The organism is Neobacillus mesonae (assembly GCF_001636315.1).
Lineage (GTDB): Bacteria > Bacillota > Bacilli > Bacillales > Cytobacillaceae > Neobacillus > Neobacillus mesonae.
Window position 1 is genome coordinate 5,210,172 of the sequence record NZ_KV440949.1, and the last position, 461,373, is coordinate 5,671,544.

The window sequence follows — 461,373 nt, forward strand, 5'->3', positions numbered from 1 at the left end:
GCAACAAGAAAAGATGAGAATTTAGTAGGATCTAAGCTTCTGATTACACAGCCTATCGCTATTGATGGCAGTTACCTATCTCACCCCATTGTGACAGTAGATACAGTTGGGGCGGGAGTCGGAGAAAAAGTAATATTTGTAAAAGGAAGTATGGCATCCAGATCAACTCATAATAAAGAAGCTCCCATTGATGCAGCGATTGTTGGGATTATAGATAGTATAGATACCTAGAAATGTTGGGAGGTTAGCAACGTGGAAGCAAAAGAAATTAAAGAAGCAATCCAGAGAAGAAAATTAATTGATGTATTACTTGATAAGAATCAGTTTGCCGATTTAGTTTTAAAAGATGGCTTCTTTATAAATGTCATAACAAGAGAAATCTATCAAGCCGATGTTGCCGTAAAGGGCGACCATGTCCTAATGGTTGGAGACGCCAAGGATTTAATTGGCCCCGCAACAAAAGTAGAGGATGTTAGAGGAAAGTTCATTTGCCCAGGTTTCATTGATTCACATATGCATTTTGAAAGTGCCATGCTGACGGTTACTGAATTCTCAAGATTATCAATTCCAACAGGGACAACGACCTTAATTGGAGACCCGCATGAAATCGGTAACGTGCTTGGTGTTCACGGTATGCTCGAGATGGTTAAAGAAGCTAAAACCCTGCCGAATAAAGTAAAATTTACCGTTCCATGTGCTGTACCTGATGCACCTGGTCTTGAAACATCCGGATATGATGTAAATTCGAATCATATGAAAGAGCTATTAAACGATCCTTATGTACAAGGAATTGGAGAAATTCAAAGCTTTAGTAATGTAAAACCAGTTTACCAAAACGCACCACATTTAATTGATGATCTTGTTGCAGCCGTAACATATGCTGAGAGTATTGGCAAGACGGTTGAGGGGAATGCCCCGGGTTTATTTGGAAAAGAACTGGCAGCACATATTATCAGCGGCGGTACGCATGTCTCCTGCCACGAAACAACAACGAAAGAAGAAATGGTTGAAAAACTTCGCTACGGTGTAAGTGTGTTTATGAGGGAGGGCTCTTCTCAGCGTAATATGGCTGAATGTATCCGAGCTATAACTGAAGATGGGCTTGATTCCAGAAGAGCAATTCTAGTTAGTGATGATATGGTGCCGGAGGATTTAATCAAGTATGGCCATATGAATGATATTGTCAGAAGAACAATAGCTCAAGGGATTGACCCAGTAGAGGCAATTCAAATGGCTACCATTAATCCTGCAGCTCATTTTGGCTTTAAGGACGTAGGGGTATTAGCACCTGGGAAGAAAGCAGATATTGCCGTGATTAGTGACCTTGAAAATATGGTGATTGACCAAGTTTATTTAAATGGGAAGAAATCTGCCGAAAAAGGCAAATTAACAATAGATTTGGGACGGTACACTTATCCTGATTCCGTGAAAAATTCAGTGAAATGTAAACCGGTAACGAAGAATGACCTTGTAATAAAGGCGAATGGAAGAAAAGCAAGAGTTCGGGCAATTGAAGCGATTCCAGATCAAAATTTAACCGGAGCCCGTGAGTTTGAACTGAATGTTGCTGATGGTATTGTTCAACCATGCTTACAGCAAGATGTTCTGCCAATGCTTGTCATTGAAAGACATGGCCGCAGCGGCAAAATTGGCAAAACGTTTATTCACGGCTTCAAACTGGGAAGCGGAGCAATTGCTGAAAGTGTAGCCCATGATACCCATAATATAATTGTTTCAGGAACTAACTACGAAGACATGGTGACCGCTGTCAATCGAGTGATTGCAATGGGCGGCGGAATTGCGATGATTAAGGACGGGAAAGTTGTTGGAGATATGGAATTAAATGTTGGAGGACTGATTACCGATCAATTGTCAGGGCAAGAGGTTGCTGAGAAAATTGCTGAACTGACAAGACTGGCTGAGGTCGAGCTTGAATGCGGAATCCATGTGCCATTTATGCATTTGTCATTCTGGTCATTGGTTACAAGTCCGAAATGGAAAATAACTGATATGGGATTAATCGATGTAGATAAATTTGAAATTATCCCAACTGTCATTTAATTCTGGGGGGATAGTGAATGGGTTATAGACTCGTTGATTTGTCACAGGAAATATATCAAGGGATGCCGGTGTTTCCATTACACCAAAAAACAATGATCTTTCCCAATATAACTCATGAGGAAAGTAAGGCAAAGATCGGGTTTGAATTTGCTACTAATAATCTATTAATTAATGAACACGGTCCCACACATACCGATGCCACATACGAATTTGATCCGAATGGGAAGTATATCGATGAGATGCCGCTCGAGTATTTTTACGGCCCGGCTGTTTGTCTTGATGTCTCGCATGTTTCACCCGATGGTTATATTACACAACCTATTTTAGAAGAAGCACTTTATAAATCGGCTCAAGTTATCCAAACCGGTGATATTGTTTTATTATATACCGGACATTATAACAGGGCATATGGAACAGAGGAATGGCTGACACGCTACTCGGGGTTAGATTACGAAGGGGCAAAATGGTTAGCTGAGCAAGGTGTTGTGAATATAGGCATAGATGCCCCAGCCATCGATAATCCGCTTGATAGAAAATTCTCAGGTCATCTCGTTTGCCGTGAATATCAAATCTCTAATACGGAGAACTTGTGCAATCTAGACCAGGTAGCAGGTAAAAGATTTCTGTATTTCGGTTTGCCATTAAAAATCCGCAAAGGAACTGGTTCACCTATTCGCGCAGTTGCGTTATTCATTGATTAGAAATGTAAAACATTAAGGGAGGGACTAGGCTTGAATCCAGCAGCCAAAGAAAGAATTAAGGATGAAATAATCATTCCTCCATATGAAGGCAGAAGTGCATTGTTAAAAAAAGGCGAGGAGCTTATCATCATTGATGTTGAAGGAAAGCAAGTAGGCGATTTCGTTTGCTTTAATCTTAATGATGTTTCGGAGTACGTCTCACCAGTTCATATGCGTGCATCGTTAAGCAGCATCCGTTTAAAACCAGGGGACTATTTATATAGCAATATACGTCGCCCATTAATGGAACTGGTCCACGACACGGTTGGTAAGCATGATTTCTTTTTCCCGGCATGTGATTACTATCGCTATAAAGTGGATTTTAATTTAGAGGATCATCCGAATTGTCACGATAATATTGAGAAGGCACTTAGCAGGTTTGGAATCGAACCTCCAATTATACCAGACCCGATCAATTGGTTTATGAATAATAAACTGAATGATTTAGGAGATTATGAGATTTGCGAACCGTTGTCAAAACCCGGTGATTACGTGCGGTTAAGAGCTTTAGAAGATGTGGTTATTGCCTGTACAACCTGTTCTCAAGATTTAGCACCTGTAAACGGGTGGAAAGTCACCCCGCTCAAATTACAAATTGTTGAGGTGCTCTAATGGAAGCCGTTCATTTTCTTCAAAGCTTGTTGCAGGTGAACAGTTCTAATCCGCCAGGAAATGAGCATCGAGTTGCGGAGATTTTTGAAAAACGGTGCAGGAAACTTGGAATTTCCCATCGAATTGATAGATTGGAAGAAACAAGAAGCAATTTTATTGTGGAGTACAAGGGAGGCAGTCCGAGAAAGCTGCTTTTATGCGGCCATATGGATACCGTCATTCCCGGAGAAGTCGAATGGGAATATTCACCTTACTCAGGTGAAATTGTCGGCTCAAGAATTTATGGAAGAGGCGCATCTGATATGAAAAGCGGGTTAGCTGCAATGTATCTTGCCCTAGAAGAGCTGATCCTGGAAAAAGCTGAACTTCCACTCAGTGTAGAATTCTTGGCAACAGCCGGCGAAGAAGTTGATAGCTGCGGAGCAATCGACTATGTCAATCATGATCATTCCACTGATATAGAAGCGATAATTATTGGGGAGCCGACGAATGAAAAAATCGTCATTGGTCATAAAGGAGCCCTATGGCTCGAAATTGTGACTTTTGGAAAGACTGCTCATGGTTCGATGCCAGGGCAAGGTATTAATGCTATTCATCAGATGATGAAAGTGATTGAATTGCTGGATGACTTAAAATTACAATGGAAAATTAGCAATCAACCATTGGGCGATAGCAGCATGGCGGTTACAAAAATCAACGGTGGTATACAAACGAACGTGATTCCTGACCGCTGCAGTCTCCAAGTCGATATTCGAACTGTTCCACCACAATCACATCAAAACCTTATTAAGGAGTTAAAAGAAAGGTTAGATAGTATCAAGACACAAGACTCGCACTTTGAATTTGAAATAATACAATTACTAGATCGTTCTTCCATAATAACCAAGCCTGAAGCGACATTAATTAAATGCGCATTAGAGCTAAAAGAGAAAAATATAAAGGATTGTTACGGTGTTTCCTATTATACAGACGGTGCCGTATTAAATCCTCACAGTCTGATCCCAACACTGATTTATGGACCAGGTGATGAAAAGCTTGCACATCAGCCGAATGAATGGGTAGACATAGATGCTTACACACGAGCTATTCGTTTTTATAAGAATTTAATCGTAAAATTCTGCAGTTATTATTAACTCTCGAAAAATGATTGTCCGATGGAAAAGGCATCTTGATAGGTTTTTACAGCTCAAATACGATGTAAATAAAATAGACATCTAAATATTAAAATCGTTTCATATAATTTCGAAAATAAGGTTCGAAAGTCTCTACCTGGGACCTCAAATCCCTGACTATGAAACTATGTTTATGCGATAGCATTGGTTTATACCGGCGGAATGGTATTAGAAATCAACTTCATATTCATAGTAGATATTATAGGGGGACTATTAAATGAGCTCGATCCTTATTAAAAATGCAGAAATTGTTACGATGAACAATCAGGAAGAAATTATTTTCGGTGATCTTTATATTGTGGATGACCGAATTGTTGACGTTGGGAAAGACCTTCCGTATGCGGCTCAAAGAGTAATAGATGCGAGAGGGAGGACCGTTATTCCTGGATTCATCCAAACGCATATCCATCTCTGTCAAACTCTATTTCGGGGTCAAGCAGATGATTTGGAGCTTATGGATTGGCTTAAGAAAAAAATTTGGCCGCTAGAAGCCTCTCATGATGCCGAATCAAGCTATTATTCTGCAATGCTGGGTATTGGTGAGCTTATCCAAAGCGGTACTACAACAATCGTAGATATGGAAACAGTTCATTATACTGACGAAGCCTTTCAAGCCATTGATCAAAGTGGAATTCGTGCCTTTGCTGGTAAAGTAATGATGGACCTTGGGGAAGAGGTTCCTGAAGGATTAAGAGAGAATACTAATGACTCCATTCAAAAGAGTGTCGATCTTCTGGAAAAATGGCATTTGCATGACAATGGAAGAATTGAATACACTTTCTGTCCAAGATTTGTCGTTTCTTGTACAGAGGAACTTTTAATAGAAGTACAAAAGCTTTCGCAAAAATATCACGTGAAGGTACATACTCATGCCTCTGAAAACCGTGGCGAAATTGAGATTGTTGAAAGAGAACGGGGAATGCGTAATGTCGTTTACCTGGATTACCTGGGCCTTGCAAATGAAAGTCTCATTTTAGCACACTGTGTATGGTTAGATGAGGAAGAAAAGAGAATTATAAAGGAACGGGGCGTAAAAATGACCCATTGTCCTGGGTCAAATTTGAAATTGGCCTCTGGAATTGCCGATATCCCGGGCATGATTGATCGTGATGCATTTATTAGCCTTGGAGCAGATGGGGCACCATGTAATAATAATTTAGATATGCTTAATGAAATGAGATTAGCGGCAATTATTCATAAACCAACTTATGGTCCAACAAGCATGGATGCCAAAACGGTGTTCCGGATGGCGACAATAGGGGGGGCCAGAGCGGTTGGCCTTGAGGACCAAATCGGAAGTATCGAAATAGGAAAAAAAGCTGATCTTGCAATTCTAAACCTAAATGATTTCCATATGTACCCATCATTCGGAGTCGATACAATCTCGAGAATTGTTTATTCCGCAACCCGAGCAGATGTTGAAACGACGATTATTAATGGAAAAATCGTAATGGAAAATAGATTTCTGAAGACTATGGATAAGGAAATTATTTTAAAAGAATCGAATAAGGCAATTAAACGGCTGCTTGGAAAAATTCCTAATTTACAAGCTTAAAAATGTTAGAACAGGAAATATTATTCAGAAAAATTTTTTCTGTCTCATTAACTTGAGTATACTTAATTATTGAGACAAAAGCTAAATTTTAAATATAATAATATTATGTAAACTGATAAAATCATAAAATAGAAGAGGGGTAACAGCTGCCATCTAGGATTGGCAGCTGTTATTGTTCCTTTGGCATATCCATTTTATCAACAGCAATCTTTAAATCATCATTACGGATATGCGTATAAATCATCGTTGTCTGGATTGATGAATGACCTAATTGCCGGCGTAATTTCGGAACATCGTTGATTTCCGCATGATATCTGGTTGCAAACGAATGCCGTAATTTATGTACGGATAACGCCGGTTTTCCAAATGCTGCAGCGTATTTTTCAACCAATTTTTCAACTGATCGGGCTGTTAAACGTCTGGATTTTCCTTTTGGGCCCATTGGTGCAGCTACAAATAATGCTTTATTATTTTTATCAACCTGGTACTTAGCCGTTCTGACAGCTAAATATTCCTGCAGGTCATCCATAGCAATCTGACTGAAAAAAACAAATTGTTCTTTATTACCTTTACGAATAACTCTGGCGCAATATTTGCTGAAATCAATGTCATCGAGATCCAAGCCGATCAGCTCTGATAAACGAAGCCCTGAACCCAGAATTAATGAAATAATCGCAGTATCACGTTCTTTATTTAATTGGTAAAAGTTCGAGATTTTTTTGTTATCTTTGTTTAATTCGCCGTAATCACGAGCTATAAACAGACGAAACTGCTCATATTCGTCACCTAGCAATATTTTTCCTTCCATTTTATTTGCCCGTGTTTCCATTGTTTCTTTAACCTCATTAAATTCAATTTTGGCCATAACATTACGGTTAATATATGGTTGCAAATCAGGTGTTTCAGCAATGTTTTGCAGGTAATTGAACAGCGATTTTAACGCAGATAACTTGCGATTAACCGTTAATTCCTTATTGTTTAACTCATAGTGAAGAAAGTTTAAAAATCCTTCAACTTCAAGCACTGTCAGCTGCTCCAGACGTTCTAACGGAATATCCTTAATGCTGCAGGTGCAAAGTTGCTCGGTGATCATCCAGTTGAAGAAAATTTTGTAGTCATGACAGTAATTAAACAATGATGCAGTCGAAAGCTTTCTAAGTTTGTGATTGATGTATTCCTCAACATACCAAGGAAGCTCATTTAGTAAAGCTTGCAGTTTTTTAAAATTTTGCTGCTTTTCGGGATTTACCATAATAACACCTCACTACTATATTTTACCTTAGGTACATTATTACGTCAAATTTATATTTTACGTAATAATGTTTGATAAAGATGTTCAAGGAAAAACTTCCCGTCACCTTTTATAAATAATGTAAAGAAAAAACTGATCTCTTATATTAAAAGATCAGTTTTTTCTTAAAAATAAATATCTATTAATTATTATTATTTATAATAATAACCATTTCGTTATATACAGCAACAACCTCTTGATAAGCGGCTTCGATTGCATTAATGTCAACATCAGCTTCAAAATTGGTTCGGATTTCATCGAACTCATTATCAAATAGATCGAGTTTTTGTTGAAACAACTGAATGGTTTTTGCCTGATCCAGCTTTGAATCCATATAAGTATAGATGGTAAATGAGTGTCGATTTGCAGAGAATTTCTCGTATAAGTCTAAACGTTCTCTGCCTTTCTCTTTCGCATTACGTTTTAGTTCGTTCATACTTTTTAATACATTTTCGCCTTGCTGCTTTATTAATTCTAGCTGTTGCATATTTAGATCCATCTTTATTGCGACCTTTCATATCTGAATTACAAAAAACATTATATCACAAAAAAATAATGGGAACGGTTACAACGTTTTAATTAAGAAACTAGCAATATCAAAGAACTTACTTCTTCTTTGATTGAATATATTTTTGTGTTAGCATTCCTGCATTATATACCGAAAAAATCATAACAATGTAAAATAATAGCCGAGGAAAATAGAATTCTCTTTCACCAGTAAAATTAGTATAATTAAAAGAATTAATAATAAAACAAATCGAGACTAAAATGGATAAGATGAATTGACCTTTTACGGATATAATCATCGGTCCCTCCTATTTTTTTTCGCCTTAAAACTTTAGCTAATCAAAATTATTTATATAAGCTTCCGGTGTGATTTCCGTATATTTGTAAATTTTTTCTCCTTCATCTGTAGTCATGGTTAAAGTATCTTTTCTATCATTAAATTCAAATGAAAAGTTTTCCCCAAGATTTTCTTCGTTTATGAAAGTAGCATAGATTTTATTTCCTTCTTGGGCAGTATTCATAAAATATTTAGTACTTTTACTTACGTTTTTATTTAACTGCGTTAATTGGAATTTATCATTGCCGTTAGATATGACAATATAGGAATCGACTGAAACCCAAAACCCGTATAAATCGGCGCGTGTTGGCCCATTTGCAATTTTCCCGACAAACTTCTCTTCTACAGTTTCATTTTGCAATTCGTGGATTTTCTTTTTGATTTCCTCTTGTATAATATTTTCTTCATCACACGCTGATAGTCCTAAAATAATAGATATTCCTGCCGCTGCTTTTAATGCTTTCAACTTCACTAGTTCCCCTCTGTTATTGGGAAAAATCCCCTTTTAAAATAGTTTAAATGAAATTCCAGAAATATTCCACTGCTACCTTAGGTTAATCGCTCATTTCTATTTATTTCATAAGCAACCAATCAGTGAATGGAAATGCAAAAAATAAAAAAGAATCACTACGCAATAGCGTGGGGATTCTTTTTCTATTGGGGTTTATTTAAAAAATGTAAAGTTTACTAAAATATGTCTTAGCGCTATTTTTCTATAATTTGTTTTTTAGCTTTAATTTTAAGCAGCCGTAAGAAATTTGAATCCCTTTCGGTTAGTACATCATCAATAGATGTGTCTTTGTATGGGTAGATTCCCTCCCCTGTTTTTGATCCAAGTTTGTTTTGGGCAACAAGTTTATTAATAAATTCCGGTGAGCTTTGACGATTATCTAGATCTGGGAACAGAATATCGAAAATTCGTTTCCAAGTGTCTAAGCCGCCATAGTCCACGGTTTCAATGGGCCCGATGAATGCCCATCTAAAGCCGGGTCCATCTTTTATTATTTTATCCATATCCTCCATACTTACAATGTCTTCATCAATTAATGCCAACGCTTCTCTTAATAAGGCAGCCTGTATCCTATTTACGACAAATCCTTGGATTTCTTTCTTTAATAGAATAGGAGTTTTTCCGATACTTTTTAGCAACGACATAGTTGTATCAATTACACGTTTGGAAGTACACTCATGTTTGATCACTTCAACTAAAGGAACTAATGGTGCAGGATTTAAAAAATGGGCAATAATAAATCGTTCAGGATAGGTGCTGTGTTGAATTAATGTTGTAAGAGGAATCGTGGATGTATTTGATGCGATAATAACATCCTGAGTACAAATAGTTTCTAATGATCTATACAGATCCCATTTTAACTGCAAAACCTCGGGAATAGCTTCAATGACGAATTTTGAATCGACAAGACTTTCTTCCAAATTGGTTGTCATTTGAATTTGCTTTAATGCTTGTTCTTTTTCCCTTGGAGAAATGAGTTCGTTTTTAACATATAAATCTAAATTTTTGTTAATTGAATCAAACGCATTTCTTAATTTCTCCTTTGTTAAATCATATAAATGTACAGGTATCCCGACAAGCGCAAACACTTGAGCAATGCCATGCCCCATTACCCCCGACCCAATAACAGTTGCTTTTTGAATCATAATTTGTCATCCTTTTAATATTATTTTTCACTAGAAAGGTAATCGATATAGAAGATTACATTTTATACTTTTCAACCAATCCTTCCTCACCCACAAAGGAACTTGCCATATCACCATCAACAGGTGTGGATCCTGCATTTAATGCATCAAATGATTTGCGCATGATTGTTACAGTTGCCCAATATAAGAAACCAACAATAGCTGCTGTCCATATTATATTTATCCATCCAACCGGAATACTTCTATTAATGAAAAATCCTACGAATGTCCAAAACATAGCAACCCAGTTAAAGCCACTCCAATACCAATAACGGCTTCCTCGAATAAATAATGATGGGATATCAATCTGGCTCCGGGCTAACAGTACATAATGAGCAACAAACACACCACCCATTGGAGCAAAAATGTTTCCTAGAATTGACATGTAACCAATATATCCATTAACAAGTTGCGGCAGCAATGAAAAAACAATCCCAATAGCACTAACAATGATCGTTCCCCAGAAACGCCCCAATCGAGTAAATATATTACTCAACGATAAACCGCCAGTATATAGGTTTTGAACATTTATTGTCCAATTATCCAGCACGATATAAACAGAAATGAGAAGCAAAAACCATATTGCACCATTTGATGCCCCAACAATCACATCAAATGGATTACTGTTTTTGCCTAAGGCTGCGGCAACGGCATATCCTCCAACAAATGAGCAAATAAGCTGACCAAGTACTGCAGCAACAAATGTACCGACCCACATATCTACCCTTGTTTTGGAATAACGGCAAAAATCAGCAGCATCTGTAAAGTTTGAGAACCAGGCAGCCGCCATACTCGTTGCCCAAAGTAAAATTAATGCCCACTTCATCCCGTCGCCGCCGGCAAAACTGAAAACTGCATTCGGGTGAAAGGATGAAGACGGATAATTCATTAAAACATAGATAATTGTAGTGGAAAATAGTAATTTCAAGACAAGGGAGTAACGGGATAATATCTTTAACGAGTTGTAGCCAAAGGTAGCGATCAAGACCTGTAATATGGCAAATATTAAACTAACAAGTGTTAAGCTAACCGATTTGTTCAAAATAACTTCAAGAACAGCAGTTAATCCGAGGGCACCAGAAATTGTTTGAAAGGCAAACCAATAGACGCTGGATATCGTACGCAATCCGGAAGCAAGCCATGATCCTCGTATACCAAATACAGAACGCATACTGACAAGTCCAGGGATTCCATAATCGACCCCAACGGTAGCGGCAATAAGGTACACAGAAAAACCCATGGCTATGCTTAGAAACCCAGCTAATACCGCTTGCCAAAATGACAGACCTGCGGCGATTAAGGAACCACTAATTAAAATAGTACCTGGGTTAACGACAAAATTTAAAACCATGGCAGAAATATCCCACCATCGAACTGTTCGCAACTCTTCCGGAACTGCCTCAATACCAAACTGTTCAACACCTTTTGGTTGCCGATACTTCTTAGCCAAAGACTCTTCAATTTTAGAATGTTGATCCATTACATTCACCCCCAAAGATATGAAAGAAGATTATAAATTTTCAGTTATTTTGAATCGAAATTAGTTCTTCCCTTTCATTACATTTCCTACGTAATAGATTGAAGTTCTGTAAAGTTATTACTTCAAAATTCCATCCATGTTAAGTCGAGGTGTAGAAAATTTATTTTCTGAGATAATTTTTCCATGACTAAATACATAACGGCACATTGGCTGATGACGTATTAAATCAAACGAGTCCATGGCAGGTAATGCGACAAAACTTGCCGGCTTGCCTTCTTCGATGCCATATTGTGACTCAATTTGTAATGTTTTTGCACCTCGAATTGTTACCATGTTTATAATTTCTTCTACTTCCTGTTTTCCTGTCATTTGTGCTAAATGTATGGCCATATGTGCCGCCTGTAGCATGCTGCCAGTTCCAAAGGGATAAAATGGGGTTAATATGTCGTCATGTCCTATACTGACGTTGATCCCGGCTTTCCATAATTCCTTAATTCGTGTGATTCCTCGCCCTTTCGGCCATGCGTCATAACGCTCTTGCATGACTGAGCTTACAAGTGGGCAAGAAACGATATTTATTTCGGCTTCCTTTAGCAATCCGATCAATCGTGCAACATAAGGGGCAGGATAATGAGCCATTGCATTTGCATGACTTGCCGTTACCTTTTGCTTTAGCCCCATTTGCAAAGCTAGCATTGCCACTACTTCCAAAAACCTCGATTGCCCATCGTCTGTTTCATCACAAAAAACATTAACCATGCGATTATACTTTTCAGCAAGCAAGAAGCAAATTTTTAATGACTCAACACCATTCTCCCTTGTATATTCATTGTGAGGAATGGCACCAACCGCATCCGCTCCTAAACGCAAAGCTTCCTCGAGCCTTTGTTGATTTCCTCGATTTGATAGGATGCCATCTTGAGGAAAAGCAACAATTTGCAGATTTATATAAGGTGAAATCTCCTCCTTTATTTCTAGCAAGGCTAATAAAGCTGTAAGATTAGGGTCAGAAATATCAACATGCGATCGAACATGTAATATTCCATATGAAAGCTGGTTCCGTAATACCTCTAAAGCTCTTGATTTAACATCATTAATGGTTAATTTTTTTTTTCGTTCCCCCCAAATTTGAATCCCTTCAAATAATGTACCGCTTTCATTCCATTGTGGAGTTCCAGCTGTTAGAACAGTATCTAAATGAATATGGGATTCAACAAATGGAGCCAATACCAGATCGCCATATGCATCCACTTCTTTTTTTCCACTTGCTGAAATTTTTCCAATTTCCTTAATCTGTCCATCTTCAATCCCAATATCTTTTAGGGAAGGATCCGAAGGGAATTTTAGATTTCTTACAATTAGATCATACATATCTCCGCACCTTTCTTCCTATATGAATATAATAACTAAATAAACGTAGGTTTAAGTTTACTTTCCCAAGCAATAGACTCGGAAACTTGGCAAATAGGCTGCCCTCTTCTCCAAGTTTCACGTGATGTTGGAAGTTCCGATAAGATCATTTTTATATCTGTAGTGTCTAAAATAACAAAGTCTGCCCAATTCCCAACTCCTATACCATACCCCTGTAGATTCATAAGCTCGGCCGGAACGTAAGTAATCATTTCCATCAGCTTTTCCATTTCTTCTTCTGTTGTTAAGTGTGCACCGTAACTTGTTAAAAGAGCTATTTGCAACAGATCTGCTTTTCCATATGGATGGAAGGGATCTTGAATATTATCAGATGCTGCCGCCACCGGGATATTTAATTCCAACAATTGCTTAACTCGTGTTAATCCTCGCCGAATAAGGCCACTGTCTTGTCTTCCCATCAAAAACAGATTAGACGAGGGTAGAGTCACAATTCCAATCTGTGCTTTTCGAACAAGGGACATTAATTCGTGTGCCTCCGATTCGCCCATGGCTGATAACGAAGTACAATGACCTGCAACGACCCTTCCCTGATAATCTGTTTGTATGGTCCAATTACAAACATCCTCTAATGATTTAACAGTTGGGTCATCCGACTCATCAATATGGAGATCGATATTAGCATCCAAGGAAACAGCTAATTCAAATATCTTTGCTAGGTTGGTCTTCGGGTTTTCAGACAAATGTGGCGCTCCTCCCAACAGATTAATCCCATTGTTGATCGCCCATCGAATATCCTTCTCTACTTCCTTTGTGATATCAAAGGGACACATTAATACAGCTTCCAAAGTAATGTAATTTGATAAGTTAGATTGGACCTTTTGAAATGCTTCAATGACATTGTGCAGATATGAGGATGTACTATAATTTAGATGGGTACGGATGGCTGTTGTCCCATGTTTTATAGCTTTTAATATGGTTGCTGTCATTCGGTCTGTTATTGAGTTGACGTCCATTTGATTCTGGGCATCTTCAAACCGCCAAATCGCTTCATACAGGGTGCCGGAGTAGTTTTGTATTGCAGGCCAAGTTAATGCTTTGTCCAAATGCATGTGCACATCCACAAAGCCTGGCAGAACTACTTTTCCATTAACATCTACAATATGGAGTTGAGGGCTTTTAGTAATATATTCTTCCGCTTTTGTCACGGAAGTAAATCTCCCATTTTCAATAGTTAAATCTTTAAGATTAGGAGACCCTACAATTCGTGCATTGTGTATAACTGTTCTAGCTTTCATTTGATCCTCCAAAAAAAATAAATTAAGGTGATTTTGTACAAATGTTCTAGAAACTAGCCTTTTACCAAATCGGTAACAACACCAATTTTTCCAGGGTTCAGTAATCCGTACGGGTCATTTTCATTTTTCTTCTGAACAACTGAATCGATGTATGCCTCCCAACCACCTTTATCTAGTAAGTTTGTGTGTGGGTCAAAAATTTTAACACCGATTGACTCACAGAATGAAATCATTTCATATAAATGTTCTTTCGTCTTGTAGCGAACGAGAGGAATTTGTTGCGGGATAATCTCCCCATTACTTCTCATCCAATCAAAATGGTTATAAAATTCATCTTTATATTTCTCTTTAATTAATTTGATTTGTTCAAGATAAGAATCTAAAGAAAAACTACCTTGTAAATATGTCATCTTTTCATTTGCCCTTAAAGCCCACAAAGTTGTATGATTCCATGTGAAATCGGATAACCTGATCCCTTTTTGATAGTTTGAAGGTGGGATTTCATAAGTAACTGTACCCTCATGCTCGGAAACCAGTGACTTTACCAATTCAAACGAATGATCCTCAACCTCTAATATTACGATATGCTTATCAGGTTCTATTACTTTTTCAAGCGGTTGAAAATAGGATGGGATCGGCCATTCACATGTTGAAATAGAGCGTTTTTTAATAGTAGATTCCTTCGCAATCTTTTCCGAAAAAATTAAAGAGTTTTCTAGATTAGAAAAAGAAGCAATACACTGCTTCCATTCAACACGTTTCGTCGTTCTAAATACAACCTGGGTCAGGATTCCAGTCGTTCCGTAGCTATGAATGTAGTTCATCATGTCTTCGCCTTTAACCGTTAAGACACGAGGGTTTTCCTCCATCGTAAGGACCCTTAATTCTAAAACATTACCATCCCATAAATTTCCCCATGAAATGGAACCAATTCCTCCAGATCCGCCGCTTACAAAGCCACCTGCCGTAGCCTTTATGAAAGTTGACGGATAAATACAAAGTTCCTGATTTCCTTCTCTTAATTTTTTTTCTATCAATCCTAATTTGACTCCTGGTTCAACCCGTATAGAGCCATCCTCAATTTGAATAATCCTATTCATTCTAGTAGTATCAATAAGAATACCGCCATCCATTGGAATAATCTGACCGTAATTTCCCGTTCCAGCTCCTCGAACGGTGACAGGGATTTTATTTTGTACAGCTATAGATAAAATTCCTTTGATCTCCTCTTCGTTACTTGGTTTTACGATATAGTCAGCTATTTTATCATCCAACATATCTGTTAGAACAGGGGAATACCAATAGAAATCCTTTGATAATTGTTTACGTGAAGATAAATCTACAATCACATTTTCTCGCCCAATAATAGAACTTAATTTCTCATTGAAATCATTCACTTCATTCATCCTTTCGGTTTCATGGGAATTAGAGGGTTGCCTATATAATATTTTTTAATGAGCTAGTAAAATGGTCTTACTTCTTTATCTCAATAGATTCTTTAGCTATTAAGCTAACAATTTCAAAGTTCATCATTTCTAATAGGATTTCTGCTACTTCCTTCCCGTGTTGTTCATAAATCCTTCTTCCTTTTTCTGCTGAAGCAGTCCTGGCATTTCCTAAAATACCCGATGAAGATACATCGTCAATTGTCCACGCAAAGTTGGATTTTTGGAAACGCAGGAATTTGGATTTTTGTAATAATTCTGGATACTCAACTGGCAGCTCATCTTCTCTTACCCAATCTGGATATGAAGCCATAATTAAGGAGGTTTCGTAATCCCCCCCATGAATGCCTAGTAATCTTTCCGTCTCGTTCAGAATGTTTTCTTCTAAAGTTAATCCTCCAACATTGAGTCTAAACACCATTAAATCGGTTTCTAACCTTACCTCTCTTGCAATTAAATTTAATAGGTCGCTGTTTCCCCCATGAGCATTGAACAATAAAAAACGCCTAAAGCCATTTTGTTTTAAACTTCTACCTATATCCAAAATCACAGACTGCAGAGTAGTCGAAGATAGTGAGAAGGTTCCAGCGCGACTTAAATGCTCATTGCTTTTTCCGTATGGCAGTGGCGGCAAAACCCAAATGTTAGAATCAGAAGGAACATACTTCAACGCTTCTTCTAATACTGTTTCTGCAAGTAAGGTGTCAGTGAATACTGGAAGATGAGGACCATGTTGTTCTAACGCTCCTATTGGAAGGATGATCAAGGAATCTTTTTTAGGCAATTTTTGCATTTGTGTGGATGAAAGTCTTGGTAAAAATCGATCTTCCCAGACCTTTCCAGAATATCTTTTAGCCAACTTTAAAGCCCCCTAACTGATTTATTCTCTATATAAATTCTACATACAATTAGAATTCCTTTTTTTTATTTTTTAGGAAGAATACAAAGGTCAGTATCGACAATAATTCTTTCTACATCAACTTGTTTAAGGGATTCATCAATTTGAGAGTAAGCCCATAAAATGATTAACTCTTCGGATTCACTAGCATTGACAAAACGGTGAGGGATATTAGCAGGAATAAAGGAAGTATCATATGGTTCCAATGCGGTCCGAACACCCTCTACATCGCAAAACGCATTTCCTTTTAAAATGGTAACTGATTCTTCTACATTATGGATATGACACGGTAATCCTTTGCCTGGTTCAAACGTTGCCAATCCAACAATAATGGTTTTTGGACCCATTTCCTTCATCATCATGTCATGGAATTGAACCCCTTCGTCCATTTCAAATGGTTCTATTTCTTTATATTTGGATACTACTGGCGTATATAATGTCTTGTTCAACGTACTCACTCCTTATCAAATTAAAAAAACAGGTAGAGGAAAGTAGATATAAAAGCTAACTTTCCTCATTAAACTATAATAGATTACTATTTTCTATTTTGATTGTATTGAAGGTAAACAACATGTGTTTGGAGGTACTCTTCTAAACCATGTTTGCCATCTGCTCCGCCAATCCCGGATTTTCTCCAACCAGCATGGAATCCTTGAATCGCTTCAAAATTTTCTCTGTTGATATAAGTTTCGCCAAACTTTAATTCATTACAAGCGCGCATGGCAACATCTATATTTTGTGTGTAAATAGAAGATGTCAAACCATATTCACATTCATTTGCTAAATCGATCGCCTCATCTAAATCTTTAAAGGTTGCAATCGGTAAAACTGGACCAAAAATCTCTTCCTTCATAATTCTCATCGCATTATTTGTATTAATTAGGACTGTTGGCTCAAAATAATAACCACCCCCCCCTGTCCTTTTGCCACCCGTTAATAACTTTGCCCCTGAGGCAATAGCTTCTTCTACATGTTGCTCCACGGCCTCTAGAGAACCCTTATTGATAAGCGGACCCATACCAATATCCGAATGGACTAGAGGATTTCCAGATTTCGTTTGTTTCATTGCCTCTACAATTTTTTCATAGAATACTTCGGCTATATCCTCATGGACATAAACTCGCTCGGCACAGTTACATACCTGTCCAGTGTTAATAACACGGGATGCGACAATGGATTTTACTGCAAGGTCTATATCTGCATCAGCCATAACGATTGCTGGTGCTTTTCCACCTAACTCTAGTGATACCTTGGTAATATTCTCGGCAGCAGCACGCATTACTTCAGCGCCTACGTGATAACTGCCTGTTAAGCTCACTAAACCAACATTCGGATTGGATGCAAGTTCTTTCCCAATTACACTTCCACTTCCAGTTACAAAGTTAATTACACCTCTAGGTAACCCCGCTTTTTGGACTATTTTAGCAAATTCAAGTGCATTGTTCGGGGATTCAGCACTTGGTTTAAGCACAATTGTATTTCCAGTGATCAAAGCAGGAGCTGCTTTCCGTGCAATTAGGAAGAACGGAAAGTTCCAGGGAAGGATTCCCGCAACAACACCAACTGGCTGTTTAAATAACAAAATATTTTCATTTGGACGATCACTCTGAATAATTTCGCCTTCATAACGTCTAGCCCATTCGGCAGTATAGTCAATATAATCTACTGTAAAGTTAACCTCGACCTCAGCTAAAGCTAGCGTTTTTCCCATTTCTTCAGAGATGACTCGTGCTAAATGGTCCACATTTTCTCGGATTTCTTTTGAAATCGCTTTTAAAAATTTTGCTCTCTCAATTGCGGGGAGTTTAGCCCACTCCTTCTGGGCGCGTGCAGCTGCATCAACTGCGCGCCTTGCATCTGCTACTGTCCCTTTTGGAACCTCTGAAATGAATTCTTCCGTTGCTGGATTAATGACTTTTGAAGTCTCATTTGAACTCGATTGAACAAATTCCCCATCAATATACATTTCATACACTTTCACACTTTTTGTCGTTGACATGTACTTCCTCCTTAGCATTATCATCCTAACATCAGACCATATAACCTTAAGGAAAGTATAAATAATCAAGGTTATGGTGTCAACACTTTTTAAAAATATTCTGAATATAATTAAAAAGAGGATAACTCAAAGAGTTATCCAAATAAACTTATTGTTTTTTGTTATGATATTTTAATAATAAATCACTTACTATTGTTAGATGCTCTAACATGGCATTACCGGCTTCGTTTATATTTTTTTCCTTAATTGCTTTAGCAATTTTCATATGATGGTTAAAAGCTCTTTCCTGAATGGATGAAGATTCTATTACTTTAAACATCCACTCCTTTGTTATATCACGTAATATATTCATAACTTGCAGCATAAATGAATTTCTAGCTATTTCTGCAATGGCCGTGTGAAATTCCAAGTCTGCTTTTAAAAATTGCTCATTATCGGCAGCTTCCCTCATTGAAAGCAGAATGTTATCTAATCTTTGATGATCACTAGGAGTAGACTTTTCTGCAGCCATTTCAGCCAAGTCTGTCTCATATTTTATTCTTGCCTCGATAAGTTCATGAATATTATCAAAACTGATCTTCGACATAAGGGCTAGATGTTTTGTAAAAAAACCTCCAAATGACTCTGTCACAAATGTCCCTTCAGGAACTCTTACCTCAATAAGTTCCAGTGCAGCAAGTGCACGTGTAGCCTCCCTAAGAGTACTTCTTCCCACACCAAATAACTCCATCAACTCTTTCTCCGACGGTAACTTCTCACCTGGAGAAATTGTCCCATTTGTTATTAAGTCCATCAATTGTTGAACAATATCTTGGGATAATGTAGTCTTCTTCAATTGATTAATTTTTCCTTCAAGCATTAAAACCCCTCCACTCATCTGAACGTCAGACAATCAAACCTTATTTATATTATAGTCTAAACTCGAAAGGATTGGTTAAAATTTTTTAAAATTGTAACTAACCTAAAATAGAAGATTACTTTATTTGCCAAAATCATTCATATACACTTTATTATCTTTGCTAAAGAATAGATAATAAAAAAGATCCCTACACATGTTTTGGGATCTCAATAGATAATCATTATTACGCCTTGTTTAAAATCATATCCGCAATTATTTGATAGGATTTAATTTTGTCCATAGGATCATGCGTAATGGTCACAATCATAATTTCATCTGCGTGGTACTTGGTTTGTACTACTTTTAGTTTTTGGCTTACTATTTGTGGATTTCCAATAATCATCTTCTGTTTCATTTTTTGTAATGCAGTTTGTTCCTTTTCCGTCAATGCATATTGCTTGGCTTCTTCAATAGATGGAACGCCATTGAGTCCCTCGCCTTTTCCTCTTTGAATCGACCAAATAATAGGACTTAACGCAAGCTCCTCCGCCCGTTCATTCGTTTCAGCACATATAGCGGAAACAGTTAAAATCACTTTCGGTTTTTGCCCTTGGTTCCTTGGTTTAAACGCTTCTTTATACTGCTTAATGATGGCGGCCCCATCGGAATCACTCATAAACAAGCCAAAGGCAAAGGGAATCCCATACTCAGCCGCAAGCATAGCACTTTTCTTTCCAGTACCAAGGAGCCAAGTTACTGGTGCTATGGGTGGAATGGGTGCAGCCGATAATTTCGCATACGGGTGTTCAGCGGGGAAATTATCATCTAAAAAGTACAGCAGATCCCTGACTTTTTCCGGCATGTCCCATACATTTTTTAAGAAATTATCGGATAACGCATTTGTGGCCTCAGTTGTGCCGCCTGGTGCACGGCCAATCCCAAGATCTATTCGTCCAGGGAACAAGGTGGCGAGAAGGTTGAATACTTCGGCTACTTTATACGGTTTATAATGTGGTAATAACACAGCCCCCGAGCCGATACGGATACTCGTTGTATGTGCGCCAATGTAGCTTAACATTATTTCCGGTGCAGGACAGGCAAGCCCTGTGAGGTCATGGTGCTCAGCGATCCAGTAGCGGGCATACCCTAGATTTTCACCTGCTTGTGCAAGTTGTAATGCCGCCATTAAAGCCTGCTGTGGTGTTTGATTCGTTGAAATCGGTGCCTGATCTAAAATACTTAATCGCATAAAGCACCTTCCCCTTTTTCTTCTAGTATAGTTTTAATTAGATTTGTTTTTATATAGTTTATCATAAATAGCTTTCCTAATCTTAGTCAGTGCTGGTAATATATGTTGATTCAAGAAAGAAATTTTAGTTATGAGGAGCGTTGAGTGCTTTTAATCAATGCAATAGACGGTATTTCTAACTTTAAACATGAAAATATCCCATTGACAATCCAAGTCATTTGTTTTAAAGTATAAATCGTTAAATGCAATAATAAAATCTTTCTAGTGTGGACTTTTCTAGAGACTCTCTACTTTTCGCCACACAGCCTTCAGTATGGGGCTGTGTGGCTTTTTTATTTGCGAAAGGAGTAATATACATGAAGACATGGCATTACGTATTGCTTGTATTTTTAGGAGGCTGCTGTTATGGCGTTTTGTCAACTTTCGTCAAACTGGCTTATTCCGCAGGATTTACAGTGTCAGCGGTTACAGGAAGCCAGTACTTACTGGGAACATTGTTAATCTGGATTGTTGCCCTGTTTACGAAAAAGAAAAAATTGTCATCGAAACAAATTGTGACACTTTTATGTTCAGGGATTCCCTTTGGTTTAACAGGTGTATTTTATTATCACTCACTGGAAACACTTGATGCCTCTCTTGCGATTATATTCTTATTTCAGTTCGTTTGGATTGGCAGTTTAATAGAATGGATCTTTTTAAAAAAGGCACCGTCAACACCCAAGCTTATTTCAATTGCTATTCTGGTTGTCGGCTCGATTTTAGCTGCAGGTGTAATGACAAATGGCGGTGCAATACTTACATGGCAAGGGGCCATATGGGGTGCTCTTTCCGCTGTTACGTACACCTTATTCATATTTTTTAGCAGTTCTGTCGGTAAAGACATTCCACCAGTACAAAAGAGTGCATTTCTTACAACCGGCGGTGTATTAATGATTTTCTTAGTGCTCCCTCCAACGGATTTATTCCATTTGCCAGTTTTAATGGGAGTGGCTCCATATGGCTTATATCTTGGCTTTTTTGGGGTTGTCTTGCCGCCGTTATTATTTTCGATTGGAATGCCGCATATCGGTCCAGGACTCGGAACCATTTTAACCACATCGGAACTTCCGGTGGTCGTGATCCTCTCCTCCCTTGTCCTTGGGGAACAAGTAAGTATGTGGCAATGGATCGGCGTTGTGTTGATTTTAGGCGGAATTATGGTTGGAAATTTAAAAATGCCGAATAGAAAAATGAAATCAAATGTTCATCTGGAAAGCCGTTCTGCATGATAATTGTTTACAACAACTATTTAATCTAATACACTTCTATTGGGTTGAAAAGGTATAGTTTGCTATTCCTTTTAACAAATTAAGCTTAAGCTTAGAATTCTAGGAGGAAATTGTTCATGCATCAATTACAAGATATTTTAGAGGCGAAAAATTATATTTTAAGTAAAACAAGTGCACGTCCTACAATCGGAATGATTCTTGGTTCCGGATTAGGAACGCTTGCTGATGATATTGAAAACTCTGTAAGCATCCCATATAGCGAAATCCCTCACTTTGCGAAATCAGAAGCAGTTGGCCATGCAAATGAGATGGTAATTGGCGAATTAAATGGTAAGATTGTTGTGGCAATGAAAGGACGATTCCATTATTACGAAGGTTTTACCTTAGATGAGGTAACTTTCCCCGTTCGCGTTTTGAAGGCGCTGGGTGTCGAGAACTTGATCCTGACAAATGCTTGCGGTGCGGTGAATACAGACTTTAAACCTGGAGATTTAATGTTAATTACCGATCATATTAATTTAGTCGGAACAAATCCGTTAATTGGTCCGAATAATTCTGAATTAGGAACGCGTTTCCCTGATACTTCTCAAGTCTATAATCTTGATTTGCGAAATACAGCCTTAAAAGTAGCGGAACAAAATAACTTGATGCTGCAGCAAGGCGTATATGCATGGTGGAGCGGTCCGGCCTATGAAACACCGGCAGAAATTCGCATGATTCGCACACTTGGTGCGGACGCTGTTGGTATGTCCACTGTTCCCGAAGCACTTGTTGCGATTCATGGGAATATGAAGGTACTGGGCATTTCTTGTTTAACGAATATGGCATGCGGTATTCTTGATCAGCCATTAAGTCATGATGAAGTAATTGAAGTGGCTGGCAAAGTTCGGACTAAATTTGTGGAATTAGTAAAAGGGATTTTAGAAGAAATTTAAAAACAAGCAGCTGTTGAAAAGCATCCTAATAAAAAAGACACTTTCTTTTTCTAGAAAGTGTCTTCTTTATTTATGTCTTATTTAAAAATTGCCGCAATAACCTGGTCTCTCGTCATGGCACTATCAACGGTGTAGGTACCAGGACGGAGTTTGTTTTCAACCTTTTTCTTCTCTACTGCTCGTGAAAATTCAAAAGCGCTGCCTTTAATGATTTTTGCTTTCACCAGCATTTTGCCGACATCAATACTGGTCATTCCTTGTGATACACCGATGACTGCGCGATAAACAACCTTGTTACCATTCGCATCATTGGCAGCAGTTTTTTGGCCTTCAGCTTTTGCTGTTGCAATATTCTTGTCATAATCTTCTTTGGACTGCACGACAAAGCCGGCTGCTGTAAGCTTATCCTTCATCTCTGCGTCGGAAAGGTCTTCTTTTACGGTGGTTTGTTTTTCCACCGTTTTTCCCACGGCCTTTGATGAGGAATCGTTATCACCTAAAAGGTACACAGCACCACTAATACTTGTAGCAATCAGAATTCCAGCAGCAAAACTGGTCAATTTATTTGTCTTCATATGAACACTATCTCCTTTCATCCCTTGTTGCCAGATGTGGAGTAAGCAGCTGTTCAATTTCACTTACGGATACTTGTTTTTTCTCGGCAATGCTCTCAATTGAGTATTTGCGTTTATATAAATCTAGTATTTCACGCATGAAAAGTTTTTCATCAGCGGATAGTTGAACTCCTGCCTCTTTTGCTACTACTTCAATGTCCAGCTCCATATTGCGAATGGTTCCTTGTAGGTCGTTAATCTCCTTCATTACCGACATATGTACCATGTCTATTTCATCATGTTCTTTTTTAGCTGTCTGTTGGTTTTTAACCATTGAAATAATGAGCAGTAACACTGAAACACCAAATAATATCGCTAATGTCCACTCCATAACATTAATTCACTCCTTCATAAGAAAAGATCGCCACAAGTTATTATTATACATGGCAAACGAAAATTTTTCGATTAATATTTACTAAATACGTCAAAAGTCGCAGAAATTTAACAAATAGAGCTTCAATGCTACAGGAAGTTACATAATTGTCAGCAATAATGTTCAATCTAATCCTGACACTAAGCAAAAAGAAAGGAGCACTTTTATGCAAAATCAACAAATGAATCAATCAATGATGCAAAGCCCGCCACCTGCGATTACTTCAAAAGACCTGCAATACCTGAAGGATGCTTTATCATGGGAGCTTCTTGCGTTTAAAAAATTTCATTTTCTAGCGCAGCAGGCGACGAATCCCAATATTAAACAGGTACTCGAAAAGGCAGGTCAAATGCATCAGAACCATTATCAAAAATTGTTGTCTCACCTGCAGGTTAATAACAATACAGTATTAGCTAGTATGCAAACAATGCAGCAAAATCAGCAGCAGAATTTACAGTAAGGAATGGAGGATAACGAAATGCAAAACCAGCAAGGTCAAAACCCTAATCAAATTGCCAATCAGCAGACAGGTCAATTGCCAAAGGTAAAAGGACCTGAAATGAATGACCGCGATTTTCTAAATGATGGTCTAAGCACGTGCAAATATATTACCGACAGTTTAAATATCGCTGTTCGTGAAGCCAGCCATGATCAGCTGCATGCCGATTTATTACAAATGTTAACAGAAACACAGCAAAGCTGCCGCGATTTGTTCTTGGTCATGTTCCAAAATGGCTGGTACAAGATGGAAGCAGAAGAACAACAAAAAATTAATCAAGCTTATCAGCAGTTTAGTAATTACTCGTCGCAATTTCCTTACACACATTAATGCTTTGTTAAGTGCCAGCCGAATTTGGCTGGTGTTTTTTTGCTTAATTTTGGGATGAATTAGGTCTCCAGTGAGTTTTTAACACATTCCAGGTTTGTTATACACCTGTATGGTGCGCACACGCTCTCCGTTTTTTGAAAACCGCGCACTATGGACATTTCATAAAGCGCACAAGCATGGATTTTTTCGAAACTTGCATATTATAGCCCCTTCATAGAGCACGTAGTCATGGATTTTTATCGAACTCGCGTACTATGGACCATTCATAGTGCGCGTAGGCATGAATTTTTTCGAAACTTGCGCACTATAGACCTTTTATAGAGCGCGTTAGCATGGATATTTTTTGAACACGCGTACTATGGATCATTCATAGAGCGCGATAGCATGAATTTTTTTGACATCCGCGCACTTTGGGCCTTTCATAGTGCGCTATAGCATGGTCTTCTTCAAACTCGCTTATCCTACAATGAAATAAAACCCTACACACTATATAATAGAAAAATAAGGAGGGAATCGTGTGGAGAACTACAGTACCTTAATTGCTGATCAAAAGTCATTTTTTCGCTCGGACAAAACGAAGGACATCACCTTCCGCATTAACGCTCTTCAAACGTTAAGAAAGGCAATAAAGAATCATGAAGCGGAACTTATGCAAGCATTACAGGCGGATTTAAATAAATCAGAATTTGAAGCCTATTCCACTGAAATCGGCTTTGTCTTGGAAGAATTACGGTATACCGCCAGCCATTTGCAGTCATGGGTCAGACCCGAAAAAGTGAAGACACCTCTTACCCATATTGGCTCTAACAGCTATATTTACTCTGAACCATATGGCGTAGCATTAATCATCTCCCCATGGAATTACCCATTTCAACTAGCGATTGCTCCGCTAATCGGGGCAATCGCAGCCGGGAACTGTGCTGTCATGAAACCATCAGAATTAACACCAAAAACATCAGAGGTTTTAGAAAAACTAATTCGTGAATGTTTCCCAGAAGAGTTTATCGCCGTGGTGCAAGGCGGAGTGGAAACAAGTCAGGCGCTATTGAATGGGAAATTTGATTATATCTTTTTCACTGGCAGTGTACCTGTCGGCAAAATCATTATGGAAGCAGCAGCGAAACAGTTAATTCCTGTAACACTGGAGCTCGGAGGAAAGAGTCCTTGCATTGTCCATGAGGATGCCAATCTGAAAATAGCGGCAAAACGGATTGCTTGGGGTAAGTATACGAATGCCGGCCAAACTTGTATTGCTCCTGATTACCTTTATTTGCATACGAATGTTCAAGAGGAATTTTTGCAGTATTTGAAAGCGGCGATTGTGGAGTTATACAGCAGTGAACCGCTCAATAATCCGAATTTCACCCGGATTGTCAGCAAAAGGCATTTCGAACGTCTTGCAGCTTTTTTAAATAATGGCAAGGTTTATGTTGGAGGAAAAACTAATCCCGAGAAACTATCAATTGAGCCGACTGTTCTAACGAAAATTTCATGGGATGACTCAATCATGGAGGATGAGATATTTGGTCCGATTCTTCCTGTACTGGAGTATAGCGAGCTGTCGGAGGTTATTGAGGGAATACATGAGCATCCAAAACCGCTCTCACTTTATCTTTTTACCGAGAATAACAGTATCCAAGAAAAGCTATTAAACAGTGTTTCGTTTGGCGGCGGCTGCGTGAATGATACGGTATATCACTTTGCCTCCCCTCATCTGCCATTTGGCGGTGTCGGCCCGAGCGGCATCGGAGCTTATCATGGTAAAGGAAGCTTTGACACCTTTTCACATAAAAAAAGTATTTTAAAGCAGACCACCCGCTTTGACATTCCCTTTCGGTACCCGAATGTGAAGAATGGGCTGAAAAAAATAAAGATGTTTATGAAATAAAAAACAAATGCCTTCAGCAGATTCCTGAGGCATTTGTTTTACCTTTTTCTATTTACCTGATACTACATTGAAAGAAACTTCCTCTCCATTTTGAAAGGACCTAATTGTATCATATTTTTTATCTAACTTTCTTTTATATAAAAGTTCATGGTTTAATGAGGGATTGGAATAGTCGGTAGTTTCATCAGAGTTGTATAAAATGTTCAATGTATCCCCTTCTGTTACAACCTTAAAATCTGTAAAATAAGTGGATTTTTCACCCTGTAATACATTTTTTTCGTTCAAATAAATGTATACTGTTTTTGGATTATCCAAATAAAGATACACTCCATTTTGATCCTGGACATCGGTGATAAAGGATTGAAGTGTTTTATTATTTCCTTTAGGGGTTACTTTAGATAAAGTTAATTCTGAATTGCATCCAGACAATAAAATAACAACTACAAGAAATGTTACTAATTTTTTCAATACAACTCTCCCTTTTTGTAACAAAGAATATAATTTTCAAAAACCTCCCATTTATAAATTAATTATATTATAATTGTGGTAAGTTTTATAGGGAAAATTCCAGTTAAAATGAAATAAAAGTAAAAATAGGTAGTTTGTTTTGGAGGTCACTTGATGAACGAAGAATGGAAAGAATCAGTTAAAACTTGGCTAGTAATCATTATGGTAATCAGCCTAATTGGCGCTTTTGTTTTATTTTTCATGGCACATTACAAAATCGCTCTTGGATTAGCCGGTGTCTTTATGGCTTTAGCAGCATTCTTAAGTCAATGGGCTCGTACTAAAAATGTGGACTACATTCATCGCAGAATGCACAAAAATAATCATAGATATTAATTATTCTTTATAGAGTTTTCCAGATATCTCGGAAAAGACAAAAAGCTGTCATTATGACAGCTTTACTTTTTAGGTACTAAATCTGATATTTCTCCTTAAAAGTTGGACTTAATTCACTCCAAACATCAAATTTATTTCCATCCAAATCATAGAAAACAAAGTTTCTGCCGGCATGTCCTCTGTTTTCAATTTCCCCCACACGAATCTCCTTTTTCTTAAAATCTTTATGTAAAGCTTCGAGTGCAGTCAATCCATTTACTTCAAATGTGATGGAAAATCGCTCATGGCCATGGATATCATAGAAATTAGAACTCTGATTTTTTAGGGATTTGACTAGGAATATACTTTGGTTTGCGAAATTAAGAATCGCCTTATCATTATCTTTATAGCTTAGTTCTGCTCCTAATTTATTAATATACCAATCTGATGCCTGTTCTACGTCCGCAACTGGAATATAGGTGGTTCCGATCCTTAATAATTTTTGGTTCATTTTATTAATCTCCTTACCTTGCAATTTGAAAGGAATTACATGCCTACATCTGAAACTTTTCCTTTATGATTTTCGCTGTTTCCAATGCACCTAAGCTGGTATTGTTGATTTTCATATAATTATCTTTCTTGATTTCGCCGTCAAATGAGTTCAATCTGTGTTTTTTCAGCGTACTGATTAAATCATTTTCAGACCACTCAAGATCCCTTTTTGAAGGCTTATGCTCAAGTCTATTTGAACTCTTATTCCGTTCAATTCTTTCTTCGTATTCGGCCTCAAGCTCGACAAGGTATACCGTGCCGCCTCTCGATTCAAACAAATGAGAGAGCTTATCGACATAATCCCAATCTGATTTAAGATCGAACATCCAAACAAAAGTGAAAATTAAACCATATAAATTACTTTTTGAAACTTCTTCGAAAATCTCCTGGCGGAATAGATTTACTAGTCTTTTACCTTCCGGTGTACTGTAATCGAAAAAATGACTCACAAGATCAATCGTCATGTGATTATGGAAAAGTATTAATTCAGTTATTTTTGTTAATTCCTGCCCGACAGTCATTTTTCCAACCGCCTGCGGACCAAAGATCAGAACAAGCTTCATATATCCTCCTTCAAAATAAGTTTTTTCTTACCGTAAAACATAATTGGATTCAACAAGTAAAAACAATTATTGTAAAACACATAAATGTGTTTATGCTATCTCCACTTAGGCCGATTTCATCTACTATGATGGCATCGAAGTAGGATAGTTGGACAGTTACAATTAAGGAAATGAACGATAAGATTGTAACTTTTTCTTTAATTTTTAATAGTTTTATCTTATCAAATTCTATAGGATAAAAAAGGATGTATTTGTAAAATTAACCATAATTATGGTGGAATGAGTATTTCACTTCTTGTGTTTGCATGAATTAAATTATGAATACCTTAAATTATGTTTGTAATAATAAACTCCTGTTTAGTACTACATTACTCGTAAATGTTAAATTTCAACTGCATTCGATGGCAGTTCTTTTACCTGCTTTAAATATTTGGTAACACGCTTGTCATCATCATGTGGATATTCAAAATTAAGGCTCTCCGCTATAGATTTAGCGGTAGTTCCAAATAGGTTGCTCGCGGTTAATAATGCGTTCCAAACACTTTCATATTTTCCATCGGAATAGGTTAACATAAGTTCTTTCCAAGTATCCTCTGGTAAAAATTTTTCTAAATACTTCCCGCATTTTCCGATACTAACTGCAAAATCGTTTTGAATTCCGACCTGCCATTCCAGCATTTTTAGTAGCATGGGTCTTACACAATTGTTCAAATGGTCCTGGGCGTAGAGCATTTCTTTTCTCCACAAACCTTTTGCCACATACGTTGAAACCCACCAAAATTCATTGCAGCAATTTGAAAAATCTTCTGCTGTTGGACGTTTCACCCAATAATCCTTATCTGTTGGTTGGGGAATCATCGGAAGAGCATCGTCTTTATCGAGCAAAATAACGGTAAGCGTATCTTCTTGAAGATATTCGTCTTTATTATTTATTGGTATTAATGTTAAATCAATTCGGTTTCCGTCTGCAAAAAGCATGAGGTACGCATATCGTTTGATACAGGATGATGAACGCTTTTCAGGTGTCTGCATAATGATTCGCTCGCCAAAAATATCTATCCAGTTCTCGTCTTGTATAAAAGAATCTATCTCTGTTACCATGTAAACAATATCAAAGTCTTGGAATAAATCCTTTGGTGCATTCGGATTGGTTCGTGATCCGTTCATCGCAACAGCACGAATTCGGTCGTCTCTCTTAGCCATATTTAAAACTAGGTCGAACATTTCTTGGTCGGATCGCATTTGCTAACCTCCGCAATTGATTTTTTTATATAGTTGTTTTTTCTATGGGACAAAAGGTTACATATGTTGGTCTTATCTGTCCCATAGGACTCTTCTATGAGACAGTTTGTTAATAAATTTGATGAGTTTTGGCGCATAGGACACTTCTATGAGACAGTTTGTTAATAAACTAGATAGATCCTGTCCCTTAGGCTGCTTTTACGGAATATTTTACCATGATTTTCAATCGAATAGTTTCACAAAAATGAAAATTAGCTTAAGTGTAGTAACAAAAAAGCTCGGAGATGATCTCCGAGCCAAAACGTAAAATTCTTAATTTGATTACAAATTCTGTTCCCCATTAACCCCATTAATCGAATAACTTACGGTCATTTCCGCATTTAATGAATGGGAAACGGAGCAGTATTTATCCTTGGATAATTGGATTGCACGTACGACCTTATCTTCTGGTAATTCTCCCTCTAAAGCATAATGAATGTTAATTTTAGTAAATCGTTTCGGTTCCACTTCGGCACGGTCACCCTTCACATCCATATGAAAGGATGTTGGATCTAATCTCATTTTACGCAAAATCATAATAATATCAATTCCGGTACAGCCTGCAACCGCATTTAATAATAATTCTGTTGGTCGCGCACCGGTATTTTCGCCGCCGACTTCCGGAGCCGCATCCATTTTAATTTCATGACCGGATGGGGTTACACTTGAAAATGCCATCTTTCCTGTCCATTTAATAGTTGTTTCCATGTTTCACATCTCCTTTATTTTTAAAATCATCCTGGGAATAAGTCGGATGAAAGGTATCGTTCACCTGTGTCGGGTGCTAAGCATAGGACTCTTGCTGTCGATGGTAAATCTTTTGCAATTTCAATCGCAAAATGAGCGGAAGAAGCCCCTGATGCCCCAATGAAAATTCCTTCTTTAGCTGCAAGCTGGCGTGCCATAATTTGTGCTTCCTCATCTTTAATATGCAGGATTTCATCGTAAATATGTTGATTTAAAATTGTTGGAATAAACCCTGGGCCGGTTCCCGGAATTTTATGTGGTCCTGGCTGACCCCCGGAAAGTACCGGTGATCCTGCTGGCTCGACTACATAAATCTGTATATCAGGTATTTGTTTTTTCAATTCTTCTCCAACACCTGTTACTGTTCCGCCAGTTCCAGCTGTTAAGACTAGTGCGTCTAATTTCCCTTCAAATGCCTCTAGAATCTCAACTGCTGTGGTGTTGCGGTGAGCATCTGAATTTGCTGGATTTTCAAACTGCATTGGGATAAAGCTGTCTGGGATTGTTTCAGCTAATTCCTTTGCCTTATCAATTGAGCCCTGCATACGTAGGTTCGCCGGTGTTAAATGCACTTCGGCGCCATATGCTTTTAAAATTTTCACCCGCTCAAGGGTTGCGTTATCCGGCATAGTAATAATGCAGCGGTAGCCTTTTACCGCACATACCATCGCGATCCCGATACCCGTATTGCCGGAAGTCGGTTCGATTACGGTACTTTTCCCCGGAATCAACTTCCCTTCTGCTTCTGCACGCTCAATCATATTGATGGATGCCCGGTCCTTCACACTTCCACCGGGATTAAATGATTCCAATTTTATATACACTTCCGCACCGTTCGGGTCAGGAAGCTTATTTAATTTTACAATTGGAGTATTACCGATGAGATCAAGAACAGAGTTATATAGTTTCAATTTTGTCACCCTTCCATTTGTTGTGTCTGCCCTTATTATATCATTTAATTCCTATTAGATTAGTTGGCAATGCTTTAATTTTTAAAAATTTTTAACAACCATATTGCCTTTTATTAGCATTCGGTTTTTATAAGATTTTATGAGAACTGAAACGATTGAAACTGCCTCGAATTTGTCTTCATGAACGCCTTATGAGAACAAAACCAGTCAAACTTCACTCACGATTGTCCTCATGAAGCCTCTATGAGAACCAAAAGGAACAAAGCACGCTCAGAAAAGTCCTCATGCCGGCTTCTTTCAATTCAAAAAAACAACCCACCGCCCAATAAAGGACGATAGGTTGTTCATTCCAAACTAACTATACAAAATAACTAATATATACACCTAGGGCGATAAACGACAATGTAATGATTACCGCATAAATCAATGTGAGGTTCTTTGTATTTTTTTTGACAGCGCCGCGGTAATCTTGATCGCCTTTCCCTGTAAGTAATAGTGTGCATATTCCTGCAATAATTAAAATCAGGATGACCAATGCATATAAGATTTTCATTATGACACCCCCAAATAATACTTTTTTACAGCTCATACTCCCACTCATCGCGAAGGTGCAAATATAGGACAAGAAGCGTGTTTTCTAATTCATATTCAGGTTTTCCGACAACATCTACACCTATTTTTGGAAGCAGAATGTCGGCAATTTGTCTTGTCATTTGATATCTTTCTGCTTCAGGCAGCTGCTGTAATCGGCTAGCATATGTTTTAACCAGTTTCCAATCTTTATCTTTGAACGATTTCAACGTCCATTCATCAACAACTAAACTCTCTTTCGATAACCCGCGTTCTTCGATTACTTTTTCAATGCCGGTAAGCTTCTTCTTCTTACGTTTAGGTTTGAGTTCATGTACAACAATGGTGCCAGCGACGAGATCCCCTAGCCGCTTGTGCTTAGAATGAAAGAAGACCATTATGATTCCTAGGAAATACCCTGTCGGCAGCGCATCAATGAGCCGCATAATGTTACGAATAAAGCTTGAAAGCAAAGTAATACTATGACCATTATCTTGAATAACGCGAATTCCTACGATTTTTTTCCCCAGGGTTCTACCGCCGGTAAAAAACTCAAGGAAGAAAAAGTAGCCGTAATTCACGATAAAGATAACAATAATTACAATGGCAATTCCAACGGTGCTTCCCTCAAAAAAAGTAGTGTATGATGACAGCTTATCTGAAACCAACAAAACGGAGATAAAAAACGCAATATTAAACAGCATGATTAAGATTTGGTCTATAATAAACGCAGCGGCCCTGCTTCCTAATCCTGCAAGGCTAAACTGAAGCGAGACATATTCGGGAGTTTTAACCTCCATTTGTTCATGACTCATTAAGATTCCCCCATAACGATGATGTTTTTTACATAAGGTGTTTCTATTTTTCTACAATATTACTATAATAAGGAATAGAATGTAAACTCAAGAAGGTGTAAGCATGAATGTCAAACAATTTGTAAGGCAGCATCGTGATGATTGGAAGCAGTTAGAAGAGATGGTTGCTGCATTAAGTAAAAGCCGAAATGCAATAACCGGCGAAAATATGGCGAAATACCATCGACTCTATCAAAAAGCTGCCCAGAATCTTTCATACAGCCAAACCAATTTTCAACATGACGAAGTCACGCCATACTTAAATGGTCTTGTTTCCAAAGCGCATAACCTGCTCTATAAGGACCAAGTATCAAGCGTTAAGCAAATCCGCTATTTTTTCAGCACGAAATTTATTGGTTTATTATTGGAACAATGGCGGTTTGTTGTTGCTGCGATGATCCTATTTGCAATTGGAGGAATCGGCAGCTTCCTAGCAGTCATGAACGATCCGCTCCATATTTATTCTATCCTGCCAGCAAATATTGCTCAAGGGGTTGACCCTGAAAAGCTTGGCTCTGGCGGAGCGGTTGATTCCTCGCTGATGTCGGCGAGTATTATGACCAATAACATTCAGGTTGCGATGTTAGCTTTTGCCGGCGGGATTACCTTTGGGATTTTGACCGTATATTTGCTCATTTATAATGGGATCATTGTTGGAGCTCTTGCCGCTTTGTTTTGGCATCATGATAAGTCTTATGATTTCTGGGCCTATATCGTTCCCCACGGCATGATTGAATTGACTGCCATTTTTATTGCCGGCGGTGCCGGATTGTTAATGGGTTATAAGCTTTTTGTACCCGGTCCTTTTTCTCGAGGCTATCAATTAAAGCAGCAGGCCAAACGCTCGGTTCAGCTGCTGCTTGGGACGATTCCGTTGTTTGTCATTGCTGGGATCATTGAAGGTTTTATTACCCCGGCTTCGATTTCACTGGAAGCAAAGTATATGGTCGCTTTCTTAACTGTTATCGGCCTAATCCTGTATATCGTCATCGGAAAGCTTAAACTCGTGAAGGCTACAGCAAGCTTTGATTCATAATCTCGATATATTGTGAAACGGCGGTTACAGCCAATTGTTCTTCCGGGGCCTCAATCATTTGCAGGCCCTGTTTTTCCCATTTATTCTTTTCCCGTTTCTTAAATAGCATTTGCTGCTGGGCAATACTCTTCAACATTGCCGCCTGGACATCCGCTGGTTCAGTCTTCGTCCGTTTCACCAGTGTTTGGTCCTCTACCCCAATCATGAAAAATAAATGACGCTGCCTTAGGCGTTTCAGATAAATAAGCGCTGATTCTTCATGTAAAAAAGTTCGCACGTCGCTAAATAACAATATCAAACTGCGTTTCTTCTGCATCATTTCCAAATATTGAAGTACCGCCGCGTAATTGGATTCGGCTGCATCGACTTTCACATTGTAAATTGCCTGCAAAATCGTCTGCAAATGAGCCATTCCTTTTGCTGGCGGCACATACACTTTGATCTCCTTTGAAAAGGCGAGTACTGAAACATAATCGCCTTTTTTTAGTGCAGCGGCTGCTACCGTCAAAGATGCTTCAAGCGCCTTCTCCAAACGGTTGCCTTTTTTCAGCTCCGCCCCCATCATTCTCCCGCAGTCAATTAATATCGTAATGTATTTACCGTGCTCCGGTTCATATTCATTGGTCATTACTTCTCGCAGTTTAGCGGTTTGCCGCCAATTAATTTTGCGCGGATCATCGCCAACCACGTAGCTGCGGATTTTCGCAAACTCTCCTGACCCGCTTAATTGCTTACGAATTTTCAAGCCCTCATATAATAAAAACTTCTGAGCATTCTCTAAATACTGCCTCGTTTCGGTTAAATCCGGGATGACTTTGAGCTCTTCAGGCAGTTCAATCGTCGTTTGCTTTTCCCATAGTCCAAATAGGCTCCGGTAACGAAAATATAGCTTATTAATCTCGTATTTTCCTCGGTCGGCCGGGGTTGTTTCATAGGTAATCCTCACTACGGAATCCTTTAGGATTGTCCCTCTAACCGGGAATGGGCGTACAAAAGACTGCGGCAGGCTGTCGATCAGCCGGTATGAAAAAGAATAGGCGGTAGGATTACTTACCTCTATCACAACCGAATAAGGAAGCCCTCGCTCCATTTCCTCCGCTAATGTCCGTTTAAAGCGAAGCTGTGATTTCTTCGGAGAGAAAAATAAATCTCCGAAACTTACCAAAAAGACAATTAGGTCGATAGCAAACACATACCACCATGATAAATCCCCCACTGCCGCAATTCCAAGAGCGACAGTGAGGATTCCATATACTAGCATCAATTTTTGGGTTGGTAAAATCCCTCTATCTTGGAACAGGAACCGAGCCCACAAGCTCTTCAATGATTTGGTCAACGGTTACTCCCTCCAATTCTACATGTGGGGATAATTGAATCCGATGCCTTAATGCCGGTTTGGCAACCATTTTAATATCGTCCGGCGTCACATAATCCCTGTCTGATAGGTACGCCCAGGCTTGGGCCGCTTTCCCAATGGAAATCCCTGCTCTTGTGCTCGCGCCAAAGCGGATCGTTTCCGTTTCCCGTGTTTTTCTGACAATTTTCATCGTGTAATCAAGGACATTATCTCCGACTGTGACTTCGCTGACTTCCTTTCGAATAGCGATAAAGGTCGGTAAATCAAGTATTTCACCCAGCGGGCTTATATCAAATTGATTTTCGATTACTTGTTTTAACACCTGTTTCTCTTCCTCGAAGGTGGGAAAGTCGATGTAAAGCTTAAATAAGAAACGGTCCTGCTGCGCTTCCGGAAGTGGATATGTTCCTTCAAATTCAATGGGGTTTTGTGTTGCTACCACAAAAAATACATCCGGGAGCTTGTAGGTTTCCCCTTGAATGGTCACCTGCTTCTCTTCCATGGCCTCCAGTAAGGCTGCCTGGGTTTTCGCAGGTGTTCGGTTAATTTCATCCGCTAATAAAATATTCGTAAAGATAGGGCCCTTTAAAGTCTCGAAGCTTCCCTCTTTCATGTTGTAAACCATGCTTCCCGTAATATCACTTGGCAGCAGGTCCGGAGTGAATTGGATCCGGTTGAAGCCGCCTCCAAGAAGACTGGCAAGGGTACGGACCATTTGTGTTTTACCAGTGCCAGGCACTCCTTCAAGCAGAACATGACCGCCGGATAAAACAGCAGATAATAATAACCGTAAATTTAATTTTTGTCCGAGAATTCGTTTTTCATAAGTTTCTAAAAAGGATGTCAGTTCTTGTCTCATCCTTGTTCCACCTCTTTCTGAAGCCGGTTCAGCCGGCCTGACCAATGTAGATATTCTTGTTTACTGATTTTTTCTTTTTCCAAAACCATCGTTAATCCATGGAGGAAAGAGCGGATTTCCGCTGGTTTAATCCCGTGCCATTTTCGTTCTAGGAAGCCGGAAGCATCCTTCCATTCGAGGCTGTATGGAACCTGCCAGCGTTCCTGCAGCAGCAGTTTGACAAAGTCCGCTTGGATTACCAATGAATCATGGTATCGTCTGCCGCGGATATACCAGGCTGCCAAAGCCCGTATACCTTCATCGCTAAACCGAACAGTGGCTTCCCGAGGCAGGAAGATGGGACCAAACCGTTTGCCTTGAAGCCAGAGCCAGAGAATCGTCAGAATCATCCCTTGAAGCAGCACCAGAATAAACCACTTCGGATATACCATCCATGCTGAAGTAGCACTTTCCGCACCGTGCAGGTATTCATCGAATAAAATCGACTTGACGCCAGTTTCGTTTAGCAAATGTAAAACAAGCGGCAGATGGTCATGTTGTAAAATATTTTTATTTGTCAGCCATTCAGGAGCAACTGCAATAATTAATTGCCCTTTGCCAATCGTTTGTTGCAATGCCACCGGGCCCGCAGAGTCATAAAGCAGAACGGCATCATCAGGGTGCGGTTCAAGCCGAAAAAAGGAGTTGACTTTTGCCTTATACGCTTGCTTGTTATGATCATAAACCTTAATCGTTTGGTTTTTGCTTTCATCTGTCTCAGCAGGCTGGATGTTGACATCAAACATCCCTTTTGGATTATTTTGTAAAAGAAGTATGGTATTCCCCGCTTTGATGAAATCAATGTATTGCTGCATTTGCTTTGATTTAGGGACATTAAATGGCTCTGCAATGATTAACAATTGCTTTTCCTGATCCTTTGGCAAGAATTCAGGAGAATGGTTCCAGCGTTTCGCTTTCATTTCCTTGCTTAGGTATGTATAAAATCCCTTTAATCCTGTGGGTGAAGGAGAATCCGAGACGAAGCTAGGATAGAGCTTTGGCTGCGGGGAAAAGGAAAAATAGCTGATGATGCTGAATACAACCAGTAACACAGCAAGCCAGATCCAGCCTTGTCTAGCATTTTTCAACATACATCCCTCCCCCAGTCTCCTCTACCTTGAGCTCTTTCATAATATCAGCATGGAATCTTAAGTATTCCTCTTTTTCTACTTTCCGCTCGCCATATGTGACTTCATCGAAAAACTGGGCAAGATGGAAAAATTGCTCGGCTCGTTTATGATCAATTTTCCTTAACTCTTCATAATAATCCCAGTTTGTTTTCCAAATTCTTGCTTCAAGCCATCCTTTTTCATGATAGAAAAGGAGAAGTCCTAGAAACAAGTGTCGGACGGCCCCAGCAAAGTCACCCGACGCCTCAAGTCTTTCAGCTTCACTAACATGACGGGCATACGACCAGTTTAGCTCCTGCATTGACTGTAATGGCTTTTGCTTACGGAGCCCCCTGTTTCGCCTATGATTGCGAAGGAGAAACAGGGCGAAAACCGCAAGAATAAGCAGAACAATGACAATGACAATCAGTAAGACGGAACCAGCTGCGCTTTCTTCAATGTTAACGGATGGAAATAAGTCCTGTAATTTCTCGTAAAGCCAATTTTTCGCTTTTTCCCACCAGGTCTCAAGCAGCCCCTTTGATTCGTCATAGACTCGGTATTCCTTTTGATTCAATATATCTTTAAGCTCGTCTCGTGCCTTATTGGCATCAAGCATAGTTATCACCTTATTTATTTAAAATGGGCGGGTTGTTATAGTCGTCTATTAATTCTTTCAAATCGTCGGCGTCGTGACGAACTTTTAGATCGAGATACATGACGCCATAACCAACTGAAAAAATCATGGTTGTAATCAACGTTACGATATTGGAAATAATCGACAGCAACACACTATTTCCTAAAGCGAAACCAAGTGTTGCCTCAACAGTAAAACTGACCATGGAAATAATCAAATAAAAGATAAAATATAACCCAATTAACACCCAGGTACGTCCGCGGGTTAGTCTCCAGCTTCGGCCAAATCCAGGTGACTTATGGTCAAGTACAACTGAGCCGAAGAAAAAGCTCCAGCGTGTCACAAAATAGGCTATCACAACTGCAATAATAAGGAATAGTAAAATCCCAAATATAATACCGGCGACTGGATTAGTAACTGCTGCACCAGCTACCCCGCCTATCGTAACAATGACAATTGGGACGACAATCATCAACAGAATAATCAAACCAAATAAAATACTGCTCCCAAGCATGGGCCAGAAGCGGGAAAATGCCTGCTTAATCACTGATTTGACGGTGAAATCTTCATTTTTGCGGATATGATTTATGCCGAACAGAATGGCAGCCTCAGCTACCGGGCCAATAATTACCGTAAGCAGCCCTACTAAAATAAGACCGAAATCGGCGCCTAGGCTGCCGGAATCAATGGTCCCACTTTCGGAGAAACTAGAAGCAATTTGCTCAAACCAATTACCGCCGGTTCCAACTTCCCTAAAGAAGCTTGTTCCGGATATTAATTGAATAATCGCTTCCACCAAATAAATCGGTCCTAATAAAATAAGGAAAATCATGAAGAAATCCTTAAAACGCTTTTTGCTTAAACTAAACGTAAGGTCGAGTATTTCTCCGAATCCTTTTGGTTTTGAAAATCTAGAATCCAATTTTTAAATCCCCCTTATGTAAAAATAATCACAAACATTATTTTAACATTTTTCCAACAGCTATAGTGGAAATTCTGTAAAAAAACGTAAATTTTAACTAACCTATCTCAATCTCGAATAAAAGCTGAAAAAGATGCCGATGAATAAAGTGAATATTCTTTTGGAGAGTTGATGTGAAAAGCTTGATGAACATAGGGAAATGGTTTAAACCGCGTACCAATCGTGATATCGAATACACCATTATTGGTGACCAAGATTTAAAGGAACGGCAGTCAAAGCTTGTGACCGTGATTACACCAGTGTTTAACGCCGAAAAATATTTAAGAAAAACAATTGATTCTGTGATCCATCAGTCACTTGGAACGGATAAGATTGAATACATCCTTGTAGATGATGGTTCCACCGATTCCTCCCGCGATATTTTGTTAGACTATTCTGCGAGATTTGATCATATCATCGTTGTCTTTATGAAGAAGAATTCCGGTACACCGGGCCGGCCGCGGAATATTGGGATTGAGTTAGCATCCTCCAAATATATAACCTTCTTGGATGCTGACGATTGGCTCGAGCCGACCGGGATTGAATCCTTGGCCTCTATATTGGAGGAAACCGGGGACTTCTATGCGGTTGGAAAAACAGTACGGGTAAAAGAAAAAGGGATGTCTATTATCGGTGAACATGAATCGTGTAAAGAAAGAAGGAGTGTTTGTCCGTTCACCATTCCACATATCTTTCATCATTTAGGGCCCGTAGGAAGAATGGTTAAAACAGAGGTGCTCAAATCTAATCAGATTTTCTTTCCAGAAATGAAATTTGCAGAAGACAAACAATTTTTTATGGAGGTTCTGGCTCATTGTCCCTCGATTTCCACGACAACAAAACCAATATATTTTGTTAATCGAAGTGATAACCAAAAATCGCGGCTTTCCAATCAAACCAATATCATGCAAAAAACTAACTGCAATTTAAAGGTTATCAACCATATGATGAGTAAAAATTTAGATAGTAATAAGCAAAAAATGATGTTAAACCGATTGTATGAATTTGATTCTATTTCCCGCTTCTTCACAACTCCTCATTTTCAACGAACAAAGCTGAAGCGGGTGTATTACCATAAGTTAAACCAGGTGTTAAAAACAACGAAAAAATTAGATTATGAGGTTTCAGAGGAATTTCTCCAGCCGATGAATAAAGTTGTATATCAGCTTTTTCGTGATAAAAAATATCGCGATTTAGAAAACCTGTATGACTGGGATCGAAAGGAGAAAATCAAGGAAGTTTCTATTCAGGACGGGCTGCCTTATATAAGCTTTAATCGGGATATCCATATTCGAGTGCCAATGCATGCGGTTTTTAAAGAGGGGCATCTTTCTCACAATACTTATCAGCTTCAATTTCATGTGTTTGGTGATTATTTAGATTGTGTTACAGATGTGCTGATTCGCGATACAAAAAATGGTTTGAATGAGGTAATGTTACCGGTCGTAGTGGACCGCGGGGGAAATGGAACTGTGGAGATTGATTTACTTTTACTAAGCCACCTCCCTCCCTCCACTTATTCGATTTTTCTAAGATATCGTGATTATATGAAATTCAATATCAGGACTTCGATTGATGAAAAAGAACGGCATTTGCATCAAAATCGACAATTTACTTTTTTTAGAACGGTTTTTTCAAATGTTGGTTTAAAAATTGAAAGGCTGCAAGGCTAACGAACACACAAACAAGCCTCCCTCATCATATAGTACTTTAGCAGGATTTTTTAGAGGGAGGTGTTTAATTGGTTATTCATGTGGTCCAGAGCGGTGAAACATTATGGCAAATCGCTTATCAATACCAAGTAAGTGCAGCAAGTATTACCAATTTGAATGATTTGGCAAATCTTGATCGCTTAGAAGTTGGACGGGTATTGCTCATCCCTATTTCAGATGTTATCCATACCGTTAAGCCTGGTGAAACCATTGAAGTGATTGCTGAAAAATATGGAACGACATATGAAGACATCCTCGAGGCAAATCAAATGACGACCAGTACTCCATTGCACATAGGTAAGACTTTAAAAATCCCTCCTATTATCCATACCATCGCTCAAGGAGAAACTCTTTGGATGGTTGCGCGATTTTATGGGACAACCATTAATCGGATTATCGAAGCGAATAAAATTCAAAATCCTAACCTGCTGTATCCTGGCGCGGTATTGGTGATCCCGCGAGAACAAAAATAGAAAACACTAGCTTCAGACAGGTTTATATTACCACCCGATTCTCCTCCGCTTTTCTGTTACAATTTTTAAAGACAGGAAGATTAGGAGGATTATATTCTATGAAAAAATGACATCTTCTCCTTGTTCTCGGAATTGTGCTAATATTCATCGGGGGATTTTCTTCCGGTGTTATTTATACACTGAATAACAAACCAATTAAGTTAAAAATAGCCCCAGCGCCAGCATCGGCCGTTAATCCAATGGAAAAACCAGTACCCGAAATACCTAAGTCAAAATCAAAAGTGCTTGTTGGATATGTACAAGACTTTCGCGATCCAAATTTGATAGATTATGCGAAATTGACACATGTCATTTTCTCTTTCACCCATCCCACAAAGGACGGGGACATCCTTTTCAGCGGCGATTATGCCTTGAAAAATTTACGTACAATCGTCACCAAAGCGAAACAGCATAACACTAAAGTCATCCTGGCAATCGGCGGCTGGTATCATATAGAGGGCGGCGAATCCTATCCGTATTTTAAGGCGGCAATCTCCAATCCCGCAGCCAGAACAAAGCTAGTGAACGAGCTTGCTGGTTTTGTAGAACGGGAGCATCTCGATGGAATTGATATCGATTTCGAGCATTCTCGTTCGGCAGAAGATGCCAAGAATTTGAAGGCTTTTGCGAAGCAGTTGAGCGGAAAGCTCCATGCGAAAAATAAAGAGCTGTCGATAGCGGTTTACTCGAAAATTAATGCGGAAACATTGACGGAAGTCGGTTTTGTCCAGTACCAGCCGGAGGTGTTCAAATATGTGGATCATGTCAATATCATGGCTTATGACGGCCAGTGGGACGGAAAATATAATGCGGCGAACTTATCGCCGTATAGGTTTACTGAAAAAATCGTAAACTATTGGTCTAATCTATTTGAGCAGCACCACCTTTCAAAAGACAAGCTTGTACTCGGCGTTCCGTTTTACGCCCAGCCGGCAGACCCGAAAATCAAACAGCTATCCTATGCGGCGATTCTCAAAAATAACCCCGCTAATGGTTCGGCAGATACTGTAAAAATAAATGGGACTACTTATTTTTACAATGGCACGTCCACCATGGAAAAGAAAACAAAGCTTGCACTGGTTCATGGCTTCGGCGGAATGATGTTATGGGAGGCCGGTTTGGATGCCCAGGGTCCTAAGAGCCTGACAGCGGCTATTTATTATGCATTAAAAAATGGAAACGGAAAGTATTATTCTCAAAAAAACTAGGGACCTCGTTCACAGGGTCCCTAGTTTTTCTTCACTTCAAACTTAGTAATTTGCCACGGCAGCGGGCCGTTTGTTTTATTCAAGGTAAATTGATAAGTAACATCCTCCTCGTATTCCTTCGTTCTGTCCGTATATTCAAATGATTTTGTAACTTCAACTGCCGCTTCATCATCTGATTCCTGTGTAATGTCCATATCTTCTACCTTAGCTTCCTTGAAGGTGTAGGTGGTAAATAGTTTTTTATAATTGTTGTAAAGTGCTTTATATTGAGCAGAGCCTTTATCGAGGTGGAATGTACTCATATACCCTTCCAAATCGCCGGCAAGCTCGGCATACGTTTGAAAATAAATCGTGCGTTTAATCTCTTCAAAATCAATCCCGGCTCCCTTTCCCTTCCCTAGCACCACATCATGAATGATGATCATTTTATCGTCCGGGAATCCCGCTTTCTTTAGTTTTGAAAAATCATCGGCAATGACATTGGAAAGTTTTACTCCGCTTTGGTTAAGGTCTTTATTTTCCCTGTAAAGCACAAAAGCTTCTCCAAAATGATTAGTCACTAATTTTATATGTGCCAGTGTAATTTCAAGGAGCGGGCTTTTAGGATGATATTCTTCGGACAGCTGAAGTGATTTCAGTGCATCATCCGGCATATGGTTAAGCAGCTGACACCATGCCAGATTTCCGTAAGCGGTGCCTAACTCTTTATCATTTGTTAACTGGTTTTTATCCTTTAATTCGGTCAAAATTTTCATGCTGTCTTCCATGTCCTGAAGTGCATGGTAAGGATGCCCCAGCTCAATTTTTACCATCGCCATTGAATCGGCAATACGCACCTCAGCATAGCGGGTCTTTGCAATCAAGTTCATATCATTCTTTTCTGAATTCCCTAAGATGTTTGCCATGTCCCGTGCTTGAATATAGAGCTCGAGCGCAGCTTCCCATTTTCGCTGTTTAAATAAGTCATCTGCCTGGTCCCAGTATTGATTAATAATTGTGATTCCTTGTTGTTGAAGGGTATTCGCATCAACCGGCAGAGCAACTCCGCTTGATATGATGATGTCTACCGCTGTATTTTTGGCAATTTTGGATTCGTAATCAACAGATTGTTTAATAACATGCCCCTTTTTCGATAGCAAGTCTTTTTGTGGTACCACCTTACCGAGCTTTAAACCGGCCTTTTCTAAGGCTATTTTAGCCTCTTCCTCCGTTAGGTCATAAAGCAATGGAACAGTTACCTGGACGGATTGGCCGATTGGTTTATTTTTCTGATCGTTATTCACTACATTAACTGGTTTCGCATTCCCATCTGACGAAGCTAGACTGCCTATGACATATAAAAACCCTAACAATAGGAAAATACTAATCGTTAATCCACTTAGAATAGCTAAAACGACAATCCATGTATCTTTCTTTTTAATTGGTGCAGGCTTCGGCAAAATAGTGGGTTCTGATGTAACTGTCTCCACGTCTTCTTGGTGCCAATCCGGGTTTTCCTTCGACAGCGATACTTTAATTGGAAGGTCCTCTACATTGACCACAGCTCTTCCTTTTTTCCTTATGGTTAAAAAAAGGGCCAAAGCTGCTAGCGAGACCGCTAGAACCCCTAAGCCGATCATGGCAGAATAAAAAAGGATTGGTGGTCCGTCTGTTGATTCTTTTTTTACTTGTCGGCCTTCTGTCTTATATTTTATTCCTAACCGATCAAGCTCTTCTAACAATTCATCTGCCTGAATGGACCAGCCGATATTATCTCCTAATCGAATTCGCTCTGTCTTTCCTTTCCCATCCTCACCAAGAACGACACCGGCAACTAACGAAGCGGCACTGTTAATTCCAATGACTGACCCGTTTTCTGTAAATAAAGGTCCGCCTGAATTTCCTGGATTAATCGGTGCATCCGTTTGGTACAGGTCCACCCCATCCTTCGACTTTACCTTTGCGCTGATAATACCTTGGGAAACCTTTACAGTCGTGATGGTGGATGGATCGATTAAGCGCTGATCAATGGCCGCACCGGGAAAACCCATGACATACACACGGTCTGCTACTTTTACATCCTTTGAACGGGTAAAAGTAACCGCAGGCCTATTCAATCGTTTCTCCGGTTTGAGGACGGCTAAATCTTTAATCGATGAGGACCAAATGACATCCGCGGGAATGATATTGTTGATATCTAACACAATATTGACGGGACCACCTTGCTCTGCACACGCAACAACATGGTGGTTTGTGACTACGTGGTCCGAATGCCCTATGACAAAACCTGTGCCCATCCCATATGAACCTTTTAAGTCGCCACATGTAATAAGGACAGTGCTTTCCTGCATCTCATCGGTTGACTTGGCAAAGGAGGATACTGGCAGCAGTACGGACATAAACAGGAGAAAAATGACAGTAAAAGAAGGAAGACAACGGAGTTTTTTCACGGATTCCCTCCCCTTCTTATCGTTGTTTTTCCTTGTTGTTGAGCAGGGTTACGCTGGAGTATCAATAAAACGATAAAGTAGAACAGTATATTCTTAAAATACGTTATAGATGACTGGAGAAGAACCAATTACGCAATATGTAATGTATATTTCACTTTCCGTAACTGATCGATGGTTGAAAATATTGGAACAGTTCACAAATTTTTCATATACTTTTGCAGGAAATTGTCGAGAAAGAGAGAAAAAAGTAATAGAGTTTATAAAAAGGAGGAAATAGAATGCGGAAGTTGTTTACTTTATTATCTGGTTGTATCATTGCCTTTTCGTTATTTGCTTGGACAGACAGCCCTGTTAAAGCAGCTGATGAACATGATGACGGCTGTGGTTGCCACGACCTTAAACCGCTGCAGGGGGTTGAAAGAAATAAGATTGTTGCGAAATTGATCAGCAGTGAGGCCTTTAAAGTAAAGAAAATGGAGCTAAAAAAAGCGGGGTATTCCTGGAATGGTGCCGGGGAAATTGAAGTCATCATTCCTGCTGAAGGAATTACGATGGTTGGCGTTTCTTTTACGAATAGTAAAGGGGCCGTAGAAATTTTCGTCTTTATAAATGGTATGTTTGTTGGCAGTTCTCCGGGTGAATAAAAACAATACCCAACCTTTGCGAGGTTGGGTATTGTTTATTTGGCATGATAATACCAAGTGTTATTTTCCAAGCTTTTTTCACATTGATTGTTGAAATATAAGTACTCTAAATGTGCAATCGTCTCTCCCAATGCAAATCTCATTTCGTGGGTTGTCAGCGGCTTTTTAAAAAGCTGCTTCGATACCTGATAAATGGTCGCGGGCGATTTAATATATTCATATACTTCATTCAAACGGTCGTGATGATGGGAGATCAACTCTCTAATTCTCTTATTGGCATTCTGAAATGGTTTGCCGTGAGATGGAATCACATACTCGGCATTCAGTAATTCGATTTTTTTCAAAGAATGAAAGAATGCCTCAAGCGGGTTAGGAATTCCGCGGAACCAATAAGAAATATTCGGTGTGATTTTCGGCAAAATATGATCGGTCGAAAATAGGATGCCGTTCTCTTTGTTATACAAGCATATTAATCCATCAGAATGGCCTGGTGTAAAAATAACCTCGTATTCGTTTTTCCCGATTAGGATTTTTTCGCCTTCTTCAAGATGTCTCGACACCTGCGGATATGGCTTCACCCTTGGATTGAAGCTCCCTTCGTCGCTTGTCAGTTCATCTGCCCCTTGTTCAGGAATGCCGCACGTATCATAATGCTGTTTCACCTTCGCAAGTGACTCAGGCTCCCAAAATGTAGTCCCCGCATGATCATCCACATTTGTCATCCATACATCCGCATTCGTTAATCGCTGTAATGTTCCCCCGTACCCATAATGATCGGGATGGAGATGGGTAAGAATAATTGTGGAAATTTCATGTTTGTCAATATATGGTTTCCATATTTCCCTTGAGACTTCGTTGTTCAATCCTGTATCGATAATTGTCCAGCCTTTTGCCCCTTCTGCGATAAAACAATTCACATGATTCAAACGAAAAGGCAAGGGAATCGTGACTTGTGTGACCCCTATATCATGTAACAAGTACAACCAAACTCCTTCCGCAAAGATGCTTTTTATCTAAATTGTCAGTCTATTATTATCATGCCATAATATTTAAGAAAAAGAAACAAAGAAGCCTTGTGATCAAACCAAGGCTTCTACGAACTTTTTTATATGAGACTAGAGAATCGTCCCCATGCAACATTTAGGCTGCTTCCATCTCTTCTTCGCCATGGGTTGAAGAGGTTTTTGTTATTAGACTGACGGCTGTCATGATGACGATGTTTATGATTAAGGCGATTAGGCCGACATTTAAATCTTTTATTACTTGCGGGAATGCCGGGAATAATGTTCCGATTGTCGCTTTTGTAATGGTGGTATAGCCTACTACTGCTATACCGGCAATAATTCCGGCAATGGCTCCTTGTTTTGTAACAAAATTCTTTTTCATCAAGCTTGTTAGAAAAGCTGGGGCCAATTGTGTTACCATGCTATATCCCATCAATAATAAGGCAACAATGGTGTTACCGCCTGTTAAGGTGAAATAAACGGCGATTAGGGCTAAAATCGGAACAAGGATTTTCGCAAGGTTGATGATTTGCTTATCAGTTGCTGCCGGCACAAAATGTTTATAAACATTTTTCGCTAAAAGCGTTGCAGAACTCATTAAAATCATCGAGCCTGGTACAAGTGCCGTTAATAAACCGGCAGCACCGATGACACCAACAAACCAAGGATCAAAGGTTTGCATTGAAAGCTTTAATAGGGCTAAGTCCATCTCAGGTCCCTGCAGCCCGGGAACATGAACAATTGCCGTATAGCCGACAAACAACACACCAACAGACAATGCACCATAAAGCGGCAGAATAAAAGCGTTTTTGCGCAATGTCCTCGCATTTTTGGCAGCATATGCTGAACCAAACGTTTGCGGCCACATAAAAAACCCAAGTGTTGTTAAAATAACTGTTGAAATAAACCAAGAAGCTCCCATACCTTGTTTAGGAAGTGTTAGGAAGTTTGGTTTTACAGCCTCAACCGCTTCAAACATTGGCTGGAGACCGCCAAAATAATGGATTGGAACATAAATGCCCAAAAACAATGCAACACCTGCAATCATAATATCCTTAATGATCGCTGTCCAAACCGATCCGTGAATCCCGGAAATCATAACATAGACGGTGACGGCGATTGCCCCGATCCAAACAGCAGCGGTTGGAGAAATCGCTCCAAATGATGTTGTCGAAACAATAATTCCTAAACCTTTTAACTGTAGTACTAAAAATGGAATAAGTGCCAAGACACCAACAATTGAAACAAGTACTCCTAAAATCGGACTATTATACTTTTTTACATAGAAGTCAGCTTGTGATACTAATTTATGTTTCGTACCGTATTTCCAAACTGCCGGGTAAATCCAATAAGAAAACATATATCCTAAAGCTGCATAGGCTAATCCATATAAAGCCGGACCCCCGATCCCGTAAGCCCATCCACTTGTTCCTAAGAAGGTGGAGGTAGAATAAATTTCTCCCGCTAATAGAATCATTACCAGTATGGAACCAAATCCGCGTCCGCCGACTGTCCATTGTTCAAGGTCCATATCTTTTCCCCGTCTTGCAAGGATCCCTAATAATAAGGCAAAAATCAAAAAGCCAAATATGATGAAAAGTGTAATATTCATTACTCCTCACTCCCTTCTTCTTTATTTGCCGGGTCTAATTTAAAGATAATAAAAACTACGAGTGAAGTGAGAAGAAGCCAAGAGAAATTCCAAAAAAAGAAGAATGGCATTCCTAAAATATAGGGTGTAATACTGTTTGCCCAAAATGGCCCTCCTAATATGGCGATAATTGGAATCAGTCCTAACAAATAAATAGCTTTCATAAATCGTCCTCCTGTTTAAATAATTTTACGGAATATAACAACTTTAGGTAATATTGTGACTTTTATTTATAGAAAAGGGTAAAAGGCTGATGCCTCCCCCTTCTTTCTTACCTAATAGTCAGGATTTAAGCATTTTCTTCTGGTTCAATAAAGGAAACTTGTTCCTGCTTATTCGCTGCAAATTTATATATCACTGTACCTAATGCTGCCCCCACAATAGCAGGGACTAGCCATGAAAATCCATTCGCGCTGAATGGCATCATGGAAATAAAGTTTAAAATTGCAGGGATTTTCAAACCAATTGCTCCACATGTTTCAAAAAGACTGACGATGAATGTTAAAAGGATAGCCCCTCGGTATGTTCCTGGATTTGAAATGATTTTATTGAATACCCCTAAGAAAACGAGAACAATCGCAACTGGATAAAGAGCAAGGAAGATTGGCAATGTGTAGTTAATGATTTTCTCAACACCTAGCATTCCAATTGCTGCACCGACTAAACAAACAAGCAGTGCCCCATTGCGATAGCTGACTTTATCGTTCGTGATGTCTCTCAAGAAGTCACCAATAACAGCGGTTACACCAATTGCCGAGGTAAGACAGGCTAACGCAATTGTAATAGCTAATAATACAGCCCCGGAGCTGCCTAACAGGCGGTCAATCAACCCTGACACAAGAGCCGTGCTTTCAATATTTTCCGGATAAAGGCCGCTGCCAGCTGCACCAAGATACAATAGGCCGCCGTACACTACCAATAAACCAATACCGGCGATGGCTGTTGCAGAAATGGCCACCTTTTTCATCGTGCCGCCTTTATAACCGTGACCGATAATGGCAGCAATAATGATAGGAGCACAAAAAATCCCGGTAACCACGTCTCCTGTTTGATAAGCATTAATAAAGGCATTGGAAAATGGGTTCTTTAACTCTGTGACGATTGGCGTTCCAATGGGATCGATTATTCCTTTAAAGACAATAAATATAAGGATGATCACAAGAAGCGGAGTCAGGAATTTACCAATTTTATCTATTACATTCGATTTATCCATAGCAAAATAAAAAGTTATGGCGAAGAACACAATAATGGTAACGATGGATGGGACTTGTGGTACTAATGCTTTAACCCCTAATTCGTGGGTTGTGGCTGCCATGCGTGGAATCGTAACAAACATCCCAATTCCAACCATTAGCAGCAGATTAAAGATTTTATAAAACCACGGACTAATAGGTTTTGTTAAATTTTCAAATTTTCCGCCAACATTCAAAATAGCAATGACAGCTAGTAACGGAAGAGCAATTCCTGTTATGCAGAAACCAATTAATGCTTGTAGCCAGTTAGTGCCCGAGGCAAGTCCAATAGAAGGAGGGAAAATCAAGTTGCCTGCACCAAAAAATACCGCAAATAAAGCAAAACCAATGATTATAGTATTTTGAACAATTTTATTTCCTTTCATTTCAACACCTCTTTTTTCGAAATCGTTTACATTTTTTTCATTTTTTGAACTATCGATATCCTTCTTGAATGATTTTTTCATCCTTTGACTTTAAATAATGCAATATTTGTGCCAAAATTTCGAACCTTCCCAAAAGATTATGTTTTTTTGTAAAAATAATAATAAAATCATTTATTTTCATATAATCATAGGATTAAAAATTAATTTCATTATTAAAAAATTTAGTAGGAAGTTCGATTTTATTGGTGAAAATGCAAGATAGTTGTCAAAATATTTTCTGTTTGTAAAAATTTTTTTACTCAAAATAATAAAGCCGACAGTAGTTAGATTTCTCGCTCACTGTCGGCTCCTGTAAATATCATTGTCGGTTTTTTCAACCTTTGCTTCCATTTCTAGATTGGTTAAAGATTTAATTTAATTGGTACTTATCCATTTTGTATTTTAATAATTGTTTGGAAAGGCCAAGGCTTTTTGCTGCATCTGTTATTTTGCCATTTGTTAAAGATAATTCTTTCACAATGATTTTTTTTTCAAAGTGTTCGACCGCTTCTTTTAATGAATGGATCTTGTTTTCCTGCTGAGTAATTTCGGAAGTTCTCCGATAATCCCTTATTCGCTTCGGTATATCATCCAAAGTAATCTTGTCGGATAAAGCATTATTATATGCTGTTTCCACTGCGTTCTTGAGCTCTCTGATATTCCCTGGCCAGCTATAAGCTTTGAAACACTCCATTACTTCTGGTTCAACATCTTTGATGAAAATATTCATATGATTATTGTAAAAATCAATAAAGTTGGTAAGCAGGACCTCAATATCCTCTTTTCTATCGCTTAAACGCGGTAAATCAATTTGAACAACCCCTAAACGATAATAAAGGTCCTCCCGAAGTCTCTTTTCCGCCACTAACTTATCAGGATCCTCATTGGTTGCTGAAATCACTCTGATGTCGACACTGATATTTTTGCTGCCGCCTACTCTCCGAATCATTTTTTCCTCAATGGCTTTTAAGAGCTTAACCTGAAGATAATAATCCAAAGAATTGATTTCATCTAAAAACAACGTCCCGCCATCAGCTTGTTCAAATAAGCCGATACTGTCAACAGCTCCCGTAAAACTCCCTTTTACCGTGCCAAACAAAGTACTTTCAATCAAATTAGGCGGTATCGCCCCACAGTTTAGTGAAATAAACGGCCCGCCAAATCGATTGCTTAAATTATGGATTGACTGTGCGACCATTTCTTTACCAGTCCCTGTTTGTCCATAAATTAAGACAGTTGAGTCTGTTTTTGAAATTTTTTTTATTTTTTCTTTTATGGCTTCCATTCTTGGATTAGCTGTAATGATATTATCAATGGTGTAAATAGTATTATTTTTTCGAAAAACTTTGTGACTGGCAATTTTAGCTAAGGATTGAATGTTTTCTTTTGAAAAAAAATGTTTCGAGAATTCAATGGTACCAATAATTTGATTGTTTTCTATGATTGGATAGGTAGAATTTACTGAAACCAAACGATTTCCGCTTTTTGTGATTAATTCTTGTTGCACATTACAAATGGCAGTCCCTGTTTTTAAGACATTCATAATCGTACTATTTTCATGCGTTAGATCTTTGTAGTACGAAGTGACATGTTTTCCCATAAATTCTTCGGGTCTGACTGCCATTTCCTTAAGAACGTTTAAATCCGCTAAATCATAAAAAAGAATAACTCCATTTTCATCAGTTATTAAAATATTGTCATAATCGGAAATATGCTTAAAATCTTCAAAATTTATTTTCAACATTTTCCCCTCCTATCCTATATAAAGGAAGGACATTGTCCTACTATTACTTGCAATGGATGTTAGCAATTCAAGTATATAGTATTACAAAATCAAATGAAATAAGCATCGATATAGAAAAAAACTCTTTCCGAGACCGGAAAGAGTCCGTATTGTATTCAAAAGGTCTTATGCTAATACTTCTTTAATTTTCTCAACTGCCCAGTCAATTTCTTCTTTTGTAATAATAAGAGGTGGAGCAAAACGGATCACAGTATCATGTGTTTCTTTACATAATAGTCCTTTGTCCTTTAACTGTTCACAATAAGGTCTTGCTTCTTCTGTTAGTTCAACTCCAATAAACAAGCCTTTTCCTCTAATTTCTTTAATCGCTGGATTGTTTATTGCTCTTAATTGCTCAAGGAAGTAATTTCCTAATTCTAATGAGCGCTCAGCCAGTTTTTCCTCTTCAATGACTTCAAGGGCTGCAATGGAAACGGCACATGCAAGCGGGTTACCGCCAAAAGTAGAACCGTGTGAACCTGGGTTAAATACGCCAAGAATATCGGAATTTGCTACGACACAGGAAATTGGGAACACGCCGCCGCCAAGTGCTTTTCCTAAGATCAGCATATCCGGCTCAATTCCTTCCCACTCGTAAGCAAACATTTTGCCCGTACGTCCAAGACCAGCTTGAATTTCGTCGCAAATGAAGAGTACGTTGTTTTCTTTACATAAATCAGAAGCTGCCTTTAAGAATCCTGCTGGTGGAACGATAATTCCTGCTTCGCCTTGGATTGGCTCAAGTAAAAATGCTGCTGTGTTTGGAGTGATTGCCGCTTTTAATGCTTCAAGATCGCCGTAAGGAATTAATTTAATTCCTGGCAGCATTGGACCGAAGCCGCGCTTATATTCAGGATCAGATGATAACGATACAGCCCCCATTGTACGACCGTGGAAGTTGCCGTTGCATGCGATAATTTCAGCTTGATTTTCGGCAATACCTTTAACATCATAACCCCAGCGGCGGGCAGCTTTAAGAGCTGTTTCAACTGCTTCTGCACCAGTGTTCATTGGCAGAGCCATGTTTTTATTGGTTATCTTACAAACTTTCTCATACCATGTTCCAAGCTGGTCATTATGGAATGCACGTGAAGTAAGTGTTACCTTATCTGCCTGATCTTTTAAAGCTTGAATAATTTTTGGATGACGGTGTCCTTGGTTTACAGCGGAATATGCACTTAGCATATCCATGTAACGAGTGCCTTCCGGGCTTTCTACCCAAACACCCTCTGCCTTGGAAATAACGATTGGCAGTGGATAATAGTTATTTGCACCGTATTTTTGTGTTTGTTCAATAATTTCTGTTGTTTTTGAAGTTGTCATAGTCATATTGTTTCTCCCTTCAAGGATTATCTATAGGTGGAGAGTTTCAACTGAAACCCTCCGTCCCCTTTGTTCATTTATTATAGTTGTTCTCCAACTGATTTTGCTTGCATATGAAGCAGCAGATAGTCAGGACCGCCAGCTTTTGAATCTGTACCTGACATATTGAAGCCGCCAAATGGCTGATAACCGACAATTGCAGCCGTACATCCACGATTAATATAAAGGTTACCTACATGGTATTGCTGTTTCGCCTTCTCAATATGCTCGCGGTTATTGGAAATAAAGGCGCCTGTTAAACCATAATCTGTGTTATTGGCAATTTCCATTAGGTGGTCAAAGTCACGTGCTTTAGAGAATGCGAGTACTGGCCCAAAAATTTCTTCTTTCATCAAACGGGCATTTTGATCAAGGTCAGCGAAAATGGTCGGTTGAATGAAGTACCCTTTTGAGTCATCGCCTTCACCGCCAGTCATTAATCGGCCTTCCTGCTTACCAATTTCAATATAACCCATAATTTTCTTAAATGACTTGTCATCGATAACTGGGCCCATATAGTTTGCTTGGTCAAATGGATTACCGACAGTAAATGTTTTTGTTAATGCAACTGCTTTTTCAAGTACTTCATCATAAATATCCTGGTGAACAATGGCACGTGAACCTGCCGAACATTTTTGACCAGAGAAACCAAAGGCAGAATAAACAATGCTTTCAGCAGCCATATCTGTATCAGCATCTTTATCCACTACAACGGCGTCTTTTCCGCCCATTTCAGCAATAACACGTTTTAGCCAAATTTGTCCAGGCTGAACCTTAGCTGCACGTTCGTAAATGCGGCAGCCAACTTCGCGTGAACCAGTGAATGATACGAAACGGGTTTTTGGATGATCAACAAGATAATCACCAATTTCTGCTCCGCTTCCAGGTACAAAGTTAAGTACGCCTTCTGGAAGACCAGCTTCCTTCATAAGTTCAACAAATTTAGCAGCAATAACAGGTGTTGAGTTAGCTGGTTTTAAAAGGACTGTGTTACCAGAAACAATTGCCGCAACTGTCGTTCCTGCCATGATGGCTAATGGGAAGTTGAATGGTGAAATAATAATGCCAACTCCAAGCGGCACATAGATATATTCATTATGCTGTCCATCCCCTTGTGCTACTGGGAAGCCATCTTTAATGCGGAGCATTTGTCTCCCGTAGTACTCAAGAAAATCGATTGCTTCTGCAGTATCAGCATCAGCTTCTTTCCATGGCTTTCCTGCTTCCTTTACCATGTAGCTTGAGAATTCATGCTTACGACGGCGAAGCATCGCTGCTGCACGGAAGAGAATATTGGCACGGTGCTCAGGGCGCCATGTTTTCCAAGTTTCAAAGGTTGATAGAGCGGCTTGCATTGCTTTTTCAGCTAACTCTTGGTCAGCCATTGATACGCGGCCAATTACTTCATCTTTATTTGCTGGATTAATGGACGTAATTTTTTTATCAGTTGTAATTGCTTCCCCGCCAATGATTACAGGGTATTCTTTTCCTAATTGGGTTTCAACAAAGCTTAATGCATCTTGAAATGCCTGTTTATTTTTTTCTTCAGCAAAATTTGTTAGTGGTTCATGTGTATAAGGTTTCATGTAAGTATCCTCCTTGTATTTCCATTCCGTTTAAATATTATGCAAGTATCGTGCCAACATTAGAAACCTTATAGAATAAGTTTTTTGTTTCTGCGTGCAAAATATTTTGGCGCAAAATTTTTGTAGTGTTTCGAATGAACGCCAAATTATTTTGCGTTTATTAAAAGAAGACTCCCATATATATAAATGGAAGTCTTCTTTGTACTTTAGCTGATTTGTTCTTCATTTTCGGTGTTTAATAATGCTTTTTTATTCGGTACTATTGTAAGATTTGATCGTTTCAATAAATAATTAAAATGGTCGATTGGCATGGCTCCGTGTCCTTTGCCGTCTCCTAGTGTGAATTGCACCGTTGTCCCGTTATTGGTAACAACGGTCATTGAATCAGCGTGGTTATAGTAGCCTTGTATACCTTGAGAAATTTGAAACTTTGTACCTTCTACAATCGACATTACGTCTCTCCTTTGGTTCATTTTTCCTCAACAAGTATTTCCTTTTTAGATTAAAAAATACCTATTTTTTAAACCCAGCCAAACAACCGCACTGTTTGTGTAATAATGAGCGGAATAATAATAGCGATAGCCGTCGGGATGATGAATGCCATGAAGGTCCATTTTTTACTTTTAGTTTCCTTATATATATTGACCAATGTCGTCCCGCATGGATAATGGAGCAGCGAGAACAGCATCATATTTAAGGCGGTGAGCCATGTCCAGCCATGGTCGACAAATATTTTCTTTAAGTCCACCATACTGTTGACTTCTGTTAAGGAACCGGTTGACAAATATCCCATTAATAAAATTGGAAGGACAATTTCATTCGCCGGTAATCCTAAGATAAAAGCCATCATAATATACCCGTCTAATCCAAGCAGTTTGCCAAATGGATCTAAGAAATGGACGGCATGGAGTAATATACTTGTTTCCCCAATGTAAATATTAGCAAAGACCCAGGTTAAAATTGCTGCCGGTGCTGCAACCTTTACGGCACGAACAAGCACAGACCATGATTTTGTAGCTGATGCCCTTATCACCGTATCAAATATTTTTGGTTTCCGATATGGCGGCAGTTCCAATGTATAATGGGTTGGAATCCCACGGAGAGCCGTTTTCGAAAGTGCCCATGAAACAAAGAAGGTCACAATAATTCCAAAAAGAACAATGCCGACCAAAATTCCCGTTGTCACCAGAGACTTCATTCCGCCGCTAAAACCAGCCGCCATAAATAATGAAGCAAATACAATCAGTGTCCCCCAGCGCCCATTACACGGAACAAAGTTATTGGTCAAGATCGCCAGCATCCGCTCACGTGGTGATTCAATGATTCTAGTTGAAATCACCGCAGCAGCATTACAGCCGAAACCCATTGCCATTGTCAGCGACTGTTTCCCGTGTGCCCCCACCTTTTTGAATAGGCGGTCCATGTTAAAGGCAACCCTTGGTAGATAGCCGTAATTCTCCAAAAGTGAAAAGGTTGGAAAAAAGATGGCCATCGGCGGCAGCATTACAGCAATCACCCAAGTGGTCCCGCGGTATAAACCGAGTACAAGAATTCCATGCAGCCAATCAGGGGCATGTAGAAAAGTAAATATGGCAGTAAGATAGGTTTCCAGCCAGCCAAAGAAATCAGCTATTAGTGAGGATGGAACATCAGCCCCGGCAATCGTTATATAAAACACAATCCCAAGCATAACCATCATGATTGGAAAGCCGAAAATCGGTGAAGTGAAAATCGCATCCAGCTTTTCTGTCTTCGTATCCTTTTTGCCCTTCTTATAGGAAATACTTTCCCTGCATAATTGGTGACTGCGCTCGTATAAATGCTGCACAATGTCATCCCTTAACTGCTTGGTAGACAGCTTTTGAGCTTCAGTGTAAAGCTGGTCAAGACTCACTTAGGAAACCCCCTTTAACACTAGCTGTCTATTAATCTCATCTAATAAGGATTGATCTCCATCCAAAAGACGAAGCGCTACCCATCTTGCCGAAACTTGATTCCCGACAATTTTCCGGACTTCGGGTTCAATTTGCTGGATTTTTTGCTCGATTTCCTCTGGATATTGCAATTGTGCCGGGTGGCATTCGATTGCACCAGTCACAATCCGGTCAATCGTATCAAGAAGCAGCGGGAAACCGATTTTATTTCTTGCTGAAATTTTTATGACCGGTACTCCGAGCCGATTTGTCAGCAGCCGTTCATTTATCTCAATCCCTTGGTTCTCCGCAATATCAATTAGGTTGATGCAGATAATCACATTTTTTGTCATTTCCAGCACTTGAAGGGCAAGATTAAGGTTTCTCTCCAAGGAAGTGGCATCAAGGACAACAAGTGTTACATCCGGTTTTTCAAACACAATATAATTCCTGGCCACTTCCTCATCCTTTGAGTTGGAAAAAAGGGAATAGGTTCCTGGCAGGTCAATCAATTGAAATGTTTTGTTTTTGAATTCCACGCTTCCCTGTGCAAGTGAAACGGTTTTGCCGGCCCAATTTCCGGTGTGCTGTCTTAGTCCGGTTAACGCGTTAAATAAGGTGCTTTTTCCCGTATTCGGATTTCCTGCTAACGCAATCCGATATTCATTCCCCATTTAAAACCAGCTCCCCTTCTATTTTTGAGCTTTCCTCTTTTCGTAAAGCGATGGTTGTTTGGCTGACACGAAAAGCGATCGGGTCACCCAGCGGACTTTTTCGAACAACTTCCACTATAGCCCCTTTCACAAAACCTAAATCTAGCAGCCTTCTTCTCATTACACCGTCTAAATGTAATGCGGTTATTTTTATCCTATTTCCTTTTTCGCCATCCACCAGTTTAATAATGTTAGGTTGGGCCATTTGTCTTTCCTCCCCCTTAAAATGTTTCCCACGTGCAACTTTTGGTTAATTATATGACATTCGTTAAATTTTTGCCACCATTTAGCAAAAAAATTTATAAAAAAAAGCACGAGCGACTCGTGCTTTTTAGATTATTGTATAGTCCTGCCATTCTAGAGGAAGCAGGTTTTGATATTTTGCGGTTAGAAATCGGTCGTCTACCAACACTATTGTGCCATGGTCAGATTCAGACCGAATCAGTCTGCCCCCGGCTTGAAGCACCTTGTTGATTCCCGGATAGATATAGGAATAGTCGTAGCCGTTTTTACCATCATTAGTGAAATGATCTTTTATTAAGTTCCGTTCAAAGCATAACTGCGGCAAACCCACACCAATGACGATGACTCCATTTAGGCGTTCACCGATTAAATCCACTCCTTCGGAAAAAATGCCGCCAAGAACCGCAAAGCCAATTAATGGTTCATCCTGATTTGGTTGAAAAGCATGAAGAAACGCTTCTCGGTCATCTTCTGCCATGTTTGTTGTTTGAACTAGTGTTTTTATATTTTTCAGGTCGGAAGTTTGAAATTCTTCATAAACCATTTGCAAATATGAATATGACGGGAAAAAGAGTAAGAAATTCCCCTTCCGATTTTGGATGACAGTGTGAACCATACTTACGATCTCATTCTTTGTCCGTTCCCGGTCACGGTAACGAGTAGATAATGGCTTGATAAATATATCCGTCTGCTCCTTTGAAAATGGTGTTGGAATCGATAGCAGGTAATCGTCTGGGTCTCCGCCTAGAATATCTTGATAATAATTTAGCGGTGAAAGGGTTGCTGAGAAAAACACCTTTGCACGATACCCTTTCACCATTTTTGCTAATAATTTTGATGGATCCAGACAAAAAAGTTTTAGTGTGACATCATTTCTCGTCTTTTCAGCATAAATCACATAATGATCATCCAAAAGTTCAGCGATTTTTAAAAAATTCTGTGCCACAAAGTATGCTTCTAATAGACCGGGGGTGCTTCCTGTCTTTAAGACCTGTTCAGCTGTTTCGGTAAATTGACCAAGCAGTTCTATAAGGACATCGTCAAGGGTGTCAATGACAAATTCATTTTCATCGGCTTGTTTTTTCAATGTAATAAACCATGAATTAAGCCTGCTGGCGGCTTCGTATATCTGCTTGCTGTCCGTTTTGTATTCTTTTTTTAGCTGAAGGAAAGTCGCTTTTTCCAAACTGGCAGAAAACATCTCCCTTCCGCGGTCGACAAGATTATGGGCTTCGTCCACCAATAATACCGTGGCTTTTTTTTGCTCTTCCAATAAACGCTTTAGGGAAACCCGCGGGTCAAAAATATAGTTATAATCACAAATCACGGCATCTGCAGCGTAGGCAAGATCAATGGAAAACTCAAAAGGGCAAACCTTGTGTTTCATGGCATACGTATCGATTACCTCACGTGTCATAGCTGCTTCATTGCTTAAAATATCTAATATGGCTCCGTTAATCCGGTCATAGTAACCGTCGGCGAATTGGCAATGTTCTTTTTGACAAATTGTTTCATCTTTAAAACATACCTTTTCCTTGGCGGTGATTGTAACGGCTTTAAAGTTGAGGCCTGAGGAAAGCATCCGATCAAATGCTTCTTCCGCTGTTGTCCGGGTGATTGTCTTGGCTGTGAGGTAGAATACCTTTGTTAGCAAGCCTTCGCCCATTGCCTTTACCGCTGGAAAAAGAGTTGAGATGGTTTTCCCGATTCCGGTGGGTGCTTTTGCGTAAAGATTTTTTTCGTCGGCAATCGTTTTGTACACGGCTCCGGCCAATTTCCGTTGTCCTTCCCGGTATTTCGGAAATGGAAATTGGAGCTCTTGGCAGCTTACGGTTCGTTGCGCTTGATGTTTGATTTGGATCTTGGCATATGGGACATAGGCTTTGAGGATATCGAATATTTGAGTCTCTAATTCTGTAAAAGTGAAAGTCTTTTTATTTCGACGGATTTCATTTGTTTCTTTATGGACATATGTAAGCTGCACTTCGATTTCTTGTAATTGCTGTTCTTTGGCGTATATGTATGCATACATTTGCGCTTGGGCCCAGTGGACCGGATAGCCTTCTTTGTCGATTTGTTTAAGAGGCTCTGAGAACGACTTAATTTCGTCAATGACGGTTTTGCCGTCTTGATTTAGCAGTCCGTCGCAGCGTCCGTCGATGATATAAGTAAGGTCTTCGTATGGTATTTCGATACGGAGATATACTTCTTTTTGATCGCCGTCCTGGTATGTTTGCTGGATTTTCTGATGGACCCTTGTCCCCTCCGCAAGAGATTTTTGCGAACGGAAGCGGGAGTCAATACTGCCGGACTTAAAGACATATTCAACTAGTGTTCTTACCGATATGTGAATTTGATTGGTCATGAAAATCACCTGTAGGGAATGTGTGTTTGGTATTGATTATATCAAAAAGTAATGAAAAAAGATATTTTCATTCTGTGGGCATAGGGAGATGATTCATGAGAACTGAGACTGCGGGAAAGATCTTTCTTTAATTCTCATAAAAGGTTCATGAGAACAGAAACGTCGGGAAACTCCCTTCTTCTGTTCTCATAAAGGGTTCATGAGAACTGAAAGCTGAACTGCCCCCTTTTACCAGTTCTCATAGCAGGTTACCCGCGAATCTGCCCGTTCCCTTGAACAATCGCCTTCGTTGTCGTGATTGCCTTCAGTCCCATTGGTCCGCGGGCGTGCAGTTTTTGTGTGCTGATGCCGATTTCCGCGCCATAACCAAACTGCTCGCCATCGGTAAACCGAGTGGAGGCATTATGATACAACACAGCAGCATCTACCCCACGGAAAAATAAAAGAACATTTTCAGCATTTTCACTAATAATTGCCTCGGAATGTTTCGTCCCGTACCGGTCAATATGTTCAATTGCTTCACGAACATCTTCGACAAGTTTTATAGCTAAAATCGGCGCCAAATATTCACAAGACCAATCATCTTCGGAAGCTTCCTTCACAAACGGAAAGGTGGCGGCTAATTCTTGATCCCCGCGCAGTTCAACCCCTTTACTATGAAGGCTGTCCAAAAGTTCCGCCACAAATGGCCAATCTTTATGAACAAGCACCGTTTCAATCGCATTACAAACAGATGGACGCTGCAGCTTGGCATTAACTGCAATATCGATAGCCATTTTTTCTCCAGCACTTTGATCTATAAAAATATGACAGTTGCCAACCCCGGTTTCCAACACCGGAACCGACGCATTTTGTACTACGGATTGAATTAAACCAGCTCCGCCGCGAGGAATCAAGACATCTAAATATTGATTCAGCCGAAACATTTGGGAAGCTGTTTCTCTGCTTGTATCCTCTAAGAGCTGGACCGCATCCCCTGGAATCGCCGTATCCGCTAACGCAGCACGCATTACCTTAACGAGTGCTTTATTGGAATGCAGCGCAGAGGTACTTCCCCGCAGCAGCACCGCGTTACCAGCTTTTAAACAAAGACTCGCAGCATCCACCGTCACATTCGGCCGGGCCTCATATACCATTCCAATTACTCCTAGAGGAACACGCACTGTTTGGATGTTTAAACCGTTTGGACGCTCCCATGCCTCGAGTACCTCGCCAATTGGATCCTCCAGTGCAACAACCTGTCGCACACCTTCTACAATTTGGTCGATGCGCTCACTTGTCAACAGCAGACGGTCCAAAAGGGCTTCAGACATGCCTTTTTCTTTTCCGTCTAGTAAATCTCTCTCATTTTCTTGTAGAATCCATTCTTTTTCCTTGGCAATCTGGTCGGCCATATACACCAACGCCGCATTTTTTTCTTCCTTTGTAAGCACAGCTAATTTTTTTGAAGCTTGTTTTAACTTTCCGGCTTTTTCCAATAATTCGCTCATTTCCTTACCCCTCCCGTAAACTCACCCAATTATCACGATGAATGACTTCAGCTTTTTTATTTATCGAAAAATCCTTCGTTTTGGTACTTGGCAGTCCTTTAACCTTTACCAAATCCTTTGAGGAAAAATAAATCTGTCCCTTGCCAATTGTTTTTCCTTTTAGATTGCGGACCTCTACGACATCCAAGGCATTAAACTCACCAATTACATTGGTGACACCAACCGGCAGCAGGCTTTTCCCCTTTTGAATGATTGCCTGTTCAGCGCCTTCATCGATTTCTATAATGCCGCCAACCTGCGAATGATAAGCAATCCACTGCTTCCGCATTTGCATCTGTGTATGGAACGGTCCGCCAATATAGGTTCCATCCCCTTTGCCAGCCAAAATATCAACCAGTTTTTCCTTCCCTGAACCTGTGCCAACAAAGACACTGACACCGAGAGATAAAGCTTTTTTGGCCGCTAACAGCTTCGACTTCATCCCGCCTGTGCCAACCGAAGATCCTTTTTCTCCGGCAACTCCAAGAAGCTGGTCGGAAACCTCGGCAATATAATGGTATTTTTTTGCTTCTTTTGAAGCTTTGGGATTTCCATCGTAAAGACCATTCACATCAGTTAAAATGATCAGCGCATTGGCATGGAGAAATCCGCTTACGAGTGCCGACAGCATGTCATTATCGCCAAAAGTTAATTCCTCAATTGAAACAGAATCATTTTCGTTAATAATCGGAAGCATTCCGCGGTGCAGCAATTCCGTCATCGCCGAATAAAGATTTTGGAATCTTGTCTGGCTATAAAAATCCTCCCGCGTTAACAATATTTGTGCTGGAACAATATCAAATTGTTGAAAAAGCTGATTATAATGCTGCATTAACAATCCTTGACCAACAGCTGCCGCCGCTTGCTTTCCTGCTACCGTTTTCGGCCGGTTTGGATAACCCAGCGCATGGAATCCCGCTGCGACAGCCCCCGATGAAATTAAGATGACCTCATGACCTTGCTGTTTTAAATCAGAAAGAGCCGCGACATGATCCTTTATTTTTTCTTCACAAATCGTTCCGCAGGCATTTGTTAATGAACTGCTGCCAATTTTCACAACCACCAGTTGTTTCCTCATACATCAAACCCTCTTTTTGAAAAATAAAAAAAACGACTTTTCTGTCCTTATAGAAAGGACGGAAAAATCGTTTCCGCGGTACCACCTTTTTTGATGCCTCGCTAGCGCGGCACCCTCTCGAACCCGTAACGTGGGAACATATCGGCTTATGTTTGCATAAGCGGTTTTCATTAGGGCAGGTTCAACCAGCTTTCTGTGAGAAACCTTTCAGCCGCTGGGTTTCACTCTCTGACACGTTCTACTGATTTACTAGTCCCATACCATTCCAATTTTTAATTACCTTTGATTATCCTTAGAAATGGCCATATTGTCAATATAATTTATTGAAAATTACAAAAGGAGCTGTCCTGTTCAGCTCCTTTTGACGGTTATTGATTTGCTTGTTTCACCCATTCTGCTACGGTCACTGTCCGTTTGGCTTGATGCTTAACTGCTGCTTGCACATCCTCAATCATTTTCCCGTTTTGATCAACCGTCACACTTGTCCCATATGGGTTCCCGCCAGCTCCGAAGGTTACTGGATCAGTGTATCCTGGTGCAGCAACAATCGCTCCCCAATGGTACATCGTAGTATATAAAGATAAAATTGTTGCCTCTTGCCCGCCATGAGGGTTTTGTGCCGATGTCATGGCACTGACAACCTTATTGACCAGCTTGCCGCTAGCCCAAAGCCCTCCGCACGTATCGAGGAACTGCTTCATTTGTGATGGCATATTACCGAATCGCGTTGGCACACTAAAGATAATCGCGTCAGCCCACTCCAGGTCAGCACCTGTTACCTCGGGTACATGAGAAGTTTTTTCGACAGTTGCTTTCCAGACCGGATTTCCTTCAATTACGGATTGCGGCGCAAGCTCTGCCACTTTAAAAATTTTCGCTTCGGCACCAGCTTCTTTTGCCCCTTCAGCTGCCCAGGTTGCAAGTTGATAGTTGGTACCACCCATGCTGTAATAAATAACGGCTAAATTCACGTTTGACATCGTTTTTTTCGGCTCCTTTATTAATAATTCAAAAATAATATTTGGTTTAACCGAAGTTATCATACCCGTAATTATATATTTTCATTCGGCGATCGTTGTATTGGCGGAAAAATTTCAAAAAATGGCGGAATTAAACGGACTTTCCGCGGAATAAACCGGAAAACCCGCGGAATTATCGTTAATTTTGGCGGAATCCAAACAAAAATCCGAGGAAAAAGAAAAATCGAGCAACAAAAAAGCTGCCCGATTTCTTATATCTTTATTTTATTTTATCAAGTGCCTCTGATAACGTTTTAACCAAAAAGTTCAAGTCCTTTTGTTCGATAGTTAATGGTGGTGCTAAGGTTAAAATGTTATTATAACCAGCAACCGTAGCGCCGTTTTTTCCGATAATGACGCCTTTTTCCTTACAGCCGGCGATTACTTTGTTTACTAGGTCAACAGCAAGTGGTTCTTTTGTAACCCGATCCTTCACTAATTCAATCCCGACAAGCAGCCCTTTACCGCGGACATTGCCTACATACGGATGGTCATGAAGCAGGTCCGTTAAGTCATTTCTTAGCTGCTCGCCAAGTTCATTCGAACGCTCAAAAAGCTTTTCTTTTTCCATCAGTTCAATATTTTTCAAAGCCAAGGCGCAGGCTGCGGGATTACCGCCAAAAGTATTAACATGACGGAAATAGTCGTATTCCTCTGAACCCTTAAAGGCATCGTAAATTTCTTTGCGGACTGCGGTTGCCGACAGCGGGAGATAAGCACTGGTAATTCCTTTAGCCATAGTAATAATATCAGGCTTCACACCGTAGTTCATAAATCCGAACGGTTTGCCGGTTCGACCAAAGCCGCAAATGACTTCATCGACAATCATTAGTGCGCCGTGCTTTTCACACACTTTCTTCGCCGCCTTCATGTAACCATCTGGAGGGACAATCACACCGCCGCCCGTAATAATCGGCTCCATGATCATCGCGGCAATCGTTTCGCTCAGCTCCCACGTCATCGTTCGATCAAGTTCCTTGATGGAAGATAGCTCTAGCGGATCTGAGACATTCGTGTCATCTCGGTAGGAATCCGGCGGTGATACATGAATGAAGCCTGGAGCAAGCGGTTCATATCGGTATTTTCGCTGCGCCTGGCCCGTTGCTGCCAAAGCCCCCATGGAGTTGCCGTGATATCCACGATAGCGGGCAACAATTTTATAACGGTTATGTTCCCCTCGTTGCTGATGATACTGGCGGGCAATTTTAAAAGCTGTTTCGTTTGCTTCTGAGCCGCTGTTTGAGAAGAAAATGACATATTCTCCGCCAAGCATCTCATTTAATTTTTCGGCAAGCTTGATAGCCGGGACATGGCTGTTGGATAATGGAAAATAAGCCATTTGCTTTAGCTGCTCATAGGCGGCTTCAGCGAGCTCGGTCCTGCCATAGCCGATATTAACACACCAAAGTCCTGCCATAGCATCCAAATAGCGCTTGCCATCTACATCTGTAACCCACGAACCCTCTGCTTTTTCCGCGACAATGGAAGCGTTCGGACTATGAGGTCTCATCGCATGCCATACATATTGATCATCTTTTTCGTGAAGCGTCTCCGTCTTCTGAACCATTTATCAACCCTCCAAATCTATTAGTCTGGTATTATCATCAAGGAAAAGGGAATGGCGTTGAACCAACCCTCTTCTTTCTTCATTAATCTCAGGCACGATTTTGTTTGATTAACAGGCTGGAAAAATATTTACGGGCATTAGCGTTTCCAATCAGCACCGTTTCCGAAACATTCCCATTTGGATGCACAAATTCAACTGTCGCCCCATTTAAATGCTCTTTGACTTGATGGATTCGGTACCCCTTTTGGATATAAAAATCAATTTTATCCCGTTCTGCAAGATATTGTTGATACTCAGACATGCGTCCACCCCATTTTAATAAAGATCTACATTGTCAGGAACTTTTTGGCCGGCAGGCTGGTTGGCTGGTTCTTCCTTGATAATCCAATCACGACCGACAGAAAGTCCTAAATATTTTTCATCGCTGGGATCCTCAATTTCGGCCTGTGGGAATCGTTTGAACCACCAATATTTTGCAAGGACATAGTAGACAGCTCCACCAACTAAGAATCCGACAAGAAAACCGTATTCCGGAACAAAGTAGGAAACGGCGGCTCCAATAATCCAAGCGATAAAACCAGCAGCATTTACACCGCCAACGTATTTAAACTGGCCGTAATCTTCATATAATTCCGGAACATTAACCCGGCGCTTTCGCAGTAAATAATAATCAGCAAACAAGATACCGACAATTGAGGAAAGAATACCACCGACAAACAACAGGATCGGAATGATGACACCGAACAGCTTCCATGGCTGGACAACCGTTCCGACAATCCCGGCGGTAATAACTCCGGCCCAGAACGGGAATCTAGGACCGCCGACATTGATGAAAATAGTCGCAGCGGGAACCACATTTGCTGCCGTATTCGTTGACCATTGGGCTAGAACAATCATCAATAGTAAAATCGCGAGAATAAAGCCGCCCGCAGATTCTTGTAACGCGATTACAGGGTCATAATTTAGCACAGCGATATAGGCAACTGCCCCAATAATAATCATAAATGTCTGGGTAAGCGGCATGGCAATGAGATTTCCAATTAACGATGCCTTGTTCCGTTTAAACCAGTTCTTCTCATTTGCCGGTGCTTTGATAAACCGTGAAATCGACGGAATATCCGCACTTAAAGTGGCCCAAAAGCCCATATTGCTAAAAATTACAACAAGAAACGCTGTAAACGCTGCCCCACCGGTAACAGGATTCTCCGCCCAGCTCCAAACGCTTCTGCCAGCAGCTGCGGCCTTATCCGATAAGGATGAATACATCCATAACGAAATGATAATAATGACAGGCGCCGCCATATCGGCAAACCGTTCAACGGATTTAATTCCTAATGCAGTGTTAACTAATTGCACAATTGCAAACAGAAAATAGCAAATGAACCAATTATCAAAGCCAAATAATATATTCAAAATACCGTTCATGGCTGTTGCCCCAAAATAGGTGTTAATCCCAAACCACATTGAAGCAGCAACACAGCGGGTAACTGACGGGATATGGGTTCCAATCGTGCCAAACGGCGCCCGCATGTAGACAGGGAAAGAAAGACCATGTTCAATCCCAATATCGGCAATGAGTGAAATGAAAAAGCCGATAGCTAGACTGCCAATAACCGTGGCAAGAATAACCCATGGCAGCGATAAGGTCATGACTCCTGAGCCGCCAATCGCAAATGTCGCTAGAAGCACACACATTCCAACCCACATGAACGAAAACCCTAGCTTTGTAATTTTCCGATCCTTATGAGCAATTGGCAGTAAATCCGGTGTTTTTAAATGACTTTTTTTCATATGAACACTCCATTTCGGTTTTGGGTTCGAGAATTTTTTTCCAAAAACTCTGGACAACCGACGAAAAATATCTTTAAAAAGAAGCAATTGCTTTTTGGGCAAAGCAATTGCTGGAGGTGTTCAATAATGAAGAGTGATCAACTTGTGCGATACACTGCTAGATGGATAATGGTTTATTTTCTGATTCTGGTAAATTGGAATTGTATTTTGCTCTCTTCAAATATTGGCCCGAGCCAGGCTTGCCGACAAATTGTTTATCGCGGACGACATATTCGCCGCGGACTAATACGGAAACCGGCTCTCCTGTGATTTCCATTCCCTCAAAGGCATTGTAATCAACCGCCATATGATGTGTTTCCGCCGAAATGACTCGTTCGACGCTCGGATCAAAAATGACTATGTCAGCATCGGCACCGACAGCAATGGAACCTTTTTTCGGGAACAAACCAAATAACTTGGCAATCCGCGTGGAGGTAATATCAACAAATTGATTTAAGCTGATGCGCCCCTTCTTCACCCCCTCTGAGAACAAGATTGACAACCGATCCTCGATAATCGGACCGCCATTCGGGATTTTTGTGAAATCATCCCGGCCAAGGTCCTTCTGTCCATTAAAATCAAAGGAGCATTGATCAGAGCCAAGCGTTTGGAGCTGGCCGCTTTTCAACGCATTCCATAGGACATCCTGATTCCATTTTTCACGGAGCGGCGGCGACCAAACATATTTCGCTCCTTCAAAATTAGGCTTCTCTAAATAGCTTTGGTCCAAGACTAAATATTGTGGACATGTCTCACCCCAAACATCGAACCCCTTGCTGCGCGCTTCGGCAATTTGCTTTACTGCCTCGGCACAGGATACATGCACAACATATAGCTGAGAGCCTGCGAGCCCGGTAAAGTTGGCAGCCCGGCCTGTCGCTTCTCCTTCTAATTCCGGCGGCCTTGTTAATGCATGATAAATAGGCGCAGTGTTTCCTTTTGCTAACGCTTTTTTCGTTAAGTAATCAATTACATCACCGTTTTCCGCATGGACCATAACCAACGCCCCAAGGTCTTTAGCGGTCACAAGCGTGCGGAATAACGTTTCGTCATCGGCCTGGAAGACGTTTTTATAGGCCATGAACACCTTAAACGATGTGATTCCTTCCCAATCAATGACCTGCGGAAGTTCATTAAGTACTTCATCGTTGATTTCTGAGATCATTAAGTGGAATCCATAGTCGATAACCGCTTTTTCCCGTGATTTCTCATGCCATGTTTGAATCGCTTTTTTGAGCGGTTCCCCTTTATTAGTTAAGCAAAAGTCAATAATCGTGGTTGTACCGCCAAAGGCAGCCGCAATCGTTCCAGATTCAAAGTCATCTTTTGTAACCGTGCCGCCAAATGGCATGTCTAGGTGGGTGTGCGGATCAATCCCCCCTGGAAAAACAAGGCAGCCCTTGGCGTCAATCACTTCCGCACCAGCCGCATTTAAGTTTGCTCCAATTTGGGTTATGACTCCGTCTTCTATTAAAATCTCACCTTGAAATGTATCCGCTGCGGTAACGATGGTTCCGTTTTTGATTATTTTTTTCATCTCTCTATTCCTCCTCAAACGATTACTTCCTCGCGTCTGCTTTACATTCCACGGAGGCATTAAGTGCGGCTTGACGTTCGTTCCATGTCATCGGCGGCAGCTCTCTTGGTACTTCAACCATATCAATGGCACCGTCAACCGGGCAGACAATCGAGCATAAATTACAACCGACACAATCCTCTTCCCTTACTTTCAAATAGCTTTTTCCTGAAGCGTCTGTCAGCATATCGATGCATTGATGCGACGTATCCTCACAGGCAATATGGCATTTATTGCAATTAATGCATACATCACTATTGATTCTGGCAACAATGTTATAGTTAAGATCGAGATTGCCCCAATCTGAGTACTTTGGAACTGATTTTCCGATTAGATCGGAAGCTGCGGCAATTCCTTTGCTGTCAAGATAGTTATTCAAGCCATCAATCATATCCTCGACAATTCGGAAGCCGTGATGCATGGCTGCGGTACATACCTGCACACCGGTAGCCCCTATCAGCATGTACTCGACCGCTTCCTGCCAGTTGGAAATGCCGCCAATACCGGATATCGGGATATTAATATTCGGATGTCTGGCACATTCCGCAACCATATTAAGAGCGATCGGTTTAACGGCCGGACCACAATAACCGCCATGTGCCCCTTTCCCGGCTACATGGGGAATCGTGTTCCATGTGTCGAGATCAACACCCATTAAACTATTAATCGTGTTAATCATACTGATGGCATCGGCCCCGCCGTTAGCTGCTGCTTCGGCTGTGGCGGTAATATCGGTTATGTTTGGCGTCAGTTTCACAATGACTGGGGTTTTCGCAGCTTCCTTTACCCAATAGGTTTGTTTTTCTACAAGCTCCGGCACCTGCCCAGAGGCCGAGCCCATACCCCGTTCTGCCATCCCATGCGGACAGCCGAAATTTAATTCAAGTCCATCCACTCCAACATCCTCTACGCGCTTCACAATTTCATGCCATTTTTCCTGGTTTGGCTCCACCATGAGAGATGCAATAATGGCATGATTCGGATACTTCTTCTTCGTTTCATAGATTTCCTTCAGATTGACATCGAGAGGCCGGTCGGTAATCAATTCAATATTGTTAAAACCTGCTACCCGCTGGCCATTAAAGCTGATGGCAGAAAATCGTGAGGTGACATTCAAGATGGGATCGCCCAGTGTTTTCCACACCGCTCCCCCCCAGCCGGCCTCAAACGCCCGCTGTACCTGATATCCGGAGTTCGTCGGCGGTGCGGACGCCAGCCAAAATGGATTAGGAGACTTGATTCCGGCAAGATTAATGCGTAAATCAGCCATTTTGATTCCTCCTTTGACTTTAATTTTTGGGTGAAATCTTTCAACCTTTCCAAATAATGTCTAATAAGCCAAAACTACAAGAAAAATAGCCAAAACCCCCTGAATTTTAGCCAATACTATTAAAAAAATAGCCAAATCTTCTTTAAAAATTGCCAAAACTAATATTCGAATTTAATTTATCGTTTCAACCGGCGTAAATTGTTTATGAATCGAATATGCTGCTTCTTTCCCCTGCTGGGCGGCTGTAACGACCATCGCTTCTCCTTTTCCTTTGCCGAACATCACATCACCGCAGGCGAAGATTTTCGGATTCGAAGTCTGAAACGTGTCTCTATTCACGATTACTACCCCGTCTTTATGAGCGAGACCCAGCTGCTCAATCAGGGCAAAACGCCTTGTCTGCCCGATGGCTTTAACCACCGCATCTACAGGAATGACAAACTCTGACCCGGCAACCTCAACCGGTCTGCGGCGTCCGTCCGCTTCCGGCTCGCTCAGCTGCATTTTAATGCATTCAATCCCCGTCACTTTTCCATGTTCATCCCCGATTATTCGCTTCGGTGCCGTCAGCCAGCGAAATTCCACACCATCTTGCTTGGCGAACTCATATTCAAAATCATAAGCTGACATTTCTTCTTTTGTTCTGCGGTATAGGATTTTGACATTTTCTGCGCCTAGCCGGACGGAACAAGTGGCACCATCAATCGCAGTATTGCCGGCACCAATCACAACAACTCGTTTCCCGACAAAATCCTTTGATACATGGCCGCCTTTCGTTGCTTTTACAAATTCGATCGCATCATAAACGCCGTCCAAATCCTCGCCGTCAATCCCGAGATTGGGAACATGACCCATTCCGGCCGCCAGTATAATCCGGTCGAAACTGTCCGTCAATTCCTGAACGGTTATATCTTTACCAACCATGGTGTTTGTTCGAATTTTGACATTTAATTTTTCAATCTGCTCCACTTCCCAAAAGGAAATGCGCTGTGGCAGCCGGAATGATACAATTCCGTACGTATTTAAACCGCCTGCCTTTTTAGCACCTTCAAAAATGGTCACGTCATAGCCTAATCTTGCTAGTTCTCTGGCTGCCGATAACCCAGCGGGACCGCCTCCGATTACTGCAATTTTTCGGCCGTTGGTTTCTCCTGGTTCAAATAGGGTTTGTTCATTGTGGATGGCCCAATCGGTTGCATATCTTTGCAGGTTGCCGATCATGATGGGCTTTGTGGAATGGTTCAGGACACAAGCTCCCTCACAGAGCTCCTCGGTAGGGCAAACCCGCGCACAGCTTGCTCCAACCGGGTTTGCCGACATAATCGTTTTTGCAGATCCTAGTAAATTTCCTGAGGCAATTTTTTTAATAAAAGTAGGAATATCAATGCCTGTTGGACAGGCCTTGATGCAAGGGGCATCATAACAATAGAGGCAGCGATTTGATTCTTCCAGCGCTTCCCGGCTGGAAAGTCCCGGTTCAACCTCCTGAAAGTTCTTTTCAAGATTCGTCACGGAAATTCGTTGCAGTTTATTTATGGCCAAAGAGAAACCCTCCTTTTAATTTCAGAATGAGAAGTAAACCCTTTTTTGATAAAATGTAACCGCTTTATTTTTGTGAGAGGACCACCAGCCTTTACGTATGTATTTATCAGATGGACAGTGCTCTTCTTGTACCTTTTTTTGAATCTTACAATAATTTACCATACTTTGTCTTAAGATTTTGTAAAACAATGGCGAAAGGAACAAAATGACTAGGCTGCCGGAGATCTTGCTTATATAACAATGCCTGACAACAACTAAATGATTTGGTACAGTAAAAAAATATCATGCTCATTGAAAAAACTTATCGACAATTTTTCCAAAATGTTTTTGTAAATGTCCCACTAACCTTGAAAAGGACTATACACATCGTATAGTCCGAAATTATTTACGTCTTGATATGGTTTAACACCTCTGGATTCAAGGTTTTCACTAACGGTCTTCCTTCAATGCAGTCAAAAATATTTTGGCAGGTTTTCTCTTTCAATTCGGCTAGTGCATCATCGGAGATATATCCCGAATGCGGTGTTACATATACCTCGTCTAGGTTAAGCAGAGGATCATTTGGATCGGGAGGTTCATTTAACAGCACATCTAGGCTGGCTCCAGCGATGTGTCCTTCGACAATCGCTTGGTAAAGGTCCTCTTCATTAAATAATCCGCCTCTGCTTGTATTCACGATAAACGCCCCTTTTGGCATCAGCTTAAGCTGTTTATAGGAAATAATATTCTGATTCTCCGGGCGCAGCGGGATGTGCAGACTCAAAAGTGTGGACTGCCTTAGTAATTGTTCAAATGATACCGCTTCCACAGAATAATGAGCGAATATCTCTTTTGGAGCAGTGGGAGCATGTGTAATGATTCGGACACCAAAGGGCTGCAGTTTCTCGGCGACTCTGCGGGCAATTTTTCCAAAGCCCAAAAGTCCCACAGTATGGTTGCAGAAGCGCTGAATCGGCAATGTATCCATAGGGTTCCACCCGCCTTCGCGAACCTGCTTGTTGTAGGATGGAAATCTCCTGGTAATCATCAGCATATGGGCAATTGTATGATCGGACACCTCTTCCGTGCAAAATTCCGGTACGTGAGTAACCTTAATGCCTTTTCTTGTTGCTGCATCAATATCAATTGTGTTGTATCCAACGGATGAAGCTGTTATGATTTTGCAAGAATCTAGCTTTTCGATTAACTGGGCATCACATGGAAACCCGACCTGTACAATCACTCCGTCAGCATATGGAGCATAAAGCGGAAGGTCCTCCTCCAAGGTTCCGGACCGGGTAACATGCACATCGTAGCCCTTTTTTTGAAAAATATCACTTTCAACTGTATGGTCAATCCATTCGTCATCTAGAATCCAAACTAAATATTTGCCATTTCGCATCGGATTCCTCCTTTTATACCTGTGATGCTTCCTTGTTTCTGATTTCCTTCAACGCTTGAAGAAGCTTGGTGTTCTGTTCGGCGCTTCCAATACTGATTCTGGCGAAGGTTGGATAGCCCCAAATGGCGCAAGGGCGAATGATAAACCCTTGTTTAAATAGTTCAGCGGACAGTTTATTCGTATCTTGTTTCATATCGATAAATAGAAAATTCGTGTGCGTTTCTTCTACCGAATACCCTAGTGAGCGGAATTCCTTAATTAATCTATCCATTTCCTGCTTGTTAGAGGTTAAGACGTTCTGCTTATGCTCCTCGTCTTCAAGTGCTGCGATGGCACCTGCTTCCGCAACCCGGTTACAAGCAAATGGCTCCCGTACTGCCTGAAGCGGCCTGATGAATTCGTCCTTGGCAAACGCATAACCAACTCTCATGCCCGCCAATCCATATAATTTTGAAAAGGTACGAATCGTGATAACAGGTAATCCTTCCTTCATAAACTCCACTCCGGTGGAATAATTCGGGATATTTATGAATTCCCCGTATGCCTCATCAAGAACTCCCACAACATGCTTTGGGAGCCTCCTGAAAAATTCCCGAAGTTCGTGATCCTCAACAATCGTCCCGGTTGGATTATTAGGATTACAAATGAACACCAATTTTGTTTTATCCGTAATCGCGTCCAAAATCGCTTCAAGGTCAAACTTATGATCTTTTGTCGTTGGAATCTCAACAGGAGTTCCCCCGACTAAGAGAGTATTTTTATGATATTCAGAGAATGTTGGTGTGCAATAAACAACTTCATCCCCTGGATTTACAAATGAAGCAATCACGAGTGTAATGATATTATCAGCACCATTGCCAGTTACATAGTTTTCCGGATCAATCCCGTGAAGGTTCCCTAGTTTTCTTCTTAGATTTAAACTTGTTAAATCAGGATAATAATGACTTTCCAGCACTGCCTGCTGCATGGCAGCGACTGCTTTAGGTGACGCTCCAAGCGGGTTTTCATTCGTTGCAAGCCGGAAGACCTCCTTTAATGATCCTTGGTTTTCTACATCCTTTGCTGCCTGACCGGGAATATATGGGTCCAATTGGTTAATGGTGCCGCGCCATAAATTTTCTGACATAGTAATTCCTCCCCCTATTTTAATATGTAAAAAATCAGTTCAGATTAGTAGAATCCAATTCTATCCACATTTTACACAATATTCAGAATAAAACTAAAGCAATTTTCATGCTATTAGCAAAAAAATATACAAAAACACAAAAATTTGAATTAAAGAAAAATATAGTTTTGGGTTTTCACTATATCCGTGTTAAAAATCTATAGCAAATCATAAAAAAGGGTACTTAACGATTCTAGGACAATAGTTTACTATTAAGAAGATTCATAAAATTAAAACAATTGAAAGGGGGAATTATTTTTCTCAATTTATTAGTGTTTTAATGCGGTAGCTTTGTTGGAAATTAAATAGGTAAATAAAGGAGGAACTGCGATTCATGTATGCTATTATCATTTCTGTAGTACTGCTAATTGTTTTAAGTATGCTGCGAGTGAATGTCTTATTAAGTATTTTAATAGCCGCCTTAAGTGCCGGCTTAATTGCCGGGATGTCCGTTTTGGATACGATGAACATGCTGATCGGCGGAATGGGCGGACAGGCAGAAACGGCAATAAGCGTCATATTACTCGGTGTTTTTGCTGTCATGATTAAATATTCCGGGATTACTGGATTACTATTAAAGAAGCTATTAAAATTTATGAAAGGTAAACGTGCCTTCATATTATTGGCCATTGCGGCCGTTTCTAGTTTGTCACAAAACCTGGTTCCCGTGCATATTGCCTTTATCCCAATCCTGATTCCTCCTTTACTTCATTTGTTCGATCGGATGAAAATAGATCGGCGTGCGGTTGCAACCGCTTTAACCTTTGGTTTAAAAGCACCGTACATTATCATTCCCGCCGGTTATGGACTTATGTTCCATCAAATTATTGCCAGCGAGATGAAAAAATATGGAATGACGATTGCAGTTGGTCAGCTCCCGCTTGCCTTGATTATTCCGGGACTTGGAATGATTGTAGGATTATTAATTGCTATTTTTATTACGTATCGTAAAGAAAAAGATATGGGAACTCAAGCAGACCTAGAAAATTCTCCAGCTTCCCTAGAAATTTCAGCCACATCAGAAGAAATTACTTTTAACAAGCAGCATGTTATTACCATCATTGCCATTTTACTATCCCTTGGAATTCAAATTTATACACATTCGCTTGCCTTAGGGGCACTAGTCGGGATCATTGCTATGTTTTTAGGCCGCGTCGCCCCGTTTATGAAGGGTGATGAGATTGTTGACGACGGGATGAAAATGATGGGGGCAATTGCCTTTGTATTATTAATCGCTGCAGGATATGCCGCAATTCTTAGGGAAACCGGATCGATTGATGATTTGGTAGCGCATACATCCAGCATTATCGGTGGAAGTAAATTTTTCACAGCGTTTATTATATTATCAATTGGCCTTTTGATTACGATGGGAATTGGTACTTCGTTTGGTACTATTCCGATTTTAGCCGCGGTTTATGTTCCTTTATGTATTGCTGTAGGCTTTTCGCCGCTGGCAACTGCATCACTAATTGGAACGGCCAGTGCTTTAGGGGATGCCGGTTCACCTGCCTCGGATAGTACGATTGGACCTACAATCGGCTTAAATGCCGACGGGCGGCATAATCACATTTGGGATACATGTGTGCCGACGTTTATCCATTTCAATATTCCGTTGTTTATCTTTGGATTGATTGCCGCGTTTATACTTTAGTTTTAAATTATTTATCGGTATTGGGGAAGCAGAATCATTCTGCTTCCCTTTTTAATTTGGTGCAGTTTGTTATGGCTAATACCCAAGGAAATAGATTTTAGTAGGTTTCGGTCGCGTAGAGCCCTTCTACGTGCCCCAAGTTCAATAAATTAGTGAGTTTCGGTCACGTAGAGCCGTTCTACGTGCCCCAAGTTCAATTAATTAGTGAGTTTCGGTCACGTAGACCTCTTCTACGTGCCCCAAGTCCAATAAATTAGTGGGTTTCGGTCGCGTAGAGCCCATCTACGTGCCCCAAATCCAATAAATTAGTAGGTTTCGGTCGCGTAGAGCCCATCTACGTGCCCCAAGTTCAATAAATTAGTAGGTTTCGGTCGTGTAGAGATCTTCTACGTGCCCCAATTCTAATAAAATAGTGGGTTTCGGTCACATAGACGCCTTCTTTTTTCTTTCCCAAGATGAAATAACAATTTCAAAGAGTGAAAGGGCTCTCCAGTTCCCTGGAAAGCCCCTATCTCAAATTTTAATCTTCTTCAAATTCAACGCATATGGTAGTTCATTCCCTAGGACTCCGTCAATTGCTGCCTTCGTTGTTCTTGTTCTTAGCTCGTGAATGGACTCTTCTGAAAAATAGGAGGCATGCGGTGTGATCAGGACCTCTTCCATCGTTAGAAGTGGATAGTCCTCTGCTGGCGGCTCTGTTTCCAACACATCAAGCCCTGCACCGGCAATATGTCCATCTATAATCAACTGCCGCAAATCCTCCTCATTCAATACCCCGCCGCGGCACGTATTAATTACAAAGGCTCCTTTTGGCAGCTGGGAAAGCCGTTGGAAATTAATCGAATTTCTTGTTTCAGGTGTTAACGGCACATGCAGGCTTAGGATATTTGACTGCTCAAGCAGGCTATCTAAAGAAACTGGAACGACGCCCAGTCCCCTCATTGTTTCTTCTGGCACATACTCATCATGTGCTAAAATCCGTACACCAAACGGCTTTAGTTTTTCTGCTACCATCCTGGCAATTCGGCCGAATCCAAGGAGACCAACCGTTCTTGAACTAAAGCGGTGGATCGGCTGCGTATCTAGCGGATCCCATTTACCATTTCTAACTTTACGGTTGTAAGCGGACAAGCGCCTTGTCACTGCTAGAATAAGGGCAAGCGTATGGTCAGAAACCTCCTCGGCACAATAATCAGGGACGGTTGAAACAGCAATCCCTTTTTTACTCGCTGCCTCAACATCGACATGATTAAAGCCCACTCCTGGGATGGAAATCACTTTACATGAATCTAATTTTTCAATCAACTCAGCAGTACATGGAAATCCTACCTGTGCTACCACGCCGTCAGCAAATGGGGCGTACAGCGGTAAGTCCTCTGCTAAAGCTCCTGAACGCGTTACCTTTACTTCAATTCCATATTCTTGATAAAGTTTTCTTTCTAAATGATGTTCATGCCATTCATCATCCAGTAACCAGACGAATTTATTACCATTTCTCAACATATCTCACTCCTTAGCTAGTTGTTTTAATCGTTTTTCGTAAAGCTGTTAGCAGCCGATCATTCTGTTCGGCCGTACCAATCGTAATCCTTGCGTGGTTCGGCAGTCCCCACGCAATGCAGGGACGGATTAATATCCCTTCCCGCATCAGGGTATTTGATAGGTTCACAACATCTTCCTTCATATCGACAAACAAAAAATTAGCATGCGAATCTGAAAGGGCATAACCTAATTCTTGGAGTTCTTTAGCAAGTCTCACCATCTCACGTTTATTTTCTTGTAGTATTGTAATTTTGTATTCTTCGTCATCCAGTGCCGCTGTAGCACCGGCTGCAGCAATACGATTAACCGCAAAAGGCTCGCGAACGGCCAGGATTGGTTCAAGCAGTTCATGACTGGCACTACAGTAACCTACTCTTGTACCTGCCAGTCCATACAGTTTGGAAAAAGTCCGGACAAAAATAACCGGATAGCCTTTTTTAACAAAATCTACTCCGGTAAGATAACCCTCTAGTTCAATAAATTCCACATAGGCTTCATCCAAAACAACAATGACCTGCGGTGGAACCTGCTGCAAAAACGCTTCAAGCCGGCCTTTTTCAACAATTGTCCCAGTAGGATTATTAGGGTTACAGATAAAAATAAGCTTTGTCCGATCCGTTATGCTGTCAAGAATCCGATCAAGGTCAAAGGTTAGATTTCCTGTAAGAGGAAGTTCAATTGGCATTCCTCCCAAAAGTAAAGTAATCGTTCGGTAAGCCGGGAATGTCGGCGTACAGTAAATGATTTCATCACCGTCATTGATATAAGCCGTTCCAATCAACGAAATCACATTATCGGCACCATTTCCGATAAGAAATTGATCCTGGTCCATCTCGTACAGGCTTGCGAGTTTTTCACGAAGCTCTCTGCAGGTAGATTCAGGATATAATTGACTGTCCAGCAAGGCGCGCAGCATTGCACTGACCGCTTTTGGTGACGGACCCAATGGATTCTCATTTGATGCAAGCCGGGTAATCTCCGCTAAGCCGAAGTCCCTCTTTACATCTTCAATTGCCTTTCCTGGAATATATGGTTTTAACTGAGTAACATTCCTGCGCCATTGTTCTTTTGACAAGATCGGACACTTCCTTAAATGGGAGTTTTATTTTGGATCTAAAAACTATTTAAGTAGTATTGATAAAACGGCGTTGCCGCTCCGTTTAATTTAAGAACTTCTCATTGGTTAAATCGGAAGGAACCAAAATCGAATTACGATAATCGCTGGGACTTTTTCCTACAATCGTTTTAAAAACACGACTAAAATAATGAGAATTGCTATAACCTACCTCTAAGGCAATTTGGTAGACTGTATAATTTAAGTCTTGAAGCAATTCCTTCGCTTTTTCAATCCGTAAATAGGTGATATATTCAACAAAATTGCTGCCGGTTGCATTTTTAAAAATCCTGCTAAAATATGTAGGACTAAGGTGAACATGGCTCGCAACTTTCTCCAGAGTAATCGCTTCTAAGAAATGCCCCTCAATATATTCCATGGCCTTCTGGATTGATTTAAGCGTATGATCATTATGATGATTAGTGATAAAATCCAAAAAACGGTGAATTAAATCGCGCATCCACTGTTCTAACTGTGACAAATTTTCAATAAAAGGGATCAGGGATGTATATTCCCTTAAAATCATGTGAATTTCCTTCTGGTTAGCACCGCCGTTGATCGCAGCCCGAGCCAGCATCGCCGCAATTTCGGATATTTGTAGAATAAAAACTTCAGGATCTACGTTTTGAGAGGACGATATTTTGGCAAATAGATTTTTCAAATTTTCATAAACTGCTTTCTGATCATTCACCATCAGTTTATTAGCAAGTGCCGACACTTCCTGATTTGGAAGGAGCACATGTTCATTGGTAAATCTTTCGATGTTATCAACATGAATAACCAGATCATTCCCCTTAAAAAACTTATATTTCAAGGCATATTGTGCCTCTTGATAGGAGTAATGCAGGTTTCTGACATCTTCATAATAATTCCCGATACCGATCGTCACACTGTAACCAGTTTGTTCACTGATATAATTTTTAGCATCGTCAGCCAATTTTACGGCCAATTCTTTATAACCGGCCTTTTGTTCCTGAAATGGCAGCGAAAGTAAAATGGCAAATTGATTTACCCCTGTGCCCATCGCCAAGCATTCATTCAATTTATGAATGAAAAATTGACGTGTAGCCGTAATAATTTCATTGCGGACTACATCCTGCCACTGTTTGTTTTTCTCTTTATTCTTCCAAAGAAACTCATCAATTTGAATCGACATTGCCATATTTGGAACAGTTGACAAGCCAATTAACTGGCTTTGGTTCCAAATTTCCCTTGAGTTTTTAATATTTCCATAGAGTAGGTTGTAAATAAGGCTTACCCTTAGAGATTTCATAATGTTATTTGGATCTTCACTTCTCTGCTGCATCAACTGCTCTGATTGAAGAATCTCTATTCTTAGTTCTTGCAGCAGCCGATAAACCACTTCTTTATCCAGCGGCTTTGTTAAACAATCAAATACACCATTCTTAAACATCCGTCTCATTTCCTGATTGGCATACCTGCTTTTAATCATGACAATAGGCATGGTGAATTTTTTATTATTAAATTGCTGCAGAACAATATTTTGTGCTAGTGTTGTCATGTTATCAAGATCAACCAGCAGCACTTTCGTTTCATTTGACGGCAGCCAGCCCTCTTTTAACACATTCTGCCTGTTTCCTTCTTCAATAGAAAAATCAAATTGATGGTCTTGAATAATTTGTAGAAACAGATCTCTCACGTTTCGGTCATCTGTAGTTAGGAGAATCTTGTTTTTCATATAACCACATCTTTCATACCGGAGTTTAGATTGAAGAAAAGATTAAAATCCATTTCATACAAAATTCGCTATTTCTATCAAAATTCCTGTTCTTTTAAGATTAAATTTGAGCCAGGACGTTTCAGTTACGCCTGGCTCTGCTTCATTATTTATGCTGTTTCATTTGGAACAGGATAAATAGTATCATAATAATGCATCATTTCTTCCCTTAAGCGACGGGCACCCCAGATGGCGTTATCGCGCTGCTGGTCTGTAACCACATATCGTTCAACAATCATTTCTCCAAGTCTAGCATGAAATTCTTCGTCCTTTTTAATGGTTTCATAGCATCTTGCTAAGTCAGGAAGACCGATTCGCTTGCAGTTCTCAATGACAATGTCATGTGTAGTGGTGGTAGATGTTTCGGAACAGTTCCAAACGGCAACGGCGCAGGCACGGTCCTTTCCAAGTGCCTCCCAGTGCAAATTCTCCCAGCCTAAATGCTCTTTTGGCGGCTCTGTCGGTGCTGTGTAACCATGCTTTTCAAGCACACGGCAAATGATTTCATAGTGGTGGGCTTCCTCCCACATATGTTTGCATAACGCAGTAACCGTAGAGCGTTCAAATTCCTTCCAATAATCATTGATTTGTTTGCCTAGAAAGAATACGTAGGCGATTTCCAGCCAAACTCGCTGTTCAATTGCTGTAAATACCTCATGCTGAGTAAGATCCTCACGTGTCCAAAACTTATAGGCTTTGTCATGAGCATATTTCTTAAGCTCTTCTTTAATTCCTCTAAATTCAGTCCAAAATTCTTCGTGTGTAATCGCTGTCATGATAACCCCTCCAATGTTATACAATATTCTGATTATTCATAATTATATGGTTGGTATATCATTCTTGTAAGTAGCTATTTTTATGATATCTATCACATTTTTATCTTTTTTCTTGGATCTATTACTTTACTTCCATCATAGCCTTTAAGCTTTCTTCACGAATTAATTCAGTCAGCTGTTCTTTATAGGCTAGGAATTTAGGCTCAACTTTTATGCTATATGGTCGAGGGTGCTCGAGTTCAATCGGAATGTCAGCCTTTATTTTTCCCGGCCTTGATGTCATTACGACTACTCTATTGGCTAAATAAATTGATTCTTCTACATCATGGGTGATAAAGAGTATCGTTTTATGAGATTTTTCCCAAATTTCTAGCAGCAGTTCCTGCATCAATGTCCGTGTTTGATTATCAAGAGCTCCAAAGGGTTCATCAAGCAATAGGATTTCAGGATCATTTGCCAAAGCCCTTGCAATGGCTACACGCTGCTGCATCCCTCCTGAAAGCTGTTTTGGATAATGCTTTTCAAAGCCTTCTAATCGGACCAGCTCAATATATTTCTTTACAATGTCTTTTCGTTCTGAAGCACTGTTCTCTTTTGTTTTAAGGCCAAACTGAATATTTTCTTCCACTGTCAGCCATGGAAATAGCGAATAGGCTTGAAACACCATGCCGCGATTGGAAGAAGGTCCGAACAGTTCCTGCCCGTCCAGATAAACATCACCCGTTGTCTGCTCTTCAAGACCAGCAACAATCCGCAGCAAAGTAGATTTCCCGCAGCCAGACGGTCCAAGTATGGTAATAAATTCATTTGGCATGATGGTTAAGTTTGTTTGATCTAGCGCTAGTACATTAGGACCTTTTTTATTTCCGGCAAAAACCTTCGTGACATTTTTAATTTCCAGTTTTGGGTTACTCATCAGCTTCATCACCTTCCATAATGCCATGGGAACGCCTTGCGAATGCAGACTTTTAAAATTAAATCGGATAGTAATCCAAGTACACCGATTGTTACAATCCCAAAAATGATATTTCCTGTCTTCAGCATGCGCTGTGATTCCAGGATGAGGCTGCCAATCCCGGAAGCAGAAGCAACGAGCTCAGCTACAATAATGTAAGACCATGCCCAGCCTAAGATTAACCGGAGGATTTCCATAATTCCAGGTAATGAGGCCGGTAGAATAACGGACCGCAGCACGCCAATTCTAGTTCTGCCAAGAGTATAAGCTGCTTCTAACAGTTCGCGGCGGACATTGCCAACCTCCACCGCCACCATTAATACTAATGAGAAAAATGAACCGACAAAGATAATCGTAATTTTTTCAAGCTCGCCTACACCAATCCATAAAATGAATAATGGTATGAAGGCTGATGCCGGCATGTAGCGAATAGCAGAAATGATAGGTTCAAAAAAGGCTTCCACAACTTTAAAGGTTCCCATTAAAATCCCCAGCGGTAAGCCAATGACAACTGCAATGAGAAATCCTGCCAGCACCCGGTATATGGTAATCCCGATATCATTGATGAAACCATAGTCTGTAAATAAGGTAATTCCTGAATGCACTATATCTACAGGGGTTGGCAAGAAAAGCGGATCTACCATTCCGGTGAAAGTTAGCAGCGACCAGACAGCCAGTAATAAAACAACACTTGCGATACTGATACCGACATATAATCGGTGCGGGATCGACGCTTGCGGCTGCAGCCACTTTTTACTGCTCTTTGTCCGATTTTTCGACTTTTGATGGGAAATTAATACTGATTGATTGACAATTTCCTCGTTCTTAGCCGCTTTCTCCATTAATTCACTCTCCTTTTATTGCACGAATGAGTAATCAATAAGATCATCGATATTTGGCTCATGATCGATTAATTTGTGTTCCTTCCAAAATTCAGCACCCAGGTTTGTTAGATTGTATAATTCACCAGGCTGTTCCTTCGTCCCAAAAAGTTGTTTGTTTCCCTCTTCATCATAGAGACGAATTCCTTTTAATGATTCTTCCAGTTCAGCTGGTGATTGTCCCATAGCTTTCCCCATAATCTCCAAGGCTTCCTGTTTGTTAGTTTTATAGAATTCCATTGCTTCAAACCAAGATTTAACTAACGCCTTTACTGCTTTTGGATTTTCTTTGACAAAATCCCTGCGCATGGCAATCGTACTGGTTATGACTCCTGGAGAGGCATCACTCGTCATAAGAACATTGCCGAAGTCCGTATTCTTGGCCTTTGTTAACCACGGCTCCCATGTGACCGCCGCATCCACTTTGTTCGCAACAAATGCAGCACCAGCATCGCCAGCTGTCATGTTCTGAGTGTCAATCTCTTTAAAGTCAATCCCCTCTTGCTTTAACAAATAAAGGAACCAGAAAAAGCTTGCCCCTCCATCTGTTTGCACCGCTACTTTTTTACCTTTAAGATCTTTTAGGCTTTTTATTTCCTTTTTCGCCACGATGCCATCACCGCCATGTGATTCGTCTAAAGCTACAACTTGAACGACATCGACGTTACTGGCAGCAGAAACGACATGTGTATCGACAGTGGAAGAAAAACCTTGGATCCGATTAGCGGCAAGAGCCGTTCTACGGTCGGTATTACTTTCCATTTTCATTAATGTAACATCAATTCCGTTCTTTTTAAAGAAACCCTTTTCCTCAGCAATCCATAATGGACCATAGCCCACCCACGTGGCAACACCCAAAGTGATGGACGTTTTTTCGCCTTTATCTTCTTTCTTTTGACCATCAGTACTCGTTTGTCCGGCACAACCTGCGATTACTAATAAAATACATAAGATTGCTAAAAAGCTAGCTTTTCTCATCTCATTTCCTCCTAATGTTTGATGTTGAAATTATACAAACATGGATGGTATTGCTTCTAGATGATAATCGCACTGATGATCGTATGAAAAATGAAATTTTAGTATCCACCTCCAATTGTAAAATTTGTTACCTTTGTTGGAATAATTAAAATATTCTATCCTATTTATACAATATCCTGTTCAAAAAAACGGGGATTTTTTTGTATAGGTTAAAAATTTGTACAAGAAAACAAATATTTTCACTACGGTTGACTTGTTAACCTAAAAAAACCCTTCCAATAATTTTAGAAGGGCTTTTAGCATACTTAAATATGGCTATTTACATTGCTTTTAGTTGATATTGTTCTATTTTTCGATATAGGTTTCTTACACTGACGCCAAGAACTTCCGCAGCCTTTGTTTTATTCCAGTTCAGTTCTGCCAGCACTTTTTTGATGTGTTCTTTTTCTAGCTGCTCAAGTGAACACAAAGCCGCGTGTGTTTCTTTTGAATTCGATTTGTCTGCAGCTTGAAGCAGCAAATCAGAAGCCTCGATTATATTTCCTGTACTTAATAACATTCCTCTCTCCAATAAATGATGAAGCTCTCTAACATTACCAGGAAAATCATAGGATTGTAATGCTTTCAACGCTTTTGCATCTAGGGTTTTTCCGGCCTTTAAAAAATGCTTAACCAATAATGGCAGATCATCCATCCTGTCCCTTAAAGGAGGAATAGTTATTTTCACAACGTTAAGACGGTAATACAGGTCTTCGCGAAAGTTCCCCTTGGCAACTTCCTCATCTAAATGGCGGTTTGTCGCAGTTATTGTTCTTACTTTTACTTTGCGTTCCCTTACTTCGCCGATTCTGCGAAACTCACCTGATTCTAAAAAACGTAAAAGTTTGACTTGTAGAGATAATGGCATTTCACCCAGTTCATCCAAAAACAAAGTTCCACCGTTCGCCGCTTCCACCAGTCCTTTTTTGTCTTGATTAGCACCCGTAAATGCTCCTTTAACATGTCCAAATAGCTCGCTTTCAAGCAGCTGCTCTGGTAATGCCCCTGAATTAATAGCCACAAAGGGTTCCTCACGTCGAATACTCCAATAATGGAGTGCCTTTGCAAATAAATCTTTACCAGTCCCGCTTTCCCCTTCGATTAACACCGGCACATCACTGTCAGCTATTCTTTCCGTAAGTTCTAACAGCGAACGAAGTTTAGAGTTTTGCCCTATTATTTGAAAAGAATGCTGCTGTTTTATAATTTTTTTCATGCTGTCATTCTTTTCTTTTAGAGTTTTATTTTCAATAGCCTTCTCTAATGCCATCTCAAGCTCAGAAAGGTTGTAAGGCTTGGTTATGTAATCAAATGCCCCTTGTCTAATCGCTTCGATTGCAGTCTCAATGGTGCCATGCCCTGTCAGCATGATTACTTGAATCTCAGACTGAATCTTTTTTGTCTCCTTTAATAAAGCAATCCCATTCATTTTCGGTAAACGGATATCATAAATGGCTAAATCATAATAATGCTCATGGATTAAGGGGACGGCATCTTCTGCGTTTAGTGCAAAATCTACTTCATAGCCTTTACGCCGTAAACGGAAAACCAGCAAATCCACTAAATCCTTTTCATCATCTACAATTAAGATTCTGTTTTTCCCCATGATGAACCCTCCTTTTTTCCTATATGAATAGGAATCATTATTTCTACCGTTGTACCTTTCCCGACGTTGCTTATCAATTGAATCCTTCCGCCAAATTGTTGAATAATTCCGTAACAAACAGAAAGTCCAAGTCCGGTACCTTTCCCCAGCGTTTTTGTCGTAAAAAATGGATCAAATATATATGGAAGGTTCTCTTTAGAAATACCTTCGCCCGTATCCGAAATTGATAAACAGAACAAATTGTCCTTCAATTCCCCGCTTATCGCAATTTCTCCATCCTTTTCAATAGAATCTATGGAATTATTGATAATATTGACAAGCACCTGCATCAGTTTTAAGCTATCACCAGGGAAGACAGGTATCTCGCTTAAATGGCTGATAAGCTTAATATTTTTCTTATTTAAGGAGTAATCCACCAACGTGATCGTATTTTGGATAATTTCCTTAATATCTATTTCGGATACAGTCCAATTGGTTTTCCGGGAAAAATTTAATAGGTTTCCGGTAATTTTTTTACATCGGCCGGCATTGTCTGTTATTTTTTGCAGATAATTGTCCAGCTCATGGTTGTCTAGGGTTGGGTCACTTCCGTTGATTCGATCCAATAAATCTTCCGCATAAATATTGATTACGGTCAAAGGATTATTTACTTCATGTGCAAAGCTAGATGCCATCAATCCGAGTGCTGCTAATTTATCTGTTTGGATCATCTTCTCCTCGATTTCCTTTTTTGCTTGAATTTCTATACCCATTTCATTAAAAGACTCCACCAATTTTCCGATTTCATCATTTCGTTCAACTGGAAGCCTAGAAAATTCTTCGGAGTATTTCATTTTATTTATTGCTTTCTCCAGCATTAAAATTGGTTTGGTAAAATAAAAGCCAGCGTAAATGCTGATTAAACTGACTATGATGGTAAACAATGCCATAACGATTAAACCATCGTTGAACATTTTGTAGATTGGTTTAAAGGCTGATGTTTTCGGCTCCTCCATTACCAAAGACCAATTTAAACCGGGAATTTGCTGTTTAACTCCAAGGACAGAATCGGTTAAGATCACACTCTTTTTTTGCCATAGTTTGCTTGAGTCCTGGTGAGCAATTACTTTTCCTTTACTGTCAAGCAAGTATAAATAGGACGCTTGATCCTGCCGGAACGATGCAATTTTACCAACAATTTTTTGCAGTTGTATGACAACACCGGCCCCTTTTGTTACCCCATTTTCATAGAGTGGTACCGCCAGTTTGATGACAGGCTGGCCAAACTGATTAATCTGAACGTCGCTATAGGCTTTATTATTTTTCTTGTGCTTCTGCCACATTCCTTTCGAATACCATTTTTCGTGCGATTCAGGTTTATTTAGCTTATATCGGGAAATTCTTTTCTCCACATTTCCATGGTCATCAAGTATGACAATTTCCTCAATAGATTCATTTTGCTGCAGCAGTTGATAAAATTCGCTGTCGGTTCGGCTTGGAGCGCTTAGTAAAGTAAGGTTCTGCAAATGCTGGGAAGTGAGATTAAATTCCAAACTAATTTCTGTAGATAGGTTTTGTAAAATTAATTCCTGTTTTTCTTTTATTCTGTTTTCTAAATCTATTTTTGTATGGTAGAAATAATAGAAACTTATCAGCAGTAAAGGAATGATGGACATGAAGAGTCCGAATACAAGAACTTTATGTCTAATCGGCTGGGAAGTAAGCCATTTAATGTTGAATGCCATCTTTTTCTAGTCCCCTTCGATCCGCACCTCGGAATTCGGCAATTTTTAGCAAATCTTGATTTAAAGGGATTCCGAGCAAATTCTGTTCCTGTTTATTAATCAAAAAGCGAATGTTATCAGGCATTTCCACTGGCATTTCGCGAGGAGAATTGCCTTTTAAAATTAAACTTACATATCTTGCAGCTTGGAAACCTTGATCACTAAGGCTTGTGCCGTAGCTTGCCAGGAAACCCTTTTTCACCTCATACTCGTAAATTCCCATCGTAGGTAAATGATGCCGATTTGCCATTTTGACAAGTGTGTCTGTCATAGATTCAATACGAAAACTGGGCAGTATGAAGAGAGCGTCGTTCTTCGTAAGATTCTTCTCAAGCTGCTTTAACATAGTTTTGTCAGCTGCATTCCAGACTTTAACGGTTAGCGATAGTTTTTCTGCCGCATCTAATGTATTGTTTAAACCAAGTCTGCTAATTTCGGTTTCGTCATCATATAAAATATGGACTCTTTTGATACTTGGAATTAAATTATATAGGGTTTCCAAACGTTTTCCAGAGAGACTTGCATGAAAGTTATTGATCCCTGTAAATTGTCCTCCAGGTGTTTTTTCACTTTGAATAATCCCGATTTCTTGCGGTGAAGCAATTCCGGCGAACACGACGGGGATTTTTATTCTGCTTATGTCCATCGCCTTCTTTAATTCAATGGTTTCGATGCCGCCAAGTGTTACTATTAAGTCCGGCCGGATTTCTAGTAATTCAGCAATCTGCTTTTTTAGCTTTAGCGGATCTGCTTTTGAGTTTTTGATAATAAAATGGAGATCATTTTGGTGATAGCCTAATTCCTTTAGGCCATTTTTTAACCCAAATAGTTTTTCATAACGGCTGTCACCGATTGTCAGTACACCAATGTTAATTATCTTAGCTTCTTTGGCTGGAGGATTCCTTATCATGAAAATAACTGCTGCAGCCAGTAAGGTGAATATAACCATTTTGTAAATCCATTTCCTCTTCACATTCATGATTCAACTCCGAATTTTGACGTTTACACTATAACTATATAAAATAAAATGTCCGATCTCAGAAAAAAATAAGATGATTCTATGAACCTTTTATGAATGTTTTTTGAACAAAAAACAGATAAAAGCCCTTGAACCAGTGATTCAAGAGCTTACATTTATCATTATAGAATTATTTCTTGCTGCTTTTTAATTCGTATGGAACGTCAGCCGGGGCATCCCCTTTAGGCCAGTCATTTGTTTTTTCAGCAAAATCAGGTCGTTGTTGGGAAAGAATAAATCCAGCAAGATCAGCTGCCTGCTGGTCGTTTAAAGTGCCTTGTTTCACACCGCCCATCTCGCCAAGCGGCATATTTCTTTGAATATAGCCTGCTGCCGTTGAGATTCGGCCCATTCCGGCACCAATATTAAAGGACTTACTGCCCCAAAGAGCCGGGCCAGAAGTCGGGCCGGTACCTGAACCATCTGCTCCATGACAGGCGGAACAGGATTGCTGATAAAGCTTTTCGCCATTTGCCACGTTTGGCTTTGGAGCATTTTGCATAGAATTTTTAATAATCCATGGACGTTCTTTCATTCCAATCGGTACGTCGGTAGAAATATAATTTAAATAAGCAACCATCGCTCGCATTTCATCACTATTTGCTTCAAGAGGTTTGCCATTCATGCTTCGTTTAAAACAGCCATTAATACGGTCTTCAATTGTTAATACCTTTCCTGCACGTGGGTTATAGGCCGGATAAACAGCCGTTACTCCAGTTAATGGAGAAGTCGTATCTGTTCCTGCGCCGCCATGACAGCTGGAACATGCCAAATTATTTCCGACATTGTGTGGCAAAGCAGTATTGGTTTCGTTCATAATTTTATAGCCTAATTTAATGGAATCGCCAAGAGGTCCTTCAGGAACTTTCTCCATACTTGGCGGTTCATATGTCTTCATCGCAGTTTGTTCCACTGCCGCCGCTTGTTTTTGCTGTGGTTCATGCTTCGCTGTATACTGATCACCGCAGCCAGACAAGATAAATGCTAATGCCATAAGAGGCAAACCATACCCTAATTTCTTTTTTGTCAGCTTCCTCATTTCCTTCACTCCCATTAGTAATGTTTTTTTCTGTTACACATAATTAATTTGCAATTTCTGTGCCAACTTGAAAAACAAGGTTTGATTGCTTATTTTATCAGGCTTAGCGGGCATAAGTTGGTGTTCACAGGGAGTTGGAAGAACATTAAAAAGCATGCCAAAAAGTCATAGTCTGACATTTTGGCATGCTTTTTAAAAAAGTATTTATAAAAAATTTATCCTTTTTTAATCCAAAATTTATACACGTTATCTTCTTCGGTCTTTAATAACTCATGTCCGCCGGATTTAGCCCAAGCGGTCAGATCATTTTTCGAGCCTTTATCTGTAGTATGAATTTCTAAAATTTGGCCGGATTCAAGTTCATCCATTGCTTTTTTTGTTTTGACAATCGGCATTGGACAGGCTAAACCTTTTGCATCTACTACTTTTTCTGAATTCATTTTTTAACTAAATATTTTTACGATAAGGTAAATGACTCCTGCCAGGAGCCAGACAAATGTCCCAGGTCATATTGGGATTGGTAATTTACCGCTTTTCCCTTTAGAATCGGACGTTTGTGTACGTTTTATCCCTCAGGAACCAGTTGTTGAGCAATCAGTTCGTTTTTGATCATCCATGTTCATGTTTCCTTCTTCCTTTCTATCAATTTAAAATTCCAATTCTCCTTCCCAAGCAAGCATGCCGCCTTCCATATTAGTTACATCAAAACCATAGCTTTCTAAAAATAGTGTTGCTTGTGAGCTTCTGCCACCCGAACGGCAAACGATGATATATGGGAGTTTTTTATCAAGGTCTGGCATTTTGAATTCGACTAAGCCTAGTGGAATGTTTACTGCCGTAGGTATCTTTCCTGTTTTTACTTCAGCCACTTCACGAACGTCAATAATATTTAATTCCTCGCCCTTATCAAGCCGTTGTTCAACTTCTTTTGCTGTAATTTGTTTCATTTATCTAATCCTCCTGGAAAGATGGTTTAATTTTATACCCATATAGGTATTTTAGTTTCTAAAAAAAAGATGTTTTTCTTTACAAAGATTATTTTATACCTATATGGGTATTTTGTAAAGTGATATATTTAATTGAAAAAGCCCTTATTGAAACAACAAGGGCTTATCCATGTATTAAAGTAACCAGCTTTTCCAGTCCATCAAGCAGCCGTGGGGATGGGCGGCAGTAGAGCTCTTCTTCCAAAATAAGTATTCGATCATCGTTAGCAAATCCTAGTTTTTCATAGCCAGGTCGTTTCGTCACATTACTTTTTTGCACTTTTTCCTTACGAACACCGACCCAAGCAAGGCAAATGTATTCCGGGCTACGGCTGATGACATCCTCCCAATCCGTCTGGACACTTGCTAATTCAACATTTTGAAAAATATTAACTGCTCCAGCCGCTTTAGAAATTTCAGTCAGCCAGTTAATTTTTCCTGGCGTAAAAATCGGCTTTGGCCACCATTCCCAATACAAGGAAGGTTGATGCTCAACGTTCAAGGTACGCTGTTTTACTTTTTCAAGCCTTAAACGAAATTGTTCCACTGCCTTTAATCCTTTTTCCCGTTCCCTAAGAATCTCAGCTGTTTTCAATAAATCCTCCTGAATTTCCTTTAACGATTGCGGATTTAGGACAATATGGGGAATCCCTCGTTCCTTTAATGCTTCAACGTTCTTTTCCATCCCTGGCACACTTAACGATGCGAGAACCATATCGGGTTGTAATTCTTCCACTAAATCCATGTTGATGGATAAATCGGGGCCTAATTTTGGCAGTTCCCTAACTGTTGCCGGCCAATCAGAATAATCATCTACCCCGACTAACAAATGAGTCAGCCTCAAATACTCCATGATCTCCGTATTACTGGGACAAATAGAAATAACGCGCAAATCGACACCTCTCCCCTTTTTCTCTATCTTTCAAGATTAGTTCTCTTCCATTGCTTCGGTTAATTGAAATAAAAGACGATATATCATTTGTAATCCTTCGCCAATGGTCATATTTTCATCAAAACCGTCGACAGCATTCAAGGCAAAATTCAAGTCCCAAAGCCCTTCCTGCTGATTAAACATAAAATCGTAATTGGCTTTTTCTCCGTGTAAATGGTGCTCTAGGAACGTCCTTAATTTTAGGCTGTATTTCTTTTGCAGCTTAAGCCCCAGCATGACATCATATGTTCCAAACACATCATCAAGTTCAATAGAAACCGCATCTACGTTAACAAAATCAAACCATTTGGATTCGACATAAACAAATTCGTTTTTGTGTTTATATAAATAAACTAATGGCTGAGTTAGAAAGCTCGCTGATTCATTCCTAATTAGATCTTCCGATGCTTTATCGCAGCGTTCGATATAGGCGTCTGAGAAGCGCTGCTCAGGTTCGATTTCTACAATCGGGAAATCGGTTAGATGGTGTTTAGTTAAATACTCTTTTTCCTCTTTGAATACCTTTAATTCATTCCGGGATTGTTCATTTATGTATTGAATAAGCTTCTCTTTTAGCAAGCCACATTGCCCCCTCAGTTTACAGTTTTCTTCTATATTATATTGTATTTTTTAAAATGAAAAAGCAAATATGCTTAATAAAAAAATAAAGGTGACGTAAAATCGTCACCTTTACTGTTAATTTTCTGCTAATTTTCGTGCGACAGGTTTTTCCGCAGGTTTGAAATCACCTGGATCCTCCGCTTGCTTAGGGCGTTTAATAAAGAAGGCAAGGATAAGCGCAACTGCCGCGATTCCAGTAGCAACAACGAATGAGTAGTTAATCCCATCTAACATGGCCTTCATCATGACCTGCTGCTTCATTTCTGCAATTGCTGCCGGTGTCGGCGGTGTTGCCATGTGCCCCATTGAAGCCTTTGCTGCTTCTCCGAGTTCTTTCGCTCTTGTAGCTGTATGAGTTGACATAATCGTAACTAAGAGGGCCGTACCTATGGCTCCAGCCACTTGATTCAAAGTATTATTCATCGCCGTACCGTGTGGATAGAAGCGCGCTGGAAGCTGGTTTAAACCGTTAGTCGATACCGGCATCATGACCATCGACATACCGAACATCCGGACGGAATACAAAATAATTAAATGCGTGTAGCTGGTATCTAGTTGTAATTTACTGAATTCGTAAGTTGTTATCGTCGTAATGGCTAAACCAATAATCGCTAATACGCGTCCGCCGAATTTATCGAATAATTTACCAGTTATTGGCGACATCAGTGACATTAAAATTGCACCAGGAAGCAGCATTAAACCTGCATCCATCGGTGAAATTCCGCGAATGGTTTGAACGTAAATTGGCAGCAGGAGCATCCCTGAAAACAATGCCATATTTAGAACCATAGTAATCGCTGAAGATAAAGCGAACATCGGATATTTGTAAATTCGGAAGTTTAACAGTGGCTGTGCTTTTTTTAGCTGCGTTAAGATAAATACAGTTAACGAAACGGCGCCAATAGCAATAGTTCCGTACACATATGGGCTATCCCAGCCTTTGCTTCCGGCAGAACTAAAGCCATAAAGGATTCCACCGAAACCAATACTCGATAATAGCAGCGAAACAAAATCCAGACGGATATCCACTTTTTCTTTTTTATCTCTAATTAAGAAAAAGCCTATTAAGATTACGACAATTCCGATTGGTGTAATGAAATGGAATAACATCCGCCAATCATAATGTTCAATGATCCAGCCAGACAATGTTGGACCAATGGCTGGTGCGGACATTAAGATTAAACCAAACACACCCATTGCTGCTCCCCTTTTCTCTACTGGGAAGCTTACAAGCATAACATTCATTAAGGTTGGCATCAAAATTGCAGACCCGGAAGCTTGGAGCATTCTGCCTGTTAATAAAACTGGAAAAACATGAGCAGTCCCTGCAATAATTGTTCCTACTGTAAACAGCATCATGGCCGATAAAAATATTCTGCGGACGGTATATTTTTGAATCAAAAACGCAGTGGTCGGAATCAAAATACCGTTCACCAGCATGAACCCCGTGGTAAGCCACTGAACGGTCGCTGCTTCAATCTTTAAATCCTTCATTATAGAAGGAAGTGCGATGTTCAATAATGTATTATTTAAAAATGCAATAAAGGCGCCGACCATGAGGACAGCGATTATTCCATATGGCGGCTTGCTCGCTTGTTTATGAGCATTTTCCATTAAATATCCCCCTTAAACTAAGTGTTCATTTTTTTATACCCCTGTTTCATACTTTCCTATATTATACTCCTAGTTCAATTTTTGCAATAAAAAAATCTTGTGAAATATTGGTTTGTCATGGTTCTAAAAATAAGGTACTATAAATTTAGACTGGTAGTACAATATAAAACCAAGGTGATTGTATGAATGACCGGAAACAGCATGTTGTCCAAACTGCACATCAATTATTTATTGAAAAAGGGTTTCAAGCGACTTCCATACAGGATATTTTAGAATATAGCGGTATTTCAAAAGGCACATTTTATAATTACTTTTCCTCAAAAAACGAATTATTAATAGCTATTTTTAAAACTTCTTATATTGAGTTGCAAAAGGTGCGTGATGAGGTTTTAATTGGAGAAGATCCCTCTAATATTGAAACTTTTATTAAGCAAATTGAAATACAACTAACAATGAACCGTAAAAAAAGGTTAATTACATTGTTTGAAGAAGTGATGGTGTCGAATGACGCTGATCTCAAGCAGTTTATCGAAAAAGGCCAAATTAGAAATATTCGCTGGATTTATAGCCGTTTTCTCGATATTTTTGGTGAGGATAAAAAGCGTTATCTCCTAGACTGTGCCATCATGTTTATGGGGATATTACGTGAGAATATCAAATTTTATCGTATGGCTAATGATGAAAATCTAAATATAAGACAGGTTGTTCGCTATACTGTAAATAGGATTGCTCATATCGCGGCTGAATTAACGGAATCGGATGAACAATTAATTCAAACGGAGGCTCTCGAACGCTGGCTGCCGGATTGTAAAAAACCTGGTCATTTATTTCGGAAAAAGTTCCTTCATAGTTTATTTACATTAAAGAATATTTTTCATCAAAGCCAGGAACACGTAAAATACACGGAATTGCTGGAATTTATTGAGGAAGAATTAATAGAGTCGAAAAATCCACGTTCTTTTCTTATTGAAAGTGTTCTTCAGAAGCTGAAAACAGTAGAGAATCCTGTCGCACAAAAAGAACTTATCCAATTAGATCAGTTAATTGATGATTATTTTAAACAGGTAGAAATTGAAAACCCCTAATCCATCTTAGGGGTTTCTTTGTCGTGTCATTATGTATTAATATAAAAGGTTTTTTGAATTTCCCAAACGAAATAGTGCTTTGAATACTGTTTCACTTCAACTACTGCATCTTCACCATCTTTGGTAAAGATTAATCCGGAGCCCATTTGTTCCTTGAAATCCCAGCCCTTTGTACCCATCCATTTCTTGACAACTTCATAGCGGTTGGTTGTTGTATTTAAAGATAAAAAGCGAACCCGCTTTTCTGTTTTTGCAAATTGTACATATTCCATATCTGATAGATGAAGCTTTACGGCGGAAACAAGTAATGGCACTGGATTCCCTTCCTGAAAAACCGTGGAACCAAAGCCCGTTACAATTAGTCCATTTCCTACTATTATTACTATGATAAATGCCATTATTATTTTTTTCATCCGTCCCATTTATAAGCCCCCTAAACCATCACTCATATAAATAGACGAATGAACTGGGTATTTTGTTTCAAAAATGGGAAAATTTATTTAATAAGACGTGTCTTTTATTAAAAATAAACGCCGCTATGTTTAAAAACTCTTGCGGCGTTTATTATTAATTTTTATTTATTATGAGCAGGTCCATCTTTTCTTACAGTTGAAAATAATCCTGCGCCAATTATATCGAGTGCCGACTGCATTCTTTCTGTTGATATATTATCAGCGATTGTATCCTGTGGTGTATGATAAACTTTTTCAATATGGTAAACAAGCGGATCCCAGCTGTCGATTCCCATCCAAATAAATAAGGCTGCAGGTATACCTGCTTGATGGAATGGCACATGGTCACTTGAACCAAATGTTCCAGGTAAGATATCAGAATTACCTAATCGAGCACCGGCTGCAAGTGTGGAGTCAGTCACTATATTCGTGCTTCCATCTGGTGTCATCGCGTATAGATTTTTGGCTTTTTCATAATTAGTTGCAACCATATCTGGAACAAATACCGCTTCAATATTATCTTTTTGTTCCTCCGTCAATTGGCTTACATAATATCGTGAGCCAAGTAATCCGCGTTCTTCAGAACCAAAAGCGATAAATTTCAATTCTTTGTCGGTATTATATCCTTTATAAACTCTAGCAAGTTCAAGCATTAGACCAACCCCTGAAGCATTGTCATTTGCCCCAAAGGCACCAACAACGCTGTCATGGTGGGCACCAAGAATAACTTCTTTTGTATTAGCGGTTTTTGTCTTTGGAGCCTTTGTTGCAATTACATTAACCGATTGAAGATTGGAAAAATGTTCGGCAGTAAGGCTGATTTCAACAGGTCCCTTCACTGCCTTTTCCTTTAGCCATTCACCCTGAATAAACGCAGCTCCAAAAACAGGAACATCGTATTTTGTTGTTAAACTTGGGTTAAAGGTTTGTCCGTAGTTTCCACGGCTGCCGACAAGACTTTGTAAAATAACACCTTTTGCTCCGGATTTTACAGCATTGTCTACTTGTGTTCGATAGTCCGCTGTAGTGCTGGCACGAGGCATAACCACTATTTTTCCTGCAGTACTTGCTGGAAAATCAATTAGGTTTGTTCCACCATCTACATAGAGAACTTGTCCTTTTACAGACTCATTACTTAGTCTTCCATTTTGTGCAGCGGCCATTTCCCAAGACGTTCCATCAGCAAAAGCTACATTTGCAATATATTGATCTGGAACAGTGAAATACTGATATTCTACATCATATCCGTAACTCTTTAACGTTTTGGCAATATAATCTGCTGAACGTTTTTCCGCATCAAGCCCTCCAGGTCGTGTTCCAATTTCCTCAGATAAATATCTGATATGTTCGATTGCCCTGTTAGCATCAACTCTTGCTACCACCTTTTGATCATGCGCATAAGAAGATTTCCCGTTTGTAGTATCTGCTGATGCGAACCCTACCGAACCAAATGCAATCGATACAGCCAAGAGTGAAGCAAACACTTTTGAACCTTTTCTTTTAACTACCATAACCAGCCTCCTAAATAGTTTTCGTTTGCCATTTAAGTGAAGATATAGTGCTATGTTATGTATCTAGCAAACTTGCTTGTGCAGTTGGCACAATTACAAACAATTTTAGATTATATCTTGCCTTTAAACAAGACTAAATATTATAAAAATTTCGATAATAATCGACATATATTTTTAAAATCCACATTATTTTTTATTTACATAGAAAAACCCCTTTTAGCTATATTCTAAAAGGGGTTATAGATTAGACTATTCCTTCTTTAAAAACGTGCTTGGCATCACAACAGCTACGACCTCGCCTGTTGCGCAGAGAATATCGTTAGCATAAACTTCTGTTTCGACTTTAAATTTTTTCGGATGAATCTCATGAACAGTTCCAATCGCTTTTAACGGTACGCCATTTGGTGTCGGCTTTAGAAAGTTTACATGTAATGATGCTGTAACAAAACGCGGCGGTTCCGCCCCATCCCCTGGTTCATGGCCATTTTTACGATGAAGTGTCAAGGAAGCGGAGCCCGTTCCATGACAATCGATAAATGATGCAATTAAGCCGCCATATACAAAACCAGGCAGCGCATGATGTTCAGGTTTCGGTGAATAAATGGTAACGGTCTGATCTCCTTGCCAGCCCGTACGAAAATGATGGCCTGCCTCGTTCAAACGGCCGCAACCATAACACCAGGCAAAATCATCAGGATACTCATCTTGAATCGCATGTAATACCTTGTCTTCCATCAACACAATCCCCTTTCTCCTCGAAAACGCTTACACCTTCTATTAAACTATCATAACACCAAAAAATCCCATTGGTCAATAATTGTGGAATAAAGTGGTGCCTGACACCTTTAACCAAAAAATGGTTGACTAAATTGATTATACTATTAAGATTATACTTAGTATTACGAAATTTATAAGGGGGTTTTTGGATGGATAAGATTGCTGAGAAACGAATATCTCGTGCTGAGGTTCCTGAGGGGTTAACATGGAATCTAACGGATTTATTCCCTTCCGAAGAGGCTTGGGAAGCTGAGTGTGGCGTTATCGAAAAGGAAATTGCTCAGTTTGAGCAATTTAAAGGAACATTACATACTGGTTCAAAGGCTTTGCTAATCTGCCTGGGTGCTCAAGAACAGCATTTAATGAGAATTATTAAAGCATGGACATATGCGAACCTGAAGCAATCTGCAGATGGGACGGATCCGATCAACCAAGCAAATTCAGCAAAGTTCTCTGCTTTACGGACAAAAAGCATCGCTGCTCTATCATTTATCAACTCGGAAATTCTTTCACTTAAAGATGGTACAGTTGATATCTATCTGGAGGAAGAGCCTGGTCTGGAGCAGTTTAAAAAGTATCTATTAGAGCTACTTGAAGCGAAAAAACACCGCCTTTCTCCGGAAACGGAAGAAGTTCTCGCAGCCCTTGGCGACCTCCAAGGTTCACCATATCAAATCTATCAAATGGCGAAGCTCGCAGATATGGAGTTTACCCCTATAAAGGATGATCAAGGAAACGAACAGCCGGTCTCATTTGCCCTGTTTGAAAACCGCTACGAATTCTCTGCCGATATGGAGGTACGCAGAAAAGCATATAAATCTTTTGTAACTTCATTAAAAAAGTATACAAACACGATGGCGGCTGCCTATTCTGCCGAAGTAAACAAACAAGTAACGCTTGCCCGTCTGCGCAATTACGATTCTGTCACTCATATGCTGCTTGATCCGCAGCAGGTGACACTGGAAATGTATAACAATCAAATAGACATTATTTATAAAGAACTGGCACCGCATATGCGTCGATTCGCTCAATTAAAGAAAAAGGTATTAGGGCTTGACCAAATGATGTTCTGTGATTTAAAAGCCCCGCTAGACCCCGATTTCGAACCGAAGACGACTTTTGAAGAGGCTCGACAATTAATCCTAGATTCTTTAAAAGTCATGGGGCCTGAATACAGTGCAATAATCGAACAAGGCTTTAATGAACGCTGGGTAGACCTGGCGGATAATATCGGAAAATCTACCGGTGCCTTCTGTTCCAGCCCATATGGGGCGCATCCCTATATTCTGATTACCTGGCAAAACAATATGCGCGGCTGCTTCACACTGGCACATGAATTCGGTCATGCGGGACATTTTTATCTGGCGAACAAAAATCAAAGAATTATGAATGTACGTCCATCGATGTATTTCGTCGAAGCACCTTCCACCATGAACGAAATGTTACTGGGGCAGCATTTACTGACAAATACAAACGATCAACAAATGCGCCGCTGGGTGATTCTTCAGCTATTAGGGACGTATTATCATAACTTCGTAACACACCTGCTTGAAGCGGAATATCAGCGCAGAGTCTATGCCCTTGCAGAACAAGGAAAAGCCTTAACGGCAAAAACTTTAACAGAAGCGACTGGTGCTGTCTTGAAGGAATTCTGGGGAGATACAGTGGAAATCGATGAGGGCGCAAGCTTAACGTGGATGCGTCAGCCTCATTATTACATGGGTTTATATCCTTATACATACTCCGCTGGTCTAACCGTCTCAACCGCAGTTGCGCAAATGATTCATGAGGAAGGTCAGCCCGCTGTGGACCGCTGGCTCGAGGTGCTTCGTGCAGGTGGAACGATGAAACCGCTCGATTTAATTAAACATGCCGGAGTGGATATGTCGACTCCTGAACCAATCCGTAAAGCCGTTGCCTATGTCGGGTCATTAATCGATGAATTAGAACGTTCATATGAATAAATTACTACTAAACAAGCAAGCCCTGGAGATCATCCAGGGCTTCTTTGATAAATTTCACATCTTAATGGTACTGCTGTTTTTTTACTCTGTTCAAAATTAACTCGACAAATTTTTGACATCGTGCATAATCTTCTATTTGCGGCGCTAATTCAATTTTTAAGGTGACGGCTAGATTTGTTTGAACAAACAGCATGTCTCTAAATTTATTCACCGCCCCGCAAAATTGGGGATAACATGTATCCCCTGTCCCTACAACACCAGTTACGAGTTCTTTGACATTGCGAGTTTCAAACACTTGATAAATCGCCTGCATTTCCCTAGGTATTTCCCCGTTTCCCCATGTATAGGTACCGATTACAACTGCATTGTAATCATTCAAATCTTCAATGGGAAATTCTTCGATGCGAAAACATTCTGCCTGAACCTGTTTTTCCAAAAATAATCTCCATAAAAGCTGAATCACTTCTTCTGTATTCCCGGTTTTTGAGGAATATATAATAGCTGCCCTCATAGCTCATCGAATCCATTTGATTGCGATACTTTCGAATATGTCCTTGATTTTTGTTCGAAAAAATCGGACTTAGTGTCGTTCATCATTTCATCGCTAAAAACATGAATCCACGGCATTGGATTTTTTCGATCCTCATATTTGTTCGCTAGCCCTAGCTGTCTAAAACGTTTATTTGCAAGATATTCAGTGTATAGTTCGTACTCCTGCAAGTCGATTCCATCAATATCTTTTAAAATAAAATGGGCCCATTCCTTTTCAAGCTCTACCGCTTGTCCAATTGTGTTATAAATATATTCAATATTCTTAGGATGATTTAATTCCGGATTTTCTGTTAACAAAATGCATATAAACTGTGCCACGAAATAGGCATGCTGCATTTCATCCCGCTGAATATAGCTGATCATCGTGCTTGTTTTCAACATTTTCTGCTGTCTTGCCAGATGATAGAAAAAAGCGAAGCCGGCATAAAAATAAATCCCTTCCAGATTAATCGAGTTTACCGCCAGCTGGAATAAATGCTGCGGTGTCGGATTGTTCCGAAAACATTCATACGCATCTAGTATAAGCTGATTCCGTCGCTGCACAATTGGATCACTTTTTGCCTGATTAAAACGGAAATTTTGCTCCTTCAATGGTACGAGTGAGCTTAATATATATGAATAGGATTCGTTATGAACTGCCTCCTGCTGGGCAATGACCGCAAAGATCGCCTTTAAACTCGAGTCTGTCACATAATCCATCACTTGGTACATCGTCGGAGTTTGCAGGCTGTCTAATGATGCCAGCTGGGTATTAATCCGTAGGAACACATCCTGCTCCTTCGGGCTAAGCTGATCCCATTGTTTAATATCGTCCTGCATGTTAATTTCCTGCGCCTTCCAGAAATTGCTTAAGAGGGTCTGATATAATTCATACATTTGTGGGTAGGCAATATCATTCCAATTCAAGAGACCTGACGATTGACCGTTAATAATCCCTGTTGATTTATTTGGGAATTCTGGATTTAACAATTTGATTTTTTTCAAAGGTGAATGGATGTCCATTGATGATTCCTCCTAGAGTTAACTTTGGCAAGCCTCACATGCTTCGATTTCTGCTTGGGACGTGCTTCTGACATAGTAGGTTGTTTTTAACCCGTGCTTCCACGCTGCCAAATGAAGGCTAAGCAGCTCTTTGGCTTTAATATCATGTTTTACATACAAGTTGAAGCTGATCGACTGGTCGATGTGCCGCTGTCTGGCAGCGTTTTGTTGAATGCTCCACAGCTGGTCCAATTCATGCCTTGCCCGGCGATAATAGTTGTATGTTCGATGATTTAAATCAGGTGCGGTCACCTTAAACTTAAAGTTTTTCTTTTCTTCCGCATATTCCACGGAATAGATGGGGTCGATACCGTCAGTTGATCCGCCGATTTTCGCGGTTGATGAGTTTGGCGCGATAGCCATTAACCAGCCATTACGGATACCGTGAAGGGCAACCTCCTCTCGTAATTTCTGCCATCTATCTGAGCTGTAATTTTTCCTGGAAAAATACGCTCCTGTCTGCCATTCAGAGCCATGGAATGCCTGATAGGCCCCCTTCTCTTTAGCAAGTTCCATAGAAGCTTGGATTGTATTAAAGGCGATGGTTTCATACAATTCATCTGCATAGGCAACCGCGTCAGGTGATTCCCAGTGAATCCCTTGTAAAGCAAGCAAGTGATGCCAGCCAAAAGTGCCAAGTCCGACTGCTCGATATTTTTGGTTGGTATGCTGTGCCTGGCCGACGGAAATCGTATTTAAATCGATAACATTATCAAGCATCCTCACCTGGATTCTAATTAGACGCTCCAACACATTGGCTGGAACTGCTTTTGCGAGATTAATAGAAGATAGATTACAAACAACAAAATCCCCGGGTTTACGGACGATCACGATATTACCTTCTTCGTCATGGTACTCCTTCACAATGGTCGTTGCGGACATGTTTTGGGCGATTTCCGTGCAAAGATTACTGCAATAAATTGACGTCCGACCCTTTCCATTTACATGTTTATTCGGATTCTGACGGTTTACTTCATCTCGGTAAAACATATACGGTGTGCCGGTTTCAAGCTGCGATACCATAATCCGTACCATGACATCCATGGCCCTGTAGGTTTTTCTTGGCAGCAATGGATGATTCACGGCCTCTTCGTATTTTTCAGTAAAATATTTTCGCTCGATTTCATCATAGTAATCTTCCAAACCTAATGGATGACCTTGTTCATCCTTCCAGCCCATGATTTGTTTTACCTGATGAGGACAAAATATATGCCACTCCCCGATACTTCTTCCCTGCTCATCGGTTTCTTCAAGTTTCTTCATGAAAAGATCAGGAATCGCCACACCTGTAAAAATATCATGGGCCTTGCGCCGTTCATCGCCATTATTTGTTTTAAGATCAAGGAAGCCGTTCATGATGTCTTTATGGAAAACATCTAAGTACACGGCTATCGCTCCCTGACGCTGGCCTAATTGATCGACACTCACAGCTGTATCGTTGACCAGCTTAATCCATGGAACAACCCCTGAGGAGTTTCCTTTGAATCTCTTGATATCGGAACCAAGGGCCCTCACTTTACCATAATAAATGCCAATTCCCCCGCCGTCTTTACTTAGGCGGGCGATGTCCCAATTGTTTAAGTAAATGCTATCTAGTGAATCATCAACGGTATCAATGAAACAGGACGAGAGCTGGCCGAAGCTTTTCCCGGCATTCGCTAGTGTCGGTGTGGCAACGGTCATATATAAATGGCTTAATGCCCAATAGGCTTCTTTGATAAGCTGTATCCGTTTGTCGTTCTTTTCGTTCTTCATAATCGTCATGGCGATAATCATGAAGCGTTCTTGAGGGAGTTCAAAAACATTCCGGTCATGGTCTTTAGCCAGATAGCGGTCTGCTAGTAAAAATAAACCTATGTAGTTGAATAAGTGATCTTGTTCGGGATTAATTTCTTTCGCTAATTCATCAATTTCGGTTTTATTGTAGTAGTTTAATAAATCACGAGAATAAATCCCTGCTTCTGTTAAATGTTGAATGAGGCTATAGAAATTACCATATTTTAAAGCTCGGGCATAACCGCGGTTTTTGGCTGCTTCGGCATATAATTCATGAAGGTATAAACGGGCAGCGACAAAAGTCCAATCGGGCTGATCCATGGCAATTTGATTTACCGCATATAATAATGCCTGCTGATTGGCTTCCTCTGCTTGCGTTAGCTGTAGATTTTGGACCCTTTCGATCAGCTCAGCGGCATCAATCTGGTATCTTTCCGCTGCTCCATTAATAGTTTCTAAGAGATTGTTTAATTCTGTTTGAAGCATTGTCATGTTTTTTCCTCCTGAAAAATAAAAAATCCGCTCGGGAAACCTGAGCGGATGAAACGATAACAAAACAAAAGGAAAGGAAAAATCCGAGAGCCTCTTGCCGCCACCGTTTCATCTTCTCAATCCCCGAAGAAGTTGAAACATCTTAAGAAAGACAGGTCTCCTGACTTATGCTTCCTTCTACTTTGGACCCTTCCCGTATAAGCACCTATTGCTAAGCTCTCTTATACAGTGGTTTGTCCATTTCGTCAGCATTTACAGTTGCGGGGGCAGCTCCGGATTTGCACCGGATTCCCTTTTAAGCCAAACGGCATCTTATCTTAAGGCAAACACTACTATATATAGTTTTAATTTTATTTATTTCAACAATATGTAGTATCATTGATTCATATAAATGATAGTATAAATACCAAAATAATGCAAGTGCTTTGATGTCGTTTTTTTGGATTTTCTGTCAGGCACCGGCCATAATGAAACCTTTCCTTTGGTTCAAACGTATGATTTAAAGGGTCATGAAATTTGTATGTTAAGGGGGCTTATGATGGGGAGTATTTTTTTATTTAGTTTAATTGTTGGAATTGTATCTGCACTTATTCTTACCCCAATGAATAGCAGTGTTCCTGATCAAAAAAGTAAAGGGAAGCATGGAAAACAAGCCAAACCGCTTAAACCGGAAAGACCAGGCTTGATTGCGGTGATGGTCATTGGCATTGCAGCAGTGTTCATTTTCTATTACCTTACTAATTTGGACCGTAATTTTTCTTCATTATGGCCATTAGCCATTGTCATTACGGCATTAGGTGCATTCTTTTCCTCAGGCTTAGAACAGAAAATTAAAGGTCTTTTATTTGTTTTCAGTCTAGTGTTAGGGGTGTATTTTTTAACAGCATTTTTGTTTAATGCGAATGAAAAGTTCGAGCTGGCAAAGATGACAGAGAAGGTTGAAATCAAGACATTTGATGAAAAAGAAACACCTGCGAGCGTGCCGCCGCAGTTTGCCCGCAACAAAATGAAAAAGGCGTTTGGCCAGGTTCCAAACACGAGCTATTACGAGCTGGGGCATTTACAGATTCAAAAAGTGAATGGTGAATATGTTTATATAGCACCAGTTGAATTTTCGGGGTTTTTCCGCTGGTGGAAAGGTGATCATACCCCGGGTTATTTCAGTTTGAGCGCAACGGATTCATCGGCAAATCCAAAATTTATTAAAGAAGAAATGTCCTACACTCCATCCTCCTTTTTCCATCAAAATATTGAACGGCATATTCGTATGCAGTATCCGAAAAAGATATTCTACGGGGATGTTCAATTAGAGGTGAATGAGGAAGGCAAACCATACTACATACAATCCTATGGTAAATTTGTTTCTGCTCGTAATGGGTTTGATGTAGACGGAATTGTGATGGTGGATGCCAAAACGGGAGAAACAATGGAATATTCTTTAGCTAAGATTCCGGAATTTATTGACGGGGCTGTGGCACCAGAAGTGGTCAGCCTGCAAAACAGCTATTTTGGAAACTATGTCCATGGTTATTGGAACAGCATATTCGGTAAGTCCGATGTGAAGATGCCTTCTGATGAAGGGACTGAGGCAAACGTCAGCCCTATTTTTGATGAGAATGGCGTAATGTATTATTTCACGGACTTTACAAGTCCTAAAGAAGGCGTCGACTCGATGCTGGGCTATTCCATAACAAACAGCCGGACAGGAAAAGCAACCTATTACACCGGGAATCCTGAAGAATCTTATATGGATTCGCAAGGTGCCCTGCAGATTATCGAGAAGAAATTCATTGAAAAGAAATGGCGCGGGAAAATGCCGATTCTTTATAATTTCTATGGCGAAGCCAGCTGGCTGACCCCTGTTCTTGATTCTAACGGCTTTTTGCAAAATTATTTTATAGTGTCAGCTGCTAATCCTGAAATCTCTGCATATGGAGTGACGCCGAACGAAGCATTGAAACAGTATAAAACAGCATTGCAGCGTGGCCGCGGCACGGTCGACGGCAGCTCGAAAGCTGAGGAAAAGCAAATGGAAGGCACAGTTCTAAGGGTTTATAAAGAGAAATCCGGTGACTTCACAATCGTCTCCTTCTTGCTGGATAACAAGCAAAACTTTATTATCACATCTGAAAAGGCACCACTCATCATCTACCTAAAAGAAGGCGACCAAGTGAACCTGAAATATCTAGACACAGGCGATGACTTCCTGCCGGTGAAAGATATATCGATTAAAGGACTTCAATAAAAGTGTAAAGACTGCGTTCCGTGAGATCGCAGTCTGTTTCATGTGGTGTCATTTTATGTGGTGTCAGGCACCACTCGTGGACATTTCGGTTTATTTGTCCGTCTGGGATGGACAACTTTCCTTTTAATTACAATTTTGAATATCTGCATGTGTATGAAGTTTAGGAATAGATATTAGTAAATCCATTTCGGGAGGCGGTTTTATGGCAGGATATCCATTGTCCTCGGGAAAGCCATCACTTATTGTTCGAAAGCTGCAGCCTGATAATCGGGAAATGCCGCTTTCGTTTGTTGATACGGATACGATTGGCAATGATTTGTTTTACCGGCGGAATCATTTTCCTTATCCATCCCTGCCGCAAACAATATATTGGCTCCCGGTCAATGGCTTAGTCCATATGCCAAAGATATTCACCCTAGACGAAATTCTCCAGCTGCCATCAAAAACGTTAAAGGTAGTTCTTGAATGTTCAGGTAATAAACGTCATTTTTTCGAACCAAAAGTTTTTGGTGACCAGTGGGAAAAAGGAGCAATTGGTCAGGGGTATTGGAAAGGTGTACCGCTAAGGAGCCTTCTTGAATTAGCGGGTGGTGTACAGCCGGGGGCAAAAGAAGTTTTGATTGAAGGCTATGATTACGGGAAACAGCCTAACATTAATCAGCCGGTTACCTTCGCCCGCAGCCTCCCGCTATCAAAAGCCCTGCATCCTGATACATTAATTGCCTATCAATATAACAATCAGCCAATTTCTTTTAAACATGGGTATCCGCTTAGGCTGATTGTTCCCCAGTGGTATGCGGTTGCTTCGGTGAAATGGATTAAGCAAATTACTGTTATTGATTACGAATTCAACGGCCCGTTTCAAGCAGTTGATTATGTGTATTATCCGGACAAAGAAACCGACGCAGGCGCATTTCCAGTGACAGTACTCAATGTTAATTCTTCTATCCAAAAGCCATTAAACAGGGAGATTCTTAATAGAGGAATGCATCTCATTAAAGGGATTGCCTGGACGGGGGCGGGAACAATTACTAAAGTTGAAGTTAGTACTGACAATGGCTCCAATTGGTACCCTGCCCAAATAGAAGCACAAAATTCGAATGAGAAATACGCTTGGACTTCCTGGACATACGAATGGCATGCGGTTAAAAAAGGCGAATACACCTTATTGGTTAAAGCAGCCGATTCTCACAACCGAAAACAGCCCAGCATCCCATTTTGGAACCGCAAAGGCTATGGCTATAACGCCATTGACAAAGTAAGGGTAAAAGTTGAATAAAGAACCGGATTTGTCCACTCCAGAAGGACAAATCCGGAAAATGTATTTCTAGGGTGCCTGACACCAAAATAGCATCCCTAAATTATTGTACCTTTTGGATGCGGTTTTGGATTCCGTACGTAAATGGTTTTGGCTGTTCTTCGATGTATTTGACGAAGGCGTCTAGGTCGGTTGGACCTATTTCCTTGTTTTGTGCTTGGTTAAAAACGGTGAAGCCATCACCGCCGCCGGATAGGAAGATGTTGGCGGTTACCGTATAAGGTTTATCCGGATTGATTTCCGAGCCGTCTGCTAGTTTAATGCTGACCACTTTATCGCCTACAGCCTTATTTGGATCCCAGGTATAGCTGAAGCCGGAGATTTGCAACATCTGTATTTTTGTTCCCCATTGCTGATTTAACACATCACGAATTTGCTTTCCGGTCATCGTCATTTTCACTAATTCGTTACTAAATGGTTGTACGGTGAAAGCCTCTCCCCATGTAATTTCGCCGGCATCAATATCAGCACGGATTCCGCCTGGGTTCGTAATTGCAAAATCAGTCTTCATCGCCTCTCTTTGTGCGTCGGTAATAAAATCACCAAGGATCGATTCACCGCTTTCGTTCTGCCTTGCGGTTAATTCGCCTGATGTTGTCCCAATGATTCGATTAATAATCGGTTCCACCTTAGCTTCATAGCCCTCGATTAATTTCTTTATTTCCGGGTCTGGTTCAATTCCTTCCTGGAATGTTGTAACAATTTCGGCTCTTTTTGTGACAATATCCTTCGTTTTCGGATCAATTTCTACATCCACATCGGCAAATGCAGTTCCATAAGAATAAGCCTGTACAACCAATTTTTTATTGATTGTGGCATTCATATAGGCATGATTATGTCCGCCGAAAATCACATCTACTTCATCATCAACTCGATTGGCGATATCAACCAGCTGACCTTGAGGATTTTCCCCATTCGGTCCTGAAGTACCAGGGTTATGGGCCAAAACAACGATCGATTTAACCCCTTGTTTTTTCAATTCCGCGACGTTTCGGTTAATGGCTTCTACTTCATCCGTAAATCCCACTCCGGCGACCCCGCTTGGGACTACAACTGTCGGTGTTTCGGTTGTAACCACACCGATAAAACCAATCGGCATTCCGTTTACCTTCATTACCTGATAGGGAGGTAAAATGGTTTTCCCAGTCTTTTTATCAATCACATTGGCAACAATCCATGGAAAATTAGATCCAGCGAAGTTTCCGGTCTTTGGATGGGTTCCACCCTTGATCAAACGCATCAGCTCGGTAACCCCTTCATCAAATTCATGATTTCCGACGGTGCCAATATCAAAACCCATACGATTTAAAAAATCAATGGTCGGCTCATCCTGCAGCAGCGCAGAAACTGGCGGGCTTGCCCCAACCATGTCTCCAGCATGAACAAGTACTGTATTCTTATTCTCGGCTGCTCTTTGTTTTAAATACGCGGCCAAATAATCCGCCCGGCCAACGGGCTTTCCGTTTACTTTACGGGTAACGTTCAATTGACCGTGAAAATCATTAATTCCTAGCAGCTGTACCTGTATAAAACGCTGGCTCGCTGCGGGCGGCTTTGTTTTTTTCTGCTTAGCCTCGGGACGATTCGGTACAAAATCATGGTATACCTTTGACAGCCCTTGATTTCCATTAGGATTCTGCCTGCTGCCTGTCACAGTTTGAATGGGATCATTCGAAACCTGTGCGGCGGCTGACCAATCGCCCATAAAGCTCATTAAGGAAAAAATAAGTGCCGGTACCATCCCTCTATACATCCATTTCATATTCCATCCTCCTAAAATTTACTAAACAAACCAAAAGTATTTTCCGCAAAAATGAAATTGAATATTCATCCTTTTTTTAAATTAAAAAAGGCCGAATCTAGTGTGATGACTAAATTCGGCCCTTGCGTTAATATATTATTTTTGTACACTAGCTAAGAAATTTTGAAAATCAGCAATACTTGGGTTCGCCATATAATGGCCCCCTTCTACTTGAATCGTTTGACCGGTGATAAATTTGGATTCATCCGAAGCTAAGAATAATACAGTGTTACCAATATCATCCGCTTCGCCATGATATGGCAATGCGTTATACTTTGCAAAAATATCTAATACTGCAGGCGGCATGTTATTTTTGGCTGCTGGTGTTAAGATGAGCCCAGGCGCAACGCCATTGCAGCGAATATTATGCTTACCGTACTGAGCCGCAATATAACGTGTAAGGTTCACAACGGCTGCTTTTGAAGCACCGTATGCAGATCGCATTGCATCTCCCGCAAATGCTGCCATGGAAGCGGTATTAATAATGGAGCCGCCTCCAGCTTTTATCATATGTGGAATGGCAAACCGGCTTCCTAAAAGCACACTTTTCAAATTAACGTTCATCAGCCTGTCCCATTCATCTAAATCCATATTCACTACATCTAAATCTTTTTTTAAATTTGTTAAGCCAACATTATTATAAAGGACATTTATCGTTCCAAAATGATCTACAGTAAAATCTACCGCTTCCTTAATAGATTCTTCCTTGGATGCATCTAAAAAGATTCCTTCCGCTTCAAAGCCTTGCTTTTTCAGCTGGCTTGCCGCTTCTTTCGCACCTTCGACATTAAAATCACCGATAACAACCTTTGCCCCTTCTTTAGCCAGCAAGGTTGCTGCTGATAAACCAATGCCAGAGGCACCGCCTGTTACTAATGCTGTTTTTCCACTTACTCGTCCCATATTTTTGTCTCCTTATAAAAGTTTTTGTTGTAAATTAATTTAGGCTTTTTATTCTGTTTAATAATTTTTCATGGATGTTGAGAAATTGCTGGACTTCTTCTTCGGTTAACTCTTGAAAAAGCTCCACTCTTAGTTCTTGTCCTTTTTGCTGTGCTTCTTTCAGGACATCCATACCCTTTTCTGTAATCGCCAATAATACATGGCGGCGGTCATTTTCATTATATTTCCGTACTGCCATCTCTTGTTTAATGAGCCGGGTTGCAATATTTGTCATGGCCCCAGGCGTATAGCCAAGCCTTTTTGCTAACACTGTCTGCTGCTGTGGTCCATTTTGCTTTAATTCTGCCAGGACAATAATCGGCGAAATTCCAATATTATATTGGAAGGTCTGATTCCATTTAATAATTGTTTCATTCGTGAATAGTTCAACGGTATGAATTAATTTGAAAATATTACTTTTATCCACTGATCCACCTCACCTACCGTAGCTTAATCGATCCGCCGTCCACCATGATGGTTTGTCCGGTAATGTAGTCAGAATCCGCGCTTGCTAAAAAGACTGCAACCCTGCCGATGTCACTTTCCGGCTCACCAAATCTTTGCAGTGGAATTTTAGAAAGGACAGCCTGGTAATATTCAGGATTTTCACTCGCCCATTTCTCCACACCAGGGGAGTTAGAAATTGGTGAAATCAAATTCACGTTGATTCCATATGGTCCAAATTCATTGGCCGCTACACGGGAAACACCGCGAATGGCTTCCTTGGCAGCAACGTAGGAAGCTTGGTTAGCATGTCCTTCAATACCGGCACCAGACGCAAAGTTAATGATCTTACCTTTTGTTTCTTTTAGATATGGCAGGGCTGCCTGCATAAGATAAAACGTTGGGTAAAATCCTGTGTTAAAGGATAGATCAAAATCCGCTTTCGTTGTTGCTTCAATCGAATTTTGCCTTGAGGCATGGGCATTATTGACCAAAATATCTAATTTTCCAAAATGCTCTGCAACCTTTTTGACAATACCAGCAAGCTGCTCATGCTCCATTAGGTTCGCTTGAATAAAAATGGAATCTGATTGATATTCCTGTAAGTCCTTAATCGCTTGATTTCCAAGCTCTTCATTAAGGTCGACAATCGCTACCTTCGCCCCTTCTTTCACAAAAGCTGTAGCGATTCCTTTCCCGATACCTGATGCCGCTCCAGTAATAAGCGCTGTTTTTCCTTCCAAACGTTTAGTCATCTAACATTTCCCCTTTCCAAAAGTATTTTAACATTAAAATATTTAACAATAAAGTAGTTTGCCTTAAAAAGTGCCAGGCACCCTATCCAATTTATGGATTTTGGTGCCTGACACCATTAGTTTCCTTTCGCATAAAGCTGTTTATATTTGGCTGATGTTCGAATTTCGACGGTTAGTTTGCCTCGTTGGTAGATTGTTTTGATGAGCAGTGGGATTCCGGTAGTGTTTTGAAAGCGAAAGTCCTTGCCGCCGTATGATACGGTGGCATCGCGGCCTGCAGGAACATAGCCGACTGATAAGGAATGGTGATGCTTTTCAATATAGCTTACGCCAACTTTATCGATGGCATTAAATAATGTTGACGATGTCTGGCAAATTCCGCCGCCAATCCCGTCTACCAACTTCTTATTAACAATTTCCTTTGCTTTTTGATAACCATTGGCCGCATCACTCGGACCGACCGTTGTATTAAAGGAAAAAACATCCCCATCGCCGACAATCACATAATCAATCGCATTGGCAGAGAGTTGAATATTTTTGGAACGTCCTACAACGCCGGGATTAAAATAGGACGAGAAAGACGCCAGTACGACATCATCTAAACTATCGATCTCTTCCGGGTTATATCCACTCTCCTTTATATAAATCGGGAGATCAATGTCACCGCCATTTACCGAAGCCGCCAGCACTCTTTCCACCAGTTCTTCTTCTTCTAAGATGACTTGCGGCTTCCCTTTGATAATTTTGCCATTTTTAATTTTATCGAGCTCCATCCTTTGGTCATATCCAGGAGTTGTATCGGTTCCACGAGCCAGCCCTTTTGCCCATTGTTCAAGCTCTTTTTTATATGAATCCTGGTCGGTTTCAAACCCCATATCAATGGGCATAAAGGTTTTAATGACTTCTTTCGTATTCGGGTCAATGACATTGACGACAATCGGCTTCGGCTCTTCTTTTTTTATCTGTTCCTCCGGAGCCTTCTTTTCCACTTGCTTTGCTGGTTTTGTTACTTTTTCAGCCGTTTCCTTTTCAGCACACCCGGAAAGACCTATCAAACTACTTATTAGTAAGATTGAAACGGTCCATTTCCCCTTTACCATTTTCAGCTTCTCTCCTCTTACCCTGTAATCTGTGGTAACATATACAGAATCCTTCCACCAAATCATCGTATTCTTAACCGTATGTCTATATGACTAAATAATTGCCATTTAGATGAAATCCGCAAATCCCTATAGGATATATGTATTGTTTATTGTATCAATCCCCAATTACTACTCTGTTTTGCACCCCAATTATAGTACAGAGGTTATGTCGAAGGTTGTCCCTTTTTTATACTAAAATATAAAACAATAATCGGCCTTTAGACTGATGAAACATAATAAAAAGACCAGGTCCGCCTCTAGAGGTCTACCTGGTCTTTAGCCCGTCTACTTAATATAGGCTTTTGAAACATAGACTGTTTTCGTCCCGTATTTCACTTTATACCATGAACCGCTCGTTGAAAGAATGCCGAAGAGCGATTTATTACTGTGATCAACTGTGATAATTCCAATATAATACTTCCCATTTACAAGTGAGGCGATGTCAATTTCTTTCGTAAAAACATCCCGCATTTATCGGTCTCGTTTAACTCGCACCATGTTTTATTCGCAGTGTCCATTTGTTTTTTCTGTACAGTAAATTGCCACTTGATATTTGCCTGTGCATCAAAGGGATCGTCCTTTATAGGTAAATAGGAAAGGGCTATACCCTCCCCATATATTGGTATTGATGACATATAAATAATAGGGTAATAGTTTACTAGCTGACAATAACTATTTTTTGGTAAAAACAAAACCGCCTGCTGGAATCCAACTGGCGGTTTTAGTTATTGCTCCCTTATTTGCGTTTTTTCTTCTGCGACTTTGTCAGTCTTCCTAATAAAAACGCTCCGGCTGCAACACCAAGTACGGTGTTAGTTTTCTTGTTAAATACCTGTTTTGCTACAAGATTTACATTTTGTGGTCTTTCAGCCAGACGGCGCATGAAGTATCCATACCAGTCATTACCAAATGGAACATAGGTACAGAAATTAAAGCCTTCGCTTGCAAGCTTTAATTGCATTTCTTTACGGAAACCATACAGCATCTGGAATTCAAATTTATCATTCGGGATGTTATGTTTTTTAACAAACGCTTTTACATGATTGATGATTCGATGGTCATGTGTTGCGATGGATGTAAATTTACCGTTTAATAAGTGCCATTCAATTAGTTTAATGTAGTTCGCGTCAATGTCTTTCTTATCCTGGTAGGCAATTTCTTCCGGTTCCTTATAAGCACCCTTTACGAGGCGGACGCGGAAGTCCTGGTATTTTTCTAAGTATTCAAGTGCTTTATGAAAATAAGCTTGAATAACAGTACCGACATTATCATATTCCACGGAAAGATCATCTAATAAGTCAAATGTTGGCTGAAGATGTTTGAAATCCTCCATATCAATATTGACAAACATATTATATTGGTTCGCAAGATCTACGATTTCTCTTACGTTTTCTAAACAGAAGGTATAATCGATATCAAGCCCTAATTGGGTTGGTTTTAATGAGATATGAGCATCTACCTGATTCTCGTGAATTGCTTCAATTACTTTAAGAATTTGTTCTTTGGCAGCGGTTGCTTCTTCTTTTTGGAAAACAAACTCGCCTAGGTTATCAACCGTACAAGAAATCCCATGAGCATTTAGTTCTTTTATACTTTTAATCGCCTCTTCTATATTTGTTCCTGCCACAACGCTTTGTGCTCCCATTTTTAAACCGTATTTCTTAGCAGCACTATTGAGGAATTGGTTTTGCGATAAACCCATAAACAGATCTTTTAACATGCTAATTGCTCCTTATTGATGAATTAAATTGCAATACAATTATTATAGCATACGCTTTCATTAAAATTTATTTTAGGAATTTTCTTAATATAATTTCCTTGGAGCTTTAGCTACTCTGCTTATTATTTGCTTTTAATGGTATTTTTATTTATGGTCCATAATGGTGTCAGGCACCAAATATTTTCGAGCCAGTTTGTCTGTTTGAATAGTAAAATTACTGCCAAGTTCCCGGGTTGTTTCATTGTCGCGGCTGCCTATCCAGGCGATTAATTGCAGCCGTCGCATCATAATAAAGGTTGGAATTTCAAGTTCTTCCTCTTGTGACAACTCCCGTACCTTTCGATAGCCTGTCAACCACGAGGCGATCAGCTTAGGAACATACGGTTTATCTTCGATGAAGCTTAGGGAAGCAGCCAAATCAAATAAATACCAGCCAAAACCGCAGTCATCAAAGTCAATGACTTGTAGTTGGTCATTGTGAACCAGCAAATTGGCGGAACGTAAATCCGAATGAATCAGCCCGTATCTTGAGGGGGTTTTGCCAAATCGCTCTAGTCTATTCCAAATCTTTTCAGCTGCCCGCTCAAATAGCTGAATCCGTTCAGTCGTCATCACTAAGCCATCCTGCCATCTTCCCCATTTTGCGTCTATACCAAGAATCGAATCATAATTCCAATCCATCCGCTGAAGCCGCTGAAACCGAGTATGATTGTCCATACTGTGAATATGTAGTCTGGCTGTCAGTTCTCCAAGAACTTCAAATAGCTGAATTAGTTGATCTTCCTGATCCTCATCTGGGGCCTGGCCTTCTAGGTATGTGAACAAAGTACAGTTATATATGATATTTTCAAATTCGACCACTTGAACAAATTCCCCATTAGACCCGATAAACGGCAAGGCAGTTTTGATCAAAGTATGATCTGATATCGATTGTATCCACGCCAGTTCACTCTCAAGTTCTGCCTTGGTGTGATAATATGGCCTGCTGATACGTAATACATATTTAGCATCGGTCACATTACGCACTAAAAATGTGGCATTTTCAGAGTAATTCAAAAGACTTACTTCAGCCTGTGATAAAAAGGGAAAATTGCGAACTGCTAAATTGGCAATAGTATGAAATTTTTTGTATAGCTTATCTAAGGGATCCACTGATAAAATGCTCATGATAACCCTTCTTCCATCTGCTTTCGTTTAGTTAAATACGGGCAAAAAACGCTTGGATAAATGTCCAAGCGTTTTTCCATATAAAAAGAAATTATTACCTATTTCTCCGACGGTTCCGTAAAAATGATGGAATATCAAGGAATTTTCCATCTTCCTGGCCATGGTTCCTGTTATCATGATTAGTTTCCTCTTGCTGATCCCAGTTATTCTGCTCCCAAGTTTGGCCTGCAGGTTCCCGTCTTTGTTCATACTCATATGCAGGCTGTTCGTAATAACGGTCCTGCCCTTGATCTTGGTTTCTAGAAAAATGATTGTGCTGTACAGGCTCCTCTTCATGTCTTTGTTCCTGTTGATAAAATGGAGTACGTTCTTCCCTCGGTCTTTGCTGTCTGATGGATGTCCCTTGTGAGCCTCTATTCGATAAAGTGTCTCTAGACGAATTAGAAGCTTGACGAGCTGCTTGGCTTTCCTTTGCAGTGAAGCCTGTTGCAATAACTGTAATCATAATTTCATCTTTCAGATTTTCATTAATAATGGATCCAAAAATCATGTTTAAATCTTTATCAGCAGCGGAAGCGACGATATCTGCAGCTTCTTGTACCTCAAATAAGCTTAAGTTCGTGCCGCCAGTAATATTCATTAAGACACCTTGAGCCCCATCAATCGAGGTTTCAAGCAGCGGACTAGAGATTGCTTTTTTGGCTGCTTCAACTGCACGGTCTTCCCCTTTAGCTGCGCCAATCCCCATTAACGCTGTTCCCTGATTGGACATAATGGTTTTTACGTCAGCGAAGTCAAGATTAATCAAGCCAGGCACGGCGATTAAATCGGAAATCCCTTGGACACCCTGGCGGAGGACATTGTCGGCTTCACGGAATGCCTCAATCATCGGAGTCTTTTTATCGACGATCTGTAATAACCGGTCATTTGGAACAATAATTAAAGTATCTACAGCTTGTCTCATTGCTTCAATACCGCTTGTCGCATTTACACGGCGCTTATGACCTTCAAACCCAAACGGGCGTGTGACAACCCCAATAGTTAAAGCTCCAAGTTCACGTGCAATTTGAGCAATTGCCGGTGCCGCTCCAGTACCAGTTCCGCCGCCCATTCCAGCCGTAACAAAAACCATATCCGCACCTTGAAGAGCTTCCTCGAGCTGCGCCTTGCTTTCTTCCACTGCTCTTCTGCCGATTTCCGGGTTAGCGCCAGCACCCAAGCCTCTCGTTAAAGAAGAGCCAATCTGCATTTTTACTTCTGCTTTTGACAATTTTAATGCTTGTGCATCTGTGTTAACTGCGATGAATTCAACACCTTGTACCCCATCTTCAATCATTCGGTTGACAGCATTATTTCCGCCGCCGCCAACTCCAATTACTTTTATTCTTGCTACCTGATCTATATCCATATCAAATTCCCACATTGTCTCTTCTTCCCCACTCTCATCAAATTACATTTTCACTATTCAAAAAACTATAACTAACTATCTATCTATCATTATGTCTTTTGAATAAACAATCTATTAACTAGAATTATACACAAATAATACAAAAATAGGGTTACTTTCTAACATTTAATCAAAAATTAATTACATTAAAACATTTTTGTTACATAAACTCCTAAACCTTGACATCGATAAGAAAAGCTCCCGCCGCTGCAGGAGCTTGATAAGTGATTGAAATAGTTGTCAGGCACCAAATTAAACAACAGGAACAGATGCCAGCACTTCCATTAGGCGGTCCATACCGAGCTTGATTTTTTCCGGTGTTGAGTGGCTAAAATTAAGTCTGAAAGTATTGCGCTTTGGCTCATTAACGTAGAACTGGGCTCCTGGGACAAAGGCTACACCTTTGTTCACGGCTTCTCCCAGTAATGCGCCCGTATCAATATGTTCCGGACCTTCAACCCAGATAAACATTCCGCCTTTAGGCTCTCTCCACTTAAATAAGCCAGGCTCTACCTGATTAAGATAATCTTGCATAATGGTCATTCGCTCATAATAGACACTTCGGATTATGTTGATATGATTATTTAAATCAAAGTCCCGTAATAAATAGTATAGCGCCTGCTGATCGATGGAGCTCGAATGCAGGTCATTCATTTGTTTTGCTTGAATCATCAATTGTAATACTTCTTCAGGCCCTGTAACCCAGCCGGTTCTAAGTGCGGGAACGACTGACTTGGAAAACGTACTTGTATACATTACATGCGTTTGCTCTCGGTCGAATGAGGCAATCGGACGATACACTTCGTCTTGGTGATACTGGATATCTCCATATGGATCATCTTCAAGAATAAGGCAATCATGTTTAAATGCCAGCTCAAACAGCTGCTGACGCCGTTCGTCATTCCATGACTTGCCATCCGGATTTGAGAATGTTGGGATCACATATACAAATTTGGGACAGTACTCAAGCATTTTGGCTTCAAGATCAGCCGGGTCCATTCCGTTTTCATCGCCCTTTACAGCGACAACCTTAGCGCCATATGAACGAAAAACCTGTAATGCTGCTAAATATGTTGGATCCTCTGTCAAGACGACATCTCCTGGTGCAAGCATAACTCGTGAAAATAAGTCAATTGTTTGCTGAGATCCTGTTGTCACGAGAATTTTATCAGCTGTGGTGTAAATTCCTTTTTGCTCCATTTTCGCTTGTATTGCGTCTCTTAGAGGCTTAAAACCCTCAGTTGCCCCGTACTGCAAAGATCCGTTTCCGGAAGCGAACACTTTTTCATAAGCGCTTTTTACGGCCTCAATCGGAAAAATATCTTCAGCAGGCAGTCCTCCCGCAAATGAAATGACGTTTCCCTTTTGGATAACAGCCAAAATGTCTCTAACAGCGGAGGATTCATAATTTTTTGTCAGCGGTGCAAATGAGTACTTCATAGATGTTCCTTCTTTCTTTTGGTTGCTTAGACTAATTTTAATAAGTCAGAAAATTAATATAGAAATATTATAAGTCAATTTTCAAAACAATCAAGTATTTTGTCTTAATTTTTCGAAAAGTAAATAGATAACAGGGCAAAAGGTTATGCATCTTTTCTTTCTAATTCCTCTTCTCCCTCGTATTCAACGACTCTAGCCAGTTCTTCCTTCATATGGTCATCGGAATATTTCTTTCCATATTTATGAACGGAGATTTTATAAAGTATGACTCCTAAGGCAGCCCAGACGAATACAATCACCCATTCATATGGCCAAACAAGCGCGGACGGCATTCCCGGCATATAGAGCGTAGTAATTCCTAATGTCATGAACATGGCTATCCAGCCAACCTTTGTTCCTCCACTAAGCTTGAAAGGCCGTTTCATTGTCGGGGCTTTTTTTCTAAGGATAATAAAGGAAACAGCTACCATAAACCATGAAACGACTAATCCCAGACCTCCGGAATCGACCAGCCATACTAAAGCAGGACGTCCCATTAATGGCGCCAGCGTTGAAAATACACCGATTAGTAAGATTGCTTTATAAGGGGTTTTATATTTGGGATGAAGCTCGCCTAACGCTTTTGGCAGCATCCCTGCATTAGCAAGGGCATAAATGGCCCGGCTCCCGCCAATATAGAAACCAATCCAGCTTGTGATGATTCCGCCAATTCCGCCTAAAATCAAGACATTGGCCATTAGTTTGCTGCCGCCAAATGCTTTCGCCATCGCATCTGCGGTTACAAGATTAGACGCATTCATTTCTTCTGGCGTTAAAATTCGGGATACGCCAAAAATGATCGATATATACCACACAACTGCAAAGATGACAGAGAGAATTAATAATTGGCCGATTCGTTTTTGAGGTAAATTAATTTCTTCAGATGCCTGAGGTATGACATCAAAGCCAACAAACATGAATGGAGTCATAATAAGGACAGTTAACAGCCCGCTGATGCCATGGTCGAACAACGGCTTCATATTTTCGGTACTGCCGCCAATGCTGCTTCCAGTGATTAAAAGAACACCGGCAATGATGATTAAGAGTGTAAAAATAAAATTAATTGCTGTTGTCAGCTTAATGCCGCGATAATTAACCCATGTCACTAAAATGGATCCTAATATTCCAACACCAGCCCAAGTGATCGTTACATCCCAGCCGGCAACCGTGTAAAGGTGACCTTGACTATAGTTTGGAATTAGATATTCAAACACAGTTGGCAGGGCTACCGCTTCAAATGCTACAACTGATACATAGCCAAGAATAATCGCCCAAGTGGTTATAAACGAAGCTCCCCGTCCCATCGCCTTGTAACTATAAACGTGCTCTCCGCCCGCGAGCGGGATAGCGGAAGCTAATTCGGCATATGTCAGCCCGACAAATATAACTAAAATCCCGCCAATCACAAATGCTAAAATGGCACCTAATGAACCAGCCCCGGTAATCCATAACCCGGTGGTCACTACCCAGCCCCAGCCAATCATGGCACCAAAGGCAAGCGCTAGTACATCTCTGTTACCTAGAATTTTTAATAATTTCGGATCGTTCATATATTCTCCTCCATTTTAAAAATTTGCTTATCAATTTGATTAGTGCTGAAAAAATAATGTTGAAAGATGTTTCACCTCCTTATAATTAATTTCTAAACGAAAAAAGCCAGACCAAACCAAGCCGGACATAATGTACATCCAACAAGGCGGTAACTGGCTCTGTGGTCCGAGAAAACAATCCGGTGAGAATTGCCGTCGAACCTAAACAGTCATTGTCCTAGTTTTAACGTCTCTAAAAAGAGGGAGCGTTTACATTTATTGTATAGTAGGTAAAATAATTTGTAAATACTAAATAATCAAATTATTCAGACCGTATAATCTCTTTTATTAGTCTTGTTAAATTAAAATAGTAAAATATACTAGATATATAATTTCATAAATATGATTAATTTTCATGGTGACGAAGAAAGGAGTTCTTTCAAATATGAAACGAAAAATTATCGCCTATAATTTTGTTTTAACAGAAGTTCTTGTACCATTAAAGAACGAATATGATGTGGAATTTTTTGAAAAAATCAATCCTAAAACTGATCCAGCTTTTTTAGATGCTCTAAAGGACGCTGAAGGGATCATTGGTCTCTCGCTTCCAGTGGATGCTGAATTATTGGATTGTGCCCCGAATTTAAAAATTGTTTCGAATAATTCAACCGGCTATAATAACCTATCACTTGACGAAATGACGAAGCGCGGCGTGATGGGGACGAATACTCCTGGTGTTCTCGAGGGTACAACTGCGGACGCGATTTTCGGCATTCTTTTAGCAGCGGCCCGCCGTATACCTGAAATGGATCGGTTTGTAAAAACAGGCAGCTGGAAGCACTATTTAACGACTGAACAGTTCGCCGTAGACGTTCACCATAAAACATTAGGGATTATTGGGATGGGGAAAATTGGTTCGGAGATTGCTAAACGCGGCCATCTTGGCTTTGATATGAATATTTTATATCATAACCGCAGCCGGAACATGGAGGCTGAAGAAAAATATCATGCTGAATATTGTGATTTTGATACATTGCTGAAGAAATCAGATTTTGTCGTACTAATGACCCCTCTTACACCTGAAACTGAAAATTTAATCGGTGAACGTGAATTTAAATTAATGAAAAATTCAGCGATATTCGTCAATGGTTCCCGTGGAAGGACTGTTGATGAAGCCGCGTTGATTGAAGCACTAAAAAATAATGAGATTTACGGTGCGGCGCTTGATGTATATCAAATCGAGCCAATTAAAATGGATAACCCTCTTCTTCAGTTTCCAAACGTTGTAACAACACCGCATCTTGGATCTGCAACGTTTGAAACAGAGGAAAAGATGGCAAAGCTTGCGGTGGAAAATTTACTGGCTGGACTAAACGGCAAACGTCCAAAAAACCTGGTGAATCCAAACGTATTAGGCGTATTGTAATTAATGGTATAACATTCTAACACCCTTTACAAAATTACTATGTTATAATAAAGAGTCTTAAGCACTGAACCAGGAAAAGTTTAAGGGGTGATGAATTTTGAAAAAGGCGATTGAAAAAATTTATATACTTGAAAATCCCGAAAAAAATATCGTTAAATTTGCAACTGATTACCAGCTACGCTATGACGATGTTATTAAAGACGTATTCGGCGTGGCTTGTTTAAAAGATTTAGATATGATGATTCAGTTTAACAAAGCTTTTCAAAAAAGTATCTGTGTAAAACTTGGAATTAGCGAGAAAAAAGTTTCCCTTCAAACAGTTGTACGGATTGCTTCAAAAAATGATTTACTTCTATTAAAAAAAGAAATGCTGCTAGAAGCCATTAAACAAAATAAGGAATCAGAGACTGCAATCCCCTGCCCGTTTGATTCTATTATTCAATTACAAGATGGAATTTTCAAATGGGATGCAGAGAATTCCTCCTATATCCAAGTCACACAAATTGCATAATTTTTCACTACAAATATCTACTTTATACAAAAATAACCCTCATATTAATAAATGAGGGTTTCTTTATTCTTAAAAATGGAAATAATACAAACATAAATCAAATTTTCAATATAAACATATTGTTTAAATAATATTACTCTACTAGTTACAACTTTTTTAGAAATGAGGTGCAGATGATGGGCCGCTTTATTCTATTGCTTTCATGTATTGGCCTTTTATATTTTTCATGGCCAGTGATGGAGAAAAAAATCCAAAATAATGATTCCTTCCATCAAATTCAATCTGAAATCGATGCAATCAAAAATAGCCCTGAGAACTCGAAAAAACTAGATGAATTATATGATCAAGTCCAGCAGGTTCTATTGATGTTCGATAACAAATTAGAAAAACCGCAGCCGACGAATGAAAAAGATGTAAAATTAAAATTGCAGACCCCTGATCAAGCTGTTTTTTCGATTCATAATATCGAACTTGGAGAAGCTAAAACTGAGATTGAACACAAATTGGGACCCGCAAAGAGATCTTCGTTAAATGAATACGGAACAACCTGGAACACCTACCATGATCACTACCGCAACTTTTTTATGGTCATGTATGACCAGCATAATAAAGCAGCCGGTCTTTACACAAACCAGAATTTAATTTCATCTAAACTTGGAATCAAACTAGGGACTCCTAAAGAGACTGTTCGTGCTAAATTCGGAGAACCATTAACCAAAATACAAAAAGGTTTAATCATTTATCAGTTAGATCAAAACAGTGATTACGATGTCTTTTTAAAGGATAGTGTATACATCACCGTTTTTTATGATAAACACGAAGGGAATACCGTAACGGCTATGCAGCTGATTACAAAAGACATGGAACAAAAGAAAACAGACCTTTACACAAAGGCAAGCTCCCAATTAAAAGAAGGCTTTGAATATCAGCTGTTTGATTTAACCAATGCAGCGAGAGTCGAACATAAGCTCTCTACCCTTACGTGGGATGAGCATATAAGACAAACAGCCCGTAAGCACAGCTCGGATATGGCGGTCAATCAGTATTTTGATCACACCAACCTTAAAGGGCAATCCCCTTTTGACCGAATGAAGGAAGATCATATCATCTTTTATTTGGCCGGAGAAAACCTTGCTTATGGTCAGCTGAGCAGTATTTTTGCCCATGAAGGGTTAATGAATTCATTGGGTCACCGGGAAAATATTTTGCGTAAAGGCTATAAATATTTAGGAATTGGAGTAGCGTTTAATGATAAATCACAGCCCTACTATACCGAAAACTTTTACGCCAAATAAAGGTGAAATATTGTAATTTTTGATGATACGAATTAGGATTTTCAAATCGGTTATATTATATACGAGCAATTTAATTGCTCAATACTTCGTTCGGGAGTGATGTATCGTGGCTAGAAACAAACTATTGGTTCCTGGTGCAGGAAATGCTCTAGATCAAATGAAGGAAGAGATCGCGGGCGAGTTTGGAGTGCAGCTTGGTGCTGAAACGACCGCACGAGCGAATGGCTCTGTAGGCGGCGAAATGACGAAGCGTCTTGTCGCCCTCGGAGAACAAGCAATGAAAAGACAGCAATAACACAAAGGCCAGTCCCGTTTATACGGGGCTGGCCTTTTTAATATTAAGCTTCAACGTTTTTCCCTTGATCTTTTTCAATCTTCGGAGTCTGCCCGCCTTTATAAATGAATTGCAGAGCAAGCAGGCCAACAAATAACACCAAACCGATGATGTCACTGATTTTTTCAGGATAAATTAACGATAACCCTGTTCCGATTGCTAGAATCCGTTCAATCCAATGTAATTTCCGATACCAGAATCCCATGACCCCTGCACCGATAATCAGCATCCCAATGAACGCAGTGAAAACAACCCAAATTAAATAATACCATGTAGTATTAATCATTAACAATTCAGGTGAAAGGACAAACATGTACGGGATGATAAACGCCGCTATTGCGAGTTTCGACGAGTTAACCCCCGTTCGGAACGGCTCTCCGCCGGAAATCGCTGAAGCAGCAAAAGCAGCTAGAGCTACTGGCGGTGTAATATCGGCGATAATACCGAAATAGAACACGAACAAGTGAGCCGATAGATCAGGAACTCCTAATAAAATAATCGCTGGAGCCGCAATCGTTGATGTAATAACGTAGTTGGCAGTTGTAGGTGAACCCATCCCTAAAATCAAGGAAGTAACCATCGTTAAGATCAGTGTTGGCAGTAAATATCCATGCGCTAAATCAATTAAGCCGTTCGCCATTTTCAAACCTAATCCTGTCTTCGTCACAACGCCGACAATGATCCCTGCACAAGCTGTTGCTGCTGCAACGCCTAGTGCAGAACGAGCCCCGTCTACCAAGGCTTCAATAATTCCAATTAATCCAATTCGCGTTTCCTTTTTAATCGCACTGACCAATACTGTAATAACAATTGACCATAGAGCTGCCATCATTACACTTGTACCAGTCATCATCAAGACGACGATTGCTAAAATCGGAATAAGCAAATAAATCTTCTTTAGAACTTCTTTCCGATTTGGCATTTCTTCCTTCGTTAAGCCGCGAAGACCAATTCGTTTTGCTTCAAAGTGCGTCATGATCCATATACCTGCAAAATAAAGAACTGCCGGGATTGCCGCTGCCTTGGCGATATCCCAATAAGTGATTCCGCCGCCAATAAACTCAGCCATTAAGAAAGCCGCAGCACCCATAACTGGCGGCATTAGCTGTCCGCCTGTTGAAGCAGCCGCTTCAACTGCACCTGCGAATTCTTTTTTATAGCCAAGCTTTTTCATCATTGGAATTGTAAAAGAACCGGAAGTAACTACGTTTGCAACAGAGCTTCCGCTGATTGTCCCTTGTAGAGCACTGGAGAAAACCGCAACCTTTGCCGGACCGCCGATGCTTCTTCCCGCGACAGCAACAGCAAGGTCATTAAAGTATTGTCCTACTCCTGTTTTGACTAGAAACGAACCAAATAATAAGAATAAAAAGATAAACGTAGACGATACTGCGAGCGGTGTACCTAGGATCCCTTCTGTTGTGAAAAACATGGTTTGAACTAACCGTTCCAAATCAAGTCCACGATGGGCGATAAATCCCGGCATATATGGGCCGAACAAGGCATACCCGATAAAAACAAGCGCAATAATCGTGATTGGCAAACCTACTGCACGTCTTGTTGCTTCTAAGACTAAAATAATTGCCGCTAAGCCGACATAAAAATCAAGACCGGCTAAGGTACCTGGTCTTAATACTAAGGTATCAATCATTACCGGCCAATAGGCACCTATGATGACCGAAATTAACGCTAGAATGATATCATACCAAGCAACTTTATGTACCTTTCCCCGATTTTTCTTACGGGCTGGAAACAATAAAAAGATTAGTGCAAGGGCAAAACCCAAGTGAATTGTACGCTGCAGCTGTGCGGTCAAAACACCGAATACCCCTGTATAAAGCTGGAATAGTGAAAATGCTAATAAAATGGCAAATACAATCCAATGAAACATTCCTCTTAGTTTTCTAGTTCCGGACTCTGGATCAAATTTTTCCAAAAGCTCCTGCTGTTTCTCTTGTGATAAAGTCCCATCAAAATGACTCAAGGATGTTCACTCCTTTCAATTGTTGAACAAAGCTTAGCTTCCGCACTTCGATTTTTACGGAAGCTCCGGGTTTTATGATCTTGGCTAATGGATATTCCCTCTTGTGGTAAATAAGTCGATGATTTGCACGAACCTGTCCAATCCGTATGTAAAAGGATGGGAAGATGCGCTTCATATTCTTGATGTAATATTTTCCGTTTTCTTGGACAAATGTTTCGCCATCTTCCGAATCAGATGGCATCCCAATTGAAAAATCCTCATACATCAGTTCATATTGCTGAATCTTCCGATCGGGTAAAATTTTGTAGCTCTCCACCACATCTGTTAAATGAATCGAATGGGTATATTTAATTTTGAAATAGGCTTCTTCTTTCATTGGAATATAGGCTAGCCGTAAAGATGGATCTCTAGGCTCAATGACAAGTGCCTGCCGGAGAGGAATGAATGCAAATACAACAGACAATACAAATAGGACTGAACATAACGTGATGATGAATGTACTTTTTTTCATTTTTCCTCCTGGCTTTACAGACGGGTTCCGAACATGAGAAGAAATACTCTATTAAAATAATAGTGAGTATTTTCTCACTATTATTGCGAGAAGTGGAAATATCATCCAAGTTGAAGTTTTAAGCAAACGAGACCGGCTAGTTCAGCCGGTCACCGCTTGTCTTCGATGTAAAAGCTGTTTATTGTGCTTTTACACCTTTCTCATCAAAGTATTTTTTTGCTCCTGGGTGTACATCAATTCCAACACCATTTAGAGCGTTTTCAACTTTGATTAATTTTCCTTTAGCATGTGTCACTTTATCAAGGTTTTCAAAAATAGCTTTTGTGATATCATAAACAGTTTGTTCAGACAAATCACTGCGCGCTACTAACATCGCTTGTACGGCTACAGTTGGTACCGCGTTTGCCATTCCGTATGTACCGGAAGGAATTTCTTCTTTAATGTAGTATGGATACTTAGCGATGATGGCATCGATTTTATCTTGATCAAGTGGAACGATGACAACTTTTTCAGTTGCTGAAAGCCCTTCCACTGCACCGGTTGGTGTACCAGCTGTTACGAAAGCAGCATCAATGGTTCCATCTTGGATACCTTGTGTTGATTCATCAAATGAAAGGTCCTGCTTCTTAATGTCGCTGAAAGTTAAACCATAAGCTTCAAGAATCTGTTCAGCGTTAGCTGCTGTACCAGAGCCAGGAGCTCCAACTGATACCTTTTTGCCTTTTAAATCTTGCACGGATTTAATTCCAGACTTTTCAGTTGTTACAATTTGAATGGTTTCAGGATAAAGTGTTGCAATCGCTTTAATATTGTCGACTGCGTTATCCTTAAACATTAATTTACCTTCACTTGCGTAAGAAGCAATGTCGGTTTGAGTGAATGCAAGCTCGCCGTCACCCTTCTTTAAAGTCGTCATATTCTCAGCAGACGCACCGCTTGTTTCAGCGTTTGTATCAATGCCGGTAGCATCTTTAATGATTTTGGCAAAAGAACCTCCAAGTGGGTAATACGTTCCACCAGTTCCACCTGTAAGAATACTCATAAATTTCGGCTTTTCTTCACTCTTTCCTCCATCCTTTTCGCCGCCTGTTTCTTTACTGCTGCAGGCTGATAGAATCATAGAGAAAGCTAAAAGAAACACCAATGATAATAGAAATCTTCTCTTTTTCATAATAATCCCCCTTTTCTAAAATGTCCGTGCAATTATATTGTAGTAATACGATAAAACATTGTCAATAATTACAATAGTTTCTTACTATTAGGCGAATGCCATATTTGCTGGAATGATAGGTATATATTCCTATAAATAAATTTTTCTAGAAGTATATTTGTCTAGTGTAAGGTAAAATTAACCATTTTATTAAAAAATGTTGTATGATGATTACGTACCACTCATAAGGCAGATTCTAACTATAAGAGTCTGAATCTTGCTATTTTTTAAAAAGATATAGGAGGTCTGATTGTGCTAAGTAAATCTTTAATTGAGGATGTATTGACAGCGGCTTTGTCGACGGGCGGTGACTTTGCAGAAGTTTTCGTTGAAGATCGTTTTACGAATAATTTCACCCTTCAAAGCGGCAAAATTGAAACCTGTTTAACTGGCCGTGATTTTGGCATCGGCATTCGCGTGTTTATGGGCTTGCAAAGCTTTTATGCTTATACAACCGACCATACCCAGGAAGGACTGCTTAAGGCAGCAAATAATGCGGCACAAGCGATTAGCGGAAACAAACTGATTCAGTTAGCTCCGTTAAAACATGAAACAATAGAAACGATTCATCCTGTCCAGCTTCTGCCCCATGAAGTTGATAAATCGCGTAAAGCAGCGGTCATGCTGAAGGCGTATGATACGGCAAAAAGCTATCACTCTAGTATTTCTCAAGTAACCGTCCGCTTCATGGATGAAGAACAAAATGTGATGATTGCCAACTCTGAGGGAAAATGGGTTGAAGATAAGCGGCTTCGCTCAAGGCTTGCGATTCAAGCAGTAGCGGTCCGTGATAACAAAATGGAAACAGGCTTTTATGGCCCTGGAGCTCACCAGGGATTCGAGTTCTTTGAAAATTTAAATCTCGAACACTATTCCAATGAAGCCGCGCGAATTGCAGTGACCATGCTCGATGCCAGCCCTTGTCCCAGCGGAAAATTCCCGGTTATCATTGATAATGAATTTGGCGGAGTTATTTTCCACGAGGCCTGTGGACATGGCTTGGAAGCAACTGCAGTAGCAAAAAACAACTCCATATTTGCGGGCCGACTGGGCGAAAGAGTGGCACCGGAAATTGTAACATACATTGATGACGGTACCCTGACAAATGAATGGGGCTCTATCAATATTGATGATGAAGGCGAAAAGGCACGGAAAAATGTGCTCATTGAAAATGGTATTCTAACTGGTTACTTAATCGATAAATTTAATTCCCGCCGGATGGGGATGGAATCAACCGGCTCAGGAAGACGCCAATCCTTCCGTTTTGCCCCTACCTCAAGGATGACTAATACTTATATAGCGCCAGGAAAATCAACGCCTGAAGAAATTATCGCCAATACCGAACATGGCCTCTATGCAAAATATATGGGTGGCGGTCAGGTGAATCCTGCTTCCGGTGATTACAACTTTGCAATCATGGAAGCGTATGAAGTAAAAAATGGAAAGCTCGGCAAGCCATTAAAGGGTGCAACGTTAATTGGAAATGGACCAAAAACTTTGCAGCTTGTGGATATGGTGGGCAATAATTTAGGCCATGGTGCGGGCATGTGCGGAGCCTTAAGCGGAAGCATTCCGGTAAATGTCGGCCAGCCGATGATCCGTGTCAGCGAAATTACTGTCGGCGGGACAAAGGGGGAATAAGCAATGAATCTACAGGAATTTCAATCCAAGCTATTTGAAGCGGCTCAAGCAAGCGGTTTTTCAGATGTGGAAATGTACTATGAAAACAAAGAAGTATTTGGCTGTCAGGTTTATCAAGGTGAAATTGACCAGTATGAAATCGCTGAAGATGGCGGTGTCTCCTTCCGCGGGATGTTTGATGGCAAAATGGGCTACGCCTATTCCGAGAAAATTGATGTCGCCTCCATCTCCTTCTTGTTAAAAAGTGCAAAAGAAAATACACGAATTATGAATGAAGAAGATGTGGAAGAAATCTTTGCCGGAAGCGAACACTATGACGAGCGGAACTTTTTCTCGGAAGTCTTAAATAACGTCACGATTCCGGAAAAAATTCAGTTTATTAAAGATGTAGAACGTGAAATTTTGACTGCCGATCCTCGAATTACAGCGACCGATTATTGCATGATTAAGTCTGAGTCAGTTACGAGAAATTTAGTCAATAACAAAGGATTAACTCTTTCGGACCGAATGAATTATTTATATCTAATGGTCGAAGTTATTGCCAAAGATGGCGAGGATACAAAATCAGCTTTCTCCTTTCAAGTAACAAAAGATTTTCAAGAGCTAGATGCGAAGGAAGTAGGGAAAAAAGCGGCTGATGAGGTGCTTTCGCAAATTGGATCAAGAAATATTGCAAGCAAGGATTATCCGGTACTATTGAGGAATGATGCAGCTGCTAGCCTATTTTCAGTTTTCTCATCTAATTTTTCCGCAGAAAAAACACAGGCCGGCATTTCGTCGTTAAAGGATAAGCTTGGGGTGAAGATTGCTGCCGAAAAGATTTCCATTGTTGATGACCCTTTTCTGGAGGGCGGCCTTGCCAGTAGAACGTTTGACAGCGAGGGTGTTGCTTCAAGGAAACTGACATTGGTCGAATCTGGAGTGCTTTCCTCCCTTCTTCATAACCAAAAAACAGCGAAAAAAGAACAAACCGAAACGACAGGGCATGCTCATAAAGATTCCTATAAAAGCGCTGTCAAGGTTGGACCGTCAAATCTGTATATTCAACCTTCGGAAGTTCCTTTTGAGGAATTGCTGGCTTCAATGGATGAGGGCGTGTTTATTACGAATCTTTCCGGATTGCATTCGGGAACGAATGAGGTTTCCGGGGACTTTTCCGTCGCAGCTAACGGGTTTTATGTAAAAGACGGAAAGGTTCAGTATCCGGTTAATTTAATGACAATTGCAGGCAATTTTTTTCAGCTGCTTCTTGATGTTAAAGAAATTGGCGCTGATTTAATCTTTCCGCTGTCACCGGTTGGGGCTCCGTCAATGTTGGTGAAATCTTTGTCGGTTACGGTGGAGTAAGGTCTTCTTTTAAAAGCAGATTTGCGCAGTTTGCGTAAATCTGCTTTTTTTCTAGGCTCTATTGTAAAAGATTGTTGTTTTTTGATTCGCCGATAAATTGGTGAAATTCGCTGATAAAATGAAAGATTCGCCGATAAATTGTCTAGACTCGCCGATATCCTTTAAAAATTCGCCGATAATTTTCGAAGTCTATTATTAAAGTGGATTTTTACCTGGAGTTTCCGTTTTTTGTGTTCAAACTGAAGCAAAAACAACAAATTTTACGAAAACAGCCTTTTTCTATTAGCGATTTTTCGGGTTATATTAGCGAATTTTACGCTTTTATTAGCGATTTTTTATTATATATTAGCGAATTTACACCTTTTAATAGCGAATTGAAAAAATCTATAAAAAACACCTTTTTTATGACTTCAATTTGTCCCAAAGGACCCTTCTATAAGACAATTTCATGCTACCTAAGAGCAACCAGTATCATATCAGTTAAATTATGGCAAATACTTTATTTTCTCTTCCATCGGTGTGCGCGGTTTCGCTTCCGGAACTTCCTCGGGGTAGCCCACTGCAATTACTCCGAGTAGATCATAATTTTCTGGTACCTGCAGTAGCTCGCGGTTATTTCCAGAGATACCGATCGAAGACCAAAATGTCCCAACTCCCTCCGACCATGCGGCCAAATTAAAGTTCTGAATAAAACAGGCGGTGGCGGCTGCGTTTTCATCGGTTTCAACCTTCGTCGCTCCGTGCCTTGATAACACTGCCATTACAAAAGACGCATTTCCAAAATTCGTTTTATGATTTATTTTTTTCCTTGTTTCTGGTCCAATCACATAGATTTCCCAAGGTTCCGTCATCCGGTGATTTGGTGCCATAGCGGCGGCCTCGAGCCACTGTTGGATCAGGCTGTGATCGATAGCATCCGGTTTAAATTTTTTTATATTACGGCGTGATTTAATCAAATCAATCATATTCAAGTTCTATTCCTCCCTATTCATTTAATGTCCATTGTAATATCATATGGCTCCTAAGCCAAATAAGGTGCATTAAAGACAAAAAATCGGCACCCCTTTCAGAATACCGATTTTTTTAAAATTATTCACTTAATGGGCGCTGCAAAAATGCGAGCAAACAGAAGAATATGAAACTAAGAAGTAAAATCGCTCCCCCGCTGATATATAGGGCTGTTTCTAAAGCTTGTGGTAAAAATCCAGGTCGGAAATTATATAAGGCCATACCTCCTGTTAAACCGATCGAACCAATTACTGTTGAATACACATGAAGCCTCGCCAAAATCCGGTTTGTCGGTTGAAATACCCGATAATAAACAGCCCAAGAAAATAGGGTCAGCCACCCTACCACTAATATATGCGCATGGATTGGCCGTACCGCATAAGAACCGGAGCCGGCCATATGACCTCCCAAAACAGCTCCAATTAATCCAAATATGGCTGATAACTTTAATAAAAGATTACTATAATTCTTCATACTATATCTTTCCTTTCATTGTCAGTCCTAAAAGGCTTATTCCATCTTCTCTTAAAATATTACTGGCCGAATATGAACGGAAGATGAACAACAAGTTACATTTGGAATGAATGGTACCTGTAATAATAGCACAAACTAACTCTAAAAGGCTCCCATTCCCGAAAGGAGAACATATGAAAGTAACAGATGTACTGGTAAAATGCTTGGAGAATGAAGGTGTTGAATATATATTTGGCATCGTCGGATCGGAGACACTTGACCTGGCGGATTCTTTATCCAAATCAACAAAAATTCAGTTGATCAATGTAAGACACGAACAAGGTGCCGCATTTATGGCTGATGTTTACGGAAGGACAGCGAAAAAGACCGGTGTATGCTTATCGACGCTGGGACCGGGTGCGTCTAACCTGTTAACTGGCATTGCCAGTGCGCAGCTGGACCATTCACCGGTTGTTGCTCTGGTCGGTCAAGCAGGAATTGATCGGCACCATAAAGAATCGCATCAATATGTGGACTTGGTAAAATTATTTGAACCGGTAACGAAATGGTGTACCCAAATTCAAGCCTCACCGACCGTTCCATCAGCAGTCCGTAATGCCTTTCGAACGGCGGTCATGGAGAAACCGGGTGCTGCGGCAATTGTATTGCCGGAGAATTTTTCCGCGCAAATGATTGCAAATGAGCCTTTAATGGTCAGCCCGCTACCCGTCACCGTACCGGCTATGGAGTCTGTTTATGCGGCAAAATCGTTAATTGAACAACATATAAAACCATTTTTTGTGATTGGCAACGGGGTCGTAAGGCAGGATGCAGTATTTGAGCTTCAACTTCTAGTTGAACAGCTTGAATCCCCTGCTGTTCATAGTTTTATGGCAAAGGGCGTGCTGCCGAAAGATCACCCGCAAAATTTCTATACCTTTGGATTTAACGAGAATGATTTGGTTCTTTCCGGTCTTCAAGAAGCTGACCTCTTAATTGTCATCGGCTTTGATTTTGTTGAAAAACTGCCGAAGGATTGGAATAAAAAGAAAATCCCAGTTTTACATATTGATTCACTGCCGGCGGAAACGAATGATTATTATCCTGCTAAGGTTGAACTGGTAGGAAATATTAAGCAAACATTGCAGCTGCTTAACCAAACATCACTAACGAAGAAACCATGGGAGCCCACGGGGAATCTTAAGGAAGTAATTAAAACGGCTTATCATTTAAATCCCGAATCCGGAAACATGACTTTCACAATTAAAAATATGCTGCACAGCATCGAAAGGCTTACAAACGACGATACCATCATTATTTCTGATGTCGGAGCACACAAAGTTTCCATAGCAAGAACCTATCAGCCGAAAAAGCCGAACGGTTTGATTATTTCAAATGGTCTTGCCTCCATGGGAATCGCCATTCCAGGTGCAATCGGGGCAAAGTTAGCAGCACCTGATGCTCCAGTCATTTGTATTACCGGTGACGGCGGCGCCATGATGAATTTTTCCGAAATCGAAACCGCTAAAAGACTTGGTGTTTCATTCATCATCATTATCTTAAACGATTCTGTGTTAAAGCTGGAGGTCCAGCAAATGGACAAAAAGTTCGGTGAGAGCTACGGAGCTGCCTTCACAAATCCGGACTTTGCAAAATTAGCGGACAGCTTCAGCATCCAAGGACGAAGAGCAAAAACACTAGCTGATTTTAAAGCTGTTTTAACAGAAGCGCTGGAACGTCCTAATGAAATTTTCTTAATTGATACAGTCCTTGAAGGTTAAGCATTCACCCTTCCCCAGGAATACGGCTGCATAATGGAAATATGTAATTGAAAAGCCTTATTCTAAGGGGAATTTTATGATGCAATTGGAGCATATTTTACGACCCAATGATAAACTTTTTTAACCTGTTAAAGAGAAATAATCCAAGATCTACCCAAATCCATGCATAAATGAAGGAAAATAACAAAATGCCACTGCTGGCGAGAAATGAAAATGAACTTGAAACTGCAGGTCCTAAGACTGGAAATTTTATTCCATATAATAAAGTTAATATCCCAGCTGCAAGGAAAATAGCTCCACTACTAATAATCGCAATTCTCTTTTTAAAAAAATGGAAACCGCCGCCAATCCCAAGTCCTAATAATCCTGTTGCAAATGGAAAGACAATGAGTTCACTAGGCACTAGAATCAATAATAATAAAATTGTAAGGAAATAGGTAATTCCTCCGAGTGGTACGGAAAGCATCGAGCATAAAAGAATCGGAGCTGTTGCGAATGGGCTGATGAAATACCCTATTCCCGGCAAAAATCCTCCAGCGGATTGAAGAATCTCGGCTATACTGGCAAAAAGGGCGGCTAAAACAAGCCGGTTTGTTTTGGACTTTTTTGAAAAATCGGTCTGTGCAGGCTTAATCTGTTCAGAAATGGTCTTGAAAAAATACATAATCTCTTCCACCCTCCTTTTAGGCTCCTAGCCATTTTGCCATTGACACAAACCGGTTTTAAATTTATTGTATTCTCAGGTTTGCTAGAAAAAAATTAGTGGAAACGGAGCCATTACACAGTGATTTTAGTCATTGACAACTATGATTCTTTTACATTTAATCTAGTACAATACATTCGGACCATTGGTGAAGAAGTGGTCGTACGACGAAATGACCAGCTGACTATTAAAGATATTGAAGAACTACAGCCGGATTATATTCTATTATCACCTGGTCCCGGAAACCCTGACACATCCGGACTTTGCATCGACATTGTCAAGCGATTTTATCAAGAAATTCCTATATTAGGTGTATGCCTGGGACAACAAATAATTGCCCAAGTGTTTGGCGGGAAGGTGATAAAGGCGCTTAAACCGATGCATGGAAAAATCTCTATGATCACCAATGATCAAAAAGGAGTTTTTCAAGAAATCCCTTCGCCGCTGAAGGTTACCAGATATCATTCACTAATTGTCGAGGAAGCTTCCCTCCCCTCCTGCCTCGAAGTCAGTGCAAGAAGTGAGGACGGGGAAATCATGGCACTGCGTCATAAGCAATTTAAAGTCGAAGGTGTTCAGTTCCATCCGGAATCCATCATGACCGAATACGGCTTACAAATGCTGAAGAATTTTTTTAAAAAGGATGAGAACATGTAAATGGAAATGAAACAACCCCTTTTATCTTTTGAATTTGCTGATTCGAACGGGAAAATAAGACCGTTTACATTTAAGGAACCTTTTAAGGTTATTGCAACATATAAAATAAACGAGGTCCTCCCTTGTTTTCAACTTGTGCAGGAAGCGGTGGAACAAGGTTATTATGCTGCCGGCTTTTTATCTTACGAAAGCGCCCCCGCCTTTGACCCTGCTTTTCGAGTTAAGGACTGCACCGAGATGCCCCTTCTTTGGTTTGGAATCTTTTCAGAACCTGTAGAAGGGCCGCTAGTTAGTAACGGTGTGTACCAAGTAAGCGAATGGAATCCGTCCGTTGACATGGATGAATATAACCGGGCGATTTCGTCCATTAAACAAGCGATTGAATGTGGTGATACCTATCAAACCAATTATACGATCCGCCTGCATTCTCAGTTCCAAGGTGATGATATTGCTTTTTTTGAAACGTTGAAACGGGCTCAGTCCTCCAACTATTGTGCCTACATTAACACGGGCGACCAGAGTATTTTATCGGCCTCACCAGAACTATTTTTTCGGGTTGAAGGTAACAAAATTACGACTAGGCCAATGAAGGGAACGATTCAAAGAGGTACGTCATTCGCCGAGGATGAAGCAAATGCCGAATGGCTGTATCATTCCGAAAAAAACCGTGCCGAAAATTTGATGATTGTGGACTTGCTGCGGAATGATTTGGGAATGATTGCCGAGCCGGGAACAGTTACTGTTCCAAAACTATTTGAAATTGAACAATACCCTACCGTCCACCAAATGACTTCTACCATAACGGCAAAAATTTCTGCAAAGGTGAATTTGGTGGAAATTTTTAAGGCGCTTTTTCCATGCGGTTCGATTACTGGCGCCCCAAAGATTAGTACGATGAGTATCATTACTGACCTTGAGTCGGCACCCCGAGAGGTATATTGCGGTGCCATTGGCTATATTACACCTGAAAAAGAGGCTGTTTTTAACGTCCCGATTAGAACAGTGATTATCAACCATCAATCTGGGCGGGCGACTTATGGTGTCGGTGGGGGCATTACCTGGGATTCTACGACTGCAGGAGAATATGAAGAAGTTTTGGCAAAAGCCAAATTACTTAGAGAAAATCGTCCTGAATTTCAATTGCTGGAAAGCTTGCTCCTGGACAATGGGGAGTATTTTTTATTAGAAGAGCATCTGGCACGGTTGAATAAATCGGCTCATTATTTTGGCTTTAAGGTGAGTATTGAGAATGTTAAAAAGTCGTTGTTGGAGTTTTCGAGTCATCATTCCACCGGGATGTTTAAAGTTCGTCTTTTAACTGCAAGAGCTGGAAAAATTGTTATCGAGGGTGCGGAGATTTCACCAATGAACGCACCTTTGAAGGTGATTCTAGCTGACAAACCGCTTGATCAAAACAATCCGTTCCTCTATCATAAAACAACCAATCGTGAAGTCTATTCGCAATTTCAGAACAAAAAGCCTGCGGATGTATTCGATGTTCTCCTTTGGAATGAGGATGGCGAACTGACGGAATTCACGAACGGAAATGTTGTGTTGGAGATTGATGGGAAGTTTTGGACACCACCGGTAAGCAATGGCCTGTTAGCGGGAACTTTTCGAGAAATGTTATTAATAAATGGTGACATTCAGGAGAAAACATTAACCGTACAAGACCTGCAAACTTGCACTAAAATTTGGTTTATTAATAGTGTGAGGAAATGGGTCGAGATAGAATTGGTAAACTAAATATCTGTACAAGGTCAGTCTTTTAATGGACTGACCTTGTACAGATATTTATTATCTCGGCGACATCCGAATTCCGCCATCTAAACGAATTACTTCTCCATTTAAATATTCATGTTCCATGATAAACGTTGCCAATTCTGCATATTCGGACGGACGTCCCAATCGCTTTGGAAACTCCACACTTTCCGATAGTTTCTTGATGACCTTTTCAGATAAAGAATCCGCCATAGGCGTCTTAAACAATCCCGGCGCAATCGTGTTAACGCGGATACCAAATTCCGATAAATCCCTGGCAACAGGCAGCGTCATCCCAGCCACTCCGGCTTTACTTGCCCCATAGGCAGCCTGACCCATTTGACCATCAAAAGCGGCGATCGATGCAGTATTAATAATTACTCCTCTTTCACCGGAGTCTGTAAGCGGCTCATTATTTTTCATTTCATTTGCTGCTAATCGTAACACATTAAACGTCCCTATTAGGTTAATTCCGATGACTCTATTGAAATCCTCCAGCGGTAAGACCCCCTTCTTCCCAATCGTTTTCCCCGGGGTGCCAACACCAGCGCAATTTACACAAATATGAATAGCCCCAAATGCCTCGATTGCTTGACTTATTCCTTTTTGAACGGATTCATCATCCGCAACATTGACAATTGCGTAATGTACATTCTCTCCTAATTGTTCAACGGCTTCCTTTGCTTTTGTTTCATTGAGATCAAAAATAACTACCTTAGCACCTTTATCTACTAATCTTGTTACCGTTGCTAGGCCTAAACCGGAGGCTCCTCCGGTTACAATTGCCACTTTATCTTTTAAATCCATTTACATCACTCCTTCTATTTATTTTTCAGTCCAAAAATGCCTTTATTTGATAAAGCTTGAATCGTTTCCATGTTATAACCGGCTTCTTTCAATAATTCCTCTGAATGCTCGCCGGTTTGTACACCTGCGAAACGGTACTGTGCTGGCTGAGATGAAAATTTAATCGGGAATGCAATCTGCTGTTGACTGCCGCCTTCTGCTTTAGGGACCGAAACGACCATTTCCCTTGCTTTTATTTGTGGATGTTCCACTGATTCCGAAAAGCGTAATACAGGTTCAACACAACCATCAAAATCCTCTCCAAGGATTTCAAGCCATTCATTAAATGTTTTCTCTTTAAAAGACTTTGTTAGAATCTTTTTAAAAACCTGCTGATCTTCCTCTCGCTGGCTGCTGCTCAATTTGATTAAGTCAGGATTGCCGATAAGCGTACATAATTTTTCTTGAAATGGCGGTTCCAGGCTCCCCACTGAGAAATAACGATGATCTTTCGTTTCGTAATAATCGTAAAAAATACCGCCATTTAATAATAATGATTCCGGCTCGGGTTCTATTCCCTCAGCCAAGTATCCGGAACCAAACATGGCATTTAAGGAAAACACTGCATCTGTGATACTGATATCAATATATTGACCTTCCCCGGTTTGCCCCCGATGGTAAACAGCAGCTAAAATCGCAATCACCGCAGGCATGGATCCCCCAGCAAGATCTGCAACCTGTATACCTGCCGGAACCGGTGCTTGATTTTTCCTTGAAGAATAACTGGAAGCACCTGCTAAAGACAAGTAATTGATATCATGCCCTGCCCGGTTCCGCAGCGGTCCTGTTTGGCCATAGCCGGTAATCGAACAAAAGATGACCTTAGGATTGATTTGCTTTAATTTTTCATAGCCTATTCCCAGTCGTTCCATAACGCCAGGTCGGAACTGTTCAACCACAATATCGTATTCCTGGACAAGTTGGTATACAATCTCTTTCGCCTCTTCTTTTTTCAAATCCAAAGCCAATGACCGCTTTGAGCGATTAAGATGGGCAAATGCCGCTGACACCTCACCATCGATTGGAGGCAGATGCTTTGTTAAATCCTCACGAGTTGGCGACTCTACTTTGATAACCTCTGCTCCCATATCAGCAAGCATCATCGTTGCAAATGGTCCGGGAAGAAGAGTTGAGAAATCCAAAATCTTTAATCCTGTTAAGATCCCCACTGCGTACCCTCCAATTTTATTAATTTATTATTTTATTACACTAAATTCTTAATCAGAATTTGCTCGTTCTCCTCTGCATCATTAAAATGAAAAGCATGCGAGGACTTTTTTGACCAAAATAATTTCTTGCTAGGTGCCTCTAATTGATCGAAATACCTTTGAAGTAGTTCTGGAAAAACATGCGTTTCTCTTTCACCATGAATGAAATATACAGGAATTTCTACTTTAGGGACATTTGTAAAGAAATTGAACCCGTTTAGGTCTTGAATCATTTGTTCTGTATAGGACAGTTTAAAACCTGAAACTAATGAATGGTAAATATTCACAAAAGAATAATCTGGTGAGGTAAACATGATTTTGGCTGCTTTTGCATAGGTCGCAGATCCTTTATCTCCCGCATCGTACACCATAGATTTATATTTTAATAACCATTTTCTTAAAACACCCCATTGGTTGAAGCCTTTTAAATATGGCGGCGGTCCGACTTCTGTTAATTCTTTTATAGCCTTTTGATTGCTGGTTTCCTTTGCACGTTCTAATACCCATTGGTAACAGAGTTTATCATTTTCAACCCAGTTAGTAATTTGTGAAAAAGCAGTATAGGAGTAAAACTTTTCAGGAAATTGTTTCACAAGCGAAAGCCCAATAACTGTCCCCCAAGAATGGGCTGCTAAATGTAATTTGAGCTGTTTAAAACGTGTGAGCAGGTAATCTGTTAATTCATTAGCATCACTGATAAATTGGTTTAAATGCATCGTTTCGCTAGGAATCTGTTTGGAATAGGATTTGCCTGTTCCCCGTTGGTCCCAGAAAACTAGAGTAAAATGCTTGACCAATTGCTTTGTGCACGTTACTAAAGCATAGTCTTGTCCGCGGTTAGAAAGCCCCGGAACAGGCATGCTGGGACCGCCGTGGAGCATTAATAATATTGGATTTGCGGGATCTTCTGCTTGGATGAGGATGGATTGCTGTGTTCCCCCAATTACGAGGGTTTCGATTGAACTAATCCCTTTTTCTGAAATTATAAAATTGGGCTTTCTTGAAAACAGCTTCATAGGTGATCACTCTTTTCGACAATTTTTATTTAAGAAATAAGTCCTTCAGCGCAGTCCGAAGTGTTGGGTACTGGAATTCAAATCCTTGTTCCAAAAGAATTTCAGGGACAACGTGCTGCCCTTCCAGTACAAGCGTACTTTTTTGCCCAAGTGCCAGTTTCATTGCAACTGTGGGTACTGGCAACCAGTGCGGACGGCTTAATACTGAAGCTATGGTTTTACCGAAGTCCTTCATTCGGACAGGGGCCGGTGCAGTGACATTGACAGGTCCGGCTATTTTGGGGTTTTCAATTGCGAACGCGATGGCCCGGACTACATCTGTTACATGGACCCATGACACCCATTGATTGCCTGAGCCAACCGTACCTCCGGCAAACAATTTATATGGCAGTGCCATTAGAGGAAGCGCTCCACCTTCGTTCCCAAGTACTACTCCAAATCTCATCATGACGGCACGTGTGGAAAGTGTCTCAACCTGTTTCGCTTTGGTTTCCCAGTCGGAAACCGTTTTTCCAAGAAAATCATTTGCGATTTTTGGTGATTTTTCTGTGTATTTTTGATGGTTGGAGGCCGGGTAAATACCGATGGCACTGGCATTAATCAATACCGATGGCTTCTCGGGCAATGCTTTAATAATTCTTAGAAGTTCTTCGGTTGCCTCCATTCTGCTTTCGTAAATTTGCTTTTGATGTTTTTTAGTCCATCTCCCGTCGTTAATCGAAACACCTGCGAGGTTTATAAACGCATTGGCAGTTTTAATTTCATGTTCAGGTGAAGTGCCTTTTTCAAGCCACTTAACATACGTTATCTTGTCTGAAGGCTGCTTAGTTTTTCTTGTTAATATAACTATTTCGTACCCTTTATCTATTAGATATTGGGTTAATTTTTGGCCGATAAATCCTGAACCACCGGCGATGACTATTCTCATTTTCTTCCCCCTTTTTTTACCGTTGGCATCGTATTTTTTAGTTTTCGAGTAAAATTATGCTGTTATTTTTACCGTCCACCTCTTATTTCGCTGGCAGCGGGCAGTAGAACTGGCTTCTTTTTACTGAATGCCACAAATTTCACTAGCCACGGTTAATAGAACCTGCTTCTTTTTACCATCTCCTACTATTTCAACTGTTTGCGGGCAATAGCTCTTTTAATAATAGTATAATTCAAAATTATCCAAATTCATAAGTATTGAATCGAAAAATTTTAGTATTTTAGAAATAGGTAAAAATGAGCATTTTTATTTTTTGATGAAAAAAAGTCTTTCTTGTTGGTAATTTTTATGATAAGTTTATGGTAGTAAGTTACAAATTTAATACTTTAACGCTCTACTAGGGGAGTCCGATGGCTTGGACTGAGAGAAGAATGCTTAATTTCTTTGACCCTTTGAACCTGATCTGGATCATACCAGCGTAGGGAAGTAGTTATCAATGGCGGTTAACACAAATTCTCGCGCCACTACTTTTTGACGAACAATCAGGTTCTGTGTCTTGACACAGGACCTTTTTTATTTGTCGGCCTATGCTGCACACCTCTGGATCAAAACCATTTATTAAAGGAGGAAAACAGAGATGCAGCAAAAAGAAATGAACATTGAGTTGAAGTCACAATTCACCGGGAGCAAGAAAGTATATGTGGTGGGTTCACGGCCAGATATCCAGGTTCCGATGCGAGAGATTCAATTAAACCGGACCGTCACATCCTTTGGTGAAGAAGATAATGCACCAGTCAGGGTTTATGATACAAGTGGTCCATACACAGACTCAGATTACCAGGTCGACATTCGAATCGGTCTCCCTACTTTACGAAAAAAATGGATTCTCGAACGAGATGACGTTGAAACCTATGCGGGGAGAGAAATTAAGCCAAGGGACAACGGCTTTTCTGAAGGTGACCAGCGGGCGAATTCAGAGTGGTTCCCTCATATCAACAAAATGCCGCTTCGTGCGCGAAAAGGCCGCAATGTAACACAAATGCATTATGCCAAAAAAGGTTTCATCACACCCGAAATGGAGTATATCGCTATCCGTGAAAACCTTGATCCAGAATTTGTTCGCAGCGAGGTTGCCCTTGGAAGAGCGATTATCCCGGCTAACATCAATCATCCTGAAAGCGAACCGATGATTATCGGACGAAACTTTCATGTGAAAATAAATGCGAATATCGGAAACTCGGCGGTAACTTCGTCTATTGAGCAGGAAGTTGAAAAAATGACGTGGGCGACACGCTGGGGTGCGGATACCATCATGGACTTATCCACCGGAAAAAATATTCATACAACAAGGGAATGGATTATTCGGAACTCCCCTGTTCCTGTTGGCACCGTACCAATTTATCAGGCGCTGGAAAAAGTCAATGGCATTGCTGAAAACTTAACATGGGAAGTATACCGTGACACGTTGATTGAACAGGCAGAGCAAGGTGTTGATTATTTTACCATCCATGCCGGCGTCCTGCTAAGGTATATTCCGTTAACTATTCATCGGACAACTGGGATTGTTTCCCGCGGCGGCTCAATTATGGCCCAGTGGTGTTTAGCCCATCATCAAGAAAGCTTCCTTTACACGCATTTTGAAGAAATTTGTGAGATTCTAAAACAATATGATATTTCGGTCTCCCTTGGCGATGGCTTACGCCCGGGCAGCATTGCTGATGCCAATGATGAAGCACAGTTTGCCGAGCTAGAAACATTAGGAGAATTAACAGAAATCGCTTGGAAGCATGATGTTCAAGTAATGATTGAGGGTCCTGGACATGTGCCAATGCATCTGATTAAGGAAAATGTCGACAAGCAAATGGAGATTTGTAAGGAAGCTCCTTTTTATACATTAGGGCCGTTAACGACCGACATTGCTCCGGGCTATGATCATATTACTTCGGCAATTGGCGCGGCGATGATTGGCTGGTTTGGCACGGCAATGCTTTGCTATGTTACACCGAAAGAACATCTCGGCCTGCCAAACAAAGACGATGTCCGGGAAGGTGTTATCACATATAAAATTGCCGCCCATGCAGCAGATTTAGCGAAAGGTCATCCTGGTGCACAAATTAGGGACAACGCTTTATCAAAGGCACGCTTTGAATTCCGCTGGGAGGATCAATTTAATTTGTCATTGGATCCGGAGCGAGCTCGGGACTATCATGATGAAACCTTACCGGCAGAAGGCGCAAAAACTGCCCACTTCTGTTCAATGTGCGGACCTAAATTTTGTTCGATGAGAATTTCTCATGATATCCGCGGGATGGCCCGAGAAGATGGATCGAGTGAGGAATGGTCGATTAAAGAAGGCATGAAGAAAAAAGCGGAGGAATTCGTTCATGATGGATCTCGAATTTATCGCTGATGAAAATGGCCAAGATATTAGACTATTAACATCTGAAATAGTTCTGCTCCAAGAAAAGATTCAACAATTGAAAGGACGAATTGAAACGATTCAGCAGAATTGCAGGCACATTTTTTTGGAGACCCCAGTCATGAGAACATGCCAAAAATGCGGTTTCTCCGAAAGTACGTATTATTAATTTGAAAGTAAATCCCCAAGATTTTGGGGATTTATTCTTTTTCTAGTAGTTGCTTTAATCTGTCTATATCCATTTTTGATGTTAAAGATCCGATTTGCGTTGTTGCTGCAGCCCCTATTTGGTTCGCGAATTCGAGGTATTCTTTTAATCGTGATGGTTTAGCAGGTTTTCCAAATTCATGAAAACAATATAGAACAGCAGCCATAAAAGCATCCCCCGCTCCTGTCGTATCGACAGCATTTACCTGGGGAGCTGGAACAAACACTTTATTCCCATTCATGACGGCGCATCCACCCTCACTTCCCAATGTGACAAACAGATAGGGAATGTTTTGTTTAGCTATTGTTTCTAGCCCTGCCTCAAGTGAATCAGTTTCTGTTAAAAATAACAGCTCATCTTCAGCTAGTTTGACAATATCCGCCTTTTTTATGAACGAAAGAACGGTTTGACGACAATGGTTCTCGCTTTTCCATCGCTTTAGACGAATATTGGCATCAAAAGCTATGATATGGTCAGCAGCCCTCGCATAGTTTAATGCTAGCTCGGTCGTCTTGTTTTCTTTTTCATGAAAAAGAGTTCCCGAAGCAAAATAAAAAATCTTGGCCTGCTGGAATATCGTCTGGCTTAATTCCTCTGCCGTTAATACTTCATCAGGTGTGGGATTTACATAAGAATGAAAATAGCGATCCCCTTCTTCATTCAAATGAACATAGACACAGCATATTTTTTTCGTTGCATTTTGAACAGCGTATTCAAGACTAACCTTTTCTAGCATTAATTCCTGTTCCACAAATCTGCTGATGTCATCCTTACCTAACTTACATAAATAATGGACAGGGATTCCAAGTCTTCTCGCCCCCACAGCAAGATTAACGGTAGCTCCGCCTAAGTACTGCTGGTATTTTGTATTTGATCGATCAACTGAAATAAAATCGACAAATGCTTCTCCTAATGATATGATTCCTTGTTGTTCCAAGATGTTCCTCCCGAAAGTAAGCATGTTATTTGCTTCCTTAATTGATAAATCTTCATAAGATAACCACTAAATTGTATAATAAATATTATTTTCATACTAGTAATGGAGGGAAATCCTTGCACAAATATCAAAAAGCCATTATCATCGGCGGCGGAATCGCTGGTAAACTAGCAGCTCGGGTGCTTTCTGATTCTTTTCAGGAAGTGATTATTTTAGAACGTGACTCCAAAACAGAGGAACCAGTTCCTAGAAAAGGTGCGCTGCAGGGGAAACATTTACATGCCCTTCTCCTTGCGGGTCAAAATGGTCTAGAAGAACTTTTCCCTGGCATTACAGAGAAATTTCTTTCCAGTGGAGCAGTTAAAATTAATTCTACACATGAACTTGCCTGGTACCATCATGGGGTATGGAAAATTCGATTCGATGGCGACTATAGAACCATTTTGCAAACCCGCCCTCATTTAGAATGGCACATCGAACAATATATTAATAGAATACCAAATATAACGATTAAATATGAGAAGCTAGTTCAAAACTATCATTTTAATGAGGAACAAAATCGTGTTCTTGGTGTTGTGTTCCAAGATAGCAGAGGCTCTCTGCAAAAATTAAAAGCAGATCTGGTTGTGGATGCCAGTGGTACAAGCAGTTTTTCATACGGATGGTTTAACAAGAGACAGGTACATATTCCAGAAGAAAAAGTGAAAATTGGTTTAAGCTATTTCACTAAAACATATCAAATAAATGAAAACAAGAACAGAGATTGGACAATTAAGATACTCTATCCGAACCCGCCACATGAAAAAATAGGAGGCACAATCTCGCGCGTAGAAGGAAATCGTTATATGGTCACCATTAGCGGCTACCATAACGAGATCAATGAAAAAGAAGTCATAAAAAGTAATCAAGGCTTTCTTGACCTAGCTGAAAAATTACCAAAACTAGATATCTATAAAGAAATTGAAGGTGCCACACCATTAACTGAAACTTCAATTTATCGAGTCCCGCACATTACGTGGAGACGATTGGATAAAGTGAAGCATCTACCGGAAGGACTTTTGTTGATTGGGGACACCATTTGCAGGATTGATCCTGTTTTTGGCCAAGGGATGAGTATTGCAGTGTTAGAAGCGCTTGCACTCCAAAAACTATTTCAGAAACCATATAAGTCTATAACTTTTGAATTTCATAAAAAGGCTGCAAAAATAATTGGCCCTATTTGGAATATGGTCATAACAGAAGACTTCCGTTATTCAGAAACAATTGGTAAAAAGCCTTTAGGGCTGCCCTTTCTACAATGGTATGCAAAACATATTTTTCTCCTATCCGCGGAGAAACAAGAAATCTATAACTCTTTCGTCAAAGTTATGAACCTTGTCAGTCCAATGACCACCCTCATGCATCCCAAAATCATTAAGAACGTATTGAAGAAGAATGTGGATGGTTCTTCTGCTTCATCACGTCAAAAATGATGGTGAAAAACTAAAGCTTATCGAAAGAATATACCGAGTAGATTTCTGACTATCAAGAAAAAAAGCTTGCAGAATTTGCTGCTAAACAAATCCTACAAGCTTTCACTTTAACTAAAGGCTTCTACCTTGTTATCCTTATTCGTCATTGGAAGCGGCTCTTCCGATAAGAAACGCTTTAGGACGTTCTCTGTCAATCGTGAGATGTTGTTATCATAGTTATTATGAGATAAGCTCCCGCAGTAAGCAATAGAGGCTGTTGAGAATACTCCTCCTCCATTTGGAGTTGGATAATATACCATATCTGCCCTCACGCGAGGATTCTCCTGCCCGCCTAAGCCAGGAATATTGAAGTATAATTCCTCTGCAACTGGCACATAAACGTTCGTATGACCCTCAGATGAAGCGACAATCACAGCATGCGGCGGTGTTCCGAGCTCCTCATCATAAATATCCAGCTCAAGTCCAGCTGCACCTCCGCCGACTAGACCGAAATCACCAATTTTTTCATCATTTTCAATTCCTTCAAAAATCCAATCAACGCAAGGATCAAAACTGTCTTCAGTTCTGCGGTAATAAGAAGAAACCTCGAACCCTTCAGCCACATAACCAACACCACAAATTTTTTGAGGGGCACGCCCGCGGTGTTTCCAAATACTTCCTTGCTCGCCGGTTATACTTAAGTGAATTTCGCCTGGTTTAGACTTCCAGCCTTGATTACCGTAGTTTTTACGAACTTCCATCAGGCTAGGATTCTTCGGATCAAAAGTCACAACCCAATAAAAGCCGTTAGAGCCCATGTACATAAAACGGCCGCCGTTCGCTTGGAAATCTTCAACACCGTCTAACATTGGACCAGAGAAATATTCAGGGTGAGATCCAGTGAGAGCCACACGGTACTGACTTAGCAAATCATAGCCTTCAAAGTGTAAATCCTGATCAGTAATTACATCAAATTCAAAGCCTTTTTCTGTTAACCAGTCAATTAAATGCAAGTCTGCATTGAACTGCCATAGGGAAGGTGAAAGGTTATGACGATACAAAGGTCTCATATTCAAAATTGGACGTAAGCTTGATGAGAAGCAAACCCCGGTTCCATCATTGTGATGGTCATATGTTGATAATCCATATTCTGCGTGTTCTCCAAGATACATATCTTCCTGCTGAACAACAGGTGCTCGGCCAAACATCAGCTGGGCAAGTGGGATATCCTGGAAACGATTATTTGCATACGCTAAATAACTGGCAGTTGGAATAATAAGAACTGTTTTAGCAGTTGGCTGGCCCTTCTTTGGGCGTACGAAGAAGACAATATAATCCTGCTCCTCGCCAGCTTGCACATGTGCCGCATAAACGCCGCTCTTTAAGTTAGAAGGTACAGTCCATTCAAAGTCAACATCCCACTTAGCATCTGTCATATCATCGTCATGGAAATGAATCGCTCCATATTGTTCCGGTGCATGCGTAAAGTTTTGCTCTTCAGATGTCCAGTTATAGCCTGTCATCGCTCTGGCTGGATGGTTAACCGTTTCTCCATGAATTTGATTTGGACTGAGATCATAGACCTTTTCAAGCTCAAGAATCCCTTTCTTAGTAATTCCTTTTGAAAAATCCCAAGCCGCCACTATACGATTACCCGTAGGATTTTCAATCCATGATCTCATTTCATCTTTTGCTAATGGTTCATTCGCCACACGCGGACGGTCAATTTTTCCGTTATAACGGTTAATTACTTTGTGTTGACCGTTTGCATTTGAAAAGATACTTGCAATTAAGAAAGGAGCATCAACCTTGGCATTTGGCTGAACAGCTGTCAATTTTTCATTGTTAGCATACATATCATCAGTGCCAAACGGTAATGAGAATCTGCCATTTGTTTTACTAATAATTGGTTCCTGGAAAATGTTCATTTTTCCATTTTTAGCATCGAAGGTTGCTCCAACAAAATACCATGTGCTCGCTGACAGCGGCTTTTCTGTGCTTAACTTTTCAACCCTGCCCTCACTATCCCCAATCCATAAAGCGAGACATCCATTTTCATCGATGAAAAGTCCGTACCCGGAATTTTGATTAGGAGACCATTTTGTCAAAATTCCTTGTACACCAAGCTCTGGAGTAGTTGGGAAAATCATAGCCTGTAGCGAGAAACTGGTAACGCTTTCAAATTTGGACTGATCATCAAATTTCACGTAAGAGCCCATATGTATAGCCTGCTTTCGGCCAACATATTCTCTATTTACATCTGCATCAACCTTATGAATTTTTACCCCTGGTCCCTCTGGATTAGAATCTCCATGGATGAGGTGAACGATATTTGTCTTATAAGATGGGTGGTCACTACTTACCATAAATTTAATTTTTTCACCTGGCTGCACACTTAATTGACTTGTATAACCGGTAATGGCCATATAACTACACTCCTTAAAATAGTTTTTATTAATCTATTAAACCGTGTTTTCGCAAACGTTTAAGGAATAAAGCATGTTCCGCTTCTTCCCTGGTACCAAAGCTCTCTTTTTCAAACACGATATATGGAACGCCCCGTTTCCCTGGGTGTTGTCCTAAACACCACTCCTGATGAGGCTTTGTACAAATTATGAGGTCTTTTCCTTCAATAACTTCATGGTTTCTTCTTAAGAAATTCAACACCAAATCAAGTTCCATGCTATGTTTACCAACAGGATTTAGCCTATGCTCTTCTATAAGATCTTCCGTAATAAGAGGCTTAATGTTGTTCTCAAGGATGTATCGGTCTTTTTCCATATAAACCTTTTTAGCTTGCTCATTCATTTAATAAACCCTCCTTTTAGTTTAAGTCCTTTTATGAAAAGTCGTTTACTTTTTTATTCTCATTCGCTCCCTTCCATTGCCTTTAGTTACCTCATCTTTAACTAATGCAACATTCATGCCAGGATTATAGATAAAGAACAAAGGGTTTTGATATATGTGTGAAGAATATACTACAGAGATGTTGTTTACAGCATTTATGACTATACTTAAAATATTTAATTTAAAAATATCCTGATCCTATATTTAATAACCTGGAGTAAACTTGTTCACTTTTTGTCCAGTATTCTGTAAACGCATTGTTCAATTGTAAAATTGTGTAGTGAACAAATTCAGAACAATTATTTTTCCTTGGGAAGGAGTGTATGTCCATTGAAGAAACAAGAGCTAAAAGTAGGAATCCTCTTTTCTTTGACAGGTACGACTAGTATTACGGAAATAGGGCAATATCAAGCCTGTTTATTAGCGATTCGTCATATAAATGATAGAGGTGGAATCAATGGCAAAATGCTGATTCCAATTGTGGAGGATGCCGGTTCTGACCCTGAAATTACATACCAGAAGGCTGAAAAAATGGTAATTAGAGACCAAGTAACAGCCATTATTGGCTGTTATACTGCGGCATGTAGAAAAAGTGTCATTCCAATTTTAGAGAAACATAATATTCTATTATTCTATCCTACCATTAATGAAGGTGGTGAACAGCATCCTAACATATTCTATAGCAATTCAACACCCAATCAGCAGCTAATAGATTTTATTCCTTGGCTCCTTCACAATGTAGGAACATCATTTTACCTGTTAGGGTCAGATTATATTTACCCACGGGAAATCAATAAAATCATCCGTCGGTTAGTACAGGAGAACGGTGGTTCTATTTATGGGGAACATTATGTACCATTAGGAAGCCAATATTTTCACAAGCAATTAAATGAAATTCGAAGTACGAACCCGGATATTATTTTTTCAACATTAGTTGGTGACAGTACGATTAACTATTATCAGCAGCATGAAGAGCTTGGACTTCCGCAGGCGATTGCAAGTAACGTAACAGGTGAAACAGAAATTGAAGCAATTAACCCTAATGGGAAGATAGACTATTACTCTTGTTTCTCATACTTTAATTCAATTGATACGGCACAAAATAGAAAGTTTCTAATGGAATTCAAAAGACTCTATGGAACCGATACCGTCAGCTCGGTCATGGAAAGTGCCTATAATAGTGTTTTTCTTCTTGCAGAGGCCTTGAAAAAAAGTTCTTCTCCAAAAACAGAATCCATTCGCCAAGCTTTAGCTGGACTATCCTTTGAAGCACCGCAAGGAAAGATTATGGTCGACCATATAAATCAGCATGTTTGGCTAAATTCACGTATTGGAAAAGTCAATGCAGCTGGTCAATTTACTATAATATGGGAATCAGATCAAATAATTTCTCCTATTCCATTCTTAGAAATTGAATCTTCATCTAGAAATAATCAGGAAAACATGGTATTAACAGGAGAAAATTTGGAAAATAAAATCATACTGCATCTTCCCTTTTTCTCTGAATTAAACGAAAATCTAAAAAGGCATCCGATTTTAATATCCTACTTTGACTTGATTACTGACGCATTTGAAGGATTAACTAATGGGCAGCAGGATAGTTTACTGATTATTAAAAATGGGGAAATCTGCTATCTCAATCAAAATGCTTTAATGTTAAAAAAGCGCAAAGCCAAACTTGTTGAATCGGTTTTACAAGAACTTACTTTTGAAATTGGTAACAAAACAGAGTGGATCTTAAGACGAGATGATAAAGAAGAAAGTTTTGAAATCAATATTAAAAGGAAAAATTCGTTATACTTTGTTTATTTCAAATCTCTTCCCCGTCCCTTACACCGTTATTCTTTTAATAAGAGGAGTAATATAACAACCTATGATTTAATTGGATCAAATGAATTATTTTTAAAATCTGTACAGCTTGCCCGAACTGCAGCAAACATTCAAGCCAACACTCTTTTGCTTGGAGAAAGCGGGACTGGGAAAGAACTGTTTGCACGGGCTATTCATAATGAAAGTCCGCGAAAACACAAACCATTTATTGCTGTAAATTGTGCCGCAATTCCTAAAGAATTAATCAATTCTGAGCTCTTTGGATATGTAGATGGTGCCTTTACCGGAGCAAAAAAAGGAGGCAGCCCGGGAAAATTTGAAATCGCTAACGGAGGAACGCTTTTTCTGGATGAAATTGGGGATATGCCAATTGAATTGCAATCTTCGCTTTTAAGGACCTTACAGGAGAAAGAAGTAGTACGCATAGGCGGTCACCAATCAATCCCTTTAGATGTACGTATAATTGCAGCAACCAACAAGAATCTGTCACAGGAAATTGCCTTTAATGGCTCTTTTAGAAGTGATTTATTTTATCGATTAAATGTCTTTACCATTGAACTAGCTCCACTTCGCCTAAGAATAGATGATATTAGCGCATTATGCAGCTATTATTTGTATGAATTTAAGGGATTAACAGGTCAAGAAAAGGTGCTTTCTAAAGAAACCCTCAGCATTTTGAAGCAATACAATTGGCCAGGGAACATTCGGGAATTATGTAATGCGATTGAAAGAGCGTCTTATTTGTCGGGACCATCCGTGACCATCTTACCAGAGCATTTACCTCAAGAAATAATTGAATATTCGAAAAGGCCGGTATTGAACCAGAATGATTCCTTTAATCTTTCGATAAAAAGCATTCATGATATTAAGGAAATTAATTATGAAACAGAACGAGATTTTTATCTTAATGCTTTAATGAACAACCGCGGCAATATTTCAAAAACTGCAAAGGAGCTTGGAATATCACGGACAACCCTTTATAAGAAGCTGAAAGATTACCAAATTCAGACGTAAAAAAATTATTCTAAGCCTAGCACCATTCAATAAACGAATGGTGCCTTTTCATGGTCTAAAACTGCCAATTAATCAATATTTTAAACATATAGGGTGAGTTCTTTAAATGAAACGCCTCACCCTTCGTGTTTACGTATTAGAATTTTGAGGGGAGAATCGAAAATGGTTGTCATTCACTTTCTCGAAAATAAAACGGTTGTTTTAAGCCAGCTGGTTAAACAAATTCCTTCCGTCGATGAAAATATCCGAATTAAAGGCCGCAAAGGAAAAGTGACAAATGTTGAGAAAGTTAAAGAAAATGTTTACCACGTACATGTTGTTTTTGAACAGGTGAAAAAGGTTCAACTAGCATCAGCGAAGGATAACAAGAGCAAAAAAAGATAAAAGGGTACCATTTAATCAAATAGCTCTTTTGTATTTTGTATTAATAATTGAACGAGGCGGGATGCTTCATTTAGTGAAGGTAATGCTAGAGCAATATGTCTGCTATAATCTGTTTCCAATGGTCTTATGTTCTCCTTCGGGAAAGACAGTTTTTTTAACGAGAGTACATGGAAAAAGGTGTCATATATCCACAAGAACTTACAAACAAACCAGCAAGCTGTAGAATAAAAAAAGGTCAGGCTTCAGCAGGTTAATCCATTAACTTGCAGGGGTCTGACCTTTTTTTAAAAACCTGAAAAGGTGTCAGGCACCATCCCCTTTATATATGATATAATCTAATAGTTATTTTAATTTAAAAGGTGATGGGTTGTGTTTTATTTCTGGCTTTTGTTGATTTTAGCGGTAGGTATAGGCTGGCTTTTCTTTTATAAAAAAATCTATATCCAAACCTCCACGATGGCTGCTGTAATGGCATTTGGAATTTTTACAGAAGGTGTCCTTCTTAATCATTTTGGTGTTCGTTTTTTTCACAGCAGCTTCGGAAAAATTCTTAGTATTTGTAATCTTTCCATCTGGATCGCTTTTATTGAATCTTTTTTCATAGCATTCATTAATGGCAGATTTAAAAAGCTTCATTACACAAATCAGATCAATCGTTTTGGCATTGGAACTTGGGTTGCCGGAACATCGATATGCGGGATTATACTGTATAAACAATTTGTGGAATGGCGAACGATTTCTGAAGTCATAACTTTCCTAAATATTTTGTTGTGGGTTACATATATCGGAATAAGTTTAAAAACATTTATTGAAATCTACCGGACAAAATTATATGGAAAAGTGCACGGCATTATACTTTTGACAACCGTCAGTACGCAATCGATTGTCCTTTTAATGACTACAGTATTTAAAAATTTTCCGATTTCCGCCACCCTTTCATTTCTGTTTATCGGTTTTGGCTTTTATTTACTTTCTGTTTTTATCATTTTTTATCGTTATGGAACGACTTCCTGGTCAATTGAAGCCGATTGGAACAACACAAACTGTATTGTGCATGGTGCATTATCCATTTCAGGAATCGCCTGTATGATGTCAGCGGTTGTCCCTTTTGAAATAATACGAACGATTTGGTGGTTGTCAGCTGCTATGTTTTTAGCGGTTGAATCGATTGAAGTTTATAGATTGGTTAGGCGGATCCAGCTTCTTGGAGTGAAAAAAGGTTTGTTTATATACGATGTGACTCAATGGAGCAGAATATTTACGTTTGCCATGTTCTATACGTTCACATCCTTTTTCCACCCGCACTTCTCCATCATTCAACAAGTCAAGCATGCGGTCCTATCTATTGGAGTATGGATCATCATCCTACTTTTGAGTGTCGAAATTATCTTATGTGCCGATTATATGTTGAAATTAATAAAAAAATCTTCACAAAAAATTGGCAGCAACCAAAACATTGGAAAGGTGTCAGGCACCATGTGAAATTTTCACAAGGTGCCTGACACCCCTTTTTTTAAGGATTAACCTATAAGAGCCCCTCTTCCATCATTTGAAGCATTTCGCTGTTGGCATGGAGTATGTCTTGTTTGGCGCGTGTGCTTACTTCTTTTGCTGCCTGCTGTGCTTCTAAAATAGCATTTCTAGTATCAATTGTAGTTATTTGGCGGTTTTCCATAATGATTTGGCCATCGATGATACTTGTTTCCACTTCATGTCCTCTTGCAGAATAAACTAGATTAGGAATAATATTTCGAATTGGATCGACGAATAGTGGTGAAAGCGTCGGTTCGAGCAAGTTGATTAAGATAATATCAGCTTTCTTTCCTTTCCTTAAAGATCCGACTTCATGATCCATCCCCATTACCTTCGCCGCTTCAATGGTAGCTAACCTTAGTGATAATGCTGCTGGAAAGACCGTTGGGTTTGAACGCTTAACTTTATTTAAAATGGCCGCAAATTTCATCTCATTAAACATATTATTGCAATTATTTCCTGGCGCTTGGTCTGAACCTAACCCCGCCATTCCCCCACTTTCAATAAATTTTAATACGGGCGGAACCATTCCATCTATGATACCGATGCTCCCGGAGCAATAGACCATCCCTGCCCCACTCTTGGCTACAACCTCTGTTTCTTGGTCGGTTGCCTCCGTTAAATGGACTGCAATTAGACGTTCGTTTAAATATCCGAGTTCTTCCAAGAAAGCAATACTTCTTTTTCCGTACCTTTTTACCATTTGATCAATTTCACGGTCACCTTGGGCAACATGCATATGAAGCTTGGTATTGTATTTTTCGGCTAAACCTTTCATTTCTTTCAGAAGTTCCACACTTAATAAATCTGGGCCATGTGGACCAAGGATACACGTAATTCTACCATTCGCACTCTCATGGTATTTTTCTATCAGCGAAAGATTATTCGAAAGCTTTTGTTCCCCTATTTCTGTATAAAAAGGATACAGCTCGCCAACGGGAACGTCTCCAATATTATCGGGAATTTCATTTACAAGCTCGGCAACACGTGCACGGGCCCCTATTTTTATATAATTTTCCACCAAATGATTCATCGAACGATCGTAATCACAAAAAGTAGTTGTTCCAGCTTGAATCCCTTCAATGATATTCACCATGGATCCTTTTTTACTATCTTCTATTGTTACATGTTTCATAAATGGCCACAGCCCTTTTTGCATCCAATGATGAATATCTTGTGCAACACCGCGGAGCAGAGCCAAACCCGTATGAATATGAGCATCGATTAATCCCGGCATAACCAGCTTATCTTTTGCGTCGATCTCTCTCTCCGCTGTATAACCCCGGGTAATTTCTAATGTTGAACCCACCGCCTGTATTGTATTTCCTTTTATAGCCACAGCTCCGTTTTCAATTAAGCCAACCCCCCTCCCTTCCATCGTCATCACAAGCCCATTTTTAATAATTAAATCAACTTTCATATTCGCAATACCTCCTAATTCTTTGGAACTATTTCCATATTCTGATTGTCAATCTCTAAAAATAAAATATTTTTTGAAGAATAATATTTTACACTCTTTAAAATTTTTAGAATTTTATGCTAATATATTTATAATACAAGGAGGTGGGTCAATGAGTCTAGTGAAAATACAAGGAGAACGATGGTTTCCATCAGAAAATTCATTTCAGTCAGAAATGCCTTCCCTTTGGGGGAATTGGTATTGTGATTCAGAAATTGGAAAATTGCGTGCCGTTCTATTAAGAAGGCCCGGAAAAGAAATTGAAAGAGTAACACAAACAAACTTCTCCCAATATCGCTGGAAAGCACCAATGAATGTAGAAAAAGCGAGAGCTGAACATGACCAATTAGCGGGTATTTACCGCTCCCATGGTGTTGATGTCCATTATGTAGAGGAAGCACATCCAGAGCGCCCGAACTCTCTTTTTATGAGAGATCAAGTGTTTATGACGCCGGAGGGAGCGATTGTTTGCCGCCTAGGTATTTCTGCCCGCCGCGGTGAGGAACGATATGCAGCCAAAGCTTTGGGCGAAATTGGTGTTCCAATTATTAAAACGATCAACGGTGACGGTATTTTTGATGGTGCTTGTGGAATGTGGGTCGACCGGGAAACGGTTCTTATTGGTACTGGATCACGGGCCAATAAGAGTGGTGCTGAACAGGTCGAGGCAGAATTACGGAATCTTGGCGTCAAGTACATAGTTCCGTTTGAAATTCCATATGGACATGCTCACTTAGATGGCCTGATCAATATTGCGGACCGCAAAATTGCAGCGCTCTTCCCTTGGCAGGTTCCGTATGATGTAGTAAAAGTTTTCCTAGAAAGAGATTTTAAGATTATCGAAGCAACTAACACTGACGAAATTAAGACAAATGCTTGTATCAACTTTGTCGCATTAGAGCCTGGTAAGGTTGTAATGCCTGCCAATTGCCCGGAAATGAAGGCGAAATTAGAGGATGCTGGAGTTACTGTTATCGAAGTTGAGGTTACGGAAATTCTAAAGGGTTGGGGTGCAATTCATTGCATGACCGCCTTCTTAAACAGAGACCCAGTCTAAAAACACTAGCGAGGTGAATGGAAGATGAAAAAATTATTAGCTATTTTACTAGTTTCAATCATGGTCATCATGACTGGTTGCACCCAATCTACTTCAGTTGGTGAAAAACAACAGTCCACTATTGATAAAGTTTTAAAAGCGAAGAAGCTTGTTGTCGGAACGGCACCAGGATATTTTCCTTTTGAAATGAAAAACACCAAAGGCGAATTTATTGGTTATGACATTGATACAGCGAAAGCAATCGCCGATTCATTAGGAGTGAAAGTAGAATTTAAGCAATTTGGTTTTGATGGCTTAATCCCTGCTCTTAAAACAGGTGAAATCGATATGATTATTGCGGGAATGACCATCCGCGGCGATCGTGCCTTATCTGTAAGTTTTGCTGATCCTTATTTTAGTACAGGTCAAGTATTAATGCTTCCTAAGAAAGACACAACAACAAAATCATGGGAAGATCTTGATAAGCCAGGTAAGAAAATTGCCGTTTCTTTGGGTACAACCGGTGCTTTGTTAGCTAAACAAATTTTCAAAAATGCGGAAGTTAAAGACTTTGAAGACTTCCCTGCTGCTTCAATGGCACTTGTTCAGGGACAAGCTGATGGTATTATTTATGATGAACCAGGTATTCGTTCTTACGAAGGAATGAACCCTGGTAGCGTTCGCGGAGTCTATGACCTTATTTCAAAAGAAAATTTAGGAATTGCTGTTCGTAAAGATGATTTAGAAACTGTTCAATGGCTTAACTCATTCGTATCTTCATATAAGGGCAGCCCGAAAGAATTAGAATCTTTTGCTAAATGGTTTGAAAATGTTGATTGGATGAAAGAAGTAGAACAGAAAAAATAAGTAAACATCTTAGGAGGCCTATTCTATGGTATATCAAACAGATTGGAGTGTTATTCCAAATAACATAGGGCTTTTCCTAGAGGGGCTATGGCTGACGCTGGAAATTTCAGCGTTAGCTCTCCTTTTTAGTATCCCAATAGGAATCATTGTAGGTTTATTACGAATTTCTAGGAATAAATTAGTTTCGTTTATTGCCACAGCATATATCGAGGTGATGAGAGGGATTCCGCTTCTTGTATTATTATTATGGATTTTCTTTGTTTTAGGACAATTTTTAAGCCTTGGGCCCTATTGGTCAGCCGTGTTAGGTTTGGCTACATTTTCAGGGGCATTCGTTGCTGAAATCGTCCGTGCCGGTATTCAATCGGTACCAAAAGGACAAATGGAAGCCGCCCGCTCCTCCGGGATGAAGTACTCACAAGCGATGAGACTGATCATTCTGCCACAGGCGTTCCGGAAGGTATTACCGCCACTAGCCTCACAATTTATTATTTTGATTAAAGATTCATCACTCGTATCGGTTATCTCTGTAGTAGACTTAACGCTTGTTTCAAAAAACCTGGTAGCTACCTCTTTCCGATCTCTAGAAGTTTGGACATTTGTTGCCCTACTTTACTTTTTAATAACCTTTACTCTATCACAAATCATTCGCTACTTTGAGAAGAAATATCAGGTTTCAGAATAATACACTCTTCCCTTCATGAGATATTAAAGGAGTGACATAAATGATATCAATAACAAATGTACACAAGGCTTTTGGAAATCATAAAGTGCTTGAAAATATTAACCTGGAAGTTTCTAAATCACAAATTTTTGCTCTTATTGGGCCGAGCGGAGCGGGTAAAAGTACGCTAATCCGCACTATTAATGCTTTAGAGCCGATAAATGAAGGTGAAATTATTGTCGATGGAATTTCCATTCATGATAAAAAGACGAATATTAACGCAGCGCGTACTGAAATAGGATTTGTGTTCCAATCGTTTAATCTATACCCTTTCCTAACTGCTTTACAGAATGTCACAATCGCCCCTATCAATGTAAAAAAGATGGATAAAGCTAAGGCAGAAAAAAAGGGAAAGGAACTGCTTTCGATGCTTGGGCTTGGATCTAAGTTCGATTCTTACCCTTCACAGCTATCCGGCGGTCAGCAGCAAAGGGTGGCGATTGCCCGTGCACTTGCAATGGACCCAAAAGTTATGCTATTTGATGAACCAACATCCGCTCTTGATCCGGAAATGATCAATGAGGTGCTGGATGCGATTCGCAGCCTTGCGAAAACTGGGATGACAATGATTGTAGTTACACATGAAATGGGTTTTGCCAAAGAAATATGTGACCAGATTGTTTTTATGGCAGATGGAAAAATCGTTGAAGTTGCGCCGCCAGACAAGTTTTTCTCAAATCCATCTACAGAACGTGCGAAAGGATTTCTATCTAAAGTACTTAATCATTAAAATTGGGAGGTACATAATAATGGAAGTTAAGGTCCAGGGTGAACGATGGTTCCCTGCTGAAACAAATTTTTCTGAGGAATTAAAGGACTTATGGGGAAATTGGTATTGTGATTCCGAAGTAGGAACACTAAGATCTGTCCTTTTACACCGTCCTGGCTTGGAAATTGAAGGCATTAATGAGGAAAATTTCGCTGATTTCCGCTTTCGTGCACCAATGAACCCTGTTCGGGCGCGCAGGCAGCAAGATGCCTTGGCGGATCTGTTCCGTTTAAATGGTGTAGAAGTTCATTATGTAGAAGGTCAGCGAACGGATCGCCCTAATGCTTTATATATGAGGGATTTAATGTTTATGACACCAGAAGGAGCCATTATTTGCCGCCCCGCTATTCCGGCGAGACGCGGAGAAGAAAAAGCCGTAGCCAGAACATTGGCGTCCCTTGGCGTCCCTATTATCAAAACGATTAATGGTGACGGCTACTTTGAAGGTGCCTGTGCCATGTGGGTAAATCGCGAAACGGTCGTTATCGGGACAGGCAGCCGCTCAAACGAGTCAGGTGCCATTCAAGTGGAACGGGAGCTTAGAAATATTGGTGTGAAAAATATCATAATGACTCAAATCCCCTATGGATCAATCCATCTTGATGGTTATATGAATATGATTGATGTTAATAAACTGGTTATTTTTCCTTGGCATACAACCTATGATTGCATGAAACAATTACTTGATCTAGGTATTGAATTAATCGAACTCCCATTTATTGATGAACTAAAACAAGGAATGAGTTTAAACTTTATTGCTTTATCTCCAGGTAAAATTGTTATGCCATCAGGTAATGAAAAATCAAAGAATTTGTTTATAGAACATGGGGTCGAAGTGATTGAGATTGAGATGGACGAAATTATAAATGGCTGGGGTGCCATTCATTGTATGACGGCATTTTTAAATCGAGATCCAGTATAAAAGGACCGGGCTTTGCGCCCGATCCTTTTTTGTTAATGGTAAATAATTTATAACATATCCAATCATTCCACTAAACTCTTCTAAACCCCTCTTCCACCAAAAAGATCTCAGCCTCTTCCCTGGTGTCAAAGGTTTCCTCAAGATTTAATCCGAAATAAATATTCCATATTTCATCTTCATTTACTAACAGCAGTACTTCATTGGATTCATTGGTCCAACGTTCTTCAAGGCTGTCACCGATAATCACTTCCTCTTCGGTAGACCTTGAATTTTCCACTGCAGACAAACTGTTGATGGATTCCCTAAGGATTTGTTGTAACTCCTTAGCGGAAAAATCACGGATGTTCACCATCCCTTTTTGATCGGTCTCATAATTCGTCAAGCGCCCGGCGTAGACGAATCCATTTCCGTTTGGATGGAGATGATATACTACATTTTTCTTATCAAATGCACTGTCGTTATATTGAAAATTAACCCTTCCTAAAGAAACATCCACTCTCTCCAGTTCGAAAAATTCTTCAATTATCGCTAGTTTTTCTTCGAATGTTAACATGTTTTCCTCCAATAACTTTACCAGGTTCCTAGAATTTTTTTATGAACAAAATAAACAGCAATCCAAATGCTCAAAACCATTGATTTTCCAGGAATGAACGCGAACTCACTAAATAGCAGACAAACGATAATGGCCAGGATGTTGGAACCTATGCCAGCATAAACAAGTGATCGAATAAATACGGGGCTAAAGATCTTCCATTCACTCCTTTCAACTCATGGTTTAAACAATTGGTTTGAAAAATTATACCATATTTTGAATTCACATTACTTATTTAACCTAAAAAATGCCTCGCTCCACAATTTTTTCACTGACTTTCTACGTTTCATGATATGATTACGTTATATTCAAACTATTTAGGAGTGAAATCATGAGCGTACATAAAGACTTAATTCAGCATGCGGCAAATCAAAATAAAGAATATCAAAATTTTCTACAGCTGGACCAACAACGAGAAAGCTTTATTGAAGAAGCAATCCAATTGTGCAAAGAAGGGAAACCTTTTACCACCGATAAAATCAACGATGTCACTAAAAAAATCAATAACATCAAACTAAGATTTATTCCCGAACGAAAAATCGTCACCACTGACATGGTCCGCGAATATGTATCAAGAAAAGCTTAGGAAGAATACGGACAGTTCTTCTTTTTCATCAAACTCATGAAAAGTGAGAACTGTCCTCATCTTTCATGGTTTCTGGCAAAAGATTGTTTGCCTTCCCTCTTGTTCGTTTTCTTCAAAATAGTGAATGGTCCAATCAGCGAATTCAGTTTGTAATTCTTTAGGCTGAAGCTTGTATTGATTAGAAACTCCCTTTCCTTCCTTCTCGGGAGTAAGGTAATAAGTCTCCATGAAAAAATAACCGTTTTCTTTTATGACGCTTTTTACAATTGGAAATAAGGCGCGATCAAGGTAATAGGTTATGACCACTATGTCAAAGGATTGATCCTTCCAATTTAGTTTATTCAATTTTGTTAAATCATATATCCTTGTATCGATAGGGAGCTGTTTTTTTTCAGCCTGTTCTTGAACATATTTGATAGCAACGTCTGATATATCAATTGCTTGAACATGAAAGTTATGTTCAGCAAGTAAAATACTGTTACCACCCAGGCCGCAAGCGATATCGAGTGCTGTTCCGCCGCTGAAAAAAGAGACCCTATCCTTTAATCTACGGTTAGGCTCCGGTTCCACTGGTTCATCATTCAATCGTTTATTATATTTCTCATTCCATTTAGTTTTATCATCCATCCAAAAGCTCCCCAGTCAAAAGTTTTCTTTTATTTATAGCGTAAACAATTCCCTAATCTAATTCAAATTTTCCGGTAAAAACGCCTAAATAAGCATTTTATCACTTGCGAACAAACGTTCCTTGTTTTATAATTGAAATAGCGGTAATAATAGGAAATGCTGCTAAAAAAATAGGTAGCAATTTTCACGATTATCGTATAAATTTTTTTCATAAGGAGCGATTTTGATGACTGTACGTTTGGTCCCCTATTTAGTAATGGATGGTAATGCTAATGAAGCTATTGAATTTTATGAAAAAGCTTTAGATGCTCAAGTTCTCTTCAAACAAACCTTCGGGGAAATGCCAGAAAACCCTGAATACCCGCTTCCTGAGAATACCAAAAACCTGATCAGCCACGCAACAATCAAAGTGGGTGAAACAGAACTAATGTTTTCCGATGCTTTCCCTGGACAGGCACATCAAATCGGTACAAACGTAACCATCTGTATCTCCACTGACGATGCAGAAAAGGCACAAAAATATTTTGATGGGTTACAAGACGGTGGTAGAGTAGAGATGCCGCTCCAAGAAACCTTCTTCAGCCCGGCTTATGGTAGTGTAATTGATAAATTTGGTGTGTTTTTTCAGATTTTCACAGAAGGAAAATAACATGAAAAAAAAGGCTCTAGCCGATTCATTAACGGCAGAGCCTTTTTTAACTTTATGGTAATTTTGTAACAAATTTATTGTGCTGTATATCCGCCATCAATCACAACTGCCTGTCCTGTTACACTTTTCGCCTTATCGCTTGCTAGGAAAAGAGCATAATCAGCAATTTCACTAACATCCAGCAATCGTTTTTGCGGAACTAATGGAAGCAGTACTTCTGCTAAGACATCTTCTACAGGAACATTACGGGTTTTCGCTAAATCTGCCATCTGTCCGCGGACAAGTGGTGTGTCAACATAGCCCGGACATAAGGCATTAACGGTAATACCATGCTCTGCCCCTTCCAAGGCAGCCACTTTTGTTAAACCAATCACACCATGTTTCGCACTATTATAGGCTGCTTTGCCGGCAAATCCGATCAAACCATTAATCGAAGCAATATTAATAATCCGGCCATAACCTTGTTCCTTCATAATTGGGAAAACTGCCTTTGTTAGAATGAAAGGAGCGATCAGCATAATTTTATGCATTAAAACAAACTTCTCTGTTGGAAAATCCTCGATCGGTGATACATATTGTAAACCGGCATTGTTGATCACAATATCGACGGAGCCGTAAGTTTCTTTCGCTACTTTTACTAGGTTTTGAAGATCCTCCTCTGACGTTACATCGGCTTTAATCCCGATAGACTCAAATCCTAATTTTTTTAGAGATTCAGCAGATTCTTTTACCATTCCTTCATTAATATCAGAAAGTACCACTTTTGCTCCATTTTCAGCAAAATGCTTGCCAATTTCAAATCCAATACCCCGTCCAGAACCAGTAATAATGACAACTTTGTTTTCAACCATGATAAAATTTCCTCCCTCAATAATTAAACTAATCCGATTGCACCCAATATAATACCGATAATCAATGCAATCGTTGGAATAAGAAACGCAACGACAAACACGTCTTTGTAAGTTTCTTTATGACTTAAACCTGTTACCGCTAAAAGAGTTAATAACGCACCATTATTTGGAAAAATTGAAGCACCTGAAGCAACGGCAGCAATTCTATGAAGAGCATCAGGGCTAAGCCCCGTCACCTGTGCTACATGGTAAAAGGTTTTACCAAGAGTAGTAAGTGCAATACCCATGCCTCCAGAGGCTGATCCGGTAATGATAGCCATGATTTGTACCGAGAGAGCCTCAGCAACTAGCGGATTGCTGGACACATGAAGCAGCCAAGAAGTAATATGATCAAATGCAGGTACTATAGCGATAACCGCACCAAACCCAACAGCGGCACTGGTATTTAAAATTGCCATGACAGAGCCTTTTCCACCCTCATTAATGGATGAAATAAATTTGCTATAATGCTTGAAATGAATGACCATAATACTTATAATACCTAGCAACAAAGCATAGATCGCTTGCAATTTTACAATATTCAACAAGACCACAACAACTAAAAGAGGAATTAAAGAAAGCAGCCAATTCGGCGTTTCTTCCTCGTCCGTTTGAGCTAGAATAGATGTATGAGTTGGTTCGCTATAGACATCATTTTTTTCGGTAAATTTCTTTGCTCTGAATGCAAGCCATAAATATCCGCAAACAGCCATGACTATGGTAGTTACGATGCCGATAATAACACCAGATGTTGGTGATGTGTGAAAATATTGCATCGGAATCAAGTTTTGAATTTGCGGTGTTCCTGGCATAGACGTCATGGTAAACGTAAAGGCGCCAAGTGCAAAAGTTGGCACAAGCAGCTTTCTGGTCACATTTGCTTCTCTGAATAATTCAAGTGCAATCGGATAGATGGCAAACACAACGACAAATAAGCTGACCCCGCCATATGTTAATAACGCGGAAGCAATTAATACCCCTAGAATGGCTCGTTTTTTTCCGATTAATTGTGTTACCTTTTTAGCAACGGACCGAGCTGATCCGGTATCTTCCATCAGTTTACCAAAAACAGCACCTAATAAGAAAATAGGAAACCAATTCTTAACAAATCCTACTAGCCCTTCCATGTAGGTTCCGGTGTACGTGTCAAAAACATTCAAACCACTCAATATGGCAACCACTCCAGCAGCAAGCGGGGCTACCCAAATAATCGACCATCCAAGATAAGCTAACGACATTAACAATACTAAACCTACAATTATACTTAACACTCTTATTCACCTCTTTTCATATGTAAAAAGTTTTAATCACCTATGAACGTCTAGTTAAATTATTTTTTCAATATAATTTATGGATCTATCAATCATAGAATCAAAAAAAATGATATAATTTTCACCGCTCCTTCATTGGTTATAAGCGCCTCAAATACTTTCCTATAATAGTTTACATCCGCTTGATTTATATGTAAAATGAATAAAAATCATTAATACTATGCTTATATAGAATAAATAAGGTGGTTAAGATGGAGTTACGAGACTTAAAATCATTTATGGAAGTAGCAGATTATAAGAGCTTCACGAATGCAGCAGCACATTCTTATTTAACCCAGCCTTCGTTAAGTAAAGCTGTCAAAAAGTTAGAGGAAGAACTTGATGTGGAGCTGTTTGACCGCTCTACAAGGCATCTGCGCTTAACCGATGCCGGGAGAATCGTGTATCAGCAGAGCCAAAAAGCGCTTGCTGCCTTATCAGAGTTAAATGTCTTATTGGATGAACTCAGGGACATCGCCGCCGGTGAAATTAAATTCGGTATTCCCCCGCTCATTGGTACGTTATTTTTTCCGCAAATCGCCCAACAATTTAACGAAAAATATCCGAAAGTCACCTTGGAGTTAGTTGAATTAGGAGCTAAAGTTGTCGGAAGGCTGATCGATGAGGCAAAGATTGACATTGGGATTGTGGTCCTCCCTGCCGATCAAGAAATGTTTCATGTTTTCCCTTTTTTTCAAGAGGAATTTGTTTTATTTATACATGAAGACCACAAACTGGCTCAAAAACAGTCCGTTTCATTAAAAGAGTTAGAAGATGAAAGTTTCATTTTATTTTCCGAGGATTTTGCCTTGCATGATTACATTATCCATGCCTGTAAGAGTGAAGGATTCACACCAAAAATCTCCTACCAAAGCTCACAATGGGACCTTATTTTGGAGCTTGTTTCAGCAAAACTTGGCATCGCCCTACTGCCCAAATTGATCTATCAAAAACAAAGCAACAAAAACATAAAAATCGTCCGCTTAATAAATCCAACCTTATACTGGAAGCTTGGTATCATCACCAAAAAAGGCGCCTACCACTCCTTCGCCCTAAGAGAATTATTAAAAATGCTAGAGAATGATTGAAATAAGGGACAGTACTTCTGCTTCTTAAAAAGAAGCAAGAGAACTGTCCCCATGTTTGATTATTCTGCTGATGGTTTTGCTCTTTTAATGAAGAAGGCAAGGATTAGGGCGACTGCGGCGATTCCTGTTGCCACTACAAAGGCGTCGTTAATGCCGCTGATGGTCGCTTCTTTCATTGCTTCGCCGTAAATGCTGGTTGTGGCAAGCATTTGTCCTTGTTGGACCGGTATTCCCGCCATTGCCGCAATTCCGTGACCAAGCTCAGCCATTTTGTTGGCAAGATACGGATTGGCACTTGTGATGACATTCGAATAATTAGCCGAATGAAAACCACTTCTTGTTGTCATTACGGTAACAAGAAAGGCCGTACCCAAACTTCCGGCAACTGTTCTTGCTGTGTTCGAAGCAGATGTTCCGTGGCCTGCTAGACGCAGCGGCAGCTGGTTCATCCCTTCCGTCTGTACTGTCATCGATAAAAAGGACATGCCAAACATCCGCATAATATACAGTAACATAATATAGCCATATGATGTAGACATTGTTAATTTCGTAAACTGCCATGTTGTGATCACGGTAATAACCAGGCCAATCACGGCAAGCCAGCGTGCTCCCATCCGGTCAAACAGCCTTCCGGATATTGGCATCATAATCGCCATGACGATTGCCCCTGGCAGCATCAAAAGTCCTGAATCAAGAGCGGTAAACCCGCGGATATTTTGCAGATAGATTGGCAGCAGCAGCATGGCAGCAAACATTGCCATGTTGATAATCATCCCGATGAGCGTCGTTAACGCGAAAATATCATATTTAAACACGCGTAATTCCAGCATCGGCTGATCAGTCGTGAGCTCGCGCCAAATGAAGGCAATTAACCCAATCGTTCCTACAATAAGGGAAATCAATACCTCTGCACTATCCCAGCCATTATTCCCCGCTTCACTAAACCCATAAAGCAAAAATCCTAATCCCACGGTTGAAAAAATAAACCCTGGAGTATCGAATTTCGGTTTTGTGATTTCGGTAACATCGATCATCCAGGCAAAGGACATAATGATCGATAAAATCCCGAACGGAATAACGATATCAAACAACACACGCCAAGAGTAATGCCCGATGATCCAGCCGGATAACGTAGGACCGACAGCTGGGGCAAATAGAATCGCGACACCCATAAGTCCCATGGCTGCTCCTCGCTTTTCGGGAGGGAAAATTGTTAAAAATACAGTCATTAACAGCGGCATGATAACACCAGCACCTGCTGCCTGAACAACCCTGCCAATCATTAACAGTGAGAAGGTCGTCGAAATAGAACAAATGACAGAACCTAATGTAAACGCAAATACAGCAAAAATAAATAATTTTCTTGTTCCCAGTCTAGAGGTCAAAAAGGCTGTAATGGGAATAATGATTCCGTTCGTTAGCATGTATCCTGTTGAAAGCCATTGTACGGTACTTGCAGAAACAGCGAAATCATTCATAATATGCGGGATGGCAACATTCAGTAACGTTTGATTCAAAATCGCTACAAACGCCCCCAGCATCATAGCTGCTATAACTTTTCCGCGTTTTCCTTCAAATTGCTCAGCTTTCGTAGAAACCGGTTGGACTTTCTTATTTTCTCTTTTCATTTCTTTTTCTAATGGTAATGCATCAGTCGTCGGTGCTTTTTCTAGTGGTGAACCATCGGCCGCCTGTATAGATGCAATTTCTGAAATAGGCTGTGTTTCTTTTTTGTTTTGTTTTTTCAACATTAAATTAACAAAAATCAAGAGAAGAACGGATATAAGAATATAACCTGCGATATATATTGACATATGATCACCTACTTATGAATTCGCACTGTCACATTCATCCCAGGAACGAGTCTCTCTCCATAATGATCGATTGAAATTTTCACAGGAACGACTTGTGTTTCTTTTGTGTAATTCGCTGAAGCATTGTTCTTTGGTAAAAGCGAGAACGTACCAGCTGTTGCTAATCCGATTTCCTCAACCTTTCCGTTTAAAGTGACGTTTGGAAAAGCATCGACATAAATATCGACATCCTGACCAATTTTGACATCATTTAGTTTTGTTTCCTCGATATTAGCTGTTACCCAAAGATTATTCAGATCGTAGCTGATGGCAAGCGGTGTACCTGCAGCAACCATTGTATTTTCTACCGCATTTGTTTGAACAACCGTACCGTCCGCCGGAGCTTTGACCGCCATATCCATGGCCCCTTTTTCACCAGCTATTTCAATCGTGCCGATTGTGTCATTTTTGGTGAAGGTGTCACCAGTTTGCCCTTTCCATTTCAGTAGTTTTCCAGTTGCTGGCGCAGCAATGTTCACCTGCTGTCCGGAAATTTGGGCATTATCTGTTGTTAAATAATTAATAGATTGATTAAAGTAGTAATAACCGGCGAAACCTCCGCCGACCAATATGATTAATAAAATGACATTAAGAAGAATCATCCGTTTAGCGTTCATAAATATTTTGTTCCTCCTCTACTCACTCAAGATGCTTTGAACTTTTTTATGAATTCGTAATAAATTTTCGATATCCTCTGCAGGCAATTGCTTGATTTTGTTTAACTTCTGAACTAACAGAGATTCATTGAGCACAATATGCTCCAATTTTTCCTCGCCTTTTTGCGATAATCGAATGGTAATCGCCCGGCGGTCATGCGGGAGTGTGTGACGTTCAATAAGACCATTCTGCACTAATCTGTCGACAACGCCGCTTACCGTACTATTCGTCAGCTTTAAATGCTCCGCCAATTCCACTAAACCCATATTAGGCTGTGCGGAAATCTTATACAAAGCCTTAAGCTGGACTACAGTTAATCCATTCCGGTCTGCATCCATCTTCGAAACCTTATAAAGCAGCTTATTAATATCAGAGAACGAGTTTAAAATCTCGCTATTATAAGCATTTCGCAATTAACACCCCCCCTTACTGACTGATCAAATGTTTCCTACACGAATATTTCGCATGCGAAATAATTTGCGTTTTTTATCATACCTACATTTTTATCATGTGTCAACAATATTTATCTATTCCCTGATCCTATTAACCTAAAAAAAGCTCTTCTCTCAGTGGAGAAGAGCTTTTCCGTATTCTTATTTCATCGAAATCCAGACACTCTTGACTTCGGTATAATTGTTCAAGGCGTAAGAGCCCATTTCGCGGCCGATTCCGGATTGCTTGTAGCCGCCGAACGGAGAAGCGGCATCAAAGGCATTGTAGCAGTTGACCCAAACCGTACCGGCACGAAGTTTGCTGGAAATATAATGGGCTTTTGCTACATCTCTAGTCCATACACCTGCTGCTAAGCCGTATTGGCTATTATTAGCACGGTCAATCAGCTCATCAAGATCCTCATATGGCATAGCGGAAATGACTGGACCAAAAATTTCCTCTTTCGCAATCGTCATTTCATCACGAACATCGGCAAAAATTGTTGGAGACACAAAGTATCCTTGCTCAAACGGCTTGTCACCGCCAACTAGCAATTCCGCTCCTTCGTTTAATCCTTTTTCAATATAGCCAAGCACGCGTTTTTGCTGTTCAACGGAAACTAATGGACCAATTTGTGTATCGGCATGTAAACCAGATCCTTGTTTAATTTTTTGCGCATGACTGACCATGTCCGACACGACGTTGTCAAATTGCTTTTTCTGGATAAACACACGCGAACCGGCACAGCAAACCTGTCCTTGGTTAAACATGACGCCGTTTAATGCACCAGGAATCGCTTTTGTCAGGTCAGCATCTGGAAGAATGATGTTCGGTGATTTTCCGCCGAGCTCAAGCGTAACACGCTTCAATGTTTTTGAGGCTCTTTCCATGATCATTTTTCCAACTTCTGTCGAGCCAGTGAAAGCAATTTTATCCACAAGCGAATGGTCAACCAGCGGCTGTCCTGCTGTTTCACCGAAACCTGGGACAATATTGATGACCCCTGGAGGGAACCCTGCTTCTTCGATTAATTCTGCTAAGTATAAGGCAGAAAGCGGTGTTTGTTCTGCCGGCTTCAATACTACCGTACAGCCTGTCGCCAAAGCTGCACCTAACTTCCACATCGCCATTAATAACGGGAAGTTCCACGGGATAATTTGGCCGACAACTCCAACCGCTTCATGGCGAGTAAAGTTAAAGAATGGTCCGTTGACTGGAATCGTTTGTCCAACGATTTTCGTCGACCATCCGGCATAGTAGCGCATATGTTCAATGGCGAGCGGCACATCCGCTGCAGAGGTTTCACGGATCGGCTTTCCGTTATCCAGCGTTTCTAATTGGGCCAGCTCCTCTTGATGCTCCTCCATTAAATCAGCTAATTTATACATGAGACGGCTGCGTTTAGCAGATCCCATTTTTGACCACGGTCCCTCATCAAATGCCTTTCTTGCCGCCTTTACAGCACGGTCGATGTCTTCTGGACCGGCTTCATACACAGCTGCCAGCACTTCACCAGTTGCCGGGTTATACGTATCAAATGTTTTTTGAGAGAGACTTTCAACAAATTGACCATCAATGTACAGTTTCTTTTTCCCCAGTAAAAACTTTTCTACCTTCTCTTTTAAACCGACTGATACTTGACTCAAATGTTCTTCCTCCCTTAACTATTCTTCGATAACGGAATTGGCAATAATTTTCAACTCCATGTAAAATTCTATCATTGTTAAAATCTAGCATTCAAGTAATTAGTGTTATAATTTTCAAAAAATTTACGACAGCATTTTTATACATATTATTCCAAAATGTGTCAGGCATCAGCAATGAAAAGGTCAGTCCCTCGGTATTTTAAAGCTATTACTTCTACCGTTGAACTGACCAAGTTTCTATTTTTTAATAAAAAGTTTATCAAACTATTTAAATATTTCGTATCTATGAGGCAGCAGAATCTTCCCCATGCTTCACTGGTTCGACGACCACGCAGCAGGAGGTGTCGCCGATGACGTTGACGGAGGTGCGGAACATGTCGAGGATGCGGTCGATTCCGGCGACTAGGGCGATGCCTTCTAGCGGCAGATTGACGGCGGCTAGTGTCATGGTTAGCATGATGAGTCCCGCGCCTGGTACGCCTGCTGCGCCGATGGATGCTAATGTTCCGACCAATACGACCATTAAGATTTGTGAGAATGTTAGATTGATGCCGAAGTATTGGGCGACAAACATCACGGCAATACCTTGATAGATAGCCGTTCCATCCATATTGATCGTGGCCCCTAGTGGTAATACGAAGCTGCTTGTTTTATTGGAAATACCCAGATTTTCTTGGACATTCTTCATTGTAATCGGCAATGTTCCAGAGCTGCTGCAGGTCGAAAACGCAACTGAAGCTGCAGGAAAAATGCCTTTAAAAAAGCGAATCGGGCTCATTTTTCCTAATGTCTTAACAGCGATCGTGTAAGTTATTCCGACATGGACGATACAGGCAACCACCATGGCCATGATCACTTTCATCAACGGGAGCAGGACGGATGCCCCATAACTTCCAACGACAGGTGCTAATAGGCCAAAAACCCCGAGTGGAACTAACACCATAATCATTGAGGTAATTTTATACATCACTTCGGCAAAGCCTTCGAAGAATACTTGGACAGGCTTTGCTTTTTCCCCTACTACTGTAATACCGATTCCGAGAAAAATCGCAAAGAAGATAATTTGCAGCACTGCACCATTGGTCATCGCCTCGATTGGATTGGTTGGGATGATATTTAAAAATGTCGCAATAACACCTTCTGTTTCTTTCGCATCGACCTTTGCGCCATCAAGCGTTAGGCCGGTACCGGTGCCTGGTTGAAAAATAAATCCCGCTAGTAAACCAATAATAATAGCGATAAAAGTTGTGATTAAATAATAGGAAATCGTTTTACCGCCTAAACGGCCAAGCTGATTGATATCACCAGCGCTTGTAACTCCGACCACAAGGCTAGAAAGAATTAATGGAACGATGATAAACTTAATTAATCGTAAAAATAAATCACCAAGCGGTTGGACAACCGAAGCTTTTTCCCCAAAAATAACTCCAACGATGATGGCAAGGATAAAAGCTGCAATAATTTGAACTACCAAATTCTTCTTCATTCGATATCCCCCTCTCAAATCTTCAAATGATTAATTGGGTCGATGAATCTGATCCTCTCGGCTTAAAATTGGTACGTTCACTTCGATGGTATCAGGATATTTAATGCCTGCTCCCGTATTTAAAACAACAACTCGTTCATCGGGACCAATCCACCCATTCTTACGGAGAGTGCGGGCGGCCGCAAAAGCAGCAGCACCCTCAGGACAGATGAAAGCGCCTTCACAAACAGCTGCCGTTTTTAGTTCTTGCATGATCAATTCATCGCTAACTGAAATAGCACAGCCGTTACTTTGTTTAATGGCATCCAAAATTAAAAAGTCCCCTAAGGCTTTGGCCACATTAATTCCGAACGCAATTGTTGACGGATTTTCCCACGGTTCGGCACTGGTTCCTCCTTCCTCCCAGGCTTTTACAATCGGTGCGCAGCCTTCTGCCTGGACGGCCACCAAACGAGGCATTTTTTCAGAATCAATCCAGCCAAGCGTTTGCAATTCCCTTAAAGCCTTAAAGATTCCGATTAAGCCCACACCTCCGCCTGTTGGGTAAAGGATGACATCCGGAACCTCCCAGTGGAATTGCTCGGCAATCTCCAGGCCCATCGTTTTCTTCCCTTCAATCCGGTAAGGTTCTTTTAATGTTGATGCATCAAAGAATCCGTAGTCAGCTACTGCCTGGCCGACAATTTTTCCGGCATCACCGATTAATCCATCGACAAGATAGAGCTCTGCACCTGCAGCAAGACATTCTTTTCGTGTTATTTCCGGAGCATCGAGAGGCATGACGATTGTCGATTGCAATCCAGCCCTCGCGCAATATAGTGACCAAGCCGCACCAGCATTCCCGTTTGTCGGCATTGCGATCCGTTCGACTCCGAGCTCCTTTGCCTTCGATACACCTACAGCAGCCCCGCGTGATTTAAAAGAACCGGAAGGAATCAACCCTTCATCCTTCATATAAAGATTTTGGAGACCCATGTCCGTTCCAAGTGTGCTCATTTTAAGCATCGGGGTCATCCCTTCTCCTAAAGACACTACATTTTTCTCATCTATGACAGGAAGCAGTTCATGATAACGCCACAAATCCGGGGAGCGCTCCTTCAACACATCAGCATGGAAATCCCTCTTCAATTCCTCCATATCATAAGCTACTAAAAGCGGCGAACCACACTGACACAACTGATGCCGGTCTTGTACACCATACGTACAGTCACACTTCGGACAAAACAAATGCGACACATAACTATATTTCACTATTACACCTCCCTTCACATAAAATACGGGGACGGTTCTCGTGTTTCACATCCAACACGCAAACCGTCCCTGTGCTGCATTATATGTATCTTTCATTTATTTTAGAACTTAATAGAAAAGGCTGAGCGAAATCCTCCGTGACAGGAGGCTTCACCCAGCCTTTTTTTGACTCCTATTTATCTGATTCAAACCCTCGTTCAAAATGATTCATGTCGGTTAATTCAATAATATACTCGAAATTAATGATAGAATTTTGAATGTTCTCTTGTTCTTCTGGTGAAAGGTTAGGATTCTTTGCTTTTTTCATTAATTTCAATTTAGTTTCCTCTAATTGATCTTTTACTTCACGATAGTCCACGTCAAAATCCCCTTTCTGTAATGATGTTTATAATTTTCAATTCAAATGATCCATTATGCTGGCAATGCTGAAATCGTTTTCCTTCTATACTTTTATTATAATAAAGAAACCCCGCAATGACCGGGGAATATGTGATAATATTATGAATTTAATAGTAGCCTTTTGATAATGGAAAAAAGGACAGTCCTTATGCATCGTGAGTGATTCATAAGGACCGTCCCCATGTTTCATTACCAACGGGCGGTAAGCATTTTGCGTCTTGTGTAGAATTCTACTCCATCTGGGCCGTTTGCGTGGAGGTCTCCGTAGAAGGAGTTTTTCCAGCCTGAGAATGGGAAGAAGGCCATTGGGGCTGGGACGCCGATATTGACGCCAAGCATACCGACTTCAATGTTTTCTCGGAAATAGCGGACCGCGCTGCCGCTTTGTGTAAATAGGCAGGAACCATTCCCAAAGTCGGATTGATTCGTCACCTCTACGGCCTCTTCCAAACTATTAACGCGAACAATCGATAGAACCGGTGCAAAAATTTCTTCCTTCCAAATTCTCATCGACGGCTTCACATGGTCAAAAATAGTAGGTCCGATAAAGTAGCCGTTCTCTTGACAGGCTTCATCTTTACGGCCGTCGCGGATCAATGTCGCCCCTTCTTTTTCACCAACTTCAATGTATTGCGCCGTTCTCTTTTTATTCTCTTCCCGAATTACTGGGCCTAAAAAGACATTTTCATCTAAACCATTACCAATGATAATTTCGTCAGCTTTTTCATTCAGCTTCCTAATCAGTGGTTCTGCCACATCACCTACAGCTACTACCACAGAGCAGGCCATGCATCTTTCTCCCGCGGAACCATAAGCAGCCCCGATGATTTCCTTCACAGCAGTATCTAAATCAGCATCAGGCATAACAATGGTGTGATTTTTCGCGCCGGCTAACGCTTGAACCCTCTTACCGTTTGCGGCTGCAGTTTTATAAACATGTTCCGCTACCGGCTGGGAACCGACAAAGGAAATGGCCGGTACATCTTTATGTTCCAATAAACCGTTTACTACATCATGGGCTCCATGAACAATATTTAAGACACCATCAGGCAGCCCGGCCTCTTTAAATAATTCGGCTAGACGATTGGCGAGAATCGGTGTTCTTTCAGATGGCTTTAGGATAAACGTGTTTCCGCAGGCAATAGCAAGAGGGAACATCCAGCATGGCACCATCATCGGGAAGTTGAATGGTGTAATCCCGCCGATTACGCCAACGGGATAGCGGTACATGCCTGATTCCATATCTGTTGCGATATCAGGCAGCTGTCGCCCCATCATTAACGACGGTGCTCCAGCAGCAAACTCCACACATTCAATTCCGCGCTGGACTTCACCATATGCCTCTTTAAAGCTTTTCCCGTTTTCTTGAGTGATTAATTTCGCCAATTCATCCCAATTGTCTACCAGCAATTGCTGATATTTAAAGAGAATACGAGACCGCTTTGGCACCGGAGTTTTGCTCCACGTTTTATAAGCCGCTTTGGCGACCTGAACCGCTGCATCTAGATCCTCACGGGTGGATAATGGAACCTGAGCTAGCTCTTCACCCGTTGCTGGATTCGGTACCGATTCAAATTTTTCCGTCTTTGCCTCCACCCACTCCCCATTAATGAAATTTTTCAATACTGTAGTAGTAGTTGCTGTCATGATTGCAAACCCCTTTCTTATTTTGTTTAAAAAATTGACCCTTAATGCTGAACAATAGCAAGTTGGTACCATTCAAAAGATAAATACTGGTTAATACGCTTGTTTATGCCTTAAAATGATCGATTCGTTGTTGCAGCTTGGATGAGCTGGAAAACTGAGCGTTCCAATTTTTATTTGCCCACATTACACCTTCGTTTCCTTTAAAAACTGATAATGGTAACAAGTATGATATAACTCAACTAATTCGCTATGTGTTGGTATGCGTGGATTGTTTCCCGGACTGCCGCTGGCAATGGCGTCTACCGCCATTTTTTCGACAACCCTTTCAAATTCTTCCTGGTCAATTCCCCAGCCTTTTAAATTAGGAATACTCAATTTCCGGCATAGTTCCTTTACCGAGCAGACAGCGATTTCCGCTGCTTTCTCATTTGTAAGAGTTCTACTCTCTGGATCAAAAATCCTGCCCATATCGGCTAACCGGTCAATACAAGCTTCTTTACTAAACTCTAACACCGCGGGCAGCAGCATCGCGTTGGAAATGCCGTGCGGTACATGAAACAAGGCGCCAATCGGGCGGGACATTCCATGAACGAGACAAACCGACGCATTTGAAAAGGCCATTCCCGCCTGCAGTGACCCCAAGGACATCGCTTCACGAGCATCGATATTTTCGCCGTCATGATAGGCAGTCAGTAAATTAGCCACTATTAATTTCATAGCTGACAATGCCAAAGTATCGGTCATGGGGTGAGCTTTTCTAGAAAGATAAGCCTCAATCGCATGGCTAAGGGCATCAACTCCGGTTGCGGATGTTACACTTTTTGGTGAGGTGACCGTCAACAAAGGATCAACAATTGCCACTTCAGGCATAAAGGCTGGCTGCTTGATCATCATTTTGACATCATTTGTTGTATTCGTTATAACCGTAGCATCCGTTGCTTCTGAGCCTGTGCCTGCTGTTGTTGGAATCGAAATATGTGGGATTGGCGGGTTCTCAACCATTTTCTTCTCTCCCATGTAATCTCCAACATATCCCCCATTGGTAGCAACGACCGCAATAGATTTTGCTGTATCAATACAGCTTCCTCCGCCTAATGATATGACTAAATCACAATTCTCCTGTTTAAAAAGTGCAAGGGCTTCAGCTACGTAAACATCGGTCGGTTCTGAATTAACACCAAGATATACAACAGAGTTTACGCCAGTATTCCGCAGAAGATTTCGGCAATTCTCAATATACCCTAAGTCTTCCATGATTTTATCACTGACAATAAGTGCTTTCTTACCTCTTGATGCTGCTTCCTTTCCTATATTTTTGAAAGCACTCCTGCCATAAAAAATAGATTTTGGTGTCCGAAATACAGCAAAATTTTGCAATTCTACCCCCACCCCTTATAATTCTTGTCACTTATTTAAATTGCAAGAATTGTGCCAAAAGGTAAAAGGTTTATTATCAGCCTGTTTTTACGTTCATATGTAGATTTCTCACTACAAGTGTAGATTTTATGTAGTGTAGTCACTACACAAATAACAGCACAATACATTGAATTAATAGATTTCATGTCTTTTCAATTTTTGATAAAGAGTAGTCCGGTGGATACCAAGAATTTCGGCTGCTTTCGATTTGTTTCCACCTGCATTCTTCAACGCTTTTAAAATCATTTCCTTTTCTTTTCTGCTGCCTTCCATCTTAGCTTCTTGGATTAATGTTGGCGCAACAATTTGTGGTATTCGCTGCTCTATTTTTCTCGCACCCGGCCCTTTCATCGGAATTGGTAAATGCTCTAAATCTATTACCTGCTCATCCACAAGGGTTACCAATCTTTCAATTGTATTGACTAACTCCCTAATATTCCCCCGCCATGAATAGTCGATAAATGCTGTAACCGCTGCTTGTGTTAATGATTTAACCTTTATTTGATAACGATCACAAATTTCCTTCATATAATGAGCTATTAAAATAGGAATATCCTTTTTACGCTCTCTTAACGGCGGCAGCATTAGCTGGATAATATTTAAACGATAATATAAATCCTCACGAAATTGACCATTATCGACCATTTCTTTCAAGTCTCGGTTCGTAGCCCCAATGATTCTTACATTGATAGAATATTTCTTTATTCCTCCAACACGTTCAACTTCTTTTTCCTGCAGAACGCGCAACAGCTTTGTTTGCATAATTAGCGGCAATTCACCAATTTCATCCAAAAATATCGTACCGTTATTCGCTAGTTCAAATTTACCGGGTTTCCCGCCTTTTTTAGCACCTGTAAAGGCACCATCATCGTAACCAAACAGCTCTGATTCGAATAAATTATCGGGTATTGCGCCGCAGTTTACGCTAATAAACGGCCCCTTTGAAAAAGGACTTAAGTTGTGAATGCTTTTGGCAAACATTTCTTTCCCTGTACCGCTCTCGCCCATGATTAAAACGGTGGCGGCTGTTCTTGCTGCTCTTCTTGCCATCCGCTTAACATGTGAGATTTCTTCACTCGTCCCAATAATTTGATCCAGTGTCAAACGGCTGTCCTTTTCTTGTTTGAGGGATAAAAGTTCTTTATTAGGCTGCTTTTGATGATTATTTTCCAACAACTTTTCATATATTTTATATACTTCGGTAACGCCTTCAAAAATAAGCATTCCAATCGCCCCAACAACACGCGCCTCTCGCCAGATGGGAATACGGTGCACAACCATATCTTCACCATGGATGGTTTGCAGGACACCCCGAGCTGGAATACCAGTTTTGACAGTCAGATGAAGCTGCGTATTTTCAATGACTTCGGTAACGTGCCTTCCAATGGCTTCCTCTCGTTTGATACCGATAAATCGACAGTAGGCTTCATTAAATTCCTGAAGGATGCCATTTTCATCTACAACTGCAATGCCTTCATAAGCACTCTCAAGGATCGCCTCCAAGGCTTCAGCTGAGTTTTGTTTTTGTTCTAATTGGTAAAGATATTTTGAAAACCCATCTAGAATATCCCGCCTTGTTAAGACTCCAACAAGAATCCCTCGATCATCAACCACAGGCAAGTGGTCAAATGGCAGAGAATAAACTTGTAAAATAGAATCGTTTTGACGGATCTTCGTAATATTTCGTAGTAAAATACTGCTTGCCATTTGCTCACCATTTATTCCATTTACATAGCTATTTAATAATTTTCGGATCGTAATCATCCCTAAAAACTGATGATACCGATCAAGCATTGGCAGACAATCAACCCGCAGTATCTCCATCTTCTGGGCAACTTCCCGAATCAGCTCCCCCTCCAAAACATAATAAGGACTAGGAGTCATCCAATTCTTCACCTGCAGCACCTCAGCAAAACGCTCCCCCAAAATGATCCTCCTCTCTTGAAGCATAGGGACGGTTCTTCTGCTTCATAGGATGAAGCGGAGGAACCGTCCCTCTGTTTTATCTATTTCCTTTGAAATTAACGCCAATCGCGGCGCCGTTGCGGCTGGAGTCAGCTACTCCCTTAAAGCTGCCATTTTCCTGATCGATTAGAATGCTTTGAACATTTCCGATATCTACTGGGCTTGTTCCAAATTTATGGCCCATGGAATTAAGTTTTTTTAGAACATCTGCAGGAACACCTGATTCAAAGCGGTAAGAACTTAAGCTGTTTGTGTAAATTCGGGGTTCCTCTACTGCCGCCTTAAGCTCCATATCATACTCAATGGCATATAGAATCGTCTGAAGTACAGATGTGATAATAGTCGCGCCGCCTGGTGATCCAACGGTTAATACCGGTTTGTCATCCTTAAAGACAATCGTCGGCGTCATACTGCTTAATGGACGTTTATTCGGCTGGACCTCATTTGCGCCCCCTGGAACAGCATCAAAGTCTGTTAATTCATTATTTAACATAAAGCCATATCCCGGCACCATAATTCCCGTACCAAATAATTGTTCAATCGTCGTTGTATAAGAAACAACATTTCCCCAGCGGTCTGCTACCGTGAAATGAGTTGTTTCACCATACTTATTATTTTCGGGTTGCTTCGTCAGCTGATAATTTGCAGTAGTAGATTCATATTTCCAAGGGTCGCCAGCCTTAGGAGTGTTGTTCACACTTGTTAAACTAATCAGCTTTTGACGCTCCTTGATGTAATCTGGATGTAATAACCCTTTAATCGGCACATTGACAAATTCCGGGTCACCTGCATATGCAGCACGGTCTGCGTAAGCAAAATGCATCGTTTCTGCAAGTAGATGATATTTTTCCCAGGATTTCACATCGTATTGTGATAGATTATAATCATCCAAAATCTTCAGCATTTGTAATAGGAATACACCGCCTGAGCTTGGCGGAGGCATGCTAGCAATCTGGTAACCTTGATAATCGCCCCAGATTGGCTTATCAATTGTTACGCCATATTTGTTTAAATCGGCCGTTGTCATCGAACCGCCAAATTTTTGAACGGTATCGGCAATGGCTTTAGAAATCTGCCCGTTGTAAAATGCGTCAGCACCTTTCGCACGAATCAGTTTAAAGGTGTTTGCCAAATCCTTTTGAACAAGGAGATCTCCTTCCTTCAATGGCTTTCCATTTGGAAGAAAGACGTCCTTTGCTGCTGATTTTGCAAGCTTGTCTTTGTTGTCTTCAATCGCATTGGCCAGCACAGATTCAATTGGGAAGCCTTTATCGGCAAGCTTAACCGCCGGGCCAATCAGCTGCTGCATTGGGCGGGTTCCCCATTTTTCCAGAGCTGTTTCAAGTCCCTTTAATGTTCCCGGAACACCAACTGCTTTACCACTTTCCACCCGCACATCAAAAGGAATGGCTTTTCCGTTTTTGTCTAAAAACATATCTGGTGTTGCTCCTTGTGGTGCACGCTCCCGGCTATTAATGATTGTAGTATCCTTTGTCTTTCCATCATACACCATCATAAATCCGCCGCCGCCAATACCGGACATCATCGGTTCGACAACGTTTAGAGCGAATTGAATCGCCACTGCCGCGTCAATTGCATTTCCACCGGTTCTTAGCACTTCAGCCCCAATTTCAGATGCCAGCGGATGAGCAGTTGCTACCATCCCATCTTTTCCAACCGCTACCTGACTGTACTTTCCGTAATCTACCTCTTTCCCTTTAGCAAACGTACTAAAAGGCAGTGTTCCGAAAATTAATAGAACACTAAACAAAACTAAGAAACTAGCCTTCCCGGTTCTTTTCAACCCTATCTCCTCCTCAAAATAGATTGTTCTATTTTATTTTACCAAAATGGCGGAAGAGTCGGAAAATTATTACTATAATTCCTAATTTTTGATCCAAATTTACTAGACTATGTATAGATAAGCAGTTCTTTTACTTCATTTAAGAGCAAAAACAGAGGGGTGAATATCATCCCTCTGTCTTATCAAGTGCCCTATTTTACTCTAGCAAAGCCAAATCCTGAAGCAATGTCGTCTCCTGTTGCTGCACTGTAGCCGCCTTTGATGTCATATAGTTTGGCTCTTCTTTGCAGTTCCGTGCGAAGCTGAGTATTTGTCCAGGATGGATAGGATGACCAGATTTTTGCCGCTAAACCTGCCACGTGCGGAGTAGCCATCGACGTTCCGCTGATGGTATTATAATTTCCATCGTACCAAGTGGAAAGAATGTTGCTGCCCGGTGCTGAAATTTCCACATCACGTTCTTGAATAATATAGTCCCCAGCCGTCGCGGAGTTACCACGTGAAGAGTAGTTAGCTACACGATACGTTCCATTTTGCTGGACATTTTCTAAAGCCGCTACTGCGATCGCATTTTTCAAGGCCCCAGGATATTCAATCGTATTATTGGCATATCCGCTGTTACCAGCAGCTGCCACAACCAGAGCTCCTTTGCTATAAGCATAATCTACAGCACTCGCAATCATACTGTCTTTTCCACTTGAACCAAGCGACATGGAAATAACAACCTTTGTACCCGTTCTTACACCTTCATCCGCCGCATGCCGGATTGCGCCGGCAATATCATCGGAATAGCCGGATCCCCTGTCATTTAACACCTTGTATGCCCAAAGTTTCGCTTGAGGTGCTACTCCATAAATCCCTAAATTATCCGATGCCCCGTGAGCAAGAGCGGTCCCGGCTACATGCGTACCATGTCCATTACGGTCCGTACATGTACCATTAACCATGGAATAAGAAGTTTGTGAAAAATCTTTACATTGTTCCCCGCTTCCGGCTAAATCGTAATGATTAATGTAAACGCCTGTGTCTAAAACGGCAATCTTAATACTAGCGCCACCGGAGGTACTAGTAAGGTTGGCATCGTTATAAATGGCTTTAATTCCCCATGGAGTTCTAGTTTCAGGAAGGGCGGCAGTCACTGTTTTTCCAGCCTTTGCTTCCGACCTGTTCTCCATCTGATCTAACTGAACCTCTGGAACCTTTTCTATCGTTAAATTTTTGTTTTTCGATAAAGCTTGAAACTGTTTAGCATTTACAGTCGTTGTAAAGCCCTCATTCCCAAAATCCCAGCGTGTGCCGTAAGTTTGCTTAGCTTTCCCTCTTTCGGCACTCGGTCCTTTAATAATGACACGAAATGCTTCATTAGCATTTTGCCCTTCAGCAAAAGCCCCGGTGGCAAACAATGACACCACCATTAAAACTCCCAGTAATGCAGAACCTAACTTCTTAACCTTCTTCATTCCTCTTCCCCTCTCTGTTATATGTAGCAGCCATTTGACTGCACTACTCATGTTTATTGGGGATTCATTCTTTTATGAATGCGTTTACATCACTGGGAGTTGGGAAAATTTTCGTTAAAGTTACCTGCTTAAAAATACAAAAAAGAGACAAAAACTGTAGCACTTAAGCTCAGTTTTGTCTCTTATGTCTAAGGGAAGGCGTTCTTTATGATGCATGAGAACCGTCCCCGTGTTTCATTATTGATTCACTGATTCTACATAAACAAATAAATCACCGTAGTATTTTTGGACTTTAATAATGGTTATACCGTGGGTTTCTAGTAGTTTAATTGTGTTTCGATTTAAGCAGCAGCCATCACAAATTTTTTTCCAAAATGGTGTCAGCATCTCTTGAAGGGATGCTAGAAAGCGATTTTTCATTTTTACATGTTCAAAAAGAAGAATTTTCCCGCCAGGTTTGCATACTCTTTTCATTTCCATTATCGCCTTTTCCGGATTAGGAATAGTACAAAAGACAAGTGTTGCCACAATTGTATCAAAGTGCCCGTCTTCAAAAGGCAAAGCTTCCGCACTTGCCTTAACGACTTCAATCGGAACTTTAGATTGATTGATTTTTGAAAAAGACTGCTCCATCATATGCTCGCTCGGTTCCACGGCGGTTACTTTGTCAGCAGTTCGATAAAAAGGAAAATTCACCCCAGTCCCCGAACCCAATTCAAGAACCCGCCCTGTCGCATTCGATAATAGTTCTATCCGTATCCTCTTAAACTTCCTTTTTTCCAACGGTCTCATAAAAAAATCATACCAAAACGCAAAATGTCGATGCACTAAACTCCATCCCTTATCCTTGACGAAACATGGGTAGTTTTTTTGTCTCATCTTTGAAATTAACTTCTACTTTATTATAAGAGCAGTACTTAGATATGCAAAGTGATTCAAAATTATAAACACAAGGCTTTATCCATCTTTGGCAAAATCTCTACTAAGGTTATTTAAAGTATGAAGCCTTCCTGAAAACAAAAATAAATCACTGTAGTTATTTATTACATACTCTTCAATAATCGTAAACCCTTCATGAAATTGGTTCACCAAATAATGGGTGTACTTTTCATCCCAGTCAAATTGATTGATTCTACGCAGTTCATCTGCAATGATTTGAAATTTAAAATCCTCCATGATCAGCTTTATTTGATACACCTTTTGAGGATTGGAGTGAAAGCTGTTTTTATTTTCATGACTTTTCCGAACATACTTTATAAAATCAGCAATATTTTCCGCCAGCAGGTTCGCTTTTTGCATTTCAAAGTTCATACATCTCTCCTCCTGTTTAATCACCGGTTCTTTAAGAAGAGTGTATGATTTAAAACTCTATGATAAAACTCCCCTTAAATTCTTGTGGAATATGAGACAAGCGAACCGCATCCATCATCTATTTTTTGTCATGGATAATTTTTTCTATTTGGAGCATGACCGATAGGACGTGGAGGAATGCTTCGTGCTGGGTTGCATTTTTTGAATGTTTTTCATAATGGTGATGAAAGCAGCTGGCAATGGCTTCTCGTGCTTCATAATTAAAGCGATAAAAATCACTGATTGGGAAATATAATGAACCGCCCAGCGGCATGAGCGTCCCGACGGCAATCTCGCCTTTCTTGGGAGGAACTAATTTTAAGTCCGGTACTATTATTTCAAGCGTTTGTTGGTTTAAAATATCAACAGCGATAAAGTAGCGTTCATTAACTTTAGTCCCAATAAAATAAAATTTCGGCACCATTCTTACGCACTCCCTAAGCCATGAATCAAAAAATGGACGGTTTCTCAAAGTAAAATGATGATCAGCAATATAGTCTTCCATACAGTTTCTGCCACTTTTCTCAGTCGCTTCGTAAAATAGTTTCCACCAAAACAAATTGTCAAGGAGGTTCTTCTGCTTTTCAAGCTGCGGTTTAATATCATCGATAAATTCCTGCAAAATATCCAGATTTTCATCATCATAATATTGGTCTAATGCATAGGCCTTAAAATCTGGAAAAACCTCGGTCACCATGATTTCACGTAACTCTTCTGATACGGGATAATCCCTCCGAAACCGTTTGGCAGTCATATCCGATTGAATTAATTCAAAAACCGTATCTTGCTTTTTCATCCATACACCAATCCTTTCAAACTCCGTCTAAATTATATGTAAAAGCCGGTAAGACATAGATGTACAAATTTAAATTAAGGAAATTGAAAATTGTAGAAAGTAAATAGGAAGGTTCGAAGAAAAGAGGTAATAATTCGGTGCTGAAAAAATTATAGCATTAAATCATTAAAAACAGGTCTTTATTTCGACATATTTCACCAATTTGTAAAAATTTTAGGAATGTTTTTTTATAACCATTGAAAAAAGACAGGACATTTGCCCTGTCTTTTTTGTTACTCTGTTTCTTCCATTAAAAGCAATTGATCGCCGACTTTTACTTGCCCTGTTTTTTTAACAGAAGCATAGACGCCGAAGTGCATATTCATTTCATCGTATACCTTTTTTAACAAAGAGAGGTCGCGCACTAGCGTTTCAGGGTCGATGGTGATCATTGCACAGCGTTCACAAAATTGATCCACTTGCAACTCAACGTTCCCGATTGATAATCTCTTCCCAATCCAGTCCTTTTCGTTGATCGACTCTTCCTCTACAGTCACGATAAAATTCGGCCGAAAGCGGCGTGCATCTAATCGCTCACCCCATAGTTCTTCAAGCTTTCTTATCGTAGTATCAGTTACAATCAGGATGCTGGCAGTATCTACGGACAGAAGCTCAGGGGTTACCGGATGCGGTGCTTGAACACTTGTCATCGAGATTTTTTTTGGATAATAGGGTTGAATTTCCGTTAATAATGCTTCATCCCAGCGGAATTCCCGGCCATCAGGTGAAACAACTGTTATTTCTTCATTTAAAAGGCTTGCCTTGTAAGCAAGCATATTCGGAATCTGTCTTGCTGTAATAAAACTTTCCCAGCCTGTCTTCTCTGCATCATAGAAGGCGCAAAAACGATCGCCGTGTAAACCGTATGTTTCAATTTGACATGAATCCAATGGTTCACCCGCTAATGATTTGACAGGATAGCGCGTGATGCTGCTTATAGTACCAACCTTTACAGCCATCGATTCTCCCCCTAAATAATATGATTTACAATAACCATCCCCGAGCCTTACTCAAATATTGGGCTTAATGCTTTTTCATTATGAACTCGTTCCATTACTTCCGCAAGCAACTGAGCTTAATATTCAAATATTTTTAATAAATTAAAAAATATACAAGATTTTTATTCACCTATATATTTTCAAAACTATTGGATACCATTCACAATATTCTTCACTCTAGAAATTGGGTTAGTCCCCATGAATTTTAAAGATTGAGTTGATCACGACTGACCTTGCTAATCTACTATTCAAATTTTATACTCGAGGGTTTTGGCTAAGCCCTGTTTATACGGGGTGCGTGGCAGTTGGCCAATATGTCGTTCATATTTTCCTCCATCTAACACAACAGGTTCTTCATTTAAATAATACATTTCTACCACTTCACGCATTCCACGATTGAAAAAACCAAGGAACCGAATCATATTTTTGCTTATCGTCGCTACTTTTTTATCATAATGCGTGATTTGTCTAAGCGTATCTATTATTTCTTCTCCGGTAATGACATCATACCCTGGAATATTCCAATTTTGGCCATAAGCTTTCTCCGTCATGGCCAAATTCACAAGTGCTTTGGCTCCATCAGGGGTATAAATAAATTCTCTGGGAATTCTTTGGTCTCCGACGTATCTGGATTTCTTACTCTTCTTAATATTCTTAAGGGTATAATGCAAAATAGTGTTTTCTGCGTTGGGACCGTAAAAATCAGGGAAGTGGGCAATGACGGCTGAAACACCTGATTCCCTTATCATTGTCTCCACTTGAAGCCGGATTTTTCCTTTTTTTGTATGAGGGTTTTTCAGTGTTGTTTCGTCCACTTTCTTTCCATTGCTTCTTCCATAGGCGTAAATATTATCAACGATTGCCAGTTTTGCATCGCTTTCCTTGGCAACAGTCACAACATTTGTGGCAAGTCTCAGTAACTTCTTCTCCCATTCTTCGTAAGGAATGTTTGCCGCATGAAATATAACATCGACCCCTTGAGCAGCTTCTCTTACATCATCAAGTCGATAAATATCTCCTGGAAAAATCGACACAATGGAATCTGCTGCGAACAATTTTTCCAGTTTTGAACGCGTACGGGCAAAGGCGGTCACTGGAATCCCTCTCCCCGTTAATTCCCTTACAATCGAATACCCCATGCCGCCTGACGCACCTAAAACTAAAGCTTTTTTCATAAAAAAATCCCTCCCAGCATTAATTGACCACTGTTCAATTATAGTTAAAAAAATTATTTAATGGACTTCAACAAAAATTCAGCATGAGCCTCTGCCAAGTCTCTTACATCTTCAAAGCTGTCCACGTGCCGGCAATAATGTGTGATAAATCCATGTAGAGACAAAAACATGAGCCATATTTCCTGTACCTTCATTTTCTTCACGCTTAAGTGAGAAATACTCTGAGCAAAATTTTCATAGGTCCTACTTGGTCCTTGGTTTACAAGATTTCTAACTTCTTCATCCTTGATCAGAAACATGATTTCATAATGGCTTTGATGATTCAGACCAAATTCGATAAAAGCGACCAGTAGCTGTTTCAGTTTGCCGATTGGATTAAGATTCTGTTCAAGAACATCACGAAGCTTTTTATTCAGCAAATCAAAATGCTCTTCTACTAGGGCAGAAAATAGTTCGGCCTTATTCTTAAAATGGTAATAGATCGCACCGTGGCTATAGCCAAGTTCTTTGGCAATTTGCCTCATAGAAACATGCTGATAGCCTTTGCTTACAAATAAATCTCTTGCTGCATCCATTATCATATCCCGAGTTAATTCTTGCTGGACAATCTTTCGCGGTGACATTTTTTCCTCCTTATTTGACCACTGGTTAATTAATATTATAAATTATTTTTTATTACCTGTATAGTATTTCCATTGTAATTTTCTTTAGCGAAAGCAACGGAAACGATCAATGTTATAACACATATAAGCTCAGTTGATGCAAATGTAGCTACCAATTATGCAAAACGGACGGGGCATAAAAAATTAATAAAACGCACAGCATCATGTTTCTGCTGTGCGTTAATTGTTTTGAATATGTTGTATAATGTAGAACATATGAGCAATTATTCAAATAAAGGACTTACCGCTTTTTCATTATGAATTCGCTCAATTGCTTCCGCAAGCAATGGGGCAACGGATAAGGCGGTTATTTTATTATGCAGTTTTTCATCCGACAGCTTTATTGTATTCGTCACCACTAATTCTTTAATCGACGATGACATGATTCGCTCAATAGCTGGTCCTGAGAAAACTGGATGGGTACAGCAGGCGTACACTGCTTTTGCCCCTTCTTCCATTAAAGCGTTGGCCCCGGAAGTGATGGTTCCGGCTGTATCAATTAAATCGTCGACAATAATGGCATTTTTTCCATGAATGTTGCCAATAATGTGCATGATGTTGGATGTATCATGTTCTGGACGGCGGCGGTCGATCAATGCGATCGGTGCATTTAATAGACTGGCCAATTTTCTCGCCCGAACAACACCACCATTATGAGGTGCCACAATCACTATGTCTTCCAAATCTTTTTTCGAAAAATAGTCGGCAAGAATTGGAATCCCGGTAAGATGATCCACCGGCATGTCAAAGAAGCCTTGTGTTTGCGGCGCATGGAAGTCCACGGTTAGGATTCTAGTTGCCCCTGCCGTTTCCAAAAGGTTAGCTATCAGCTTCGCGGTGATCGGCTCACGGGATCTTGCTTTACGATCCTGGCGTGCATAGCTATAATAAGGGATAACAACAGTAATTTCCTTTGCTGAAGCTCGCTTCAATGCATCAATCATGATTAAAAGCTCCATAAGATGTTCGTTTGTCGGCTGTGAAGTAGATTGCACGACAAACACTTCGCTTCCGCGAACGCTTTCTTCAATATTGATTTGGATTTCCCCGTCGCTAAATTGCGTCACAGAACATTTACCAATCCCGCAGCCAAGGGCCGCCGCTATTTCTTTGGCAAGTTCGTTATTCGAATTTAATGAAAACATTTTAAAATTCTTTTTTAATTTGTAAGACACCGTATTTCCTCCATGCAAAATAATTTTGTCTATTTTTTATTTTACATGAATAAAAGGAATTTCGACATCTTTTAATCTATGATTTTTAAAAACGTTTTATTCGTTGTGGCTAATGTGAAAAATTTATTGATTTTGGGCAATGGACAAAGCCTCAAATGACCGATTCTTTATTAATCCACTTGTTTTGGGCAATGGACATGGCTTCCATTGACCTTTTCTTTGAAAAACAAATAGTTTAGGGCAATGAACATGGCTCCCATTGACCTTTTCTTTTAAAATCAATTAGTTTTAGGCAATGCACATGGCTTCCATTGACCTTTTCTTTGAAAAACAAATAGTTTAGGGCAATGCGCGGGGCTCCCATTGACCTTTTCTTTAAATATCAATTAGTTTTAGGTAATGCACATGGCTTCCATTGACCTTTTCTTTCAAAAATCAACTAATTTTGGGCAATGAACAAAGCTTCCATTGACCGTTTCTTTCATAATCAAATAGTTTTGGGCAATGAACAGGGCTTCCATTGACCGTTTCTTTAAATATCAATTAGTTTTAGGCAATGGACATGGTTCCCATTGACCTTTTCTTTAAATATCAATTAGTTTTAGGCAATGGACATGGCTTCCATTGACCTTTTCTATTAAAACTATCTAGTTTTGGGCAATGGACATGGCTTCCTTTGACCTTTTCTTTTAAAATCAAATAGTTTTGGGCAATACACATGGCTCCCATTAACTGATTATTTAATGATCACTTTTTTTGGACAATGGACAAAGCCTCCTTTAACCGTTTCTTTAAAAATCAATCACATCCAGGTCATGTGCTCATGTTACTATGACCACTTTCGTCTATCTCAAATGAAACTGCCATCTTGAACAAATCCCCATCGTTTCAATGTCTAATATACATCCCATCGTTAGTCAATAACACGCGCCACTTCATGACCGCATGTTTTGCATGTCCCGTGCAGGACAATTCCATATTTTGATTCTTTAACGGTATAATTTTCAATTTGGACGACATCACAACAATTGGAACACCAAACATTTCGTTCCAGTGATTTTCGAGTTTCTGCAGGAATGGATAGCCATTTTTTATTTGCAGAGAAAGAAATTGTTTCTTCTTTTGGTTTTTTATTGATATCACCTTTTGCTTGTTCAAGCACTTCTATTACTTCCTCAATTCTGGATTTCACCTTTTTATATTCAAATGAATGCCATGCATTAAGAATCACGATGAAGTCTTTATTCCCCGAGTCCGCGATCTTATCCAATAATAGAAAAATCATCCTGCGGTCCAGATCCTTCAACGTTTCAACGAATTCATATTCTTGATATTCAGCAGCCTCTAAGAGTTTTATAAAAAGTTCTTCGGTATACGTTTCGCGTTCTATCTCCCAGCCTTTATCGGTATAGACAAGTAATGGAATTCCGAAATCATATTCTATGGCTAAATAATCATGTATAATCATCCAATCGACCATGGCGAGAATTTCTTTCTGGGAAGTTCCCTGAAAAGCACCATATACCGGACTATGTTCCATGCCACGTTCTAAAATTCTCTGATCCTTTGATCCGGCAAGAATTTTAGCCAGCATTGTGCGACCTCCGCTCATTATTAAATCATCGGCACCACGAAGAATAATTTTTATCTCATGATCAGATATTGTTTTAATTCCCATTGGATTAAGTTCAACTTGTCCTCTTTTTACTTTTTTACCCATGTTTGGCCCTCATTCTATTTTAAAATATATATTAAGTATGACCATTTATAAGGAAGGTTGATACTATTAACAAACTCCGAAATAAATTACTTTAGCTTCTGTTTTTCCCAATAATCATAAATAAAATCTTTAAACAATTGATTTAATGCAGCCTTTTTTTGTTTCATCAACCATTCTGCCTGGTCAATCGGCAGCTTTAGTTTTATTTTCACTTCTTCATCAGGCATTTCCACTTTCCTAATTTCCTCGAGCGTAATCCCATCTTCAATATTTGGGAAGCACGCCTCATTTTCATGGACTATATGGAAATCACCATACTCCTGTATATCCTCTAGCTCAACGTATAAATTCAGCTGCGGAAGACCACCCGACAGACTGTTAACGTGCATAATCAGGTTTAGTAATCTGCCGTCCTCTAATTCTATTTCAACAATTAGATTATCCAGATTTTTATATTTTTTCACGACCACTTCACTTACAATGATGTCCAATTGTAGAGAGAAGCCTTCAGTGGATTCATAGATATAAATCGCACTATTAAAAATGTAAACACTTTCTCCATCTATTTTAATTGCTCTCGCTTTATTCATAAAACTGCTCCTCCAAAGGAAGCACAGGGTCCGGTTCTTCTGCTTCCTAAAAACAATTCGAAGAAAGCACGAGAACCGTCCTCCCTATGCTTCATTAAAAGTTTAACTCTAACCATTCGTCAGTTTCTTTAAAGCCAAATTTTTTGTAAACTGGTCTGCCCATTTTGGAAGCACCTAGCCATATTTTTGTAATTCTTGCATTTTTAGCTTCATTAACAACTTTGGATAGTAATTTTGTAGCGATGCCTTGGCCACGGTAATTTTCCTTGGTGTACATATTGGAGATATAGGCCTTTTTGCCGCTTTTATTTGTATAAGAAGGTGGGAAATCATAAAAAATGACAGCACCGCATGCGATGATTTCGTCTTGGTCTTCTACCAGCCACTGAATTAACGAACCGTCACTTAGTTTATTTTGAAAGAAAGTAAAAAGTTCCGTATCGATGTCTATACTTGGCTCTATTCCTTCATCTACTAATTGCTTTTTCCTTAAGTCTACCAATTCGTCAATGTCATTGGTGGTTGCTTTACGATAATTCAATTTTTTAACACTCCTATATTAATTGAGTTATGTAAACTACACTAAATTCTTTTCCTTAATACCTTTCATTTTATCATGTATTCATATTCTCAACATATAAAAAGTCAAAAGCCCTTTTGTACCGTAAAAAGCGGAATGGTCCTTGTTTACCAAGTATAAAAAAGAAGCATGGTAATCTCCCCATGCTTCTATGTCTTTTATTTAATTAATACATCTTCTAATACAGGTTCTTTAAGATATTAGATAATTTCCTGCAGGATTTAGCGACAGTTGCTCTGTGTTAAAGGTTAAACTGTGCAGCAGGTTTTTTCTTGCTCTCATGTTCATTGAACCCTTCAATGTGCACTTCCTCGATGATTTTCCTTGCTTCCGTGTTCATTGGGGGCTTCAATGTGCACTTCTTCGTGGATTTCTTTTGGCTCTCGTGTTCATTGAGCCCTTCAATGTGTACTTCTTCGATGATTTTCCTTGCTTCCGTGTTCATTGGGGGCTTCAATGTGCACCTCTTTGTGGATTTCTCTTGCTCTCGAGTTCATTGAATCCTTCAATGCGCACTTATTCGGTAATTTCTCTTGGCCTCGTGTTCATTGAACCCTTCAATGTGCACTTCTTCTGTAATCATGAATCGTCCCATGCATGATTTATTCTTTAACAACTTAAATTTTTATCGATTTGCTCCAAAGTTTTTCCAATAAAGTCTTGAATAACGTAAGTTCCAGCCCGATGGTCATAAGGAGTATCTCCCTTATTAATGATAATCAACGGGACGCCGCGTTTTCTGTATTGTGGAAAACTTGAAAATGGTGTCACCTTGAGACTTGTACCCAACACTAAAATACAATCGGCTTGTTCTATGTATTGAAGAATGGTTTGAAATCCCTCCGCTGTAAACCATTCCCCGGCATCCCCAAACAAAACAACATCCGGCTTGATATAGCGGTCTTTTTCCCTTTTGGTTTGACAATCGTTGCAAACATAATATTCCTCCATTGTTTGCATTCGTAAAACCATTTCCTCCGTTGGATAGATTTTTCCACAATTTAAACACGAGGCGGTTTTCATCGTTCCATGGAACTCGATGACATGTTGACATCCTGCTTTTTGATGAAGTCCGTCAATGTTTTGCGTAATAATATGCCGAACTTTACCCTGACCCTCCCATTTTGCCAGAATTTCATGTCCTTTATTTGGTATGGCATCAGGATGGTAAAGATGCTCAACTGCAAACTGATAAAAGTCTACCGGATTATTATAAAAATAATCCAATGAAAGGATGTATTCCGGCGCGTGCTGATATACACCTGTTTTCGACCGGAAATCCTTGATCCCCGACTCCGTGCTGATTCCGGCGCCTGTCAGCGCAACGATGTTTTCCGCGTATCTAATTAGATTGGTACATGTTTCGATAGTGCTAATCATTATAAAAACACCCCAAGTTCATCCTTTTATTCCTGATGGTTCATCTTCCAAGCCTTAAATTTCTCAAGGTCACCAACGACTTGTTTAATAGCAAACCCAATTACAGCAGCATCATCAAATAGTCCTAATCCAACGATAAAATCCGGGATTAAATCCACCGGAGAAACAAAATAAATAATGGTAGCAATGATTGTAATGATTGATTTTGCGGGGATTTCCCGATAATCTCCTTTAATCCATGCTTTAAATGCTTCAAATAAAAGCTGGAGATTTTCCCAAACCTCTGTCAGCCTGCCCTTTCTGTCATTCGCTTTGTTTATTGCTTTATATAAAAGGTTCTCAGCTTTTTCTTTATCTTGCATGTATTCTTTCGCTTTTGATTCATATTTTTTATAACCATTTTCATAATCCTTCTTTTTTAGCATAGCTCGTACCTCCTTGGTTTCCATTGGCTGCCGTACTAACTCCTAGCCTAGGCTTTTTGTTCCCAATTACTGAATTAACTTTTTTCCCGGACTTGCTGTCGCCAATCTAATTATAATTTATCATTAAAATACCACAAAAGCGCAGGAAACAATCGTTTCAGCTGCGCTTTTATAAATTAAACTATTTTTTTTAACAAAAACTCAACTTTCTCTTTAAGACGTTCTTTTACACTTGGATCCATTTCCATTTCGTCCATCGTTTCTTTCAATTTACCAAACCATATTGCTGCTCTCTCGGGTGAAATTTGGAATGGATGTCTTTCTTTTACTTGATTTGCTTGTTTGCCTTGCTCCTGAGGAGAATCCTCGGAAACGAGACGATTGATAAAAACTCTTTGCCGTTCTTTGAGTAATTCAATGTCCACGTTTCTTTCTTTGAACATGGAAACATAGTAGGAGTCTTGTAAAAGACTGTCATAAAAGCGCTCTACCATTTCATTTACTTTTTCTTGTTCTAATAATGTTGACATATATATACCCTCTTTTTCTAAAATGAAGTATTTTCTACTAGCATTATAGTGTAAACTGAGTTCAAAAAATGTGACTTACATCACGATAATTCCTTTGACGAAAAAAATAGAACCCTTTAGCAGGGTTCCAAACGCTTGATATTAACTAATTAATATCTCAACCGTCGATTAAAGTCGCGCTCAATACCTTTTTTCCAACTTGAATCTAGCTTATTGCCGCCTCGAATATTGGTTACGGCTTAGCTAACCGCCTCATAATTCAGCTGAGTTCCAATTTCATCGGCATGGTACTCAACGGCGAAATCCTCTCCAATTCCAAATTGGGCAGCGGTAGAGATAGCATCAATATTCGCGCCAAGGAATAAGAATTCCCACCCAAACTTCTCTTTTTGATACTGGACCATTTTTTTGATTTTGTCCGTTGTGAATTCCCGGCTGGCATTTTCCATTCCATCGGTTGTAATCACGAACAATACCTTTTCGGCCTGTTCACTCTCACTCGTCTTCTTTTGTACATTCACTATTTTTTGAATCGTAAACCCAATCGCATCTAATAATGCCGTTGTTCCGCCAACTTGATAGTCCTTTTTGGTAATAGGCGAAATTCCTCTTACGTTAATGCGGTCGTGCAATAATTCGTACCCGTGATCGAATAGTACGGTCGTCACGATGGCCTCTCCTTCCGCCTTCTTCTGCTTTTCGAGCATGGCATTATAGCCGCCAATCGTATCTACCTCAAGTCCTGCCATCGAGCCGCTTTTATCTAAAATAAACACTATTTCCGTTTTCATTATAATCATCCTCTGCTTCGTTAATAAACAAAGGATATCAATTAATTGAAAGGAAATGGTCGCTTTAAAAGCGACATTTTACGCCCCAAGGAGCGGCTGGTCAAATGCAAATAGAACTTGATTGATTTCATGAATATCGTATTGGCCTTGTTGTATAAAGAATTCAATGATGACATCAAATTTACTGCTGCGTGACAACGTATACCCGGCAGCAGTCAAGAGGTCAAGAGTTTCGTCTACATTTAGCTGCAAAGCAATCGCAAAAGCGACGACAGTCATTTTCTTCGGAGTATAATCTACCCCATTCCGGATTTTAGAGAATAACCGCCTGTCAATATTAGCTCTTTTGTATGTCTCAACATCAGTTATTCCTTTTACATCGATAAACCGAAGGAGTCTTTCGGAAAACGATTCATCGAGCTGGTCTAAAAGGTCAACTAATGAATATTCCGCTTCATGATAAACATCTTGCTGAAGAATTTCAACATCCCGTATTTCCTCGATTCTATTACGTTGAAAGAACGTTTCTACTTCATTAACATAATGCTCATCAATATATTGATGAATTGACGTAAATAACTTCTGGCTGATTCCGAAAGCTTTCTTGTCAAAAACAACAAGATAAACCTGCATATCATGCTTCATTAAAAATGAACTAATAGTGGATACAGCAATTTGTAAAGCTTCCTCTTTTGGGTAGCTATAAATACCAGTTGAAATGAATGGGAATGCAATCGATTCACATTGATGGTTTTTCGCCAGTTCCAATGAATTCCAATAAGAAGACTTAAGCATTGCCGCTTCTTGATGGGAACCTCCTTGCCAAATCGGTCCAGGAGTATGGATGATATATTTAGCATCCAAATCAAATCCATCCGTTATAACAGCTTCACCCGTATTACATTCCCCAATTTGATCACATGCCTCTTGCAGCTGGCGGGCTCCTGCTGCTTGAAAAATCGCACCGCAAACACCGCCGCCCATTTTCAAAGCGTTATTGGCAGCATTCACTATTGCGTCTACTTTCATCTTGGTAAGATCATGACGAACAATTTCTAACGGCATAAGCTCTTTCCTCTCCTATAATCGTTCTTTTTTCTTATTTTACCAATTAGGAATGATGAAGGGAATCAAAAGGAGGGGTGAACCATTGTTATAGGTCTTTGGAATGAGAAATGGCAACGAAATTTTTCAAAAAAATAGTCTTTTTCAAGAACATAAGTTATAATGGAAGTAAGATATTCATACATTAAAAAAAGACCGAACATGGCTGGAAGCATGTCCGGTCCAGCAATAGGCGGTTCCCTCTAAGGGGTCGGCTAAGGGCAGAATAATCCACCAGAGCGCTAACTCAAGGGTGGATTATTTTTTATGGTTATGAAATGACAGAATCGCCATGACTAAGCTGGCAAATGATAGTGCTAGCATCAAAGCTTCAAAAACTGTCAAGCGGCATCACCCCCTTTCTAATTGGGAGCGGGCCGACCACCCTTGAGAAATCCAATTCTATTGCTTCTTTATTTTACCACATTATTCATAAAAATAGAACGTATGTTTTGTAATTGTCGAACGATTTATTCTATTATTTGCCACAGCACTTCTTATACTTCTTCCCACTGCCGCACGGACATGGATCATTTCTGCCAATTTTCTTTTTTGCTGCTAAATCATAGACTTTGCTTTCTTGATCTGGAAGCGGCAGTAAGGACTTCCTCTCCTGTGCTAATAACTCCTCAGGTGTAAAGCCTTTAAGGAACCATTGCCTCGTGTTATTCATAAGATTAACGACTTTTTCCATGCAGGCCTGCACTGTATCTAAATCTGGGAATTCAAGCCGGGTTTGCAGAAACTGAAGAATTTGATTCGGTTCTTCCCCAATTTGAGTTGCGCATATACATTCTTCTACGATCCCATCCGCCTCTTTTTTACTAATTTGATAGTTTTGGGTTAGAAAGTGAACAAATTGAAGGTAGCTTTCATTACGATCGTTAAATTCTGGTTCACCAGCTTTTAGCAAATCTTCTTTTGAGAACGGGAAATACGGGATATCTTTGCGGATTTGATGTTCCTGTTTTACTATTTTTGGATCCATGACACTGAAATAGGAAAAGCCGGATTGGTCCATTTTAAATTGTTTATAATAGGAACTAGCATCCTCTATCACACGCAGATAATCTGCGAGTCTAACCGTTTCATTCGTATATTTTTCTAGCAAATCGCTAATTTCACTAAGATTCAAAGTTCCGTAATAATAGAGAAATCCTTGCGTAAGCTTGATCCATTCCGTATTCCGCCGGCAAATAGTCGTGATTTGCTCCTCATTCTCTTCGAAAAATGAACTTTCAATAACCTCTTCGGGTATGACTGCAACCTTTTTTCCATTAAACGTTCCGGAAAAAACGATACCAGTATCACGAAAATAATTAATCTGATGCGGTTTTAATGATGGGTTTTCAATGAATCCGCCTTTGCGAATTATTTTTTGGATCAGCTTATAGCGTTCTAGATCCAAATTCCCGATAGTACTCTTAAGCGAAAGCGGAATCTCTTTACATAGTAATTCGATTAGATCCGCTTTTTTCAATTGGCTTGCGCCGCTGATCTCTAAACGTTTTCTAATATCGCTTAATTCATCTTTTGTAAGCCTTTTAAGCGCATCCTTCATTGTTAAAGGAACAGAAATCTCGCTCCACCTCTTCAATTCCTGTTTCTCTTCCATTTTCCGAGACATTTCTTTCATTTTCCCTAACGAATTAAGTAATTGTTTCGAAACTGCCTCATCTATGTTGTTGTTATTACTCAAAATCCTCACCTCGGAAAAAAATATAATTATTATTATAGCAGAAAAATGATATAAGGGGGCGGTTCTTCGGTTTCATCATGGAAACACTAGAACCGCCCCCTTGCAATTTATACACTTATACTTTCGGTTGATGATTTTGTTTGAGGCATTCGATTGGATTCCGGCATGAATACTTCAGGATATCCATAACTTCCATGCTCGCTTAAATCTAACCCCATTTGTTCTTCTTCAGCTGTAACTCTTAATCCTTTCAAAACAATTTTTAACAAACCTAATATGGCAAAGGAAACAATGAAGGCATAAAGGGCAGATACCGTCACCCCTATAGCTTGAACTCCGAGCTGCGTAAGTCCGCCGCCGTAAAATAAACCTGGATGCCCAACTGTTGCTAATTCAGGGGTCGCAAACAACCCAGTAGATACCGTCCCCCAAACACCAGCCAATCCGTGTACAGAAAGAGCATAAATTGGATCATCAATTTTCCATTTATCAAAGAGTCTGACGCTATAAAACACCAGTATACCAGCGATTAATCCAATGATTACAGCGGCCCATGTTTCAACAAATGCACAGGACGCCGTGATTCCAACAAGACCTGCTAATGCACCGTTTAACATCGTAGGAACATCTGGTTTTCCCATTACGACCCAAGAAATAAACAAGGCACTTATGGCCCCGGCTGCTGCGGCCAGGTGAGTATTTAGGGCAACGAATCCAAAAAAGCCTTTTTCCACACCTAACGTACTCCCAGCATTAAAACCAAACCAACCAACCCATAATAACAAGACACCTAGGGCGGTGAATACTTGGTTATGTCCATACAAATTATTTGCAGAGCCATCCTTGTTATATTTTCCTAGTCTTGGTTTTAAAAGAATCGTTGCGGCCAATGCTGCCGCTGCCCCTGTTAAGTGGACGACAGTAGAACCGGCAAAATCTTGCTTGCCGTGTTCAGCCAGCCACCCGCCGCCCCAAATCCAATAGGCAACTACTGGATAGACGATGCAGGAAAACAAAAGGGCAAACAGGATATACACGGATAGTTTAGCTCGTTCCGCAAAACCGCCAAACGCTATGGTCAGCGAGATCCCGGCAAACGCCATTTGAAAGACGAAGAATGCCGCTGATGAATATTCTTGCCCTGCTATCTCATAACCTGAGTAAAAAAAGTGAGAAAGGCCAACTAAGAAATTGCCATTTTCACCAAAGATAAATCCAAAACCTATTGCCCAAAACACGATAGAAGCAATTCCTAAAGTGAAAATAGTTTTTCCAGCAATGTGCCCGGCATTTTTCATCCGGGTAGAGCCAGCTTCGAGCAGAATAAACCCGGCTTGCATCAGAACCACCAAAATCGCTCCCACTATAATCCATACACTATTTAACAAATATAGCTCAGTCATCTTACACGCTCCTTTAGTAATCGAGAATATTAATTTGATAATGGTCCAGCCAAGTATTAATTTGAATGAAATATGCCATTAGCTGCGGGCCGGTCATCAGCTGCCCGAACCAAGGAGTTTTAAAGGAGGCGCCATCAGAGTCGATGATTTCTTTCATCTTTTGCTTAGAAACTAATTCGAGTAATGGAGAGGTTTTGTCGCTAAGGATAGTTGAAAGCTGATTCTTTACGAGTTTCATATATTCTGGGTGATGCGTTTTTGGGTAAGGACTCTTTTTTCGGTAAAGAACATCATGAGGGAGATCACCTTCAAGAGCTTTTCGCAAAATGCCTTTCTCCCGCCCATTTAGCATTTTCATCTCCCACGGAATGTTCCAAACATATTCTACGAGACGATGATCTGCAAATGGGACACGGACTTCCAAGCTGGCACCCATACTCATACGATCCTTTCTTTCTAGCAATGTATTCATAAACCAGACCATATTCACGTAAAACATTTCCCGGCGCCGTGCTTCTAATGGACTTTCTCCATCAAGCTTTGGAACCTCCAGTACCGTCTCGCGATACCGATCGTTCACATATTCCTTTAGATGAAGTTTCTTTTGCCAATGCGGATGCAGCAGCGACTGCCGCTCATCCAGCGATTTCATCCAAGGAAATCCACCTTCGAGCAACAATTCTTCCCGATAAAACCACGGATAGCCTCCAAAAATTTCATCCGCACATTCACCAGACAAAGCAACGGTATAATCTTGCTTAATCCGTTCGCAAAACCACAATAGTGAAGAATCCACGTCAGCCATTCCAGGTAAATCCCGAACGATAACCGCATCTGTTAACTGCTTTGCGAGCTCCCGATTATCAATAATTTCTGAATGATGAATTGACCCTAAATACTGCTGCATTTTGTGAATCCAAGGTGTATCTTGATCAGGCTGAAAGGAATTTGCTTGGAAAAATTCATGATTTCGATCATAATCAATCGAGTACGTATGAAGCGTTCCCCGGCTTTCTTTTTTAAAATAAGTGCTCGCAAAAGCACTAATGGCGCTGGAATCAATTCCGCCCGATAAAAATGTACAAACAGGAACATCGGCCACCAATTGCCGTTCTACCGCATCCTTTAACAGAATCCTTACCTGTTCAACGGTTTCATCTAATGAATGAGCATGCTGGTTGCTTTTCACATTCCAATACCGTCTTATCTTTAAACCATTTTGATCATAGGTTAGAACATGTGCAGGTCTTAGTTCCTGGATACCCCGAAAAACGCCGCATCCCGGAGTTCGGGAGGGGCCGAGTCCAAAAACCTCCTGCAGCCCTTCCCGATCAATCTCAGGTTTAACCGATGGATTTGCCAGTATGGCCTTCAATTCAGAAGCGAATAGTAAACTTCCATTCTCTTCTTTATAAAAAAGCGGTTTTACACCAAGGCGATCCCGTGCCATAAATAGCTTTTTCGCTTGATGTTCCCAAATCGCAAAAGCGAAAATCCCATTTAAATGTTCGACACATTGCTCACCCCATTCTATATAGGCCGTCAATAACACTTCCGTATCAGAATGAGATCTAAACTGGTGTCCAGCTTTCAGTAATTCCTGCCTAATTTCTTCTGTATTATACAACTCTCCGTTATAGACCATGGTATAGGTACGCCCGTTCCCCGCCTTGGTCATCGGCTGTGCTCCGCCAGAAGGATCGACAACAATAAGCCGTTTATGACCGAGTAGTGCTTGCGGAGAGCTCCAAACGTTCGAAGCGTCAGGGCCGCGCTTGTTTAATGTTTCCGCCATTTTTTCAACGATGAATACCTGCTTCGTTAAGTCTTGATGCCAATCAACCCATCCTGTTATTCCACACATGATTCATCACTCTTTCTATGAAAAAATTTTTTCAAAACTGCCATCTTAAAATTGTTTCATATATTGCTCACGTTCCCACGGATGTACAACTGTTCTGAAAATATCCCATTCAATTTCTTTAGCTTCTAAAAAGTGCTGAAATAAATGAGGACCTAAAGCTTTGGTAATCACTTCATCTCCCTTAAGATTTTCTAGAGCATTTGTTAAGTTTGCCGGCAAATCCATGATTCCATTTTCCAACCGTTGTTCTTTAGTCATCTCATAAATATTCAGGTCTACTGGAGCAGGAGGTGTTAGCTTCTTTTTAATGCCATCGAGTCCTGCAGCAAGTAGAACAGCCATGGCCAAATAAGGATTAGCGGATGGGTCAACGCTTCGAACCTCCACCCGAGTGCTTAGGCCGCGTGAAGCAGGGATGCGAATTAACGGACTTCTGTTTCTAGCGGACCATGCTACATAACATGGAGCCTCATATCCCGGTACTAACCGTTTATAAGAATTCACCGTCGGATTCGTGATCGCTGTAAAATTAGGAGCATGTTCCAAAATCCCAGCAATAAAGTGCCTAGCTGTTTCACTAAGCTCAAGGTCTCCATTTTTCTCGAAAAACGCATTTTCCCCATTTTTAAATAGTGACAGGTTGCAGTGCATTCCCGAACCATTGATGCCAAACAACGGCTTAGGCATAAAGGTGGCATGAAGTCCGTGCTTTCTGGCAATCGTTTTAACAATCAGTTTAAATGTTTGAATATCATCACAAGATTTCACGGCACTTTGATATTTGAAATCAATTTCATGCTGACCTGGCGCAACTTCGTGGTGGGAAGCCTCAATTTCAAAGCCCATTTCTTCAAGCTCCAATACGATATCGCGACGGCAATTCTCACCAAGATCGGTTGGTGCCAAGTCAAAGTAGCCGCCATGATCATTTAAGTCCATCGTCGGTTCATTTTTATCATTTAATTTAAATAAGAAGAATTCAGGCTCCGGCCCTACATTAAATTCGGAAAAGCCTAATTCATTCATCTCTTTTAACAGACGCTTTAAGTTGCTGCGCGGATCGCCTTCAAACGGAGTTCCATCCGGATGGTAAATATCACAAATAAAACGTGCTACTTTGCCTTTTTCAGCTGTCCATGGAAAAATCACGAAGGTGTCAAGGTTAGGGTATAAATACATATCCGATTCTTCGATGCGGACAAAGCCCTCGATGGAGGACCCGTCAAACATCATTTTATTGTCCAACGCCTTTGGCAGCTGGCTGATGGGAATTTCCACGTTTTTAATCGTGCCAAATAAATCGGTAAATTGTAAGCGAATAAATCGCACATTTTGTTCTCTTGTCATCTCTAAAATTTGTTCTTTCGTATAAGAAGTTGTCATTGGTGAATCCTCCCTTATTTTATCGGCGAATTTTAATCATTTATCGGCGATTTTACATAACTTTTCGGCGAATCAAAGTGATATAACGGCGAATTTATCGTTTTATCGGCGAAATACTTTTTTCATTAATGAATGGATCCGAAAGCCTCCATGATTCGTTTGTATTCTTTTGGAATGATCTTCACGCAGTTACTGATCGTTTGATCCCATTGCCGAAGTATTTTCCATGCTTTTAAGCTCCCTGTATGTTGGAAGTGTTTCATTAGCAGTTGTTTTACTTCGTTTCTTTCATGGGAATCATCTACAATCTCAAAATCGATAAATTCTTGATTACAATGTGTTTTCAAGGTTTTTTCGTCATCGGTAAAAACATAAGCCGTTCCACCAGACATTCCGGCAGCAAAGTTTTTGCCGACTGAGCCAAGTATAACGACACGACCACCTGTCATGTATTCACAGCCATGATCGCCAATTCCTTCTACAACTGCATCAATACCGCTATTTCTTACACAAAACCGTTCTCCGGCCTGCCCTCTGATGTAAGCTTCGCCTGAAGTGGCTCCATAAAAAGCTACGTTACCGATTGAACTATTTTCTATAAAGCCAAAAGTTGATTTTTCAGATGGACTTACTACGATTTTTCCGCCTGATAACCCCTTACCAACATAATCATTGGCATCACCGTTCAACATTAGTGTGATTCCTTTTGGAAGAAAAGAACCAAAGCTTTGACCTGCAGTCCCTGTGAAATCCAGTTGAATGGTATCTTCCGGTAGACCTTCCCGGCCATATCGTTTCGTGACCTCGCTGCCCAATATCGTTCCGACAGTCCGGTGAATATTTTGAATCGTAAAACTAGCTTTTACCTGCTGGTTGTTTTTAAGAGCCGGCTGGCAAACCTCTATTAGTTTCCGGCAATCAAGCGTTTTTTCAAGTCGATGATTTTGGGAACGCTGATTAAACATTTGACCTTTTATTGCCTGCTCTGGTTGATAAAGAAGCGGCGATAAATCCAGGTCCTTTGCTTTCCAATGGCTGCTGGTTTGCTGACTTTGGTTTAACAAATCTGATCTCCCAACCATTTCATTAATGGTCCTAAAGCCAAGCTCAGCCATTAATTCACGAACATCCTGAGCAATAAATCGCATAAAGTTCACAACATGCTCTGGTTCCCCAAGGAACTTTTTACGAAGTTCCGGATCTTGTGTGGCAATACCGACAGGACAGGTGTTTAGGTGACAGGCACGGACGAGTACACAACCTAGGACAACGAGAGCGGCAGTTGCAAAGCCGAATTCTTCAGCCCCTAACAGCGCAGCGATGACGACATCACGACCGGTCATCAATTTTCCATCGGCTTCCAAAACTACCCGGTCACGGAGTCCATTCAACAGTAACGTTTGATGCGCTTCCGCTAAGCCTAGCTCCCATGGCAATCCGGAATGCTTAATACTTGTTCTTGGTGCTGCGCCCGTACCGCCATCCGCACCGCTAATTAAAATCACATCTGCCAGACCTTTTGCTACACCAGCTGCAATTGTGCCAACACCTGATTTAGCTACAAGTTTGACGCTTATTCTCGCCTTTGGATTGGCATTTTTCAAATCATAAATAAGCTGGGCTAAATCCTCAATAGAATAGATGTCATGATGCGGCGGCGGTGAAATTAAACTTACACCTGGAGTTGACCCCCGTACTTCAGCAATCCATGGATAAACCTTACTGCCTGGGATTTGTCCGCCTTCACCAGGTTTAGCACCTTGGGCCATTTTGATTTGAATTTCATCGGCATTTATTAAATAATGACTGGAAACACCGAAACGTCCGGAGGCTACCTGCTTGATGGCACTGCGGCGCAAATCACCATTTTCATCAGGGATATAGCGATCAGGATGCTCCCCGCCTTCCCCGCTATTACTTTTCCCTCCGATGCGGTTCATCGCGATTGCTAAGGTTTCATGCGCTTCCTGGCTTAAAGAGCCGTACGACATCGCCCCTGTTTTAAATCGACGGCAAATCGATTCGACTGATTCGACTTCCTCAAGCGGAATTGGTGTACTTCCTTTAAATTCGAATAGATTGCGAATAAAAATGAGCTGTTCTTGATTTGCTTTTTCCGCATATTTCTTATACATCTGATAATCATTCTTCCGGCTGGCCTGCTTCAACAAATGGATGGTCTGCGGTTGAAAAGCATGCACTTCGCCGCCTTTACGCCATTGAAAATCACTTCCTGCCTCAAGAGGTACTTCCGTTTGAAACGCTTTTTGATGACGCAGCAGTGTTTCTTCGGCAATTGTTTCTATGCGGATTCCCTCTAATTGTGATTTTGTCCCTGTGAAATATTGATCAATAACAGTAGAATGGATGCCGACTGCTTCGAATATTTGTGCTCCGCGATAACTTTGAATAGTGGAGATTCCCATTTTTGAGAGAACCTTCACGACCCCGCCGGTTATAGCTTGAATATAGGTTTGAATGGCCTCAGGAGCCGTCATGTCTGTGATCTGGCCGTCCTTTACAAGCTCTCCAATGGTTGCAAAAGCAAGATATGGATTAATCGCATCCGCACCATAGCCAAGAAGGGTACAAATTTGGTGCACATCCCTTGCTTCCCCTGTTTCTACAATAATACTGACCTGTGTTCTCGTACCGTTTCGAACAAGATGATGATGAAGGCCGCTTACGGCAAGTAATACTGGAATTGCCGCAAATTCCATGTTCATCTGCTGATCGGATAAAATAATGATCGAAATACCATTTGTGATAGCTACATCAACTGATTGAAACAATTCCCGCATCGCGTTTTCAAGTTTTCCTTTTTCTGCCGGAAATACAATTGAAAATGTTTTTGACTGAAAAAATGTCATATCAAGATTGCGAATTTTTGCTAGTTCTAGATTTGTTAAAATCGGCGTTTCCAGTCTGATGCGGCGACTGCTTTCTGCAACAGGGTGAATGAAATTCCCTTCTGCCCCAAGGTAGGTGAAGGTTGACGTAACAAAAGGTTCTCGGATCGCATCAATAGGTGGATTCGTAACCTGTGCAAATAATTGTTTGAAGTAATTGAATAATAGCTGCGGCCGATTCGAGAGCACGGCTAATGGTGTATCGCTCCCCATGGAACCAATTGGATCTTTGCCTTCCACGGCCATTGGTGTAATTTGTTTCATGACTTCTTCTGTTGTAAAACCAAATGCCTGCTGGAATTGTAAAACTTGAATTTCATCAGTGAATTCCGTAGTTGTGACATCTGGTAAATCTTTGATGGAAAAACTTTGTTCGGTCAACCATTTGCGATATGGATGAACACTGGCCATTTGCTGTTTTACTTCTTCATCTTTTATAATGCGCCCTGCCTGTAAATCAACCAGCAGTATGGATCCGGGACTTAACCGCCCTTTTTCAATAACCTTTTCAGGCTCTATATCCAAAACACCCGCTTCTGATGAAAGAATAATCGTATCATCATCAGTGACATAATACCGTGCTGGGCGAAGACCGTTGCGATCAAGCATGGCGCCAATCTGTTTCCCATCACTGAAGCCCAATGCTGCTGGACCATCCCACGGCTCCATGACATGACTGTGATATTCATAGAAAGCTTTTACAGCATCATCCATCGTCTCGTCATGTTCCCATGCAGGTGGAACCATCATCATCGCCGCATGCGCTAACGGCCTGCCGGTCAAGTATAGAAATTCAAGTACGTTATCGAAAGAAGTGGAATCACTTCCATCCTTATCGATAATCGGTAAAAGCTCTTCTGCATTTGCTCCTAAGTCCGAAAATTCAATCACTTTTTCGCGTGCTGACATCCAGTTCACGTTGCCCTGCAGCGTATTGATTTCGCCATTATGAATTAAATAGCGATTTGGATGGGCTCTTTCCCAGCTTGGAAAGGTATTGGTACTGTATCGGGAGTGAACCATGGCAAAAGCAGATTGCAGCATTTCGTCCTGGAGATCGAGATAATACTCACCTAATTGTTTTGCTGTTAACATCCCTTTGTATACAATGGTTTTTGTGGATAAACTTACGATATAAAAGGTTCTAATTTGTTGATGTTCACGAATGATTTTTTCTGTTCGTTTCCGAATTCTAAATAACTTTCGTTCAAATTCAAGTGTCTCTTTAATGTCTGGAGACTTTTTTATAAAAATCTGTCGGATAAAGAGCTGGCTTTGTTTTGCTGTTTCGCCAATTTCGCTGTCATCAGTCGGAACCGTTCGCCAACCTAATAGTGACTGTCCTTCTTCTTCAATTATTCGCTGAATTACTTGTTCGCATTTGTTTCGTTTTTCAAGATCTTGCGGCAGGAATATCATACCCACAGCATAGTTCCCTGCTTGTTGTTTGTTCAACAGTGAACATTCTCGCTGGAAAAATTCATGTGGAATCTGGATCATCACCCCGGCGCCATCGCCGGTATTAGGATCACTTCCATTGCCGCCTCTATGTTCAAGGCGACAAAGCATCGATAAACCTTGTTGAATAATATGGTGTGATTTTGCTCCTTTATAATTGGCCACAAATCCAATCCCACATGCATCATGTTCATGTTTGGGATCATATAGCCCTTGCTTTACTGGAAGTTGGAATGGTTCCATGATTTCACCCTTTCTTGCAGATTATTTGGAACATGAAATACATCTAAATTCATAACATTTTGAGTTTATTTGGGATGTAATGTTCTTGTTTTTTATATTATGTTAAAAATTCCATCTGAACAATATTAGTTTTATATAAAATCAATCTCATTTTGAGATTAATCAGAAGTTCATACTAAAATAAAGATAAGTGTAGAGTGCATGGACTATGAAAAAATAGTGGGTTAGTTTACTAGTGGGTCTATGTGACCGAGGTTAGTGGAAAGGTTGTATTTGGGGTACGTAGAAACCGTCTACGTGACCGAAGTTTGCTGAAAAATTGTATTTGGTCACGTAGGAGGAGTCTAGGCGCGAACTCAGGATAAAAAAAGCATCCATATGAGCTTTTTAATAGTTTCTTAAACACTCAATCCTTTTAAATAACAAAGGGAACGAGGTTTAAACGCCTCATCCCCATGTCCATTATTCTTGATTCCAAACCACTAATTTCAATTCAGTCATTTCTTCTATCGTATATTTTAATCCTTCACGAGCATTTCCACTTTCTTTAACACCGCCATAAGGCATTTGATCTACCCGGTATGTCGGAATATCATTAATCATAACACCGCCCACATGTAACCGCTTAGAGACTTTGAATGCTGTTTGGATATCATTCGTAAAAATTCCTGCCTGTAGTCCATATCTCGAATTATTTACATGATCAATACCTTCATCTACATCTTTAATTGAATTAATCGTTACGATTGGGGCAAATACCTCTTGGCAAGAAACTTTTAAATGAGCTGCGGCATCAACGATAATGGTTGGTAATAATACATTATTTTCAATCCGGCTGCCTGTAATAAGAGTTCCTCCTTCATTAACTGCCTCATCAATCCAAGCCTTAGCTCTTTCAAGATCTTTCAGAGAGATGAGCGATGATAGATCGGTGTTTACATCCAATGGATCACCTATTACTAGTTTTTCTGTTGCCTCTTTGAATTTTGCAACAAAAGCATCCAAAATATTTTCATGAACATAAATTCTTTGCAAGGAAATACATACTTGACCTTGGTTTGAAAAAGCCCCAATGACACACTTTGGAATAATTTTATCTAAATTTACCTTGTCATCTAAGATGAGGCCTGCATTAGAACCAAGTTCTAATGCAACTTTCTTCAAACCCGCTTTGTTTCTAATCCCAATTCCTACTTCTGGGCTGCCGGTAAAAGTGACCATACTGACTTTGTCACTATTGACAAGTCTGTCACCAACAATCCGACCGCTTCCCGTCACCACATTGAAAGCACCCTTTGGTACACCAGATTCATCCAAAAGTTCTGCTAAGAAAAAGGCAGACAACGGTGTTTGTGACGCAGGCTTTAAAACGATTGTATTCCCCGCCGCAATCGCGGGTCCTACTTTATGCGCCACCAGATTCATCGGAAAATTAAATGGAGTAATTGCAGCAACAACACCAATCGGCTCTCTTACAGTGTAGCCCAATCTATTGGCTCCATTTTTCGCAGCATCCATCGGAATCATTTCACCATGAATCCGTTTTGCTTCTTCTGCTGCAAATTTATACGTTTCAATGGTTCGATCTACTTCTGCCAAAGAGAATTTTAACGGCTTAGAAGATTCCAAAGAAATAATTTGAGCCGCTTGTATTCTTTTTTCTTGGAATAAACGAACTAATTTTTCAAGAATTTCAGCTCTCTCATAAGAAGTTAACTGAGCCATTGCTTCTCGTGCATTGTAAGCAGCATTAATTGCTTCATCCACTTGATTTTCTGAAGCTTGAGGGATTTCAGCAATCTTTTCCTGGCTATATGGAGAAAATAGATTTGCATATTGTTCAGCCTGAATCCATTCTCCATTAATATATAATTTCTTTTTCATACCAGCCTTCACTTCCTTTTATACAATTTCTATCTTGCAAGTACACCGCCGTCTACCGGAATTAATGTGCCTGTTACATAGTTAGATGCAGGGGATGCTAAAAATAAAGCAACACCCGCTACATCTTCGGCCGTTCCCCATCTTTTCGCCGGAATTCTCGCCTCAATTTGCGGTGCTCTCACTGGATCGTTCATGAGGTCATCATTCATCGTTGTTAACATATAGCCCGGTGCAATCGCATTTACTTGAATACCAAACTCAGCCCATTCATTCGATAAAGATTTCGTTAATTGTAAAATGGCTCCCTTACTCGTTGAATAAGCAGCCGCATTATAGCCGCCTAATACAGAAAGAATGGAACCCATATTAATGATTTTTCCTGAGCCTTGTTTTTTCATTTCAACAGCTGCTAATCTAGATAATTCAAAAACAGAAGTCACATTCAATCCAAGGATTCGATTCCAAGTCTCAATTGAAAATTCAAGGGCAGGTTTTCTTTGTATCAGTCCTGCATTGTTGATTAAAATATCAACTTTGCCTCCTAGCTTTTCTAAAGCCTCACTAAAGGAATCTTTTAATTGATCTAGGTTTAGTAAATTTCCTTTAACAGCGTGGACCGAAACGTTAGTTTCATTTAATTTAGCAGGGACATTATAGACTTCATCTGAAATATCAATAACCGCAACTTCGGCACCCATTTTGTGAAAGGTCACCGCCATGGTAAGCCCTAACCCTTGGGCACCGCCTGTAATAATTGCTTTTTTACCCGTAATATCAAACATCTTTACACCTTCTTATAAAATTTAAGAATGTATCCCTTTGCCAATAAGCGAATTGGCAGATTCCATTAATACTTCCGAGAGTGATGGATGCGGCTGGACCATGCTGGCAAGCTCATCGACTGTACCTTCCAAAACCATATAAGCAGTCGATTGACTAATCATTTCCGTAACGTGGGAACCGACCATCACAACACCGAGTATTTCTCCATACTTTTCATCAATCATCACTTTTGAAAATCCATCAGTTTCGCCTGATGACAAAGCCTTTCCATTTCCTGAAAAAGAGAATTTGTTCACCTTAAATTTAACCCCTTTTTCCTTCAGCTCTGGTTCACTCATCCCTACACTGGCCACCTGCGGGTTTGTGTAAATACAGCGCGGCATTATCTTGTAATTCATTTTTTCCTTTTTACCATCTAAATTTTCAACAGCTGTTAATCCTTCTGCACTGGCGACATGGGCCAGCTGTAATCCGCCAATAACATCACCAATTGCGAAATAATCCTTTTTGCTTGTTTCTAAATACTCATCTACCGCAATATGTCTGCCGTTCATATTTAAATCTAGTTCTGAAACAGCAGAGAGATTCGGTTTACGGCCAACCGCTAATAGTATTTCTTTAGCAGCAAGACTTTCTGTTTGCCCTTTTTCAGAAGTAATATGGACCGTTTTCTTCTGATCGCATTCTTCAATTGATGTTACTTGACAATTTGTTAAAACCTTTATACCTTTTTTCTTCAGACTTTTTAGTAAGGTTTTCGAGGCGTCCTCATCTTCAGTTGGAATGATTCGATTACCAAGTTCAACAATAGTTACCTCAGTTTTTAAACTTGTAAAAATATTGGCAAACTCTACACCAATAACCCCTCCGCCGACAATTACGATCGATTGAGGAATCTCGGTGATGTTAAAAATGGTGTCAGTTGTGTGAAACTTTACCGAATCTAATCCATTTATGGGCGGCACAGCAGGTTGACTGCCTGTTGCAATAATAATTTTTTCGCCACGAATGGAATAGCTCTCATTCCCATTTACCACCGTAACAGATTTATCTTTGTGAATTTTGCCGAAACCGTTATGGACATCAATTTTTCCAGCATTCAATAAATGTTCGATGCCGCTTCTTAAGGTAGCAATCACCTGGTCTTTTCGGGCAAACATCTCTTTTAAGGAAAAGCTCAAATTCTCAGTTTTTATTCCCCAGCTTTTTGCTTTCTCGATACTTTCGATAATTTCCGAATGTTTTAAGAGAGTTTTAGAAGGGATACATCCTCTATTTAGACATGTCCCACCTAAATAATCTACTTCTACAAGCGCTATTTTTTTGCCATTCTTAGCTGCTCTTAAGGCGGCAACATATCCGCCAGGCCCGCCGCCGACAACTATTACATCATAAGACGTCATTCTGTTACCACCTTATACTATTAATTTAAATGGATTTTCTAAAGTCTCTTTTAAGTCCGTTAAGAAAGCAGCTGCAGGTGCACCATCAATAATACGGTGATCAAATGATAGACTTAATACCATCATCGACCGAATGGCGATTTCTCCATTGACCACAACCGGCTTCTCTTTAATGGTTCCGACACCAAGAATAGCTGATTCAGGTTGATTAATAATTGGGGTGAACCCATCCACCGCATACATTCCCAGGTTACTGATGGTGAAAGTGCCATTTTGCATCTGTTCAGGCAATAATTTTCCTTCTCTTGCACGTTTGCCCAAGGCCTTACACTTTTCGGTCACCGCCGCAAGTCCTATTTGATTAGCATTTTTAACAACTGGAACAACTAAACCATTCGGTACCGCTACTGCCATCCCAACATTGACATTTGTATGATAAACAATTTCATCCTTAACCAAAGAAACATTGATATCAGGATGACGCTGCAATGTGTGAGCTGTTGCTTTAAAAATAATTTCGTTAAACGAAAGTCGGTAGCCGTTGAGTTTTTCAATAACCGGCAGCAGTTCTTTGCGCAGACGGACACAATTTGTCATATCCACTTCACTCGTTAATGTCACGTGTGGAGCGGTGTTGGCACTTTGCACCATACGATCCGCAATAACTTTGCGAATTCCTTTAAACGGCACCCGTTTTTCGGCCTGCTGAACGGCTGGTTGAACATTTGATTCATTTATTGAATTCGATGTAAGAAGATCCGCTTTAACGATTTTACCATTTGAACCTGTTCCCGATACATTCTTATAATCAATGCCTTGATCAGCAGCAATCTTCTGGGCTAATGGCGTAATTCTCTTTGTATTTTCTACTAAGTAGTTTTCCACATCGTTTTTTTGGATACGTCCTTTTGGTCCGGAACCTGATACCCTACGTAAGTCAATATGATTAACTTCAGCCAATTTTCTGGCCGCCGGTGTTCTTCTCACTTTGTTTTTGTTTACAAAAGATTTCTCTTGAATAACACTATCTTCAGCTGCTGCTGGCTGAGAAGCGCTAAATGATTTATGGTCAATGCCATCTGCACTTTCGCCTTCCTCACCAAGGTAAGCGACCACTTCCTGTACCTTTACAGTCGAACCTTCATCATATAACGTTTTTAATAATACACCTGTCGTTTCTGCTTCAATCTCTAAGACAATCTTATCTGTCTGAACTTCTGCAATCGCGTCCCCTTCTTCAACTACTTCGCCCACTTGGACTAACCAAGAAACGATCGTTCCTTCCTCCATTGTGGCGCCAAGTTTAGGCATAACTACTTCTGTTGCCATGATGCCACCTCCTTACTTGTTCATTAACTTTTGACATTCTTTGATAATATCATTTACTTGTGGCACGGCAGCTTTCTCTAATTCCGGATTATACGGAATAGGGGCAGCGGCGCCACCTAAACGTCTAATTGGAGCATCTAAGTAATCAAAGGCATCACTTTCTGCAATCATACTAGCAATTTCTGCACCATATCCGCCTCTTTTAACAGCTTCATAGACTACTAATACACGGCTGGTTTTCTTAACCGATTCTAAGATCGTTTCTGTATCTAATGGCACTAATGTACGAGGGTCAATGACTTCTACATTAATTCCTTCGTTTTCAAGTTCTGCTGCTGCTTCCATGGCTCTATTCACCATGATCCCAGTAGCAACAATACTGATATCAGTTCCTGATTTTTTGATATCTGCTTTCCCAAGAGGAATTTCATAGTCCTCTTCAGGTACTTCACCTTTCACAGGATATAGCATCTTGTGCTCATAAAATAAAACCGGGTTATCATCTTTAATGGCTGCTTTCATTAAGCCTTTCGCATCATATGCATTTGAAGGCTGCACCACTTTCAAGCCAGGAATATGTGTCATCCAAGCTTCTAAACTTTGCGAATGCTGTGCGGCAAATCCTGCACCGGAACCTCCTGGCAGTCTCACAACAACTGGAACTTTCGCCTTACCGCCAAACATATAGCGGTTCTTTGCTGCTTGGTTGACGATGTTATCCATCGCAATCATAATGAAATCCGAAAACTGAATTTCTAAAATAGGCCGCATTCCTGTCATTGCCGCACCTACTGCGCAACCACTGATTGCCGCTTCGGAAATTGGAGTGATTCTTACCCGCTCTGGTCCGAATTCTTCTATCATCCCGTTTGTTAAGCCGAATGCTCCTCCATAAACCCCAATATCTTCACCCATAATAAAAACATCTTGATCTTTGCGCATCTCTTGACTCATTGCTTCTCTTATTGCTTCTGAATATGTTATCTCTCTCATTTTCGTCATCACCTTTCGCTTAGGCATAAATATCTGTCATTAAAGTGTTTAAATCTGGCGCTTTACTATTTACGGCAAATTCAACTGCATTATCCATCAATGCCTGGACTTTATTCTCCATTTCGCCATATTCTTCTTCAGTAAGAATGCTATCTTCGATTAATTTTTGCTTTAATAACGCAATTGGATCTCTATTTTTCTTCCATTCTTTTTCTTCTTCTCTTGTTCTATATTTTCTAGCGTCACTACGAGAATGACCTTCCCATCTGTAAGTATGTGCCTCTATGAGTGTTGGACCGTCACCATTTCTGGCTCTTTCTACCGCTCTATCAACAGCCTCAACCACAGTTAAAATTTCATTTCCGCTAATTGTTTCACTTGGAATACCGTATGCAGCCCCGCGTTCTGCAATATTTTCAATATTGGTCATTTCTTTAATTGACCCTGACATTCCGTATAAATTATTTTCACAGAAGAAAATGACAGGTAACTTCCAAACAGATGCTAGGTTAAGAGATTCGTGGAAAGCCCCCTCATTGGTAGCACCGTCACCGAAGAAACATAAGACAACATAACCTAAGTTCTTCATTTTCGATGTTAGTGCTGCCCCTGTTCCTAAAGGAAGACCTGCACATACAATCCCGTTTGCACCAAGATTACCAACATCAAGGTCAGCAATATGCATGGAGCCTCCTTTACCCTTACAAGTACCAGTCTCTTTTCCAAGTAATTCGGCCATCATTTTCATGACATCGGTTCCTTTTGCAATACTGTGACCATGTCCTCGGTGAGTGCTGGTAATTTTGTCTTCCTTCGTTAAAGGTACACACGCTCCAACTGCAGTTGCCTCTTGCCCAATACATAAATGCATGGTCCCGTGAATTTTTCCTTGTTGATATAACTTCTTCAAAGTTTCTTCAAAATTTCTAATTACCATCATGTCATATAACATGGATTTTAATTTTCCAGATGTTAATGATGAGTTTTTCAAAGTTGCTGTTTTTGACATATATTTACCTCCTAGATTGTTTTGGTAGTATTTACAAATATAAATATGCAATTTTTGTGCCAACTCAAAAAACACGCAATCTCCAATGAATTCATACTTTTCTACAAACAAAATGATGTACAATTGATTAGTATGATGTAAAATATCATCATCAAGGAAATTATGATGCAAGGAGGTACCAATGGAAAAACTACTGTCTAAAATTAACATCATCGGTGTTCTTATTTTAAATAAACAAGGAGATATCCTATTTACCAATTCAATTGCTAAAAAATATAGCTATTATTTTGAAAATATGATTGAGGCAGTCATGAATCATGCTGATTTCTTCTGTACATTAAAATATCCTGCAGAAATCAGCGCTTTTTCGCAAGATAACCAAATTGTTGTTTTAATCAATCCTACAAACGAATTAGTACGATTAAAAAAAGAAAAAGAATCACTGCAAAATTTACAAAATGAATTGAACGGAGTCATTAATTCGTCATTTGACGGTATCGTTATTTCCGATCATGAAGGAATCATCATTCATCAGAATCCGGCATACGAACAAATTACAGGTCTTTCTGCCAAAGATTGTATTGGACGAAATTTAAAAGAATTGGAAGAAGAAGGTGTAATCGATGCGTCCGCTACATTAAAAGCATTAGAAGAAAAGAAAGCGGTCACAATTATCCAAAAAATCAATACCGGATCTACCGTTCTTGTTTCAGCTGTACCAATACGAAATACATTTGGAGAAATTGTAAAGGTAGTTAATAATGTCAGAGATTTAACCCATCTGAATACGCTTGAGGCTGAGATACAACAGCTCGAAAAACAAAATAAACAGATTCATGATGAATTAGAGTTATTAAAAGAGCAAAACGATCCAAAGCTTTCCTTTATTGCTAATTCCGACATCATGAAAGATGTACTGGACAGAGCTTTACGTGTATCACAAATCGATTCGGGTGTCCTTATTCAAGGTCCGTCTGGAGTAGGTAAAGAAATGATTGTGGATTTAGTGCATCGCCATAGCTTTAGAAAAGATAATCCTTTAATTAAGATTAACTGCGGTGCAATCCCAGAATCATTATTAGAATCGGAGCTATTTGGTTATGAATCTGGCTCCTTTACAGGGGCTAATCAGAAAGGCAAAGCTGGTTTATTTGAAGCGGCTAATCGTGGAACCATTTTCTTAGATGAAATTGGTGAAATGCCGCTTCCGTTACAGGTTAAATTGTTGCGCGTCCTGCAAGAACGTGAAATTACTCGTGTTGGCGGCACACGTCCGATCCCTGTTGATATTCGAATAATAGCTGCAACCCACCGTGATTTAACAGAAATGATAAAAAGCGGAAAGTTCAGGGAAGATCTATATTATCGCTTAAATGTAATTCCAATCAAAATACCTTCTTTAAAGGATCGAAAAGATGACATTATCCCGCTTATCTATCATTTCTTAAACCGTATTAATCATAAATATGGGATTAATCGAAAATTTTCAAATGATGCCTTACATGCCTTTATAAATTATGATTGGCCAGGAAATGTACGTGAATTGCAAAATATCGTCGAAAGAGTTGCCTTAATGAGTCTGAATCCGGAAATTGATATACACGAATTACAAAAGGAATTACAATTCACTGATGACATAAAATTTAACATTAAAGCACCACAAACGGAATCAGCTATTGATTCAAAAATGGAACCATTAAAAGATCAGCTTGATTCCTTTGAGGCGAAACTGATCCGCGAAGCGATTAACCACTTCCCGAGTATTAGAAAAGCTGCAACTGCATTAAAAGTTGATCAATCAACATTAGTGCGGAAAATGCAAAAGTATAAAATCGAGAAATAGCAAAAGAACATCGCTTTCCATAAGGCGATGTTCTTTTGCATCATTATCCTCCTATTAAATGCGGGAGGAATAAGGTAATGGATGGTACATACGTAATAATCAATAATACAACCAATAAGGCACCAAATATTGGCGCAACATATCTAAAGGTTTTCTCAAATGGAATATTAGCAATGTTACTTCCAATAAATAAATTGATACCTAATGGAGGAGTAATTAGTCCCAAACTTAAATTTAAGCATATAATCATTCCGAAATGAATTGGATCAATTCCTAAAGGAAGAACAATTGGAAGCAATAACGGTACAAAAATTAATACCGCTGCTACTGTTTCCATAAACATACCAACAATTAATAAGAAGATATTAATGATGAGCAGGATAATAATCGGGTTCGTTGTTATGCCCTGAATCGTATCTGCTAAAAATTGCGGAATTCTTTCAATCGATAATACTTGTCCGAAAAATGTGGCCGCACTAACAAAGATTAAAACAGATCCGGTTGTACGGGCAGATTGTAAAAAGGTTTCCATCAATTCATTCATGGTAAATTCGCGATAAATAAAGATACAAATGACTAAGCTATATACCACTGCAACAACCGCTGCTTCAGTAGGTGTTACTACACCGCCATATATTCCACCGAGAATTAAAATTGGCGCTAACAATGCCCATTTTGCTTCATTTAACGCTTTCCAAAAGCTGACCTTTTCGTTTTCAACTGCTGTCGTAGCTGTTTCTAAAACTGTTTTTTTGTTTAACAAGCCGAAGCCTTCTTTTTTGGAAATAAAATAATTGACGATTAATAACGCAACAGCAACTAAAACACCTGGAAAAATCCCAGCAATAAACAAATCACTGATTGATGAATTGGACATTACCCCATATAGGATAAATACAATACTAGGGGGAACAATAGGTCCCAAAGCCCCAGCACTGGCAGATATCGATGCTGCATAGCCCGGAGCATAGCCGTTCTTCAGCATGTAAGGAATCAGAATAGCCCCAATACTAGCAACGGTCGCTGCACCAGACCCTGAAATTGCCGCAAAAATAAAACTAGCAATAATTGTAATAATACCTAAACTACCAGTTAACGAACCAACAAAACTTTGGATAAATTCAACTAGTCGTCTGGCCATACCGCCTCTGCTCATTATGTCACCCGCCAAAATGAAGAACGGGATTGCGACTAACGGGAATGAATCCATTGAACTAAACGACGTTTGAATAAACAATGTTAATGGAACGGTACCTTCAATTATTACAACCAATAGACTTGCAGTTGCTAGGGCAATGGCGATTGGAACCTGAAGAATAACCAGAATAGCTAAAAATCCAAAAAGCATTAGTGTGACTGTACCCATGAATACTTCCCCCCTTACAACATGATCTCTTGATTTGATGTATTTGTAATTTTTTTGAACATCTGAAAAATTAAACGGACCGACATGCCTAAATAGCCTAGAGGAATGCCCAGATAAATGATCCCTTTTGCTAAACCTAATCCCGGTGAATCCCCACCGAATTGAATCATGGTGAAAGAATAGTTAAATCCAATAAAAGTTATGACAATTGAAAAAATCAACCAAATAAGTATGCCGATCTTTAATATTACCGGCCGTATCTTTTTAGGAAATATTGCAATTGCCGCGTCCACCTTAATGTGAGATTGTGTAGCTGTAACATAGGCTGCGCTTATAAATGTTAACCAGATAAATAAATATCGTGTTAATTCTTCAATCCAAATAAATGAAGTACCGAAAATATATCTAGCAACAACTTCTGTAAACATAAGAACCGTCATAATCAGCATTAATAGAACACAAAATAAACCTTCGATTCTGATATTCGTCTTCTCCTCTTTCAAAATGCTCACCTCTAATTTCTAGTATGAATATGAATTCCTGCCTTACTCGGTTTTCCCTAAGAGCTTTAAAGCCGTTTCATAGTTTTCTTTACCTACTCTATCAATGTTTTTATCAATTGCTGGCTGTACAGATTTTTTAAATAATTCTAGCTCTTCAGGCGTTAGCTCTACTACCTTAACACCTTTCTTTTCCATGCCTTCTATAGCTTTCTTTTCTGCTTTAACAGCTAGTTCCCTGGCATATTTAATTTGTTCATTTGCTGCTTTATCTACGACTCGTTTCAGCTCATCGGTTAAGCCATCATAAAAATCTTTATTGACCATCAAAATATGAGGAAGCGGAAAATGTCTTGTTAGCGTCAAATTATCCGCCACTTCATAAAATCTATCTGCATGTATTAATGGCGTTGTAGTTTGGACACCGTCGATTGTCCCTTGCTGTAGTGAGGTGAAAATTTCCCCATATGAAATTGGCGTTGGATTTGCTCCCATGGCAGCAATGGTCCCTGCTTGAAGCGGTGTAGTTGTACTTCTGATTTTTAACCCTTTTAAATCAGATGGTTCTCGTACTTCGTGTTTATTGTTAGCGATTGCAAATGAGCCAATACTAAACGTTCCTAAAAAATAGGCATTCGATTTTTCTTCTAAATCCTTCTTAAGGATTTCTCCGTATTCCCCATCTGTTAATTTGTACATTTCTTCTTCATTTGAAAATAAGAAAGGAACATCAAAAATGCTATAGGAAGGTGCATGTGCGTTACTTGCGACAACAAACCCTGCATTTGTTACAACATCCAGTACACCGGTTTGAAGCATTTCATATTCCATATCTTCAGAAGGAGTTAGAGTTCCATTGTTATAGATTTGCACCTCAATTTGACCGTTACTTTCTTTTTCAGCTACTTCTTTAAATTTTTTATAACCTGTATGGAGAAAGTTGTTGTCAGATACTAAATTTGCCATTCTAATGACAACTTTCTTTCCATCTGCACCAACAGTTCCAGCTTTCTTTCCAGCACTACACCCTGAAAGGATTAAAACGATGGAAACGATTGTGAAAAAGATAACCTTTAGCCTAAATTTCCCCAAAGTAAGTCCCCCTTAAATTTTTAATATTTTTATTTCATGCAAGCTTCGTGCCAATTTATTTTTATTGAAAAAACACTCATAATTACCGTAATTATCAGTAATTTTGATGCACTTTTACAATTGGTGATGCAAAACTACAAGCGTTAACTAAAAAACTACTATCTGCCTAGAAATCCACCATCAACCGGAATAATTGCTCCATTTATATAATCTGATTTAGCAGAAGAAAGAAATTCTACGGTCCCAGCTAGTTCCTCCGGTTTGCCCAAACGGCCTGCCGGAATTCGGGAAACTAGTGAATTTAGTCTTTCTTGATCGTTTAGGATATGCCGATTTAATTCGGTTACATAATAGCCCGGAGCAATCGCATTGACATTAATCCCTTCACTTGACCACTCATTCGATAAAGATTTCGTTAATTGTGCTACAGCACCTTTACTAGCCGAATACGCAGCTGCATTAAATCCACCTATATAACTGAGGACGGAGGCAATATTAATAATTTTTCCCTTGCCTTTCTTTTTCATTTCCTCTGCTGCAAGTCTGCATAATTGGAAAACCGTCGTTACATTCACGTCCAAAATTCTTTGAAAATCTTTGACAGGCAGTTCAATAGCCGGCATTGGTTTGTGGATACCAGCGTTGTTAACTAGAATATCTAACTCTCCGCCAAGCAATTTCACAGCTTGTTGAAAAACATTGGCAAGCTGGTCTTGGTCAGACAAATCCGCATGAAGACCTGTTACATCATAATCTTGTTTTCTTAATTCCTCTACTACTTGTTCCAAATTTGGTGAAATGTCTAAAATGCAAACTTTGACACCATTTGAACAAAGCCCTTTAGCCATTGCTAAGCCCAGTCCTTGCGCAGCACCTGTAACAATTGCTTTTTTACCTTTTAAATCTATCATTTAAATACACCTCTCATGGTTTCTGTTATTTTAAGACAATTTCTTTTCCATTAACTCGATAATATAACCATCAGGATCAAGCATATAGATAGCTTTTGACCCCTTATTTGCACCCGCATTGATATTCGCTACTTTTTTTGACTTAAATTGAACCCCTTTGGCTTGTAATTCATTAAACATTACTTCCAAATTTTCAACCATCAAACAAATATGTCCAGTACCATAATCACATGAACGTGCACTTCCTGAGTACGTATCAATCCCAACATATTCTAATAATTCAATCACCTGACCGCCTGGAATTTGAACAAAAGCTATTTTTATTTCTTTTAACCCCGGGATTTCTACAATATCAAAAATATAGTCACTATTTGCTACTTGTGTAGATAAAAGTTCAAAACCTAAAGTATTTACATAGAAATCAAGTGCGCTTTCTAAATTTTTTACAGTTATACCACTATGAATAAACCCAATAACTCTGCCTTCAGCCATACTAATCCTCCTCATTTATCTTTCTAATAAATTTATTATGCAATATTCATGCCAAATTTTTTACTTATTTCTCACTTATTGTGACGATTTTTCTACAAAATTTTGATGCAATTCTACAATGCTGATGCAAAATTAATGCAAAAGGGGTATAAAGATGATTCCTCACTCTTCGAAATCATCATTTAGAACAGGGTTCTTATTTCTCTTTATAAGAATTTTGAACAAATAAAAAATAGCTGATGGATATAATCCATCAGCTACTTTTTATTTTGCATTAAACCTTTCAGGAACTCTATTATTTTTTTCAATTATTAATAATATATAATTTAAAAATTACCGCTTAACTGAAAAATTATCTATAGCTACAGCTACGGCTGAATAATATTTTTCATTTCCCTTTCCAAATCCGCGGGTTCATTTGCATAATTGTAAATTCCTAAAAACTTTTGTATCAATCCTGGATGTGAACGAATGAGTTTGTACATCGCTGCTTGTTGCTTGGTTATCGGTTCATTCTTTGAGATTTGACAGCCCATTTGAAATCGAATCATAAACTCCTTTTCCATTAGTTGTTGATATTCATCAGCCATGATCTCCCACTGACTGTTCCAATCACGATGATTTGATAAAACAGTCGATAAAATTCTAGCCCCATAAATTGCATCATGCATTCCTTGAGCCATGCTGGGATCTTTAAAGCTTATTGCATCTCCTACCAACGCCCAGCCTTTTCCCATTCCTTGATACCAGTAATTTTCATATCCTACGATTCCTTTGATTGCTTCCTTTAATTGTGCAGACCGCAAATGCTCTGGAATCGTTGTATTTTTAAAATTACCCATTAAATAGTCGTAAAGACCACTTTTAGGATTTGTTCTTATCCTCTCAATCCATGCTTTGTTTTGCAATGGAAGTATACCGATTACCACATATAAATCATCGCTTGTCGGAAAAAGAATCGCAGTATGTTCTTTTATTTTATAAACCTCAAATTTCGGTACATCCTCTTTTTGAAAGTTTGCGTAATAACCATAAAAAATAGCAGCATTTGCTTTCTCCGCTGCTTTCAATTTACTTTTTGCTAATTTGCAAATAGTTGAAGAACGGCCATCCGCTCCAACGACAATTTTCGCCCGGAACTGTTGTTCGATGCCGAGAGTATCTAACCCTTTAACACCGATAATGGTATCGCCATCATAGAGACCACCCGTCACACGAAACTTCTCCAAAATGGTTACGTTTTGTTCAGAACGGGCTTTCTCAATCATTACGTGATCAAAATATGTACGTCTGATACAGTAACAGTTGTCCTCTCCATGAACCATTGGAATGACTCCTTCGATAACGGTATCATCAAACTGAAATTTTATATCCCGTACCGATGGTGTATTGGTTTCTAATAATTGATCCATCACTCCGAGCTCACGAAGAATCGCTGTAGTATTGTTAAAAAAAGTATGAGTGGATAACGTATCACTAGGAAACTCTGTACGATCAACTAATAACACCCTATAACCCGCTCTCGAAAGATATATGGCTAGAGTGGTACCTGCACACCTGGCACCAGTAATGATTACATCATATATTTTAGACATAATGTCACCTCATTTTATTTATTAAAGTTCTTCCAGAGTCTTCGGGAACTCATGTAGGGAGGCTTAAGGCTTTTATTTATACTCAATATTTTTAAATTTATAAAATTCTCCCCTTTCGAATACATAAAGCTAGTAAAAAAACAAAACTTGCACAAATATATTATGAAAATAGAAATTAATTAATTACATTTAATCAATTCAAGCAGATATTTTCTTCTAAGCTCATTCAGCTCGTAATAATTTCTTAGTAGTTCCCATTGGAAGGCGTGAAAAAAAAACCTCCGCAAGAAGCGAAGGAATCAGAATTACTTATTTCCGTTGTTAAAAGGATCGTTACGTTCTAATACTAGCTCAGTCATTATTGGAAGATGATCCGATGCAAGCGTATTAATGACTCTGGCCACTTTTGTTTCTAAATTATTGGAGCTGAAAATATAATCGATTCTTTTTGTAGGATTTATTGCAGGGTACGTATTTGCTTTGTTTTCTTCAGCAAAAGTATCTTGATAATTAGAATACAACAACTTCATTTCGTTGCTTTCAGGTGTTGCGTTTAGATCACCTAAAATTACTTTTGGGCCTTCTGACCTACTCGCAATATTAATTATTTCCTCAATTTGGATTTGGCGTTCTGCTGAAGTTAAAGCTAAGTGCGTATTGTAAACATGAAAGTGGTTTCCTTTCACGTTAATAGAAGCTTCCAGTAATCCCCTCTGCTCAGTATTTCCGATTTTTGAAAGTTGGTGATTTACCGATTTTAAAATTGGATATTTACTTAAAATCGCTGTCCCATACTGACGGCGGGGCTCCCCTGGATTTATCGGCTCCAGGTCAAGATTTGCGGCATAAGTATAGAACATTCCAAGCCGGTCTGCCAGCTTTTTTGCCTGATCTTGAAAATCACTACGGCTTGACCAGTGATTATCCACTTCCTGCAGCCCAATAATATCTGCATTTGCCTCCTCGATCATTTGAGCAATTCGTCCTAAATCCAAAACTCCGTCTTCCCCAACACCGTGATGAATGTTATAAGACATAACCTTTACACCAACCGATTCTCCTCGTGGGAATTCCTGTTCTTCTGCAAAAGCACTGCTTCCCAACGAAGTAAGTGAGACAATCAAAAACATCACCGCCAATATAATTGGTACTTTTCTCATCTTATCCACACCTTTCTTTAATATCAACAACTATTTTATAGGCCAACTTTATAGAATCTATTAAATTATCGTAAAAAGGATATTTGATTGTTGTTAATATTTTGTAAATTCTAATGACTTACTAGGCATACATCCAAAACTAATGATTATGGAAAAGAAGGTGTCAAAGGATATCTAGATAACTAAAATGAAAGGAGAAAGTGACCAAAAAAGCGAATCAAATAATTATAAAGTGTTTTACAAATAAAAAAGTATTTGTGCTTAGACATTTTTTTCAAGTAGGTCTCCTGGTCTAGAAAAAAGTGATTCTATTTTCTCGCATCCTCACCTTTTTATCTTTTATAGGAATCAAGTCAACGTCGCTTCTGATACTTTTCTACTTTTTTAAAAGTTTTAGTAGGAATACGCATATAATTGTCGAAATATTTAATCTTTAACACTATTATTTAAACGAAAGGAGAATTTTTTTAATGAATCGATGGAAAGTAAGGAATTGTGCAGTCCTTTTAACTCTCTTGCTCGTGATTTCCATTGTTATGCCAGTACAAGCAGAGACGACTCAGGAGGAAATACTAAGCCATCTGCTACAGTCGTATGTTCAACCGTTAAGCAGCAACCCCAATAGTGAAGGAATGTCTGTTGGGTATGAAGTGTATTCGCTTGATGATGACAATACTCTCGCCTCTTACCATGCTGACAAAACATTTGTACCGGCATCAATCTTTAAGCTTCTGATCACTGCTGCAGCGGTAACCAAATGGCCTAAAGATATGACCATCCCTACTAAAGTGTTTACTACTGGAAATTTAAGTAATTCCGGTGTGCTTAACGGGGATGTTATCTTAAAAGGCTACGGCGATCCGACACTAACAATTGAAAAACTAGAAACATTAGCTCATAGCCTGGCTGATCAAAATATACATAAGGTGAATGGCAACATCATCGTAGATGAAAGTTATTTTGATGACCAGCGGTTAGGTGAAGAATGGATGTGGGATGATGAGCCTTACAGCTATACTACGCAAATGAGCGCCCTATCCGTAAAAGAAAACACTGTGAATGTTAACGTTCGACCGGGCAAACAAATTGGCGATACTCCATCAGTTACCATTGCTCCTGCACCTGACTATGTGACCGTTGTTAACAAGGCAAAAACGGTAGATGGAAATAAAGTATCGTTAACCATTGACCGAACCCTTGGAAAAAATGAAATCGCCATCAGCGGGACAATTGGGAAGGATTATTCAGCAATCGGCTACACCGTTACACGCACCATCCATGACCCGGCACCATTTACAGGCACTGTATTTCGGGATTTACTCGTAAAACATGGCATTACTTTTAAAAATAATTCTGCTGTTAAAAAAGGTACAGCGGCTGATAATGCACGTTTAGCTGGATCTGTAGAATCAGCAAAATTAGATGATATTTTAACCCTGATGGTGAAAGACAGTAATAATTTTTACGCAGAAATGTTCACCAAGCTGCTTGGTGCCAAAGAAGCCGGTACGGGCTCAACAGCTGCAGGGATCGACGTGATTCATCGTTTCCTAGTAAAGGATTTAGGTCTTGAGGATGATTTTATCCAAAAGGACGGATCTGGTCTGACTCGCATGGATCATATCTCCCCTCATGCCTATATTCAATTGCTGAACAGCATGTATAACGGGCCGGAACGAGACCGTTTTATTTCATTTCTGCCGATTGCCGGTAAAGATGGCACATTGAAAAATCGCATGAAGGGCACCGCTGCAGAAGGAAATGTAAAGGCTAAGACAGGCAGTATGAGCGGAGTCAACTCGCTTGCAGGTTATGTGACGGCGAAAAACGGAAAAACCTTTGCGTTTTCAATTTTACTCAATGGCATTTATAAAAGTGCTTTCGCAACCACTTTACAAAATCAAATCGCGATTGCATTAGCACAATATCCGGAGCTGCCAAATCCGCCGGCCAGCAATCCTGATCCGCAAAATTATCCTTTGGCTAAAGAATTTGATCCAATTTTGGATGATCCGGCATTTAAAGGGATTATCAAAGGTGCCGCGATCTATTCGACGAAGAACAAGGAAGTTCTTTATGCCCGAAATCCGCAATCCCTGCTGACGCCGGGAGCCAGTGTCAAGTTATTAACATCGGCAAGTGCCTTTGAAAATCTTGGGCAAAACTACCGCTTTAAAACAGAGCTTTATACATCTGGAACTATCACAGATGGAGTATTGAACGGGGACATTATTGTCAAAGGATATGGTGACCCAACCATCGCATCTGACAGCAAACGGCAAGATCTAAATGGTCCTACGGTTGAAGGATTCGCAGAAGACATAAAGAATGCGGGCATTCATCTTGTGAAAGGAAACATTATGGTCAATCATCAATTTTTCACGGAGGATGTGTATCCAGCGGGATGGACATGGGACTATGAAAGTGAACCATTCCAGCCGCAAATTACGGCACTTTCCGTCAATCAGGGCACAGTCAGGCTCCAATACGAACCTGGAAAAATTGGTAAAAACATTTCCATAACCGTGGAGCCCAACTTAAAGGAAATCAAAATTGTGAATACAGCCATAACCGGAGGGTCCTCAAGTGAAAATACGCTAGCATTCAAACGAGTGCGCGGTGAAAACACCATAGAAATTTCGGGAACACTGCCTGCGGGAACTGAAAAAGGCTTTAAAGATGTTTCAATCGATGCTCCTCATCTTTATACAGGTTACGTTTTAAAAAATAAGTTAAAAGAGACTGGAGTTAACGTCAGCCCTCATAGTCAAGTTGTAAGTGCGGCAATGCCTTCAAATGCCAGCCTTGTAAAAACCTATGAGTCTCCAACCTTAGCTGAAATCGTCAAGTATATGAATCACCATAATGATAATTTCACCGCAGAAATGATCATTCGAACACTTGGCGGCTTGATCCATGGTAAAGGAACATTTGATGACGGAATTGATACTGTTCATACGATGATGAACAAAGTCATTTCCACTCCATTTGACATGATGGATGGTTCTGGATGGACTAAATATACACAAATATCAGCTGAACAAGTGGCGACTTTATTAGCAGCGCAAACTGGAAAACCAACGTTCCAAGTATTTTATGACTCTCTGAAAAATACACATGAAGACAACAGATTTATAACCGGAATGATGGAAAACCGCGAAGACATGCCAGGACTTTCAGGATACATCAAAACAAAAGATGGCGACCTGCTAGCCTTCTCCCTACTACTAAACGGCTACAGCAAAGCGGACAGCAAGCAGCTCATAAATAACTTTGCCAAGAAACTTGTTGATTTAGCTCAATAAAACATGTAGACGGTTCTATTGGTTCATTCCTACTGAAGGAGCAATAGAACCGTTTTTAATCTAAATAATCTTTTTCAAATTACACAAAATCCATTTAACTTCCTAGTTTGAAATTCCTTAAAGTATAATTTAGAACCAACTACTATTCCCCATAGCTTTCAATCATGTTCGCAATGTGGGTATATGCCCCACCGGCCAATAATGCAGAAGTAATTAATATGGCTTCTGATAACTCCTCATGCGTCGCTTCAAGTTTTTGCGCATTTTTCGTATGTACATCAATGCAATAAGGACATTCGGTAGCATGAGCGACTGCAACAGCGATAATTTCTTTCAATTTGGCACTTAGTTTTCCTGCTTTCATAACAACAGAGCTGAATCCTAAATACCCTTTGAAGCCTTCAGAAGCATATTTACTTAAACGTCCTAATTTTTTTAGATTCGATCGTTTATAAAGGGTATCGTCTCCTTCAGCATCCATAGCATTTTGCATGTGTGTGCTATGGGTAACCGCTCCCCCCGCTTCAACCCCAGCTGTCACAAACGCTGCTTCTACCAATTCCTCAAGTGTAGCACCCTCCGCTTTAGCGCTGCGTGTATGGGAATTAATACAATAAGGGCACTCCGTGACGTGCGCAATCGCTACTGCAATGATTTGTTTTTCCTTTTTTGTAAGGGCTCCTTCTTTAAATACGGCTGCGTTAAAGTCAGAGAAAGCTTGAAACTGTTCGGGAGCATATTGTTTTAACTGATTAAAATAATGGATATTTTCTTTTGGATAAAAACTGTTGTTCAACTTGTAACTTCCTTTCGCCATTTCATCATTCTATTAGCATTAATCTTTTAATGTTATTCCCAATAATTTAGTAAAAATTTATGGTCAATTTTCATATTCAAAAATCTTTTAAAAAGCGGGATCTTTTTACTAGTTCGGGCAAAATATAATAAACTTTTTATCAAAGAGGTGTATACACGGTGAAAAAAGAGAATGAAGCGATTGAAGCCAATCAACAAATGGACGAAATATTTAATGACAATGATTCAAGGCATTTTCGAGGGGATTCCGAGGTAGAAACGGCAAATCATCAAATCAATGAGCAGTTTTATGAAAATAAAAAAGAAATCAATTCTCTTCCATTTCAAATAGAAAGTAACATTCCGCCGATCAAAAAATAAGAATTCTTGAATATGTTTTTTGGTCTCGGTTACTCCTTAGCTGGCAGCATGTGTTTCCGAAATTTGCGAAATGAAAATAATCCACCCAATCTTAGGTGGATTATTTTATATCCAGTATTCTTGAACACCATCGTTCCTATACAAATTTAATTTAGTAATCAAGACATGTGACTGGTTTAAGGGTTCTAAGGATTTCAATGATGAGGTTAGGAACTCCAATATAGCGTGATTGTAAATCTGCTTTTACTGCAGATCACACTAAAATGTACAACGAGCAGGTCAAGCCCCTTCTTTTGGGACGCTCTCCTTATAATGTGCCCCTCTTTGCTCAAGCAAAGAAGTAATCTGTTCAAGCTGAGCTGCGGTCCTCACGACAATGATTTCAGGCTGAAAAATGGTCCTTTTCAGTTTAAATGTTAATTTATAGGCATTGTTTACCTTTTCATCAAGACCATACAAGTGGTGCCAACGGACAATTTGTTCTGTCTCAAAATGTTTAATCTCATGAAAAAACACAAATTTACCATTAAGTATAATCCCTTTTGGTAAAATATAAAGGCTGCCTGGATGACGAACTGCATTCAGAACCAGGAAAAACAATGAAGCTAAACTTATATAGGATTCCTTCAGCCAATCGGTTGTTAAGGCTATCACCAATAAAACAATTAGCGTACAAAGGACTGCGATAGTCCCCCATTTTACATATCGGTAAGACTTTGATTTCTTGGAAATCGGCTCCATTTCTTTCCATTCATTTGGAATAATCATCCCTGAAAAGTCTTCTTCATTTTTAGGATACAGGGCATCTTTAGAGATAGCCGCCGTCATTTTCAAATTTACTAGATTTCGTACTAAATAAAAAATTCCAATCATAAATACCGCAGCATAAAGGATAGTAAGAAAAATGACCTGTCATTCCTTTCTAATATGTTATAAATATTATATAAAACTAAACTAATTGATTGCAAAAAATGTCACCTTCTTTAAAATGAGGAAAATTTTATAAATTATAAATTTAAGGTTGACGATTGGCCAATAATTAAATAGAATTTTCTTACAGTAAAGGAAAGATGAGGACAAATCGATGGAAGAATCAGTTTCAAGATTATTTACGGAAGATCTTTTAAAAAAAGCTTTATCTTTATTTGATGCATCAGAAAAAGAACCCAAAAAGCTTGGGGATTTTGAAAATTATGTGTTCGAGGTTGATCGAAATGGAACCCCTTTTGTGCTTCGATTAACCCACAGCTCCCACCGTTCAAAGGATCAAATTGAATCAGAACTGGATTGGCTGAATTTTTTGGCGAATCAAAAGGTAAACGTATGTCGTGCCCATCCATCCATCAATGGAAAATATGTCGAGGTTTTACCTGCCGAAGACACCTTCTTCTTCGCCTGTCTGTTTAAAAAAGCAGACGGGCAAAAGGTTCAAACTGACGATTTCAATGATGCCTTGTTTTATGAATGGGGAAAGTTAGTTGGGAAAATGAATCATGCCACTAAAACCTATCAAAAACCAGACCATATCACCAAAAGGCCTGAATGGGATGAGGATGATATACTTTTACTAGAATCATATTTACCTGCTGATGATCAAGAGCTGATTGAAAAAGGGAAAGAGTTGCTTCAACAGTTTCAGAACCTTGAAAAAGGTCCCGACTCCTATGGTTTAATCCATTCGGATATTCATTCAGGAAATTTTTTTATAGATAACAACAAAATCGAGGTATTTGATTTCGATGATTGCTCCTATCATTGGTTTGCCAGCGATATTGCGATTCCCATTTATTATGCGGTGTGGTTCCAAACGAAATTGAAAACTAAGGAAGAACGTTCACGGTTTGCCCAAAACTTTGCATCGCATTTTTTAAAAGGATATTACGAAGAGAATGAACTTGATCCCTATTGGATTCAACAAATACCATTGTTTTTCAAGCTTCGTGACCTTACGTTATATTCTGTCTTCCATAAAAAAGAAGATTTATCAAATGCTAGTGAAAGATTGCAAAATTTAGTTAGTGAGATTAAATATCGTTTTCTATTGGATGAGGCGATTGCTGATATAAATTTCGAAATAATTATAAATGAATTGAAAAAATAGAAGGTGATGGGACTTCATGAAGCGGAAGTCCCATTATAGCCCCAGTTAATATTTCCTTTCAAAACAGTCTTACCAGACTCTTCCTTATATAACAAATCTGCTTCAATAATATATCTTTTTGGAGCGTTTCCTACGTAATTAAAAGGGTAACAAGTTGTTATGGTCAATGTAGGGGCTTCTTTTTCGACAATAACTGTTCGGTCTTGTGGATCCGTAATCCATATTTTTTTGATTTTATAGGTGAATAAAGAGCCAGCATATTCAAGCTTTAGGATCTCATTTTCCTTTAACTCATCAAGCCGGTAAAACACGGTATCACGATGACCGCTTAGGACTGTATGCCCGCCGCCATTTGGAGTTGTAGTGAATGGACTTATATACATACCGACACCTTTTTTTAAGACCTTTTGATCAGCTCCCCAGTAGACGGAAAACTTTTGTCCAACGGTTGGAACCACTAACATCGCTACTTTTTCCCCCTGAATATGATGAACCTGCGAGCTCGGCTTTTGCTCTATGATATTGGATTCAGGGAACTTGGCCTGAACTTGTTCATCTCCTTCTTTATACTGCTTTATCTCGTCTTTTGTCATTTCTTTTGCCGCAGACCGGCCGACCCGCCACTCGAGATAGTTGAAGCTCCCAATTATAACACCTGCTAATATGAAACAAATCCCAATCCATCGGTTTACCACAAACATCACCTCAAGCATTATACAATCCTATTATCTCATTCCAATTTATGAATATTCCCCCTATCAAAACAATTTTTGGAATAAAAATAGAAGAAATGGAGGAAAGTAATCATTGAAGATGGAGTAAGAACTACATAGGAGGATAACGAAATGAAAAAAGCGTTACTTTCATTATTAATGACTAGTTTTGTCTTTGTATTTGGATTACAAAATGTAAGTGCCCAAGGTGATAAGAATTGTCCTGATTTTTCTACATGGAATGAAGCACAGACGTATTTCGAACAAAAAGGTGGAAGTCCAACTAATAATGTAGATGATTTGGATCGGGATGGAGACGGATTAGCTTGTGAAGATCTAACTGGTGCACCAGATAAAACAACTTGGAATTGGGCCACAGATCGTTTATTACCAGCAACTGATGGAGGAACTGTTGGCGATGGTGAAAATGCAGGCGGACAAATGCCAGAAACCGCTACCAACAATGTAAATGGCATTATTGCTGGAGTTATGATTATGGCGGCAGGCTTTTTATTCTTTATTCGTAAAAGGAAAGCGAATTAACAACTAATAAAGATGCTTACTCCATCAAAAAGGACAGGTTATACGGACCTGTCCTTTCCAATTACATAAAATTACAGCTGGAAAAATGCTTAGCCTTCTTACATTGAATTCTAAGGTCGGGGCAATACAGTATAGGTATTCGATTGCCCTTCCGTTACGACATTAAAATAAGTCATTTCGATATTAGGAAATTTAACGGCGTAAGAGATTCCCCCTCCCTTGTCTTTCACTCCGCTAACGGTCACTTTACTAGGTACAAGGATGCTAATCGCTGCAGCCTTGTCTGATAGTATCAATTTTTCTTTTATAGGGACACCATTAATCGTTATGGCTACTTCATCCAAGTCCACTTTGTTAAAATCCCAAATCAACATCCGCGCCTCCCCGTCATCTGGTCCAGCGTTTGACACTTTAAAATCTCTTGCTTGAATATTTGCATTGGTTTCATCCTCAAATAATGTCTCTTCAGCAATAGTTGCTTTACTGATTCGATTTGCCACCACTTCATCTGCCTTACCTTCATCACTGAAACTGGCAGTAAGGAAACTGCCAAGTATAGCCACCGCAATAATTATCATTGTGGCCCAACCGAGCGATTTACGGATGAACGAAAGTAAAAAACAGCCGCTGTAGTATGCAGCTGTTTTTTGTTCTAAAGTTTTTCTACTTTTTATTGATAAGATCATTTAACCTAAATTTGACTTGATATATCCGTCCCATGATGTTCGGTTTCATCTTCCAATTTTTTGGACGGGTCAATCGTTAGTGTTACAAATACACCGATTAACAATAACAAGACAGACATAATAAATGGAACCTGCCAGTTACCGGAAAGGGAAATTAAAAATCCAAATGCAACCGGGGACAACATACCGGCCACACCAAATCCGGTGTTCATCATCCCGCTTGCTGTTCCTGAATAATTTGGTGCGATATCCATGGGAATCGCCCATAGATTTGCATTACAAAGCTCAAGGAAAAAGAAAGCTAAACTCATTGAGATGGCAATCAACGTAAGATTATGCACAAATAATGTCGGTAATAAAAAGATAAAGGAACCGGTTAAACCTACTACAAGTATGGAACGGCGGGCAAGCTTCAGGTTATTTGTCCTCACGTAAATCTTGTCTGATAATACCCCTCCAAGTGTATCTCCAATGACGCCAGACAAAAGAATACCTGCGGCAAATAAAGCCGATTTCTTAATATCCAAATTATAAGCAGTAAATAAAAACGACGGTAGCCAGGTTAAATATACCCATAGGGTCCATCCGTAACAAAAATCGACAAAGGTAACGGGGAGAATTCGTTTGCATAGTTTTTTCCAAGGAATAATCTTCTTGCTTTGCTGGCTCTTCTCTTCATAAACAGGTAATTGGGCTAATTCCTCTTGAGTTATTTTGGGATGGTCTTTTGGATTATCCTTAAAATACCAATGCCAGACCACCATCCACAAAATACTAATGGCACCCATGATAAAAAATGATTCTCTCCAGCCGAAGGCCACGATGAGTAAGGCGATAACTGGAGGTGCTACTGCATTTCCAAGCCGTGATGCTGAATGGACAATCCCTTGGGCAAACCCGAATTTCTCTTTTGGCAGCCATTGTGCCATTGCCTTTGTGGCTGTAGGAAATGCGGCTCCTTCTCCAAAACCAAGACCTATTCTTACTAAAACAGCACTAACCATTCCTGTTACCAGCCCAGTTAATGCAGTAGTAATAGACCAAATGAGTCCTACAAATGTAAGGGTCTTCTTAGCCCCTGTCTTATCCCCAATCCAGCCGCCAAATATCTGAAGAAGTGCATAAGGATAGGCAAAGGCAGATAAAACCAATCCCATTTGAGTTGTCGATAAACCTAAATCTTCTTTCATAAATGGAGCTGCTGTGGCAATATTAACCCGATCGATATAGGTAATGAAGTACATAGCACATAAAAGAAATAACACCTTATTTCCAACCGTGATTTTTTTCTTCATACCTTTCCCCCTATAATTGGATTCGCCTTACTTAACAGCCGAAAATTAAAACGCTTACATTCCATCTATTAAAAAGGAAGGTAATATTCCTTTCAAAAGGATCTGGAATACCACCCTCTTAAGCGCTTACAACTAAATCTTTGACGTCAAAACAGATTCTAATAGGATACCAACCTGTCTTGGCCTTTCTGCAACAAGTGCCCCAGCATTTTTTAAGGCAAATATTTTGTCTTTTACCGTTCCTTTCCCGGCTGTGATAATGGCTCCGGCATGCCCCATTTTTTTCCCTTTTGGAGCCGTTCTTCCCCCTAAAAAGGCTACTAACGGTTTCGTGAAAATTTTCTTTTCTATCGCTTCCGCCACTTCTTCTTCCATTGTTCCGCCAAGTTCCCCAATCAAAACAACCGCATCCGTATCCGGGTCCTCCTGAAATAATGGGAGCACCTCGGCAAATCGGGTTAATGGCACAGGGTCGCCGCCGATTCCAATCAGTGAGGAGGCTCCAAAGCCAGTCCTTACTACCTCGGCTGTTATTTCATTTGTCAAAGAACCGCTTCGTGTCATGATACCGATTCGCCCCGGACGATAAACACGTTCTAACCAATATGGAAAAAATCCCATCATGGCCTGACCCATGGAAATGATACCGGAAGTGTTTCCGCCTATAACCATAGCACCAGCATTTAAAGCCGCTTTCCTCATTTGGATGGCATCGTGCAGTGGAATGCCGTCACACAAAATAACTACTTTTTTTATCCCAGCTTCAAGTGCTTCCAATAAGGCTTCCTTCGCAAAACGAGGGGGTACAAACAGAAGTGATGCGTCAACCGGAATATTTCTTACAGCTCTTTTAACAGTATGAAAAACTGGAACCCCCGCAACATTCTGTCCTTCTCTTCCCGGGGTCACTCCTGCGACAACATTTGTTCCGTAATCCATCATATGCTTTGTCCAGAAGCTCCCTTCCTTCCCGGTAATCCCCTGAACTAATACACGTGTGGACTGATCCAAGATAATACTCACTGTTTCATACCTCCTGATAGGGCAATGGCTTTAATAACCGCTTGTTCAGTATCAATTAATGGCTCAATGTTCATACTTCGCAGCAGTTCATGTGCTTTTTCTTCCCCCGTTCCTCGCACAGCAGCAACTATTGGAAACGGTGGCTTCAGTTCTTTAATGGCTTCCACGATTCCTTCGGCCATGACATCAGCTCTGGCAATCGTCCCAAACGTGACAATTAACAAGACATTAATATCATTTTTCATCATAATTTCCATTGCTTTTTTGGCTTTATGATAATTAGGACCGCCAAACTCCAGGTAGTTAGCTACACTTCCACCGTAATCATTTACGAGATCAAACACAGTGTTTGTTAATCCGGCACCGGCACACATTAACCCAATATTGCCATCAAATTGAATGTAGGGAATCCCTTCTTCAGCCGCTTCATATTCTGCATCGTTTTCGTAATAAGCTCTTGTCACCTGAAATTGGGGATGTCTAAACAAAGCATTATCATCAATACTTATTTTCCCGTCTCCGGCTATTAATCTTCCATCTTTTGTAACGATCAATGGATTAATTTCCACCAATTCCGCTTCGTGGTTTCTAAATACATGATATAAATCTGTTAAAATCTTTGTCCCAGCACTCATTAATTGATCATCTAGTCCCATCTCATAAAGCAGTCCACGAACCTGATAGGTCTGGATGCCTTCTGAGAGGTCAATATAGGTTTTATGGATTTTTTCCGGGATGTTTTTGGCAATCTCCTCTATATCTATTCCCCCTTCTGCACATGCCATTATCATCGCGGTGCCTGACACCGGGTCTGCCGTAATGGAGACGTAGAGCTCCTTGTCGATTTGAAGGGCTTCTTCAATTAGCAGTCCAGACATATTTTTCGCTTTTGAAAAAATAGCTTCTGCTTGACTGTGCGCCTCCTCCGGATTAGAAACAAGCTTGATTAGTCCCGCTTTTCCTCTTCCCCCTTGCAGCACTTGGGCTTTTAGAACACAGGGAAATCCTATCTGATTGACTGCTTCTCCAATTTCATCGGGACTTTCAATGAACGTACGATGTGGAACTGGCATTTGAATTTGTTCAAACAGTTCTTTTGCTTGGTATTCAAATAATTTCATTGTCACACCTCACTTTATTTGCCGTATTTATTCCAATAATTGCCCCACAAGTCTTCTTCTGTTGGAATGACTTCCGGAATAATTCGGGAGACCCTGGTGATATTTAGAAAATGTTTATAGGATAAATTTTCTCCGATGTTATTACCGCCCCACGAGCCACCGCCCATTGAAAGGGTGAAATTTAACCCGTTATTAAAATTACCGCCATTGCCAAACACTTGGACCTGGTTAATTAACAGCCTGCAAACATCCATTTCATATCCAATTTGCTCAATATGCTTTTCATCAGTAGAATGCAGACCGCAAGAATGCCCCCTTCCTTGATAATTTAAAATTTCCTTTGAAATTTTAATTGCTTCTTGAAAGTCGGCTGCTTTATACACTGTTAACACAACGGCTAATTTTTCACCGGAAAAAGGATAATCCTTTCCGATTCCCGTCTCCTCCACCATAAAGAAATTTGCCGTTTGAGCATCCGGATGATTCAGTCCAGCCTCTTGGGCAATGACAATAGGGTCTTTTGCTAATGTACGGGAATTTCTTTTTCCATCTACCCACATCGCTTGTTGTAATCGATGTTTTTCCTCAGCATTACAAAGATATCCACCTTGTCTTTTTAGTGCATTAATCATTTGATCATAAACCGCAGCTTCAATCACAACTGAGTTATCGTTGGAGCAGCTCGTGGCATTGTCGAAAGTTTTACTTAGGAAAATTTTACGTGCAGTCTCTTCGATATTGGCTGTAAGGTCGACTATTGACACGACGTTGCCGGCTCCTACACAGGCATTGGGTTTTCCGCTTGTCTGTCCATTATGAACGTTATTAGCAGAACCAGTTACCGTTACAAAATCAGCCTGACTCATTAATTCCTTTGTAATTGCTTTATTCACTGGGGCAGGGAGTATTTGGAATAGATCTTTAGGTGCACCGATTTTTTCGAATTCTTCATGAATATAGTTGAGAAGTAGTTGACTTGTGGAATGTCCTTTAGGTGATGGAGCGATGATAATGGCATTGCGTCCTTTTAGTGCCATCATCGCGATATTGGCTGGTGTAGCGCCTGGGTTAGTGGAAGGTACGACCGCAGCTACCACTCCAACCGGTTTGGCGATTTCCGTGATCCCCTTTGCAACGTCAGTATTTATGATTCCGACAGACTTAGCTCCTTTAAGGTCCCTCAGTGTCCCCATTGTTTTGCGTCGCTTTTTGAGGACCTTATCTTCATAACGGCCTAAACCTGTATCTCTTAAGGCTAATTCAGCCAGTGATTCTGCATGTCCGGGTTTATAGATTGCCCAAGCAACCGCTTGAACTACCTCATCGACTTGCTCTTGGCTGTAATGATAAAAAATCTTCATCGCTTCTCTTGCTTTTTTAACCATTTCTCCAACTGTTTCTTGAACGCTAACCTCGGATGATTGCTTTTCTCGATTTTTTACTTCCTCCATGGATTTCCCTCCATCTAGTTCATGGTTTACTTACTCAGCTTTAAAGGTTGAGCTTGTAGTTTTAATATTACTGGATGGAGTTCAATAATTTCAACGAATTTCAAACATTCAATATATTCAGATATAATATCCGATTTATCTGAAATATTTATGAATCGTTCCTGACTGACCAATAGATCTAACAACAAAAAAGAGACCCACTAAAAAAGCTGGTCCCAATGTCATTTATTGTCCTATCTTCACGATGGACATTCCTTATGGATAAATGATAGAAATGTTTCGCCGGCGGGTGTTAATTTTTTCTCATCATATACTGAATAAAAGTATCTCTTTAAATTTAACCCTTGAATCGATATTTGTCGGAGTGTTTTTAATGACAGTTCGTGTTGGACTGACGCTTTGGAAATGATCGAAAGACCAAATCCAGCTTCTACGGCTGATTTGATGGATTGGGTATTATCAAGTTCAAAGATAATATTTAATTTGGCAGGATCAATATGATTTTTGATTAATTGTTCTTCAAATAATTGTCTCGTTCCCGAGCCTGCTTCGCGGCAAATAAAGGGTAAGCTATAAATCTGATCAAGGCGTAAGCTGCTACTTTGATCCATCACGTGATGAAGGGCAAAATCATTCGCCGCAATAATGATTAATTCGTCTTCAAAAAAGATACGCTGACGATATTCAGGGTAGTTTATCGTGGATTGAACAAATCCCATCTGAATTTTCCCATTAATCAGCTTTTCAATTACCTGATCTGAATTATTAATGTCCAATACAATTTGTACGTGAGGAAATTCCTTTTTGAAATTTCCTATCAACTGAGGTAAAATATGCTCTCCCAACGTCATACTGGCACCAATATTTAATACACCATGCGTAGAGTTAGAAAGCAAGGTTAAATCTTTCTGGGTTTGATGAATAATAGTAAATATTTTTTCAGCCGATTGATATAAAATCTCTCCAGCTTGGGTTAAATCTACTTTTCTAGTCGTTCTCTTAAATAGTTTTGTTTGAACTGATTCTTCTAGCTGCCGAATTTGAAGGCTGATATTTGGCTGAGACATATGCAGGTTTTTTGCTGCTTTTGAAAAACTCTTTTCCCGTGCTACCATATGGAATACTTTCAGATGTTCAAAATTCATCCCTTGTAATCCTTTCTTGTGTATTAACGATAAATATAGATGATAGTAACATTTTAACAACCATTATTTTATTATTCAATATATTCAGATCATTACTTAGGTTGATTGCTTTTTCCCAATACATTATACTTTAATCCCATCTGACATTCTGACAGATGCAGCAGATTTTAAATTAGCAATATTTTTTACATCAAAATAGCAGCCTCAGCAGATTTCGACAACATACGCTGTATAAAAATTCAAACTCTTATGATATATTTTCTTTATAATAGCTTGTTATGTATGATTCTATCAGGAATAAAACCATATGCTTAAAAATCCCATGTTTTTTCAAACAGAAAGCGGGCTTGTTATGGAGGTAAAACTACAAAAAGTCAACGGTTATAATACATTGGTACATATACTTAAAACCAATGAACAAGCATTTTTAGAATTATGGGAAGAACAAATCATTGTCCACAAAAATCAAGATAAAATTGAATTGATTAGAAAAAACGGCCGTTTAATGTATGAGTTAATAACGAATTCAATTATAGACAATATGTCAAAGAATGATCTTAAAATATTGGCTTTCAAAGTGGCTAAGGAGCGAGTTGAAGCCGGTATCAACATTGGGGAATTTGTTTATAATGTGAATCTTGGCAGGAGTATTATTGTAAGATGTGTAAATCATTCTGGAATCGCAATGAAAGAGTTACAATCAATCGTCGACTTAATTAATAACCAGTTTGATTTATTCTGTTATTATGCTGTTTCAAAATACACTGAATTAAAAGATATGAAACTAAAAGAAAAAAACGTATATATTTCACAAACCCATAAGGACCGATTATCCATTCTTGGACAAATGTCTTCTAGCTTTGTTCATGAATTCCGAAACCCTCTTACTTCGGTGATTGGATTTATCAAGCTATTAAAAAACGATCATCCACGATTACCATATTTGGATGTTATTAGTAAAGAGCTTGACCAGCTGAAATTTAGAATAACTCAATTCCTTCACACCTCAAAAATGAATACCGTAAATGAAAGTAAAAACGAAGAGATTAAGATTAAATTTTTAATAGAAGAAGTAATTGATTTCTTATATCCAAGTATTGTTAATAGTAATATTCAAGTGACTTCTAATATTGATGCCAATACCAAAGTAACCGGTGATAGAAATGAATTAAAGCAAGTTTTCCTAAACCTATTAATGAATGCTGTTGATGCAGTAAGTGAAGAAGAAAACCAGAGAAAAATTAGCATCCATACAAATGTTGATGATGATCAAATCAGAATTGTTATTTCTAACAATGGTCCTACTATAAATGAAGATGCTGTCAAATTTATTTTTGAACCATTTTATACTACAAAGAAGTTAGGTACGGGAATCGGCTTATTCGTTGTTAAGAATATTGTAGAAAGACACAGCGGAAAAATCACATGCGAATCTAATGATGATTTAACAACGTTTCAAATCACTTTACCAATATATTATAAGTAAGTTGAATATTATTTTAGCTAATTAGTTTGCATTTGCTACTAATTGATTTGGTTTATCTGCCAATATTTACGATAATAAACAAAAAGGTTTGCATATGTACACCGTTTTGTTGTCATATGCAGACCTAATGAAACAAGTTTTTTATGAAATTAAAGAAAAAAGACCGAACATACAGCAAAATGTCCGGTAAGAAGATAAATGCTGCATTGTTTTCCCTATTTACATAATGAATAAACTCAGTAATTAATATGGATTAATTACCATTAAATAGTGTCTGTGATTCTAGTCTAAATCCTTCAACGACGACCTCTTCATCTACCTCTAGGAGCAAGCATCGTTTTCCTTCGTATGTAATATATTTGACATTTTTCAACTCTTTCGGGTTGATGGTTACATCTGCTATCTTGGTCTCGATTTTTATAGATTTAGGGACCAAACTGGTGGCCTTAAATTCATGCTTTTCATCCGTGACCACACTTTTGAATGCATGCTCCACTTTTGCAGCTTCCACATTTTCGACGCCGCTGACCTTTAGGATGCGTTCGATGTCACGATGATCGATTGTCGGGACTTCACTTTCTTCTTTTTCCTGACTCTCTTGGACCACTCGATCGATTTCCTCATAAACATTAGATATAACCTTGGAGTCCACTTCGTCCCCGATTACTTCTTTTAAAATAAAACCAAAGCAGTCCTTATCATCCTGTGCCGTAAAAATATCTTCACAGTCCAGAACCTTTTCAATAAAGGTGTAATCCGGCTGATTCACCTTTCCCGCACAATAAAGAATATGATTTACATCTGCCGCATTGTCGTTAAACGCTGGGAATAGGAATCCTGACATAGGCGAGTCTAAATTTATTATGGGATCGACCATATGATAGGACTTGTATTCTTTTTCGATATAATCAAATAACAAGGCTTTTTTCGGAAGGTCGGTTTTATTAAGGCTGCAAAGGATAAACGGGTTGGCGTAAACTTCATCATCCCCGCCCTCTTCGGATTCCTGATTTCGTTTCTTCGTCGGTTTGCGATATTCTCCCCGAATAAATGTAACCACTGTATCAAATTCATACACGGCATGAGCAAACATTTTTCCGACGATGTCAATCATGTTATCCTGCCAATCCTCCGATTCAGCTTGAATTCCTTCAAAGAGAATCGTTTGTGTAGTGTAGTCCTCATCCCGCCTAAACTTCAGCTCAAATAATTTGGCGTCAAGATGGCCGGTCAACACCTTTTTAAAGTTGGCCAAAAACAGCTCCTGTGTTTCCTGTTCTAACATTTGAAACGGCTGGCAAACCTGATGATAAATTTCTCCTGATTCTTTCTTTACGTAAACATTGAAGATTTCTCGGATATTCATTCGATAATTGTCTAGCTTAAATTCCTTGCGGATATTTGCGATGTCTTTTTTGTTCATTTATTTCAACTCCCATTCCTGATTATACTGGTTTGGCTGGAAAATCTCTATTTTGTTTTTCAAAATTTTCTAGAATGGACTATCTTTGTTTTTGTTGAATAAATGATAGAAGAACTTGTACACATTAAGAGTTGAGTAACATTCCTTCGATATATTAATTAACAGGGAGGTATTTCATTTGGAAAAAGAAAATTTTGATCATGTTCAAAATCAAACAAGCGGCAGCTTAAAGGGCAAAGAAAATGAGCAAGTGCTGGAAATTAGTTCTACTGGATATGGATTAGAATCGGTTTCAAACGAAAATTCAGAAAAACTGCAGTCCATTAAAAGTGATCTAAAATAGTTTCTTTTTCACATACATCGGTTATAGTAAACATAAGAAATTCATAAATTAAAAAAGACTAAAGAATGCAGCAACATGTTCGGTCCAGCAATAGACGGTTCCCTCAAAGGGGATCGACTGTGGTGAAAATAATCCACCTGAGCTATGAATCTCAAGGGTGGATTATTTTTTATTGTGAAATGACTGAATTGCTATGATTAAACTAACCATATCCCCCTTCCAGTCCCTTCAGCCTCATCAACGTAGTCTATAACAATATTCTAGATATTACCCATTTATAAAATCCTGTGCACTATCCTGTTGTGGCAATTATATAAGAAATTTAACAATCTATTTACAAATAGGTTAATGTTGGTTGTTTCGACATATTTTTAAGAATCTCTTGTTATAATGGCTTTATCTTAGAAGGGGTGCATTGAAATTCATTTGAAAATGGAATGAGGAGGAAATATGGCAGAAATATTACTTTATATTGGTACATATCTAACAATTGCACTTGCTCTTGGCTGGCTGATTTCAATCACTTTTGATCAATTTTTTCAATAAGCTTTTAAAGAAAATATTACGGAAAAACGGTAGCTAATTAAGTGCTGAAAATGAAGGATTTCTTATAGCTTTAGTTGCATCCCTCTCAACAACCTTAATAACAACTGAACATTTTGTATTGTGGCGTGTTTCTTGAAAATATTGAGTGATTAATTACTTTATCTTAATACTCAAGGAGGAAGATAATGTGTGGATTTTAACACTTTATTTAAAAGATAGTATCAAAATGTTCGAATATGATAATAAGGATGAGGCTTGGGAGGAATATAAAAAAGCAAATGGGTGTAAAATCCTCTCAGAGGTTATTTATTTTACGGATTTTGAATAGCTAAAAATAATCAACAAAAAACGTCATTCTCTATTGAATGGCGTTTTCTTTCTATTAGGATGATGGTATTCCCGTACAGTTTATCAGGTAGATGTGATTCTATATATTCGTTAATTTCCCATTAATTAGAGTTTTATCCAATTCGCGTACTTGATCATATGAACTTAACAATTGCTCAGGAACCAATGTTCTTCCGTATTCCCATGCATTCGTCTCTATTATAGTTTTAAGCTTTTTAATTTCATCGTCTTCACCATACATTAAAATCCTAAGATCATGTTTATTTTTCTTAAAATCAAAATAATAACCTAACACACGATACAGAATAATTTTAACAAAGTTTTCATCTGTCTCATTAATCCTGAATTTATTAATATAACTATTAACTTGAAGATAATTAAATTTAATTGTATTTGTCGAGACATTATAACTCATAGGTACGGCAAGTTTATTGTTTATTTCATAGTTAATATTTAAATTGTGCTTTTCTAAAGTATCATCAATGATTTTCTCTATATTCCAAATATACAGCATCTTTCTATCACTTCCTTTATGAGCTTCTATGTATCAGAATTTCCCTTTACTCTACTATTTTACAAATAATTTATTTCTCTTTAAAGTAATAAATCCGTTACAAATATTACTACATCGAAAAGATGGCCGAGCACCGATTGCTTAAATTATTTTATACAACTGAAAACCGCCACTATATTAATCTAACAACTATAATCAAAAGGATGCAGCGGGGGATTGGCAGGATAGAGCCACTTTGGTTCAAGTGATTCATCCTTCCAATGCCAGGCGCCTAATGCGGCTGCGCAGGCATCAATGGAATGACTTTCTTCTTGAACAACATCAGGAAGATTGGTCAAATTTTGTTCCTTAAACCAGTTTCGGATAAACATCCTGGCTGTTACATCCTGCTTATAGGTTAAAACATAATTCAAATCCTCTGATAAAAGCCTTGATCCAATAATTGCTCCAGGATGAACTTCCACAACGGAAACGGAATTTCTGGTTTCAAGATTTTCAATTTCACGAGTAAGTTTAATCCCTCTCAAGGTTAGATAGACCATTCGATTGAGAGTCGGTGCCATAATGGACCCTGGCTTCATCCCTAATGTGACAATAAATTGCCTCAGCTGTTTATCCCCCGGTCTGTCTCCCCCGCCATCCTGATAAGACAAAGGTGCATCGATTCCAATCACAACTTCATCAATCTGACTTTGATATTTAATTTCATTTAAGATATCCATGTCACTGATGTAGCTCAAAAGTTTGATGAACGTTAATTGACCAGCTTGCCGTTTGAAAACAGTTAATACGGTATCTTTATGATTACTGGGTCCGGAAAGATCTATGCCGATTATTCTCATTCTTATCAACTCGCTTAAAATAGTTTTCAACTCTTATTTATATTGCGATTTACATAGTTATTATTTCACCAAATTATTTCATATGTCATATGCTCTATACCTTGATAATACTATATTTAAGAAAGATTGGACTAACGTAAATGGATACGGGACCATTTTTATGTAAAAATATGACTAAAAAAATACAAGTGGATTGCATTGACCAAAAAAGAGGATAATCCTCAAAAAGGTCAATGCGAGCAGGGTCCATTGACCAAAAGAGAGGAAACCCTTCAAAAAAGGTCAATGCAAGCAGGTTCCTTTGACCAAAAGAGAGGAAACCCTTCAAAAAAGGTCAATGCAAGCAGGCTCCTTTGACCAAAAGTGAGAAAACCCTTCAAAAAAGGTCAATGCAAGCAGGCTCCATTTACCAAAAGAGAGGAAACCCTTCAAAAATGGTCAATGCAAGCAGGGTCCATTGACCAAAAGAGAGGAAACCCTTCAAAAAAGGTCAATGCAAGCAGGTTCCTTTGACCAAAAGAGAGGAAACCCTTCAAAAAAGGTCAATGCAAGCAGGCTCCTTTGACCAAAAGTGAGAAAACCCTTCAAGAAAAGGTCAATGCAAGCAGGCTCCATTTACCAAAAGAGAGGAAACCCTTCAAAAAAGGTCAATGCAAGCAGGCTCCATTGACCAAAAGAGAGGAAACCCTTCAAAAAAGGTCAATGCAAGCAGGGTCCTTTGACCAAAAGTGAGAAAACCCTTCAAAAAAGGTTAATGCAAGCAGGGTCCATTGACCAAAAGTGAGGAAACCCAGTCAAAAATGGGTAATGCGAACAGCTTCTCCTTTGACCAAAAGAGAGGAATCTCCTCAAAAGTGGTATTTTAAAGAGATGACTCAAGCGACCAAATACTCGTTTGAAAAAGAATATGGCAAAATAAAAATGAATCAATAAAAAAGCCAATCGATCACTAAATCGATTGACTCTTTTTCTTTATTGTGATGCATCACGAATACTCGAGCAAAACCTTTAAGATTATTACATTCCCGTTCTATACTTTTTTTCACTTGAGGATGTCGTTTTTGAATTGTGCTTCGCTTTTTCTTCAAGTTTTTCTTCGTTTAAATCCTCTACTGGTATAGGGTCAACTGTTTGCTCACTTTTGAATTTGTCAAATAGACTCTCTTTCTCTGTTGCGTATTGTTCAGGGGAGTCCATGTTTCCTTTAGATTTAGTTTTATTTTTGTCCATATCCTCTCACCTCATTACTATCAATACCCTAGATCTCCAGATTAAAAACCAGTTTTTACTTCCCTTTATCAAAAACTGTTAATAAAAATGTACGAAAGGACAAAAGGTTAAATGCTTACATCTTCCGTTTTTCCTTGCTTCAGCTGGGTTCGGTAGAGTCTAAATTCCTCCTGTATTTGTTTGGAAGGAGCTTTACCTATAAGACTGACAATAAGGATGGCAAGAGTACCAAATAGGAAACCGGGTGCCAGCTCATATATATCGAAAAGCCCGCCGGACAGCTGCGCCCAAACAATAACCGTTACCGCGCCAACCACGATTCCGGCCAAAGCGCCATTTCTTGTCATTCTCTTCCAAAACAAACTTAAGATTATAACTGGTCCAAATGCCGCTCCAAATCCTGCCCAAGCGTAGCTTACTAATTCCAACACCTTGCTTTCAGGATTGTACCCTAAGAAGATGGCAATAACGGCAATGCCGAGAACAGCCATTCTGCCAACAATCATTTCTTCCTTTTGGGAAGCGTTTCTTCTAAAGATCGATTTATAAAAATCTTGGGCTAACGCACTTGAAGAAACAAGTAACTGAGAATCAACAGTACTCATGATTGCTGAGAGAATGGCTGCGAGTAAAAAGCCGGCAACCCATGGATTAAACAGGACCTGAGAAAACATGATAAAAACAGTTTCTGAATTTTCCAAAGGTGAGTGGGCAAAGTAGGCTATACCTGCGAAACCAATAAATATCGCCCCAAATAAGGAAACAATCATCCAGATCATCCCAATCATCCGCGCCTTTGGAATTTCTTTGGTTGACTTGATCCCCATAAAGCGGACAATAATATGCGGCTGTCCGAAATAACCCAATCCCCATGCCAGCAAGGAAATAACACCAATGGATGTGGCGCCTGAGTAAACATTTAAAAAGGATGAATCGATGCTTCCGATTTTGTGAATCGTCTCCTTCCAGCCGCCAAGTTCATGGATGGCCACAATCGGAATGATGATCAGGGCTAAGAACATCAGAATTCCTTGGATAAAATCCGTCCAGCTGGCAGCTAAAAAACCACCAAAGAATGTGTACGATAAAATCACCGCCGCTCCAACCCAAAGAGCTAAAATATAGTTCATTCCAAATGATTTCTCTAAAAGAATGGCCCCACCAACAAGACTCGACGAGGTGTAGAAGGTAAAAAACACGAGAATTACAATCGCGGAAATAATCCGTAGTATTTTTGAAGAATCATGGAATCGATTTTCAAAGAAATCTGGTACTGTGATCGAATCGCTGGCGACTTTGGTATAAACCCGCAGCGGCTTCGCGATAAATTGCCAGTTTAAGTATGCCCCTATGGACAAACCAATCGGCAGCCATATGGACCCCATTCCGGTGAGATAGACGGCTCCTGGAAGACCGAGCATTAGCCAGCCGCTCATATCAGAACTTCCTGCACTTAAAGCAGCCACTCCGGCACCTAGCTGTCTGCCTCCAAGTACATAATCCTTCAAGTCTTTTGTCATTCTAGCAGCCATAACGCCAATAATCAACATGGCTAGTAAATACATTATGATGGATGTTAACGTGGGTAAATTTATACTCATGAATGAATCCTCCCCTTTTCAGCAAAATAACTAATGATAGATAATACAATTAATATCGGCATGGGGATCATTAACCATGCCCAAGTAGCATCCGTTAAACTGATGTCCATGTCATCACCTCCCTTTAGTTTTTTTACATGTAAATAGGATGATCAACTGCGGATTTGGCCGTCCCCAGTCATGATATATTTATAAGTTGTTAAAGCAGGTAATCCCATCGGTCCTCTGGCATGAAGCTTTTGGGTGGAGATGCCGATTTCCGCTCCCAGGCCGAGAGCCCCGCCATCCGTGAAACGCGTTGAGGCATTATGATAAATGGCGGAAGCATCTACGAACTTCATAAAATGCTGTGCGGTATACTCGTTTTCAGTTAAAATCGCTTCCGAGTGCTTTGTTCCATATTGTTCAATATGAGCAATAGCTTCATCCACATCCTTCACGACCTTGATTGCGATGTGTAAGTTTAAATACTCATTAGCCCAATCCTCTTCCACCGCCGCTACTGCATTTGGAACAACCTCTAAAGCGGCTTCATCAGCGTGTACCGTAATGGAATGGACAGAAAATGTCCGGGCGAGGGCCTCATGATGTTCAGCAAGCCATTTCTCATGGACGAGGACGGTTTCAATCGCATTGCAAACAGCAGGACGGCTAGTTTTGCCATTAACAAGGATTGATAATGTTTTTTCAAGATCTGCTTCAGCATCAATATATAGGTGACAATTACCAATACCAGTCTCAAGTACTGGAACTGTCGCATTGCTTGCAACCGTGTTAATTAATCCTGCTCCACCGCGAGGAATCAGAACATCGATATGTTCCTTCATCGTAAACAATTGCTGGGAGGCTTCTCGATTCGTGCTTTCAATCAATTGAACAGCCTCTTTTGGTATGTTTGTTTCCATTAGCGCCTTATGCATGACAGAAACAATCGCTTTATTAGTATGAATAGCCGATGACCCTCCTTTTAGAACAATGGCGTTTCCTGCTTTTAGAGCAAGGCCCGCTGCGTCCACCGTCACATTAGGTCTTGCTTCATAAATCATTCCGATAACACCCAATGGAACAGATATTTTGGTTATCTTCAATCCATTATCTAACCTGCTGTCCATCATGACTTTCCCAACTGGGTCCTCCAGCTCTGCTACCTGGCGCAGTCCATCAGTAAATTGAGCGATTCGTTCTTTTGACAAAGCTAATCGATCTAAAAAGGCATTATTCAATTCCTGTTTACGGCCATTTTTCAAGTCTTTTTCATTTTCTTCGAGAAGCATCTCAGCATGGGTCTCTAGCGTAGAAGCCAGTCTATACAGAGCCTCGTTTTTCTCTTCGGTGGACAACACCGCTACATGTTTTGCTGCCTGCTTTGCTAAGATCGCCTGTTCCCTAACTGTTACTTTTTTTTTAATCGGTCCCATAAAGTCCTCCTTGATAATTTTTAATTTTTTCTAACCCTAGGACGTTACCTCAATGAATCTTGACAAATCGAGATGACAAACAAAATTGTCCCATTCGATGATGGTTGTGAATGACAGGCTGCAATTGGACTCAGAATCTAGGAATCTAGTTAATTCCTTTGATGACATTTTCACCACACCAAGCCCGATTTCGCTTCCGTTTAGATTTAAGACACGGATTACAGCACCGTTTTTGAATTGTCCATTTACTTGACTAATTCCACCCAACAGAAAACTCCTGCCCTCTGCGATTAACCTTTGCGCCTCTTGATCAATTACAATCTCCCCTTCCGGCCCAGAATTAAAGGCAATCCATTTTTTCTTTTGATTAAGATGCATCGTACGGTCTAAACATTTGAAATAGGTTCCTTGTGCCTTCCCTAAACAGGCATCACGAACAATGTTTGGTTTGGCAGCATTTCCTAAAAATGTGGTAATTCCCGAGGCCATTGAAATTTTGGCCGCCTCGATTTTCGATCTCATGCCGCCGGTTCCTACCGAACTGGATGAACCGCCTGCTGCCGCTTCAATTTCTGGGGTGATTGCGGTGACTAAGTCCATTTTTTGGGCATGGCTGTTTTTCAAGGGGTCAGTATTATACAAGCCATCGATATCCGATAACATGATAAGCATTTCTGCATCAATTAAACCCGCAACTTTGGCAGAAAGTGTATCATTGTCGCCAAACTTCAACCGATTGATCGTAACCGTGTCGTTTTCATTAACGATGGGGACAATCCCCCTATCTAATAAAACATTCAATGTATTACGGACATTCTTGTAGCGACGTTCATCTAAGAAATCACTTCTCGTAATTAAAATTTGCGAAGCTACATAGCCATGCGATAAAAACTGCTTCGAATACGATTCCATTAGTAAGCCCTGGCCAATGGAAGCCGCCGCTTGTTTCTCGGGTAATGTTCGAGGACGCTCTGAGCATCCCAGTTTACGATAGCCGGCCGCAACAGCGCCAGATGAAACCAGGACCACATCAAAGCCTGCGTCTTTCAGATTAACAATTTCGGTGGTTAATTTTTCAAGTTTTCTTTGGCTGATTTCACCGTGGCGGCTAGTTAAAGAACTGCTACCAATTTTTATGACTACCCGCTGTTGACAATCAGGGGTCGGGATCATGCAATCACTCCATAACAAATTTTTGTTTAATACTTTCACCGGAATTGCTTCTTAGCTATACACTGTTGGGTAAATATCTAAATTTCTATGGCTGTGGGGATGTTCATGTTCTGAATAGAATTTTCAAGCTGCCGACTAATTTCTTTTGAACGATTGGATGCCTGGTGTACAGCCTGGGTTATCGCTTCACCGCCGCAGTACTCACGTAAAGCCAGCAGTCCGGCCGCTGTAGTACCATTTGGTGATGTGATGTTCTGCCTAAGTATTGCCGGAGATTCTTCCTGTTCCTGAATCATTTTTGCCGCACCCAAAAGTGTCTGGGCAAGAATCTCACGTACGGTTCCTTTGGTTAAACCTGCCTTGACTGCTTCCTTTTCCATGTGCTCGATCAGGAAATAAAAATAGGCGGGACCGCTGCCGGCGATACCTGTAAAGATATCCATTTGTTCTTCGCGGATGACGTACACTTCCCCTATACATTCGAACAAGTGTTTTGCCCATGAAAGATTTTGTTTGGTGGTATGTTGGCCCTTGGCTAAGGCTGTGGCCGATTCCCCAATTTTACTTGATGTATTTGGCATCACCCTGATGACCTGCTGTCCTGCTGGTACCAAGTGTTCAATTAATGATGTCGTCACGCCGGCTAGGACTGATAGGATTAGCTGATGGGGTTTAATTATCTGTCTTATTGATTGTAATGAAGTGGCTGCATCTTTTGGTTTCATTGCGAGGATGATCACATCAACTTGGTCTAACTGTAATTCCCCATTTGGTATTCCGTTTATCCCGTATTGATCTTGAAGTTGTTTTAAGCGGCTTGTGTTTGTTCGGTTCGTAACAAAGATATGTTCCGGAGAAATGGTTTGAGCGGCAACAATGCCCGAAATCATAGCTTCTGCCATCGCTCCAGCACCAATAAATACTATTTTTTTATTATCCAGCATGCAATCTCTCCCTGTTCGTATTTTGTTCTGCTTTTTTAGCAATGATCTTATACTAACATGCTTATAAAGAATATCAAGGAAAAAAAGGAAAATTATGTGTATATGGGTCAATTAGTTAGCAACCTGCAATATCCCGCAGGTCATTTGCCGCAATCAGCTCTCAAGGCGAAATTTCAGCTCTCAGCGCTAAATACGGGAGTTAATTATTAATAAAAGTTATGAACTATTTTAGGAAATTAATAAAAAAGACCAAACATGAGCAACATGTTCAGTCCAGTAATAGAAGGTTCCCTCTATGGGGATCGAGGGTAGTGAAAAGAATCCATCTGTACTCGCTAACTCAGTGACACGAGACTTTTCGGACAATGACAACAGCGGGAGATATTTAAATGCTTGGAGCCTCCATCCCTATCTGCACCCATTCTTCTCTGGCGGGACCATAAATCCCTGGAACTCTTACCCCGGCCTGGCGCATGAGAACGGTCATTTGCCCGCGATGATGAATGATATGTTTAACTAGCAATGTGAGCGTAGTGCCCTTCGTCATGGTCCTTCCAAATACATTCACTTCTTCCTTTAGTGCCGCGTCAGTCCATTGTTCTTTTACGGCGTGGGCTGTGTCGGTACTGACTCTCCGAAAAATCCCTGCAATCTCCTTCGCTGATTGTGGCACGTAATCAGCGTTTTCTACTTGCGGTACATTAATACCAAACTCGCTTAACATTCCGGGTGTACTGGTCACAATATGCCAAGCGATTCTCCCTAATGTCCGGTCGTCGGATGAAACTTCCTGCTGTAATGAATCATTTGTTAACGCATCCAAAACGTTTTGAGTTGAAACAGCTTCCTGATTCCAATCCTCGATAAACTCAGCTATTGAAGAATACATAAATCCATTTCCTCCACTTTTTGAAATTTTATTGGCTTCTTGGTCCCAATCATTATCCTTCAACCTTGTAGTAGAAAGACACTTCTAGGCTTCCCTTCCAAGTATTTTCTTTTAACCAATGATAAATGCATGGTTGTTTTCATAAAAAACAAAAACTGCACATCAATTTGTATGAAAGCATACAGTTGGTGTGCAGTTAATTATCATTTTTATTCCATACTTTCCCTATTTTTAACCCAATCAAAGATCGAGGTAATGACGGTTTCAAGCTGTTTGCCAGCAGGTGTTAATTCATATTCTACTTTCCTTTGAGATGGGACTAGGGCTTTTTTGATGATTAAACCTTCGTTTTCCAGATCACGCAGCCTTTCGGTCAACAGCCTGTCGGAAATACTAGGGATAGACTCCATCAGCTCATAATAGCGTTTGGGCCCTGACAGCAACTGATAGATAATCATTCCCATCCACCGTTTTCCAATAAATTCAATGGTCCTATGGAAATTGGTACAGAATTTACTCATCTCTTGCTCATTAAAGTTACAGTTCGTTCCCTTTGCTTTTTCCATTTCATAACCTCATTTGTACATGACAGCTTTTTTTCATTATACCACAAACGGCATTACTTTCCGCTTGACTCATTAACTTACTAATAGTAAGCTATAAAATGTACTTACTTTAAGTAAGGTAATGGATTAGGAGGAAAAATTCATGTCAACTACTATGGCACAAACTTTCAGCGATATTATCAGAGAACGCCACTCTGTTCGAAAATATGATCCTACATTTAAAATTTCACGTGATGAAATTGAAGATATCTTAAATGATGCCATTTTGGCTCCTTCTTCAAGCAATCTTCAGCCCTGGCGTTTTATTGTCATTGATGACCAAGAAACAAAGAAAGAACTTCGTTTGATTGCCAATAATCAAGAGCAGGTCGAAACCTCCTCCGCTGTGATTGCGGTTTTAGGAGATAAAGAAATGTATCGAAATATCGAAAAGGTATACAGAAGTAATTATGAAGCTGGATATATGGATGAAGCTACGATGCAGCTTATGATCGAAAATTCTAATCGGCTATATCCTAATGTACCTGAAGAAATTCGAAAAAGTATTGCGGCTTTTGATACTGGATTAGTTTCGATGCAGCTCATGCTGGCAGCAAAAGCAAAAGGCTATGACACAGTTCCAATGGGCGGATTCGATAAACAAAAATTTACCGAGAAGTTTCAAGTATCCGATCGATACATGCCAATGCTTTTACTTGCTTTAGGAAAAGCAGCAGCTCCTGCACACAAAACGACTCGTATTCCGCTGAAGGATATTGTTGACTTCATCTAAAATTACGAAGGCTCACTCACATTAGAACCCTTAATAGGAATGAATGTGAGTGAGCCTTCATTTTGTTAAATTACTAAAATAAATGGATAAACACAGGCTATTCACTTGTTAATAGTAACTTTCGGGTTTTGACATCATATATTTTATAACTAATTTCAAACATATGATCTTCGTGCAAATATTCATATTCAGACAATTTTTGAGGAAAAACAAAAAAATGCACGCCAATTGTAGCGAATGACTACAATCCGGCGCGCAATTTTTTTTCTTAATGTTACTTTTTCTTTTTTTCCTGAGACTGTAATGCTACTCTTTCAAGTCCATCTTTCGCAAATTCCACATCCTGTTTTGGCATGGCAGGATTATTCCTAATTTCCTTATTCTTCTGTTTGGACATGTTTACACCCACTTTCCAGTTTACATTTTTATTTGGCAACCCTCTTTTTTAGTTTGGATTCTTTTTTGCAGGCTATACAATACTGTTCTGGGGGGATGCATTTTTTTGAATATCTAACAGGAAAAAGACCTTCGTTTTTGAAGGTCTTGGAAATCTATCAGTTATTTAGTTAAGCATTTTTTATATAAAGTCCAACGCAGTAAAAGTCATGTCTCATAATAGGGCTGCCGATCGTATAACGGAGTCCCTTACGACTTTTCTATTTATTTCCGGAAATTGGCTGGTCAATTACATTAGGATCAAAAGCGTTGGTAATGCTTATCCCATTTTTGACAATAACAATCCCACCTGTGTTAGATCCACCAGCACCTGAAAACGACTTTGACGCATCTTTGGGTGATATAAACAGACTATCTCCAAATTGGGTAATACCGCCGCTTATGTTAACAATTCGAATTGGTCCGACAATCGCTGGCAATAATAACCCCCCTTTCCATTAAGCTATAGGATAAGATATGAGCTTATCCCTTTTGCTGTAATCAGTTGAAAGCCTAAAAGGAGAAAGAGATTCCATATAGTCAACCCATTTTGTATTATGTCAAATTATTTTAGAAGGAAATAAGGGACACGGACCTACATTCATTAAAAGATTTCTTTATGAAAAATAAAATACTTAAGAAGTTCGCTTTCATTGATTGAGAACCTATGCGTTAAATCCTCCGTTCTTAAAACAAACTCTTTAACACCGATAAATTCCGATTCACTAACCAAGTAAAACTGTGTTCCTCTTCTATATCCATTAAACTGCTTTTTTAGTTTGTATACCTTCATTGAATAACCTCTTAGAAAAAACTTGCTCTATGAATTTCGTTTCATAAAGCAAGTTTATCAAAAAATGAAAGATAAGTTTATCCTATTGTGTAACTTCTTCCCCCTGATAGATCCGGAATGCCGGAACAATGGTATCAGAAACGATTTCTTTTCCTTTTTCACGAATAAAGTCTAATTTATAGTAGGCATCGAATCGTTGGCTGATTTCTGTTTTTACCAGTTCAGGCGGTGTGACGACGATAAATTGAAATTTCAGTTTGTCAGCAACAGCGAAGATTGGGTCTAGAACATGGGCTGATGCAGCTTGTCCAAATGGATTATCACAGATTAATGGGACCCAGCTTTGATCGGTTTCGCTTTTCACTGACAATAACATCATCATCACGACCATGCGAGCGGAAAGCTTTTGACCGCCGCTTCCGTCCGATTTTGTCTTAGAGCCTTGATTAATCGTCTGCCAGGTCGAATAATGCTCCCTTTTAGGTTTTCCATACATAAAGGCGTTATCCGTCCGCATGTTATAAACAAGCAGCTCTGGGTAACGGTTCCTGAGCGAAACAAATAAAATTTGCTCATCACTTATGAGCTGTTTGATTTCTTGGTCTAATGATAAATTATTGGTATCAATTACATCAAACTGTTTCGTAATTTTGTTAATGGCCGTGACAAAATGCTGCTTCAGTAATGGCTCGATCTCTTCAGCCCTTTTCGGTAAAATGTCCTCTTTGAGCTGGACAAGCGGGAACGTTCCTCGTTCATTTTTCAGCTTCATTTTCGCCATCATCGATCGAATCGACTCTGAAATACTCATCACCTTCATGCTGGCACGGCTGGCCCAGAAGTTTTGCGCCTTTTCAGCTCGTTCTTTGTCACGTTCTAGCTGCTCTAATCCGCTTTGTGAAAAACGCTTCATATTTTTAACGATGGTTTGAACATGTGAATAATGCCTTGTATCCATATGATCAAGTGTGGTTAACACTTCATTTTTAAAACGAATCTCCCAATCTTTTCCTTCAATCGCGAGCTTTAAATTACGCAAGGATTGTTCAATTCTCGCATGCTTCTCTTGGCCTTCGTCCTGAATGGCTTGATGTTCTTCACACCAGGACAAGATGCAGGATTTTCCTTGATTCTTAATTTTTTCAACATCCTGATCCGCGAATACTGCTGCTTCCTCTTTTAAGATAACGGATAAGGTTAACAAATCCCCTTCATAACCTGAAATACTGGCTTCCGTTTCCTTAAGGAGTTTTTCCGACTTCTTTACTTCATCCTTAGCGACTTTCGTTTGGTCATTAATTTCGACAGCCTTTACTTCTAGGTCAAGTTCTTCCCATTCTTCAGGCTGTTTTTCATGCTTAGCGACTTTCTTTCCTAACTTTTCACGCTGTCCTTTCGCATGCTTTAAGGAGGTTTCTGCTACTGTTACAGCAGTACCTTGTTCACGCTCTTCTTTTTCCGCCGACTTTGCTTCCTTCTGGGCTGTTTGCAGCATATTTTCTAATATACTAATTGGTTCATCTGGTTCAAGAGCTTCCTTCCAATCGTTATCCTGAGTCACCAGCTTTTTCTCTAATTTCTTTTGCTGTTTTTGTTCGGATTCTTTTGTCGCTTGAATCACCAATAATTCACTAGCTTGCTCTTCTTTTGATTTTTGCAGCTGCTTTAACTCTTTCATTCTCGCATAAATCTCTTCTAAAAGATGTGGAGAAAGACGCGGAACCTCTTCACTTAGGTCTGCCTTTTCTTCGGGAGGAAACGCCGCTTCCTCTATAAAGACAGCAATTTCTTTGATCGTTTGTTCAGTGGTTAATTTCCATTCAAAATACGTTTGGTTCCACTTGCCTTGCAATTCAACGATCGTTTGATGTTCATTACTTATTTCCTGCTGCCTGATAGTCAAGGCTTCCTTTTGCTTCTCTTTCTCAAGCTTCTCCTGTTTATTTTCTTGATGAAACGTTTTTTCTTCAGCAAATTTAGCCAACGTTTCTACATTCGCAGTAAGCTCTTTTTGTTTTTGTTTCGTTTTTTCCAGCTGTTCTTGTAACTGCAGCTGCAATTCCCTCTCTTTTCCCTCTAGCGTTATGATTTCTTGTAGTTTTGTTTTCTGAGAAAGAAGAGCATTCTGTTCCTGAATGAGCGTTCTTTCAAGATCAATAGAAAGCTCACTTGCTAGGAATCGGTCGATTTCTTTTAAAATACGACGGTAGGACCCTTCTGTTTTTTCAATTTCGACAAGCGTTTCTTGCTTTTCTTCTATTTGTTTAGCAATACTAATTTTCCAGCTGGTGAATTGATTTTTATCCGTTAATAGCGCTTTTTCGGTTCCGTTAATAATGACAAAGGAAGCCTGATCCCTTTCTTGGTTCATTTCCTCACGCAGGAAGATCGGAACAGGACTATGAAACAATCTTCCGGAAAGAACCTGCTGATTAATTTTCTCCCATTGATGGCGGCTGACGACCAAACCAAATGGAAGGAGCGGATAGGTCAAAAGATATTTTGCCAGTTCATCGGGAGTTAAGGATTGCAGGAATTGGGAGCCATAAAACACATCAATTCCGGTTTTCTCATCAATCCATTCCTTTAACTCTTTCACATCCTTATTGGCAACCCAGAAAGGCTCATCATTTAAGGAATGGTCGAGCTGTGTTTCCCAAAGCTCTTTTTTCATCTGTTCGCCTTGTTGCTTATTCTGGCCCAGCAGCTCTTCAATCTGAAGGGCATACTTGGATAAAAGGGCGTGACTTAACGGGACCGTGACATCATCTAGTAAACCATGAAGCTTCTCTACTAGTTTTGCTTCTTTTTGCGATTGTGCTTTCATTGCTTGCTTTAACTTTTCACACTTTTCTTCTAAAAATGTAATAGATTGAGCAAGTGTACCGTGTGATGCAGCTAGCTGCTTTTGCTTTTCCGTAGATTCATGATCTTTTGCATTCAATTCTCCTACCAAGGCTTTTTTGGTTTCCATTTGTTTCGATAGGCTTTCGATATAACCATTTAAATCATAGGTAATACGGTCGCCAAACTCTTTAATCAGCGCTTCTTCCCTAGACTCGAACGTATGGATTTCCGTGTAAAGACGATCAATTTCCGCACCAAGCTGGGCAAGCTCCTTTGTCTTTTGTTTATCCTGCTGCGAAAGTTCAGTTTCTTTTTTCTTTAGGAACTTTTGGTAGCCAGCATACTGCTTCATGGCCGCTTGTATAGATTGGTAAGAGGTCTGCCACTTTTCTAAGGCTTCTTTTTTGACTTCATCCATTCTTTGATTAACCTGTATTAAGCCGCTGTTTTGTTCCAATTTCGCAATTTGCTGGGAAAGCGAGCGGATATTTTGTTCATATTCATACCACTCTTTTAAGATTGTCTGAAAGGCCAGCTTTTCTTTTCGTTCCTGTTTTTCTTTTACATGTTCTTGTAAGGATGCGTGCTTCTTCTTTTCTTCTTCTAATTTCTTTTCCCAATCAAGTACTTCCCTATGCGCTTTTGCATACTCCAAGTTATCTTTTTGGAAGCGTAAATCTGCTTGTTTAATCGTTAGTTTTTCGATGTCTTTTTCTAAGGTTAGGAGCATTTCTTCTTCTGTTTTTTTCAAATGCTCTAATGCTCCAAGCAGCTGACGGCCCACCTTAATGCTGTCTTCTACAATTTCCTTATGTTCAATCCCTTTTGCCAGATGGTCTTCAAAGGGGATAATATCCTCTAAGAACTCCTTATGTGCTTGCTCTCGTTTTAAAAGCACAGGCAGATCCTTCGCAATACTTGCCTGACTCTTGAAGATTTCTACTAGATCGTTCTTTTGTTGTTCTGTTCGATGCAGGACTTGGCTAACCGTTGGGATAATCCGTTTTTGGAACAAGGAATGGTCATCCTCTGCTCCCTCAAAATATTTTCCTACACCGCCTTCATCCTTGTTAATATCCTTCAAGATATCCCAGTCTTTCCGGTTAATTCCGTATGTATCCAGAATGCGATAATGCTTTTTCGTGTCTCGGTAAACATCATATCCGTTCCATTTTAAATAATCCTTCAAGACTTCAGTGTCGGCAACTTCCTCATTTTCATAAAGCGGGATATGCTCAAGGGCTGCTTCTTCTTTGCGTTCAAACTCTCTTGTATAGAACGTAAAAACAGGGAGGATTTTGGCTTCCTGTTCCAGTGTTCTGCTTTCATTGCCGCTTTCTTCATTGATTGCTAGCCGCTGTTCGGCTGAGAACATTCCACCGGTGACAAGATGACGGCGGTCCGCCCCATCTAATTCCCACTGAATCACCACATGAAAGGTATAAGGAATAAATTGCTCCTTGTTATTAAAGAAGAACTGCTGATAATACCGATTGTTTTGTTTTCCCCACGCCGTTCCAGGCTTGAGAATTTGGAAGATGGTCTGAAGAAACACCCCTTTCCCGCCGCCGTTCATCATCGAAATGAGACCATTTGTCGACGTTTCCTCATTATGGAAGTTAAACGTGGTATCTTTGTATTGCTTTTGCATGCCATCATACTTCAGGCCAACAATTCTAATTCGATGAATCTTCGGCATGCTGATCCTCCTCTGTTGTTATTAATTGTTTCAATAATTCATAGCGATCATAATCGTGATACAGATATTCAATCCGTTCAAACAACTCTTGCTTTGGGATCACCTTTGGAATATCATCCCGATCCAGAATCACCACTAACCGTTCTGTCTCCAATAAGCGCATGGCACTGGCAATTAATCCGATTCTTGTTCGTCGATTCGCTTTTTTAGCCCCATAATCTTCCGTTTCGACTTCCATGTATTTCCACGTACTAACAACTTCCTTCATATCAATGCGCTCTTCCTCACCGAAGTCAGGCTTATGTTTAAGAATGCTCTCCCAATTCGTGATCAGATCATTGACTTGCCGCTCTAATGTGTAGTAGCTAATCCCTTCCCGCTGCGAGCGGATTTTGGCTGCCTGATTGCGGTCAATGCTGGCTAAAAAAGACATTATCACAATGCTAATGAGATGGAAATGGCGTTTCGTCTCGATTTGCTTATGCTTTTCCTTCATATGTGTAAAATTGGTCGCAAAGACGGATCCGGTTGGCTGGACAACCAACTGAATGCGTTTAGGTGATTCAATGATAAATGTGCCTGATTGGTCTGCCAATAAAAGGACGGTCTGTCTTACCTCCGGCTCAAAATAGGTTTGAAAGTGTTCACTATATTCATCGATCACTTTATCTTTTAATAGAGTAAAATAGACAGCTGCAGCTCTCTTGGTGTTTTCTGCACTCATTTATATGGCCTCCTGGATACAAAGTTTAAAAGGGGTTATTTTCGTACGCTGCCACAGGATCGGCTCTGCACGATGATCAAACATGGTATAGATCTTCATGCCTTCAAATATTTGAAATTGCGGGTACTCGTTCATTAATTTATAAAGAAGGATTTCCCTTTCATCGCTTAAGGCTTCTTCCTTCCTATGCATCACTTGAACCTTCAGCGGCTTCCTATCAAACATCATCCATAAATCAATTGTTTCCGATTCCTCCAGCCATAGATCCTGCACTTCTAATGGGAATGTGGAAAGTTCCGCCAATGAAAACTCTCCAGATGCTTGTAAATGTTGAAATACATAACTCCAAGCCTTACATACTGAATCCCAGTTCGTCACGCGTACGTGAGTAAGGCTTTCCTCTGCCTCCTCCTCGACAACCACATCGTCTACTTGTTTTTCATCGAATTCCTGTTCACCCCAAATCCAATCAAGCGGCAGAATAAATTCATTCTTTGGTGAAAATAAAGGTGACAGTACGGTTTCAATTTCTGTAAGAGAACGAACCCCTTCCTTCATGAACATGTTTTCATAGAAATGCTCTCGGAATGAAACCAGGCTATTTTCCCAAAACAAGGATGGGTTTTCGGCTTTTAATTTCATCTCATAGGAAATGTTTTGAATAACGAGCTTCGCAAAACGATCATGCAATTGCCTAGTATGACCTACTTTTTCCTGAAGAAGATGCAATTCTTTTTGTACAGCATCGTCTTCTTCATTTCTTCGTTTTGTTTTTTCAATCATACTCGTAATGGTCCGGAAGTGCGTTTTTTCCTCTTCAAATTGTTTTTCGATTTCAGCACGATTGTCTGCCCGTTGCATTTCTTCTTCCATTAATAAAATTTTGGGATTGTTGATCATTTCCTTTTGAAAGGAGAATTCTTTTGCCATTAAGCGGTTGACGCGTGAAATGAGGTGATCGAGGTTTCGAGTCGCTTTACGGAAATTACCGTTTTTGATCAGCTGCATACTGTAGAGCTGTTCGATGGTGATAGAGAATTCCTCCGCCATTTCCCTGCTCATAAAAATCATTTCCTGAGAAACCTCGGTTAGTTTATACACAATGGATCCGCCCATCTCTAAATTCGTGTATAACTCATCCATTGTGACATAGCGGAAAACCTGAGTCTCCCAAGCCTGCCTGATTTCATCGTAATATAACGCTTCAAACGGCTGGCTGTACTCTTCTTTTCCTGAATATAAAAGTCCGCTCGTAATCCGCTCAATTTGCTTATCATCGGCCAAAAGCTTCATTTGTTTAATCGCATCTTCTACCATATTCTTAATATCATACTTTTTTCTTCCATCATCATCATTCAATTCCCGGTAAAAGATGGTGAGGAGCACTTGCATGAGAATACTTTGAACATAAGGCTTCAGCTCCCCTACATCCATGCCCCTCCCAAGCTCGAACAATGGATTTAATCGCTGCATTCTTCCTGCGAAGCCTTCCCATGATTCGTTCACATCCATCGCCTCCATGTTTCGATTGTCAGGACTTCCTGTGGAATCCGCTTATTTTCCTTCCATAACTCCATAAGTAATGCTTGCTCCTCTTCGGTAAACCATTGAAAGAAGGCATCACGATAGGAAAGAGTTTGTGCTAGACGTGTTTGACCAAGTTTTTGATCATTTTTTTGTTCCAGACATTCCAGCATTTTGCGATAAATCTTTAAGGCAGGCTGAATACAACAGTCTGGATATTTCTCCATCAGCCGGATAAGGATTCCGTACCCTGCCGCATCCAGGTCACCTGCGTAATAAAAAAGATAGTTGCCTTTAGGAAACATACGAAAGAAAAACGAAAAGCTTCGTTCTATTTTCGAGCCTTCCCCATAAATAAGTAAATCTGGCTCATAATCCAGCTGACCCGATTCTACTAATTGAACCGAAGTATGGAAGAATGATAGATTTTCGACGATGAGGACCCGCTGGATTTCATGGATGGCTTTCCCTTGTTTCAGCCAAAACACAAATGGCTCCCCGTAGTTTACCATTTTCAGCTGTTCTTCTGTGATGCCAATTCTCATTAAAAAGCCTTTGCCATCCGGAAACTGTTCGCCATCCAACAGAAATTTTTCATGGCCGAATAGCTCCAGGCTTCTTTCTTCAACTGACACACATTCCCGCTGATGGCAACATTGTATAAAGGAATAGACATTCTGGATTCGATTCCATTCCTCCAACGTTTGCCATTCGGGGTGCCGTTCATAATAGGAAAAATCAAACTGATCACTTAATTTCATCATCTCAAGACGATCCCATTTGGCTGCTTGAGATTTGATATTTACCCAGTAATATAAAGCAAGCGATGGTGTTTTCCCGTTGTATTGATTATTTAGGATAGGGATCAGGAGACCTTCACCTTGCAACGTTTGAATGGCATTAAAAAAGAGCGAATATCCATCCATTTCAAAATAATCATCCATCAGCTTGCGTAATTGGAATTCTAAATCATTTATATTAAGTTTCTTTTTTTGACTAGGGTGTTGGATATCGGAAATAAACCCTCTCACCCGCGCTTCAATGATGTCGATTGTGGTCACCTGCTTACATTTTCCAAAGTCATAATTAAACGACTGCTTTTTTATTCGTATCTTTCTATTATAAACTAGTTCCGCGGCTGCTTGTAAAAGAATTAATTTTGGTGCAGGCCGTTCCGAAAAATCTTTTTTCAGGAAATTTATCTTATTCCTGTTTGAACGGGTACTTACGTTTTGTTTTTAGCAAAGTAAAAGACAGACTCTAAAATAAAATAAGAGTCTGTCTTTATTCGTTCAACTAAAAATTATGCTTTTTGAACATTTGTAGCTTGGGGACCACGTTGGCCTTGCTCTATGTCAAAGGTAACATCTTGTCCTTCTTCAAGTGATTTATACCCTTCGCCTTGGATCGCTGAGAAATGAACGAATACATCCTCTCCGCCTTCACGTTCGATGAACCCGAATCCTTTTTCACTGTTAAACCATTTTACTTTACCTTTTTCCACTTTCTTTGCCTCCTATTGTGTAAAATGTACACAATTATTGATGGATTGTAACACCACCAAGATTTTTAAGAGATCTTGGTATGGTCATAGTATTTCCAAAATAATTGAAAGTTTATTCAGTTTATTATTTTATACGAAACCACCAATGAGCTAATCGTTAGGGTGTATCATTGATTTCCCTTAGAAGCAAGTACAATAATGTAAGCTGGGTAAAATAAGAGGACTAGTCAAATATAAATGATAATGTATGCTACAATTGAAGATGAACATTGTTAAAATCTAAATTTTCTTATTAGAAAGGGTGATTGAATGAAGAAAAGTCTTTTTACTATTGGGGATGAAGTAATAATCAAAGCTTCCGGTAAATCGGCAACAATTTTTAAATGCGAGTATATCAAAAACATGAAAAGGTACTCTTACGTTGTAAATGAATACCCAAACACCTTTTTCTTTGAAGAAGAAATACAAACGAAAGAATAATTTTGCTTATGGGTGTGATTATCCTCCATTATTATTTTGTTTCAATGGCTATTAGAAGGAATAATTCACCCTTGCCTTTAACTCAAGGGTGGATTATTTTTTTATAACACTAAATTTCATCATGAGAATATAATGGGAGCTTATTGCCGGCGACCCCCGAACTTTATACCATCCGATGAAAATTCGTAATGGAGAGACTAATTTTAACACCTTACATACTTGCGTTTAAAACCAAGCCTTCCTTTATCGACTTCTTTTTGAATACTTTCGTATGCATTCAGGAAACTGCTTTTTTTCTTTTCCCGTTTGATTTCTACTGGACCTACTGCCTTTGCTGTCTCGACAGCCTTTTCATGGAGAGGTAAATAGGAAATTCCCACGGTGTATAGAAAATTATTCATAGCGGATTTCGTTCGTTCTGGGGAATCATAAATCGTATTTTTTACCATATCAAGCATATTGGAAATCTTGCTTTCTGAAAATTCTACGTCTTGTCGATTCCCTAAAAGCCAACAGTAGCAGCTCCAGCCAGCTGACATTCTCAGCTCATCACCGCTTGAAATCCAATTATCAGCCACTTCTTGAGCAATGTCTGCTTCCGCTAAAGTGACTGCTACTACATAATCGGACAGCATATAAAAATACGCCCCATCCATCCAACGATCAAAATCGGACTCCGTCATCACTTTTGGATCTGCAATAATGCCGGCAAAGTACATCGCATCGTAGTTCCCTGTGGCATAAAGTTCATCAGCTAAAGGCTGATTTATTTTTATTTTCTTTGCGATTGGTTTCATAGCTCCTGTAGCCACGCCAAAAAGCGGCTCATGTGCACCATTGGATATGTACATTTTTTTGGTTCGTTCCTTGCCAAGGGCTTCAAGCTCCTGCATAACCATTTCTAAATTCAAATGTTAACACTTCCTTCTTTTGAAGTTTTCCCTTACTATTTTGCTCTTCATATACATTCCATTATCTTATAACAAACATCCATTTGTCAGCAAAACTAATCGGGCCCTGCACTTGTACGATTAGTTTTTTTGGGAATAATAACTTTGAGGTGACGGATTATGAAGCTAAATCGGGTAAAAGAAATACTTGCTTCAAAGGATGAGATTCGTGTTCACTATCATGGTGTACCGGTTTGGATTGAAAACGTTGATGATGCTTCCGGGATGGCGTTCGTTTCACAACGGGGAATCCATGACGAAAGGAGACTTGTTGCTATTGAAGGGGAGTAACCAGTGGCTTAATATAGGGAAGTAAAAATTGAGTAGTATGAGACCATAAAAGCTCGCTAATACGCGAGCCGCTTTATTTTGCCTGTCAGAAAACAACATCCATTTTAAGACTGAATTGATGTTGAAAAAGAAGAGTCAAGACTTTCCTAATTTCCCCTCTTGAAATTGATTATAGTTTCTCATTTCTTTGATGGTCTCTTCAATTTCTCTAATATAAAGATTAAATATTTGACTATTTCCTGAATCATTGAAATTTTGTTGATCAATGGAATTTAATAACGCGATGACCGCTTTAAACTTTAAATCATCAAAAAATGGAATTTGGCTTTCCCCGTAAATTTCACCTTTTACTTCAACATCTCCATTATCGTTTTCGAATTTAAAATTAACTTTCTGGGTATGATTCATATCCAATGATAATTACTCCTTTTTAATAAATGCAAATTGTTTTTCCTTTTCATTCAAACTTTTAAATAAAATATCCAAAATAATGAATTTAAATCCCCCGCAGGCAATATTAATATATTTGCCAATTACCGAGTAAGTTATAAATAGAGGTCCAAGAACCGTCCCCCCGCTTAAGCACAGATATGTACTTCTTCCCTTCGATGACAGTAAAAAAATCCAATAAATTGGACTAGCGCCTTGTCAAATGTAAAAAGAAATAGCTTTTGTAAATTATTAGTAAATTTTGAATGTAAACTATTAAAGAAATCTTTTGATATGGTTAACTTGTGTTAAGAAATGGATAATTGGCTTCTTATTTCCTTGAAAGCTTGTATGATAAGACTGTAATACAAAATGCAACATTCAAGGAGGAAGAAAAATGAAATCTTTTAAAAAATGGTTTTTTGCTTTGATGTCCGCATTCATGTTACTCGGAGCTGCGACCGCATGCTCAGATACTAGTTCAAAAACAGATGATTCGAACGCTGAACAAACAGACGATAGCACCCAAAATGATGGGTCACAAACTGAAGAAAATAGTAAATCTGGACAATAAGCAGAATGTACGATTAAAAATGAAAAAACTGACTCGAAAGATCGTTGAAGGACGACTGAATCGGGTCAGTTTTTTTACTGAACATTTGCTGTCGAATACTTCCATAAAAGGTAGCAGCTAACACAAACACATAGTTCAGCCAAATCTCGAACTAATGTTTTTTTATTTCCTTTTTTATATGCCTGCCTGTTATGTCTCGTAATGCAAAGAGTCCGCCCTATTTAATAAAAAGTCAGATGGTTTTTCCCCATATAAATACAATCGATGCATTGGTCGTGTCATCGATACGTACAACAATTTGATGTCCAGATCCACTTGTGAGTATGGTTCCTCCAAGCAAACGAGCATAACAGCATCAAATTCCAGGCCTTTGGATAAATAAGAAGGTAAAATTACGATATGACCCTTCTTCATTTCTTGTTTTTCTTCTAATAACTGAATCGGAAGAGGACTATTTTCCAAGAGCTGTTGAATTTTCAGACAGTCTCTGTCGGTCCGTCCAATTATCGCGATGGAGTGGAGCTCCTCATCTTTGAGTAAGGATATATCTTGTTCAAGCTGCAGCGTAACCTGATCTAGATTCATAGGATCAATCATCCTATAACGGGGTTTATGACCATGACGAATGACGGGTTGGACCTTTGGTAAGTCCTGGTCAATCAACAACAGGATATCGTTTGCTAAATTCATGATTTCGACAGTTGTTCTGTAGCTTTTTTGCAGGGCTTGATAATTCGCATTCGGGAAGATATCCTTCAATACCGGTACCCAGCTATTCAGGCCGCGATAGGAATGAATTCCTTGAGCTAAATCCCCCACAATGGTGAACAAGTCTGTTTCAAAGCCTTCTTTTAATGCCGAGAATTGAAAATAGCTGTAATCCTGCGCTTCATCAATGAAAACACTGCGCATTTTATATTTTTCCTCGATGCCCTCCAGCTTTGCCTTCATATAAAAAATCGGGGCTAAATCCTCAAGTTCGTATGCACCTCGATGAAAGATTCGCTGACAATATTTACTTAGAACCTTGCATTCTTGATTTGAAAGTGCTGTGGAATATTGTTGGATCTTTTCAGGAGAAGTCATGAGTTCCTTATACAAGGTAAAGATATCTTTCATATCAAACGCTTCCATATATTTTTTTACAGCAACCTTTGACTCCTGCTCAATCCTCTTTTTTCGTTGTTCTTTCTTCTCCATCAAGGCAACTACTTTTTGCTTTCTTTTTTCCGGGTCCATCCTTCGGTTATAAAGGAGTTTATCGAGTGCAACTTCATATTTCTTGTTCAAATTTGTTAACATCATCGATTTCTTCTTTTTAACATCATCTTCTAATAAACTTTTGATTTTTCCAAGCCTTTTATAGATTGGTAAGTAGGTATATTCTTTCAAAAATAAGGTGGTGAGCCTAATCCCCTTTATTAGAATGGAATTTTCAAGAACAAAGTCCTCTCTTGGGGCAAGATTATTTTCCAAGTCATTTACATATCGGTTTATTAATTCCTTGAATTGGAGTGAACCCTTATAGCTGGAAACCCATTGAATCGTTTTATTGGTTCCATTACCATCAAGGAGCTTCATCAGCTTGGAATTGGGGGAAAATAGTTTTATTTTCTGACCCAGGCAGCTTCTCATAAAATCGATATAGGTTGTTTGATTAATCTTATTGACCCCAAGTTCCGGTAAGACGGCCGATATATAATCAATAAACAGTCGGTTTGGTGCGAGTATCATTAATTTTTCTGGAGGAAATGTAAACCCAAAGGAATAGAGAAAGTAGGATATTCTATGGAGTGCGATGGTTGTTTTCCCGCTTCCCGCGGCCCCTTGAACAATAATGGGGGTTGTCAGTGACGCTCGGATCACTTCATTTTGCTCATTCTGAATCGTCGCCACGATTTCTGTCAGCCGATTGTCTGCTTTTCCTGACAAAGATTTCTGCAATAATTCATCGTGGGTGGTCAAATCGATGTCTCTGATTTCTTTTAATAATCCATCGACAATATCATATTGTCTCTTTAATGATAAGTAACCGGTTTGTGTCTCCCCATAGGCGTCATATGACACTTCTCCAAGGCGACCGTCGTAGTAGACATTGGCAATCGGTGACCTCCAATCCACGATAATCGGCTGCTGCGTAACACGGTCAAACAAGGAAACTTTGCCTATATACAATGTTTCTTCTTTTTTCGTGCTATGGCTTGTAAAATCGATCCTTGAAAAGTATGGTTTACCAAGTACAGCTTCTAACCTTTTCAATTCGCTTTGTGCTAATTCAAGAAAACTTGCATTCGCGAGCAAATCCGTGTAGCTCGTACTGCTATCCTTAGAATTTAGTTCGGCAAAAGATTGCCTCATATTTTCTACGAAAAATTCTTTATTCCCCTTGGATATGTCTAAAACAGTTCGGATATATTCTTTGGAAAACTCTAAGCGCTCCACTTCTGCTTGATAGTCACTATGGTCACGGACTGAATTTTGATCTTTGGTACTCATTCGATACACTCGTCACCTCTTTAGACAATTTTGGAAGCATGGATATTTAGATTAAACCAAAATTTACATACTAGTCAAGTGGACCAAACTAGTAATAATGAAACTTTCTTCATAGCATACACCCCATACTTTTTATATGAGTAAGATTTCCTAAATGTACTATTTATTGCAATGCGTATTTAATATCTCTCATTTACAATATTTGGCTAATTAATAGTTATATGGGATTATTTGGATTTTTATTATTTACAAACTATTTGGAATATTATAAAGTTTATGTAAACGTTTACTATTTTATTAAATAGCAGATGCTGAAATTAACTGTTAAGGTTCGATTGCAATTAACGCCAAATTGCTTCCCTCGGACCATGCTGCCAGTTAAAAGCAAGTTGGATATATAACCTATCCGGCTTGGTTTCGACTGGCTTTTTATTTTTAAACAGGGAGGTGACGATTGGAGAAATAAATTCTATCGATACTTACGATAAAAAAGGAGGAAAGCCAGTGGTAAAAGATACAAAAACCAAGATGCAAACACAAGAAATTGAAGAATTAGCCGAGATTGGAGAATCCCATTCGATTCGGTTTTACCTTGGTCCAATGGCCAAAATCATCTTTTCTTTAGCTATTATCTGGTCTATTTTCCAAATTTACGTTTCAAGCTTTGGAATAATGGAAGCAATTAAATCACGTGCATGGTTTTTTGGATTTTTAACGATTATGATCTTTTTATTAATACCTGCAACTAAAAAAGCGGGACAACCTAGAAAACTGCCGACCATTTGGGACTGGGTGTGTATCACTGCCTCGATCGCATCTGTCGGTTTTCTATTATTAAACTATGACGGTTATGCTCAAACAGGATTACATATTCCGCTAGATTTCTGGTTTGGAGGCCTAGGTATTTTAGTAGCTTTCGAGGCTGCCAGAAGAGCCGCGGGGAATGTTATGACTGGTTTAGCTGCTATTTTTTTGGCCTACAATTTTCTCGGCAAATACATTCCCGGAGTTTTCGGGCATTCTGGACTAAGCTTTGAACGTGTCATTGATACGATGTGGTGGGGGACTCAAGGGATTTTTGGGGTTGTCATCGGTGTTGCCGCAACTTATATTTATCTCTTCATATTATTCGGGGCTTTTTTACGAAAAAGTGGTTTTATTGATTTTATAAATGACTTAGCCCTCGCGATTGCAGGAAGATCTGCCGGAGGTCCAGCGAAAGTTGCTGTTATCGGCAGCGGATTTATGGGAATGATTAACGGCAGCGGTGTAGCGAATGCAGCAGCAGTCGGCACTGTAACCATTCCATTAATGAAAAAAGCCGGATTTAAAAGTCATTTCGCAGGCGCTGTGGAAGCAGTTGCTGGAACAGGCGGCGTTATTGCCCCGCCAATCATGGGTGCTGCTAGTTTTGTCATGGCAGAATTTTTAGGTATTCCCTATCGAACCATTATGTTAGCTGCGGCTATTCCAGCAATTTTATACTTTTTTATGTGTTTTATGTCTGTTCATTTTGAAGCAAAAAAAATGGGAATCAAAGGACTGCCTAAAGAAAAATTACCCAATATCATAAATGTCTTGAAAACAAGAGGTCATTTGATCATCCCGGTAATTGTAATTGTTGCCCTGCTTATAAGCGGTGTTACCCCACTTTATGCAGCAGTATGGTCCATGATTTCAACTGTCGTGGTTAGCTGGTTTAAAAAAGAAACTCGAATGGGGTTAAAGGAAATTGCTGCTGCCCTTGAAGAAGGTGCAAAAGGTGTCCTTACAGTGGGTGCCGCCTGTACGATTGTCGGGATCATCATTGGAACCATTTCGGTAACTAGCTTAGGACTAACTCTTGGCAACAATATTATCGCATTAGCAGGCAATAATCTCTACATTGTCGCCATTTTAACCATGCTCATTTGTATTGTTCTCGGAATGGGAGTCCCTGTAACGGCTTCCTACATTATTACGGCAACAATATCTGCACCATTACTGGCAGAAATGGGAGTCCCTTTGCTTGTTGCGCATATGTTTGCCTTCTTCTTTGCTGCACTCTCGGATATTACACCGCCGGTAGCGCTTTCCGCAATGGTAGCATCCGGAATTGCCAAAGCACCATTTTTCAAAGTAGCTTTTACCGCGGTGCGGCTTGGAATCATTGGTTTCTTAATACCTTATTTCTTCTTGTTAAACCCTTCCCTATTATTTGCGGGAGGAAGTACGCTTGAAAGTATCGTTGCAGGTTTATTTGGAGCTGTGGGAGTGGTTGCGTTATCCGCTGGACTTTCTAATTGGTTCCTAACCAAGCTTAACATCATTCAAAGATTGCTATTAACTGCAGGCGGTTTGGCAATGATCTACCCTGGGATCTATACCGATCTTATTGGAATCGCGGTCCTTGTAGGTGTTTTCCTATGGCAAAAAGCAGATATGGCGATATTAGCTAAGAAGCAGCTAGATGTTGATTCCATATCTAGTTAAAACAATAATTCACTTAAATTGGAGGAAAAATGAATGATGAAACGTTCATATTTAATATTGATAACCATTTTAGTCCTATCCCTTTCTTTGCTTGGGTGTAATCGAAGCAGCAATGTATCATCTAACAGCTCAAAAAATGATAATAAACGACATGAAAGCGCTGATGGAAAGCTTGAAGTAAACTTTGGTACGGGGACGACAACTGGTGTCTACTACCCTATGGGAGCTACATTAGCAAAGATTTGGAATGAAAAAGTCCCTAATGTGAAAGTGTCCTCGCAAGCAACCGATGCGAGTGTACAGAATTTGAATCTGATGATGGAAGGCCAGCTCAATATGGGGTTCACAACTGTAGGCGTTTTGTACGATGCCTATAACGGTACGAATAAATTTAAGGGCCGGGCTTATAAAGATGTGCGCGTCATTGCCTCCCTTTATCCTAACGTAGGTCAGATGGTTGTCCGTAAAGGTTCGAAGATTAGATCAATAGAGGAATTTAAGGGAAAAGGTTTTGTCCCCGGGGCGCCAGGAAGCTCCACAAAAGAGCTCTCGCAGCAGATCCTCTCATCGTTTGACATGGACTTTAACGATGTAAAGGCACAATATGTTGGCTTCACAGAAGTAACAGATTTAATGAGAAATAAGCAAATCGATGGTGCCCTGATTGAAGCAGGAATTCCCGCATCAGCTGTTGTTGAAATTACAACACAGGATGGCCAGCTAATCAGCATTGACGATGAACATATCGAAAAAATTACAAAAGAATATCCGTGGTTATATAAATATACGATTCCAGCCAAGACATACGAGGGCCAGGATCAAGACATAACAACTGTAAGTCAAAAGAACATGATCGTCGTACCAAAGGATATGCCTGAAGAAAAGGTGTATGAATTGACAAAAGCAATGTGGGAAAATATTGATACGATTAGAAGCAGCATTTCTGCAGCTAAAAATATGAAATTGGAAAACGCAACTGATGGGTTAGCCGGTATCCCATTACATCCAGGTGCAGAGAAATATTATAAAGAAAAAGGGGTATTAAAAAAATAATGAAAAAAGGGGTCAGTCCCCCAGTGCACTTAAGCTTTAATGCGCTGGGGACTGACCCTAATTCCCTTTAATTCAATTTATAAACCTTTCTTATGAGGATTTGGCGTTTTTTTATTTTTACCATTTCCTCCTTTTCTTCCAAATTCTTTATTTCCTTTATAGTTTACCCTTCGTTTTTCTTTTACCTTTATTTTAGGCTTCTTGGCATATCTTGGTGTTTCGGAAGTTAGCTGAACGGGAACATCTCTTTGTTCCTTCGACAATAATTTCAAGGCAATTGAAACTAACGCTATCGCATCGTATTGCTCAAGCAATTCGCCTGCAGATTGTTTAAATTCTTTGTACTCTTCCTCTTCAACCAAATGAACCATCTTTTCTAAAGCGACTCTCTGGATTGATTCTTTTGCCTCTGCAACGGTTGGTATTGGTTTGCGCTGGATCCTTCCTTTGGAGGCTTTCTCAATACTGCGAATCTGTCCAATTTCCCTTGGTGTAGCAAATGTAATAGCTAACCCCGTCTTACCTGCTCGCCCCGTTCTGCCGATTCGATGAACATAACTTTCTGGGTCTTGAGGAATGTCAAAATTGTAGACGTGGGTAACCCCAGAAACATCAATACCCCTTGCAGCTACATCGGTTGCAACCAAAATATCAATGTTTCCCTCACGAAATTTATTCATCACAACATCTCTTTGTCGTTGATTTAAATCGCCGTGCAAGCCTTCAGCAAGGTACCCTCTTTTATTCAACGCATCACTTAATTCATCTACCCGTCTTTTTGTTCTCCCAAAAATAACGGCTAATTCTGGGTTATAGACATCTAGTAGACGACAAAGCACTTCAAATTTATCTCGTTCATTAACCTCGTAATAAATTTGCTCTACAGTTGGAGAGGTAACTTCCTTCGCTTTCATCTTTACTAACTCTGGATCTCTCATAAACCTTTCTGCAAGATTTTGAATTGGTTTGGGCATGGTTGCTGAGAATAACAAGGTTTGTTTATCTTCAGGTGTCTCTTTGAGAATTCGTTCGATATCCTCTAAAAAGCCCATATCTAACATTTCATCAGCTTCATCCAAAACCACAACAGAAATTCGGTCTAACTTTAGCGTTTTACGTTTAATGTGGTCCAAAAGTCTTCCAGGTGTTCCCGTAATAATGTGAGGGCCCTTTTTTAATGCCTTAATTTGGCGATCAATAGACTGCCCTCCATAAATAGGGAGAGAAGTTATACCTGTGTATTTCGCCAGTCGATTAATCTCTTCTGAAACCTGAATAGCCAATTCTCTTGTTGGGGCAATGGCAATCGCCTGAACATATTTTTTACTCGTATCTATTTTCTCCAAGATTGGTATGGCGAAAGCAGCCGTCTTTCCTGTACCCGTCTGTGCTTGACCAATAATGTCCTTCCCTGTCAAAGCTACGGGAATGGCTTTCTCTTGAATTGGCGATGCTTCTTCAAATCCCATATCCGTAATCGCTCTTTGTATGGACTCACTAATGCCCATTTCATGAAATGTTGTCATACCTAAAAACCCCTTCATCTGTTTACTATTTTTTATTTTAGACTAAATTTCTTGATTGAATGCATTTCTGTATTCGCTATTCTTTTAATGAAACGTTATGAACGTTTGAAGCTCGGAGTCCACGTTTATGCCGCATACAATTTTAAGTATTAGTAACTGAAGCATGCTAAACCGAATGATCAACAAAAAAACAGGACCTCCGTGCAGTGATCCCGTCTTCATCGTTATCATCTGTTACCGAATCCTTTAAAAAATCCCCATGATAAAATCATGGAGATGACTTTATGGATATGCAATGTACTGTTTAACGCAGAAAAACTTATTTTCATAACGAGCGGCACATCTTAATTTAGAAAAGGATATCCCTTTAACTTACATTTGTTGTATCAATGACTTACTCACCCGGAAAACAGGGACTTTACCCGCTTGGATAATGAATTCTTCCCCCGTTTTAGGGTGGATTCGAGTACGAGCTTCCCGTTGACAAACCTCAAATTTACCAAACCCTATAAGTGCAAAAGGTTTTCCGCCAACTAGTGATTGTGTGATGACTTCAATTACAGTCTCTACAGCTATTTCTGCTTCTTTTTTAGTTATCCCCGATTTTTGTGAAACTGCATTTATTAATTTTGTTTTGTCCAAAAATAATACCTCCAATTTATTTATTCCCTTAAAAACTTTTTTCCTTATAAAAGGATTTAATCCTTAAAATAAGATCAAATACCAAAGTATTTAAAAAGTGAGACGGCGATTCAGTAATCATATAAAACGTTCATATAGCAAAGAAGGAACATGGTTGTTAATACTAACTATTTGCCATTTGTCTCCATTAATAGATGGAAATGATGAAAACTACTAATGCTGCAATATCCAGTCCATAAATCAAAATTCGAAAATTCTCGATAATAAAAAAATTGATATTCCTAAAACAACGAAAGCCCTGCCTCTCTTTCATCCTTACGGCTCCTTGACCGTGCCAGTGTGAATCAGGGGTGTAAAACCAAATTATTACTTTTATTAACTCATTCGGGAAAATATCGTTTTTGTGAAGAAGAAATAAGAAAAATACCTAATATTGTGATGAAATAAAGAAGTTCTTGATATCTATGAGTTGAAGAGGATTCCTATTTTCATTTTTTAAAGAAAACCTTTATATTGAGGTAAAACTTTTACACCTTCTTGAATGATTTTTGTGGATTACTGCTCACTCCATATTGGTAATCTTTTTAAGGATACCACACTAGAATAATTTTATCAAATTTTATATTTTATCATTGATAATGTTTTAATGTCAACACAAAAAAAGAGGTCAGTCCCCCAGTGCACTAAAACCTTAATGCGCTGGGGGACTGACCCCAAATTTAGATCACCATGATGAAACGCCTGCAGCCTCAGCAAGAAATTCGACAAGATGAAGCACTCTTACCTTTTGCGTCAATCCTTCCCGCTTAACACCTAACTTCATTTGCAGTAAACACCCTGGGTTTGTGGTGAGAATGGTTGTTGCTAACGTATCCTTTACGTTCCCCATCTTTCGATCAAGAATCTCCATTGAGGCTTCGTAATTCACAATGTTATATATTCCTGCCGAACCGCAGCACATATCCCCTTCATTCATTTCAATCAATTCTACATTTGGGATGCTCTTTATTAGCTGAACAGGTTCTATTTTCACCTTCTGAACATTGGTCATATGACACGAACGTTGGTATGTAACCTTTTCAGGGGGATGATTGATAACTGGAATGCCGCCACACAACACCAATACTTCAGATATATCTTTATTTTTTTCAGTAAACTCCTTTGCTCTTTCCAGCCATTCTGGTTCATCTTCAAGTAGGCGGTCATACTCTTTCAGCATAGCTCCACAGCCGCCGGCGTTATTGACAATAAAATCTACGTTCTCTTTTTCAAATGCAGCAATATTCTGCTTTGCAAGCTTCTTGCTCTCTTTCATATCACCTGTATGGGCATGAAGGGCACCACAGCAGGTTTGATTTTCCATCATAACAACCTCACAGCCTGCCTTTGCTAGGAGCTCTACAGATAATTGATTAATGCGCCGAAACATGGCATCCATGATACAGCCCGTAAAAAAGGCTACTGTATACTTTTTTTCCCTTTTCTCCCCATTTTGGTCCGTCCCCGTTTGAGCCATTACCCCTGGTGATTCCATTTGTACCCTTTTTGGAAATCGCGCCCGTTCTTTTGGCGAAACTGCTGCCGGAATAATCGACTCAAAGGTTCCTAAATGAGCTGGAAGTTTATCCAAAAGCCCCGACTTTCTCAGCATTGTCTGCATTCCGCTTTTTTCGTAAAGCCAAAATGCATTACCGGCCTGCTCCATCATTTTGTGGCTGGGTATCACCTTGCTAAGAAGTATAGTTTGTAACATGGGGCTTTTTTTCGACTTTTTCATGACCGACCTGGCGCCCTCCAAAATTTCTCCATATTGAACACCTGTGGGACAAGCCGTTTCACACGCTCTGCAGCCGAGACACAAATCCATTGGTTCTTCCATAATCGACAAATCGGTCATTTTTCCTTCCCCAACCATCTTCACTAAATTAATCCTCCCTCTAGGAGAATGGGTTTCTTTTCCCATTGTGATATAGGTAGGACAAACAGGCAGACAGTAGCCGCACTGTACACAGTTGAGGGTTTTATCATATTTTATTTCTTTCTTTATTAGCTCAAGATCCTGAATCATTCACTTAACACCAGCTTTTGTCCCGGTTGAGGAAATATTTTTCCCGGATTAAGGATGTTATTGGGATCCCATGCATGTTTAATTTTTTTCATCATATCTAACCCGGCCTCCCCCAGCTCCATTTCCATAAAGGGCGATTTCATCGTTCCAATGCCGTGCTCTCCAGAAAGTGTACCGCCTAGTTCAATAGCTGATTGAAAAATTTCTGTCACTGCCTGTTCTACGCGTTTCATTTCTTCTTTATCAGATTTATCGGCAATAATATTGGGGTGTAGATTGCCATCTCCCGCATGGCCAAAGACGACCAGATGAATGTTATACTTTCTTTTAATCTCTTGAAGACGGCGGCACATTTCCGGAATTTTACTTCTCGGCACCGTTGCATCCTCAGAGATTTTAGTAGGTTTGATTCGAACAATAGCTGGAGAAACTAGCTTTCTCGCTTTCCACACATCTGCTTTTTCGGTTTCCGTCTGCGGAATTTTTACCTTCCGCGCCCCAACTTCTAAACATAAATGGGATACTTTTTGAGCTTCATCTTTAACAGCTGCTGGATGTCCATCTAATTCAATCAAAATCATCGCTTCGGCATCGATTGGCAATCCAGAAGGTTCATAGTTTTCCACTGCCTCCATTGACGCTTGATCCATTAATTCCAGCTTCGCAGGCAAGATTCCAGATGTTAAAATCTTTGAAATGGCTGCTCCTGCATCCATCAGACTATCAAATATAGCCATTACCGTTTCAGATGCCGGCGGCTTTGGGATTAAGCGCAAAATGGCTTTCGTTATAATGCCTAGCGTACCTTCCGAGCCGACAATCAGTTTCGTTAAATCATAACCAGTCACATTCTTAACAGTTCTACCCCCAGTATGGATAATTTCCCCTTGAGGTGTAATCACCTCTAGACCGATGACATAGTCCTTTGTAACGCCATACTTTAACCCACGAGGGCCCCCTGAATTTTCTGCGAGATTACCACCGATTGTTGAAACATGTGAACTGCTCGGGTCCGGTGGATACATAAGCCCAACCTTTTCTGCCGCCTGATGAATCTTTGAAGTGAGGACCCCTGGAGAAACGACAGCTGTTAAATCTTCCGTATCAATCTCTATTAACTCATTCATGGTCGACATATCCAGAACGATCCCCCCGTTTACAGGCAATGGTCCACCGCTAAGAGAGGTCGCTTGCCCACGTGGAGTAATCGGGATAAGCGCTCGATTTGCGAATTTAACCAGTTCTGCGATCTCATGGACATCCTTCGCCTGTACCACAACTTCGGGGATATAGGTTCCAAAAGAAGCATCAAAAGAGTAGCTAAATAGATCACTAGGGTCTGTTAGTACCCTTCCTATCGTAATAATCTCATTGATTTCTTTAATATTTCCTTTATCCATATTGGCACCTCTTTTCTATTCCATCAAACTGACTACCATTCTTTACGAGGAATCTTTCTCTTTTAATCAGAAGGTGGTCAAGACAGTAATTAATTAAATTTAAACAAAATATTCAGTTAATTGCCAATGATAGGTATTATAAAAAAAAGACCGAAAGCACGGCTGCATGTCCGGTCAAGTGATAAATGGTTCGCCTTTATAATGGCGGCTGGGAACAGGGTCAATCACCCAATGTACTAATTTTTGTTATCAAAAAGGCTTCCCGAAAGAAAAGGAAGCCACTTATTATTTATCTTTAACTCGGAGGAGTCTTAAACCATTTAGTGTGACAATTAGAGTAGCACCCATATCTGCAAAAATGGCAATCCACAACGTGAGCCACCCAGGAATGACTAATAACAATGCCACTAGTTTAATTCCTAAAGAAAAGGTGATGTTCTGTTTGATAATGGTTAATGCTTTTCTACTAAGCTTTACCGTAAATGGCAGTTTTCCAAGGTCATCTGCCATCAACGCAATATCAGCAGTCTCAAGGGCTGTATCTGTACCAGCTCCACCCATAGCAATTCCGACCGTGGATGCTGCTAATGCTGGCGCATCATTTACCCCATCGCCAACCATTGCCACATGTTCATATTTACCTCTTAGCTCCTTAATAAAGGTTAATTTATCTTGAGGTAAAAGTTCTGCTTTAATATCGGAAACTCCTGCCTGTTTTCCAATCGCTTTGGCGGTTCCATAGTTATCTCCAGTTAACATGATGGTTTTTTGAATTCCTAAAGAATGAAGTTTTTCGATGACGCCCTTACTGTTTTGTCTTAACTCATCGGCAACAGCAATTAGCCCCAATACTTCATTTGCAGTTCCAGCAACCATCACCGTTTTTCCTTGATTTTGCAGGTCAGAAATTTGGGTATTTAATTCATAGGGAATTCCTTTGGCCAGGATTTCATCAAATAACTTAGGGCTGCCAACATAATACGTCACACCCTTGTAGATGCCTTTAACTCCTTTACCTGTAATGGAAGAGAAGTCCTCTATCGTAACACTGTGATAGAGTAATTGTTCATCTTCTGCTTTTTTCATAATAGCTGAAGCTAATGGATGCTGAGAGCCATTTTCTAATGCAGCAATAATGTTTAACAATTCATTTGAATCGATATTTGGCTTAGGCAAGTAATCGGTAACCGCTGGAATTCCTTTCGTTAAAGTTCCCGTTTTGTCAAAGGCGATCGCTTTAATGGCTCCCATTTCTTCTAAATGAATTCCGCCTTTAATAAGTACACCATTTCGAGCAGCATTTCCAATGGCGGTTACAATCGAAACTGGTGTGGAAATCACAAGCGCACAAGGACAACCTACCACTAGAACGGCTAATCCTTGATAAATCCATTTATCCCAAGCTGCTCCAAAAAATAGCGGCGGCAAAACAGCTACACCGAGTGCAATGAGCATAATAACGGGTGTGTAATATTTTGCGAATCGATCGACAAAAGCCTGAGACGGAGCTCTTTCAGCTTGAGCCTCTTCAACCAAATGAATAATCTTGGCAATGGTTGTGTCTTCTACCTGTTTCGTTACTTTGACTTCAAGCAATCCTTCTTCATTTAACGTTCCGGCAAACACTTCATCATCCACTGATTTTGCTGCAGGGACAGATTCACCGGTAATCGCAGCTTGATTTACTGCCGAAAGTCCCTTTACGACTATTCCATCCATCGCAATTTTCTGTCCTGGCTTCACAATCATGATGTCGCCTATTTGAATATCATCGACCTCAACTGTAAATTCCTTCGTTCCTCTTCGAATTAAGGCTTCCTTCGGTGCAATATCCATTAAAGAATGGATGGATTGACGAGCTTTATCCATGGAGTATGTCTCAAGCGCTTCACTGATGGCAAATAGAATCACAACAGTAGCACCCTCACCCCATTCGCCAATAAACGCAGCTCCAATGACAGCAATCGTCATCAAGGTTCTCATATCAAACTCTAAACGAAATAAATTCTTTATTCCGGTACGAAATAGTCTATAACCGCCTACTAAAATAGATGCGCCATAGGCTAATATCGTAGAAATACTCTCTTCACCATTTATGTGCCCTGAATACCAACCAATAAGCAAGAAAACCATTGAAACAATGACCGTTGAATGCTTTTGTAAGAACGGCTCTTTTTGCTCAACCACTTTTTGTTTCTCAGGATATACTTTAATATTTTCAAAAGCTCCTGCCTTTTCTAATTCTTCAATTGATGCTTCACCATAAACCGTTAGTTTTGAAGCACCAAAGTTTACACTTGCATTAGAAACACCATCCAGGTGTTTTACGTTCTTTTCGAACTTTGTCGCGCAGCCAGCTCAGGTGAATCCTTGAACACGGTACACGTTTTTTTCATTTGCTTTTTCTAAAGCGGCACTACTCATGTGATTTTCCCTCCATTTGGTGAGTGAAGGCGATTTGAATCAGTTGTCTTACATGATCATCGTCGAGTGAATAAAACACTAATTTGCCTTCTTTACGATATTTCGCTAACCCTAAATTCCGAAGTAGTCGTAAATGATGGGATGCAGTAGCTGTTGAACTCCCTATAATATTCGCTACATCGCATACACACAACTCATCCTCTTCACATAATGCAAAGGCAATTTTAATCCTAGTGTCATCAGACAACGCTTTAAATATTTGTGAAACGTTTATTGTGTCTTTTTGAGAAATGGCAGTTTTGACACGATTTACTTTTTCTTCATCGAAACAGGATATTTCACAAATATCATTATGTTTCATATATCTCCTCTCCTTATTCAAATGTCCGTTTGAATATTAGTATATGATGTAAAAATAAAATGGTCAAATAATTATTTGAATGTTAAAAAATAAACCCTAATGTGGTGAATTTCTAGTTTCTTATGTAATTATTGAATCTATAAATAAAAGCAATTATTCTAATATGTAAAGCGTTGTATTAGTAGAAAGAAAGGAAGGTTGGATGAAAAAGTATTTATTCCCTACTTTGTTTATCTTTTCTTTAGTAACTGGTTGTTCTTCATCAGGAGATGAGTCATTTAAGGAAGAGCATTCTAGCAGTCAAAACCAAGAGCAAAGTGCTTCTGCTTTAACGTATAAAATAGGCAGTGTTGATTGGTCCGCCGTCACTACATATAGTGATAGTCCGAAAGTGTTAGAAGCCTACCAGTTTGCAGTAGAACATCCTGAAGTACTCAATTATATGCCTTGTTATTGTGGATGTTACGAGGAGGAGGGTCATACAAGCAATACCAATTGTTTTGTTGACAACGTAAATGGAAATACGGTCACACTTGATACAATGGGTTTTGGCTGAGGGGTCTGCGTTGACATAGCCCGTGAGGCTAAATCAGAGTTTAAAAAAGGAACACCATTAGAAGACATCCGAAAAATGATAGACGAAAAATATAAAGGAACTGGAACACCATCAACACCTACACCTATGCCTAAGGCTTAAAAAACACAAGAAAAAGGAAAATGGGGTCAGTCTCTCGGTACTTTAAATCTTTGGTACCCAGGGGACTGCCCCCTTTTTCCGTTTTAAATTTCGATTTGATGAATGATATTCCCATTTGTTCGGATGAACTTTATTAAATCTCCATTTCAAATCCAGACGGTTATACATAATCGATTCGTCGTTTATCTTTATAAAATGTGGGTATTATACACATACAACAATACATTTTTCAAAGAAAGAAGGGATTATGTTGATTTGGACAATAATTGGTTTATTACTTTTATTTTGGGTTCTTGGGCTTGTTTTCCATGTTGCAGGAGGACTTATTCACCTTTTACTCGTAGTGGCTGTCGTAGTGTTCATTATTAAATTATTTACAGGCAGGACGAATAATAGAGCCTAAGCACAGTCATTTTTTGTTAAGTAGGACAGAGAGCGTAAGACCATTCTGTACAAAAAGTAAACAACGATGATCTCGCCGATAAGTGGTCACCGAAAAGTTTCGAAGAATGGCAGAAAAGAATCAGCCCCCCATTATAGCTTACATTCAACGGGGGGCTGATCAACAATAGGCCTGTCTAAAGTCAAGAGCAATTCTTGCTTCATCCTTAACGACTCAATCAACTGCCCTCAGTACATTCTCCAACCTGTCTCCCCCTACGATCCGTGCAAGATTAGGGGGTACAACTTCAATAATCTGACATAGATAGTTTATTTCATTGAACGCAAAGTGACGTAACTCTCTTGAACTTTGAATAATTTATTTTCTTATCGAATGGACTTGTGCGAGCCGTCACAGTTAGGTGGCTTTTGGGATAGTCCACAAGTGCAATCATTTAAACCCTTACCATCAAGAATTCGCTGCATATACTTTTCAACCCTTGCCGTCCGAGTTTTGGATTGTTTCGGTGCTGAAAAATAAAGAATGTATGCTCTTTGTCGTCCCAGCGTTAATGTCTCAAAAGCAGTTTTAAAGTCAGGAAGCTGCTCTAACTTATTTTGTAATTCTTCCGGAATGGTTACGGGCTCCTTTTTGATTTCCACTTTCAACCCGGCATTTTCCACTTCAATGGCTTCCTTGATGTAGGCTTTCACAATGGGTTCCATCTCAGCTATTTCTTGCACATTAGTAAATCGAATCTGCCTCCCCGCCTGCGTATTCTCCCCAGGTTTACTCAGGATACCATTAGCATCCTTTAACAAAGCACCTTTGAAAAAACCAAGTGCAAAGTAGTCTTTAAATCCCTGTATGATCACTATGTTATTTTTCTGAAACGTGTAACAAGGAATACGCCACTTCAATTCCTCTTCTAGCCCACAGTCAAGAATGATCATTCTCAATTTTTTCATTTCTTCCTGCCACTTTTGGGCCTTATCTATAAATTCATCAACCTTCGGATTCAATCTATTAATCTTCATCAAGGAACACCCCTGTAAAATTTTTTAGATTTTGTTTGGAGAGTTATAGGAAACTTATTTTCGCCAAGGCAATTTGGAAGCATGGGATAATTAGATTAAACTAAACCATTTATACACTAGTCAAGTTATGTTAATGATCTATCGATCCCCTTATCCAAAGGAACATAAATTTTCCTTTTATAAAGGATTATTTTTTATTGTATATGAATTAGACTTCCAAATAAATATACGAATTGGTATGTATGAATCACTGTTAATAGTATTTTACATATTTATGAAGGGTAATTGAAATCCATTGTAGAATTTCTAAGTAAGTTAATTAATTCGAATAGAGATGAGGAGCTTAATGAACATAAGGTTAATAGGAGTAACAGAAAACATTTCTTTAAGATGTTCTCAAATTTGAAGTCGTGTCATTTAATACAATGATCAAACAGGTGAAGTAGAGAAAGGTCATCACGACGAATTTGTTCATTGTTATAACGTAAGTCACCTAATCTACTAAAAAAGGAGACCATATGCTGGACAAATATAAGATATTATCTGATAATGACCCTATTTTAGGAAAATTTATAAGTATGATCGGTGAATTGGATTTAAAAAAGATACAAGATTATTATTCTTCTCTGTTACGCTCGATAATTGGGCAACAACTTTCTGCAAAAGCTGCTGCCACTATTTTTGGCCGCTTCACCCAATTAACAAATGGTAATTTCACGCCTTCAAAGATTCTTTCATTACCAGATGAAGAAATAAGAGGAATTGGTATTTCTTATCCAAAAATAAAATACATGAAAGATTTATCGCAAAAAGTCCTTGATAAGGAAATTGATTTTGATACACTGGATCAGCTTGATAATCAAAATGTAATTGCCGCTCTTACAAATGTAAAAGGAATCGGTAAATGGACAGCAGAAATGTTTTTAATATTTTCGCTTGGCAGAGAAAACGTCTTATCCCTTCTTGACGTTGGGCTGCAGCGTGGTGCAAAGTGGCTATACAATTCAACAGATGAAAAAATTTTGGAAATAAAGGGTCAAAATTGGGAACCTTATCAATCTATTGTTTCTTTATATTTATGGGAAGCTGTGAACCGTAGCCTTGTAACTACATATAAATCATTCGATGATTATATTCAGACGATAGAAAGTGAAATCTATAAGTAAGAAGACGTTGGAAAAATACTAATGTGTTCTCTTCAGGAGGACACATTAGTAAAATCACAGACCATTTCACTTAAACGAAATGGTCTATTTTTATTGATCCTTTTATATAGCTCAGACCTTTTAACGGTCCCTCTGTTTAACTCTACGGAGCGTTTGTTGCTTCGTTACATTTAAAGAATTAAGATGACATTAGAGTAGGAGGAGATTTGATGGATAATCGTAAAATAGGGGAGTTAATTTTAAATTTACGGAAGGAAAAGGGAATGACACAGAAACAATTAGCAGATCAAATGAATATTTCTGATCGAACGATTTCAAAATGGGAGCGTGGGTACGGCTGTCCAGATATCACGCTCTTACCAAGTTTATCAACCCTCCTTGGTGTAAATATCGAATATATTTTAGATGGTGAATTATCGTCGAATGAATTTATAGGAGGAAATATGAAAAAGTCAAATTATTTTGTCTGTCCGACATGTAATAATATTGGACTTTCAACTGGAAATATGACCCTATCTTGTTGCGGAAGAAAGTTAGAACCATTAGTAGCAAAGAAAGCCACGGATGATGAAAGGCTGTCCATATCTGAAATTGATAACGAATGGTTTATTTCGAGCGAGCATCCAATGACAAAAGAAAATTATATTTCATTTATTGCTTTTGCTACAGGTGACCAAGTACAAATAATTAAACAGTATCCCGAATGGAGTTTACAAACACGTATCCCGAAACGTAAACACGGCAAACTGTTATGGTATGATACTCAATTCGGGTTATTTTATCAACTTATCTAAAAAATTTGGATAATGGTAAATCTCGGTTATGAATTAAACATTATGTCTTTATTATTTAGCTTCCCCCACTTCTTTGACATGTGTTGAATTCTTTTGAAACGAAGGGGTTAATTGTAATGAATAAATTTTTTAATGAAACATTTGTATTATTAAAACCAATGACTACTTTTCTCGTTCCTGTCATTTTAGCGAGTGTTTTGCAATCATTGGGTCAAGTAGTTGGAATTATAATTGTCGGAAAAACACTTGGAGTGGATTCTTTAGCTGCTATTTCTGCCTTCTTCCCTCTATTATTTTTCCTTGTATCCTTTGTCATCGGAATTGGCTCAGGAAGCTCCATTCTAGTTGGGCAAACATACGGTAGTGGTAATATCCAAAAAATGAAGGAAGTCATTGGGGTTACGCTAGTCTTTACAATTATCATTTCCATAGCTGTTGCCTTAATCGGAGGATTTTTTACAGCGGATATCCTAAAATGGATGGGAACACCTGAGAATATACTGGTTAAGAGCGCGGAGTATGCACGGATATTATTTGTTACTTTACCCATTACTTTCTTATATATGTGCTATACAACCTTTATGAGAGGTGTTGGCGATTCAAAAACACCTTTTTATTTTTTATTGATAAGCATTGTCCTTAATATTGCTTTGCTGCCCACACTTATTTTCGGTTGGATGGGCTTACCGGAATTCGGATTAAATGGTGCTGCTTATGCTGCAGTATTAGCCAATTTCATTACATTTGTCATTCTATTAGGATTCTTACACAAAAGAAATCATATACTCAAATTAGACTTTTATATTTTGAGACATCTTCAATTAAAAGTTTCGGTGCTGAAACCCTTGCTGAAATTAGCCATTCCTACAAGTATTAGTATGGTTTCAATCGCGTTGTCAGAAATTGCAGTCATCACTTTTGTCAATGATTATGGTTCTAATGCAACAGCAGCATACGGAATCGTGAATCAAATTGCAAGCTACGTTCAAATTCCAGCGATGAGTATTTCAATCGCCATTTCAGTATTTGTTGCACAAGCCGTAGGATCTGGGAACATTTCGAATATCAAGAAGATAAAAAAAATCGCAATTTCCCTAAACTATCTCCTTGGTGGTATTCTCATTCTCGTTCTTTACTTCTTACCAAAACCTATATTAGGAATCTTTTTAGACAACACTGAAACAATTAATATAGCAAAAACTCTGATACTGATTTCATTTTGGAGTTACGTTATTTTGGGCCACACTCAAGCAATCTCCGCAACAATGAGAGCAACTGGCACTGTGTTATGGCCGACAATATTTACCATCATAAGTATTCTGCTAATCCAAGTTCCAGCAGCCTACTTCTTGTCACAGTTCACAGCACTCGGCTTAAATGGTGTATGGCTAGCCTATCCCATCGCATTCATCGTCAATTTCTTAGCTCAATCTTCTTATCATCAATTTTTCTGGAAAAAGAAATCCTTAAAAGCACTATTGAGTTAAAGATAATAAGTATTTGGTATGTGGTACTCCCTCTTATTAGTGTTTACAGAAGTTTTCTATGCCGGGGTAATAATACTAAAAAACTGTACGTATCTAAAATAAACAGTACCAATAAAGATGCTCAGGACAAATTATTACCACCAATATGACAAAAACACTATTCTTTCTACAATCTAATGGAAAGGATGGTGTTTTTTATGGATAGCAAGATTTCAAATGAACTTATTCCTTTTCCTTAGAAATGATCCATGCGGCACTCTCTTTAAAGCGGGACAAAGGGACAAGGTCCCTTGCCCTATACCCTTTAAATTTCAATATGGCAGATATTATTTCCATTCATCCGGATAAACTTTATTAAATCCCCATATGAAATCCAGATGGTTGCGGTATTGTCATTGGGGTGAAATCCGAGTTGTTCTTTTCCTTCTAAGCTGCTGTCCAACACGATTTCAACTGCTGCTTCGGTATCATTGATCACTCCAAGTGGAGTCACCGCTCCTTTTTGTAATTGTAGATATTTTTGCAGTCTTTCTTCAGAAGCAAAGCTTAGCCGCGAGCATCCCAGCTGAGCTTGAATGCTCTTAATATCTGCTTGTTTATCCTTACCAAGCACAACAAGGAAGTGACGCTTTCCTTTTGCATCTCGTAAAAATAGGTTTTTACACACTTCACCATGTTCGGTGATCTTTAATTCTTCCATATCTTCTATTGTATAAACAGGCGGATGATCCATTTGCTTATACTTGATTCCCGAATTTTCCAATTTATCAAAAACTAGTTTCTTTTGCGACATTCTAAACACTCCCTTTGTGTTTTCAAAAACTTAAATAAAAATCAAAAAGTAAATAGTAATCTATTTAGTACGGACATTTCCTTTTACGAAACCAAAATTATGAAGAAGTTCTAATACATTTATTGATATCCAATTCAATCCTAGATCCTGACCGCTCTTTCTGCTTTCACTAGCAATGGCTTAAAATTATACCCCGTCTTTTTCCATGATCGTTCTAAGATCAGCATTTCTTTTTTTCTTAAAGAATACAGCCATTTTCGAATTTGACGTGTTCCACAATCTAAGTGCGCAGCCAGTTCTTCTTCTGTAAAGTGAAAGGTCCAATCCACAGATTTATAGGTAAAAATAGCACAAATCAGTCCCCATTCTCCATGGGTAATTCCCAATCTTCGATAATGTCGTGCAAACTTGGACAATGTTGAAAAAGTCTGATCATCCTTTGCCAAAGAAGGCTGTAGATTCCTATTCATTCCCACAGATTCAACAGTTTGCATCATGACCAAATCTTCAGTTTCGTCCCTTATAATGGATAACAAATGAACGGGCTCCAAATAATCAGCATCTGCCATCACAATTAGTCGTTCAATGATATTTCGTAACTCTCGAATATTACCGGGCCAACTGTACGAATAAAAATGTTTTATCGCCTCTTGAGAAAATACCTTTCTTTTCGAAAATTTCCGATTGAATTCATCAGTAAAATGCAAAATGAGCGGCAATAAATCTTCCCTTCGCTCCCTTAATGGAGGAATATGGATAGGTACAACATTAAGCCGATAATATAAATCTTCACGAAAACTCTTTTTCTTTATCTCTTCCGGAAGGCTGCGGTTTGTTGCGGCAATGACACGGACATTAATTTTGGTGGGTGATGTTTCCCCAATTCGTGTGACCTCTTGTTCTTGTAATACCCGCAGTAATTTTACCTGGAGGGAAAAAGGCATTTCTCCAATCTCATCCAGGAAAATCGTTCCTTCATTTGCCGCTTCAAATAACCCTTGTTTTCCTTCCTTTAATGCACCAGTAAAGGATCCTTTTGTATAGCCAAAAAGCTCAGATTCTAGTAGATTTTCAGGAATAGAGCCACAATTCACCTTAATAAAAGGCTTGTCTGCACGATCGCTCCATTGATGAATATAATGGGCAATTACTTCTTTTCCTACGCCTGATTCACCGGAAATTAAGACGGTAGAATCAACGTTCGCTATTTTAAGAACGGTATGTAAAACATTGTCCATAGCCGCGCTATTAAAAACAAGTGATGAAACTTCATGATTAAATAGAAGAGCGTGCAACTTCTCGTTTTTCACTTTTTCACTTTTCAATTCTTGCTTCAAATAACTAATTTCAGTAATATCCTCCGACATACTGATGATTCGCTGAATATCCCCATCTTCATTTTTAATAGGAATACCTGTTACCATCAATGTTCTGCCCGTATTGGTTTGTTGAACAATTTGTACCTGTTCCTTTTTTTCAAGAACTAACCGGGTTGCTGAAGGAGATATCACACCCTCTTTCTCAACTTGGAGAACTCCTTTATCAAAAAATCCCTTACCCTCGGCTTCCCAAAGTTTTTTCCATGAGGAGCTCACCCGCATCACTTTGCCACTTCCATCGGAAACGAAAATCACTTCCCGGCAATGATTAAGTATAGTGTTTAAATCGAGTTCCATATTGTAATATTCAGGTAATTCCTTCGTTAAAGTTTGAAGGATTTCTTTAGGTATAGCAAGATTAGCTGTATACTTACTGCCGGACAGACTAAATTCCGAAGAATGGACAATGAATGAATTAGGATCAGGAACGGATTCGGGCTTGATAGGTGACTGAAAAATCTCTATGTCAAGTTTTAAACTTTTAAGGGCCTGTTCCAATAAATTCTTTTCTTCGCTCATTATGGCACCCCCTACATGTAACCTTATCATAATAACAATTTTCTTTGTAAAAAAATCCCCAACTCATATACGAGTCAGGGATCCTAGAAACAAGTCTTCATTTACTTTTCGTAGCTTGTTCATACGCATCCGCAAATTGATATAAACGGCTTTCATCGAAAGCACGTCCAGTCAGCTGAAAACCTATAGGAAGTCCATCATTAGAAAAACCGGAAGGAACCGATATACATGGTAAACCCGTTAAATTAGACGGCCCTGTAAATTTATTTAGAACAGTAAAAATATGATGATTCTCATTATTCATCATCACTTCCCTCTTATATAAATCAAGAGGCATAATTGGCGTATTCGGTGTCAGTAGAACATCGACTTGTTCAAATACTTTGTTAAAGGATTGAAACGCCAGTTTTTTTATTTCCTGTGCTTCTAAATATTCAAACGCCCTCACAGTCTCACCTGTTTGAAGACGACTTTTTACTTCATCCTCCCATAAATCAGGATGACGATCGAGATGATGCCTGTGTGTAGTGTAGGCTTCACTATTTAACACGGTACGATGGGCCTGCGAAATTTTTTCCATGTTTTCGATTTCAACGAAACGAATCGTGACACCTAAATCTTTATAAACCTGGATGACCTGTTCCATTTTCGCTTGAATTTCACAATCTAGATGATCAAAGAAATAGGAAGTCGGGATGCCGATTACTCCCCTTTGAACACCAGTTCCAAGTTTTTCGGTGAAATCTTCCCACTCTTTCTTCGCGGAATAAGGATCGCCTGAATCGTATCCGGCAAGAGCATTTAACACCATGGCATTGTCTCTTACCGTTTTCGTCATCGGCCCAACATGATCGAGAGTAGGAGCCAGTGGATATACGCCTCTTTTACTAACTCTTCCAAACGTCGGCTTCATCCCAACAATTCCACAATAAGAAGCAGGAATACGAATCGATCCACCTGTATCTGTTCCAAGAGCTGCAAAACATAGACCGGCAGCTACAGCAGCACCGGAACCACTACTTGATCCACCCGTCATTTTGTTTGGGTTGAATGGGTTACGTACAGCCCCAAAACAAGAGGTGTCACCAGTTGTTCCATAGGCAAACTCATGGGTATTTAATTTCCCCACAATAATAGCGCCTGCTTCTTTTAGTTTTTTCACTACAAACGCATCTTCCTCAGGCAAATAATCCTTGTAAAGCTTAGAACCCATAGTTGTTCGAATGCCTTTTGTAAAAATTAGGTCTTTTAATCCAATAGGAATCCCATGCAAGGGACCTCTTTGAATCCCTTGCATGATTTCTTCTTCTGCCTTGGAAGCTGCAGCCATGGCATCTTCATAAAGAACCGTAATATATGCATTTAATTTTGGATTGAATGTTTCTATCCGTGTAAGTATCAAATTTGTTAGTTCTTTCGGAGAAATTTTCCTGCAATGCAGAGCTTTCGAAATAGCATCCAAATCCCAATCTTCAATCTTTTCCCACTCTGTCTTTTTCACTAAGATGCAGCTCCCTTTTTGTCATCGGTTAATTGGGAATGCGATAGGTTGTATAGGTGCCCCTGTTGCGCCCACAAGTGGCATGGCTCTCCCAACGAATCCTACCTCATAAATCTTTTCTTTTGCTAATTCTTCCAGCCACAGTAATTCGATAATCGGAATCCCAACTTCTGAAAAAAGATAGGTGTGTACAGGGAAATAATTGTCCGGCTCTGGAGACGGGTTCTGCTCTAACGCAATATTGTCGGCTCCAATAATCATCGCGCCAAGACCCGCTAAATATTCTGCGCCCTCTATATTAAGTCCTGGTGAATTAGTTAAATATTTGTCACGGTCCGGCCATACCGTCATTTGGCCAGTTCGGATCATCACGATATCCCCTACTCCAACTGATACGCCCTGCTTTAACATCGCTTCTTGAAGGTCCGCTTTTCCAATACCATATGACGGTGGCAGCGTATCTACCCCTTTAGCGGCTGGAATATCCAGCATTACGGCACGCGCAATAATGACAGGGAATTTTTCTGGACCACATTTGTTCCAATGGCGGCTTCCAAGATGTTCTGCTTCATTAAAGCCGTTCCAAATTTCTCCTCTGTACCCGAAATGATTGAAGGTATCAATATGAGTGCCGCAGTGAGTGTACATCGAAATGGCGTCACCTGAATAGCTGATCAATTCTTTGCTTTCTTTTGATACTCCCATTAGTTGATCGTTTACGTTTCCTGTCGGCGTATGAGTCATCCAAATTTGGTAAGGGGGATCACCTGCCGCAGACCATGAAGGCATCCCCATAAAATAATTGACGGTCAGATCAAAGGCTTTGGTTTGGTCGATAGATGCAAGTACCTTTGCACGAGATTCCGGTGTAATTAGATTTAATCTCCCTATTTCATCGTCCGGCCCCCAAGGACTCTTACTTGCCTTTAACTGACGTAGGTGTTCAAATTTACCTGGTTTTAATTGAAGATGGAAATCACACATTTTTTATCCTCCTGAATTTTCAAAAATTATATTATAGTAACCTAAAAATCTCTTCATTGTGTAAACTTGAATACGTTTTCAAAGAAGTGTGCAATTGACATAGATTCACTATAAAAATTATTAACAGTTATTCATTGCTGAGTTAATCGATAAAAATGCTCCTTTCAATTTAGGTTTTTACTATACAAACTATTAATTGCAAGATTTATGCCAAACTTCAGAAAAATCATATATTGACTGTGTTAAAAGGAGTTTTATAAAATAATTCAATTTTACACTTTATGACTAAAAGGTTCCATTCGGACTCTTAGGTTCCAAAGTAATACTATTATGGTATAAACATAGTGGTGTAACAAGTTGTTCATCTAAAACTACTTCTTTTGAAGTTAATTTATGTAAGAAGAAAAAGGGTCAGTCCCCCGCTGTGTTTGAGTATTAAAACCAACGGGGGACTGACCCAATAATCATCGTATTAATATATTTAGTTTAGATTTCTACCTGCGTTCTGTAACGGCCTTGGTTTAGTGATGCTGTCGATTCTTCTCTCTTATGGAGCTGATAGTCGAATTCAATGAAATTTGCTCCGGATTGGTAATGACTTCGATTACAACTGGTCCGTTCATGGCTAGCGCGTTTTCCAATGCCTTAGTAAATTCGTCATTTGTTTTGACCTTCATGGCCTTTACTCCCAGCGCTTCACCCATTTTTGCAAAATCAACATTGTTTAACTCCGTTCCAATGACCCTTTCCGGATAGTGGATCTCCTGATGCATGCGAATGGTTCCGTACATACTGTTATTAAATATCAAGGCAATGACAGGTATGCCACATCTCGCCGCTGTTTCCAGCTCCTGAACGGTCATCATAAACCCACCGTCACCTGACAAGGAAACAACAACTTTATCGGGATGGGCAACCTTCGCGCCGATTGCTGCCGGGAGCCCATACCCCATAGCGCCGGAGGTAGGTCCGATGTATGTCTTTGGCAGATTGAATGAATAAAAGCTATGGAGCCAGCCCGCAAAGTTGCCGGCATCATTTGTAATGATGGAATCATCTGGAAGAAGTTCCTTTAAAGTTCGAATGACATTTCTCATATTAATCCATTCATCAGCTTCGTCCGTCTCCTTATATAGATCCTGTTCGTACGCTTTCCTTCGTTCAGCCGTCCATACTTCCCACTTACCAAACAAATTGATGGTTAACAGCTCTTTTAACGCCGAAGCAGCATCAGCCACAATCCCAATTTCAGGGTTATTTACCTTTCCGATCGTATCGTAATCAATATCAATCTGAATTAGCTTTTGCTGGGCCGTCGGGTACATGTAATCCTGTGTTGTCACTTCTGACAGGCGGGTTCCGATGGCTATAACAACATCAGCTTCCTTCATGGTTTTTAACACGGATGGGAATATCCCCAATCCGGCGTGACCAGCATACAACCTATGGTTGTTTGGAAAAACATCATGCCTGCGGAAAGACGCTATTACAGGTATATCTAATTTTTCAGCAAACTCAACCAGCAAACCCTCTCCATTAGAGGCAATGACACCACCGCCAGCCACAATGAGCGGGCGTTCCGCTTTTTCCAATAGTTCCTGGAATTTTTGGATATCCTCCGGTATGGGGCGTGGCGCTGGAATGGCTACCGGCGGACCAAAGCTCACGTCGATTTCTTCCTTTAAAACATCTTCTGGAAGGGACACAACAACAGGTCCAGGACGGCCAGACTGGGCAATTCTGAAAGCACGCTGTATCAGCTCGGGTGTTCTTTCGGGATCTTTAAGCTCAACCGTCCATTTGGCTATATGTCCAAAGAATTGGTCCAAATCGATTTCTTGAAAGCCTTCCCGGCCACGAAATTTGCTATGAACCTGTCCTAGGAAAACAACCATAGGTGTAGAATCCTGAAATGCCGTATGGATTCCAATTGCTAAGTTTGACCCACCTACCCCTCTTGTCGCCATTGCGACCCCGGGTTTCCTTGTAGCTTTTCCGTAAGATTCTGCCATGAACGCCGCTCCGCCTTCATGCCTTGTGGAAATTAATTTCATATTGCTTGATGAGTAGATACTGTCCATTAGAGGCAAATAACTCTCTCCGGGTACACAAAATACATGTGATATTTCTTCCATTTCCATATACTTGACGATGGCGTCAGCCACTGTTATCCGCTTGGTCATAGTCCATATCCCCTTTTTTAGTTTATAGAAACTTTGTTTGTTTTTTAAATGCAGACATCGTCAAACTCTAACTCTTTTAAAACGCTAACAAAAACATCTAAAGCTTCTGACAATTGTTCATCGCTTATCACTAGAGGTGGTAATAACCGGATAACGTTGCCATGGGAACCGGCCGCCAAAACAATAACACCGTTTTCATAACATCTTCTAATAATCTTTTTAACCAACTCCGGGTATGGTTCCTTGGATATTTGATTTTTTACAAATTCAATCCCAATCATTGCTCCAAGACCTCTTACATCACCAATATATTTCGAGATATTTTTCAGACGATCTTTAATTTGCACACCAATAGCTTCTGCCCTATCCACTAATTTCTCTTTTTCAATTATTTCGAGCACCTTTAATGCTGCTGCACATCCTAATGGATTACCACCCAACGTTGTTCCCAGTTCTTTCGGAAGAGGTGAATCCATGATTTCAGCTTTTCCCGTTACAGCGGCTAACGGCAGCCCAGCCGCAATGGATTTGGAAGTAACGGTTATATCCGCAGCAACATCAAAATGTTCCATCGCAAATAGTTTTCCAGTACGAGCAAATCCTGTTTGTACTTCATCTGCAATAAACACAATGCCATATTGGCTGCACCACTTTCTTATGCCCTTCACAAAATCAATTGAAGGAGTTACCAATCCCCCTTCTCCCTGGACTGGCTCCATGATAATGGCAGCAATGTCATGAGGATCGACGGTAGTTTGGAATAATTGTTGAAAGCTCTGAAGCAGCTCCTTATCGGATAGGCTGTCACGATAATAGTAAGGATATGGCAATCGGTATATATCTGTTGCCATTGGACCAAATCCTTTTTTGAAATTTTTAACCTTTCCTGTTAAAGACATGGTCATGAAGGTCCTTCCATGAAATCCTCTTTCAAACGAAATGATAGCAGGCCGATTCGTGTATCTTCGGGCAATTTTAATGGCGTTTTCCACTCCCTCTGCACCACTATTCAAGAAAATGGTCTTTTTAGGGAAATTTCCGGGTATAATCTCATTTAATTTCTCTGCTAATTGAACATATGATTTATACATGGTTACAGGAAAGACAGGATGAATAAAATGGTCCGCTTGGTCCTTTAAAACCTTCACAACTTCAGGATGGGAATGTCCAACGTTCAAACTTCCAATCCCAGATGCCAAGTCTATAAATTGATTACCATCCACATCTCTAATCAAGGCTCCTTTTGCTTCGATTACTTCTATTGGAACATTTGTTGAAATCCCCCGCGGAATATGGTCTTCACGCTGTTTTAATAAACCTGCAGATTTAGGACCAGGAATGTCAGTCCTTATTTTGATAAAACCCAAAGGAATACCCCCTATGTGAATTTATTAATTACCTGCACAACAGAATTTAATCGTTTCAATTATTGAAATACCATTTCACTTTTATGAGTTAAGTATAACAAGCGAAAAAGCGGATTTCAATATATTTTTAATTTTCCCAAATTTAAATATATACTTGTGCTACAGGAACCACCTGGATTCTGTGTTAGATTTCTAGATAAAAAGGAAATGAAAGAATGGAGTTGCAGTTGATGTAGTGAGGTATTATATGGGGAATAGTCTTATTTCGGGAAATTTGGTATATAGCCTCAATCATAAAAGGTCAGTAAGACCAGTCCTCTGAAAAACAAAAGTTCACCAAAGGACTGATTTTTAAGTTCTTACACTCTAGAATAACCCAGCTCTTCTGAAATACGCAGGGCGGTTTCTCTCGTTTTCTCCTTTACCGACCCAACAAGCTTTTCCTTTATTCTTGTTTCCGGACCACTAACGTTCAGCGCCGCTACTACTTCATTTTTAAAATCATATATTGGATATGAAATACCAATTGTTCCATCATCCTGCTCCCCGTAACTAACGGCATACCCTTGCTCTCTTATCTGTCGAATTTCTTCTTCTAACACACTTGCATTATCAATTGTGTGTTCCGTTAACTTTTTAAACGTCATGTTTTTGATAAGTTCTTGTCTTTCAGCTCGAGGTAAATAGGAAAGCAGCAGCTTCGGCCCAGATCCAACGTACAGTTCAGACCGTTTTCCAATTCTGGTATAAAGTCGGACTGCTTGGTTAGTCTCTACCTTCTCAATATATACTGCTTTATCTTGGTCTAAAATCGCTAAGTGAACTACTTCATCAATATCAGCACATAATTTTTTCATCAACGGGAGCGCAACCGCTCGAAGTTCTAGTGCCTCGGCGACAAGATTGCCTAAATCGAGTAATTTTAATCCCAAACGATACCGAACATCCTGATTATTATTTTTTATTTTAGTTAAAAACCCACATACTTCTAACGAGGTAAGCAAACGGAAAACTGTTGGTTTTGTCATTCCTGATTTTTCTGCTATCGCACTAAGAGTTAATTCCTTTTGTTCCTTCGAAAATAAATCAAGCAGTCCTAATGCTTTGATTACACTTTGATTCATTATATCTCGCCACCTTAAATTAATAGTTTAAAAAGATCATGAAGTTTCATTCACATACCAATAAGGGAACTTGTAATGGACAGAAAATTCCGAAAATAAATCGCATTTTTATCTTTTCTTAATATAATTATACGAAAATAGAAATATCGTTTCAATAAATGAAATAGGTGATTTATTAATAAAATTTCGTTCGAAGGGATTATTCAAATTACCACCAATATTTTTAATTATAATTACACCCTTGTCGAATACAAAAAAAGATCTAACCCTTGAAGAGTTTGATCTTTTTTCTAAGTACTTCTTGTAATTATTTCGATATGCTTGTTTGCGCTATGTCCTTATCCTCAACTAATGAAAGTGTATGTTTTTCTTCGCTTTTATCCACGACAGCAGCTCCAACGATATCCCCTGTGACATTACAAGTCGTAAATACCATATCCGTTATAACGTTTACCCCTGCTGTAAGCCCAACAATTTCAATTGGGAGCCCTGCCTGAGTAAACACAATAGACATCCCTATTAAACCGGCTCCCGGGACTCCAGCAGTTCCTATTGCCGCTAGGGTTCCAGTCAAGATAATGGCAATAATGGCACCAACACTTAAATCATACCCTATAATATCTGCAGCAAAAACGACCCCTACCCCAAAATGAATGGCCGAACCGTTCATATTCACAGTAGCCCCTACCGGAAGAGTGAAGTTCGCAACCCGATCACTAATGCCGGCTTTCAGTGCACTCTTAATCGTAACCGGAAGCGTCGCTAAGCTGCTAGACGTTACGAAAGCGGTTACAATCGCTTCCCGCGTATTTACAAAGAATTTTATTACCGGTACTTTAAAGAGTAATAGAATGATTGGGAATACTACTACCATTTGGATCCCTACTCCCAAATACGAGGCTCCTACATACTTGGCTAGTGCACTTAGTGTATCAAGTCCTTGAGTCCCTATTGTTGTAGCCGTTATTCCTAGCACCCCAATAGGTGCGTATTGTAAAATCCCATTAAGGATGCGGAAAACAACCTCACTTCCAGCCTCCATAAACTTTAATAATAGATTACCCCATTCTTTTGTCTGCTTTTCATTTGAATGTCTCATGAAATTGATGGCAAACCCTACAATTATAGATAAGAACACAATACTTAAAATATTTCCGTTTGCAAAGGATTCAAAAATATTAGAAGGTATTATTTGTAACAAAACATCAATAAGGGAGGGAGCTTCTGGCACTTCAATACTTGAATTCTTCGGCATGCTCAACCCCACACCCGGACTGATTAATTTGGCAATCCCGATTCCCATAAATACTGCAAGTGCAGTTGTTATGATGTAGTAAGGAAATATCTTTCCGCCTATTCGGCCCAATTCCTTAGGATTCGAATTATTTATGGATACTATGATTGTTAATAAAATAAGAGGAACAACCGACATTTTTAGAAGCTTCAGAAAGATGTCACCTAGAGGTTTTAATACTTCCGCGGACGGCCCAAAAATTAATCCTATACAAATTCCCAGTAAAAACCCCGTTGATATTTTTAAAATAAATGATTTTCTAAGATACCACTTCCATATTCTATTCATCCATGTTCCTCCCAATTTTTCATAATTTCTAACCCCTTATTAAAAAACAAACTGTCCTTCAACATAACTTTTCAACTTAAATTAATAATATGTTTCTCCTTTCTTGTTTCATTAAATGAAATACCATTTCATTTTCATATTTAAATTATATAATGTCGTCTAAATCTTTTCAATAGTAAAATTAGTCTGTTAATTGGGAATTAAAAAAGGGTCCGGTCCCCCGATCCACTACTAATGCATCGTGGGACTGACCCAAAATTTATAAATTTACGATTAATCCACTGCCAAATGTAGTTAAATTACCCTTTTTGCTTGACCTGATTTATTCTCATTGATTATTTGCGTGAAGTGATCCGGAGCAACATTTGCTTTGATTTTCATCGCAACATAATAAACGATTGCTGAAGTGATAATAGATTGAACAGCAGGTAAACCGAATGCATGAACGTATTGAGTATAGTATCCTACTAATGTTCCGATTACCATAGCAATGGTAGCCATCCAATTCCACCCTTTATGATCCACCCATTGTTGTTTACGAATAAAAAAGAAATCTGCCATCATAATTCCGCCAATTGCAGGATAAATAAGTGCAGTCATGTACAGAAAATCCATAAAATAATCAAGTATACCGGCTAAAGCAATGACAATTGATACAAGAGTCCCTGCTAAAGTAAGCAGTGCTCTTCCTTTATTCGAGTTAACGTTTAACATATTTGCTAATGCAAGACCCATACTGTAATTATTAACCAATTGACTTGTCCAAGTAGCCAGCCATAAAATGAGGAAGCCCCATAAAGGAAAACCTAAATTCATCATTACCTGAACAATATCGGCTTCGCCTACACCAATCGCCATTATCGCACCAACATAAAAGAGAGGAAAACCAACGCCTACAATACCAATTGGAATCAAAATATTATCTTTTACTGATGGCTTTGCATAACGAGTATAATCGGAAGCAATTACCCATTGCGAAACATTTAACCCAATTACTAAGCTGACTGCAGCAAGAAATGTCATTTGTGGCTCTGGATTCCAAGAAGTAATTTTTTCCAAGCCGATGTTTTTTAACGCATAAAATATACCGCCAGCAATTAAGAGCAGACCAGCTGGAACTGCTAAATAATCAGTCCATTTCATTGATGAATACCCAATAATAGATGGCAAGGCAAATAGGAGACCAGCAATAACGGTTATTAATGCCCACGATAACCATTGGGTTTTATAGTCAATATGAAACATAGCAGCTATTGCGTTTCCTGTTACTGCGGTTTGAAGCGCCCACCATCCCATTGAAACGATAAAAATAGTAAGACCAACAATTAACCTAGCCTGAACTGAGCCGAAGCTCGTTCTAGCAATAACCGATGAAGAGCGTCCAGTTTTTGCACCAATATACCCTTGAATGGCATTTCCGGTCCATTGAAAAACGAATAAAGCAACTACTAAAATCCAAAATAATTTTCCTAATCCAAAGCTCCCCATAAGAGATGCGCCAACCATGAGTACTGGAATAGTAAACTCAAGACCTCCAAAAATAATGGCTGGAGAAATCCAATGCTGTCTTTCATTCAACGGTACAGCAGAGAGTGCCTCATCCTTACTTCCACCTTTTCTTAGTGATACATCTTCCATCCTGCTTTAACCCCTTTACTATTTTAATGGTATAACGCACTACCGAACATCAGGAATTAGAATTTTCAGTAAACATTTTTTATAAAAAAAGCCTTGCCTAGCAAGGCTTTTTGTTAGTGAACCTTATCCAACTAAAACCCAGATAATCTCACAATCTTCATTACTATCATTGTAAGCAATATGTTCCTGACCGGCAGGTATAAAAGTAGCTTCCCCGCTTGAAACACGGAGGGTTTGCCCGTTAGTTTCCGTCATAATGGAGCCCTTTATAATGATGGAATATTCATTTTCTTCGTGGTTTGAAACACCTTTTAAAGGAACTCTTTTTCCCGGTGGAATGGTTACTGTGCCCATCTTTAACTTTCCGGATACAGCTGCCTGTTCAAAAACGTTTTTTAACGGCACTGCTGCATTTGTATCTTCTGGTAATCTGTCAATTTTTAAGACTTCCACTCTATTCTCCCCTTTGCTGACGATCAACGGTTAACCCCTCAATTATGAAGGTTTCAGGATTGACAATAACTCCAAAATCTTCTTTCGCTTGTTCAATAGAGACGTAGCCGTTTTTAACATCCTTTGCTACTTTTTCAGCAGGACGTTTAAATGGATCTCCATAACCACCACCGGTTGCAGTTACAAGCTTCACAACATCACCGGTATTCAATGGATATCTTGGGTAAATACCGTACGGACCATCTACTTCTCCATTTACTTTTTCAACGTAGAATTTATTTGCCGAGCCCTCTTTACCACCATTAATTCCCCATGGGACAAATTTATGACGGCCAAAGGTGATGGAAGCAGCCTGGTTATCAGTTAATGCACGGTAGGAACGAATGACACCTGCACCACCGATATATTCACCGGCTCCAGCCCCGTCAGTATGTAGACTGTATTCATCTACCAATACTCCGTAGCGTGTTTCAGCTACCTCAACTGGAACATTATATGTTTCTCCATCGCCAATACAGAATTGACCTCTAGCACCGTCTTGGCCATCGGCAGCGCCCCAGCCACCAACAGATGGCTCAACAATTAAGAAAGGTTCTTTTGTATCAGGGTGTAAACCAGATAGAACCACTGAGCAGACGGATAATAAATGACCTGCTGTTAATCGATGCGGTACTACCGGAGCAAGTGCTTTCCATATTAAATCGGCTCCGGCCTGCATGCTTTCCCAATAAATTGATACTGGTGCCGGACGTTCAGCTGAAAGAACTGATCCTTTATCGGTAATGACTTCTAATAAGCGAAAGACACCATCGTTCGCATCCTGAGACGGATTTGTTATTGCCATGAAAATCGCACGGACAGCTGACACAAGAGCTGTATAGGAACAGTTAATCGGTCCAGGTACTTGTGGATGACTACCGCGGAAATCCGCAATAAATTTATCGTCCGTAATGGTTACCTTTACAACTACTTTAAATGGACCATTACCAAACCCGTCATCATCGATGAAACCTTCTGCTTCATACGTCCCTTTTGGTAGTTTGCTAAGCTCTTGCCTTGCAAGCTGTTCGCCGTGATCCAATAAGTATTCAACTGACGAAAGCACAACATCTTTTCCGTGTTTCTCGCATATTTCAATTACACGTTTTTCCCCAGTCTTTAACGCAGCTACCTGCGCCCACATATCCCCTAATGATAAATCAGGGAAACGGACATTTGCCTCAATAATATCAACGATGGCCTGATTAATCTGTCCTTCGTTAAACAGTTTCACACAAGGAAATTGCAAACCTTCTTGGAAAATATCCGTTGCATCATTACTATAAGAACCCGGGTCTTTACCTCCAACTTCTGTCCAGTGCGCTTTATTGGCTGAAAAAGCAACCAGCTCCCCTTTATAGAAAATCGGCATTACAAGCCCTACGTCTGAAAGATGAGATCCGCCGCCGCCGTAGGAATCATTAATAATGATGATATCACCTGGTTTTAATTTGCCATCTCCGTATTTTTTCAAGGTTTGTTTTACCATGTCGGTCAGCATGCCAATAAATCCGGTTACACCGTTCCCTTGCGTTAATAACTGTCCTTTCGCATCAAGAAGACCGCTTGCATAGTCAAGGACTTCATAGATAATTGGGCTCATTGAAGTCTTTGCTAGTGCAATAAACATTTCATCGCCTATAGCAATCAATGAATCTTTTACAATTTCGAGTGTAAATGGATCAACTTTTGTTTTAACAACTTGTGTCATATCACTCCACCCCCGTGTCAATGATTAGATTTCCATATTCATCAACGGATAACAACTGACCTGGATACAGAACGGTCGAAGCAGTAGCTTCCTCTACAATAGCAGGACCTGAAACCTGAACTTCTTTGCCAAGTAAATGACGATGATAGACCTTTGTGTCCATCCAGCCATCTCCTTCAAAATAAACTGGACGGGTTTCTTTCAAAGCATCTTCCGCATTGCCGCTGAATTCTAATTTCTTCAACGTCGGTTTGACAACCTTTCCAAAGGCAGTTAAATGCAAGCTGACAATTTCAGTTGGTGTCCCTTCCAATTTAAAGGTAAAATTCTGTTCATGAAGATCACCAAAACGTTCCACAACTTCGGCGATAGTTTCAGTTGTCCATTCGCCATTTGGAACCGGTACCTTCACGGTATGCTCTTGTCCAAGATAGCGAACATCTGCAAATCTAGTGAACAATACCTTGCTTTCATCAAGTCCTTCCTCTTTAAATTGATTCAATGCCTGCTGTTCAAGTGAAGTCCATTCATGATTTAGTTCAGAAAGATCAACTTGATTGAGTCTTCTAATATAGGTCTGAATATAATCATGACGCAAATCGGTCATCAGCATTCCCCAAGCAGAGAAAACAGAAGAGGCAACCGGCACAATTACTTTCTTAACACCTAATTCTTTTGCTAATGCTGTAGCATGCATCGAACCGCCGCCGCCAAAAGCAACTAAGGAAAATTCGCGCGGATTATGACCTTTACGTATTGAAATTAGTTTTAAGGCATTTAACATGTTTGAATTGGCAATCCGAATGATACCTAAGGCAGCATCTTCTACTGACAAATTAAAGTGTTCAGCAACCTTTCCCTTTACCGCAGCCTTTACTTTTTCCAAGTCAACTTTGTAATCAAAATTCTCAGGAGAAAGACGACCTGTAATTAAGTTTGCATCAGTAGTAGTAGGTTCTGTCCCACCCTGTCCATATGCAACAGGTCCAGGCAGGGCACCAGCTGATTGAGGTCCAACCTTTAAAGAACCAGCTCCATCAATCCAGGCAATAGAACCGCCGCCATTCCCAATTTCTACAATGTCAACGACTGGAACCTTAATTGGATAACCAGCATTCCTTTCATTTCGTTCAATAAAATAGTCAGTTGAAACCTTAACTTCTCCTTTATTTATGAGAGAACACTTCGCTGTTGTACCACCGATATCGAAGGCAATGATATTTTCCTCGCCAATGATTTCACCTAACACAGCAGCTCCATAAATTCCTGCTACAGGACCGGATTCAACCATATTAATCGGGGTTTGCTTGGCGCTATTAAAGGTAGTTGTTCCACCGTTTGACTGCATAATATAATTTTGGCTGTCAGTCTCATTTTCAAGGAGTTTTGCATGCAAACGATCAACATATGAGGCTGCGATTGGTTTTACATAAGAATTAAACACCGTTGTACTTGTCCGCTCATATTCCCGCCATTCTTTCGTGACTTCGTGAGAGGCAGTAACAGCAACTTCCGGCCAGACCTCATTAATTAGTTCCTTCGTTTCGATTTCATGCACAGGGTTTACATAGGAATGCAAATAGGAAATCGCAATGGCCTCTACTTCTTCTTTTTGAAAATAAGCGACAATCTCTTTTACTTGTGCTTTATTTAACTGCGCCAAAACCTCACCTTTATAGTTAAGACGCTCTTCAACTTCCTGGCGCAAATAGCGCTCTACAAATGGTACAGGTTTTTGGTAGCGAATATTAAACAAATCAGGACGGTTCCCTCGTCCAATCTCAAGAACATCACGGAATCCTTTCGTGGTAATTAAACCTGTCTTTACTCCTTTTCTTTCCGTTAAAGCATTAATAATGACAGTTGTCCCATGAATAAATGTTTGGATAGCGGCTTGATCAATTCCACTTTTTTCAATTACATCGATCACACCTTTTTCAAAATTGGGAGGCGTGGTATGGCTCTTAGCCACTCCGATTTCACCATTCTCATTGACATACACTAAATCTGTGAATGTTCCGCCAATGTCTGTAGCTACTCGCATGTAAACTCCACCTTTCTATAGGTTTGATATATTAATTTCAGTTAAAAAATAACTGGTGTTAACACCGATAAAATAATCGATTCACTATTAGTTGGATTTTCTAATGAATGAGGACAAGTGGATGGAAAATGAATCGATTCGCCTTCACGAACGACATACTCCTTCCCTTCAATGTAAAAAATAAGTAATCCTTTCAAAACATAGTGGTACTCTTCCCCTGAATGACCAAAATGTTGTGATTGTTTTTGCTGGGGAGGAATCTTAACCAAAATTGGTTCCATTGTTCTCCCGGCAAATACACCATTTAATCTTACATAAGTAAATTCAGAACCTTTTAACTGAAATGGTTTTTGTTCATCCATTTTGACCACATAATGTTCCTGCTGCTTTTCCTCTTCGAAAAATTCAGTTATTTTCACATTTAATGCATCTGCAATTTTTTTTAAGGAAGTAATAGCTAAGGAGGTCGCCCCTCTTTCTACTTGTGATAAGAAACTAATCGAGAGGTCTGTTCTTTCACTAAGCTCTTTCAAGGTATAACCCCTTAAAAGCCGTAGCTCCTTTATCTTTTTGTAAATTTCATCCATGTCAAACTCCTTTATTGTATTACTATAAAATTCTACCTTTACTAAAATTTATTTTAGTATTACTGTAATTGAATTTATAATAACAGATTGTTTTATAAATTTAAAGAATATTTTTAAGATTTATTCCATTTAGTTATTTTAATCTGAAATTTAATGAAATCTTATGAAAGGCAGTATATGGGTAATTAAACGTGATATTTGAGGAGAATTAATAAAGCTAAAAAAGTCAGTCACCGCTGATTAATAATTTCATACAGCTGAAACTGACCTAATAGATAATATTTATCTGGCGGCAGGTCCTATAACGGGAAAAGAAGCCTAATAAGCCAAAGTTGAGGCTCTTTTATATGTAGGATTAAGTATGTTAGAGGTATGTATATATCAATCTAGTTACCATAAACGATGTTTTTGGCTTATGAAAAGGATCTTCTCGTGTTGAAGATCCTTTTATGTTACTAAGGTTTCCGATATCTTTTAAAGATATTCCGTAAACAGCCTTATAATTTGCGGTATTTAAAAACTATGAGAATACTGCAATTTTACGTGCGATCGATTCTGTTAAACGCGATGCTACTTTAGGAACAGCCCATTTAATAATGGGTGTTAACACCGCCCCCGATAATCCGCCTGCACGGACTTCCACCTTACAAGTCATTGTTGTTTTACCATTAACTTCTTCTGCCGTAAAGTGACCGCTTCCTGTAAAATTATCGGATAAACCTTTTAGTTCAAACTTAATATTTGAAGGTTCATTCCATTCGGTAATATCTACCTGCGCTTGTACTGTTTTTTTAATACCTTTCACATTGCCTTCAAATGTCCAGATAGATTGCTTGTCATTTATGATTTCATGTTCTTTATAGGCTGGTACTGTCGTTGCCCATTTTTCAAGATCACTGACATAATCCCAAACTGCTTGAACATCTACTGGAATTTCTACTGTATGGATTCCGGTTGCCATTATGATACCCACTTTCACTATGTATGAATTGTAAATTTATATTTCTACTAAATATAATTATTACATAAAAGACATAAACTTACATCCCTAATTATACATAGCTTTCATTCTACTACTAACTTATTATTTGAAGAACAGAAATTTACCAATCCTCTACACTGTGGCCCGATTGCTGAAGATTAAGATATAGAATTCATTAATTTGGATAAGAAAAAGGCCCAATATGGCAGCTGGTTCTTAAAATATACCCCTAGTAGTTTAAAATGAAAAAATTTCACTATGTGTAACATTTCAATTTAACTGGCAAACTCTTGGGTTATTCTTTTTCCTTTCTCTACTCGTTCGGTAAATCGTCCATCTGTGTATTCTTTTATTACATTTCTCCAAAATAATTGTGCTTGTTCATTTTTTTCCATTTGGAAAACTTCCCAATTGCCCTTGTGTAAACGAAATATCTCACTTGCAACAGATTTACCCAGGCCCGTTCTACGGTACTTTTTCATAATAAAGAATTCTGCAATTGAAAAATATGATTTAGTTTCTGTTTTTATCCATTTAACTAAGACAAAACCTGCGTATTTTCCTTTGAACCTCACTAAATATGGGAAGTGATTATCTTCTGTCCAATAATCGTTTAAAGGATATTCACCAAATCTCCCATTTTCTTCAACATGTGCTTCAATAAACTCAGAAAAGTCATAAATGTAGAATTGCATGAGGTTCGAAAGTATTTCTATATTCTCCAAACTCGCTTTTATAATCTCGTAATCCATCAATAATACCTTCCTTATTCGTATCTAATGTGTATAAATCTTCTTCATAACAATCATAAGAGCACATTTCTGGCTAAGAAATGCTCCTTATAGCGGAACAAATGTAAGCTGCCTTATTAATCTCCTTTTATATTAGTTTTCCAGCTTTTTTGTAGTTTCCGAATGGAAACGATTTGTCCAATGTGGTAGGCGTTATGCGTCGACAAATTTCCTAGAACGGCCCACCACTTTGCGGTCTCTGGGAAACCATTCACATCATTTTCTACCTTTTCCTCAGTCAAAAGGTCTTGCCATTGCAGCAGTATTGTTAAGAGGCTCTTTTTTAAGTCATCAAACGATTTATTTTCTGTAATAATAAAGCTTTCATTATTGTCACTTATGGGCGTAACAGCATTTACATGAGATTTTTTGTATCTCTTTTGCCAAGTTTCATTCCAATAAAGAAGATGTTGTACAATTTCCGCAATACTATTGCTTTCATCATTAGGTTTCCAAAACGCTTCTTCCTCTGATAAGTCGGCAACCGATTCCGAAAACGGCACATACCAGCTAGGGTCGTTCGCATTTGCTAACAATTGATCTGCCAAAACATCTTTTGCGTGAGCCATACTAATCACACTCCTCTAATTATAAATTTCCTATTTCGACGCCGTTCTGAATTCTCCTGCATTATTCCGTTAAATGGGCCTTTAATAAAAAAGACGCGTTCCTAACGAGCCCGTTTGTTGAAGATCGTTTCTTAAATAGAGCTTAGGGAAGATCTGAAGTCTGATAAAAAAACAACCAAGGAACTTTTTCCTCGGCTGTCTCTTATTTAATCCACATATTTCAATTTAGTGCCATCATGGAAGATGATTTCCAACTCGAATCGATTATAGTCTGCAGGGAGGTCAAATGAGTTTAGAATTTGATGGATCGTATCCTTTTTGTTCGTGTCTTTAGAAATAGTCAGTTGTTTAACTTTTGAATAAATACTGTCGAATGCAGCTTTCCCGCTAAGGTGTTCATTATTTATATCATCATCAACTTCTCCTCCAATAAAACCTGAGTTGTCGTGATTAATCTCCGCTTCATACTCTTTTTGCTCGCCATAAGATACCTCTAAATCAATTTCACTGAAATCCAATTTTTCCAGTTGCGACTTCATTTCATATTGATCTTGTGTATTTTGGAGATGATTGGAATAATTAACATTGGTTGTTTTACCAATATTATTCTGTGCAATATTTTTTTGATTTGTATTATTATCTGTTTCATTTGTTTGGTCGCCACAAGCGGTTAATAAGGCGATACAAAATACAGATAAGAAGATAAACAAAATTCGTTTCATTTTTCGCCTCCGTATCGTCTTTCCTCCTTAGCAATCTGCATATTAAGAGGATGTCCAAAATTTCAGGAAAAATGACTAACGAATCATTTCTTCACTTCTTTTTACCTTCTCGTTTAGTTAATTCTCATAATTTTATATTTAGATAATGGCCATTTCATGCAAAAAAGCGCAGTTCCATCCTCTGAAAATGCGCCGATAATTAAATATCAAATGAAATTCTTTGGGAATTATTTTGTCAAAATGCGCATTAACACATCAACATCTGGTAACCCATACTCTTCATCCATCTCTTCTTGAGTAAGAAGACTGTTGATGATGGTAAAATACCATGACAATATCCTTCGGGGTTCGCCTGGCGAAAATTCACCCGATTGCTGACCTTTAACGAAGATAGGGATTATTGGTTCAATCAGAACATTTGTTGAAACTCCTTCAAAGATCTGTGTGACCTTTTCGGGAACATCATCAGCCTTGCGGGCACGTTCCATTAACATAAAGGCATGAATATTGTCCTCATCAAGTATGTTTATCGTTAATGTTCTAATTTGTTCAAAAGGTGTTCCCGGTAAAAACCCAACATTCTCGAGTTCACTTCTTGCTTCTTCCATCAATTCTTGGACGAGAGTGATGAAAAGCTCTTCTTTAGAATTGAAATAACGGTAAATTAATCCTTCACTAATGCTTGCTTCCTTAGCAATCATGCTCGTTTTCGTGCCAGTATATCCTCTGCGGGCAAACATTTTAAGCGCGGCTTGTTTGATCTGCTCCCTGCGTTCGTCACGGATTTGATCAAGCTGCTGCTGTCTGTTTAATGGAGACACCCTTCCAACCTCCGGATCTATAAAATGTCATATTCATTATATCATTAATATAGAGAAATTTTGCTTTTATCATTAGATGATAGACGTTGAGACCAGTGGACATACTCTATTGATCAATTCCTCAAGAAACTGATTAGGTCGGGCAAAACACGCAAGGTGGCCAGCATTTTTGATGAGAACAAACTCCTTATGAGGGGCTTCAATCTCATCGTAATAAGCTCTAGCCAGTTCAGTTGGGGTGATAATATCATGATCTCCGTGAAAAATAAAAACCGGCAGCTCAAATTTACCGTATTTTTTAAAATCAAAGTTTATTAATTCATCAAATAGATGGTCTAGGGAATAACTCATCCCTTTAAAAATATCCATCAAATCACGTATTTTATGTTCCGGAGAAGAGAGCATTGAGGGCAAAAATAAGTCTGTAATCATATTGGGGACATCCTTAATAGTTTTAACGATAAGTCGATTCTTTTTGTCAAAATCTTTACGATTCCATTGAGCTTGATCAAATCCCATTTTCTCAAGTAGCTGTACACCCTTCGAAATACCTGCCTCGCGGAAAGCGTTGACTGATAATGTATACAAAAGATTTTGTGAATCTGGGGCATTCTGATCTGTGCCGACATAGGCATAAAAAAGATCTGGCCTTAGCTTTGCCATCATGATTCCGATAAGACTGCCCACAGAGCTTCCAATAAGAATCACCTTTTGATGACCGAGTTTATCACGCAAATATTCTGCAGCCTCTATCCCATCCTTCACGAGACGGTCGAAAGTGATGACACCACTGCCCTCTTTACCGTTTTTGCCAAAAGTCTTTCCTGCTCCACGCTGATCCCACTGAACAACATTGAAGTGCTTCTCCCATGAACGCAACAACGGACTGAAGATGGAATAGGTCGAAGCCGGACCGCCATGAATCAATAACAAAACAGGGTTGTTCCGATTCTCTCCACGAATCGTGATCCACTGATTGATACCGCCAATCTTAACGTAACAGCCTTCAACGATGCTATTAGCTGTGCTGATTTGAAGTTCTTTGGCATTCTTTCTCTGATTTCTCTTACGTAGAACGATTTCTCGCAGGATATTCGTTTGGCTCATTCCAACATGCCCTCTTTCCTTTTCAGATGAGTGAGCAACTTACTCATTATAAGAATGGAACATTTTCCTGAAATTGTCAATAAGGAATGTTCATCAATACACCAGGGAAATTTCTTCATAGATTTCGCCCCCCAGATCTGAACAGTAGTCTTTATGCAGCTCACCGAATATATTTCAGCGGCTATTATTAGACGATATAGACTTTTCTATTAGATTTAATAAAATGGGAAGCTCATTATTCCCTAATCCTAACGAAAAAAAGCTGAAGACTCCATACAGAGCCTTCAGCTTTTATAGATTAATAGGATAATCCATCACCGAATTTGGCTACTCCCGGAATGGTTACCGGAAGCTTTCCGGATGGATTGACTTCACCCGCCAGCACTCTGGCCAAGGCATTTACTGATACGTCACGGTCTCCATAGGTTGCTAGATAGGCATTCACATTTGGAAAGGACATTAAATCATATGGGTTGCGGATCGCCGCGACAATGATTGGCTTGCCGGTTCCCTGCAACGCCTTTACCAGGTTTTGCTGTGCCGCATTCGTATTGGCGGTATACGTGGTCACAATGATTTTGTCGGCCTGCTGAGCTGACGCTACAGCACTGTTTATTTGTGCAGCAGTCGGTGAAGCGGCGGTTGCATAAATACTTGTATTAAACCCTTTATTTTTAAGCAGTTCGGAAAGCATGCCCGGTTTACCTGTTGATGGTCCGGTGATAAAAATCTTGTCCGTATTTTTCAATGGAAGCAGATTGTTTTCATTTTTTACTAGTGTAATGCTTTTATTGGCAATTTCATCTGCAGCTGCTAAATGTTGGGCTGTTCCGATATTGCTAATGGCGGAGACAGGTGTATAAGGATTATCGAATAACCCTCGCTTAAATTTATACTCGAGAATTCGGTAGACGGATTCATCGATGCGCTTTTCCGAGATTTCTCCGCTTTGGGCAGCGGCCAGCATTCCATTATAGGCAGCCTCCACATTCGGCGGGTTTAGGAGAATATCAGCACCAGCCTTGAATGCTTCGACTGCCACCCGGTCTGCAGGTACGACATTCGCACCCGACATCCCAAGGCTGTCGGTAATAATCAAGCCTTTAAACCCAAGCTCACTGCGAAGCAAATCAGTAAGAATCGGCTTTGAAAGTGTCGCAGGAAGACCGGATGGGTCGAGTGCTGGAACAACGATATGGGCCGTCATAATCGCATCGATACCTGCGTCAATTGCTGCTTTAAACGGTTTTAAATCAACTTTATGAAGTGTTTCTAAATCATGAGTTATGATTGGCAGGCCATAATGGGAATCGACAGCTGTATCACCATGTCCCGGAAAATGCTTAGCAGTGGCAATCAATTTATTGTCTTGATATGCCCCTACTTGAGCGACTGTTAATTCTGAAACCAAGCCGGGATCTTCACCAAAGGAACGAACCCCGATAACCGGATTGGCCGGATTTACGTTGACATCAGCCACCGGTGCAAAATTCATATTCACGCCAATCCCTTTTAATTCCGTAGCTAAAATAGCGGCAGAATCAGCGGCGAATTGGGAGGAACGAGTCGCTCCAAGAGCCATATTCCCCGGAAACACCGTTCCAGGGTTTACCAGGCGCTGTACAATCCCGCCTTCCTGGTCGGTCGAGACAAACAGCGGGATTGGCATCCGCTGGTCCATTGCGATTTTTTGAATCCCGTTCGAAAGGGTGTTAGTCTGTGTGGCATCGAGTGGAGTCAACACATTATCCGTCCAATTAAAATAAATGACACCACCGACATGGTATTTTTCAATCACTTCTTTAAAGTTTTTCCCGCCGCGATTTCCATTTAGATTGGTTGCTTCATAATTTGGATCTGTCGGTGTTTTTCCATAGACATGGACAATGAACAACTGGCCGATCTTCTCTTCAAGTGTCATATGCTGAAGTTTGCTTTGAATCCAGCCGTTCTTGGCTTCCCCTTCTTTCCAGCCCGGTTTTGTTGGATCCTGCCAGCCGGTGGCTCCTGCGGAAAAGGGCAGGCATAAACATAATAGCGAGATGATGGCAACGATTGAAAACAAGCGATTCTTTTTCATCAAAATTCCCTCCTTATTTATGGCTGATTTCCGCGAATTAATGTGAGCTCCGCGATGACAGGACGATGGTCGGATGCAAGTGTTTCAATAACTTTAGCAGATTTTACGCCGATGTTTGGTGTTGGCATTATATAATCAATTCTGCTGTTTGGCGCTAGCGCTGGGTAAGTATATCCAGGTTCGTCGTTCGTTAGGGCCCAGGCATCAGTGAATTGCTCAAAGAGCGGCTGAAGCTCAGGGGCCTTGGAGCCAGCGTTCATGTCACCTGCCAAAATGCTGTATTCATGCTGCCCCGTATATTGCAGCATATCGGCTACTTGCATTTTCCTAACGGTGGGATCCGAACGGTAGTCCAAGTGCGTGACATAAAACCAAACCTTCGCACCCTTTACATTAATCAGCGTTTCAAGAAATCCCGGTGCAGGTTTTGGAACCGGATTGGGCTCCTGCGTTGATAGTCTCGTAATATCACGATTATTGGCTTCGATAATCGGGTATTTACTTAACACCGCCACGCCAAATTCGCGGCGAGGCTCCCCCTCATTTAAAGGATCCAGGCTGTAGATTGGTGTGAAGAAATAGTTCATGTCAAGCTCATTAGCCAATATTTCAATATCGTTTTCAAATAAGCTCCGGGCTCCCCAATGAACATCCACTTCCTGGAGAGCAATGATTTCCGCTCCGGATTGGCGGATTGCTTCGGCAGTTCGTTGAATATTATACTTTCCATCGGACCCAGCCCCTGCTTGAATATTATAGGTCATCACCTTTACATCCACCGTACGTCCCGGCGCCGATTCCCCCATGGCATAGCTCGCTGAACTATATAAAAATGTAAAAGAAGTCAAAAATACAAAGAAAAGCCAAAACTTTTTACCGGCCCAATTCATAGAGAGACAGCCTCCTATTCTGTAATTTTAAATTCTTATAAATAAAAGATTGTTGAAAAACTACTAATTGTGTGATCCGAGAAGTGAAAGATAAGGAGAATATATGTTGAAAAAAATCTAAGGAGTATCCAAATACGGGAGCAGCATCGCTAAAAACTATTAACTATATTAATTGAAAATTCCCTCCTTTTTCCAAAGTGTAGCGTTCAATCCAAAAGTACCAAATTAAATGTATAGTTGTCTATATAACAATAGAACCAAAATAAATATTCACCAATCAGACGCATAGTCCATTTTACCCGCAAAAAAAGATAGCCGATGAACTTATTTCTTCGGCGTTGTTGGGTCTTTTCATCTTCTTTTAATTGATCTATAATCGTGATTGTATTAACCAAATGGTTATTAAAGATTTGTCTGGCCATGATGCTACGCACTCTTGCCCTAATAAAAATATGAGTGCTTATTCTTGTTTGAGGAAAGCGGCCTTTCTAAAGGTATATTCCTCTTATATAATTAGCTTACTTCTTGATACTAAATGGTTCTAACAAAAATAGACTGCTAAAACTATCTATCGTTGTTCAATTATTGCGCCTGTGAGGTAATAAAATTTTTCAGTACATTTTTGGGTATTTTAGATATGGTTTCCTTATAAAATTGATCCCTCCTGATATGTAAGATTCAGGAGGGATTTTGTAAATATTTGATTGTGTGATAGCTCTACTGTCTTTTAAAGTTTGATGATTATCTACCTATGTTTTTCTTCAATAATCGCACCCGATTGTTGATTACTAAGGTGCTACAAGTTCAACTTTTATTCTGTCTGGATCCTCAAAGTAAACAGCGTAATGATTATCTCCACCTGCAAAAGGATGCTGGTCTTTATAAAGGATAGTTATTCCTTTCTCTTCTAATTTCTTTGTAATATCATCTACATGTTGTCGTGAATCTGCGTAAAATGCTAAATGATTAAGACCTACCCTGCATCTATGATATGGGACATTTAAAAACCGTTCTTCCGTTTGTACAAAAACTATGTATGTATCTCCAATTTTCCAACTTTGTCCACTTTCCCATTCCTGAAAAGAGCTGTATCCTAGTTCTTCTAGAAACCAGCCCCAAAAATCAATCGACTTACTTAAGTTAGATACGTATATTTCAATATGATGAAGTAGCCCCTTTGCCAACAATACTCCTCCATTACATAAATCGTTGTTATTTTTATCAAGTCTTTTCTAAGAAAAATGAAAGCACCTTCAACCAGGCACTACTCTTTACTAAGGAATAGCGCCTGGTTGTTTGATACTGATTAATTTATTTTTACTTGGTTTTATTGCAGAACTTTTTAAATATCCTTGTTCTAGGATTGCGCCAGTTTCTTAAACATTTGTTAACTAATATTTATATATAGATGAACTACATTGGTTACAAATCGCTCTTTTTTGAATGGCAACAAGAATCCGATTCAAAGGAGTGTTCATATTCGTCATGACGACGAAGCCATGTCTTACCGTTCCCGTCACTGCGTCCTGGGGGCTGTTCCCATTCCTCCTGCCTGCCAAGAGCTGTTAAATCGAGGTAGTTGAACATGCCAATTATCAGGTCAGTTCCACGGGCGTAAGTCGTATACGTGTGAAAAATTCTTTCACCATCGCGAAGAAAGGCACTCACGCCAGGGACTTCCATTGACGGAACGGAATCAAGGGGTACGCCCTTCTGTAGAAGCTCAACCTTGGTCATATAGTTGTATTCAATCGGAGCGACGGATTCGTCAAGCGTAGCATGAAAATCATAGTTAAAGTCGCTATTGAAGGAGGAGTACCAGGGAATGCTCCACCCCATACGTTCTTTATAGCGTTGGAGCTTAGGTAATGGAGCACGGGATATCAAGGCCAGTGACGTGTTTCGTGCATGGAGGTGGGCGAGATGGCCAATGTTGTCCGCAGCAAGCGAGCAAGCCGGGCAACCTGCTTCCCATTCAGGATCGAACATGAAGTGATGCACAATAAGTTGAGGACGTCCTTCAAACAGTTCAAGCAGACTGGTCTTACCATGCGGACCATCAAAGACATAATCCTTAATAATCTCTACCATTGGAAGTCGACGGCGCTCGGCATTCAGCGCATCCCGTGCCCTAGTGAATTCCTTCTCTTTCGCCAGCAGTTCCTTACGAGCCACAAGCCATTCGTCTCGTGACACGACATTTGGTAGTTGCAGATGATTTTGCGTTTTTTTCATATAGTCTTCTCCCTTCTCCTTTAAAAAACTGTTTTACTTTTTGTAGTAAAAAACCAAGAACGTTGTTTAGTGCTCATGCATTCTCACCCGCATCATGGCCTAATTTTACAAAAGGTAAGTAAAACGTTTCCCATATTATACCATGATATCATTACTATAATTATTACATTTACTTAAGATTCTTCCTCCATTATATGGCCCGATTGTTGAAAAATAGTAAATGACGATGGCTCAACTAAACTGACCATTCTTTGATCAACAAAAACAGCCGGCAATGGTTGCCAACTGTTCAAATAAGGCCCCTGTTAGTTATCCATACAGCAGAACTGCACCACAGAAAATGAAATTTAATTCGTTTTTCCATTGTAATATTAATAGTGACTATAAAGATTGGAATGTTACTTTTTTAAACCTCATTTCTCCCTTTTTACTAAATAACCTAATAAAAAATACAAGATACTTAAACATAGAATCAGAAATTCATACGTTGTTCCTAAGGCTTCTCTCGAAATAAAAAAAGTGAATAGAAGTACGACACCAATTAACATACAAAACCCAATGTAAACGTATCTCCATCCTTTAAATTTGATTCCTAAACAACCAGCTCCTGTTATTACACTACTTAAGCCTATGCTAAATAAAATTACTATAGTGAACTGATCTCTGGCTGTTGTCTCCATTTCGGAACCAAGAGCTTTCCCTAAAGATGTACCTAGTAAATATAGGAGTCCGTACCCCAAGGTAGCTATTATCATTATTGTCCCTAAAATCATTCCAATCGTTTTAGACATTTTATATTTACCCATGTCTTCGCCCCCTTAGTATCGATATCATTGCCTCGAAATCACAATTACTTTAAGGCGTAGCTAAAATACAAATCACTCAATGTATACCGTAATTTCCCTATAATTACTAGTAGAATCTGCCGAATAATTAATATAATTTTTTCACCATTCTTCAACTAAACTCCCGTTACTTTAAGTACATTTCTTCACAATATCTTCTTAATTTTACCATAACACCAAAACTGTGATGCTCCACAATCTTGCCCGATTCATTAAGAAGAGCGCATTTCTTGCTCTAGAAATACGCCCTTTAGCTGAAGATATTATCAATGCTTTTCTTTATAACGGCAGGCTCATGGTAACTGTCCTAACATTAAAACCCATTTCTTCGTACAATTTAATAGCTTTATTTCCGGCAAAGGCACTGAGACGCACTTCAGTGTGTCCATATTGCTTTAAATGTTCAATAGCTGCTTTCATTAACTGTTTAGAGATTCCGTTGCCCCTGAATTCTTTCATAACAAATAGTTCATAAATAAATCCATTAAACTTATCAGTAAACTGGTCTTTACTTTCTCCCAAAAGTATCCAGCCCATTATCTTATCGCCTTCTACTGCAATTAAGTAATGACTTCCTTTACTTAGAAGTGGTTTAACTAGTTGATCAATTTTTTCATCAGTCGGTTTTACTTCGCCCAATGTACCATCAAAAACTGCTTCAGGGGAAAGCGCTAAAACCTTTTTAAGTTCCAAATCAGTCGGTTGTCGAATATCCATTAATTGAACCAGTCCTTTCAACGTCATCCTTTACCAGTTTATCATGAAATTCCAATAACGCCTCCAAAGGCAATGGTTGCATTCATTCTTATTTCTTGGTATTTTTCCAGGGATTCAAAAAGAAAGGTCACTTCTTAAAAACGGTAAAGAAAATTTTATTCATTAAAAAGTACTTATATACCTCATTATCAAAAATTGTTTCTGAAGTTTTCTTTGTTCAAAAGTTGGATTAATAATAAAATCAATATTAATCTTTAACAAAACATATAAAAAAAGTGCATGAAGACTGTAATCCATACACTTTCTTACTAGATTTTAAAATATTTTTTTATTCTTACAAAACTATTGTTTCGAAATGAACGTTTCAATTGCTTCTCTAACTTTTTTACCTGTTGCATGTTCCTTAACAATCTTCATGATGGAATGGTGGATTTTGTTAACGTCAGTTTTTGCTTTTCCATCCAGTTGATTTATTGTATTTGTTATAAGTAAATTTAACCATTCATCTACAATCTTGTTTTCTGCTTTTTGAAGATTTTCTGTTAAAAGTCCTATTTTAAATATTTAGTGAATTTTGGTTTAAGATCGCCTTTATAAGGTTCATGTTCAACGAATATATTTATGTCCTTGCCATCTTTGTCTTTACCTGTTCTTTTATACGTAAATTTATTTTTATTAAGTTCGGTAAGCTCAAGGGCGGCGCCATACTTATTATTTCCAATTGAAACATGGGCTCTTATCTTATTTCCATGTACAACATCGAAGAAGCCATAATCACCACGGCTTTTACCTGTTTCAGCATTGAAAAACTCATATTTATTTGTCTTATCATTAAATTTTGCTAGACTTATAAAATTTGAATTATATTTTGTTACATCATTGCCGTTTTCATCTAATACCTTTGTTCCGTTCCAAAGGGTGCTACTTAATATTTTATCTCCATCAACGGTATTAACAATAACTCCTGTTGTAGTGTCCAACTGCTTGTCCGGATCAGTAAAAGACAGCTCTTTTTCTTTATATGGAACATGTTCAACGAATACCTCTACTTCGTTGCCATTAGCATCTTTGCCCATTCTTTTATAAGTAAAAACATCTTTCTTTAGTTTTGTTATGTCAACAACAGCTTGGTAATTCATTGATTCTGAAATTAATATTCTCTTCTTCCCATCATTGGTGATAAAGAAAGTTCCTTTATCGCCACGACTTTTACCAGTTTTTGCATCAAAAAATTCATATCTTCCTGAATTCCCATCATATTTCGCAAGACCAATGAAGTTTGCATTCTCTTTTGTTAAGTCATTATGGTCTTTGTCATACACTCTTGTACCTTGCCAATTAATGCTACTAAGAATGTTAGCCATTTCCTGACCCTTGGTTAACTTATTTTCCTTTTTAGTCTCTTTAACTACTTGTTCTTGCTTCTGTTTACTATGATTTTCTTGGGCGTTTGCACCAGCACTGTACCCTGTTAATACTAATGTGAATCCGAGTAGTATTGATGATATTGATTTTGCTTTTTTGTTCATTTTTATCGTCTCCTCATTTTATGATTGCAGTGAATTTACATTATTGTCTATTATTTATAGTGTAGTAATGTTTCATTTATACTGATTGGAAGCTTATACAATCTGGCTATTTTGCCCCTGCTTTTAACAATATTTTTTCAATCTCTTTAAAGCCTTTTTTCCGTGCATGTTGTAAGGGAGTCACCTTATTAGTGTCTGGAATATTCACATCCGCCCCATGTTCTATCAGCAATTGCACCGTTTGCTGCTGCTTATCGTCTCCATCATTCAAAATAATCGCTTCTAATAAAGCTGTCCAACCAAGATTATTGATATGATTCACATCAATATCCGTATGGGTGAGAAGTTCTTTTATTACATCCACATATCCATGTTCGGAAGCAGGGATTAAAGCAGTTCCTCCATACCGGTTTGTAATCGCCGGGTCGGCCCCTGCTTCAATCGTAAGTTTTAGAATATCTATATATCCTTCTGCACCAGCATACAGGAAGGGATTGTTTTTCATATTATCCCTAATGTTCACATCCGCCCCTGCCTTGATAAGTACATTTACGGTTTTTACATCATTGTTATAGGTCGCAATCATAGTGGCGGTCCTTCCTTTTGAGTCCTGTACGTTGATATTCGCCCCTTTCTGAATGAGTATGCTTACAGTATCTGCCTGTCTATCTTCTGCTGCTTGAAGCAACTGTTTATTTAATCCTTCGCTCACGATTTCCTTCTCCTTTTCTTGTTTTTTTGGTTCTTCGCTAATGTTTGACATACACCCTTGAAGCAAGAGAATACATCCTATAAATGCCATCATCCACTTCCACATAAAATATTCCTCTCTATTCTAATATTGTTGTTGCTCTGCTCTTTTTACATGAGGAGTGAAATGTTGTTATATTCTGCGACTTTTTCTCTCGGAAAACACGTTCCGCTAAATATATAATTTATTTATTCTTTTCTCTCCAAAGAGCAAAAGGATTCTTTTCATGATGATTTTTATCCAGCTTTATTAATTTAAGGTCTCGTTGTTCATTTGGAAGAGCTATTTGCTGATAAACGTATTTCGTTCCTAATCCAATTTGTTCTTCCTCTTGCGCAGTATAGGAATAATAAACATGTTTAAGGTTCGCCCAGTAAATAGCACTTAAACACATCGGGCACGGCTCCCCGCTTGCGTATAGTTCACAGTCGGAAAGGTCAGATGTACCAAGAGTGCGACAACCCTGACGGATAGCTAGAAGTTCAGCATGGGCAGTGGGGTCGTGTGTTTCAAGAACATCATTTACTCCCTTTGCAACAATCTCACCATCTTTAACAATCACTGCACCAAATGGTTTTCCATTTTTGTTTTTGGTATTGTCGTAAGCTAACTCGATTGCCAATTTCATGTATTCTTCATGACTCATATAAAAACACTCCTTGAACAATTAAATATTTAAAATGATCTTCTTCACGCATGTTTTTTTGTTTTCCATAGTTGTTCCATCACAATTACAATGATCGTACCAACAATGAGACCATTGCTTAAAATATATTGGAGAATAGTAGGAAGCCCCTGAAAAATCCCTTTAGGAAGAAACATTAACCCCATACCGATTAGCAATGTGATTCCTAATATAGTTAGCCGGCGTTGGTCTAATTCGTCTTTCAAAAGGGATTGAAAGGAGATCCCAATCATTTGGACAAAGGATGCTAAACTTGCGGCACAAGCTATTGGGCCGGGAAGCATAGCTAAGAAGTTAACGATTGCCGGTACAAAGGCTATACCTGCTAATGCTAAACTTGCTATTAGGAAAGGCATTATTCGTTTTTGCCCGGTTAATCGGATAAAACCCGCCGATACTGGCAATGGGACAATTCCTATTGTCGAAAAAACGGCTGAAATAATATGTGTAATACCACCTGCGCAACTGGCGCGGTTAATGGTTTGTTTTTCAGGTTTTCCTGATTCTGGAACCACTTCTTTAACAGCCGTAACGGCCGCTATTGTATTAGAAACTAAAATAAACGTAAATATAATTGATGTTATAATCATTCCAGCATTTAACTGCGGAGGCCCCCATGCAAAAATGTCTGGTAATTTAATAAAAGAAACCGGTGTGGAAATCGTATGGGGGGTTTTTCCAAATAAGAAATATAGAAACCATCCAAATAAAATTCCTAACAGTACGGAATAACTTTTCATCCATCCTTTTCCTTTAATTGATAGTACGATCACTAGAACAAATACGCCAAATGAAATTGCTGCTATTTCATAGTCTAGTGTGGACTGACCTTGTATTCCGAGCATTCCCTCTAAAAAAACACCACTAAGTTGAAGAGTTAGAATCAAAAGAAAAGAGCCAGTAACTAAAGGAGTGAACAAAAACAGCAGCCGATTAACCAGGCCGGTTATGCCAAGAATAAAAAGTAAAAATCCTGTTACTAGCAAGCCACCTTCTAAAAGTTGTAATGTTTCTTTCGTACTTTCCTCCTGCTGAATTGCCATACTCGCTAAAATGACAAATATACTGACCCATGAACCTGCAGGTCCGTCAGCGATTGGATAGCGATGTCCGAGCCATCCTTGTATAAAAGAGCTAATACCTACCACAAAAAAAGTTCGTTGCATCAAACTGGATATTTCCTCTATAGATAAATGAAATACTCCCCCAATTACGATCGGTAATGCCACAGAAGTGGCCAGCAGGAAAAAGAACCATTGAAATATGCTTAAACCGCTGTAAAAACGTTGTTGCTCCATATTGTTTCACCTTCATTTAAAAATGTTTATTTTTTTTAATTAGCAATAGAAATAGTTCTAATTGGCTTAAAATAAAGTTCTTCCGCGAGAAAAGCTCCTATTAATCTATCTCGATGTTCTAGCAAACGCGCAAAATTTTTTTGCTTAAAAATGCATCGCGGTTTAAAGCACGTTGCGAGAAATTTCTTTTCATCTAAAATTATGATATCTTAGTACGTAGTATATGGAAAATATAAAAAAAATTAATTTTACTTAAGTTTTTCATATAATAAGGGGGCTTTTTCGCTGATGGATATTAGACAACTACGATATTTCATAGCAATTGTAGAAGAAAGAAAAATTTCTGCTGCCGCTGAAAGACTTCATATCTCCCAGCCACCGCTAAGCCAGCAACTGAAAGCAATGGAAGATGAATTAGGAACGAAATTAATAGAGAGGCATGGAAAATTTTTAGGAGTAACGGAAGCAGGAAAAGCCTTGTATAAGTATGCCCTTCAAATGACTCAGTTAATGGAAGAAGCCAGAATGGAGGTAAAGGAAGTCGGTAACGGGCTAAGCGGAGGACTGACGATAGGTATCAATACTTTTTCTGTAGTGGGTTTACCTAAGTTACTTCACCAATTTCACAAAGAATATCCTAAGGTTACTTATAAAATTCATCAAAATGAGTCAACTCATCTTTGCCAATTAGTAAGAGACCGGATTGTTGAGCTGGCGATTATACGATTGCCGCTCGAGTTAGATGATTTTTCAACTATCCATCTTTATACAGAACCTTTTTACTTTATTACTTCAAATAAAAAGCAGCCTTTTAATCATCAGGTTATGCTTGCTGACATTCAAAACCGCCCTCTAATTTTACCGAGTACTGAAGGTTTGGGGGTTTATTATATGATTTTGGAAGCATTTTCGAAAGCTCAACTACATCCGAACATTATTGCCGAGTGCTCTGATATCTCCCTTTTATTAGAGTTAGTCGCTTGTCAATTTGGAGAAGCTATTGTTCCGGAAACCGTCATTAAACAATATAAAAACTACAATATCCAGGCTTTCAAAATTTCAGATAAAGAGATATCTGCCAATACGGGCTTAATATGGCTGAAGGATCATTATCTATCAAAAACCGCTCAAAACTTTACTCAACAGTTAACCGAATACCTCCAGCAAAATACGGATATACAGCATTAAGGATATTTAAGTATTTAAAATCCCAATCTCTCAATTATGACATTGAGAGATTGGGATTTATTTATTCGACTATATGGCTCTAAAATGAAAACGGAAAACCTTATTTTAACTTCCCCCTTTACCTTTTAAGTAATAAAGATCAAAATATTTTGGTTAATTATAAAAAGCGATACCAGTAATCGACATCACTATCGAATGTGAGAATAAAATTAAACTTCTATTTTATTTAATACCATAGGACACTCCATAAATAATCGTAATGCCTTAAGTATAATTTGTGTGGAACAAATGCTTATTTCAGCGTGTCAAAAATCAAATTATTAAACGGTTGAAAGGCTGAGAAGTGCATAATAAAAGACCTCAATTAGAGGTCAAAAATGAATAGATTACTAAATTATTGTTGATTTTTAGACTTATTATTTCGCAATATGACTCCGACTATAATAAGTGCAATTATTATAACAGCAGATAGGAAATAGAGGTTAGAGATTACATTCATTATGTGAAAAGGTGCTTTATGAACATAAACAGCCTTTACCCACTGGTTTTCTTCTTTTACTGCAATTGCATTGGAAGTTGATGTCCCTTTTATTTCATAATATTTTGTTCCTTTAGAATAAAAGTTTGAAGCATCTCCGTAATAATTTCCATTCATATCATTTGGTTGGGTCTTTACTTCCCCTATGATTTTACCAATCTCGCTGTTTTGGATAATTTCTTCTTGTTTAACTTCATAAACCTTTCCTTTCCAAACAACAAAAGGATAAGCCCAAGATAATGCTTGAACTGAGGAAGAAATCATAAATATAAGTAAAAGCGATAACGATACTATTCTTTTCATAAGTACCCCCAACGGTTAACCATTTAACCTTATCATATCGGAAAATTCTAGAAATAGTAAACCAATCTAAAAACAACAATCTTTTAGAAACAGCCTTTAATAATTTATTCTATTCTTAACAACAAAGGGTCTGTATTAAGACACTTTTTTTATCAATAACCTTAAAAATAAATATGTTTAGCCTTTCTAAAGCCTGAGGACTAAATTTGACATCATATCTTCTATTTCTCCTTTAACACCCCCCTATTTAGCTTAATTCCGATATTGAAAAAGGACTGCCAAAACAGTCCGTTTTTTGTAAAACTTAAGCGCCCGATTGTGAGTAACATTAATACAGTTTATGACCCAAAATTACATGTATTTCGGCTGAACCCCTTATAATGATGCTTAACTCCGCTTAGTTGGCTGAAAACGGACGATTATAAGAATAAACAGTATGACTCCAAAAACTGCTTCGACCAACCAGACCATAGGATAATCAACATAGTAGGTAAAACTGTAGGTAAAACCTGAAAAAAAACGAACATATATTAACCCAAAGCACGGTTCGAGTACAAACAGTGTTGCTGTAAATACCAAAATCATATTGGATCTCTTTTGATGAAGAAATCCTCCTAATATTCCAAAGATCGGACCACTCAGGCAAGCGAGAATAAAGTAGATCTTTCCGGATCTCAAGGTTGCAAGAAAATCGGCGACCCATGGATACGGACTAAGTTCAGGGTGTGGTCCGATGTCAAGGACGAAAATGTTGGCAAAATAGAAACCAAAAAGTCCAATCAACGAGGCTCCCAAGCCAACTAAAGCCGATTGGATAACTCGATGTCTTGTCGAAATGGCAGCAGCAACGAACGGTAATATCATCCAGGGAGCACTCGAGTTACCGATAGCCATTCTTATACCACTACCGTTTCCCTTGAACACCGCCATCAATATCCCGAATACCATGGCCATCACTAAAACAATGGATAGTCTAAGAGATTTCATCAGCACATTATTACGAGTCATTACTGTCTACTCACTTCCTTTGCAAAAATTCTGACCCCTATTTTGATTTAGAACATTTTAAATTAATCAATGCTGAATTATTGTTTAAGTACGACTTTTCTCAAAAACCAATTCTAACAATAATATAAATATTCAATTTTCCATGGGTTTCCTCCTCCATTATATGGCCCTTTACATAAAAAAAGACTCTATCGTTATTCTGGATAAGTGCCCTTTAATAGAATAACGGAATCTAGATAAACCGACATGAAACAGTTTGTTTTTCTGGAACTATTTAGAGGAGGATATACCAATTTAAATAAAATGTTTCTCAATAATTTTCTTTGCTCTTTCATCAAGTTAGGAGGGTAATTGATTAATAGAGAAATATTTCAAATCCAAAATTTCACTTTTTATCCATAGTTAAATTACCACTTAACCCCCTCCGCTAAGAAAATACATATAATGTTATAGACTTCATCGCCATTAGGATATTTAAAATAAAGGTCCTTTCCAGAAAAAATATCGACAAACCTAAAATTCTTAACTTTTAAGCCTGTTTCTTCAAAGAGTTCACGTTTAGCAGTTTGCTCCAAACTTTCTCTAAGCTCCATTGCTCCACCTATTCGGAAACAGGGTGTAAACGATCCTAGTAATATAGGTCGTTTTAAACAAAAAAGAATCCATTGTAATTCCTTTTTATAAATGGATTCTTTTCCTTTTAATACGGTTCTTAACAAGAAATCTAACTTTCCCTTGGAACTGCAGCATTGGCCCCCTTCTATGGCAAATGCCGTAGTTTGTCAGGATTGCCAACAATATAGATGTTCTGTATTCGATCGCGATTAAAGGCGAAGGAATAGACATACTTCAGGTCATCATCCGTTGCTAAGATCAGCCCTGGTATTCCGTTGATGGAAGCAAAGGAGAAGGTGAGCTTCCCTTCGTATTTTTTCAACAGTTTTTTTAGCAATTGGATGACACGGGCAGCGCCGAAAATAGGCACCCTTGCTGTTGGTACTTTACCGCCGCCATCCGCGTACATGGCAATATCTTCGCTGACAAGCTCCAATATTTGCGTAATATCTCCATTTATGAAGCTTTGGACAAACTCTTTGATTTTTGATTCCATAATCGAAACAGATGGCTGTTGTTCAGGGCTAAAATCCATGCTTTTCTTGATGCGGTGGAAAATTTGCCGGCAATTCGCACTGCTCTTGTCAAGAATTTCTGCGATTTCATCATAGGAGTAGTGAAAAACCTCGCGAAGCAAAAAGACGGCTCGTTCGTTGGCATTGAGCTGCTGCAGCAATAGTAAATAGGCTGTGGAGATAGACTCTTGTTGTAACAAGGCCTGTGAAGGGTCGTTTGTCGAGTTCTCTTTTTCCAGTAATGGTTCCGGCAGCCACGGTCCGACATAGACCTCGCGTTTTTTTGCGGATGACCGTATTAAATCAAGACACCGATTGGTGACAATCTTGCAAAGATAGGCTCTTTTGTTTTCAATCGTTTCGCGGTTAGGGAGCTGGTTAAAGGCAATAAATGCTTCTTGGACAATATCCTCCGAATCCATGACGCTGCCCAACATACGATAGGCTAAAGAAAAAAGAAGAGGCTGATAGGTTTTATACAGTGTTTCTACACACATAATTCGATATCCTTTCTTGCTTTCGTTAGCTGTGAAACTGCACGTTTCGCACTGGCCACAGATGCGTCCACGAGCAGCTCTCCATGCGATGCCCAATCACCGGCAACATAAAGACCATCAATTTCAGGAACAGCAGGACCCGGATTCTCGTTTCGATTTAGATGAGGAAAATCATGAATCACCGTCATTTTGGGCAGATACTGACGGGCAGTCAAGTGATTTCGCCAACCGGGTTGAGCGATATCTAATACCTGTTCCAACTCTCTTTCATCCTGTTCCGGGTCCGTTTGTGGGCCCTGATATTTGAAAAGCGAAACTACTTGTGTTTCATCGTCGCTTAGGATGGCTGGGCGTGGTTTTCCGTCACGTGAATGGTTGGAAAGTAAAATGGGTTGATCGATGCCGTAAATAAATTGGTGTTTAGGCTTGGGAAGCTGGCGTAATCCAACATCGAGACAGGCGACAGTAACAGCGAGCGCTTGCTTTTTCCATGTGTTAAGTGCAGTTAGCTCTGCATGTGGGACTAGTTTGTGAGAAATGGTGGGCGGCGTTGTCAGAATAACATTTGTTGCTTCTATTTTACTGCCATCGGCACATAAAATCGATCGGACTTTTTGCTCATTAAGTTCGATAGAAGCTACTTTGCATTTGGTGACTATTTTTACCCCCAGCCGAACAGCATGCTCATGAAGCTCTTCCACGAGCGACCCCCAGCCTTTATCCAGATAGAATGCCCCATGCAATGCATGCTGCAGATGCTTTAAGGCTGGACCGGCTGTGTGTAAATCAGGTGCAGCCACATAGGTAACGGTTCGAAGCAACGCATAAAACAAGTTACGCAGCATCGGATCCTGTAATTCCGTTTCAATCCAATCCCGGATGCTGATATGATTCCAGATGCTCGTGTCCATTTTTCCCAATTTTATAAACCATTTTGCAAATTCGAGCTTTCCTCCCCAAGTCAGAAGCGGACTTTTCATGAGGGAGGTAACGTTCATTGGCATGGTCAGTAATTGATTTTTCCATAGCCCGTAAGCATCTGCAGATGGTGAGGACCCTTCTAAACGTAATCCAAGTTCGCGAAATGTTTTATACGCTTCCCCATTATACAGGGCATGACCGCCTATATTAAAATACACACCCTGCTTTTTATTGGTAATGCCCCTTCCTCCCAACCGCTCGTTTTGTTCCAGCACAATCGTCTTTTTCCCTGCCTTTGCCGCATATATCGCAGCGGTTAAACCCGCAATTCCTCCGCCTACAATCGCCACATCATATTTTGTCAATGTCATCACCCTTTTTGATTGTTTACAAACATAACGGGTGAGCGGATGATTTTGTGACAAAAACAGGTAAAAGTTTTTTGAAGGTTATTCTCTCCTTGAAAAAGAAAATGAAAAGGAGAAGGGATATCCTCCGAAGTTGAAAAAGTACTACAAAAATTATATAAAGGATATATTTCCTTTATGAAAAACATAACTTATATCAAAAATTTAAATTCATTCAATAAGAAAATGCCGAGAGGAGTGTGTGTAATGGGTTTCCCGCCACAGCAACAAAGTAAACCTGGCATTGAATCATTAATGACACCCAGACCTATATTTGATAACCCCAATTACAAACCAGCCGGTAAACTTATGAATAAGGTAGCTCTTATTACTGGTGGGGATAGTGGGATTGGGAGAGCTGTTGCAGTCACTTTCGCGAAAGAAGGTGCAGACATTGCAATCTCATATTTAAATGAACACAGCGATGCAAAAGAAACGGAGTTCTATGTCAAAAAGTACGGCCGTCGTTGCATTACCATTTCAGGCGATATTGGGTATGAACAGCACTGCCAACAGGTTGTAATGCAAACCATTCACCAATTTGGCCGTATTGACATTCTGGTGAATAATGCCGGTGTAGTTTACATAAAGGACAGTCTACTTGATATAGATTCGAATCAACGAGCAAGTACTTTTCACACAAATGTTTTTTCGCAGTTTATTTTGACGAAAGCTGCTCTGCCCTACATGAATTCAGGGAGCTCCATAATAAATACAACATCCATTAGTGCCTATCTAGGAAATCAAGATTCAATTGACTACTCGGCATCAAAAGGAGCCATAGTTTCCTTTACACGTTCGCTATCATTGTCACTGGCATCACGAGGGATTCGAGTCAATGGTGTTTCCCCAGGGCCTATTTGGACTCCATTAATTCCATCTTCCTTACCTCCAGAACAGATTGCCACATTTGGAGACAATGTTCCTATGAAGCGAGCCGGTCAACCGTTTGAAGTGGCACCTGCTTATGTATTCTTGGCCTCCGAAGATGCATCTTACATATCAGGGCAAATTCTGCATGTGAATGGTGGAGAAATTGTAAACGGTTAAATATTCACAAAAATAATCTAGTTGTTTTTATTTAAACAGGGAATTTACCCCACACCTTTGGATGAGTCACTACTATCTTAGTTTTCATTCAAAGGCTTTAATTTTTCCACCTCCAACCATTATTTAACCGCTCAAAATACATAGTTCCTTCACAATATAAGGCATACTCGTATTATTTGGCCAACCAGAAAAATCTGGTTGACCCCATATTACGAAATTTTAGATTAAATCACAAAAAAGTCATTTATTTCGAGAAACGATAGCAAGCCAATTACCATCAGGATCCGACACATAAGAACGACGAACTCCTGCCTTATGAACTTTCGGTTCAATGACTACCGGTACTTCGGCCACACGCAGACGGTTAACTGCCTGATCCGCATCCTCAGCCCAAATAGTAAGTTCAAAAGGGTGGCCTGGGGTAGGCGCGGATACGCTTCCTTCCTTCGCTGCTGCGTAGGTTGTCAAGGCGATCATGGAGTCCCCGAGGCGGAGTTCAACATGTTCGGGCTCTCCTTTATCCGGAAAGCGAAAGGTCTCTTCAAATTCCAGAAGATCCCGGTAGAATGTCAAAGAGCGGTTGATATCTGACGTATAAAGATTGGGGAAAGCAGATAAAAACATAAAAATCTCCTCCTAATGTTTATTCGGATAATCTTGCTCAGTTCTTGCGAAAAAAGCTCGTGCATTAAATAATAATTGTTCAAGATAATTAATTAATGTGGGGTAAATACGAACGCTGATCCTTCCATCAGCTTTGTGACGTTCAAAACTTCCTTTTCTTTTAAATCAGTGTTAAAAATTAACCATTCAGGATTTAGCTTAGATTTAAATATGGTGTGTCCGTTAGTTTTTGATACAGGTTGTCTAAAAGGGAGCACGCTCGCCTTTCCTTTTCATATTTTCGCGTTATTCCGCTTCCTTGGCCAACATGTCCGGATCCTCGGTCATCAGCTCTGGTGCCTCAAAAACTTGACGCAATTCAATCTGACCTTCCCCATATCCTTGCGGGTCCGGCATCCTTATTGCCCACTCGATGGCTTCTTCCCTCGACTTCACATCAATCAGAATGAACCCGGCAACCAATTCTTTCGATTCTGTAAATGGGCCATACGTTACCACCGGCTTTTCCCCTGGTATCGGATACGAAAAGCGAATCCCATTTGAACTTGGATGAAGTCCTTTAGCGGCAACCCTCACGCCTGCCTTCACTAATTCCTCATTGTACTTTGTCATGGCTTCAATGAGCTCCGGGCTCGGGAGCTTTCCGACTTCCGAATTGTTCGAGGATTTGACAATTATCATAAAAAGCATATATTTCCTCCCCTTTTTTAGAGGCAAATCCCCTAATTGACCTCTTTATAAATACAACGAACCGGTATCTTCAAAATCGACACTTTAAATAATTTTTTAAACATAACCTCCACACTTCTCAAATTGTACTTTCACCCTAATTTTATCAGTAAGTATTATCTGATTGTTCAATTTTTTTAAAAAATTCAATGCTAATAACAATTTAAATTCTCAATTCACAGGACATGAATTATTTTATTTCTTTTTCAACTATCCAGCCCCGTCACTTCAATAAGAAAAAGCATTACCATTGTTCTAGTAATGCACCCTTTAGTTCAAGAAGAAACTACTTAATACCTAACTATATTCTTTCAAAACTCTCCCTCTAATGATATTTTACCTAATATCCCTTTCATTTGTTGAACTATTCAGCCCGTTTGTTCAATAAGAAAAGGAGGTGCCGCAGCTACCTCCGTTGTTAAACTTAAGCACCCTATAGTTTAAGTACATTGTTTCACAAAGTTTTTAAATAGTTTAATTAAAATCATCTTGAGATAAGTCTGTATTGACTCCCATTGCGGCTCTAGAACCTTCAGCTGCTGCAATAATCACTTGTGAGGGGGCAATAACTGACGTATCTCCAGCGGCATATAGCCCTTCAATATTAGTTCTGCCAAATTGATCAGTTATAATTCCACCGAGCTCGTGTGTTTTACATCCTAAAGATTGACCGAAAGAGGTGGCTTGAATCCATTCAGGTGTCACAAATCCTCCTTTCCTCTTTACCTCTTCACCATCCTCAAAAATTACAGCTTCTAAACTCCCATTTCCGCCAATAAGAGATTTAATTTTTTGCTCATATATTTTAATTCCTTTTCTTTGTATCATATTCTTTTGCTCTACGGTCAATATCTTCTTTCCATTGGTACAAACAATTAAGTCTTTGCTCCAATTGTAAACTGTTTTAGCCATATGGAAAGCAGAGTGGCTTTCCGAAATAATCATTAGCGGAAGGTCTTTCAACTCCCAGCCATCACAATAAGGACAGCTGAAAAGACTTTTTCCATAGAAATCCATAATGTTTTCTATTGCCGGATGAATTTCCTTAAGTCCTGTAGCTAAAATAATCTTCTTCCCTTTAATACATTCTCCTTTTTCGGTCTCGACTTCAAAATGCATTCCCGTTTTTTTTACATCAATAATTTTTTCATTTCTTATCATGATAGAAGGATACTTGGCTATGTCCTGATGAGCAAGTTCTCTAAATTCTCTTGGTTTAATTCCGTCTCTTGTAATAAATCCATGCGACTCTTGGGTAACTGCGTTCCTTGGAAAGTTATTGTCAAATAAAATCACATTTCTTCTTGCCCTGCCTAATACAAGGGCAGCGTTTAGACCCGCTGGACCTCCACCTACAATTACACAATCTAACATAATAATATACACTCCTTTTAATTAAATATATTAAAGACCTTTATTATCTATAATAGGAGGATAAAAAAAGACATCATTTAAATTATACAGATGTCTTTGCTAAATCAGCCAGGGTTTGCCTCCTTAATTCTTCTTCCATTTTTTCTTCGGACTTCAACATTACTTTTTGGATCTGACATTGAGGTCCATGGTCTAATCCGCACTCAAACAATGATGACTTCCCCTCAATAGCAAAAATAATATCAAGAAAAGAAATGGATTCCCATCCTCTTGTCAATGAATATCCACCATTTGCTCCTGATACAGAAGAAACCATTCCTTCTTTTACAAGCTTGGTTAGGATTTTAGATAAGTAAGTTGGTGAAACACTCAGTTTTTCTGCTAGTGTCTGTACCCCTATTGGTTTGCTTGATTTTGACAAGGCTAAATTTAACATTGTATGAAGAGCATAATTAGTTGCTTTTGAGTACTTCAATGTATTCAACCCTTTCTATCTATTAAAGACTATAAGACTCTCTAATATCCATTATAGTTATGTAAAAACGATTGTCAAGAAACATGCTTTATTCAACTAAACTGCCCCTATAGTTTAATAAGAAAATCCGCATAATGATTCTATAAAATCCCCCTCTCTTTTAGTTCACATTTGAATCGAACTGTGTAATAATAAAAGTACATTTATCAAAAAGAAATTCTTTAAAATACTTAAAATTACCCCAAGCACTTTCTAAAGTCATAGTTAGTAAAATATAGTTCCAAGTGTAAACCTCTTATCGTTCAACAATATTGAAGCATCGTTTAGATGCTTCATTTTTATTCCCTTTTGTTACAGGGAAATTAAATACTCAAGCTGCGTTACAATTAACATTATTAATTTTAAAAAAATTACATATTTGTCCAAGTCAAGTTTAAAAAATTTTCATAATATAAAGTAGCACCGTTAACACTGAATACCTCCATTTTAAGAAGCATCGTATAGATGCTTCTTTTTATTTTTTAAAATGGCAGAATTGAATCGAAATGCGACATAATGAAATTTTATATACTTCTCTATAAATGGATTTATTTTTCTATTTTAGGAAAAAATAATTTTTGTTGGACAAGGTATTCACCTCGGAGATCTCCAAACATATGCCTTGTGCCAACGCCAATGTGTTAGAGTCACTTCTAAAAAAATGGCATAAAATAACCCTGAACAAAATATCCTTTGCTAAGCCATTTTGCTTCTGAGCCTTAATGGCTCCTTTTTTACGTTGTCCATTTTTATTGCAGCTTGTCTTAGCGACGCTTCTTTTTTAAGCATTTGTTGTCTTTTTTTGTTAGAAAAAAATTTTCAAGAACACTAAACAATTTTTGATAGTTAGTCGATAATACATATTGTAACTTGTTAATCTCCTTGCAAGTACTAGTATTATTTCACCTGAGCTGTCCTTTTTGGGCAGCTCCTTATCTTATAGTAAACGTCGCAATTTAATTAACACTTTAGTGGTACCGAAGCTTTCTAAAGTTTTAGTTAGTAAAATATAGTTCCAAGTGTAAACCCCCTATCGTTCAACAATTATGAAGCATTGTTTAGATGTTTTTTTTATCCCCTTTTTTGTAAAAACGCCGGTAAATAATTTTTGAAAATTTTTGTCGAAACTATTTTTAATTTCAGTAATTTCTCCTATAATTGTTTTTGTGTGATTTTTACAAAGAATTTTTACTAGGAGAATTCACCTGCTATGACCACGTTTTTGTGTGAACTAATGCTGATTAAAAAAATAGATTTAATGAAAAAGAAAATGGTTAGGCTTGCTCACAGTACGGGTTTTAATAGTCAAGAAACTTTGAGATGTAGCCAAGAATTAGATAACTTAATAAATTTACATATGAAGTATTTTTCTAAAAGAAACAAATTAAGCAATGCATCTTGATGTATAAGAATTTAGTCAGGAGTTTCCTGGCTTTTTTACTTTAAATTTCCCTTTTGGGATAAATTACTAGATCACCCCCCGATATTATTAAGGATTTTTTTTCTTAAAAAGATAATAATTACATTAATATCTAAAAAGGAGATGTTTAAATGACAAATAATAGTAACAACATTCAAGCCTTATTGGGTATTGATATTCGTGCACGCTCCTCTAATAAGGTTATATGGGGTGATCATGATTCTTTTAAAAATCCTATTATCCATAAAAAAATAAATGGTCAAGTGATTGTTCCCCTAGATATTACAAGACTTTGGGGTAGGTAATTAAGAATGGGCTAATCATTTAGCCCTTTTATTTCGCAATTAATGTCATAATTGAAACTTTGACCGATTTAACACAAAAATCAGACAAAAAATTTGTTATAATTATTAATAATTTGTTTAATATAATATTATTATTAATAAGCTTGTTACTAAGGAGTTTGTATAAATTTATTTATATTGTCCGATGAACAATTAATTAAAGCCTTTTTAATAGCAAGCAAGAAAAAATCAGATGAGACTTTAACAAAACTTTCGTATAAAGAAATTATTGTTAGAGGGTTATTGTTTGAGACCCTATTAAAAGTAAATTCTAGGTGGAAATAAATTTATTACTTGTCATACAAATCCTTTGCTTTTGATGTCTTAACCCCAATGTCCGTGGCGTTTTAAAATTTCAATGACTTTATCTGCATATGTTTCATCTGTATTGATAACAAAATAAGTGTTTTTCTTTTTACCTTTTTTCTTTCTTGTTTGTTTAACGGTATTTGCAATGAGTTTCAAATCATCTAGTAAATAACCTGGTACATATCTTCGCAACTCACTGTTTTTTAAGACAGTAAAATTTTATTTCCATGCCTTCTAAATTTGCCAACTCCTTTCACCCCTTAGTTCACAATTAGTGTCAATTGCGAAGTTAATAAACTACTCCTTTTTCCACTAACCTGCCCTTTAGCTTAATAAGTCTATATTTTGATAATCTAGGCAATAATTCCTCTTAAATGGGAAGTTTAAATGGGAGGGATTGGGTTGTTAATATCAAAAGCATGGGAAATATATGCGGCCGACAAACGAATTGAGGGCTTTTCACCGTATACAATAAAAGCCTATGGCATTCAGGCAAAGTTGCTTGTTCTGTATTTCAAGGATGCAGAAATTGCCACTCTTAACTCAGAAAATTTGAAGGAATACCTAAATAATTCATCGGCAGCCCTAAAGCCATCCAGTATGGCTCATAGGATACGGTTTATGAAATCCTTATTCCGTTGGTGCCACGAAGAAGGTCATATACACCATAACCCTGCATCAAAGTTAAAGGAGCCCAAGGTCGGAAAACGCATACCGAAATTCTTAACTGAAAGAGAAATCGAACTTCTGCGTGAAGCGTGTGTTAGCCCGATGGAAAAAGCCTTGTTTGAATTTATGTTTTCGACAGGATGCAGAATTGGGGAAATAGTTTCACTTGAACGTAATTGCATTAATTGGTCCAATCGCTCAGCAATTGTAAAGGGAAAAGGAGACAAGGAACGTGAGGTCTATTTTAATATAAGAGCCGAAATCTGGCTTAATCGATATATCAATGATCGCCAGGATACGGATCCTGCCATATTTGTTACAGAACGTCTGCCACATAGGATGAGCATTGCCCAAATGAGATATGTCATAAAACGAATCTCAGCTCGTGCGGCCATAAATAAGGAAATTTATCCTCATCAACTCAGACACAGCTATGCAACCCATTTGTTGAATTACGGAGCCCCTGTTGAAGTCATACAAAGTCTTTTGGGCCACGAGAAGAGTGAGACTACTCGAATATATGCCCAGCTTAGCGGAAGGGTAAGGCAAGAATTTTATCAAAAGTATTTCTAGAGAAAGAAGCGACGCTGTTGGCGTCGCTTATGTATTCTCGCACCCGTTAGTTTAAGTGTAATATTTCACAAATTCCTCCAAAATAAATAAAAATGTCACAAGTAGGTGCATTATTCTTTTACGTCATTTTTAGTATTAATCAAGAACATCTCCCCTTTTTCATCAAATGCATGCTTGAAATCAAATGCAAAAGGAGTCGGACCATGCTGAATATAATGGTTGTATCTTCTGAATGCCTCCTCCCATGAGACATCCCCCACCATTTCTGTCCACCAAACTACATAAGACAGGTGTTTATCTGGATAAGATTCTATCCATCTGCTTCTATCTCGCAATGCTTGCATATGCTTTCCAGAATAAGTAAAGCGATATAAGGATTGAATGCTTCTCCATACAGTTAGTGTAAGAATAGGAGAACCGTTTCCTTTTACGGTTTCTTCAGGGAAAGGGATTCCTTCGGGTGAAAACATCTCTATTAGCCCTGACTTAGTTGCTTGACGGTATACTTCATTTCCCACTTGAAAAAATTCACGAGAGGCAGGGTGGTCATAGGGGTGGTTTAGCCTACCAACAGTATAAATTGAAACTAATGCCATAAATAGTCCTCCATCTATAGTCTTTTACTAAGATATATTCAAGTAGAAATGTGGAAAATCCTTCTTTAGCTAACCTGCCCCGTTCGTATTATAAGTTCAACCAGATATTTCTGGTTGAATATATTTTTAGCTACAAAAAAAGAACGCCGCAGCAATCAGCCTCAGCCATCACAATAAATGAATTTCCCCCACTTTATGAATATACCAACCGTTTGGGATAATTTACCAATTTTAAAAAAACATTAAAGTCCTCCTTATTCGTTAACACTATTGATTGTATTAACGAATAAGGAGGTTAATTAGAAATGGATAATCAAAAATTAGCCGATCATGAATCATTGGATTTACATGAAATTATTAATTTCAAAACCCTTTGCTTAGCGAAATCAAAACTAATGCAAGGATTGGTATTTGATCATGATTTGAGAGCATTAATGCAAAAAGATGTTGAACAATCCATGCAAGCACTTGGAGAATTACAGGCAATTTATCAACGTGCACCTTTTGAAGCTCCTGTTCCTCAAAACCGGCCAACACCAATAATAAATTGAAAGGAAGGCTATTTCATTGAACAATGACTATTTAGACCCTATAAACTCGCTACACGTACCAGAGCTAGCAGATACCACATTTGCGATGGATTTACTTCTTCGTGCCAAAGAAGGTGTGCGCAATATTGCGGTTGCATTAACGGAGGCTGCATCACCTGATGTTAGAACCTTCTTACGAAACCAGTTAATGCAAGGTATTGCCTTGCACCAAGAAATTACAGAACTAATGATTAATAAAAAATGGTTCCATCCATACGAACTAGGTGAACAGTATAAACTAGATCAACTCTCTGCCAACAATACATTGATGATTGGCAAAATGAATCTATTCCCTGTTGAGACCAATAGAAAAGGTATGTTTGACCGGACACCGGATGAACACTAACACTGGAGGCTGTAACCAATGAAGGCAGTAACCTATCAAGGTATTAAAAATGTTGTAGTCAAAGAAGTTCCAGATCCAAGGATTGAAAAACCAGATGACATGATTATTAAAGTAACAAGTACAGCTATATGTGGGTCTGATTTACATTTAATTCATGGCATGATTCCTAACCTGCAAGAAAACTATGTTATTGGCCATGAACCAATGGGAATTGTCGAAGAAGTTGGTCCAGGTGTGACTAAGCTAAAAAAAGGAGATCGAGTAATTATCCCCTTTAATATAGCATGCGGTGAATGTCATTACTGTAAAAACCATTTGGAAAGCCAATGTGATAATTCTAATGATAATGGTGATATGGGTGCCTATTTCGGATATTCTGGTACGACGGGTGGCTATCCAGGTGGGCAAGCTGAATATTTAAGAGTGCCATTTGCCAACTTTACTCATTTCAAAATTCCAGAGACTTGTGAAGAACCAGATGAAAAGTTAGCAGTTATTGCCGATGCGATGACTACAGGTTTTTGGAGTGTTGACAATGCAGGTGTAAAGGATGGAGATACCGTTATTGTTCTTGGCTGTGGTCCGGTTGGTCTTTTTGCTCAAAAATTCTGTTGGTTAAAAGGGGCAAAGCGAGTCATTGCCGTTGATTATGTCAATTATCGCCTGCAGCACGCAAAGCGCACCAACAAAGTAGAAATTGTTAACTTTGAGGACCATGAGAATGTAGGAAGTTACCTGAAGGAAATCACCAAAGGCGGCGCTGATGTTGTCATTGATGCAGTTGGTATGGACGGTAAAATGACTGATATGGAGTTCCTTGCAAGCGGAATGAAGCTTCAAGGGGGAGCATTAGGTGCGTTTATCATGGCTTCACAAGCAGTGCGTAAAGGCGGGACAATTCAAGTTACTGGCGTTTACGGCGGCAGATATAATGGTTTCCCTCTTGGAGATATTATGCAGCGAAATATCAATATCCGCTCCGGTCAAGCACCTGTCATCCACTATATGCCATATATGTTTGAATTAGTTACGACCGGAAAAATTGATCCAGGAGATGTCGTAAGTCATGTACTTCCACTTAGTGAAGCAAAGCGTGGCTATGAGATTTTTGACACAAAAATGGATGATTGTATAAAAGTCGTGTTGAAACCTTGAGGAAGGAGGTATAAAAAATGAACTACGCCTTACATGAAGTTCTTGAGGTCCATGAGATGGCTGCATTTAAGACCACTTGTTTAACTAAATCGAAAACGATGAAAGCGTTAGTTACAGATCAGCTATTAAAAGATATTATGCAGCAAGACATTGATGTATCTACGAGACAATTACAAGAATATGCTTCTATCCTTTCCAACGCTAAGCAGTAAATTAGGAGATGAATGAACATGAATCCAATCATTGAAACTTTAACGGGCATGGACGGACTATCGGATCAAGTAGTTGCAATGGATCTACTCATTTCAGCTAAAAGTGGAGTTAGAAATTATGCGTTGGCAGTTACGGAGGCAGGAACACCGGAAATTAAAGAAATTCTCACTCGCCATTTAGTAGAAGCTCTTGATATGCATGAACAAATATCAGCATATGTGGTAGAAAAAGGATGGTACCATGCTTGGGATACAAACGAACAAATCAGTTTGGATTTAAATAATATCAATACAGCATTGAATTTACCGACATTATAAAAAATTTCCAGGAACAGTTTAACACTCACCAAATAAACTGTTCCTATTAAACCATTTTGAGTTTATTTGGCAGAAGTAAATAAAGTTAATACTTCTTGCTTACTCGTGTTTGTTTTACACTATATAATGAAAACAATTAATTGGCTATTTTTATTATGAAAAGGTAGGTGCAGGAAATTCATCAATTTTGATACGAAGTAAACTATAAGGTTTCTGTCGTAAGTCTTTTCCATAATGAAATCTAGGCTGTCGATGTAATTGGTTCACAATGACATACAAATATTGATCCGGACCAATTGAAAAAGTATCCGGCCACAAAATTCTTGGATCATGTGCGATAGTTTCCATTATGCCATTTGGCAATATCTTACGGATACTGTTGTTTTCATAATCTCCAGCATAAACAGTTCCATTTGCATCGGTGATCATTCCATCAGACGCACCTTTTTCTCCCCAGTATTCCACATGATAAGGTAAATCCATGTCCGGTATCGTTATGTCTCTCAGGGCTTCTGTTGAGATCGAGTACAAATGACGACTGGTTAGTGGAGCAAAAAATAATATCTTTCCATCGGGAGAAATCGCAAGACTATCAGACGCCAATCTAAATGGAGAGGTTGAACCGTCTTTGTTTCGATTCATTAAAATTTTACCTTCTACTTTCGGTAAAAAATACGGATCGGGTGAAGTTGAATTTGCCCCATTTAACCGTCTAAACGCGTTTCCATTTGATAAATCTATGACGATAATAGCTCCTGGTCCTCTTGAAGAAGAATCCGTTATATAGGCATAACCTGCTTTTCCAACACGAAAATCAAAACGGACATCATTCAGATAAGTTGTAGGCAGGACAACATCTTCTGTAAAGGTATATACTTTTCTTATTGTATTGGTTTCTAAATCAACAGCGACTAATTTTGCCCCCCCTTTAATAGGTTCAGAAAAATTGGGTGCCGCTGTATCTAATATCCAAAGCGTTCCCCTTCCATCAGCAACTACACTTTGGACACTGATGAAAGTCTTTTTGATATTCTCGGGGTTAACCAAATTGGTTTGTAAATTAGGATAAGGCTGCAATTTATCCTCAACAATTTCCGCCACCGTAAATTTAACATCGTCTCCCCATTTCGGAAAACAAATGAAAATACGACCAGTTTCTGAAACAGTAACACCTGTAGGCATAGCCCCATAAAATGCATAAACTAGTTCTAAATTACCGAAATATTTTTCACTAGGTAACATAGGTTTCATATTATCCTCCTCAAGCATTCAAACGGGATATCTCCTATATATGATTTATATTTTTTCTAGTGCATGTTTCTTAATAAGTTTTTCTATACGATGATTGAATTGATTGTTTTCGAAATTTAATAAGTCTGTCAGAAGAAATGAAACATTTTAATTTAAAACGTTTAGCTGTTATAAATAAAAATTGGGAAAATTATTTTCTTTTTAAACTTTGCGAAGAAATGTACTTTAGCTAAACTGCCCCTTTAGTGGAATAAGAAAAGCTGCCACAATGACAGCTTGATCTACAACTCTTGCACCCGTTACTTTAAGTAGATTTCTTCACAATCTTCTGCTAAGCCCCGTCATTTACTCATATCTTTATTAATTATTTTCGTATTAATTTGCCAAACCAAAACTTTATTCAAGAGGAAGAACTTTATCAACATGCATTTCACCCGTTCAAAAATTACATAATAAGCGTATAGAAAATTATTGAAGGAGAATCCCAATGAGAAAAATTCTACAATGTATCTTTCTGTTTTCTTTTATTGTCACTCTTGATCTTTATTGTTTTAATCAAAACTCAGTCGCTGCACAAATTAAGCCTCTTCCAACACCTGGAATGAAGGTAGATCCTAAGAATACTGCTTTGGTGATTACAGATCCACAAAATGACTTTTTAAGCCCAGATGGTGTAGCATGGAATTTAGTCAAAGACAGTGTTGCTAAAAATCATACTATCGAGAACATTGAATTATTATTAAAAACAGCAAAGGTAAATAATTTCAAAGTGTTTGTGTCCCCTCATTACTATTATCCATATGACCAAAAATGGCGGTTTGGGGGAGCTATGGAACATTCAATGCACGCACTTAAAATGTATCAACGAAAAGGTCCATTATCGCTTGAAGGCTTTAAGGGTTCTGGTGCAGATTTTCTTGATAGATATAAGCCATATATTGAAGATGGACAAACTGTAATCACAAGTCCGCACAAAATTTATGGACCCGAAGCCAATGACTTGGTTTTACAACTGCGAAAACAAGGAATCACCAGCGTTATTCTTGCAGGTATGTCTGGAAACCTGTGCGTTGAATCCCATATGCGTGAACTAATTGAACAAGGCTTTGAAGTGTCAGTGGTTCACGACGCAACAGCAGCCGCAAAAATAAATAATTTAGATGGAGATATAGCTGCAAAAATAAATTTCCGTATGATTGCTAGTGCCTCATGGTCTACAAATGAGATTATAGATAAAATGAAATCAAGTCATAGATAAAAGCCTCGAGTTTGGAGGCTTTTTTGATAGAGGGAAATTGCAAATAATAATCGAATAAAGATGTACTTGTTATTAAACTAAACTGCCCCGTTTGTTTAATAAGAAAAAAAGACCGCTACTGCGATCAAACTTTAACTAACGCATTTAGTAAGAAAATTTGAATTAAAATAATTGGTATTTTAATGAGGCGAGTTCGGTTTTCTCTCTAATACACTCATAAAGTTATTTTTATAATAGAACAACAAAAATCCGAGGGTGAGGACAAGCATTATCGCTAAAAGAAGTAAAGAATGGTCTAGAAACAAATGGAGCAAGAAAATATTGGCTACAATAGGCGATAATATTGCAATGGCTAATGGGATAAATTGATTGAATATAAGTAATATCCCACATATAACTTCTAAAGATTTTTCTGCAATTAAGAGGTATTTAAATTCGAATAATGCCATTGCTTCTGGACTAGTTGCTATAAATGGTTCAAATCCAAAGATAACAAAATATCCGTTTATACCTGCAATCAAAAAAACGAGCCCTAAAAATAATCTGCTTATGTGCATTAAAATTTTAATCACTAGCCCCCCCCACTTAAAGACTATTCAAACCAAAATTATTAGAACTCAAAAACTTGGGAATGTTGGGCTATTTCGAGGTTATTTAAGAAACCTGCTCGTTAGCTCAATAAGGAAAGGAGTTACCGAAGCCCCCCGCTTGTTAAACTCCAGCTGTTCTTTAACTCTTGCACCCATTAGTTTAAGTTATAATCTTCACAATCTTGTTTTACCTTAACAAAATCTAATCCCTAATGTGTAGTGGAATATCAAAAAGACGCCTTCTTACTAAAGAAAAGCGCCCGTTTGTTGAACAACCTAATGGGGTATATAAAAACTCTAATCGCTAAAATTACACAAATTTAACAATTATCTCCAACAAAGAACATAAAATTTAATTATAATAATATGGATTATTCATTATTATTTCTATTTTTAGGAGATGGTTGAGATGTTCGCTGGACATTTTGGAATTGCTGCTGCAGTGAAAAGTAAAACCCCAGAACTGCCACTTTGGTCGCTGTTGGTTAGCACTCAGTTACTTGATATTGCCTTTATTCCATTCAATTTAGCCGGGATGGAGTCAATAGAACCAATCGGCGAGGGCGGCTATGCAAAGATGATGATTTATGCATTTTACTCTCATTCTTTCATAGGGGCCATGTTGCTTTCAATTCTAGCAGGGTTCCTTGCTGGTGGTTTTTGGGGTAAAAGATCAGGGGTGATTATTGGAGCTGTAGCTTTTAGCCACTGGGTTTTGGATTTAATCGTTCATCGTCCTGATCTACCCATTCTCCCGGGAAACGCAGGCGGCCTCCCTCTCCTTGGTTTAGGATTATGGGACTATGTTTTTGCAAGCATCCTAATCGAACTTCTCTTCATTACAACTGGTTCTATTTTTTATTTCAGACACGTACTCCAGTCTTCTGATCCTACACACAAGGGAAAAGCCATTATAGCTGGTTGCATAATGACAGTCTTTCTCCTTCTTTCATTATGTATTGACGTTTTCTCATAATAAAAGCATGATTTAATCATATATTGAATCATGCCACACCTCTTTTATTTACGATTCGATTGATTCTACACCCTTAGTCATAATCGAATTGTATTCATCAACAATCTGGCCCTATAGCTAAAGAAGGCACAATTCTTTTTCAAGAATTGCGCCCTTTCTTTAATTGAATAAGAACTTTTTGTTTATTAATATATGGTGCTAAGAAATTATCATTTCATTTGTGATTAAGACAAAGTACTTATTTCCTCTAAAAACCAGACTTTGACCCGATAACGATAGTGGCATCCAGTTCCTCGTCTCTAGCCACTTTTGTGGTAAGCCCAGCACCTGAAAAGATTTCAAAGGACTGCGGTGCCTGCATTTCGCTCGTCTCTATTAAAAGATGTCCTCCCGGTGCCAGCCAGAGAAGTGCTTCTGCTGCTACTCTTCGCTGAATATCAAGTCCATCCCCTCCTCCATCAAGCGCCTCCTTCGGTTCATGTAAACGCGCCTCCTGTGGGAGCAGCTTTATTGCCTCGGTAGGAACGTAAGGTACGTTCGCAACTAGGATGTTTACATGACCTTTAAGGGAGTGGGGCAGAGCTTTATACAAGTCACCTTCAAACACACGACCACCGAAATCCGTTACGTTGCGGCCAGCACATCGTACTGCGACAGGGTCAATGTCAATAGAATACAATTCAACTCGTCCTAAAGCTGCCGCCAGTGCTACACCCACAGCACCTGACCCGCAACATAGGTCAACGACGATATCACCAGAACATGACAAGGCTTCTGCCTGCTGAACAAGAAACTCGGTACGTTTTCGAGGCACGAAAACGCCTCGGTCCACTTCTATCCGCAAACCACAGAACTCTGCGTATCCAACAATATATTCAAGAGGCAAACCATCGGCTCGCATTTCCACCATATTCTTGAGGTCCTCTGATGTTCGAGCCTCTGAGATAAGTAACCGGGTCTCATCTTCCGCGAATACACAACCCGCGTTCCGAAGACTGTGAATTATAGATTTCTCCGTTTCATTATCTAAAAATTTTTTTCCTATTTATCTCACCACTTTTGAAAGCATATTTATAACCTTATATTCTTTAAAAATTGGAGATATCCTTCTTCAACAAAATGGCCCGATTGTTGAATAAAAGCTAATGACGATTGTTCAACTAAACTGCCCCGTTAGTGGAATAAGAAAAAGGGCTGTCATAGCAACCCAGCTGTTCAACTAAATCTCCCGTTAGTTAAACAAGGGCGATTCAAATTAGTTGCTCATTATACACGCTAATTGGGTATATTCTCTCTTGTAATAAGTTATTAATTATTTGCTTTATTACACTAGGTTCTCGTAAGTCTTTGTTTTCAAATATTACAAGTTCATTTACTTTTATCCACTTGCTGTCAGAAATTACATCTTCTTCGAGATTTAGAGAACCTCCTGTAACTTCACCAACAAAATGAAATAAAATAACTTGATTGTTTGTATTACTAACAAAATTATATACACCAGTGGTACCAATTAGTTTTACATCAAACCCTGTTTCCTCTTTAACTTCCCTCTGAGCTGAATAGAGAATGTCCTCACCGTTTTCGACATGACACATGACCACTTGGAAAGTTCCACTTATCAATTGCAGTAGGTTTATTTTCTTTTATAATCAAGACTTTATCGTCATTAAAGATTGACACACTTGCTACTAAAACAATTCCATCTTGCGACATCTGAGTTCTCCCCAATTCCCTCTTAAAATTAATTTATATCTTTTATACCTGTTTAGCTTTCTTTCACTAACCTGCCCCTTTACTTCAATAACAATGGGCAACAATGGGGCAATGTCCTTATAGAACTCTTGCCCTCGATAATACCTTAATGATTACCTGTCTTATATTGTAACCACTTGTCTATCTCTGCTTTTAAAAATCGTTCCTGATTAGAGATCTTTAAGTATGGGATAAATTGATAAGTGTCATAACTACCTAGTTTTGCTCTTTCCGAGTCATCACTTAATATAATATTGTCTATTGATTTTTGGCTTATCTGGAGATATTCGGAAAGCTGTTTTTTAGTCATCAAATCAGGTATTGAAGTTGTTGTTGTTTGTGAATTATTAACTCCATTTGCTGATTTTGAATAGATATTACTAAACATAAAAGCTGATATTAATATTGATATACTCAATATTAATGAACCAATTAAATACGTTGACTGTTTCACCTTAATACCCCCTGAAATTTTCCTTCTTCATGAATTTTACGCATTAAGTAAAAAAGCGATTCTGCTTAGGTACAGAAACACATAATATATTTCTATATTAGCATCCTTTTTTATCCAAAGAGATTAATTATTTCTAAACTTTTCCTATTTTTATTCAACTAACCCGCCCCGTGTGTTCAATAAGAAAAGGAGGTGCCGCAGCTACCTCCGTTGTTAAACTCAAGCACCCTTTAATTGAATAAATCAACTGTGTAAAGATAAAAATTCTTTGGTTATAGAACTCAACTGATTATTGACGTTAGGTGAATTAAGAATAGCTTGAAGTACATTTAAATAGTATTTCTTTTGCTCTCCTTCACTACCATTAATTATTCGATTCAGCATCCATATGGTGTGATAAGTCGGAGACCTTTGTATTGATTGAACCAACTTTTCTTCATAACCGTTTCCGTAGAATTGTTCAACAAAATGGACTAATTGACCTGGAGATCCAAAATCAACATCTGGATTTTGTTCTATCAGCTTAAGAATAGGTTCAACAGCATCAAAGGCATTTTCAAAACTTTCGATTTCTTCAATAACATCATAAGCAATATCAAAAAATTCTTCCTTACAAACGGAGTTTTTTAGAATTTCTAGTTGCATATTTGCAGTCCATAAAATCACCTTTACAAATAGGAATTATAACTGAATTCTACCATTTTCTTCTTAAACTATCCTGCCCCTTCAGTGGACAAGAAAAAAAGCCGCTGCTCCGACACTTTGTTAAACTCCAGCATCCGTTTAAGTATAACAGTTCACAATGTTGTTCTTTGAGTATGTAAAAGCGAACTTTTCTTAAGAATCGCATTTTGTTAGATGAAAAAGAAAACCGTCTGCATTAAATCGTACAAACAGTTTTCTTGGAGAAATAGTCAATTAAATTTTAGACATAGCTTCTTTAATATACTTATAAAGGTCTCCATCTATCCCATATTGCAAAGGATTGTTTGGGTTCTCTAAATGGAAACGTTCTGCCGATTTTACAATTTCTTGGTCACCAGCAGTAAACTTATCCATTAATGACTTCCACTTTTTAGCTAACTCCATTACTTTTGGATTTTCAGGCGGAGTATTTTTTTCTAATTCTGCCCTAATATCTGCGACTAAATTAGACCATTGACTTTCAATTTGTTCCTTTTCTTCGGCACTAATATTATCTGTCTGACTTTTCATTTTATCTAACTGTTCTTGGGAGAAATATTTTTCAACCATATTAATCACCTCAATTAATTTAATAAATTGGTTAGCACTTACATCCTTTTGGGAATTCAATAGCGTATATATGCTTTCTAATCTTGAGTAAAGTTCCTTTTGTAGTTCTATTTGCTTCCTAACTTTTTGTAATTGCATTCTTATTACTTGAACACGATTTAGACTTTGTTTTTCAATAATTTCTTTTATTTCTTCTAAAGAAAATCCTAACTGTTTTAAGGATATAATTTGTTGTAATTTCCGTATATCACTTTCGGAATAAATCCTGTGGCCTGAATCTGAAACTTGTGATGGTGGTAATAATCCAATTTGGTCATAATGGTGTAATGTTCTAACTGTAAGCCCAGTAAGCTTTGCCAACTCACCAATTTTCCAAGTGCTTTTGTCCATAATCATCCCCTCAAATTCGTACGAACTGTTTTTGTCGACAACTTAAGTATAGAACCTAACATTACGTCAGGTTCAAGACCTTTTTTAAAATTTTTTTATATTTTTTATTTTTACTAAACAGCCACTCTTTTATTTTCTTGTTATACTAAACTCGTTAATGAATATGAAAGAGGGCTGCCACAGCACCCCCTGCTGTTCAACTATAGCACCTTTACCTTAGGTACATTTCTTGTACAAACTTGCAGGTGAAAGATTGGAAGAATAATTATTTCGAAGGTATTATAAAGTTATGTATGAGCGAGAATTCAGGGCAAGCATTTGATCAATTTATAAACATGATTTTGGAGGACGAATAGGAATGTCGTATCTATATTTAATGCTTGCAATTATTGGAGAACTAATTGGGTCCTCTTTATTAAAAGCATCTGAAGGATTTTCAAAACTCTATCCGACCATTGGGGTAGTCATAGCTTTCATTGGTTGTTTTTTCTTTTTGTCATTGTCACTGAAAACTATCCCCTTAAATACTGCTTATGCAATATGGTCAGGCTTGGGTCTTGTTTTTACAACGGTCATTTCAGTTTTAATTTGGAAAGAAAAAATTAACATGGCAAGCATTACGGGAATAATACTGATTCTTATAGGCGTTATCATATTAAATGTGTTCGGACCAGGACATGGAAAATCTGGTCATGAAACAGGCAAAACTATTACAATCAGAGAAAAATTGGAATAACATTATAAATTCCTTCTTCCACTAGCCTGCCCCCTTAAGTTTGAGTGGAAATTTTCACAATATCTTTTATCAAATATGTTTTTCGAGAATATACTGCTAAAATAAAAAATGAGCGCTTAGCCTTATTCCAGGATAGCGCCCTTTGGTGGAAGATCTGATTGAAGATACGCAGCCGTTCGTGAACTTTATAAGAGCCTCTTCCGAATGAGGTATAGCTTTAATATAAAGTTTGAACAAAAATATATCATATGAACCTGCATTTACGGTAAATCAAAAGAATCCATTTTGAAAAAAGTTTGATCAAAATGGATTCTTTCTTTATTATTTCGAGTGTGATTTTATAAAAAAGCTTAATCATTTTTGGGCTGTATTCTTAAACTAAAGCACCCTTCGTTGAAGAAGCCTTTATTTTTCAAATCTCACTAACGTTTTTTCTGGTATTTCAATCTGGTCAATATCAAAGTTATTGATTTGGAGAATTATCTCACCCTCTCGTTTATCAGTTTCTTCTCCAATCCAACAGCTATACAGTTCAAAATAATCCCCTTTTTCAAGATAACTGTCCATTCTTTTGCAAAGTTCTAACAGCTTTACTTTTGATTCAGCATACGTTACTTGATTCATATATTCCGAAATCTCAATTCCCCAGTGACTTGATACCTCGTAAACATAAGGGGTAGTAAACTGATATTTCCTTACATTTTGCAGTTCGTTTACCCCTGCAAAACATCTTCCAATGTAAAAAGAAGCGTCTGAATATTCATCATCGTTAATTGTTAATTCTATATTACAGCCAATGTAGGAAGCTAAACTCATTCTCATTCACTCCTTTGGTAATCCTTTTAAACTATTCTGCCTCGATAGTTTAATAAGAAAAAATGACCGCCGCAGCGAACCTCATCCTTAACAAAAGCTCCCTTTTGTTAAAGGTAACAGTTAAAGTTTTTTCTTATTATGGAACCCACATTGGGAATTGAATAGATAAAATTACAATTGGAATTGCTTCGGGTGGTCAAGAATTAACCGACTATAAACAAATTCGTGATGTCTAGAGGGATAAGGGAATTTCCCTTGTCCCTTTATCATTACAGCTTTTAAGCTAACACCCCCGTTAGTTCAATAAGACACTCTTTTGTCCGACAATTTGAATGACATTTTAGAAATTAATAGCTTTTAATCACCAAATGCAAATATTATCTCTGTTTCGCAAACTACTTCTCCATCAACTGTAGCAATGCCTTTGCCTTTTCCAATAGGACCTTTTAATCGGGTTATTTCAACCTCAAGACGGAGTTGGTCTCCTGGTTTTACTTGCTGTTTAAATCGGCATTTATCTATACCTGCTAAAAGCCCTAATCTTCCTTGGTTTCCTTCTTTAGTTAACATTACAACAGCACTTACTTGGGCTAATGCCTCTACAATTAATACGCCTGGCATAACTGGATAATTGGGGAAGTGTCCGTTAAAAAAGTCCTCATCCACAGTCACATTTTTAATACCAACTGCTCTTTTACCTTCTTCTAATTCCAAAATTCTATCCACTAAAAGAAATGGATAACGATGTCTAATAACTTCCTTAATTTGTTGAGTATCTAACATCATTAAAACCCCCATAACAATAATATTTTGAAAAAATCTATTTATTGCTTTATTTTATCACTTGGTATTAATAGTTGATACTAAAAGAGTGAGCTTCTTTAACTATACTGCACCGTTAGCGGAACAAGAAAAAAAGAGCCGCCACCGCAGCCCCTTGTTGAACTCTTGCTACCCGTTAACTTAATAACTTCAACAAAAATAAGTGATAATCATTCTTGGACTATCGCACCCGTTACTTAAAGTATATTATTTCACAAAGTTAAAAAATTTTTTTACCCTTTACTTAAACAGGAATCCATTGATAATAATAAGTTTAGTGCTCCGCATCTAAAAGTAATTTTATCTCTTTTATTTGTTCTGTGTGCCGCTGTTCATGCAAATATATCTGTTCAATCCATTGGTCAAGTGGTAATTCGCCTAAAGCAGGATGCTTAAATGATTTTTCCGCCAATATCGATTGATCATCTATAGTACTGAGGAAAGTCAGAAATTGTTTTCTCGAATCGTTTAGCAAATCAATGATAAACTGAACTTCAAATGGTTCTACATCTGGTTCGACGATTTCGGGAGCTTTAAACTTTTTCGTTCTATCCAACATAAGTTGAACGTTTTTACGTTCTTTTTGAGTATGATCAACCTTTTTTAATCCCCACGCAATAGCCTTTATTGTTGCCTGTTCCACTAAAACTAAGTGATGACAAATTTGTGCTATACTCCACATATTCATATCAGGTCTACTGTTAAATTGAGTATAACTTAATGAAGAAATCTCCTTTACTAAGTTATTTCTCGTTTCATACAGATTGTCATTTATTAAATTACTCATGAAATTCTCCCTTCACAAGAAAGTAAATATCTAGCTTTCTATTCTGTGTATATTCTCCACGATGAAAAGTATTCTTTTACTATTCTGCTTTCGTTTACATTTTCCTTTTTAAACCATCTTCTTCGTTACTTCAATAAAAAACGTCTCCACGCATTGTAGAAATGCACTCCAATAGTGTAAGTACAATCCTCCACAATTTTTTATACTCTATTTATCAATTAATTCCGTACCATATGAGTTGTCTATTGCACACAGCCATTCGCCTTGTGAATTTTTCTTAAACACATATGTCGCCTTTCTATCCATAGAATATTCGTTATTATTTTTATCAGCATCAAGTAGGGTTTGGGAAATAACTAACGCAGTGTCTCCAGCTTCTAATATAATCATTTCCCCCTGTGTTGGTACAAGGGAATTATTGAAGTATTTTGCAATTGCAATAAATGCTTTTTTTATATCTTCTCTACCTCGTGCAATCATTCCAGGTTTTACAACTAAAATTGCGTCCTCAGTATAGTAGTTTATCAATGTATCAACATCCTCTTGCTTGATTGCAATGTCGCACTTCTTAATAAATTTTTTCAATTCGTGTTCCATCAAAATCCTCCCCTTACATCAACTAACTATATAAAATATAACACATGAATTAATCTTTTTATTGGAAAATAAATGAAACTTTTTCAATTAAGTAATTCCTTTTATACAAACCTGCTCCGTTACTTGAAGAAGGAAAATACCTTGCTCCTCTAATTGAACCAATGCACCTGTTAGCGCAATAATTAAAAGGGCTGACGTTGGGAAACCCACATTTATCTCTTTCCTATTAGCTTGTTACTCTACACACACAGGTGCACATCGTATTTCTCCACCTGGTTCAAATAAACCATTGCTATGTGTGAAGTCCGTAACCGTAGTTCCAGCCGTAAATGATGCGGCACTGATAAAGGTAAAAGTGTACGTTTGTGTTTGACCTGCTGGTTGAGAAAGGTGAGCAGCTCCAACTCCTTCTGCTTCTCCTGCAAAGGACCCAGATGGATAATGCATTAGAACATTTTCCCCTGTTTATACTTTTGTCCTAACCTCCTAAAATCGGAAGTCCCCTTTTCCTTTACATTTCATCTGGATTGTATTAGTATAGAATAGCATTAAATCATACTAATCCCATGGGTTAAAGAGGTGAATTGAAATTGTCTCAAACAGTTGTAAGCACTACTAAATCGTTAAATCATAAATCCCATTCAACCACTATAGTTACCAACCTTAGCCCGATGCAAAAAGGATTGGTTACAGTCGGGATTATTATATCTCTAATTCTATTATTTGCTATTGTGCATTTATCTAATTGGATACAAGGCAGCCTATTCATTATAGGTTTATTATTAGGAGCAACATTGCTTTACGCCCGGTTCGGATTTACGTCTGCTTTTCGAAGACTCGTTTCAGTGGGAAATGTTCAGGGACTTCAGGCACACATGTTGATGTTTGCTGTCTCAACTACATTATTTGCTATTATCCTAAGTACCGGCTTTAGCTTAACTGGTATTGCACCACATGGGTATGTTTCCCCTGTTGGTATTAGCGTAATTTTTGGGGCTTTTCTTTTTGGAATAGGCATGCAGCTCGGGAATGGATGCGCATCAGGAACCTTATATAATTTAGGCGGAGGCTCATCTTCTATGATCCTCACTCTGATCGCCTTTATTGCAGGTTCAACTCTTGGAGCCTATCATCTGCCATTTTGGAATAATACGCCTGCTCTACCTCCTATTTCTTTAGCAGAAACTACTGGCCTGGGTTATTTTGGCGCTTGGCTTATTCAAATGGTTGCTTTTATCGCTATCTATTTGATTACCATTCAGGTTGCGAAAAAGAAAAACCCTCCAATAATGAAACCACTTCCGACAACAACTGGTTGGAAAAAGGTTTTACGTGGTTCATGGCCATTATTTATGGCAGCCATTGTTTTAGCAGTACTAAATGCATTAGTCCTTACTGTTCGCGGAAATCCATGGGGAATCACTTCTGCCTTTGCTCTATGGGGTGGAAAATTTCTTAATACAGTCGGGGTAGATGTTTCCAGCTGGGGTTATTTTGCCGGACCAAACGGACAGGCACTTAAAAACACAGTCCTGGCGGATTCAACAAGTGTGTTGAACTTTGGAATCATATTAGGAGCCTTCATTGCATCTTCTTTCCAAGGTACTTTTAAGCCAAAAAAAATAAAATTAGGTATAGCCGGTGCGGCTATTCTTGGAGGCTTATTAATGGGATATGGTTCCCGTCTTGCATTCGGATGTAACATTGGAGCCTATTTTGGCGGTATCTCTTCCTTTAGCATTCACGGGTGGGTTTGGGCCATCATGGCAATGCTTGGAACATTCGTTGCATTGTATATCCGTCCATTATTTGGGTTAAAGGTTCCATCATCAAAAGACTCATTTTGTTAATTAAATTTCGGCTTGCAGAATTAATTTTCTGCAGGCTTTTTTTATGCTTTAGGCACTCAAGCCGCAAATTAAGGCAGCCGGCTATTCAAGTAACGCCTCCGATAGTTGAAAAAGCAAAGTAAATACATTGATTCAAAAATAGAGGAAAAAATTTCCCTCCTTTATATTGGAACGAACATTCATTCGTGTATAATTATGATATGCCTATCGAAGGAGGAATTATTTTGAATTCAATTGATTTAATTATTTTAAACTTTAATGAAGTTAGAAGAAGAAGCATTAAGGTTTGGACATCTATTCCTGAAGAAAAACTCCAATGGAAGCCAGATCATGGAGCAATGAATTGCATAGAAATGATTAGACACGTATTGGAAAGCGAATATTATTACCACCTGGCAATTAAAAATAGAGGGAGTTTATCTGTTTTTGACTCCCCTTTCGAAAATAGAACATTCACTTCTGTAAAAGCAGAATTGGAATTTGCAGAACCATTTCGAAATGAATTCATAGATACAATCAAGTCCTTTACTGAAGAAGACTTGGAAAATATAAAGATTGACCGTTCCGATTCAGGGTACGTAAGAGATTTAGGTGACATGCTTTTACGTGTTGCCTATCATGAATCAGTTCATACTGGTCAGTTATTGGATTATTTAAGAACAGTAGGCGTTCCAAGAATTCGTATCTGGGATTAGCCATTACATCGGTGCAATCACAATAGTGATGCACCTTTTTAATTAGAAAGATTTTTTGGATATGAATGTTAGACAAAATCCAAGTTCTGTTCTTAAACTAAACTGCCCCGTTGAATAAGCTTTGGTAATTTTTATGATTTAACATCAAAATGTCAGTGAACTTGCCTGTTCATTCCACACATTAATTAACAACTATCTTTTTAGCGTACAACAATCTTTGTCCTATAAAATATTTATGTAATTTAGGCTGTTAATTCTCTATAAAAAGTTAAAAATCCTTTATATTAAAAGAAAAATGGCATAGTCAATCCTTATGCCATTTCTTGTTACAATTTATGCTACCCTTTCCTTCATCGACCCAAAACGGCATGAATGACAAGTATAATTCCCCAAGCGATGCATGTCATACCGATAATCAGTTGCAGCGAAGGGGGAAGCCCCTTTTTCATGTATGCCACCTCCATAAATTCAGCCAAAAAAATTTAACCACTATTTTCCTCTCCTTTTAATTTAAATAAAAAGCTACCTATGATGAGCAGCTTATTGTTAGTTCACCTAAAATCCTTTAATGATTAAACCAAGCAATGTTGTTATAATTGCTCCTACGATAATTCTAAGAATCCATGTTGTATTACTTTTTATAGACGCAATATCCTCTTTTACGTCTTTGATATTTGTTTCTGCTACGGCTATTCGTGTTTTAACATCTGAAATATCGTCCTCGAGTTTATCAAGACGCTTGTCCATTTATTCCACTCCTTTAAACTTAAAGCTTTCTTATTATAATATTTCAAGTTTGAGGATTTTGAATGGACAATTGATGTATACCCTTATAAATAAGCAAAATAAATCAGAATACTCAATTCGGATGCTAATAATAACCTAATTGGAAGATACCGGTTCCACCCCAACACATACAAATTAGCCGCAAACAATTGGAGATTCTCAATATTAAACTTTTGTTGACAACCATTTTCTGAAATAAACTTGATGAATTCTCAACCACAATTCACTCTTCTATTTTCAAAATAAAAAGAGAGCTCATTTGAGCCCTCAAATTTGATAAATATTATCTAATAAACGAATTCCATTAGTTAGTTATAAAAAGCCACCAAAAATGGCAGCTGAATATTTAACTCCTAGTAGCTGGTACTATGAAATATTTCAATCTATCTAGTCCCTTTTGCCCTCATTTTGTTGAAAAATTCAAACCATCTCTAACAGCCACAGCAGCCATGATGGAATGGATTGCCGTCATATCCCATGCCGTAACCCGGATAACCTACATAACTCATCCCATAACCTGGGTAACCACCCATGCTCATTCCTGGGTAACCGCCCATACTCATTCCTGGGTATCCACCCACGCTCATTCCTGGGTATCCACCCATGCCCATTGCCGGGTATCCACCCATGCCCATTGCTGGGTATCCACCCATGCCCATTGCTGGGTATCCACCCATACCCATTCCAAAGGTTCTTTCCATTTTTATCTCCTCCTCAAATTGTTTCAAAAATAGTGTATGTGTCCATTTTTAAAGAGGAATAGATATTTGCCTATTTATAAACTATATCTTCATTGTACTTGTATTAAGAAGACAATTAGCAATAGTCAATAATTTTTCTGCCTTCTTATTAAACGAAACTGACCAAATAGAACAATAAAAATTGTAGTTTGTATTTTCAATCAATTGTTGAATTCTAGAATTCTAGAATTCTGTTCTTTAGACAAGAAAAAGCACCCAATATGGCAGCTTGTTATTAAAGTAAAGCAAACTTAAGTGTTTACCATTTGGATTACTGTTTTCATGTTCCCTACTCATAAGTGAGTGGTTTTTTGTTTTTTATGATAAATAAAAAACAGACTCTAAAAAAAGAGTCTGTCCATGTTTGGCATTATAATTAAGCCTTACGAACGCTAGCTGCTTGGGTTCCAAGGTGACCTTGTTTAACATCAAAAGTCACTTCTTGACCTGAGAAATGAACGAATGCATCTTCTCCGCCTTCACGTTCGATGAATCCGAAGCCTTTTTCGTCATTAAACCCTTTTATTGATCAGCCCTTTTGTACAAAGGTGTTGTTGTAAATAGGCCATAATCAATCACAACCATTTGATTGTCATCTGTTAACGCTATATTTGCGAGCCTTAAATCTACTGGAATAATCCCATGCAGTAAAAATATTAGTGACAGCTTGCTCAACTTCTCAAGGTTTTCTATATTAATAGAAGCCTTCCGCTCCATCTTCTTCATGACAATCCAACCATTTCCCTTTACCAATACCGGACAGAGATAGTTTCGGATGTTCGGGTTGGAATTGATATACAAGGTATGTTCTTGAGTGTTGCATATCATTCCTAATTCCGAGAAAGCAATTTTTAAAACATACCCACTTCCAAGATCATAAACCAATCTGTTAAAACCATATCCGATAACATTATAGGGAAGCTCAAGCGTCCTTTGAGCCAGTTTTCTTTTGTCACTTGGAAGACGAAGAGGGTTTTCTTTCATTTTCGATATCCACCCATCAATCGTACCAATGTCATTAATCGTTAAAAATGAGCTTTCTTTTTCATTATGAAATGGCATATTTCTCATCAACCCCTTAATTATAAATTGTTTATTTTTTGCTTAGGGCATGTCTGAAAAATCCATTTATTAGAATTAGAGATTTTCCCAAGGATTATTTATTTCTATAAGTTTTCTAATGCTCAAAGTGTATAAGGAAAGTTATGACATTCGGAGGAGTCGAAGGGGCTTTCCGCCGTTAATGAATCGAACTGCTGCTCAAAAATGTTCCTGAATACGTATCTAGAAAACCCGTGCCATGAGTCGTAATCGTAATCTTCGTGATAAGGTAAATAAAAGAGCAAAATCATGTTTGGATTCCCCCCCTCTTTTCTTATTCTGTTATTCGCTAATTAAATTGGAACTGACCTTTCATGAAGCCAGTTTTTCAAATACTTTGGAACTCCACCTTTTAGTGAAAAGCCAACATGTCCTCCCTCTAATGAAATATATGTTTTATCTTCACTAGAGACAAAATCCATTACAGGATAGGTAAGATTCTCAGGTACTAGCCTGTCGTTCTTTGAAGAAACTACAAGTAATTTTGCATTGATTTTATGAAGGTCTGCAAATTTACCATTAATATAAATTCCGCCACGGATTAGCTTATTTCCGATTACCATGTCATTCATAACTTGTTTTAATGCTGCACTAGGAAATGGAATATGACTTTTAGTCCAATGATTAAAACGATACCAATGATCAACGTAATCTTTATCATACGCCCTGTTTAACAACGATAAATAGTGACTAAAGTAAACCGGCGAAGTTATGGCTCGGACACCAGCCTCAATAACAGGTGCAGGAACTAAACCAATAGTGTCCAAAGGGTCATCAATGTTTAGCTGGCCATTTTTTGCTGCATCTAACCATTTTTTGAAAGTAGGAAAAGAGGAGAAATCGATTGGGGCAACTTTTAGGATTAAATTCTTAATTGGTTCTTCTGCAATGGCAGCATACATTGCGGCCAACGTGCCGCCAAGACAATAGCCTATTAAGGTTACCTCTTTGGCTTTAGAGTGATTAAGGACTTTTTGAACTCCTTTTTGAATATATTTAGTGATATAATCATTGATTGTTAAATCTTTATCCTCATACCCTGGGACACCAAAATCTATCAGATAAACATCAAAGCCTTCCTCAACAAAACTTTGTATAGTACTTGAACCTGGTCCTAAATCAAGAATAAAAGGCTGATTTACCAAGGAGTAGATAAGGACTAATGGGATTTTGTACTTTTTTTGTTTAGCTGGGTAAAACCAGACTGTTGCTTTATTTTTTTTCCAAATTGCTTGTCTTGGAGTAAGATTTGACTCTGGAGGTAAAGAATGAAAAACATTTATAAAGCCCTTCCAGCGTTCTTTTTCTAGCTCCAAGTAGTCCTTTTGCTTTTTCTTTTTCTTTTTTGACATTTTTCATCTTATCCTTTTCGTGAATTGTTTAGATACATTTGAATTCATCCTTGACCTTTATCAAAGGTAATTAATGAAATGTTTTTCGGGATGAATTGGACCAATTTCTTTGTAGAGATTTAATTGGGATTTCATCGTTAATATTGTTAAAATCTATACTCATACTGTTTCGAATAGTATTGGCCAGTTCGTTTATACGCTCGTCCAACTTATCAACCTTTTCCTCAGTTTGGATTGCAACCCTGGCCACATTAGCGATATCATTTTTGGTAGGAAGGAGTAATATATTGGAAATTACTTCAACATACTTTTGAAGAGATTTGATATTATTTGTAATAAAACCAGAATGCTGATTTGCTAATCTTACGAGATCCTCATTATCCAATAAGTCCTGAATGTGTCGATTGATCTGATGTTCTACGGCAAGTCCTGATTTTTTTAGATCTGTATAAAAGGCAGCTAATTTTTCCTTCCTATGTTTCTTTTTCTCTTTCTTGTTCTTTTCTGTTTCCTTGAATTTATCCTTCATAATTTTTTCCCCCAATCAGTGATAATGATTATTATTTTGTTAAACTAAGGCACTAATTCCTCCATCAACTATGAGAATATGACCGGTAATATAATCAGAAGCCGTAGAGGTTAAGAGCAAAATTGGCCCCGCTAAATCCGTGTCACTACCAAATCTTCCAGCTGGGATATGGGCATGTAGTGGATGATTGCTTTTTTCTAAAAGACCCTGTGTAATTTTGGTTGGGAAGAATCCAGGAGCAATCGCGTTTACTTGGATATTATGTTTAGCTAGCTTGACTGCCAAATCCTTTGTAAAGGTAATGATCGCACCTTTACTAGTATTATAGGCAATCGTATCCATGATCTCCGGATTAACACCACCTAATCCTAGAACGGATGCTATATTCACAATCTTTCCGCTTCCCTGTGGAATCATTACTTTTGCTACAGCCTGACTAAATAGGAAAGGACCTTTTGTATTTACATCCAATACATAATCCCATTTTTCTTCCGGCAGATCCATAAATGGTGCAAGCCATGAAGCCCCGCTATTATTTATGAGGATATCTATCGTTCCAAAAGTGTTAACGGTCTTCTCAATTACTTTTTGAATGTCGTCCACTTCTGTTACATCACATTTAATGGCCAAACACTTAACGCCATATTCGTCTAATTCCTTACAGACTTCTTGGCAGGCCGCCAACTTTCGCGAGCAAAGCACAAGATTGGCACCGGCTTTAGCAAGGGCAATCGCCATCTGTTTTCCTAGCCCCCTGCCTCCACCTGTGATAATAGCTGTTTTCCCTTTTAAATTAAATAACTCTTCCAACTACCCCTCTCCCCCTTACTTGTTCAAGGATTCTATATATTATAGACAAGCATAATCTCAATGTGCATAATCTAAGAATTTCATCCATGCCCTTTTTGATTTGTAACTAATGGAGGAGGAAGTGACTCATTCCAAACATGTTATAACGCCATAAACATTGGTTAGCTGGACAAAGAGTTGTGTATCCATTTCTTTTGGATTTATAGCAAGGCCAGTTTATTGAACATTTCATCCAAATACGCTTTGAAATTGTAAAATAACTCCATGCTTGTCCATTTCAAATAATTTGACTTACCATATGATGTACCATCCCTATGTAATACAAAAGATGTTAGCATTCATTGCATTGGTTATTGTTAGAGTTTTGCCCCGGTCGAAGTGCTTTTTCATCTTTTTCTTGTTGTTGGTGCACAAACTTATGAAGGGATACTAGTTTCAAAGTCTATTAAGATAACTTATTGTCCAAGAAAGGAGTGATCTGCATGTCTCTACGCCACAAAAGACAAAAAATCAGAAAATTTTTTAAAGCATTCTTGAAAAGAGTCTTAAAAGATTAACACTACATTTTCGTAAAAGATTAACCAGGTTTTTTTAACAGGGTAAATTGAATAACGCAGCCATTGGCTATCCATGAAGCTTTAAAAAAAGGACAGTACCTTTAACTGCACCCCAATTGTTTGACACAACTAACAATTGGGGTGCAGTTTTTGTATAGCTAAATATTCCTTTGAGCTTAAACTAGAGGCCGAATTTTCCTATTTAAATGGTTTAATAAGTTACTAAGCATATCGATTTAAGCAAAACCCCCTTAGAAACTTGGATTGGAATCAGTTGGTTCCTGTTTATTTCTTTCTTCCAAATTCATCCTTAATCCCCCTCTAGGCCTAAGAGTGATAGAGGGAAAAGGTATCACCGGACGGTGGTCCAGAGCGAGATTTATCTTGAACCGCTGGGAAATAGTAGCGAGGATGAGTACCGCTTCCATGAAAGCAAAGTGATTGCCGATACAAACCCTTGGCCCTCCCCCAAATGGAAAGTAAGCGTAAGCAGGAATCGTTTTTAAAAAGTTGTTTTCAAATCGTTCGGGACGAAAAGACTCTGGATCAGGAAAATACTCGTGTTTGTGATGCATCACGTATTGGGACACCATGATGGTGTCTCCTTTTTTAAATCGGTAATCGCCTATTTCGACATCTTCCTCTGCTTGACGCCCTGTAATATAGGCTGGCGGATATATCCTCAAGGACTCCCAAATAATATTTTGAGTATATGGTAAGTTCATAAAGTCTGCCGGAACCGGATGACGATTTCCAATTACGTTATCAATCTCATCAAAGAGTTTCTTTTGCGCTTCTGGATACTGGGAAAGTAGGTAAAATGTCCAGGATAACGCATTTGCAGTGGTTTCATGACCTGCGAGAAAAATGGTCATAACTTCATCGCGTACTTGAGTATCCGTCATGCCAATGCCATAGTCGTCATCTCGCGCGTCCATTAAGATACCCAGCATATCCTCGTGCCTTTCCTGATCTTTTCTTCTGTTATCAATAACGCTATACAGTACTTTATTAAGCTTGTCTAGTGCGTCCTTATATTCAAGGTTCGTTTTAGTTGGAATCCATAAAGGTAAATTCAGTAGTGTCCTCATTCTTTTTAAAGCAACTCTCATAGCGGTTTCAATCGGCTTGCCAAGAATGCTATATCCTTCCTTGAAATCCAAACTGAACATCGTTTTTGATATGATTCCTAATGTAATGCTCATCATATCCTGCGTCAGAATGCGTTCTTCCCCGTCCTCCCATTTGGAGACAAAATCAGTAGTTATATCAATCATATCCTGACCATAGTTAATAATATGCGACCTTTTAAACGCAGGCTGAATCAGCCTTCTCTGACGCATATGGGTCTCTTTTTCACTTGTCAACAGACCTTCTCCAATAATCGGTTTTAGTGCATGGAAATCTTTTGATTTAACGAAACACTTTGATTTTGTGACTAAGACCTGCTTAATCAATTCAGGATTTGAAATCAGGTACACATTTTGCAAAGGCCCGAAACGAATTTTTACTACTTCGCCATATCTGGAAGCCTTATTCAAAAAAGTGAGAGGGTCTTCCCGGAATTCTTTTAAATGTCCATTAAACAGCTTTCCCCCAGGCACAATCGGAACTTTTCCTTTGTTTAATAAATCTGCTTCATTCAACTAGGGGCACATCCTTCCATACTTAATAATTTCGTTTAAGCATTTTATGCGCATTGCATCAAAAGGCTTGTACTCCAGCTGAAAATTTTGAGGTTTAAGAGTTCCCCATCCTTATTGCCCACTCGATGGCTTCTTCCCTCGACTCCATATGAATCAGAAGGAACTCGGCAACCAATTCCCTAGATTCCATAAATAGATATTTTGAGTATAAATTAGAAAAAGCTCAGACGAATGTCTTGAGCTTTCATTGTTAGGTTTATTGCAAACCCAATCACAATTTAATACTTATTTTGTTTTTTTTATGATAAATAAAAAAACAGACTCTAAAAAAGAGTCTGTCCATGTTTGGCATTATAATTAAGCCTTGCGAACGTTAGCTGCTTGTGCTCCACGTTGACCTTGCTCAACATCGAAAGTCACTTCTTGACCTTCTTCTAATGTTTTGTACCCTTCGCCTTGGATCGCTGAGAAATGAACGAATACGTCTTCTCCACCTTCACGCTCGATGAATCCGAAGCCTTTTTCGCCGTTAAACCATTTTACTTTACCTTTTTCCATGTTTGTTGCCTCCTAGTGTGCTAAGCACACACAATGTATTACTATCCTTGCTCTCAGTGATCATTAAGACGAAAAGTTTTTACTTATACTATCCTTTACACCGAACAAAAATAATTCTTCTTTAGAATAGCATTTTTTGAAATTGTTTGCAAGGAACATGATTTTATTAATGTACCCGTTACTAGAAAATGAAAAATGAGCGCTTAACCTTATTCCATCATTGCGCCTATTAGCTGAATAAGATTTTTAGTTCTTCTTTCCAGACTGATTAAAACTTTCCTTCCTTTCGTATGGAATAACTAAGATTAGACTCATAGTTCAATTGATGCCCCGTTTAAAAAAGAGCTCCCCACACGGGCAGCTCTATCTTTATTATAGAATTGTGTTTTTCATATTAGCATACATGGCCATTACTGTCTCATCAATATCATCTCTAGACATCCTCATCGCTTTTTCAGCCCGTGCATAACGTTTTTGAATATTTGGCTTCCCTTTTCAGTCCTGATTGAACCAAAGTGGATCTTTGTCATCCACATCGCCATTATAATTGATTAGAATCTCTTCTCCTGCTTTTATATCTGCGTAAGCATAGAAGTCAAATGTGTGATTTTCAAAATTAATCTCATAAATTGCATTAGGTTCGTAAGAATGATTAAACAACATTCCATAACCAAGAAGGATTGCAGAATGATTTTTTCCATACTCAAAAGCGTAATCAGCAAGTAAGGTTTGCTCAATGTATTGATGCTGGTCGTTTGGATAAGAAATGACAGGTGCTTCGTGTAAAAGCTCTCCTTTTTTGATATCACATGTAGCAAATACCCCTCTATCGAATTCTCCATCACTTAATGGAGATTTTTTTACCTCGATCATGTTGTTCGCCTACTCACTTTTAAAATTTTCTTTCTAACTGTAACCATTAAATTGAACAATGAGCTCTTTTTATTTAGAAAAAAGAATCTCCAATATATGTTTTGGATATGTACTTTTAACTACTTCCATACCCTATTGTTAATGTGTAACCGGAACTGGTTACATCAATTATTTTTATAATGACAATACAAGATGAAGTCATCACTATGATTAGTGGTCATTTTCACCATCCGTTTTTTTTGTACCTTTACTTATATAAGGTTTAGCACTCTTTGATTTGTTGGCACTAGCTTGCCAACGATTCCATCCCTTCTTGCCTGTTCCTCTGCCTGTTCCGCCTTTACTCTTAGCTTTACTCAAATCATCACCTCAATATTTTTCTAAGTTGAGTAACCTATCTATTTAGTTTTAGTATATTTACTCGGTTACTAAACAAGCTATTGCAATAAATTAAATCATACCGGTCTCATAAAAGTAGAAACAATAAACCATTATCGACTACACGAAATATCCATTTTTTATTAACCTGCCCCGTTAACAAAATAAGAAAAAGTGATCCTACAATCATAGCACATTTATTTGTTTCAGTCTGTTTCTATGTTGCAACAGAGTTTTTCACTTAGAAAAAAATACAAAGAAATTAGGAGATCTATAATTTATATGCTACACTTGGTTTACCATTTGATTTACTGTTTTCAAGTACCCTGCTCATCAATGAGTGGGGTTATTTGTTTTTCTAAGAAAAATAAATAACAGACTCTAAAAAAGAGTCTGTCCATGTTTGGCATTTTATTTAAGCTTTACGAACGTTAGCTGCTTGTGCTCCACGTTGACCTTGCTCAACATCAAAAGTCACTTCTTGACCTTCTTCTAAAGTTTTGTACCCTTCGCCTTGGATAGCTGAGAAATGAACGAATACGTCTTCTCCACCTTCACGTTCGATGAATCCAAAGCCTTTTTCGCCATTAAACCATTTTACTTTACCTTTTTCCATGTTAGTTACCTCCTAGTGTGTTAAGTACACACAAAGTATTACTATCCTTGCTCTCAGTGATCATCAAGACGAAAAGTTTTTACTAATACGATCCTTTACACCGAACAAAAATAATTCTTCTTTAAAATAGCATTTTTTGAAATTATTTGCAAGGAACCCTAATTCTTAATTAGAAATAATGGATTAAATAAATGTTCTTTTGTATCGGATAATAGGAAATATCAGTTGATATCATACCTAACATCAATTCCTTTTCTAATACATCCCCTCTTTCTTCCACGTCCAACAGCCATTGGTTTTAATGAATATAGGAAAATAAATAAAGTGTGACCCATTATGGAAAGTATATTTCTATTATTTAGTGAAAAAATAACTATTGTAGAATGAATGAACAAGGAGGAATCAATATGGCTCACTTCTCGGATCTTCACCATACTGGAGAAACGGTAATTGAATCTGGAGAATATATAGATTCAGGTGGAACAAATAAGGAACTTCGTCAAGGAGAAACATTTCCAAATTGCCCTGTTACAGGAAAGGCAACAACCTGGACCCATGCAAGCCACACTCATCGAACAGGTGAAACTGTTATGGAATCTGGACATTATATAGATGCACATGGGGAACATGTGGTTCTTCAACAAGGAGACAAGTTCCCAAATTGTCCAAAGACAGGTGAGGCAATTACTTGGTCGCATGAACAATAATTGAAAAGTTACCATAATAACGATTTAAATTAGAAAAAGTTTAAAAAATGGCTTAGAAAAAATCTAATCCATTTTTTTATTTTTATGATGAACTGATTGATGACTATTTTGTCATAAACTGTTTGTTCTAAATGCATTCATTTACAGTAGGCCCGTTATATTGATATCGGAATTGTTTTAATACAGTTTATATATGGAAAAAGATTCAGCATAATGCCGAATCTTTTAATAGGGGGAATTGCAAATTGTCCTAGTTTGCAAAATTAATTTTACCGAACTTTTATTAACATCTTATGAACAAAGTTTTACCATACATTAAATAGCTAATTAAAAATTACTACCAAACTGCTCCCTGCTCCGTAAGAGGAATAAGAAAAAGTCTGCATCATCAACCCCTACTGTTCAACTTGAGCTATCCTTTAGTTTTAGTTAATATCTTCAATTTTGTCACTATTTCGATATCTTTTATTTTTAGCAAATACTTTGAAGTTTAGTGATGGAAAGGTATGATTCCTAGAAATTATGTGTTACAATTGTTTTTACCGTTTGATTTACTGTTTTCATGTTCCCTGCTCATAAGTGAGTGGGGTTTTTTTGTTTTTTATGATAAATAAAAAAACAGACTCTAAAAAAGAGTCTGTTCATGTTTGGCATTATAATTATGCCTTGCGAACGTTAGCTGCTTGTGCTCCACGTTGGCCTTGCTCAACATCGAAAGTCACTTCTTGACCTTCTTCTAATGATTTGTACCCTTCGCCTTGGATAGCTGAGAAATGAACGAATACGTCTTCTCCACCTTCACGTTCGATGAATCCGAAGCCTTTTTCGCCGTTAAACCATTTTACTTTTCCTTTTTCCATGTTTGTTGCCTCCTAGTGTGCTAAACACACATTGTATTACTATCCTTGCTCTCAGTGATCATCAAGACGAAAAGTTATTACTTATACTATCCTTTACACCGAACAAAAATAATTCTTCTTTAGGATAGCATTTTTTGAAATAGTTTGCAAGGAATCCAATTTTTTAATCATAGCCCCCGTTTAATGGAACAAGAAACGTTCTTATTGTTCCTCTTCATCACATAGCTCTTCAGCAATCTGCTTTATTCGTTCCATCGTTAAACCTTTTCTTTGTTCAATTGCTAAGGGATGGTTAGTTGGCCATCCCATCTTTTAACATAAGCTAACCGTTAGTTGAAAATGAACTCTAAATATATGAAATCTCAGTGGTAAATCATTTTCAGAAAATGTATGAGTAGCGAGTTGCGTTTAATTGTTTATAAAGTAAGTCTCATACAGCTAAAGTTGGAATCAAGTTCATCAATTTGACTGATTAAATATGTTTTATCTCCCTTTATGATTGAAATAAATCATAATATTACCAAAACATTGGAATCGAATGCTGATAAGGTTTCACTAAATTACCAGTTATCTCCTTAACACAAGAAAGTATAGATAGTGTGAATTATGGAAAGAAACCAAAAATCCCCAATAACATTAGGAGGAGAAATGTATATGTCTAACAAACCCGAAGTTTACAATTCAAGAGAGGATCGGCAGGAAGAAATAAACGCCATTCGGCAAACCATCATCGAGATTGAGGCTGCATTTAATCAACATGATGCAGATGAATTAGATCGACACTTCGCTCAAAACGCCATATGGGTCAATGTGGTCGGTGTGCAACTATCTGGTTGGAAGCAAATCAATGAAACGCACAAAGTTATCTTGGAAGGACCACTCCGCAACTCATATGCTCGTTATACTGTCGATAGCATTATTTTTGTTCGTCCAGATGTGGCTACTGTACACATTCGGCAATATCCGACAACCTCAGAAGGGAAAATTATAGAAAACGGCCAAGGCAGTCTCGCCATTTACGTGATGGCTAAAGAACAGGGAACGTGGATGGTTGCTGCTGGACAGAATACGATAGTCCAAGAAACCCACGTTAGTGGGGAGTAAGATATTATCACTAAGAAGAGGAGTGTAGCCTATGAAACTAAACCATCTCAATCTCACGGTCACTGACGTTAATGCAGCTCGTGAATTCTTTGAGAAATATTTCGACCTGCAAACCAAGAGCATACATGGCGATTCATTCGCTGTACTGACCGACGACAACGGGTTATTGCTCGCCTTAATGAAAGGTACTCAGGTCAACTACCCCAAGAGCTTTCATATCGGCTTTTCGCTGGAAAGCGAAGAGCGAGTGAACGAGATCAATCAACGCTTGAAGGATGATGGGTTTGATGTGAAACCCCCGCAAAGGTTGCATGGTTGGACATTCTATGTTAAAGCACCGGGTGGATTTACTGTCGAGATTCTCTGTAGAATGAGGCATATTCAATAAAGGCTCTTTTTCTAACACAATGTTGCGTTCCAACTGTATTTAGTGTGTTCAATCGTTATATTCGGAAATATCCGAGCGTTATTTGCACAAAACTGCCCCTTTAGTTCAATAACTTCAACAAAAAAACTTCTTAGAATAACGCACCTTAAGTCGAAAAAAGGCTGCAATTAGCAGCCGGATCTTCAAGAAATGCACCCGTTAGTTTAAGTGCATTACTTTACAATCGTATTTATAAAATAAAAGGGGGACATAAAAGAATCCCCCTTATTATTTCAATATCGTATAAGACTCTCCATATCTAACTAGAACATGCCACAATAGCTTTAATTCCTGAAGTACCTCCTTAAAGCTGCCGCGCTCTTTCCAATTTTGAGGATTATGGTGAAGGTCCATTACGGCACAACCAATTACACTTGCATTGATACAATTATTTTGTGCAATACGTTTTGCCAGAGAAGGCATGGATGGTCCTCTAAAGTCAGAAGGAACTTCATCTACCCTAAGTAGAAAGCCCCTATGCCAATATAATTCAATTGAATACTTAAGACATAGTTTTTCTAAAGTTGTTCCGATAAGCGTCTCTTTAAAAGAAGGGTCTGCAACAAGCACTTCCACATCTTCTTTAAGTGAAATATCCCCATGAACTTGGGCTTCGATGTAGTGATTAAGATTCCGATTTGGTTCTTTTTTTTCAAGGTCCGTTAACTTTTTCTTAAGTTTAACTAGTAAATGATCTATTAATATTGTTGGTGCCATATCCCTTTCACCAATTGCAGATTCCCTAGTGAACGCCTCTTCTAAGAGTGCAGCTAAAATCATATCAAACTCTTCATACGTCCCCTTTTCCCTTGGGTCTTGATGAGAATCTAAATACGTAAACGTAGAGCGATATGAAACTTTGGGAGATAAAAGAAAGTAACATGAGCCAAAACGTGGAGCAGGTCCATCTGAGTGTAACATTATATTCAGTGCACCGTATTTTGGGCGTTGATTATTAGTTGTACCCTCCGTTTGATATGCTCCTCCGAAGATTCTATTCTCCCAAAGGTCACGTTCACCACCTGGAAGAGCAGATACGCTACCGTTAGATATAAGTGTTTCAAACTGACTCCTATATATTCCCTGCTCTAATAGTGCTTCGGCAATGCTTTTCATAGTTGAATCTGGTCTATCGGGATGAAAATGGAGTCCAATTCGTGCATTAGCTTTTAAACTTATAACCGCTTTTTCGAAAATGTCATCTGGGATATTCGACATTTTTAGTATATGATTTATTATTGCTTTAGCTTCAAGATTATGGTTTCTGGCATAATTGGTAATATAGTTCAAAGCCAATTGTTGAGACCGAGATAATTCCACCAATTAATTGTTCCTCCTCTCCATTAATAACTTCTTTTATGTGTTCTATATATCTCCAAAATAAGCAAGTACAACAAAGTTATCGCTCCCTTTTCCCCTGTTCACACCCGTACATGCGACTTTCACCGCATACGGCGTTCCAACTGATCCAATTAATCGTCTTGCTTAGTTAGCATAGGCAGAACTGCTATGAAGAATGCTAACGGTTGCCTGAGATAACCGTGCATCTTCAGAGATTTTGCACAATCTGAATTGGATTACCGTCCGGATCTGCAACCCAAGCAATGAGCAGCCGACCGAGCCATTCGTACGGTGAGACCAATGCTTTGGCACCATTCGAGGTGACGGTTTCAAAGGCCGCAGCAGTTTCATCCGTCCACAAAATCACGGCAACACGCTGCCCATGAGCCACGGGGGCGAGGCCGTGATCATCGCGCGTAGAAGAAACGGATGCGATTCCTATTTTGTAATCATCGAGAACCATATCAATATGAATCGGTTCGCCATCGTTTGGCACTCGAAAGGTCTCGGTAAACCCCAGACTCTTGTAAAACGTAGCTGCTCTAACTACATCCGAACTGAACAGAATAACTTGGGGATTACGGAAGATCGACAATTTTTACACCTCCTATTGTTCGGGTTAGAACGTAAGCCATTAATTATTAGTTCAATTATTTCGTGGAAAATCCTTTTCTTATTCAAATATATAACGCTTTTATGTTAAAAAGAGCAGATTCATACTCTGGTAATGCGCTCGATTGCGCAACAGTCAAATCACGGTTCTTCAACCAATAATAGAATAATTATTCGAGAGAAAAATAATATCCAACATAGTTAAATACATTTCTGAATCCTAAATTCTCTGCAACTACAACTGAGGGCTTGTTCATTTCCATACAATCCCAATATGGAACCAAATTATTCTCCAAACAATCTTTAACAAAACTGTGAGCTACCCTTTGAGCTAATTTTTTCCCCTGATGAGACTTTAATGTTTCAATATCTATGCAGTGTACATTTCCAGCGACAAAACCTGAAAAACAAACACAAACAATTTCATTTTTGTAAACCATACAATAACCAATGCCATTACTAAAGAAACTCTCAGGTGAGGACCAAAACTCTAATATTTTTGATTGTAAAAATTCAATATTTTTAATTGAGTTATTATTATTTTCAAGGAGAGTATTGCAGATTTTTATAACTTTATATCCTTGTTCAATGACAGGTTCATAATTACCTTTATAATCACCCTTTTGTAAGGTATAAACCCTCTGATTCCAACTCTCTAATTTACGATGTTCAAAAACTCTTTCAATAATCTTATTCCATTTTTCTTGATTGCCAACTCCTTCAAACCAGCTTAGTTGGACTTTTTTTGCTTCGGGTTTGATTAAATTGTTAATAAAATGGTTTAATTCTCTATTAAACTCCTTGTTTTGCTCATTTCCAAAAAATATAAATCCATCATTATTTCCTAACCAAATAAGCCCGGATGTAGGGTTAATAGTATCATCTACAAAGATACGACCCGGATTAATATTTTCAACAATTGCTATTGCTTCTAATTGCCCTTTTTCATTTAACAGTTTTTTACACTTACTAAACTCAGTTTTATCCAGTTCTGATATCATAAAACATCCCTACCTCATTCTTTCTGGAAAATTATCAACTTAACAACTCAACGATTTTATATGATCGAAATATTTGTAAAATTTATATCAGGTTTTAACGAGAAGTTACTCCTATTAAATGGCACTAAAATGAAAAATGAGCGCTTGTTCAAGGATAGCGCCCTTTAAAAGAATAGATCTATAGAGAACTAACCAGCTATTCCGTATGCTAATAATATGAAAAATACACAGACTAACACCGCACCATTAGATAAAACCCCAATTACTCCCGATAACCAATTCTTAGAAATTACAGCAAAAATTATTCCGAGTAGTGAAAGAGAACCTAAAATTATTATTATTAACGGCAAATCTGCGTTCGGTCCTCTAAGAATAAAAAACATAAGTACGCTAATCAATACCATTAGAATTGATAAAACTCCAAACTTATTCATCTCTATCCCCAATCTAGGTATTTTGTTTTTACACCTATTTCATAATCAAACTAAAATTCATTTACAATTATTTCATATCCCAGTACGTTGCCAAATCACTAATCACAGATATGGTCCTTAAATGAAAATGCGATCCTTATTCATGGATTGCGCAAGTTTGGTGAATAAGGTATTGACTAATTAAGCGTGTTTACTTAATCGTCCCCTTATCGGAACAATAACCGCATAGAACACTAATATCACAAGCAAAAAAGCTGGTAAAATCTAAGGCTATGATAAATTGCCAATAGGGGATGTCAAAACGGAAAGCCATTAGCTTTTTCAAGTGTTGTTTTTCATAACTATTTCCATCCATTTCTTTCTCCTTTATTTAAAGTTGTCTATTTTTAGATGTGTTTGAATTCTTCCTAATCTTCCTTTACAATCTGTTCCATTAAAATAAACTACTAATTTTAGATATTATACCATATTTTTACACAAATTTTTATTTCAAATTGGCACGAAAAAAAAAGACACGCCGTTTTATGTACGTGCCTTCCTATCGTTTCTCAACTAGCCACTTAGTTGAGCATAAATTTTTGTGGTCTCACTTTTCTCGTTACCAAGTAAGCTCTGAAAAACACTTCCCTTTCTTTATCACCTTTTCAATGGACAAAACTTTTTTTCCGTCTTCTTCTGAGACAACAACTCTGTACTTTCTTTGCTTTTGAAATGATTCTCAATGGGTTCTTCATTGCAACATTCAGTTCTACTTACCCATTAGGCTGAAATAAAGTTCAATCTAGAAAACTTTTTACGGTAGTTAAGAAGGCTGATAAATTTTCCTCATGCACATGGTGGCCGGCATTTTCTATCGTTACCAGGTCGCAAGTTGGAATAAGCTTAGAGACTTCCAGTAATTTATTATGAGGAATGTGACTGGACCCACCACCTATAATAAGAGTCGGTATGATAATATCGGTAAGACGCTCCCACCATTTGGGATTAGGTTCATTAAGTTGATGTAGAATCGAAGGTACAACCGGCCAATCGAACGGTAGGGGATCAGAGGGTTTAGAAGGAATTTCGATCGGCTTATTCCGAAAAGGAGGAGGAGTGTCTTCAACAATTAACCGCTCTATCCTCGAAGGAAATGTTTCCGCGAAAAGATATGAAACAGTTCCCCCCATGGAATGACCAATTAGCGTAAACCGTTCCAAATTCAACGCATTTACAAAAGAAAGCAAGTCATCACACATCAATTCAAAAGAATATGTACTAGTTCTGGCACTTCCACCATGACCTCTTTGGTCTAAAGCTAATACGCGATATTTTTCTCCTAAGCTAGCAGCTACTAGATCCCATGATTCTGCACTTTTTCCCAGCGCATGAAGGGCAACAAGCGGTGGTGCAGAAGGTTCCCCACATTCACGATATTGAAAAGTGAGTCCATTCAATTCAATTTGGTTCACACGTATTTCCATCTCCGGTCAACTCCTAATTGAGGTTTCGTCATCTGAAACCTGATTTATTTAGTATCTACATCTATATATTCATCGAATGTGTGAAGATTACCTTCTTGAACCTCTTCCTTTTTGTTAAATAATTCTTAATCATCTTCAGACTCTGGTGTTCTATACATAAAGAAAGAGCGTAATTCTTGCTACAGAATTGCGCACCTTCGAAAATGATTGCCTTCTTAATCATCCTTTCATTCGTGAGGATTTTATTCCAGTGTGTTAAGAAGCTGTCCCAATCATTAGGATCTTTACTCGGCTGCCATATAGAGTGCTTCACGGTCCTGTTGGTGTTTAAAAAAAAGAGGAAGGTCATCCTCAAACACATTCCGAAGCATTATTCTACTTATCAAACTTCCCCCTTGGCGATTACTTTATTTTTACAAACTTTATTGAATAACTTATAGTTCGACTACTTACGAATAAACCCTTCTCTTACTCAACAAAATGGACTTGAATGAAAATGAGCGCTTATCCTTATTCCAGGATTGCGCTCAATAGTTGAATATCAAAAAATTATTTATATACTTGATACGGGGATGCTATGAGTTAATTTTTCAAATTTCTTTGATAGATCGTGATGAGTTCATCTAACTTTTGACTGCAAAAAAGAGTGTCGTGACTATTTAAGCCGGTTAATCTTACCGTCTGGATTAATTCCCTTTTTAATTGATCAATTCTGATTTCTAAATGTTCTATTTCCGTAAACACTTTTCAAACTCCTAGCCTTCTGATTCTAGTATTCTTTTTAAATTCCCAATTCTAAGGCTTCTTAAATAGGTTCTATCCAATCATTATCTAAATCTCTGGCAATCCCCCCAAAATATGATTCTATTTTAGGTAACTCAGCCATCTTAGTTAGAAACCACCTTAGACCTGTAGTTTTGCGTCCTTATTTTTCAATAAGTTTGCCTTTTCTTTTTATATATTACTTTAAGTAGATTCCGAAATTTGTCGCATTATGTATTTTCTATTTAAAAAATTGACAAAAGGATTACTATTTTGCCTTTTTAGTTTTACTGTTTAGATGTACCCTACTCATTCGTGAGTAGGGTTCCTGGCTTATAAGATAAAAAAAACAGACTCTATAAAGTGCCTGCTTAAGTTTGGTTTTAGGTGCAATGAAACTTACAAAAACAGCACTATTCTCCCATCCCTTTTGAATCGATGAGAGAATAGCCATTATTAAACTATAGTTATTATTTAATTTCGATTGCAGAAGCCTTGTTGTCCCAATCCGAAGCCATATTAGCAGTTATCCCATACCAATCAGAATGTCTAAATGAGACTCCTTTACCTTTTCCTTGAGATGACGTATGCTCCCAAAGAATCGTCATATAGCTATAAGAAGGTGACGCTGTACTTAAAGAGGAAATTCTGTCATTCCAGCTGGAAGGCAAGTCTTTAAACCCTGATCTCCAATATATATACTGTCCACCTTTATTTTTAAACTCATAGAAATCAGTACAACAAGGACCGCTGGCCATGATACCAATATCGTTTTTTAGTTTCTGTTTTTCTTTTTGTTTATCTTTTTCAATAAATGCCTGGAAAGTTTCCTCGCTGGTAAATCCATACGCCAACCAATCGCCCTTTTGATTCTGTTTAGGCAGTACTAGGGTTATTTTTATTTCTTTGTTGGATTCGATATTGACTTTGGCTAGCGAATTCACGTCTTTTTCATCCACAGTTAAATAGTGGAACGATTTAATCGTATAATCTTTTTCTGCTGCATTTGTCGCTGGTACCATTATCATCCAAACGAAAAGAGAACATATGACGGAAAGACAAAGCTTTTTTATTCGCAAATTTTCCAACTCCCTATTAGTTAAAATTACATACTTTGGCCGTAAAAAGTGAACAGATGTTGAGGCACTTCGTAAAATCTTAACAGAACAACCGATTTTGCCTTCTTGTAATCAATGGATTATCCCGTTTCATTCCTGATCCGTTTATATGAAACGTGTTAGGGGATGATGCATTTTGGTCCTTAGACTATAGCGAAAATGCAAAAACATTGAAAAGCATAACATAAACAGTAACATCAATTTCTTATAGTTCCTTGAGGGATTACTGCATTTTTCTCCTTTCCTCCCTAAAACATTTTATCAACTAAAAGTTTACATTATAAAAAAATGGATTATAAGGTAAAAACTTCCTATTTATTTTATCAGACTTATGAATTATTGATCTTTCTTTAATCGTGTTCCTGAATCACGCCCTATAATTGAAAATCGTGTAACAATAATTTTAGCTTATATTTTCCCAAATCTAACATTAAGGCTTAACTGCATAGAAGTATAAAGAGATAAATTCAAACAGGTAAATTTTGGTATAAAAGGTGTTCCCCCTATGTTATAGTAATTAATATAGGGATGATTCCCATTTTAAATAATGTTTTAATGGAGGCCACGTCATGATTATTAAGTGGGTACGACTACGATAATTATAGGGTCAGTCCAATCATGTTCCGGAAAGAGTTTATTGATCTGCGCCTTAGTAACAGCGATTAGATAATAAATAATACGGAGGTAAAAAACATGAGTAAACAGATACTGAAAATAAATAAAGTGGAAATATGTACAGAAAGTTTCGGAAACTCTAAGGACCCTGCTGTGCTTATGATCATGGGAGCAATGTCTTCATTAGACTGGTGGGATGAAGACTTCTGTCTCCGCCTCGCTAATCAGGGGAGGTTTGTCATTCGGTACGATCATCGGGATCTGGGACAATCGACTATTTATGAGCCTGGTACTTCCAACTATACAATAACGGACCTGGCTGACGATGCGGCCGGTGTCCTGGATGCTTATTCCATAGAGCAGGCTCATATCGTTGGAATGTCTATGGGCGGTATGATCGGCCAAATTCTTGCCTTGAAATATCCAGAAAGTGTATTAACTCTTACGCTAATTGCATCAAGTGTGTTCGGGACTGAAATGGAAAAACTGCCTCCAATGGATCAAAGTATACTGGATCATCATGCGAAGAGTGGTGCCATCGATTGGTCAAATCGGGAGGCGGTCATTGCTTATCTTGCAGATGGATGGAAAACTTTATCCGGTTCCAAACCTTATGAGCAGGAAAGAATGTATAAACTGGGGGAAATGGAGGTTAACCGTGCCAAACAGCTACAGAGCAGATTTAATCATGCCATGCTACAAGGCGGAAATGATTATTTCGATAGAATGAGTGAGATCAGCGTACCTGTGCTTATTATACATGGCACAGAGGATCCAGCTCTTCCATATGAACACGGGCTTGCACTTGCGAAAGCCATCCCTCATTCTGAATTAATGCCTCTTGGTGGATCAGGTCATGAGATTCATAGCGAAGACTGGGACCAAATTATAGATTCAGTTGTAAAGCATAGTTCGCTATAAAAAAATTACGTTTAATTTATGATTACAGCCAATAAAACGTACCACCACTGCCATGTTTTTTACCAGCAGATGCCATGAAATGTACCACTTGCTGCTATTGTGTTTATCAATAGGATAAATTCAATAATTTTAAAATTAAAAAAGCCTAATCCCTCCATGTTTTTTTACCGAGGAATTAGGCTTATAATCTACATAAACGCGCCCGATTGTGATACAAAAAGTGTTATTACAATAAATAAAGATAAGCGATATCTTGTTATTTATCGAATACAAATTCAGGATTAATGGCTACAGGTTTTTTCATGACAAATAGCTTCTTCTGGATCATAGAAAAAAGTGGAGTTTTGAAAGCAGCAGATACAATGTATGGTCGAATCCCTTTTACAAATTTTGACGAAGTAAAAAACAAATTTCCCATTCGCTCTTGAATTTGGTGAATTTCCTCAATCTCTTCACTTCGAATTTCCTGAACTCTACAAAGAACTTTAGCTGAGACATCACGTTTTTGCAGCGCATCCCAAATAACATCAGCCGCCACAACTGCTGTCGTTACTGCTAAAGAAACTCCTATTGCTCCTACAGGAGATGAACAATGGGCAGCATCACCGATCAGCAAGCAGCCATTCTTTGCCCACGTTTTAACCATATGATTTTTTGCCTGAAGCGGTACGAATGGTTTAAAGTCAACCAAAGATTCAGCAAATTCATGAAATCCTTTGTTAGCATGCATAATTTCTTGACGAAAATTTTCTATTCCCTGACCCAGCGTTTCTTTCCATTCACCCCGAGGTAAAGCAATGCCTACTTGGAGTAAATCAGGGTATTTCGGCAGTGTTATATAACTGTGTCCCTCTGTGATTTTAAATCGTAATTCTTCTCCCCAATGAGAAGGCCGTTTTACACTGAACCAGATTAGATCACCAGGATAATGTTGATATTCTAAGTCAAAACCACCTAAACGACGAATCGTGGAAAACCGTCCATCAGCTCCGACTACTACTTTTGCCTGGATTTCAAGCAGCTCTTTATTCTTCTGCTCAACAACCACCCCTGTCACTGCTCCATCCTTCTCGAGCAGTTTTTTTACTGGGGCATGAAACATCATATCAAACGTTGGATATTCCTTTGCTTTTTTGTATAGGGCTTGAAGTAAAATAGGCTGAGGAATCCAGAGAGCATAAGGTGCTTCTGCAATCATGGAAGTAAAATCAATGTCACCCATCTTTTTATCATAATGATAAAAAGCACCTTTCTTTAGCTTAGAATGAGGCAATTGTTCGATATACTCACGTAATTTTAATTGATTAAGCAATTGAATAAAACGTGGCTGAAGCACCTCTCCACGGTATTCACGATCAAAATTATCGTGGCTCTCCAAGACGATTACTTGAACACCAACCTTAGCCAATAATAAGCCAAGCATCATGCCCGCCGGTCCTCCCCCAACAACAATAACATCCTTTTGTATTTGTTTTCCAATCATTCTGCTACTTCCTCCCTAAATTCAAACATCAATGGGATTATATGTAGAAAAATCGATATATTGCTTGCTTTAATAATTCAAGAATATGGCCCTTAAACAAAATGAGCGCATTCCTCTATTTCAAGGATAGCGCCCTTTCGCTGATGATCATCACAAAGCCTAATTGAACAAAAACACCTTTTATTTAAATAAAGATCAAAAAGTAGGAAAAATAGCTGATGTCCTCTTACTTCGAAAAATGCTTCACTTATAGAAAAAACACCATCAATCTCTACGTCTAAGCCCGTTTCTTCTTTTACTTCACGAATTGCAGCTTCACTGACTATTTCTTGTTCTGGTAAAAGCGTCGGGCTTTAGCACGGTTCCCGCAGTCGGCCATCGAACACCAACGACGGCTCCGATTACGGCTGGTATCGAAGAAAAGCCAACCACATTGATCGCCTTCACATTGACTAACACGTTTCAGGTCCTTTTCAGAGGTCAAAATATCTACTGCAGACTGGACAATTGGAGGAAGCATACTATCAAATGCTCCTTCTGGGATTTCTAAGTGCATTGAAAAAACGTTTCCCATCCGTACAAGATGTATTAGTTGATAATAATGATGTATCACTTTATTAAAGTTTGTCAGGTCCTCTGGATTTATTAGTTCCTCTTTAGTGAAAGAACGAAATATCCGGTAAATCACTTCCCGCAGTTGAATGGCTTGCGCAAGAGTCTGTTCAGCTTCTGATGGATCGTGTACAGATTTTTTCAGGAGGAGCTGAGCCTGCTCCTCCTCTAGAATTCCAGCATGGTGACTCCAATCCACTAGTTTATCGTAACTCATAAACCAATCCCGCCTTTTATCCTCACTCTCACGCCAGCTGATCGTATTTACGAAATCGAGACATAACCGCTCTCCGACCATCATATATTTGTTAGTTTCAGACATTGTGAAAACTCCTTCATTTTATATAACCATCATAAACTATATTGACAGTTATATTCAACTCGATTAAAATATAACCATCTAAATGATTTTAGATGGTTATTTGGTCGATCTCTAGTTTTTATCAAAAATTTGGAGGTAACGAGATGAACGATATGTTAAAGGAATCTTTGAATGTGTTGATGAAAGAAACATTTGATGGACCTAGTGGGAATGGAAGCTGGTACACTGAATCAAAGCCAGGAAGCGGCATTTTCGGCACGCTCGAAAAAGTATCTGCAGAAGAAGCATCCATATTGGTCCAAGGTACCACTATTGCAGCACACATAGATCATACCCGATATTATCTGTGGATGGCGAACTCCTATATGAAAGGTGATAAACCAGAGCTTGATTGGTCGGAATCATGGAAAATCTCATCCGTGGATGAAAACACCTGGTCAAGGTTTAAAGTAGAACTTCAAAACGAGTACACTACGCTTCTTGAAAACATCAATTCATTCACCTCCTTAGACCAACAAACCTTAAACAGTATCCTAGGGTCATTAGCACACTCAGCCTATCATCTCGGAGCTATCCGTCAAATGATCAAAGCTGTTAAAGTCCCAAGCCAGACATAATCACATCGAACAAAAAAGCAGCGATCCGTATTCAAACGTTTCGCTGTTTTTTATATTGGTTGTCCCGCTGTATTAAGCTTGTTTTCTGTATTTATTGGCACAGTCTTTTTAAACAATGTAAGAATGATTTTTACAATGCAGTTGGGATTACATATAACGGCGGCCAAATTATTACCGTCACTGGAATTGAATTCATTTTCTCCCTTACTCTAATGGTCCAATTAATAAAAATGGCGCATTTATTACAGAATGCGCCCTTTAATTGATTAAACACACATGCTTATTTACTCATTTTTTCGTTTTCTATACATTATGAACCAACCAATACCATTTATCAAAATCAGCCCAAAAATAGTGTTACCTAGAGGTGCCCATCCATTCTCGCCAGTAAATAGTAATGAAAGGATCACCTTTCCAATGAGTGTTACATTCAAAATAATCAAACCAAACTTAAGCGAATGCTTCCAAAAAGACATCAAGATTAAAACCACGAAAACCATCATTATAGCAATCGTAAAAATAGCTGAAATTGGGTTACTTAAAAGCATTCGCTCATATTGCAAAACTGCCTGCATTTGCGGATTAATTGTTTCTGGTGCTGGAAACCAAACCATACTACTCATCATTAACACAAAAGTTATGATTACACCTTTCATGCTACGTTTATATGCAAAATAAACTAACACGATTAAAAAGATAGGGCGTATATACCAACTTAACGGATTTAGATGCCGCTGAAAAGCCCAATCCAGTATTTCTTGAAATTCCATTTATTTAACTCCTCTCGCTAATTTGGCATTATTATACAAGATGGGATGAACATATTATGTATACATTGTATTAGCTTTTATCTGAGGTATTCTAAGAATAGTAATAAAAAATCCCCCACTAAACTCCCATTACTTAAATCACTTAGAGGTTAGATTATTTTCTAATAATTTCTTTCTTCTACAATCTGGTACTAAAATAAAAAATGAGCACTTATCCTTGTTCAAGGATAAGCGCTTTTGACCGATGTGGATACTCACTAACACCCTCCCAACTAAGTAGCTCCCTGTCTTAACGATTCGAGTATCATTATCTTCATCACCCTAAGTCAAAAATGTTTATAAACAATTAATCCAAATTTAAAATGATTTCGCTGTTTCAACGGCTTTTTTAAGACCATCCTTAATAATGGCTTCTCTTCGGTCAGGAAATTGACTTTGTCCCTCAATGACTACCGTTGTAATGTCTGAAATACCAAATACTTTTAAATGATTCTTAACAAAACTGACAGCCATTTCAGAAGAATCCCCTTCGGCGTATACTCCACCTCTTGCGTTCAATAAAGCCACTTTCTTATCAGGTAAGAGACCAACCTGACCTTCAGCTGTATACTTAAATGTTTTACGTGGGTGATGCAGATAGTCAAGATAAGTGTGTAGCACTGCAGGAACAGTTAAGTTCCAAAGTGGAAAAGCAATGACCAATTTATCAGCTGCGATAAACTGTTCCAGATGTTTAATAACAATTTCATGTACCTTCTTCTCTTCTAGTGTAAGTTCCATCCCCTGAGAAGATTTGAATTTCCACTAATCATAACATCACCTAAATAAGGCAATTTTTCTTTATATAAATCGAGTTCAATCACCGAATCATTTGGATGCGATGCTCTATAGCTTTCAAAAAATGCATCATATAATTTCCCCGTAACAGATTCTTGACGATTGTTTGCCTTAACAAATAAAGTTGTTGTCATTTTAATTTCCTCCCAATATAAGTAATAGTAAACTTAATCTGAACTGACTTCAGCCTTCAAGCTTGATGCTTTTTCTCTTTGCTCTGCCAAACTGGAAGTAATAAAATAGCAGAATGCCTACATGTAAAGTAGCAAGAACGAGAAATATATTGCTGTAAATGATACCGTTTGGATAGATATTTGCCGGGTTCCAGCGGTCATTGGAGCCAAGGTCCACTACCTTACCGTAAACCCCTGAAGCCATTCCCCCTGCAATGAAATTTAACATTGATAAAAGTCCCATTCCCACACCAGCCTGTTCCTTTGGCAAAGTCATTGAGACTGAATTGGACATCGCAATCATCATAAAGGTTTGCCCCACATGACCAAAAATCAAAAAGATAGCAATGAAAACGGGAGATATTCCAGTGAAGGTTGAAAGTAAAATAAAACAGGGCAATAACAATCCAGATGCAACATAGTAGAGATACGAATTTCCTTTCAAGTCTGCTAGTTTACCACCTTTTCTCCCAAGTATCGCTGAGGCTACTGCAGCAGGAACCATCGCAAATCCAGTCCAGCTAGGTGACAACTGTTGTACATCAGCCAAAAGCAATGGACTTAGAAAATAAAGGGAAAAACCAATTCCGCTGATTAGAAAAGTAATTGTAAGTCTGAGAGTGTAGCTCTTATTTGTAAAAAGCTTAGGTTGAACAAACGGCTCGGTAACAGAACAAATTCGTATGATGAACAACGCTAAAATAAGAATAGCGGTAATAATAAACCACCATGTTCCACTCGTAACGCCTAGAAGAAGCAAGGTTAATGCAGTAGCCAGAAAACCTCCACCAACCCAATCGAGCTTTCCGGAATCCCCCTGATCATCCCCCAAATTTTTACGATAAAAGGGCAACGTAAATAAAATGAAGAGAGGAATACAGAATAACCAGCGCCAATGCGCAACACTTACAATTAATGCTGAAATAACCGGACCAAGAGCACTGCCAATAGCCAAACCTACGAACGCTGTACCCAAAGCTGAGCCTCTCTCTTCAGGAGGAAAGTAGCGCAATGGAATAATCATTGCTGTTGCTGGGATTGCAGCAGCTCCTACTGCTTGTAAGCACCTTCCGACAAGCAGCATCCAGTAAGTTTGGGAGGCCAAGCCAATCAATGAACCGACAGCAAAAAATAACAATCCAAATGTTAACAAATTTTTGAGCTTATATCGGTCTGCCAGCTTCCCGTAAATGACCGTTCCTATCCCGTAAATTAAAGTATACGATGAAGTGACCCAGCTTACCTGAGCAGTAGTAAGCTCAAAAGCTTTACTAATTTCGGGAAGTACGAAGTTGAACATCAACACGCTCATTGCTGATAGGATAAGTGTGAACATTAGAATACGCATTAATTTCTTTCCTATCTGTTGAGATATTTCCTTTTCCATTCCCATAACCACCCTTCAATTAATTTAATAATACATATGACAGTCTGTACTGACTGTCATATTGTTTGTAGAAAAACTAGGGAGTTAAAGCCCTAGTGAATGTTTGTACACTCTCTATTATAAATGTCTCTAAAGACACGTTTGGAAAGTTATCATTGGAATCCAGGTTGTTCATAAAAGCGCCGAAATTCAGCATCATGAACGACAGCGCTTGTAGTTCAGGATTTGTTTGAATCAGCTTTCCTTTTTCGTACATAACCATAAAATAATTAGTCAAAATATCCAGTAACTGTCGAGGGTGTTTTTGTGTTCTTTCTCTAAGCCCGGGTAAATTACCTTCCTCCTTGATGCTAATCATAATCATTTTCCGGTTACGATTCATAACTTCATGGTATGTCCGACTGATCAGGAGCAAATCTGTTTGCAAATCCCATACAAGCTGCTCGTTAAATAGTTTGGTCATCTCCTCTGCATAATGAAAACGGTCAAATGCTGTTTCGAGAAGGTTTAGTTTGCTTCCAAATCGGCGAAATAGCGTTTTTTCACTCAAACCTGCCACAGTAGCGATTTCCTGAGTTGATACACCATTGTACCCTTTTTCAGCCATTAGATCGATGGCTGCCAACAGCAGCTTATCATTGTTACTTAAATTATTACTGGTACTCATACTAACATCCTTTCTATTGTACTGTCAGTGCTGACTGTCTTTAGTTTATATTATATTCTGCTGTTATAAATTTGTTAAGAAAAATTTACCTTTTTAGTACTAATAAAATGTTGAGCGACTGAAACAGTCGAAATTTCCTGAATGATCTTGGGCCTTTCCCAAATTAATTCTTTGGATTTTAAAATGTGTATGCCATACTTTTCCTCTCCTTAAATAAAAATAAAAAGCCGCCCTGATCGGACAGCTTAATGTTAGTTCACCTAAAAACCTTTAATGATCAAACCAAGCAAAGTTGTTATAATTGCTCCTACGATAATTCTAAGAATCCATGTTGTATTATCTTTTATAGACACAATGTCCTCTTTTACGTCTTTGATAGTTGTTTCTGCAACAGCTATTCGAGATTTAACATCTGACATATTGTCCTCTATTTTATCAAGACGCTTGTCCATCGTTCTCCTCCTTTAAACATAAAACTTTCTTAATATAATATTTCAAGTTTGAGGATTTTGAATGGACGATTGATGTATACCCTTATAAATTAGCAAAATAAATTAGAATACTCTTGAATGCTAATCAAAAACCATTTTTAAATTCATTTATCCTCTCCTTTAGAAGTGTATTTTTGAATTTGTGCATTAATCTCGGACTCATGGAACTGGAATAACCAAGAATAGCGGCCGATTGTTTAATTGTTTAATAAGATGAATCTTTATTAACCCAAATATAATGAACAAACTGTAACTTCTGACCATTCATTTCAAATTCTTTATCACCGGTTTCTGTACGCTCAAATCCGTTTTTCTCTAAAACTTTTTGAGATGCTATATTATCGGTTGTTGTTTTCGCCTTAACTTGTTTTATGCCTAGCTCTATTACTGTTTCTAATAATAATTTCAATGCTTTTGTAGCAACACCTTTTCCAGTATGTTGCTGTCCTACTCTATAGCCTAAGTGCCCGATTTTATAAGATTCATCAATATCAACTAAATTAATCCTTCCAAGAATAGAACCATTTTGATCTTTAATTAAATAGAAATTTGAAATCCCTTTAGCTTGTTCTTCAAGTAAGGATTCATGCCTAATGTTAAAAAACTCTGGCTTATAATAGTCATCTCCCCGAGTAGGTACCATTTCCTCGAAAAAGGTTCTGTTTTCAAATTCAAACTTATACAAATCTTTCTCATCTGTGCTATCTAACTTCTCAATTACTATATCCATGTATACTATCCACCTATCAAGTTTTATGTTTTATTAAAGCTCCTCTTCCATAACTAACCTGTATCTTTACGATAAGTTTATTTGTTAAGCAACTGGCTGTTTTCTTTATGATTGGATGCTAATCCTATTACCGAATAGCACCCTTTAATGTAATAATCACTAGTATCTGCAGATTTCTTTAATTTAGGGTGAGAATAAACTCCTCCACCTCTTCGCCACGTGCATTAGAAAACCCACTGTCCTCACCAGTAATCACGAAGCCACAATTTTCTAGAACCTTAAGAGATCCGAAATTGTCTTTTGCAGCACGAGCATAAAGGGGGCGTATTGAAATGTGTTTTAAAAATTCCCATAAAGCTTTAGTTGCGATTCCTTTTCCCCAATATTCCTTTCCAATCCAATAACTAACTTCTAGTTCATCAAACTGTTCGAAGCATAGAACGTGCCCAACGACGATATCTTCGAAAATGATCGCCTGCTTAATAATCCTTTCATTCGTGAGGATTTTATTCCAGTGTGTTAAGAAGCTGTCCCAATCATTAGGATCTTTACTCGTAAAGGCTGCCATATAGAGTGCTTCACGGTCCAGTTGGTGTTTAAAAAAAATAGGAAGGTCATCCTCAATCACATTCCGAAGCATTATTCTACTCATCAAACTTCCCCCTTGTCGATTGCTTTATTTTTAAAACTTTATTGAATAACTTATAGTTCGACTACTTACGAATAAACCCTTCTCATACTCAACTAAATGGTCCTTAAATGAAAATGAGCGCTTATCCTTTTTCCTGGATTGCGCTCAATAGTTGAATATCAAAAAATTATTTATATGCTAATACGGGGATGCTATGAGTTTTATTTTTCAAATTTCTTTGATAGATCGTGATAAGTTCATCTAACTTTTAACTGCAAAAAAAGGTGTCGTTATTTAAGCCGGTTAATCTTACCGTCTGGACTAATTCCCATTTTGATTGTGATTCTGCTTTCTCTGGCAATTCCCCCAAAATTTGATACTATTTTAGGTAACTCAGCCATCAAATAAATACCCAATTTCTATAAAAAAATGACCCTCTACAATCTGGCCATTATATGCAAAATGGGCACTACTCTTTACTAAGGAATAGCCCCGATTGTTGAGTATCTAAAAAGGAATATATAGTTTTTACTAAAGCCATCTACAAATATTTTACTTTAATTATGAATGGATTTTATTTCCAGTGATAGTTCTCATTTCTTCATATTATTCTTTAGTTCTGGGCAGGATTCTCCCTCCTGTTTGCTTTTTCCATTATCTTAAAGAAATATATTACTTTTTTACGTATTTCAAAGACAAAAAATTATTGATTCCAATTTTCTTAGCCCTAATTTCTGGAAGAGGCTTTCTTTTGTACTCTTCAAATCCCAATTTGTTATATAAATTCATTGCCGATGTATTCGTATCTGCAACCTCTTCAATGACATAATCATTGTACGGAGTGTTTTCAATGATATGCTTTATGATTTGAGATGCTACACCCTGTCCTCTAAATTCTGAAGCTGTTCCTACAAACTCAATCGACCCTGTATTGGGAGGAAATTCTTCAAAAGGCGCTTCAAATTCCTTCCTTAGAAAGATCCCTGCCATACTTCCCTTGAACAATCCTAGATGCTTCCTTAATTCCTTTTTATTTAATCGAACCGATCTATCGGCACCATCCGTGCATGCTGTCATTCCAGCAATTTTATTATTAGCCACCGCTACATAAAATTGATTCAAAACAAACATATGAGCAAAAGCTTTTGCAATTTTATTTTTATCCTTTGAAAAAAAAACGAGCCATTGTGAGAATCCTTCCGAAAAAATCTCAGACATTTGTTTCCTCACATCAAAATCCACTTTATCTGCTTTCACAATAGTAAATTTATAATTCTTAGATTCCATATATTATATCACTCCTTTTTAGAATGAATATACGGTCATTATCGTAACCGAAGACTACGGTGTCAATCCTATTCCACAATCTGGCCCTTTAATATAAAAAAGACACGTTCCTAAATAAACGCGCCCGATAGTTGAAGAATAAAATTAGTGCCTTTTCTTACTGCTTTAAATTTATAGCAGGAAACAGCACTAATATGTGGAACATTTGGTTTTTCAATGCCTTGCATTACTATTATAAAACCATGTGTAATACGTTGAACTCATTTGTTCTATTTGAATCAAAAATCAATAACTGCCATATGATTACCGCAGATAACAGTCAAACCCTATAAAGATTCACTCCCACTGTCATTTCAGCTTTTTCAAATGCTTCAGTTTTTCTGGATTAACAATGTTGTATAAAGCAGAAAGTTTATCGTTATCGAATTGAAATGCCAATACATAAAAAATTTGATCGTCCGCCTTCATAATCATTCCCGGTTGTCCGTTCACATCCGCTTCCATGACAATCAAATTGGATGGGATTTTACTGTAAACACCCTTGAAAAAGGCGACCGCTCGTTTAATTCCAAAGATAGGACGCAAGTTTGCTTTCGCTTTACCTCCTCCGTCGGAATAAATAGTGAAGTCATCTGATAAAATGGACAAAAGTTTTTCGATGTTGTTGCTTTGAACTGCTTCCATAAAGTCACGCACAGTTTTTTCTTTTTTACTCCTATCTCCCCCCGCTTTAGGGGATAAATCGCCGACTTTTTGTTTCGCTCTGCTTTGGATTTTTCGGCTGTTATCAGGCGATTTACCGATTAATTGCGCAATCTCATCGTAAGAATAAGAGTAAACTTCCCGCAGAAGGAACACTGCTCTTTCCACCGGATTTAAGTTTTCAAGCAGATGTAAAAAAGCGATGGATAACTCCTCATTGGCAATCACCTGTTCTGCCGGATCCGCCCCCTTTCCCTTAATGATTGGTTCCGGTAACCAGGATCCGACATACACTTCTCTCCTCTTTCGGGCAGAACGCAGGAAGTCAATGCTAAGGTTTGTTGTGACCTTCCATAAATAACTTTTCACATGATGAATCGAATGCAAAGAAACTTGATTCAAATTCAAAAAAGCTTCTTGCACGATGTCTTCTGCATCGGACACACTTCCCAACATACGGTAAGCAAGCGAAAAAAGAGCCGATTTATAAGAAGAGTAAACTTCGGTCATATCAGCCATATTGGTCATATCATCATCAGGTGGAAGATGTTTAGATTCAGAGACGTCCGGCATTCTAAACACACCCTTTTGTTTGTGAGCACACTGTATTACACTCTTTTCTATATTTAGCACAAATTTTGGTCCAATAGGGCTATTCTATCCGTTGGGACGAGATCGTTTCATCTCGTCCCGGTGATCATCTCCCCTTTTTTTGCTTTGCCCAATGCATCCAAACATTGTAACAAAGCGGAGTACTGTTCCTCCTTTCTGTTGGCGCGACCGATCGGACTCCCCAGTTTGTTAGGGAAATAAATCGATCTGGGTACTCCCAAAGCATTAGTCGTTTCGGGTAACAGGGTTACTGTGATTGTCGCTATTCCCTGCTTTTCCAATTCTCGTGCGATCAGTCCCACGGACCGATGACAGTGGCTTCAGGCAGGAGTCAGAATGGCCAAATCCACCTGGTCCTTCACAAGACTGCGCGCTACTTCCGGTGCTGTTTTTTCAATCAACGGAGAGGGATCATGAATTCCTCCCTGAAAACTGAAGTGACGCGGAGCGATACTCCCTACTTTACCTTCCTGTTGCAAGCGGTGAAGAGTGGCTAAAGGGAACATGATTTCCAAATCAACCTTTACATCGCTATGATCATAAAATAAATGACTGATCACCGTTTCACTTGAGGGTGTATCTGAGGGAATCACACGATAGGAGCAATCCCCCTTGGAATCGTTCAAGTCAAATGGGGGTTGGCTTTTCAGGATGATGCCTCCCGTGGTAATGAGAGCCACCCGACTTTCCTCAATCGGCCTTTTTAATGGAGTCCAGGGAACATCTCCACTCCTTTCTCTGCCCAATTTCATACTTTTCATACTGATTCGATCAATTAATTTGGGGTATTTCTCCACCAGTTTACCCATCAATTTCGATTGAGCAAGCCTGAATGCTACCTTTCTACCAAAGCCAACCTTGGATGATGAATGAATATTTGTCATAAAATATGCCTCCTTTTCATTTTCAACCTGTTTTATCTTTCATACATAGTAACGAAATAGGAGGGGGATTTGTGACATGGCTATGAGAATTTATTAAAAAAACCTATAAATTTAAAAAGAGTGAGCAAATAGAAAGACAAGGTTTTATGAAGGAATGGCAATTGCTTATACAACTATTGCAGTGAAGTTAAAGGGGGACTTTGATTATATTGAGCCAAAGGTAATTGATGAATTGTATAATGCCTAACATTAATTACAAAATATATTCTTTGACCTATAAAATATTCGTTCATTTTTTCTTTTTTTAAATAAATATCCTTGACTAAAAAAATGGTTTATTTGAACACCCTATAAAAGTTACCTTTTGACAGCCCTGTGATGCTAACGTATCCGTTCAGTTTAAATGCGCTCCTTCACAATATCATCCTAATTATCCAATTTACTTAAAAGTATATGTACCACAATATAGCCCGAAAACTGTTGTTTATTTTGTCCAATCACATCAAATCCCTTACACATATATTATTTTGAGAATCTAAAAGGAGTGATATATTTTTGGGAATTAGACGACTGTGTGAATGCTCTGGAACAGTTAACACTGATTTTTTCGGAACATTCTCCGCTAACATCTGTCCATCTTGCTTTATAGTAGGAAGTACAGTCACTTTAGATGCAACAAGAGATTTCGGTTTTAGCTTTTCATCTAACACTGTTAACCGACCAGATTGTTCTGTTATAAATGGTCAAAGCACATTGAATACAACTGGCACTGGTACAATTACAATAGGTACTGAAACTTTAACTGGCGCTTTCACAATTAGCTTAGTTCATGGTCCTGGAGAGAATGATAATATTTTTAAGTTTACTTTAGTTGATTTTGAAACAATGGGTAGCATTTTTTTCTTCCAAGCCGAATCATCTGGATTACCCATTTTTACAATAACTGGTTGTAATTCAACTACTTTTAACAAAGGCTTTAACTCTAATGCAACCAATAGCATTCTTACTGGTAGATTTACTGAAATAAAGTTTTTTAGTAAAGGCAGATGGTATGAAAAAAAAGTAAGTCGGTAATATGCACCCTTTCTTTAAAGCATCTTAAATGATGCTTCTTTTGCGTGATTTACGACAGAAAAAGTGTCAAATATTTATTACCATGTTGAAAATAATAACTAAAAACAAAATTCCTTGTACATGAATTGCGCCCTTTTGTTGAATAACAAAAACTGTTTATTTACAAACCGACCGTCGGTATATATAATTAATATCAACAAACAAAACCAAAGATAACCACCAATATACATGAGAAAAGGAGGAAAATATTTGGATAGGGCATCAAAACGAAAACGGACGAAACAGCTTCTTATGGACGCTACCAAAGAATTAGTACGCGAAAAAGGTTGTAGCAAAATGACCTTGAACGACATTATAGAACGTACCGGACTTTCAAAAGGAGCTATTTACCATTATGTAAAAAGCAAGGATGAACTGTTGGCCATAGTGTTAGAGGAAAGACTCGAAGATATCAATGACCGCTTTTTTGCTGAAGTTAATAAAGGAAATAAAGAGCTGGAGAGGCCACTACAAGAAATCTTTAAAAAATTGCCATCGTTGCAAGACCCCCTTGACCCCACTAATCGAATCTTTATTTACTTGTTGGGGCAGAACGATCAACCTGCCGTAAGCGAGATGATCCGTCGTTTTTATGAACAAGCGATCCAATTTTCAAAGCAATGGATTGTAGCCGGTCAGAACGCAGGGGTCATTTCCTTAACAGTCGATGCCGAAAAGATAGCCGAATTGTTCGTATTGATTTCGTATGGGATACGAATGCGAAGTGCCATCTCTTCTGACTCCTACGCATTCGGCCCAGACGATTTCTTAAATTTCATCGCCGACTTACTGCGGTCAAAAAAGGATTAATGAGAAAAGGATGTGAACTATTTGAACCTTCTATTATTTTTGCATCTATTGGGGGCGATTATTTTCTTAGGAAACATTATAACTGCGGCGTTTTGGAAAATTAGAGCCGACATAAAGGGAAATCCTACATTCATTCACAACACGGTGAAAAACGTGATGTTGGCCGACTTTATATTTACACTGCCAGGATTGTTAATAATCATCATCACCGGGAGTCTAATGGCTGCACAAGCAGGTTATTCAATGTCTGGTTTCAATTGGCTCACCCTCTCAATGATCCTGTTTTCCCTTTCTGGCATCCTCTGGTTGACGGTGCTGCTGCCTATACAGCGCAGCATGATCCGCCACAGCGCCGAATCGATAAAGGATGGCATTATTTCTAAAGCGTACCGGAAAGCATCGCTTTATTGGGCCATTTTTGGGATCACCACTACTTTATTCCCTGTTGTTATTTTGTATTTTATGATTACCAAAGGTTTTTAACTAAGAGGAGGAATACGAATGGTTCCGTTTATCCTACTGATCGTTTCATTCCTGATTTTTCGCTTGATTGGTTTTTTCGGACTATCTTATTTTGATGTTTGGGAAACTTCTTTACGAAGCGCTGTTGCTCTCATGTTTTTATTTACGGCAATGGCTCATTGGGGAAAGAGACGTCAGGATCTTATCAAAATGGTACCTCCGGCTCTGCCAAATCCAGATTTCATCGTGACCGCTACTGGAATATTAGAGATCATTGGTGCCATAGGCCTGTTGATCCCCATCACTTCCAATATTGCTTCACTCAGTTTAGCATTGTTACTTATTGTTATGTTCCCAGCTAATATTCGCGCTGCACGAAAAGGGATCAACATTGGCGGAAGACCCTGTACACCTCTTTTCCCTCGAACGATTTTACAAATCATATTTTTGACTGCTGTTATTTTAGCAGGATATTGAATTACCTACTACATGAAAAACATATTTATGTTGACAACGTTTCTAGAATGTACTTAGCTGAAAACAAACAGAAAGCAATTCGACTAAGCATTTCACAAGTAAATGAACATAAGATAAATCTCGGTATTCAACAATTAGCAACTTATATAATCGATATGGGCGAAAAAAAGAAATACAATCCACTCTCGATTAAATCCTATCATTAAAGTTAATAAGAAATTTTATTTCAATATATTTATCTATTATTCAAGCTTTATTTATAAATCACAATTTATAAATTCACCGCTAAATATTATTTAACCAACAAGAACCCTTGAACAAAATAAATTAAAGAAAGTCGATTCCTTAATATGCAGAAGGAGTCGACTTTTTTAGGTTGAACTCTGCTTAGCGTACAAAATTTCTGAATTGTTGGCGGTATCCCTTATAGAGGTTGTTCTATAATCTCCCGATTGCTGAATAACACACCGTAGAAATTCTTCATCATCAGTAAATTCGAAACCGACAACTGCGTGGTTAACAATGGTTATATAATCTACTTTATCAACGTTATTATTGTCCATTCTTTTTATGAACTCTAATAGAACAGGGTTTAGCACTACCCGCTGTAAAATTTTCTAAGCATTATGGCAACCTCGTGTTATATAAGTGATCGAGACTACACCACCACCACCATATTTGAGGTTTTCCATGATTTCATGGTTGGTTGCACAGGCTTTTAAGCAGCCTTCCATGTGTAGCAAATACAGTTATCGGAGCGGTTGAACTATTGATTTGTCCCAAAATGGTGTACTTACCCTAACTGTCGTTTAAATGCTTTATTGGCGAAGAAGTAAGCGATGACCATGATGCCGACACACCAGGCAAGTGCGACCCAGATACCGTTACCTACAGAACCTTCATACAAGAGGGCACGAATCGTATTTACGATTGAAGTCACGGGCTGGTTCTCAGCGAACTCACGGACAAGTTTGGGCATGGTTTCAGTGGGGACAAAGGCTGAACTGATAAATGGCAGGAAAATTAGCGGGTACGAGTAGGCTGTCGCCCCTTCCATAGACTTCGCTGTCAATCCGGGAATGACCGCCAGCCACGTCAGCGCCAGCATAAACAGCACGAGTATCCCTGCTACCGCGAGCCAATCCAGGATATCAGCGCTGGAACGGAAACCCACCAGGAGCGCGACGAGGATAACCACCACCACAGTAAGTGCATTGGAAACAAGCGAGGTCAACACGTGAGCCCATAATACCGACGAGCGCTTGATGGGCATGGTAATGAAACGAGCCATCAGACCGCTTTTTACATCCGTAAACAGCCGCACGGATGTGTATGCGACGCCGGATGCTATAGCCATCAGCAAGATTCCCGGCAATAAATAATTGACGTAGTTGTCCGTGCCTGACTCTATTGCGCCGCCAAATACGTAGACAAACAGCAGCATCATCATAATTGGCGTAATCGCCACCGTGATAATCGTATCTGGGCTGCGCATGATGTTGCGCATTAAACGCCCTAGTAATACCCCTGTTTTGCTTTTCATTTACATCTCCTCCTTTTTGCCGATGATCGCGAGGAAAATTTCCTCCAATGTCGGCTGCTTCTCAATGTACTCCACTTTCGCTGGCGGGAACATCTCTTTGAGTTCAGTAAGGGTACCGGTCGTGATGATTTTTCCGCCATGAAGGATGGCGATACGGTCCGCCAGTTGTTCGGCTTCCTCCAGGTACTGTGTCGTCAGCAGGATGGTGGTGCCGCCGCCAGCAAGCTCCTTGACGGTTTCCCAGACTTCAATCCGCGCTTCGGGGTCAAGCCCTGTCGTCGGTTCGTCGAGAAAAATGACTGCTGGTGTCCCGATCAGGCTCATGGCAATGTCCAACCGGCGCTTGATCCCGCCGGAATATTGGTCCGCCCGGCGGTTGGCCGCATCAGTCAGGCTGAATCTTGCAAGCAGATTGTCGGCGACTTGATGGGGATTGGAAACTCCCCGCAATTTGGCGATCATCATAAGGTTTTCTCTCCCGGTGAGCATGCCGTCTAAAGCTGCGAACTGTCCTGTCAGGCTGATACTCTGGCGAACATAATCTGGTTGATGCTGAATGTCAAAGCTGCAAATACCTACTTCGCCACCATCCGGCTTCATCAGCGTCGAGAGGATGTTGACCGTCGTGGTCTTGCCCGCTCCATTTGAGCCAAGCAAGGCGAAAATTTCGCCACGCCGCACCTCAAAATCCACCCCCTTTAAGACTTCCTGATCTTTAAAGGATTTTTTTAGCCCTTTTACTGAAATCACTGTATTGCTCATACTTTTTTCCCCCTTATAAAAAGCGCAGTAAGGCGCTAGATTGCTTATCCTCCACTACTCTGTCTGACTGATAATCTGTATTACTTACTACCTGATTAAAAATATAACTGAATAGTGAAGGTGACACATTACATTTGTAACCAGCTATTCAGTAGGAATTATTTATTGAATTTACTTTATTCCCAATCACATCATAATATTTTGATTCAAATCTTCATGATACTTGTGGACATAGGTTTTAGCGTTTGTCATTAGTTTGTAGGCATAGATAGTCACACGTCGTTAGTGTGGATGCTAGGCTAAAATCCACTTGGATTTCGCCCTTAGTCACGACCAATCGTATCGTTCAACTTCGTGCGATATTTGTCTCTCCAGGTTTTCGAGTCCTTCACTAGCTCATCGCAGAAAGCAGCCACGTCCTTGCCCGTGAGATCAGTGACTTTCTTGCCTTCCGCTGCGCCTTCCTCGAAGAGATCGAGAATGCCGCCAAAGATACGGCTGCAGTCCTTCCAGTCGGTGGGACCACCAGCAGTCCAAAAATATTTTTTGATAGCGTTGTAAGCGTTGTGGTACTCACTTGGAAGTGCCTTCGCACGTGCTTCCATCGCCTTCCATTCCCGCTTGTCATCCAAACTTCCAATAATTTTTTCAAAAATACTCATATTACTTCTCCTTTTGATTTTATTTTAGTTTTAAGTTCGTTAATTTTACTTGAGACGAAATCCCACTTTTTCCAAAATATTTCGAGCTGCTTGTAACCTGCAGCATTGAGAGTGTAAAATTTTCTCGGCGGTCCCATAGTGGATGGCTTTTTCTCGATGTCCACCAGATTGTTTTTCTCAAGCCGCATTGTAATCGTATAAACTGTGCCTTCCACCACATCAGTGAAGCCAAGTTCTCGCAGCTGTTGCGTGATTTCATAGCCGTAAGTTTCACCACGGCTGATGATTTCAAGCACACAACCCTCAAGCACCCCTTTCAGCATTTCTGTGATATTTTCCACCTTTTTACCTCCATTTATATTTTACTTATATTTTTTTAGTACTCTGTAACACAGGTATTATGTGTTACTGACTACTAGTATATAGTATTACCGAATAGTGTCGTTTGTCAATAAAACTTTTCGGAAAAAAGCCCATTTTTATTATAGTCCCTGCCGGGCGCATATAAGAAAGAGCATTACCGTTATTCCAGTAATGCCCCTTCCTGTAAACAGATTTAAATTCAAGATTATTTCTCCCATAATTCAATCCATCTTCCATCTGGATCAGAAATCCAAATAAATGTTCCAAACTCGCTTTTTTCAGGTTGTTTTAAAAGTGGTATTCCAATTTTATTGAAATGTTCCATCCAAGCTTCGATATTTTCTACTTGAAAATTTAGCATCACAGATTGTTCTTTTGGAAAATAATCATTACTTTCTTTAAACAAAGAAAAGATTGTTTCGTTGTCAGCATCTGGCTTGATGACAGTACCATTCCACTCTTCCATGGATATACCTAGAGTTTCTTTATACCAATTTTTTAATGAGACAACATCCTTTGTTCTCCAAAAAACCCCACCGAACCCTTTAATTTTCATAATCTTTACCTCCTATTAGATATATATAAAAGATTTTATTGTTATACAATCTTCCCTTTAGTGTAACAAGCTAAAACTCAAATTTTACAGGTCTAATGAATAGGTTTTCTAATGTTTCTTTTGCATTTTTATTTTCAAATAAAATCTCATATAAAGCGTTGCAGATTGGAAGTTCTACGGCATACTGTTGGGATAATTTCCTTAGAGCCTTAACTGTGGAGACACCCTCTGCTAGTTTTCCAAAACTTTCTCCTTCAACATACGCTTGTCCAAATTTTCTATTATGACTATGTAAGGAGAACAAGGTGGCTTCGTAATCACCTAAATGACTTAAACCGTAAATCGTTAAATCATTTCCACCCATTGCTCTTACAAGACGAGAAATTTCTCTGGTACCTCTTGCCATAAGTGAACCTTTTAAACTACTATAATTTAAACCATCTAACATGCCTGCAGCAATTCCCATAACATTTTTGGTTGCGGCCCCTATTTCATTCCCAATAAGGTCTTGACCATAATAGAACCTGATTAAATCACTATTAAGTTCTTGAACGATCATTTTGGTTACCTCAACATTTTCGGAACCGATAACCATACAATTTGGTATGTTATTCACAAAATCCTGTACATGTCCGGGACCTACCCAAACTGCTACATTCACTCTTCTTCCGACCTCCTCACTAAATACTTGTGAAAGTCTTTTTCCACTAGAGGCTTCAAGCCCTTTCATACATAAAATGAATGTTTTGTTTTGTATTTCATTTATTGAATTTAATTGCTTGGCAAATGACCTTAATTCTTGAGCACTAATTGAGATGATGATTAGGTCTGCAAAAGAAATCACTTTTTCTAATGAACTATTTAATTCAATAGTATCCGGAATAGAGAGATAATCATTTTTTCTAGTATCCTTTAAGCCGGCAAAATTCCTTGAACTTTCCCGCCCCCACAGCATGACATTATGTCCAACTTTATTGGCATACCACGCCATAAAAGTTCCCCATCGCCCGCATCCTAATACAGATATGTTCATACTTTCACCTTTTCCTTGTTGTTTCTAATTTCGATTTTAAATTACTTCCCAAGAGACAACGGTCCATTTTTGGTAAACATTTTAGATTAAATTCGACAAAATCAAAATAATTCCTTCTTAAACCGACCATTAGCTTAATTTTTCAGAATCTTATCGATAAATAAGGATGAGTACATATCAATCCTTCTCTCTCAAACCGTTTTATTTTTTTAAAAATTTTCCCAATTTCAGAATATTGAAAACAATGTTATCCTTTATATGTTAAACCGATAACATAAGGAGGTTGATCTTTTGAGGAAAAAATTTAGTGCTCTAGCTTTATTTGTTTGTTTTGTACTTTTAACAGTGTCTACAACTGCATATGCGGAAGAACCAGGATTGGCTGATTTTCCGGAACCTGTTGATTCCCAATCCTGGGTCCTTCCACGAGATATGACGTGGGCAGACTATAAGCCAGTACCTGGAGTTGACTGGCAAAATGCGAATGTTAAACCGGAAAGAGTACTTAAAGGTGCCTTGATCCTAGTGGATTTCCCTGACTTGGAGTTTATTGTTAGTGAGAAGGAAGGTTCAGAGATTGCGGGCAACCCGCAAGGAGTAGGAAATATTCCCCGAGCAGAACTTAGGAAATTCTGGGTCGATTACTTAACTAAGCCACAACCGCTAAACAATTATCGGACGATCAATGAATACTGGATGGAAAACTCATATGGCAAATGGAAGGTAGAGCTTGATGCTTTCGGAGTTTATCGTATGGATGGAAATGAATTTCAATATGGTTTAAATGAATTCAACCAACAGGCATATATGCCACCGGGATATAGCGGAAAGAATCTTAGGACTGAAGCAGTTAGTAAATCTCAAAAGGATATTGATGCTTCCGGAGTAAAATACGACTTCAAATTTATTCTACATTCAGGCTATGCTGAAACTGGCGTATGGCAAGAATTCGGAGAGATGATGTTCCAAAATGCTGATGCAGTCTCAAAAGAATTCGGTCCTCCGGCAGATGGGATGCCTAACTGGGCGATAACTCGTTATGTCCCATGGACATCCTGGTATGCTGCTAAGGCCATCTGGTCAAGTGCAAGTGGAGGTGTATCCATCCAGGGAGAAAGTAATGGGATGGCTACTTTTGCCCATGAATTCGGTCATATTATGACCCTTGGTGATAACTATAACAATCCTTATGGAGATCCAGTTTCTCGGACCTATGCAGGGTCTTGGGAGTTAATGAGCAGCGGCAGCTTTAATGGACCGGGGGGATCACATACGCGTTGGATGATACCTGCAACCCAAGGAGGTTCTGTACCACCGCATCATATGCTAAGGAATAAAATCAAGCAGGGCTTCTTGTCACCGAATCAATATCTAAGCTTAGACCGTGACAAGCTTGCAGAGACTGGTCCAGTGTTTACTGATATCCTTGCTAGGGAGGTACCGACCGGCAGTCAATTTGGCCGTACGGGGATCTACGGTATCAACATTGGTATGGTTGATAAAACGCCAAGGAACTATTTAAAAGATGATTGGCGTGCTGATATGCAAAATGGAGCGAACTGGTATAATAACTATACCCTTGAGGTGGTTGACAGAGTTGGTTCCGATTCCTTTGTCCCTGATTCAGGTGTACTGATGGCAAAGACAAGGAACAGTGAGTCTGCACCAAATATTTGGGTTATTGATTCACACCCCGAGGATATTAACCTGGAGGATTTCAAGAGACCTGACGGTACTACTGCCATGCTTTCCAAAGGCGGCTTAGAGCAGCTGGCTGATGCCCTATTTAAGGCCGGTACCGGGGATGGAGTGGTTAGCGAGTATAAAGACGAGCATAACCGGCTTCATTTCTATATATTAGATAAAAAGAAGGACAATACAGGCGCACTTTCTTATCGAGTAGCCGTACGTCACATGGACGGTTCTGGTCCATTTACTCGTGGAGTAGCTGTGGTCAATGGTTCGGTTGATCAAGCTGTCCCTGGTCGAGTGGCTGTCTATCACTTTAAGGTAACGAATACTGGAAATGCAACTGACCTCTTCCGTCTCAATGCTAAATCAGAGGCTAGCTGGGAGGTTAAACTGCAACATAATGTAATGGAAGTAGAAGCTGGAAAAACAATTGATGTTCCCGTTTACGTGAAAATTCCATTGGACAAGAAAAACGGACTAAGTCCAGCTCCATCAAACCTTACCTTTACAAGTACCTCCGAGACAGATTCTGAAAAATCCGCCTCTATTATTCGAAGAGTTGGACCTGGCGGATCAGGGAAATAAAAGGATTGCACAAATACTTTAAGTAGGATGGATCCCATATCCATCCTACTTTGTGCTCATTACTTGGACCTGCCGCCCTCACCGCAATTAAAATAAATATAACTCCTCTAGATATAACATTTTAGGAGGAATTAAACTCGCCATAGTATTGTGTCTTTTTAAAACTAAGTTGTTAAATAATCTTTAATTTTGGTTTTGTTATTAGATTTTTTTAATATATAATGTCCCAGCCGGTAGTATTGTTCGAAAAGTGGAGATTAATGAAGATATACCTGTAATCTATGTAATATAGAAGAAACTCGTCTAATTTAAAGGTATAAACGATAGAAGTAGCGAATTCAATAGAATGAGTAGAATTTAGAACTCAAATTGGAGTTTAAGGTTGGGATTTTTATGGAAGCACCAAGATTTATTTCACGGGAAGAAGAAGCCAAACTACCATCTTTCCAAAGTCATGATGAAGCCTATCAATGGTTTAAAGAAAAATATGGAAATGATTTTGTTTTAACGACGGTTGAGCCGTTGGAAGAACAAAATTGTTATTTCTATATCTTGATAGTAGATCGTTATGTTTATGAGTTCGGTCAAAAGGAACTAGAAGAAAAAGGTGTCTTGACTAATGCTTTTAAATTTATGAGAAGTCACCAAGACATTCAGATACTTGAAGATGGCGATGTCCAAATCGTATATTAAACCATTGTGTTGCAGTAACGCTCTCAGAGGAAATTAGAAATCATTTCATAGGTAAATAAATATTTCATTATTGAGCTAATCTGCGGATGAGCTTTTTTTATTTTATGGAGGAATTTTAATCAAATTTGAAGAATTTAAAAGGACTTACATAAACCATTGGCGAGTTTTCATAAGACACTAACGTAGGGTGTTTTCAAGGATGTAACCATTCTCCCACGTTCCTATAAGAATAAATCGGTCATCGTTACTGAATTCCCCAAAACAAGCATATTGTATTTCTTCAACTACAATGGGTTCTAAATCATCGTATCGCAGGATTAAAACTGTCTCACTATATGTAAGGATAATATATCGACCATCGTTTGACTGGTGCATATGTTGAAAATAACCAAAGTGGTCAGGATAATCCTGTTTTGATAAGCAGACTTTCTTTAAAATTTCTTTAAATTGTCCATCAAGTATAACTATGTCATAATCTTGAACCACAATATATACGTTATGAATAGAGTTAAAGATGATGGAATCCCAATTCCGAATTACTAAGTTGTCTAATACTTTAATGGACTCTTTATTTATTGGTTCTTTAACTTTTACTATTTTTTCGACTCGGTAACCTTCATTATTTATATAACTCAGAGTAAATAAATAGGCACTTTCAGCCTGGATAAAGTGATTAAAGTAAAGAAGAGTAATTGAATCTTTAAATTGAGTTAGTACGCTAAACTCACCCTTCTCAATGTTGATTAATGCCAGTTGATGCCCGTCTTTCGTTTTCAGTGTATCAAGGATAATGAGTGAAGTATTAGTTAGAGCAAAGTCCCCTTCGACAAGTTGATATTTTTTATTCGATTTAATGGTTTTGATTAACTGAAATCCAACCGTTTCATACACATATACAGTACCGATTGTGTTTTTTATATATAAATAATCATCATTGTCTGAGAAATGAATATCTCCTGGATTATTACTAAGCTCCTTTATTTTTTCCCAAGAACTTGTTTCATAAATAATTGTTTTACTGCTCATTGTATAACATAAAAAACGATAGTCATTCGAAAATTTAATTTGATAAGCGGTTTTAAATTTTTTGATTACATTCATATGTAGCATATTAATAGCTCCTTAATAAATATTCTTACACGCATATTCTCCTCTTTCTTATCTTTACCCTTCTTGCACTGCCCCTTTCGTGGAACAAGAAAAAAAGCCGCCGTAGCGACAGACAATTTTCTAATTTGACCTGATGCGGTTTGTAGTAACTCGAGTAGGAAAGTGATAAGATTGAAACAATTCTAAATACCCAATTTTTAATCTTAATTAGAAGGGATGACTGAGATTACAAATGATTATTGATTGCCATTTCCATGTTGATGAAACGATGTTAGCGCTAGAAAAAATGATTGAAGAGATGGATAAAAACAATGTTGAGATAACAGCATTAATTCCACCTTTTAATGAAACCATGTATGAAAAAGAAAGTACATACCAGGATAACCTGCACCGCTTTTTCCGCTTTTTAATCATGAATCTCCCCAAAATAGGCTTTAAAATTTATGACGGATTAGTTAAAGATGGTTACTTTAAAGTCAATGGAAGCTTTAAGATTTTTACCAAGCCAAATAATGACATTGTAGCAAATGCGATAAAACGCTATCCTGATCGTTTTCTAGGCTGGGCTGCCGTTAACCCAACTGTTCCAGAATCTGTGGAGACGTTAGAAACATACCTTAACCTACCTGGTTTTATTGGAGTAAAAGCCCATCCATTTATGCATAAGTATAGTATTAAAGAACTTGATTCCATTGGAGCCTTATGCCAAAACAGAGACATCCCAATGATAATTCATCTATCTTCAGAACCAGATTCCTACAAATACTTACCTGAGAAATATCCCAATCTCAAAGTTATTTATGCACATGCAGGACTTCCTTTTTGGAAAAGCCTGTGGCAATATGCAAAGGAAAAACCCAATGTTTTCGTGGACACATCAAGTGATTACCTTACCCCCTCTATCGTAAGAAATGTCGTTCAGGTACTTGGATATCGAAAAGTATTGTATGGCTGTGATGGACCATATGGAATGAAAAGGTTTAATGAGTACGATTACTCGGATAAAAGGAGTTGGGTTGATTCTTTAGACATTCCTCAAGAACATAAGGATTTTATTCTGGGGAAGACTTTTATAGACTTAATAAAGAGTACAGACTTGGACTTCATACAGAACAGATAAAAAAAGGTGGTTAACCCTTTCTGGACTAACACACCCTATGGTTTTGAAACAGAGACTAATCTAACAATATGCTTAAAAAGCAATTAGTTATTTACGATTTTAATATCTTTTATTGGATAATAAACAACATTTGTTGTCCCTACTACCTTTTTTATTGGTATCGCTCCAATTTTACGGCTGTCTTTGCTTTCCCTTCTGTTATCTCCCATTACAAACAAACGATCTTTAGGGACAGTATCACTACCTACTGCGGTTTCCTTTAAAGTGAAGGAGTCTGTTAATGTTCCTCCATCTTTTAATGACTTTTTGTATTTTTCCAAATAAGGTTCGTTGTAAGCTTTCCCATTTATGTATAAAACATCATTTTTATATTCAATTCTGTCACCTGGGAGTCCGATTACGCGTTTTATGTAATCACTACCGTCTGGGGCGTGAAACACAACAATATCAAATCTTTTCGGTTCTCCGATTTTTGTTACAATCATACGGTCCTGGTCTTGAAGAGTAGGGTTCATTGAAGCACCGTCAACAACAATCGGCGTAAAGAAAAAAGAGCGAATAATGACTGCTATTGCAAGTGCACCTATTAAGGCTTTAATCCATTCATATGTTTCATTTTTCTTCTTTACCATTTCTCAACCTCCCTAAATATTCTTAAATAACATATAACCGTATTTTACCATATACGAGTAAAATATGTATTATTTTTCTTCAAACAACCTGCTTCGATAACAGAATAACAAAAATCGCTGATTGTTGTTTAAGCAGTACACACTTTCCTTTTAAATAAAAAATTTATGTGGTAGTGCGATATTGCAAAGCAGGAACGGTATAAACTTCAAGCATAAAAAAAGAGGAGAGTATTTCTCTCCTTGTTACTTAGGTTCATGTCCGTTAATAGGCGAACCAGTTGAAGTATGTTCATTTACCCAATCAAGCGATACCTTCGAAATAGCTGACCAATTAGGGATTTGGTTGCTATGTTGTTCTACCCAACTCATACAATATTGTGGATCTATGCTCTTTTCTAGGCACTGTGCTAAGAAAGACTGAATGTTTTCCTCAGTACAGTTTTCCCATGAATCACACGTTTCAGCCCAAATACGTTCCATTTCCTGTTTAATATCGTTTACCATACTTAATTCCTCCTTGATTAAATCTTCAAAATAAGTTTGTCCAAGGAGAAGAAATATATTTACAGAAAAGGTTCGATGTAAACCGAAACAGTTCGATTAGCAGAGTAATGTAACCTGAACCTTTAGCACAATAAAATAGTCACTAAAATTGCAGCTGGATCTTCAATTCTTACACCCGTTAGTTAAACAAGCAGGTTCTGAATTTATTAGCATTTATTCCTAATTATTTCATCAAAATGTGATTGGTATTTGTTATATATTCCATCATACGGAGGAAAAAGTTTTCCTTCAGGTTCGTTTGGAAAACTCCCGATATATTGCAAAGATTGAATATGGTGTTCTAAACAAAAATTAACACCCTCAAGTTTACTATATTTTAACATATCCTTATTGAGCTAACTTGCCCGTTACTTCAATAAGAAAAGGGATAGCCGCTGCCATATTAAAATAATGTATTGAAAAAGAGCTTGTAATCCCAAGCTCTCTTTAAGGTTTTGAGTTCTTTTTAATAATCCTTTTTATCCTCATTTCTTAAAATTAATGAAATGATTGTTCAGCCTTTTTGGCAGGAAGGATTTTAAACAATAGAACCGAAGCGATAATTGCAATAAAACCATTTATATAAAAGGACGTCCCAGCACCAAATGTCTCCCATAACCAACCGGTAAGCAAGGATGCTGGAAAAAAACCAATCCCCGTAGCCATCGAGTAGAAACCGAGCGCTGTCCCCTTGGATCCAGAAGAGGCAAGATCAACTACCAATGCTTTTTCAACACCTTTTGTTAATGCAGAATAAAGACCGTAAAAAAGAAATAGAAATACAAGGCCGGTAGATGAATCTACGGTACCAAATCCTAGATAGACTAATCCATAAATGGCGTAACCTGCTGTCAAAATACCTCGTCTCCCAAATCGGTCAGAAAAGGAGCCGGACAAGTAAGATAAAAGCGAAGCAGTAAGATGAAAAAGTAAATATAATAGTAAAACATTAGCTGTAGAAACACCTATTTCAGATGCCCTTAATAATAGAAATGAATTTGATGAATTGACAATAGTGAATAGAAAAACAACGATTAATAATTTTTTAACAATCGGATTTAATTGGTTCCAACTGAGTTTTGACCGGGATGAAGCTATTTTATCCTTTTTCGGTTGAGTTCCCTTTTTATCCTTTACAGCAAAGAGAAGTAACCAGCCAATAATGACAGGAATTAAAGAATAAACGAAAACCTGATCTATACTTTCCGTTCCAATAAATCGAATAATTAAATAGGCAGCACCAATACCTAATGCAGCTCCCATCATATCCATCATGGAATGCAATCCGAACGTTCTACCTTGTCTATTTTTTCCTCCTGATTCTGAAATAAGTGCATCTCTAGGGGCTGTTCGGATGCCTTTCCCTGTTCGATCAATTAGTTTCCATATAAAAACCCCTGCCCAACCGTTAGTAAATATCAAAAATACTCTTCCTAATCCTGATAATCCATAACCAGTTATCGCTAATCTTTTTCTCTGTTTAATTCGATCTGAATACCGACCTGAAAAGAATTTCAATAAGCTGGCTAAGCTTTCGGATAAACCATCAATAATTCCGATGACCACTGGTCCCGAAGAGGCTAGAATAATAGGAATTAATGGAGTAACCATGTAGGTACCCATATCCGTAAAAAAACTAACCAAACTCATTAACCAAACATTATTCATTCAATGATCTCCCTTATTATTTATCTTTATTTCAATAATAAATTTATGAAGGGCAAGAAATATTGCATCATATGGGTGAAAGTGATATTACAATTGTCCCAAACCCCTCTTTACTTTCTACATAGTACCACCTTGTGTAATTCCATAATACTGAAAAATCCATGTAAATAAAATTTGATAATGTGTTGTTCGAATAACGATATGAAATACGACATATATTTGTCTCCAATTTTATAAAAAGCAAAAAATGATGAATACCAGTTTAGTTCTTGTATAATGTAGCAGGATTAAAGTGCTCTTTTTCCATTTTAATGAAATATTAATCTTTTATTCAGATAAAGTACATGTTCGTTTTATATACTCAAGTTGCTCAATTTTGTCAGCAGTATCATTTTTGAAAAGTTAGAGGAGGTAAACCGTGAAAAGATTAGTGGAGGCGACCATGCAAAGAGCTATTCTTATGATTGTGTGTGTTGTCATTATCTTGGCTTGGGGAGGTATATCTGCTTACCAGATGCAAAGAGATTATTTGCCTGGAATTAACAATACGACCCTTTCCGTTAGTATGAGAGTGCCTGGTTATCAAGCTGCACAGGTAAAACAGCAAGTAACGGATAATCTGGCAAGTGCCGTCAAGACAGTGGATGGTTTGTCCAATGTTGAAACCACTTCTTATGATGGTGGATTGTTTATGAGTTTGTATTTTCCGATGAATACAGACATGAAACAAGCGGAGGATCAAGTAAACAAGGCATTAGCAAATGCAGATCTTCCGCAGACAATTACTACTACGCCTTCAGTAACACGATTAACAACTAGTTCTTTTCCAATTTTGACTTATAGTATTACCAGTTCAAAATTGGGTGAACAAACTTTACGTTCAACTGCGACACAAGAAATTGTAAAACAATTAAAATCTGTGCCAGGAGTATCGGACGTATCGGTAGTGGGCGGAGCAAAGGATGGATATGTTTTAACAATCCGAATGAAAGACCTAGTGAAAAACGGATTAACATTGGATGATGTAAATAAATCATTTGCCTTAGCTGTTCCTTCCATGCCACAAGGGAACATTGTAAACAATCAGTTATCAATACCTGTATCTTTTGATGGTTTGCCATTAACTGAACAGCAAATGGAAAACGCAACGATTAAGAATAAAGAAGGAAAAGCCATTCCGGTTTCCGCTTTTGGGACAATCACTCATTCCTTAAATGACCTGAAAACAGTTTCCAGAACAGACGGAGCACCAAGTGTTACGTTAAATGTGATCAAGTCACCTTCAGCCAATATTACAGATGTTGCGGAGCAAGTAAAAGATCGTGTTGCACATCTTCACTTGGATACTGTAAATTCGAAAGATGTTTCGTTTAAAGTATTGCTTGACCGGGAGAAAGAATTAAACAGCTCACTTTTCGGATTAGTTCGTGAAGGATTACTTGGTTGTTTATTCTCTATGATTTGTGTGTTCTTCTTCTTCCGAAATGTAAGAAGCACATTATTAATTGCCATTTCTTTACCAATTTCATTGCTAGCAACTACTGCATTCCTGAAATCGATGGGTATCACATTAAACATTTTAACCGTTTCTGGTTTAATTGTAGCCATGGGCCGTATTGTGGATGATTCGATTGTGATTTTAGACAATATGTATCGTAAGCGTGAGGAAAACAAGGACAAATCAATGCTTTCTGTTCTATCGTCATCTGTTGTTGAGATGATTCCTGCCATATTAGGTTCTACGTTAACGACCATTGCTGTTTATATTCCTATCGCATTTGTAGGTGGAGTCATAAGTGCTTCATATAGCGGATTTGCTTGGTCTGTTGTGATTGCACTCATTATATCTTTCTTTGTTGCGATGCTGGTCATCCCTGCTCTTGCTTTTATGGGATGGAAAGGTGGAAACGGAGAAAAACAAACGGTCAAACTCGATGCAAAAATGAAACCAATTCTTCAATCTGCTTTTAAACATAAAAAAGCAATGATTATTGTTTCAATCTTAGTCTTTTTAGCTGCTGGTACTTATTCTGCTTTTCTTCCAGTAAGCTTATTGCCTAGTGGGAAAATCGGACAAATTGCCATTAAAGCAGAATTGCCAAAAGGAAGTACGTTAATTCAAGTAGATTCTGAAGTCCAAAAAATCGAAAAAGCATTAAAAGATAATCCAAAGGTGGATGCTTATTCAGCCAATTTCGGTTCGACGATGACACCACAAAGTGATGACGTTTTTGACCAAGGTGGAGGTTTTATCACCTATCCAAACGTCGCAAACCTTTCTGTTGTGTTGAAAAACGACAAAGATGCCGATTCTGTCATCAAGCAATTACAACAACAGCTGCCGACATTATCTAAAGATGTTATTTTTACGGTAACCAGCCAGAATATCTCTGGTGATGATTCACAAATGCGGATCCTGTTTACAGGTTCAGACCAAGCAACATTGGATAAGGTTGCGCAAGAAGCAAGAACCAATCTATCAAAAATTGATAACTTAAGTGTAGATGGAAAAGTTGATTTAACGAATGGTTCACCTAAGTTTAAAGTCACTTTTGACCAAAAAGCGATTCAAGACAAAGGTGTACAAGTTTCAGACATTCTAGCAGTGATTAATCGTTACATGTCCACATCCAAAGATGCAACGATTTCGGTGGACCATAAAGCACTTCCTGTGGACCAATATTTAGATCAAATAGCAACAGGAGCAAACTCAAGCATTACGTTAAACGCAACTGCCGATGATGTTCTTGCTTCTCTTGCCGGTGAAACAGTAAAAGGGAATAATGGTGAAACGGTCCGTTTTGACCAAATTGCTAAAATATCAAAAGATCCTTCTGCATCTACCATTAGTGAGCGAGATGGTCAGCCATTCTCTCTTGTTACAGCACAGATTACATCAAATGATATTAGCAAAGTGTCTAGCCAAGCAGAGAAAGCTCTAAGCAGCATCAAACTTCCTAAAGATGTAACCTATTCATTAGGAGGCATTTCTGAACAAGTAAAACAAATGATTTTCGATATGTCCGTTGCAGTTGCATTTTCTATCCTTTTAGTGTTACTTATCACTTCTTCCATCTTCAAAGGATGGAGAGCGCCATTGGCTGTACTATTAAGCATTCCACTTGCTTTAAGTGGTGTAGTAATATCATTAATTCTTTTCCACGGAGAATGGAATCTTGCAGCGTTAATTGGTGTTCTAATGCTTACAGGTATCGTGGTTACAAACGGTATTGTATTAATTGATAAAATCGAAAGAAACCGAAAAGAGGGAATGCCTGTTAAAGAGGCTGTATTAAATGGCAGCCTTTCAAGGATTAGACCAATATTAATGACAGCAGCTGCAACAGTCCTTACGTTGTTACCACTTGCATTCTCGCATAATGCGGATACGGTTATTTCGCAAACACTTGGTATTGTCGTAATTGGCGGTATGGTAACATCAACCATTAACAGCTTTATTATCATTCCAATCATTTATGAATGGTTGCATAAAAAATCATCAACGAATGTATCTTTAAATACAAAAAGTATCAGCTAAATTTAAAAGGCTTGGACGTCCAAGCCTTTTTTTACGTTTATTAAACGAATACAATAATTAAAGAATACTGAGCAATAAGTAAAAAATCGTATCTGTTTATTGTAGATACGCCACCGTTTGTTTTTAAAGCTTCAGCTTTAAACCTTCATGCGTTCCTTTAAAACCTAACCGTTCATAAAACCTTAACGCATCTGGTCTTTTTTTATCAGTTGTCAGTTGTACTAAATGACAACCACGTGACTCTGCACGTTGAATTGCCCATTTTATAAGTTCAGTACCTACACCCTTACCTCTTACAGAAGCTGATGTTCTGACTCCTTCGATAGTAGCCCTCCATCCACCTTGATGTGTTATAAAGTGTAAAAGTAATTTGTTGTACCCCAATCACTTCATTACCTTCACAAGCCACTACTAACTCGTTATTAGGGTCAGATGTAATAGCCTCAAATGCTTTTATATAACTATTAGGAAGTGGATGCTCATAACGCTCACGTTTACTTCCCAAAACATCATCAGCAAGCATTGCGACAATACTGTCTAAATCTTGTTCAGTAGCTAGTCTAAACGTTATTTCTGTCTTCAATCAAATCCCCCCTTTTATTAGGAAACCTTTTATTAATTTCTATGCTAATTGAATTCATTCCATAAGGTAATTGCAATTATTTTATGACATTTAATAAGTTTCACTTATCGATAGATTTTCTTATTCAACTATTCTGCTCCGTTACTTCGATAAGAAAAGCCGTTTAAATGGCAGCTGGATCTTTAACTATTACCCCTGTTTGTTGAATATGGTTTGTTAAAACAACTATATTATCTAATGTTTGTCAAATCCTTTCTTACCTTTATACAATACTAACGTCATACCAATAATCAGACAAATAAGTCCTCCCAAACCAGTGGTAATTATTGATAATTCTTCTCGAAAAAAGTACTCACTGATACCCAAAAATATTATAAATACCCATCCTAAAACGTTAAATTTATTAAGTTTCATGCCACCAACTCCATTACTAGAAAACTATATCCGTTCTTCAAATCTTCTGCCCTTTAGTTGAACAAGAAAAAGGGATGCCGCAGCAACCCACTCATAAACTCTTGTCCCCGTTACTTAAATAAAGAGAACAGTATTTTATGAGTCTTATTATTTAAAGTTTAGCATCTTGTAATAAGAAATGAGAATTGTTGCAAGACCAGCACCTAAAAAAATACTTCCAGCAGCTAAGAAATTATTTGTATACCCTTTTATTACAATTAGGTATATTGAAGAACCTGCCCCCCCTTGTTTGTTAACCCAATTATCAGCAAGGGATTTTCCAAAATCCACACTGAAAAATAGCAATATAAATCCAACTACACCTAATGAAGGACCTAGAATCATTAAGCCTTTAGATTTTTCTGTAGTCATCTAATTAACCTCCATTCCTTAAATAGTCATTCATATGGAACACTTTTTTGCTTAAAATGTAAACAAATTTTTAGTTCATTTCCTTTTATTGTACTATTAATGGATAATTGTGGATAACATTATTTTAATACTCAATCCTTCTTTTATAAGAAAAAGCGACCCTTCCTTATTGAAGAATCGCATCCGAATAAGTAGAATACTTCACAAAGAAAAAGACCCTTCATTTTATGAAAGCCCTTTTCTGCGCTTAGAGTAAAGGTTCTAGTTTCTTTATTAACCCGCTTAGTTTTTTACACATTTCATAGGATCAAATCTGATGGATTCCCAATTTCCTTCAGAATCCTTTTTATATTGAGAAATTAATACATCTGTATCATTTGTTAATTGATAAAAGATAAACCGATAATCGGCTCCATCCGTACCAATATAATCAATGGTTTTGACGTAACCATATTGTTTAGTAGGCAGCTGTTTTTTTATTAACTTGCACCAGTTTCCATACATAATACCAACGACTGCTTCAGCATCGTGCTGCCATAGATGATAGGGTGCACATAGGAAGTCCTCTCCATACAATTTCATTTGGTCAATTTTATATAGGTTTTGAACTTTTTTTAATTGGACATAGCCGTAATAATACGCAAAATAGGTGACACCTTTTGATGAGCCTTCGATGCTTTCTAGCTCAATGAAATAAGGAACAATGCCTTTTTCATCAGGAAGTCTATTCATCTTAATTAAATTAATATGTCCAATACCAGCAAACGATTGAAGATATTCATTATAGGAAACCCTTTTGTAATAGTCTTTAGTAAAAAAGTTATACGCAATTGGAAAGGGCAACTTTGCCATCCCCACAGTTCCGCACCCACCCAACTGGTTTTGAGTAAGGTTTTCTGCCTCTCTTAAAATACTAAAGTAGTTTAAAACAGTTTCATCAGGGGTTCGAGTTAATGTTGCAGGGAGTTTAATTTCTTTGTAGTTTTTTTCATAATAGAGATCAAAAAATTGCATGTTCTTGACAAGGCTATTTTTAATAGGGAGGCGGGAAGGACGAAAATATTTTTCAGCATCACTGGTACTTATTAACGAAGTTTGGTTACGTTCAACTGTTTGACCAAATATTTGCGGTTCGTATTGAGATCCCATAACGAGAGTCAATTTTTTTCTGGTATAATGATTGAACGTCCGATTTATCCATTTTCTAAAGTGTTTCAATTAGACTCCCTCCTTCAAGAATATTAATCCAGTTTTATTTAGGTGATTTATTTTCAACAATAACTCAATAAGCAAAGAACATATAATTCCAAATGTGATGAAACCTCCATAAATCCCCATTAAAAATAATCCAATTCCAAAAAACTCATTAGAATTTCAAAAGAAACAATACGCAAATGCAATCCCCCTCCTCCAAAAAGTATTACTCTAATTTATGTGGAAGAATAAAGGTTTAGGAGGATAATCTTCAACTAATCTGCCACTTTAGTGCAAAAAGAAAAGCTGCCACAATGACAGCTTGATCTACAACTCTTGTCCCCGTTAGGGAAATAAGTTAGTTTCTTATAACTGCAAACTCATAGTGATTGTCCTAATGCTAAATCCCATTTTTTCATATAGTTTAATTGCTTGATTCCCTTCAAATGCACTTAAACGGATTTCTGAATATCCATCTTGTTTTAGATGGTCAATACCTGCTCTCATTAACAGTTTGGAAATCCCATTCCCTCTAAATTCTTCTATAACAAATAGTTCGTAAATAAATCCATTCATCATATCAGTAAATTGGTCTTTACTAGTCCCCATAAGAATCCAGCCCATTAATTGATCGTTTTCTGTTGCTATTAAATAATAGCTTCCCTTTTCCAAAAGCGGATTAACAAGTTGTTCAATTTTTTTTTTCGTAGGTTCTACTTCACCTAATTTGCCATCAAAAACAGCTTGTGGCGAAAGAGATAATACCTTTTTTAGTTCAAATCTATTAGGTTTTCTAATATCCATTAATTGATTCAGTCTTTAATTTCCTTTTATTCATTTTAGCATAATTTCCCAACAATTCTTTTCTAAAGGCTATTATTAACTTGAATTCTACATGTGCTAACCTGTCCGTTACTTGAATAAGAAAGAGGTGACCATCGTTATTGATGGTCTCACGCGGTACCTCAACAATGCTCGTTGCTAATGTCATGATATTCCTATGGTTTATCTAAAACTAAATTAATATTTTATTAATAGTTATTTTATATAGCCATAATTTTTTGCTTGTGAATATATGTTAAATTTTATTAGTAACAAGATTTGAGAGGAGAAGTCTTACTTATGAAAAAGAGAATGGGATTTTTATCAACAGCGGTAATTTTAATAGTAATGATGTTAAGTGCATGTGGTAACGCTACGAATAATTCTTCAAATTCAACAACACCACCTAGCAAAAAGTCAAATACTACAACACAAACATCAAAAACTTCGGATTCATCAAAAAAAGCTACAAAAACTGCAGCAACAGGAAAAGTAGTTGATATTAAGGTTATGGCAAAAGATTTTGAATATGATAAAAAAGTAATCCATGTTAAAAAAGGAGATAAGGTAAGAATTACTCTACAATCTGATGATGGTGGGCATGGCTTTGCTCTTCCAGCTTTCAATGTAAACATCCAAGGAAATAAAAGTGCTGAATTTATTGCCGATAAAACAGGTACATTTGAATACCACTGTTCTATAGTTTGTGGAACAGGACATTCTAAAATGACAGGGAAATTTATTGTAGAATAGTTTTAATATAAAAAGAGTTTGGCAAGTAACCCTCCATTAAAAAAACAAATCTGGACCAGTCCCTGTAAGGGCTGGTTCCATTGTACAACACTCATCTTATTGAACCTGCCCCATTAGTTCAGCAAGAAAGGAGACCGCAGCAATCATAATCTTTAATTAACGCCCTAGTTTGTTGGAAGAAAAGCATTTTTAAATGATTTATTCTATATCATTCCCTGTACGTACAATTTGTTCTAAAATCCAAGGTTTATCCCCTTCTTTTGTATACGAGGAAAAATACTCTCTGTTCTCCTCAATTAAGTGCCAAACCATCTCTTCTTGAACTACAATTTTAAATGCCTCTTCCTTAGTTTGATTGTTCCGGTCATATGCTTTAATCCAATATTCTTTATAGTCGCTTGAATGCCCTTTTTCAATAACAGTTAACATCGAAGTAGTGGATGTTAAAGTCCCCCCGCAGGATGTAAGCACTAATAAAACAATTATTATAAAAATTAAAGTTTTCTCCATATATCTCAACCCCGCTATCCAAAAAAAGGGTCTGTCCCCCGGTGTACTAAAGCTTTAATGCACCGGGGGACTGACCCCAAAATCCCAAAATCATAATCACCTACACTACTTTTGTATCTTTCGGTGTTGTCTTCTTTTCCTCATAGAACAGCACGATGTCCGGATCAATCTCACCGATTCCCATATATCTTGCCTTATAATCTTTTAACAGCGCTAAGAATCGTTTACTTAATAGCAGGATCACTACAACGTTCACAAAGGTCGGAATCGCTGATGTGATGTCCGCAAAGTACCAAACGGCTTGGCCTGGCATTCCAACACTGACAGCATAGATGACCATTGACAATCCAGGGATGGGATAGAACCATGTGAAAAAGGTGAGGAATTTACGTTTGAATTTTGTCCCTTTATTTTTGAATAAATGGCGTAATAAAATTTCGTAATAAATATACCAGCCTGTTGTGGTAGTTACACCAAATAACACGACTGAAATGGTAATAATATAACGTCCGGTTTCCCCAATTCCCGCTTCGAAGGCGGCCAGCGTTAATTCTGCACCAGATAATCCGGATGACCAAACGCCTGAAATAATAATCGTCAGTGCGGTAATCGAACACACAATAATGGTGTCAACAAATACTTCGAACGCACCCCAAATCCCTTGCTTTACAGGATGATCGACTTTTGCTGTGGAGTGGACCATTGGAGATGTCCCCCAGCCAGCTTCGTTACTATAAACGGATCTTGCTACCCCCATTTGAATCACCTGGGCCACGGCAGCACCCGTAAATCCGCCAACCGCTGCGGTTCCTCCAAATGCACCGGAGAAAATCAAGCTAAATGCGTGAACAGCCTCCCCTAAATTCGTGAAAATAATATAAAGACCGGATAAAACAAAGAACAATACCATAAACGGAACAATTTTTGAAGCCATTTGTCCGATATGTTTAATACCGCCATAAATAATATAATAGGTTACTAGTGTAAGACCGATCGAGGCAGGGATCATCCCAATACCGAAAGTCGAACCTACCGCTTCAGAAATAGTATAGTTTTGTAACGTAAAGAAGAAAGTCCCGAAAATACCAAAACCAAAAATAACCGCCGGAATCATCCATAGTTTGAAATTCTTTTCCTCACCAAGACCTTTTTCCATATAGTAAGTCGGTCCGCCATATGGGTCACCATTTTCATCCGTATTCCGGTAATGAACCGCAAGCGTAACCTCAACCGTTTTAATAATCATCCCAACTAGTGCACATAACCACATCCAAAATACAGCTCCAGGTCCCCCGACTGCAATAGCGGTGGCAACACCGCCTATATTTCCAACGCCGACCGAACCGCCAATCGCCGTACTAATCGCCTCAAAAGAAGACAAGATACCTTTCGCTTTATTGTCCTTTTCCTGCTTCTTAAAAATGTTTCCAAATGTCGATTTCAGGATGTGCGGCAAATGAACGAACTGGAAAAACTTCGTCGCTACCGTAAAATACACACCTGCAAATAAAATCGTAAAAATGAGAGGTACCCCCCACAAAAAGCCAACTACTTTCTCTAAAAATTCTCCCAAAAGCTTTCTCCCCTTACATATTTATTTTGGCTGTGGTGCTCTTTTCATACTGAATATCCCCGCCGATAATGGTCATTTCTATGTCCGTATGTAAAAGCTCATCCGGATCCTCCATCTTAAATGGATTATGCGAATAAACGGTCATATCTGCTAGTTTGCCGCGAGAAATGGTTCCTTTTATCGTTTCTTCATTTGTTGGATAGGCCCCCATTTTGGTAAATAACTTAAAGGCATCATGCATGGATAATTTCTCTTTTACATTCCAACCTTCATGGGTATCTCCTGGAGCTTTTCGGGTAACCGCTGCATGTATCCCAAGTAATGGATCAACCGGTTCAACAGGTGAATCCGAGCCGCCGGCACAGATCACATTGGATTCCATTAATGTTTTCCACGCATAAGCAAGTGGAAGTCTTTCAGGTCCAAGTCGTTCTTCGACCCATGGAAAGTCGCCAACAACAAATCTTGGTTGAATATCCGCGATTCGAGTAGGAACAGCTAATCTTGGGATTAAGTCTTTTCTTAATGCTTGGACATGAATCAAACGATCTCTATGGGATACTGCTGGAAATTGATCTAGCAGGTCCAAGATATTTTCTAATGCTTTATCCCCAATCGTATGAACGGCAATAGGCATGGACAACTCTCGTGCTTTCCGAATGATGTCAGATAGTTCATCATGGGAATACATCGCTTCCCCAAAACTATTTGGTGCATCATGATAAGCCTCAGATAATAATGCCGTTCTTCTGCCAAAAGCCCCATCAGCAAATATCTTTACCGCGCCAATTTGCAAGGTTTCATTCCCAAAACCATCCCCGCTTCTTTTAAGTCATTCAAATATTCATGATCAATTAATAGATTAGCGCGCAGCCCAAGCCCCTCTTGGTTTAATAACTCATCATATATTCGGTAAGTAGTATGTAATCCACCTAAGAAATTCGGATCGTTCGTATGTACGCTGGTTAACCCTTTTTGCATGGCGATTCGGATGGCCTGTCTTAAAGCTCCCTTTAGATCCTCATAGGAATACTTTGGGATGTATTGTTTAAAAATTTCCGAAGCTGTTTCTAGTATGAGCCCATTTGGCTGCTTAGTCGTTTCATCTAAAACTATGGCCCCGCCTTGTGGAATCGTCATTTCGGAATGGTACTGACAGATTTCCAAAGCCTTACTATTGACAAGAGCGGCATGTCCACAAACCCTAGGGATCAATAATGGATTGTTTGGTGCAGCATAGTCAAGTTCTGAAATGGTTGGAATGCCGCGATCCGTGAAGAGATTTTCATCCCATCCTCTTCCAAGGAGCCATTCACCTGGTTCTAACGTCTTGGCTTTAGAGGCAATCTTATGGAGCATCTCTTCCTTTGATGTGAGTCCCGTGACATCGAGATTTAATAAATTGATAGCTATGGCTGACATATGTAAATGGCTGTCAATGAGACCAGGGGTTACGGTCTTTCCTTCTAAATTGATGACCTCGGCATCATGTCGTGACCAATAGGTCATTATTTCTTCCTTTGAACCCATATCAATAAATCTACCATTTTCCACAACAACCGCCTCAACCTGTGGTTTCATGGAATCAAATGTATAAAAATTACCATTTGTGAATATCCTCCTCAATCATTTCCATCTCCTATTCTATTAATTAATAAATAAGAAGGTGTTTCGCCAACACCTTCTTATTTTTCCTAATATACAGAATATTAATAATTCAGTCAACCTATTTTCGGGAAAAAAGGGGCAGTCACCCAGTGCACTCCGTACTTTTAGACTTTAGTGCATCGGGGGACTGAAGCCAAAATTCCATACAAAATCGTAAGGCCTTTCACTTTTTACAGACCTACGAGCTAAACGTTTCTCTTGTTCTCGCATTTTTTAATAACACGTAAACGAAATAATTCTCCTTGTATCAATACCAAAAATCATCCAGAACCTGCCATTCCATGTGAAACCAGCTACAGATCTTGGACCTGCGTAAATGGGATAAAACCAAAACTCTTCACCATTGTAGAGCCGTATATATGTATTACGAAACAGGCACAACCTAATTGCTCCTGGATCAACAGCTAATGGTGAAGCAGCTGCTTGTTGAGGAATAAATGGAGGAGGAGGAGCAGTTGGAGCTTGTGGAATTTGTGATCCGGTTAACCTGGAAATCCGGATGGTCCCGCAAACTCAGGTCCTGGTAAATCTGATTGTCCTGGGAACGAGGGCACTGGTAAACTTGGAAATTGACGCTCCAATGGTTGATCATAATTTATATTGGAGTATATTGTCTGATTATACATTTAAAGGATCGCCTCCTTATCTTAAATAAGTCTTTAAAGTATTTGTATGTTGTACTATTCTTTTGTGAAGCTAATTCGCAGTCTAAATTGTTGAAATGAAAAAAAGCTGAATAAAATTAATCTCCATCGTTAGTTCCAGACACACATCTTTTTATGAAGCTTTTAACATTAAATAGGCTTTTAAACTAGTAACAGTCACCTAAAAGTAAGCATATTGTGTTGAAGAGAGTACACGTAGTATCTCATTATTCACATTACTGACAAAATTTCTTTGTTCAAATCTCTTGATAGATTTCAGTTTAGCCAAAATTATTAAATAAACATGGGAGGTAAAAATGCTCAATTTTCAAAATGAACTTCAAACGTTAGGAATGGATAATTTCCAAGTTGGTCAGTTAAATCCTATGGGTCCACAGGCACAGGATCCGAGAATATTTGGCGGTATGCGTTGCGGTGGCATGATGTGCGGCGGCATGCGTTGTGGTGGCATGATGTGCGGCGGCATGCGTTGCGGTGGCATGATGTGCGGCGGCATGCGTTGCGGTGGCATGATGTGCGGCGGCATGATGTGCGGCGGCATGATGTGTGGCGGCATGATGTGCGGCGGCATGATGTGTGGCGGCATGATGTCAGGTAGCTTTATTTAGTTGTTTTAGCTGTTTTGCAGGTTGGTAAATCTTCAACAAAATAAATTGATCTTTTATGAAAAGAAGTGTCCCCGCATGACCTGCCGCGTGGACACTTCTTTGTTGCCATATCATATTTCTTGAATAAAAATCTCATAATCCTTCTTTTTATTCACAAACGGGTCAATCCCCCTTTTCGGGGGTTTTTTGTATTTTCCTTGAAGTGAGTAAAAAATATTTTTTCAATATAATTCCATGCTTGTCCAGTTCAAAAATACTAACAAAAACGTATGATGTACTACCTCTTAAAAAAGGTGGTGATAAATTATGTCATACGGTTCCGGTTACGGCGGTGGAATGAGTTTTGTTTTAATTGTCGTACTATTCATCCTGTTAATTATCGTTGGTACAAACTTTGGGTACTAAGCAAAATTAATCTAAAATAGTAACGACTCTCTTAATAATAGAAGCGTCATAGAAGCGTCAATTGGCGCTTCTATTTTTCTTCGCAATTTGTGTCCAATTTCCTCTTTCATCTGCTTACAAAATTAATTTTTAATCTAGGTCAGTGATATTTAACAGAACTCTCTCACTAGAGCCTTTTCATCAAGGCCCAATTAAAAAATACTTGGATCCGTCATAGACCCAAGCATTTTACAATCACTTATTTGGACAAAGAATCTCATCAATAATCCCGTATTCTTTCGCTTCTGCCGCGCTCATGAAGAAATCCCGGTCGGTGTCTTTGGCGATTTTTTCAATGGGCTGACCAGTCCGTTCGGAGATGATTTGATTGACATGTTCTCTGAGTTTTAGAATGCGGCGGGCGGAGATTTCAATTTCAGTCGCCTGCCCCCTTGCCCCGCCTAACGGCTGATGAATCATAATTTCACTGTTCGGCAAAGCGTACCGTTTCCCCTTCGTTCCCGCCAACAGCAGCATCGCCCCGAAGGATGCCGCCATTCCAGTGCAAATGGTCCTTATATCCGGCTTAATGTATTGCATCGTATCAAAAATCGCAAATCCCGCCGAAGTGGAGCCGCCCGGGCTGTTAATATAAAGGGAAATTTCTTTATCCGGCGCATCGGCCGCCAAAAAAAGCAGCTGGGCAACAATGCTGTTTGCCATATGATCATTAATTTCCTCGCCAATGATGATAATTCTGTCCTTCAACAGCCTTGAATAAATATCATAGGAACGCTCGCCGCGATTCGATTGTTCAATCACGTATGGAATGGTACTCATGTTAAAAACTCCTCCTTGAAAGCAAAGTTTGGCTATGCCGCCATCAAGAGAGTGCTTGAAGGAGAGTGAGTTTGTACCCGACGTTTTAAAGCAAGCTGAGGAACATCTGAGACACTTCTTATCGAAGGTATCATTTTGATCAGGAAGCCTGGGTCTTGTTTTTGAAGCGATTCATAGAACAGCTCAGAAAGCTGCTCCCGTTCCTCCTCTTCCCAAAACGAGTCAATGGAAAAGGACTGTTCCTCATCATTTGTTTTTTCCAGGCGTTTTTTCGCGCGATGGAGATTTGACTTCACCGCCATTTCTGTCGTCCCCAGGATTTCAGCAATTTCCCTCACCTGGTATTGGAACCCCTCTTTCAGCAAAAAGATCACTGCCTGCTTGGGTGTGAATTGCTTCAGCAGGAAATCCACTGAATCCTTGATTTCATCAAACGGATTTTTGAAAAATAAGGATTGATCCTCAGTTTCTGCCCCAATGGTTACATGTTTCCTTTTCCGGAGCAAATCGACCCAATGATGATAGGCAATTTTGTTCAATAAAGCAGCGGAAATCTGCTTAGGTTGATCGGTATATTTTAATGCCTTTAGAAATGTTTCCTGCGCAATATCATCCCCATCCCACTTATTTTGGGCCAGGAAGTGACAATAGCGCTGTAGCTTGGGGTATTGCTCGGTCCAGAAAACATCATCATCTGAATGCGATGAAGACACATTTAATTTGTGTGACATGATTTTCACTCCTTTTGCACACTCTCTACCCTTTAAACGTTTCAAGAGGGATGAAAAGATACGGGGCAGAAAAAAATTTTATATATGTTTATTTTATTATATTCATACACGAATAACATTCGCTTTAAAAGCGAGTTTCATTTAATTCTCCCCCTTGACTTGAAATGCATTTCATAAATTACAGTGAAAGTAAGCTAATTTCCAACTAAAGGAGGAAGAAAAATGAACAGAAAAATTACCCTTCAACAAGATGAAAATGTACTCTCTTCCCTTACAGGGTTAATCGAAAGCTTTGATGGTATGCAAAACGTCTACTTTGGAGATTTGTTTTTAACCAATAAACGAATATTTGTAGTTAGCAATAAACTAATAAATGTGGAAGTATCCTTGTGGTTTGAAGGAGAAAACGTGGGAAATGTTGGACATTCTACACTCATTGTAGGAGATCATAGGATTACGGTAAGATGGACATACAAAGGAAACCTCCATCACTTTATGAAAACATTTCAACAATTGAATGTGAATGCCTAGGTTTTCCCAACTACCAGAATATGTAGGAGTTATGTTATGACAAATATTAAAGATATTGCTAGATTAGCTGGTGTATCCGTCTCTACTGTTTCTAGAGTCCTTAACAATTATAAATATGTTGCTAACGATAAAAGAGAATCTGTCTTAAAAGTCATGGAGGAATTGAAATATACACCCAACAAAAATGCCATCGATTTAATACGAGGAGAAACAAGAACAATAGGCGTTATTCTCCCATACAACAACAACCCAGCATTTGATCAACTTTTAAACGGTATTCTAAATATAGCTTTAGAAAATGATTATTTGATAACAGTACTTCCATCGAAATATAGCAAAGAAAGAGAAATGGAGTACTTGCAGAAATTAAAAAGTAAGCTGTTTGATGGCATCATTATTACTTCAAGAGCGAATGATTGGGAGACCATCCTTCCGTATAGCGAGTATGGTTCAATCGTATCCTGTGAATATACGCAGCACACGGAGATTGGCTGCTCCTATATGGACCGGTATTCTTCTTTTCTAGATGCCTTTCAATTATTAAAAAACAAAGGGCATCGCGCGGTAGCTTTCACAACAGCTAGACTAGAAAGCAATAGCACGAAGCAAATGATCGCTGCTTATAATGAAATTTTCGGTGAACTTCCACCTGACTATCATATTTCAGATTGTCATTGCTTAGAAGACGGAAATGGAGCAGCAAAGCAATTCTTACAGTTACCCGAAAGACCAACAGCCATCTATGCGAATGGGGATGAAGTGGCCGGTGGTATGTATTTATATGCTAAGTCGCAACAAATGAAGGTTCCTGCTGATTTAGCGATTATTGGTCAAGAAAATCAACCAGTTGGTATCAGTTTGGGACTTTCTACAGTGGATCACCAGCTAACGAAAATCGGTGAACAAGCGTGTAGCCTACTGATAAAGAAATCTAAAGAAAAAGTAAAAATACCTTATCGCATTGTGGAAAGAGGGTCTGTGTGAATCCCCATTTTTCCTAATTAGAGTCCAGCTACTTACTCAATTGACTGAAGACTTTCCCTTCCGCGTAACTAGATATCATTAAACTAATAAAGAATTTGAAGGATAAAAGCATCCCCGCTTTTATAAAAACACACTTTAGCTTATCAGGAATTATCATACAAATTAACTTTTTGGATATCTTAACAAAAAGGAGTAGATAGCCTATATAGGGGATGTTAATGTTATGGCAATAAAGGTTCAAAGAATTTTAAATATCGCTATGGTCTTAATTTCATTGTCAACTGTCCCTCTTATGGGGTTACAAAATATAAAGCGATTTCTACCTGTTTCAATCCTTATCGGAGTTATAGAAGTGATGAATGCACTAATTGGGAACAAACGTAAATGGTGGGTCTTTTACAATAAACCAAATTCATACTTATTTAATGAATTTCCTTTTAATATTGGTGTGTTTTTGGTCGTTTCACTTTGGTTAATGAAGTGGTCATATGGAAATTTCATAAAGTTTATCTTATTTAATGCCATCGGGAATGCTTTTTTTGCCTATCCATTCGCTAAATTTGCAAGAAAAATTAAGTATTTCACATTGGTTCGTATAAATCATTTGCAATTTTTCTTCTATTTCTTTTCTAAGGTATTTTTCTTTTATGGATTCCAATACCTATTTGAAAAGTACAAAAAACCTAATGAAAATAAGGAAACTGTTCTTGAACGATCCTGCCCAGTTCGTTAAATAACTGATATGGGAAATAGGACTCCCGATAACAGCCCCATTTGTTGTGAAACTAAAGCACTCGATGGTTTAAGTACGTTTCTTCACAGAGTGGTGGAATCATTTTACCGGTTCTATAGCATGAGGAAATATGATCTTTAAAGCTTCTCTATTCAATCCATTTTTACCAGTCCACCCACAAACTGGATATGTCCAATCATTCTTATAATGATTGGGCTCTTCCCTTTCAAAAAATGGAATAAACTTATTCATAAAACCTGGATAGTCTTTATTTGATAATATTGAACAATAACCTAATATTTGTATTAATACTTCCCTTTCTTCTTTATTTGATTTTAATATTTTAGTGAGTGCTTTTTCCAAATCTCTTATGTTTCCTTCTGGAGGGAGTTCATTTACTGCGATTAATATCTTATTCAAGATTTCATAATCCTCTGAGGTAGGTACCAATTTTTCTAAATTTGAGTATTGTTTCAAATCAAAGGCTATATATAAAGGGTCAAGGTGACGTATTCCCCCCCATTTAAACCTTTCAAAGTTAAGAATATTTAGGTCTTGTCTTTCTTTGTTTTTACTATATAAGCCACAATAAATACAATAACTTTCCGTCCCAGTAAATGTGTGTTCTATTAGATGCTTGCCGACTATGTAAGACCCTAAAGCGGAGCGAAGGTCAAGTCTTCTTGTAGATAAACTCGCAATAAATTGTTCAATAATTTCCTTCAAATCTAATATATTCACTAATTCATTCACTTTATGGATAATTTCATCGTGGGATAGTTCTATTGATTCAAACATAATCCTTGCTTCTTTGGCGTATTCTAATTCCTCTTTGTTTAGGTGGGTATTTGTCCATCCAGCTGAAGACCAATAACGCTTAAAAAGGATTTTAACTGCTTTCTTATCAACCATATTTAAACCCCTCTCTTGTTGGATTAATATAGGACTGTTAGCATAAAAAGACGCTGAACTTCATTATATCTGTATCAGTATCTATAAAAAAAGATACTTTAAACAAATTGTTTTAAGATGTGTGTTATTGCTAATAAATATAATATTTCAAGCATAATGTGAGGAAGCCTTCTTGCACTAAACTGCTCTTTAGTTCAATTAGGAATTCAACAAAAAAGTGCCTTAATCCTTCCTAGATTAAAAGCACTCCGTTATATTTGTTTCTGAAAGTCACTTCTACAATCTTTTTTATCATTTTTAGTTTCATTTGATTGACTTGTTTGTATATCTCTTGTAAAATTTTGTTAAGTTTTTACTTTAGATAATGCACTTACTTAAAAGTAAGGGGATGATTTATCAATGATTCATCAACGTGAATGTCCAATTGAGACACTCATTCATGTTTTAGGTGGCAAATGGAAGCCAATGATTTTATGGCATTTGATTGAATCCAATAAGCGATTCAACGATCTGGAGAAGCTTATACCTGATGTTTCACAAAAAATGCTTACACAACATCTCCGAGATTTGGAACGAGAAGGCATAGTCGATAGAACGATCTACCCTACCATCCCTCCAAAAGTAGAATATTCCCTTAGTGAATACGGCAAAACATTGATCCCTGTAGCAGAAGTCATGTGTACTTGGGGAGAAAATCATAATAAGCGGAAATATAAAGAATCAGCGTCTTAAAGCTGGTTTAATGAACTTGTACACTAATTCAATCAACTCAAAACAAAAGCTGCCACGGGGATACCGGGCAGCTTTTGTTTACCTACAGTCGGCACTCCTGTTATAAATTAATTTTCGGGTTTGAGTTAATAAAACTCTGATAGTGTAGGATTGTCGCCAATCTGTCTTTAGAAATTTCCTGTCCTCCCGAACTCCGCGTGAACTATTAAGTCATCCCATTTGTCATGCTTACTTTTAAGTAAGTACCTTACTATAAAGTGGGTTCTTACCATAATATTATAACGATGCTAAGCTTTAGTTAACCAAGTATTAAGAGCCATTTAAGAGGAGGAAAGAACAATGAAAATTATTGTTTTTGGAGCGACTGGGAATACAGGAAAAAGAGTGTTGGCGCGAGGGATAAAAATGGGGCATGAAATGACTGCATTTGTGCGAAATTCTGAGAAGCTTTATGATCAACTAGGTGAGCATCCAGCACAGCATGTGAAGGTGATCGTTGACGATATTATGGATACGGTCAGCGTCGGTGAGGCGCTCGCGCATCAAGACGCCGCTATTATTGCAGCCGGCCATGCGGGCCAAGGAGAAGAGTTTGTTCGTATCATCGATACCATTATAACCCAATGTGAACTCCAACCTAGTTTCTCTGGGCGGGTATGGATAATGGGAGGAGCCGGACTGTTGGGTATTCCATATACCAATCTTATCAGCAACAATTTACCCGGCTTCCTACCTGAGTATAAAAATCACAACCGGAATTTCGAACGGCTACAGCAGACTCAACTCGATTGGTCCATTATGTGTCCGGGAACAATGATTGATTCGATAGAGCATCCAAATCCGGTTCATCTGCATGTAACAACGGAAACCTTGCCCGTTCCGATTCCGGAGATAATCAAGGAATATTCCGAGGCAGATATAGCCCGTTACTTGTTCAGCCGACTTCAAGAGCTGGATGTTGCCTATGACGATGTCGCGAAATGTATGCTGGAACATCTAGATCTCGGAGGATCGTTTAAAAGAAAAAGAGTCGGTCTTGCCTATCAAAGTGATATTTCGGTGCACTGAGGAGAAGGGAGATAATCGGGTTGTTTGGATTACTGCTCGTTTTGCATATATTGTCTTCGATTGCCATAATTGGTCCAGCTTTCGTGATACCCATCATTCGAAGATCCGCTAGAACCGTCGGTCAGCTGCGCTTTGCTTTTGGAATAACGACCAAGCTTGCCATAATACCTAAAATTGGCGGAGCCGTACTTATTATAACCGGGGTATGGCTTATGATCATAACCAAGATGGGGTTTTCTCAAATGTGGCTGAATGTATCCTTCCTTTTATCGCTGCTCATGGTCGTCATGATCGACGGATTGATCGAGCCGCGTATGAAAAAGATCATAAAGATCGTGTCTGAAAGTCAAGACCAGGGTAATGAAATACCCGCCGAGTTCGGACTATTGATGAAAAAGATTGTACCAATCGAGACGGCGGCACAGCTGCTGATGATTGCCATATTGGTGCTTATGGTCGTTAAGCCATTTTAAAGAAGCCAACGGGAGCGACTTGACCATATTTTAACCGCTACGCATCAGAATCCGGCGATTTATGATAATGAAGGGAGCCATTTTTTCAAATTTATCCCTTCTCGACAGATCACAAACGATCCCCATGGTAAAGAGGTGATATTATAGGGGCCAACCTTGAAAGAATCATAGAAATTCGCAGTTTCCCAATAAAATCCGTTTTAGGCGAATTATTATCAATGTTGCTTTAAAAAACATTGATTAATTACATCCTGCAAATCAACATTTTACGTTAAATTAAATGAACCTGTTTTAAAAGGATTATTCAAAACAGGTTCATTCTTTATGAAGCACTATCAATTTTCATAAAAAAGTTTGATCATTTTCTACCGATGATCTACAACAATCGCCCGATTGCGGAATAATGAAAAATCCAAAAAAGCATTCACTTTTTTCTATTCTTTAGTCCTCTAATTTGTTCCATACCTTTTAGCTGCTCTAGTACGAGCACGCTCAGCTTCGACCTCACGATTCCGTGGCTCGGTACTCGTTACCAATGTGTTCAATAGTTCTCTAGAAACCATTGCAATCTCATTGACTGCACGAATAAACGCCTCCTCATTCGCCTTTGAGGGCTTGTTATAACCCGTTATCTTTCTAACGTACTGAAGAGATGCTGCAAGAATCTCTTCTTCAGTAGCTGGTGGGTCGAAATTAAATAATGTTCTAATGTTTCGGCACATAACTTACTCCTTTTTGTTTTCATTATTGTTGGCATTGTAAAAAGATTGATTAAATTTCACTCTATATCCTTTATTTCATTACATATAAAAATTCATCTTTTCGAACAAAATTGATCAAAACGATGGCTCTTCTCTATTTTTAGAATTACCATTGATGGAAATTTCCCATTCATATCTAACACCTACTTTTAAAAAAGGCTAAGGTATTTATTCTCCATTGTTTTTAACAATACCTTCTTTCACTAATCTGCTACGTTAGTGGAATAAGAAAAAGGCTGCATCAGCAACCCCTACAATTCAACTATAGCTCCCGTTTGTTTAAGTGTAATCCTTCACAATCTCTTCTACACCTTAATATTACTCCAATCCCCATTAAATGTTGTTCCAGAATCCAGTACAATACAAAAAGACGCCTTCTTATTCAAGAAAAGCGCCTGTTTGTGGAACAAGAAAAAGAACAACAGTTGTAATATAGGACTTAATCTTTCGTTCCAAGGTTGCTGCTGTTTCTAATTTTGGTCATAAAAGACAGGTTGAATAACGATATAATTTGTAAAAAAACCAATTCCTTTTTTTATTTCCGCACTTTTTTCTTTACTTTTTTATTATTGTTTTATAAAATAAGACAATCAAGATAAACAAGATAATTATTATCCTGTTTATCTCATTTTATTCGTTATAGAAAAGAGGTGGTTGTTATGCAAATTAAAAATGGATTTGAACAAAGTGTATATGCCATTTGTTTACTTAGTATGTTACCCGCTAAGTCCGTTTTGCCAGGCGAAGCAATAAGTAACCAGATAGGAGCTTCACCGACTTATTTTCAAAAAATTTTAAGGAAGCTTGCAGATTCTGATCTAATAACTTCAGTTCCTGGTAAAAAAGGGGGATTTAAACTAAAAAAGACCCCTAGTGAAATAAGGATATATGATATTTTCCTAGCAATCGAGGGACAACAAGCATTGTACTATTCCAATAATGTTTTAGGAGAAATGATTCATAAGAAGGACAAAGAAGCATGTGTGCTAAGTGACTTAATGGAAAGAGCGGAAACTTCTTGGATAACAGTCTTAAAAAGTGAGACTATTTCCACTCTATTTACAGAGTTGCATAAAGAAAAAGATTTGCAAGATTGGGTAAATCAAAATTTAGTCCAACAAACCAACAACCAGAATTAACCATAGAATGGAGAAAATAATCATGAATACAGATTTTCTAGTAAAAGAACAAGTAATTAATGCTTTACAGTTTAGACATGCAACTAAAAATTTCGATAACAGCAAAAAAATTTCAGAAGAGGATTTTAACTTTATACTTGAGGCGGGAAGGTTATCTCCAAGCTCATTAGGTTTTGAACCTTGGAAATTTTTAATTGTGCAAAATGCTGAATTAAGGGAACGACTAAAAGAAGTTTCTTTGGGTGCAGTAAGTCAACTTGATACCGCAAGTCATTTTATAATCATACTAAGTCGCACTGATGTTAGATATGACTCTGATTATATTTTTAAACATATGAAAGACGTTCAAAAGATGCCAGATGAAATTATGGAGTTTATATCCAATGCTCTAAAAGATACGCAAGAAGCCCGTGGAATTATAAACAACGAACGAGCATTAAACGATTGGTCTTCTAAACAAAGTTATATTGCTATGGCAAATATGATGACATCTGCTGCTCTTATTGGAATAGATTCCTGTCCAATGGAAGGCTTTAATTATGATGAAGTGGAAAATATCCTAAAAGAACAAAATTTAATAAAAGGAGAAAATTGGAAGCCTTCAGTAATGGTAGCTTTTGGCTATAGAAAGGAAGATCCAAAACGCGCTAAAACCAGAAGAACTTTAGACGAAATAATAGAATTTGTATAAAGAATAAATATAAAAAGATAGCTAAAGATTAAGGTAACTCTATTTTTGAGTTACCTTAATTATTTTTTTATAAATAATCAGTTTTTTTCTATATCTTCCGTTGCAATTACTGCATGTAGCTTTATTACACATTTTGAGATTGTTCATTTTAAGTATACATATAAAGGCATGGTTAAAGATTTAAAATAAATATTGATTAAAAACTCCATACTTTCCATATACAACAGCTGTATTAAAAACCGTTATTTTGAAAAATAGATTGATCAAAATGACGGTTTTCTGTCTGATTAAATATCAATTTTTCATAATAAAGTTTATCCTTTTTTATTCAACTAAAGCACCCCGATAGTTCAATAAGATATACTTATAAATAACGCATTAATATAAAATATTACCCCCAACCTTCCACATTCGAAAAGGATTCATAATCACAACCTGTGATATATTCAAAGTCTTTTCCAGTTCTTTTTGTATATGCTTCGGATGCTAAAGACAGTAATGGTTCAAATGAATTATCCTTTGGCATATTTTGAGGATTTTTAATAGTTAGTTCAAAACATTCTTTTCCCTCAGCAATCACTGAACATCTAAAATACAAGAATAAATCGGCAGAAAAATAGCCTTGAGTTTCTTCGTCATATGAATATTCTCCTATGTTTTGAGCGTGTTCTTTTGTATCTAACAAATAGAGCTTGTACGATAGGGCTTCTTCAAATTCTTTTATATCCTTTACACTCATTTTTGCCAATGCGTTAATAGCAGGTTCTAATATTTCTTCTTCGTCATTTTCGTCATTAAAATTAAGTAGGGAAATAATTGACCAAAAGGTTTCATCTTTCATCATTTTCTTAGGTTTTTGTGACCTTTTACGATATTGTTCTTCAATTCTTCTTTCTTCTTCCTGAATTTCTTTCTCGAAGTTTTCCCTATCATATTCCCATCGCCACTCTAAAAAAACTGCCATTCCAACTGTTTTATCCCATTTATCACCGAAAGCGTTACATCTTATCTTTCTTTCATTACTCGACAAAGGAATATTCCCAATGTAAATAACCTCTTTAGGTACCTTTCCATCGACCCAAATCAATGCCTTATCATTATTGTAAAAAAAGCGATTCTGTCGAAGGATTTCACCTAAAAGTTCATTTTCAATAGATGGTATTTCTGTTCCAATATATGGTGTTGTGATAATAAGATAAGAATTGTCTATCTGGTTAGCAACTTTTATTGCCCCATATCTACCATCTGGTAAACTTACAGCAAAAACATCTCCAATTGATACTGTATTTTTAGACTTCTCTTTAGCCATTTTGAATCCCCCTATAGAATAGATACTACCTTAACTTTTAATTATAATAGTCGATTATCCTTCTTCAACGAAACTGCCCCGTTTGTTTAAGAAAAAAATTTTAAAGATAGTCCATAAAGCTGCCAACCTCGCCATACCCATAAACCCTAATTACATTGTCGCAAGCCACTCCAGGAACGTGGATATTACGGAGTATGGTTCTGACTTCATCCCTAATTTCGACGGTTTCTACCTTTATCTCTAACCACTCAATTGTTTTATATCCCCCATCCTTAAAATGGTAGTACCATTCACCATCCCAAGGAGATATGTATCCCGATTCGAGATCCTTTGTCCGCCATTGGACATTATATGGGCAATTATACATCGCTACTCTAATTTCTTCCCACTTTGTATTATTCATTAATTGTTGTTTTAGTTTACTTTCCATCATCCCTCACCACTTTGCTGCTTAATTCGGATATTTGCTTATTCAGCTATCCTGCCCGTTAGCACAATAAGAAAACGGGATCGCCGCAGTATCAGTCTTTAACATAAGCCCCCGTTAGCTGAATAAGGATTACTGTACTTTCTTTTCTAATACAGCAAGTTTCTTAAATTTTTCATCATAACTTTGACGTTGAATAAGATTAGTTAACCAAAATTTTGCCCTTTCGAAATCCTCATTTTTTATAAATGCTTCAATGGCTTGTTTAAAATTGTTATGGTATTTAAAATTCTCATTTATCATTAGTTCAAGCCCTTGATAGTAGCAATCTGAAGCTAATTTATATTCCTTTATTTTTGAATATAAAATCCCCAAATAAATAAAACCACTTGATTTCTCTTCTTTACTGAAATTGGGTTGTTTAATGGCTAAATTCAATATCTGGATTGCCTTTTTTCTTAAGAATAAATTCTCATAGGTATTGGCTTTATAAACATAATCCTCATACTTTCTTAATGGTTTGATTAGTGAAATTATACTTATTATTACCAGTCCTTTATAAATTTTTTATTGTTTTATATTGTTCACTTTGTGGATAATATTTATTTTCTTTGTTCAACTAACCTGCCCCGTTAGCACAAAAAGAAAATGAGCTGTCGCCACAACTCATTTTGATCTTGAACTCTTGCACCCGTTAGTTTCCAAAGAATCGCCCTGGGTTGGTTCAATAACATCCTTTAATTATCAATAGAAAATTTAATATTGAATTATGTTTAAACCTAAGCTCTCCAACAACGCAAAATACTGAGGGCAAGTTTTAGAAACACATCCTGGATCATTTATTTGTATCCCACCAACTCTTGAACCGATAAGTGCTAATGACATTGCTACTCTATGATCATCATGCGTATTTAGTAAAGTTGGTTTCGGGTTACCTGGATACACTTTTAATCCATCTTTAAATTCCTCCACTTTAATTCCTAACCTAGAAAGTGATTCACATATTACACTAATTCGATTAGATTCATGAATTAAATTGGGTAGTATTGTTTCCCAATATGCACTTAATTCCGTGAAATTCATCTTAGCTAATTGATTGTAATCAAGTTTTTCATCAAGATACTTAATGTCAGTTAACCATATATCAAGTAATTCAAGACTTCTTCATCTGATACATTTTCTTTACTTATATCCTCCCATCCCCAGACCTGCATCTTCTATCACTTCACGAAGTTCATATTTTTTTAGTCGTTCTTGAAAGTCCTCGCTTTTGTATTGCGAGCCCAAGTAGGTGTGAAATATTAGGCCTAGTGCAGGGTTTTGTGCTTGTACAGCGTGATTTAGTGCCTCTAGTACGATATCTACCGTCAACTTTCGCGCAAATTTATAGCCAACTAGTTATTAATCGACGTAATAACTATTTCTAATTCAATTTACTTATACAAAAATCAGTTATGTAATTGTTAAAAATCTTTCAAAGTTAAATAACATTTAAATAAACTATAATAAACTTAGGTTGATTCTTGATTTTAATATTTTGTATAAAACCTTATTTTTTGCTAAAGCATTAACATGATGCCTAACTAACTGTTGATTCATACCAACAAATTCTCTTTTAATTGAAAGCCTTTCATTAATAATGTTTATTAATTCAATAATTAATTTTTTCTTTTTTTTAATATTTTGTTTAATATTTAATCCAAAACTTTGTAAAGAAGATTGTCTCTCGCATTCTAAGTAGAAAATCAAATCTTGAAATGCAACTTTTATTTGATTAAAGCTACGTTCAAGCTCAATGGCATGTTTATATCTTTCAGCTTGAAGGTCCGGTCTTTTTAATCCATATATTTTAATTGATGTATCTCCCTCAATGGTTTTACCTTGTATAATACCATTATGAAGAAATTCTATATGATTTTCGATTGAAACTTTAGGGTCACACGGATTAAGTAGAAGTGGTTCTTCATTGGCTAATTTGCCTTTACTATCATAACAAGTCTTGTTTATATCTTTTAATGGAAAATGATTCCCTTTATATTTAGTAGAATTACATACACGGCAAGACCATAATAAATTATTCCAATCTGATGCAAGCCAATAGTATCCTTTATGTTTAGAATTTCCAGTTACCCCTTTTTTGGGGCGCCAATGCTCAACTTCTCCATAACTATTTTGCGTAAAAATACCCTCACAAAAAGCACATTTTGAATGGAAATCTGTTTTAAGTTGCCTTTTTACAGAATCATTCGAATAAACACTAAAAGAAAAAACTTTTTTCAAATCTTCCCAAGTTTTCTTTTCATTTTCTATAAATTTTATTATTCTCTCTTTCTCACCATTTTTATCTGCATTCTGATTAATTAAATATATTGGTTCAGTTCCTTTTGTAACATTAATCATCTAATCCCCACAATCTCAAAACAGCTGCTTTAATGTCTTCATCAATCTCATTGATATCTTCATTTAATTTGATTTTCTTTTCTTGGATAGATTCATCAATAATTTTAAGAGCAATTTGCTCAGTTGGGCTATAACCATAGTATTTAAATTTAGCATCTGTTGAAAAACTATATTCTGAATTAATTTCCTCTTCATGTCTTGGATCAAGAGTACTCTCTAAGCCAAATAAATCAGACAATAAAATTTGATCAATTTTCAAATCTCCTTGAAATGGTACATTTTCTGTTAATACAAAGGTCTTGCCTTCTCTCAGTACTTTTTTAAACACAATAATCTCATTTTGTTCTAAACCTCTCAAACATAATGGATCATGAGTTGTCATGATAAATTGTACGTGTGGAAAGGTTCTTCTAAACAAATCTACTACTCGTATTTTCCATGAGGGATGTAAATGAACGTCAATTTCATCAATTAAAATAATCGCTGGAGTGTAACGTCCAGAATTATTAGGCAGGCTTAATAAGAAACGCATAATGTCAACTACTAGGCCAACAATAGTTTTATATCCACTACTAAGCTCACCAAATCGATAATAGCTAACTGTATCGAATGTTACCAAAAATTCTTTTTCTTCTTCCTTATACATTAAATAAACTGATTCATCAGATTCTACTGGTAAAATTTCTACTAGTGCTTCTTGTATTAATATAATATCTTCTTCTTTTGCCCAATCGACTAGCTTAGGCAAAAAATATGAATTATTAGATATAGGGAAAATATTACTAACATTTTGACTCCGCAGAATATTTTTCTGACGATGCTCATTATCAATTAATCGTGTTGCTCCATAAGCAGCAATGGGAATATCGTTCCTTAAGTTTACTACTCTACTACCCTTGTTAAAATCAATTATATGTAAAGTTTCTACATCCTCTAATTTCCCATATGTTACAGCTAAGCGTCCATTTTCAAATCTTTTTGCAAATCCTTTTGGTTTACTCACATTACGAGTTGCAGATATAACCATTGTCTGTAATAAGCTTGTTTTACCAGTTCCATTTTCACCTAATATCATTAAAAAAGGAGTTTTAGCAGAAAAGTCGAAGTTATATTCAAAATTTAAACCTGATAAATTTTCAACCTTAAAACTTTGAATGTATTGTGAAACAATGTTATAGTCTTCTGTTTCTATTATTAGATTTTCTTCCTTAAGACGATAACAATTATAAATATCCTTAAATTCATTTTTATTCATTTTAGAATTCAAACGCAAAAATTCAAATAAATCGGAACGTTTTGAAAGAGCTAGACTCCATAATGCATTTAGCGAAAATTCATTAAAAATAAATGAACGTCTAATTGCTACATGCGAAACAATTCCACAAAACTCTATCCAGTTAGCATTACCAAATAAAACTTTATTAGCCTTTAAATGATTAAAATATTCGAGACGTCTTTTTATTAACACTTCTCTATTTAAATTTAAAGTTTTTATTGTTACTTCCCCTCTGTCAGATTTTGGTAATACTTCTCCATTATCCAAGAATTGTAAATGTTTTTCTGGATCATCTAATCTAGGATTAAGTAGCAAGGGAACACTATTTGTTTCTTCAACAGGAAACAAATCTCTTTTAGAATGAGAACATGTAGGACATACTGGCAATAGATTCTCCCAATCATATGCTAAATGCGGATAGAGCGATTTTGGCATAAAGTTCTCAATATAAGCTGTATCTAGCACTGTTTCACAATATGCACATCGATTTTTGAATTGTTCGATTAAATGATTACATAATTCCTTATCTAGCTGTCTAATTGGTAAAAAATTAAATTTTCTATAACTTACTATATTTCTGATATTGCCAATCTTATCTACATCATGATTAGCTCGTTCTAGATAATCTTTTAATTTTTCTTTTATTCTTAAAAGCCTCATACTTTCCCGAGGTCTATCTAAAATTTCTACTTTGATCAAAATTAACCCTTCCTTTCTAATAAAAAAATAATATATATAAAACATGCTAACAAAGAAATTTCCGAATAAAAAACTGCACAATTACTATTAAATATTGTATGAAATATTTCCGCCTAACACTAAGGCAGCTGATGTTCGGACTCCATAAATATCTTCCTAAATATATCATTAATTATAACTAATTTAATATTTACAATGTAAATATGTGTAAAACTCTGCGAAAACACACCTTGATCAAGGATATCTCTCTAGAAATAAGTAAAAGCCCTCAAATACTTATATACAAGGTTTTAAGAGCTTTCGCTAAATTCTTATAATAAACTAAACCTTCTAGTATTCTTAGTACAGGTTATGTTGTTTAATTATTTCAATTAACACATCCATTAGCCGCATTATAATGAGTGAATGTAGTATATAGGTATCGACACAACTCGATTAAGTTACTATTATTGAACTAACGAGAGGACGTGTCTGTTTTACGAGTCAAAAACGATACAATCAAGAATTTAAACAAACTGTAGTCGAGCTTTATGGCTCGGGTACAACGGTCAGTCAACTATCTAGCGAATATGGTGTTTCTGAAGTAACTATTTATAAGTGGATTAAGCACCATTCCCTAACTGAATCACAATCTCACTTAAATTTCAACATAAATATCCAGACTTCTATAAGGACGTTTTTCAACAATATGGCCCGATTGTTGAAAAAAAGCTAATGATAATTGTTTAACTAAACTGCCCGTTAGTCCAATAAGGAATTCAACAAAAAAGGCGGTTAATCCTTCCAGATCAACACACATGTTGAACGAAATCTTCAAAATTATTTAACAATTTTGCTTAATGGTTTCTTCCACATAAGTAAGCAAATTACTGTATGAGCAGTTTCCTTTGAACAGCTGCGATACTACACTTAAAGGTAATATCACTTTATCCTTCTTTTTAGAATAAAGTACACCCTGTGTTTTAGTAACACTGTGCAATTCAATAAGATTGGGAGAAAAATTTTGTACAGAATCGGAATCATACCAGTAAAAGTCTTGTTTGACATTACTTTTAATAACCTCACCTACATATGCACCTATACGAAGCACTAAATTATCAAAATGCTTACCTAAGATTTCAGTGCCAAACTCTGTATCCATTAATCTTTTTGTGTACATATCAATATAACGAACGCTTTCAATAGTAAAGTCTAAATTTCTTTTAGTAAGGTTCTCTTTATCCCAGGAATCATTAGATACATCCTGATATATTAATTTCGCAATGCCTTTTAAATCATCTTTTTGTAATTTTGCCTTATTGAAAAAGTTATACATTAGGATTTCTCCTTTATCAATTATCTTCGAGCATAGCTATGATAATTATATCCTTATTGAGCTATCCTGCCCCGTTAGCGGAATAAGAAAAAGAGTTGCCGCAGCAACGCTTTATTAAACTCAAGCACCCGTTCGTAGAAGAAGAAGAATTAAACAAAAAAAGGATGTTAATGCTTTAAAGCCAACACACCACTAAGCTTTATAAGGTGTGAAACGCTTCATCGTTTAAAGAAGTTGGCCTTGTAAGACACGGGATATAATAAATACAATTCCCCCGACGATAAGTAACTTGATATGCTTTGTTTTGCTTTTCTTTTCTTCACTTTTCTTATTTTTTGTATCTATAATCCAAATATTAATAACACTAATAAACATCAGTAAAACACCTAAGAATGCTAACAAATAAAATAAAAAATCCTCCATCAAATCACCTCTACTGCTATATTACCCAAACTCACATACTTCAACTAACCTGCCCCGTTAGTACAACAAGAAAAAAGGATCGCCGCAGCCATCCCAATCTTCAACTCTTGGGGACCCATTAGTTTAAGTACAATCTTTCACAATCTATCCAAATTACCTCGTGAATAGAACAAAAATAAATATTGGTAGGAGCTTTACATATGATATTATTCATCAAACAGCTCATAATTCTCAAAAGAAGGGCTCATAACTCTTCCAGCAATAGTTTTTCTGTCAATTCCTAGCTCCCTAGAGGCCTGGCTCATGCTTTCATACACAATGCCGTCTATCCGAATAGCCTTGCTTTTTCTATCATTCGGTTGAAGCGGTTGGCACGTTATATCTGGAGCTTTTATAACTCGAGTATAATTCGGATATACATCACTTAAGACCCTTTTGGCTATAACCTTTCGATTTATCCCGATTACTTCTTCAGCGTGCATCATGCTGCTATACTCTTTTCCGTCGATCATAACAGCTTTGCTTTTTCCGTTAGTTTTTCTCATGGTTTCCTTAGTAGCAGGACTCCGTTTTATTCCTTTTGCTTTTTGCCCGCTCAAAATCTGTATTTCACTAATTTTTTTAGAGTGCACTTCCGCAATTCTCTTAATTACTTCATCGTAGTCCGGATAGTGTTTCTCCCACCAAGATAAATACAATTTTTTATTTCTTATTCTGCTAGCGGTCCCACCAGGAAGCTCATGTTCATCTTCAATTTCTCTATTCGTATAACCCTCTAGCATTTTTTCTATAATTATTTGAAACTCCTGTTCACTTACATTTCCTAATAGCTCAGCAACATCGTTTGATTTCACAGCGTCATACTCTATATGCTGCCATAGATGCCTGTATCTTCTTTTATGACGGATAAGAGATACATATCTGTCATTCAGATCAAACAATTCACCGATGAATCTATTACTCTTACCGGTGATAAGCAGTTCAACTATATCCAAGAATTCTTCTTTAGTGATTTTGGCATTAGGATTTTTTTCGCCTTGGATCCGTTCAGAACCCTTCTTTTTCTGCTCTTCGCTCCAAGTATAACCATACATCCCTTCGCCACCTAAGGTCATATTATATCCGTTGGTGAAAGAATCAAATTGTTTGATTATTTTCCTTTCGAGAATGGAGAGTTCAACATTCGATATATCCGCATGTTCTTCAACGATAAACCAGGTAATTTCTTTATTATATTTTATGTATGCTCTTTGAAGGTGCGTATTGTAATGCTCACCTTTGTTCAACAGTAGCAAATGATCCCTAATCCGTTTTTGATTATGAATCACTGTATCTTTACCTATATAATATCGCCCGTTAATCTCCAGGGCGTAAATACCTTTAGACATTTCATTTCACCTCCCGATATATTATACTCTGTTAAACAATAAATCTTTAATAAAAGCTGTGTTAGCGTTTAATGTTGATTAAATACCATTAAATAAGGCTGCCATAAAATGACAACCTAATCGTTTTTTGTTTAACTAAAGCACATATTTAGTTGAAGAGGATTCCAACAAAAACATAATTTATTTTATCAAACTGTAGTGGATGGAAATTTTATACTTTCTTTTGAAAATAGAGGTCGGCAAGTCTTCTTTTAAATTCTACCCGTGCCAAGAACCAGTTCTTTTATCGACTGTTTCAATAGGATAATTATCTTTTTCTCCAGTATAAGGTACAGAATCCGTATAAACCCATACAGTATCACCTTTATCAATTAATTTTACTATTTCATCTTCCCTATTATTACTGTTATTCCAGTCCTCAAAAAATAGCTCTTTCCAATTATCTTTTATAGGCGCATTCCAAGAAAGGTACTGGGCTTGTTCAAAGAGAGTTCCTTCTTTACCGTTATTTTTTTTCTTAAATTCCTCTATAACATTCCAAATCTCATTAGCGGTTAAATTATCGTAGAAATTCTCAGACCAGTTAATACCTTTAGCATAAACATAATCAGGACCCGGCATATACGTATCAAATATATAGGTCCTAAGCGTCTTCTTTAAATGCTCCATCTCTTCAAGAGAAGCATTTTGGGAAACAACTTTTTCCTGTTTCTGTTGATATATAAATTCGATAATTTGACCACTTGGAACCGTGCCATCCGCTAAATATTTTACATAATCCTCACCCTCAACAGTTCTACCGTCAAAATTACTGCCATTTCTTTTCAATAAGAGAGCATGTTTTTTGCCTTCTTTATTTGATATCGTTACAACCGTATACCCATGAGAATCTTTATTTTTAGCGATTGTATAAGAAAAATGGTACACGTTATTGACTGTTAATTGCCCATTGTTAAAGTACCAAGTGCTACTTACCCCATCCTGTTTTCCTGTTGCCAGCCAAACATCGCTGATCTTATCACTCGCCTGTGGTATTTCTGAAGATGTTGAACTTTTAGATGGCGATGCTTTCACTGCCGGATTTGTGTTTTGCTTCGAACTTTGTGATGTTGTTTCAGTTGTTTTGGGTTTTTGCTTCGAACTTTCAGGGGGAATTTTGGTTGATTCACCTGTTGTTTTTCCACACCCAGAGATTGTCATCCCAAAAAGAACTAAACAAAAAACTATTATCTTTTTCATTTATATTAACCCCTCTTTTTTCTTTATTTTAACATTTATAGGTCAACTAAACTGCCCCGTTTGCACAATAAGAAAATGGGATAGCCACAGTCATCCCATTCTTCAACTATCGCACCCGTTTGTTTAAGTATATTTCTTCACAATTTCACTTTTATTAGCCATTATGTTTAATAAAACACGCTATCATTTTAACAATCAAATTAAAATTAATAACAACCCTCACTTTGTTGCCTGTAAGGGTTGTTTTATTTTTAATATTTATTTTTTTTTACAGCTTCATAAACGATTTGCTGTTTACTATTTGTTGGTTGTTTACCCTCGATAAAATCAGCTGAAATAACGACTTCTGAAAATCCTATTTTCTCCAAAACTAATTTGAACTCCTCAACACCGTACCAACGTAAAGCAAAACGTTGTAATTCAGTCTGGATAAGTTTTCCTTTACGCCATTTTTCATATTTTAAATATGAAACCTTGTATTGGTTAAGAAAATCAACCTCCACAAGTTTCCCTTCCATAGTGATAATATCACCATTTGAAACGTTAAAAGTTGAAGTTCCTTCAAAACTTCCAACATGAGGATTGTCGTCTGGTAAGAAAAGGTCGAGTATTAATCTTCCACCAGTTTCAAGATGCTCATAAAGTTTCTTTAATACTTGGATTGAATCCTCTCGATTTTCAATTAATAAGAGAGAACCAGCAGGAATAATAATAGCTTCATATTTGTAAGGTAATGATAATTCCCTTAAATCTGATTGATATAAGATTGGTTTTAACCCACGTTCTTCACAGCGTTGACTACACGAAGCTAACATTTCAGTAGAATAGTCAACTCCGTCTACATTGAGACCCGCTTCTAAAAGAGGTATGATTACACGTCCAGAACCAACCATTGCTTCCAGAATACGTCCTTGACAGTTTTTAAGTTTTTCTTGATAAAACTCTATATCTCCACCGAATGATTGGCCTATTTTTTTCGTTAAATCATAAACCTTCGTGCAAAGCTCTCCGTAATAACTAAAAGACATAATTGTTTCCCCTCCGTATTTTGTTTTTACTGAAGGGCAATAATACTAGATTAGGCCTTCAGCACCTCAATTTTATTTGGATATACTTTTGAGCTGACTATCACAAAAATCACTCACTTTCTAATTTAATGTAATAACTTTAACATAAAGGGGAAAATTTGGACAATAGATAAATTTTTAATTTTCAATAAATTGGTCCCTTTCCAATTAACTTGCCCTTTCGAACAAGAAAAAGGAGCCATAACAACAACTCCTTGTTTCGCTCAAGCACCCGATAGTTTAAGTGTATTTCTTCACAAAAAGAATTTAAAACATTATAAACGTAATCCCACCCACAGCAATCTTATTCCTCGTTATCATCCACTTTTTCGGTAAGTAATTTCCAAATTGCCAATATACTCAGAATAAACAAAAGATAATTTGTAGGTGGGCCGATAAATTGTCGTTTTATAAAAGAAACAATTTGATATATAGAATAAATTAAAAATACAAAAGAAAGAATCAGAAAAATTACTTTTAGTATATAATGTTCTTTATTCATAGTTCATCCCCTATATTTTCCTTACTTTGTTATCTTGCATTTCCCATAAATTAAACAACCATTCTTTATAAATTTTACCACAAACAACCATTATCATTGTTAAACTATTCTGCTCCGTTAGCACAATAAGAAAAGGGGATCACCGCAGCATCCCGTCTTTTACATAAGCACCCGATAGTTTAAGTTTAAGTTCTCACAAACTAACATCATTAAAGGTATGGTTTTAATTGGATTATACCGAAATTTTCATTTTGAAATCGTGATTACATTTTAGCTTTTTGAGCTTTCCCTAATGTATTAATCAACTAATTCAACGGAAAGGGTATTAATTTGAGCAGGATCTGATTCCTTGATTTCACCATCATAACCAACTACTACTTCATCCCCAACCTGAAAGGTTACTGCACTATTTACTGAAAGGTCAACAAGTATTCTATGCGTTCTACCGCCTTCCTCCCAATGGACAATAGCACGATCGTCGGTAATCATTTTTGCGATTGTTCCTCTAAAAGTTACATATACTTCACGTTCATCTATGCTTTTTACATCTTCTGTGTTACAAGCAAATAATAAACTGCTTATGAATAGTATCAATAACAAATTGTATTTCTTTTTCAAGATAAATCTCCTTTAACAGTATTCATCAAAACAGCATCTACTTTTCACATTAAACGCATCAACCAGATGAATGTTACAGTTTGTATTCAATTAACCTGCCCCCGTTAGTTGAAGAAACAAAAAGCCACCTTTGGCAGCTATTGTACTAAAATATCGTTATAATTTCGACTTTATCCCAAATATCTTTCAGCTTTTTCCCATTGATTGTCCCGTTATCGAGAAGTTCTTGAGGATTTTTATAAAATACAAATTCCTTATTGTTCTCGCCTAAACCAAAACCTTCCTTGACGTTCAATGTTCCATATATTTTTCCTTTGTAGCTAAATTCAATCTCATGCCCCATTTTAATATCTCTAACTAATTCTTCATAAGAATAATCCATAGTTTTCTCCCACCCCATTAATTATCTAACAATTCGAGTATAGGTCAATTAAGTCCTTCTTCAACTATACTGCCCGTTAGTGACATAAGAAAAAGCTGCCAACGGCAGCTCCCATAACATCATTTAAGCACCACAGTTCGAAAAGGTAGGATTTAAATTGGTCGAGATTACCTAAAAATCCTAATTTAATAGTCTTTTGTCAATTCTTCATCTATTACTTAATTATCCCGTAATTCCCTAAGTAATTGGAAAATCTGTCCCTATGATGTGATTCGTGCTCAACCAAATGATAAACAACCCATTCAGGGGTTACTTCATATTGTTCAAGTACCCGAGGTTTTCGCCAATCGTTTAAGTCCATTGAACGAAAGTAGGTAAGAAATACTTCACGAACTTTTTTTAGGCGGAAAAATGTTGTTCTAAACTTTCCCCCTCAAAGTGAGATAAATTACTCTCAGTTCGACATTCTAACGGAAATAATGAGCTAATTTCAGGATCCCAATCGGTTCCAAGTACTTCCACATATAACCAATCTGCCTCGACTAATGCAATGTGATACAAAAGAGTCCCAATTGAATGTCTTTGACCTATTTTTCTATCTAGTAAGCTTTGGCTCATTCCTGTTAATTCAGTTATAAGAGTACGACGAACATCCTCTAAACACCATAACCACCGGCCAATTTCTGCTTCATATCCTGTTAATGAAGATACAAGTAACGATTTTTTATTCAATTATTCATCCTCCTTTTAAAGTACTAACATTCTACAAAAAGTTAACTCTTCCTCTTTTTTTAAAATTCCCATTCATCTTTTTAATGGATAGTATTATTTTACCCTTCAGCTAACCTGCCCGTTAGTTGAAGAAGAAAAAAGACCGCCACAGCGATCCTAAACTTAAACTCTTGCACCTGTTAATTCAATAAGGATTCTCCCTTTATAAGGAGCCGTTAATGTTGAGAACTTTGTTTTAACATCTCAATAAATTTTGAAAGCGCGTTTGTCATTAGACTATCCTTGTGTCGAATGAAAAAGGTTTTGGCGGTGCTGTATTGTTCTGGAATTTCGAAAGAACGTACTAACCCTTTTATTTCAAGTGATAGAATCGAAGACTTTGGCACTAAAGAGGCTCCAAGTCCAGAAATCACACCTTGAATAATAGCATCGGGATGATTGAATTCTAAATATCGAATTTTACCAATCCCTATTGTTTTCAACCAAGTTTCAAGTTGGTCTCGATGTGGACAACCTTTTGTATTCATGAGAAAAGGTTGATGACATACTTCTTCAATATTTTTCATCTCTGGAGCACTGATTAATACGAGTTGTTCTTCAAATACAAGCTCCTGCACGATGCTTTCATCATTCAGTTCCGATTTTACTAATGCACCATGAAGTTGAAAATGACGAATCTTTTCCACCAATTCAGCTGAATAATCGGTCATTAACGATAACTCTACTTTTGGATAAAGTTTAAAGTAATTAGCTAGTATGGAAGGAAGATACATTGCAGAGGCGGTATGAGTGGCTCCAAGCATGAGACGACCAATGGGTTCTGTTGAATCATTTAGAGCTTTATGTGCCTCTTCAAGTAAGTGGATAATTTGCTCCGCATAACTCAATAACTTCTCACCTGCAGGCGTTAATAACATCCCTCGTTGGCGATAAAAAAGTTGTGTATTCAACTCCGCTTCTAATTGCTGCACCCTTGCAGTAACGTTTGACTGTACATAGCCGAGTATTTGAGCGGCTTTTGTAATACTACCCTCACTTGCAACAGCCAGGAAAATTCGTAACTCATTGATATCCATTTCTGACCCCTCACATTATTATCATTAAAAACGAATCTATATATCATTTATGTTCATTTTACATGATGATTGTCGGAGTGTACAATTTTCGTAGGCACACCAAAAGGGAACATTTTGGCTCATCTGCCCTATCAAGATATCAAGAAATTTTTTAGGAGGTAAAATATGCTTAATCATTCAAACATTGAAATTGGAGAACAATTTCTGGCTGCGTACAATGCTCACAATTGGGAAGGAATTCGAAAGTTATTACATCCATCTGTTAAATGGACCCTACCAGGCAACGGAGAAATTTCGGGGACGGCTGAAGGAATAGATGCTGTTATCAATCGAGTCAAGTCAATTGTAGATGGAAAAGTGTGTACACAACTTCATGGAATACTTGTGGGTCAATTTGGGCTGACCTTATCACTACACAATTCAGCTGTCTCAGACGATGGTCGTGTCCTAGAAGAAGAATTAGCGACGGTGCTAACCATTGAATCAGAACTTATTACTAAAATAGATACTTACCTTTCTGACGTGGCTGGTATGGAACAATATTTTTCAAAATAGAATATTGAAGTGTTATCAAATAAATAAAACAGATCTTTGAGTCAAGTGGCTTAAGTTTCGGAACTTACATAGAAAGATGACGGCAATTCTGTTGATGCAGCTTTAAATTATATTTCGAAAGCATTAAAAAATGATGTTAGATTTCAATTAATTGGATTCGACAACTTTGAGGTTCGTAACGTGCTGCTCGTAAGGAACGTACCCCATAAATTGGAGAAGAATCGACATCCAATCCGGAAAAGTACCGGCATTTAAGGACAGTAGCTTTAAATAACTTACTTTTACTACCCATGACAAAAAAGTGATGATATTAATACATCACTTTTTTTGGGTCTACTAAAACTTTGCAAAACTCTCATTAAATTCGACCAAAAATATATTTGAATTCTTCAACTATAGCCCCCGTTTGTTTAAGTACATTCTTTCACAATCTCTGCTACACTTTAAAAAAATATATGGGTACTTTAGTAAGTATTCTATAGATTTAACCTATTTTACTCGTTGAAACATAGGATGACTTTCTTTAAATTGAACTAAATCCCATAAGTTTCCATATAAATCTTTGAATACAGCAACAATACCATATGATTGTTCTTTTGGTTCTCTAACGAAGTCAATTCCTTTTGCTATCATTTCATTATAGTCTCTCCAAAAGTCATCTGTCCCAAGGAATAGAAAAACTCTTCCTCCTGCTTGATTTCCAATAAAAGATATTTGTTCTGGTTTTGAAGCCCTTGCAAGTAATATTGTAGCTCCAGACGAGCCAGGTGGGGATACTACTACCCAGCGTTTATCTTGCTCTGGTTGATATGTATCTTCAATTAACGTAAAATGAAGTTTTTTGTGTAAAACTCAATAGCTTCATCATAATCTTGAACAACCAAAGCAATATGTACAATAGATTGTATCATCTTATTAACCCTTCTTTCTTGGTAAAACATAAAGCCTTACGTCACAATTTAATATAATGTTTATCTTTACAGAGTTTTTTAGATAAATTATACCATTAAGGCTAAACTATTCATTTATTGAATTTTATTATTTCACTAAACTGCCCGTTAATCGAACAAGAAAAAGAAGCCACAACTACAACTCCTTGTTTCGCTCGAGCACCCGTTAGTACAATAAGAAAAAGGGATTGCCTCAGCAATCCCTTTTTCTACACCACTTTAAGGTGTTGAAATCATGTAAATTAACATTTCCATTAAGGTTTGACGGTTTTTCGCGGGAAGAAATGCCTAAAAGGAAGCATCAATCCCAGGAGAGATATAACAATGAAAACAACTTGATGGATATGATCGTTCCCTGGCGGCAGTCCGCCCACCAAATGCAAAGTCCAGAAGACGGGATAATACCAGAGTGTAAGCCACGCCCATCTTTCTTTTCTTCTGTACGACATAAGAGTTATCACTGTACCGAAAACTCCCATTCCTGTCGTTGCAACACCTAACGCTCGAAGCAATCCTAAATCAGTACCTGCAATCCTTGGATACGTGACAACTAATATTCCAAAGATCAAGATCCCAATTCCGTTAAATAGAAGGAACATCCAGCTGATTCTTAGAAGCATAGACTGCTCTTTAAATTTTGCCAAATCTGAACACCCTTTGCTCGTTTTTATTTCATTAATTTTTAACATAGTCGGTTATTAGAGTCTACTATGTCTAATTAACTTTTATAACCTGGGACATTTGCTTCATAAGAAAAAATTACTGCTGCAACAATCTTGCACTTTAACGAAAGCTCCCCGATAGTTGAATAAGAAAATGGCGAAAACAAGCTTTATTATGGATTAAATAAAATAATAAATAAAATAGCAATTACCACGGCAAGAATTAAAGAAATAAGCTTACTCCACCATTTTTCTTTAGAAAATATTAAGATCCCAGCCACAATTGTAAAAAACAACCACTTTGATACAATTACACTAAAGTGCAATGTAGCAGGTAAGAAAATGGTAGTCGCATAAAGCACTACTGCAAAAACTAATGAATAAATTAAAATCCTTAACGCCACCAAATAAATCACACTACCTTTGTTGTTGAACTCTAGCACCCGTTAGTTGAGTAAGTATTTTCACTTACTGTCTTTCAAAAAATAAGAAAATAGAGATATCACTAAACCTAAAAATGAAACACATAAGCCAAATGTAGTTGCCGAACCACTGGATGTTAGTATAAGTGCTATACCAAAAAGTGATACTGAAATACCTAAAAGTGATAAACGCATTTTATCTTCACCCTACCTTAGTGTAATAATTCTACACCAAATCTAAATATCGCTGTTAAACCCGTTACTTCAATAAGGAAAAAGGCGATCCTTCGTTATTGAAGAATCGTACCCGTTAGTGGAACAAGTACCTCTTTTATTGCGTATTATCTTCGTACTGTCTCTTGTTAAAGTTAATTTTTGTGTATTTCTATTGGTAAATGATAGAATTTACCTGTGACGATACTTTTTTTGAAAGGAGAAAATCCACCTTGGAAAGTTTATTCCAAAAAATAAATTTATTAGACTTAGTGACTGACATAACTGAATATAAGAATTTTGTTGTGTCTGAAGTCAATGATCATGTTTTAAGAATAGCTGTGATTGATGGAGAATTTCATTGGCATGAACATGATACAGACGAATTATTTATGGTTCTTGAGGGAGAACTCATAATTGACCTTGAAAATGATAAATCATTTAAATTACTGCCTGGTGAAATTTTTAATGTACCAGCACACACCCAACATAGAACACGATCTAATGGTAGAACTGTAAATCTCTGTTTTGAGAAAAAGGATAACGATATAAATGGAATTTCATAAGTACCAATATCTTGGTGCTTTTTTGATGCGCTTTTTAAGTCGTTCTGCGCAGTATCACTATTTGTCTTTTTTAACAACTTTTGTCGAATCTATTTTTCGTAATACGAAATTCCCATATAATAATTTCCGTCTGAGTTTTTCGACATATTACCAGGAGAAAGGACCTATTATGAATATAGATTTGTTTGAATTATTGACCCAAATCGATTTTTGAAAAAGAAAATGTTCATTATTGGCGCTCTTTTTGCTTAATTTCATATTTTGGGTCAAATATTCCACGTCTATCCATTTCAAGCTTGGACCAAATATTAAAGCGTCATTTATGGCGCTTTTTTTGCTTTTTTACACATATTTCTATGTTTTTGAAATTTCAATTTTAATTCACCTCTGGGGTTGTTCTTTTAACCACGAGTTTTGTAACAAATAATAAATGTGTACATTTTAAACTTTGTTCAGCAATCGGGCGATATAGTGGAGTAATCTCAGTAGCTGGAAAATGTAAAATAATAGTTCGCATACTGGAATTTTGATTTGGACTACGACCAAAGTCGTATAACGATTTAGTTCGTAGCCTGATGTAATATTCTAACCAAAACTTTATAATGATTAATGAATAAAGGTTTGTTAAATATTACGATACAAAGGGGAGTAAATTTTAAATGGAAAATAAGGGTTTCAAAATATTGATTCATGCTAGTACTTGGTTTGCACCTATACTAGTTCCCATTATCACATATTTTATTATTTCAGACCGTGAAATTAAAAGCTTATCCTTACAGGCTTTGGTATTTCATATTGTGATTGGTATTCTAATCTCAGTGTCTGCTTTTTTTTCTTGGATATTAATCGGGATTCCATTCCTCATTATTTTTGGACTCATTGCTATAATAGCTCCGATTGTTGGAATTGTTAAGGCAATTAATGAGCGTCCTTTTCGATATCCTATTATTGGATCATGGTTTTGATTAAATTTAAACGAATCTAATCGTTTTAATGATGATGAATAGTGGTATTTAAATCACTTAATCTTCATAAACTCCATGCCACGGTAATTCATGCGAATGTTAGCTCTGCACGGATACTTGAAAAGAATAGATATGAGGGTGCATTGCTTCAATAACGATCTTCCATAAACGGGTGCTATTCCGTAGTAATGATAAAAGTCCAAATTCTCAATTTTAATGTTGAGAATTTGGGCTTTTTGTATTTATTTATAGTGCAAAATAGCACTTAAAATAAGTGCAAATTACCTCCTAAAGTGACACCAATTATTAACCAAACAATTTCATTAAATTCGGGTATTCTTGTTCAACTAAACTGCTTCGTTTGTTTAATAAGGAATTCAACAAAAAAGGTGCGTAATCCTTCTTGGATCAACGCACCCGATAGTTTAAGTACATTATTTCATATTCCCTGCCCCGTTAGCGAGTAATAAAAAAGGGCTGCCGCTGGCAACCCACATTTCTCATTTTCCTATTAGCTTATTACATTACACAAACAGGAGCACATGGTATTTCTACGCCTGGTTCAAATTGACCATTGTTATATGTGAAATCCGTAACAGCAGTTCCAGCTGTGAATGTTGCGGCACTGCTAAAGGTAAAAGTGTACGTTTGTGTTTGACCTGCTGGTTGAAAAAGGGGAGCCGCTCCAACTCCAACTGCTTGTCCCGCACGACATAAGCTACAAGCATTTCCAGTACAACTAGTAAAAGTAGTGACAGCGCAAGGCACATTCACACAGAATACGTCTAAGTTAAAAATCGGTGTAATAGTGATGGAAAAAACATTTGTAACCGGAGAAAACGACGTCGTAACTACTGTACCAAGTGGCGTTGTAGTTGTTGCTGTACAAGGTCTTATACCCATATATGCTAACCTCCATTCCCAATAAGATATTATTAATATATTCTTAACTCATTTTTTTGAATGGTTATTTGATAGAGGGGATAAGTACATTTCCCCAAAATAAATACATATCTTTGACGTATCAAATTTGGAAATATCCCTTCCTATTCTGCTTCGTTAGTAAAAAAGCGACTGCTTATTTCGCAATCGCACCCATTACTTTAAGTGTAATCCTTCACAAAGTTGAAATGTAACAGGTAGTTTAAAAGGAGTCATGAAAAAGTAACAAGCGCTTCTACTCATTGTAGAAACGCAACTAGGAAAAGCTCTAATTTTTTATTAATGGTACTAGTACGATGGATAAGTGTAGGGGTATTGATAAGGGTATGGGTATGGGTATGGGTAGCCGCCAATGCCTGGTCCACCTAAACCGAGACCTGGATAATAACCAAGTCCAGAGCCTGGTCCACCTAAACCAAGACCTGGAGCAAAACCAACCCCAGAGCCAGGGGCACCTATACCTGGTCCCCCAAAACCAAGACCTGGACCAAAACCAGCACCAGAGCCTGGTCCGCCAAAACCAAGTCCCGGAGCAAAACCAACGCCAGAACCAGGGGCACCAATACCAGGACCTCCAAAACCATGCCCTGGACCATGACCATGACCTGGACCATGACCTGGACCAATCCTCTCATATGTTGGACTATAAGCATTATAATTAAGAATCACGTTCATCCTCCTCATTTAATTTACATTAGAGCATATGCATTTCGAGGATAAATTCCTGGGTATTCGTCCTTATTCTTAAAATATTTTATGACAAATGCGGATAGGTAATTTATTTAAGCTAACCTGCTCCGTTAGTGGAACAAGTAAGCACTCTTTACTAAACAATAGGTTCGTATTGTTAATTGATAAATAATGTAATTGATTATTGGGGATATTACGAAATCAAAGGGCAAGGTAAACTGAAACCCCTTAGAATTTCCCTCCACAATGCCTTGCCCAAACAATCAAAATATAGACGGATAACCAAGAATAATAAACGTCCATCACATATAATAAATTCAAATACTGACCTTCAACCAGTATACTGTACCTCATCGTCGGGAGAAATCCCGACTTTTTGTTTGGCAACTTCACTCAAATGTATATATAATACGTTTTTTCTTATTCAACTAACCTGCCCCGTTTGTTCAATAAGAAAAAAGCATTCCTCGTTAAAGGAATGCAAGGTTACATTCTTTTATTCACTCTTTTCGAAATAGTGTACTGGCCTTATTTCTATTTTCCAGCCTAATTCCTCTCCAGCATCCAATTGTGTGGTCGGATGTAAAGAAGCGATACGTATTGCTTCTTCCATATCATTTGCCTCTATTAGGAACACACTACCTATTCTCTCCTCGAACTGGACTAAAGCGTTGTCCGTTACCTTGATATTCCCGTTCTCACGCCGTAAGGATTTGACTTCCGTTTCCACGCCAACATCCATCATCACTTGACCGCTCATATAAAATTTCTGAAGGTGAGGGCTACATTCACTCATAATAGCTTCGATTTCACCTTTCGGGAGAACATTCATTTTCTCTGAACTAAAGTAACCAAAACACAAGAATTTCATCTTTAATCTCCTTTTAATTGGATTTTTAGCTTATCAATAATTCTTGTACACTAAGAATTTCTACGAGTTTTAAATAATTCCTTCTTGAACTAACCTGCCAGTTAGTTCAAGAAGCAGCTGGACAATCTAATAATTTAATGGACTAGTCACTTCAAGGCATTTTCTTTCCATTATACGCGTCCATCCTAATGGTTGGTTCTATTCCATTTTTAGTTTTCAGTGTTACACTCAACTCGCGTTGATTAGTGAATTGATTAAAAAAGCCACTCTTTGTATCAATAGACAATTTCTCCAGTGTTATGTCAGCAAAATTAATATCAACGGCTTTTATTCCCAATTCTTTTGGTGGAACGTTCAAACACAAAACTGCATAATCTGTAGCTTCCCCAGTTGTCAATATTGGCTTTTGGTATACATATGCAAAACAAATGATAAGAAAAACTAAAATTTTGAAAACAGCTTTCTTCAAGTTTGTTGCCTTTAACAATCACCCTATCCAATATCGTATACAAATGTAATTCGACTCCCCCTCCAAAATTCCTGTTTTATTGAACTATCCTGCCACAATAGTTCAATTAGAACCGGGAGCGGCCTGCCGAAGCTCCATCTTTAACTAACGCACCCTTTAGTTTAAGTGCTTTATTCACAATCTTTTTTTACCTTAACAAAATCAAATCCCTTAATGTGTAGGGGCATATCAAAAAGACGCCTTCTTACTAAAGAAAAGCGCCCTGTTCTAGAAGATCAAAATGGTGTTTAATATTTTTACGTATGAAAGTGTCAACTTATTGGTGATCGAGTTTTCCATGGATAGAACGATAGGTTTAGCAAAATCCATTGGAATATAGTAAGGAATACCCCTATCTGATCAAGTATTTTGTAATTATCAAAAAATCTTAGAAAAATGAATTGTAGAGGCAAAAGGCTGGAAGAGAGAATTAATAGATTGCGATTTAACCTTTTCCATGAAGGACGATGAGGGGAATGCTTCGATTTCAAATCACGAATAATCCATACGCAAGATAGAGACAAAAAAAGGATATCGAAAGGAAAAATTACTTTTCCTAAGGACAAATCTAGCCCTAAAGTATCTCCTTTTAAATAGACAGTTTCTGAAGAGAAGAACCATGATCCTGATTCAATGACTAAAAGCATAAACCATGTTAATAATAACCAACGAAATGGCTTGTGAGTGTTTCTCCATCCCAAAATAACAACCGTGGTCATTAGGGCAGTAAATATTAATAAAAGCCAATACTGCCCACCAATTCCTGTTCCGACTATCCCCATCCAACTTGACCACGAATAAGATGGTCCATCGAATAAGCCTCTTATTGTAGGCAACCAGTATGTAAACCCACTCAGCATCACATATATTAGTATTAAATGTAATAGCCTATCTGGCTTCAGCTCCATAACAAATCACCTCGAATGAATTTATTAATAAGTATATTCAACACAAGATATTTGTAAGACATAAATATATTACACATTACTTTAACCTAGTTATCTAGATATTGTTCAACAATATGACCCAATTGTTGAATAAATGCTAATGACGATTGTTCAACTATCCTGCCCGTTAGTCGAATAGTCATTAAAAAATGATTGTGCCGACGTAATTAATAAATCATTTTTCCAGTGTGCTTTTGAAAAAGAACTTAAAGCCCTCGCAATCAAGAAACTACATATCCAAATACTTAAGAAAGTAAGAACTAACCCCATATTTCTCCCCCGATTAAGACCTTTTTATTTTTCAATTTTATACCTCCCCATTAAAACTAACCTGCCACGTTAGTGCAATAAGAAAAAACTGCCAATATAACAGCTTGATCTACAACTCTTCACCCGTTAGTTTAAGTGTAGTCATTCACAAAGATGCTTTATAGGTAATAAAAAAAGGTGCTAACAATGAACCCAAAATCAAAATAGAAATTCCTATTCCAAGAGTCGCTAAAATATTGCCAAAAGGCGGGAGAAAATAACCAAATATCAACATTGGCAAGATGGTTAAAGAGACAAATGTGAACCTACCAAGAATCGTTATCTTTTGAGTAGTTTTACATTCACTACATTTAATAGGCATATAATTTAACCATAACGATTTATAAATTTTATTCCAACTAAATTGTTCATTACAGTTCTTACACTTTTGCAAAATAAAACCACCTTCTTTTTTATTAACCTGCCCTTTTAGTGACATAAGGATTTTTAAACAACATTATTATTTTTTAATGACTTTATTGTAAATTAAACAACTTTATTATCTCTGTACAGTAGCGTCAGGAAAATGCAGATTTACAACGTTAAGGAAGTTTCAATATAAAAAAACCTAATTTTTCAGCAATAAATGTGAAATTAGGTTTTTTCATTAATAGAAAAAGACTTATAAGTATTTATCACTAATCACTTTCATATGGTGTAACTCGTGCCCGACAATGCCATATGCAATGGTACCTACCGAAACTGGGCTGTTCATTACAGTTCCATTACGAACCCACGCTGCATCATCAATGGTTGAAATAAGGCTTAACGTGTTGGAGCGTACCGTGTCTAAACCAGCTAGTAACTGCTCCCAGGATAATTTGTTGAAGTTTGCCGCAGAAACGTATTGATCCTGATCCATTGCTGGGAGTGGTGCACTTTCATTTCGTGCAATGGCAAGCATTCGATACGACATCACACGTTCCGAGTCGGTCATATGCCCAATCACTTCTTTTAAAGTCCATTTCCCTGGTGCGTACGCCTTCCTTGCTGACTCCTCTGATATGCTGCTCAAGAGGGTAATGGTCTTAGTTCGTTGCTTACTAAGTATTTCTTCAATATCTCCATCTGGCACAAGACTAACATACCTGGCATGCTCTGGATTTTCAATAGATAATGGTCGTGGACGCACAAGAATCCTCCTCATCGGAATAGTTAATTATGGTTCTAGACTAATATTCGACTGTCAAGAAGATTTTTCCTTTATTTTTGATATTTAATTTCATTACCGCAAAATAATTGCAAATTAAACAACTTTATTATCTCTGGACAACTTATTTATGCAGTTAACATAATACACATAATAATGGACTAATTAACTTTTTATTCCACTAGCCTGCCCCCGTTAGTGGAGTAAGAAAAAGGCTGCTTTTTTATTAGCAGCCCGCTATTTATATTAGTGTATTTTTTTTGAAAAATCATTACTCCTTCATCGCTCAAGTTCGGACAATGAAAAAGTAAATTATTCAAAGGTAAATTAAGTTTTATTTATAATTATTGAAACGGAACTTTCAATGGTCAGTAGAAGTATATTTTAGGTCTTTTTTTACATTAGTAAATCGTAAATTTACTAGAAAATAAATAGAAATAACAACACATATTGTGTTAGATACAGTAAACTCTTCATCGATATAATTTGTGATAAGTCCTCAAAAATTCAAAATAAAACCACCAACTTTTTAGATAAAGTTGGTGGTTTTAAAAATTAATTATTTGGTTTTATCTTTTAGTTCTTTTAAAGCATCAGTTAACTGGTTGTTTAAAGTGCTCAATGCCTTTTTATCAAGAGTATCTGCTTCTGAACCAGCAATCGTTGGGTCAAGATATTTTTCAATTTTTTCGTAAAGGTCTTGGTTATCCTTTTTAACATCATCTTCAAAAGATGACCATTGATCTTCTAATTTCGGTCCTACTTCTTTTGCTTTTGCTTGGTCACCACTTTCAATTGCCTTGGATAACTGTTCAGTCGTGTCCAACATTTGATTTATTCCATCAGAAACCTTGCTGTCAGTAGAACTACATCCTGCTAAAAGTAAGGAACCTCCAAGACCAATTGCTAAAACCATGGATGTTAACTTTTTCATTAATCAATTCCTACTTTCATTGTTAGTTATTATTTGCTGTGATAAATTTTTTGCTTTTTAAGTTTTTTATTAAAATAATTAATATTGCAGCAAACACCAGGACAATCTGTGGTATTGCGCTTTCCCATGAAGAGTAAAGAGCGAAAAATTCTATGTTAGGGATTCCTGGAGCATTAGTTGTAGGAACCAAACCCGCTAATTGCAAGCTGTGAATCCCCATCCCTGTGAATTTAATACAAAGATAAAATACAATAATGCTTGATACCATAAAAAATGGACGAAGAGGTAGCTTTAAACCGACAAAGACCATTAAATATGCCAATATTCCAAGGATTGCAGCCCCAATTAGAAAACCTACTAATAAAGATTGGAGTTTAATCTGGCTTGCCATTCCTATATAAAACAACACCGTCTCAGTTCCCTCACGGAACACTGCAAGAAATGCAAGAACTCCTAACGAAACAAGCTTACCAGTTGTTAATGCAGTTTGACTTTTCTCACGTATATAGCGATTCCAATCAGCAATATTAGATTGACTATGCAACCAATAGCTCATGTAGAGTAACATGACTGCAGCAAATACACCTGTCCATCCACCAATAAGGGCATTATTGTTTCCAAAGGCACCAGAGGAAATGACAAACTTAACTATTAAAGCAAGGATAATACTTACGCCGAGACCTGATAGAACACCTGTCCAAATCCAGCCTTTTCCTTTTGAATCTGCTGACTTCTTAACAAACGACATGAGTGCGATTACAACAAGTAAGGCTTCCAAGCCTTCACGAATTAGGATCATGGCTGCATCCCAATAAGTATATTGGTTTTTACTTGCTAAGGGGGTTAAATATGTGATCATGTTATCAATTGTTTTATTCGCCTTAGCAAAATTTGGTGGGTTTGCTGTAAGCATGGCTTGAATAACAACCAAGTCTCTTTCTGAATCACTATATACTGAAGCAGATTGTGCCACCACAACTCCTTCAACACTTAACCAACTATCACTGGCGTTCTTAATACCTTCAAGTGCAGCCGATTGATTTTTTTCCTCAATTTCTTTTTTAGTCTTTTGGAGGATAAGAATAAAATCATCTAATGAAAGATTATCCTTTTTCAATCCAGCCTCTTTTGGATAACCACCAGATGCAAATTTTCCATTTACAGCCTTTAATTCCTGTAAAGCCTGCAATACTTGATCTTGCTTTTTTAGGGTAAAGGCATAAACCACTTTTCCCATATTAGATTCAATATCTCGGTAAGCAATTGCGGAATCGGCTTTAACCCCTTCTTCAATTTTCCGCCAAGTTTTATTAAATTGATCATATGTCTTTTCAGCTTCAGCAAGATTCCCTTGTGAAGCTAAATCAATGGCTCGATCGACCGATTCATCAGCCTTCAATATATCTTCACTGGAATTCCCCGCTGCCATAGCAGGGGTATGTATTCCAAATCCCAGTATTAAAAGAAGGATAGATAATTTAAGTAGTAAATTTTGCCCCATGATAATCCCCCTTGGAAAACTCTCTCAAAATTAATAACGAATTTCAATATCATTTATACAATTCTTATTGTATTTTCATTGATAATCATTGTCAATTAGAAATTTTAGTATAAAGTTTACTTTTTATGTCATAATTCAAATTTAATGATATATTACATAAGAAAACTGCTTTATTTATCTGATATGGTCTAATTACTTTCTACAACTTAATACTCATTGAGATAGTAAGGATTCAAGTGATTTAGAACTTCCTCAATATTATCAAGTTTTGACATTAATTCTTGCTTTATTTTCCTAGAAAGATCATGTCCTGCCTTTATTGATTTTCCTTAATCAACATATATTCTTAAATCTCCCAAGACATAATGCCCGTGTTCCCTTACTCTTATCTTGTTAATTCTTTTCACTTCGGGTTAGTTGGAAATGATTGATTTATAATCATTTAATATTTTCGCTCCAATAAATATATCAAATGCTTCTTTTAGCCATTTTCTAATGGCACCGATAATGTACCAATTAATTGATTTTAGGAATTGACCGCTTTTCTTTAAAACTCTTACTATCTCGGACATATTTTTTTCAGGATCGGGAACACACTTAGAATAAACTAGCTACGATAAAATCAAAAGAATAATCATGGAACTCCATATTCTGTGCATCCATTTTATAGAAAGTGACGGATGAATCTGAATACTTTTCTTTTGCCGTATTCAACATTTCAGTAGAATAATCAACAGCTGTAATTTCGTATCCTCTATTTAAGAAGAAGGGTAAATCGGCTGAGCACCAGTAAATCCTCGTTGTCCATCAGAATCATTCGGGTATTAACTGCACAAAGCCCCCATTCGGGGTTTTTGTATTTTCCATGAATTTCAATAAAAAATATTTTTTCAATATAATTCCATGCTTGTCCATGTCAAAAATAACTACAAATACGTATGATGTACTACCTCTTAAAAAAGGTGGTGATAAATTATGTCATATGGTCACGGCGGTGGTATGAGTTTCGTTTTAATCGTGGTACTATTCGTCCTTTTAATTATTGTTGGTACAAGCTTTGCAACGGGAGCATACTAGTATCACACATTAAAAACAAACACCAATCCAGCTAGATAGAAGTGTCAATAGACGCTTCTATCTTTCTTCTGTTGCGTCGCAATTTAGGTCAATTGCGAAGTTAATAAACTACTCCTTTTTCCAATAACCTGCCCCGTTACTTGAATAAGAAATAACTAGAAATATAAGAAATATGAAAAAGAAATAAACAAAATTATAAATACAATAAAACTAATCCAAGTCAATTTTTTACTTATTCCTGCTCTTTTTTCTAAGTGATTGATATATCCATTCATTAATATAAAACCAAAAAGTATAAGTGCGTTCCCTATATTATCATTTTCTTTAATCAGATACCTATGCGGATAGGTAATTTATTTAAGCTAACCTGCCCGTTAGCCACACACGAATCGAAAATCATCGCGCTTCACCACAGAGAATGAAAGTAGGGCTTTTGTTGGTCATATTGATATTGCGACAGGAGGTTTAAATTTAGGCTCAGCTTTTTTAAAAATTATAATTACTGAGTCTATTTTAGCATTGTCTTTTTTTATTTTTACTGTTTTGTACTTTCATGGTAGTTGAAGAAGAAAAAGTTAATGTTTCTTTATTAACTAACGAATTCCGTTAGTTAGATAAAAATGCCTTAGAAGAATGAACAATACTACACCAAATTTTTTAAATATTTCTGTATAGTTATATTCTTCTCATATAAATGTTATTTGGAAGATATTTCATGCTGTTAAAAAATCAATGATTACCCTAAAAACTTAAAGAAACGTATGCAATATATGCAAACGTTCCTCTGAGAGTAATATAAATGTTTGATGGGGTAGCTTCGGTGTTATAACATATGCACTCTGAATTAAATTGAGTAGACATCGTTAAATATTTCAATAAAATCCACGTCTTCTTCTTTCAATTTCAAAGCGTCTTCTTCTTTCAATTTCAATTCGTCTTCTTCTTTCAATTTCGATTTCAATTTCAATTCGTCTTCTTCTTTCAATTTCGATTTCAATTTCAATTTCGAAGGGTCTTCTTGGAAAGAAAAACATACTTACAACCTCCTTCCATTTCAGAAGTTTATTGAAAAAGGACAGATTCGCAGAACTTATCTGGCGTTCTATTGAAAATCAGTAACATATCCCTCCTACGACTTAGTAACCGTAACCTGTTGAAAAACTTGTTCCTACAATGATCAGCAATACAAATAGCACAACGATTAATGCAAACATGTGTCCAAGTCCACCCGACATGTAATTCACCTCGCTTATAGTAAATTTTGCCATTAAGGGCTCAGAAGCATATTTTTAAACTTTTAATAAGTTGTAACAGATGTTAGTACGATAATTAATAAAACGAACAATACTACGATTAATGTGAAGTTAAAAGCTGAACCGTATCCGCTTGAGTATCCATACATTAAATATCACCACCTGTTATTTTCTCAGGAAAATAATATATCCCACTATTAAGATATTTTTTTGTTATAAAAATGATTGGACAAGTTCATAATTATTACAGAAATCCGCAATTTCTCTATAACTAAATACCCATCTAATATGGAAATTTAATAGGTTCATATCAATGCTCCCTGCCCCTTACCAAAGGGTCTGATGAAATGAAAAGAAGCGTATCAAACGAACGATACGCTTCTTCAGAGGTGTACTATCTGATGGAGGATACGGCGCGAGAGATTCCTGTCTCTCGTAATATAAAATATGCAAAAAGAATACAGAAGATTGGACAAGCGTTGATTTAAGAAAAAATTATTTTAAAAAAACATATTAATTGTGTTTTAATCTATTCAAGAATAAATAATGTACCTTTAATTACCTTGGATTCGAACCATAAGATTTCGATTTCCTTTGAAGGTCCTTATCCAAAACTAAGCCTCCCTTATTCCACTATACTCCCCGTTAGTTTGAAGAAGAAAAAGTTAATGTTACTTTATTAACGAACGAACGCCGTTAGCTAGATAATGTTACGAAGGAAAATGTACCTTTAGTGCAAAAACAAAAAAGCCACCAAAATGGTAGCTAGATTTCCGTTCTCACGCTGTAAGGATATGACTTCCGTTTCCACACCAAATTAACAGGAATCTAACCCATAGACACATTATCATGATTAACTTATCGTTGCAATTGTATTTTTAACTTTCTAAATAATTTGTAAAATTGTTTCAATGTTATACTGGTTTGAAATGACACTTCGTTCTTCTACAATATAGCCCTTAAAAGGAAATGAAGCGCTTATCCTCGTGGATGTTCTTGTTTTCTGTAGTAGTTTAATCAGGACAGAGCCCAAGAAGATCTTTTACATAAACTTACTTATTTATCTTACTATTGTTAAATCCTCCCCATTGTTACTAGTAGGGATGTTTATGACATCACATTTCTTTACAGATGCGCGTTTCAAAGACTTCATGGATTTTAATAGAAAATTTACTTTCGATTCTTCCCCCTGCAGTTCTGCTTCTACACTTCCATCTTCTAAATTTTTAACCCATCCCGTTAATTTCAATCTTTGTGCTATGGTGAATAATTCCAAACGAAATCCTACTTTTTGAACTCTCCCAGAAAAGGTAACTTTTTTTCTTACTATAATACTTGAATCAAATTCTGGGAAATGAATACTATTGGCATGCCAAATAACGTAAGCATCTCTTAATCTTTTAAATGCATTCATTCTTTTTATCCCCTTTATTATAATGTTATGATGAATTTCATTTCTTCAACTAACCTTCTTTGTTAATAACTTCAATAAATATAATCGGAATTCCTTCTTGGACTATCGCACCCGTTCAAGTAGACTTTCATGTTTCTTTAAAGGAAATCCAAAACAAGACCATTTCCATAACGGAATATGGACATCAATTGGTGTTAATCCTGTTCCTTTAAGTACAGTCCCCCAAGCATCAACTTTTCGATTATCGGGTCCACCATTTAATACTTCTTCAGATCAAAAACCTAATCTAATCATAGCTTTCAGGATGTGAGGAGCTGGTGCGAGTGTGGCCCCGTTAACTTAAGTACATTCATTCACATATCCATTGAAAAATTAATTGTCAGAATAGACTTTCTTTTTAAAATAACTTATAATACAGAAAGGTAATGTTTGGAAACATATGCTTAAAATATTTATTTTAAAGGAGGCAGAAAAAGTGGAAATATTTAAGGAAATTACAGTAGAAACAACTGTTAAAGCACCAGTTGAAAAGGTATGGGAATATTGGACAGAACCAACTCATATAACAAAATGGAACTTTGCTTCAGAGGAATGGCACTCCCCTTTTGCTGAAAATGATTTAAGAGAGGGCGGGAAATTCATTTCAAGAATGGAAGCCAAAGATGGTAGTTTTGGTTTCGATTTTGAAGGAGTTTATGATGAAATAAAACTACATAAGTTAATTGCTTATTCAATGGCGGATGGGAGAAAAGTGAAAATCAATTTTAACGATCGAGGAAACGAAACCGAAGTTATTGAAACTTTTGATGCCGAGACTACGAATTCAATTGAGTTACAACAACAAGGATGGCAGGCAATTTTAAATAATTTTAAAAAATACGTAGAGCAAACATAAAATTAAAAAATTCCTCCAATTAATCATTAATATAGGTCATCACAATAATTGATTGGCTTATTGATTAAGGGTGGCGTTAGTTAAAAAAGGGACCATAAAAAATGGTCCTTTTTGATGTTCATGTGTGAAAATAGGCTGTGTAAAGAGTTGGTGCACAGACTCTTTAACATCGAAAAATCGAGTTATATCAAGGATTGGGACATACTCTCTCGTGGTTTACCATAGATTACAGAATCACCCCCTCTGCCTAATCCCTATTCTAAATTTTTAATCAAAAATAGCGACTGGTCTCGCCCAGCCGGCACTTGCACCTTTAATTTTGATCGGAAATACGGCGACTTTAAAACCAAATTTTTTTGGCAGCAGGTCAAGGTTTGCCAGTTTTTCTATCTGGCAATACTCTGCTTCTTTTCCTACATAATGGGCCGCCCACAGGACGCCATCGCGTGGATTTTTCTTATAGTCTTCGGCCTGGTTATACAACGGTATGTCCCAGCCCCATCCATCTGTCCCCATGACCTTAATCCCTTTTTGGATTAACCATCTTGTTGCCTCCGCTGAAACACCGGCATGAATAGCAGCATAATTTTCTTGATAATATTTTTTGTCGGCATCTGTCCGGACCATGACAATATCATAAGGCTGAAGCTCATAGTCCATCTCTTTCAACTGTTTTTCAAAGTCCTCCACCTGAATTTCGTAGCCTGAAGGTTGATTACTGAAGTCGAAGAGAACTCCATTCCCGTAAAACCATTCAAGCGGCAGGGCATCAATTGTTCTTGATGGTTTGCCTGCCGTGGTTTTGGCATAATGCCAAGGTGCATCAATATGAGTACCCGTATGTGTTGTTAACGTGACCGTTTCAACGGCCCATGCTGCGCTATCACGAAAATCACTAGGTTTTAAGCCTAATATTTTCGATGCCTGTAAGGCCCCTTGTTCATGAGTTTCATATTCAATCCTGGGAGGAAAAGGCTCTTTTGCCGCGTTATCCAACGGTACACTAAGATCAATTATACGTAAATTAGACCGATTCATTTCACTTACCCCTTTCGTTATCGATTCATATTTATTAAGGGGCGTTGAAAAAAATGTTAGCACTTCTTGCGTATTTTGCCTCTTTTTACATTCATAAAAGATACTGCTGTTTAAAGGTGATTATTTAACTCATTCATAAACTTGATAATTTTCCGCTGTCCTAGTACCAGATCCATACGCGATGTGAAGACTTCCTTTTCTTTTTTTAAAAGCCCTAATAATAATCTGGCTAATCCGGGAACACTATCTCCAGAGACTCACTGAAAGGATGAATCATGTGGTTTTAAAACAACAGAAAATAGACGTTACTGACCGTATAGTAGGAAAATTAAAAAATGGTGAGATTGAACTTTACTTAGAAAATGAGAAAATCGGAAACATTCAATTGCCTAATGGTTATTTAATCCAAGTGGACCATCATTTCGAAGCGGACCAACAAAAAATATATCAGAATGTGACAACGACCCAACATCCACAAGCTAAATACACCGACTGTGATGAAGGCGGTTGGTGTTAAGAGAACAGCGGGACCTTCCTGCTGTTTTTTTGATAATATCAGAAGGCACTTTCTTTTCACTTGCAATTACTTTTGCTAAATCAGTTGAACATCCAGTTAATAAAAAAAAATATGGGAACGTTTGATTTGGACGTTCCCGTTCTTATTCCGTTAAAGCACCTGTTAATGAAATAAGGTAATTTATTTATTATAATCTTACCAGTGTACTTGAAGTTTATTACCATTTGGATCATAAAAGTGGAAAAAGGCATGACCATTATCTTCTTTTATATCCTCGACCTTAACTTGATTATCAATTAAGTGTTGATGAAATTTAGATAATTCTGGACTTGTAAAGCCAATGCTAAATTCTTGTTCATTATCAATTGTAAAATGTGCAAATGTTTCATCTTCGGTAGGAACTAAGATAAGTAAGAAAGGTCCTTCATTTACTTTTAAAATCGCAAGTTCCTTAGTAATGTTTAATAACTGGAGCCCTAATACATCTCTATACCATTGTGCAGACAATTCTAAATCTTTTACAGGAATTCTAATATAATGTACTTGTTCAATAAATGATTTACTCATAGCCTTCTCTCCTTTTTTTAATCTGGTATATCAAATAGTTCCCTTTCTATATACCTTTTTCCCTCCGATTATTGAGTTAACCTGCCCCGTTAGCACAATAAGAAAACGGGATCGCCGCAGCATCCCGACTTTTACATAAGCACCCGTTACTTTAAGTACAATGATACACAAACTGCTTATTAATCAAAAAAATTGGCAATCGTAAAAAATATATTTACTGAGTGTTATTATTAGATGAATTACTCAGGAACTCGCAAAATAAAGGTATTGACGACATCCGGGGAACATTTCCTTAAATGGTACTCCACTCCATTTTCACTATTTGTACTTTCAATATTAGTGCAAGTAGCATTTTCTATTCCAGCCATTCCAGCCCCTCCATAACTATCTTGTGAATCGTCGAATGTGTATTTAATTTTCTTACCATTATAATCTAAATTATAGAAAATTGGATCTCCTTCTTTGGTGTAAAGTGTAATACGAACTTTGTCTTTGACACCATCATTAACGTTCTTAATAAATTGTTTAAACTTATCCAAATTACTTATTTTTCCGTGAACATCCACGATATCTCCGTTCTTTATTGCCTCCTCTGAATTGTATGGTTTTTTCGGATTGTCTGTACTGTTCTGTTGACAACCAAGTAAAATCATTGATAAAAATATCGTAGAAAAAACAAAAATAAATTTATATTTCATACTTTCCAACTCCATAAAATAAGACGTTATTGTATAATTGCCTCTAATATAAGAAAATACCCTAATAAATCTCTCAAATTCTTTTCCCCCTTTGTTAGTATAAATTCAAACAAGGTGGAAAAATACCCCTCCTTCTTCCACTAATCTGCCCCGTTTGTTCAATAAGGAATTCAACAAAGAAGGTGCCTAATCCTTCCTGGATCAACGCACTCTTTATAACAAGAATATTGAATTATTTATATACCACTTTTCCAGTTTTTCGATTCTATCCCTTAGCATTTTTATTATCTTTTTTTAGTTTAGTTGACTCATAAAACGCTCCAGCAGCCAATCCAAGAGCTATCAAACCCCATAACCAGTCCAATTTAAATCCCCCTATATATTGCGATTAAGATACAAAATCTTATTAAATTAAACTAACCGCCAGTTAGCACAATAAGCGACTGCCTTCATTGACCAATCGTCCCCATCATTTAGCTAAAGATAATTATTATTTTTCCTTCTTCCATTCATATGGTTTTTGCGCCCAATTATAGAGGGAAATAAACAAAAGCATTATAAAACAGACACCTATATTTTTTATCCATTCAATATCTTTTTTAAAAATTAACTGCCAAACAGTTAATGCTACAAAATATATCAGGGGAAATCTGATGCTTTTTTTTAACATCCTACACCTCCAAGCATTTCACATCTTATTAAACTCTACTACCCCGTTACTTCAATAAAAGGTCAATAAAAAGAAGCGTTAATCCTTCTTGGATAAACACCCCTGTTTGTTTAAGAAGAAATACTAAAGATTAATATCATAAAGAGTAATACTGTCTGTTTCAACTCTTACATACGTACCAGTTGTATATTCTTCGCCAATCAATTCAAAAGCAACAATACTATCTCCAATTCTAAGCACAGCATACCTTTCATCAACGGACTCCAATTTCCCAGATAAGTATATCCGATTTTGGTTACTTTTTATCTGGCTTATTTTATCATTAATGGGTATAACCTGTTTGCCCCATTCACAAATACCAGGAATATCAATTTCTATATGATATTCACCATTCAAATTTGGTTCAGTGCCTACCCATCTGCCTTCCGCTGTACCGTATTGAGAGTAAAAAACCACTATAAATCCGCCTGCTACCTGCTTTACACATTTCAGTATTGTTATTTTCACTTTTATCCCCTATAATTGGTTTATTTTATAGAGTTCTACAATTTATCTACACAATCCTTCTTGAACTACCCTACCGCTACTTTAATAAGAAAAAGTGATCCTTCGTTATTGAAGCATCGCAACCCGATAGTTTAAGTAAAATGTTCACAACTTTTTCACCTTAACAAAATCTAATCCCTTAATGTGTAGGAGCATATCGAAAAGACGCCTTCTTACCAAAGAAAAGCGCCCGATAATGGATGATCGTTATGCAGAAGTGATGCTGCACATATATTACAGAATAGCCCCCTAAAACAGAATAAGCTCACGTCATACTACTTGCCTAGCTCAGAGTGAAAAAACAAATTCTTCTACATCTTTTCTACATGCATTGGAAAAACCGCTGCATTCACCTGTAACACTGAATCCACATCTCATCAGAACCTTAAGTGACAAATAGATGTGATCTTTGTTAATACCAATCTTTTTAAGGGATGAGATATGGTTGTTTATTAGATTGGGTCCCAAAATTGGATATTCTTAAAATCGGAATCCGCAACAGCAAAATCCATTAATTTAGCTCCCTCAATAGCAAGTTCGTCTTTATCGACCTGCAACAATGATTTAAAAGGTTCGATAATGAGTGTTGTGGATTTTCTTTTCTGCTCAATTCTCCAAAGCCCCTGGACATAACCGTCTATAAGAAATGTTGCTTTAATGATACCATTCACTGTAAAAACTCGACTTCGATATTCATCAGCTAGAATCCTTGAACGATTTTTATGAGAAAGAAGGATATTGTCAAATTCAGCCAAAAAACGAACTGGTACCGGAGTATCAATATCCGGAAATTCTGCATGGGAAACATCAAACAACTCATTTCCATCCTCGTCAAAAAAAGTATTTAATTGAAGTCTTAGCCCCTCAATCACCTTACGAATTTTGGTTAGGCCGGACCAAGTCTGTATATCTGAAATCGTCGCTGGTCCGAAAGCATTTAAGTAGCGTAGAATTAGTGATTCTAGATTATAATTGGTAACAAGTGATTGACACAGCCAATTCTCAGCTGAAGTATGGATGGCCTTACCTTTGGCGCCCCAAATTCCTCGGGGAGGAGTCTGGACTAATGGTACCAGGTTACGTGCCGCCGCAGCGAGAGCAGAAGGATCTGTATCTTCCCATTTCTCCTTCAGCAGTTTGCCGAGCTCCTCTAATGTACATGGTTGACTTTCTACAAGATCTCTACTGATTTTTGCAAGCTCATTATTATCTACATCCGTTAGTCGTCGCCCAAAATTAGCTTTCAAAGTCCTATCCAAAACGGGCTGAATTAAGGGACGAAGCGCCAAACAATCACGCTTGGTAACAAGAAAGATAGTGGAACGCATAAGTGCAATGCGTACAGCATCGCGATTCAACAATAACTGAGATAATGTTTCATGTTTGAAGTTATCTACTCTGGTCCATAAACTTACATAAGGTGAATTGGGTGTTTGAGACTGTATTCCGATCAGATGCTCAAGGGCCTCAGGAATAGACATGTTGGATCGTTTTATAAGAAGCTGCCGGGCTAAAAGTGTTCGGTTTAGAGCACGTGGACTCATTACTCTGTTTTGGCTTTCGTGATTATGATTTGATTTCATCACTTATCATTCATATCCTCCATAGTTAATGATTGATTACGAGCACGTCCTACAAAAATTTTCTTCATTTTGAATATAGAAATAGTCCGAAATCTTGCATAACAGATGTATGACCCATTTGCCGCAACATGGTAGCTATATTCCCACGGTGATATGATCCGTGTGTGACGACGTGTAGTATTGTTTCAGAAACTGTCGTTTCCAGGAGCCCAGCATATGGATTATCAACCTCAATCACTTTTTCATAATCTTTTTGACCACTTAAATGTTCTTTGTATCGTTTAGATAATTCATAAAAACTAACTTTCATTTCCTCAATATTTTTTGTTTCCATCTGTTCTCTCAATTGATGTGTGTGTGCCATTGCATCACTCATGCTTTTACCAGAAATAATCTCAAGCCAGGCTAAATCTGTGAGGTATATATGAGACATTACTTTTGCCACCGAAGAAAAACCACTCTTAACTTCCTTATGGAAAATTTCTTGCGGTAGTTCTATTAAGCGATTTAAAATAACTTCATTTGCCCATATGTGGTAGTCATACATTTTTAATACAGAATGATCCATGACCATTTCTCCTCCCATTCCCACTTTAATGATTAGATTATGCTACATAACTGATTGCAAATTTCCAAAGAACTACATCTATAAATATTCTGTTATTGATTAAAAAACCCTCTATTAACTTAAAACATTCACTATCTTCCAAAAGCTGCCCGAATGTGGAAAAAACCTAATGACGATTGTTCAACTAAACTGCCCAGTTACTTGAAGAAGGAAAGGGCAATGTCGTACCAGTAAAGCATAGTTTTGCTCAATAACGAACATTATTATCATCTTGGTTGTAAAAAGAATCCCACATCATTTCTATTCGTTTATATTTAAGCTTAAAGTATCCCCAATTGTCTTCACCATATTGCCAAGGAAAACCTTCAAAAGTCTGTATGAAAAAGGATTTATTTTTCTTTTTATATTTTCAGTAACAATGGTAAAGTCATTTATTAAATGTAAAAGTGAAATTGGAACATATGGGCATTTATCATAGCTTTTAACTTGCTTTTGAACTTGTGAACAATCATAATATCCAGAATCTAGTACCTCGAAGTCATAAAAAACTACTACTGCTTCATCGGTTTCCCATTCGGTTTCAAACGGGTTTAGAGGGTGTTCATTTGTAATCTCTAGATTCTTAAATGTTAAGTAAAGATTATTGTTTTCGTTTTTGAATTTTTCTATATAAACAGATTGCCATTCGATATACTCAAAACAATTTTCTGATATGTATTTTGGCATTTTATTCAGTGCTTTTTATTTTCTATAATTCATTTTGCTAACTAAACTGTAGTCGATTAAGATAAAGAATTTATTTTTAACAGCCAAATCTTTAAGGAAAACACTTATTATCCTAATAACAAACTTTCCTTCCGGGTAATGTAAATACGTCAAATCCATCGTCCCCACGTAATGTCCATCCCTCAAAGTAGCTAATAGCGTGAAATAATTCCAATGTAAGATTATCTTCAAATTCGATAATAAATATTAGCTGTTCATAAAAATTTATGTTTAAAACCTTCTTAGAAACGAGTAGTTTTTTACATTTTTTTATGTGAAAATTTTTTCGATTCGGAAACAATCTGTTTCAACTAATACAATTTCTTTATCTTTCCGAATTCTCCATGGGCATTCGACAATTATCCAACCTTTATCCAAAATAATATCCAAGGACAAATTTTCTTCAGTATTTACATCGGTCAAAATTTGTTCCATAAAATAACCAATGTTTATTTCACTTAAATTATCCATCTAGCCAGCTCCTTAAAAACAGTCTCTAAGGACAATAATTCCATAAAAAAACCTGTATTCCTACTTCAACTAATCTGCCCCTTTAGCTTAATAAGTCTATATTTCGATAATCTATGCAATAATTCCCTTAAATGAGAAGTTTAAATGGGAGGGATTAGGTTGTTAATATCAAAAGCGTGGGAAACATATGCGGCCGACAAACGAATTGAGGGCTTTTCACCGTATACAATAAAAGCCTATGGCATTCAGGCAAAGTTGCTTGTTCTGTATTTCAAGGATGCAGAAATTGCCACTCTTAACTCAGAAAATTTGAAGGAATACCTAAATAATTCATCGGCAGCCCTAAAGCCATCCAGTATGGCTCATAGGATACGGTTTATGAAATCCTTATTCCGTTGGTGCCACGAAGAAGGTCATATACACCATAACCCTGCATCAAAGTTAAAGGAGCCCAAGGTCGGAAAACGCATACCGAAATTCTTAACTGAAAGAGAAATCGAACTTCTGCGTGAAGCGTGTGTTAGCCCGATGGAAAAAGCCTTGTTTGAATTTATGTTTTCGACAGGATGCAGAATTGGGGAAATAGTTTCACTTGAACGTAATTGCATTAATTGGTCCAATCGCTCAGCAATTGTAAAGGGAAAAGGAGACAAGGAACGTGAGGTCTATTTTAATATAAGAGCCGAAATCTGGCTTAATCAATATATCAATGATCGCCAGGATACGGATCCTGCCATATTTGTTACAGAACGTCTGCCACATAGGATGAGCATTGCCCAAATGAGATATGTCATAAAACGAATCTCAGCTCGTGCGGCCATAAATAAGGAAATTTATCCTCATCAACTCAGACACAGCTATGCAACCCATTTGTTGAATTACGGAGCCCCTGTTGAAGTCATATAAAGTCTTTTGGGCCACGAGAAGAGTGAGACTACTCGAATATATGCCCAGCTAAGCGGAAGGGTAAGGCAAGAACTTTATCAAAAGTATTTCTAGAGAAAGAAGCGACGCTGTTGGCGTCGCTTTTGTATTCTCGCACCCGTTTGTTGAATAAGGCTTTCACAAAAAGTGCCTTATTCCTGCTTGAATCAAAGAACCCGTTATGAAACTTTTTAGGTGGCTCTCCCTAAAGACTTTTTTATTCTTTCAATTTGGTCGAGATGTCCTCGAATATGTATGACACGGTATTCTAATAATTCTTTGAATGTGAATCGTCCAGCATCCGCATACACTCCACCTCTTTCAAATTGTTCGGTTCTCAAATTACGGAGAATAGGTAGCATACTTGAGCGAAGTAATTTAAACAGTAGAAAGTATTCCTCACGGTCTAATTGTTCATATTCCAATGAATTTGCCCAAGCATCCTGGTCAGTGGATGTTAAAAGTGGTTCAGGTTCGGACAAAACTTTTTTCATTCTATGGGTAGACACTAACTCAGAATCTGTAATATGTATAATTATCTGATGTATACTCCATTTATCCTTTCCTGGTTTGAACCTAATCTCTTCCTCAGACAATTCATTAATGGATTCCCTTAACATCTCATAGCCTCGACTGTACTCGTCAATCAATGCGTCCATTTGGTTCCTCCTAAAATATATCATTGAGTTATAAATTCTAGATTAATCGTAATTATCCTTTACCGAGTTTTGTTCAACTAAACTACCCGTTAGTTCAATAAACAGCTGGACAATCTGTTAATTTAATGGACTAGTCACTTCAAGGCATTTTCCATTATACGCGTCCATCCTAATGGTTGGTTCTTCTCCATTTTTAGTTTTCAGTGTTACACTCGACTCGCGTTTATTAGTGAATTTATTAAAAAAGCCACTCTTTTTATCAATAGACAATTTCTCCAGTGTTATGTCAGCAAAATTAATATCAACGGCTTTTATTCCCAATTCTTTTGGTGGAACGTTCAAACACAAAACTGCATAATCTGTAGCTTCCCCAGTTGTCAATATTGGCTTTTGGTATACATATGCAAAACAAATGATAAGAAAAACTAAAATTTTGAAAACAGCTTTCTTCAAGTTTGTTGCCTTTAACACGTTTCAATCACCCTATCCAATATCGTATAAAATTAAATTCGACTCCCCCTCCAAAATTTAGTTTTATTGAACTATCCTGCCACAATAGTTCAATTAGAACGAGGAGCTGCCTGTCGCAGCTCCATCTTTAACTAATGCCCCCAATAGTTTAAGTGAAAATCTTCACATTCTTTTTTACTTTAACAAAATCTAATCCCCTAATGTGTAGGGGCATATCAAAAAGACGCCTTCTACTAAAGAAAAGCGCCCTATTCTGGAATAGGCCTTTACTAATATTACCTCTCGAAGCCCTTTTCACTTTTCTTGTGCTATTTGTCTCTAGAATAGTAGTTGAATACCGAACAGTTGAGGTAAACATAACATAAATCAAGACAGGCTGCACTGCACAGATAATTGCTCCGCCCACAGTGCAACTTGCCAAGCCTCGGTGAACGGTGAATGACGACGGCGGGGGTCACGCATTTCTTGTCGAGCCCAGAACCTCCAAATAGTGCTGATTGAACATAATGCCTAAGATGTTCCCAAAGGGATCGACCACGGAAGCAGTGATGAACCCCTCACCACGCTCTTTGGGTGCCTCGTACTCTTTCGCTCCCATAGACAGAAGCTTCTTGAAAGTTACTGCTACATCGTCCACGTGCCAGTATACTACGGCACCGGCCGGACCGGTCGCTGAACCATTGGGCGCGTACCGGCTATCAATCAAGCCCAACTCGTGCTGGTAGTCGCCGAGGCGAAACTCGGCATATCCAGGACGCTCAAAATATGGTTCGATGCCCAATAGCTCAGCGTACCACTCCTTTGCCGCTGCTAGATCATCTGTCCAAAAACTGACTGTGGTGAGTCCTCGTAATGTCTGTATGTTGCTCATATCGATTTCCTCCTTAATATGGATAATACGTCCCGATACTAAACCAAATAACATCTTCTGATTAACTTCGATTTACTTACGAATAATACCTTCTCTTATTCAAGAAAATGGCCTTTAACATAAAGAAAGAGTGTAATTCTTGCTACAGAATTACTCCGATTGTGGCAGATCGTTTTAGCTATTCAGATTACCGTACATGTCTTTCCAAATGCACGGCATGGCTACTCTAACTTCAACTGTAAGAATACCGCTTGAATGATTTCCACTTTATCTTACTTTCTTTGACTCTTCGTGAAGTATAGCTCGACAGCGGGCTACAAATTCAAACAGAAATTTAATCTCCTGTTCATTATATTTTTCGAATAATTCTCTCATAGATTGGCTAAAAGAAGCGAAGAGAGGGAGAATCTCTTTCTCCACTTTTTGAAGATGTACATTAATGATGACCCTTCTGCGGTCATTCGGATCTTTATCCCTATACACATAACTAGCTTTTTCAAGCCTGTCAATCACGCCAGTAACAGTTCCTGTCGTAAATCCAGTCATTTCGGCCAGCTTGCCAGCAGTCATCGGATAGTTCCGCAAGATAATATCCAAACATTTGTGATCTGTCGAATTCAAGCCCAGTCTTTCAGCCACGTTTTGATGGAACATGATGGTTTCCGTGCTGAAGTTCCTCAATTCCTCATTAAATAATTCTAATAATTGTTCCCTGGATGAATTTTTTTTTAACATTTTGAAAACCTCCGCATATAAATAATATATCTCACGAGATAAGATATTTAGAAAACGAGATAAGGTTCTTACTAACCATAATATATTCAAAAACTACAGTAATAGTTCAATGCATATGCACATTATTAGCAATCGTTAGACTCGGATGTCTTATATGAGTGGGAGAGAAAATAAATTGAGAGGTGTTTTTTCAATGAATTCACTGAAAGAAGTTCTTTCGCAAAATAAAGGGATTACTATTCATACGCTTGCAAATTACATGAAGCAATATACTCGGAATAATTGGAAATCCGTATTGCAAGAATATCAATCGGAGTTTCAGGATGCATTTGATAAGTCAGGGGAATTTGCCTATGGAATCTTCGGACGTAAGTTGTTCGGGCCTTTGATCGAAGAAATTGAGCGTGAAGGGTTTGTCTTGGAGTCTGATCATTTAGCATCTTCCGTGGAGTATTGGGGGCCGCCGGAAGAACGGGAACGGTGCATGTGGCATACTTGCAAACAAGCCGATGGCACTTCAATAGGCAGCTTGGTCACCCGTGTCTTTCACGATCATACGCAGTTTCATATACCCCGTTCACCCGATATCATAGCACTTGAGCAAACGGAAAAAAGCGAGATTGTCGAGGCGCTTTCCCGTGCTTCCACCCGCATCACCAAATATAACGAATTCACTGGTACATTTTTAACAGAAAAAATCGACAATGACGAACAAAAGGAGCAATGTTGGGAATACAGTGTTGAGGTCGGATTGGGAGATTATCTTGAAATCGATAACCCCGAAATGAGCGAAGGGATGCTTGATCATGCTCTTTCTCTTTGGGGACGCAATAACTGGGAACTAACGTCAGTTGTTCCTTATCAGGGACGTCTAGTTGCGTTCTT

Annotated in this window: 445 protein-coding genes, 9 pseudogenes and 4 riboswitches (2 of these 458 running past the window's edge); of the genes and pseudogenes, 113 read left to right on the plus strand and 341 right to left on the minus strand. The window is 38.5% G+C overall.

Annotated elements, in window-relative coordinates; genetic code table 11:
• The 6 genes from A6749_RS24600 to A6749_RS24625 form a co-directional block, all read left to right on the plus strand.
• Positions 1–231, plus strand: the 3' portion of a protein-coding gene (locus A6749_RS24600; protein ID WP_066398569.1) for a EutN/CcmL family microcompartment protein. 33 nt of this gene lie to the left of the window's left edge; only the last 231 of its 264 coding nucleotides appear in the window; its start codon lies beyond the left edge, outside the window; its stop codon occupies positions 229–231.
• Between the two features lie 21 nt (positions 232–252).
• On the plus strand, positions 253–2,061 hold the full coding sequence (gene ade, locus A6749_RS24605) for an adenine deaminase (RefSeq protein ID WP_066398581.1): 1,809 nt from the start codon (positions 253–255) through the stop codon (positions 2,059–2,061).
• A 17-nt stretch (positions 2,062–2,078) separates the two neighbouring features.
• Entirely contained in the window at positions 2,079–2,762 is a 684-nt protein-coding gene (locus A6749_RS24610; RefSeq protein WP_066398584.1) for a cyclase family protein, read from the plus strand.
• A 30-nt stretch (positions 2,763–2,792) separates the two neighbouring features.
• Complete coding sequence (locus tag A6749_RS24615; protein WP_066398592.1) at positions 2,793–3,413, plus strand: DUF1989 domain-containing protein; 621 nt, start codon at positions 2,793–2,795, stop codon at positions 3,411–3,413.
• Complete coding sequence (locus A6749_RS24620; RefSeq protein ID WP_066398595.1) at positions 3,413–4,546, plus strand: M20 family metallopeptidase; 1,134 nt, start codon at positions 3,413–3,415, stop codon at positions 4,544–4,546. Before A6749_RS24615 ends, A6749_RS24620 begins: the two co-directional genes overlap by 1 nt.
• Before the next feature lie 79 nt (positions 4,547–4,625).
• A riboswitch (purine riboswitch) is annotated at positions 4,626–4,725 on the plus strand.
• A 77-nt stretch (positions 4,726–4,802) separates the two neighbouring features.
• The gene (locus A6749_RS24625; RefSeq protein WP_066398598.1) at positions 4,803–6,140 is read left to right on the plus strand and encodes a 5'-deoxyadenosine deaminase; all 1,338 of its coding nucleotides are present in this window, start codon (positions 4,803–4,805) and stop codon (positions 6,138–6,140) included.
• Positions 6,141–6,309: 169 nt separating this feature from the next.
• Here A6749_RS24625 and xerS read toward each other — a convergent pair whose 3' ends face one another.
• From xerS to A6749_RS24695, 13 genes are all read right to left on the minus strand, one after another.
• A complete protein-coding gene (xerS, locus tag A6749_RS24630; RefSeq protein ID WP_066398600.1) occupies positions 6,310–7,392 on the minus strand; it encodes a tyrosine recombinase XerS in 1,083 nt (360 codons plus the stop codon).
• Between the two features lie 181 nt (positions 7,393–7,573).
• Positions 7,574–7,918, minus strand: coding sequence for a hypothetical protein (locus A6749_RS24635; RefSeq protein ID WP_084797972.1), 345 nt, complete (start codon positions 7,916–7,918; stop codon positions 7,574–7,576).
• A 355-nt stretch (positions 7,919–8,273) separates the two neighbouring features.
• Positions 8,274–8,741 (minus strand): hypothetical protein, encoded by a 468-nt coding sequence (locus tag A6749_RS24645; RefSeq protein WP_066398617.1) that lies wholly within the window; start codon positions 8,739–8,741, stop codon positions 8,274–8,276.
• Positions 8,742–8,980: 239 nt separating this feature from the next.
• Complete coding sequence (locus A6749_RS24650) at positions 8,981–9,931, minus strand: 3-hydroxyacyl-CoA dehydrogenase family protein (protein ID WP_066398620.1); 951 nt, start codon at positions 9,929–9,931, stop codon at positions 8,981–8,983.
• Between the two features lie 55 nt (positions 9,932–9,986).
• Positions 9,987–11,450: a purine-cytosine permease family protein gene (locus A6749_RS24655; protein WP_066398625.1), complete on the minus strand. Its 1,464-nt coding sequence runs from the start codon at positions 11,448–11,450 to the stop codon at positions 9,987–9,989.
• A gap of 117 nt (positions 11,451–11,567) precedes the next feature.
• Positions 11,568–12,821: a cytosine deaminase gene (gene codA / locus A6749_RS24660; RefSeq protein WP_066398627.1), complete on the minus strand. Its 1,254-nt coding sequence runs from the start codon at positions 12,819–12,821 to the stop codon at positions 11,568–11,570.
• A gap of 35 nt (positions 12,822–12,856) precedes the next feature.
• On the minus strand, positions 12,857–14,116 hold the full coding sequence (locus A6749_RS24665) for an amidohydrolase family protein (protein WP_066398629.1): 1,260 nt from the start codon (positions 14,114–14,116) through the stop codon (positions 12,857–12,859).
• A 53-nt stretch (positions 14,117–14,169) separates the two neighbouring features.
• Positions 14,170–15,513, minus strand: a complete 1,344-nt coding sequence (locus tag A6749_RS24670; RefSeq protein WP_236719726.1) for an FAD-binding oxidoreductase — start codon at positions 15,511–15,513, stop codon at positions 14,170–14,172.
• 76 nt (positions 15,514–15,589) lie between these two features.
• Positions 15,590–16,420, minus strand: coding sequence for a creatininase family protein (locus tag A6749_RS24675; RefSeq protein ID WP_066398636.1), 831 nt, complete (start codon positions 16,418–16,420; stop codon positions 15,590–15,592).
• A gap of 65 nt (positions 16,421–16,485) precedes the next feature.
• The gene (locus A6749_RS24680; RefSeq protein ID WP_066398638.1) at positions 16,486–16,908 is read right to left on the minus strand and encodes a cupin domain-containing protein; all 423 of its coding nucleotides are present in this window, start codon (positions 16,906–16,908) and stop codon (positions 16,486–16,488) included.
• An 86-nt stretch (positions 16,909–16,994) separates the two neighbouring features.
• A complete protein-coding gene (gene aldA, locus A6749_RS24685) occupies positions 16,995–18,458 on the minus strand; it encodes an aldehyde dehydrogenase (RefSeq protein ID WP_201787880.1) in 1,464 nt (487 codons plus the stop codon).
• Positions 18,459–18,606: 148 nt separating this feature from the next.
• Positions 18,607–19,317: a FadR/GntR family transcriptional regulator gene (locus tag A6749_RS24690; protein ID WP_066398639.1), complete on the minus strand. Its 711-nt coding sequence runs from the start codon at positions 19,315–19,317 to the stop codon at positions 18,607–18,609.
• Positions 19,318–19,540: 223 nt separating this feature from the next.
• Positions 19,541–20,545, minus strand: coding sequence for an LLM class flavin-dependent oxidoreductase (locus A6749_RS24695; protein ID WP_066398641.1), 1,005 nt, complete (start codon positions 20,543–20,545; stop codon positions 19,541–19,543).
• 356 nt (positions 20,546–20,901) lie between these two features.
• On the opposite strand from A6749_RS24695, the gene A6749_RS24700 reads away from it, so the two are divergent.
• Both A6749_RS24700 and A6749_RS24705 read left to right on the plus strand, forming a co-directional pair.
• On the plus strand, positions 20,902–21,813 hold the full coding sequence (locus A6749_RS24700) for an EamA family transporter (protein ID WP_066398644.1): 912 nt from the start codon (positions 20,902–20,904) through the stop codon (positions 21,811–21,813).
• Positions 21,814–21,929: 116 nt separating this feature from the next.
• Positions 21,930–22,748, plus strand: coding sequence for a purine-nucleoside phosphorylase (locus tag A6749_RS24705; RefSeq protein WP_066398649.1), 819 nt, complete (start codon positions 21,930–21,932; stop codon positions 22,746–22,748).
• Positions 22,749–22,825: 77 nt separating this feature from the next.
• Here the strand turns inward: A6749_RS24705 and A6749_RS24710 are convergent, their stop codons facing one another.
• Positions 22,826–23,323 carry an MltG/YceG/YrrL family protein gene (locus tag A6749_RS24710; RefSeq protein ID WP_066398652.1) on the minus strand — a complete coding sequence of 166 codons (498 nt, stop codon included), beginning with the start codon at positions 23,321–23,323 and terminating at the stop codon, positions 22,826–22,828.
• 7 nt (positions 23,324–23,330) lie between these two features.
• Positions 23,331–23,693 carry a hypothetical protein gene (locus tag A6749_RS24715; RefSeq protein ID WP_066398654.1) on the minus strand — a complete coding sequence of 121 codons (363 nt, stop codon included), beginning with the start codon at positions 23,691–23,693 and terminating at the stop codon, positions 23,331–23,333.
• A 208-nt stretch (positions 23,694–23,901) separates the two neighbouring features.
• Here A6749_RS24715 and A6749_RS24720 point away from each other — a divergent pair, with 208 nt between their 5' ends.
• The 3 genes from A6749_RS24720 to A6749_RS24730 all read left to right on the plus strand — a co-directional run bounded on the left by A6749_RS24720 (position 23,902) and on the right by A6749_RS24730 (position 26,452).
• On the plus strand, positions 23,902–24,195 hold the full coding sequence (locus tag A6749_RS24720) for a ferritin-like domain-containing protein (RefSeq protein WP_066398657.1): 294 nt from the start codon (positions 23,902–23,904) through the stop codon (positions 24,193–24,195).
• Positions 24,196–24,213: 18 nt separating this feature from the next.
• A complete protein-coding gene (locus tag A6749_RS24725) occupies positions 24,214–24,564 on the plus strand; it encodes a spore coat protein (protein WP_066398660.1) in 351 nt (116 codons plus the stop codon).
• A gap of 517 nt (positions 24,565–25,081) precedes the next feature.
• Positions 25,082–26,452 carry an aldehyde dehydrogenase gene (locus A6749_RS24730; RefSeq protein ID WP_066398662.1) on the plus strand — a complete coding sequence of 457 codons (1,371 nt, stop codon included), beginning with the start codon at positions 25,082–25,084 and terminating at the stop codon, positions 26,450–26,452.
• Positions 26,453–26,500: 48 nt separating this feature from the next.
• Here the strand turns inward: A6749_RS24730 and A6749_RS24735 are convergent, their stop codons facing one another.
• Positions 26,501–26,920 carry a hypothetical protein gene (locus A6749_RS24735; protein WP_066398667.1) on the minus strand — a complete coding sequence of 140 codons (420 nt, stop codon included), beginning with the start codon at positions 26,918–26,920 and terminating at the stop codon, positions 26,501–26,503.
• 153 nt (positions 26,921–27,073) lie between these two features.
• On the opposite strand from A6749_RS24735, the gene A6749_RS24740 reads away from it, so the two are divergent.
• Entirely contained in the window at positions 27,074–27,295 is a 222-nt protein-coding gene (locus tag A6749_RS24740; RefSeq protein WP_066398671.1) for a hypothetical protein, read from the plus strand.
• 76 nt (positions 27,296–27,371) lie between these two features.
• On the opposite strand, the gene A6749_RS24745 is transcribed toward A6749_RS24740, so the two are convergent.
• The 7 genes from A6749_RS24745 to A6749_RS24775 form a co-directional block, all read right to left on the minus strand.
• A complete protein-coding gene (locus tag A6749_RS24745) occupies positions 27,372–27,785 on the minus strand; it encodes a VOC family protein (RefSeq protein ID WP_066398674.1) in 414 nt (137 codons plus the stop codon).
• 43 nt (positions 27,786–27,828) lie between these two features.
• Positions 27,829–28,389: an AAA family ATPase gene (locus A6749_RS24750; protein WP_066398678.1), complete on the minus strand. Its 561-nt coding sequence runs from the start codon at positions 28,387–28,389 to the stop codon at positions 27,829–27,831.
• Between the two features lie 381 nt (positions 28,390–28,770).
• Positions 28,771–29,631, minus strand: a complete 861-nt coding sequence (locus A6749_RS24755; RefSeq protein WP_066398683.1) for an aminoglycoside 6-adenylyltransferase — start codon at positions 29,629–29,631, stop codon at positions 28,771–28,773.
• 321 nt (positions 29,632–29,952) lie between these two features.
• Positions 29,953–30,378 (minus strand): OsmC family protein, encoded by a 426-nt coding sequence (locus A6749_RS24760; protein WP_066398689.1) that lies wholly within the window; start codon positions 30,376–30,378, stop codon positions 29,953–29,955.
• 26 nt (positions 30,379–30,404) lie between these two features.
• Complete coding sequence (gene cysK, locus A6749_RS24765) at positions 30,405–31,328, minus strand: cysteine synthase A (RefSeq protein WP_066398691.1); 924 nt, start codon at positions 31,326–31,328, stop codon at positions 30,405–30,407.
• 358 nt (positions 31,329–31,686) lie between these two features.
• Entirely contained in the window at positions 31,687–31,881 is a 195-nt protein-coding gene (locus A6749_RS24770) for a hypothetical protein (RefSeq protein ID WP_066398694.1), read from the minus strand.
• A gap of 25 nt (positions 31,882–31,906) precedes the next feature.
• Positions 31,907–32,713, minus strand: coding sequence for an RDD family protein (locus tag A6749_RS24775; RefSeq protein ID WP_066398698.1), 807 nt, complete (start codon positions 32,711–32,713; stop codon positions 31,907–31,909).
• 103 nt (positions 32,714–32,816) lie between these two features.
• Between A6749_RS24775 and A6749_RS24780 the strand changes: the two genes are divergently transcribed.
• Entirely contained in the window at positions 32,817–33,788 is a 972-nt protein-coding gene (locus A6749_RS24780; RefSeq protein ID WP_066398701.1) for a stage II sporulation protein M, read from the plus strand.
• Here A6749_RS24780 and A6749_RS24785 read toward each other — a convergent pair.
• From A6749_RS24785 to A6749_RS24805, 5 genes are read right to left on the minus strand one after another with little or no spacing between them, the layout of a single operon-like run.
• On the minus strand, positions 33,766–35,124 hold the full coding sequence (locus tag A6749_RS24785; RefSeq protein WP_236719727.1) for a DUF58 domain-containing protein: 1,359 nt from the start codon (positions 35,122–35,124) through the stop codon (positions 33,766–33,768). The two genes, A6749_RS24780 and A6749_RS24785, sit on opposite strands and share 23 nt — an antisense overlap.
• A complete protein-coding gene (locus tag A6749_RS24790; protein WP_066398713.1) occupies positions 35,075–36,004 on the minus strand; it encodes an AAA family ATPase in 930 nt (309 codons plus the stop codon). Before A6749_RS24790 ends, A6749_RS24785 begins: the two co-directional genes overlap by 50 nt.
• Entirely contained in the window at positions 36,001–37,134 is a 1,134-nt protein-coding gene (locus A6749_RS24795) for a DUF4350 domain-containing protein (protein WP_066398723.1), read from the minus strand. Before A6749_RS24795 ends, A6749_RS24790 begins: the two co-directional genes overlap by 4 nt.
• Positions 37,118–37,771 (minus strand): DUF4129 domain-containing protein, encoded by a 654-nt coding sequence (locus tag A6749_RS24800; RefSeq protein WP_066398733.1) that lies wholly within the window; start codon positions 37,769–37,771, stop codon positions 37,118–37,120. The genes A6749_RS24795 and A6749_RS24800 overlap by 17 nt, the downstream gene beginning before the upstream one ends.
• Before the next feature lie 10 nt (positions 37,772–37,781).
• Positions 37,782–38,711 (minus strand): hypothetical protein, encoded by a 930-nt coding sequence (locus A6749_RS24805; RefSeq protein ID WP_066398744.1) that lies wholly within the window; start codon positions 38,709–38,711, stop codon positions 37,782–37,784.
• A 173-nt stretch (positions 38,712–38,884) separates the two neighbouring features.
• Between A6749_RS24805 and A6749_RS24810 the strand changes: the two genes are divergently transcribed.
• The 3 genes from A6749_RS24810 to A6749_RS24820 all read left to right on the plus strand — a co-directional run bounded on the left by A6749_RS24810 (position 38,885) and on the right by A6749_RS24820 (position 42,182).
• On the plus strand, positions 38,885–40,423 hold the full coding sequence (locus A6749_RS24810; protein ID WP_084797974.1) for a glycosyltransferase family 2 protein: 1,539 nt from the start codon (positions 38,885–38,887) through the stop codon (positions 40,421–40,423).
• Positions 40,424–40,491: 68 nt separating this feature from the next.
• Positions 40,492–40,935 (plus strand): LysM peptidoglycan-binding domain-containing protein, encoded by a 444-nt coding sequence (locus tag A6749_RS24815; protein WP_066398754.1) that lies wholly within the window; start codon positions 40,492–40,494, stop codon positions 40,933–40,935.
• Positions 40,936–41,174: 239 nt separating this feature from the next.
• The gene (locus A6749_RS24820; RefSeq protein WP_236719728.1) at positions 41,175–42,182 is read left to right on the plus strand and encodes a glycoside hydrolase family 18 protein; all 1,008 of its coding nucleotides are present in this window, start codon (positions 41,175–41,177) and stop codon (positions 42,180–42,182) included.
• Between the two features lie 20 nt (positions 42,183–42,202).
• Here the strand turns inward: A6749_RS24820 and A6749_RS24825 are convergent, their stop codons facing one another.
• On the minus strand, positions 42,203–44,611 hold the full coding sequence (locus A6749_RS24825) for a S1C family serine protease (RefSeq protein WP_066398760.1): 2,409 nt from the start codon (positions 44,609–44,611) through the stop codon (positions 42,203–42,205).
• Between the two features lie 278 nt (positions 44,612–44,889).
• Here A6749_RS24825 and A6749_RS24830 point away from each other — a divergent pair, with 278 nt between their 5' ends.
• On the plus strand, positions 44,890–45,255 hold the full coding sequence (locus A6749_RS24830; protein WP_066398763.1) for a hypothetical protein: 366 nt from the start codon (positions 44,890–44,892) through the stop codon (positions 45,253–45,255).
• Positions 45,256–45,290: 35 nt separating this feature from the next.
• Here A6749_RS24830 and A6749_RS24835 read toward each other — a convergent pair whose 3' ends face one another.
• From A6749_RS24835 to hisC (A6749_RS24945), 23 genes are all read right to left on the minus strand, one after another.
• Positions 45,291–46,232: an MBL fold metallo-hydrolase gene (locus tag A6749_RS24835; RefSeq protein WP_066398765.1), complete on the minus strand. Its 942-nt coding sequence runs from the start codon at positions 46,230–46,232 to the stop codon at positions 45,291–45,293.
• A gap of 163 nt (positions 46,233–46,395) precedes the next feature.
• Entirely contained in the window at positions 46,396–47,871 is a 1,476-nt protein-coding gene (locus A6749_RS24840; protein ID WP_066398768.1) for a sodium:solute symporter family protein, read from the minus strand.
• The gene (locus A6749_RS24845) at positions 47,871–48,074 is read right to left on the minus strand and encodes a DUF3311 domain-containing protein (RefSeq protein ID WP_066398771.1); all 204 of its coding nucleotides are present in this window, start codon (positions 48,072–48,074) and stop codon (positions 47,871–47,873) included. The genes A6749_RS24840 and A6749_RS24845 overlap by 1 nt, the downstream gene beginning before the upstream one ends.
• Before the next feature lie 125 nt (positions 48,075–48,199).
• Positions 48,200–49,528, minus strand: a complete 1,329-nt coding sequence (brnQ, locus tag A6749_RS24850; RefSeq protein ID WP_066401175.1) for a branched-chain amino acid transport system II carrier protein — start codon at positions 49,526–49,528, stop codon at positions 48,200–48,202.
• Positions 49,529–49,937: 409 nt separating this feature from the next.
• The gene (locus A6749_RS24855) at positions 49,938–51,311 is read right to left on the minus strand and encodes a sigma-54 interaction domain-containing protein (protein WP_066398774.1); all 1,374 of its coding nucleotides are present in this window, start codon (positions 51,309–51,311) and stop codon (positions 49,938–49,940) included.
• A gap of 165 nt (positions 51,312–51,476) precedes the next feature.
• Entirely contained in the window at positions 51,477–52,679 is a 1,203-nt protein-coding gene (locus tag A6749_RS24860; protein ID WP_066398777.1) for an ornithine--oxo-acid transaminase, read from the minus strand.
• A gap of 74 nt (positions 52,680–52,753) precedes the next feature.
• Positions 52,754–54,298 carry an L-glutamate gamma-semialdehyde dehydrogenase gene (gene pruA / locus A6749_RS24865; protein ID WP_066398779.1) on the minus strand — a complete coding sequence of 515 codons (1,545 nt, stop codon included), beginning with the start codon at positions 54,296–54,298 and terminating at the stop codon, positions 52,754–52,756.
• Positions 54,299–54,504: 206 nt separating this feature from the next.
• Positions 54,505–54,750 (minus strand): hypothetical protein, encoded by a 246-nt coding sequence (locus A6749_RS24870; RefSeq protein WP_066398781.1) that lies wholly within the window; start codon positions 54,748–54,750, stop codon positions 54,505–54,507.
• Between the two features lie 68 nt (positions 54,751–54,818).
• Positions 54,819–56,192 (minus strand): nucleoside recognition domain-containing protein, encoded by a 1,374-nt coding sequence (locus tag A6749_RS24875; protein ID WP_066398783.1) that lies wholly within the window; start codon positions 56,190–56,192, stop codon positions 54,819–54,821.
• Complete coding sequence (locus tag A6749_RS29045; protein WP_066398785.1) at positions 56,193–56,885, minus strand: FeoB small GTPase domain-containing protein; 693 nt, start codon at positions 56,883–56,885, stop codon at positions 56,193–56,195.
• On the minus strand, positions 56,875–57,129 hold the full coding sequence (locus A6749_RS24885) for a FeoA family protein (protein WP_066398795.1): 255 nt from the start codon (positions 57,127–57,129) through the stop codon (positions 56,875–56,877). The genes A6749_RS29045 and A6749_RS24885 overlap by 11 nt, the downstream gene beginning before the upstream one ends.
• 126 nt (positions 57,130–57,255) lie before the next feature.
• Positions 57,256–59,532 carry an ATP-dependent DNA helicase gene (locus A6749_RS24890; RefSeq protein ID WP_066398801.1) on the minus strand — a complete coding sequence of 759 codons (2,277 nt, stop codon included), beginning with the start codon at positions 59,530–59,532 and terminating at the stop codon, positions 57,256–57,258.
• Positions 59,533–59,780: 248 nt separating this feature from the next.
• Positions 59,781–61,022 carry a glutamate-5-semialdehyde dehydrogenase gene (locus A6749_RS24895; RefSeq protein ID WP_066398807.1) on the minus strand — a complete coding sequence of 414 codons (1,242 nt, stop codon included), beginning with the start codon at positions 61,020–61,022 and terminating at the stop codon, positions 59,781–59,783.
• Positions 61,023–61,026: 4 nt separating this feature from the next.
• On the minus strand, positions 61,027–62,139 hold the full coding sequence (gene proB / locus A6749_RS24900) for a glutamate 5-kinase (RefSeq protein WP_066398810.1): 1,113 nt from the start codon (positions 62,137–62,139) through the stop codon (positions 61,027–61,029).
• 368 nt (positions 62,140–62,507) lie between these two features.
• Positions 62,508–63,119: an NAD(P)H:quinone oxidoreductase gene (wrbA, locus tag A6749_RS24905; protein ID WP_066398813.1), complete on the minus strand. Its 612-nt coding sequence runs from the start codon at positions 63,117–63,119 to the stop codon at positions 62,508–62,510.
• 259 nt (positions 63,120–63,378) lie between these two features.
• Positions 63,379–64,725 carry an aspartate aminotransferase family protein gene (locus tag A6749_RS24910; RefSeq protein ID WP_066398817.1) on the minus strand — a complete coding sequence of 449 codons (1,347 nt, stop codon included), beginning with the start codon at positions 64,723–64,725 and terminating at the stop codon, positions 63,379–63,381.
• An 88-nt stretch (positions 64,726–64,813) separates the two neighbouring features.
• Positions 64,814–65,026 carry a hypothetical protein gene (locus tag A6749_RS24915; protein WP_066398825.1) on the minus strand — a complete coding sequence of 71 codons (213 nt, stop codon included), beginning with the start codon at positions 65,024–65,026 and terminating at the stop codon, positions 64,814–64,816.
• Positions 65,027–65,040: 14 nt separating this feature from the next.
• A complete protein-coding gene (locus tag A6749_RS24920) occupies positions 65,041–66,516 on the minus strand; it encodes an NCS1 family transporter (protein WP_066398827.1) in 1,476 nt (491 codons plus the stop codon).
• Positions 66,517–66,673: 157 nt separating this feature from the next.
• Positions 66,674–68,092, minus strand: coding sequence for a dihydropyrimidinase (gene hydA, locus A6749_RS24925; protein ID WP_066398830.1), 1,419 nt, complete (start codon positions 68,090–68,092; stop codon positions 66,674–66,676).
• Between the two features lie 22 nt (positions 68,093–68,114).
• Positions 68,115–69,401, minus strand: a complete 1,287-nt coding sequence (gene preA, locus A6749_RS24930) for an NAD-dependent dihydropyrimidine dehydrogenase subunit PreA (protein ID WP_066398832.1) — start codon at positions 69,399–69,401, stop codon at positions 68,115–68,117.
• A gap of 171 nt (positions 69,402–69,572) precedes the next feature.
• Positions 69,573–70,943, minus strand: a complete 1,371-nt coding sequence (locus A6749_RS24935; RefSeq protein WP_084797975.1) for an NAD(P)-dependent oxidoreductase — start codon at positions 70,941–70,943, stop codon at positions 69,573–69,575.
• Positions 70,944–71,328: 385 nt separating this feature from the next.
• Positions 71,329–72,324 carry a C-terminal binding protein gene (locus A6749_RS24940; RefSeq protein WP_066398838.1) on the minus strand — a complete coding sequence of 332 codons (996 nt, stop codon included), beginning with the start codon at positions 72,322–72,324 and terminating at the stop codon, positions 71,329–71,331.
• 13 nt (positions 72,325–72,337) lie between these two features.
• Positions 72,338–73,450: a histidinol-phosphate transaminase gene (gene hisC / locus A6749_RS24945; RefSeq protein ID WP_066398840.1), complete on the minus strand. Its 1,113-nt coding sequence runs from the start codon at positions 73,448–73,450 to the stop codon at positions 72,338–72,340.
• A 373-nt stretch (positions 73,451–73,823) separates the two neighbouring features.
• Here hisC (A6749_RS24945) and A6749_RS24950 point away from each other — a divergent pair, with 373 nt between their 5' ends.
• Positions 73,824–75,140, plus strand: a complete 1,317-nt coding sequence (locus A6749_RS24950; RefSeq protein WP_066398844.1) for a Na+/H+ antiporter family protein — start codon at positions 73,824–73,826, stop codon at positions 75,138–75,140.
• A gap of 513 nt (positions 75,141–75,653) precedes the next feature.
• Here the strand turns inward: A6749_RS24950 and A6749_RS24955 are convergent.
• From A6749_RS24955 to A6749_RS25030, 16 genes are all read right to left on the minus strand, one after another.
• Entirely contained in the window at positions 75,654–76,643 is a 990-nt protein-coding gene (locus tag A6749_RS24955) for a C-terminal binding protein (RefSeq protein ID WP_066398848.1), read from the minus strand.
• Positions 76,644–76,653: 10 nt separating this feature from the next.
• Positions 76,654–77,757 (minus strand): histidinol-phosphate transaminase, encoded by a 1,104-nt coding sequence (hisC, locus tag A6749_RS24960; RefSeq protein ID WP_066398857.1) that lies wholly within the window; start codon positions 77,755–77,757, stop codon positions 76,654–76,656.
• Positions 77,758–77,842: 85 nt separating this feature from the next.
• Positions 77,843–79,495 carry a helix-turn-helix domain-containing protein gene (locus A6749_RS24965; protein WP_066398860.1) on the minus strand — a complete coding sequence of 551 codons (1,653 nt, stop codon included), beginning with the start codon at positions 79,493–79,495 and terminating at the stop codon, positions 77,843–77,845.
• Positions 79,496–79,644: 149 nt separating this feature from the next.
• Complete coding sequence (locus A6749_RS24970; protein WP_066398863.1) at positions 79,645–80,310, minus strand: hypothetical protein; 666 nt, start codon at positions 80,308–80,310, stop codon at positions 79,645–79,647.
• Between the two features lie 121 nt (positions 80,311–80,431).
• Positions 80,432–81,226 carry an ABC transporter ATP-binding protein gene (locus A6749_RS24975; protein ID WP_066401178.1) on the minus strand — a complete coding sequence of 265 codons (795 nt, stop codon included), beginning with the start codon at positions 81,224–81,226 and terminating at the stop codon, positions 80,432–80,434.
• An 8-nt stretch (positions 81,227–81,234) separates the two neighbouring features.
• Complete coding sequence (locus A6749_RS24980; protein WP_084797976.1) at positions 81,235–82,107, minus strand: ABC transporter permease; 873 nt, start codon at positions 82,105–82,107, stop codon at positions 81,235–81,237.
• Between the two features lie 15 nt (positions 82,108–82,122).
• Complete coding sequence (locus tag A6749_RS24985; RefSeq protein ID WP_066398865.1) at positions 82,123–83,124, minus strand: ABC transporter substrate-binding protein; 1,002 nt, start codon at positions 83,122–83,124, stop codon at positions 82,123–82,125.
• A 319-nt stretch (positions 83,125–83,443) separates the two neighbouring features.
• Positions 83,444–84,769, minus strand: coding sequence for a sigma-54-dependent transcriptional regulator (locus A6749_RS24990; protein WP_066398866.1), 1,326 nt, complete (start codon positions 84,767–84,769; stop codon positions 83,444–83,446).
• Positions 84,748–86,493 carry a HAMP domain-containing histidine kinase gene (locus A6749_RS24995; RefSeq protein ID WP_066398872.1) on the minus strand — a complete coding sequence of 582 codons (1,746 nt, stop codon included), beginning with the start codon at positions 86,491–86,493 and terminating at the stop codon, positions 84,748–84,750. The genes A6749_RS24990 and A6749_RS24995 overlap by 22 nt, the downstream gene beginning before the upstream one ends.
• On the minus strand, positions 86,477–87,511 hold the full coding sequence (locus tag A6749_RS25000) for an ABC transporter substrate-binding protein (RefSeq protein ID WP_127486914.1): 1,035 nt from the start codon (positions 87,509–87,511) through the stop codon (positions 86,477–86,479). Before A6749_RS25000 ends, A6749_RS24995 begins: the two co-directional genes overlap by 17 nt.
• 169 nt (positions 87,512–87,680) lie before the next feature.
• Positions 87,681–88,589: a c-type cytochrome gene (locus tag A6749_RS25005; protein ID WP_066398874.1), complete on the minus strand. Its 909-nt coding sequence runs from the start codon at positions 88,587–88,589 to the stop codon at positions 87,681–87,683.
• A gap of 215 nt (positions 88,590–88,804) precedes the next feature.
• Positions 88,805–89,029 carry a sulfurtransferase TusA family protein gene (locus A6749_RS25010; protein ID WP_066398877.1) on the minus strand — a complete coding sequence of 75 codons (225 nt, stop codon included), beginning with the start codon at positions 89,027–89,029 and terminating at the stop codon, positions 88,805–88,807.
• 207 nt (positions 89,030–89,236) lie between these two features.
• Positions 89,237–89,536, minus strand: coding sequence for a rhodanese-like domain-containing protein (locus A6749_RS25015; RefSeq protein ID WP_066398878.1), 300 nt, complete (start codon positions 89,534–89,536; stop codon positions 89,237–89,239).
• 163 nt (positions 89,537–89,699) lie between these two features.
• The gene (locus A6749_RS25020; RefSeq protein WP_066398886.1) at positions 89,700–90,467 is read right to left on the minus strand and encodes a cobalamin-binding protein; all 768 of its coding nucleotides are present in this window, start codon (positions 90,465–90,467) and stop codon (positions 89,700–89,702) included.
• A 36-nt stretch (positions 90,468–90,503) separates the two neighbouring features.
• The gene (locus A6749_RS25025) at positions 90,504–91,085 is read right to left on the minus strand and encodes a branched-chain amino acid aminotransferase (RefSeq protein WP_066398889.1); all 582 of its coding nucleotides are present in this window, start codon (positions 91,083–91,085) and stop codon (positions 90,504–90,506) included.
• A 117-nt stretch (positions 91,086–91,202) separates the two neighbouring features.
• Positions 91,203–92,741, minus strand: a complete 1,539-nt coding sequence (locus A6749_RS25030; protein ID WP_066398892.1) for a DHA2 family efflux MFS transporter permease subunit — start codon at positions 92,739–92,741, stop codon at positions 91,203–91,205.
• Positions 92,742–92,923: 182 nt separating this feature from the next.
• Here A6749_RS25030 and A6749_RS25035 point away from each other — a divergent pair, with 182 nt between their 5' ends.
• A complete protein-coding gene (locus A6749_RS25035; protein ID WP_066398900.1) occupies positions 92,924–93,826 on the plus strand; it encodes a TetR/AcrR family transcriptional regulator in 903 nt (300 codons plus the stop codon).
• Positions 93,827–93,855: 29 nt separating this feature from the next.
• On the opposite strand, the gene A6749_RS25040 is transcribed toward A6749_RS25035, so the two are convergent.
• The 3 genes from A6749_RS25040 to A6749_RS25050 form a co-directional block, all read right to left on the minus strand.
• A complete protein-coding gene (locus A6749_RS25040) occupies positions 93,856–94,248 on the minus strand; it encodes a hypothetical protein (protein ID WP_236719729.1) in 393 nt (130 codons plus the stop codon).
• Positions 94,249–94,400: 152 nt separating this feature from the next.
• Positions 94,401–95,789: a M28 family metallopeptidase gene (locus tag A6749_RS25045; RefSeq protein WP_066398903.1), complete on the minus strand. Its 1,389-nt coding sequence runs from the start codon at positions 95,787–95,789 to the stop codon at positions 94,401–94,403.
• Positions 95,790–96,038: 249 nt separating this feature from the next.
• Entirely contained in the window at positions 96,039–96,524 is a 486-nt protein-coding gene (locus A6749_RS25050; RefSeq protein WP_066398910.1) for a PaaI family thioesterase, read from the minus strand.
• A 191-nt stretch (positions 96,525–96,715) separates the two neighbouring features.
• Between A6749_RS25050 and pepF the strand changes: the two genes are divergently transcribed.
• Complete coding sequence (pepF, locus tag A6749_RS25055) at positions 96,716–98,530, plus strand: oligoendopeptidase F (protein ID WP_066398914.1); 1,815 nt, start codon at positions 96,716–96,718, stop codon at positions 98,528–98,530.
• Positions 98,531–98,591: 61 nt separating this feature from the next.
• Here the strand turns inward: pepF and A6749_RS25060 are convergent, their stop codons facing one another.
• From A6749_RS25060 to A6749_RS25070, 3 genes are read right to left on the minus strand one after another with little or no spacing between them, the layout of a single operon-like run.
• Entirely contained in the window at positions 98,592–99,041 is a 450-nt protein-coding gene (locus tag A6749_RS25060; protein WP_066398921.1) for a flavodoxin domain-containing protein, read from the minus strand.
• Positions 99,038–100,084 (minus strand): ribonucleotide-diphosphate reductase subunit beta, encoded by a 1,047-nt coding sequence (locus A6749_RS25065; protein WP_066398923.1) that lies wholly within the window; start codon positions 100,082–100,084, stop codon positions 99,038–99,040. Before A6749_RS25065 ends, A6749_RS25060 begins: the two co-directional genes overlap by 4 nt.
• Before the next feature lie 18 nt (positions 100,085–100,102).
• Positions 100,103–102,391, minus strand: a complete 2,289-nt coding sequence (locus A6749_RS25070; protein WP_066398927.1) for a ribonucleoside-diphosphate reductase subunit alpha — start codon at positions 102,389–102,391, stop codon at positions 100,103–100,105.
• A gap of 133 nt (positions 102,392–102,524) precedes the next feature.
• A riboswitch (cobalamin riboswitch) is annotated at positions 102,525–102,722 on the minus strand.
• A 207-nt stretch (positions 102,723–102,929) separates the two neighbouring features.
• On the opposite strand from A6749_RS25070, the gene A6749_RS25075 reads away from it, so the two are divergent.
• On the plus strand, positions 102,930–104,636 hold the full coding sequence (locus A6749_RS25075) for an MFS transporter (RefSeq protein WP_066398934.1): 1,707 nt from the start codon (positions 102,930–102,932) through the stop codon (positions 104,634–104,636).
• A gap of 202 nt (positions 104,637–104,838) precedes the next feature.
• Positions 104,839–105,915: a sulfite oxidase gene (locus A6749_RS25080; protein ID WP_066398936.1), complete on the plus strand. Its 1,077-nt coding sequence runs from the start codon at positions 104,839–104,841 to the stop codon at positions 105,913–105,915.
• An 82-nt stretch (positions 105,916–105,997) separates the two neighbouring features.
• Here the strand turns inward: A6749_RS25080 and A6749_RS25085 are convergent, their stop codons facing one another.
• The 11 genes from A6749_RS25085 to A6749_RS25135 all read right to left on the minus strand — a co-directional run bounded on the left by A6749_RS25085 (position 105,998) and on the right by A6749_RS25135 (position 118,401).
• The gene (locus tag A6749_RS25085) at positions 105,998–107,716 is read right to left on the minus strand and encodes a bifunctional metallophosphatase/5'-nucleotidase (RefSeq protein ID WP_066398938.1); all 1,719 of its coding nucleotides are present in this window, start codon (positions 107,714–107,716) and stop codon (positions 105,998–106,000) included.
• Between the two features lie 135 nt (positions 107,717–107,851).
• On the minus strand, positions 107,852–108,658 hold the full coding sequence (locus A6749_RS25090) for an SDR family NAD(P)-dependent oxidoreductase (protein WP_066398951.1): 807 nt from the start codon (positions 108,656–108,658) through the stop codon (positions 107,852–107,854).
• A 34-nt stretch (positions 108,659–108,692) separates the two neighbouring features.
• Entirely contained in the window at positions 108,693–109,124 is a 432-nt protein-coding gene (locus tag A6749_RS25095; RefSeq protein ID WP_066398953.1) for a MarR family winged helix-turn-helix transcriptional regulator, read from the minus strand.
• Between the two features lie 13 nt (positions 109,125–109,137).
• Complete coding sequence (locus A6749_RS25100; protein ID WP_066398956.1) at positions 109,138–109,896, minus strand: SDR family NAD(P)-dependent oxidoreductase; 759 nt, start codon at positions 109,894–109,896, stop codon at positions 109,138–109,140.
• A gap of 116 nt (positions 109,897–110,012) precedes the next feature.
• Positions 110,013–110,996 carry a VanW family protein gene (locus A6749_RS25105; RefSeq protein ID WP_066398963.1) on the minus strand — a complete coding sequence of 328 codons (984 nt, stop codon included), beginning with the start codon at positions 110,994–110,996 and terminating at the stop codon, positions 110,013–110,015.
• 327 nt (positions 110,997–111,323) lie between these two features.
• Positions 111,324–111,509 (minus strand): hypothetical protein, encoded by a 186-nt coding sequence (locus A6749_RS25110; RefSeq protein WP_066398973.1) that lies wholly within the window; start codon positions 111,507–111,509, stop codon positions 111,324–111,326.
• A gap of 265 nt (positions 111,510–111,774) precedes the next feature.
• Positions 111,775–112,758 carry a proline dehydrogenase family protein gene (locus tag A6749_RS25115; RefSeq protein ID WP_066398976.1) on the minus strand — a complete coding sequence of 328 codons (984 nt, stop codon included), beginning with the start codon at positions 112,756–112,758 and terminating at the stop codon, positions 111,775–111,777.
• Positions 112,759–112,902: 144 nt separating this feature from the next.
• Positions 112,903–113,925 carry a phosphotransferase enzyme family protein gene (locus A6749_RS25120; protein WP_066398981.1) on the minus strand — a complete coding sequence of 341 codons (1,023 nt, stop codon included), beginning with the start codon at positions 113,923–113,925 and terminating at the stop codon, positions 112,903–112,905.
• Positions 113,926–114,019: 94 nt separating this feature from the next.
• The gene (ftsZ, locus tag A6749_RS25125; RefSeq protein ID WP_084797977.1) at positions 114,020–115,348 is read right to left on the minus strand and encodes a cell division protein FtsZ; all 1,329 of its coding nucleotides are present in this window, start codon (positions 115,346–115,348) and stop codon (positions 114,020–114,022) included.
• Between the two features lie 276 nt (positions 115,349–115,624).
• Positions 115,625–116,812 (minus strand): aminotransferase-like domain-containing protein, encoded by a 1,188-nt coding sequence (locus tag A6749_RS25130; RefSeq protein ID WP_066398983.1) that lies wholly within the window; start codon positions 116,810–116,812, stop codon positions 115,625–115,627.
• Between the two features lie 143 nt (positions 116,813–116,955).
• Positions 116,956–118,401 (minus strand): APC family permease, encoded by a 1,446-nt coding sequence (locus A6749_RS25135; protein ID WP_066398986.1) that lies wholly within the window; start codon positions 118,399–118,401, stop codon positions 116,956–116,958.
• Between the two features lie 424 nt (positions 118,402–118,825).
• On the opposite strand from A6749_RS25135, the gene A6749_RS25140 reads away from it, so the two are divergent.
• The 4 genes from A6749_RS25140 to A6749_RS25155 all read left to right on the plus strand — a co-directional run bounded on the left by A6749_RS25140 (position 118,826) and on the right by A6749_RS25155 (position 121,907).
• Positions 118,826–119,806 (plus strand): 2-hydroxyacid dehydrogenase, encoded by a 981-nt coding sequence (locus A6749_RS25140; RefSeq protein ID WP_066398988.1) that lies wholly within the window; start codon positions 118,826–118,828, stop codon positions 119,804–119,806.
• Positions 119,807–119,903: 97 nt separating this feature from the next.
• Entirely contained in the window at positions 119,904–120,317 is a 414-nt protein-coding gene (locus A6749_RS25145; RefSeq protein ID WP_084797978.1) for a hypothetical protein, read from the plus strand.
• Between the two features lie 173 nt (positions 120,318–120,490).
• Entirely contained in the window at positions 120,491–121,612 is a 1,122-nt protein-coding gene (locus A6749_RS25150; protein ID WP_330220455.1) for a CAP domain-containing protein, read from the plus strand.
• A gap of 106 nt (positions 121,613–121,718) precedes the next feature.
• Positions 121,719–121,907 carry an alpha/beta-type small acid-soluble spore protein gene (locus A6749_RS25155; protein ID WP_066398998.1) on the plus strand — a complete coding sequence of 63 codons (189 nt, stop codon included), beginning with the start codon at positions 121,719–121,721 and terminating at the stop codon, positions 121,905–121,907.
• Positions 121,908–121,950: 43 nt separating this feature from the next.
• On the opposite strand, the gene A6749_RS25160 is transcribed toward A6749_RS25155, so the two are convergent.
• The 3 genes from A6749_RS25160 to A6749_RS25170 form a co-directional block, all read right to left on the minus strand.
• Positions 121,951–123,930: a TRAP transporter permease gene (locus tag A6749_RS25160; RefSeq protein WP_066399005.1), complete on the minus strand. Its 1,980-nt coding sequence runs from the start codon at positions 123,928–123,930 to the stop codon at positions 121,951–121,953.
• Positions 123,917–124,441 (minus strand): DUF1850 domain-containing protein, encoded by a 525-nt coding sequence (locus tag A6749_RS25165; protein WP_066399009.1) that lies wholly within the window; start codon positions 124,439–124,441, stop codon positions 123,917–123,919. The genes A6749_RS25160 and A6749_RS25165 overlap by 14 nt, the downstream gene beginning before the upstream one ends.
• A gap of 178 nt (positions 124,442–124,619) precedes the next feature.
• A complete protein-coding gene (locus tag A6749_RS25170) occupies positions 124,620–125,612 on the minus strand; it encodes a TAXI family TRAP transporter solute-binding subunit (RefSeq protein ID WP_066399015.1) in 993 nt (330 codons plus the stop codon).
• Positions 125,613–125,903: 291 nt separating this feature from the next.
• Between A6749_RS25170 and A6749_RS25175 the strand changes: the two genes are divergently transcribed.
• Positions 125,904–127,292 (plus strand): TldD/PmbA family protein, encoded by a 1,389-nt coding sequence (locus tag A6749_RS25175; RefSeq protein ID WP_066399018.1) that lies wholly within the window; start codon positions 125,904–125,906, stop codon positions 127,290–127,292.
• Positions 127,293–127,295: 3 nt separating this feature from the next.
• Positions 127,296–128,639 (plus strand): TldD/PmbA family protein, encoded by a 1,344-nt coding sequence (locus A6749_RS25180; protein WP_066399021.1) that lies wholly within the window; start codon positions 127,296–127,298, stop codon positions 128,637–128,639.
• Positions 128,640–129,124: 485 nt separating this feature from the next.
• On the opposite strand, the gene A6749_RS25185 is transcribed toward A6749_RS25180, so the two are convergent.
• On the minus strand, positions 129,125–129,610 hold the full coding sequence (locus tag A6749_RS25185) for a nitroreductase family protein (protein ID WP_066399024.1): 486 nt from the start codon (positions 129,608–129,610) through the stop codon (positions 129,125–129,127).
• 118 nt (positions 129,611–129,728) lie between these two features.
• Positions 129,729–130,121 (minus strand): hypothetical protein, encoded by a 393-nt coding sequence (locus tag A6749_RS25190; RefSeq protein WP_066399027.1) that lies wholly within the window; start codon positions 130,119–130,121, stop codon positions 129,729–129,731.
• A gap of 173 nt (positions 130,122–130,294) precedes the next feature.
• Here A6749_RS25190 and A6749_RS25195 point away from each other — a divergent pair, with 173 nt between their 5' ends.
• Positions 130,295–131,881, plus strand: a complete 1,587-nt coding sequence (locus A6749_RS25195) for an acetolactate synthase large subunit (protein WP_066399029.1) — start codon at positions 130,295–130,297, stop codon at positions 131,879–131,881.
• Between the two features lie 97 nt (positions 131,882–131,978).
• Here the strand turns inward: A6749_RS25195 and A6749_RS25200 are convergent, their stop codons facing one another.
• The gene (locus tag A6749_RS25200; protein WP_066399033.1) at positions 131,979–132,545 is read right to left on the minus strand and encodes a hypothetical protein; all 567 of its coding nucleotides are present in this window, start codon (positions 132,543–132,545) and stop codon (positions 131,979–131,981) included.
• 120 nt (positions 132,546–132,665) lie between these two features.
• Between A6749_RS25200 and A6749_RS25205 the strand changes: the two genes are divergently transcribed.
• Together A6749_RS25205 and pabB are read left to right on the plus strand one after the other, a co-directional pair.
• Entirely contained in the window at positions 132,666–133,241 is a 576-nt protein-coding gene (locus A6749_RS25205; RefSeq protein WP_066399036.1) for an anthranilate synthase component II, read from the plus strand.
• Positions 133,242–133,247: 6 nt separating this feature from the next.
• The gene (gene pabB / locus A6749_RS25210; RefSeq protein WP_066401183.1) at positions 133,248–134,987 is read left to right on the plus strand and encodes an aminodeoxychorismate synthase component I; all 1,740 of its coding nucleotides are present in this window, start codon (positions 133,248–133,250) and stop codon (positions 134,985–134,987) included.
• 51 nt (positions 134,988–135,038) lie between these two features.
• Here the strand turns inward: pabB and A6749_RS25215 are convergent, their stop codons facing one another.
• The 4 genes from A6749_RS25215 to A6749_RS25230 are packed head-to-tail and all read right to left on the minus strand — an operon-like array spanning position 135,039 to position 139,000.
• The gene (locus tag A6749_RS25215; protein WP_066399038.1) at positions 135,039–135,809 is read right to left on the minus strand and encodes a 3-hydroxyacyl-CoA dehydrogenase; all 771 of its coding nucleotides are present in this window, start codon (positions 135,807–135,809) and stop codon (positions 135,039–135,041) included.
• Between the two features lie 14 nt (positions 135,810–135,823).
• Positions 135,824–137,017, minus strand: a complete 1,194-nt coding sequence (locus A6749_RS25220) for a CaiB/BaiF CoA transferase family protein (RefSeq protein WP_066399040.1) — start codon at positions 137,015–137,017, stop codon at positions 135,824–135,826.
• 35 nt (positions 137,018–137,052) lie between these two features.
• Positions 137,053–138,072 (minus strand): alpha/beta hydrolase, encoded by a 1,020-nt coding sequence (locus tag A6749_RS25225; RefSeq protein WP_066399042.1) that lies wholly within the window; start codon positions 138,070–138,072, stop codon positions 137,053–137,055.
• Between the two features lie 25 nt (positions 138,073–138,097).
• Positions 138,098–139,000 (minus strand): TIGR01777 family oxidoreductase, encoded by a 903-nt coding sequence (locus A6749_RS25230; protein WP_066399044.1) that lies wholly within the window; start codon positions 138,998–139,000, stop codon positions 138,098–138,100.
• 389 nt (positions 139,001–139,389) lie between these two features.
• Positions 139,390–139,502: riboswitch (TPP riboswitch) on the plus strand.
• A 135-nt stretch (positions 139,503–139,637) separates the two neighbouring features.
• On the opposite strand from A6749_RS25230, the gene thiC reads away from it, so the two are divergent.
• Positions 139,638–141,410: a phosphomethylpyrimidine synthase ThiC gene (gene thiC / locus A6749_RS25235; RefSeq protein ID WP_066399047.1), complete on the plus strand. Its 1,773-nt coding sequence runs from the start codon at positions 139,638–139,640 to the stop codon at positions 141,408–141,410.
• Entirely contained in the window at positions 141,385–141,588 is a 204-nt protein-coding gene (locus A6749_RS25240; protein WP_084797979.1) for a hypothetical protein, read from the plus strand. Before thiC ends, A6749_RS25240 begins: the two co-directional genes overlap by 26 nt.
• A 31-nt stretch (positions 141,589–141,619) precedes the next feature.
• On the opposite strand, the gene A6749_RS25245 is transcribed toward A6749_RS25240, so the two are convergent.
• Positions 141,620–142,564, minus strand: coding sequence for a carbohydrate kinase family protein (locus tag A6749_RS25245; RefSeq protein ID WP_161487171.1), 945 nt, complete (start codon positions 142,562–142,564; stop codon positions 141,620–141,622).
• A gap of 116 nt (positions 142,565–142,680) precedes the next feature.
• On the opposite strand from A6749_RS25245, the gene A6749_RS25250 reads away from it, so the two are divergent.
• Complete coding sequence (locus tag A6749_RS25250) at positions 142,681–144,036, plus strand: FAD-dependent monooxygenase (protein ID WP_066399055.1); 1,356 nt, start codon at positions 142,681–142,683, stop codon at positions 144,034–144,036.
• Between the two features lie 107 nt (positions 144,037–144,143).
• Here A6749_RS25250 and A6749_RS25255 read toward each other — a convergent pair whose 3' ends face one another.
• Together A6749_RS25255 and A6749_RS25260 are read right to left on the minus strand one after the other, a co-directional pair.
• Entirely contained in the window at positions 144,144–146,441 is a 2,298-nt protein-coding gene (locus tag A6749_RS25255) for a N,N-dimethylformamidase beta subunit family domain-containing protein (protein WP_066399060.1), read from the minus strand.
• A gap of 28 nt (positions 146,442–146,469) precedes the next feature.
• The gene (locus A6749_RS25260; protein WP_066399063.1) at positions 146,470–146,823 is read right to left on the minus strand and encodes a hypothetical protein; all 354 of its coding nucleotides are present in this window, start codon (positions 146,821–146,823) and stop codon (positions 146,470–146,472) included.
• A gap of 369 nt (positions 146,824–147,192) precedes the next feature.
• Between A6749_RS25260 and A6749_RS25265 the strand changes: the two genes are divergently transcribed.
• The 3 genes from A6749_RS25265 (at position 147,193) to A6749_RS25275 (ending at position 151,572) form a co-directional block, all read left to right on the plus strand.
• Positions 147,193–149,706 carry a transporter substrate-binding protein gene (locus A6749_RS25265; protein WP_066399066.1) on the plus strand — a complete coding sequence of 838 codons (2,514 nt, stop codon included), beginning with the start codon at positions 147,193–147,195 and terminating at the stop codon, positions 149,704–149,706.
• 162 nt (positions 149,707–149,868) lie between these two features.
• Positions 149,869–150,090 (plus strand): hypothetical protein, encoded by a 222-nt coding sequence (locus A6749_RS25270; protein ID WP_066399069.1) that lies wholly within the window; start codon positions 149,869–149,871, stop codon positions 150,088–150,090.
• 369 nt (positions 150,091–150,459) lie between these two features.
• A complete protein-coding gene (locus tag A6749_RS25275) occupies positions 150,460–151,572 on the plus strand; it encodes a TDT family transporter (RefSeq protein ID WP_066399076.1) in 1,113 nt (370 codons plus the stop codon).
• Positions 151,573–151,615: 43 nt separating this feature from the next.
• Here the strand turns inward: A6749_RS25275 and A6749_RS25280 are convergent, their stop codons facing one another.
• On the minus strand, positions 151,616–153,043 hold the full coding sequence (locus A6749_RS25280; protein ID WP_066399081.1) for an amidohydrolase family protein: 1,428 nt from the start codon (positions 153,041–153,043) through the stop codon (positions 151,616–151,618).
• 151 nt (positions 153,044–153,194) lie between these two features.
• On the opposite strand from A6749_RS25280, the gene A6749_RS25285 reads away from it, so the two are divergent.
• The 5 genes from A6749_RS25285 to A6749_RS25305 are packed head-to-tail and all read left to right on the plus strand — an operon-like array spanning position 153,195 to position 157,400.
• Positions 153,195–154,139 (plus strand): dimethylarginine dimethylaminohydrolase family protein, encoded by a 945-nt coding sequence (locus tag A6749_RS25285; protein ID WP_066399084.1) that lies wholly within the window; start codon positions 153,195–153,197, stop codon positions 154,137–154,139.
• A 24-nt stretch (positions 154,140–154,163) separates the two neighbouring features.
• Positions 154,164–154,985: a transporter substrate-binding domain-containing protein gene (locus tag A6749_RS25290; RefSeq protein WP_066399085.1), complete on the plus strand. Its 822-nt coding sequence runs from the start codon at positions 154,164–154,166 to the stop codon at positions 154,983–154,985.
• Positions 154,986–155,010: 25 nt separating this feature from the next.
• Positions 155,011–155,670, plus strand: coding sequence for an amino acid ABC transporter permease (locus A6749_RS25295; protein ID WP_066399093.1), 660 nt, complete (start codon positions 155,011–155,013; stop codon positions 155,668–155,670).
• Between the two features lie 40 nt (positions 155,671–155,710).
• A complete protein-coding gene (locus A6749_RS25300) occupies positions 155,711–156,439 on the plus strand; it encodes an amino acid ABC transporter ATP-binding protein (RefSeq protein ID WP_066399095.1) in 729 nt (242 codons plus the stop codon).
• A 19-nt stretch (positions 156,440–156,458) separates the two neighbouring features.
• Positions 156,459–157,400, plus strand: coding sequence for a dimethylarginine dimethylaminohydrolase family protein (locus A6749_RS25305; protein ID WP_236719730.1), 942 nt, complete (start codon positions 156,459–156,461; stop codon positions 157,398–157,400).
• Between the two features lie 70 nt (positions 157,401–157,470).
• Here A6749_RS25305 and A6749_RS25310 read toward each other — a convergent pair whose 3' ends face one another.
• Complete coding sequence (locus A6749_RS25310; RefSeq protein WP_066399098.1) at positions 157,471–157,953, minus strand: hypothetical protein; 483 nt, start codon at positions 157,951–157,953, stop codon at positions 157,471–157,473.
• Positions 157,954–158,323: 370 nt separating this feature from the next.
• Here A6749_RS25310 and A6749_RS25315 point away from each other — a divergent pair, with 370 nt between their 5' ends.
• Entirely contained in the window at positions 158,324–158,578 is a 255-nt protein-coding gene (locus A6749_RS25315; RefSeq protein WP_066399104.1) for a DUF2533 family protein, read from the plus strand.
• Between the two features lie 63 nt (positions 158,579–158,641).
• On the opposite strand, the gene A6749_RS25320 is transcribed toward A6749_RS25315, so the two are convergent.
• Positions 158,642–159,205 (minus strand): class I SAM-dependent methyltransferase, encoded by a 564-nt coding sequence (locus tag A6749_RS25320; protein ID WP_066399108.1) that lies wholly within the window; start codon positions 159,203–159,205, stop codon positions 158,642–158,644.
• A gap of 226 nt (positions 159,206–159,431) precedes the next feature.
• On the opposite strand from A6749_RS25320, the gene A6749_RS25325 reads away from it, so the two are divergent.
• Positions 159,432–159,854, plus strand: a complete 423-nt coding sequence (locus A6749_RS25325) for a VOC family protein (protein ID WP_066399109.1) — start codon at positions 159,432–159,434, stop codon at positions 159,852–159,854.
• Positions 159,855–159,928: 74 nt separating this feature from the next.
• Here A6749_RS25325 and A6749_RS25330 read toward each other — a convergent pair whose 3' ends face one another.
• Together A6749_RS25330 and A6749_RS25335 are read right to left on the minus strand one after the other, a co-directional pair.
• Entirely contained in the window at positions 159,929–160,705 is a 777-nt protein-coding gene (locus tag A6749_RS25330) for a 3-hydroxybutyrate dehydrogenase (protein ID WP_066399111.1), read from the minus strand.
• A gap of 23 nt (positions 160,706–160,728) precedes the next feature.
• Positions 160,729–162,015 (minus strand): GntP family permease, encoded by a 1,287-nt coding sequence (locus A6749_RS25335; RefSeq protein WP_066399113.1) that lies wholly within the window; start codon positions 162,013–162,015, stop codon positions 160,729–160,731.
• Between the two features lie 251 nt (positions 162,016–162,266).
• Here A6749_RS25335 and A6749_RS25340 point away from each other — a divergent pair, with 251 nt between their 5' ends.
• Positions 162,267–163,142 carry a LysR family transcriptional regulator gene (locus A6749_RS25340; RefSeq protein WP_066399116.1) on the plus strand — a complete coding sequence of 292 codons (876 nt, stop codon included), beginning with the start codon at positions 162,267–162,269 and terminating at the stop codon, positions 163,140–163,142.
• A gap of 59 nt (positions 163,143–163,201) precedes the next feature.
• Here the strand turns inward: A6749_RS25340 and A6749_RS25345 are convergent, their stop codons facing one another.
• The 40 genes from A6749_RS25345 to A6749_RS25535 all read right to left on the minus strand — a co-directional run bounded on the left by A6749_RS25345 (position 163,202) and on the right by A6749_RS25535 (position 210,833).
• On the minus strand, positions 163,202–164,956 hold the full coding sequence (locus A6749_RS25345; protein WP_066399119.1) for a DHA2 family efflux MFS transporter permease subunit: 1,755 nt from the start codon (positions 164,954–164,956) through the stop codon (positions 163,202–163,204).
• Positions 164,957–164,964: 8 nt separating this feature from the next.
• The gene (locus A6749_RS25350) at positions 164,965–165,612 is read right to left on the minus strand and encodes an efflux RND transporter periplasmic adaptor subunit (protein ID WP_066399121.1); all 648 of its coding nucleotides are present in this window, start codon (positions 165,610–165,612) and stop codon (positions 164,965–164,967) included.
• A gap of 18 nt (positions 165,613–165,630) precedes the next feature.
• On the minus strand, positions 165,631–166,065 hold the full coding sequence (locus A6749_RS25355) for a MarR family winged helix-turn-helix transcriptional regulator (RefSeq protein WP_066399123.1): 435 nt from the start codon (positions 166,063–166,065) through the stop codon (positions 165,631–165,633).
• Positions 166,066–166,245: 180 nt separating this feature from the next.
• Complete coding sequence (locus A6749_RS25360) at positions 166,246–167,730, minus strand: aldehyde dehydrogenase family protein (protein WP_066399125.1); 1,485 nt, start codon at positions 167,728–167,730, stop codon at positions 166,246–166,248.
• Positions 167,731–168,013: 283 nt separating this feature from the next.
• Positions 168,014–169,216, minus strand: a complete 1,203-nt coding sequence (locus A6749_RS25365; protein WP_066399128.1) for a dicarboxylate/amino acid:cation symporter — start codon at positions 169,214–169,216, stop codon at positions 168,014–168,016.
• Between the two features lie 30 nt (positions 169,217–169,246).
• The gene (locus A6749_RS25370; protein ID WP_066399129.1) at positions 169,247–170,467 is read right to left on the minus strand and encodes a threonine synthase; all 1,221 of its coding nucleotides are present in this window, start codon (positions 170,465–170,467) and stop codon (positions 169,247–169,249) included.
• Positions 170,468–170,639: 172 nt separating this feature from the next.
• A complete protein-coding gene (locus tag A6749_RS25375) occupies positions 170,640–170,825 on the minus strand; it encodes a DUF3896 family protein (protein ID WP_066399139.1) in 186 nt (61 codons plus the stop codon).
• A 230-nt stretch (positions 170,826–171,055) separates the two neighbouring features.
• Positions 171,056–172,513 (minus strand): CoA-acylating methylmalonate-semialdehyde dehydrogenase, encoded by a 1,458-nt coding sequence (locus tag A6749_RS25380; RefSeq protein WP_066399142.1) that lies wholly within the window; start codon positions 172,511–172,513, stop codon positions 171,056–171,058.
• A 183-nt stretch (positions 172,514–172,696) separates the two neighbouring features.
• A complete protein-coding gene (locus tag A6749_RS25385; protein ID WP_066399145.1) occupies positions 172,697–173,890 on the minus strand; it encodes an iron-containing alcohol dehydrogenase in 1,194 nt (397 codons plus the stop codon).
• Positions 173,891–174,061: 171 nt separating this feature from the next.
• Complete coding sequence (locus A6749_RS25390; RefSeq protein ID WP_407937541.1) at positions 174,062–175,813, minus strand: sigma 54-interacting transcriptional regulator; 1,752 nt, start codon at positions 175,811–175,813, stop codon at positions 174,062–174,064.
• 118 nt (positions 175,814–175,931) lie between these two features.
• Positions 175,932–177,698, minus strand: coding sequence for a gamma-glutamyltransferase (ggt, locus tag A6749_RS25395; RefSeq protein ID WP_066399158.1), 1,767 nt, complete (start codon positions 177,696–177,698; stop codon positions 175,932–175,934).
• Between the two features lie 191 nt (positions 177,699–177,889).
• Positions 177,890–179,158, minus strand: a complete 1,269-nt coding sequence (locus A6749_RS25400) for a S8 family peptidase (protein ID WP_066399161.1) — start codon at positions 179,156–179,158, stop codon at positions 177,890–177,892.
• 237 nt (positions 179,159–179,395) lie between these two features.
• Positions 179,396–179,986, minus strand: a complete 591-nt coding sequence (locus tag A6749_RS25405; protein WP_236719732.1) for a class I SAM-dependent methyltransferase — start codon at positions 179,984–179,986, stop codon at positions 179,396–179,398.
• A gap of 129 nt (positions 179,987–180,115) precedes the next feature.
• Positions 180,116–180,469: a hypothetical protein gene (locus A6749_RS25410; RefSeq protein ID WP_066399170.1), complete on the minus strand. Its 354-nt coding sequence runs from the start codon at positions 180,467–180,469 to the stop codon at positions 180,116–180,118.
• A 118-nt stretch (positions 180,470–180,587) separates the two neighbouring features.
• Entirely contained in the window at positions 180,588–181,304 is a 717-nt protein-coding gene (locus A6749_RS25415) for a hypothetical protein (RefSeq protein ID WP_066399180.1), read from the minus strand.
• Positions 181,305–181,576: 272 nt separating this feature from the next.
• Entirely contained in the window at positions 181,577–182,302 is a 726-nt protein-coding gene (locus tag A6749_RS25420) for an MOSC domain-containing protein (protein WP_066399182.1), read from the minus strand.
• Positions 182,303–182,589: 287 nt separating this feature from the next.
• Entirely contained in the window at positions 182,590–183,516 is a 927-nt protein-coding gene (locus A6749_RS25425) for an NAD-dependent epimerase/dehydratase family protein (RefSeq protein ID WP_066399191.1), read from the minus strand.
• Between the two features lie 53 nt (positions 183,517–183,569).
• On the minus strand, positions 183,570–184,139 hold the full coding sequence (locus A6749_RS25430; RefSeq protein WP_066399193.1) for a TetR/AcrR family transcriptional regulator: 570 nt from the start codon (positions 184,137–184,139) through the stop codon (positions 183,570–183,572).
• 263 nt (positions 184,140–184,402) lie between these two features.
• Positions 184,403–185,353: a ribose-phosphate diphosphokinase gene (locus tag A6749_RS25435; protein ID WP_269085713.1), complete on the minus strand. Its 951-nt coding sequence runs from the start codon at positions 185,351–185,353 to the stop codon at positions 184,403–184,405.
• 913 nt (positions 185,354–186,266) lie between these two features.
• A complete protein-coding gene (locus A6749_RS25440; RefSeq protein WP_066399196.1) occupies positions 186,267–187,073 on the minus strand; it encodes an RQC domain-containing protein in 807 nt (268 codons plus the stop codon).
• 86 nt (positions 187,074–187,159) lie between these two features.
• Positions 187,160–187,663: a hypothetical protein gene (locus A6749_RS25445; RefSeq protein ID WP_066399206.1), complete on the minus strand. Its 504-nt coding sequence runs from the start codon at positions 187,661–187,663 to the stop codon at positions 187,160–187,162.
• A gap of 94 nt (positions 187,664–187,757) precedes the next feature.
• A complete protein-coding gene (locus tag A6749_RS25450; RefSeq protein ID WP_066399209.1) occupies positions 187,758–188,204 on the minus strand; it encodes a GNAT family N-acetyltransferase in 447 nt (148 codons plus the stop codon).
• Between the two features lie 280 nt (positions 188,205–188,484).
• Positions 188,485–188,700 (minus strand): hypothetical protein, encoded by a 216-nt coding sequence (locus A6749_RS25455; RefSeq protein ID WP_066399212.1) that lies wholly within the window; start codon positions 188,698–188,700, stop codon positions 188,485–188,487.
• A gap of 152 nt (positions 188,701–188,852) precedes the next feature.
• Positions 188,853–189,623: an NAD-dependent protein deacylase gene (locus A6749_RS25460; RefSeq protein ID WP_066399215.1), complete on the minus strand. Its 771-nt coding sequence runs from the start codon at positions 189,621–189,623 to the stop codon at positions 188,853–188,855.
• Positions 189,624–189,649: 26 nt separating this feature from the next.
• Entirely contained in the window at positions 189,650–190,048 is a 399-nt protein-coding gene (locus tag A6749_RS25465) for a YkvA family protein (protein ID WP_066399217.1), read from the minus strand.
• 176 nt (positions 190,049–190,224) lie between these two features.
• Positions 190,225–190,578 carry a protoglobin domain-containing protein gene (locus A6749_RS25470; RefSeq protein WP_066399220.1) on the minus strand — a complete coding sequence of 118 codons (354 nt, stop codon included), beginning with the start codon at positions 190,576–190,578 and terminating at the stop codon, positions 190,225–190,227.
• 239 nt (positions 190,579–190,817) lie between these two features.
• Positions 190,818–191,369: a vWA domain-containing protein gene (locus tag A6749_RS25475; RefSeq protein WP_236719733.1), complete on the minus strand. Its 552-nt coding sequence runs from the start codon at positions 191,367–191,369 to the stop codon at positions 190,818–190,820.
• Between the two features lie 78 nt (positions 191,370–191,447).
• Complete coding sequence (locus tag A6749_RS25480) at positions 191,448–192,434, minus strand: macro domain-containing protein (RefSeq protein ID WP_066399223.1); 987 nt, start codon at positions 192,432–192,434, stop codon at positions 191,448–191,450.
• A gap of 297 nt (positions 192,435–192,731) precedes the next feature.
• Complete coding sequence (locus A6749_RS29430; RefSeq protein WP_223282685.1) at positions 192,732–192,818, minus strand: putative holin-like toxin; 87 nt, start codon at positions 192,816–192,818, stop codon at positions 192,732–192,734.
• Positions 192,819–192,951: 133 nt separating this feature from the next.
• On the minus strand, positions 192,952–194,172 hold the full coding sequence (locus A6749_RS25485; protein ID WP_084797982.1) for an SEC-C metal-binding domain-containing protein: 1,221 nt from the start codon (positions 194,170–194,172) through the stop codon (positions 192,952–192,954).
• A 107-nt stretch (positions 194,173–194,279) separates the two neighbouring features.
• Positions 194,280–195,575, minus strand: coding sequence for an ammonium transporter (locus tag A6749_RS25490; protein WP_066399225.1), 1,296 nt, complete (start codon positions 195,573–195,575; stop codon positions 194,280–194,282).
• A 13-nt stretch (positions 195,576–195,588) separates the two neighbouring features.
• Positions 195,589–197,439 carry an asparagine synthase (glutamine-hydrolyzing) gene (asnB, locus tag A6749_RS25495; RefSeq protein WP_066399227.1) on the minus strand — a complete coding sequence of 617 codons (1,851 nt, stop codon included), beginning with the start codon at positions 197,437–197,439 and terminating at the stop codon, positions 195,589–195,591.
• Between the two features lie 45 nt (positions 197,440–197,484).
• On the minus strand, positions 197,485–198,822 hold the full coding sequence (glnA, locus tag A6749_RS25500) for a type I glutamate--ammonia ligase (RefSeq protein ID WP_066399228.1): 1,338 nt from the start codon (positions 198,820–198,822) through the stop codon (positions 197,485–197,487).
• Positions 198,823–198,947: 125 nt separating this feature from the next.
• On the minus strand, positions 198,948–203,432 hold the full coding sequence (gltB, locus tag A6749_RS25505; protein ID WP_066399230.1) for a glutamate synthase large subunit: 4,485 nt from the start codon (positions 203,430–203,432) through the stop codon (positions 198,948–198,950).
• A 462-nt stretch (positions 203,433–203,894) separates the two neighbouring features.
• Positions 203,895–205,316, minus strand: coding sequence for an aldehyde dehydrogenase family protein (locus A6749_RS25510; protein WP_066399232.1), 1,422 nt, complete (start codon positions 205,314–205,316; stop codon positions 203,895–203,897).
• A 29-nt stretch (positions 205,317–205,345) separates the two neighbouring features.
• On the minus strand, positions 205,346–206,098 hold the full coding sequence (locus A6749_RS25515) for an SDR family NAD(P)-dependent oxidoreductase (protein ID WP_066399234.1): 753 nt from the start codon (positions 206,096–206,098) through the stop codon (positions 205,346–205,348).
• A gap of 21 nt (positions 206,099–206,119) precedes the next feature.
• Positions 206,120–207,502 carry a dihydrolipoyl dehydrogenase gene (gene lpdA / locus A6749_RS25520; protein ID WP_066399236.1) on the minus strand — a complete coding sequence of 461 codons (1,383 nt, stop codon included), beginning with the start codon at positions 207,500–207,502 and terminating at the stop codon, positions 206,120–206,122.
• 12 nt (positions 207,503–207,514) lie between these two features.
• On the minus strand, positions 207,515–208,831 hold the full coding sequence (locus A6749_RS25525) for a dihydrolipoamide acetyltransferase family protein (protein ID WP_066399238.1): 1,317 nt from the start codon (positions 208,829–208,831) through the stop codon (positions 207,515–207,517).
• Between the two features lie 12 nt (positions 208,832–208,843).
• Positions 208,844–209,824 (minus strand): alpha-ketoacid dehydrogenase subunit beta, encoded by a 981-nt coding sequence (locus A6749_RS25530; RefSeq protein ID WP_066399247.1) that lies wholly within the window; start codon positions 209,822–209,824, stop codon positions 208,844–208,846.
• 19 nt (positions 209,825–209,843) lie between these two features.
• Positions 209,844–210,833, minus strand: a complete 990-nt coding sequence (locus A6749_RS25535) for a thiamine pyrophosphate-dependent dehydrogenase E1 component subunit alpha (protein WP_066399250.1) — start codon at positions 210,831–210,833, stop codon at positions 209,844–209,846.
• A 181-nt stretch (positions 210,834–211,014) separates the two neighbouring features.
• Between A6749_RS25535 and A6749_RS25540 the strand changes: the two genes are divergently transcribed.
• A complete protein-coding gene (locus tag A6749_RS25540; protein ID WP_066399267.1) occupies positions 211,015–212,676 on the plus strand; it encodes a sigma-54 interaction domain-containing protein in 1,662 nt (553 codons plus the stop codon).
• A 43-nt stretch (positions 212,677–212,719) separates the two neighbouring features.
• Here the strand turns inward: A6749_RS25540 and A6749_RS25545 are convergent, their stop codons facing one another.
• The 7 genes from A6749_RS25545 to A6749_RS25575 all read right to left on the minus strand — a co-directional run bounded on the left by A6749_RS25545 (position 212,720) and on the right by A6749_RS25575 (position 219,792).
• Positions 212,720–214,042 carry a TRAP transporter large permease gene (locus A6749_RS25545; protein WP_066399270.1) on the minus strand — a complete coding sequence of 441 codons (1,323 nt, stop codon included), beginning with the start codon at positions 214,040–214,042 and terminating at the stop codon, positions 212,720–212,722.
• 14 nt (positions 214,043–214,056) lie between these two features.
• Positions 214,057–214,545 carry a TRAP transporter small permease gene (locus A6749_RS25550; RefSeq protein ID WP_066399274.1) on the minus strand — a complete coding sequence of 163 codons (489 nt, stop codon included), beginning with the start codon at positions 214,543–214,545 and terminating at the stop codon, positions 214,057–214,059.
• Positions 214,546–214,587: 42 nt separating this feature from the next.
• The gene (locus A6749_RS25555) at positions 214,588–215,634 is read right to left on the minus strand and encodes a TRAP transporter substrate-binding protein (RefSeq protein ID WP_066399280.1); all 1,047 of its coding nucleotides are present in this window, start codon (positions 215,632–215,634) and stop codon (positions 214,588–214,590) included.
• Between the two features lie 158 nt (positions 215,635–215,792).
• Positions 215,793–216,545: an SDR family NAD(P)-dependent oxidoreductase gene (locus A6749_RS25560; RefSeq protein WP_066399284.1), complete on the minus strand. Its 753-nt coding sequence runs from the start codon at positions 216,543–216,545 to the stop codon at positions 215,793–215,795.
• Between the two features lie 30 nt (positions 216,546–216,575).
• Positions 216,576–217,037 (minus strand): VOC family protein, encoded by a 462-nt coding sequence (locus A6749_RS25565; protein ID WP_066399289.1) that lies wholly within the window; start codon positions 217,035–217,037, stop codon positions 216,576–216,578.
• Positions 217,038–217,405: 368 nt separating this feature from the next.
• A complete protein-coding gene (locus tag A6749_RS25570) occupies positions 217,406–218,632 on the minus strand; it encodes an NAD(P)/FAD-dependent oxidoreductase (protein ID WP_066399291.1) in 1,227 nt (408 codons plus the stop codon).
• Positions 218,633–218,937: 305 nt separating this feature from the next.
• Complete coding sequence (locus A6749_RS25575; RefSeq protein ID WP_066399294.1) at positions 218,938–219,792, minus strand: endonuclease/exonuclease/phosphatase family protein; 855 nt, start codon at positions 219,790–219,792, stop codon at positions 218,938–218,940.
• A 470-nt stretch (positions 219,793–220,262) separates the two neighbouring features.
• Here A6749_RS25575 and dacB point away from each other — a divergent pair, with 470 nt between their 5' ends.
• Positions 220,263–223,097 carry a D-alanyl-D-alanine carboxypeptidase/D-alanyl-D-alanine endopeptidase gene (gene dacB / locus A6749_RS25580; protein ID WP_066399296.1) on the plus strand — a complete coding sequence of 945 codons (2,835 nt, stop codon included), beginning with the start codon at positions 220,263–220,265 and terminating at the stop codon, positions 223,095–223,097.
• Between the two features lie 142 nt (positions 223,098–223,239).
• Here the strand turns inward: dacB and A6749_RS25585 are convergent, their stop codons facing one another.
• Positions 223,240–223,893 carry a carboxymuconolactone decarboxylase family protein gene (locus A6749_RS25585; protein ID WP_236719734.1) on the minus strand — a complete coding sequence of 218 codons (654 nt, stop codon included), beginning with the start codon at positions 223,891–223,893 and terminating at the stop codon, positions 223,240–223,242.
• Positions 223,894–224,072: 179 nt separating this feature from the next.
• Between A6749_RS25585 and A6749_RS25590 the strand changes: the two genes are divergently transcribed.
• Complete coding sequence (locus A6749_RS25590) at positions 224,073–224,273, plus strand: hypothetical protein (RefSeq protein WP_066399301.1); 201 nt, start codon at positions 224,073–224,075, stop codon at positions 224,271–224,273.
• 279 nt (positions 224,274–224,552) lie between these two features.
• On the opposite strand, the gene A6749_RS25595 is transcribed toward A6749_RS25590, so the two are convergent.
• Positions 224,553–225,146, minus strand: coding sequence for a hypothetical protein (locus A6749_RS25595; RefSeq protein WP_084797983.1), 594 nt, complete (start codon positions 225,144–225,146; stop codon positions 224,553–224,555).
• Between the two features lie 211 nt (positions 225,147–225,357).
• On the opposite strand from A6749_RS25595, the gene A6749_RS25600 reads away from it, so the two are divergent.
• The gene (locus tag A6749_RS25600) at positions 225,358–226,374 is read left to right on the plus strand and encodes a phosphotransferase enzyme family protein (protein WP_066399304.1); all 1,017 of its coding nucleotides are present in this window, start codon (positions 225,358–225,360) and stop codon (positions 226,372–226,374) included.
• 14 nt (positions 226,375–226,388) lie between these two features.
• Here A6749_RS25600 and A6749_RS25605 read toward each other — a convergent pair whose 3' ends face one another.
• Positions 226,389–227,075, minus strand: coding sequence for a class D sortase (locus A6749_RS25605; protein ID WP_084798103.1), 687 nt, complete (start codon positions 227,073–227,075; stop codon positions 226,389–226,391).
• Positions 227,076–227,219: 144 nt separating this feature from the next.
• On the opposite strand from A6749_RS25605, the gene A6749_RS25610 reads away from it, so the two are divergent.
• Positions 227,220–227,630 (plus strand): LPXTG cell wall anchor domain-containing protein, encoded by a 411-nt coding sequence (locus A6749_RS25610; protein ID WP_066399313.1) that lies wholly within the window; start codon positions 227,220–227,222, stop codon positions 227,628–227,630.
• Positions 227,631–227,740: 110 nt separating this feature from the next.
• On the opposite strand, the gene A6749_RS25615 is transcribed toward A6749_RS25610, so the two are convergent.
• The 6 genes from A6749_RS25615 to A6749_RS25640 all read right to left on the minus strand — a co-directional run bounded on the left by A6749_RS25615 (position 227,741) and on the right by A6749_RS25640 (position 234,351).
• Positions 227,741–228,208, minus strand: coding sequence for a hypothetical protein (locus tag A6749_RS25615; RefSeq protein ID WP_066399316.1), 468 nt, complete (start codon positions 228,206–228,208; stop codon positions 227,741–227,743).
• A 113-nt stretch (positions 228,209–228,321) separates the two neighbouring features.
• A complete protein-coding gene (locus A6749_RS25620; protein ID WP_066399324.1) occupies positions 228,322–229,611 on the minus strand; it encodes an MFS transporter in 1,290 nt (429 codons plus the stop codon).
• Positions 229,612–229,743: 132 nt separating this feature from the next.
• A complete protein-coding gene (gene sucD / locus A6749_RS25625) occupies positions 229,744–230,634 on the minus strand; it encodes a succinate--CoA ligase subunit alpha (RefSeq protein WP_066399326.1) in 891 nt (296 codons plus the stop codon).
• A complete protein-coding gene (locus tag A6749_RS25630) occupies positions 230,631–231,755 on the minus strand; it encodes a succinate--CoA ligase subunit beta (RefSeq protein ID WP_066399328.1) in 1,125 nt (374 codons plus the stop codon). The genes sucD and A6749_RS25630 overlap by 4 nt, the downstream gene beginning before the upstream one ends.
• A gap of 14 nt (positions 231,756–231,769) precedes the next feature.
• A complete protein-coding gene (sauS, locus tag A6749_RS25635) occupies positions 231,770–233,206 on the minus strand; it encodes an acylating sulfoacetaldehyde dehydrogenase (RefSeq protein WP_084797984.1) in 1,437 nt (478 codons plus the stop codon).
• Positions 233,207–233,445: 239 nt separating this feature from the next.
• Positions 233,446–234,351, minus strand: coding sequence for a selenium metabolism-associated LysR family transcriptional regulator (locus A6749_RS25640; protein ID WP_066399337.1), 906 nt, complete (start codon positions 234,349–234,351; stop codon positions 233,446–233,448).
• A gap of 307 nt (positions 234,352–234,658) precedes the next feature.
• On the opposite strand from A6749_RS25640, the gene A6749_RS25645 reads away from it, so the two are divergent.
• A complete protein-coding gene (locus A6749_RS25645) occupies positions 234,659–235,837 on the plus strand; it encodes a histidine kinase N-terminal domain-containing protein (protein WP_236719735.1) in 1,179 nt (392 codons plus the stop codon).
• A gap of 253 nt (positions 235,838–236,090) precedes the next feature.
• On the opposite strand, the gene A6749_RS25650 is transcribed toward A6749_RS25645, so the two are convergent.
• On the minus strand, positions 236,091–237,260 hold the full coding sequence (locus A6749_RS25650; protein ID WP_066399345.1) for a DUF4317 domain-containing protein: 1,170 nt from the start codon (positions 237,258–237,260) through the stop codon (positions 236,091–236,093).
• Positions 237,261–237,438: 178 nt separating this feature from the next.
• Between A6749_RS25650 and A6749_RS28505 the strand changes: the two genes are divergently transcribed.
• Together A6749_RS28505 and A6749_RS28700 are read left to right on the plus strand one after the other, a co-directional pair.
• Positions 237,439–237,603 carry a hypothetical protein gene (locus tag A6749_RS28505; RefSeq protein ID WP_161487172.1) on the plus strand — a complete coding sequence of 55 codons (165 nt, stop codon included), beginning with the start codon at positions 237,439–237,441 and terminating at the stop codon, positions 237,601–237,603.
• A gap of 733 nt (positions 237,604–238,336) precedes the next feature.
• On the plus strand, positions 238,337–238,477 hold the full coding sequence (locus A6749_RS28700; protein WP_169809869.1) for a hypothetical protein: 141 nt from the start codon (positions 238,337–238,339) through the stop codon (positions 238,475–238,477).
• Between the two features lie 99 nt (positions 238,478–238,576).
• Here the strand turns inward: A6749_RS28700 and A6749_RS25655 are convergent, their stop codons facing one another.
• The 9 genes from A6749_RS25655 to A6749_RS25695 form a co-directional block, all read right to left on the minus strand.
• Positions 238,577–239,011, minus strand: a complete 435-nt coding sequence (locus A6749_RS25655; protein WP_066399346.1) for a hypothetical protein — start codon at positions 239,009–239,011, stop codon at positions 238,577–238,579.
• Between the two features lie 182 nt (positions 239,012–239,193).
• Positions 239,194–239,853 carry a DUF429 domain-containing protein gene (locus A6749_RS25660; protein ID WP_066399349.1) on the minus strand — a complete coding sequence of 220 codons (660 nt, stop codon included), beginning with the start codon at positions 239,851–239,853 and terminating at the stop codon, positions 239,194–239,196.
• A 1,017-nt stretch (positions 239,854–240,870) separates the two neighbouring features.
• Complete coding sequence (locus tag A6749_RS25665) at positions 240,871–241,083, minus strand: hypothetical protein (protein WP_066399357.1); 213 nt, start codon at positions 241,081–241,083, stop codon at positions 240,871–240,873.
• A 107-nt stretch (positions 241,084–241,190) separates the two neighbouring features.
• Positions 241,191–242,684 (minus strand): sodium/proline symporter PutP, encoded by a 1,494-nt coding sequence (gene putP / locus A6749_RS25670; RefSeq protein WP_066399365.1) that lies wholly within the window; start codon positions 242,682–242,684, stop codon positions 241,191–241,193.
• A gap of 152 nt (positions 242,685–242,836) precedes the next feature.
• Complete coding sequence (locus A6749_RS25675) at positions 242,837–244,102, minus strand: glutamate-5-semialdehyde dehydrogenase (RefSeq protein ID WP_066399368.1); 1,266 nt, start codon at positions 244,100–244,102, stop codon at positions 242,837–242,839.
• 36 nt (positions 244,103–244,138) lie between these two features.
• The gene (gene proB, locus A6749_RS25680) at positions 244,139–245,275 is read right to left on the minus strand and encodes a glutamate 5-kinase (protein ID WP_066399371.1); all 1,137 of its coding nucleotides are present in this window, start codon (positions 245,273–245,275) and stop codon (positions 244,139–244,141) included.
• Between the two features lie 77 nt (positions 245,276–245,352).
• Entirely contained in the window at positions 245,353–246,219 is an 867-nt protein-coding gene (proC, locus tag A6749_RS25685; RefSeq protein WP_066399374.1) for a pyrroline-5-carboxylate reductase, read from the minus strand.
• 385 nt (positions 246,220–246,604) lie between these two features.
• Positions 246,605–247,108, minus strand: a complete 504-nt coding sequence (locus A6749_RS25690) for a DinB family protein (protein ID WP_066401197.1) — start codon at positions 247,106–247,108, stop codon at positions 246,605–246,607.
• Positions 247,109–247,317: 209 nt separating this feature from the next.
• Positions 247,318–247,674, minus strand: a complete 357-nt coding sequence (locus tag A6749_RS25695) for a winged helix-turn-helix transcriptional regulator (protein ID WP_084797985.1) — start codon at positions 247,672–247,674, stop codon at positions 247,318–247,320.
• 142 nt (positions 247,675–247,816) lie between these two features.
• On the opposite strand from A6749_RS25695, the gene A6749_RS25700 reads away from it, so the two are divergent.
• Positions 247,817–248,446 (plus strand): nitroreductase family protein, encoded by a 630-nt coding sequence (locus A6749_RS25700; RefSeq protein WP_066399381.1) that lies wholly within the window; start codon positions 247,817–247,819, stop codon positions 248,444–248,446.
• 274 nt (positions 248,447–248,720) lie between these two features.
• On the opposite strand, the gene A6749_RS29205 is transcribed toward A6749_RS25700, so the two are convergent.
• From A6749_RS29205 to A6749_RS25735, 8 genes are all read right to left on the minus strand, one after another.
• On the minus strand, positions 248,721–248,843 hold the full coding sequence (locus A6749_RS29205) for a hypothetical protein (protein ID WP_269085714.1): 123 nt from the start codon (positions 248,841–248,843) through the stop codon (positions 248,721–248,723).
• Between the two features lie 259 nt (positions 248,844–249,102).
• A complete protein-coding gene (locus A6749_RS25705; RefSeq protein WP_066399384.1) occupies positions 249,103–249,321 on the minus strand; it encodes a spore germination protein in 219 nt (72 codons plus the stop codon).
• A gap of 164 nt (positions 249,322–249,485) precedes the next feature.
• A complete protein-coding gene (locus tag A6749_RS25710) occupies positions 249,486–249,674 on the minus strand; it encodes a hypothetical protein (RefSeq protein ID WP_066399386.1) in 189 nt (62 codons plus the stop codon).
• Positions 249,675–249,756: 82 nt separating this feature from the next.
• A complete protein-coding gene (locus tag A6749_RS25715; protein ID WP_066399401.1) occupies positions 249,757–254,220 on the minus strand; it encodes a coiled-coil domain-containing protein in 4,464 nt (1,487 codons plus the stop codon).
• Positions 254,198–254,944, minus strand: a complete 747-nt coding sequence (locus A6749_RS25720) for a DUF6063 family protein (protein WP_066399408.1) — start codon at positions 254,942–254,944, stop codon at positions 254,198–254,200. The genes A6749_RS25715 and A6749_RS25720 overlap by 23 nt, the downstream gene beginning before the upstream one ends.
• The gene (locus tag A6749_RS25725; protein WP_236719736.1) at positions 254,945–256,456 is read right to left on the minus strand and encodes a hypothetical protein; all 1,512 of its coding nucleotides are present in this window, start codon (positions 256,454–256,456) and stop codon (positions 254,945–254,947) included.
• A complete protein-coding gene (locus A6749_RS25730; protein WP_127487029.1) occupies positions 256,447–257,529 on the minus strand; it encodes a Wadjet anti-phage system protein JetD domain-containing protein in 1,083 nt (360 codons plus the stop codon). The genes A6749_RS25725 and A6749_RS25730 overlap by 10 nt, the downstream gene beginning before the upstream one ends.
• A 242-nt stretch (positions 257,530–257,771) precedes the next feature.
• Positions 257,772–257,972 carry a cold-shock protein gene (locus A6749_RS25735; RefSeq protein WP_066399411.1) on the minus strand — a complete coding sequence of 67 codons (201 nt, stop codon included), beginning with the start codon at positions 257,970–257,972 and terminating at the stop codon, positions 257,772–257,774.
• A 309-nt stretch (positions 257,973–258,281) separates the two neighbouring features.
• On the opposite strand from A6749_RS25735, the gene A6749_RS28705 reads away from it, so the two are divergent.
• Positions 258,282–258,452, plus strand: a complete 171-nt coding sequence (locus A6749_RS28705; protein ID WP_164745652.1) for a hypothetical protein — start codon at positions 258,282–258,284, stop codon at positions 258,450–258,452.
• 203 nt (positions 258,453–258,655) lie between these two features.
• On the opposite strand, the gene A6749_RS25740 is transcribed toward A6749_RS28705, so the two are convergent.
• On the minus strand, positions 258,656–259,363 hold the full coding sequence (locus A6749_RS25740) for a DNA alkylation repair protein (RefSeq protein WP_066399420.1): 708 nt from the start codon (positions 259,361–259,363) through the stop codon (positions 258,656–258,658).
• A 159-nt stretch (positions 259,364–259,522) separates the two neighbouring features.
• Here A6749_RS25740 and A6749_RS25745 point away from each other — a divergent pair, with 159 nt between their 5' ends.
• Positions 259,523–259,693, plus strand: a complete 171-nt coding sequence (locus tag A6749_RS25745) for an H-type small acid-soluble spore protein (protein WP_066399424.1) — start codon at positions 259,523–259,525, stop codon at positions 259,691–259,693.
• Between the two features lie 135 nt (positions 259,694–259,828).
• Here A6749_RS25745 and A6749_RS25750 read toward each other — a convergent pair whose 3' ends face one another.
• Positions 259,829–260,107, minus strand: coding sequence for a hypothetical protein (locus tag A6749_RS25750; RefSeq protein ID WP_066399426.1), 279 nt, complete (start codon positions 260,105–260,107; stop codon positions 259,829–259,831).
• 412 nt (positions 260,108–260,519) lie between these two features.
• On the opposite strand from A6749_RS25750, the gene A6749_RS28710 reads away from it, so the two are divergent.
• Positions 260,520–260,696: a hypothetical protein gene (locus A6749_RS28710; protein WP_164745653.1), complete on the plus strand. Its 177-nt coding sequence runs from the start codon at positions 260,520–260,522 to the stop codon at positions 260,694–260,696.
• Positions 260,697–260,885: 189 nt separating this feature from the next.
• On the opposite strand, the gene helD is transcribed toward A6749_RS28710, so the two are convergent.
• Complete coding sequence (helD, locus tag A6749_RS25755) at positions 260,886–263,192, minus strand: RNA polymerase recycling motor HelD (RefSeq protein ID WP_066401199.1); 2,307 nt, start codon at positions 263,190–263,192, stop codon at positions 260,886–260,888.
• 504 nt (positions 263,193–263,696) lie between these two features.
• On the opposite strand from helD, the gene A6749_RS25760 reads away from it, so the two are divergent.
• Both A6749_RS25760 and A6749_RS25765 read left to right on the plus strand, forming a co-directional pair.
• Positions 263,697–265,664 carry a TRAP transporter permease gene (locus tag A6749_RS25760; protein ID WP_236719737.1) on the plus strand — a complete coding sequence of 656 codons (1,968 nt, stop codon included), beginning with the start codon at positions 263,697–263,699 and terminating at the stop codon, positions 265,662–265,664.
• A gap of 33 nt (positions 265,665–265,697) precedes the next feature.
• Positions 265,698–266,717: a TAXI family TRAP transporter solute-binding subunit gene (locus A6749_RS25765; protein WP_084797986.1), complete on the plus strand. Its 1,020-nt coding sequence runs from the start codon at positions 265,698–265,700 to the stop codon at positions 266,715–266,717.
• Positions 266,718–266,794: 77 nt separating this feature from the next.
• Here the strand turns inward: A6749_RS25765 and A6749_RS25770 are convergent, their stop codons facing one another.
• The 6 genes from A6749_RS25770 to A6749_RS25795 all read right to left on the minus strand — a co-directional run bounded on the left by A6749_RS25770 (position 266,795) and on the right by A6749_RS25795 (position 275,138).
• Positions 266,795–268,186, minus strand: coding sequence for a DEAD/DEAH box helicase (locus A6749_RS25770; protein ID WP_407937520.1), 1,392 nt, complete (start codon positions 268,184–268,186; stop codon positions 266,795–266,797).
• A 429-nt stretch (positions 268,187–268,615) separates the two neighbouring features.
• A complete protein-coding gene (locus tag A6749_RS25775) occupies positions 268,616–268,885 on the minus strand; it encodes an HU family DNA-binding protein (protein ID WP_066399446.1) in 270 nt (89 codons plus the stop codon).
• A 724-nt stretch (positions 268,886–269,609) separates the two neighbouring features.
• Positions 269,610–270,953: a (Fe-S)-binding protein gene (locus tag A6749_RS25780; protein WP_066399448.1), complete on the minus strand. Its 1,344-nt coding sequence runs from the start codon at positions 270,951–270,953 to the stop codon at positions 269,610–269,612.
• On the minus strand, positions 270,950–272,353 hold the full coding sequence (locus A6749_RS25785; RefSeq protein WP_066399451.1) for an FAD-binding oxidoreductase: 1,404 nt from the start codon (positions 272,351–272,353) through the stop codon (positions 270,950–270,952). The genes A6749_RS25780 and A6749_RS25785 overlap by 4 nt, the downstream gene beginning before the upstream one ends.
• A 285-nt stretch (positions 272,354–272,638) precedes the next feature.
• A complete protein-coding gene (locus tag A6749_RS25790) occupies positions 272,639–274,777 on the minus strand; it encodes a heavy metal translocating P-type ATPase (protein ID WP_084797987.1) in 2,139 nt (712 codons plus the stop codon).
• Complete coding sequence (locus A6749_RS25795; RefSeq protein ID WP_066399454.1) at positions 274,770–275,138, minus strand: ArsR/SmtB family transcription factor; 369 nt, start codon at positions 275,136–275,138, stop codon at positions 274,770–274,772. Before A6749_RS25795 ends, A6749_RS25790 begins: the two co-directional genes overlap by 8 nt.
• 202 nt (positions 275,139–275,340) lie before the next feature.
• Here A6749_RS25795 and A6749_RS25800 point away from each other — a divergent pair, with 202 nt between their 5' ends.
• Both A6749_RS25800 and A6749_RS28190 read left to right on the plus strand, forming a co-directional pair.
• Positions 275,341–275,835: a PCYCGC motif-containing (lipo)protein gene (locus A6749_RS25800; RefSeq protein WP_330220457.1), complete on the plus strand. Its 495-nt coding sequence runs from the start codon at positions 275,341–275,343 to the stop codon at positions 275,833–275,835.
• Positions 275,836–276,085: 250 nt separating this feature from the next.
• Positions 276,086–276,238, plus strand: coding sequence for a lmo0937 family membrane protein (locus A6749_RS28190; protein WP_127489841.1), 153 nt, complete (start codon positions 276,086–276,088; stop codon positions 276,236–276,238).
• A 365-nt stretch (positions 276,239–276,603) separates the two neighbouring features.
• Here the strand turns inward: A6749_RS28190 and A6749_RS25805 are convergent, their stop codons facing one another.
• Positions 276,604–277,254 carry a DUF1801 domain-containing protein gene (locus tag A6749_RS25805; RefSeq protein ID WP_084797988.1) on the minus strand — a complete coding sequence of 217 codons (651 nt, stop codon included), beginning with the start codon at positions 277,252–277,254 and terminating at the stop codon, positions 276,604–276,606.
• Between the two features lie 518 nt (positions 277,255–277,772).
• On the opposite strand from A6749_RS25805, the gene A6749_RS25810 reads away from it, so the two are divergent.
• From A6749_RS25810 to A6749_RS25820, 3 genes are all read left to right on the plus strand, one after another.
• Complete coding sequence (locus A6749_RS25810; protein ID WP_066399463.1) at positions 277,773–278,420, plus strand: DNA-3-methyladenine glycosylase family protein; 648 nt, start codon at positions 277,773–277,775, stop codon at positions 278,418–278,420.
• Positions 278,421–278,629: 209 nt separating this feature from the next.
• Positions 278,630–279,214 carry a helix-turn-helix domain-containing protein gene (locus A6749_RS25815; protein ID WP_066399472.1) on the plus strand — a complete coding sequence of 195 codons (585 nt, stop codon included), beginning with the start codon at positions 278,630–278,632 and terminating at the stop codon, positions 279,212–279,214.
• Positions 279,215–279,330: 116 nt separating this feature from the next.
• Positions 279,331–280,701: an MATE family efflux transporter gene (locus A6749_RS25820; RefSeq protein WP_066399475.1), complete on the plus strand. Its 1,371-nt coding sequence runs from the start codon at positions 279,331–279,333 to the stop codon at positions 280,699–280,701.
• A 304-nt stretch (positions 280,702–281,005) separates the two neighbouring features.
• Here A6749_RS25820 and A6749_RS25825 read toward each other — a convergent pair whose 3' ends face one another.
• The 29 genes from A6749_RS25825 to A6749_RS25970 form a co-directional block, all read right to left on the minus strand.
• Positions 281,006–281,494, minus strand: a complete 489-nt coding sequence (locus A6749_RS25825; protein WP_066399490.1) for a prolyl-tRNA synthetase associated domain-containing protein — start codon at positions 281,492–281,494, stop codon at positions 281,006–281,008.
• Between the two features lie 140 nt (positions 281,495–281,634).
• Entirely contained in the window at positions 281,635–283,392 is a 1,758-nt protein-coding gene (locus tag A6749_RS25830; RefSeq protein WP_066399492.1) for a sigma-54 interaction domain-containing protein, read from the minus strand.
• Between the two features lie 97 nt (positions 283,393–283,489).
• Positions 283,490–284,893, minus strand: coding sequence for an amidase (locus A6749_RS25835; RefSeq protein ID WP_236719738.1), 1,404 nt, complete (start codon positions 284,891–284,893; stop codon positions 283,490–283,492).
• Between the two features lie 21 nt (positions 284,894–284,914).
• Entirely contained in the window at positions 284,915–285,877 is a 963-nt protein-coding gene (locus tag A6749_RS25840; RefSeq protein WP_066399496.1) for a cyclase family protein, read from the minus strand.
• A 521-nt stretch (positions 285,878–286,398) separates the two neighbouring features.
• Entirely contained in the window at positions 286,399–288,060 is a 1,662-nt protein-coding gene (locus A6749_RS25845; protein WP_066399500.1) for a thiamine pyrophosphate-dependent enzyme, read from the minus strand.
• A gap of 44 nt (positions 288,061–288,104) precedes the next feature.
• Entirely contained in the window at positions 288,105–289,427 is a 1,323-nt protein-coding gene (gabT, locus tag A6749_RS25850; RefSeq protein ID WP_066399502.1) for a 4-aminobutyrate--2-oxoglutarate transaminase, read from the minus strand.
• A gap of 359 nt (positions 289,428–289,786) precedes the next feature.
• The gene (locus tag A6749_RS25855) at positions 289,787–290,551 is read right to left on the minus strand and encodes an IclR family transcriptional regulator (RefSeq protein ID WP_066399504.1); all 765 of its coding nucleotides are present in this window, start codon (positions 290,549–290,551) and stop codon (positions 289,787–289,789) included.
• 307 nt (positions 290,552–290,858) lie between these two features.
• Positions 290,859–292,133 (minus strand): dicarboxylate/amino acid:cation symporter, encoded by a 1,275-nt coding sequence (locus A6749_RS25860; protein WP_174842928.1) that lies wholly within the window; start codon positions 292,131–292,133, stop codon positions 290,859–290,861.
• 294 nt (positions 292,134–292,427) lie between these two features.
• Positions 292,428–293,771 (minus strand): purine-cytosine permease family protein, encoded by a 1,344-nt coding sequence (locus A6749_RS25865; RefSeq protein WP_066399506.1) that lies wholly within the window; start codon positions 293,769–293,771, stop codon positions 292,428–292,430.
• Between the two features lie 123 nt (positions 293,772–293,894).
• Entirely contained in the window at positions 293,895–294,224 is a 330-nt protein-coding gene (locus tag A6749_RS25870; RefSeq protein ID WP_066399508.1) for a cupin domain-containing protein, read from the minus strand.
• A 1-nt stretch (position 294,225) separates the two neighbouring features.
• Positions 294,226–295,974, minus strand: a complete 1,749-nt coding sequence (locus A6749_RS25875) for a hydantoinase B/oxoprolinase family protein (RefSeq protein WP_066399510.1) — start codon at positions 295,972–295,974, stop codon at positions 294,226–294,228.
• A gap of 1 nt (position 295,975) precedes the next feature.
• Positions 295,976–298,018, minus strand: a complete 2,043-nt coding sequence (locus A6749_RS25880; protein WP_066399513.1) for a hydantoinase/oxoprolinase family protein — start codon at positions 298,016–298,018, stop codon at positions 295,976–295,978.
• A gap of 41 nt (positions 298,019–298,059) precedes the next feature.
• Positions 298,060–298,605: a helix-turn-helix domain-containing protein gene (locus A6749_RS25885; protein WP_066399516.1), complete on the minus strand. Its 546-nt coding sequence runs from the start codon at positions 298,603–298,605 to the stop codon at positions 298,060–298,062.
• A gap of 520 nt (positions 298,606–299,125) precedes the next feature.
• Complete coding sequence (locus A6749_RS25890) at positions 299,126–299,566, minus strand: CoxG family protein (RefSeq protein WP_066399518.1); 441 nt, start codon at positions 299,564–299,566, stop codon at positions 299,126–299,128.
• A 296-nt stretch (positions 299,567–299,862) separates the two neighbouring features.
• The gene (locus A6749_RS25895) at positions 299,863–300,339 is read right to left on the minus strand and encodes a GNAT family N-acetyltransferase (RefSeq protein WP_066399520.1); all 477 of its coding nucleotides are present in this window, start codon (positions 300,337–300,339) and stop codon (positions 299,863–299,865) included.
• 116 nt (positions 300,340–300,455) lie between these two features.
• A complete protein-coding gene (locus A6749_RS25900) occupies positions 300,456–300,947 on the minus strand; it encodes a DinB family protein (protein ID WP_066399522.1) in 492 nt (163 codons plus the stop codon).
• A gap of 206 nt (positions 300,948–301,153) precedes the next feature.
• The gene (locus tag A6749_RS25905) at positions 301,154–301,669 is read right to left on the minus strand and encodes a YusW family protein (RefSeq protein WP_066399525.1); all 516 of its coding nucleotides are present in this window, start codon (positions 301,667–301,669) and stop codon (positions 301,154–301,156) included.
• A gap of 227 nt (positions 301,670–301,896) precedes the next feature.
• A complete protein-coding gene (locus A6749_RS25910) occupies positions 301,897–302,490 on the minus strand; it encodes a TetR/AcrR family transcriptional regulator (protein WP_066399526.1) in 594 nt (197 codons plus the stop codon).
• 72 nt (positions 302,491–302,562) lie between these two features.
• Entirely contained in the window at positions 302,563–303,597 is a 1,035-nt protein-coding gene (locus A6749_RS25915; RefSeq protein ID WP_066399528.1) for an alpha/beta fold hydrolase, read from the minus strand.
• A gap of 298 nt (positions 303,598–303,895) precedes the next feature.
• Positions 303,896–305,677: a glycoside hydrolase family 3 protein gene (locus tag A6749_RS25920; protein WP_066399531.1), complete on the minus strand. Its 1,782-nt coding sequence runs from the start codon at positions 305,675–305,677 to the stop codon at positions 303,896–303,898.
• A gap of 17 nt (positions 305,678–305,694) precedes the next feature.
• A complete protein-coding gene (locus A6749_RS25925; protein ID WP_236719739.1) occupies positions 305,695–306,567 on the minus strand; it encodes an endonuclease/exonuclease/phosphatase family protein in 873 nt (290 codons plus the stop codon).
• Positions 306,568–307,355: 788 nt separating this feature from the next.
• A complete protein-coding gene (locus A6749_RS25935; protein ID WP_066399537.1) occupies positions 307,356–307,751 on the minus strand; it encodes a VOC family protein in 396 nt (131 codons plus the stop codon).
• Between the two features lie 238 nt (positions 307,752–307,989).
• The gene (locus A6749_RS25940; RefSeq protein ID WP_066399540.1) at positions 307,990–308,802 is read right to left on the minus strand and encodes a DUF899 domain-containing protein; all 813 of its coding nucleotides are present in this window, start codon (positions 308,800–308,802) and stop codon (positions 307,990–307,992) included.
• Between the two features lie 413 nt (positions 308,803–309,215).
• Positions 309,216–309,608: a hypothetical protein gene (locus A6749_RS25945; protein ID WP_066399547.1), complete on the minus strand. Its 393-nt coding sequence runs from the start codon at positions 309,606–309,608 to the stop codon at positions 309,216–309,218.
• Positions 309,609–309,926: 318 nt separating this feature from the next.
• Positions 309,927–310,364, minus strand: coding sequence for a GNAT family N-acetyltransferase (locus tag A6749_RS25950; RefSeq protein ID WP_066401206.1), 438 nt, complete (start codon positions 310,362–310,364; stop codon positions 309,927–309,929).
• A 551-nt stretch (positions 310,365–310,915) separates the two neighbouring features.
• On the minus strand, positions 310,916–311,893 hold the full coding sequence (locus A6749_RS25955) for a DUF4822 domain-containing protein (protein ID WP_066399550.1): 978 nt from the start codon (positions 311,891–311,893) through the stop codon (positions 310,916–310,918).
• A 106-nt stretch (positions 311,894–311,999) separates the two neighbouring features.
• Positions 312,000–312,710: an ankyrin repeat domain-containing protein gene (locus tag A6749_RS25960; protein WP_169809870.1), complete on the minus strand. Its 711-nt coding sequence runs from the start codon at positions 312,708–312,710 to the stop codon at positions 312,000–312,002.
• 118 nt (positions 312,711–312,828) lie between these two features.
• Positions 312,829–313,290, minus strand: coding sequence for a nucleoside deaminase (locus A6749_RS25965; RefSeq protein ID WP_066399553.1), 462 nt, complete (start codon positions 313,288–313,290; stop codon positions 312,829–312,831).
• 44 nt (positions 313,291–313,334) lie between these two features.
• The gene (locus tag A6749_RS25970) at positions 313,335–314,627 is read right to left on the minus strand and encodes a purine/pyrimidine permease (protein WP_066399556.1); all 1,293 of its coding nucleotides are present in this window, start codon (positions 314,625–314,627) and stop codon (positions 313,335–313,337) included.
• Between the two features lie 288 nt (positions 314,628–314,915).
• On the opposite strand from A6749_RS25970, the gene A6749_RS25975 reads away from it, so the two are divergent.
• Positions 314,916–315,815 carry a LysR family transcriptional regulator gene (locus tag A6749_RS25975; protein ID WP_066399559.1) on the plus strand — a complete coding sequence of 300 codons (900 nt, stop codon included), beginning with the start codon at positions 314,916–314,918 and terminating at the stop codon, positions 315,813–315,815.
• A gap of 394 nt (positions 315,816–316,209) precedes the next feature.
• On the opposite strand, the gene A6749_RS25980 is transcribed toward A6749_RS25975, so the two are convergent.
• From A6749_RS25980 to A6749_RS26000, 5 genes are all read right to left on the minus strand, one after another.
• On the minus strand, positions 316,210–316,656 hold the full coding sequence (locus tag A6749_RS25980; protein WP_066399563.1) for a hypothetical protein: 447 nt from the start codon (positions 316,654–316,656) through the stop codon (positions 316,210–316,212).
• Between the two features lie 387 nt (positions 316,657–317,043).
• On the minus strand, positions 317,044–317,664 hold the full coding sequence (locus tag A6749_RS25985) for a DUF6518 family protein (protein ID WP_066399566.1): 621 nt from the start codon (positions 317,662–317,664) through the stop codon (positions 317,044–317,046).
• A gap of 407 nt (positions 317,665–318,071) precedes the next feature.
• Positions 318,072–318,257 (minus strand): NUDIX domain-containing protein, encoded by a 186-nt coding sequence (locus A6749_RS29315; RefSeq protein WP_153043046.1) that lies wholly within the window; start codon positions 318,255–318,257, stop codon positions 318,072–318,074.
• Positions 318,258–318,424: 167 nt separating this feature from the next.
• Positions 318,425–319,291 (minus strand): RNA polymerase sigma-70 factor, encoded by an 867-nt coding sequence (locus A6749_RS25995; protein ID WP_066399574.1) that lies wholly within the window; start codon positions 319,289–319,291, stop codon positions 318,425–318,427.
• Positions 319,282–320,586: a phytoene desaturase family protein gene (locus tag A6749_RS26000; protein ID WP_269085715.1), complete on the minus strand. Its 1,305-nt coding sequence runs from the start codon at positions 320,584–320,586 to the stop codon at positions 319,282–319,284. The genes A6749_RS25995 and A6749_RS26000 overlap by 10 nt, the downstream gene beginning before the upstream one ends.
• A 219-nt stretch (positions 320,587–320,805) precedes the next feature.
• On the opposite strand from A6749_RS26000, the gene A6749_RS26005 reads away from it, so the two are divergent.
• Positions 320,806–321,669, plus strand: coding sequence for an SDR family oxidoreductase (locus A6749_RS26005; RefSeq protein ID WP_066401208.1), 864 nt, complete (start codon positions 320,806–320,808; stop codon positions 321,667–321,669).
• Between the two features lie 240 nt (positions 321,670–321,909).
• Here the strand turns inward: A6749_RS26005 and A6749_RS26010 are convergent, their stop codons facing one another.
• The 4 genes from A6749_RS26010 to A6749_RS26025 all read right to left on the minus strand — a co-directional run bounded on the left by A6749_RS26010 (position 321,910) and on the right by A6749_RS26025 (position 324,871).
• Entirely contained in the window at positions 321,910–322,293 is a 384-nt protein-coding gene (locus tag A6749_RS26010; RefSeq protein WP_066399580.1) for a VOC family protein, read from the minus strand.
• A 285-nt stretch (positions 322,294–322,578) separates the two neighbouring features.
• Complete coding sequence (locus A6749_RS26015) at positions 322,579–322,983, minus strand: YciI family protein (RefSeq protein WP_066399583.1); 405 nt, start codon at positions 322,981–322,983, stop codon at positions 322,579–322,581.
• 513 nt (positions 322,984–323,496) lie between these two features.
• Positions 323,497–324,399, minus strand: coding sequence for an NAD(P)/FAD-dependent oxidoreductase (locus tag A6749_RS26020; protein ID WP_066401209.1), 903 nt, complete (start codon positions 324,397–324,399; stop codon positions 323,497–323,499).
• A gap of 79 nt (positions 324,400–324,478) precedes the next feature.
• A complete protein-coding gene (locus tag A6749_RS26025; RefSeq protein WP_066399588.1) occupies positions 324,479–324,871 on the minus strand; it encodes an Rrf2 family transcriptional regulator in 393 nt (130 codons plus the stop codon).
• Positions 324,872–326,144: 1,273 nt separating this feature from the next.
• On the opposite strand from A6749_RS26025, the gene A6749_RS26030 reads away from it, so the two are divergent.
• The 3 genes from A6749_RS26030 to A6749_RS26035 all read left to right on the plus strand — a co-directional run bounded on the left by A6749_RS26030 (position 326,145) and on the right by A6749_RS26035 (position 328,225).
• The gene (locus A6749_RS26030; protein ID WP_153043081.1) at positions 326,145–326,312 is read left to right on the plus strand and encodes an aspartyl-phosphate phosphatase Spo0E family protein; all 168 of its coding nucleotides are present in this window, start codon (positions 326,145–326,147) and stop codon (positions 326,310–326,312) included.
• A 149-nt stretch (positions 326,313–326,461) separates the two neighbouring features.
• The gene (locus A6749_RS28715; protein WP_164745656.1) at positions 326,462–326,635 is read left to right on the plus strand and encodes a hypothetical protein; all 174 of its coding nucleotides are present in this window, start codon (positions 326,462–326,464) and stop codon (positions 326,633–326,635) included.
• Between the two features lie 750 nt (positions 326,636–327,385).
• On the plus strand, positions 327,386–328,225 hold the full coding sequence (locus tag A6749_RS26035) for a tyrosine-type recombinase/integrase (protein ID WP_066399600.1): 840 nt from the start codon (positions 327,386–327,388) through the stop codon (positions 328,223–328,225).
• A 110-nt stretch (positions 328,226–328,335) separates the two neighbouring features.
• On the opposite strand, the gene A6749_RS26040 is transcribed toward A6749_RS26035, so the two are convergent.
• Positions 328,336–328,821, minus strand: coding sequence for a DUF3291 domain-containing protein (locus A6749_RS26040; protein ID WP_066399603.1), 486 nt, complete (start codon positions 328,819–328,821; stop codon positions 328,336–328,338).
• A gap of 305 nt (positions 328,822–329,126) precedes the next feature.
• Here A6749_RS26040 and A6749_RS26045 point away from each other — a divergent pair, with 305 nt between their 5' ends.
• From A6749_RS26045 to A6749_RS26065, 5 genes are read left to right on the plus strand one after another with little or no spacing between them, the layout of a single operon-like run.
• Positions 329,127–329,372 (plus strand): spore gernimation protein GerQ, encoded by a 246-nt coding sequence (locus tag A6749_RS26045; protein ID WP_066399605.1) that lies wholly within the window; start codon positions 329,127–329,129, stop codon positions 329,370–329,372.
• A 16-nt stretch (positions 329,373–329,388) separates the two neighbouring features.
• Positions 329,389–329,757 carry a spore coat protein gene (locus tag A6749_RS26050; protein WP_066399606.1) on the plus strand — a complete coding sequence of 123 codons (369 nt, stop codon included), beginning with the start codon at positions 329,389–329,391 and terminating at the stop codon, positions 329,755–329,757.
• An 18-nt stretch (positions 329,758–329,775) separates the two neighbouring features.
• Positions 329,776–330,912 (plus strand): zinc-dependent alcohol dehydrogenase, encoded by a 1,137-nt coding sequence (locus tag A6749_RS26055; RefSeq protein ID WP_066399609.1) that lies wholly within the window; start codon positions 329,776–329,778, stop codon positions 330,910–330,912.
• Between the two features lie 17 nt (positions 330,913–330,929).
• Positions 330,930–331,124 (plus strand): hypothetical protein, encoded by a 195-nt coding sequence (locus tag A6749_RS26060; RefSeq protein WP_007083743.1) that lies wholly within the window; start codon positions 330,930–330,932, stop codon positions 331,122–331,124.
• An 18-nt stretch (positions 331,125–331,142) separates the two neighbouring features.
• The gene (locus tag A6749_RS26065; protein WP_066399610.1) at positions 331,143–331,442 is read left to right on the plus strand and encodes a spore coat protein; all 300 of its coding nucleotides are present in this window, start codon (positions 331,143–331,145) and stop codon (positions 331,440–331,442) included.
• Between the two features lie 153 nt (positions 331,443–331,595).
• On the opposite strand, the gene A6749_RS26070 is transcribed toward A6749_RS26065, so the two are convergent.
• On the minus strand, positions 331,596–332,693 hold the full coding sequence (locus tag A6749_RS26070; RefSeq protein ID WP_066401210.1) for an L-dopachrome tautomerase-related protein: 1,098 nt from the start codon (positions 332,691–332,693) through the stop codon (positions 331,596–331,598).
• A gap of 487 nt (positions 332,694–333,180) precedes the next feature.
• On the opposite strand from A6749_RS26070, the gene A6749_RS26075 reads away from it, so the two are divergent.
• Positions 333,181–333,951 (plus strand): cysteine hydrolase family protein, encoded by a 771-nt coding sequence (locus tag A6749_RS26075; RefSeq protein WP_066399611.1) that lies wholly within the window; start codon positions 333,181–333,183, stop codon positions 333,949–333,951.
• A gap of 179 nt (positions 333,952–334,130) precedes the next feature.
• On the opposite strand, the gene A6749_RS26080 is transcribed toward A6749_RS26075, so the two are convergent.
• Complete coding sequence (locus A6749_RS26080; RefSeq protein ID WP_084797990.1) at positions 334,131–334,523, minus strand: DoxX family membrane protein; 393 nt, start codon at positions 334,521–334,523, stop codon at positions 334,131–334,133.
• Positions 334,524–334,950: 427 nt separating this feature from the next.
• Between A6749_RS26080 and A6749_RS26085 the strand changes: the two genes are divergently transcribed.
• Entirely contained in the window at positions 334,951–335,517 is a 567-nt protein-coding gene (locus A6749_RS26085; RefSeq protein WP_066399620.1) for a permease, read from the plus strand.
• Positions 335,518–335,764: 247 nt separating this feature from the next.
• Here the strand turns inward: A6749_RS26085 and A6749_RS26090 are convergent, their stop codons facing one another.
• The 5 genes and pseudogenes from A6749_RS26090 to A6749_RS26110 all read right to left on the minus strand — a co-directional run bounded on the left by A6749_RS26090 (position 335,765) and on the right by A6749_RS26110 (position 339,367).
• The gene (locus A6749_RS26090) at positions 335,765–336,562 is read right to left on the minus strand and encodes a putative protein N(5)-glutamine methyltransferase (RefSeq protein ID WP_084797991.1); all 798 of its coding nucleotides are present in this window, start codon (positions 336,560–336,562) and stop codon (positions 335,765–335,767) included.
• 205 nt (positions 336,563–336,767) lie between these two features.
• Positions 336,768–337,230: pseudogene (locus A6749_RS26095) on the minus strand (NUDIX hydrolase).
• Positions 337,231–337,375: 145 nt separating this feature from the next.
• Positions 337,376–337,723, minus strand: a complete 348-nt coding sequence (locus A6749_RS26100; RefSeq protein WP_066399626.1) for a MerR family transcriptional regulator — start codon at positions 337,721–337,723, stop codon at positions 337,376–337,378.
• Positions 337,724–337,966: 243 nt separating this feature from the next.
• Entirely contained in the window at positions 337,967–338,368 is a 402-nt protein-coding gene (locus A6749_RS26105) for a hypothetical protein (RefSeq protein WP_066399633.1), read from the minus strand.
• A 273-nt stretch (positions 338,369–338,641) separates the two neighbouring features.
• A complete protein-coding gene (locus A6749_RS26110; RefSeq protein WP_066399638.1) occupies positions 338,642–339,367 on the minus strand; it encodes a MerR family transcriptional regulator in 726 nt (241 codons plus the stop codon).
• A gap of 358 nt (positions 339,368–339,725) precedes the next feature.
• Between A6749_RS26110 and qacH the strand changes: the two genes are divergently transcribed.
• Complete coding sequence (qacH, locus tag A6749_RS26115) at positions 339,726–340,103, plus strand: quaternary ammonium compound efflux SMR transporter QacH (RefSeq protein ID WP_066399644.1); 378 nt, start codon at positions 339,726–339,728, stop codon at positions 340,101–340,103.
• Between the two features lie 405 nt (positions 340,104–340,508).
• Here qacH and A6749_RS26120 read toward each other — a convergent pair whose 3' ends face one another.
• From A6749_RS26120 to A6749_RS26140, 6 genes are all read right to left on the minus strand, one after another.
• Positions 340,509–340,919, minus strand: a complete 411-nt coding sequence (locus tag A6749_RS26120; RefSeq protein ID WP_066399651.1) for a hypothetical protein — start codon at positions 340,917–340,919, stop codon at positions 340,509–340,511.
• 357 nt (positions 340,920–341,276) lie between these two features.
• Positions 341,277–341,702 (minus strand): 3-hydroxyacyl-ACP dehydratase FabZ, encoded by a 426-nt coding sequence (gene fabZ / locus A6749_RS26125; RefSeq protein ID WP_066399656.1) that lies wholly within the window; start codon positions 341,700–341,702, stop codon positions 341,277–341,279.
• Positions 341,703–342,015: 313 nt separating this feature from the next.
• Positions 342,016–342,528: a DinB family protein gene (locus tag A6749_RS26130; protein ID WP_066399663.1), complete on the minus strand. Its 513-nt coding sequence runs from the start codon at positions 342,526–342,528 to the stop codon at positions 342,016–342,018.
• A 207-nt stretch (positions 342,529–342,735) separates the two neighbouring features.
• Positions 342,736–343,125 (minus strand): YybH family protein, encoded by a 390-nt coding sequence (locus A6749_RS26135; RefSeq protein ID WP_066399665.1) that lies wholly within the window; start codon positions 343,123–343,125, stop codon positions 342,736–342,738.
• Positions 343,126–343,212: 87 nt separating this feature from the next.
• Entirely contained in the window at positions 343,213–343,335 is a 123-nt protein-coding gene (locus A6749_RS29215) for a hypothetical protein (protein WP_269085717.1), read from the minus strand.
• Between the two features lie 24 nt (positions 343,336–343,359).
• The gene (locus tag A6749_RS26140; protein ID WP_066399667.1) at positions 343,360–343,572 is read right to left on the minus strand and encodes a hypothetical protein; all 213 of its coding nucleotides are present in this window, start codon (positions 343,570–343,572) and stop codon (positions 343,360–343,362) included.
• A 224-nt stretch (positions 343,573–343,796) separates the two neighbouring features.
• Here A6749_RS26140 and A6749_RS26145 point away from each other — a divergent pair, with 224 nt between their 5' ends.
• A complete protein-coding gene (locus A6749_RS26145; RefSeq protein WP_153043082.1) occupies positions 343,797–344,975 on the plus strand; it encodes a YeeE/YedE family protein in 1,179 nt (392 codons plus the stop codon).
• 224 nt (positions 344,976–345,199) lie between these two features.
• The gene (locus tag A6749_RS26150; protein ID WP_066399672.1) at positions 345,200–345,670 is read left to right on the plus strand and encodes a DinB family protein; all 471 of its coding nucleotides are present in this window, start codon (positions 345,200–345,202) and stop codon (positions 345,668–345,670) included.
• A 555-nt stretch (positions 345,671–346,225) separates the two neighbouring features.
• Here A6749_RS26150 and A6749_RS26155 read toward each other — a convergent pair.
• The 12 genes from A6749_RS26155 to A6749_RS26200 all read right to left on the minus strand — a co-directional run bounded on the left by A6749_RS26155 (position 346,226) and on the right by A6749_RS26200 (position 355,616).
• The gene (locus tag A6749_RS26155; RefSeq protein ID WP_066399674.1) at positions 346,226–346,417 is read right to left on the minus strand and encodes a hemolysin XhlA family protein; all 192 of its coding nucleotides are present in this window, start codon (positions 346,415–346,417) and stop codon (positions 346,226–346,228) included.
• A 470-nt stretch (positions 346,418–346,887) separates the two neighbouring features.
• On the minus strand, positions 346,888–347,157 hold the full coding sequence (locus A6749_RS26160) for a hypothetical protein (RefSeq protein ID WP_066399675.1): 270 nt from the start codon (positions 347,155–347,157) through the stop codon (positions 346,888–346,890).
• A 415-nt stretch (positions 347,158–347,572) separates the two neighbouring features.
• Positions 347,573–347,722, minus strand: a complete 150-nt coding sequence (locus tag A6749_RS27895) for a cold-shock protein (protein WP_153043083.1) — start codon at positions 347,720–347,722, stop codon at positions 347,573–347,575.
• Positions 347,719–348,258 carry a protein kinase family protein gene (locus A6749_RS26165; protein ID WP_066399676.1) on the minus strand — a complete coding sequence of 180 codons (540 nt, stop codon included), beginning with the start codon at positions 348,256–348,258 and terminating at the stop codon, positions 347,719–347,721. The genes A6749_RS27895 and A6749_RS26165 overlap by 4 nt, the downstream gene beginning before the upstream one ends.
• A 332-nt stretch (positions 348,259–348,590) precedes the next feature.
• Complete coding sequence (locus A6749_RS26170; RefSeq protein WP_084797993.1) at positions 348,591–349,649, minus strand: alpha/beta fold hydrolase; 1,059 nt, start codon at positions 349,647–349,649, stop codon at positions 348,591–348,593.
• A gap of 70 nt (positions 349,650–349,719) precedes the next feature.
• On the minus strand, positions 349,720–350,178 hold the full coding sequence (locus A6749_RS26175; protein ID WP_066399678.1) for a hypothetical protein: 459 nt from the start codon (positions 350,176–350,178) through the stop codon (positions 349,720–349,722).
• Between the two features lie 39 nt (positions 350,179–350,217).
• The gene (locus A6749_RS26180) at positions 350,218–350,988 is read right to left on the minus strand and encodes an SDR family oxidoreductase (protein ID WP_066399679.1); all 771 of its coding nucleotides are present in this window, start codon (positions 350,986–350,988) and stop codon (positions 350,218–350,220) included.
• A gap of 808 nt (positions 350,989–351,796) precedes the next feature.
• Complete coding sequence (locus A6749_RS26185) at positions 351,797–353,191, minus strand: cytochrome P450 (RefSeq protein ID WP_084797994.1); 1,395 nt, start codon at positions 353,189–353,191, stop codon at positions 351,797–351,799.
• Between the two features lie 357 nt (positions 353,192–353,548).
• Entirely contained in the window at positions 353,549–353,749 is a 201-nt protein-coding gene (locus tag A6749_RS26190; protein ID WP_027322326.1) for a cold-shock protein, read from the minus strand.
• 495 nt (positions 353,750–354,244) lie between these two features.
• Complete coding sequence (locus tag A6749_RS26195; RefSeq protein ID WP_066399681.1) at positions 354,245–354,622, minus strand: SET domain-containing protein; 378 nt, start codon at positions 354,620–354,622, stop codon at positions 354,245–354,247.
• Between the two features lie 210 nt (positions 354,623–354,832).
• A complete protein-coding gene (locus A6749_RS27900) occupies positions 354,833–354,982 on the minus strand; it encodes a DUF3934 family protein (RefSeq protein ID WP_084797995.1) in 150 nt (49 codons plus the stop codon).
• 433 nt (positions 354,983–355,415) lie between these two features.
• Positions 355,416–355,616 carry a cold-shock protein gene (locus A6749_RS26200; protein ID WP_027322326.1) on the minus strand — a complete coding sequence of 67 codons (201 nt, stop codon included), beginning with the start codon at positions 355,614–355,616 and terminating at the stop codon, positions 355,416–355,418.
• Positions 355,617–356,023: 407 nt separating this feature from the next.
• On the opposite strand from A6749_RS26200, the gene A6749_RS26205 reads away from it, so the two are divergent.
• Positions 356,024–356,323 carry a hypothetical protein gene (locus tag A6749_RS26205; protein WP_066399682.1) on the plus strand — a complete coding sequence of 100 codons (300 nt, stop codon included), beginning with the start codon at positions 356,024–356,026 and terminating at the stop codon, positions 356,321–356,323.
• 659 nt (positions 356,324–356,982) lie between these two features.
• On the opposite strand, the gene A6749_RS26210 is transcribed toward A6749_RS26205, so the two are convergent.
• Complete coding sequence (locus A6749_RS26210) at positions 356,983–357,183, minus strand: cold-shock protein (RefSeq protein WP_066399688.1); 201 nt, start codon at positions 357,181–357,183, stop codon at positions 356,983–356,985.
• 654 nt (positions 357,184–357,837) lie between these two features.
• Between A6749_RS26210 and A6749_RS26215 the strand changes: the two genes are divergently transcribed.
• Positions 357,838–358,287: an SgcJ/EcaC family oxidoreductase gene (locus A6749_RS26215; protein ID WP_066399691.1), complete on the plus strand. Its 450-nt coding sequence runs from the start codon at positions 357,838–357,840 to the stop codon at positions 358,285–358,287.
• 31 nt (positions 358,288–358,318) lie between these two features.
• The gene (locus tag A6749_RS26220) at positions 358,319–358,675 is read left to right on the plus strand and encodes a VOC family protein (RefSeq protein WP_066399693.1); all 357 of its coding nucleotides are present in this window, start codon (positions 358,319–358,321) and stop codon (positions 358,673–358,675) included.
• 267 nt (positions 358,676–358,942) lie between these two features.
• Here the strand turns inward: A6749_RS26220 and A6749_RS26225 are convergent, their stop codons facing one another.
• The 8 genes from A6749_RS26225 to A6749_RS26260 all read right to left on the minus strand — a co-directional run bounded on the left by A6749_RS26225 (position 358,943) and on the right by A6749_RS26260 (position 365,355).
• On the minus strand, positions 358,943–360,034 hold the full coding sequence (locus A6749_RS26225; protein WP_066401217.1) for a DUF3626 domain-containing protein: 1,092 nt from the start codon (positions 360,032–360,034) through the stop codon (positions 358,943–358,945).
• Between the two features lie 229 nt (positions 360,035–360,263).
• Positions 360,264–360,650, minus strand: a complete 387-nt coding sequence (locus tag A6749_RS26230) for a VOC family protein (protein WP_066399695.1) — start codon at positions 360,648–360,650, stop codon at positions 360,264–360,266.
• A 187-nt stretch (positions 360,651–360,837) separates the two neighbouring features.
• Positions 360,838–361,668: a GNAT family N-acetyltransferase gene (locus A6749_RS26235; RefSeq protein ID WP_066399707.1), complete on the minus strand. Its 831-nt coding sequence runs from the start codon at positions 361,666–361,668 to the stop codon at positions 360,838–360,840.
• 188 nt (positions 361,669–361,856) lie between these two features.
• Positions 361,857–362,102, minus strand: a complete 246-nt coding sequence (locus A6749_RS26240) for a hypothetical protein (RefSeq protein ID WP_066399716.1) — start codon at positions 362,100–362,102, stop codon at positions 361,857–361,859.
• Between the two features lie 190 nt (positions 362,103–362,292).
• A complete protein-coding gene (locus A6749_RS28510; protein ID WP_161487173.1) occupies positions 362,293–362,457 on the minus strand; it encodes a hypothetical protein in 165 nt (54 codons plus the stop codon).
• A gap of 421 nt (positions 362,458–362,878) precedes the next feature.
• Positions 362,879–363,565 (minus strand): alpha/beta fold hydrolase, encoded by a 687-nt coding sequence (locus A6749_RS26245; RefSeq protein ID WP_066399719.1) that lies wholly within the window; start codon positions 363,563–363,565, stop codon positions 362,879–362,881.
• A gap of 582 nt (positions 363,566–364,147) precedes the next feature.
• Complete coding sequence (locus A6749_RS26255; protein ID WP_066399729.1) at positions 364,148–364,309, minus strand: aspartyl-phosphate phosphatase Spo0E family protein; 162 nt, start codon at positions 364,307–364,309, stop codon at positions 364,148–364,150.
• Positions 364,310–364,434: 125 nt separating this feature from the next.
• Positions 364,435–364,521, minus strand: a riboswitch (cyclic di-GMP riboswitch).
• A gap of 276 nt (positions 364,522–364,797) precedes the next feature.
• Positions 364,798–365,355 (minus strand): hypothetical protein, encoded by a 558-nt coding sequence (locus A6749_RS26260; RefSeq protein ID WP_066401220.1) that lies wholly within the window; start codon positions 365,353–365,355, stop codon positions 364,798–364,800.
• A 783-nt stretch (positions 365,356–366,138) separates the two neighbouring features.
• Here A6749_RS26260 and A6749_RS26265 point away from each other — a divergent pair.
• Entirely contained in the window at positions 366,139–366,981 is an 843-nt protein-coding gene (locus tag A6749_RS26265; protein WP_066399732.1) for an alpha/beta fold macrolide esterase, read from the plus strand.
• A gap of 256 nt (positions 366,982–367,237) precedes the next feature.
• Here A6749_RS26265 and A6749_RS26270 read toward each other — a convergent pair whose 3' ends face one another.
• The 3 genes and pseudogenes from A6749_RS26270 to A6749_RS26275 form a co-directional block, all read right to left on the minus strand.
• Complete coding sequence (locus tag A6749_RS26270) at positions 367,238–368,464, minus strand: FAD-dependent monooxygenase (RefSeq protein WP_084797996.1); 1,227 nt, start codon at positions 368,462–368,464, stop codon at positions 367,238–367,240.
• Positions 368,465–368,661: 197 nt separating this feature from the next.
• A pseudogene (locus A6749_RS29055) lies at positions 368,662–368,793 on the minus strand (NUDIX domain-containing protein); the annotation flags it as partial.
• Positions 368,787–369,398, minus strand: coding sequence for a CGNR zinc finger domain-containing protein (locus A6749_RS26275; RefSeq protein ID WP_066399739.1), 612 nt, complete (start codon positions 369,396–369,398; stop codon positions 368,787–368,789). The pseudogene A6749_RS29055 and the gene A6749_RS26275, both read right to left, overlap by 7 nt.
• Before the next feature lie 143 nt (positions 369,399–369,541).
• On the opposite strand from A6749_RS26275, the gene A6749_RS26280 reads away from it, so the two are divergent.
• Positions 369,542–370,015 (plus strand): hypothetical protein, encoded by a 474-nt coding sequence (locus A6749_RS26280; RefSeq protein WP_066399742.1) that lies wholly within the window; start codon positions 369,542–369,544, stop codon positions 370,013–370,015.
• 284 nt (positions 370,016–370,299) lie between these two features.
• Here the strand turns inward: A6749_RS26280 and A6749_RS26285 are convergent, their stop codons facing one another.
• The 10 genes and pseudogenes from A6749_RS26285 to A6749_RS26330 all read right to left on the minus strand — a co-directional run bounded on the left by A6749_RS26285 (position 370,300) and on the right by A6749_RS26330 (position 379,186).
• Complete coding sequence (locus tag A6749_RS26285; RefSeq protein ID WP_066399745.1) at positions 370,300–370,785, minus strand: hypothetical protein; 486 nt, start codon at positions 370,783–370,785, stop codon at positions 370,300–370,302.
• A 357-nt stretch (positions 370,786–371,142) separates the two neighbouring features.
• Positions 371,143–371,756: pseudogene (locus tag A6749_RS26290) on the minus strand (FMN-dependent NADH-azoreductase).
• A gap of 49 nt (positions 371,757–371,805) precedes the next feature.
• On the minus strand, positions 371,806–373,182 hold the full coding sequence (locus A6749_RS26295) for an MFS transporter (protein ID WP_066399747.1): 1,377 nt from the start codon (positions 373,180–373,182) through the stop codon (positions 371,806–371,808).
• Between the two features lie 76 nt (positions 373,183–373,258).
• Positions 373,259–373,849 carry a TetR/AcrR family transcriptional regulator gene (locus A6749_RS26300; protein WP_066399757.1) on the minus strand — a complete coding sequence of 197 codons (591 nt, stop codon included), beginning with the start codon at positions 373,847–373,849 and terminating at the stop codon, positions 373,259–373,261.
• Between the two features lie 260 nt (positions 373,850–374,109).
• Positions 374,110–374,301 carry a hemolysin XhlA family protein gene (locus tag A6749_RS26305; RefSeq protein WP_066399767.1) on the minus strand — a complete coding sequence of 64 codons (192 nt, stop codon included), beginning with the start codon at positions 374,299–374,301 and terminating at the stop codon, positions 374,110–374,112.
• Between the two features lie 244 nt (positions 374,302–374,545).
• Positions 374,546–375,070, minus strand: a complete 525-nt coding sequence (locus A6749_RS26310) for a GNAT family N-acetyltransferase (RefSeq protein ID WP_066399770.1) — start codon at positions 375,068–375,070, stop codon at positions 374,546–374,548.
• A 178-nt stretch (positions 375,071–375,248) separates the two neighbouring features.
• On the minus strand, positions 375,249–375,722 hold the full coding sequence (locus tag A6749_RS26315) for a GNAT family N-acetyltransferase (protein ID WP_066399780.1): 474 nt from the start codon (positions 375,720–375,722) through the stop codon (positions 375,249–375,251).
• Positions 375,723–376,373: 651 nt separating this feature from the next.
• Positions 376,374–376,988 carry a GNAT family N-acetyltransferase gene (locus A6749_RS26320; RefSeq protein WP_066399787.1) on the minus strand — a complete coding sequence of 205 codons (615 nt, stop codon included), beginning with the start codon at positions 376,986–376,988 and terminating at the stop codon, positions 376,374–376,376.
• 348 nt (positions 376,989–377,336) lie between these two features.
• Positions 377,337–378,263, minus strand: coding sequence for an RNA polymerase sigma-70 factor (locus A6749_RS26325; RefSeq protein ID WP_236719740.1), 927 nt, complete (start codon positions 378,261–378,263; stop codon positions 377,337–377,339).
• A gap of 359 nt (positions 378,264–378,622) precedes the next feature.
• Positions 378,623–379,186 (minus strand): glycine/sarcosine/betaine reductase selenoprotein B family protein, encoded by a 564-nt coding sequence (locus A6749_RS26330; RefSeq protein WP_066399790.1) that lies wholly within the window; start codon positions 379,184–379,186, stop codon positions 378,623–378,625.
• A gap of 555 nt (positions 379,187–379,741) precedes the next feature.
• On the opposite strand from A6749_RS26330, the gene A6749_RS26335 reads away from it, so the two are divergent.
• The 4 genes from A6749_RS26335 (at position 379,742) to A6749_RS26350 (ending at position 382,048) form a co-directional block, all read left to right on the plus strand.
• A complete protein-coding gene (locus A6749_RS26335) occupies positions 379,742–380,260 on the plus strand; it encodes a hypothetical protein (RefSeq protein ID WP_066399791.1) in 519 nt (172 codons plus the stop codon).
• 249 nt (positions 380,261–380,509) lie between these two features.
• Positions 380,510–381,109, plus strand: coding sequence for a TetR/AcrR family transcriptional regulator (locus tag A6749_RS26340; protein WP_066399794.1), 600 nt, complete (start codon positions 380,510–380,512; stop codon positions 381,107–381,109).
• Positions 381,110–381,121: 12 nt separating this feature from the next.
• Positions 381,122–381,592: a DUF2269 family protein gene (locus A6749_RS26345; protein WP_330220458.1), complete on the plus strand. Its 471-nt coding sequence runs from the start codon at positions 381,122–381,124 to the stop codon at positions 381,590–381,592.
• A gap of 18 nt (positions 381,593–381,610) precedes the next feature.
• Entirely contained in the window at positions 381,611–382,048 is a 438-nt protein-coding gene (locus A6749_RS26350; protein ID WP_066399800.1) for a DoxX family protein, read from the plus strand.
• A 793-nt stretch (positions 382,049–382,841) separates the two neighbouring features.
• On the opposite strand, the gene A6749_RS26365 is transcribed toward A6749_RS26350, so the two are convergent.
• The 6 genes from A6749_RS26365 to A6749_RS26390 form a co-directional block, all read right to left on the minus strand.
• Complete coding sequence (locus tag A6749_RS26365) at positions 382,842–383,591, minus strand: ABC transporter permease (RefSeq protein ID WP_066399823.1); 750 nt, start codon at positions 383,589–383,591, stop codon at positions 382,842–382,844.
• The gene (locus tag A6749_RS26370; protein WP_066399835.1) at positions 383,592–384,353 is read right to left on the minus strand and encodes an ABC transporter ATP-binding protein; all 762 of its coding nucleotides are present in this window, start codon (positions 384,351–384,353) and stop codon (positions 383,592–383,594) included.
• Positions 384,354–384,676: 323 nt separating this feature from the next.
• Entirely contained in the window at positions 384,677–385,015 is a 339-nt protein-coding gene (locus A6749_RS26375; protein WP_066399840.1) for a DUF1048 domain-containing protein, read from the minus strand.
• The gene (locus A6749_RS26380; RefSeq protein WP_066399842.1) at positions 385,012–385,356 is read right to left on the minus strand and encodes a PadR family transcriptional regulator; all 345 of its coding nucleotides are present in this window, start codon (positions 385,354–385,356) and stop codon (positions 385,012–385,014) included. Before A6749_RS26380 ends, A6749_RS26375 begins: the two co-directional genes overlap by 4 nt.
• A 227-nt stretch (positions 385,357–385,583) precedes the next feature.
• The gene (locus A6749_RS26385; protein ID WP_066399843.1) at positions 385,584–385,934 is read right to left on the minus strand and encodes a VOC family protein; all 351 of its coding nucleotides are present in this window, start codon (positions 385,932–385,934) and stop codon (positions 385,584–385,586) included.
• A 70-nt stretch (positions 385,935–386,004) separates the two neighbouring features.
• Positions 386,005–386,967, minus strand: coding sequence for an NAD(P)H-dependent glycerol-3-phosphate dehydrogenase (locus A6749_RS26390; protein ID WP_066399845.1), 963 nt, complete (start codon positions 386,965–386,967; stop codon positions 386,005–386,007).
• Positions 386,968–387,258: 291 nt separating this feature from the next.
• On the opposite strand from A6749_RS26390, the gene A6749_RS26395 reads away from it, so the two are divergent.
• Positions 387,259–389,244: a M6 family metalloprotease domain-containing protein gene (locus A6749_RS26395; protein WP_066399865.1), complete on the plus strand. Its 1,986-nt coding sequence runs from the start codon at positions 387,259–387,261 to the stop codon at positions 389,242–389,244.
• A 393-nt stretch (positions 389,245–389,637) separates the two neighbouring features.
• A complete protein-coding gene (locus A6749_RS26400; protein ID WP_066399873.1) occupies positions 389,638–389,937 on the plus strand; it encodes a hypothetical protein in 300 nt (99 codons plus the stop codon).
• A gap of 177 nt (positions 389,938–390,114) precedes the next feature.
• Here the strand turns inward: A6749_RS26400 and A6749_RS26405 are convergent, their stop codons facing one another.
• The gene (locus tag A6749_RS26405) at positions 390,115–391,047 is read right to left on the minus strand and encodes a hypothetical protein (RefSeq protein ID WP_066399879.1); all 933 of its coding nucleotides are present in this window, start codon (positions 391,045–391,047) and stop codon (positions 390,115–390,117) included.
• A 232-nt stretch (positions 391,048–391,279) separates the two neighbouring features.
• Between A6749_RS26405 and A6749_RS26410 the strand changes: the two genes are divergently transcribed.
• The gene (locus tag A6749_RS26410) at positions 391,280–392,167 is read left to right on the plus strand and encodes an amidohydrolase family protein (protein ID WP_066399887.1); all 888 of its coding nucleotides are present in this window, start codon (positions 391,280–391,282) and stop codon (positions 392,165–392,167) included.
• Between the two features lie 83 nt (positions 392,168–392,250).
• Here the strand turns inward: A6749_RS26410 and lepB are convergent, their stop codons facing one another.
• The 3 genes from lepB to A6749_RS26425 all read right to left on the minus strand — a co-directional run bounded on the left by lepB (position 392,251) and on the right by A6749_RS26425 (position 395,010).
• On the minus strand, positions 392,251–392,799 hold the full coding sequence (lepB, locus tag A6749_RS26415) for a signal peptidase I (protein ID WP_066399894.1): 549 nt from the start codon (positions 392,797–392,799) through the stop codon (positions 392,251–392,253).
• A gap of 243 nt (positions 392,800–393,042) precedes the next feature.
• Positions 393,043–393,303 carry a hypothetical protein gene (locus tag A6749_RS26420; RefSeq protein ID WP_066399898.1) on the minus strand — a complete coding sequence of 87 codons (261 nt, stop codon included), beginning with the start codon at positions 393,301–393,303 and terminating at the stop codon, positions 393,043–393,045.
• A 537-nt stretch (positions 393,304–393,840) separates the two neighbouring features.
• Positions 393,841–395,010 (minus strand): MFS transporter, encoded by a 1,170-nt coding sequence (locus tag A6749_RS26425; protein WP_066399901.1) that lies wholly within the window; start codon positions 395,008–395,010, stop codon positions 393,841–393,843.
• Positions 395,011–395,428: 418 nt separating this feature from the next.
• Between A6749_RS26425 and A6749_RS26430 the strand changes: the two genes are divergently transcribed.
• On the plus strand, positions 395,429–398,548 hold the full coding sequence (locus A6749_RS26430) for an efflux RND transporter permease subunit (RefSeq protein WP_066399903.1): 3,120 nt from the start codon (positions 395,429–395,431) through the stop codon (positions 398,546–398,548).
• A 123-nt stretch (positions 398,549–398,671) separates the two neighbouring features.
• Here the strand turns inward: A6749_RS26430 and A6749_RS26435 are convergent.
• The 5 genes and pseudogenes from A6749_RS26435 to A6749_RS26455 form a co-directional block, all read right to left on the minus strand.
• Positions 398,672–399,131, minus strand: a pseudogene (locus tag A6749_RS26435) (N-acetyltransferase family protein).
• A 234-nt stretch (positions 399,132–399,365) separates the two neighbouring features.
• Entirely contained in the window at positions 399,366–399,545 is a 180-nt protein-coding gene (locus A6749_RS26440; RefSeq protein WP_066399906.1) for a hypothetical protein, read from the minus strand.
• A gap of 147 nt (positions 399,546–399,692) precedes the next feature.
• Positions 399,693–399,956, minus strand: a complete 264-nt coding sequence (locus tag A6749_RS26445; RefSeq protein WP_066399909.1) for a hypothetical protein — start codon at positions 399,954–399,956, stop codon at positions 399,693–399,695.
• A 282-nt stretch (positions 399,957–400,238) separates the two neighbouring features.
• Positions 400,239–401,174, minus strand: a complete 936-nt coding sequence (locus A6749_RS26450) for a hypothetical protein (protein WP_084797997.1) — start codon at positions 401,172–401,174, stop codon at positions 400,239–400,241.
• Between the two features lie 342 nt (positions 401,175–401,516).
• A complete protein-coding gene (locus tag A6749_RS26455) occupies positions 401,517–401,954 on the minus strand; it encodes a GNAT family N-acetyltransferase (RefSeq protein ID WP_066399911.1) in 438 nt (145 codons plus the stop codon).
• Positions 401,955–402,272: 318 nt separating this feature from the next.
• Here A6749_RS26455 and A6749_RS26465 point away from each other — a divergent pair, with 318 nt between their 5' ends.
• On the plus strand, positions 402,273–402,725 hold the full coding sequence (locus A6749_RS26465; protein WP_066399919.1) for a cupredoxin domain-containing protein: 453 nt from the start codon (positions 402,273–402,275) through the stop codon (positions 402,723–402,725).
• Positions 402,726–402,923: 198 nt separating this feature from the next.
• Here A6749_RS26465 and A6749_RS26470 read toward each other — a convergent pair whose 3' ends face one another.
• The 4 genes and pseudogenes from A6749_RS26470 to A6749_RS26485 all read right to left on the minus strand — a co-directional run bounded on the left by A6749_RS26470 (position 402,924) and on the right by A6749_RS26485 (position 407,102).
• Positions 402,924–403,235, minus strand: coding sequence for a hypothetical protein (locus A6749_RS26470; RefSeq protein WP_066399923.1), 312 nt, complete (start codon positions 403,233–403,235; stop codon positions 402,924–402,926).
• Between the two features lie 100 nt (positions 403,236–403,335).
• On the minus strand, positions 403,336–404,808 hold the full coding sequence (locus tag A6749_RS26475) for an alanine/glycine:cation symporter family protein (protein ID WP_066399924.1): 1,473 nt from the start codon (positions 404,806–404,808) through the stop codon (positions 403,336–403,338).
• Between the two features lie 13 nt (positions 404,809–404,821).
• Positions 404,822–406,389 (minus strand): annotated as a pseudogene (locus tag A6749_RS26480) (amidohydrolase).
• A 300-nt stretch (positions 406,390–406,689) separates the two neighbouring features.
• Positions 406,690–407,102: pseudogene (locus A6749_RS26485) on the minus strand (collagen-like protein).
• Between the two features lie 335 nt (positions 407,103–407,437).
• Between A6749_RS26485 and A6749_RS26490 the strand changes: the two are divergent.
• The gene (locus A6749_RS26490) at positions 407,438–407,749 is read left to right on the plus strand and encodes a heterocycloanthracin/sonorensin family bacteriocin (RefSeq protein ID WP_066399926.1); all 312 of its coding nucleotides are present in this window, start codon (positions 407,438–407,440) and stop codon (positions 407,747–407,749) included.
• Between the two features lie 306 nt (positions 407,750–408,055).
• Positions 408,056–408,154, plus strand: coding sequence for a YjcZ family sporulation protein (locus tag A6749_RS27910; RefSeq protein ID WP_084797998.1), 99 nt, complete (start codon positions 408,056–408,058; stop codon positions 408,152–408,154).
• Between the two features lie 234 nt (positions 408,155–408,388).
• Here the strand turns inward: A6749_RS27910 and clpP are convergent, their stop codons facing one another.
• Both clpP and A6749_RS26500 read right to left on the minus strand, forming a co-directional pair.
• On the minus strand, positions 408,389–408,973 hold the full coding sequence (gene clpP / locus A6749_RS26495; RefSeq protein ID WP_066399936.1) for an ATP-dependent Clp endopeptidase proteolytic subunit ClpP: 585 nt from the start codon (positions 408,971–408,973) through the stop codon (positions 408,389–408,391).
• 32 nt (positions 408,974–409,005) lie between these two features.
• Positions 409,006–409,704, minus strand: a complete 699-nt coding sequence (locus A6749_RS26500) for a sigma-70 family RNA polymerase sigma factor (protein WP_066399938.1) — start codon at positions 409,702–409,704, stop codon at positions 409,006–409,008.
• Positions 409,705–409,926: 222 nt separating this feature from the next.
• On the opposite strand from A6749_RS26500, the gene A6749_RS26505 reads away from it, so the two are divergent.
• From A6749_RS26505 to A6749_RS26515, 3 genes are all read left to right on the plus strand, one after another.
• Positions 409,927–410,235, plus strand: coding sequence for a PH domain-containing protein (locus A6749_RS26505; RefSeq protein ID WP_066399943.1), 309 nt, complete (start codon positions 409,927–409,929; stop codon positions 410,233–410,235).
• Positions 410,236–410,271: 36 nt separating this feature from the next.
• Positions 410,272–411,219 carry a LacI family DNA-binding transcriptional regulator gene (locus tag A6749_RS26510; protein ID WP_066399951.1) on the plus strand — a complete coding sequence of 316 codons (948 nt, stop codon included), beginning with the start codon at positions 410,272–410,274 and terminating at the stop codon, positions 411,217–411,219.
• Between the two features lie 223 nt (positions 411,220–411,442).
• Positions 411,443–411,952, plus strand: coding sequence for a hypothetical protein (locus tag A6749_RS26515; protein WP_066399955.1), 510 nt, complete (start codon positions 411,443–411,445; stop codon positions 411,950–411,952).
• A 99-nt stretch (positions 411,953–412,051) separates the two neighbouring features.
• Here A6749_RS26515 and A6749_RS26520 read toward each other — a convergent pair whose 3' ends face one another.
• The gene (locus tag A6749_RS26520) at positions 412,052–412,864 is read right to left on the minus strand and encodes a hypothetical protein (RefSeq protein WP_066399963.1); all 813 of its coding nucleotides are present in this window, start codon (positions 412,862–412,864) and stop codon (positions 412,052–412,054) included.
• 399 nt (positions 412,865–413,263) lie between these two features.
• Between A6749_RS26520 and A6749_RS26525 the strand changes: the two genes are divergently transcribed.
• The 3 genes from A6749_RS26525 (at position 413,264) to A6749_RS26535 (ending at position 415,137) form a co-directional block, all read left to right on the plus strand.
• Entirely contained in the window at positions 413,264–413,596 is a 333-nt protein-coding gene (locus A6749_RS26525; protein ID WP_066399964.1) for a winged helix-turn-helix transcriptional regulator, read from the plus strand.
• 339 nt (positions 413,597–413,935) lie between these two features.
• Positions 413,936–414,664 carry an NAD(P)-dependent oxidoreductase gene (locus A6749_RS26530; RefSeq protein ID WP_066399965.1) on the plus strand — a complete coding sequence of 243 codons (729 nt, stop codon included), beginning with the start codon at positions 413,936–413,938 and terminating at the stop codon, positions 414,662–414,664.
• A 14-nt stretch (positions 414,665–414,678) separates the two neighbouring features.
• On the plus strand, positions 414,679–415,137 hold the full coding sequence (locus A6749_RS26535; protein ID WP_066399966.1) for a DUF2269 family protein: 459 nt from the start codon (positions 414,679–414,681) through the stop codon (positions 415,135–415,137).
• A gap of 449 nt (positions 415,138–415,586) precedes the next feature.
• On the opposite strand, the gene A6749_RS26540 is transcribed toward A6749_RS26535, so the two are convergent.
• Positions 415,587–415,859: a DUF2277 domain-containing protein gene (locus tag A6749_RS26540; protein WP_066399983.1), complete on the minus strand. Its 273-nt coding sequence runs from the start codon at positions 415,857–415,859 to the stop codon at positions 415,587–415,589.
• A gap of 698 nt (positions 415,860–416,557) precedes the next feature.
• On the opposite strand from A6749_RS26540, the gene A6749_RS26545 reads away from it, so the two are divergent.
• Together A6749_RS26545 and A6749_RS26550 are read left to right on the plus strand one after the other, a co-directional pair.
• Positions 416,558–417,037, plus strand: coding sequence for an Rrf2 family transcriptional regulator (locus A6749_RS26545; protein ID WP_066399994.1), 480 nt, complete (start codon positions 416,558–416,560; stop codon positions 417,035–417,037).
• A 22-nt stretch (positions 417,038–417,059) separates the two neighbouring features.
• A complete protein-coding gene (locus A6749_RS26550) occupies positions 417,060–417,728 on the plus strand; it encodes an NAD(P)H-dependent oxidoreductase (protein WP_084797999.1) in 669 nt (222 codons plus the stop codon).
• Between the two features lie 391 nt (positions 417,729–418,119).
• Here A6749_RS26550 and A6749_RS27915 read toward each other — a convergent pair whose 3' ends face one another.
• The 6 genes from A6749_RS27915 to A6749_RS26575 all read right to left on the minus strand — a co-directional run bounded on the left by A6749_RS27915 (position 418,120) and on the right by A6749_RS26575 (position 423,839).
• Complete coding sequence (locus A6749_RS27915; RefSeq protein WP_084798000.1) at positions 418,120–419,037, minus strand: DUF4240 domain-containing protein; 918 nt, start codon at positions 419,035–419,037, stop codon at positions 418,120–418,122.
• 100 nt (positions 419,038–419,137) lie between these two features.
• The gene (locus A6749_RS26560; RefSeq protein ID WP_066399997.1) at positions 419,138–419,470 is read right to left on the minus strand and encodes a DUF6678 family protein; all 333 of its coding nucleotides are present in this window, start codon (positions 419,468–419,470) and stop codon (positions 419,138–419,140) included.
• A gap of 126 nt (positions 419,471–419,596) precedes the next feature.
• A complete protein-coding gene (locus tag A6749_RS26565) occupies positions 419,597–419,902 on the minus strand; it encodes a hypothetical protein (RefSeq protein ID WP_066400000.1) in 306 nt (101 codons plus the stop codon).
• 318 nt (positions 419,903–420,220) lie between these two features.
• On the minus strand, positions 420,221–420,547 hold the full coding sequence (locus A6749_RS27920; protein WP_084798001.1) for a 3-phosphoshikimate 1-carboxyvinyltransferase: 327 nt from the start codon (positions 420,545–420,547) through the stop codon (positions 420,221–420,223).
• 417 nt (positions 420,548–420,964) lie between these two features.
• Positions 420,965–421,864 (minus strand): HNH endonuclease family protein, encoded by a 900-nt coding sequence (locus tag A6749_RS26570; protein ID WP_066400009.1) that lies wholly within the window; start codon positions 421,862–421,864, stop codon positions 420,965–420,967.
• Entirely contained in the window at positions 421,857–423,839 is a 1,983-nt protein-coding gene (locus A6749_RS26575) for a retron system putative HNH endonuclease (protein WP_066400013.1), read from the minus strand. Before A6749_RS26575 ends, A6749_RS26570 begins: the two co-directional genes overlap by 8 nt.
• A gap of 448 nt (positions 423,840–424,287) precedes the next feature.
• Here A6749_RS26575 and A6749_RS29220 point away from each other — a divergent pair, with 448 nt between their 5' ends.
• The gene (locus A6749_RS29220; RefSeq protein ID WP_269085735.1) at positions 424,288–424,554 is read left to right on the plus strand and encodes a transposase; all 267 of its coding nucleotides are present in this window, start codon (positions 424,288–424,290) and stop codon (positions 424,552–424,554) included.
• A 108-nt stretch (positions 424,555–424,662) separates the two neighbouring features.
• Here A6749_RS29220 and A6749_RS26580 read toward each other — a convergent pair whose 3' ends face one another.
• The 11 genes from A6749_RS26580 to A6749_RS26625 form a co-directional block, all read right to left on the minus strand.
• Positions 424,663–425,154, minus strand: a complete 492-nt coding sequence (locus tag A6749_RS26580; RefSeq protein WP_066400016.1) for a hypothetical protein — start codon at positions 425,152–425,154, stop codon at positions 424,663–424,665.
• A 225-nt stretch (positions 425,155–425,379) separates the two neighbouring features.
• Positions 425,380–425,577, minus strand: a complete 198-nt coding sequence (locus A6749_RS26585; protein ID WP_066400018.1) for a hypothetical protein — start codon at positions 425,575–425,577, stop codon at positions 425,380–425,382.
• Positions 425,578–425,783: 206 nt separating this feature from the next.
• Complete coding sequence (locus A6749_RS29065) at positions 425,784–426,965, minus strand: NUMOD1 domain-containing DNA-binding protein (RefSeq protein ID WP_066400021.1); 1,182 nt, start codon at positions 426,963–426,965, stop codon at positions 425,784–425,786.
• A gap of 258 nt (positions 426,966–427,223) precedes the next feature.
• Positions 427,224–428,204 (minus strand): hypothetical protein, encoded by a 981-nt coding sequence (locus A6749_RS26595; protein ID WP_066400023.1) that lies wholly within the window; start codon positions 428,202–428,204, stop codon positions 427,224–427,226.
• A 251-nt stretch (positions 428,205–428,455) separates the two neighbouring features.
• Positions 428,456–429,232: a class I SAM-dependent methyltransferase gene (locus A6749_RS26600; RefSeq protein ID WP_066400026.1), complete on the minus strand. Its 777-nt coding sequence runs from the start codon at positions 429,230–429,232 to the stop codon at positions 428,456–428,458.
• Between the two features lie 343 nt (positions 429,233–429,575).
• The gene (locus tag A6749_RS26605) at positions 429,576–429,773 is read right to left on the minus strand and encodes a hypothetical protein (RefSeq protein WP_066400036.1); all 198 of its coding nucleotides are present in this window, start codon (positions 429,771–429,773) and stop codon (positions 429,576–429,578) included.
• A gap of 297 nt (positions 429,774–430,070) precedes the next feature.
• Positions 430,071–430,391: a DUF3221 domain-containing protein gene (locus A6749_RS26610; protein ID WP_066400040.1), complete on the minus strand. Its 321-nt coding sequence runs from the start codon at positions 430,389–430,391 to the stop codon at positions 430,071–430,073.
• A 145-nt stretch (positions 430,392–430,536) separates the two neighbouring features.
• Entirely contained in the window at positions 430,537–430,773 is a 237-nt protein-coding gene (locus A6749_RS26615; protein ID WP_066400047.1) for a hypothetical protein, read from the minus strand.
• Positions 430,774–430,987: 214 nt separating this feature from the next.
• Positions 430,988–431,134: a hypothetical protein gene (locus A6749_RS29435; RefSeq protein WP_407937521.1), complete on the minus strand. Its 147-nt coding sequence runs from the start codon at positions 431,132–431,134 to the stop codon at positions 430,988–430,990.
• 38 nt (positions 431,135–431,172) lie between these two features.
• A complete protein-coding gene (locus tag A6749_RS29070) occupies positions 431,173–431,505 on the minus strand; it encodes a DUF664 domain-containing protein (RefSeq protein ID WP_236719742.1) in 333 nt (110 codons plus the stop codon).
• A gap of 215 nt (positions 431,506–431,720) precedes the next feature.
• Entirely contained in the window at positions 431,721–432,581 is an 861-nt protein-coding gene (locus tag A6749_RS26625; protein WP_066400050.1) for a LysR family transcriptional regulator, read from the minus strand.
• Positions 432,582–432,746: 165 nt separating this feature from the next.
• On the opposite strand from A6749_RS26625, the gene A6749_RS26630 reads away from it, so the two are divergent.
• Both A6749_RS26630 and A6749_RS29075 read left to right on the plus strand, forming a co-directional pair.
• Entirely contained in the window at positions 432,747–433,136 is a 390-nt protein-coding gene (locus tag A6749_RS26630; protein WP_066400053.1) for a nuclear transport factor 2 family protein, read from the plus strand.
• Between the two features lie 72 nt (positions 433,137–433,208).
• Positions 433,209–433,410, plus strand: a pseudogene (locus A6749_RS29075) (HU family DNA-binding protein); the annotation flags it as partial.
• Positions 433,411–433,625: 215 nt separating this feature from the next.
• Here A6749_RS29075 and A6749_RS27930 read toward each other — a convergent pair.
• Positions 433,626–434,047 (minus strand): annotated as a pseudogene (locus A6749_RS27930) (VOC family protein).
• A 293-nt stretch (positions 434,048–434,340) separates the two neighbouring features.
• On the minus strand, positions 434,341–434,730 hold the full coding sequence (locus A6749_RS26640; protein ID WP_201787881.1) for a hypothetical protein: 390 nt from the start codon (positions 434,728–434,730) through the stop codon (positions 434,341–434,343).
• 886 nt (positions 434,731–435,616) lie between these two features.
• On the opposite strand from A6749_RS26640, the gene A6749_RS26650 reads away from it, so the two are divergent.
• Entirely contained in the window at positions 435,617–435,949 is a 333-nt protein-coding gene (locus A6749_RS26650) for a cupin domain-containing protein (RefSeq protein WP_066400059.1), read from the plus strand.
• A gap of 659 nt (positions 435,950–436,608) precedes the next feature.
• Positions 436,609–436,914 carry a DUF4870 domain-containing protein gene (locus A6749_RS26660; RefSeq protein ID WP_066400069.1) on the plus strand — a complete coding sequence of 102 codons (306 nt, stop codon included), beginning with the start codon at positions 436,609–436,611 and terminating at the stop codon, positions 436,912–436,914.
• A gap of 519 nt (positions 436,915–437,433) precedes the next feature.
• Here the strand turns inward: A6749_RS26660 and A6749_RS26665 are convergent.
• The 9 genes from A6749_RS26665 to A6749_RS29445 form a co-directional block, all read right to left on the minus strand.
• Positions 437,434–437,817, minus strand: coding sequence for a hypothetical protein (locus A6749_RS26665; RefSeq protein WP_066400071.1), 384 nt, complete (start codon positions 437,815–437,817; stop codon positions 437,434–437,436).
• A gap of 327 nt (positions 437,818–438,144) precedes the next feature.
• Entirely contained in the window at positions 438,145–438,525 is a 381-nt protein-coding gene (locus tag A6749_RS26670) for a hypothetical protein (protein WP_066400083.1), read from the minus strand.
• A 517-nt stretch (positions 438,526–439,042) separates the two neighbouring features.
• Positions 439,043–439,417 (minus strand): YciI family protein, encoded by a 375-nt coding sequence (locus A6749_RS26675; RefSeq protein ID WP_066400086.1) that lies wholly within the window; start codon positions 439,415–439,417, stop codon positions 439,043–439,045.
• 151 nt (positions 439,418–439,568) lie between these two features.
• A complete protein-coding gene (locus tag A6749_RS26680; protein WP_066400088.1) occupies positions 439,569–439,904 on the minus strand; it encodes a hypothetical protein in 336 nt (111 codons plus the stop codon).
• A 1,383-nt stretch (positions 439,905–441,287) separates the two neighbouring features.
• A complete protein-coding gene (locus A6749_RS29440) occupies positions 441,288–441,620 on the minus strand; it encodes a TIGR04104 family putative zinc finger protein (RefSeq protein WP_084798004.1) in 333 nt (110 codons plus the stop codon).
• Between the two features lie 183 nt (positions 441,621–441,803).
• Entirely contained in the window at positions 441,804–442,313 is a 510-nt protein-coding gene (locus tag A6749_RS26695) for a DinB family protein (RefSeq protein WP_066400104.1), read from the minus strand.
• 577 nt (positions 442,314–442,890) lie between these two features.
• Complete coding sequence (locus tag A6749_RS26700) at positions 442,891–443,265, minus strand: hypothetical protein (RefSeq protein ID WP_066400107.1); 375 nt, start codon at positions 443,263–443,265, stop codon at positions 442,891–442,893.
• 22 nt (positions 443,266–443,287) lie between these two features.
• The gene (locus tag A6749_RS26705) at positions 443,288–444,766 is read right to left on the minus strand and encodes an FTR1 family iron permease (RefSeq protein ID WP_066400115.1); all 1,479 of its coding nucleotides are present in this window, start codon (positions 444,764–444,766) and stop codon (positions 443,288–443,290) included.
• Positions 444,767–445,363: 597 nt separating this feature from the next.
• Entirely contained in the window at positions 445,364–445,561 is a 198-nt protein-coding gene (locus A6749_RS29445) for a class I SAM-dependent methyltransferase (RefSeq protein WP_084798005.1), read from the minus strand.
• Positions 445,562–445,741: 180 nt separating this feature from the next.
• Here A6749_RS29445 and A6749_RS27940 point away from each other — a divergent pair, with 180 nt between their 5' ends.
• Positions 445,742–445,843: a YjcZ family sporulation protein gene (locus tag A6749_RS27940; RefSeq protein WP_084798006.1), complete on the plus strand. Its 102-nt coding sequence runs from the start codon at positions 445,742–445,744 to the stop codon at positions 445,841–445,843.
• A gap of 872 nt (positions 445,844–446,715) precedes the next feature.
• Here the strand turns inward: A6749_RS27940 and A6749_RS28520 are convergent.
• From A6749_RS28520 to A6749_RS26710, 4 genes are all read right to left on the minus strand, one after another.
• Positions 446,716–446,877: a hypothetical protein gene (locus A6749_RS28520; protein WP_161487174.1), complete on the minus strand. Its 162-nt coding sequence runs from the start codon at positions 446,875–446,877 to the stop codon at positions 446,716–446,718.
• A gap of 102 nt (positions 446,878–446,979) precedes the next feature.
• Positions 446,980–447,078 carry a YjcZ family sporulation protein gene (locus A6749_RS27945; RefSeq protein WP_127487206.1) on the minus strand — a complete coding sequence of 33 codons (99 nt, stop codon included), beginning with the start codon at positions 447,076–447,078 and terminating at the stop codon, positions 446,980–446,982.
• A 62-nt stretch (positions 447,079–447,140) separates the two neighbouring features.
• Positions 447,141–447,245, minus strand: coding sequence for a sporulation protein YjcZ (locus tag A6749_RS28230; RefSeq protein WP_127487208.1), 105 nt, complete (start codon positions 447,243–447,245; stop codon positions 447,141–447,143).
• A gap of 911 nt (positions 447,246–448,156) precedes the next feature.
• Complete coding sequence (locus A6749_RS26710; protein WP_084798008.1) at positions 448,157–448,510, minus strand: acylphosphatase; 354 nt, start codon at positions 448,508–448,510, stop codon at positions 448,157–448,159.
• 475 nt (positions 448,511–448,985) lie between these two features.
• On the opposite strand from A6749_RS26710, the gene A6749_RS26715 reads away from it, so the two are divergent.
• Complete coding sequence (locus A6749_RS26715) at positions 448,986–449,405, plus strand: SRPBCC family protein (RefSeq protein ID WP_236719743.1); 420 nt, start codon at positions 448,986–448,988, stop codon at positions 449,403–449,405.
• A 267-nt stretch (positions 449,406–449,672) separates the two neighbouring features.
• Here A6749_RS26715 and A6749_RS26720 read toward each other — a convergent pair whose 3' ends face one another.
• The gene (locus A6749_RS26720; RefSeq protein WP_066400126.1) at positions 449,673–450,443 is read right to left on the minus strand and encodes a cyclase family protein; all 771 of its coding nucleotides are present in this window, start codon (positions 450,441–450,443) and stop codon (positions 449,673–449,675) included.
• Between the two features lie 268 nt (positions 450,444–450,711).
• Here A6749_RS26720 and A6749_RS26725 point away from each other — a divergent pair, with 268 nt between their 5' ends.
• Positions 450,712–450,960 carry a YusG family protein gene (locus tag A6749_RS26725; RefSeq protein ID WP_236719744.1) on the plus strand — a complete coding sequence of 83 codons (249 nt, stop codon included), beginning with the start codon at positions 450,712–450,714 and terminating at the stop codon, positions 450,958–450,960.
• A gap of 195 nt (positions 450,961–451,155) precedes the next feature.
• On the opposite strand, the gene A6749_RS26730 is transcribed toward A6749_RS26725, so the two are convergent.
• The 8 genes from A6749_RS26730 to A6749_RS26765 all read right to left on the minus strand — a co-directional run bounded on the left by A6749_RS26730 (position 451,156) and on the right by A6749_RS26765 (position 456,828).
• The gene (locus A6749_RS26730) at positions 451,156–451,527 is read right to left on the minus strand and encodes a VOC family protein (RefSeq protein ID WP_066400136.1); all 372 of its coding nucleotides are present in this window, start codon (positions 451,525–451,527) and stop codon (positions 451,156–451,158) included.
• 239 nt (positions 451,528–451,766) lie between these two features.
• Complete coding sequence (locus A6749_RS26735; protein WP_161487175.1) at positions 451,767–452,225, minus strand: DUF4362 domain-containing protein; 459 nt, start codon at positions 452,223–452,225, stop codon at positions 451,767–451,769.
• Positions 452,226–452,715: 490 nt separating this feature from the next.
• A complete protein-coding gene (locus tag A6749_RS26740) occupies positions 452,716–452,895 on the minus strand; it encodes a hypothetical protein (RefSeq protein ID WP_066400142.1) in 180 nt (59 codons plus the stop codon).
• A 123-nt stretch (positions 452,896–453,018) separates the two neighbouring features.
• On the minus strand, positions 453,019–453,402 hold the full coding sequence (locus tag A6749_RS26745) for a hypothetical protein (RefSeq protein WP_066400146.1): 384 nt from the start codon (positions 453,400–453,402) through the stop codon (positions 453,019–453,021).
• Between the two features lie 491 nt (positions 453,403–453,893).
• Complete coding sequence (locus A6749_RS26750) at positions 453,894–455,024, minus strand: winged helix DNA-binding domain-containing protein (RefSeq protein WP_066401236.1); 1,131 nt, start codon at positions 455,022–455,024, stop codon at positions 453,894–453,896.
• A 64-nt stretch (positions 455,025–455,088) separates the two neighbouring features.
• On the minus strand, positions 455,089–455,592 hold the full coding sequence (locus A6749_RS26755; protein ID WP_066400157.1) for a DinB family protein: 504 nt from the start codon (positions 455,590–455,592) through the stop codon (positions 455,089–455,091).
• Between the two features lie 300 nt (positions 455,593–455,892).
• On the minus strand, positions 455,893–456,318 hold the full coding sequence (locus tag A6749_RS26760) for a hypothetical protein (RefSeq protein ID WP_066400161.1): 426 nt from the start codon (positions 456,316–456,318) through the stop codon (positions 455,893–455,895).
• A 309-nt stretch (positions 456,319–456,627) separates the two neighbouring features.
• Entirely contained in the window at positions 456,628–456,828 is a 201-nt protein-coding gene (locus tag A6749_RS26765; RefSeq protein WP_066400163.1) for a hypothetical protein, read from the minus strand.
• A 159-nt stretch (positions 456,829–456,987) separates the two neighbouring features.
• Here A6749_RS26765 and A6749_RS26770 point away from each other — a divergent pair.
• A pseudogene (locus A6749_RS26770) lies at positions 456,988–457,827 on the plus strand (tyrosine-type recombinase/integrase).
• Positions 457,828–457,943: 116 nt separating this feature from the next.
• Here the strand turns inward: A6749_RS26770 and A6749_RS26775 are convergent.
• The 4 genes from A6749_RS26775 to A6749_RS26790 all read right to left on the minus strand — a co-directional run bounded on the left by A6749_RS26775 (position 457,944) and on the right by A6749_RS26790 (position 460,488).
• Entirely contained in the window at positions 457,944–458,411 is a 468-nt protein-coding gene (locus A6749_RS26775; RefSeq protein ID WP_066400167.1) for a DinB family protein, read from the minus strand.
• 117 nt (positions 458,412–458,528) lie between these two features.
• Positions 458,529–458,882: a hypothetical protein gene (locus A6749_RS26780; RefSeq protein WP_066400171.1), complete on the minus strand. Its 354-nt coding sequence runs from the start codon at positions 458,880–458,882 to the stop codon at positions 458,529–458,531.
• A 454-nt stretch (positions 458,883–459,336) separates the two neighbouring features.
• Positions 459,337–459,753 carry a VOC family protein gene (locus tag A6749_RS26785; RefSeq protein ID WP_066400174.1) on the minus strand — a complete coding sequence of 139 codons (417 nt, stop codon included), beginning with the start codon at positions 459,751–459,753 and terminating at the stop codon, positions 459,337–459,339.
• 267 nt (positions 459,754–460,020) lie between these two features.
• Entirely contained in the window at positions 460,021–460,488 is a 468-nt protein-coding gene (locus A6749_RS26790; protein WP_066400185.1) for a MarR family transcriptional regulator, read from the minus strand.
• 154 nt (positions 460,489–460,642) lie between these two features.
• Between A6749_RS26790 and A6749_RS26795 the strand changes: the two genes are divergently transcribed.
• Positions 460,643–461,373 carry the 5' portion of a DUF6022 family protein gene (locus A6749_RS26795; RefSeq protein WP_236719745.1) on the plus strand. Its footprint extends 28 nt past the window's final position, so 731 of the gene's 759 nt are visible here — the first part of the coding sequence; the start codon lies at positions 460,643–460,645; its stop codon lies off the right edge, out of view.

What these genes read in the sequence shown, in the direction of transcription:
- A6749_RS25610 (WP_066399313.1), top strand. Translation starts at nt 227,220, where the DNA reads ATGAAAAAAGCGTTACTTTCATTATTAATGACTAGTTTTGTCTTTGTA.
- A6749_RS26105 (WP_066399633.1), bottom strand. Translation starts at nt 338,368, where the DNA reads ATGCAACTAGAAATTCTAAAAAACTCCGTTTGTAAGGAAGAATTTTTT.
- A6749_RS26520 (WP_066399963.1), bottom strand. Translation starts at nt 412,864, where the DNA reads ATGGTTGATAAGAAAGCAGTTAAAATCCTTTTTAAGCGTTATTGGTCT.
- A6749_RS25570 (WP_066399291.1), bottom strand. Translation starts at nt 218,632, where the DNA reads ATGTCTAAAATATATGATGTAATCATTACTGGTGCCAGGTGTGCAGGT.
- A6749_RS25535 (WP_066399250.1), bottom strand. Translation starts at nt 210,833, where the DNA reads ATGTCAAAAACAGCAACTTTGAAAAACTCATCATTAACATCTGGAAAA.
- A6749_RS24780 (WP_066398701.1), top strand. Translation starts at nt 32,817, where the DNA reads ATGAATGTCAAACAATTTGTAAGGCAGCATCGTGATGATTGGAAGCAG.
- A6749_RS25655 (WP_066399346.1), bottom strand. Translation starts at nt 239,011, where the DNA reads ATGCTGTATATTTGGAATATAGAGAAAATCATTGATGATACTTTAGAA.
- A6749_RS25645 (WP_236719735.1), top strand. Translation starts at nt 234,659, where the DNA reads ATGCTTAAAAATCCCATGTTTTTTCAAACAGAAAGCGGGCTTGTTATG.
- A6749_RS26675 (WP_066400086.1), bottom strand. Translation starts at nt 439,417, where the DNA reads ATGAAATTCTTGTGTTTTGGTTACTTTAGTTCAGAGAAAATGAATGTT.
- A6749_RS28230 (WP_127487208.1), bottom strand. Translation starts at nt 447,245, where the DNA reads ATGTATGGATACTCAAGCGGATACGGTTCAGCTTTTAACTTCACATTA.
- A6749_RS26515 (WP_066399955.1), top strand. Translation starts at nt 411,443, where the DNA reads ATGGCAATAAAGGTTCAAAGAATTTTAAATATCGCTATGGTCTTAATT.
- A6749_RS26375 (WP_066399840.1), bottom strand. Translation starts at nt 385,015, where the DNA reads ATGAGTATTTTTGAAAAAATTATTGGAAGTTTGGATGACAAGCGGGAA.
- A6749_RS24770 (WP_066398694.1), bottom strand. Translation starts at nt 31,881, where the DNA reads ATGAAAATCTTATATGCATTGGTCATCCTGATTTTAATTATTGCAGGA.
- A6749_RS25830 (WP_066399492.1), bottom strand. Translation starts at nt 283,392, where the DNA reads ATGAGCGAAGAAAAGAATTTATTGGAACAGGCCCTTAAAAGTTTAAAA.
- A6749_RS25085 (WP_066398938.1), bottom strand. Translation starts at nt 107,716, where the DNA reads ATGAAATGGATGTATAGAGGGATGGTACCGGCACTTATTTTTTCCTTA.
- A6749_RS25045 (WP_066398903.1), bottom strand. Translation starts at nt 95,789, where the DNA reads ATGGTAGTTAAAAGAAAAGGTTCAAAAGTGTTTGCTTCACTCTTGGCT.
- A6749_RS25960 (WP_169809870.1), bottom strand. Translation starts at nt 312,710, where the DNA reads ATGTGGAAGTGGATGATGGCATTTATAGGATGTATTCTCTTGCTTCAA.
- A6749_RS26045 (WP_066399605.1), top strand. Translation starts at nt 329,127, where the DNA reads ATGGATAATCAAAAATTAGCCGATCATGAATCATTGGATTTACATGAA.
- A6749_RS25920 (WP_066399531.1), bottom strand. Translation starts at nt 305,677, where the DNA reads ATGAAAAAGAATCGCTTGTTTTCAATCGTTGCCATCATCTCGCTATTA.
- A6749_RS26660 (WP_066400069.1), top strand. Translation starts at nt 436,609, where the DNA reads ATGGAAAATAAGGGTTTCAAAATATTGATTCATGCTAGTACTTGGTTT.
- A6749_RS26160 (WP_066399675.1), bottom strand. Translation starts at nt 347,157, where the DNA reads ATGGAAAGAACCTTTGGAATGGGTATGGGTGGATACCCAGCAATGGGC.
- A6749_RS25895 (WP_066399520.1), bottom strand. Translation starts at nt 300,339, where the DNA reads ATGGATTACGAGATTATAAAAGCGAGTTTGGAGAATATAGAAATACTT.
- A6749_RS26145 (WP_153043082.1), top strand. Translation starts at nt 343,797, where the DNA reads ATGCAAAAAGGATTGGTTACAGTCGGGATTATTATATCTCTAATTCTA.
- A6749_RS25845 (WP_066399500.1), bottom strand. Translation starts at nt 288,060, where the DNA reads ATGACCAAGCGGATAACAGTGGCTGACGCCATCGTCAAGTATATGGAA.
- A6749_RS26445 (WP_066399909.1), bottom strand. Translation starts at nt 399,956, where the DNA reads ATGACTACAGAAAAATCTAAAGGCTTAATGATTCTAGGTCCTTCATTA.
- A6749_RS25965 (WP_066399553.1), bottom strand. Translation starts at nt 313,290, where the DNA reads ATGAGTCATGAAGAATACATGAAATTGGCAATCGAGTTAGCTTACGAC.
- A6749_RS26730 (WP_066400136.1), bottom strand. Translation starts at nt 451,527, where the DNA reads ATGAGTAAATCATTTATTGAACAAGTACATTATATTAGAATTCCTGTA.
- A6749_RS26400 (WP_066399873.1), top strand. Translation starts at nt 389,638, where the DNA reads ATGGAAGCACCAAGATTTATTTCACGGGAAGAAGAAGCCAAACTACCA.
- A6749_RS25900 (WP_066399522.1), bottom strand. Translation starts at nt 300,947, where the DNA reads ATGGCTCACGCAAAAGATGTTTTGGCAGATCAATTGTTAGCAAATGCG.
- hisC (WP_066398840.1), bottom strand. Translation starts at nt 73,450, where the DNA reads ATGTCAGAAAATTTATGGCGCGGCACCATTAACCAATTGGACCCATAT.
- A6749_RS24710 (WP_066398652.1), bottom strand. Translation starts at nt 23,323, where the DNA reads ATGAAGACAAATAAATTGACCAGTTTTGCTGCTGGAATTCTGATTGCT.
- A6749_RS24725 (WP_066398660.1), top strand. Translation starts at nt 24,214, where the DNA reads ATGCAAAACCAGCAAGGTCAAAACCCTAATCAAATTGCCAATCAGCAG.
- preA (WP_066398832.1), bottom strand. Translation starts at nt 69,401, where the DNA reads ATGGCTGATTTACGCATTAATCTTGCCGGAATCAAGTCTCCTAATCCA.
- A6749_RS25880 (WP_066399513.1), bottom strand. Translation starts at nt 298,018, where the DNA reads ATGCGAGTAGCTACAGACATTGGCGGAACATTCACAGATTTAGTGTAT.
- A6749_RS26625 (WP_066400050.1), bottom strand. Translation starts at nt 432,581, where the DNA reads ATGGATATCAATGAGTTACGAATTTTCCTGGCTGTTGCAAGTGAGGGT.
- A6749_RS29205 (WP_269085714.1), bottom strand. Translation starts at nt 248,843, where the DNA reads ATGTCCAAACAGAAGAATAAGGAAATTAGGAATAATCCTGCCATGCCA.
- A6749_RS25945 (WP_066399547.1), bottom strand. Translation starts at nt 309,608, where the DNA reads ATGGGTAAATATAAAATGTCTAAAACGATTGGAATGATTTTAGGGACA.
- A6749_RS26390 (WP_066399845.1), bottom strand. Translation starts at nt 386,967, where the DNA reads ATGAACATATCTGTATTAGGATGCGGGCGATGGGGAACTTTTATGGCG.
- A6749_RS25970 (WP_066399556.1), bottom strand. Translation starts at nt 314,627, where the DNA reads ATGGAGCAACAACGTTTTTACAGCGGTTTAAGCATATTTCAATGGTTC.
- proC (WP_066399374.1), bottom strand. Translation starts at nt 246,219, where the DNA reads ATGCTGGATAATAAAAAAATAGTATTTATTGGTGCTGGAGCGATGGCA.
- A6749_RS25815 (WP_066399472.1), top strand. Translation starts at nt 278,630, where the DNA reads ATGGATAATCGTAAAATAGGGGAGTTAATTTTAAATTTACGGAAGGAA.
- A6749_RS26765 (WP_066400163.1), bottom strand. Translation starts at nt 456,828, where the DNA reads ATGGATAATTTAAGTGAAATAAACATTGGTTATTTTATGGAACAAATT.
- asnB (WP_066399227.1), bottom strand. Translation starts at nt 197,439, where the DNA reads ATGTGTGGAATAACAGGATGGGTTGATTGGCATCAAGACTTAACGAAG.
- A6749_RS25985 (WP_066399566.1), bottom strand. Translation starts at nt 317,664, where the DNA reads ATGACTCGTAATAATGTGCTGATGAAATCTCTTAGACTATCCATTGTT.
- A6749_RS25470 (WP_066399220.1), bottom strand. Translation starts at nt 190,578, where the DNA reads ATGTCAACATTATTAGAACAAGAAAAAGTAAATGAAATGGTAGAGCGC.
- lepB (WP_066399894.1), bottom strand. Translation starts at nt 392,799, where the DNA reads ATGGTAAAGAAGAAAAATGAAACATATGAATGGATTAAAGCCTTAATA.
- A6749_RS26725 (WP_236719744.1), top strand. Translation starts at nt 450,712, where the DNA reads ATGAATCATGTGGTTTTAAAACAACAGAAAATAGACGTTACTGACCGT.
- A6749_RS24940 (WP_066398838.1), bottom strand. Translation starts at nt 72,324, where the DNA reads ATGCGAAATGGCAAATATTTAGTTTGGATTCTAGATGACGAATGGATT.
- A6749_RS24895 (WP_066398807.1), bottom strand. Translation starts at nt 61,022, where the DNA reads ATGAGCGAATTATTGGAAAAAGCCGGAAAGTTAAAACAAGCTTCAAAA.
- A6749_RS27920 (WP_084798001.1), bottom strand. Translation starts at nt 420,547, where the DNA reads ATGAATTTCACGGAATTAAGTGCATATTGGGAAACAATACTACCCAAT.
- A6749_RS25400 (WP_066399161.1), bottom strand. Translation starts at nt 179,158, where the DNA reads ATGAAGAAGGTTAAGAAGTTAGGTTCTGCATTACTGGGAGTTTTAATG.
- A6749_RS26155 (WP_066399674.1), bottom strand. Translation starts at nt 346,417, where the DNA reads ATGGACAAGCGTCTTGATAAACTCGAGGACGATATTTCAGATGTTAAA.
- A6749_RS25260 (WP_066399063.1), bottom strand. Translation starts at nt 146,823, where the DNA reads ATGAATGAGCAAGCTAAAAAGGTTTATATGGAAAAAGACCGATACATC.
- A6749_RS25840 (WP_066399496.1), bottom strand. Translation starts at nt 285,877, where the DNA reads ATGTGTGATTTCCATCTTCAATTAAAACCAGGTAAATTTGAACACCTA.
- A6749_RS25460 (WP_066399215.1), bottom strand. Translation starts at nt 189,623, where the DNA reads ATGATTAGCACTATCGAAACATGTACCAATCTAATTAGATACGCGGAA.
- A6749_RS27915 (WP_084798000.1), bottom strand. Translation starts at nt 419,037, where the DNA reads ATGGCTAAAGAGAAGTCTAAAAATACAGTATCAATTGGAGATGTTTTT.
- A6749_RS25660 (WP_066399349.1), bottom strand. Translation starts at nt 239,853, where the DNA reads ATGAGAATAATCGGCATAGATCTTTCCGGACCCAGTAATCATAAAGAT.
- A6749_RS25170 (WP_066399015.1), bottom strand. Translation starts at nt 125,612, where the DNA reads ATGAAAAAGAGAAGATTTCTATTATCATTGGTGTTTCTTTTAGCTTTC.
- A6749_RS26470 (WP_066399923.1), bottom strand. Translation starts at nt 403,235, where the DNA reads ATGGAGAAAACTTTAATTTTTATAATAATTGTTTTATTAGTGCTTACA.
- A6749_RS25785 (WP_066399451.1), bottom strand. Translation starts at nt 272,353, where the DNA reads ATGGATAAAGGAAATATTAAAGAAATCAATGAGATTATTACGATAGGA.
- A6749_RS24845 (WP_066398771.1), bottom strand. Translation starts at nt 48,074, where the DNA reads ATGAAAGCTATTTATTTGTTAGGACTGATTCCAATTATCGCCATATTA.
- A6749_RS26165 (WP_066399676.1), bottom strand. Translation starts at nt 348,258, where the DNA reads ATGCCATTTCATAATGAAAAAGAAAGCTCATTTTTAACGATTAATGAC.
- A6749_RS25050 (WP_066398910.1), bottom strand. Translation starts at nt 96,524, where the DNA reads ATGGAAGACAAGGTATTACATGCGATTCAAGATGAGTATCCTGATGAT.
- A6749_RS25875 (WP_066399510.1), bottom strand. Translation starts at nt 295,974, where the DNA reads ATGACACAAGTTGTTAAAACAAAAGTTGATCCATTTACACTCGAAATT.
- A6749_RS24635 (WP_084797972.1), bottom strand. Translation starts at nt 7,918, where the DNA reads ATGCAACAGCTAGAATTAATAAAGCAGCAAGGCGAAAATGTATTAAAA.
- A6749_RS26310 (WP_066399770.1), bottom strand. Translation starts at nt 375,070, where the DNA reads ATGGATATAGTAATTGAGAAGTTAGATAGCACAGATGAGAAAGATTTG.
- A6749_RS24720 (WP_066398657.1), top strand. Translation starts at nt 23,902, where the DNA reads ATGCAAAATCAACAAATGAATCAATCAATGATGCAAAGCCCGCCACCT.
- A6749_RS26735 (WP_161487175.1), bottom strand. Translation starts at nt 452,225, where the DNA reads ATGAAATATAAATTTATTTTTGTTTTTTCTACGATATTTTTATCAATG.
- A6749_RS26525 (WP_066399964.1), top strand. Translation starts at nt 413,264, where the DNA reads ATGATTCATCAACGTGAATGTCCAATTGAGACACTCATTCATGTTTTA.
- ftsZ (WP_084797977.1), bottom strand. Translation starts at nt 115,348, where the DNA reads ATGTGGGAATTTGATATGGATATAGATCAGGTAGCAAGAATAAAAGTA.
- A6749_RS24690 (WP_066398639.1), bottom strand. Translation starts at nt 19,317, where the DNA reads ATGCTTGAAGGAAAAATTAATCAATTGAAGAAGACTACATTATCCCAA.
- A6749_RS24915 (WP_066398825.1), bottom strand. Translation starts at nt 65,026, where the DNA reads ATGTCTGAGTATCAACAATATCTTGCAGAACGGGATAAAATTGATTTT.
- A6749_RS25480 (WP_066399223.1), bottom strand. Translation starts at nt 192,434, where the DNA reads ATGCCGTTAGAAATTGTTCGTCATGATCTTACCAAGATGAAAGTAGAC.
- A6749_RS25305 (WP_236719730.1), top strand. Translation starts at nt 156,459, where the DNA reads ATGGAAGTTAAGGTCCAGGGTGAACGATGGTTCCCTGCTGAAACAAAT.
- A6749_RS26455 (WP_066399911.1), bottom strand. Translation starts at nt 401,954, where the DNA reads ATGGATATTAGAAAACCTAATAGATTTGAACTAAAAAAGGTATTATCT.
- A6749_RS24975 (WP_066401178.1), bottom strand. Translation starts at nt 81,226, where the DNA reads ATGAGTAACCCAAAACTGGAAATTAAAAATGTCACGAAGGTTTTTGCC.
- A6749_RS25615 (WP_066399316.1), bottom strand. Translation starts at nt 228,208, where the DNA reads ATGATAATTATTGCGGTGGCTATACTTGGCAGTTTCCTTACTGCCAGT.
- A6749_RS26750 (WP_066401236.1), bottom strand. Translation starts at nt 455,024, where the DNA reads ATGAAATCAAATCATAATCACGAAAGCCAAAACAGAGTAATGAGTCCA.
- A6749_RS26190 (WP_027322326.1), bottom strand. Translation starts at nt 353,749, where the DNA reads ATGGAAAAAGGTAAAGTAAAATGGTTTAACGGCGAAAAAGGCTTCGGA.
- A6749_RS27940 (WP_084798006.1), top strand. Translation starts at nt 445,742, where the DNA reads ATGTCATATGGTCACGGCGGTGGTATGAGTTTCGTTTTAATCGTGGTA.
- A6749_RS25540 (WP_066399267.1), top strand. Translation starts at nt 211,015, where the DNA reads ATGGAAAAACTACTGTCTAAAATTAACATCATCGGTGTTCTTATTTTA.
- A6749_RS26405 (WP_066399879.1), bottom strand. Translation starts at nt 391,047, where the DNA reads ATGCTACATATGAATGTAATCAAAAAATTTAAAACCGCTTATCAAATT.
- A6749_RS26275 (WP_066399739.1), bottom strand. Translation starts at nt 369,398, where the DNA reads ATGTCTGAAACTAACAAATATATGATGGTCGGAGAGCGGTTATGTCTC.
- A6749_RS25825 (WP_066399490.1), bottom strand. Translation starts at nt 281,494, where the DNA reads ATGTCGCAAAAGAAACTAGTTTTTGATAAATTGGAAAATTCGGGAATC.
- A6749_RS25525 (WP_066399238.1), bottom strand. Translation starts at nt 208,831, where the DNA reads ATGGCAACAGAAGTAGTTATGCCTAAACTTGGCGCCACAATGGAGGAA.
- A6749_RS27945 (WP_127487206.1), bottom strand. Translation starts at nt 447,078, where the DNA reads ATGTCGGGTGGACTTGGACACATGTTTGCATTAATCGTTGTGCTATTT.
- A6749_RS26110 (WP_066399638.1), bottom strand. Translation starts at nt 339,367, where the DNA reads ATGGACAAAAGCACTTGGAAAATTGGTGAGTTGGCAAAGCTTACTGGG.
- A6749_RS25140 (WP_066398988.1), top strand. Translation starts at nt 118,826, where the DNA reads ATGAAACGAAAAATTATCGCCTATAATTTTGTTTTAACAGAAGTTCTT.
- A6749_RS26235 (WP_066399707.1), bottom strand. Translation starts at nt 361,668, where the DNA reads ATGATATCAGAACTGGATAAAACTGAGTTTAGTAAGTGTAAAAAACTG.
- A6749_RS25545 (WP_066399270.1), bottom strand. Translation starts at nt 214,042, where the DNA reads ATGGGTACAGTCACACTAATGCTTTTTGGATTTTTAGCTATTCTGGTT.
- A6749_RS26490 (WP_066399926.1), top strand. Translation starts at nt 407,438, where the DNA reads ATGCTCAATTTTCAAAATGAACTTCAAACGTTAGGAATGGATAATTTC.
- A6749_RS25530 (WP_066399247.1), bottom strand. Translation starts at nt 209,824, where the DNA reads ATGAGAGAGATAACATATTCAGAAGCAATAAGAGAAGCAATGAGTCAA.
- A6749_RS24820 (WP_236719728.1), top strand. Translation starts at nt 41,175, where the DNA reads ATGGAAAAACCAGTACCCGAAATACCTAAGTCAAAATCAAAAGTGCTT.
- A6749_RS26270 (WP_084797996.1), bottom strand. Translation starts at nt 368,464, where the DNA reads ATGATTGGAAAACAAATACAAAAGGATGTTATTGTTGTTGGGGGAGGA.
- A6749_RS26775 (WP_066400167.1), bottom strand. Translation starts at nt 458,411, where the DNA reads ATGGACGCATTGATTGACGAGTACAGTCGAGGCTATGAGATGTTAAGG.
- A6749_RS25255 (WP_066399060.1), bottom strand. Translation starts at nt 146,441, where the DNA reads ATGGCCATTACCGGTTATACAAGTCAATTAAGTGTGCAGCCAGGTGAA.
- A6749_RS26325 (WP_236719740.1), bottom strand. Translation starts at nt 378,263, where the DNA reads ATGCCGGACGTCTCTGAATCTAAACATCTTCCACCTGATGATGATATG.
- A6749_RS25710 (WP_066399386.1), bottom strand. Translation starts at nt 249,674, where the DNA reads ATGAAGGTATACAAACTAAAAAAGCAGTTTAATGGATATAGAAGAGGA.
- A6749_RS25005 (WP_066398874.1), bottom strand. Translation starts at nt 88,589, where the DNA reads ATGAGGAAGCTGACAAAAAAGAAATTAGGGTATGGTTTGCCTCTTATG.
- A6749_RS26175 (WP_066399678.1), bottom strand. Translation starts at nt 350,178, where the DNA reads ATGAAGGATAAATTCAAGGAAACAGAAAAGAACAAGAAAGAGAAAAAG.
- A6749_RS25575 (WP_066399294.1), bottom strand. Translation starts at nt 219,792, where the DNA reads ATGAGAAAAGTACCAATTATATTGGCGGTGATGTTTTTGATTGTCTCA.
- A6749_RS25070 (WP_066398927.1), bottom strand. Translation starts at nt 102,391, where the DNA reads ATGACAATGCTTCAAACAGAATTAAACAATCTCTTAGAAACTATTAAT.
- A6749_RS25440 (WP_066399196.1), bottom strand. Translation starts at nt 187,073, where the DNA reads ATGGGTAAAAAAGTAAAAAGAGGACAAGTTGAACTTAATCCAATGGGA.
- A6749_RS25225 (WP_066399042.1), bottom strand. Translation starts at nt 138,072, where the DNA reads ATGAAGCTGTTTTCAAGAAAGCCCAATTTTATAATTTCAGAAAAAGGG.
- A6749_RS25285 (WP_066399084.1), top strand. Translation starts at nt 153,195, where the DNA reads ATGAGTCTAGTGAAAATACAAGGAGAACGATGGTTTCCATCAGAAAAT.
- A6749_RS26130 (WP_066399663.1), bottom strand. Translation starts at nt 342,528, where the DNA reads ATGAGTAATTTAATAAATGACAATCTGTATGAAACGAGAAATAACTTA.
- A6749_RS25040 (WP_236719729.1), bottom strand. Translation starts at nt 94,248, where the DNA reads ATGGGACGGATGAAAAAAATAATAATGGCATTTATCATAGTAATAATA.
- A6749_RS25510 (WP_066399232.1), bottom strand. Translation starts at nt 205,316, where the DNA reads ATGAAAAAGAAATTATATATTAATGGAGAATGGATTCAGGCTGAACAA.
- A6749_RS25190 (WP_066399027.1), bottom strand. Translation starts at nt 130,121, where the DNA reads ATGAAGAATTATAGTAATCTTTTATTAAAGTTATCAGCCATATTTGGA.
- A6749_RS25720 (WP_066399408.1), bottom strand. Translation starts at nt 254,944, where the DNA reads ATGAGTGCAGAAAACACCAAGAGAGCTGCAGCTGTCTATTTTACTCTA.
- A6749_RS26600 (WP_066400026.1), bottom strand. Translation starts at nt 429,232, where the DNA reads ATGTCTTTTAGTTATTACGGAGAGCTTTGCACGAAGGTTTATGATTTA.
- A6749_RS28710 (WP_164745653.1), top strand. Translation starts at nt 260,520, where the DNA reads ATGAAATCTTTTAAAAAATGGTTTTTTGCTTTGATGTCCGCATTCATG.
- A6749_RS25080 (WP_066398936.1), top strand. Translation starts at nt 104,839, where the DNA reads ATGGCAGGATATCCATTGTCCTCGGGAAAGCCATCACTTATTGTTCGA.
- A6749_RS25060 (WP_066398921.1), bottom strand. Translation starts at nt 99,041, where the DNA reads ATGAGGGCAGCTATTATATATTCCTCAAAAACCGGGAATACAGAAGAA.
- A6749_RS25380 (WP_066399142.1), bottom strand. Translation starts at nt 172,513, where the DNA reads ATGACAGCAACTACTACTACAGTATTGAAAAATTTCATTAATGGGGAG.
- A6749_RS26605 (WP_066400036.1), bottom strand. Translation starts at nt 429,773, where the DNA reads ATGAATAAAGAACATTATATACTAAAAGTAATTTTTCTGATTCTTTCT.
- A6749_RS25200 (WP_066399033.1), bottom strand. Translation starts at nt 132,545, where the DNA reads ATGTATTTTTTCAAGACCATTTCTGAACAGATTAAGCCTGCACAGACC.
- A6749_RS26205 (WP_066399682.1), top strand. Translation starts at nt 356,024, where the DNA reads ATGGCTCACTTCTCGGATCTTCACCATACTGGAGAAACGGTAATTGAA.
- A6749_RS26055 (WP_066399609.1), top strand. Translation starts at nt 329,776, where the DNA reads ATGAAGGCAGTAACCTATCAAGGTATTAAAAATGTTGTAGTCAAAGAA.
- A6749_RS29315 (WP_153043046.1), bottom strand. Translation starts at nt 318,257, where the DNA reads ATGGAGCTTAGAGAAAGTTTGGAGCAAACTGCTAAACGTGAACTCTTT.
- A6749_RS24840 (WP_066398768.1), bottom strand. Translation starts at nt 47,871, where the DNA reads ATGAATATTACACTTTTCATCATATTTGGCTTTTTGATTTTTGCCTTA.
- A6749_RS25795 (WP_066399454.1), bottom strand. Translation starts at nt 275,138, where the DNA reads ATGAAACATAATGATATTTGTGAAATATCCTGTTTCGATGAAGAAAAA.
- A6749_RS26530 (WP_066399965.1), top strand. Translation starts at nt 413,936, where the DNA reads ATGAAAATTATTGTTTTTGGAGCGACTGGGAATACAGGAAAAAGAGTG.
- pepF (WP_066398914.1), top strand. Translation starts at nt 96,716, where the DNA reads ATGGATAAGATTGCTGAGAAACGAATATCTCGTGCTGAGGTTCCTGAG.
- A6749_RS25100 (WP_066398956.1), bottom strand. Translation starts at nt 109,896, where the DNA reads ATGACTAAACGTTTGGAAGGAAAAACAGCGCTTATTACTGGAGCGGCA.
- A6749_RS26005 (WP_066401208.1), top strand. Translation starts at nt 320,806, where the DNA reads ATGCCGAGAGGAGTGTGTGTAATGGGTTTCCCGCCACAGCAACAAAGT.
- A6749_RS25445 (WP_066399206.1), bottom strand. Translation starts at nt 187,663, where the DNA reads ATGAATAAAGCGAGAGCAATTAAAATAGATGGAGAAAGTGTTTACATT.
- A6749_RS24775 (WP_066398698.1), bottom strand. Translation starts at nt 32,713, where the DNA reads ATGAGTCATGAACAAATGGAGGTTAAAACTCCCGAATATGTCTCGCTT.
- A6749_RS26060 (WP_007083743.1), top strand. Translation starts at nt 330,930, where the DNA reads ATGAACTACGCCTTACATGAAGTTCTTGAGGTCCATGAGATGGCTGCA.
- A6749_RS25765 (WP_084797986.1), top strand. Translation starts at nt 265,698, where the DNA reads ATGATGAAACGTTCATATTTAATATTGATAACCATTTTAGTCCTATCC.
- A6749_RS24800 (WP_066398733.1), bottom strand. Translation starts at nt 37,771, where the DNA reads ATGCTTGATGCCAATAAGGCACGAGACGAGCTTAAAGATATATTGAAT.
- A6749_RS25565 (WP_066399289.1), bottom strand. Translation starts at nt 217,037, where the DNA reads ATGGCTGAAGGCAGAGTTATTGGGTTTATTCATAGTGGTATAACTGTA.
- A6749_RS26285 (WP_066399745.1), bottom strand. Translation starts at nt 370,785, where the DNA reads ATGGAATTTCAAGAAATACTGGATTGGGCTTTTCAGCGGCATCTAAAT.
- A6749_RS26200 (WP_027322326.1), bottom strand. Translation starts at nt 355,616, where the DNA reads ATGGAAAAAGGTAAAGTAAAATGGTTTAATGGCGAAAAAGGCTTTGGA.
- A6749_RS24740 (WP_066398671.1), top strand. Translation starts at nt 27,074, where the DNA reads ATGAACGAAGAATGGAAAGAATCAGTTAAAACTTGGCTAGTAATCATT.
- A6749_RS25860 (WP_174842928.1), bottom strand. Translation starts at nt 292,133, where the DNA reads ATGAATAGAATATGGAAGTGGTATCTTAGAAAATCATTTATTTTAAAA.
- A6749_RS25940 (WP_066399540.1), bottom strand. Translation starts at nt 308,802, where the DNA reads ATGAAAAAAACGCAAAATCATCTGCAACTACCAAATGTCGTGTCACGA.
- hydA (WP_066398830.1), bottom strand. Translation starts at nt 68,092, where the DNA reads ATGAAAAAAATAATCAAAAACGGAACCATCGTTACCGCAGCGGATACA.
- A6749_RS25465 (WP_066399217.1), bottom strand. Translation starts at nt 190,048, where the DNA reads ATGCTAAAAAAGAAGGATTATGAAAATGGTTATAAAAAATATGAATCA.
- A6749_RS25270 (WP_066399069.1), top strand. Translation starts at nt 149,869, where the DNA reads ATGGTTGTCATTCACTTTCTCGAAAATAAAACGGTTGTTTTAAGCCAG.
- clpP (WP_066399936.1), bottom strand. Translation starts at nt 408,973, where the DNA reads ATGAGTACCATTCCATACGTGATTGAACAATCGAATCGCGGCGAGCGT.
- A6749_RS26785 (WP_066400174.1), bottom strand. Translation starts at nt 459,753, where the DNA reads ATGAGCAACATACAGACATTACGAGGACTCACCACAGTCAGTTTTTGG.
- A6749_RS24885 (WP_066398795.1), bottom strand. Translation starts at nt 57,129, where the DNA reads ATGGCCCAACCTAACATTATTAAACTGGTGGATGGCGAAAAAGGAAAT.
- A6749_RS27910 (WP_084797998.1), top strand. Translation starts at nt 408,056, where the DNA reads ATGTCATACGGTTCCGGTTACGGCGGTGGAATGAGTTTTGTTTTAATT.
- A6749_RS26195 (WP_066399681.1), bottom strand. Translation starts at nt 354,622, where the DNA reads ATGATCGAGGTAAAAAAATCTCCATTAAGTGATGGAGAATTCGATAGA.
- A6749_RS29045 (WP_066398785.1), bottom strand. Translation starts at nt 56,885, where the DNA reads ATGGGGAATGAATATCGGATTGCGTTAGCAGGAAATCCGAATACGGGA.
- A6749_RS26295 (WP_066399747.1), bottom strand. Translation starts at nt 373,182, where the DNA reads ATGGAAAAGGAAATATCTCAACAGATAGGAAAGAAATTAATGCGTATT.
- A6749_RS25230 (WP_066399044.1), bottom strand. Translation starts at nt 139,000, where the DNA reads ATGAGAATAGTCATCGCCGGTGGTTCAGGATTTATCGGCCAAAAATTA.
- A6749_RS25950 (WP_066401206.1), bottom strand. Translation starts at nt 310,364, where the DNA reads ATGGATATTCGACAACCGACTGATTTGGAACTTAAAAAGGTTTTAGCG.
- A6749_RS26240 (WP_066399716.1), bottom strand. Translation starts at nt 362,102, where the DNA reads ATGAATAAGTTTGGAGTTTTATCAATTCTAATGGTATTGATTAGCGTA.
- A6749_RS24745 (WP_066398674.1), bottom strand. Translation starts at nt 27,785, where the DNA reads ATGAACCAAAAATTATTAAGGATCGGAACCACCTATATTCCAGTTGCG.
- A6749_RS24920 (WP_066398827.1), bottom strand. Translation starts at nt 66,516, where the DNA reads ATGAAAAAAAGTCATTTAAAAACACCGGATTTACTGCCAATTGCTCAT.
- A6749_RS25925 (WP_236719739.1), bottom strand. Translation starts at nt 306,567, where the DNA reads ATGAATTGGGCCGGTAAAAAGTTTTGGCTTTTCTTTGTATTTTTGACT.
- A6749_RS25810 (WP_066399463.1), top strand. Translation starts at nt 277,773, where the DNA reads ATGCTGGACAAATATAAGATATTATCTGATAATGACCCTATTTTAGGA.
- A6749_RS26550 (WP_084797999.1), top strand. Translation starts at nt 417,060, where the DNA reads ATGAATACAGATTTTCTAGTAAAAGAACAAGTAATTAATGCTTTACAG.
- A6749_RS26065 (WP_066399610.1), top strand. Translation starts at nt 331,143, where the DNA reads ATGAATCCAATCATTGAAACTTTAACGGGCATGGACGGACTATCGGAT.
- A6749_RS26420 (WP_066399898.1), bottom strand. Translation starts at nt 393,303, where the DNA reads ATGGTAAACGATATTAAACAGGAAATGGAACGTATTTGGGCTGAAACG.
- A6749_RS28715 (WP_164745656.1), top strand. Translation starts at nt 326,462, where the DNA reads ATGACAAATAATAGTAACAACATTCAAGCCTTATTGGGTATTGATATT.
- A6749_RS26700 (WP_066400107.1), bottom strand. Translation starts at nt 443,265, where the DNA reads ATGAAAAAGTTAACATCCATGGTTTTAGCAATTGGTCTTGGAGGTTCC.
- gltB (WP_066399230.1), bottom strand. Translation starts at nt 203,432, where the DNA reads ATGGAACCATTCCAACTTCCAGTAAAGCAAGGGCTATATGATCCCAAA.
- A6749_RS24695 (WP_066398641.1), bottom strand. Translation starts at nt 20,545, where the DNA reads ATGCGATTAAGTATTTTAGATCAGGCACCGATTTCAACGAATCAAACA.
- A6749_RS25650 (WP_066399345.1), bottom strand. Translation starts at nt 237,260, where the DNA reads ATGAACAAAAAAGACATCGCAAATATCCGCAAGGAATTTAAGCTAGAC.
- A6749_RS24955 (WP_066398848.1), bottom strand. Translation starts at nt 76,643, where the DNA reads ATGTTGAGAAATGGTAATAAATTCGTCTGGTTACTGGATGATGAATGG.
- A6749_RS24610 (WP_066398584.1), top strand. Translation starts at nt 2,079, where the DNA reads ATGGGTTATAGACTCGTTGATTTGTCACAGGAAATATATCAAGGGATG.
- A6749_RS26585 (WP_066400018.1), bottom strand. Translation starts at nt 425,577, where the DNA reads ATGGAGGATTTTTTATTTTATTTGTTAGCATTCTTAGGTGTTTTACTG.
- A6749_RS24715 (WP_066398654.1), bottom strand. Translation starts at nt 23,693, where the DNA reads ATGGAGTGGACATTAGCGATATTATTTGGTGTTTCAGTGTTACTGCTC.
- A6749_RS25640 (WP_066399337.1), bottom strand. Translation starts at nt 234,351, where the DNA reads ATGAATTTTGAACATCTGAAAGTATTCCATATGGTAGCACGGGAAAAG.
- A6749_RS25030 (WP_066398892.1), bottom strand. Translation starts at nt 92,741, where the DNA reads ATGGAAAATGCTCATAAACAAGCGAGCAAGCCGCCATATGGAATAATC.
- A6749_RS26220 (WP_066399693.1), top strand. Translation starts at nt 358,319, where the DNA reads ATGAAACTAAACCATCTCAATCTCACGGTCACTGACGTTAATGCAGCT.
- A6749_RS26755 (WP_066400157.1), bottom strand. Translation starts at nt 455,592, where the DNA reads ATGGATCATTCTGTATTAAAAATGTATGACTACCACATATGGGCAAAT.
- A6749_RS24985 (WP_066398865.1), bottom strand. Translation starts at nt 83,124, where the DNA reads ATGAGAAAAGCTAGCTTTTTAGCAATCTTATGTATTTTATTAGTAATC.
- A6749_RS24890 (WP_066398801.1), bottom strand. Translation starts at nt 59,532, where the DNA reads ATGACCAATCAAATTCACATATCGGTAAGAACACTAGTTGAATATGTC.
- A6749_RS25330 (WP_066399111.1), bottom strand. Translation starts at nt 160,705, where the DNA reads ATGGTTGAAAACAAAGTTGTCATTATTACTGGTTCTGGACGGGGTATT.
- brnQ (WP_066401175.1), bottom strand. Translation starts at nt 49,528, where the DNA reads ATGAAAGGAAATAAAATTGTTCAAAATACTATAATCATTGGTTTTGCT.
- A6749_RS25745 (WP_066399424.1), top strand. Translation starts at nt 259,523, where the DNA reads ATGAAGCTAAATCGGGTAAAAGAAATACTTGCTTCAAAGGATGAGATT.
- A6749_RS24760 (WP_066398689.1), bottom strand. Translation starts at nt 30,378, where the DNA reads ATGGAAACAACTATTAAATGGACAGGAAAGATGGCATTTTCAAGTGTA.
- A6749_RS24965 (WP_066398860.1), bottom strand. Translation starts at nt 79,495, where the DNA reads ATGAAAAACAAGATTCTCCTAACTACAGATGACCGAAACGTGAGAGAT.
- A6749_RS25195 (WP_066399029.1), top strand. Translation starts at nt 130,295, where the DNA reads ATGAAAGTAACAGATGTACTGGTAAAATGCTTGGAGAATGAAGGTGTT.
- proB (WP_066399371.1), bottom strand. Translation starts at nt 245,275, where the DNA reads ATGATCCCGACCCCTGATTGTCAACAGCGGGTAGTCATAAAAATTGGT.
- A6749_RS26630 (WP_066400053.1), top strand. Translation starts at nt 432,747, where the DNA reads ATGCTTAATCATTCAAACATTGAAATTGGAGAACAATTTCTGGCTGCG.
- A6749_RS25090 (WP_066398951.1), bottom strand. Translation starts at nt 108,658, where the DNA reads ATGGGACGAGTAAGTGGAAAAACAGCATTAGTAACAGGCGGTGCCTCT.
- A6749_RS25295 (WP_066399093.1), top strand. Translation starts at nt 155,011, where the DNA reads ATGGTATATCAAACAGATTGGAGTGTTATTCCAAATAACATAGGGCTT.
- A6749_RS25130 (WP_066398983.1), bottom strand. Translation starts at nt 116,812, where the DNA reads ATGAAGTACTCATTTGCACCGCTGACAAAAAATTATGAATCCTCCGCT.
- A6749_RS25280 (WP_066399081.1), bottom strand. Translation starts at nt 153,043, where the DNA reads ATGAAAGTTGATTTAATTATTAAAAATGGGCTTGTGATGACGATGGAA.
- A6749_RS25515 (WP_066399234.1), bottom strand. Translation starts at nt 206,098, where the DNA reads ATGTTTGATATTACGGGTAAAAAAGCAATTATTACAGGCGGTGCCCAA.
- A6749_RS25300 (WP_066399095.1), top strand. Translation starts at nt 155,711, where the DNA reads ATGATATCAATAACAAATGTACACAAGGCTTTTGGAAATCATAAAGTG.
- A6749_RS25035 (WP_066398900.1), top strand. Translation starts at nt 92,924, where the DNA reads ATGAATGACCGGAAACAGCATGTTGTCCAAACTGCACATCAATTATTT.
- A6749_RS25600 (WP_066399304.1), top strand. Translation starts at nt 225,358, where the DNA reads ATGGAAGAATCAGTTTCAAGATTATTTACGGAAGATCTTTTAAAAAAA.
- A6749_RS25820 (WP_066399475.1), top strand. Translation starts at nt 279,331, where the DNA reads ATGAATAAATTTTTTAATGAAACATTTGTATTATTAAAACCAATGACT.
- A6749_RS24755 (WP_066398683.1), bottom strand. Translation starts at nt 29,631, where the DNA reads ATGCGATCCGACCAAGAAATGTTCGACCTAGTTTTAAATATGGCTAAG.
- A6749_RS25805 (WP_084797988.1), bottom strand. Translation starts at nt 277,254, where the DNA reads ATGAAGATTAATAGATTGAATCCGAAGGTTGATGAATTTATAGATAAG.
- A6749_RS26385 (WP_066399843.1), bottom strand. Translation starts at nt 385,934, where the DNA reads ATGAAAATTAAAGGGTTCGGTGGGGTTTTTTGGAGAACAAAGGATGTT.
- A6749_RS26425 (WP_066399901.1), bottom strand. Translation starts at nt 395,010, where the DNA reads ATGAATAATGTTTGGTTAATGAGTTTGGTTAGTTTTTTTACGGATATG.
- A6749_RS25770 (WP_407937520.1), bottom strand. Translation starts at nt 268,186, where the DNA reads ATGGGATTTGAAGAAGCATCGCCAATTCAAGAGAAAGCCATTCCCGTA.
- A6749_RS26595 (WP_066400023.1), bottom strand. Translation starts at nt 428,204, where the DNA reads ATGAAAAAGATAATAGTTTTTTGTTTAGTTCTTTTTGGGATGACAATC.
- A6749_RS26030 (WP_153043081.1), top strand. Translation starts at nt 326,145, where the DNA reads ATGCTGATTAAAAAAATAGATTTAATGAAAAAGAAAATGGTTAGGCTT.
- A6749_RS24650 (WP_066398620.1), bottom strand. Translation starts at nt 9,931, where the DNA reads ATGATTCAAAAAGCAACTGTTATTGGGTCGGGGGTAATGGGGCATGGC.
- A6749_RS25365 (WP_066399128.1), bottom strand. Translation starts at nt 169,216, where the DNA reads ATGAAGAAGAATTTGGTAGTTCAAATTATTGCAGCTTTTATCCTTGCC.
- A6749_RS25980 (WP_066399563.1), bottom strand. Translation starts at nt 316,656, where the DNA reads ATGAAAAGAATAGTATCGTTATCGCTTTTACTTATATTTATGATTTCT.
- A6749_RS25345 (WP_066399119.1), bottom strand. Translation starts at nt 164,956, where the DNA reads ATGTCAATATATATCGCAGGTTATATTCTTATATCCGTTCTTCTCTTG.
- wrbA (WP_066398813.1), bottom strand. Translation starts at nt 63,119, where the DNA reads ATGTCAAACGTGAATTTAGCCGTTATTTATTACAGCATGGGTGGTACC.
- A6749_RS24995 (WP_066398872.1), bottom strand. Translation starts at nt 86,493, where the DNA reads ATGGCATTCAACATTAAATGGCTTACTTCCCAGCCGATTAGACATAAA.
- A6749_RS26570 (WP_066400009.1), bottom strand. Translation starts at nt 421,864, where the DNA reads ATGATTAATGTTACAAAAGGAACTGAACCAATATATTTAATTAATCAG.
- A6749_RS25595 (WP_084797983.1), bottom strand. Translation starts at nt 225,146, where the DNA reads ATGATTGGAATTTTTTATTTAGTACGAAATCTAGTAAATTTGAAAATG.
- A6749_RS25105 (WP_066398963.1), bottom strand. Translation starts at nt 110,996, where the DNA reads ATGGTAAAGGGGAAATGGACCGTTTCAATCTTACTAATAAGTAGTTTG.
- A6749_RS26330 (WP_066399790.1), bottom strand. Translation starts at nt 379,186, where the DNA reads ATGACAAATATTCATTCATCATCCAAGGTTGGCTTTGGTAGAAAGGTA.
- A6749_RS25490 (WP_066399225.1), bottom strand. Translation starts at nt 195,575, where the DNA reads ATGACTGAGCTATATTTGTTAAATAGTGTATGGATTATAGTGGGAGCG.
- A6749_RS25780 (WP_066399448.1), bottom strand. Translation starts at nt 270,953, where the DNA reads ATGATTCAGGATCTTGAGCTAATAAAGAAAGAAATAAAATATGATAAA.
- A6749_RS28705 (WP_164745652.1), top strand. Translation starts at nt 258,282, where the DNA reads ATGAAGAAAAGTCTTTTTACTATTGGGGATGAAGTAATAATCAAAGCT.
- A6749_RS26300 (WP_066399757.1), bottom strand. Translation starts at nt 373,849, where the DNA reads ATGAGTACCAGTAATAATTTAAGTAACAATGATAAGCTGCTGTTGGCA.
- A6749_RS24830 (WP_066398763.1), top strand. Translation starts at nt 44,890, where the DNA reads ATGCGGAAGTTGTTTACTTTATTATCTGGTTGTATCATTGCCTTTTCG.
- glnA (WP_066399228.1), bottom strand. Translation starts at nt 198,822, where the DNA reads ATGACAACTTCTTATACGAAAGAACAAATTTTAGAGATGACAAGAGAA.
- A6749_RS26710 (WP_084798008.1), bottom strand. Translation starts at nt 448,510, where the DNA reads ATGAATGCATTTAAAAGATTAAGAGATGCTTACGTTATTTGGCATGCC.
- A6749_RS25350 (WP_066399121.1), bottom strand. Translation starts at nt 165,612, where the DNA reads ATGAACGCTAAACGGATGATTCTTCTTAATGTCATTTTATTAATCATA.
- A6749_RS26365 (WP_066399823.1), bottom strand. Translation starts at nt 383,591, where the DNA reads ATGAAAAGCAAAACAGGGGTATTACTAGGGCGTTTAATGCGCAACATC.
- A6749_RS26120 (WP_066399651.1), bottom strand. Translation starts at nt 340,919, where the DNA reads ATGAGTTTAGCTTCCTACATTGGCTGTAATATAGAATTAACAATTAAC.
- A6749_RS28520 (WP_161487174.1), bottom strand. Translation starts at nt 446,877, where the DNA reads ATGTTTTTCTTTCCAAGAAGACCCTTCGAAATTGAAATTGAAATCGAA.
- A6749_RS25725 (WP_236719736.1), bottom strand. Translation starts at nt 256,456, where the DNA reads ATGGATGTGAACGAATCATGGGAAGGCTTCGCAGGAAGAATGCAGCGA.
- A6749_RS24870 (WP_066398781.1), bottom strand. Translation starts at nt 54,750, where the DNA reads ATGTCGATTGTAGAAGGTACAAAGTTTCAAATTTCTCAAGGTATACAA.
- A6749_RS29065 (WP_066400021.1), bottom strand. Translation starts at nt 426,965, where the DNA reads ATGTCTAAAGGTATTTACGCCCTGGAGATTAACGGGCGATATTATATA.
- A6749_RS25240 (WP_084797979.1), top strand. Translation starts at nt 141,385, where the DNA reads ATGATGGATCTCGAATTTATCGCTGATGAAAATGGCCAAGATATTAGA.
- sauS (WP_084797984.1), bottom strand. Translation starts at nt 233,206, where the DNA reads ATGGAGGAAGTAAAAAATCGAGAAAAGCAATCATCCGAGGTTAGCGTT.
- A6749_RS25675 (WP_066399368.1), bottom strand. Translation starts at nt 244,102, where the DNA reads ATGGGACCGATTAAAAAAAAAGTAACAGTTAGGGAACAGGCGATCTTA.
- A6749_RS26790 (WP_066400185.1), bottom strand. Translation starts at nt 460,488, where the DNA reads ATGTTAAAAAAAAATTCATCCAGGGAACAATTATTAGAATTATTTAAT.
- A6749_RS25310 (WP_066399098.1), bottom strand. Translation starts at nt 157,953, where the DNA reads ATGTTAACATTCGAAGAAAAACTAGCGATAATTGAAGAATTTTTCGAA.
- A6749_RS25165 (WP_066399009.1), bottom strand. Translation starts at nt 124,441, where the DNA reads ATGAAAAAAAGTACATTCATCATCACGTTATGTTCAGTCCTATTTGTA.
- A6749_RS25715 (WP_066399401.1), bottom strand. Translation starts at nt 254,220, where the DNA reads ATGCCGAAGATTCATCGAATTAGAATTGTTGGCCTGAAGTATGATGGC.
- pabB (WP_066401183.1), top strand. Translation starts at nt 133,248, where the DNA reads ATGAAACAACCCCTTTTATCTTTTGAATTTGCTGATTCGAACGGGAAA.
- A6749_RS26015 (WP_066399583.1), bottom strand. Translation starts at nt 322,983, where the DNA reads ATGCTTTTTATGATAATTGTCAAATCCTCGAACAATTCGGAAGTCGGA.
- dacB (WP_066399296.1), top strand. Translation starts at nt 220,263, where the DNA reads ATGAATCGATGGAAAGTAAGGAATTGTGCAGTCCTTTTAACTCTCTTG.
- A6749_RS26545 (WP_066399994.1), top strand. Translation starts at nt 416,558, where the DNA reads ATGCAAATTAAAAATGGATTTGAACAAAGTGTATATGCCATTTGTTTA.
- A6749_RS26720 (WP_066400126.1), bottom strand. Translation starts at nt 450,443, where the DNA reads ATGAATCGGTCTAATTTACGTATAATTGATCTTAGTGTACCGTTGGAT.
- A6749_RS25415 (WP_066399180.1), bottom strand. Translation starts at nt 181,304, where the DNA reads ATGAAAAAGCAAGATACGGTTTTTGAATTAATTCAATCGGATATGACT.
- A6749_RS24705 (WP_066398649.1), top strand. Translation starts at nt 21,930, where the DNA reads ATGCATCAATTACAAGATATTTTAGAGGCGAAAAATTATATTTTAAGT.
- A6749_RS24795 (WP_066398723.1), bottom strand. Translation starts at nt 37,134, where the DNA reads ATGTTGAAAAATGCTAGACAAGGCTGGATCTGGCTTGCTGTGTTACTG.
- A6749_RS26740 (WP_066400142.1), bottom strand. Translation starts at nt 452,895, where the DNA reads ATGTTAAAAAAAAGCATCAGATTTCCCCTGATATATTTTGTAGCATTA.
- A6749_RS24860 (WP_066398777.1), bottom strand. Translation starts at nt 52,679, where the DNA reads ATGACTATGACAACTTCAAAAACAACAGAAATTATTGAACAAACACAA.
- A6749_RS25955 (WP_066399550.1), bottom strand. Translation starts at nt 311,893, where the DNA reads ATGAACAAAAAAGCAAAATCAATATCATCAATACTACTCGGATTCACA.
- A6749_RS25690 (WP_066401197.1), bottom strand. Translation starts at nt 247,108, where the DNA reads ATGTATTCTTCAATAGCTGAGTTTATCGAGGATTGGAATCAGGAAGCT.
- fabZ (WP_066399656.1), bottom strand. Translation starts at nt 341,702, where the DNA reads ATGTTAGATACTCAACAAATTAAGGAAGTTATTAGACATCGTTATCCA.
- A6749_RS25995 (WP_066399574.1), bottom strand. Translation starts at nt 319,291, where the DNA reads ATGTGTGTAGAAACACTGTATAAAACCTATCAGCCTCTTCTTTTTTCT.
- A6749_RS25695 (WP_084797985.1), bottom strand. Translation starts at nt 247,674, where the DNA reads ATGGAAAAAGCAAAGGGAACGAACTGTAACTTTAATGAGCAAGAGATG.
- A6749_RS24620 (WP_066398595.1), top strand. Translation starts at nt 3,413, where the DNA reads ATGGAAGCCGTTCATTTTCTTCAAAGCTTGTTGCAGGTGAACAGTTCT.
- A6749_RS25890 (WP_066399518.1), bottom strand. Translation starts at nt 299,566, where the DNA reads ATGGCAACCGGAATCCATACAGTAGAAATTCCAGTAGATGTTCAAGCA.
- A6749_RS24980 (WP_084797976.1), bottom strand. Translation starts at nt 82,107, where the DNA reads ATGGAGAAAGCGGCTAAGAACGAGGAAATTGTCAATCAATCAGTATTA.
- A6749_RS25215 (WP_066399038.1), bottom strand. Translation starts at nt 135,809, where the DNA reads ATGGATTTAAAAGATAAAGTGGCAATTGTAACCGGAGGAGCCTCCGGT.
- A6749_RS24855 (WP_066398774.1), bottom strand. Translation starts at nt 51,311, where the DNA reads ATGTTGAAAATAAATTTTGAAGATTTTAAGCATATTTCCGATTATGAC.
- A6749_RS25180 (WP_066399021.1), top strand. Translation starts at nt 127,296, where the DNA reads ATGAATCTACAGGAATTTCAATCCAAGCTATTTGAAGCGGCTCAAGCA.
- A6749_RS25905 (WP_066399525.1), bottom strand. Translation starts at nt 301,669, where the DNA reads ATGAAACGAATTTTGTTTATCTTCTTATCTGTATTTTGTATCGCCTTA.
- A6749_RS26075 (WP_066399611.1), top strand. Translation starts at nt 333,181, where the DNA reads ATGAGAAAAATTCTACAATGTATCTTTCTGTTTTCTTTTATTGTCACT.
- A6749_RS25560 (WP_066399284.1), bottom strand. Translation starts at nt 216,545, where the DNA reads ATGATAGATTTAAAAGGTAAAAAAGCAATTGTTACAGGTGCTGCGCAA.
- A6749_RS25010 (WP_066398877.1), bottom strand. Translation starts at nt 89,029, where the DNA reads ATGAATTCAGAAAAAGTAGTAGATGCAAAAGGTTTAGCCTGTCCAATG.
- A6749_RS25065 (WP_066398923.1), bottom strand. Translation starts at nt 100,084, where the DNA reads ATGGACATCCATTCACCTTTGAAAAAAATCAAATTGTTAAATCCAGAA.
- A6749_RS25700 (WP_066399381.1), top strand. Translation starts at nt 247,817, where the DNA reads ATGTCAACTACTATGGCACAAACTTTCAGCGATATTATCAGAGAACGC.
- A6749_RS25315 (WP_066399104.1), top strand. Translation starts at nt 158,324, where the DNA reads ATGAGCGTACATAAAGACTTAATTCAGCATGCGGCAAATCAAAATAAA.
- A6749_RS29435 (WP_407937521.1), bottom strand. Translation starts at nt 431,134, where the DNA reads ATGGACTTAAACGATTGGCGAAAACCTCGGGTACTTGAACAATATGAA.
- A6749_RS25075 (WP_066398934.1), top strand. Translation starts at nt 102,930, where the DNA reads ATGGGGAGTATTTTTTTATTTAGTTTAATTGTTGGAATTGTATCTGCA.
- A6749_RS24625 (WP_066398598.1), top strand. Translation starts at nt 4,803, where the DNA reads ATGAGCTCGATCCTTATTAAAAATGCAGAAATTGTTACGATGAACAAT.
- A6749_RS26580 (WP_066400016.1), bottom strand. Translation starts at nt 425,154, where the DNA reads ATGTATAACTTTTTCAATAAGGCAAAATTACAAAAAGATGATTTAAAA.
- A6749_RS25630 (WP_066399328.1), bottom strand. Translation starts at nt 231,755, where the DNA reads ATGAAATTATTTGAATACCAAGCAAAAGAACTGTTTGAACAAATTCAA.
- A6749_RS26500 (WP_066399938.1), bottom strand. Translation starts at nt 409,704, where the DNA reads ATGTCACACAAATTAAATGTGTCTTCATCGCATTCAGATGATGATGTT.
- A6749_RS25410 (WP_066399170.1), bottom strand. Translation starts at nt 180,469, where the DNA reads ATGAACTTTGAAATGCAAAAAGCGAACCTGCTGGCGGAAAATATTGCT.
- A6749_RS29440 (WP_084798004.1), bottom strand. Translation starts at nt 441,620, where the DNA reads ATGTCACTAAAAGGGCAGGTTAATAAAAAAGAAGGTGGTTTTATTTTG.
- A6749_RS26215 (WP_066399691.1), top strand. Translation starts at nt 357,838, where the DNA reads ATGTCTAACAAACCCGAAGTTTACAATTCAAGAGAGGATCGGCAGGAA.
- A6749_RS25605 (WP_084798103.1), bottom strand. Translation starts at nt 227,075, where the DNA reads ATGTTTGTGGTAAACCGATGGATTGGGATTTGTTTCATATTAGCAGGT.
- thiC (WP_066399047.1), top strand. Translation starts at nt 139,638, where the DNA reads ATGCAGCAAAAAGAAATGAACATTGAGTTGAAGTCACAATTCACCGGG.
- A6749_RS26280 (WP_066399742.1), top strand. Translation starts at nt 369,542, where the DNA reads ATGAACGATATGTTAAAGGAATCTTTGAATGTGTTGATGAAAGAAACA.
- A6749_RS26350 (WP_066399800.1), top strand. Translation starts at nt 381,611, where the DNA reads ATGGTTCCGTTTATCCTACTGATCGTTTCATTCCTGATTTTTCGCTTG.
- A6749_RS25340 (WP_066399116.1), top strand. Translation starts at nt 162,267, where the DNA reads ATGGAGTTACGAGACTTAAAATCATTTATGGAAGTAGCAGATTATAAG.
- A6749_RS24655 (WP_066398625.1), bottom strand. Translation starts at nt 11,450, where the DNA reads ATGGATCAACATTCTAAAATTGAAGAGTCTTTGGCTAAGAAGTATCGG.
- pruA (WP_066398779.1), bottom strand. Translation starts at nt 54,298, where the DNA reads ATGAAACCTTATACACATGAACCACTAACAAATTTTGCTGAAGAAAAA.
- A6749_RS25865 (WP_066399506.1), bottom strand. Translation starts at nt 293,771, where the DNA reads ATGGAAGATGTATCACTAAGAAAAGGTGGAAGTAAGGATGAGGCACTC.
- A6749_RS24700 (WP_066398644.1), top strand. Translation starts at nt 20,902, where the DNA reads ATGAAGACATGGCATTACGTATTGCTTGTATTTTTAGGAGGCTGCTGT.
- A6749_RS25420 (WP_066399182.1), bottom strand. Translation starts at nt 182,302, where the DNA reads ATGGCTGTAAAGGTTGGTACTATAAGCAGCATCACGCGCTATCCTGTC.
- A6749_RS26370 (WP_066399835.1), bottom strand. Translation starts at nt 384,353, where the DNA reads ATGAGCAATACAGTGATTTCAGTAAAAGGGCTAAAAAAATCCTTTAAA.
- A6749_RS25320 (WP_066399108.1), bottom strand. Translation starts at nt 159,205, where the DNA reads ATGGATGATAAAACTAAATGGAATGAGAAATATAATAAACGATTGAAT.
- A6749_RS26210 (WP_066399688.1), bottom strand. Translation starts at nt 357,183, where the DNA reads ATGGAAAAAGGAAAAGTAAAATGGTTTAACGGCGAAAAAGGCTTCGGA.
- A6749_RS25015 (WP_066398878.1), bottom strand. Translation starts at nt 89,536, where the DNA reads ATGAAACAAATTACAGCAAAAGAAGTTGAACAACGGCTTGATAAGGGC.
- A6749_RS26505 (WP_066399943.1), top strand. Translation starts at nt 409,927, where the DNA reads ATGAACAGAAAAATTACCCTTCAACAAGATGAAAATGTACTCTCTTCC.
- A6749_RS25110 (WP_066398973.1), bottom strand. Translation starts at nt 111,509, where the DNA reads ATGCGGGATGTTTTTACGAAAGAAATTGACATCGCCTCACTTGTAAAT.
- A6749_RS26305 (WP_066399767.1), bottom strand. Translation starts at nt 374,301, where the DNA reads ATGGACAAGCGTCTTGATAAAATAGAGGACAATATGTCAGATGTTAAA.
- A6749_RS26665 (WP_066400071.1), bottom strand. Translation starts at nt 437,817, where the DNA reads ATGGGTATAAGACCTTGTACAGCAACAACTACAACGCCACTTGGTACA.
- A6749_RS25430 (WP_066399193.1), bottom strand. Translation starts at nt 184,139, where the DNA reads ATGTCACCGCGAAAGATTGTCCAGCAAGAATTAACTCGGGATATGATA.
- A6749_RS25325 (WP_066399109.1), top strand. Translation starts at nt 159,432, where the DNA reads ATGACTGTACGTTTGGTCCCCTATTTAGTAATGGATGGTAATGCTAAT.
- A6749_RS25000 (WP_127486914.1), bottom strand. Translation starts at nt 87,511, where the DNA reads ATGAATGTGAAGAGGAAATGGATTTACAAAATGGTTATATTCACCTTA.
- A6749_RS24665 (WP_066398629.1), bottom strand. Translation starts at nt 14,116, where the DNA reads ATGAAAGCTAGAACAGTTATACACAATGCACGAATTGTAGGGTCTCCT.
- A6749_RS26265 (WP_066399732.1), top strand. Translation starts at nt 366,139, where the DNA reads ATGAGTAAACAGATACTGAAAATAAATAAAGTGGAAATATGTACAGAA.
- A6749_RS26085 (WP_066399620.1), top strand. Translation starts at nt 334,951, where the DNA reads ATGTTCGCTGGACATTTTGGAATTGCTGCTGCAGTGAAAAGTAAAACC.
- A6749_RS25475 (WP_236719733.1), bottom strand. Translation starts at nt 191,369, where the DNA reads ATGAAAACGGAAATAGTGTTTATTTTAGATAAAAGCGGCTCGATGGCA.
- aldA (WP_201787880.1), bottom strand. Translation starts at nt 18,458, where the DNA reads ATGTCAACGACAAAAAGTGTGAAAGTGTATGAAATGTATATTGATGGG.
- A6749_RS26315 (WP_066399780.1), bottom strand. Translation starts at nt 375,722, where the DNA reads ATGAGTAGAATAATGCTTCGGAATGTGATTGAGGATGACCTTCCTATT.
- A6749_RS26705 (WP_066400115.1), bottom strand. Translation starts at nt 444,766, where the DNA reads ATGGGGCAAAATTTACTACTTAAATTATCTATCCTTCTTTTAATACTG.
- A6749_RS25975 (WP_066399559.1), top strand. Translation starts at nt 314,916, where the DNA reads ATGGATATTAGACAACTACGATATTTCATAGCAATTGTAGAAGAAAGA.
- A6749_RS24790 (WP_066398713.1), bottom strand. Translation starts at nt 36,004, where the DNA reads ATGAGACAAGAACTGACATCCTTTTTAGAAACTTATGAAAAACGAATT.
- A6749_RS24990 (WP_066398866.1), bottom strand. Translation starts at nt 84,769, where the DNA reads ATGGGGAAAAACAGAATCTTAATTGTAGATGATGAAAAGGATTTAGTG.
- A6749_RS25885 (WP_066399516.1), bottom strand. Translation starts at nt 298,605, where the DNA reads ATGGATGAAATTTACAAAAAGATAAAGGAGCTACGGCTTTTAAGGGGT.
- A6749_RS24910 (WP_066398817.1), bottom strand. Translation starts at nt 64,725, where the DNA reads ATGGTTCAGAAGACGGAGACGCTTCACGAAAAAGATGATCAATATGTA.
- A6749_RS26245 (WP_066399719.1), bottom strand. Translation starts at nt 363,565, where the DNA reads ATGGAAATACGTGTGAACCAAATTGAATTGAATGGACTCACTTTTCAA.
- A6749_RS26135 (WP_066399665.1), bottom strand. Translation starts at nt 343,125, where the DNA reads ATGGAACACGAATTGAAAAAATTTATTAAGAAGTGCGACATTGCAATC.
- putP (WP_066399365.1), bottom strand. Translation starts at nt 242,684, where the DNA reads ATGAGTATAAATTTACCCACGTTAACATCCATCATAATGTATTTACTA.
- A6749_RS26070 (WP_066401210.1), bottom strand. Translation starts at nt 332,693, where the DNA reads ATGAAACCTATGTTACCTAGTGAAAAATATTTCGGTAATTTAGAACTA.
- A6749_RS26440 (WP_066399906.1), bottom strand. Translation starts at nt 399,545, where the DNA reads ATGAAACTTAATAAATTTAACGTTTTAGGATGGGTATTTATAATATTT.
- A6749_RS25855 (WP_066399504.1), bottom strand. Translation starts at nt 290,551, where the DNA reads ATGAATCAAAGTGTAATCAAAGCATTAGGACTGCTTGATTTATTTTCG.
- codA (WP_066398627.1), bottom strand. Translation starts at nt 12,821, where the DNA reads ATGTATGATCTAATTGTAAGAAATCTAAAATTCCCTTCGGATCCTTCC.
- A6749_RS25115 (WP_066398976.1), bottom strand. Translation starts at nt 112,758, where the DNA reads ATGTTAAAAGATCTGTTTATGGGTTTATCGCAAAACCAATTCCTCAAT.
- A6749_RS25915 (WP_066399528.1), bottom strand. Translation starts at nt 303,597, where the DNA reads ATGAGCCAAACGAATATCCTGCGAGAAATCGTTCTACGTAAGAGAAAT.
- proB (WP_066398810.1), bottom strand. Translation starts at nt 62,139, where the DNA reads ATGAGGAAACAACTGGTGGTTGTGAAAATTGGCAGCAGTTCATTAACA.
- A6749_RS26510 (WP_066399951.1), top strand. Translation starts at nt 410,272, where the DNA reads ATGACAAATATTAAAGATATTGCTAGATTAGCTGGTGTATCCGTCTCT.
- A6749_RS26540 (WP_066399983.1), bottom strand. Translation starts at nt 415,859, where the DNA reads ATGTGCCGAAACATTAGAACATTATTTAATTTCGACCCACCAGCTACT.
- A6749_RS24970 (WP_066398863.1), bottom strand. Translation starts at nt 80,310, where the DNA reads ATGACAGCGATTACACACGAAGAATTTTGGACTGAATTTAGAGGAATT.
- A6749_RS25390 (WP_407937541.1), bottom strand. Translation starts at nt 175,813, where the DNA reads ATGACTCCTAGTCCTTATTATGTTTTGGAGGGGGAGCTGATTCGGGAA.
- A6749_RS24750 (WP_066398678.1), bottom strand. Translation starts at nt 28,389, where the DNA reads ATGAAGCTTGTTCTGATCTTTGGTCCGCAGGCGGTTGGAAAAATGACT.
- A6749_RS26760 (WP_066400161.1), bottom strand. Translation starts at nt 456,318, where the DNA reads ATGCCAAAATACATATCAGAAAATTGTTTTGAGTATATCGAATGGCAA.
- A6749_RS25665 (WP_066399357.1), bottom strand. Translation starts at nt 241,083, where the DNA reads ATGGACAAAAATAAAACTAAATCTAAAGGAAACATGGACTCCCCTGAA.
- A6749_RS26140 (WP_066399667.1), bottom strand. Translation starts at nt 343,572, where the DNA reads ATGCATTATCCATCTGGGTCCTTTGCAGGAGAAGCAGAAGGAGTTGGA.
- A6749_RS26410 (WP_066399887.1), top strand. Translation starts at nt 391,280, where the DNA reads ATGATTATTGATTGCCATTTCCATGTTGATGAAACGATGTTAGCGCTA.
- A6749_RS26615 (WP_066400047.1), bottom strand. Translation starts at nt 430,773, where the DNA reads ATGGATTATTCTTATGAAGAATTAGTTAGAGATATTAAAATGGGGCAT.
- A6749_RS26010 (WP_066399580.1), bottom strand. Translation starts at nt 322,293, where the DNA reads ATGTTTTTATCTGCTTTCCCCAATCTTTATACGTCAGATATCAACCGC.
- A6749_RS25135 (WP_066398986.1), bottom strand. Translation starts at nt 118,401, where the DNA reads ATGAACGATCCGAAATTATTAAAAATTCTAGGTAACAGAGATGTACTA.
- A6749_RS25290 (WP_066399085.1), top strand. Translation starts at nt 154,164, where the DNA reads ATGAAAAAATTATTAGCTATTTTACTAGTTTCAATCATGGTCATCATG.
- A6749_RS28510 (WP_161487173.1), bottom strand. Translation starts at nt 362,457, where the DNA reads ATGGATGGAAATAGTTATGAAAAACAACACTTGAAAAAGCTAATGGCT.
- A6749_RS26260 (WP_066401220.1), bottom strand. Translation starts at nt 365,355, where the DNA reads ATGATAATGGTACCAGCGACAAATGCAGCAGAAAAAGATTATACGATT.
- helD (WP_066401199.1), bottom strand. Translation starts at nt 263,192, where the DNA reads ATGAGTACCAAAGATCAAAATTCAGTCCGTGACCATAGTGACTATCAA.
- A6749_RS26560 (WP_066399997.1), bottom strand. Translation starts at nt 419,470, where the DNA reads ATGATGGAAAGTAAACTAAAACAACAATTAATGAATAATACAAAGTGG.
- qacH (WP_066399644.1), top strand. Translation starts at nt 339,726, where the DNA reads ATGTCGTATCTATATTTAATGCTTGCAATTATTGGAGAACTAATTGGG.
- A6749_RS26170 (WP_084797993.1), bottom strand. Translation starts at nt 349,649, where the DNA reads ATGTCAAAAAAGAAAAAGAAAAAGCAAAAGGACTACTTGGAGCTAGAA.
- A6749_RS25120 (WP_066398981.1), bottom strand. Translation starts at nt 113,925, where the DNA reads ATGAGCATTTTATCAGTGGATCCCTTAGATAAGCTATACAAAAAATTT.
- A6749_RS26320 (WP_066399787.1), bottom strand. Translation starts at nt 376,988, where the DNA reads ATGGAATCTAAGAATTATAAATTTACTATTGTGAAAGCAGATAAAGTG.
- A6749_RS25150 (WP_330220455.1), top strand. Translation starts at nt 120,491, where the DNA reads ATGATGGGCCGCTTTATTCTATTGCTTTCATGTATTGGCCTTTTATAT.
- A6749_RS24950 (WP_066398844.1), top strand. Translation starts at nt 73,824, where the DNA reads ATGTATGCTATTATCATTTCTGTAGTACTGCTAATTGTTTTAAGTATG.
- A6749_RS26040 (WP_066399603.1), bottom strand. Translation starts at nt 328,821, where the DNA reads ATGGCATTAGTTTCAATTTATACTGTTGGTAGGCTAAACCACCCCTAT.
- xerS (WP_066398600.1), bottom strand. Translation starts at nt 7,392, where the DNA reads ATGGTAAATCCCGAAAAGCAGCAAAATTTTAAAAAACTGCAAGCTTTA.
- A6749_RS26465 (WP_066399919.1), top strand. Translation starts at nt 402,273, where the DNA reads ATGAAAAAGAGAATGGGATTTTTATCAACAGCGGTAATTTTAATAGTA.
- A6749_RS25620 (WP_066399324.1), bottom strand. Translation starts at nt 229,611, where the DNA reads ATGAAGAAAAAAATCACGGTTGGAAATAAGGTGTTATTTCTTTTATGT.
- A6749_RS25425 (WP_066399191.1), bottom strand. Translation starts at nt 183,516, where the DNA reads ATGAAAAAAGCTTTAGTTTTAGGTGCGTCAGGCGGCATGGGGTATTCG.
- lpdA (WP_066399236.1), bottom strand. Translation starts at nt 207,502, where the DNA reads ATGACGTCTTATGATGTAATAGTTGTCGGCGGCGGGCCTGGCGGATAT.